We start from the raw sequence: 461,373 nt of genomic DNA, 5'->3' as shown, positions 1-461,373 counted from the left end.
CTGCATTCAGTAGATATTCCATTAGCTGATCCACATTTTTGGACGATGGAAGGTTCAGTGCGAGTAGCACAAACTTGTAGAGATTTTGGACTTACTTGGGGTTCACATTCAAATAATCATTTTGATATTTCACTTGCAATGTATGCTCAAACAGCAGCCGCAGCCCCAGGAAATGTAACTGCAATTGATACACACTGGATATGGCAGGATGGTCAGTATTTGACTAAAGATCCATTTAAAATTGTAGGTGGTATGATAGATATTCCAGACAAACCAGGCTTGGGTGTAGAGATAGATATGGAACAAGTCAAGAAAGCTAATGAATTATATACAAAAATGTCATTAGGGGCACGTGATGATTCAGTTGCTATGCAATTTCTGATTCCAGGTTGGAAGTTTAATAATAAACGTCCTTGTTTAGTAAGATAAAATATGCTTTCGTTTAGGACTGTTGCACTAGCTATTTAGTGTAATAGTCCTAAATTTATATATGCATATTTAAATCAAAAATAAGTTATGCATATAGATGAAAAAATGCCCATGATAACGATTTAAGTTTGTGCAGCTGAACATTGAATGAAATGTCGAAAAATATGATAATAAACTTGTAAACATTTATAAAAGTCTTAAGGCATTAAAGTAACCTAGGTAAATAATAAGTTATTTATTAAATAATCGTGGAGGAATGAAAATATGTATATGGAAAAGAAACCTACAAAAGTACGTTTTTTGATATTGCTAATGCTTTTTGTGGCTGTTGCAATAACATATCTTGATAGAGCTAATTTATCAGTTGCAGGTACTGCAATTCAAAAACAGCTGAAAATAAATTCTACCCAGTTAGGAGTTTTATTTTCGGCATTCACGTGGTCTTATGTTATAGTTCAAATACCAGTTGGAATGATATTAGATAAAATTGGGGCAAGATTCTTATATGGTGGAGCTATGGTATTATGGGGATTTTTCACATTTATTATGGCATTTAGTTCTCAGGGATTGTTTGCAGGTATTGGTGCTTCATTTATGGTACTTATAGTTTGTAGAATATTAATTGGAATAGCTGAAGGACCTGCCTTTCCGAGCAATACAAAAATAGCAGCACTTTGGTTTCCAAGTAATGAAAGGGCTAGGGCAATAAGCATTTATTCATCTGCACAATACATAGGATTAGCAGTATTTACTCCTATATTGGCTATGATGGTTGCTAAAATAAGTTGGGAATCAGTATTTTATCTTTCTGGTGGAATTGCAATCGTTTTTGGTATCATATGGTTGGCTGTATACAGAGATCCTAAAGACAGTAAAAGCATAAATCAAGAGGAATTAGATTATCTTAAAAATAATGGTGCTTACAATCCTAATGAAATTGGAGAAAAAAAGGAAGATAAGATTTCATTAGATGAAATTTTATATGTAATAAAGCAAAGAAGAGTGTGGGGAATATTTATTACACAATTTGCTATAGCATCTACTTTATATTTTTTTATGACATGGTTTATAGTTTACCTTCAAAAAGGATTGAAATTACCAATACAAAAAGCAGGATTTATGGCAATATTACCTTATATGATGGCCATGGCAGGAGTTCTATTTGGAGGATTTTTAAGTGATTATTTATTGAAAAAAACATCATTGACTGTAGCTCGTAAAATACCAATAGTTGCAGGCTTACTTTTTACATCCATTCTATGTTTAGCAAATTTCTTTGAAAAGACACCTATTGTAGCTGTAATTATTTTATCAATTGCATTTTTCGCAAATGCAGCTTCTAACTTAGGATGGGTAGCTCTAAGTGATGTCTTACCTAAAAGTATGATAGGTAGAGTTGGAGGTGTACTTAATCTTTGTGGAAATTTATCTGGTATAGTTAGTCCAATAATTTTTGGAGTTTTGCATCAAAAAACTGGTAATTTTCATTTGGCTATGGATTATACTTCTGCAGTTGCTGTTGTTGGAGCTTTGGCTTTCCTGTTTATAGTAGATAAGGTAGAACCTGTTGATTTAAGTAAAAAGTTTCATGTAAGCGAAAATGTGAAAGTTGTTAAGTAACAATAAAAACTTTTATTGCAGTATAGGATTTGACACTAAATTCAATGCCAAATCCTATTTTATATATAAGAAGTAGGATCAAAAATAAGTTATGCAAATAGATAAAAAGAAAATATTAAAGACAAATGATATTTGTGCAACTGAATATTGTTTCACTTGTAAAAAAGTACAATAATAAAATAGAAATAGATGATGAACAGTAAACGCTTTTAATAGAAACATCTAACTTTAATATAGAATTTAGATATATTAGAAAAGCTAAGTTCTTGAATAGATTTTAGGCAACAGGAGGGTTTAAACATGAAAAAGGATTTTAGTATTTTGCTGGCACCAGATTCCTTCAAAGAGAGTATGACTGCAAAAGAAGCTTGTGAAGCTATGGAAAAAGGAATAAAAAGAGTAAATAAAAATATTAAATGTATACAAGTGCCTATGGCTGACGGGGGAGAGGGAACAATGCAATCTCTTGTTGATGCTACAGGAGGATATATATATAAATTAAAAGTAATTGGACCACTTGGAGATGAAGTAGAAGCTGAATATGGTATTTTAGGAGACGGCGAAACAGGTATTATAGAAATGGCTAGCGCAAGCGGAATAGGTTTGGTGCCAAAAGAAAAAAGAAATCCGCTCATAACAACAACTTACGGAACAGGACAATTAATAAGAGAGTGTTTAAACCACAATATAAAAAAATTGTTAGTTGGCATAGGGGGAAGCTCTACTAATGATGGTGGTGTAGGTGCAATTCAAGCTCTAGGAGGAAAATTTACGAACAGATATGGAAAGGAAATTGGATTTGGCGGTGGTGAGTTAAGTAAAATAGAAAAAATTGATTTAACAAATTTTGATGTTCGTTTGAAGAATGTTAAATTAGAAGTAGCTTGCGATGTTACTAATCCTCTTTGTGGAAAAGAAGGGGCTTCTAATATCTTTGGACCACAAAAAGGAGCTACTCCCGAAATGATTAAAGTATTGGATGATAACTTAAAGCATTATGCTAAGATAATTAAGGAGCAAATTAATGTAGATGTACTAAACATACCTGGAGCAGGTGCGGCTGGTGGATTAGGAGCTGGACTTATGGTTTTCTTAAAAGGAGAACTTAAAAATGGTATTGATATAGTTATAGAATATTCTAAGTTGGAAGAAAAAATTAAGCAAGCAGATATAGTTTTTACCGGTGAAGGTAGTATAGATTTCCAAACACAATATGGAAAAACTCCAATTGGAGTAGCTATGATAGCAAAAAAATATAATAAGCCTGTAGTAGCACTGGCAGGTAGTGTTGAAAATGGTATAGATGTATTATATGAAAAGGGTATAGATTCAATTTTTAGTATTGTTAGAGGTGTGACCACATTAGACTGTGCTCTAAAAAAAGGCAGTGAAAATATAGAGAAAACAGTTGAAAATATAGTAAGATTAATGAATGTAAAATAGTTAAAATCACATATAAGGAGGTTAAAGTTAAATGGATAGTAATCAATTAAAACCTTTGTATATTAAAGTTAACCCTGAAGACAATGTAGCTATAATAGTAAACAAAGATGGACTTAAAAAGGGAATTACTTTTGAAAATGGATTGAAATTGCTGCAGGATATACCGCAAGCTAATAAAGTGCTTTTAAAAGATATTTCAAAGGATGAACCTTTTATTAGGTATGGAGAAATAATTGGATTTGCAAAAAAAAATTTAAAAAAGGGAAGTCGGGTAGCACACGATGAAGTTAGACTACCTAAGGCACATTCATTAAATGAATTAAAAAGCGGTAAAATGATTGATAAATATGAACCTTTACAAGGTTACACATTTATGGGATATAAAAATGAAGATGGCAGCGTTGGAACTAAAAATATACTTGGAATAACTACAACAGTTCAATGTGTACAAGGTGTTGTCAATGTTGCAGTAGAGAGAATCAAAAATGAGCTTTTACCTAAGTATAAAAATGTTGATGCTGTTGTGGCTTTGAATCATCTATATGGATGTGGTGTTGCAATACATGGTGATAATTCTGAAATTCCTATAAGGGCAATAAGAAATTTATCCCAGAATCCTAATTTTGGTGGTGAAATGCTGACAGTATCTCTTGGATGCGAAAAATTAGTACCTACATTACTTTTTCCTGAAATAAAAGATGAAAATCTTGTAATACTACAGGAATGTTTTGGATTTAATAAAATGATTGATGAAATTATGAAAAGAGCAGAAAAAAAACTTAAAAAGTTAAATTCAAGAGTTAGAACCAAATGTCCTGTATCTGATTTAGTAGTTGGACTTCAGTGCGGTGGAAGTGATGCTTTTTCAGGAGTTACGGCAAACCCAGCAGTAGGATTTGCAGCAGATTTATTAGTTAGATCAGGTGCAAAGGTAATGTTTTCTGAAGTGACTGAAATTAGAGATGCAGTTCATTTGCTGGCACCTAGAACAGTTAGTGATGAAGTACTTGCGAAACTTGTTAAGGAAATGAAATGGTATGATAAATATTTGGACGAATCACATGTTGATAGAGATGCAAACCCTTCACCAGGAAATAAAAAAGGTGGCCTTTTAAATGTTGTAGATAAAGCACTTGGATCGGTAGCTAAATCAGGTAGTACAAGCATAGTGGATGTATTATCTCCAGGAGAGCGTATTAGAAAAAGAGGTATGACCTATGCTGCAACACCAGCAAGCGATTTTGTTTGTGGGACAATGCAGTTATCATCAGGTATGACTTTACAAGTGTTTACTACTGGAAGAGGTACTACATATAATTTAATGATTGCCCCTGTTATAAAAGTTTCAACTAATACAGCACTTAAAGAAAAATGGAATGATTTAATAGATCTAGATGCAGGAAGAATTGCCACAGGTGAAAAGACAATTGAAGAGGTTGGTTTAGAACTTTTTAAATTGATAATAGATATAGCTAGTGGAACTAAAAAAACTTATGCAGATGTACATGGAATTTATAATGCATTATCAATTTTTAATCCTGCACCAATTACATGATAATTGACTTGATGACAAAATAGTAGATTGTAAAATGTTATGCATATATATAAAATAGTTTACTAGTAATAAATTATTTTTGTGCAAATGAACATTGAATGATAAATGCAAAGGTATGATAATATTATTATAAAATAGAAATACAGGAGGATTGACTTATGAAAGTAGGATTTATCGGACTTGGAATAATGGGAAAACCAATGTCAAAGAATTTAATAAAGGCAGGTTATGACCTTGTAGTTTATAATCGCAGTAAGGCATCAGAAGAAGAACTGGAAAAAGCAGGAGCTGAAAGAGGAGCTTCACCAAAAGATGTTGCAGCTAAAAGTGATGTTATAATAACGATGCTTCCAAATTCTCCACAGGTTAAAGAAGTTGTCTTGGGAGAAAATGGTGTTATTGAGGGAATAAAAAAGGGTTCCGTATTTATTGATATGAGCTCCATAGCACCACTTGTTTCTAGAGAAATAGCTAAAAAATTAGAAGAAAAAGGAATTGACATGTTGGATGCTCCAGTAAGTGGTGGAGAACCAAAAGCTATTGACGGAAGTTTATCTATGATGGTAGGCGGAAAGAAAGAAGTTTTTGAAAAATATAAAGATTTACTTTTGAAGATGGGTACAAGTGCAGTACTATGTGGTGATGTTGGTGCAGGTAATGTAACAAAGTTAGCAAACCAGGTAATTGTTGCATTAAATATAGCAGCTATGTCAGAAGCATTTGTACTAGGAACTAAAGCTGGTGTATCTCCAGAATTAATTTACAATGCTATTCGTGGAGGACTAGCTGGAAGTACTGTATTAGATGCTAAAGCTCCAATGGTACTAGACAGAAATTTCAAGCCAGGATTCAAAATTGACCTACATATAAAAGATTTAAAGAATGCTGTTGAAACTGCAGCAGGAGTAGGAGCACCACTTTTCCTTACAAATCAAGTATTGGAAATGCTTAGAAATTTGCATTTAGATGGAGAAGGACAAAGCGATCATTCTGCTCTAGTAAAATTCTATGAGAAATTAGGAAAAGTTAAAGTAACTAAATAATTTTGTAGGAATCTAGTTTGAAATTTGGCTAGATTCCTTTTTTATATATTTTCCAATTTTAAGATATATGCATATAATTATAAAAAATCATTTCTATAGTAAGAAATTAAAATATCCACTTGTATTTTAGAACAGAAATAGAGTTATTGAATATAATAACTAATGGTAGTAAATAAAAAAGGAGCGTATATATATTTGAATATATATGTAGTCCGTCCAGGAGACTCTACATGGTCTATAGCTAGAAAATTTGGAGTTTCTCCGGACAGTATAATAAAGGCCAACGACCTCAATCCAAGGGAAAGTTTAGTAGTTGGACAATCAATTGTAATTCCATCAAGGGAAAGAGCCTATAGGGTTAAAGCAGGAGATTCGCTGTGGTCTATAGCTCAAAAATTTGGAGTTTCCGTAAACAGCATACTGAGTTTAAATAACATGTCAAGTTCTTCCGCTATTTATCCAGGTATGACACTTAGAATACCTGAAAAATCCAAAAACTATGGAACTATTGAAACAAATGGTTTTATACAACCTTCTACTGATGAAAAAGAAACTAGAATTGTAATTGATGCAGCACCATATCTAACTTATATAACTCCTTTTAGTCATCATATTACTGCAGAAGGGGGATTGACTCCGCTTAGGGATGAAACAATTATTGCGGTTGGAAAAAATAATAGGGTTGCACCGTTACTTTCAGTTACAAATTTATCTGAGAAAAACTTTGATACTGAGCTAATAGGAAAGTTCCTTAATGATGAGAAAGCTCAAAATAATCTTATAAATAATATGATAGATATGATGAGGAGAAAAGGTTATTATGGAACTATAGTAGATTTTGAAAGGATTCAACCAGAAAATAGAACGAAGTATAACCGCTTCCTTGAGAAATTAGTAGCAAGACTACACCCACTGGGATATGTAGTTGGAACTGCATTGGCACCTAAAACATATGATGTAAAAGCTGGTGCATGGCATGGAGCTCATGATTACAGTGCTCACGGCAGGATAGTTGATTTTGTAATAATAATGACTTACGAGTGGGGGTGGTCAGGTGGCCCACCTATGGCCGTTGCCCCAATTAATGAAGTGAGAAAAGTAATAAGCTATGCTGTAACTGTAATACCTCCTAATAAGATAATGATGGGAATGCCACTTTATGGATATGATTGGACACTTCCATACACTCCAGGAGGAGAATTTGCAGAAAGTGTGGGAAATAGAGAAGCGGTGGATAGAGCAAGAAGATACGGAGCTGTCATAAGGTATGATCAAAAAGCACAATCACCATATTATAACTATATAGATGAAGAAAGACGGCAGCATGTAGTTTGGTTTGAAGATGCAAGAAGTGTAAAGGCCAAATATAAACTTGTAAATGAATATGGACTTCGAGGTGTTAGCTACTGGGTTTTAGCAAAGCCGTTCCCAGAAAACTGGCAGGTACTTGATAATATGTTCAATATTGAAAAAGTTATACCGGCTAGGTGATATGAGTAGAATACAATTGTGAAATTAGTTTTTTCCTCCATAGTTTAATTATTAAAAACTGTTTAATACTGTTTAAACTGTACCCTGTAGGGTAGACATATTAAAAGAGGTTGTGTCTAATCTTACAGGGTACTTTTATAGTTTGTGCTAATTATTTTTTTGAGTTAGAAGTTAGGTATTCAGAATGGTGTTTCAAATACAAATGATAATAGATGGATTAGATATAATGGAACAATTACTATGTATTATAAGGACAGGCTGTTATTCTGGTAACTAATGATGGAGAGAAAATAGTAAAAGTAAAGCAGAGCCAGATGATAAATAGGTATAATAAAACAGATAAATTTAAATTAATAGTTGTATGCCTTGAAAGCCAATATGGAAAATTTAAAAGAGAGCTTGAAAATTTAATAATAAAAACTGTGCCAGACAGTATACTGTAAAAACCATACTACTTACATATAGTATTAAAATAATACGACGATAATTACATGATATAATTTTTTATGAGGAAGGTGAGAAAATAAAAAATGAAGGACAAGTATTTTGATGAATTGATAGAGGAAGGTGAAAAAGATATTGATAAAAATAGTAATATAACTATAGATTTGAATAATAAATGGAACTGTGAACTAATAAAGCATTTGTTAAAGGCTGCTTATGAGGATGGATTGGAAGAAGGGAAAGGTATAAGAGGCCAAGAAATTATAGATATGCTAAGTAGAAGATACTGCTAAAATAAAAATGAACACAAAAGGTAAAACGAATGCAATACTAGTCATGTAAGATAATAAAAATAAAAAAGGAAGGATACTATGAAAAAGATAAAAACTGTTTTTATCATTGCTGCATGCATTGCCCTTAGTTCACAGGTATATTTTAATTTATTTGCACCTGGTTTTACAATAACATTATCTGTAATTGTGCTGCCTATTCTTCTCTATTTTAATAGGGAAATTAATCCTCTTTATTTAACAGCTATAGTTGGAATAGCTTCACCACTTTATAGAGGACTTATTATGTACATAAGTAATACTAGTTTACATCAAATAGTTAGTCCAGTTTTTACTGATATTCTATTTTATTTTACATATGGAATGGTATATTATTTTTTATATTGGAAGAAAATAGAGGCAAATTTGACTAATTTTTTTGTTTCAGCTGTTTTAAGTGATTTTATTGGTAATGTTTTAGAACTAAGTGCACTTATGGCTTTCAAAGGATATAAGTATATTATGTTTCAAGACCTCGTAATTATAGCTTTTATAAGATCTACAATAGCAGTAGGTGTAATATTGTTATTTAGATATTATAGTTTTTTACTTGTAAGGGAAGAACATGAGAAGAGATATAGAAAGCTGATACTTATTACTTCAAAAATTAAAAGTGAAGTATATTTTATGAATAAAAATAAAACAGATATTGAAGGTGTTATGAAAAAGGCTTATTATCTTTATAAAACGTTGTCTGAAAATAATTATCCAGTTGAATTTCAAAATGCGTCTTTAGATGTTGCAAAGGATGTTCATGAAATAAAGAAAGATTATGCAAGTGTTATAAAAGGTTTAGAAGAGATATTTGATAAAAAATATGATAATGTTAAGATGAACATTAAGGATATTATGGATATTGTTGAAGCAGATGTAAAAGAACATATAAGAAGAAATAAGTTAAATGTATACTTAGATTTTAAGATATATGATAATTTCAGCGTAGAGAAACATTATTATCTGGTTTCAATTATAAGGAACTTAATTTACAATAGTATTGAATCTATGGAAAAGAGAAAAAATGGCTATATAAGAATTGTTATTAGTAAAAGACAAGGTGAATGCATTTTTGTAGTGTCAGATAATGGATCAGGAATAAAAAAGAAGGATTTAGCTTATGTTTTTAATCCTGGATTTTCAACGAAATTTAATAAAGAAACCGGAGATATATGCAGAGGAATAGGTCTTACTCATGTAAATGGAATTGTAACTGATATTTTTAAGGGCTCAATATCAGTTGTTTCAGAAGAAAAAAAAGGCACAGAGTTTACTATAAAAATAAAAGAGGAGAAGATAGAAGGCGATCAGGATGAGATTTTATGTTGTAGATGATGATATAAGCATAGTTAGAATATTAACTATGATAATAGAAGAAGACGGCAATTTTGAAGTTGTAGGAAGTTCATGCAATAGTGAAGATGCTTTTAATGACATACTTTTATTTAAACCTGATATTGTACTTGTAGATCTTCTTATGCCCGAAATGGATGGAAATGTTCTTGTAAGAAAACTTAAAAGCTTGGATTCAAGCATTTGTTTTATTATGATATCTCAAGTATTAGATAGTGATTTAAGAGCAGAGTCTTATGAAGCAGGAATAGAATTTTTTATAAATAAGCCAATAAATAAGATTGAGGTTAAAAAAGTAATTTCAAAAGTGACAGAAAGGGTAGAAATGGAGAATATGCTGTCTAATATAAAGAAAATGCTTAAAACTTCAAATAAAAGTAAAAAGGTTGACAAAACTGAAAATGAAAATCTGGTCAAAGTAAAGCATATTCTAGGTATGCTTGGTATGCTCGGAGAGAAAGGTACAAATGATATAATCAAGGTAAGTTTATATCTTATGAAGAATAATAGAAATTTTGTAGAATGCAATTTAGATGATTTGAAAAACTATCTAGGAGATAATGCCCAAGTTGTAAAGCAAAGGATAAGAAGGGCAATAAAAGTAGGATTTACTAATACAGCTAATATGGGTATAGAGGATTATGCTGATGATACTTTTCATACATATGCAAATACACTTTTTGATTTTACCAATGTAAAAGCTGAAATGGATTATATAAATCATAAAAGGAAAACAGGAGGAAAAGTTTCTGTAAATAAGTTTTTTGAAGGGCTCGTACTTAAATGCCAGGATGAATAAAAAATAGCATAGTATTAAATTAAAAGTTCTTAAAATTTTATCTTGAGAACTTTTTTGAATTATCTTGATTTATTTTGAAACTTACATTTTATCATAAAATATGATTAATTGTGACATTTGAGAAAACGGTTTATTTTTGATGGTTTATAAATTAAATTAAGGAGGAAATAATATGGATGCAAATGAAAACGATATAGAAGAGGTACTTGATAAGTCAAAAGGTCTTGAAAGAAGTATGGCAAGCAGACATATTCAAATGTATACAGTTGGCGCAACAATAGGGACGGGCATTTTTTTAGCTTCTGGAAACGTTATCAATAAAGCCGGCCCAGGAGGTGCTGTAGTAGCATATATAATTGGAGCATTGATAATGTATTTAATGATGTCTTGTCTTGGAGAGCTTGCAGTAGCAATGCCTGTTTCAGGAAATGTACAAGCATATGCAACAGAATTTATTAGTCCTGCAATGGGATTTACGGCTGGTTTTATGAAATGGATAAGCTGTGCAGTTACAGTTACTGCACAAATAGTTGCCTCATCTATTATAATGAAAAATATCTTTCCAAATATTAATCCTATAATTTGGATATTATTGTTTACTATATTGTTAGCAGTTCTTAATATTCTTCCATCTGGAAATTTTGGAGAAACTCAATTTTGGTTTGCGAGTATTAAAGTAATAGCTGTAATATTATTTGTTATAACTGGAATTGGAATAATTACAGGTATTATAGGAGGAAAAACTATTGGATTTACAAATTTTATTTCTGATGGTGGTGCCTTTCCTAATGGCTTTAATGCAATATTAGCATCGATGTTATCTGCTATTTTTGCATTTGGTGGTTCTGATCTTATTGCAACTGCAGCTGGTGAGAGTAAAAATCCTGAGATAGAAATGCCGAAGGCCATAAGAGGATTTATAATTTTAATAACTTTATGTTATGTTACATGTATTTTCTTAATTGGATGTGTACTTCCATGGAGACAGGCAAATCTTGCAGGAAGTCCATTTGCATATATGTTTAAAAGTGCAGGAATTACATCAGCTTCACTTTTAGTTAATATAATTGTTGTAACGTCAGCATTATCATCAGCCAATTCTTTTTTATATGCAAGTATAAGAACGCTCTGGTCACTTGCAAAACATAATCAAGCTCCTAAAATACTAGCTAAAACAAATAAAAAAAAGGTTCCAATATATGCACTTATTATCTCTCTGTCATTTGCATCATTTGCAATTATTTCAAGTTTTATAGCAGCAGATACAGTTTATCTTTTTCTTATATCTTTACTTGCTAGTATTGATATATTTATTTATACAATCGATTGTATATGTCAAATGCGCTTTAGAAAAAATTTTATGTTAGAAGGAAATAAAGTTGAAGATTTAAAATATAAAACACCATTTTATCCAATTACTCCGATTGTAGCAATTATATTGTATGTGGTAGTAATAATAGCAATGATAATTGACCCTACTGAAAGAATGGCTATTTATACTGGTGTTCCTACAGCTTTGATTTTGTATATAGGATATGTACTATTTTCTAATAAAAATAAGAAGAGGAATATTGAGAGAGCAAGTTAATTTATATCAATTGTTTCAAAAAAAAAAAAGACACAGAGTTTACTATAAAAATAAAAAAACATGAGATAGAAGGTGATCAGGATGAGATTTTATGTTGTAGATGATGATATAAGCATAGTTAGAATATTAACTATGATAATAGAAGAAGATGTTAATTTTGAAGTTGTAGGAAGTTCATGCAATAGTGAAGATGCTTTTAATGACATACTTTTACTTAAGCCTGATATTGTACTTGCAGATCTTCTTATGCCTGAAATGGATGGAAATGTTCTTGTAAGAAAACTAAAAAGCTTGGATTCAAGCATTTGTTTTATTATGATATCTCAAGTATTAGACAGTGATTTAAGAGCAGAGTCTTATGAAGCAGGAATAGAATTTTTTATAAATAAGCCAATAAATAAGATTGAGGTTAAAAAAGTAATTTCAAAAGTGGCAGAAAGGGTAGAAATGGAGAATATGCTGTCTAATATAAAGAAAATGCTTAAAACTCCAAATAAAAGTAAAAAGGTTGACAAAACTGAAAATGAAAATCTGATCAAAGTAAGGCATATTCTAGGTATGCTTGGTATGCTCGGAGAAAAAGGTACAAATGATATAATCAAGATAAGTTTATATCTTATGAAGAATAATAGAAATTTTGTAGAATGCAATTTAGATGATTTGAAAAACTATTTGGGAGATAATGCCCAGGTTGTAAAGCAAAGGATAAGAAGGGCAATAAAAGTAGGACTTACTAATACAGCTAATATGGGTATAGAAGATTATGCTGATGATATTTTTCATACATGTGCAAATGCACTTTTTGATTTTACCAATGTAAAAGCTGAAATGGATTATATAAATCATAAAAGGAAAATAGGAGGAAAGGTTTCTATAAATAAGTTTTTTGAAGGCCTTATATTTAAATGTCAGGATAAATAAATTATTCTTATTAATAAATCTTGCTTGTTGGAAGAATCACCACTAGAAAAATAAAATAGATTCTTTAATCTATATGGAAATATAAAAAATAAATAAGCCTATAGCAGTTCTTTAACTAGTTATAAACTTATTATACGAGGAGTGCAATTTATGAGAAGTATCAAATACAATATAATATTAGTTATTTCATCTCTATGCATATTAAGTTTAATAATATTAGCTTCAGTAAGTTATTTTATTTCTTATGATTTAATAATGAAGGAATCCAAAAGCAAAATTATCGCAGAATCAGATAAATATTCTGAAATAACTAACGAATGGATTGGCGAGCAGGGAAAAGTAATCAAAGAAATTGGAGATTGTATTCAGCAAATGGACACAAATGATAATAAAAAAATTTTAACATACCTGCAAGAAAAAACAAAAGACAATCCTAATACAGGGGGAATATATCTAGGGTTTAAAGATAAAAGATATTTAGATGGAACTGGGTGGATACCTGATAAAGATTTTGATTGTACTCAAAGATATTGGTATAAAGATGCTGTCCAAAAAAATAAATTAGTTTATTCTGAACCCTATTTAGATGAACTTACAAAAAAAATGACAGTTTCGATATCTGAACCTATTGTAAAAAATGGTGAAATAATCGGTGTTGTAAGTTGTGACTTTAAATTAAATACAATTAAAATCATGCTAGATAAAGTAAAACCTGTGAATAATAGTTATACATTTCTATTAGATAATAAAAATGATTTTATAATGCATCCCAATAAAGATTTTCAACCTACAAAAAATGAAAATAAAAATGTTAATAAAATTATGAATGGAAAATTTGCTAAGATATTAAATAATAATATAACTCTATTAAAGGATTTTGATGGTAAAGAAAAATATTTTGTTACTTCTAAGGCTAACTGTTGTAATTGGCTTGTTGGTGTTGTAGTACCTAAAAATGAATTGGAAAAACCACTTCATTCATTATTGTTAGGATTCATTTTGGTAATAATTATAATGTTAGTGCTTTCAATCTTACTTTCCTTATATATTGGAGGTAAAATTGGAAATCCAATAATATCTGTAACAAAGTTAGTAAAGAAAACTTCCAACTTTGATTTAACTTCTGATACTAGCTGTGATTATTTATTAGGAAGAAAAGATGAAATAGGACAGCTTGCTAATGCTACAATTTCAATGAAAAGTTCACTTATAGAATTAATAGGAGCTATACTAGAAGAATCACGTACAATAGAAAATGTAGTAAACACTATAAAAGATAAAATGTCAAATTTGAATGAAGATGTAAAAAAAGTATCTTCAAGTACAGAGGAATTATCGGCAGGTATGGAAGAGACAACAGCGTCTGCTGAAGAAATGTTAGCTACATCACAGGAAATAGGTAGTGCTGCTCAGTCTATAGCAGAAAAATCACAGACAGGTGCACTGCAGGCCGGAGGAATAAATAAAAGAGCAGATAAAACTAAAAAAGTGTACAAGCATCTCAGGAAAAAAGCTATCAAATGTTTTTAAGTACAAAAAAAGAACTTGAAATTGCTATAAAAAAGTCCAGCGTAGCCAAACAAATAAATGTGCTTTCAGATACTATCATGCAAATAACGGAACAAACAGGCCTTTTGGCATTAAATGCAACTATTGAAGCTGCAAGAGCGGGAGAAGCAGGAAATGGATTTTCAGTAGTAGCTGAAGAAATTACAAACCTTGCAGGACAATCAAAAGATGCGGCTTCTGAAATACAAAGTATAACCAATAAAGTAATTGAAGCGGTAAATAATCTCTCACAAAGTTCCAGCAGTCTTTTAGAGTTCATGGAGAAGGATGTAAATAAGGACTACAAATCAATGCTTACAGTATCAGAAGAATATAGTAAAGATGCTAAATTTGTAGAGAGTTTAGTAGTAGATTTTAGTTCTACATCAGAGGAACTTTTAGCATCTATTAGTGATGTGTTAAAAACTATAGACGATGTAACACAGTCAGCAAGTGAAGGTACAAGTGAAATATCAAATATTTCCGATAGAGTACTTGAAATTAATGATAAGTCAGATTATGTATTAGATGAAGTAATTAAAGCAAGTGATTGTGCTAATAAATTGAAAGCTCAAATTTCTAAGTTTAAAATTTAAACAAACTTTTAATAATTTCTGGTATACGTGAAAAAATCCTACATACACCAGGGATTAAGGAAAAAAGGTGTGCAAATTATTTTATGTATTCTCCTCTCTTTACACAAATAATTATTGAAAAGTAGATATTTGTATCTACTTTTTCTCATTTATAGTCTTATAATATATCTTAATCATCTTAATTTTTCTAGTACAAGTCATATAGTATCAACTCTATATTCTATACTTATTATCTCGTATATATGATTATTATATCTAATTCATATATGTTCATCAGTTCAAGTAGAGGCAAATATTTAATAATATGATTAAGTTATGGTAATTTCTATAGAAACAACCTTTTACATATTGTTTTAATGATTTAACCTATTCATTTTCCTATGCGTAAATCATTCTATGCAAGTACTGTATTGAAGATAGTAAATTTTAAAAATTTATTTTAAGAACTTTTTGAATTATCTTGATTTATTTTGAAACTTACATTCTAGAATAAATCATAATCATTATAGGAGGTAGTTAAATGTACAATTTAAGAAACAGAAATTTTTTAACACTAATGGATTTTACAACAAAGGAAATAAATTTTATGCTTGATCTTGCTAAAGATCTCAAGAGGGCAAAGTATGCTGGAACGGAGCAACCAAAACTTAAAGGAAAGAATATAGTTCTATTGTTTGAAAAGGATTCAACTAGGACAAGATGTGCATTTGAAGTTGGAGCAAAGGATCAAGGAGCAAATGTAACATATTTAGGACCAACTGGAAGCCAAATGGGAAAGAAAGAGTCAGCAGCAGATACTGCAAGAGTACTTGGAAGAATGTTTGATGGTATAGAATATAGAGGATTTGCACAGGAAACAGTTGAAGATTTGGCTAAATATTCAGGAGTCCCAGTATGGAATGGCCTTACAGATGCTGATCATCCTACTCAAGTATTGGCAGATTTCCTTACTGCAAAAGAACATTTGAATAAACCATATAACAAGATGGTGTTTGTATATTCTGGAGATGGAAGAAACAACGTAGCAAATGCACTTATGATTGGTGCATCAAAAATGGGTATGGATTTTAGAATAGTTAGTCCTAAAGAATTATTTCCATCAGAAGAATTGTTAACTAAATGCAAAAATGTAGCAAAGGAAACAGGAGCAAAGATCACAATAACTGATAATATTGATGAAGGTGTAAAGGATGCAGATGTTCTTTATACAGATGTATGGGTATCGATGGGAGAACCTGATGAAGTATGGGAAAAGAGAATAAAGCTTTTGAAACCATATCAGATAAATAAAGAAATGATAGAGAAGACAGGAAATGAAAAGGTAATATTTGAACATTGTCTCCCTTCTTTCCATGATTTAAAAACTAAAGTGGGGAAACAGATACATGATAAATTTGGTTTAAATGAAATGGAAGTTACAGATGAAGTATTTGAAGGAAAGCATTCAGTAGTATTTGATGAAGCAGAAAACAGAATGCATACTATAAAAGCAGTTATGGTTGCTACACTTGGAGATTAGTTAGAAGGGAGAAGTAAAATATGTCAAAAATAGTAGTAGCATTAGGTGGAAACGCACTGCAGGCTAATCCTAATGACAAATCAGCTGAAACACAACTAAAAACATGTATAGAAACGGCAAAACCAATTGTTGACCTTATTGAAGAAGGGCATGAAGTAGTAATAGCACACGGAAATGGACCTCAGGTTGGGCAGTTGGTTGCTGCATATGAAACAGCTGCAGCAGTAAATGAAAAAAATCCAATTATGCCTTTCCCAGAATGCGGCGCAATGAGCCAGGGATATATAGGATATCAACTTCAGCAGGCAATAAAAGAAGAAATGAAAAAAAGAGGATTAAGTAAGGAAATTGCTACAGTAATTACTCAAGTTGTAGTAGATGAAAACGATCCAGCTTTCAAAAATCCAACTAAACCTGTAGGGTCATTTTTTACAGAAGAACAAGCAAAAAAACTTATGGATGAAAAAGGATACGTTATGAAAGAAGATGCAAACAGAGGATGGAGGAGAGTAGTTCCTTCACCACTTCCTAAAACTGTGATCGAAGAACCTGTAATTAAAACTCTAGTTAATGCTGGACATGTTGTTATCACGGTAGGCGGTGGCGGCATCCCTGTAGTTGATAAGGGAAATGGAAATCTTGAAGGAGTTCCTGCAGTAATTGATAAAGATTTTGCTTCAGAAAAAATTGCAGAATTGCTTAATGCAGATAAATTAGTTATTTTAACTGCCGTAGAACAAGTATCAATTAATTTTGGTAAACCAAATCAGAAAAATATTTTAAAAATGACAGTAGATGAAGCTGAAAGATATATTGAGGAAGGACATTTTGCACCAGGTTCCATGCTTCCAAAAGTTAAAGCTGCATTATCTTTTGTACAATCAAAAATAGGTAGAATAGCAGTCATTACTTCACTTGAAAAAGCTAAAGAATCCATAATGGGCTTGACTGGTACAACTATAACAGTATAATTTTAACGCACAAATGCAATCTAATTAAAATTATATTATATGCTGTAATGTTTGTATAGTATAATGAATATCCAACAAAATTATATTTATTATCTTATTAATAAATATCTATATAACATAGGAAGTTTACTAATAAAGTAAAGTTGAGATAAAGAAATGTTAGGTTATAAAATTACTGCCATATATAATTTATCTGGCAGTAATTTTATAAATGAAAAGGATTTCTAGACATAAAGTTACCGCATATTTTATTCAAAAAGAAGTATCAAATGTAGAAATTTTTATATGAAAGTCACAAAGTTAACGCTTACTTAGTTTCACAAAAGATTATTGATGTTTATAAGGAGGAGTGTTAGTATGCAAAGTGGTATAGAAGGTAGTGTACAAAACCAAGGAGAAGGAAAATTAGGACTTGTACCTTTAATTGGATTAGTAATTGGTTCTATAATTGGTGGTGGAGCTTTTTCTTTTCCAGCAGATATGGCAAAGGTAGCAAGCCCAGGTGCAATTATTATAGCATGGATTATTACTGGAGTTGGAATGTTTACACTTGGTTATGTATTTCAAAATTTATCTCAGCGAAAACCAGATTTGGACTGCGGAATATACAGCTATGCTAAAGCAGGTTTCGGGGAATATACAGGATTTAATTGTGCTTGGGGACACTGGGTTAGCTCGATGTTAGGTGATGTTTCATATTTGGTTATGCTTTTTTGTACAATAGGATATTTCTTTCCTGTATTTGGAAATGGAAATAATTTACCTGCACTAATAGGTGAATCTATATTGATATGGGGTGTTAATGTACTTATATTAAAAGGTGTAAAAACAGCTGCATGGGTAAACGTTTTAACTACTATTGGAAAACTTATACCTATATTTATATTTATAATAGTATCAATAATTATGTTTAAAGTTAACATATTCACCTTGGATTTCTGGGGAAATATGAGCACTAATCTTGGAAGTGTATTGACACAGGTAAAGGGTACAATGCTTATAACCTTGTGGGCATTTATTGGTATAGAAAGTGCAGTTGTATTTTCAAAGCAAGCAAAAGTAAGAAAGGATATCAGTAAAGCCACTATAATAGGATTACTAGGAGTACTTGTTATTTATGTTTTAGTATCATTATTGGCACTTGGTACAATGAAACAAGCTCAATTGGCTGGATTAAAGAGCCCTTCTATGGCATATGCTCTAGAATATATGGTTGGTAAATCGGGTGCTATAGTAGTAAATATAGGTTTGATAATATCATTATTAGGTGCATTTCTTGGATGGACTTTGATATGTTCAGAATTGTCATATTCTGCAGGCAAAGGTAAAGCATTTCCAAAGTTTTTTACAGAAGAAAATGCAAATGGAGCACCTAAAAATGCTCTTTTGGTTACAAATATAGTAACTCAAGTTTTCTTAATATGGGCTTTCTTTGCTAAAAGTTCGTATCAGATACTATACGCTATTGCAAGTTCTGCCGTATTAGTGCCATATTTTTTCAGTGCATTGTATGCTCTAAAATTAACTATCACTAAGGAGACATATACTGCAGGTGATAATACAAGAATTAGAGATATGGCTATATCAGGATTGTCAGTTATATATGCAGTTTGGCTTATATATGCAGCAGGCTTAAGTTATATGCTTCTTCTTACTATATTATTTTCAGGTGGAATTTTAGTTTTTTATAAAGCTAGAAAAGAGGGAAATACAATTGCTTTTACAAATGTAGAAAAAGGTGTAGTAACAATTCTAGTAATTCTTGCAGTTATAAGTGTATATATGATAGTTTCAGGGAAAATTACGATTTAGTTAAAAAATAAAAAGTAGGTAAAATGTTTTTAGGCAGAAAAAAGAAAGGCCGCCAGCAGATTCCATGCTGGTAGGCCTTTCTTCATGCTAAAATCTTTTTATAATTGAATCTGCGAAAATAGAACTATTCTATAATAATTAAGTTGATGAAAGCATGAAGATGAATTGTGTGTTATAATTTTCATATATAGTTAAATTTAGTAGGAGGAAGTATACTAGTGATGAGTAATTTAAAAACAATTACAATTGCATCTTTATTTATGCTGATGTTGCCATTTTATGCATATACTTGTACTTATGCTAAGGAACTGCCACAACAAAATGGTGTATCTATTAATAAGATATGGAATATAAAGTTTAATGAAAAAATCGATAATAAAACATTATATAACAACATAACTATAACAGATTCTAGCGGAAAGATGATTGATACTATTTTAAGTTTGAATAATGACGGCAAAACAGTTACAGTAACTCCTAAAGGCCAATATAAACCTGGTCAGGTTTATAAAATAACTATAAATAAGAATGTTAAGTCATTGAAGGAAAGCGCAGCTTTAGAGGCGGTTAATAAAGTTTTTTCGACTCAAAGTCAGGAAGATATACTTGCCCATCTACCCCCAACAGATTGGAAGCCATTTACAGCTTCGAATGAAGAACTTACATATTATGGCTATCCATCTAGACCTAATGATACAAAACAATTAAAAGAATGGAAAGAAAGTGTTACAGGTGGATGGTATGATCCTGAATCAGATACAATTCCTAGCCATAGCCATACATGTATTCCTTGTAAAATTGTGTGGAATAAACAAGTATATGATGTAGATGTCAGATGTGGACCAATAAATGGGCAGAAAATTGGACAAACCAGTGATGGGGGAGATATATATCAAATACCTGGAGTTAGCAGTTCATATGGCGTCATTTTAGAATTTAGTGATAAAGATGGACATAGGTGCACAAGAATTGATTATAATGCAAGCGATGCTTTATCTATGTTGTTCTCAGATCCAAGTGAAATTTCAGGAAAAGTTGGTAATTTACAATTTCCTCAATCAGCAACTAAGATTAAAACATCTGTTAATGTTGAAAATAAAAGTATACCAGTAGAACTTGAAACAGAAGTAGATGAATCAGATAAACCAATATATATTATTACATTAATTGAAACTTGGAATACTAAAGGATATTATCATAATGGCTGTATCCAAACTGTGAGAAGGCATTATTGGAGGTTTAGAGTACTCCCCAATGGATATGATTATTTAGATCAAGGAGGAGATGTTCCGCCTCAAACTAAGTAAATAATAAATAGTTTACTAAAGCACCGTATTATTCAGAAAATGGATTTTGCGGTGATTTTATGTTTGTAGATCAATAAATTTGAATGTATAGATGCTATTTGATAATTGAATAATGTAGTGTTGAAGATACCTATACTTTTTATATACCTGTGAAAGCATATGAAAAAGTGTGGTACAATTTTTATATCAATTAAATCACAATCGTAAAATATTGCGATGTAATGATACCTATTTAACTAATAGATAAATAGGTATTTGTTTATGAGAGGTACAAGAATATTTTAGTATGAATAGGAGCGACATAGTTATGGAATTTACAAAACTTAAAAATAGCCTCGAATGCTTAGGGTACAATGTAAGTGAATTTAGTCATGCATATGAAGCAACAAAGTATTTGTCTAATCAAATGAGCAATAGAACTATTGGAATAGGAGGCTCAGTTACAGTAGAGGAAATGAAATTATATGATGCCCTAGCATCTCATAATGAGGTGTACTGGCATATGCGATTACCTGAAAACATGAGTGCTATGGAGATAAGAAAGAAAGCAAACTTTGCAGATATTTATATCTCATCAGTAAATGGAATTGCCGAAACAGGAGAAATCATTAATATTGATAATACTGGAAATCGTGTATCTGCAATCAGTTTTGGACATGATAAAGTTTATTTAATTATTGGTGAAAATAAAATAGCTTCAAATTATGAGGACGCTTTAGATAGAGCAAAAAATATAGCAGCACCTCTTAATGCAAAACGTTTAGGAGTAAAAACCCCATGTGCGGTAAAGGGAGATAAATGTTACGACTGTAAAAGCCCACAGAGAATATGTAGAAATTTTTCTGTATTATGTCGAAAACCTACAGGATGTAAATATGAAGTTGTTTTAATTCATGAAAAGCTTGGATATTAGATAAAAATATATGAATGAATTTTTAAATTTTAATTTATCGTTTAGTTAGTTCGCATTTTACTTAAAAGAGGTAGTCAATACTTTTGAAAATAATTAATGGATTATAAGCATGGCTTTGATTGCATGGGTGTAAGCTATTGATACTAGTGAAGAAGCTTTTTAAATTGTGCTGCATATGTAGCAGATATTATATTCTCTAAATTAAGGTATTTTCTCCACCTGCAGAGGTGGGGATTTTTTATAGAAAGGATAGGATGCCAATGTCTACAAAAAAATCAATGATAAGGTAAAAGATTGATTACATCAGGGATTTATAGTATAACCAAATTGTCTAGAAAAATTTAATAATAGAGGTATTGAATATTGGTAAAAAAACATATTTAAGTAGTGTGCTTAGAATTTTTAGAGGAGCTTAAGTCAAAACATAGGAAAGTCTATGATTTTTTAATCTATAAGTAAATTGACACAATTCATCATTAAATATATTTGGACAATTGATAGTAAATTGGGTATACTATAAAAAAGTGATTTGAATTTTAAAGTGTAGTTATATTGCATTATATTAAAAAATCAGAAAATGTCCATATTGGAGATGAAAATTTGAATAAGCACATGAATTTATTTAATGAACAGATACAAAAAACAAAAATAGAATATGGGACTAGTAGTTTACCTGTAAGTGATGTACTTAAGATACCTATTTTTAAAGGATGTAAATTAATTTCAGGTGAAAGTGGAATAAGTAAACAGTGTAAGGATTTAACTATACTTGAAACTCCTGATGGTGTTGATTGGCTAAGAGGGGGAGAATTTTTGGTAAGCTCTGGTTATGCATTTAAGGATAATAAAGAAAAATATGATGATATTATATATAAGCTTCATCAAAAAGGAGTATCAGCATTTGGAATAAAGAGAAATAGATATTTAAAGATAATACCGGAAAAAATGATTGAACAATCTTGTAAATATTCACTGCCCCTTATTCTTTTACCATTTGAATTAATATATACAGATGCAGTATCGCAATTTTATGAGGCACTTTTTTATAAGAAGAACAAATATCTTTTAGAACAAAAGTCAATTCTTGAAAAATTTAATAATATAATTATAAATGGTGAAAATACACAGCAAATTGTAGAATTTATAGCAATGCTTACCGATTCAAGTGTCTTAATATTTGATTGTGTGTATAATCTTATATCAAAAAGTGTAAATAGCTCACAGCATGAATTAATAATAGAAAAAATTATAGATAATATAAGTAAGTTCTATGAGGTAAATAGTAATAAACAAATTCAGATAGATAATGTATATATAAATAAGCATGAAATAAAAAATAGAGATAAAACGTTAGGCTATTTTATAAGGATAGGAGATAATCCGGAGGATAAAGTTTTGAGGAAGACGATTAATTATGGATGCTGGATTATATCTTCGAAAATGGTAAATAATGTAGGAGATCATTTTAACAATTTAAAAATTAAAAAAATGGTTACTGAAATTATAATGAATAAGGATAATCTGAGTAAAAGTTTCTTTTTAAATATACGTGAAATTTTTCAATGGACAGATAAAGATAAATTTGTTGGAATATGTTTTCACTTTTTATATAATGATTCAATGAAAAATAAGATTAACGATTATAAAAAACAATTTTATGACATTATTTTAATACGTATATTGGACAAGAATGGTTTCTTAATTACAGAGAAGCACGATAATGTTTTTGTACTTTTTCCATTGAGGGATAATATTTTACAGGACATAAAGAAAAAAGTACAAATTTTATATAAAAGCTGGAAAGATGAAATTAGTATATCCTATGGAATTTCAGATAAATATACTGATTTTATATATATTAAAAATATGTATTATGAAAGTATGATATCTGCAATATTTCCTACTAATAATTTAATTGCTAAAAATGATTCGCTGAGGTTTGCAAAAATTATTGGATTACTTGAAGATAATAAAGAATTGTACGATTCTTATGATAGCGTAATCTCAAAATTAGAAGACTATGATTCTAAACACAATGCTATGCTATTAGAGACATTAAAAATGTATCTAATTTGCAATATGAATAAAAAATATACTTCGGATAAATTGTTTATTCATGCTGAAACATTAAGATATAGGTTGAATAAAATTAAAGAAATTACTGGGTATTCCTTAAACACGTCCGAAGGAATTTTTATGTTATACATGGGTATAATAATTTACGAGGTTCAAAAATCAAATTAGAAATTCAAGTAATTGCGTTTTATGGTATAATCAAATTAATAAATTATAAAAAAGCATTACACATTATTTAACATAAATTAAAAAAAGCCACAGTTTTTATGAATTATCATAAAAAACTATGGCTTTTTTTATGAAGTTGCTTATATTAATTACTGAAAGTTTTTGCTATCATCTAAACAATAAATAGATCAAAAAATTAGGGGGTGATTAAATGAGTAAAATTGTCAATGTAGGGTTGGTTCAAATGAATTCAAAGCTTGGAAATGTAGAGGAAAATGTAAAGAAGGCTGTAAATTTTATAAAACAAGCAAGCTATAAAAAAGCCGATATAGTATGTTTACCTGAACTTTTTGCTACGGGTTATAATCTTGATATTTTGAAGAATCAAACGAACATTTTGGGAGAAAATTATTATGATTTTATAGTAAAGAATATATCTGAGGCCGCAAAAAAATATAAAGTTTTTGTAATTGCTCCTTTTGCAGAGGTAAGAGGAATAAAAGGTGTGTTATATAATTCAGCTGTGTTATTTGATGATGAAGGCAATGTCCTTGGAAGTTATGCAAAAACTCATCTTTGTGGATCTGAAAAACTTTACTATAGGAAAGGGTCAGACTACAAGGTTTTTAATACTAAATTAGGGAAAATAGGAATTATAATATGCTATGACGCTGGGTTCCCAGAAGCGTGTAGGATATTGGCACTTGAAGGAGCGGATATGATATTCATTCCTGCAGCATGGAGAATACAAGATGAATATATGTGGGATCTCAATCTTGCTCAGAGGGCTCTTGAAAATGTACTTTTTACTATAGGTGTAAATAGAGTTGGAATAGAAGGAGATTTGCATTTATTTGGAAAAAGCAAGGTATGTGCACCAAATAGCTCAGTTATAAAAGAATTGCCAAAGGATTTGGAAGAAGTTGAGGTTGTAGGAATTGATCTTAATGATTTAAGTAAATTTAGAAGTGAAATACCATATTTGAGAGACAGAAATCCACTTATCTATAAAAAAATTGTTGAAGAATACTAATGAAAATATATTAAAAATTGAGGAGTGATTTAAATGTCAAAAGAAAAAGCAGGAGACGATTATGCATTAAGTAGAGTGCCCAGTAATGTAAGAAGACCTATGTGGGAGGTACTTGTAATAAGACTTGGTTGTTTGGCATGTGTTTCACAAGTTATGCTTGGAGCCGCTCTTGGTTATGGAATGACATTTTGGGGTGCTTTCTGGGCTACAATGTTTGGAAGTGTTATCCTCCAGGCGGTAAGTTTCGCGATAGGTGCAGCTGCTGCTAAAGAAGGGCTTTCTACAAGTCTTCTTTCAAGATGGTCTGGATTTGGAAAAGCTGGTTCATCAATAATAGGAGGAATTATAGCAATATCTCTGATGGGGTGGTTTGGAATACAAAATTCTGTTTTTGCAGAGGGTATATATAAAGCAACTGGAATTTTTAATATGCAGATTTGGTCTGCTATTACAGGTCTTGTAGTTACAATCATAGTAGTTTATGGATATAAGGTATTGAGTCTTACAGCTGATGTTACTTTACCACTTTTTTTGTGCACCATGGTATATGCTGGATTTAAATTGTTATCGGGACATGATATAGGAAATCTTATAATGACTGCACAACCTGCAGGAAAAATTCTTTCCATGGGTGCGGCAACAACTATGGTTGCAGGAGGATTTATAACGGGTGCAATAATAACTCCTGATTTAAGTCGTTATATGAAAGGACCTAAAGATGTTTTTGCAGCTACTGTTGTAAGTACATTTGTTGGTGAATTAACTATAAATTTGCTTGGTGTTTTAATGGCTCTTGCAGTTAGGACAAGTGATATTGTAAGCATAATGTTGTCTATAACAGGATGGCTTGGTGCAGGTATTGTAATCTTTTCTACACTTAAGATAAATGATATAAATTTATATTCTGCAAGTCTTGGTATAACTAACATGATAGATGCTATATTTAACATAAAATTGAATAGGGCTGCTGCTACCTGGGGAATAGGAATATTCAGCACGATCTTATCCATGTTAGGTATTATAAATTATTTCCAGAGTTTTTTAACTTTACTTGGAGTTACATTACCTCCTGTTGCAGGTATTATTTTTGTTGATTATTATATATTAAAGAGAGATAGAAAATTACTTGAAGCAACAAGGCATGATGAAAATCTTCCGGAGAGCTGTGAAATTATAAATCCTATTGCAATAGTAGCATGGATTATTGCATCAATTATCGGAAAATTCATAAATATAGGAATACCTGCCATAATGTCTCTGCTTGCTGGTGCAATTATTTACTACTTAGTGTCTATCATATATAAAGCTGTAACTAAAAGTGAAAAAATTGAGTTTAAGAGAACTGTGGATATATAACAATAATTATTGCTAGTAAATGAAATTGTTAAAATATTATTTGAAATTGCAATATATGGCTTGATAGGTAGAGAAGACCCGTTGGAAAATACTAGGGAGGAAAGAATATGTCAGATAGTGTATTATTAGACGTTATGAAAAAGAGAAGAAGCATTAGAAGGTTTTCTGAAGAACCAGTTACAAAATCTGAGGTTATGGAATTGCTTAAAGGAGCTGTTACAGCTCCCTCTGGCAGCAATATTCAGCCATGGTTGTTTGGAATTATAGATGATCAAAAACAATTGAATAAAATCTTCCCTTTTAGTCCGGGATTGGGTGGGAAGCCATCCTGCATAATTGTAGTTTGTTCTAATCGAAAATTAGCATATGATAAAGGAGGTAAATTGGGAAGAGATGAACTGGCAATAATGGACATTTCTATGGCATCAGAAAATATTATGCTTCTGGCCGCAGAAAGAGGCTTAGGGACTTGCCCTGTAAAGTCTTTTAATGCTCAGGCAGTTAGAAAAATATTAAAGCTCCCTGAATATGTATCGCCAGATTTAATAATAACTCTTGGATATCCTAAAAATGAGACTAAATCGCCTCCTAAAAGAAAGTTAGAGGATGTTCTTTTTTATAACGACTGGGAGGAAAAAACATATGAATGAAAAATTGATTGAGCTGCTTGCTTATATTGTTTCAAGTGCAGTTGGATGTCTAAATGAACCTAAAATATACGGCTCGCTTAGACTTATTGATACAACTCAAAAAATAATTGAACTGTTTAATGAGCTGAATCTTGTTGAAGATGAAAATTTAAATGAAATAGCCAATATAATAAATGAGGAAAAATCTCTATGCATGAGTGATGATGCAGCATTTGAAAAGATGCTTAATAGTGTATCAGATAAATTAGTACAATTAATAGTAAATGAAGGGAAGTAAGGCTATGAGGAAAATAGGTGTTAAAGAAATTGAGGATATAGCAGTTGGAGCTGCAGTATATGGTACAGGCGGTGGTGGAGATCCATACGTTGGCAAACTTATGGCTATTGATGCCATAAAAACTTATGGAGAAGTTACATTACTTGATGTGGATGAAGTACCAGAGGATGCAATTGTTGTACCTAGTTCTATGATGGGGGCACCGACTATTTTAATTGAAAAAATACCTAACGGTAAAGAAGCCTTAAGTGCTTTTTCACTTTTAAAAAATTATCTTGGAAAAGAAATTTCTGCTACAATTCCAATTGAAGCAGGGGGGCTTAATTCAATGATACCTTTTGCAGTGGCGGCAACACTAGGAATACCTGTTGTAGATGCAGATGGAATGGGAAGAGCTTTTCCAGAACTTCAAATGGTAACTTTCAGCCTTGGTGGAGTAAAATCAACACCAATGATATTATGTGACGAAAAGGGAAATGCTACTATGTTTAATACTATAAACAATAAGTGGACTGAAACTTTAGCTAGGGCTGTAACTGTAGTATCGGGCGGCTCAACGATGCTGGCAAGCTATGCTATGACAGGGTCTCAAGTCAAAGAAACTTCAATTAAAGGAATTATAAGCACAACTGAAAAAGTTGGACGTGCTATAAGAATAGCAAAAAGTAATAATACAAATCCTGTTGATGCAGTACTCAAGGCAAGTGGAGGATTTGAATTATTTAAAGGCAAGGTATGTGATATATTGAGAAAAACAGATGGTGGGTTTGTACGTGGAGAAAGTAAAATGATGGGTATTGACGAATATAAGGGAAAATCAATTAAAATTGAATTCCAAAATGAAAATTTAATGGCACAAACTGATGATGGAAAAGTACTAGCTACAGTGCCAGATCTCATTGTGGTACTTGATATTGAAACGGGACATGCCATAACAACGGAAACACTTAGATATGGAAACAGAGGAGTGGTAATCTGTATACCTTGTGATGAAAAATGGAGAACTGAAGCGGGAATTAAGACTGTAGGACCAAGATATTTTGGTTACGATGTAAATTATGTTCCTATTGAACAAAGAATTAAAAGCAGAATGGGGGAATTTTAAAATGAAATATAGGATTGGTATAGATGTTGGTGGGACCAACACAGATGCAGTAATTCTTGATGAAAGTTTAACCCCTGTAGCAAAAATAAAAACTCCAACTACTTTAGATGTAAGTTCGGGAATATACAGGGCACTTTTGGAAGTTTTAAGAATAAGCAATGTACCAAGGGAAGATATAAAATACGCTATGCTTGGAACTACACACTGTACTAATGCAATTGTTGAACGTAAAAGGTTAAACAAAGTTGGTGTTATAAGGATTGGGCTTCCTGCTACCACAGCAATAAAGCCAATGACAGGATGGCCTGAAGACCTTAAAGAAGCAATAGGTGATTTTAGGTATATGGTTAAAGGTGGATTTGAATTTGATGGAAGTGAAATTTCAACACTTGATGAAGAATATTTGAGAAAAATAGCAAAAGAAATAAAGGGAAAAGTCAATTCTATAGAAGTTACATCTGTATTTTCACCTGTATCAAATGAACATGAGATCAAGGCTGCAGAAATTTTTAAAGAGGAGATGCCAAATGTACCAGTATCTTTATCGTCCGAAATTGGAAGTATAGGTTTTCTGGAACGTGAAAATGCAAACATATTAAATGCATCTCTGGTAGATGTTGCAGAAACTACTGTTAAAGGTTTTATAAAAGCGCTTAAAAATGAAAATATAAATTGTCAAGTTTATATTGGACAAAATGATGGCACACTTATGTCTGTGGATTATGCAATGAAATATCCTATACTTACTATTGCCTGCGGACCAACTAATAGTCTTAGAGGAGCTTCTTACCTTGCAAAACAAAAAAATGCACTTGTTGTAGATGTAGGAGGTACAACTACGGATATTGGTGTACTTATAAATGGATTTCCGAGAGAGTCTTCTACTGCAGTTGAAATAGGAGGAGTAAGGACAAATTTCCGTATGCCAGATCTTGTATCTATAGGACTTGGAGGAGGAACTGTTATACGAAAAGCTGACAATAAAGTTTCAATTGGACCGGATAGTGTTGGATATAAACTTATAGAAAAGTCACTGTGTTTTGGAGGAGATACGCTTACTACTTCGGATATAGTAACCTCACTTGGTATAGCTAAAATAGGTGATAACGAAAAAGTAAAAGAAGTTGACTCAGAAATGGCAAAAGAAGTATATGAAAAAATAATAGATATGGCAGAAGGGGCAATTGATAGAATAAAGACAAATGCAAATGATATGAAAGTTGTATTGGTAGGTGGGGGAAGTGTGCTTCTTCCAGACAAATTGGCAGGGGCATCAGAAGTCATAAGACCCGATTACTTTGATGTAGCAAATGCTATTGGTGCAGCAATATCCCAAATAAGTGGTCAGGTTGAAAAAATATTTATGTTGGATAAGATTGGACGAGACGAAGCTATCGAAGAAGCCAAAAATATGGCTATTGAACAGGCAATTAAAGCAGGAGCTGATCCTTCATCCATAGAAATTGTAGATATTGACGATGTACCACTTGCGTATATTCCAGGAAATGCAACAAGGATAAGAGTGAAGGCTGCAGGAAATCTCTTAAAATAACTATACTTGGAGGAATAAATATGATATTAAAGCAAGCCATTGATATATATGAATTATTGGATGATCCGAAGATAGATGGAGAAAAAGTTGTGGATTTTTTCACAAAAAATGGTGTAAAGGATATTAATAGCACGAGAATATCTGGTGATAAAGGTTATACTGATTTTGTAAAAATAAAGATTCCTGGAATCAATGGAAAATCTCAAGGTGGATATGCGCCTACTCTGGGTGTTGTTGGAAGGCTTGGAGGTATTGGAGCAAGACCAGATGTCATTGGAATGGTGTCTGATGGAGATGGAGCGGTAGCAGCACTTACTGCAGCTTACAAGCTTGGAATTATGAGCGATAAAGGGGATAAATTAAATGGTGATGTAATAATATCTACTCATATTTGCCCTAATGCTCCTACCTTGGAGCATAATCCTGCTCCATTTATGAATTCACCGGTTAATATGTATACTATGAATGAAAATGAAGTTGAATCAAAAATGGATGCTATACTATCTATTGATACTACAAAAGGAAATAAGATTGTTAACCATAAAGGAGTGGCAATATCTCCTACGGTTAAAGAAGGATATATACTTAAGCTATCCTATGATTTACTCGAAATACTAGAAAAAACTAGTGGAGAAAAGGGAGTTACATTTCCAATAGCTATGCAGGATATTACTCCTTATGGAAATGGAATTTCTCATATCAATAGTATATTACAGCCATCTACTGCGACAAGCTCACCGGTTGTTGGGGTAGCCATAACTACAGAATCGCTAGTTGCAGGGTGTGACACGGGTGCAAGTCACATAGAAGACATATCACTGGCAGCAGGCTTTGCAATAGAAGTAGCTAAGGCTTTTGGAAAAAATAATTGCAGTTTTTACGATGAGGATGAATTTAAAAAATTGAATGAAATTTATGGCAGTATGACCAAGTTTCAAAAGTAAGATAAAAATAATTATCAGAAATATAATAATATTGAAACTGGTTGCTATTATAGAAGTGTGTATTATAGCTATTTTATAGGATTATGTAAAATAGCTATTGTATTTTTCGGAGGTAATTATGGGTTTATATAGTGAAATGTTAGATGAACAAAGAATTAAAAATATGTTTCAAGGATCAAAGAATGTTTTAGTAATTACTTGTCCTGGATGTGCTTGTGAAAGTCTCTCTTATTCTGATGATCTGCCTTGCAGAAGCTTAGATCAAAATAAAGATATGGTACACAGTGCCATAGCAGTACATAGGATAAGAGACAAATGGAATAAAATATTAGAAACTATGAACATAAATGTTAATAATATAAGTGTTGCATTTCCATGTGAAATGTTCGACACGGAAAGGGAAGGCATATGGAAAAAGTTAAATGATATTGATACAATTGCAATATTAGCATGCTCTAGTGCTTATGTTGCAATCAAAGGAATTCTTCCTGAATTTAAAGGAAAGTTTATCCCAATGATGAGAACGGTAGGGACCTTTGTTTTTACTTTAATTAAAGACGAAACAGGACTTAATTCTAAAGTTGATCGGAAAACAGCTAAAATTCAAAGATTTTTATCATAAACAAAATTTATAAAAAAGATATATAGAGGTGAGCTTATTTAATTGATTAGAATCTTCTTTATGTAACATAAAATTGCCTATTTGATGAATGGTTTTATATTATTTAATATCATATTGTCAAACACATGTTCTAATATAAATAGATAATATAGTTCACTGATTTTAATAAAGACACTGAATTATTCAAAGTCGTTAATGTAGAGCTGAAAGACACATTAGAGGAATATGTAATCCCAGCTACTAAGGCAGCTATAAATCAAAAAGAATATTTTACAGGTTCATCATTTTTTTGTTGACGGAATAGACATTGGAAAGTTAGCAGAGTTATTGCAAAACTACCTGAATGAATATTAAGTCAAATTTCAATTTATATGACAGGATAAAATGAATATAATTCACATTTTTCATATTCAAGATAACAATTGAAAAGTGAATATTTACTGAAATGCCGTATTATTTTAAAAATTTTAAATGTATAAAAGAACTTACGGTGAATTTTTCAAAACTGACTAATATCTATGGAGATAATGCAACGGGAAAGATTACTATATTTGATGCTTTTATATAGTTTCTCTTTGATAAAGACAGTCAAAACAAAAGTAAGTTTGATGTGCAGCCGTTAGGCAAAAACAACAATGTAGAAAAGATGGTTGAAACAGAAGTTACTGCAGTACTTAGGATAAATAATAGAATTCAAAACTTAAGCAGCAGATAAAAACCACCTGCTTCAAGCAGGTGGTAGTTAAGTTGATATTTATATAAAATTCACACTAAAGCACTGCCATACCTATAAAACCACTTATAATACCAATTACTGCTACAGAGCATCCTACAAACACAAGTACACGAGTTGAAAAAGCTCTTTTTACTAATAATAAGGATACAATACTAACTGATGGTAAAGTTATAAGTAATGCTGCGGCAGGACCTGTTCCAAGTCCAAAAGCCATTAATGTCTGAATTATTGGTACTTCTCCTGCTGTTGGAATAACAAATAAAGTACCAGCAATTGCAAGTCCAATTATAGCAATTATACTATTTCCCCATGCTGGAGTAACAGCTGGGAATATCCATGCTCTTACTGCTCCTAATATTGCAACAACAATTAAATAAGCAGGAATAGTATCTATGGTTAATTGAAAAAGAGCTTTTAGCCAACGGTTAAATAAATTTCCATCTTCTTTTTCTTCTTGTAGCCCAGGTAATTCTATATCATTATTAGTGTTTTCATTTTTTGAAAATTTAACTGCTAAGGATGAAATACCTAAAACTAAAATAAGTCCAATAACTATTCTAAATATTGCAAAGTTCCATCCTAAAACAAATCCCATAAATATAATAGTTGCTGGATTAAGAGTCGGATTTCCTAGGAAAAAAGCTAGTGCAGCATTAACTGATGCTGAAGATTTTCTAAGACCTACTGTAACTGGTGCAGCACAGCATGTACACATCATTCCTGGGAGAGCAGTAGTTCCAGCTGCTACTGTACTTTTAAGTGAATTACTTCCTATAAACTTTCTTATCCAATTTCTAGGTATTGCTACCTGTACCAATGAACCTAGTAATAAACCTAATATTACGGCCTTCCATACAGCTTTAAAATATGCAGACATATATCCTAAAGATGCGGCCAATGAAGGAGCTGGTGAAGCATTAGACTTTCCTGTAAGTATAGAAGCTCCAATAGAATGTTTTGAAGCTGCTACAAATGCCTTAGAATAATAAGGACTCCATTTCACATAAAATAACCCTACAATTGTTACAATTGCAAAAATTAAAATTAGTACTGTGTTATAATTTTGTTTTTTCGTTTCCATTTTTGTGTAAACCCCCCAGTTTTATTTTTATATTTAAAAATACTTAATTTTTCTCCAAAATAATCCTCCCAATATGCAAAATGCATGTCTTATTCCATTTTTCTTTTTTATGTTATCACAGCTTTTATTATAGTAGAAGTATTATTAGATCTTAAAATAAATAAAATTTATCTATAAGTAAAATGTATTAATAAAACACTTACATACAATATTTTAAAAATATGTTCTATATTAAAACATGACAAAATAAAAGAGCAAATACAATATGGTACTTACTCTTTTATATAAAACATTTCATTGCATTTAAAATTCAGCTCTCAGTCATATAGTAATTTTTATCATATCTATTTTAGTTTACACAAACCTGGGGATGTTCTTTTTATTGTTAGATCGACTTAAATTAATTTATAAAAGAAGTAGTTAGTTGTTTAATATACCTTAACATTGTTTCTGAGCACTCTTCAACACTAGAGGTTTGCTCATCATTCAATATTTTATTAAGCATACCTTGATACAAGAGTATGGTCATTTGATTGAGATCATTTAGGCATTCTGGTTTTAAATATCCATTATCTGCTATTATTTTTAGAAGAGCTAGGTTTCTCTCATATAAATTACTCTTTAAAAGCATAGGAAGCAAATTCTCGGAATGATCTCCCAATTCTTCAGGAAAAATTGAGTAGTATTCTTCAATAATATTTGAGATAGAATTGCTGTGCTTCACAAAAAAAATATTATTATATATCTCTGGATTTGAAAAAGAATATTTACAAAAATATTTCCAAATTTCATAGTACTTATCAATATTATCATGAAGAGCGTTAATATATTGAGAAAGACTAAAAGTATATTCTCTTAAATGTCTTATAGAAGCATAAAGAATAAGTTCATCTAAATTTTCAAAGTAGTTATATAAGGTAGCACTATTGTATCCTGCCATATCAGCTACTTTCCTTATTGTTATAGATTGTACTCCTTCTTCATCCATAATTTTAGAAGCAGCATCAATAAAATAACTCATATTTCTGTGTTTCTTAATTGTTTTTTTAACCATATTTATCTCCAATGTTTAAAATATTAGTTTCTATTTAAGTAGTTAGATTAAAAAATAATTGCAATTAATTTTTAATTGCAATTTTACAATTATTCATTATACCATGAAATGCTAGAGTTCACAATAGACTAACTTAATCAAGGTATGTAATTAATTACCCAATATATTCCATACAATCGCGTTTTCAAATGCCACAGTTATTCTGAGAAAACTTGTTTATAATGGATGAACTATTAGATATGATAATATCCCCCATGGCTTATTTACTGCATTTATTAGCATTTGAATATTTAATGGTTAGAAGCTTGTTGTGAACAAGAAAATTGGAATAAGTGGGACATTTTTGTGTGTGGTTCACAATTTTTTTACCAATATATAACAGTTTTTGTTAAACATAAAACCTGTTATAAAAATAACAAATAGAATCTATCAGAAAATTCAATCGCGATTATATTATAAATGCGATTGAAACATAATCATGACGGTGTTAAAATTAAAACAAATAGCGCTATTGTATTATGTAAACTGAGAATAATGTGTAAAGGTATAGATTAATTTATAAAAGGAGGTATAATTAATGAAACTTGAAATTGGAAACTTTCATGTTAAAGATGTCGTTTTTGGTGAAACAACAAACTATAAAGAGGGCATTTTAACAATTAACAAAAAAGAAGCTCTAGATTATGTATTGGAAGATGAACATATTACTGAGGCAGATCTTTTAATTGTAAAGCCTGGAGACAAGGTTCGTCTTGTCCCTGTAAAGGAAGCTATAGAATGTAGAGTTAAGGTTGATGGAACCACATTATTTCCAGGAGTAACTGGGGATGTAGCTCCAGTTGGAAATGGTCGTACACATGCACTTAAGGACTGCAGTTTGCTTGTAGTTGGCAAGCATTGGGGTGGATTCCAGGATGGATTAATAGATATGAGCGGTGAAGGAGCAAAGTATACTTACTTTTCACAACTGAAAAATATTGTCCTTGTTGGAGATACAGATGAAGATTTTGAGAAAAATGAACAACAGAAGAAAAATAAAGCTTTGAGATGGGCAGGACATAAACTGGCTGAATATATAGGAAGCTGTGTAAAGGATTTAGAGCCCGAAGATATTGAAACTTTTGAATTGACTCCTGTTACCAAAAGAGCTGAAGATGTTCAAAAGCTTCCAAGCGTTGTATTTGTTATGCAGCCTCAATCACAGATGGAAGAAATGGGTTACAATGATCTTGTTTACGGTTGGGATACAAACCATATTGTTCCTACATTTATGCATCCAAATGAAATTTTAGATGGAGCAATGATTTCTGGAAGCTTTATGCCAGTATCATCAAAATGGGCAACATATGATTTTCAAAATAATCCTACTATTAAAGAGTTATATGCAGAGCATGGAAAGACAATAAATTTCCTAGGTGTTATAATGTCAAACTTAAATGTTGCTTTGGATCAGAAAAACCGTGCAGCGTTGTTTGTAGCTCAAATGGCAAAGTCCTTGGGAGCAGATGGAGCTATAGTTTCTGAAGAAGGTTATGGTAATCCTGATGCTGATTTTATTGCATGTATTGTGGCACTAGAGGATGCAGGGGTTAAAACTGTAGGAATTACTAATGAATGTACAGGTAGAGATGGAGAATCACAACCTTTGGTTGCTCTTGATGAAAAAGCGGATGCTATAGTTTCTACTGGAAACGTTTCAGAACTTATAGAGCTTCCTCCTATGGAAACAGTAATTGGTGAACTTGAATCACTTGGTAGAGATGGATTGTCCGGTGGTTGGGCAAATGATGAAATACTTGGACCTTCTGTACGAAAAGATGGTTCAATAATTATGGAAAATAATGCTATGTTCTGTGGAGATCAAATTTGTGGATGGTCACCAAAGACAATGAAAGAGTTTTAGGGAGGTGGAATAATATGAAAAAGGCAATTTTATATATAAATCAATTCTTTGGACAAATAGGAGGAGAAGAAAAAGCTGATTTTGAACCTGAAATTAGAGAAGGACAAGTTGGACCAGCTTTGGCATTAAATGCACTTCTTAAAGATGCTGAAGTTACCCACACTATAATATGTGGTGATAACTTTATGGGATCTAATGAAAAGGAAGCAGTAAGCAGAATATTAGGCTTCCTTGAAGGAAAAGAATTTGATATATTCTTTGCAGGACCTGCATTTCAAGCAGGTAGATATGGAAATGCCTGCGGAGTTATATGTAAAGCAGTAAAAGAAAGATTTAATGTACCAGTAATATCATCTATGCATGTTGAAAATCCTGGAGTTGAGATGTTTAAGAAAGATGTATACATTTTCAAAGGCGGAAATAATGCAGGAAGAATGAAAAAAGACATGAAAGCCATGGCTGATTTTGGAAATAAAATATTGAATGGTGAAGAGCTTTTATGGGCAGATGCAGAAGGTTATTACGGAAGAGGTAAAAGACATCAGATATGGCTTGAATCCAAAGAACCTGCAGCTAAAAGAGTTGTAAAAATGCTCATTAAAAAGCTTAATGGTGAGGAATTTGAAACTGAACTTCCTATTCCTAAAAAGGATACAGTAGCTATAGCTCCTGCTATAAAGGACCTAAGTAAAGCTAATATAGCAGTAGTAACTTCAGGAGGAATAGTTCCAGTGGATAACCCTGACAGAATACAATCTGCATCTGCAACAAGATGGGGCAGATATGATTACTCCAAGATGGATAGATTGGAATCAGGAGTATTTAAAACAATACATGCAGGTTTTGATCCAGCTGCAGCAAATGCTGATCCTAATGTCATAGTTCCTTTAGATGCTTTAAGAGCATATGAAAAAGAAGGCAAAATAGGGAAAATTCATGAATATTTTTATTCAACTGTAGGAACTGGTACAACTCAAGGTGAAGCAGCTAGAATGGCCAAAGAAATTGTAGAGTATTTAAAAGGAGATAAAGTAGATGGAGTTATATTAACTTCCACCTGAGGAACTTGTACACGTTGCGGTGCAACGATGGTAAAAGAAATTGAAAGAGCTGGTTTCCCAGTTGTTCAAATGTGTAATTTAATTCCTGTAGCAACAACAGTAGGTTCAAATAGGATAGTACCAACCATTTCCATTCCATATCCACTTGGAAATCCTGCAGATTCTAAAGAGCAGCAATGGAAATTAAGATATCATAGAGTGGGTGTAGCTTTAGATGCCCTTGCAACTGATATTCAAGAACAAACTGTTTTTAAAGTAAAAATCTAAATCATTTACTCATTCGACGAAAGAAGAAGGAGTTTCATGTAACTAAATAGGTCTTGTTAAAATGAATGAGACCTATTTAGATTGATTTTGTGAAGGAGGAAAATTAATTATGTCAGATGAACAAAAGTCAAAAGATCGTTCGGTTCTGTATGTTTCTGCAGGTATAGCTTTGGTATTTGTAGCATTTAGTATAATCCTGCCTTCTCAAATGGCTAAAGCAGCCAATGGTGTGTTAGCATTTTTAACTACTAATTTCGGTTGGCTATATCTTATGTCAGTATTTATCTTTACAGTAGTCATATTTATTATTGCTCTCAGTCGTTTTGGTAATATCAAGCTAGGGGCGGATGATGAAAAACCAGAATTTACAACTTTCCAGTGGTTTACTATGCTATTTGGAGGGGGAATGGGTATTGGAATGGTTTTTTGGGCGATTGCTGAACCAATGACTCATTATATGTCACCACCGGTGGGGCAACCGGGGACTCCGCAAGCTATGCATGATGCTATGCGAATTGTATTTAATGATTTTGGCTTTCATGTTTGGATTATTTATGCGGTTTGTGGTTTAGCTCTGGCATATTTCCAGTATCGAAAAGGTCTTCCATGCTTAATCAGCTCGGCTTTTTATCCAATTCTTGGTGATCGTATTTATGGACCTATTGGTAAAACAATTGATATAATAGCGGTATTTGCTACGATATTTGGAGTAGCAACCAGCTTAGGATTAGGAGCTGCTCAAATTGCCACAGGGATACAATATATCTGGGGAATTACAGCGACACCTGGTATGACTGCTGTTATTATTGCAATTATGACAGCGATATTTACGCTTGCTACTGTATCTGGACTACATAAGGCAATGCAGGCTGTTGCTGATGTGAAGGTATGGCTTTCAATTGGATTTATGGTATTTATCTTCCTGTTTGGTGGAATGGTATTTATACTAAATACTTTCACTCATACGTTTGGTGATTATATTCAAAACTTTATGGGACAGAGTTTGTGGATGGGCAATATTGAATGGACTAAAGCCTGGCCGATATTCTACAGAGCTTGGTATATTGCATGGGCAGCGTTTGTAGGTCAGTTCATAGCACGTGTTTCCAGAGGTCGTACTATTCGCGAATTCATACTAGCGTCAGTCTTCCTGCCTGCAGGTTTCTGTCTTATATGGATTGCAATCTATGGTGGAGCAGCATTTAATCTAGATGCGTTGTCACACGGTGCAATTCAGGCAGCAGTTAAAACTGATATTTCCACAGCTTTATTTGCAACGTTGCAGCATCTACCACTTTATGTTATCACTGCGCCGCTTGCGATTGTACTGATCATTGCTTCCTTTGCTGGAGCTGCTAATTCAGCTACCTATGTACTGAGCATGTTTACATCTGGGGGAGACCAGAATCCAAGTAAAAAGCTATGTGGGTTTTGGGGAATTGCCCAAGGAGCTATCACAATAATGCTTGTTTTAGTAGGAGGAACAGCTGCTATAAAGACACTTCAAACGGCTTCAATTGCCGCTGCCTTTCCGTTTATGCTGATTATGCTTGTCATGTGCTACAGCATATACAAGGCTCTTCGGGAAGAGAAAGTTTAAAGAAGAAATAGTAGTATATAAAAATGGCGAACTAAAAGTAAATTTATATAAGTAGTAAGTAAATATTATTGAAATATTAAGAAAGAAGGTGCAATATGAATAATATTTATGATGTTATTATAATAGGTTCTGGTCCTGCCGGACTTTCTGCAGCCTTATATTCAGCAAGGGCTAAGATGAAAACTTTGCTACTAGAAAGAAGCAAGGCAGGTGGACAGATTGTAATTACAGATGAAGTTGCCAACTATCCAGGGTCAATAAAAGAGGCTACAGGTCCCAGCTTAATTGCCAGGATGGAAGAACAGGTTGAGAGCTTTGGAGCAGAAAGAAAAAAAGATGAGATAAAAGAAGTAGATTTTACTGGAAAAATAAAAAGGCTCAAAGGCATTAAAGAAGAATATCAGGCTAAAGCTGTAATCATTGCAACTGGAGCTACTCCAAGGCATATTGGCTGTCCTGGGGAAAATCAGTTAATTGGTAAAGGCGTGTCTTACTGTGCAACCTGTGATGCAGAATTTTTTGAAGATCTAGAAGTTTTTGTAGTAGGGGGAGGTGATGCAGCTATTGAAGAAGCTCTTTATCTGACGAAGTTTGCTAAAAAGGTTACTATAGTTCATAGAAGAGATGAACTTAGAGCAGCAAAATCCATACAGGAAAAAGCCTTTAAAAATCCTAAAGTTGAAATAATGTGGAATAAAGTAATAACAGAATTAAAAGGTGATGGATTGCTTGAATCTGCTGTATTTAAAGATACAAAAACTGGAGAAATAAATGAATATTTCGCTGATGAAGAGGATGGAACATTTGGAGTATTTGTCTTTGTAGGTTATTTACCTATAAATGGTCTATTTAAAGATAAAATTACAATGAATAAGGCAGGCTATATTATAACAAATGATAAAATGGAAACTAATATTTCTGGAGTATTTGCAGCAGGAGATATTAGGGAAAAGCCATTGAGACAGGTAGTTACAGCTGCAGCAGATGGAGCAATAGCAGCTGTGGAGGCTGGAAAATATATAGAAAATAATTTTGAAGAGTAGAAGGTGGAGTTAAAATGGTAATTTTGGATAAAAATACATTTAAGGATGAAGTCTTGGAAACTAAGGGTTATGTACTTGTAGATTATTTTGGAGACGGTTGTGTACCTTGTCAAGCATTGATGCCTGATGTGGAGGAACTATCAAAGCAGTATGGTAATCAGGTAAAGTTTTGTAAACTAAATACTACAAAAGCTAGAAGATTAGCTATTTCTCAGAGAGTACTCGGCCTTCCAACAATTGTTCTTTATAAAGATGGAGAAAAGATTGAAGAAGTTGTAAAGGACGATGCTAATAAAGAAAATATTGAGGCAATGATTAAAAAGCATATAAATATTTAACATAATTAAGGAGGAAAAGATATGAGTTTATTAGAAGGAAAAAAAGTAATTGCAATAGGAGATAGAGATGGAATTCCAGGTCCAGCTATAGAAGAATGTGTTAAAAGTGCTAAAGGAGAAGCAATATTTGTTTCAACAGAATGCTTTGTTTGAACAGCCGCTGGAGCTATGGATCTGGAGATCCAACAAAGAGTAAAAGATTTAACTGAAAAATATGGCGCAGAAAATGTAATTGTAATTTTAGGAGGAGCAGAAGCAGAAGCATCAGGACTTTCAGCAGAAACAGTATGTGCTGGAGATCCAACATTTGCAGGACCTCTTGCTGGAATAGCATTAGGACTTGGTGTATATCATGCAGTAGAACCTGAAGTTAAAGCAGAATTCGATCCAGCTGTTTATGATGAACAATGTGGAATGATGGAAATGGTTCTTGATGTGGATGAAATTATTAGTGAGGTAAAAACTGTTAGAGACAGTTATTCAAAATATAACAAATAGTCCATATAACATTTAATAATTAGAAAAAATTAGAAAATGGCATGCAGAAATGTATGCTATTTTCCAGCATATATTAATTGAAATTATTAAGGAGGGTTTTTAATGAGTTTTCCAGTAATCAAAAATGCTGCCTATGTATTAGTAAATGCACCGGATATGACAATACATAATGGTACTACTCAAACATTAGAAAGAGAAACGAATCCAGAGTCAGAGTATTTAAAAGAAATGCCGAATCACTTAAGATCATTTGAGGATGTAGTTGGTTATGCACCAAATCAAACTTATATAGGAAACATGACTCCAGAAGAATTAAGTGAAAGAAAAAGACCTTGGTATGATGAAAAAATTGATGGTGCATCAAGGTTTGGTAAGTTTGGAGAAATAATGCCTGAAGATGAATTCTATGGACTAATTAAGGTAAGTGATGTATTTGATCTTGTCTTATTAGAAAAGAATTTTACTGAAACAGTTAGAGAAAAGTTTAAGGCACGTCCAATTTTAAGTAAGAAAGCAGATGAATTAAAGGAAGGTGTTTGTCTAGCTGATATAGAGAAATTGGTAGAAGATCATGTAGCTGAAGGTTTATATTTAAATGATAAACTTGTAGGATGCGTAAAAAGAGCACATGAATTTGATAAAAATTTAACTTCACATATAATTGTTGAAAATTTATCAGTTAAAGCATCAGGAGTTCTTGCTCTAATGCATTTAGTTGAAAATTCAGGAATAGATGTAAATGAAGTAGAATATATGATTGAATGTTCAGAAGAAGCTATTGGAGACATGAATCAAAGAGGCGGTGGAAATATAGCCAAAGCTTGTGGTGAAATTGCAGGAATCAAAGGTGCTACTGGTATAGACATGAGGGGTTTTTGTGCTGGCCCTTCACATTCAATAGTTAATGCAGCTGCATTAGTTAAAGCAGGAGTTTATAAGAATGTCATTGTGTTTGCTGGTGGTTCCACTGCTAAGCTTGGAATGAATGGTAGAGATCATGTTAAAAAGGGATTGCCTGTTTTAGAAGATTGCTTAGGAGGATTTGCAATACTGATATCAGAAAATGATGGTGTAAGTCCTGTAATAAGAACAGATGTTATAGGAAGACATAGTATATCTCATGGTGCTGCACCACAGGCAGTATTGGAAGCATTAGTTTTAGATCCATTAACTGAAAATGGATTAAAGATTACTGATGTTGATAAATTTGCGCCGGAACTGCAGACTCCAGACTTAACTGAACCTGCAGGGGCAGGAGATGTTCCAACTCAAAATTACAAGATGATAGGAGCTCTTGCAGTAAAAAATGGGCAGCTAGATAGAAAAGAACTGCCAAACTTTGTAAAACAACATGGATATCCAGGATATGCGCCAACACAAGGGCACATACCATCAGGAGTTCCTATAGTTGGTCATGGTATTGAACATATAATGTCAGGAAAATTAAATAACTTTATGTTAATAGGAAAAGGAAGCTTGTTCTTAGGAAGAATGACTAACTTGTTTGATGGAATATCAATATTAGTAGAAAAGAATTCTGGTATTGTAGATGATACTAATACGGTTTCAAAAGAAGAAATTAAGAGCATGATAGCTGAAGAATTTAAGAAATTTGCTGCTCAAATGATGGAAGAATAACAAGTAGTCAGTTTTGACATAGAAAAGAAAATTTCTAGTTAAACATTGCAAATTGAAAAATGAATACTAACAAAAAGGAGGGAGCAGCGTGGAGCAAACTAAAAAAGTAATTTCAGAAGTATTTAATGAAATAGCTGATGGAATAATAAGTGGAAGCTTCGGAAAAAGAGTTAAAATTGGATTAACCACTTTTGGTTCAGAACATGGTGTGGACGAGATGATTAAAGCTGCAGCACTTGCCAAGAGCAAATATGGTGATTTTGATATAGTTTTAATAGGACCTAAAGTTGAAGGAGACTTTGAAATAGTTGAGGTTAGTGATGCTGAAGAAGGCCATAAAAAAATGGTAGAGTTGTTAGATAATAAAGTAATAGACGGATGTGTCACTCAGCATTTTGATTTTCCTATAGGAGTTTCAACAGTTGGAAAAGTTATTACTCCAGGGTTAGGAAAAGAAATGATAATTGCTACAACTACAGGAACAACAGCTACCCATAGAGTTGAAGGAATGATTAAAAATACTATAAATGGAATAGCCGTTGCAAAAGCTTGCGGAATAAAAGATCCTAAGATTGGCATATTAAATGTAGATGGAGCTAGAGGAGTTGAGAGAGCACTTAAAGAACTGCAAAGCAGAGGATATAAGTTTTCTTTTAGTGAATCTTTAAGAGCTGATGGAGGTTCAGTCATGAGAGGAAATGACCTGCTGGCAGGAACACCTGATGTTATGATTTGTGACTCCTTAACAGGTAACTTGCTTGTAAAGATATTTGCATCATTTACAACAGGAGGAAATTATGAAACTACTGGATATGGATATGGTCCAGGAGTAGGAGAAGGCTATGATAAGATAATTAATATAGTATCTAGAGCATCAGGAGCTCCATTAATTTGTGAAGCATTAAAATATTGTGCACTTTCTGCAAAAAATAATTTATTGCAGCTTGCTGATATTGAATATAAAAATGCCAATAAAGCAGGTTTAAAAGAAATAATAGGAAAAATCCTTGAAAAGGAAAAGCCTGCAGCTGCAGTAGAAGAAGTTAAGATTCCACCTAAAAAAGTAGTAACTTATGGGATACCTGGAATTGATATTCTTGAGCTTGAAGATGCTTGTAAGTCACTTTGGAAGGAAGGAATATATTCTGAGAGTGGAATGGGCTGCACTGGACCAATAGTTTTGGTAAGTGAAGATGAAAGCGAAAACGCTATTAATGTACTTGTAAAGAATGGATTTAAATAGTATTATACACAAACACGGTGGATAGAATAAATACTTTTCATAAGTCTAAAGCTCAGTATCTTAAAAGTCTAAGAATTATTGGTAAACTCATACATGAAACATATCAAAGATACTAAGACTTTATAAAATACTGAGCTGAGGCTTATGTCAAAGGTATTTAAATATGTCTTTTAGAATGTTAATATATTTCTTTACATAAGTTAAGTGTCTGTTGGGATTATCTATGTATTGAGATAATTCATGTTGTCATAGTTTCAGTAAGAAAGTCTAGCAGGTTTATAGAAAAGTTCTTTATATATAAATTAAGAATAAGGTGATTTTTATGAAAGAAAAAATAAGAATATGGACTAGGCAGGATAAGAATATTCTTGATGTTTTGGAAAAGGAACAAAGATATATTGTAAAAAGAGAATATATAGAAAACAAACTGGAAAACTGTGCAAAATATTATTTTGAAGTGTATTCTTGGTACACTATGAAAGCAAGTGAAATAGTTCCAATACCTAACGACGTAAAATATCCTATATGGGTTTCAATAACTCCTGATTTTATGCTTCAACGAACCCCTGGTACTGTTATATTAGAGCTTTTAGTAGATAAGGATTTGGTCATTGTGACGGATACAGAAAAATGGGGTAGAGTAGTGAATTTATGGTATGTTCCATTAAGTAAGGAAGATGAAGAAGAATACGATAAAAAACTTAATAATTATGGAATATCAAATTGTTCAAATGCATATATAAGCGGTTTTTACCCTCATCTTAAAAGTGAAATAATTAAAAGTTGGAGTAGATTATTTGACAATTCTTATTCATTGTCAAATTTAAAGCAGGGTACAATTTGGGAGGTGAAAAAGGAATGGGTTCAAAAAGTAATAAGGTAATACTATATACTTCCCAAAGTCCAGAGGTTATTAAAGCGTTAATGGAAAATAAGGTATGCTATGTAAAAAGAGAATTCATTGTAAAAAAGTATCAGGAGATTTCAAGAATATTTTTAGAGGCATATAATTGGTATATAAATAAAGCACAAAATATTGTAAAAAAGCCTGAACATGCTGAGTATCCATTTTGGACACATAATAAAATAGATTATGCTGGATCGTATCCAGGCAATTACCTGCTTTCTTTGGAAGTGCCGGTAGAAGAATGTGTTTTTTTTAGAGCTGAAGATTGGAATAAGATTTTAAATCTAAAATATTTAGCTGCTGATGAAAAGGATGAAAGAATTCACAAGGATATGTTAGCAAAGTTTAATATTTCAATTGAGTCAGACATAGTTACCAAGCCTTTTTATCCAAATTTAAAATCAAAAGTAAAAAAAAGCTGGGATAATTTATTTAAATATCATCAGCTAATAAAGTCTGGAGCTATGAAGGAAAAAAATTTACAAGCAGGCTTATGGGAGCTTAAAAAAGAATGGATTATTGATATTAAATCTTCCTTTTAATGAATAACTAAAAAACATTTGCTTAAAGTATTATACAGCAAGAATTAATGAAGCGTACCATAAAATCCTATTTGTGTAAAAGAACAAAAATTGATGAATAATCATGTAATCAGGAGGACATTTTAATGGAGTTTAATCAAATAGAAGCATTTATTAATGTAGCAAAGTTTAAAAGCTTTTCTAAGGCTGCGGACTCAATTTTTTTATCACAACCTGCTATAAGTGCTCATATAGCTAGTTTAGAAAAAGAATTAAAGGTACAATTATTTAACCGAACATCTAGAGAAGTATTTCTAACACCTGCAGGGGAGTCATTTCTAAAATATGCTATAGATATTTTAAATTCCCGTGATAAAGCTATCTATAATCTTGCAAAGTTTAGTGGAACAGTTAGTGGAAAGCTTAGGGTATCAGCAAGTACTGCCCCTTGTAATAATATATTGCCTTCTTTAATAAAAGATTTTCATCAGCAATACCCTGATGTTTCATTTGATGTTGTAGAAGAAAGCTCTGATAAAATAATTAAAGATATTATAAAATTTAATTGTGAAATAGGCTTTGTAGGTAAATTTGTTAATGATGAAAAGATTAGGACTTATAGTATCATGGAAGATGATCTAGTTGTAATATCTCCGTCAGATTTTAATTTCCCTGATATCATAGACATAGACTTTCTACTTAAATATAAATTTATATTAAGAGAACCAGGATCTGCAACTCGTAAAGCCTTTGAAGACATTCTAAAAAAACAAGGAATAGATGTTTCAAGTATAGATGTGTATTTTGAAGTGAACAATCTAGATGCACTTTATAAGTTTGTAAAAAATGGTCTTGGGATATCCATAGTTTCAAAAAACACATTTAAAGATTATATATCATTAGGATTCATAAAAGAAAGCTGTATAAAAAACCTTTCTCTTAAAAGATATATTTATTTAATTGTTAGTTCTAAGAGAACTCTTACTCCTGCTGCAAATGCTTTTTTTAATCTATGTAAGAGGTGTTATAAGTTCTAATAAATATTGGAATTATATGTTAACATATAATATTGTCTTTTATATGTGGTAATTGTTCGTACATAAAACCATTAAATGAATTAGGGAGGTGCAAATGTGAAAGTTTACTTAGATAACTCTGCAACTAGTTATCCAAAACCAGAAGATGTTTATTATTCTGTTTTTAATTATATGAAAAATATAGGTGCAAATCCAGGCAGAGGTGGATATGCTAATGTTTTAGAAGGAGACAGAATTATATTTAGCTGTAGGGAAGCTTTAATGAAGCTTTTTAATTTTAACAAACTTGAAAATGTAATTTTTACGTCAAATATAACTGAATCACTTAATATATTATTAAAAAGTGTCATAAAAGAAGGATGGCATATTATTACTTCATCTATGGAGCATAATTCAATTTTAAGACCACTTTCTAATCTGAAAGAAACTAAACACATTGATCTAGATATAATTGAATGTCCAGAAAGTGGAATTCTCAATATTGAGGATTTTAAAAAAGCTATTAAGCTTAACACTAAGCTAGTAGTTTTAACTCATGCTTCTAATATAATAGGCAGCATTCAACCTTTAAAAGAAGTAGGCAAAATTTGTCAGAAAAAAGGTATTTATTTTATAGTAGATTCTGCTCAGAGTGCTGGCGCTATACCTGTAGACTTTTCTGAAATAGGCTGCAATGCATTAGCTTTTACAGGACATAAGTCTCTTTTAGGTCCTCAAGGGACAGGTGGCTTTTTAATTGATGATGATTTAAATAAAGAAGCTTCACCTTTTATTGAAGGTGGTACAGGAAGCCTGTCAAAAAGTATAACCCAACCTGACTTTCTTCCTGATAAATTTGAAAGTGGAACATTAAACGCACCTGGTATAGCTGGATTACTTGCAGGGATTAATTATATAACTAAAGCAGGAATTTTATCAATCCAAGAAAAAGAACAACAGCTTTGCCAACATTTTATTGATGGACTTTTAAACATACCTTCTATTAAAGTCTATGGTTCTAAAGATGCATCTTTAAGAACCCCTACTATTTCTATAAATTCAACTAAAATTAATAATGCCGAATTAGGATTTATTTTAGATAGAGATTACGGAATAATGGCTAGATCAGGATTACATTGTGCACCTTTAGCTCATAAAACTATAAAAACTCTTGCTGAAGGAACTTTAAGATTTAGTTTAGGGCCATTTAACGACAAAAAAGATATTGACTACACTTTATATGCACTAAACTTAATATTAGGATCTGTCTAAAAAAGATGTCAAAGGTTTCACATCTTAAAATTTTCATAGTGGTAGCTTGTTGAAAAGGCCACATTTACTGTTGACTGATTCTAAAGTTATATTTTTTAATTTTTGGCAATAATTTATAAGTGAAAAAGAGAAGTAAAGTGGATATAAAGTGTGAAATTTTAGTAGGAGGTGTCAATGTGGCTCAAAAAAGACTTACAGAGTTAAGTAAAACTTCAGGATGAGCGGCAAAAATAGGGCCGGAGACCCTGTCAAAAATATTAGGTAAGTTACCTAAAATGGAAGATAAAAATTTAATAGTGGGAATAGAGACCTCTGATGATGCGGCTGTCTATAAGGTAAATGATGAAATGGCAGTTATACAAACATTAGATTTTTTTACCCCAGTAGTTGATGATCCTTATACTTTTGGGCAAATTGCTGCAGCAAATTCTATAAGTGATGTATATGCAATGGGTGGAAAACCGACAGTAGCTTTAAATATAGTGTGTTTTCCAAATTGTTTATCTATAGATATTTTAGGGGAAATATTAAGAGGGGGAGCAGATAAGGTAATTGAAGCAGGAGCAGTAGTTATTGGTGGTCATACGGTAGAGGATGATGAACCCAAATATGGATTATCTGTAATGGGAATAATCCATCCAGATAAAATTCTTAAAAATTTTGGTTCGAAAGTAGGAGAGGATGTTATTATAACAAAGCCCTTAGGAACTGGAATAATAAACACTGCCATAAAAGGAGGAATGGCATCAAAGAAAGCTTATGATGAAGCTGTAAAAGTTATGACTACTTTAAATAAATATGCGAGTGAAATAATTGTAAATTATAATATTTCAGCTTGCACAGATATAACGGGTTTTGGACTTATGGGGCATGGATATGAAATGGCCGAAGCTTCAGGTGTCACTTTTAAATTATATAAGGATAAAATACCTTATATAAAAGAGTCAAAAGAGTATGCAGAAATAGGACTTGTACCAGCAGGAACTTATAATAACAGAAAATATATAGAAGGTAAATTTGAGTTTAGAGATACTCCAGAATGGATGAAAGATATATTATTTGATCCTCAAACCTCGGGTGGGCTTTTAATAACTTGTTCAAAAAAGGAAAGTCCTAAAATAATAGAGGAACTTTCAAAATTGGAATTACCATCAGCGATTATTGGGGAAGTAATAGTTAAGCAAGAAGAGGGCTATATAATAGTAGAATAAGTCTAAGAGGCAGAACAATCAAAGAAAATGGTACTCAAGATTCAAGATGCAATTTCAAAGGCGATGGCTTAAGTGGATAATCTTTCTATTAATTCTAATAGCCTGTTGAACTTAATGTCTAAAAGTGTATATAACGATTATGAAATTATGCTTGAGGTAGCAGATAAATGCAATGAGGATGCAAAATTTTAGAATAGTTTAGAAGGTGGAAATAAAATGGAAAAGAATCAACTGTTAAGAGATCTACCAAAGATAGATGAACTTCTAAAAGAAGATATAGTAAACAATGAACTAAAATTTACAATGAGAACGATTGTTGTTGAGACATTAAGAGAGGCTATAGATAACTATAGAGAGCTTATATTAAGTGGCAGTATAGATGAATATTCAAAAGAGAATATATTAAAAAGCTTTTTAGAACTTTTAGAAGAGAAGAAAGGTTCAAAATTTAAAAAAGTTATAAATGCTGCAGGAGTTATTATACATACTAATCTAGGGAGATCACTATTAGCTAAAAAGGCTTTAGAGAATGTTGTAAATGTGGCTGATAACTATAATAACCTGGAATATGATTTGAAGAAAGGACAAAGGGGTTCAAGGTATAGCCACGTTGAAGAACTCATTAAGAGAGTGACAGGAGCAGAAGCTGCTATGGTTGTAAATAATAATGCAGCTGCAGTTATGCTGGTGTTGAATACTTTGTGTAAGGATAAAGAAGCAATTGTATCTCGAGGGCAGTTAGTTGAAATAGGAGGTTCTTTTAGAGTGCCAGATGTTATGAGCTTTAGTGGAGCAAGGCTTGTAGAAGTTGGAACAACAAATAGAACCCATTTATATGATTATGGCAATAATATAAATGAAAATACTGGTGTTTTACTAAAAGTACATACATCTAATTTTAAAATTCTAGGATTTACAGAGGATGTATCTTTAGAAGAATTGGTTAAGCTAGGGTATGAGAGTAAAATACCTGTAGTAGAAGATATAGGAAGCGGTACATTAATAGATTTTTCAAAATATGGATTTACACATGAACCTACAGTTCAGGAAAGTATTAAAAAAGGTGTAGATGTAGTTACTTTTAGTGGAGATAAGATGCTTGGGGGACCACAGGCAGGAATAGTTATAGGTAAAAAAGTATATATAGATAAAATGAAAAAAAATCAACTTACGAGGGCATTGAGAATAGATAAAATGACACTTGCTGCATTAGAGGGAACACTTAAGTATTATTTAGATGAAAAAGAGGCTGTAGAAAACATACCTACATTGCATATGATACTAAGCCAAAAGAGTGATCATAAAAAAAGGGCACAAAGGCTTAAAGAGGAACTTGAAAGCAAAATTAAAAACTTTAAATTTGCTTTAGAAGAAGATTATTCAATAGTAGGTGGAGGTTCAATGCCTACAGAAAAAATAGATACATATGTTATAAAGGTAGAAAGTGATAAGTTTTCTCCACAAGAATTAGAAAAAAAATTAAGAGAAAATAAAACTCCTATAATAATTAGAATTTCAAATAATGAGGTTATATTAGATGTAAGAACTATTTTTGATAAAGATTTTGATATAATAGTAAATGCTTTTATTTTTTTAGATTAAAAGAGAGGTAGTAATGTATATGAAACATATTATAATTGGAACAGCAGGACATATAGACCACGGAAAAACCACTCTTATAAAAGCTTTAACCGGTAGAGAAACAGATACTCTTAGAGAGGAAAAAGAAAGGGGAATATCTATAAATCTTGGATTTACTTTCTTTGATCTGCCATCGGGTAAAAGAGCAGGAATTATAGACGTGCCAGGGCATGAGAAGTTTATTAAAAATATGTTAGCAGGAATAAGCAGCATAGATATAGTTATTTTAGTAATAGCTGCAGATGAAGGAATAATGCCTCAAACAAGAGAACATTTTGAAATTCTTCAATTATTGGACGTTAAAAAAGGTATTGTTGTCATTACAAAGTCAGATTTAGTAGATGAAGAGTGGTTATCAATGGTAAAGGAAGATATAAAAAATGAATTTAAAGGGACTTTTTTAGAAAATGCTCCAATTCATTCAGTATCTTCTAAGACTGGTGTTGGATTAGATGATTTGATAGGAGATATAGACAAATTTACAGAAGAAGCAGAAGCTAAAGACGTGCAAGGGCATTTTAGGCTTCCGGTAGATAGGGTATTTACGATAAGTGGATTTGGAACAATAGTGACAGGAACAGTTATAAGTGGATCCATTAAGGAAGGTGAAATAATAGAAATTTACCCAACAAAGCTTGTATCTAAAGTAAGAGGAATTCAAGTGCATGATCAGTCTGTAAAGGCTGCTGAAGCAGGACAGAGATGTGCTATAAATATAGCAAATGTAAAGGTAAGTGATGTTAAAAGGGGAGATGTAATATCTGTTGAAAATTTAATGGAACCATCCTTAATGGTTGATTGTAAATTATATTATTTAAAAAGTGCATTAAAACCCTTAGAAAATAGGCAAAGAGTAAGGCTTTATCATGGGACAAGTGAGATCATATGCAGAGTTGTTATATTAAATAAAGATCAGGTGGAGCCAGGAGAAGAAGCATATGTGCAGCTAAGGTTAGAAAAACCTCTAACTGCTCAAAGAAATGATAGATATGTAATACGAAGCTACTCACCTATGAATACTATAGGAGGTGGATCTATAATTGAGCCACTTGCTAAAAAAGCAAAACGATTTGACCAGCAATATATTGAAGAGTTAAAGATAAAGGAAAGTGGAAAGGCTGAAAGTATATTAGAAAATACTATTAAAAACTTAAGTAAGGAATATCCAAGGATCACAGACATATTAAAATCATTGGGGAAAAATGAGGAAAATATTGAGGAAAAGCTAGAAAAATTAATAAGTGAAAATAAAATAGTGAAATTTGACAGAGGAGATAAAGCAATTTACGTTCATAGATGTTTTATTAATAAAAAAATAGCTGAAATAGTTAATATACTTGATAAATACCATAAGGAAAACCCACTTAAATGGGGGATATCTAAAGAAGAAATAAAAAATAAAGTGTTCGGGAAATCACTGAATCAGAAAACCTATGGTCAGATAATGGATTTGCTAGTAAGTGAAAAATTATTACTTATACATGGCAATTTTATTTCACTTCCAGACTTTAGTATAACTTATACTAAAGAGCAAAAATTAATAAGAGAACACATTATAAAATCTTTTAAAGCTGGTAAATTTTCACCTCCTAAATATAATGAACTTGAGACAAAAGAGAAGGATACTAAAAACTTTAGGATGGTATTTGATTCTATAGTGGATGAAGGTATTTTAGTAAAAGTATCAGAGGATTGTTTCTTTTTGTTAGAAGATTACAGAAAGGTTAAAGAATTAGTTATAAATATTATAACTAATAATGGAAGTATGACTTTAGCAGAACTAAGAGATGAGTTAAATACAAGCAGAAAATATGCTGAGGCACTAGCAGGACATTTTGACAGTATAAAGTTAACTAAAAGATTAGGAGATAAGAGGGTGCTTTGTTAATACTAAAGAATTATAAAAAAAGCTACTTTGATTTAGTAAACAGTTTAATTATATTATAGCTGTATCATAAAATGTAATATAATTAATCACATAAAGTGATAAGAAAATAGACGAAAAATGTTGACATAATAAATGGTACATCTTATAATATTTTATGTAATTAAATATGGGAGTAGATAGGTTCTGGTGTTCCTGGCGGTCTTCAAAACCGTTCTGTCGTGCTAAGACCATGACGGGTGGGTTCGATTCCCACATATTCCCGCCATTAATAGAATATCAAGACATCTAGTAAATTTGTAAAGTTTACTAGATGTCTTTTTGTTTTCCAAAAATTGGACAAGTATAAAATATTAGTATAGAAGTGTTAATATTTATAATTTTTTCAAATTTGACGTAATAATAGCAAGGCTGTATAATCAAGTCAGTTATTGTTGAAAGATTAAAAGCCAATGCAAATGATATGGTTTTCATAATATAATTTTAGCATAATAATATTTCATGGAATACTTATATTATTATTTTTTTGTGTAGAATGGAGGAGTAAAATTGATAGTTATAGAGAACCTTAGCAAAAATTATGGAAAATTGAATGTTTTAGACAAAATCTCATTAACTATTAATGATGGAGAAATCTTTGGGTTAGTTGGAAGAAGCGGTGCAGGAAAATCTACATTATTAAGATGTATTAATGGCTTAGAGAACTTTCAAGAGGGAAATGTAATAATTGATAATATAAAAGTTAATTCATTAAATAGAAATGAATTAAGAAAATTTAGAAAAGATATTGGAATGATTTTTCAACAATTTTCAATTCTAGAAAGAAAAACAGTATATGAAAATATTGCACTTCCAATGAAATGTTGGAAATTAGGAAAATTAGACATAGATAAAAAAGTTAAGGAACTTGTAGAATTAGTAGATATTAAGGACAAGCTTTATGTGAAAACTAATAATTTAAGTGGTGGTCAGAAGCAGCGTGTTGCAATTGCCAGGGCTTTAGCAATGGAACCTAAAATATTGCTATGTGATGAAGCAACATCAGCATTAGATCCTCGAACAACAAAAGATATATTAACGCTACTAAGGAAAATCAATGAGGAATTGAAGATCACAATAGTGTTTGTAACACACCAGATGTCAGTTGTAAGACAATTATGCACAAAATTAGCATTATTAGAAAACGGAAGAATTGTTGAAAATGGGGACGTTCGACAAATTTTTACAAGACAGTCAGATGCTTTACAAAGATTATTAGGAACTGAAGATTATGAATTATTGGAAGGGTGCAATTATCAATTAATAACTACAGAATCTGATGAAAATGATGCATTGCTGTCTAAACTGGCAATAGAGGTACAAATTCCATTTTCTATTGTAGATGGAAAGGTAGAACATTTTAGAAAAGAAAAAATGGCAAAATTTGTTATAAATTTTAAAGAACAATATGAAGAAAGTTTTCTTTCATATTTTAAACAACATCATGTTATTTATAAAAAAATACATGCTAAAATGTAGAAACTTAACAATTAGAGAAAGGAAGCAGCAAAATGAGGGATATACCATGGGAAGAAATTATTAATAGAATTATGTTGCCTGCATGTATTGCTACATTAAAAATGCTTGTGTTAGGAGCTTTATTAGGCGGTTTTTTTGGATTTATATTGGCTATGATTATGTATATGACAAGAGAAGATGGCATACGACCGAATAAAACAGTTAATACAATTTCAAATGCTTTGATTAGTGTTATACGTTCCTTTCCATTTATTATATTAATGGTTTCAATTATACCGTTGACACGTTTAATTGTGGGAACCAGTATTGGTTGGCAGGCAGCAATTGTTCCATTAACAGTAGCTGCAACACCATTCATGGCACGTATATTTGAAAATAGTTTAAAAGAGGTAAATCCATCATTAGTGGAAGCAGCAAAATCTTTTGGAGCTTCTGACATGCAAATTATTTTTAAAGTAGTTATTGTAGAAGCACTGCCATCACTTGTATCAGGTTATATCTTATCTGTAATTCAAGTATTAAATTTCACTGCTGTTGCAGGAACTATTGGTGCTGGAGGATTAGGGGCTTCTGCACTTCAATATGGTTATCAAAGCAATAATGATAAAGTAATGTATTCTATTGTTCTAGTTCTTGTTGTATGGGTTATTTTAATTCAAGTAATAGGCGATTTTGTGTATAAAAAGATTAGATAAATGATTGTGGAATTATGCAAACGATTAAAAAGTATATAAAGGAGGAAAATATGAAGAAAAGAGTTTTAAGTGTATTATTGTGTGTTGTCATGTCAGTAGTTATGTTAATGGGATGTGGAAACAAAGGCACTGATAAAAATGGGGCTTCAAAGGATAAAAAGACATTGAAGTTGGCATGTGTAGCCTTTAACTATGATGAGGTGAATGATCCTGTAGCAATAAACAAATTAAAAAAGCTTGGATATGATGTTAAAGTTATAGTAATGGAAGATGCAACAACAATGAATGAAGCATGTATGAAAGGTGAAATTGATGCTTCACTACATCAACATAAACCATGGATGGATGCATATAATAAATCAAAGAAACGCAATATGGTAATGTTAAAACCATATATTCATTACAATGTATTTGGCATCTACTCAAAGAAATGGAAAAATATCAAAGACATTCCTAATGGCGCAAAGGTTTGTTTGGGAGAAGATTCAAGTAATCAAGCAAGAGGACTTTTGATGTTACAAAAAGCAGGAATGATTAAAATTAAAGATGGTGTAACTGTGCCGACAACATTAGATATTGCTCAAAATCCTAAAAATCTTAAATTTACAACTGTAAATGTTGCACAGGTTATGAGTTCACTTCCAGATGTAGATATCTGTTTAAGTGCAAAGATGTTTCAAGTAAGTAATAAAATTAGCCAAGATACAGAAATTTATACTTCAGATGATTTATATAATTTTGGAGTAGGATTTGTAGTAAGTCCTGACAATGCAAATGCAAAATGGGCAAAAGATTTAACTGATGCGTATACAACACCTGAAATGAAAAAGGATATTAATAAAATATTTAAAGGCTGCTATGTGCCAGGTAAATAGTAAGGAGAATAATATGAAGATAACAAAGATAGATGTAATGCTTGTAGACGTAAAGTCTACTGATAATCCTGGATGGTCCCCAATTGTATGTAGAGTTTATACAGATGAAGGTATATATGGTGATGGTGAAGCAGCTATGGCCTATGGGGTAGGAGCTACAGGAGCTTTTGGTATTATTCAAGATCTCTCAAAAAAGGTTATTGGTATGAATCCGTTAGATAATGAAGTTATTTGGGAAAAATTATATAAATCTACATTCTGGGCACAAAATGGAGGGCCAGTAATATTTTCTGGTATATCAGCTATAGATATTGCACTTTGGGATATTAAAGGTAAATATTTTAAAATGCCTTTATATCAGCTTTTAGGTGGGAAAATGCGTAATAAGTTACGATGTTATGCAAGCCAGTTACAATTTGGATGGGGAGATACAAAAGTAGCTGCAGCAAGCATTGAAGATTATGTTTTTTATGCAAAAAAAGCAGTCTCAGAAGGATATGATGCAATAAAAATAGACTTTTTTACTTTTGCTCCTGATGGGACAAGATATAACAGCGAGACAACAACAAGACTTCAATCTCCCAAATATGTAAATATGGTAATTAATCGTTTAAAAGCAGTGAGAGAAGCAGTAGGATCAAATGTAGATATAATTATGGAAAATCATTCATATATTGATGCACAAGTAGCTGTTCAAATTGGGTCACTTGCAAAAGAATATGGAATATTATTTTTTGAAGAACCATGTACACCAAACCCTAAAATGAATAAGTTTGTATGTGATAAATTGAATATTCCTATTGCACAAGGTGAACGTATATATACAAGGTGGGGATATGCTCCATATTTTGAGAATAATTCAATTCAATTAATACAGCCAGACTTGGGAAATTGTGGGGGGATTACAGAAGGGAAAAAAATATGTGATTTAGCACATATTTATGATGTAGGCGTTCAGATGCATGTTTGTGCAAGCCCATTATCCACTGCAGTAGCCTTGCATTTAGAAGCAGCTATTCCTAATTTTACAATTCATGAACATCATGTATATAATTTACATCAATACAATAAGCAATTATGCGTTTATGATTACCAACCTAAAAATGGATACTTTGAAGTACCTGATTTACCAGGTATTGGGAATGAATGGTCCGATTATGTGTTTAAAAATAGTATTCTAGTTACAATAAAGTAATAGATAGTCTTTATAACTCTTGATTTTTAAGCAATTCTTGAAATCCTGAAAATCACAAAAGTAATGTATAATGAGACAATAATGGCATGGAAGCTGACAAAAGAGTTGATTTTAGAATATTTTGACTGGTTTGAAGAAAATAGAGTATGTTAACAATTAGAAATATAGAGAGAAAGTTAGGGGATACAGTAAGATGATTAAGATTGAACATTTAAAAATGCAATTTGGACAATCTGTTATTTTAAAAGATATTAATATTGAGATAGGAAAAGGTGAGGTCATAGTATTGATTGGCCCATCAGGTACAGGTAAGTCCACATTTCTTCGTTGTCTTAATTTTTTAGTAAAGCCTACAGAAGGTAAAATTACAATTGATGGTTTTACTGTGGATGCTAAAACTGCTTCTAAAAAAGATATTTATAGATTAAGGCAAAAAACATCCATGGTTTTTCAAAATTATAATTTATTGAAAAATAAAACTGCTATCCAAAATATTATGGAACCTATGGTAACGGTACAAAAGAAAAGCAAAAAGGAAGCTGAAGAGACAGCTGTTGCTTTACTTAAAAAAGTAGGACTTTTAGAAAAAAGGGATGCATATCCCAAAGAAATGTCTGGTGGGCAACAACAAAGAATAGGAATTGCAAGAGCAATGGCTGTGAATGCAAATGTGATTTTATTTGATGAACCTACATCTTCTTTAGATCCTGAATTAGTTGGAGAAGTGTTAACTGTGATTAAACAATTGGCAGCAGAGCATAACAAAACAATGCTGATTGTAACTCATGAAATGAAGTTTGCAAAAGAGGTTGCTGATAAAATGATTTTTTTAGAGGATGGTTATATTGCAGGAATGGGAACTCCTAAAGAAATATTTCAAAATTGTACAAATGAGAGAATTAGAAAATTTGTAAATACAATGACAGCAAATAGTATGGGGGATAAATAAATGAATTTTGATTTTCAATGGTTTATTAATCTGTTTCCAATTGTTTTACCATCATTAAAATTAACAATTGAAATATCTCTAGTATCATTAATATTTACATTATTGTTATCTGTTGTAATATCAATTATAAGATATTATAAAGTATGGGGATTATATCAATTATTTGGTGTATATATTACATTTTTTAGAGCAACACCACTTGTAGCACAACTATTTATGTTGTATTTTGGTCTTCCTTGTGTAATTCCAGCACTAAAATCTATGACGGCATTCCAAGCAACTGTAATTGCTCTTACATTAAATACAGCTTCTTTTATGGCAGAAACTTTAAGAGCAGCTTTAGAATCTGTGGAAGTAGGACAGCTAGAAGCTTGCTATTCAATGAGTATGACAAAATATCAGACAATGATGCGTGTTGTTTTACCACAAGCATTTGTTGTAGCACTACCTTCTCTTGGAAATCAATTTATCGGCATCATTAAAGGGTCTGCATTAGGATTTACAGTAGGTCTTGCAGATATAATGGCAAAGGCGAAAACGGAAGCTGCATTAACCCTGCGCTTTTTTGAAGCATATTTATGCGTAACTTTAATTTATCTAGTAATTGTAATTTTTGTAGAAAAAATTCAAAGATTAGTAGAGAAAAGAATTCAAAAATTTTGTTAAAAAATGGGGGGAAAAATATGAAAAGTATTAAGAAAATATTTTCACTTGCAGTATGTGCTTGCATGATTTTTGGTATGACTGCATGTGGAAGTACAAAAAATGATTCACAAAAGAAAGAAGAAACTAAAGGTCCTACAAAAATTATTGTAGCATCTGGTTCATCTTCAGTACCTAATTCATATGTAGAAAATGGCGTACATAAGGGACATGAAGTGGATATTTGGAATGCTATTTCTGCTAAAACCGGTATTAAAGTTCAATTTGTAACTGGTGATTTTGATACTTTGTTTGGATACTTGGATTCTGGTAAAGCAGATACAGTAGGAAATACCATTACAATTAATGCTAAACGTAAAGCCAAGTATGATTTTTCAGAACCATATGCATATATTCCAGAAAAATTAGTTGTACATTCAGATAAGACTAATATTAAAAAATTGAAGGATATATCCGGTATGACTTGTGGATTTTCATCAGGTTCAAATGGTGGAAACCTATTTAAACAAATTGCTAAGGAACAAGGAATTAAGATCAACTTAGTTACATATGATAGTTCTGATTTGCTATTTGAAGCTTTTCGTCAAGGAAAAGTTGATGCTATGATTTACTCTGCAGGTGAAGCGGCATATAAAATTAAAAATGGACTTCTTAATGCAAGAATGGTTGAAGAAAATGTTACAGTTGGAGCAAAAGCATACCCATTCGTAAAAGGTAATGCCAATTCAGAAAAATTAAACAAGGTTGTTACGAAGGCTATTCAAGAAATGAAGAAGGACGGTACATTATCAAAGATTTATCAAAAGTGGTATGGACAGGACTTTAGTGAGAAACCGAAGGATGCTAAAATAGCTAATTAATTCTACATGATAGTAAAGATTAATGATGAGGAAGTGTTGCAACTTGTTAAAGTATGTTGAAAGAAAACAAACCGATAGTAAAAAATGGGATGGATTGGAGGCTATGTTTGGAGCTTCAGATCTAATGCCACTATGGGTTGCAGATATGGATTTCAAAGTAGCTGACTGTGTTGTTGAAAAACTTAAAGAGTATTTAGATTTTGGTGTTTTGGGGTATTATAAACAACCTGAGAAGTATAAGCAGGCTTTTATAAATTGGGAGCAAACTTATCACGGATACACAGTTAAGAAGGAATGGCTTCGCTATTCTCCAGGTGTTGTTCCTGCTATTAATTGGTTCATACAGTTACTTACAGAGAAGAAGGATTCTATTATTGTTTTAACACCTGTATATTATCCATTTTTAGATGCTGTAAAGAATAACGGCAGAAACCTGATAGAAAGCGATTTAATTAATGAAGGTGGAAATTACACTATTGATTTTAAAGACTTTGAAGATAAAATCATAGAAAACCATGTAAAGCTATTTATACTTTGTTCACCACACAATCCTGTAGGCAGGGTTTGGAAAAAGGATGAACTTAAAGGTCTCATGAATATCTGCAAAAAACATGATGTAAAGGTAATTTCAGATGAAATTCATCAGGATATTGTAATAGGTGAAAATAAGCATATCCCGGTGGCTACACTAGGAGATTATGACTCTATGCTTGTTACACTTACAGCTGGAACGAAAACTTTTAATCTCGCTTCATGTAAAAATTCTTTTGTTATTATACCAGATTCTCAAATTCGAAAAGCCTTTGATATTTTTGTACAATGTATCCGTATTCCAGATGGAAATGCCTTTGGATATATTGCAGTACAAAGTGCCTATGAAAAGGGAAGAGCATGGTTAGAAGCAGTATTGCATCAAATTGAAGAAAATTATTTATATATTAAGAAAAAGCTTCATGAGGAACTTCCTCTTGCTGAAGTATCTCCTTTAGAGGGAACTTACTTGCTCTGGATTAATCTAGGTAAGTACATAGAGGGCAATGAACTGGAAAGTTTTATTAAAGAAAGATGCAAACTTGCTTTAGATTTTGGAGTATGGTTTGGAGGGGAACGTTTCAATCAGTATGTAAGAATGAATATTGCTACGTCAAAAGAAAATATAATTAAAGCTGTTGAACAACTTATACAAGGAATAGAGAACATATGCCATTGATAATGCCACTATAATCTTATATAGGATTGAATGTATACAAATTTATTTGTGCCTACTTTTATGCTGAAAGGATTAATTAAGGCAACCTTCCTTCAAACATTATCGAATAGTTCTCCGTATACTTTCCTCTGGAGCTAAATAAAGCTTTTAGCAATGTAGAAATGTTAGAAAATATCTAAGTGACTTTCTTAAGAAGTAAACATAAAATAAAAAGTAATCTTAATGAAACAACTTGGAACCTTTGTAAGTAAAGGCTTTAAGTTGTTTTAAATACTAAAATATTATTAGTTTTTAAAGTATTTCATAGGATGTTTATTATAAAAAGTAAAATTTAGAAACAAAGGGCTTTTTAAATAATCATATGTCTACGTAGAAGGAAGCATGCCAGAGATATGATGTAAGTGTCGAGTTCAAAATAGATTTTACTCCTTTGTAGCTTATTTTGTGGTATGTTATTATATTCATAAACTCAGTAACCAGGCCATTTGTTGATGATGTTTATTAATCTGGTCAGGTGGCCAACCTATGACCGTTGCTCCAATTAATGAAGATACAAGAAGTTAGGGGCCAAATATAAACTTGTAAATGAGTATGGACTTCGAGGTGTTAGCTAATGGGTTTTAGCAAAGCCGCTCCCAAAAAACTGGCAGGTACTTGATAATATGTTCAATATTGAAAAAGTTATACCGGCTAGGTGATATGGTTAGAATATAACTGTGAAAGCAGTTTTTCCTCCATAGTTTAATTATTAAAAACAGTTTAGAACTATTTAAACTGTATCCTGTAGTATGGACACATTAAAAGAGGTTGTGTCTAATCTTACAGGATACTTTTATGGTTTATGCTAATTATTTTTCTTGTTCATTATATTGAAATATTATATGCAACTATTTGTATTGCAATGTATAGGTGAAACTAGTAATTTTAAATGTATAATTAAGCCCTATATTGGTACGAAAGAATGAATTTAAAGTAGCTAGAAGATGAAACATCAAAAGAAAGTATATGTGATTGCTAGTTTACTAATAGATTTTTAAGAACTATGATAAACAAAGAAAAAAGTATTAAAGTAAAGATATAGGTTGAAGGGACAAAATTTATGTAAAAGTGCTATATACTATATATAGTCGATAAATAAAAATTAATATATTATATAAACGAAGATAGGCATTGGTTAAAGTTGGTGCTTATTCTTATATTATTTACAGGGTATTCAAAAAGTAAATAAATAATTTACTTGTATGACATTAAACCGTAACAAATACCATATATACTTATAAGTGTCCTAAGGAAATAGCCTTAGCGGAAATGAAAACAAAGTATTTACATATATGAAAGAAAAGTAAAAGTAATTATTCTCCTCGTGTCTGTAGTTGCAGGGCACGTTAAACTTAAGTGCAACTGCCACAAGAAAGTATATAAATTAGATCCCCAATTATTATTGTAAAATAAGCATCCGTCATCTAGGGTGCTTATTTTGCGTAATAAAAAAGATAGATATTGGAGTCAAAGATAAAAAGTGTAGATTTTTTAGTCTTGCATAATAACAGAAATTATATGAAGTTGAGGATACTGAATGGTATGAATCTGAGCAGAGGAAAAGGACGCACAAGCACTTAAGCTGAGATATTTAGAAATTGATTTAAAGGTGTTAAAAGACTGTAAAGTAATATGTAAAATGGAATTTATACGACGTAGCTACTTGCAAAGTGAATATGAACGATGTTACTTGGAAACTGCCATCATACATTATGGATAGGTTACCATAAACTTTACTCTAGTTTCTGAGGACTGACGTCCATTTCTTAGTTGCTTCAAATGTTGCAAGAGGTGCCTTGAGGAGTGCAGTATCACTTGGAAATACGCTTCTTTGACTGTTTGATCTGCGGTATGTGACATTACTTTTTTGACTTCTGGTAAAAATTTGAATGTAGGGGTTATGGTGTCCTAATTTTTCAGCCAGCTTCGCATAGATCCTTGATATATTAAATTTTTGTCCTCTTTTACATGATTGCTCATATGTACCTTGAAATATTTTTGTCCCATCATTAGAAAATACTGTAGCAGTTAAATGTTTACCCTTAAAAGTTTGAATAGATAGTGTTTGTGTACCAATAAGAAGGTAAATTTTATACCAGTTTTCATCATTATCCCCATTAAGCATACAATTTTTTAAAATTTCTTGAGTATATTTAATAGAATCATCAATTGTATTGTAGTTAAGTAACAAAACAGTATCTTTCGATTTGTTTACATTTATTTGTTAAATTTACATTAAAATGTTTTTATGTCATTAATTAAAGATAATTTAATCAATGACGAATATTACTATAAAGTATTTAGTAAGGAGGAGTTTAAATGTTTTCAAAAATAGGATTTGATAGAAATATATATAAAAATGTTAATTTAAAAATGAATGAATTCAATAATTATATATCTAAAATAAGTAATGCATCATCAAGTGCTAATGTAACAAAAAGTGTAAGTAGATTAGTTACTACACCATTAAAACAACTATCGTTTAAAGATAATATTATTGATATAAAAGATGGGTATTATATTGCTAAAACTTTAATGCATGGAAATGCTGAAATATCAGTTAAAAATAATCATTCCAAATTGCTTTTATACGAATTGTATCCTAATCAAGATATTACACATTTGTTTAGTGAAGATGAGTTTAATGATATAACAAAAACTAATGAGTTAATAGATGTTTTATCAAGTGGAAAGCCAATAGATAAAATTGTTGATTTAATAAGAATTTTTATGCCTAATAGTAAAGATGTTGGAGCTAGACTACAAAGCTTAGGAATTGAATCAGGCAAATTTTGTGAAATTGAAGGATATTCAGAAAAATTGTTTTTAGATAATAGTGGGTGGATGTATACGAATGAAGAAATTGAAAATCTTAGAAAAGGCTATAATACAGAAAACTGGTTAAAGCTTGGGTTTGGATTTACAAAAGATTCAGTATTTACAATAGATGGTAAGGAATATCGCTTAGATAATAATGGACATTTAAATCTACCTGAAGGGACTATATGTGTACCTTCGAAGGTTAATATAAGAAAATGAATGATTTAACAAGCTTAAAGTACATGTATATAATTTGACATGTGGTATTAAACTAATAAAACCGATAAATCCCACGTTAAGGATTTTAGCTTTAATAACGAAAGTTCATGGTACTTTTTTTAAGCCTTTAAAATAGTCGATCTATAGCTAGATTTTAGTCTTAAAACTAGTACTAAAATCAAAGTTTTAAAACTGATCTGAAATAACTTTTATAAAACTTTGTTATTCGATATGATTGGCTTAATGTGGGTAGAAACTATGTTCCTTAACAAATTTATGCCTTAGCGTGGATTTAATATAGATAATCTGGAAATGGTGGTTACATCACATATATAAATACCAATATAATTATAATTTCAAAAGATTACTATTTCAATTTGTTCATTCAAATTATAAGAAAAAGGTATTAGAGAGTTATGGTTATGTAGGTAAACCTTTTAAGAGTGGAAGAAGTCACTGGACGTTTAGAAAAATAGGTAGGAATCCAATTAATATACCATATAAAAAACCTATAAGAGCTACATATATAACTTTAATTTGGATAATTATTATCTTGTGATGCAAGAGTAATTTATTGTTCATCGATTCTTTGTGATTTGGATAGTATAATATTATACACAAATTTAAAAATATAAAAGGAGTGTATTAGCATGAATGACAAAAAAGATGTTTTAGATAATGGTCCCTTTTTTCATGGTACTAAAGCAGAACTAAAAACTGGAGATTTATTAGAACCACAACACTTATCAAATTACCAAAATAAAAAATCTAACTACATTTACTTTACTGCAACATTAAATGCTGCAAAATGGGGTGCCGAATTAGCCACATCTAAATCAAAAGAGAGAATTTATATTGTAGAACCATTAGGTGAATTTGAAAATGATCCGAACTTAACTGACAAAAGATTTCCTGGAAATCCAACACGTTCTTATAGGTCTAAATCTCCTTTGAAAATAATAGCAGAATTAGGTTCATGGGAAAGACATTCTGATGAAGAAATAAATCATATGCTTTCATCTTTAAAAAAGTTAAGTGATGAAGGGAAAAATGTAATATACGATTAATCTATAAGAATATTTATATTATCCCATTTCGATGTAGACAATACCAAATATTAATTACTAATGCAATACATGTGACTGCTATGATTTCCAATGCTATAGGCAATGTTATTTTTTGAGAACGCTTAGCAATTATATAAAATATCATCGCATCATTTAATATAACAACTAACACGCTTCTAACAATAAGTTCTTTTAAAATATCATAATAATGTAGTATATTATAGTTAACCTATACTTTAATTAAATTACCAATTTAAAGATTATTTATATAATTATACAAATATAGGTTTTGTTTCTTTTAAATCTATTATTTTTGTATAGGCATGTGTAACATTGGATTTTTTGCTTTTATTGCTGTTTAATACCAACACTTATTTAAAATAGCTTATATAAAGGAAGTTCCTATTGACTTTTTATATGATACGTATACCTCAGAAAATAAAAAAAGAAATTCTAATAGCATTTCTTTTTTAATCAACATAATTTGAAATGTTACTTTAAAATATCCATAATTTGTTTCATGATTTTATTATGATAACATACATCTATTCCCTAAAGCACTATCATAAAAATAGTAAAAGTATAACATAAATTTTACTTATATAGTGTATTTTTTGTCCAGTTTATAATATAATAGTAAATATGTAAGGTTGAGTGGATTGCAGGAAGCTGTATACATTCACAAAACTATGTCATGCATGAAAAAACTTATATGAGCAAGTAGCTTTTAGCCGAAGTTACTTGCTATTTTCTTTTTTAGGTTTATCTACATCGACCCTAACATCATTTAAAACTTTATCTTTTGAAACACTTGTCTTGCTTTCAAAAAACATTTTAATTTTATCTTGCTTATAACAAAATACTGATAAAATACATAGACTTGATACTTCAGTTATGGAAAGCACTATAATGCACAAAAAGAAAAAGCTCATTCATATTACCTCCTCCCATTGTGTCAACCCATTATACCTGCAATCCACTCATATAGCAATTACGGGAGAAGGTAAATTACATAACATGATTTGCTGCTATTAAATACATTATATCACAGTAAACCATAATTATGGCAAAATTAAAAATAATAATTTATGAATTTATTGAAATTTTAAAAATAATTAAATTATATCGAGAAAGATATGCCTAACTGAGGGTTGATCTAAGTTCTATATATAATTATATGCTATTACCTATTGAATAAATTCCTATTTAATACTATCATTTTATTAATAAATCCATATATTGACAAATAATAATAAAACCTGTGCCTTAATTTAGAGTACAGGTTTTATTATTATTTTAAAAAGTAGAAAACGGCTGGAAAAACTTTATGCAAGCTATTTATTACCAGTACTTTTAGGATTATAATAAAAACAACGAATGGCTATTTTACACAGGTTGAACCTTAACATGAGATGTAAATAAGATTAAGCCTTAGTAGGCTTCATCTTTTATTGAGTTTGTTCTAATATTGATTTTTTATAAATAATTTCTTTGAAGTGATCCACTCTTCTTGAGACATTTCTTATAAAGTGGTTGCTGCGGTTATGTGATAGCAGAGATTAGCTATGAGAAACTAATAGATTTTATAAACAAGCTGTAAAATATTAATTTGTAAGATTAAGATTTTGTGACGTAGATGAAATCGAAGAAGTTACCTTAGTTAGTACAGTAGAAGCAGATGTTAAAAATATGAATATAAGTAGAATCTCCTTTAGAAAAGGCACTTTATAAACTAAAAGTAGGTCAAAAGGCAACTGTGACATCTCCTGATGGAAGTTATGATGTGCAGGTTGAAAAATTGTTGTAAAATAAGTGTGTTGAATGTTTTATTTTTATAAATTAGATTGATTAAAATGTGTTGGCAAATAATTAGTGATTTTCTATAATTTATTAAATTAAATATTAAGTTCTTATCAAGAGTGGTTGAGGCACTGGATCTATGAAGCTTAGCAACTTGGATGTAACCCAACGGTGCCAATTCCAGCAGGCATTACCTGAAAGATAAGAAGTAGAAGAATATTAATCTTCTCGTAGGTTTATCTACAGGAAGATTTTTTTGAGTATAAAAATATTAATATTGTATAAATAGACATATAAAATTTAGTCATCATGTAGGATGAACTGTAAAAATATATATGATAAGCTAATATTAACATAAATGTAATTCTTATTAAAGGAGGAAATGTTATGAATACTTTAAAGGAATTGTACAATGAACGTTTAAGCAGAATAAAAAAGGCAATTAAACTGGAAAAAACAGATAGAACACCTGTTATTCCATTTGGAGATTCTTTTTTTGCTAAGGCAACCGGTGTTAAATTATCTGATTTTGCTTTAGATTTGGACATTTCAAATAAAGTTATTCTCGATGGATCAAAACAAATTGGTAATGTTGATGCGGTACCTTGTGCTTTTGCACCTGCACCACTTATGGGATCAATATTTTTTTCTAACTTAAAACTTCCCGGTCGGGAACTTACAGATGATATGCTCTGGCAGATTGATGAGCGTCAAATAATGACAACAGATGATTATGATACTATATTGAGCAAAGGCTTTGAAGATTTTAAAAAGGATTATTTTGCTGCAAGGATAAATGTAGACTCATCAGTATTTTGTGAAATAGTAACTAATGGGCCAAAGTGGAATAAGAACATGAGAGATGAGGGATATCCAATTTATAATAACGTAACAATATCACATCCTATTGATTACTTGAGTGGGGGTCGTACTTTAAGTAAATTTATGATGGATATGAGAAGAATGCCTGAAAAAATACAGGCTGTAATGGATATTATTGCTGATGCTAATATTAAAGAAATGAAGCAAGCTATTAAAAAAACGGTTGATCCTATAAGTGTATTTATAGCTATGGGACGTGGGTGCCCTGATTTTTACAGCACTGAGCTATGGGAAAAGTTTATATGGAAATATTTGAAAAAAATAACCGATGCTATAATTGAGACAGGAGTAACTGCTAATTTTCATGCTGATGCAAACTGGGAACGAGGGCTTGATTATTTTAAAGATTTTCCAAAAGGTACTTGTGTTTTTGAAACGGATGGTACAACTGATATTTATAAAATTAAGAAAAAGTTAGGAGGTAGTATATGTATTAAAGGAGATGTCCAAGCTGCAAAACTTGTTTTAGGAACTCCTGATGAAGTATATAATTATAGTACTCAATTGATAAAAGACATGGGAAATGGATTCATTCTTTCATCTGGATGCTCTATACCTCCAAATGCAAAAGTTGAAAATGTAAAAGCAATGGTTTCTGCTGCTGCTGGTAAGTAGAACAAATTAGCTAAAAATTTAGCAGCATTGACCTGTAGTATGAAAGCTTCACTTTAATGAAAATCATGTATTTGAAAAATAATACAAAATAGTGTTGTTTAATTAGACCTTTTATATCAAGTGATATTACTTATAGATAAAAAAAGAGAACGTACCCACTGATTTACACAAACCTAGGTACGCTCTCTGCTTATGATACTATTGAAACAGTTGCTAAACTTAAATAATTTACTAAAACACTGTATAATTGATGCTGATGTACAATGCTTTTAGTTATTTTTTAAAATTATCTTTCCATATTCAGATATAAAGATAAATAGATACATTTATAGTGCAAAAATTATGTTTATATAGTGTAAATTTGCGATAGGTACGCTTTATTCTTATCTTGTGAAGTATTTATTATTTGTATAACATACAGATAAATGATAAATTTATAAAGAAGATTATATGATAGGTTAAGGAGAATTATGGATAAACTAGTTAAAGATACAATGAATGAACTAAATTTAGTTAAAAATTCCAAAATTAATAAAAAATTCAATGATAAAATATGGAATCGAAATTTTACTTTATTATTTCAAGGGCAAGCAGTATCTATTTTGGGAGATAATGTTTTTAATATTGCACTTGAGTTTTGGGTCCTTATGAAAACAGGTTCTGTATCATTAATGGGTACACTTTTAGCAGTTATCACTTTGCCTAAAGTATTTATTTCTCCATTTGCTGGAACTTTTATTGATAGGCATGATAGAAAAAAGGTGTTGATTACTACTGATGTTATTAGTGGTATAACTATTTTCTTTATTGGAATGACAGCGATAATAGATTCTTTACAAGTATGGATGGTCTTTATATCAGGTATTATTACAGGTGTATGCAGTTGCTTTTTTTATCCAACTATAAATTCTTGTATACCTGATATAATTCCAAAATCTAAATTACTAAAGGCTAATTCTATACTTTCTTCAATCAGTTCAGTAAATGATATGATAGGATATGCTTTTGGTGGTTTCTTAGTCCAAATTGTTGGTGCCCCTATTTTATTTATTTTTAATGGACTTAGTTTTCTATTTTCGGCAACTTTAGAGTACTTTGCTCAAATACCACAAATTAAATCATCCCTGAAAAATATAAATTTTATCGAAGATATGAAAATAGGTATACATCTTGTAAATAAATTAAAAGGTCTTAAGTATATTTATATTACCATTGCTTTTTTGAACTTGTTTGCTTCAATGTCAATGACTCTCACATTACCTTGGTTCAAAATAAATAATCAGCTTGGAGTTGGATTATATGGAATAGCAATGGCAATTAATACTTTTGGAATATTTGTGGGTTATACTATTCTGTCTGTGTTTGAAATGAAAAAAGAAAATAAGTTTTATGTATTTATTATAAGTGGAATTATAATTTCATGTACTATGATTATTTATTCCATGACTTTAAATTTTTATTTTATCGCTGTAATGTTTTTTATTGATGGCCTATGCCTGGCAGTAATGGGTTCCTTATTGCAAACAAGTATGCAAAATTTCGTACCCTCAGATATGAGGTCAAAAGTATTTGCATTTGAAAATGCACTATCTTCTGCTTTAATGCCAATAGGTATGATATTTGCAGGTATATTGGGGACAAGAATACAAATGAATAAAATTATATTTGCAGATTACGCAATATTTCTTGTGCTATTCATATATCTTTCGTTTTTAAGATGTGTTAAGGAAACAATTAATATATAATAGATTAAGACATAATATTCTTGTATTATTCATCAATTAAAAAGACAATACTACTTTTTTCATTTCTACTTTACCTATGGTTATATGGATGGACCTATTGCCACAATATATACTTATATTTAAAGTTAAAACATTTATTTATCAAACTAAAAACTTCTGTGAAATAGAGGAAAATAAAATGGTGCCAGCACTAAAAAAAGAAAAAGTAAATATAAGCTATTACTTAGAAAGCAACAAAAATATATAGATACTATAAGTAGGTTAAGATTTGTTGCATTTATGTTTAGAGGATATTTACAAATTTGTCTGATAGCATATTTAGGGTATGTGATGATTAAAACCCAAAACATTACTGCACCAGTTATATTTTATACTTTATATGATCGGGAAATATTGTAACTTTATTAATAAACAATTAATTTATTTAATGCTGGGAGGAAATTGGTTTGTATATAAAATTACAGGATGACCATTTTACTATTAATGGGTACATGGCTGATTGTCACTGTAAGTGTAGCCATTGTTTACTCTGCTCTGGTGATAATAAAATTTCTAAAATTGATTTTGAGCATTTAAAAAAATTAGCACTGAAATTCAAAGGAATTGATGAGAAGTATGGATTTCAACCACAATTATGTGTATATAACTGTGCGGAGTATGGGAACTTATCAGAACAGATTAAAGTTAATCAACAGTTATCTGACCCATATGCAGGTTTTGTAAATTTAAATGGGACAAAGATGAGAGAAGGCATTGAGCTTGAGGAGTGGGTAGAAAATTTGAAAAACATCGGAGTGACAAAAGTAAATTTTTCATGGTTTGGAGATAGAGAATTTCATGATAGATTTGTTCATAGAAAAGGTTATTTTGATTATTTATTTGCTCTTTCGGAAGCAGTTTCAAGAAACAATATTCCAAAAGATGATTCAGTATTTCTATTAAGAAGCAATGTTGAACAGATGGATGTGTTAACGGAAAAATTAAAAGCAGTAGGAAGTGAACCCTATTATCGCTTACTTGATTATCGTGGAAATGCAAAGAAAATAATGGACGAGTTTATCAGAGAGCGTGATTTGCTTAAGCTGCCAGGCTATATAAAAGAGTCAAATTCTTTAAATAGATTTAAACCAGAGTATCTATGGATTAAGATGATAGAAAACAAAATGAACCCTCACCTTAGTAAAAGAGGACTTTTTCTTGTGGCTACACCCCAAAACATTGAGACTTATATGGATATATCTGCTGAAGCCATTATTGATATGTTTCATGACTTAGATAACAGATTGCAAAGTTCAATTCCTAGCATAGAATTTCTTGCAAAAGAGTATGGAGATGCTAAAAGTGATATATTGTTTGATTATAAAAGTGTTATATGGAAATGGACTGATATGTATTTTGATAGAAACCCTAACCTGGATAAATCAATTTTATTTTCAGATTTACATACAAGCGTTATGTGGAGATAGCAGATATAATTCTAAGGAAGTGTATCTGTTATCTCTCTATTTAAAGTAACACTTAAAAAGTGGTAGCCTATGTTCAAACTGTTCTTATATGCTCGCTAATTACTAGGAATATTGTCGTTATTTATTTTACCAATCATCATCATTATTACTGCACCTAAAATTGATATTACAGCAGTATTTAAGAATCTATGTGGTATGAAGTAGCATGATACAATTAATAAAAAAGTAATTATTATAGAAATGTATTTAAGCTTCCTTCTTCGTTCCTTACTTTTTATTCTTTTATTAACGTTGTCTACTGGAGCAAAAATGCAAACAAGTATAAATGAAATAATTAATAATGGTATTAAGATAATACTATTAAATGAAATATACTTACCTATAATAATCATTCCTAAAAATATAATAAAGCTAATAAAGAAACATCCCCAGTAAGTTTTTGCATGATATCCACCTGAAAATAATCTAATGGGACAGAAAAATATGAGAATAACTATATAGTATTTTTGAAGTGAAAGTAGCCAGAATATAATAAAATACGGAATAATTTTTGTTATTTCATCAAAAATACAAAGCAATCCATATTCCATCTTTTTTAGTTCCAAATCAGAAAATTGTGGGTTCGTTTCAGAAACTTTCTTTACTATAGATCCTATAAGTTCATCCATTTATTTATCCTTCTATCTTAAATTTTATTAAAAATTTAGTGTTTTCTGCACTGCTTTCCACATATATATTCCCATTATTTTTTTCAACTAGCTGTTTGATAATATATAGTCCAAAGCCATGGTCACTTTTTTTGCTGGTTTTCGTAGAAAAGCCCTTATCAAAAATCTTTTTTCTCATGTTTTCTGGAATGACATCTCCATTATCAGCTACTTCAATACAAAAATATTCATGTTCTCTAAAGGTGCTGACAGCTATTTCTTTATAATCGGTATATGCTTTAGATTGGAATGCTTCAAAAGCGTTGTCTACTAAATTACTTATAATGCTTATTAATTCATCTTGCCTGATTTTTATCAAATCAAAGGGCTCATCAATCATTACATCAAATTCTATATTATTTTTTATGGCATAGTTGTTTTTAATGGACAATAATCCATCTATGTAATCATTTCCTGTATCCAAGTATTTAAAAGAAGACTGTATGGTATCTGAAATTTTCAACACATAGTCGTTTATTTTTTCAACAGTATTAGGCTTGTTTAACAGGCATAACCCCTGTATAACATTTATGTGATTGGCAAAGTCATGTTTTTCCTGCCTTATTATACTAATTATTTCTTCCATTTGTTTAATGTGATGTTGTTGAATTTTATAATTCATACTTATATTTACAGCTAATTGTCTTTCTTTTAAACTTCTAAATTTTGATATTAAAAATATAAAATAAATAATGAAAATAATGAAATTATAGATTTGTATATTTTCTATATTGAAAATACTATAGTTAACACAAAATACAAATGTAGAAAATACACCTAGTTCAATGATTAAATTAGCAAAGACAACTCCTTCTTTTTCAAATAATTTAAGTTTAGTAAAGTATGAGTTAAACTTAAAAGTTAATGCTACAATAAGTATTTGAAGTGTCTTGGAAACTATTGATGTAATCAAAAAATATTTATTAATTGAAATACTTTGATTCAAATTTATGTTGAATATAAGCATTAGAATAACTTGAACAATAAATTCAGTAATGAAAAGTATTGTAAAAAATAAACAAACTATAATTGTAGAATCAAAAATTTTTATTTTTGTAATATAAGTAAGTAATAAAATATCAAATACTACGAGGAAAGGTGTGTGATAAGCTAAGGATATATGAAATCTAGAAAAATAAGTTGTAAAAATACTTAATATAATGAATAATACCGTTTTAAATTTATTTTGTAGTACAAAACTTTTTTGATTATATAATGCTTGAAAAATTACTAAAAGAAGAAGTGCTTCTATAGAATATGGTATTATTTGTGATATTATAGTATACATGTAAGTGCTCCTTTCATTCTAGGATTTTTTATAAATGATGTAGATTAAAAGTTTTCATAAAAAGTTTTAATCACAACATTTATAAAAAATCTAAGCAATTACTTTAAGAGTTCGTCAGGACATTTTGGTTGGTAACAACCAGCTTGACATGTGGGACTCATAGATATCTTTGATAAAAACAAAGACAAGTCACCTACCACTTTCATACTTTTCTTCAATACATTCTCTTTTAAATTTTTCATTTTTTATATCCTCCTAACTAATAAGTATTAATTTATAAGTTCTACAAAATATTGAATTATCCTTCTATAATTTACAATTTTGCAAAAAAAAAAAAAAAAAATAAAACTTAAGAAAATTAAGTTTTATTTACCTAAAGTTTCGGATGTTTTTCAGGAAGGTTTAATGAGGCAAGTTTATAATAAGATACGATAAGCTTGTCCAGTTCTTGACTTACAGATAATATTTCTTCATCAGTAAATTCACCAGAATCTAACATAGTATATAATTTGTTTCTTACTTTTTCTAATGTTTCTTTCATTAACTTTACATCCTTACCAATTTTCAACAACTTAAATAGTATACTATAAAAATATAAATTATTCAAATCAAATTTGAAACTTTTTTGATTTTCAAAAATATATAAGGATAATGTAAAATATAGACTGTAAAATTTTATATCCAAGTGCTAAAATACAATAACCATAATCTTTTTTTATCTTTTAGATATTAGGTTATGTGTTATTATAAACAAGTTTATGAGATGCATTTTATCAAGATGGCCTTTCTACAATAAAATGGACATCTTAAACTTGTAATATCTCTTTATTTCTTAGATTATCATAATTTTTTAATTTTTATGCTGTTTTTGATTTTTTATTTGAATTGTTATAATATTTTTCAGGTGTTACATAACCATTAAAATGTTTATTATAAAATATCTCAACATATTCAAATACGGCAGCACGAGCTTCTTCACGTGTTTTAAAGTGATTTCCATAAAGCCATTCACATTCCATTTTACCCTAGAATGATTCCATAGGAGCATTTTTTCATTCATGATACGGTCATAATTGAATAATAGAAATGTTATTGCTACGAAAGTAGCATCCAAGTTGGTAAAAAATATTGAAAAATTGCAATAATGATATAAAAACTTTTAATAAATATGAAAAAACATGAGAATATTTTTTATTATTAACGTTATATAGAGTGTAAGAGCTTTTACAAAATACCTGTTTATAGGGAGAATTAATATGAAAATAAATGAAACAAACTATATTCAAAAACTAAAAAAAGGTGATGAGAAAGCCTTAGATTATATTGTAGACCAACATCTTCCATTGGTTAAAGGCACAGTACGCAAGATTTTGATGCAATTCAATGATTCAGGACTTATAGAAGAATGTATTAATGATGTTTTTCTTTCTGTGTGGAACAATGCTGACAAATTTAAAGGAAAAGTAGAAGATTTTAAGAAATGGATTTTTACCATATCAAAGTTTAAAGCTATTGATTATTATAGGACAAAGATTAAGGGTGCAGAGGTTGTTTTAGACACCATTGAGATTTTAGGTGAGACTTCTGCTGAAGATGATCTGGTTATTTTAGAAAATAAAAATGAAATAATGAGATTAATAGATGATTTGGAGCCAGTGGATAGAAAAATTTTTGTTCTAAAATTTATTTTAGGGTACAAGTCCACAGAGATAGCTGAAAAATTGAATATAACCAAAGCAGCTGTAAACAATCGAATATACAGAGAAAAGCAAAAACTTAGAAAGAAATTGATAAAATCAAATTTGGAGGTAGTTTAGCATGAAGGACATTTATGAAATTCTAAATGATATTGATATAGATGAAAAAGAATTTGAAGAAGCTTGTGTAAGTAAGGAAGATAAAGCTAGAATTAAACTTAATTTAAGAAAGACTATAACTAAGAAAAAATTAAGCGGTAAAAAGAAGGCAATAATTGCAGCTACTTTAACTTTTATTATTTGTTCTTCCATAATATCAGTTAATCCAGCATTAGCAAATGGAATACCAGTGATTGGGGATTTATTAAACAAGAACTTAATTAGTGTAAACAAACATTACAAAGATTACATTGATGTTATTGGCAAAACAAAATCTGATCAAGGTATAGATGTAACCTTTGAAAGTGCAGTAGCAGATGATAATGAGCTTTTCTTAAACTTTATTGTGAAAAATAACAATAAGGAAATTAAAGATGACTATGTAGATGCTCTTATGATACCTACATCATTGAAGGTAAATGGCGAAAGATTAGATATAGGCAGTGGAGCCTCATGGGAGTTTATTGATAATAATACTGTTAGAGTACTTCAGAAAATTCACTGGTCCCAATATGAGAAAAAGGATAAGATGAATATAGATATGGATGTAAGTGAACTTTATGGCAAGAAAGGAAACTGGGGAGTCAGCTTCTTTGTTGATAAAAGCAAGTTAGTAAAAAATACAGTTAAATGTAGTGTTAATAAAAAAATTGGGATTAATGGTATACAAGGCAAAGTAGATACTGTTATAGTCTCACCTTTAACAGTAGTCATAAAGGGTACGGGAGATATTAATAAATATGTTGAGAAAAAACAATATGTGGATTTTATAGCATTTGATGATAAAGGGTGTGGCTTGTTATGGAATGGAAGCGGAAATGATAATTCAGCAAATTTAAGTAGATGGTCAACAAGGTTTATTAATACAGGAAACTCAAATAGCATAACAGTCATACCAGTATATATCGCGACTAATCAAGAACAAAAAAAGCTTCCTTCTGTAAAATTAGATGTTAGTACAGCAGCTAAACCACTAGTATTATCTATAAATGCGGATATAAGTCTTAAGATAAAGGATTACTTTATTGAAGGTGATTATTTAGTTATAAAGGAAGCTATGCAATACAATGGTAAAGAGAGTCTAAGAAATGTAATTAATATACCAACATATTTGGCTGTTGATGGTAACGAAATAAAGGAAGCTACTGATGATATTGCTAAGAATCTATATAACAAATATAGGAATGACACTCAGCCAATATGTATATATAAAATTGGAAAATCTAGAAATATTAAAATAGGAACATATGACGGTTCCAATTTAACAATTATGAAGGATAAGAGTATTACAGTTAAAACAAAATAATAATTAGATGGTTTAAATAATAATTAAAAAAATTAATAATTTTTTAGAACGCCACATTATTCATTTGAATTTTGTGGTGTTTTTACATCGCATTTCAAATATCCTGAGAATGAAATATTTGCGACACAACTTTTGATACTTTAAACACGAACGATAGCCTTTGATAACTGAATAATGTAGTGTTAAGGATACCTATCTCTAATTATATTTAAACAAAGAATCCCTAGGTAATTTATTATTTTTAATTCATATCCATAGAGTTTTTCATTCCACAAAGAAAAGATTTTTTTTATATATTTTAAATTGAAAATAGTAATAAAATTGTCACATACCTGTTTAAATAAATCAATATGTTTGCAATAATTTGTAGTTTATTCAGAATAATTGCAAAGAAAGTGAGTGAGAGTTTAGTGAAAGTTTCAGTCGAGAATAAAAGGAATAATGCTTGTAATCATAGGTGCCATGTTATGGGGAATATCAGGTACTGCTGCACAATACTTGTTTCAGGAAAAAGATTTTAGTCCAGAGTGGCTCGTGGTGATTCGTCTATTAGCATCAGGATTAATTTTATTATTCCAATTTTATAATTAATTCTTCTTTTTTAGCCTTAATCATTGGGATAACTTTGGTAGGGCTATATTTATAAGTGAAAATACTGTATCATAAGTAAGATTCTGAATATTTTATCAAGAAAACTAAGTTAACCAATAGTTAATTTTTGTGAACAAAAAATGAAAATGCTTCAATTGTTTAAACTATGTAGCTTTGATATGATTTAATTAACAGGGGTTGAAGTTAACTAAATGTATAGATAAGTGAAGGAGTTTATTTTATGAGAATAAGTGAAGTTATTAGAAATTGTAGAAAAAAAGAAAATCTTACTCAAGAACAAGTTGCTAATTATTTAAATATTAGTGCACCGGCAGTGAACAAGTGGGAAAATGGAATATCATATCCAGATATAACGTTGCTATCACCTCTCGCACGTGTTCTGAAAATTGATGTTAATACTCTATTAGCATTTAATGAAAAATTAACAGAGACAGAGGTTAATAAATTTGGGAAAGAAGTTAGTGAAATAGCATCAAGAGAGGGTTTTAAAAAGGCTTTTGAAAGAGGCAGTGATTTAATCAAACAGTATTCAATCAGTGATGAATTAATACTCAGAATATCATCAATATTAAGGTTATTTTTAGCTACACACACATTGGAAGAAAAGGATAAATATGAGGAGAAAATTATTGCTTGGATTGAACTTGCAGCAGCAAGTAGCAATGAAAAGACAGCTTCTATGGCAAAGATATCACTATCTGCAATATATAGAGAGAAAAAAGATTATGAAAAAGCTCAAGAAATATTAGATAAAGTTCCAGATATGGATCTAGACACGGAGAAAAAAATTCAACAGGTACTACTACTTGAAAGCAGTGGAAAATTTGATGAGGCTTACAACGTTTGTGAATACATATTATTTAGAGATGCACATGAAGCATTGGTAGCTTTATCTTTTATAATAAAGATGCTATTAAAAGAAAATAAATTTACTGAGGCAGAAGAATACACAGAGCGTGCAAAAAGTGTAGTTGAGGTGTTTGATTTAGGATTGTATCAGAAAGATGAATTAGATTTATATTTAGCAGTGGAAAAACAAGATAAAGAAAAAACTATAGAGACGATTATAAATATGGTAAACGAAGCAGACAGTATGGATAATATGAAGTCAAAGCTATATAAGCATAGAAAATGGAAGTCATCCAATAGTTGGAACAAAGATAAATATGAAAGGTTAGCAAAAATGAGAATTAAAAAAGACAAAAAACTTGATTTTGTAAAAGATGATCCTAGAATAAAATTTCTGCTGGAATAATACTAAAATTGATATAGAATTTAATCCTACAGCTTTACATATTTCTCTTATGGATGGAGAATATTCTTTTTGGTTAATATACAATTTTATAAAGTATAAATCTTTAATTGATTAGATCCCTTTCTGTTTAACATAAACGCACCCCTTTAGTCAATGGCTTTATAGTATTAAATATTATTTTAACAAACATATGTTCTAATACCGATAAATAATTGGTTCTAGTTAACCAAATAAGGCATGAAATATTTTAAGAAATGTTATATTTTTTGATTGATAGCAAGCTTCTATAATAATATGTTGTATAATAGAATAAATTTGCAGTTGTAAGTTGTTATGACATACAGGTGTCATATTTAATATGTTACTATAATGTATAGATAGAAATTTATAAGCTAATAATATGAAATATTTAAATTATTTGATTATAGAAATGACTTTAGAAAATAATATAATTTGGGTAAAATGGAGTATAATGATATCTTATTGAAATTGAATTTATGAACTATGAATACTTGTAACAAAGGAGTGCTAATTATGTATACGAGTACAGTTGAAAGGTTTATGGATAAGAATGTAATTCCTACGTCTTTAGAAATAGGTGATTTTCTAGGGAAAGAAGCTTATAACAGGCTATCAAAACTTGAAACATTTTTACATGATAGTTATGATTTAATTCGTGAATTAAAATTTCCATTTGGCAACAACTATGGGTGGGGGTATAAATATAGCCATAAAAATAAATTATTGTGTTATGTATTTTTTGAAAGAGGTTCATTTACAGTCACAATAACAATAGGAAAAAATGAATTAAAAAAGCTGTATAAAGAGTTGGATAAAATGATTCCTAAAACAAAAAAACTATGGGAAAATCGTTATCCATGTGGTGATGGTGGTTGGATACATTACAGGGTAGAAAATGATAATGAACTGATGGATGTCCAGAAACTCGTGTGCATTAAGAAAAAGCCTAAGCAAAGGTAATGTGTGTAGGGTGTAATAATTAATTGCCATAGTTTTACTACTTTGCCACTGGTGACATATTTGCTGGTATTACCACTTCTAGGTGGTTTTTATGAAATAAAGCCCGATCACTACATGAAATTGTAATAGTATCATCTACGTTAGCTGAAGTTTTTCTTATGAGCTACGTCGAGATAATTTTGTCATATAGCATAGCTTCAATAATAGCAGTAATTTTTAGTTTGTATAGCTGATTTTTTGTGTGATGTTTAAAGACCTAATGTTTATTTCTGTTGGGGTAAATTGAGATAAATTATAAATACTCATTGATTTAGTATATGTTTCTAAATATGTATTGGTGAATATAGAAATGGGCTAAATTTAACTATTGAAATACTAGATATATAAATTTGAACAATTTAAAGCAAATATCATATATTAGTAACAATATAGAAGTTATATGTAGAAGGAGAAGTTACTTTGAATAGTTCATTATTAAATTTACTTAGGAGTGGAGGATATATATTATATGCTAAGCATGGGGAAGCGACAGTTGGAGAGGACCAGCCTAATTTGAATTTTTATTACTGTAATACCCAAAGAAATCTTTCCGAAGCCGGAAGAAGACAAGCGATTTATTATGGACAACTATTTCGCATTCTGGGTATTCCTGTTAGTTACCCTGTTCTGACTAGCCCCTTTTGCAGAGCCATAGAAACGGGTCGGTTAGCTTTTGGAAGAGACAATATACAAATTGATCCATTTCTTTTTCAAATCTATAGGTTAAGTGGAAATTTGCTCACTGCAGAACAGAAAAGAATATTAGATTATTTTCAATTACAATTAGAAGTCATCCCTCCTCAAGGAAGCAATAAGGTTATTATTTCCCACAGTTTTCCACAGGGAATCGGTTTGGGTCAAATTACAGATATGGGAACAGTAATTATAAAGCCATTGGGACGAGGTAAAGGGTATGAAATCATCACCAAGCTGTCTCTGAAAGATTTGGCTAATTTACCCAGGTGATTTAAAAATGAGTATGTCAGTAACGCCTAAGAAAAAAGGCGTTATTTTTATAAACATTTTACTCAGGTAACCTGCCATCATATATTATTGACAGTTCACCATAAACTTTTAACCTGGCTCTAATTAAGCAAATAGGGCATGGATATTTAAGAAGTATTGTATTTTGATGATTGATAGCAAGTTTATACAATAATATATTGTATAATAAAATAAATAATACATTTGTAATTTAATACGTTCTAATTATATTAAATAAAATTTGTTGGGAAGTGAGGTAATTAATTATAGATGAAATGAGGGATAGGTGAATATATAAGAGCAAATAATATTCTTAATTATGTGATGTAAAAGTAAATTTTTGTGAAGAAGGTGAATTAGATGAATAAAGGCAAATGTATAAAGAAGCAAAATATTTTATATTTAAATATATTTGTTGTTTCAATATTATGTTATTTTTATGCATTATCATTTACAACGTTGGAATTATGGAAACAAGTATTAATTATACTGGCAGCAAATCTTATTATTTTAGTTGTAGAATTTTCAATATTGTATGCATTCAAGAACTATATTAAACATAAAAAGTTCAACTGAAAGTAAATTGGGAATAATAATATTCTTATTTAGTGTCCTATTAAACTAGAGAAATGGTTTTAATTAACGCAGATACAGACATTTTCTTTATCCAATCGTACGGAAAATGATAAAACAGGAGTAAGTAACAGTCAAAATTTAATAGCAACTAGAAATAATAAATCAAACTATAAATAAAGGAATTATTGTTATTTGTGCACATTATGATTGTGAGAGGAACTCCGTAGGAGCAAACGACAATGCTTCTGGGGTTTCAGTAGTTATGGAGACAGCTAGATTATTAAAAAATGTATCAAGTGAGTATGAATTAAGATTTGTTTTTTTTTGGAGGTGAAGAAATAGGAGGATTAGGCTCCAGACATTACATAAAAAATTTGTCACCTGATGATAAAAAGAATAATTAAGAGTGAATGAATTCTGGGACAAGTCAGAGATGAATCTTTTAAAGGCACTGGTACTTTAATGTAGTAACTGTATTACCAAAAGAAGATAGGAATCTGGCAACAGCTTATTCAATGCTGGCTACAAAAGATGTATTAACACTTGATGCCATGTTTGCACGGCTTGGTTATACAAATCCAGCTAAAATGCCTTATGCCATATATTCACAGGCAAGTGACAAGATAAAACCAAATATTGTTATAGGCCTTGGTTCAAAACTTCAGATTTTTCAAAATGAGATAGTTTAGAATTTTCAAAATGAGATAGTTTAGAATTTAATAGCAACAAGTGATATAGATCTAACGGAACCTAAATATGAAAAGGTTGCTTATTTTTGTATAATATTTGATTTTACTAAGAAGATATCTACATTAAGGTCCAGGGGCATAATATGCTTTGTAGTATTTCAGAATATAGCCCAGCTGCAGAATAGATATCCTAACAATGCGTGGCTAGAGATTTTGGGTAATTGTGACAGTCAGCTTTTTTGGGTACATCAGATGATGTGGCAGCAAAGCAGGTTTCTGATCACATGGAAAATTCTACAGTAGAAACTCATTCTGAAAACAGGAAATCAGGAATTGAAGGACTTACAGACTTTGGCTCAAAGAATACATCTTCAAGTAAAAGAAATTTATTGAACCCTGATGAACTTCTTAAGCTTGATAAAAGGATACCTAATTAAGTTTTCTTGACAATTATGGTGCTAAAAGCAGCAGTTCCAAACAAAATAAAGATAATTCCAAAAAGGAAGACAACAGATCATTTTGGTAAATGCAGTTTTATAATAAAGTTTGATATTTAAATTGGTTCTATAATCCACTTGATAGAATTAATATCTATCATATAGTCTTAGTTAGTAAACAAAATTATGGTTTAACTCTTGTAGCACAAGATGTTAATTTAATAAAATTTTTGTATACAAAAAGTAAAAATTCGTATATAACAAAATTAGAAAATAAGAAAATAATAATTTAGTAAGGAGATTATATTATTACTTAATTAAGAGAAAAATCTCAGATTACAATTCCAAAAGAAGTAATAAAAAAGTTAAATTAAAAAATTGGTGACAATATAGATATTTATGCTAAAGATAATAAAATAGTAATTAGACCAGTAGTCGTAGTCCAAAAAGATCAGGTGTGGTTTTGGAGTAAAGAATGGCAGCAGGATGAAAAACAGGCAGATAAAGATATATGGTAGTAATCCTAAAAGAAATATTTCTTATCACTATATCTATTAGTTAGCCCTCTATGAATTGATATTTTATCAGGCAGAATTGGCATTAACAAAATGATTATAATTATAGGTACTATTAATATTAGGATATCTAGTATTATGATTCTTTTATTAAATTTCATTTATAACACCTCTTATATTTATATAATTCCAAATAAGTTACTGTCCTAAACAATCTCAAAAAGCTTATCAGAATTTTTTTAATAGGTTTTACCTTTTATGAAAAAATTCTAAACACATGGTATATAATTAATTTAGAAAAGATATTCATATAAGAATAGTTATTTAATATGGAAGAGGGTATTTTAGTATGAACAAGAAAAGTGCAAAATCAGTTTTTAAAGCTGCACTTATGACCGTGGTTTTAACGACAGCTTTATCAGTTGGATCTGTTAAAGCAGCACAAGGACAACCAACAAGAGTAAGTGGTGATAACAGATATGCAACAGTAGCAAAGGTTGCAACAACAAACTGGACAACTTCAGACAATGTAGTACTAGTATCAGGTGAAGGATATGCAGATGCATTAGTAGCTTCTGCAGCAGCAGAAAAATATTTAGCACCATTAGTATTAATTGATAAAGACGATTAAGATGCAATATTAAATGCTTATAGAATATGTAAGAATTAATACTCTACAAACAACTGATTTAGAGTTAGTGGGTGGACCTGGGGTTATATCGCAAGGTTTTGTAGATGAGATAACACCTATATAGCTATAGCTCCATCATACATTCAGATGACACTTCTTTTTAATAGACAGTCCTAATTATCAAATGGAAAACCCAAAATTGTATTCTCATTTCTTGAGTATTCTCTTTAAACTTCCGATATCTAATAGATTCACTGTTTCAAATTTCCCTTTATAAAACACAGCATAGTTATTAAAAACACAAGGCAATTCCTTTGCTTTTTGTAGTATATCCACTTGAATTAAAGATGCAGGAACATCATTCATTTCACAATACTGTTTTATCTTCTCAATATTTTGATAGATATAAGGGCATTGCATATCATAATAAATTGTTAAATCTCTACATTCAATTTCTTGTTTTTTAGAATTTTGTGTGAACTTTGGTGTTGTTCCATCAAAAGAAAGTGCAAGCAGTTCATATCCATTGTCGGTAGTATCAACAACCTCAAAACCAAACTTCTTTGCAAATGATTGATCAGAAAGCCAATGTTTTTGTTTCTTTGCTCCGAGCATGCAAATGCCTGATTTACCATTTTCTCTTGCATCTGCCAAGCAATACTCCATTAGTGATTTACCATACCCTTTTCCTTTATAACAACCAGAAACCCATAGACAATATATATAGTAATAGTTATCACCAGTTATAGGGACCCAAGCTGTTTCAACAGGGGCATATTCAATAAAAACTGTTGCCTTTTCATTTAACTTTCTAAAAACGTGACCTTCATTTAGTCTATCAGAAAGCCATCGCCTTTTTTTGTCAATACCTTGGTGGGGTTTTTTACTGCGTATAATACAGCATAAATGTTCATTAGAAAGATTTTCTGTTGTTAAGTTAACAAAATCAGTACACATATTTTAATTTTCCTCTCTTATAAATTACTATTTATAATACTTAGTCTTAAGTTGAAATTTGTAAGTCCTATACGTTGTAATTGCCTAATTTACTTATAAATTCCTGTATCTCAGAATTTACCTGTTCTGGATTGTCTCCGTTTGAAAAATGTGCTGCATTATTTATTATATGGAGCGGATATCCCTCTTTCTTTGACCATGCTTGACAATATTGATTTACCTTTCCAGTTTTATCGAATTCGCCAAGCAAAATCAGTACTGGAAAAGAAAAACTAACATCTTTATTTTCCTTTGTAAAGGTACCATAAGCAATATCCATTTGTTCAATGATTTGTGATTTTGTAAATGGTGCAAGCATTTCTATCATCTTGTCATATGAATACTTCGTTCTGGAAACGGATTTTGCCATGCTTTTTCGCAAAGCATTTTTTGAAAAACATTTTGCTAGTAAAGCAATATGTTTTAACCACCAAATATCTAATCCTGAGTAATAGCTAATACCAAAAGGTGTGGTATCAAGTGCTATAAAACCTTCTACTTTTTCAGCATAACGAAACGCGAACTCCTGACTGGGATAACCACCCATAGACATCCCGACCAATATTACCTTATCAACTTTTTCCTGATCCAATATTCTCATTAGATCATGTGCACAATTTTCATATGTAAAATTTGAATATGGGCGTGAAAGACCATGGAGAGGAACATCCCATGTAATTACTGTATATTCTTGTTTAAAGTATTCAACTTGTTTTTCAAACATAGAGTGATCGGCGGTTACTCCATGCGTAAAAACGATACATTTTGTGTGCGGATTTTTGTTACGACTAATCCAATAATAAACGATGCCTCTTCTTGTCTTTAACTCCTTACCCTTCACCTTATATAACCTCGCTTCCGTATACATAAAACATTAAATAACCTTGCAACCATTTCTGATAAATTACTATTTATTGAGTTGTTTTATATTTTTCATAAGCCGCATTGATTTATTATTTTGAATAGCCTTTATTTCAATCTCCAAAAATATCAAATTATAATAAAATTATAACACCAATAAAAGTGAAATTTGAGTCAATAAAAAAATAATTTTATAAACAAGTTTATTTTTCAAATTTTCATTATCATGTAAATGTAGGGTAAAGAAAACAGCTTATCTTAAATATATATCATATCAATTTTAAGCATATCCTTATATCTTTATAGGGGCTTTGCCTTCGAACCCATCCCTTCTAAAGTATTAATAAATAGGAGTGATAGTGTGTTTTATTTATCAAATAGTCATAACATTTGCTTCAATATATTTAGTAGAGACTCCTCCACCCTACCATATAATGTTATTAGCATATCCTTTATTAAATAATTCAACTGCTTTTACAACTCTTTCTCTCATTATAGGAGAAGGTTTTCCATCCTGTAATGCATGAAAGCCTAAAATAATTATCACATCAAATCTATTCATTTTCAATTTTGTTTCGGGAGACTTATAAAATAAAAGTGGATATAAGTTGATTAATACAAGGATTATGATAATAAGAATAAAAACACTTATTGCTATATACTTTAATAAAAGAATAAAAATATTAGCATCCATTTTCTTTTATACTCCATTCATTGCGTATAATTTATTTATATATGTTTCATAGTTCTTTACTTTTATGTATTAAATTATATTTTGGTAAACATATAGTGTATAAATTTCACTGATGGTTGCTATCTCTGATAACTTTCTTAGCCTTTAAATAGAATAGAAGTTCTTTTTTATCTTCTATATTCCAATCTTTAAAGTCCTGGAGCAGATTAATTATGTGAATAAAATCTGCATCATCAATGGTGCTAGAGAATATACTATCCTTTGAATCTTCTATGAAATAAGAAACTGGGGTTTCAAGGGCAGCAGCAATAAGCTTTAGATTTTCAAAGGAAGGATTACTTCTGCCATTTTCAATATCACTTAAAAAGGATATAGATATTTTACCATTAATTTTAGTAGATAATTGTTTTAGTGAAAGTCCAGTTGCTTTTCTAATCTTTCTTAATTTAGTTCCTATTATACTCATAATATAAGCCTCTTTTATTCCGTAAATAACGTAATAATTAGAGTATAAACAAAATCAGAAAGAATGTAAAATAGCAAGAAAAAATTACAGATATTACGCAAATAACATAACTATTGCTTGAATTAATACGTCAAAATCGTATAATAATATTATGGAGGTGGTAAATTTGGACAATATAGGTAAAAAGGTTAAGGAAGAGAGATTGAAAAGAAGATTAAAACAGTATGAGTTAGCAAAGAAGGCAGGTATTTCTAATACATATCTTTCAGATGTTGAGGTTGGAAGAACAAATCCTTCAATAAAAACATTGGACAAACTATCGAAAATTTTAGAAGTGGATATTAGAAAATTTCTCTAATGTTAAATAATTAATATTTGAGGTGATGAAAAATGATGACAATTTATAGTATAAAATAACTGATATTAATAATAGAATTAAATGTGTATAAATAATACATATTATATTTTTGTTTCCTTTATACCAATATACTCCCAAAACTATCCACCATTTTTTATGTGAAAGATAAATAACAAGTAATGCAGATATTAGCAAGATGTTAGGGGACGATATATTTTGAATGAAGTAAAAGATAGATTGATAATTAAAGAAAAGATAGAAAATTTGAGAGAAAAACTTAATAATTATATCATCAAAAATGTAGAATGCAAAGATATTGAAAAAAATAAAGATATATTGGCCGCAAGTGAAGAACTTGATAATGTTATAGTTGACTATATTAAGAATTTTAATCAAGAAATTTGAAGTATTTTATTCGAAATTTATAGAAAAACACAATTTTATTTCATAAAATCAGAGAGGTTCTTATTTTTAATGGGAGTCTCTTTAACTTTATACTGCAAGAAATATCAAATTTTAAAGCAATGTAAATAGGTTGAAGTTGTTGATTGCATTAAATAGAACTTCAGCCATATTGACAGGAGAAAGCAATAAATTTGTTAAGCTTTCATTTATGACAAGTGGCAAACTTGATTTGTTAACTAAGTGTTCTAAAGGAAAGGTAAAGAATTTTCTTTTTCAAATAAGACATCTCCAGTACTTATAAGAAAGAAAAAGAATAATAATTACGCAGGAATTGTATTACCTGTTAGATTGGCAGCGAGGGGAAGAACTAATGTTAAGTGAAAAAGATATAAGAGCTACGGCTAGTAATAAAGCAGGGTTATATAGTATAATAAAACATTTTTTAAGAAGCTTATATTATAGAAGCTTCATATTTTTAGTACAATATAATAACCAATTATGGGCATGTGGAAAATATCTTTAGAAAAAGATATTTTCCACATGCTATTTTTTGAGCTTGTGAAAAAAGCTATTCTGGACTTCATTTTTATGTAAAATATATAATACTATGGGACAATGTTATAACGATTAAAACCATTTTGTAGCGAATTACCTTTATATAGAATTATTTTATTTCTACCTTCATTTTTAGCTTTATATAGAGCAGTATCTGCATCACTAAGTAGATTATCTATATTGTTAGTTAGACTAGGATAAGTTGAAACCCCTATTGAAATTGTTATATGAATAGTAGTTTTATTAGAAATATGAAATGAATAAGCTTCAACATTTTGTCTTATTCTTTCAGCAACTTGGATTGCGTCTGCAGTTGGACAATTTAATAGTAATACAGAAAATTCTTCACCACCATTACGGGATATGATATCAAAGGCTCGGCAGGTGTTGGTTAGAATGTTAGCCAAATTTTTCAATACAATATCACCTGAACCATGACCATACTTATCATTTATTTCTTTAAAATAGTCAATATCTAAAAATATTAATGACAAATATTGAATTTCCTCTTTTTTTTGTACTGCGATGCTAATTCGATGTAAACTTTTATTAAATTGCCTTACGTTATTCAAGCCAGTTAAAAAATCTATTGAAGCTTCAGTTCTAAGGGTTCTATATGCTTCAAAAGCTTTTGATAAATGTTCCATGAATTTATATACAAAATATGTTAAAAGTAAATTATTAAGGTAGTAAATTATTAAAAACTGAACTAGCAGCTGTGTATTTTTTATAAGAATTATACTTCCAATAGAGCTTACTACCAATGAATATAAAGTAGAATAAACCCATTTATTTTTTATTGTTGTTTTAGTATTTGAGATAAAAATAAATCCAATTATTAAAAACAAATTAATCACTAAAAAAAATATAGAAACTATAGAAAACCTGAATATCAAGTAAAATAGAACATTAATTATAACAGTAGTTACAATCGTAGATAAAGTTCCTCCATAAATGGATGATAAAATAATTGGTAGAGCATGAAAATTGATTGATAAATCAGGCATAACTTTTATAGGAAATAATATCAATAATATTTCTAGTAAACCACCAATCATACCAATAAAGAGTTTTTCACGTATAGTTGTTGATGACTTTGAAATTAGTATTTTATCTTTAAAAAAAATACTAAGGACACTTATAGAGGTTATAAAAACACAGGAATTGATAAAAAATTCAATAATCATCATATACACCTCTCTACTCAAAATGATTTTGTTAAATATTAAGTCTATATGATATTCGGATAGTATTATACGGACTTTACATTTAACAGAAACGAATTTACTATTTATTTGTTTAAATATGTCGAAAAAATAATTATTTTTTCACTCTTAGTTTTAATATAATTATATCATTAAAACAATAATGAAATAAATTTATAAATTACTGATATATTTTGATATTGTAAGATTTAAGTAATGTGCTTACTTCTTTTATGAATTATCATAAAAAACTGTGGCTTTTTTATGAAAGTGCTTATATTAATTACTGAAAGCTTTTGTTATCATCTAAACAATAAATAAATCAAAAAAATTAAGAGGATGGTTAAATGAGTAAAACTGTCAATGTAGGGTTGGTTCAAATGAATTCAAAGCTTGGAGATGTAGAGGAAAGGGAAGGGTCAGACTATAAAGTTTTTAACACTAAGTTAGGAAAAATAGGGATTATTATATGTTATAATGCTGGATTTCCAGAAGTATGTAGAACATTGGCACTTGAAGGAGCAGATATGGTGTTTATTCCTGCAGCATGGAGAATACAAGATGAATATATGTGGGATCTCAATCTTGCTCAGAGAGCTCTTGGAAATGTACTTTTTACTATAGGTGTAAATAGAGTTGGAATAGAAGAAAATTTGCATTTATCTGCTTTCAAGCTTCATCCATAATTTTAGAAGCTGCATCAATAAAATAACTTATATTTATATGTTTTTTAATTGCTTTTTTAATCATATTTATCTCCAATGTTTAAAATATTAGTTCTTGCTTAAGTAGCTAAAATAAAATCTATCGGAAAATTTAATCATGATAATAGTTATGCTAATGTCAAAACAAATAGTGCTATTGGATTATGTAAATTGAGAATAATGTTTAAAGGAATTGAAAATAATATGTAAAGAAATAAATTAATTTATAAAAGGAGGTATAAAGGTGAAGTTAGAAATTGGAAACTTTCATGTCAAGGATATTGTTTTTGGTAAAGCAACAAGCTATAAGGAGGGTATTTTAACAATTAACAAAAAAGAAGCTTTAGATTATGTATTGGAAGATGAGCATATTACTGAGGCAGATCTTTTAATTGTAAAGCCTGGAGATAAAGTTCGTCTTGTTCCAGTAAAGGAAGCTATTGAATGTAGAGTTAAGGTTGATGGAACCACGTTGTTTCCAGGAGTAACTGGAGATGTAATTCCAGCTGGTAATGGACGTACACATGCACTTAAAGATTGCAGCTTGCTTGTAGTTGGTAAGCATTGGGGTGGGTTTCAGGATGGTTTAATTGATATGAGCGGTGAAGGAGCTAAGTATACTTATTTTTCACAGCTAAAAAATATTGTTCTTATTGGAGATACAGATGAGGACTTTGAAAAGAATGAACAACAGAAGAAAAATAAAGCTTTGAGATGGGCGGGACATAAACTGGCCGAATATATAGGAAATTGTGTAAAGGATTTAGAGCCTGAAGATATTGAAACCTTTGAATTAGATTCTATTATGAAAAGGCATGAAGCTGTTAAAAAACTTCCAGGTGTTGTATTTGTTATGCAGCCTCAATCACAAATGGAAGAAATGGGATATAATGATCTAGTTTATGGATGGGATGCAAATCATATGGTTCCAACATTTATGCATCCAAATGAAGTATTGGATGGAGCTGTGATTTCAGGAAGCTTTATGCCATGTTCATCAAAGTGGTCAACTTATGATTTTCAAAATAATCCAACTATTAAAAGACTTTATGCAGAGCATGGAAAAACACTTAACTTCTTAGGAGTTATAATGTCCAATCTTAATGTAGCATTAGAGCAAAAGAAACGTTCAGCCTTATTTGTAGCTCAAATGGCTAAATCCTTAGGTGCAGATGGAGCCATCGTAGCTGAAGAAGGATATGGAAATCCAGATGCAGACTTCATAGCATGTATAGTAGCTTTAGAAGATGCTGGAGTTAAAACTGTAGGAATTACTAATGAATGTACAGGTAGAGATGGAGAGTCACAACCTTTGGTTGCTCTTGATGAAAAAGCGGATGCTATAGTTTCTACTGGAAATGTTTCAGAATTAATAGAACTACCTCCAATGGAAACTGTTATAGGCGAATTACAATCTTTAGCTAGAGATGGTTTGTCTGGCGGCTGGGCAAATGATGAAATATTAGGACCTTCAGTAAGAGAAGATGGTTCAATTATTATGGAAAACAATGCTATGTTCTGTGGAGATCAGATTGTTGGTTGGTCACCAAAGACAATGAAAGATTTTTAAGGAGGTGTAGTTTAGATGAAGAAAGCAATTTTATATTTGAACCAATTCTTTGGTCAAATAGGCGGAGAGGATAAGGCAGATTTTCAACCAGAAATAAGAGAAGGGTTAGTTGGACCTGCTTTAGAATTAAATAAACAACTTAAAGGTGCAGAAGTAACTCACACAATAATATGTGGGGATAACTTTATGGGTTCAAATGAAAAAGAAGCAGTAGAAAAAATACTAGGATTTTTGGATGGTAAAGAATTCGATATATTCTTTGCAGGACCTGCATTTCAAGCTGGCAGATATGGAAATGCCTGCGGAGTTATATGTAAAGCTGTAAAAGAGAAGTTTAATGTACCAGTAATATCATCTATGCACATTGAAAATCCTGGCGTTGAGATGTTTAAAAAAGATGTATATATCTTTAAAGGTGGAAATAATGCTAGCAGAATGAGAAAAGATGTAAAGGCAATGGCTGACTTTGGAAATAAAATACTTAATGGAGAAAAACTGCTTTCTGCAGAAGAAGAAGGCTACTATGGAAGAGGAAAAAGACATCAAGTTTGGCTTGAATCAGGTAAACCAGCTGCTGATAGAGTAGTAGAAATGATGATAAAGAAATTAAATGGTGAAAAATTTGAAACAGAACTGCCTATTCCTAAAATGGATAGAGTTCCAATAGCACCAGCTATTAAAGATTTAAGTAAAGCAACTATAGCTTGTGTAACAACTGGAGGTATAGTTCCTGTAGATAACCCTGATAGAATTCAATCTGCTTCAGCAACAAGATGGGGTAGATATGATATATCAAATTTAGACGATTTAGAAGGAGGAGTCTTCAAGACAATCCATGCAGGGTTTGACCCTGCAGCAGCAGATGCAGATCCAGATGTAATAGTTCCATTAGATGCTTTAAGAGCATACGAAAAGGAAGGAAAAATAGGTAAACTCCATGAGTATTTCTACTCTACAGTTGGAACTGGAACTACCCAAGGTGAGGCTGCTAGAATGGCAAAAGAAATTATTGTGCATCTAAAGGAAGCCGATGTAAATGCAGTTGTACTAACTTCCACCTGAGGAACTTGTACACGTTGCGGTGCAACAATGGTAAAAGAAATTGAAAGAGCTGGCTTCCCAGTTGTTCAAATGTGTAATTTGATTCCTGTAGCAACAACAGTAGGTTCAAATAGAATAGTACCAACTATTTCTATTCCATATCCACTTGGAAACCCTGCAGATTCTAAAGAGCATCAGTGGAAATTAAGATATCACAGAGTAGGTGTAGCTTTAGATGCTCTTGCAACTGATATTGAAGAACAAACTGTTTTTAAAGTAAAGATCTAAATCAGTAACTAAATAGGTCTTGTTAAAATGGATGAGACCTATTTAGATTAGTTTTGTGAAGGAGGAAAAATTAATTATGTCAAATGAACAAAAAGCAAAAGGCCGTTCTGTTCTGTATGTTTCTGCAGGTATAGCTCTGATATTTGTAGCATTTAGTATAATCCTGCCTTCTCAAATGGCTAAAACATCGAATAGTGTGTTATCATTTTTAACTACTAATTTTGGTTGGCTATATCTTTTATCAGTATTTATATTTACAATATTTATATCTGTTATTGCCCTCAGCCGCTATGGTAAAATTAAGCTGGGAAAAAATGATGAAAAACCGGAATTTACAACTTTCCAGTGGTTTACTATGCTATTTGGAGGGGGAATGGGCATTGGAATGGTTTTTTGGTCCATTGCTGAACCGATGAGTCATTATATGGCACCACCTGTGGCACAACCAGGAACTCCACAAGCTATGCATGATGCCATGAGGATTGTATTTAATGATTTCGGTATTCATGTTTGGATTATTTATGCGGTTTGCGGTTTAGCTCTTGGTTATTTTCAGTATCGAAAAGGTCTTCCATGTTTAATCAGCTCAGCTTTTTATCCAATTCTTGGTGAGCGTATTCACGGACCTATCGGTAAAACTATCGATATATTAGCAGTATTTGCTACGATGTTTGGAGTAGCAACCAGCTTAGGACTAGGAGCTGGCCAAATTGCTACAGGAATACAATATATTTGGGGAATTACAGCGACACCTGGTATGACTGCTGTTATTATTGCAATTATGACAGTGATATTTACGCTTGCTACTGTATCTGGACTGCATAAGGCTATGCAGGCTGTTGCTGACGTGAAGGTATGGCTTTCAATTGGATTTATGGTATTTATCTTCCTGTTTGGTGGAATGGTATTTATACTAAATACTTTTACTCATACGCTTGGTGATTATATTCAAAATTTTATCGGACAGAGTTTGTGGATGGGCAATATTGAATGGACTAAAGCCTGGCCGATATTCTACAGAGCCTGGTATATTGCGTGGGCAGGATTTGTAGGTCAGTTCATAGCACGTGTTTCCAGAGGCCGTACTATTCGTGAATTCATACTTGCATCAGTGTTCTTGCCTTCTGGTTTCTGCTTCTTATGGCTTGCAATCTATGGTGGAGCTGCATTTAATTTAGATGCATTGTCACACGGTGCAATTCAGGCAGCTGTTAAAACTAATATTTCGACTGCTTTATTTGTAACATTACAGCATCTACCACTTTATGTTATCACTGCACCATTGGCGATTATACTGATTGTTACGTCCTTTGCAGGAGCTGCTAATTCAGCAACTTATGTACTTAGTATGCTTACATCAGGAGGAGACTTAAATCCAAGTAAAAAACTTTGTGGTTTTTGGGGAATTGTTCAGGGAGCTGTTACTATAATGATTATTTTAGTAGGAGGCACTGCTGCAATAAAGACACTTCAGACGGCTTCTATTGCTGCTGCTTTTCCGTTCATGCTGATTATGCTTGTTATGTGTTACAGCATATTTAAAGCTCTTCAAGAAGAGAAAGTTTGAAGAAGAAATAGTAGTATCTAAAAATGTTGAACTAAAAGTATATTTACCCAAGTAGTAAGTAAATATTATTGAAACATTAGGAAAGAAGGTGCTATATGAATAATATTTATGATGTCATTATAATCGGTTCTGGTCCTGCAGGGCTTTCAGCAGCTATATACTCAGCAAGAGCTAGATTAAAAACTTTGATACTGGAGAGAAGCAAGGTAGGCGGACAAATTGTAATCACAGATGAAGTAGCTAATTATCCAGGATCAATAAAAGATGCTACAGGACCAAGTTTAATTGGTCGAATGGAAGAGCAGGTTGAAAGTTTTGGTGCTGAAAGAAAAAAAGATAACATAAAACAAGTTGATTTTACTGGAAAGATAAAAAAATTAAAAGGTGAAAAAGAAGAATATTATGCTAAATCTATAATTATTGCTACAGGAGCTAACCCTAGAAAAATTGGTTGTCCAGGAGAAAATGAATTGATAGGTAAAGGTGTATCTTACTGTGCAACTTGTGATGCTGAATTTTTTGAGGATTTAGAAGTTTTTGTAGTAGGTGGAGGAGACTCAGCTATTGAGGAAGCTATTTATTTAACAAAGTTTGCTAAAAAGGTTACTATAGTTCATAGAAGAGATGAATTAAGGGCTGCAAAATCAATACAAGAAAAGGCTTTTAAAAATCCTAAAATTGAAATAAAGTGGAACTCAGTAATCACTGAAATAAAAGGTGATGGAATAGTACAGTCAGCAGTATTTAAGGATACTAAAACAGGTGAATTGAGTGAATATTTTGCAGATGAAGAAGATGGAACTTTTGGAATATTTGTATTCGTTGGTTATTTACCTACAAATCAATTAGTTAAAGAACTAGTTGATATTGATGAAGCAGGATATATTATAACTAATGATAAGATGGAAACTAATATTGAAGGTGTATTTGCAGCAGGAGATATTAGGGAAAAACCATTGAGACAGGTAGTTACAGCTGCTGCTGATGGTGCTATAGCTGCTGTGCAAGCAGAGAAATATATAGAAAATAATTTTGAAGAATAGAGGATGAAGTTAATATGATAATTTTAGACAAAGAGACATTTAAAGGTGAAGTTTTAGAATCTAAAGGTTATACACTTGTTGATTATTATGGAGATGGTTGTGTACCTTGTCAAGCTTTATTGCCAGATATAGAAGAATTATCAGTTAAATTTGAAGGAAAAGTTAAATTTTGCAAATTAAATACTACAAAGGCTAGAAGATTAGCTATTTCACAAAGAGTACTTGGACTTCCTACAATTGTACTTTATAAAGATGGAGAAAAAATTGAAGAAGTAATAAAGGATGATGCTACAAAAGCAAACATTGAAGCAATGATTGTTAAAAATATAAATGCTTAATTAAATTTATTATATTGAAGGCCTAAATGGCCTTTAACAGATAATTTATGAGTGGGAGCAAATGGGTAAAATTACCCTGTGTTTCCGACTAAAAGGAGGAAAAAGTTATGAGTTTATTAGAAGGGAAAAAAATAATTGCAATAGGTGACAGGGATGGAATTCCAGGTCCAGCTATTGAAGAATGTGTTAAAAGTGCCAAAGGAGAAGTTGTATTTGCCTCCACAGAATGTTTTGTTTGAACAGCCGCAGGTGCTATGGATCTGGAGATCCAACAAAGAGTAATTGATTTAACTGAAAAATATGGTGCTGAAAATGTGATTGTATTAATAGGAGGAGCTGAGGCAGAGGCTTCAGGTCTGTCAGCAGAAACTGTAGCTGCTGGAGATCCAACATTCGCAGGACCACTTGCAGGAATAGCATTAGGTCTTGGAGTATATCATGTAGTAGAACCAGAAGTTAAAGCAGAATTTGATCCAGCTGTTTATGATGAACAATGTGGAATGATGGAAATGGTTCTTGATGTTGATGAAATTATTAGTGAAGTAAAGCCTATTAGAGATGAATATTCAAAGTACAATAAATAGTTATCAACAACTTTAACAGGCTAAAGATGGCATGCAGCAATGCATGCTGTTTTTGAATATATAATAACTGAACATAATGAATGGAGGTTTTAAAAATGAGTTTTCCAGTAATTAAAAATGCGGCTTATGTATTAGTAAATACACCAGATATGATATTGCACAATGGTACTACTCAAACCCTAGAAAGAGAAACAAATCCAGAATCAGAATATTTAAAGGAGATACCAAATCACTTAAGATCTTTTGAAGATGTTGTTAGTTATGCACCAAATCAAACTTATATCGGAAATATGACTCCAGAAGAATTAAGTGAAAGAAAGAGACCATGGTATAATGAAAAGGTTGAAGGCTTATCTAGATTTGGTAAGTTTGGTGAAATCATGCCGCAGGATGAGTTCTATGGTTTAATGAAGATAAGTGACGTATTTGACCTTGTTTTGTTAGAGAAGAATTTCACAGAGGCTGTTAGAGAAAAGTTTAAGTCTCACGCTGTTTTAAAGATTAAAGCTGACGAGTTAAAGGAAGGAATTGACTTATCTGAAATAGAAAAGCTGTTACAAAATCATGTAGCTGAAGGATTATATGATAATGGTAAGCTTGTTGGTTGTGTAAAAAGAGCTCATGAGTTTGATAAAAATCTAACTTCACATATTATTGTTGAAAATTTAGCTGTTAAGGCTTCAGGAGTTCTTGCATTAATGCATCTAGTAAAGAATTCAGGAGTAGACGTTAATGAGGTAGAATACTTAATTGAATGTTCAGAAGAAGCTATAGGCGATATGAATCAGAGAGGCGGTGGAAACATAGCTAAGGCTTGCGGTGAAATTGCAGGAATTAAAGGAGCTACAGGCTCAGATATGAGAGGCTTTTGTGCTGGCCCTTCACACTCAATAGTTGCAGCAGCAGCATTGGTTAAAGCTGGAATTTATAAAAATGTAATAGTTTTTGCTGGTGGAGCTACTGCTAAGCTTGGGATGAATGGTAAAGATCATGTTAAAAAGGGATTACCTGTTTTAGAAGATTGCTTAGGAGGATTTGCAATACTAATATCTGAAAATGATGGTGTAAGTCCGATATTAAGGACAGATGTAATAGGAAGACATAGCATTGGACATGGTGCTGCACCACAAGCAGTTTTGGAAGCATTGGTTTCAGATCCATTAAGTAAGAATGGACTAAAAATTACCGATGTTGATAAATTTGCTCCAGAACTTCAAACTCCAGATATAACAGAACCAGCAGGAGCAGGAGATGTTCCAACTCAAAACTATAAGATGATAGGAGCACTTGCGGTAAAGAGCGGACAATTAGAGAGAAAAGAGTTAGCAAATTTTGTTGTAAAACATGGATACCCAGGATATGCACCAACACAAGGTCATATACCATCAGGAGTACCTATAATTGGTCATGGTATTGAACATATAATGTCAGGAAAATTAAATAACTTTATGTTAATAGGAAAAGGAAGCTTGTTCTTAGGAAGAATGACTAACTTGTTCGATGGAATTTCAATTTTGGTTGAAAAAAATAATGGTGATTCAGATAGTTCGGCTGCAGCAGTTTCAAAGGAAGAAATTAAGAACATGATAGCTGAAGAATTAAAAAAATTTGCATCTAAAATGATGGAAGAATAAACAATGGTATTTATAGACAGTAGAAAGTATTGAATAGATACTAACAAAGAGGAGGGAGCAGCGTGGAGCAAACTAAAAAAGTAATTTCAGAAGTATTTAATGAAATAGCTGATGGAATAATAAGTGGAAGCTTCGGAAAAAAAGTTAAAATTGGATTAACTACGTTTGGTTCAGAACATGGTGTGGACGAGATGATTAAAGCTGCAGCACTTGCCAAGAGCAAATATGGTGATTTTGATATAGTTTTAATAGGACCTAAAGTTGAAGGAGACTTTGAAATAGTTGAGGTTAGTGATGCTGAAGAAGGCCATAAAAAAATGGTAGAGTTGTTAGATAATAAAGTAATAGACGGATGTGTCACTCAGCATTTTGATTTTCCTATAGGAGTTTCAACAGTTGGAAAAGTTACTACTCCAGGGTTAGGAAAAGAAATGATAATTGCTACAACTACAGGAACAACATCTACCCATAGGGTTGAAGGAATGATTAAAAATACTATAAATGGAATAGCCGTTGCAAAAGCTTGCGGAATAAAAGATCCTAAGATTGGCATATTAAATGTAGATGGGGCTAGAGGTGTTGAGAGAGCACTTAAAGAATTGCAAAGTAGAGGATATAAATTTTCTTTTAGTGAATCTTTAAGAGCTGATGGAGGTTCAGTCATGAGAGGAAATGACCTGTTGGCAGGAACACCTGATGTTATGGTTTGTGACTCCTTAACAGGTAACTTACTTGTGAAGATATTTGCATCATTTACAACAGGTGGGAACTATGAAACTACTGGATATGGATATGGCCCAGGAATAGGAGAAGGCTATGATAAGATAATTAATATAGTATCTAGAGCATCTGGAGCTCCATTAATTTGTGAAGCATTAAAATATTGTGCACTTTCTGCGAAGAATAAGCTACTACAGCTTGCTGATGTTGAGTATAAAAATGCTAATGCAGCAGGTTTAAAAGAAATAATAGGAAAAATCCTTGAAAAGGAAAAGCCTGCAGCTGCAGTAGAAGAAGTTAAGATTCCACCTAAAAAAGTAGTAACCTATGGGATACCTGGAATTGATATTCTTGAGCTTGAAGATGCTTGTAAGTCACTTTGGAAGGAAGGAATATATTCTGAGAGTGGAATGGGCTGCACTGGACCAATAGTTTTAGTAGCAGAAGATGAAGCTGATAAAGCTATAAACGCATTGAAAAAAAATGGATTTAAATAATTTAAAACCGGTATATCAACGAGTTAAGTGGTTTTATGAAAAAATAATTTGATTGAAGATAAGATTGCCTCATTTAGAATTTATAGAGAATGCAGATATGATAGGAATTATACATACTATATATATTAGAACATCTTGATAAGTCTAATGAGGCATCTACTCTTTTAAGAAAGATGGTTAAAGGAGGAGAGTTAGGTTTTAAGAGCAGTAAAGGATTCCAGAACTGGGATCGAGAGCAAGCTAAGTAATCAAGCGAAGGACTAAGAGAGTACTTGTTTAAAGTATTATATAGAAAGAGTTAAATAAGTGCACCATAAAATTCTATCTTGTGTAAAATAACGAAAATTGATGAACAATCATGTAACCAGGAGGATATTTTAATGGAGTTTAATCAAATAGAAGCATTGATATTTCAAATATAGATGTGTATTTTGAAGTGAACAATCTAGATGCACTTTATAAGTTTGTAAAAAGTGGTCTTGGAAGTATCCATAGTTTCAAAAAATACATTTAAATATTATATATCATTAGGATTTATAAAAGAAAGTCGTTAAAAGCTTTAGAATGGTATTTGATTCTATAGTGGATGAAGGTATTTTAGTAAAGATATCAGAGGATTGTTTTTTTGTTAGAAGATCATAGGAAGTTTAAAGAATTATAAAAAAGCTACTTTGATTTAGTAAACAGCTTAATTATATTATAGCTGTATCATAAAATATGATACAATTAATAACATAAAGTGATAAGAAAATAGACGAAAAATGTTGACATAATAAATGGTACATCTTATAATACTTTGTGTAATTAAATATGGGAGTAGATAGGTTCTGGTGTTCCTGGCGGTCTTCAAAACCGTTCTGCCGTGCTAAGACCATGACGGGTGGGTTCGATTCCCACATATTCCCGCCATTAATAGGATAAAAGACATCTAGTAAATTTGTAAAGTTTACTAGATGTCTTTTTATTTAGTAGAAATTTATAACTTTTTTAATCCAAAAAGCATCCATTATATATTTTAATGTGAATGTTATACAATAATAAAATTAACTAAAAGAAAGAACACCCTATTTTAGAAGAAGGATGTTGACAACGAAACAAGAAAAGTATATTAGAAAATGCTGCATACAGAAAGGAACGTCCATCAATAGTGTTGCTAGAAAAACAGGGCATGATTGGAGAACGGTTAAGAAGTGTATAGAGAAAGAGGATTATAATCAAAAAGTCACATTTTACCTTTACTCAAAATAACTGTAAAGAAGAAACTACTTCCACTTGGTTAATTGCAAATGATAAAACTTTTGAGCTAGCTGAAAAAGGCTATTTTGCTAAGAAAAAATTAAAGAGGGTATCAACTAGCTGCTCGCCTTTACCGGTGAACATTCTGAAACAGCAGCAATGTTTTTAGATTCTGGAAACACCCATTGCACTGATCAATAAAGAATACTTAAAAGTAAAATATGATAAACAAAAAATAATTTTATTTGGGCATTTCTGAGGAACTATTTTGAAAAGTATATTTATAAAAAAATATTCGAGAGAAGTAGCATATTACATTGGAGTAAGATAATCTATTTTGTATACAAAATTTATAAGTTGCAAAAACTATACAAAATAGGAGGTGCTTTCTGTGAAAATTGCTATTTTAGGTGCTGGGATGTCAGGCTTATCTTGTGCAATAACATTAGAGAAACATGGAATTATACCAACAATTTTTGAAAGAAGAAATTGTGTTGGAGATAGATTTGTTAATGCTGAGGCAATGTTTAGTTTACTAGATAGACCTATTAAAGATTCTCTGCATTTTCTCTCTAAGAATTATGATATACATTTGAAACCAATAAATGCTGTTAATAAATTAGTTGTCCATTCAAAAAAGCAAATAGGAAGTATTGATGGAAAAATCGGATACACAAATGTTAGGGGAAGGCATGAAAATTCATATGAATGTCAATTAGAGAAACAATTGATGACAAAAATTAATTTTAATTCAACTTGTGAATATGAAGAAGTATGTAAAAATTTTGAGTATGTAATATTAGCAACAGGAGATGGAGAATATGCTTCACATTTAGGAAATTACAAGTGTGATCTTACATTTACATTAAGAGGTGTAACAGTTGAAGGTAAATTTGCTACAGATATTTCGCATGCATGGTTTAATTATGACATCATACCTAAAGGATATGCATGGGTTGTACCATTTTCTGAAAAAGAAGCTAATATTGTTATAGCTTACCCTGACTATCCTGATAATATAAAATTAGATATAAATACAATATGGGAAAGATTTTATAATTTAGTTTGCAAAGATTTAGATCAAAAATTTAGAATAACAGATAAGTTTGAGATTACAAAATATATGACGGGAATATGTAATGTACCCAAGGTTGATAATACTTATTTTGTTGGGAATTGTTTTGGAGCTCTTTCTCCTGGATTAGGATTTGGGCAATTTGCATCAATACTTACGGGGATATATTCAGCTTATGATATATGTGGAATAGGAAAATATGAAAAACTTGTTAAACCCTTATTTAAAAACTATAATCACTCCCTTGTTTTAAGAAGGTTCTTGGAAAATTTAAATGACAAGGATTTGGATTTTGCAATTAAAAATTTAGATAATAAATTATTACATAAAATCATCGATACAATATGTAGTACTGATAGTAAAATTGATGTACTTCAAGGGATGACTCCATTAATGAAATTATGGAATAAGTATAATTTTTAATAAGAAAAATAGGAAAAACTGTTAGCCAGATATCCACATATCTGACTAACAGTTTTTTATGACAACTTATCCACCATATCGTAAATAGAGCCATTTTACTTATATGAATTTATATACTTTAGATTTCCATAAGCTTCTTAAAATCATTTTCAACATCAGTTATTCCACCTATTCCAAAGTTATCCACTAATACCTTAGCAACATTTGCTGAAAGGAACGCAGGAAGCGTTGGTCCTAAGTGAATGTTCTTAACACCTAAGTGTAATAATGATAATAATACTATTACAGCTTTTTGTTCATACCAAGCTATATTATATGATATAGGTAGTTCATTTATATTCTTCAACCCAAATACTTCTTGAAGCTTGAGTGCTATAACAACTAATGAATATGAGTCATTACATTGTCCTGCATCTAATATCCTTGGAATTCCACCAATATCACCTAAATTCAATTTGTTATATTTATATTTAGCACAACCTGCAGTTAATATAACTGTATCTTTTGGTAACTTTGAAGCAAATTCTGTATAATAATCTCTTGATTTTGCCCTTCCATCACATCCAGCCATCACAAAGAATCTCTTTATAGCACCTGATTTAACAGCTTCTACAACCTTATCAGCTAAAGCTAAAACTTGATTATGAGCAAATCCACCAACTATTTGTCCTTTTTCTATTTCTGTAGGTGCACTGCATTTCTTGGCCATTTTTATAACCTTAGAAAAATCTTTTGTTCCATCAGCTTTAACTTCTATATGGCTACATCCTGGCATTCCCGTATCACCTGTCGTAAATAATCTATTCTTATAGGTGTCTTTTGGTATAACTAAACAATTTGTAGTCATGATGATTGGGCCATTAAATTTTTCAAATTCTTCTTTTTGCTTCCACCATGCATTACCATAATTTCCTGCAAAGTGCTTATACTTTTTAAATTTAGGATAGTATTGTCCGGCAAGCATTTCACCATGAGTATATACATCTACTCCAGTTCCTTCTGTTTGTTCCAGTAACATTTCTAAGTCTTTTAAGTCATGTCCTGAAATTAATATTCCTGGATTACTTCTAACTCCAATATCAACGGTTGTTATTTCAGGATGTCCATAACTTTCAGTATTAGCTTTATCAAGTAATGCCATGCCATCTACACCAAATTTACCTGCTTCAAGTGATAAAGCTACTAGATCATCAACAGTTAAGCTGTTATCTATTGTAGCTGACAATGCTTTTGCCATAAATGCATGAATCTCTTCACTATTGTAATTCAAATTCATTGCATGCTTCATATAAGCAGACAATCCTTTTAATCCATAAGTGATAAGTTCTCTTAAGCTTCTTATATCTTCATTTTTTGTTGCAAGCACTCCAACTTTTTCAGCTTTTGCATCAAATTCTATAGTATTATCAGCTGTCCAAACTGCTGCATCTGGCATAATCATCTCTGTGGTTTGTATTCCAAATATCTTCTTGAAAAAGCCACCAGTTACTTTTACTTCTCCAACTTTACCGCCAGCACTAATTACTTTAGATTTTAAATTTTCTCTTATTTTTAAAGTTTCTTTTACCCTGCCTAAAATAAAATCTCTGTGAAAGTTAGCATTTGTAATCGTTGTAAATAAATTTTCTACTATAACTTTATCAACATTGCTGTCTTTAACTCCAACTTTTCTTCCTTCATTGCTTACAATAGCTAATCCCTTAGTTACATATATTAATAAGTCTTGAGCTTTTGCAACATTTTCATTCTTACCACAAACTCCTACTTTAGTACACCCCTTGCATCCAGCTGTTTCTTGACATTGATAACAAAACATTGACATTTAAGGATTCCACCTTTCAACTTAAAATTTATACCTACGAATTTAGTACTTTCTTTGCTATGATTATAGAGTACTAAAATACTGTAATTTAGTCTGTAACAATTGTTACGTAACTGCTAAAAATGATATAATTAAGGGGACTGGTCACTGAGTAACAATTTTCAGAACACCTCATATACTATTAATGGTGGGGTTTTAACTGTATCAATATAAAGGAGTATTATATGCATAATAGACAATTTCCTTATTGTCCTTATTACATGAACCAAGCTGTTAAGCCTTTCTTCAAAGCAAAGGTTAGGAATAAAACACAAAAATTTGCAGCTTTTAGTGGTACTGTTACAAGGATTGAAGATTTTTCCCCTAGCCCAAGTGATGTATCAGAAGGCTGCTATAAATTAATGTCACTTGAAAGTAAAGACAAGGGTCCAGTAAATTTTGTGATATCCCCAGAAACTTACTTTGTGGATCATGAAGTGGTAGAAGTAGGAGATAAGGTAACTGGATTTTATGACGCAAATGCACCTGCCATTCTTATTTATCCTCCACAATATCCCGCAATTGTTATAGCAAAAAATATAGGATATCAAAATGTTACTGTAGACTATTTTAACAATCAACTTATAAGTAGCGATGGAAATTTAAAATTAAATATCACCCTATCTACTAAGGTAATTTTGACAAACGATCAGCTTTTTAACAGATACCCTGGAAATAGAAATCTAATTGTTGTCTATGGTCCTACAACTATGAGCATACCTGCTCAAACTACTCCATATAAAATCATCGTTCTTTGTTAAATCAAGTTATGTTATATTAGTGCATGCAATTTGCTTATAGAAATATCTATCAAAAGAAATGTGACTACAACATGTAACTTTGTTTCAAATATTATGATAAGGAAAATGAAAAATTAAGGAGGTTACTTAATGAGTAAGTATAGAAACAATGACATAAGTGATTTATACACCAATGTGATACATTATTGTCCACATATTGCGAAACAGTATAAATGCCCATTTAGTACTTTTTATAGGCGAGAATTAGTAGGATTTAAAAGACAGCAGCAGCAAGGTCCACCGAAAACACCGCCACCTAATTTTATTCCACAACTATCAGATGTACCGGAGGCAAGTTTAATGGCGGTGGATTCCGGAGCAATAGCGCCTTGTGTATACAGATTCTCATATATTTGGTTAAAGAATGGTCAATCCTTCTGGGCATATCTTGTCTATGTAGGAAAAACATCTACTTCTGGTTGGAGATATAGAAAGGGAAGATGGGAATACTTTGGGGTGGACTTAAAAGAAATTAAAAGCTTTACTTGTTATTAGCATTATTAAAATTTTAATTATAATGTTCTTATTTAACATTACAATAATAGAAACCGAATATTTATATGAAACGCCATATTATTTAAAAAATCTCATGGCGTTTTTATGTTCGGAAAACAAATATTAGGCAAATTAATCAGTAAATCTAGATATATTTATATTATCCCATTTCGATGTAGACAATACCAAATATTAATTACTAATGCAATACATGTGACTGCTATGATTCCCACTGCTATAGGCAATGTTATTTTTTAAGAACGTTTACCAATTATATAAAATATAATCCCATCATTTAATACAACAACTAATACACTTCTAACAATAAGTTCTTTCAAAATATTCATAGTATTAACTCCTTTTTTTTAAAATATCATAATAATTTTATATAGGCATGTGCAGCATTGGATTGAAACATTAAATTTTTTGCATTTACTGCTAATGGTATAGCTATTGACAAAGTAATGCCAATGTATCCCAAACATAACCTATAAAGTATGATGCTGAACACCCTTTTAACGTATTTATTAGCTAACTATGAAAATCCTTTTATTCCACCAGATAGCTTCATTTTCTTCATTAGCTGTTGATTTAACTAAATGTTCAATAGCTAAAATACATCTTCTTTATATGGTTTTATTATAATTATTGTCTGCTAAAAATCTATAATTACTCCATTTTCTATACGAAGCCTCACTTCTACAATTGGGTGTAGTTCACAATAAATAGATGTTCCAAAATTCTTATTTAACGTAACAACTGAAGCGGTGTTTTTTATCTTCACAAAATAATTTAGTGAAGATTTATAAATAACTAGAATAATGTATTTTGAGACCTATAAAATACTTGATAGTATGTCCATAATAAAAGATAACAAAATTTGTTCTAATTTTTAGGTACAAGAAACATGCAATAATAAACAAAATTTAAATACCTCCTGATATAGTAACATGTATTTTGAAGCAAATATTAACTCAATATGGGAGGACTTAATGAGCATCTAAACTTTGTATAACCAAAGCTTTACTGTGTAATGTTTTGAAGAAAGAGGGCAAAAATATGAAATGAGATTTTTACCAGTTAGTTAGGCAAAATTATTCTTTGAAAATTGAATAATACCGTGTATCATATAATTAATGTTAGCTAGTACAGAATAGCAAATTATAATGAATTTAAGGTTTGAAAATTATGAATTATAGAAGGGAAAGGGAATATGCATTATACGGGATATGAGCTTTTTGCTTTTTTTCTGATTTACTCTTTTTTAGGATGGGCAGTAGAAGTCTTAATTGTGAGCTTACGAAAAGGTTATTTCGTTAATCGAGGGATGCTGAATGGGCCACTGTGCCCGGTCTATGGGTTAAGTATTATACTTAGTCTGCAATTTTTAGAGGCGGCGAATGCCAATCCTTTTGCATTGTTTGTCGGGAATGCCGTTCTCGCTACTGTGGTTGAGTATATTGATGGAGGGTTACTAAGACGGATAATCGGAAGACGCCTGTGGAATTATGATAGTCCAAGGTTCTACATTACCTTTGCATTTGCATATAGTGGCGCTTCCGTGCTGGTTATTTCCCTGCTGCAACCATTGGTCTATACGGTAAGTCAGATGATTCCACATTTGTTATTCTGCATTATTCTCTGGATACTCTTTGCTTTACTGATGGTTGACGGTGTTGCCTCATTTGTGGTAGCGTTCCATATTCGTAAACAAAGTAGATTAGAACTAAAGGTAACGGAAGGTTTGAGTAATACAAAGAAGATTATGGGACAACGTTTTTTTGCAAGGTTGCAAAAGCGTATTCACAAAGCTTTCCCTGAGCTGGAGAATGCCAAATTGGAAGTCATTGCTGTTAAAGCTCTAGATCAAAAAAAGTTTGCGGAAGGCATTTGTTTTGAAAAACTGGTATGGATGTTTTTTATCAGTGCACTGGCAGGGGATTTGATTGAAACCGTATTTGTCTGGGTAAAGTCCGGTAAGTTGATGAGCCGCAGTAGTCTAATATATGGACCTTTCAGTGTGGTTTGGGGACTGGGTGGAATAATTGCCACAGTAATGCTTCATAGATTAATTGATAAAAATGACATATATATCTTTCTGGGGGGCTTCTTCCTAGGTAGTACCTATGAATATTCGTGCAGTGTGTTTACAGAAAAGGTATTGGGTGCCCGTTTTTGGGATTATAGTGGCATGCCTTTTAATCTGGATGGTAGGGTGAATCTGCTTTACTGTCTGTTCTGGGGACTACTTGCTATTGTATGGCTGAAAGTGATTTATCCATTCGTGAGTAACTATATTGGTAAAATCCCACGGGTGTTAGGGGAGGTACTTACGTGGTGCATTGTAGTATTTATAGTGCTCAATGCATTGGTTTCAGCTATGGCACTATACTATTATAGTTTGAGGATGGCTGGTATATCTGTGAACGGTAAAGTGGAAATGTTCTTTTCTATATATTATCCTGATACTTTAATGAAAATGATTTATCCAAATGCGGTTTTGCCATAAAAGTGATTTAACTTAATGTGAGGTTGTATTAGTTCGTAACTTTCACAAAAGACGTATCAATCGTTGATGCGTCTTTTTGCTACTTAACGTAATACTTAAAAAGTAAATAATTTACTGAAACGCCGTATTATTTTAAAAATCTTATAGCGTTTTTATGTTCGTAAATCAAAGATTATATTCAGCTCTTTGTATTGAAATATATAGGTAAAATTAGTAGTTTCAAATGTATAATTAATACCCTATATTGTTAAAACAACATAGGGTATTAAGATTATATTTAAAAGGCTTTATCCTTTTATACTTGTTCCAAGACTTGAAATAATTCCTGCAACTGGTTGCACAAGTTGATTGATTTGTGGTGCAGTTAATGGGGTAGAAGAAGTCAGTCTAACACAAGGAAGTTCGAGTGTTAGATTAAGGCCCAAAAGTACGATGTTTATTGGACAAGGAATAGAAATACAAAGTATTTCATTTCCAGTGCAACATCCTGATGGACACGTAGATTGTTGAGGTTCAGCAGTTTGCTTGAGGTCCTCTTTCATAATATCGCCTCCTAATTTTCAATAATTATAATATGGCAATATTGGTAAAGTGTGAATATGTTTGCTTAATTACCTATATGGCAAGTATGCATAAAATGAAAGCTACTGGATAAAGCAAGATTATATTACAAGAATTTTAGGAAGAAGATATACCTGCAGCACTAAGAAATCCAATTGAATGTCCAGACTAGTTCTTTTATTGTTGAACAATAGTTAATTTTATGATATCATGTATATTAATTAAATAATATGATGCTTATTCTTATCCCCGGGTAAGGATGTTAAGAAGCACTGAATATATTCCATTAGGGCCTTTTTAAGGAGGAATAATATTCAGTGCTTTTGTGTTTATTAGAGGAGGTTAAGCATTATATTAAAATCTAATATTATATATATGGAGGTAATTTAATGAATTGGAACATTAAAAAGTTTAATCAATTTAAGGTCGAAGAAGTATACAAAATTTTAGCATTGAGAAATAAGGTATTTATTGTAGAACAGGAATGTGCATACCTTGATTGTGATGATAAAGATTTAAATTCATATCATTTATTTTCTGAAGAAAATGGAGAAGTAGTTGCATACTTAAGAATTTTGGAAAAGGGAGTTTCTTACGATGAAATATCAATAGGAAGAGTAGTCGTAAAAAGAAATTATCGTGGTAAAGGAATTGCAAGAGAAATGCTGTTGAAAGCTATTGAATTTATAGAAAATACTTTAAAAGAAGATACTATAAAAATTCAAGCACAGGCATATTTACTTAATTTTTATAGTAGCCTTGGCTTTAAAGCAGTTTCAGAAGAATATCTAGAGGATAATATTCCACATATAGATATGTTATATAAAAAATAAATTATGTTTTCAAATATAGCTACTATTAATTTATCAAAATTTGAGGAATACTCCTATCTTCTATAAGCTATGCATTGCACACATTAATGGTAATTAATTACCATTAATGTGTAAAAAAACAAACTCATAGATAAATTGAACATTTTATATAGCTTAATTGAAACATACTGGTGTAAATTGATGCTTTAAAGCTCTTTTTACATCTCAAAACTTTATAATTAATCTGCAATTAATTGGTATTAATTTCTTGGCGGATACTCAAAAATCCGTATTCCATAAGGCTTGAACAGCTTACCAATTAAATTCCAAAGTTATGTGCAATGTATAGCCTGAAGAAGTGGGGATTTTTTATCAAGTGAATATCGGCTTTGAATCAATCCATGTCATCCCGAAGTGCGTCAATAATATTTTCTTTCTTTATTTTTCTAATAGAATACAGCATTGTAATGAACACTATAAATAAAACGCCAAATATACTGATTCCGATACTGGCCCACGGCATCACAAAGCTTCCACTTTCACTGCCGTTCATTTCTTTGTGCATGAACCATGAAAATATGATTGCCAGGGGAAGCCCGAAGATCAGCGCCTTCATGCCATAAAAGATACACTCGAAATTCATCATCTTTTGGAAATCGTGGTCGGACATTCCCACAGAGCGAAGCATGGCAAGTTCACGTCTGCGCAGCTTGATATTCGTGGAAATTGTGTTGAACACATTGGCAACTGCAATCAGCGAAATCATAATTATAAAAGCATAAGAGAACACATCGGCAATGAATATCATATTGCGGCTCTGATCAAGCGCTCCAGACATATTCAAAAGGATGTACGGGGTTGTAATTCCCATATCCTGAACTATCTCTTTCATTTTATCCGATGACTTCGATGGGTTCTTTGACTGAAATGTCATGCCCTTAGTTATAATATCTGCAGGAGTACCAGTGGCATTAAACTTTTCCTTGAGTGAATATGGGGCAGTTACATAAATTCCACCTGATTTTTGTTTTATGTCTGTTAAGATAGGAGGTGTATCAGGCGGCATAAAATTGTTCATAAATGTAATACCTACATTATATCCCTGTTTCATCTCCGGCTTGCCATTTGTTTCGGGAAAAATGGTAAAATTGGTGACAGAACTCTTGAACACATTCGGAATTTGGCTGGCCGTTTTCTGATTGTCGTGGCTGTCCACTTTGGCAACGCCGATTAATTTCGCATTTTGTCCGGTATATTTATCTGCGGGCAAACCTAAACTTTTGACAATCTTCAGATAGGTACTGTCATCTAAAAATTGGATTTGCACTGGCAGATTCACCGTTTCGTTCGGCGAATGTGAACCTTCCGACTTCTTGTAAGCGTCTGAAAGATCACTGCCCTTGGCAGCACAGAAATAATTCATAACAACTTGATACGAACTTTCGTCAACACCATCGACGTTTTTTAGTTCATCGTAAAGTTGCAGCATTTCGCTGTCTTTCATATCATGTGTGCCAAAACCGACATCACTATTAGTAACCTCTTTTGCACCCGCCGACACCTGTTTCAAATCTATTACCATGGCACTGGTCGATATAAATAACACTACACTTAAAACAAGTGACAGCACAATGCTGCGATAACGCTTTTTGTTCCTCTTAAAGTTCTTTAATGCAAGAGTTCCCTCCAATCCATAAATACGCTCCACAAGTTTTGACGTTTTCACAGCTTTTGATTCGACTTTGACATCATTCGTCTGGCGAATACACTCCATAACTGGCATATTGGCAGCCTTGCGAGCTGGAATATCTGCCGAAATCAGGATTGTGATCATGCTGGTCACTACTGCTGCAATGATTGCGGGAGCGGACACTGTCAATGTCAAAGGTACATTGGCGAAAAGAACGTTTGCGAAGTTTTTGGCGACAATACTAATCGCAAGTTTGATGCTGGCTATACCAATGATAACACCAATTGGGATACCAATAGCACCAATACAAAGTCCCTCAAACAGCACTGAATGGCGCAGCTGCTTTGGGGTGGCTCCCACCGATGAGAGAATCCCGAATTGGTGTGTGCGCTCGTTCAAGGAGATGTTGAATGAATTATAAATCAGAAAAATAGAACCAATCATAATTATGATGAGTACAATGGCACCGGCTGAGTACAAAAATGCATTGAACACCTTATCGCTTTGATCGTTTGAAAGAGCAATGAAACGCAGCACATCACTATTAAAGATGTAAGCATGACCTTCAGCTGCATTTTTTGCATAAGTATGAGTCTCAAACGGTTTTTTTAGCGTGACAAACAAGCTGAGATTGTTTGCTGTGTCTGCTGCATCTGCAGTTGTAATTGCGGTATATCCAGGTGCAGAATCTTCATCAAAGTGAGGCGTTTCGCAGAAACCGACCACTGTATAAGTTTTCTCTGTTTTGGGCACAAGAGTTTCTTTCCCGGAAATGTAAGGGTCATGTTGACCAAGACTTTTGTTTCCATTCATGCGGCTTCCAATAGCAAGGGTAAGCGTGTCACCCACACGTAACTTAATGCCATCTTTTATTACAACTCTCTCAGGAACAACAATCTCTCTGTTGTTTTTTGGCAACCTGCCGGCACACAATGTGAGGGGAAGAGCATTAAATGTTTTCTTGCTGAATCCGGCGATAAAAAAATACGGTTTGCTGTGAATTTTTCCACCATTAAGTTTTGCGTAGCCAATATTTTTAAATGATGTGGTGTTTGCAACTTTGTTGTTACTTGCCTGCTTAGCTGCGAAAGAAGAATCCACATCCTCAAATTTGATGTGCCAGCCGCCGTATTTGTGAGCCTCACCGTTTGACATATAGTTCAGCAGGGAAACGCCAAAAGTGACGACTGCCGTAATCAAGGCAGCAGACAGTACAACTCCGATAATCGTTACAATTGTTCGTGTGCGGCTCTTTTTCATGCCTTGCAGGGTAACTTTGTTGAAAATGTTCATGGTCTCACCTTCTCGTCTCTCACTACTTTGCCGTCTGATATGCCGATAATGCGGTCTGCTTGCAAAGCAATATTTTCGTCATGTGTAACAACAATAAGTGTCTGATTATATTTTTTATTGCTTTCTTTAAGCAGCTTTATAATTTCATGTCCATTTCGACTGTCCAAACTACCCGTTGGCTCGTCGGCAAGCATGACCGCCGGAGCGTTCATCAAAGCACGTCCTATGGAAACACGCTGCTGCTGACCGCCTGAAAGCTGATTGGGTAAATGTGTTTCTCGTCCCTTTAGCCCAAGCAATTCCAGCAATTCATTCAGCCTCTTCTTATTGACCTTTCGTTTGTCCATCAGTATAGGCAATGTGATGTTTTCAACAACATTCAGAGTGGGAATGAGGTTGTGAAACTGGTAAATCAGTCCAACCTGACGCCTGCGGAAGATGGCAAGTTTTTCATTGTTCTGGGCATATACATCCTGACTCTCCAAATATATCTTTCCGCTTGTTGGCACGTCCACACCAGCGATAGCATGCAGCAAAGTGGATTTACCAGAGCCAGAGGAACCGATAATTGAAGTAAATCCTCCTTTTTCTATTGTAAGTGAAACATGGTCAAGCGCGGTAACCTGATTTTCACCAGTGCCGTAGACCTTGCATAAATTTTCAATTTTTAAAAACTCCATTATGTGAGCCTCCCTTTTCATGTTTTACCTATATAATAGAACTCTCAACTTACATCTATGTGACTTTAAGGTGAGAGATTCGTCACTTTGGGAAACGAAGGTCAAACATGGCGCCGCCCTGTGGGTGATTTTTGGCGGTAATCGTTCCGCTCTGACGTGTTATAATCATTTTGCAGAGAGCGAGTCCAATCCCGTATCCTGTGGCACTTGAGTTTTTCCCACGATAGAACCTGTCAAACAGGCAGGGTAAATCTCCTTTTTCAAAGCCTGCACCGCTATCGTGGATGATAATCTCGGTAAACAATGGGTTGTCCGTGCAGACAATCTCAATCTTCCCATTATCCCCTGCACTTTCCATGCAATTTTTGATGATGTTTTGAATTGCTTCCGAAAGCCAACCAGAATCACCCTGAATGATTATCCCTTTCGGTACGTCTATTTGTAAAGCAATATCGTGCAGTTCCATTTGGATCAAAAACGGGTGAATCGCAGCGTTTATCAAAGTATTTACATCTATCTGTTCAGCTTTAAAAACCACAATGCCTGCGTCCAGGCGGGATAATTTGAGAAGGGAAGTAAGTAGCCAATCCATATGTACAAACAATTCCTTTGTTTCCCGTATCAATGCTTTCCGTTCATTTTCGTCAGGGTTATTCTCTAACAATGATAGAATGAGGTTTACGGATGTGAGAGGAGTGCGGAGTTGATGAGCTATGTCGGCCAGTGAATCAGCAAGATGTTCTTTTTCTTTTTTCAGTGCATCATTTTGCTCCCGAATACGCAGCGTCATTTTTGTTATCTCGCTTTGCAGAATGGAAAGTTCGCCCTCATCTAATTCACCAATATACAGGTGATCAGCATTATGAAGCACAATATCAATTTGATCTGAAATTTGCGCAATGCTTTTATATCGAGCTTTGGTAAATGCAAAAAACGCTATTCCAAAGGCGGTGGCAGAAGCAATGGCAAGAATTCCAGCTGCCGCATTAATTGCAAATCCCAGCGTCACAGCGGCGGCAGCTATTAAGGAGAACAAAATGGCAAACTTTCTAAACTCTCTATTCCGAAACATACCCGCCCCCCAATCTATATCCAGTCCCGCGAACGGTCAGAATTATTTGCGGGCTTGCTGGGTTGTTCTCTATCTTCTCACGCAGGCGTTTAATGTACACGGTCAATGTATTGTCATTGACAAACTCGCCCGCAGCGTCCCACAATTCGTCAAGCAGTCTGCCCCTCGTGATAATACTTTTGGGGTTGTTAATAAACACCAGAAGTAAGCGGTATTCTAAGGCTGAAAGAAAAACTTCGCTGTCGTCCTTTTTCACGACGCCACTTGCCATATCGATATGAAGCCCACAGACTTCAAAAGCCGATGGAGAACGTCCGCTTTTTCGCAGGGCAGTTCTGATTCGTGCAATCAGTTCACGCGGACGAAAAGGCTTGGTAATATAGTCGTCGGCACCCATGTTTAGCCCGGTAACAACACTCGCCTCATCACCAGAAGCAGTTAGAAAGATAACGGGAACATCCTGTATTTCTTTGATTTCCGTGCAAACCGTAAAGCCATTTCCGTCAGGCAAAGAAATATCTATAAGTGCTAGGTCAAATTTATTCCCAGCAAGCATGGCAAGGGCATCACTACGCGTAGGTGCGTGAGTGACTGTAAATCCCTCCGAGCGGAGCAAAAGCACAAGGTTTTTAGCAATTTCCTTATCGTCCTCAACCAAAAATATCTGCTTCATTTATTTTCACCATCCTTTGCTTTACTGCTCCTATATCGTCCGTCAGCCGGTTTTTCAGCGTGAGCAGGAACAAGCCATGTATTTCCCATTTTTTCAGCTCCCTTAATCCGTCCAGCAGAGCAATAGTACACTACCATTCTGTCTGTGATTCCCCAATCTTTAGCTGCTTCTTTTGTTGTTATATAATCCACGTATAGCACCTCCATAATTTTATTATATTTCCTTTAACGGAAATATACAAGCTGAGTATAAATGACATTAAAACTATTTTGGTTGCATACATACTAACTTTTTAAGCTTTTCCAGAAAGCTTCTTAAATGAAGCCGCATATAAAACCATTCCTACTAGAGTAAATATAAGTCTACTCATTATAAAATTCAAATGCAAACTAAAAATAGGTTCTCCGAGACTATCAACAGATATAACTGTAGGCATATAAGTCACATACCCTTTGGCGAAAATATCAATAAAAGGTGCGCTGTTAAAACTTATAAGTGACAAAATCAAAACAATTGGAATCCAAGCATAAAGCAAGGTTTGGCTTTTGCTGCCCAAGAACATACTGGTTCCAAGAACAAACACAAAAGTAGGAAGTAATATTATTAACATTGGTAATAAAAAATTTTGAAAACCTGCAAAATTAAATGTTGTCTTGTAAAACACAAAACTTATGAAAATGCAGCATATGGCAATAATTAAGTAAGAAATAGACAGAGCTAAACTTTTTGTAGCCAAATATTTTTTCTTTGGTAAAGACGTACATGAAGTAATTTCTCTTACTCTTTGTTCATTTCTAGAAAAAAGTCCTGTACAAGAAAGCATTAAAATTAATAACATAATTGTATTTATGTCACACAAAAACTTGCAATAACTCCATTTTGAAAAAGGTGCTGTACCAGAAACAACTTGTATTATTTCTGTATAGAGGTCAATCACCGAAAAGAAAAGTGCAATTATGAAAGTTATTACAAATATCCTTGAAAAAATTATTCTCTTTAGTTCGTATTTAAGAATTTTTGTATCCATTGACCACTACCTCCTTTTAGCACCAGTAATATTTAAAAACTCAGAAAAAGATAGTTTTTTATCTTTTTTACCATAATATTCTTGGTAAATAACTTTCATGGAATTAAAATAATTTTCTTCACCAATGTTATTATAAACATTGTAAATTTCAAGTGGTGCCAAATGATACATTTTATCATCCTTTAAAATTAATGTAACGAAATACTTTGGAAATATTGATAGTTTGTTCATGTATTCAGGATTTCTTTGATAAAAGTTTCGATTCAATTTATTTGCTCCTTCTTTCCACTTTTTCACCAATAAATTTTCTGCATAGTCTTTTCCAAATTTGTTTTTCAAGAATAAATAAGTGCTAAAATCCGCAAAAGCTTCACTTGACCATTCATCGTGATTTTTATCTATTTGATTAAGGCTGTTTGGGTTAGATACATCTATCCCAGTGCCCCACCATTGATGAGCAATTTCATGCGTGAGCAAAGCAAAGGTGTCAGAAGAAGATGCTGTGGATGATTCCACGTTGGATTTTTTCTTTAAACAATCTTCGGAAACATAAGAAATATTTCCGTTTTGAAATCCACCTCCGCCTTGTACTCCTGATGTTACGACTACTTTAAGACTATCTTTGCCTAGTGATCCAAATTTTTCTGAAAAGAATGAGAATATATCAAGTGTGTCATTTCCTCTGGATTCAAATTCTTTTCTCGCAGCCAATGGATAGAAAAACTCCACATTTGTGCCCTGTGCTTTTCTTTCAAATATTCCATATCGTCCAGCTGTCAAAGATAGGTCACTTAGTTTATCCCAAGAAAAACTCCAAGTAGTAAAACCATCCTGCTCAGAAATTTTGCGATTTTTTTCTCCCTGAGTTATGACTGTAAACTTTGAATCCATTTTTATTGTTCCTTCAATAATCCTATCCTTTTGTTCAACACAAACAACAGGAGCAATGTCCGTGGTGCCATTTAACCTTACATAATTTTTGCTTATTCCTTGGGAAAAATCTTTAGTTGTACTTTTGGCTTTCGGTGTACCTGAGTATCTTATGCTTAATTTAGTTTTAGTGTTTCTTGGAATGCTTATTTCAAAAACGTTGTTAAGTTTTGCACTGCTCAAAACCTTGGGCGAAACCTGTATACAACTTATGTCTTTGTTGCCTAACTTGATTTCACTAATCTGATAACCATCTGCTAATTCAAAATATACATTTTGAGGCTTATCAGTTCCGTTTTGCAGCTCCTCACAATAAGCTCCACTAGCACAATTTTTATCTTTTTCTATCTTAAGATCTACAAACATATTTGAAGTTCCTATAACATTAGTGTTTACAGGCGTTTCTTTTTTACCATTAATCAATACTGACACCACATCCGTAAGCGAAATTGATTTGAAAATCGGTTCATTTTGAAAAACAAAAAATGCTCCAAAAAGAGAAACCAAAAAGCAAATTGGTATGAGCTTATATTTTTTACAGTTTTTAAAGATAGATTTAAATAATCCTTTTTCATAACATCTATGGCACAACATACCGAATAAAAATATGGACATAGCTACCGATAACCCAAAGAGCCTATTCCAGAGCATTCCCAAAACGATATTCCCGCTTCCGAAATTTTCGGAAAGTCCACTAGCACCTGTCTGAACCCACATATATTGATAATTGATATTTCCTGTTAAAAAACTAAAAAGCACCGCTAAAAGCATAATAATGCAGGTTATATTAACGTTCCTAAATATAAGATAAAATCCTGCGGTCATAAGAATTGTTAGCACAATGGAGCCAAAAATTATTAAGGTGTAACTGAGCAGGAAATAACTAAAATCGGTTAGACTGCCCACGTTAAATATATAGTGAGGAATCATAATTATCATTGAACCCACTGTTGAAATAAGACCGGCACACATTAAGCCTGCAATTTTGGTTAAATTTATCTTTATAGAACTTGATATTGGCTCAATTATATAATTGACTCTAAACCTAAGTATTTTGTCAAACTCAAAAACTGTTAGTGCCGTAAACGCAAAAGCTCCAATTACTGCTCCTACCTTTGCAGGAAAAAGTATAGTTTGAGATAAAAGAGTAGAGCTATTTATTCCAAGCATCATACTGCTAATATCTTCGCTAATGTAGGTTGAAAGTAGTACACCAATCAAAGGAAAAACTGACGTTAGCAAGATTATTATTTGAGTAAACTTTGACTTCAGAATTCGCTTTGTTTCATAGGTAAAAAATGTATTTCTCATTTAATGAACACCCCCATTGTGTATGACGTATGTATACGCATCTTCAAGGGTAGGCTCGATAAGTGGAATAGAGCTTTCTATTTCTTTGCCGATAACACGACAGGAGATGCCATTACCAGTAAACAACTTAGATGTGATTTTGTACTTACCTCCAATTCTTTTTTCTAAAGTCTCGTTATCTTTTTCCTCAACAAAACCAACATGTCCGTGTACAGCTTTTATTAAATCCGGCGAAGTTCCATCAAATAAAATCGTACCGTTATTAATGATTATAATTCTATTGCAAATGGCTTGTATATCATCGATGATGTGAGTAGAAAGTAACACTATCTTGTCATTTGCAGTCTGTGAAAATACATTTCTGAAATTAATTCTTTCTTCTGGATCAAGTCCAACTGTAGGTTCATCTAAAATTATAAGTTCAGGATTTCCAAGTAATACTTGTGCTATACCAACACGCTGCCTCTGACCCCCTGAAAGAGTTTTAATTTTGAAATTTCTTTTTTCTTGCAAATCAGTCCTTTCAATAGCTTGCCCAATAATACCTTTCACGTTGTTTTTAATTTCTTTTAATGCACACATGTAATCCAAAAACTCATAAACTGTTAATTCATCATATAAACCAAAACTTTGCGGCAAATACCCAAGCTGATTTCTGAGTTCTTTTTCGTATTTTTGGATTGGTCTACCATCAACAATTATTTCGCCGGCCGTCGGTATTATCTTCGATATCAATAGTTTCATAAAGGTACTTTTCCCAGCACCATTAGGACCCAAAAGGCCTATAAAATTTGGACTCTTCATCTCCAAACTAATGTCGTTTAGTGCCTTTTTCCCTGTTTTGTATGTCATACTCACATTTTTGATACTAATTTTCATAAATGCTGTTACACCCCTTTTTCATGTTTTACCTATATAATAAAACCTTCAACTTACATCTCTGTGACTTTCAGGTGAGAGATTCGTCACTTTCTATGTAATTTTTGAGGATGTTTTGAATTGCTTCCGAAAGGTTTCTACTCGATAAGACTTAAAAAGCATACTAAGATATATGTTGCTACATAAATAAAGTTTTGCTTGACATAACAATAAGTTTTCTATTATTATGCAAGTTTTAAAAGAAAAAATTAGAGATAAGATATTAAAAGCTGCTTAAAACATATTTTATGAAAAAGGCTTTAAAGATACCACTACGCGTAGTATTGCCAAAGCAGTAGGTATAAGTGTTAGTAATTTATATCTATACTATGAAAACAGGGAAGTCATTTTTACTGGAGTAGTTGACGAATTTTATGAATACTTTATTAAAAAAGCAAAATTGCCTTGGTGAAGTTATCCACAGCAACTTTCGCAAACTATTTTTTGTGTAATAAAAAAATAATAATTGGAGAATTTTACTATGAAAGCATCAATTATTGAATTTAGTCCATTAGGTAATACAAATCATGTAAGTGAACTAATAAAAGCTGCACTAGAACAGAATAATATTAGCGTGCAATTAGTTAACATTACTGGAAATGAAAAATACTTTTCTACAAATAATAAACGAAACTTTTTACAGGAAACCATTGGGGAACACGATATTCTATTTATAGGTTCGCCTTCCTATTTTGTTTATATTAAGAAAGTTGATGACAAATCCTATAAATATAAAAATTTTTATATAATTAATGAAATAAATATTATAAATATAAAATAAATATTGACACTTAGAATTCTAATTGTTAAACTATAAATAGTTAGAGTTCTAATATAATTTAGGAGGAATTTAAATGACTAATTCTAGATACTCTATACAAACACCATATTTACAATTAATAAGAAGTATTGCGATAAAAATGAAACTCAGTTCTGATGAAAAAGTAAAAAAGTTAGGATTAAATTCTCAACAAGGACGCATGATAGGTTATATTTATGAACATCAGGACAGTGGTATTATTCAAAAAGACTTGGCACGAGCATTTCAACGTACAGAAGCAAGCATTACAAGTATGCTTCAAGGGTTAGAGAAAAAAGGATATATAGAAAGAAGAATTCCTAAAGAGAATGAGAGACAAAAATATATATACGTATTGCCTAAAGGTGCCGAATTAATAGAAGATTTTAATAAATCAGTGGTTGAGACAGAGGAAAATATTATTGCAAGCTTGACGGAACAAGAAAAAGAGACGTTGTTAGCTTTGCTATTGAAAGTAGATAGAAATTTATAAGTTATTAATATAATAACTTATACCTAAAAACTTAGAATTCTAAGAATATGAATTCTAAGAATACTTATTGTGGAGGATGAAATTATGAAACAAAAATTGTCAAACGAATATTATTTAGAAAATGCACCAATTACTAAGGCAATTGCACATTTATCTATTCCTATGATGATTGGTATGTCAGTAGGTACAATATATAACGTTATTAATGCTTTTTTTATTGGACTATTAAACAATACAGATATGTTAACTGCCGTTACTTTAGGACTACCAATCTTCACTATATTGATGGCTTTTGGAAATATGTTAGGAGCTGGAGGGGGAACATTTATAACTCGTCTTGTTGCAAAACAAAATATAGAGAAAGCTAAGAAGATAGCAGGATATACTTTTTATAGTAGTATTATCATAGGAATTTTGCTTGGAATAATCTTAACAATAGCACTTACTCCTATTGTTAAGATTATGGGAGCAGATACTTCTGCTATTATTAATTATACAAAAAGTTATTCTTTAACTATGTTTATTGGTGGTTTTGCAATTGTAATGAACTTTGCATTGGAGCAAGTCGTGAGAGCAGAAGGAGCATCAAAAGAATCAATGCTTGGAATGGTTGTAAGTACAATTTTTAGTCTTATCTTTGACCCATTATTTATACTATTATTTAAATTTAATGTTGTAGGGGTAGCATTATCAATGATTTTAGCTAATATAGCTTCATCTATTTACTATGTTTACTACTTGGAAACAAAAAGTGAGAATTTAAAAGGATTTATTAAGAATTTTAATATTTCTCTTAAAGATAAAATAGAGATATATAAAATTGGGGTTTCTGAATTGTTGCTAGCTGGTTTTTTAATTATTACAACTCTTCTTTTGAATAATTATTCAATTAGATATGGAGAAAGTGTAGTAGCTAGTTTTGGGATTGCTTTGAGAATTGTACAAGTACCAGAATTTATTGCAATGGGGCTGGCGCTAGGAATTATTCCTTTGATTGCATATAATTTTTCTAATGAAAACTTTAAGAGATTAAAAGACAGTATAAAACAATCAGCTTTATGGATTTTGGGATTATCAGGCGGGGTTGTTACTTTAGTCTATATTTTTAGAAATGTAATTATTCATCTGTTTTCTAATGATGCAGCAGTATTAAGTGTTGGAGTTTATATCATGGCTGCCATGCTTATTTCCGCATTCTTCAATGGATTTACAACATTGTTTATAGGAATTTTTCAGGCATCAGGTCAAGGAACACCATCAACAATTATGTCAATTACACAAGGAATTCTTTTTATTCCTGTGATAATAGTATTGAATAATTTCTTTGGATTGCATGGTGTTATATGGTCTATGACCATTACAGAAATAATTACCTTTTTAACTGGAGTAATACTATATATTATTTTTAATAATAAACTAAAGAAGAATCAAGTAGTAGCAAACTAGCATCAATAAATATTGTATCTATATAACTATTTAGTTTTAATAAAGTGAGTATAATAAGCAAGGAAGTAAGCGGGATTATCACTTGCTACTTATATGGTAAAAACAAGTAGATAAAGCATATCATAAGTAATGATTAATGTATAATTTAGTACGTAATTTTCTTATCTTGTGACGTAAGAGTAATTTATTGTTCATCAATTTTTTGTGATTTGGATATTATAATATTATACACAAATTTAAAAATATAAAAGGAGTGTATCAGCATGAATGACAAAAAATATGGTACAATTTTTATATGAATTAAATTACAATGGCAAATTATTGAGTATATATATTGAGGTAAGGATTAAAAGAAATGTTTTCATTCATGATATTCGCTGTCTTAAGAAAGGAATCGATATAAGTATGAAAACAGTAGTAATATATAAATCAAAAACAGGTTTTACAAAGAAATATGCAGAGTGGATTTCAAAAGAATTGTCAGCAGATATTTTTGATGCAGCAAATGTTAATATTAATATGCTGGCTAAATATGATACCATAATCTATGGTGGGAGTTTGTATGCAGTAGGTATTATTGGCATAAATTTAATTACAAAAAACCTTAATAAATTAAAAAATAAAAAGATTGTAGTTTTTGCCACAGGGGCGTCACCTTCAAGAGATGAAGTGATAACTGAAGTTAGGAATAAAAACTTTACTACAGATCAACAAAAGTCTATCGAGTTTTTTTATTTAAGAGGTGGATTTAATTATAGTAAACTAAACATTTTTGACAAATTTCTTATGACACTATTGAAATGGAAAATAAAAAATAAAAAGCAGGAAGATTTATCGTCTGATGAAATAGGCATGCTTTCTATATATGATAAACCAGTAGATTATACAAATAAGAAAAATGTACAAAAAATAATAAATTATGTTAATTCGTAAAGTTATTGTACTATTCATCAACTAAAAAGACAGCACTACTTTTTTGATTTATACTTTATGGTTACATGGATGATCCTATTGTTACGATATATACTCATATTTAAATTTAAAACATTTGTTTATCAAATTAAAAAACTTCTAGGAAATAGAGGAAAATAAAATGGTGCCAGCACTAAAAAAATATGAAAAAGGAAAAAGTAAATATAATCTATTACTTAAAAAGCAACAAAAATGTATAGATACTATAAGTAGATTAAGATTTGTTGTTTTCATACTAGGACTTATAGTTTTAGTAAGAATGTATATATTAAAAAAGCCTTTTTTATTTAATTCTATAGTTTTAGGTATGCTTATTTTATTATTTTACCTATCTTATTTACATAGAGGTATGGAAAATAAAAAGAAATATATGGTTGCATTATACGAAGTAAATGAAACTGCAATAAAACGATTGAAGGGGGAGTGGAAAGATTTTGAGGATATTGGTGAGGATTTTATAAATAAAAATCATAATTACTCGTACGATCTTGATATTTTTGGTAAGGGTTCTTTATTTCAATGGATAAATACAGCTCATACTTATGTTGGAAGACAAAAGTTGAAGAAACTATTAACAGAAAAGCCTAAAAGTGAACAGAATATATATGATAGACAGTCTGCAATTATAGAACTTGCACACAAAATATGTTTTAGACAGCGATTTGAGGCAGAAGCAAAAATAATTTCTAACCATAAACAAAATCCAGAAGAACTTTTTTTATGGTTTAAAAAAAGTAATAAGTATGTATTAAAAAAGCAATTTATTTGGACTTTAAGAATTCTTTCAATAGTGACTGCAGTAACTAGTGTAACATTAGCAGTTAAAATATTTTATTATGCCCTAGCTGTTTTATTTGATATTCACAAGAGTGTACCAGAATTATTTTATTTAATTCCTAATTATATTCCTGTTCTTTTTATATTGATTCAATTCATTCTCTTAAGAATAAGAAGAGAAGATAGAATGAAAAATTTAATTATTGCTGAGAAATATAATGATAGCATAAAAGTATATAGAAATATGCTTAGACTTATAGAAAAGTATAAATTTAAGTCAAGGTATATTATGAATTTATGCAAAGAACTTTATAGTAAAGATGAATTAAGTGCATCTAAACAAATAGATATTTTTTCTAAAATTTGTAAATCTATAGCTAATAGACGTAATATGATATATTCTATTTTAAATCCGATTCTCATGATAGAATATCACTGGACTATTTCTATTGAAAGATGGAAGATAAAATCAGGAAATGATTTTAAAAAGTGGATTAATATAATAGCAGAATTAGAGGCATTATGTAGTATAGCAGTTATTAAACATGATAATCCATATTGGAGTATGCCTAAAATTATAACTGGATCGTCAAGAATTATAGCGAAAGATATGGGACATCCTCTTTTAGGAGAAAACCGAGTATATAATGACTTAAAAATAGAAGAACCATATCCAGTTATGCTTATAACAGGTTCAAACATGTCTGGAAAGAGTACATTTATGAGAACCGTAGGAATTAACATTGTATTAGCATACGCTGGAGCTCCTGTATGTGCAAATGGATTTTGCTGCACTATTATGGATATATATAGTTGCATGAGAATAGATGATAATCTAGGACAAAATATATCTTCTTTTTATGCAGAAATATTAAAAATCAAAAATATTGTTAAAGCTTCAAAAGAAGGGAAAAAAGTATTATTTTTATTAGATGAAATTTTTAAAGGAACTAATTCAAAAGACAGGCATACTGGAGCTATGATTTTAGTAAGGCAATTAAGTAGAACTGGAAACCTGGGATCTATATCTACCCATGATTTAGAGTTAGGTGAAATGGCAAACCATAAAAACTCAAAAGTTAAAAATTATCATTTCTCTGAATATTATAGAGATAGTATGGTTTATTTTGACTACAAATTGAAAGTTGGAATTTCAACTACAAGAAATGCAATGTATTTAATGAAATTAGCTGGGATTAGTATAGGAGGAAATAATACAATTCAATAGCTTAAGGTTATGAAAATAATTTTTCATAGTGTCAAGATATTATTCATTAATTATAAAAAAGAGTGGGGGCTATAGTGTGAGAAAAATAGCCATAATTTTAACCACTATAATGTTGTTTATGGTTGCAGGTTGTTCAAATAAAGACGTAATTAAACATAACTACACTTATAAAGGAGAAAATGAATTTTGGACTGCCCAATATAAGGTGGATTCCACAGGTACATTTACTAATGTGTCGTAATTTACTTATAATACGGATCAGTTAAACAAAATTGTTCTTTGTAATTAGAGTGATAGTAAATTTCTATAGAAATGATTAGTTGAAGGGGTAAAATCATGAAAAAGTTCCAGCAAAAAGTGAAATTAAAAAAACTAGAGGTCTAGTAAATTATAATGACATAAAGTAGCACTTTGGGAACTTAATAAAAGACTTAGCAAGAAAAATTAATTGTTAATACAAGAGTGACATAATCAAATAAGCATAATTAGAAATTATTTTACTGCGGAATATTTTTAGGGGGATAAGGTTGAAAATTGGTATTAATGCTTCATTTAAAAAACTTCATTTAATCAAGGAAACATTTAAAGAGTATAATATTCAACATATACAAATTGCATTACCAGCAAATCTTGATATGATTAGCAATGATATATACAATATGGTAAGTAAGTATAAAATTGAAAACCCGGGTATTGAAATTAGTATTCATGCTTATCCGTTCAACTTCGCTGAATCAGTAGAAGTAGTAAGGAATACATGGATAGAACTAGCCCATAAAACTATTGATTTCGCTAATAACATAGAAGCAGTCTTTGTAAACTTTCATTGTGGTTATGGCATTGATGCTGGAAAACGAAAACAGCACGATGAAGTAGTAAGAAAATTAATACCAGTGCTATATAAAATTACAGACTTAGGGGTACGTAACAATATAGAAATTCATATAGAAAATTTATATTCAGAACAAAGAAATAGTGATTTTTGTAAAATTGGAGATAGGTTAAGTGATTTTCAAAAAATATTTGAAAGTATTGAATCCTCAATGTTAAAGCTTTGCTATGATTATGGACATGGAAATTTAGATGAGAATGGCATTGACATACTTCGCAAGTTTTATTATAGGCTGGGAAGTATACACGCGCATGATAACGACCAATTAGCTGATATCCACTGGCCAATTGGAAATGGAGATTTGGGTTCAATTAAATGGGATGAAGAAATTAAATTTTTGAATAGCATTAATTATAAAGGTGCTTTTATTTTGGAAGGTTACCCGAATGACCAGTTGGAATCTTTAAAGTATCTTAAAAAATTAAATTTGGAAGGGTAATTTTATGAGTAAAAAGAGAATTTAAAGAGAAATTGAAACTGAGAAAGTTGAATTAGAACCAAGACCTGCTTATGACGGCAGGCCTTATTTTTTGAAAAAATAGTGAGAAAGTATCAAAAAATTACCTAACAAATAATCCAATAATAAGACATAAATTAATTGACTAATATCCATATTTAGGTATGGCCCTTTTGTAATAAATTTATTTTTTCTTTATTTTTAATACACTTTTAATATATTTTTGCCTTTTATAATTGTAAATATTGGTAGCAAATAAAATTTATTAAAAGAGGATGATGAAAGTGGCGGAGAAGGTTTTAGAATTAAAAAACATTTCTAAAAAGAGAGGTAAAAAGCAGGTATTAACTGATGTTAATTTTTCTATAAATAAAGGCGAGATATGTGGCTTTGTAGGCAGAAATGGTGCAGGCAAGACCACATTGATTAAAATTATAACAAGCATGCTGTTTCCTGATGAAGGCGAAGTAATAATTTGTGGAAAAAATCTTAAGACTGAAAGAGAAGAGGCTTTAAAAAATGTTGGAGCAGTAGTGGAAACACCAGTGATGTATGGATATATGACAGGAAGGCAAAACCTAAATTATATATCAAGCGTACTTAAAGATGTAACAAAAAATCAAATAGAAGGTGCTGTAAAATCATCTGATTTAGGTAAAAAAATTGATGAGAAAGTAAAAAAATATTCTCTAGGTATGAAACAAAGACTGGGGCTTGCAGAAGCACTAATGGGAAATATATCATTACTAATACTAGATGAGCCTACAAATGGACTGGATCCTATGGGAGTTTTTAAACTTAAAAACACTATAAACACTTTAGCTAAAGAAAAAGGAGTAAGTGTTTTTATATCTTCACATATCTTAAGTGAAATAGAAAATATATGTACAAAGATTGTATTTATAGATGACGGAAAAATTATTAATATTCAGGAAATAGGTGATAACGCAAAAGTTAGTAGTGAAAAAAATATGTTTATAAAAACTAATTTTCCAGAAAAATCATCAGAAATCATTCAAAATATAGCCAATGTAAAAATATTAAAGGTAAAAAATAATGGTATTTCAATCTTAATAAATACTGAGTTACATGATATTTTTGATATATTAAAAAATTTACATGAGGCTGGAATAAATGTAGAAGGTTTCTTTGAAGTAAAGCAAAATTTAGAAGATAAATTTATAAAGATGATGGGAGAAGATAGTGATGAGTAAATATATATGGCAGGAACTTAAAAGAGTTATGATGAAAAAGAAAATTGCGCTTATTGTCATTCTCATTATTACAATAGCTTTTGGATTAATGAGAATCTCAAAAATAGATACTGTAGAAGTACAAATTCAAAAAGATAAAGTTCTTCTTAACAGTCTAAAGATAGACAAAACTAAAGCTGATACTGAATTTAAAAAGGCAGATATTTCTAGAGATATATTGGAGACTCAAAAAGAAATAGATGACAAAGAAGACATGCTAAATCAAATAAATAACTATGATAAATCAAAATTAGATAAACAAATTCAAAAATTGGAAAAAGAAAATAATCCTAAAAATGAATACAAAATACTTCAATTGAAATATGAAAAAGAACACAATATAGAAAAAAGTGAGTTAACACCAAAGGGAATGTATGCAGCTATAGATATTTTACAATATTTTGTATTGCTTTTTTTGATTATTCCTATTGTATTGTCATCTGACATAGTATCAGGGGAATATTCACCCAATACAATTAAGGCTTTAATTGCTAAGCCTATTTCAAGAAAAAAAATCATAACATCCAAGTTTATTGTTTCAGTGATTTTAAGTGCAGGCACTATAATTATAAGTACTATAATATTTATAGTGGAAGCTGGAATTCACTTAGGCTTTTCAGATTATAGATTGCCTTTTGATGTAAGTGCAAAATATGTTTTAGATAAATCACTACCATTAAGTCCAGTGACTTCTCAAATGAAGTACGTAAGTGGAAGTATGTCAATAATTCCTGTTTGGAGTGTAATTCTTCAACTTATATTAATTTTAATAGTTATTTCAATAGCTATTATATCAATAATTATGTTTATATCAACTATTTGCAGGAATTCACTTATTTCATCGCTTGCAAGCTTCATACTAATTGCAGGAACACAATTCTGGTACCTCTTTTGTTTTTCAGGTAAATATCTTGCAGCAGCTAAATATGGCGCTTTTGTAAAGTTTTTACCTATCCCATATATGGTTGATAGTTTGGGTACCTTATCCGGAGATATTTCTTTAAAACTTGCTAGTAGTATAAATGTGTCTTTTGTTTTGATTGTATGTTTTCTGTGGACTTTAGTTATGATGTTTTTAAGTACTTATGTTTTTGGAAAGAGAGATCTTGACTAGTTGATTTTCTAATATACCCTAAGTAAAAAGTGATATAATTTTGAATTGGGTGATAGTTATGAAAGAAAATATATTAATAATAGATGATGACAAAGATATAAGAGAAATGCTTGTAAATTATTTTTCTAAAGAAGGTTATATCATGCAGGCTGCCTGTAATGGAGAAGACGGACTTGAGATTGTAAAATCAAAACCGATTTCTTTAATACTTCTAGATGTTATGATGCCTAAAATGGATGGTTATACAATGCTCATTAAGCTCAGAGAATTTTCAAGCATACCTGTTATACTGCTTACTGCAAAAGACCAGCAAATAGACAAAATAAAGGGATTTATAGATGGCTGTGATGATTATATAGTAAAGCCCTTCGATTTTACGGAACTTTCATTAAGAGTCATGGCTATACTTAGAAGAAGTAATGTTAATCATGCTGTGAAAAATCATATACTCAATGTTAAGGATATTGAAATCAATACTTTAGAACATACAGTAAAAAAAGACAACTTAGAAATAGTATTAACTCCCAAGGAATATGAAATTTTATACACACTGGCATCAAATAAAGGCAGGGTGTACTCAACCAAAATGCTTTATGAAATGCTTTGGAAAGATACATTTATGGAAAATGACAATACTGTAACCATGCATGTTAAAAATTTGAGGAACAAGCTAGGTGATAACATTAAGAAGGGCAAATATATAAAAACTATCTGGGGAGTTGGTTATAAAATTGAGAACGATATTTGAACTTATTATTGTTATAATACTATTTTCTGTAACTTTAAAATTAAAAAGAATATTTAAACTTAGGAGTGAACTAGTTTTTTGTGCAATTGTTTCTGGACTTATATCATTTATGCTTGTAGTTTTTTTAAAGGAATATATTTTAGGATCATTTTTGAACAATTCTAAAGACACTCCTATATATATACATAGACATATAGTTTCTAGGATTGAAGATGATTTAAAAAACATGGATATTAATAATTCCAGCAAACTACAAAAATATATGGATAGAGAATTTAATATGTCATGTTATATTTTTGTGGTAAAAAAAGATGGAAGGGTAATAGCTGCAAATAATAGAGAAATTAAAAATATAGATATTCATGAAATTGCAGACGGTAAAAATACATTTAAATTTTTAGATACTGGTAGAGATAACATATTTAAAATAACCAGGTGTGATTACTTAAAAGATGGATACTATTTATATTATATATATATAGGTTATGGAAAATTAGACACTGAAAACAATATAGGTATACTATGGATTGTAACTTTTGCAATTATTTTTTTCTTGCTCATATGGAAGCGTATTTCCTATATATCTAAAATAAAGTCAACAGTTAGAAATATTGCAGAAGGCAGATTATCCAATCGTGTTCCATTAAAATACAAAAATGAATTAGGTGAGCTTGCCGAAGACATAAACTACATGGCTTCAAAAATTGAGAAAGAAGAAAAAAGCAGAAACGAATTCATGACCAATATATCTCATGACTTGAGAACTCCGTTAACTACTATCCTTGGATATATAAATATGATTAAAAATAATAAGTATGAGTCAAAAAATGAACTTGATAATTACGTTGACATAATGAATAAGAAAGGTATTTATTTAAAAAACATGCTTGATGATTTTTTTGAATACTCAAAGCTCTCTTCAAATGATATCATACTTGAAAAGCAGAAACTTGAGTTAAATGAACTTGCAAGACAGATAGCTGAAGAAGAGGAAGACGAATTCACACAAAATGGATTAAAGCTTTCAATTAATCTGCCCCAGGAATCTATTTATATTGAAGCAGATCCTAATTTATTTTTAAGGGCTGTGAATAATCTCTTAAGTAATGCATTTAAATATTCCAAAGAAAATACAGTTGTGGAGTTTAATATTAGTAAAGAAATTTTTAATAATACGCCTTATGCAGTGCTTTCAGTGTCAAACATTCCTAATGATCCAATTTCAAAGGATGATCTGGAAAACTTCTTTGAAAGATTATATAAAAAAGACTCATCTAGACAAAAAGAAGGCAGCGGTTTAGGCTTATCGATCGTTAAAAACATAGTAAAACTTCATGGTGGATTTGTAAAAGCTTATAAGCAAGATAATAAATTAGTATTCAAAGTATATCATCCATGTTAATGACCTAATTCCAAAGACGGTTTGATGCCATTTTATATATGGTGTTAAACAGTTTTGCATTTTTATATGAAAAAATTTTATCTTTCATTTAGTGAAGTCTTAAATAAGGAAGCTTAACCTGGGGACTCTGTCCCCAAACCACTGAGGTTTATCGATTTTTGTCCTTCCAGAAACGGGTAGTTTAAAAGCCATCTGTTTCTGGAAAGAACACCAATAGACGTTTAGTTTGCTCCTTATTATTGTCTTATCCTTTAGCAAAATTATCATTACCTTTTTTCTTGAAAACTTCATCCCATGTTTTTTCTGCATATGGAACAAAATCTTCTGCTGATTTTGTTATTTTTTTATGAAATTCATTGTCATGAAGCATTTTTTCTGCTCCAGAATCGTCAGGCTTTGCTCCAACCTCCTTACATACATTAATTATAACATTCGTGTTATCTATCATCATACACGGTCTTAACATATTTTTATTATAAGGCTGTATTGACCTTAGCTTTTTGAAAAAAGGATCTCTAAAAGCATCAATTAAATGCCTGCCCTTTAAGTTAACTGTTGAAAAGTGAGAAAATATACAAGGTTCAACATCCTCTTTTGAATTTACATGAAAATAATATTTACCTGCTATACACCCACCTACATACGGAGCATCATTGAAGAAGTCTAAAGTAAAATATGGTTTATTAGCTCTTATTTCTCGGGCCCTTTTTCCAAGGTAATCTCTTTGTTCTGCTGTAAGCATCATATTAAAATCTTCATCTTCGCCATTAACAGGCATGAATAAAAAGTACCAGCTCATTTTCGAACCTTTTTCAATTAACATATCGGTAAATTCATCACTGAGTACGGTGTTTATATTAGTTCTTGTAACTGCTGAAGATACTCCGAATAATATACCCCTTTCATGGAGCATGTCCATAGCCTTTAAAACTTTTTGGTATGTTCCTTTTCCTCTACGAGCATCAGTATCATTTTCAAATCCTTCAATTGAAAGCATAGGTATTACGTTACCACATTTCTTGATTCTATCTGCAATTTTTTCATTGAGTAAAAGTCCGCTAGTAAATGGTGTAAACATTACATCGTCATATTTCTCATATATATCCAGAAGATAATCGTTGAAGAAAGGTTCGCCACCTAGAATAATAATATAATAAATTCCAAGATCTCTTGCTTCTCCTATAATTCTATCAACTTCTTCAGGAGGAATATCATCTTTTTTACTGTAGCTTGAAGCATAGCATCCTTTACAGTGAAGTGGGCACCTCATAGATGGACTTAGAAGCATGACAAAGGGTATTTTAGTATTCTCCTCATCCATGTATTTTTGCCTCTTAGGGCCAGCATACCAATTTGCATTTGCAAAAAAGTTAGTAAAAAACTTCTTTAAACATTTAGTATCTGTATTTTTTAAAATATCCTGGATAAATTCATGCTTGGATTTATCGTTGTTGTAGTAATTCTCAACAAACTCAATCTGAGCCAATGCAGATTTATCTTTTGTCAGCAGTTTAATAGCTGAAAATATTTTATCTACATTTTCTCCTGGGTTTTTATCAAGATAATTAACGATTTTGTTTACAATAGCTTGTTTAGTGTTTTTTTCTAAAGCATTTTTTATTTTCATATAAGATTCCTCCTAGCAAATTAAAAAAATTTTTCTATTCATATTCCTATAAAATTTTTAGTATATTATGCGAGTGCTATAAACAGAGTTCTTAGCATCAGATGGAGTTTTGACTCCACCTGATGCTTATTAACAGTATTCTTAGTGCTTTAGCACTTAGAAAGCGTTATCCAGGGACGTAGATGCCCTTTATTCCCACTTGGAGAAAAGCAGATATCCCAAATCTTTGATTTGGTGATAATCGCTTTCGCTGTGTGCGTGGGAATATTAGAGCAGGTAGTCATCGGATAAATTAAAATTGAACTAAAGAATATAATTCATCTTTATTTTCCTGAGGTATCCCAATATATCTAAGAGTGATCTTTTTTGATGAATGATTAAATGTATACATAATAAGACCAATATTGTATCTGCTCGCCTTATAAGTCCAGTATCCCCATGTTTTCCTTAAGCTGTGAGTACCAAAATTATTTATATGCAGACTTACAGCTGTAGACTTTAGAATCCTGTAAGCTTGTGTGACACTTATGGGTTTATTTAAGCCTTTTCTGCTCTGAAAAATATAAAAAGTTTGTCCAAGATTATTATGCTCTATATAGGCATTTAGAGCTTTTTTAAGGCTGTTATTTAATTTGATTTTCTTTTTTTGAATCATAAGATCATCCTTGAGACTAAGATAGGAAGTCATTAGATCCTGTACTCTAACTTTAATTACGTCACTAATCCTTAATCCCGTGTTTAATTGAAATTTTGCTAACAGCCAGTCCCTTTCACTTTTATCCTTTAAATGCATGAGCAATGCGTCTATCTTGTTTTTATCTCTAATTGGATCCACAACCATCACTTTTTCCTCCTAAAAGTTATGTATTGTTTTATATATTATATCATAAAAACAATACATTGGAACAAAAAATAATATTTCTCATGCATTACATAACCGTTGATCTTTGACTTTCAGTCGTTTTATCCCATGCATAGTAATTTCTTCTTGGCACGCTTGAAACCTTGCATAGCTTCTCTATTCTCTAGTCTTGATAAACTCAAATCTTTCTATTTTATGAACTTTGACAGTATCTATTTTATGGTTATAGATTAGGGTGTATTATCAATAATATTTGTATTTATTGCATTTATGTTTAATTGGTTATTTTTTATATACGCAGGTTTTGTTTTTAAAAATAAATGGTTGATATATGCAGCATTAGTATATGCTATACTTTTTATTTTGACACTGCTTGATCAAGGAAATATAGCTTATAAAGTTTGGTATATCTTTTGGATAATTAGTTTGGTACATGCTATAAAGGCAAGACAAGAATTTTTAAATAGAAGGAATATTATAAAAAAATTAAATATATGAAAAAGAATTAAGAAGAAAAATGTCGTAATGTTAAAAGCAAATAGACATGAAGATTTTAGATCGGGATCTTTTAAAACAACAAAAAGAAAGAAGAAGTTTAAAAAAGTAAGTACCTTAAAGGAAGCAATCAAGGTAACTGATACTCAGGCACTAAAAATTGATAAAAAAGTTAATATTGCACCAGGAATAAAAGCTACAAACCTAATGAGGATGATTTTCTATATGATAAAAGCAAGCTAGAAATAGATGATATATACAATGATAATAGATAAAAAAATAAATATGAAAGAAGTACTTAGTGGATATAAACCCAATATAGATTTTGATATGCATAATAGCACCTGTTCGATATATGTAACTTACTATAAAAATAAGGATGCAGATGAATCTAAAAATGCTTCTAGGGTTCAATATACAATGGAAGTAGATTTAAGAACAAAGCAAATTAAAAATTTTAACAAGAATGAATAATAAATATAATTGGAAACGATATATAAATATAATTGTAACGGCTGTTATTAGATAGATATTACAGCCGTTAGTAGTATACCTAATAATGTGATGTAAAGAGCAATTATGTTAAAAATTTTTTGCACATGTAATATAACTTTAGAATAAAATGAAACGAGTATGTAAAAAAGGAAGTATATATAATGTTATCCAATATGAAATTTGTTAAACAATCTCTAGAGTTAAATTTATTCTTTATGAGAATTGCCAAGGAGCATGCTATTTTTCTTGAGGCAGGATTAACATCTAGAGACTACAAATTAGCTTGTCAGGCAAATATGTTGAAAAATGAATTTACCCAGTTACTTATTGAGACCATTAGACTTTCTGAAGGAATCATCAGTCCTGAAGTAGCGCACTCTGGAGAATTAGTGACAGATTTAACGCTAAATGCAGAAAGAGAAACTGAATTTTATTCGGCAATTAAAATTGACAGTAATGTTACAAGAATGGAATTAAACTTAGTACAGGGTAGATATGACAGTGACGAACTTGTTAGAACTGTAGCTATGTTAAATAATAGAGCAATGGCTGCAACAAATAGGATAGCTTTATTTAAGTCGAGATTATTAAATGATGTCCTAACTTGCAAAACATTTACTACAAACTACCCGCTACTTATAGATCATATATTAAGAGAAGCTAAATTTTACTTAAGAATGTTAGTTAAATTGCAAAATCGGGAAGAAATGGATTTAGTTAAAGAGGCTGTTTATCAAGAAGGTTTTTGGAATAGAATTATGGCAGAACATGCAAAATTTATACGGGGTTTATTAGATCCAACAGAAGTTAAATTATTTGATACAGCTAATGATTATGGTAAAAAATTTGATCAATTAACTCAAGAATCTTTAGCTTTAACACAGAATATAGGGTTGTTGCCTGAGGTGAGTGAAAAAACATTAAATGCTACTGTGGGAATTAGAAATTTCAAAAAACAGGGAACAGAAGGTTTGATAAATTGTACTATTAGATCCATAGCTTATCCTCTACTTGGTGACCACGTAGTTAGGGAGGCCAATCATTATATTAGGCTGTTAAAAGGTTATAAAAATATAAACAGAGAAATGGATAGCATAAAAAATCTAGAGAATATTTATAAATAGCTTTTTGCGATAAAATAAGGTGCATAAGTGGTATTTTCGTTTCCGAGTAAGAAGTCAGATATTTTTTCTAACTCTTTTTCTTATTTATATGATTTTTTAGCCCTGAACAAGTTTTTTTATATTTTATAATAAGTATATTCTAATACTTAAACCTAACTTTAGGTCAACATTGAATTGAAATTTATTATAGGTAATTATGACCTATTCTATTGGCGATATTTCAAAGATGCTAGGTATATTTATATCAACCCTGCGTTACTATGACAAAGAAGGGCTTCTTCCTCTTGTCAATAGAACGCATGGGAATATTCGAGTATTCGATGATACTGACATTGAATGTCTGAAAATGATAGAATGTTTAAAGAATACAGGCATGGCACTTACCCCCATCTTTTATCAAAGTGGGGGATAAGCACTGTTATGCACCTGGATAAGTGATTCCCCTAAAGGATAACGTATTCTAAGTGCTAAAGACACTAAGAATACTGTTAATAAGGTTCAGCTGGAGAAAGTCATCATTATAAGCAAACTCCATCTGAACCTAAGAATCACTTGATAGTAATCAACTCATATTCACGGCTGCCAAGACCTATTTTTTCTGCATGGGCGAGGCAGGTACTCCACTCCGATTCCGGTGTGGAGTTGGTAAAATGGTCATGATGATCTTTAAAGTTAGGTTTTGACATATTGTCTGATAATTGGCTGTTTGGCAGCGGTGCAGCTGACATACAGGCATCCACACAGGCTTGATCCAGTGCTAGCGGATCGAAGGAAGCGAACATTCCTAGATTTGGAAGGATCGGAGTATCATTTTCGCTGTGGCAGTCACAGTTAGGTGAAACGTCTATCACAAGGGAAATGTGAAAGCAAGGGCGGCCGTCTACTACCGCTTTGGTGTATTCCGCCATGCGGCAATTCAATTCCTTATTGGCTGCCCAGTTTGTAAATGCGATAGCGCCAAAATTACATGCACCTAAGCAGCGTCCGCAGCCTACACAATTTTCTGTATTGATAGTCATTTTCTTTTTCACATCATCAAACATCAAACCGTTATTGGCGCACTCTCTTTGGCACCTGCGGCACCCCTTACACTTCTCCTGTATGATATTAGGTTTACCATTAATATGTTGATCTTTTTTCCCAGCACGAGAGCCGCAGCCCATACCAATGTTTTTGATGGTACCACCGAAGCCGGCTGCTTCATGGCCTTTGAAGTGAGTGAGGCTGATAAGTATGTCAGCATCCATAATTGCATGACCGATTTTTGCCTCTTTTATATATTCACCACCTATTACCGGTACCATGATGTCATCGGTACCCTTTAGACCATCACCAATGATAACAGGACAGCCTACTGTAAGAGGAGTAAAGCCGTTTTCCCATGCACATTCCAGGTGCTCAAGGGCATTCTTGCGGCTGCCAGGGTACAGGGTATTACAGTCAGTTAAGAATGGCTTTCCGCCGAGTTCCTTAACAACGTCGGCTACAGCTCTTGCGTAATTTGGGCGCAGAAAACCTAAGTTGCCTAGCTCACCGAAGTGCATTTTGATGGCGACGAACTTGTTATCCATGTCGATTTGTTCGATACCTGCCTTTTTAATCAGCTTTTTTAACTTGGTTGGAAGACCTTCTCCAAGTTTTGTACGAAAATCTGTAAAATATACCTTTGACTTTTTCATTATAATCACCCCTGTTTTAAAAATTATTGATTGATTTTATGTATTATGTGCGGTAAAATGACCTATATTTTCCTTTTCCTAATTCTAAATTTACTATATCATATTTATTGTAATGGATAAAGTTAGCTTTAGGTCAAGAGATTTTTTATGAATTTAAAGATTGTAATGAAAAAGACATAGAACAATACTTTGAAAATTGAGTAATACGGTGTAACATATAACTAATGCTAGTTAATACAAAATAGCAAAATATTATGAAGTTAAAATTAATTATGTAGCACACATATTACAGAAATAGAAGGTGAATTATAAATGGTGGTAAAAGCTATGGAAACAGAAGTATTATATGTTAAAGATTTAAATGCTAATTACCAGAACATTGTAAAAGGTGCAGAATATCTAAAAAAGGGGGAAGTTGTTGCAATTCCAACGGAAACTGTGTATGGATTAGCTGCAGATGCTTTTAATGAAAATGCAGTAAAAAAGATATTTAAAGTTAAAGGAAGACCACAAGACAATCCATTATTGGTACATATATATAAATTAGAACAAGTTTATGATATATGTAAGGATATTCATAAAGATGCAGAGAAAGTATTTGATGCTTTCTGGCCGGGATCAGTAACTTTGATTTTCAATAAAAAAGATTGTATTTCAGATACAGTTAGTGCAGGAATGAAAACTGTGGGAGTTAGATTCCCAAAAAGTGAAGTAGCAAGAGCTATAATTAAAGAAAGCGGAACTCTACTAGTAGCTCCATCTGCAAATTTATCAGGGAAACCGTCAACTACTAGTGCTGAGCATTGTTATAATGACTTAAATGGAAAAATCCCTTGTATTTTGGACGGAGGTCCATGTTCAATTGGATTAGAGTCAACAATTATAGACATGTCGACTCCGGATCCAGTACTTCTAAGACCTGGGGCTATAAGCTTGGATGATATACGTAAGGTAATTCCTAATCTTGTATATAAAAAGAATTTGTTAAGTGTTAAAGGAAATGAAATTCCAAAGGCTCCAGGAATGAAATATAGGCATTATGCGCCAGATGCACCAGTAACATTGGTTAAAGGAGATTATGCAAAAACATCTAAATGGATTAAAGAAAATGCAAATGAAGAAAATGCTGTAATTTGTTTTCAGGAATTTTTAAAAGATTTTAAAAATTATGAGCATGTATATAGCTTAGGAAGTTTTAAAACGTTAAATGCAGCAGCACAAAAGACATTTGATTTGCTTAGAGAATGTGATAAATTGAATATAAGTCATATTTATGTGCAAGCACCTAAAGACAGTGGACTAGGAAATTCTATAATAAATAGATTAGAAAAAGCAAGTGCAGGGGATGTTATTAATATATAAATTAACTATAAAAAATCAAGTAATTGATGGGATAGTCAGCCGTGTCATGTATTGAAAAGTATGCACCATATAAGGGTAATTTATGAGTATAGTAGTTGTATATAGAGACCATATGATAGGATTAATATCTATCGTATGGTCTTAGTTAGTAAACAAAATAAGAAGTTTACAAAATAAATAAAGATGTGTATGTTGAACGTTCAGCCCCATTATTGGCTGTATATTTAATTTCATGTATGAAAACATGGCATTGAGTTTTATAGCTTAACTATCATTCATATGTAAAAACGAAAATATACAATAAGAAACTAACTATATGGATAGTTCCAAAAGTATTCTACTTTTTTAAATTTTTATATCTATCTAAAAAATATTTTAAATATAGAATTCTTTTTTCTATATCATTTTTCCAATCATCAAGTTGATTCAATCCGGTGTCAGTAATAGTATAGATTTTTTTGGCAGGTCCTGAATTAGTTGTATCCCACGAAAATATTACTGCACCATCATCTTCAAGTTGCTTAAGAGTACGGTATATAGCTCCTTGGTCACACTGAAAATCAGGTATATTTTCTATAAGTGAAGTATATATTGCACCACCATATGCAGAACCTTCAGCTAGTGTCAGTAAAATAAATGCAGGAAGATGACGAGATTGTTTTCTTTTACCAGCCATAAAATATCTCCTTTTTATTTATAGTATAATAACATTATATTACTTCATACACCTTATTGCAAATAATATATTAATGTTATTGACACTATCAAAAAATAGATGTATGCTAATAGTGTTAAATACACTATTATATTTATTACACTATAGTGTTTAATTTTACACAACTAATTATATGAGGAGGTAAAAGAATTTTATGTTTACTATGGGATTATACTTTTTAATGTTTATTTTATTACTTGTATCATTAATTAAAAGCCACGAAAAAACTTTACTGGCTCTAAAAAAAGCTTGGAAGTCTTTTGAAAATATCTTGCCGTTATTCCTTTCCATATTGTTTATTATAGGAATTATGCTTGCTATTTTAAGCCCGCGGGTTATTTCAAAAATAATGGGTCATCAATCTGGTATATTAGGTTTAGCGTTAGCTGCACTTATTGGATCTTGTACTGTAATACCTGGTTTTGTTACATTTCCATTAGCAGCTACTTTGTTAAAAAATGGAGCTGGTATGGCTCAAATAACAATGCTTATATCAACGTCAGTCATGGTTGGAATTATTACAATTCCTATTGAATCAAAATATTGGGGTAAGAAAGCCACATATGTTAGAAATTCACTTGCCCTTGTGTTTTCTTTTGCAATTGCTTTTGTGATGGGAGTGTTAATATGATGAAAAGAATATTAAAAAGATATAGAACTTTTGGTATTATTTTAATAATAAATTTAATTTTATTGTTAGTAAAACCTTCATTGGGAATAAATTCGTTAGAGGGAACGGCAGATAATTTAAAGGAATTGCTTGCTATTATGCCACCGATCTTTATTTTGATGGGGCTTTTGGATGCTTGGGTACAAAAGGAAACAATGATAAAACTTATGGGAAAAGGTTCAGGATTAAAAGGTATGATTATTGCTTTTCTATTAGGTTCATTTGCTGCTGGACCGGTATATGTTTCTTTTCCTTTTGCTGCAGTTTTGATGAAAAAGGGAAGTGCTTTTTTCAATGTGCTAATTTTTATAGGAGCATGGTCTGCTACAAAAATACCTATATCATTATTTGAAGCATCAGTAATGGGATGGAAATTTATGATTACCCGATATGCTATCGATATACCTGTAATTATTATAATAGCATATATTACAGATAAAGTTATTTCATCTAATGAGAAGAAAACCATTTATGAAAATGTTGAAATACTTAAATAAAAATTTAATAGAATAGATGATATAATGACTGCTAATACATATGCAATATATTTATTAGACATCAGTATAAAAATAACTTTAATATAATAGTGTAAAATAATTTTAATATAATAAGGAGGATTAGATAGATGTTAGAATTAAAAAATTTATGTCTTGAAATAGAAAATGATAATGGAAAAATCGATATTTTAAAAGATATAAACTTAAAGTTTGAAAAGAATAAAATATATGTAATTACTGGCCCAAATGGTGGTGGTAAATCATCTTTAGCCAAAACAATAATGGGAATATATAAAGCTTCTTCGGGAGATATATTATTAGATGGAGAAAATATCGCAGATTTAGATATTACCGAGAGAGCTAAAAAGGGTATAGGATTTGCATTCCAACAGCCTGCAAGATTTAAAGGTATAAAAGTAAATCAATTGCTAAACCTAGCTGCAGGGGATAATAAGGTAAATACATGTAAATTACTTCAGGACGTAGGACTTTGTGCTCAAGATTATATAAATAGGGATGTTGATTCAAGTCTTTCTGGTGGTGAACTTAAGAGAATAGAAATAGCAACTATACTTGCTAGAAACCTCGAAGTTGCATTGTTTGATGAGCCCGAAGCAGGAATAGATTTATGGAGTTTTAACAAGTTAGTTGAAACTTTTGAAGATATGAATAAAAATAAAGAAACTACTATAATTATAATATCTCACCAAGAGAGAATCTTAAATTTAGCAGATGAGGTTATCATACTTGCAGATGGTCAAATTAAAGAAATAACTTCAAAAGAGAATATACTTGATAAAATAAAAAAGAATGATAATTGTAAATGCGGCGAGATTTGTCAAAAAGGAGGTACTTTTTAGATGTTGGATGAATTGGATAAAAGTATGTTAAGTCAAATGTCAGGACTTCATGAATTGCCAATTGGTGCTTATAATATAAGAAGAAACGGAGAAAAGGTTGCAAGAAATACTACAGCCAATATAGATATAGTTACAAAAAAAGATAAGCCGGGTATAGACATAATAGTAAAACCTGGTACTAAAGGTGAAAGTGTACATATACCTGTAATTTTAACACAAGAAGGGTTAAATGATGTTGTGTATAACACTTTTGAAATTGGTGAGGGGTCAGATGTACTTATAGTGGCAGGTTGTGGTATACATAATCCAGGTGAGAAAAAATCCCAGCATGATGGAGTCCATGAATTTTTTGTCAGGAAAGGTGCTCGCATAAAATATGTAGAGAGACATTTTGGAGAAGGCAGTGGGAATGGTGAGAGAATATTGAATCCTAAAACAATAATAGAAGTTGAAGAAGGAGGATTTGCTGAATTAGAGCTAGTCCAAATAAAAGGAGTAAGCAGTACTAAAAGGGATACAGAAATAAAGCTTCATAAAAATGCTAGAGCTGTAGTATCAGAGAGACTTCTTACATATAAAAATCAAGATGCAGAGTCTAAGATAAATGTAGAAATGGTAGGAAGAGATTCTTCTGCACGAATAATTTCTCGTTCTGTAGCACGAGACGAGTCAAAACAACTATTTCATTTAAATATGTCTGGATATGAGAGATGCAGGGGTCATATTCAATGTGATTCCATAATAATGGATGAAGCAACGGTACAATCTATACCTAAAATATCAGCATTTCATTCAGACTCACAACTTATACATGAAGCTGCTATAGGAAAAATTGCTAGTGATCAGCTTATAAAACTTATGTCATTAGGACTTTCGGAAAAAGAAGCTGAAGATACTATATTGAAAGGATTTCTTAAATAGGGGGTAGTACCATCATCATGTTTACTCTCAACTAGCAATTTTTAAGTAATATATTTTTGCACCGCATTAATTCTATTTTTATGTCACATAATATAAAGATTGTGTACTAATGTCTTATTATAAAGATAGTGTTATTTCTTTTTAGGAAATAGCTTGTCTTTATAGTAAGAGTCTGCTTGATATATTGCGCCTAATGGATTATGTGCCAAAATCCTATCTTTTACTGCAAAAACAGTTATTGGAGCTTCTGAATATTTTATAAACAAAGAATCATGTCCAACACATAAGCCCAAAATAATATTTAAATCTGTTTTAGCTTCATTTAAAAAATTCGCCTGACCTATTGGATTACACATTGGTACATTTGAATCTATATCAATAAAATCTTTTGATATACCTCCATTTTTACAAATTACAGAATTTACAGTAAATCCATTATAACTAAGAACTTTACTTAAAATCTTAGCTTCGTTAGATAAGCCAACACAGAATGCAATTCCTATATTTTTATACTGACATCTTTTAGCAAAATCAATTGTTTCTTCTAATCTTGTCTTTTCACCATATCCCTCACTCACAACTAATGCTGATGCTTTAGCAATTTTAAAATTTTCTTCATCTTTATAGACCTCTTTAATTTTTTTCATTTTCTCATCAAGACTTGGACAATTTTTTGGCGCTTTATCCAAATCCTTTTTATTACAAGCATGAATAGTACATAATGCACAATAATACATAAAAATCCCACTTTTCCTATAATCTTTACAAATATTTTAACATCATATTTCATTTAATAATTTACTTCGTATTAATTTTACCTTTGTGAATCAACTTATAAGTGAATTATATCATTATTTATAATATAGGTTAAGTAGAAAGAGAATTTACAATATGAATTAATAAAGCAAATATATAAATAATAAGTATTATAATTTATTATTTAGTTTAAGTAGTAGTGAGAGCAGGTGATTATAATATCGAACTTAATGAAATTTAGTACAAATAGTAATATATTTCATAAAGGATTTGAAATTGGAATATTAATAAAATTTATTGATGGTTTTTTAGAAATTATAGGTGGAGTTTTATTACTTTTTTTAAATCCAAGTAGATTAAGTGATTTAGTTGTTTTGTTAACACAACATGAGTTATCGGAAGATCCAAGAGATGTTATTGCAAATTTTATGATAAAATTAAGTTCAAAATTTACCATAAGTACGCAATATTTTGGAGTGTTCTATTTGATTTCTCATGGAATAGTCAAATTAATTCTTATAATATTTCTATGGAAAAGAAAGTCTTGGGCTTATCCACTTACTATAATATCATTGATTTTGTTTATAATTTACCAAATTTATAGATATATACTTCATCCTTCAAGTTGGCTAATAATACTAACCGTTTTTGATATTATAATGATAATATTAACTTTCATAGAATATAGAAGAATAAAAAATTTCCCTAATTGAAAGCACAGCTGGGGACAATTTTTGTTCAAAATCTTGACTTATTAAAATAAGTGAGTATAATTTAGTTATACAAATCATACTTATCATACAATATTAATAATGAAAAGAGGAAATAATATGAAGCACCCAAAAGACAAGTATGCGTGGACAGTAAAAATCGGTGAAAAAGGGCAATTTGTTATTCCAAAAGAAGCTAGAGACATTTTTGACATCAAGCCCGGTGATACTATTATAGTTCTTGCTGATAAGAAGAAAGGTATTGCTATACCTCCAAAGTCACTTTTTACTAAATTAACTGAAACAATTTTTGACGGAGATATTTCTGAAAGAGAAGGTGATAAGGAATGAGTGTACTTGAAGTAAAAAATCTATGTAAGAAATATCCTGCTTTTGAACTGAAAGATGTATCATTTTCCCTTGAAAAAGGGAAAATTACAGGATTTATAGGTAGAAATGGAGCAGGTAAATCTACAACATTAAAATCATTGTTTAATTTTGTACATCCCGATAATGGGGAAATTTTATTTTTTAATAATAATTTTTTGAATAGTGAATTTTTAACCAAGCAGCGTGTAGGCTTTGTTTTAGGTGGAATTGATTATTATACAAAGAAAAAAATTAAAATGATTACCAATATTACCAAATCATTTTACGATAAATGGGATGATACTGCTTATTTTAAATATATGGACATGTTTAAGTTAGATGAAAACAAAACACCTGCACAGTTGTCAGCGGGTATGAAGGTCAAATATGCGCTAACTCTTGCGTTGTCACATAATGCAGAGCTGCTTATTCTTGATGAACCTACGAGTGGACTTGATCCTGTTTCAAGGGATGACTTGTTGGATGTATTTATGGGACTTTGTGACAATGGAATTACCATATTGTTTTCGACTCACATTACTTCTGATCTTGATAAGTGTGCCGATAACATTATATATATCAAAAACGGTATGATTCTTGCCGATTCGGATATTAAATCATTTGTGGATAGCTATAAGGTTTTGCAGCTTACCAAAGATCAATTAACCGAAAATTTGCAGCCAAAGTTGATTGGTTGTAAAAGAAGTAAAAATGGTTTTTCAGCACTTATAAGAACAGATGATATTTCAGATATAGGTATTGATTATATAAATCCAGATTTAGAGTCAATTATGGTTCATCTTGAAAAGGAGGAGGAAAAGTAATGAAAAAACTTTTAAAAAAAGAAATATTTCTTTCTATGCATCCCACGGCACCTATTTTCATCATCCTTTCAACTATGCTAATAATACCTAATTATCCCTATTACGTCGTGTTTTTTTATACAGGATTGGCTGTATTTTTCACTTGCTTAAACGGCAGAGAGAACAATGATGTTTTTTATACTCTAACACTTCCTATTGCTAAAAAAGATATTGTAAAGTCACGATTTGCTTTTGTAATTCTTTTAGAATTAGCACAGATAATTGCAGCAATACCTTTTGCAATTATACGTGAAAATCTTCCATTACCAGGTAATCAAGTTGGTATGGATGCAAATATTGCTTTGTTCGGTTTTTCACTTATAATGCTTGGCTTATTTAATTACATTTTCTTTGAAATTTATTATAAGGACATTAACAAGGTAGGAACTGCTTTTGTATGGTCAAGTACCGCTATATTTGTTTACATAGTAATTGCAGAAACTAGTGTGCATATCATACCTTTCGTAAGAGATTATCTGGACACAAAAGACCCTAAATATCTTGCTTATAAGTTGATTGTGTTGGCAGTGGGAACAATAATTTATACTTTTCTCACATATGCTGCTTACAGAAAATCAGTTAAATCTTTTGAAGCTTTGGATTTATGATAGATGGTTTTAAAAAAATTGGATAATAATAAGAAAATTCATGTTATTATAATTATAAGGGCAAGAAAGAGATAAATTACAATTTAGAAAGGAAAAAAATTAAATGATACGTTTGCTTCAGGAAGAAGATATAGAAATTGTTTGTAAAATTGTCAATGATAATTGGAGGTCTGTATATGATGGCTATGTAAATGAACAATTGCTCAATGATAATGGTTGTTTTAATAGGAAAAAGAGATTGAAAGCAGATTTCTTATCTGGTAGATTATCAAACTATGTTTATGAATGTGATGGGCATATTGCAGCAATATTATCTATTGGAGATACAGTTGACAACGATAAAATAGGAGCTTTTGAAGTTTGGCGTATTTATATTTCCGAGGCTTATCAAAATCAAGGAATTGGAAGTCAATTACTTAACTTTACAGAGCAGCAGGCGTTTAAATGTGGTTATAAAGAAATTGTAATATGGGCTTTTAAGGGAAATAGTAGAGCTATTTCATTTTATAAAAAACATGGATATATAAAAGATAAAGAAGAATATTTTGGAGAGCCATATTTAACGTATGCTGTTAGATTTAATAAAAACTTAAATAAGTAAGTTCAAAATTAAAATATCGATAAAATGCAGTAATTATATATTTTTAAACCATTTCACTTTTTGCCTCAAGCTTGGAATACATCTTTTCCTGCTGTTTTGTTGTAAATTGAAAATATATTTCTGTATTTGTAACAGATTTATGCCCAAGCCACCATTGTAATTCTTTTATATCCATGTCAGATTCTGCTAAATGAACTGCTGTAGTATGCTTTATAGAATGAAAATGATATTTACTTTTATCATAAATATTGGCATAGGAACAATATTTTTTCATCATATAATCAAGAGTTTGTCTGGAAATTGGTTTCCCTCTTTGGCTTTTAAATAAAAATTCAGAATTAGATGATAATTTGCTTTCATGTATATACGTATCTAATGCATTTTTAGTTTTAACATCAAGTCTTATAGTATTATTGTAACTGCCCTTTAATCTTTTGCAGTAAATTGCACCTTTGGAAGCATTATAATCTTCCAATTTAATTAAACCAATTTCTGAAGCTCTCAAACCACACCTATAAGCAACTCTAAAAATTGCTAAATCTCTAACTGCATGTGTACTATCTAAATTAATAATGGCTTTAAAAAGATCTTTTACTTCTTCTTGGGTAAGATATTTTACTTTCCTGTCACCTTTTCTTTCCATTTAGTTTCCTCTTTTCAAAATAATTGTACATTATAAATATTTTGTACTATAAATTATAACATAATATTGTGTAAAATCCAATTATTATAAGAAAAATATCAAAGTAATGTTATTATCTTCAATAAAATGGAATAAAACATGTAATTATTTTCAATTTATGAAATTAAATTAAAATAAATAAGTATAAAATGATGATTTTTAGTACAAAATATTTATTTCGTCCTAAATAATAATGTATATAAAAAATAAGTTAAAGTGTGTAAAATACTCTTATAATATTCTTTATTAAACAGGGTGGAATTTCCAGGTTTTGAGGTGTTGCCCTATAAATAATTATTTATTTATTACAAGACATTTACTTAATAGTATATTTCTTTTCATTTCATTTTTTTTTATATGGAGTCAATTTTTTAAAAATAAAGAACATTTATTAAACCCATCGTCTCCTGTAAGGATAAAAGTTCTATATGCAATTACTTCAGGAGTTTTAGGTGGATTTTTGATACCTTTTATTATGAAAGATAAAGGTTACATACCGGTAGATTTTCAAAATTTTGCTATACTTATTTCAGCAATAAATGGCGGCTTCTTATGTTCATTTATTACAGGGGTAGTAATTTCTTTTTTTTCAATAGTATTTGGGTTAATGAGTTATGAAACATTAATTATGTCCATTACAATATTAAGTATTAGTTGTGGGATTATTTCTAAATGCAGTTTACAGAAAACAAAAAAATGGCTATGCATGATTATCAGCAGCTTGATTTTACATTTCCTTTTTATGAATATAGTATCGTCAACTGCAAAAATCAATAATACAATTTACAAAGCATTCATTATATATTCAATTTTAACAATTACATTTGGATTTATAATATATTATCTTTGCGAGTATATAAATCAATCAAGTTTGTTGTTTTTGAAGTTTAAGGAAGATTCCTGCAGAGACTTTTTAACTGGGCTTAATAATGTTAGAAATTTCAACAACTTGTTTAACGATTTATCTAAAAGGGCAGTTGAAAGAAAAGAAAGGCTTTCACTTATTATGATAGATATTGATTGGTTTAAAAAAATTAATGATACATATGGTCATCCTTCAGGGGATGAAGTGCTAAAACAAATTGCTTTAATACTCAAAACAGTATGCAGATCTTTTGATATAATTTCAAGAAACGGTGGGGAAGAGTTTTCAATATTATTAATAGACTGTCCTAATAGACAAGCTATAGAAATTGGTGAACAAATAAGGAAAGCAATAGAAAAGCATGAGTTTATACTATCCACAGGTAAAAAAATTAATATTTCTGTATCTATTGGGGTTACAACTTATCCTGATATTGTAAATAATGTTAAGCAAATCATAGAAAGTGCAGATATCGCTCTATATGAAGCAAAGCATACAGGTAGAAATAAGGTAATTCCATATTATTGATTTTTTATTTATAAAACGGGAAAGACATGATTAAAGTTTAGAATATATTTTTATGTATTAGAAAATAATATTAGAAGCTATAATAGGTTAATATTATTTGAAAGTCATAAAAGGAGAAAATATGAAATTTAAAAAAAATATAATTGCAAAGATAATATGTACAGTTATAATTTTGGCTATTAACATAATTGTGTTTACTGGAGCAGTAAAGGCTTTTAAAAGTGGGTGAAGTATCTGAAAATGAAGCCCAAAACATACTAAAAAATAGTAGAAGATTGCAAAATCAAAAAAAATATTCAAAAGCTATAGAAGGATATAATATAGTTTTAGAAAATAAGAATATGTCTAAAAGTATTATAAACGAAGCAAAAATATGTAAGCTGCTGGCAGAGAGAAAAGTGCCTGTTTTGAATAAGTATTCTTTCCTCCCGGAGTATATGAATATTGGGAAAAGTGGTGTGGATTATTATAAAAGCAATAAGTGTAATTACACATTATATGGAGAATATAATCCTGTAAAAAAATATTTTAATTATCAGCCGGATTGGGCTTATCTTGAGTCACCTAGTTTTAAATATGATAAAAACGGTATACCCATGGTAAAATACAATGGCAAATTTTATTATAATGCAGTTACTATATGCCAATATGCACTTTATTTATATGATGGGTATATAGATACTGGAGCTAATAAAGATAAATTTTTAAATACAGCAGATTTTTTAATAAAGAGTATAAAAAAAGATGGATCTTTAAGATATGAGTTTAAATTTGGATATTATGAGTGCTTAAATGAAGGATGGGCTTCAAGTATGTCCCAGGGGCAGGCACTTAGTGTATTTACTAGAGCCCATCATTTAACTAAAGATTCAAAGTATATAAATGCAGGGCAGAGAGTACTTAAATATCTTTTAACGCCTGTTTCAGAAGGCGGTGTTATGGATAATCTAGGTGCTTTAGATAAAAGTCTTGAAGATAAGATATTTTTTCAGCAATATGTAGGAAAAACGTCTACTTACACATTAAACGGGTATATATTTACATTGATAGGTTTATATGATTGGAGCAGTGTACACTGTCCCCAAAATATATACTATTCTAACGTGGCTAAAAGATATTGGAATAAAGGACTTCTAAGCTTAAAATATATACTGCCTTATTATGATATAGGTAACTTCACATCCTATGATTTATATCACATTATAAAAAATGGACCTCCTAGCAGTTCTGACTTTTATCACTGTATTCACATTGAAGAAATGAATGTACTTTATAATATTACAGGGGATGAATATTATAAAGATATAAGAAATATGTGGATGTCTTATGTTAAAAATTAGTATTTCAAAGGTTTAAAAATTAGTGCTGGAGGTGTAACATTATAGTTATATGTGAGGTGTATTGCTATGAAAAAAAATCTTCTCAGCATTGATTGGGATTATTTTATTCCTGTAAGGGAGGAATGGTGTGGTTCTTATATTGAGAATAAGAGAACAAATATTATATTGTGGTATAGGAGATATTTTAAAAATAGGCAAATGGGAGAAAACATTGAAAAAACAGTTAGAACCGGTAATGAACTGAAAGGCTTTTGGAGTAAAATAAAACAATGTTTTTCCATAGAAAGTAAAGCTAAGGTATATGTATCTGATTCCCATAAGTTTTCTTATTTCATAGCTCAAAACAATAATTGTGATGAAGTTATAAATTTTGACGCACATTCTGATTTGGGTTACGGCGGGATGAAGTCACTTGATTTTGAATTGAATTGTGCCAATTGGCTTGGAAAACTTTTAAAAAACAGTATTATAAAAAAGGCAAATATAGTTTACAGCCCTTATACTTATGAAGAAAAAGGTGAATTTGAGGAAATAAATAAATCGTTTTCTATAAAATATCCTAAGGTGGAGCATTTAGTAAATAAGAACATAAATGTTATTCACATATGTAGGTCGGGGAGTTGGACTCCTCCCTGGCTTGATAATGAGTTTTATAAATTCATAAATGATTTGCATATGTCATATAAAATTATGAAATGTCCTAAAAGGTGTTGGAATCCTAGAGAGCTTACACTCTCAGATAAAATATATATAATGCTTTGAAAATGTGTTTGATGAATTTTCTAAAAGTGTGGTTAATTTTGTAAAGCAGTACTTAGTGTAAAATCTAAATACTGCTTTTTGTATAAGGTTATTTTGTATAGAATTTTTTAATGGTTTCGCACACAAAGTTAACTTCATCTTCAGTTATTTCAGGGTATATAGGAAGAGCTAAAACTTTAGTTGAAAGTTTTTCAGCTACAGGAAAATCACCTTTCTTATAGCCTAAATAATCAAAACACTTTTGAAGATGAAGAGGGATTGGATAATAAATACTAGTTCCGATTTCATTTTCCTTTAAGTATGCAGCAAGTTCATCTCTTTTTTCTACTAATGTATTAAATGCATAGTATACTGGTTTTTGATTTCCTTTAACTGTAGGAAGTTTTATATAGTCACAATCAGCAAGTCTTTCTTTGTACCAATCAGCTACTTTTTGTCTTTGCTTAAGTGCATTGTCTATATACTTTAGTTTAACTAAAAGTACAGCAGCTTGAATAGAATCAAGTCTTGAATTATATCCTATATAGTCATAATGATATTTTTTAGAAGCACCATGTACTCTAAGCATTTTAGCAGTTTCAGCTAACTTGTCATTATTAGTTACTATCATGCCTCCGTCGCCATAACCACCTAGTGTTTTTGTTGGGAAAAATGAATAAATACCAATATCTCCTATAGTACCAGAATGTTTGTATTCACTTGAGGAACCTCCCCACTGCATACCAAAAGCTTCTGCAGCGTCTTCTAAAACGCTTAAATTATGTTTGGATGCTATATCCATTATTTTGTCCATGTCTGCCATCTGTGAAAAAAGATGTATTGGTAATATACTTGCAGTTTTTGAAGTTATTTTTTCTTCTATTTTATTTGCATCTAGATTAAAAGTATCTTCATCTACATCAACAAAAACTGGTTTTGCATTTAATTTAGCTATACAAGAAGTTGAAGCTAAAAATGTAAAAGGGGAAGTTATAATTTCATCTCCATCTTTAAATCCAAGTGCATGGGAAGAAACTAAAAGTGCATCTGTTCCAGAAGCTACAGCTATGGCATGTTTTGCTCCTGTATATTTTTTTATTTCTTCTTCAAGTTCCGATACTTGAGGTCCAAATATAAAACTTCCACTTTCAAGTACAGCTGATATAGCCTTATTAAATTCTTCTTTCTTTTCTAAGTATTCTCTTGTAGGTGTAAAAAAATTAACTTTCATTTTTTGTCCTCGCTTTCAATTTATTTCATGACTTTTTCTACAGCAGAAATTAATTCTTTAACGACATATTCTGCATCTTCCAATTTAAGAAGAGAATAAACTGGTACAGAAATTTCATTTGCATAGTGATTATATGCATTTGGATAATCTTTTATATCGTAACCTAAATTTTTGTAAAGTGTAAACATAGGCAAAGGAGTATAGTGAACATTAGTAGCTATATCTTTTGCCGCAAGGGATTTTATTACTTCATTTCTTTGATCTTCACTAAAGTCTTTTATACGAAGAAGATATAAGTGGTATGAAGTTTCACGTATAGCATCTTTCGTAAACGGAATTATAGCCCAATCCTTTTCACTTAAAAATTTAGTATATAAATCGAATATAGCTTTACGTTTTTTTAGCATTTCTTCATATCTTGGGAATTGTGCTAAACCTATAGCTGCAGCTATATCAGTTAAATTGCATTTACCTCCATCTGTAACTATATCATATTTCCATGCACCCGCCTGCATTTTGGAAAGAGCATCTTTTGATTGACCATGTAAGGATTCCAACTTAAAGTCCTTATATAAGTCCTTTTTACCAAACTTATCATTCTCGTTAAATGTTATTGCACCACCTTCAGCAGTAGTGAAGTTTTTTACTGCGTGAAATGAGAATACATGGAAATCGGCTTGAGAACCAACCATTTTGCCTTTGTATTTTGCACCAAAAGAGTGAGCGGAATCCGATACAAAAATTATATCTTCACGATTTTTATCCTTTAATATTTTGCGAATAGCATCGTAGTCTATAGGCACTCCTGCAACATCTACTGTATATATAGCTTTTGTCTTAGGTGTTATAGCATCTGCCAATTTTTCTAAATCAATTAAGAAAGAATTTTTTTCTATATCTACTAACTTGGGTTTTATTCCTCTACGTATAGCAGCACTTGCTGTTGCAGTATAAGTATAAGGAGTAGTTATGACTTCATCTCCTGCTTTTATGTTAAATTCCTTCAATACAAGTTCTAGTCCAGCAGAATTACTGTTTACAGCTAGTGCTTTATCGCTATTACAATATTCAGCAACCTTATTTTCAAATTCAGTACATTTTGGACCTGTAGTAATCCATCCTGATTTTAAAACTTCTACAACTGCGTTTATTTCGGCTTCACCTATATCTGGTGGTGAGAATGGTATTTTCTTATTCATTTATAATCAATCCTTTCATTTCGTTGTCTAATTTATATAAGTTTTTAGATTGTAGATTAATTTTTAAGTGCTATTTTCTACTTTCAAAAAAACCAGTATCTTTTGTTATATAAATATACCCATTTTTGTTTATTTCAGACTGTAAGTATTCTGCAAAGGATTCAAGTTTATCTTTGTCAAATGTAGTTTTTGTATTGCCTGGCATAGAAAATATATAATCTATGAGAGGAGATGCAGCTGTTAGCTTTAAGTTATCACTATATCTTTTCATTTTTACATCTTTAAACCACTTAGAGAGTTTTAACAGACCATTTTCAAGTTGAAAACTTTCTGTAATATTAAAACTATCTGTAGTTATATTCTTAAAGTTATATTTTTTAACGATTTCTCTCATTTCTTTCATATGATTTTTACCTACAGTTGAGGCATAAAAATAGCCCTTAGGTTTTAAAACACGATAAATCTCTGAAAGGGATTTGTCTACATCACTTACATGGTATAATACATGGTTTGCTATCACTACATCAAAACTATTGTCCTCATAAGGTATATTTTGTACATCTGCTATTTTAAATGTAAATCTTTTTGAATTAATGCCTAAATTATTTTTTGTATCCTGAAGCATTCCAGGGGAAAAATCAGTAAGAGTAATGTCCCAACCTTCAGGAATTTTATCTAAGTTTTTTTGCCATAGCTCCCCATTACCACATCCAAGTTCCAAAATAGAGGCTTTGGAAGGAATATTTAATTGATTAAAAAACCATTTCATCCATCCTCGCTTATTTGTGCTGAAAAGTTCATGAATCCTTATTCTGGCTTTTAAGTTAGAGGCATTTTCATATTGTTCCATCCACTTTTGATCTGTATTTACTATGCTTATTATGTTTATAAACTTGTTCCAATTGAGTTCTTTGTCATTGTCAAGCATATGCACAGCTTCATCTATGGATTTTATTACAGCTTCAATGTGGTATATTTTTTCTTTCATTATCTTTTTTTGTATTTGGAGAGATCTCTTTAAATCACCTTGATTTAAATCATAGTTCATTATTTTAGATATATCCTCAAGTGAAAGACCTATAAATTTAAGAGTAAGTATTTTTTGAAGTTTACCGAAATCTTCAACATTATATAATCGGTGACCAGACTCAGTATAGGCACAGGGTTTTAAAAGACCTATTTTGTCATAGTATCTTAAAGTCCTCAAGGTAACACCTGATTTTTGGGCAAATTTGCCGATACTTACTAGTTCTGATTTATGGGAAGTCATTATTTATCACCTCTGCCTAAATTATTGTAACACATGACGTAAGGTAAGCGTCAACAAAAAATTTTATTTTCGAATAATATTTTTGTGATATTATGGTTATATTAGCATAAATAAAGGGTTTGTGTTGAATATAAAATCATTATATGGTAATATCAAATAAAAGTATTTCATATATAATTTATTTTAAAGGAATGTTTATCATGAACATGGACTTTTTCAATATTTTCTACTTTATTCTGTTGTTTATGTGTATAACTGCAGTTTTTTCTGGTGTTTTACAGGTACATAAAAGCTTAAGAGAAAGTATTAGATATAATTTAATAGAATGTATAGTTTTAAGGGCATTGGGTTATCCAAAAAAATTATATATAAAACAGTATGTGAGTTACGAAAAATATAAAGTGTGGATATACTTTACACAGCCTTATTTAAGAATAATGTTTTAAAATATAATAATTTATAGATAGGAGATATTATATGAACATTATTTTTAATTTACTGGGTGCTTTGCTCAATCATGTATTTAATTTTACGGGAGATTGGGGTATTGCAGTTGTTGTTCTCACTTTAATTGTAAAGGTACTTTTGATGCCTATGTCTATGAAACAAAGGTTCAGCATTTTAAAGCAGCAGAAAGTTGCTAAAAAGATGGAAGACATAAAAATTAGGTATAAAAATGATAAGCTTAAGATGGAAAAGGAAATACAAAACTGTTATAAGGATAATTTAAAAAGTATGATGGGATGTTTGCTTACAATTATTCAGCTTCCTATAATAGGTGGGCTTTATAAAACCATTATAAACATGCCTGTAGTTTCAGGTACAGTGCTTATACCTTGGGTAGCTTCAATAAAATTAAGCGATAGTTATTTTATAGTTCCTATAATGTATTCGATCATTTCAATGCTGCCTGGCCTAGTAAATTCTATAGATTATTTTAAAGTCTATAGGGAAGTGCAGTACAATAAGATGTCAGCTATACTTCCTGGAGTAATTGGACTTTTAATAACAATTAAAGCTCCAATAGCACTTGGATTGTATTTTATAACATCTAGTGTTTTTTCACTTGTAGAAGAGATAGCCTTTAGAATTTATATTAAAAACAAGCAATTTGTATAGATATTTAGAAAAGGCATTTACTTATAAAAAATGCCTTTTCTTTCAATCAGAGAATCCAAATCATGATTTGGTCAGGTAACGATTACCACTCTGATGTACATATCAATTAAATAAGTTTTAGAAAAGGATGGTTAACTTATGGAAGAAAGCAAGAGTTCATCAAATTTTATTAAAAACATAGTAGAAGAAGACATGAAGTCAGGAAAGTATAAAAAAATAATAACAAGGTTTCCTCCAGAACCTAATGGATATTTACATATAGGCCATGCGAAGTCAATAGTTTTAAATTTTGGATTGGCAGATGAATTTGGTGGAAGAACTAATTTAAGATTTGATGATACTAATCCTTCAAAAGAGGATACAGAATATGTAGAGTCAATAAAAGAAGATGTAAAATGGCTTGGATATGATTGGGATGAATTGCACTTTGCCTCCAGTTATTTTGATGAAATGTATAAAAGAGCATTACTTTTAATAAAAAAAGGTAAAGCTTTTGTGTGCGATTTGACTCCAGATGAAATAAGAGAATATAGGGGTACTTTAACTAAACCTGGCAAGGAAAGTCCTTATAGAAATAGAACTGTAGAAGAAAATCTTGAATTATTTGAAAGAATGAAAAATGGAGAATTTAAAGATGGAGAAAAAGTTTTAAGAGCTAAAATTGATGTGACTTCTCCTAACATAAATATGAGAGATCCAATTATATATCGTATAGCACATGCTCCACATCACAATACTGGAGATAAATGGTGCATATATCCTATGTACGATTTTGCACATCCGCTAGAAGATGCCATTGAGGGAGTAACTCACTCCATATGTACACTTGAGTTTGAGGATCACAGACCTCTTTATGATTGGGTAGTGCGTGAATGTGAAATGGAAAATGTGCCAAAGCAGATAGAATTTGCTAGGCTTAACATTACAAATATGGTAATGAGTAAAAGAAAACTTAAAAAATTAGTAGATGAGAATTTTGTAGATGGATGGGATGATCCACGTATGCCAACTATTGCAGGACTTAGAAGAAGAGGATTTACACCAGAATCTGTCTGCAAATTTTGTAAAGCTATAGGCGTGGCAAAAGCAAGTAGTGTAGTAGATTCTCAAATGCTAGATTACTTTTTAAGAGATGATCTGGAAACAAAAGCACCTAGAACTATGGCTGTTCTAAGACCGCTAAAAGTCGTAATAACAAATTATCCTGAAGGACAATGTGATACTTTTGAAATTGAAAATAATCCAGATGATCCTACAGCAGGAACTAGAAAAGTACCTTTTTCAAAGGAAATATATATTGAACAAGAAGACTTTATGGAAAATCCACCTAAAAAATATTATAGATTATTTCCGGGAAATGAAGTTAGATTAAAAGGTGCTTATTTTATAAAATGTGAAGAAGTCATAAAGGATGAAGAAGGGAACATAAAAGAGCTTCACTGCAGCTATGATCCTGCATCAAAGGGAGGAAATAGTCCTGACGGAAGAAAAGTTAGAGGTACACTTCATTGGGTAAATGCAAGTACTGCAATTCCAGCAGAAATAAGACTTTATGAACCTTTAATTTTAGATGAAAAGGAAGAAGAAGGCAGTGATTCATTTTTAGATAATGTAAATCCAAATTCCTTGGAAATATTAAATGGATTTTTGGAGCCTGATATGAAGAATGCAAAATCAGGCCAAAAATTTCAATTTTTCAGACATGGATATTTCAATGTTGATCCTAGGTTTTTTCAAGAAGGTAAGCTAGTATTTAATAGAATAGTATCCCTTAAGAGTTCTTTTAAAATAAAAAAATAATCTAAAAAACTATAGAGAAGTTATAGTACTATAACTTCTCTATAGTTTTTTTATGCCAATGAATAATTTCAGATTTTTTAGAATATATCATTAAAGAGTTAAAACAAATTACAAAATGATTACATTTTGTCATAATGTATAGTAAAATAGAATGATTTATTATACTATAAATAGGGAAATTAAAGGAAGGTATCGAAATGTTATTTTTTAATTTTACTTAGGCATTTTCAAAGAAATATCTAGTCAGTATGCTAGCCTATTTGACTTGTTATTTTCTTTCAAATGATGTATGACATTAGAATTTTATTAGGGAGATGGAACTGATGAATAAATATGAGGACAGAATTAAAAAAAATAGAATCATCAAGAAAAGAAACAGTATAATTATAGGAATCCTTTTCTTATGTATTTTTGGTTGGGCATTTTTTATAGGAACTAAAGTTGCATATAAAAAACATGCAGTAGTAACTACTTCTAATAAAGTAGAGCATCAGAAAAGCGCTGAAGAAAAGCAGCAGGATGAACTAAAACAAAGATTTACAACAAAGCAGCCTGCAGGAGCGTATATGCCTTGGAAAACCAAGAGAACAGATGGAAAGAAAGTGGCTTATTTAACTTTTGATGATGGTCCTTCCCCAAATACTTTAAAAATACTTTCAATATTGAAGCAAAATAATATAAAGGCAACTTTCTTTTTAATTGGACAAAATGCTGAGAGAAATAAGGAGTTGGTAAAAGAAGAAGTAAAAGAAGGACATGTAGTTGGAAATCATACTTATAGCCATGAACTTAAATATAGAGAAGATCCATCAGTATTTGTAGATGACATAAATAGATGTGATACAGTAATTAAGTCCATAGTAGGAAAAGATTACAATTTAAAACTAGTAAGGTTTCCAGGTGGTTCCTTCAATACACGTCATTTGAATTTGAATCCTTTTAAAGATGCAGTTACAAAAGCAGGATATCATTATGTGGATTGGAATGATTGGATTGGAGATGCTATGAGAAATAATGTTCCTGTGGACGTTTTATTGAATGAACTTAGAAAATATAGTAATGATGATACTGTAGTAGTTTTGATGCATGATGCCGCTACAAAGGCGACAACAGTACAAGCTCTTCCTGAAGTAATACAGTATTTAAAGTCAAAAGGATACACTTTTGAAACATTAAATTAGAGTAATTGAAAATTGTTGCCTTCGATAAACAGAGTTCTTGGCATCAGATGGAGTTTTAACTCCACCTGGTGCTTATTAACAATCTTCTAAGTGCTTTTTTAGCACTTAGAAGACGTTATCCTTTAGGAAAAATCGTTATTCAGGGACGTAGCTGCTCGCAACATACACTTGGATAAGTGGAAGTATTAGAGCAGGTAGTCATCGGATAAATAGAAAAATTCATTCACATATACATTTTTTAAATCATAGATTAAATTATATGTACATTAATAATATTTATTCGGAGGCGGCTTCTTATGTGTGGAATTGCAGGATGGATTAATTTAAAAGAGGACATTTCCAAAAACAGAGATGTTATTTTAAATATGACAGATACTTTAAAGAAAAGAGGACCTGATGATGCAGGCTATTACTTTTCTAAAAATGCACTCTTAGGACACAGAAGACTTGTAGTTGTGGATCCTTCTGGTGGTGCACAGCCTATGTCAAAAAGTGTAGGTGGCAGGAGATATATTATTGTATACAATGGAGAACTTTATAATACTGAGGATTTAAGAAAGTTACTTGTAAAAGAAAATTATTCTTTCAAATCCTATTCTGATACAGAGGTACTTCTAACCAGTTACATCCATTGGGGAATAAATTGTTTGAAACATATAAATGGAATATATGCTTTTGCAATATGGGATGAAAGTAAAAATCAGATATTTATGGCAAGAGATCCATTAGGAGTAAAACCACTATTTTATACAGTAAAAGATAATTCACTTATATTTGGTTCAGAAATAAAAACATTACTGGCCCATCCCTTTATTGAACCTGTAGTTGATAGGGATGGCCTGACTGAAATATTTGCCCTTGGACCTGCTAGATCTTTGGGTGGAGGTGTATTTAAAGGTATATATGAAGTACCACCTGCTAATTATGTTCTATATGATAGATATGGTATTAAGCTGCGAGAATACTGGAAACCACAGTGTAAAATTCACAATGAAGATACAGAAACAACGGCTCAGCATGTAAAAACACTGCTTGTAGATGCCATTAAGAGACAGCTTGTAGCAGATGTACCCGTTTGTACACTGCTTTCAGGAGGACTTGATTCTAGTGTTATATCTACAGTAGCTGCAGCAGAGTTTAAAAAACAAGGAAAGACTTTAAATACCTACTCTATTGATTATGAAGATAATGACAAATATTTTAAAGCAAATTCTTTTGAACCTACACCAGATAGAGTCTGGGCATTAAAAATGTCGGATTATATAAAAAGTGTTCATCATGGGATTATAAATACAAGCTCTGATTTAGCAGATGCCCTTTATGATTCTGTAAGAGCTAGCGATTTGCCTGGAATGGCAGACATTGATTCCTCACTATATCTTTTTTGCAAGGAAATAAGGAAAGACAATACAGTTGCACTGTCAGGTGAATGTGCAGATGAAATTTTTGGAGGATATCCGTGGTATAGAAGACCTGAAGACATTAATGCAGATACTTTTCCATGGTCAAAATCTATTAATTCAAGAAAGGAAATATTGTCTGATGAATTAAAGGCACTTGATTTGGAGGAATATTTAAATGAACAATATAAAAGTAGTATAAAACAGGTGCCTCACATAGATGGTGAATCCAAATTAGAGTACAGAATGAGAGAATTATTTTATTTAAATATAAAATGGTTTATGATAACACTTTTAAATAGAAAAGATCGTATGAGTATGTCTAATAGTTTGGAGGTTAGAGTACCTTTTGCAGATTATAGATTGGTAGAGTATGCTTTTAATATACCACCAGAGATAAAATTTTATAAAGGAAGAGAAAAGGGCTTACTGAGAAAGGCACTAGAAGGAATACTGCCAAAGGAAATTGTTGAAAGGAAAAAGAGCCCTTACCCAAAAACTCATAACCCTGAATATACAAAAATAGTTACAAAACGGATGTCAGATATTATGAAAGACAAGAGTTCTCCTATTTTGCCGCTTATAGATAAAAAATCAGTTAAGACATTAATAGATACAGGAGGATCTTCTTTTAAAGCACCTTGGTTTGGCCAACTTATGAGAGGACCACAGCTTCTTGCATATCTTATTCAGGTAAATACATGGCTTAAAGAGTATAATATCAAGATAGAATTTTAAAAAATAGAGTTTCTAGCTTGAAAGTTAACTTATACAGGTAATGTAATGACAAATTTTAGCACCATAAAAACTTTTGACAAGTCTAAAGTTCGGTATTTTGAAAATCTCATACAGTGGTATTCTTAAAAATAAACGTATAACAGAGATACTTTATTGTATGTTTTCTAACTTAAAAATCAACTTATACGCAGGTATATTTTTACAATAATGAAGCTCATTTAAATATTTTGTAAATAAGGCTTAGTAAAAAATTCGTAAAAACTTAGAACTTTTGAATTGTTTGAGGTACGAGTTTTCAAAAGTTCTTAGATTTTTTAGAATTTTTTACTTAGGCTTATCACAATATTTAACTGAGCTAAATGTTGTAAAAAATATCCGGAGTATAAATTGATTTTTTTGATTAGAAAATCTTATTTAGCATCCTTTAGTACAGCATTCATGCTGCCAGTTTTATAGCCTAATAGATCTAAGGTTACATATGTAAAACCTATTTCTTTTAATTTTTGTCCAACCTTATCCATTATATCTACATTAAAAAACTTAGATCTTTCTTCTGGATCAACTTCAATTCGGGCAATTTCGTTGTGATGTCTTACCCTAACTTGTTTAAAACCTAAATCCATAAGAAATTGCTCTGCATCTTCTACCATTTTTAGTTTTTGACTGTTGATCTCATTTCCGTAAGGAAATCTGGAAGCTAGGCATGCAAAAGAAGGCTTGTTCCAGGTTGGAAGTCCTATTCTTTTTGAAAGATTTCTAATATCTTCTTTGGTAAGCTCAGCTTCTTTTAAAGGACTTAATATGCCTAGTTCTTTAGCTGCTTTCATGCCAGGTCTAAAATCTCCAGTATCATCTAAATTTGCTCCATCTAAAACATAAGCTACATTATTTTCTTTTGCAATTTCTTTTAGTTTTGAAAATAATTCTTTTTTGCAATAATAACATCTGTCTACAGGATTTTCTTTATAGCCTTTAATGTCGAGTTCTTCTGATTCTATAATCAGGTGTCTTACCCCTATTGATTTAGCATATTTTTTAGCTTCGTCTAATTCCCTTTTAGGATAAGTAGATGAAGCAGCGGTAACTGCTATTACTTTATCTTCAAGGATATCATGGGCAATTTTTAGCAAAAAAGTACTGTCTACTCCACCCGAAAAAGCAATTACTCCACTTTTAATATTTCTCAAATTTTCTTTTAAGTCTTCTAGTTTTAAATTTGTTATATCCATAATTATCCCCCTAATATGCTATAGTTTTAAGTTCATGTATAGTATAACATAGAATTTACAATATGATTTAAAATCATATCCTTGTGTGTTAAAATGAAATATATACTAAAAAAGACACATAGGGGGGTGCTTTTTATGAAAAGCACAAATTCAAAAAATATTTTTGAAATAAGATATGTAAAACTAGCTTTTGATTCAGTATCTATTTATAGAAATTTACTTGAAGATGAAGTAATAAAAAATTTGAGAAATCTTATAAGCTATATTGATATGGAGAAAATCAATATAGGTTACACTGCAAACATGTACAATGATTTCTTTTTTAAATTAGTAAACAGTGGATATTGTTCTCTACAGGAATATATCATGGATAAAGTGATTTTCAATGAAAATCCATTTTCCATGAAAGCTGAAAACAAAGAATTAAAAAAGAAAAATGATGTAATTAAGGAAGCTGCTAAAAACGATTTAAGAAATCTTTGTTGTATTGCTAAATTAACTTCCACAGATGTAAAGGAAAGTGTGTTAAAGTATATTTCTGACAGTAAATTAAAACATGTAGTAGAGAGATTACCGGAGTGGAAAACAGAACTTGATTTTCAAGGAATAAATAGTCCAGGGTATGTAAGAGACATAAAAGAAAAAATTTATAATAGCGGTAGCTGGGATGAATGTGTAGATGATATTCAAGATTTTCATAATCACTATGGTTGTGGAATTTTTGCTCGTTACAGGGCTTTTATGTGGGAACATATTGAGGGCAAAGGCTGCTTTAAGGGAATTGAAAATCCAGATCCCATTGATCTTTCAGATCTTATTGGATATGAGAGAGAGCACCAAATAGTAATAGAAAATACACTGCAGTTTTTAAATGGATTTTTTGCAAACAATGTACTTCTTCATGGAGATAGGGGTACAGGTAAATCATCCACGGTAAAAGCCATACTCAATAAATATTATACTCAAGGACTTCGTATGATTGAACTTCCAAAATCTTATCTTGTTGATTTTCCCAATATAATAAGAAAATTAAAAAACAGGCCTGAAAAATTTATTATATTTATAGATGACCTTGTATTTGGGGATGATGAAGAAAGTTATACTGCACTTAAGTCTATACTTGAAGGAGGACTTGAAAATAAATCCTCTAATATTATAATATATGCTACATCAAATAGGAGACATCTTGTAAAAGAATATTTTAATGAGAGAATGATGTCTTCCTATTCCGGATCAGAAGGGGAAGTACATGAAGGAGATAGTGTGCAAGAAAAACTTTCACTGGCAGATAGATTTGGAATAAATGTAGTATTTGTATCTCCAGATAAAAATAAGTATTTGCAGATTGTAGATGGAATAGCTGAAAGAAGAAAATTAAATATAGACAAAGATACTTTACATAGAGAGGCTCTTAAGTGGGAACTTTGGTACAATGGACGTTCTGCAAGAACTGCAAGACAATTTGTAGATTGGATAGAAGGGCATAACATTATAGAGAAAAATAATATTAATTAAAAGAAAAACTCAGGAAATCAAATTCCTGAGTTTTATTTATTTATTCAGATAAATCTCTAAGCTTGTCTACCAATTCGGATAAGTTATTTATGGAAGAATCTATTTCGTGAATTTTGGAGAATTGGTTATTGAAAGTATCTTTTGTTGATGCAAGGCCTTCAGATATTTTGGCTACAGATTTTTCTATTTCAGTTAATGTAGAATTTATTTCGTTTATAGACTTACTGCTGGAATTAGATAACTTTCTTATCTGGTTTGCTACTACTGTAAATCCTTTTCCCCGATCTCCAGCTCTTGCTGCTTCAATAGATGCATTTAATCCCAGTAGATTAGTTTCAGATGCTATATTTCTTATAAAATTTAAAACTTCATCTGTATTTTTAGTTTTATCAGAGGCATCGTTTACTTCTGATAATAAAACCTCGTTATGTTTTGTCATTTCATCTATGTCAGAAGACAGTACACTTGAGGTTTCTGAAAGAGTTTCTATTGCACTTGACAGTACTTTAGACATCTCAACAAATTTATTGTGTCTTTCCAAACTTTTTACGAGTACTATGCTTCCTATGATTTCATTACCTTCCTTTACAGGTAGTCCTATAGCTTTTATTTCTACACCAAAAGTTTCTTTAGGAACTATAGTAGAAATAGGTTTTCTTGCTTTTATACATTCATAAGCTGCGCCAGTAGGTCTTAAAGGATCACCTGGTTTTGCATTCATATTAATGTTTTTGCTATTTACTACTCTTAAAAAATGAGTTGTAGTTGACATGGTAAAGGCTATTTCATCATCAAAAAAGTAATGCATATAAGGGATTAAGGTATCAAAAGCTTGTTGCAACTTATTATTAATTTCTAATTCGTCCATAAGTATTATGTACCTCCAAATTTTTATGGTATAGTTAAACATTTTCACATATAACTATATCATATATTTTAAATAAGACAAATTTCTAATTGTCGCTAACAAAAATTAAAAGTAACATTTATTAATTTGATTAATATTATAGAAGTATAGAACAGATGATGAAAAGTGAGAATCAATAAATATTTATAAAAATATTAAAAGAAGACAAGGAGGGAAACTTTATGTCATGTAGATGTGGGGGTTACGGAAAAGAGGTAGTAATAATTATAATAATATTATTACTATGCTGCGGTTGTGGTTGTGGACGTTGCTAGTTACTAATACTAAAAAAGCAAATTTCTTAACTTAGCAGTAACCTTTATAAACTTAATTAATATAATAAAGTGTAGAGCAAATGATGAGAAATTAGATAGCTTAGAATTATTTTAGGAAGATAAGGAGGGTTCTTTATGTCATGTAGACACGATGGTAGAGGAAGAGAAGTAGTAATAATAATAATACTGTTATTGTTATGTTGCGGATGTGGATGCAGAAGATAATTGTACAATAAGTAGTAGGGAAGGAAACGAAATTTTCGTTTCCTTTTCTTCATTTAAAAGAAAAGTTATTATTATATGTTATTTACTCTTTAGACTTAGTAACATATGTTACAGATTTTGTGACTGCATTTTATTATAATATAGACAGTAAAGTAAGGAGGAGAAAATACTATGATAAGAAAAATTGTTAATATAAATAAAGAGAAATGCAATGGATGTGGACTTTGCGTAAATGCATGTCATGAAGGTGCTATTGAACTTGTAAAGGGAAAAGCTGAACTTATAAGTGATGAGTACTGTGACGGACTTGGTGACTGTCTTCCTGAATGTCCTACAGGAGCTATAAGCATAATTGAAAGAGAAAGTAAGGATTATGACGAGGAACTAGTTGCTAAAAAGGCTAAAAAAAAGGAAAAGAAAGAAGTTATGCCCTGTGGATGTCCAGGTACAGCAGCTAGAAAGATAGAGAGAGCTTCAGATAAAAATGTGCATATAGATAAAAAGAATTCAGAAAATTTTAGTGCTGCTTCTGAGTTAACACAGTGGCCTGTTCAATTAAGGCTTATAAATACCAATGCACCTTATCTTAGAAATGCAAAGTTACTTGTAGCGGCTGATTGTACTGCATATGCCTGTGGAGATTTTCATAAAAAATTTATAAAGGATCACATTACAGCAATAGGGTGTCCTAAGTTAGACGACATTAAATATTATGAAGATAAATTAACTGAAATTATAGAGAAAAATGATTTGAAAAGTATAACTGTAGTGAGAATGGAAGTACCATGCTGCTTAGGCATTGTAAATGCAGTGAAAAATGCAATGCTTAGGGCAAAGACAATAATTCCTTATGAAGAAGTTATAATATCAATTTAGACAATTCACAATTAATGAGGATTTTCAGCGAAAGTTGAAAATCCTTTAAATTTATTTTGACTTCAGGCAAAATTTTATTAATTGTAAATTGTTAACTGTCAACTGTTTTCAAAGGTTCCATATACTACTGGTTTGTAATTTTGAACCATAATTCTACCTTTACTTATGAGAGTATGTATGTTTAGTTTTTTATCCAATAAAATTAGATCAGCATCATAACCTTCAAGGAGAGAGCCCTTATGTTCAAATTTTAGAAATTTTGCAGGGGATGAAGTGAAAGGAATGATGGATTCTTCCATAGATAGCCCCATTTTTATACACTCTCTTATTGATTCCATATCTGTAGATGGAAGTCCTACAGTTAATTTTGTTAGATTGCCTTTATCATCAAATATAGGCATGCTTCCTCCTGCATCAGAGCTCATAGTTACGTGATAAGGAGATATATTTTCCTTTAGAATTTTACTGTAGAGTTCAGGGGCACTTTGAGCAGTATCCCCTTCATTTTTAATTCCAGTAGTTATATCTATAAATCCACCTATTTTTAAATATTCTAAGGCTTGCTTGGATACTAAACTGTTTCTATTTAAATGTGTAGGCAGCAAGTTTTCAAAAGGTATGTCTGATTTATCTATTAAATCAAATAGAGGAGTCATACCTTTTTTACCATCTCCTAGATGCATGTGAAGTACACCACATTTGCCTGAAATGATTCCACCTATTCTTGTTTCACAAGCTAAATGTATTAAATCTTCTTCAGAAGGATGACTGTCCCTGTGATCGGATACAGCTATTTCACCAGCCCCTATTATTTTATCTACAAGTACAATATCTCCTCTCACACTGTCTGTAAGAGTCCTCGTGGGAACGGAGTAACACCCTGTCCAGCAGTATGTTGTTATGCCTTCCTTTTCAAGAGCCCGGGCTTTAGCTATAAGTCCACCCATATTTCTTGTAATTCCATCTGTTCCCAAAAGCCCTACACAGGTAGTGATACCGTTCAAAGTAAGATTTGTAAGGTTTAGTTCAGGAGTTCTGTTATTGAAGCCTCCTTCACCTCCGGCTCCATTTATATGTATGTGGAGATCAATCAAACCGGGAATTGCAATTAAATCATCGCCATCTATTATTTCAACTGTAGGAAAATTATTAGATGGAAAGTTTATCTTTTTAGATATGTAAGATATTTTATCAAAACAGGTTAATATACTTTTTTTACCCATAGATTTAGGATTAAATAATTCTACATTTTTTATTAAAATCATTTTTTAGCACATCCTTAAATATATTTTGCCGATATTTTTATTATGATTTAAATATAAAAGTTTTAACCATTTTAAATATATTTATCTAAACCCCTTATAGAAATTTCCCCAGATATTAATTTTTCAAAAGAACCATTTTCATATTGTACGATTAATCTACCATCCTCAGCTAGATCTACTGCTTTTGCCTGTCTTTCACTTTTATTTTGAATTATACGTATATTTTTACCTATAGCAGCAGAATTATTTTTGCATACTTCTATAGAGGATTCAATAGTCCCTTTTTGAACGAATTCTTCATATAGAGGTTCAAATTTATTTAATATAGTACCTAAGATAACTTTTCTATCCATAGTTGATCCTGTTTCTATTTTAAGAGAAGTGGCTTTATTTAAAATATCTTCTTGGAAATCTTCTTTGTTTAAGTTTACATTTATGCCTATTCCAGGAATTACATAATTTACTTTATTTAACTCACCGCTCATTTCTGTCAAAATACCGCAAACCTTTTTACCATCTATTACTATATCATTTGGCCATTTTACTTTAGCCTCTATTTTTAATTCTTTTAATCCTTCTATTATGGCAGCAGCAATTATCTGTGTTATCTTTGGAACTTCCATAGGATTTACATTCGGCCTCAATATTATAGAAAAATATATACTTTTATATTTAGGAGATGACCATGTTCTGCCGATCCTGCCGCGTCCTGCAGTTTGTTCTTCGGCTATAATTATAGTTCCATTTTCTTCTTCCTGTTCAGCTAATTTTTTTGCTGTGGTATTTGTAGATCCTATGCTTTCATAATGAATAATTTTTTTGCCTATATATTTTGTATTCAAATAGCCCTTAATTTCTTCAGAAGTAAGTATATCAGGGGAACTTATAAGTTTATATCCTTTTTTAGAGGAAGAGTCTATAGTATAACCTTCTTCCTTTAATGCTTTTATATATTTCCATATAGCAGTACGACTTACACCTAATTTCTCACTTATAAGTTGACCGGAAACAAAGTCATTTCTATTTTCTTTTAGTAAGTAAAGAACTTCATAATGTTTCATGTAAAAACCACCTTATTATAATACTTAATGGTATTATAACACAGTTGTACTATTAAATATTTGTTAGGTTTATATTAAAAAAATAAAATTTATCTGTAAATTCCTGCTTAAAAGTAATATAATCAATTTAAAGAAGTTAATATTAAATAGGGGGTTTTCTTATGTTAAACGGAAAAAAAATTCGTGATATAAGAGTAAGTTTGGGATATACTACTTTGGATATTCAAAATCTTGCTAAAGATACCAGATTTCAAACTTCAATTTCAAAATCTTATTTGGAAGAATTGGAGAGAGGAGATAAGAAAAATCCAAGCCTTGAAAAAGTTGCAGTGATTGCAAAGATACTTGGCTGTAAAATTGATGATTTAATATTAAGTGCATGATTGCCGTAAAAACTTCTTAAATAAAAGTTATAATAGATGAATTATTTTAAAACACTTATATAATTAAGGATTTATCACTGAAGGTGAAGATGATCTCAGGATAAATCCTATTTTTTTATTTTAATCTCTCAAGTGATAAACAGAGTTCTTGGCATAAGATGAAGTATTAGAGCAGGTAGTCATCAGATAAAAAAATTAAATTAAGTTCTAGCTTAAAAATAGACATTAGGCGTATACTAATTAGAAGAGAAGGTGGAAATTATGTTGGATTTATGCTTATTAGGATGTGGGGGAAGTATGCCTGTGCCAGATAGGTACCTTACATCTATGATAGCATCTTATAATGGAAAAAAACTACTTATAGATTGTGGTGAGGGAACTCAAGTTAGCTTAAAAATACTTGGATGTAAAATAAAAAATATAGATGTAATTTTATTTACACACTTTCATGCAGACCACATAGCAGGTCTGCCAGGATTGCTTCTTACCATAGCTAATTCTGGCAGAAATATGCCTATCACGATAATTGGACCTATAGGATTAAGAAAAGTAATAGAGGGACTTATGGTAATAGCACCTGTGCTCCCCTATAGCATAAACTTACTTGAACTTTGTGGTAAAGAAAGTTACTTTGAAAAAATAGGAGATTTTAATATAGATGTATTACCTGTAGACCACGGAATGCCATGTTTTGCATATTCCATAGGTGTAGATAGAAATAGAAAATTTGATAGAGACAAAGCTTTAAAAAATCAAGTGCCGTTAATCCTCTGGAACAGACTTCAAAAGGGAGAAAAGATAGAATATGGAGAAAAAATATATACTCCTGAAATGGTACTTGGAGATAAAAGAAGTGGATTAAAAGTGTCTTATTGTACCGATTCAAGACCAACCCATGAATTAGCTCAATTTGTAGAAAAATCTGATGTATTTATATGTGAGGGGATGTATGGAGAAGATGAAAATATTTCAAAGGCCATTCAGTATAAACATATGTTATTTTCAGAAGCAGCTGCTCTTGCCAAAAGGGCGGAAGTGGGAGAATTGTGGCTTACTCATTTTAGTCCTTCTATGCCTAAACCAGAATTGTATCTACAAAATGCCCAAAGTATATTTGAAAAAACAGTGCTTGGAAAAGATAGATATGTAAAAAGTATAAATTTTAAAGATTAGAAATTACAAATAAATGACTATGACCTGGGTAGTAATATTATATGTTTTACCCTATAATAAAATTATGGGAAAAATTTTATTGTGAGGTGATTTTTTAAATGATAGAACATCATAATGATATGGATACATTTTTTAAGAACTTAGAGGAAGATATAATTCTTTTTAAAAATAAAGCACTGGTAAATATAAATGAGTATATGTTTATGCTCTACTGGAAGATAGGAAATTTAATTTTAATGAGAGAAAAAGAAGGCTGCGAGTCGGAATTTATAAGTGAAACAGTAGAATATCTTAAAGGTAAGTTCCCAGGTAATCTATGCTTTACAGAAAAGAATTTAGAAAATATGGCTAGATTTGCTGAAGAATATAATTCTCAGGATTATGTAAGTCAATTGTCATCTAAAATAAGCTGGTCGTGTAACTTAATTCTCATGAATAAGATAAGAAATGTTGATAAAAGAAAAGAATACATAGATAAGATGTGGGAAAAAGATTGGTCCGTTGAAGATTTAATAGGGGAGATAGATAAAGAGTGTGGAATTGAGGAATTAGACTATGCAGAACTTTTTAATGCAGAATCCCCTGAAAAAGAAAATATTGAAAGTAAAAGCATTATTACTTCTGAGGAAAAAGACTCTGAAGAAGAAAAGAATGAAGAAAAAACAAAAACAAAATCTGAAGACAGTTTTTGTTTCATAAAGGATGCTATTTCAAAAGAACAGGGAGAAGATCTATCTGAAGGTGATATTAAAAAATTTTCTCCTATACTAAAAGATGAGTATCTCATGGATTTTATGGACATTTCAGATGAAATTAAAGAAAAGGCTTTTCAACAGCATTTTATAAAGAGTGTAGTAGAATTTTTCCTGGAATTGAATTCTGGATTTGCCTTAGTAGGAAAAAAACATCATATGGAACTTTCAGGTGGAGATTATTATGAGGATTTACTTTTTTACAATTTGAAATTAAAATGTTATATAGCTGTTGAACTAAAAATAGGGAAATTTAAACCAGAATATCTTGGAATTTTAACTTTCCATCTTTCTGCCATGGATGACTCAGTAAGAGATGAAGGGGACAACTCATCTATAGGTATAGTTTTATGTAAGGATGGAGAAAAGCTAATTGTACAGTATGCCTTTAAGGATGTAGATGATCCTAAAAATGCAGAATATATGTTAAGTGAAAATATACCAGAGCAATTTGAAGGAATATTACCTACTATAAAGGAAATAGGACGTGGAATTAAGATAAAATTAAAAGATTGAAAAAAGGATATTGAATGAAACTTCAGGACTATAAGGCATTTGAAAGAAAATAGGATAGCATACTGACAAGTTATTCCTTTGAAAATGCCATATAAACCTGAGGTTTTTTTAAGGACAAATTTCGGTACTTACTAAAGGATGTGATTTAATATGGAGTCAAAAAACAGAAATATAATAATTGCAATAATGCTAGCTACATTTCTTGGTGCTGTAGAAGGAACTGTTGTAACTACGGCTATTCCAACTATTGTGAAAAGCTTAAATGGGTTTGAATTAATGAGCTGGATATTTTCTATGTACTTACTTACTTCTACTATAACTACGCCTATATATGGTAAATTATCAGATTTATATGGAAGAAAAAATACATTAATTGTAGGAATATCAATATTTTTATTAGGAAGCTTTTTATGTGGAATATCTATGAATATGTATTCACTTATAGCTTTTCGTGCTCTTCAAGGAATAGGTGCAGGCTCAATATTTACAGTAACATATACTATAGTTGGAGATTTATTTGCTGCTTCTGAGAGGGCAAAGATTCAAGGATGGGTAGGTACAGTGTGGGGAGTTGCTAGTCTACTTGGCCCTTTCTTAGGAGGATTTCTAATAGATACACTCTCCTGGCACTGGATATTTTTTATAAATATACCTTTTGGAATAATTTCTATAGTGCTTCTTAAAAATAATTTAAAGGAGAATTTTAAGAAGAGGAAAGTAAGAATAGATTATATGGGAACACTGGTTTTAACTACTTCCATAGTGCTTATTTTGTATGGATTTTTAAGTGTCGGGAAAAAAAGTTCGCCTGACATGGTTCTTCCAGTTATATGCATAGGTGTAGCTTTAGCACTTATGTTTGTATTTTATTTTGTGGAAAAAAAGTCGGAGGAGCCTATCATGCCTTTTGAAATATTTACAAGAGTCAACATAGTTGTCAGTATAATAGGCTTTTTAGTATCAGCTTCACTAATTGCAATTGATGTATATATGCCAATTTATATTCAAAATGTACTTGGATTTGGAGCAACTATTTCAGGCATTTGTATTGCTCCTATGTCATTTACCTGGCTTATATCTTCTATAGTTCTTTCAAAATGGCTGACTATATATAAGGAAAAAAGTATAATTTTAATATGTTCCATTATATTGTTGCTTTCTAGTTTCATTTTATTGACTTTTAGTGTAGGTTCAGCATTACCTTGGATTATATTGTGTGTCTCTATAATGGGTTTTGGTTTTGGAGGTACTTTTACAATTGTCACTATAGTGGTGCAGGATTCTGTAAACTATGATATGAGAGGAGCAGCTACGGCATCAAATATTCTTCTTCGAAATTTAGGACAAACCATAGGTGTGAGCATATTCGGTACTATATTTAATTTAAGTATAATAAAGTATTTCCAGAACATAGGAATAAAAGACATAAATCCAAGTAATCTTTATTCTTCATCTATTTTAAATAGTGGTGTTTCACTTCAATTGATAAAGAAATCTTTGATTTCAGGTTTGCATCTTTTATTTATATGCGTTATTGGAATAAATTTGATTTCTTTCTTATTTGGATTACTTTTTCCAAAGAAATTCAAAATAAAGTAAAAAAATTTTCTATATTACCATGAGATACTTGATTTTAAGTACTCATGTTACAAAATATAGTTTCATACAATATACTAAGAATAATATAGAAAGGTATATTTATGAAGAAAAGGGATGGATATTATATTCAATTAGATAGCGCAGCTGAAAACATGCTTAGGAGGGCAAATTTTTTAGGATGTGGTCATAATGGAATTGTTTATTTATTAGAAGATAATAATAGAGTGATTAAAATATTTAAAAGCAAATATGTTTGCAGAAGTGAATATAACATATTACAAAAAACTAGTAAGAGCAAGTATTTTCCTAAAATATATTCTCATGGGCTTTATTATATTGTGAGAAGTTATGCAAAAGGGGAGAGACTTGATTACTACATTAAACAAAATGGGTTAAATGAAAAAGTTGCAAAGAACATTATTAATCTTATTAAAGAGTTTCAGAAACTCAAGTTTACTAAACTGGATATAAGGTGTAAGGACTTATATTTATGTAAAGATTCTTCCATAAAAGTAATAGATCCTAAAAATAATTATTCCAAATGCTGCGATTATCCAAGACATTTAATGAAAGGATTAGATAAATTGGGAGTATTAGATGAATTTTTAGAATTTGTAAAAGAAGACTATGGTGAAGTTTATGAAGATTGGAACTATAAAATAAAAAGGTATTTATGCAGGGGGATAAAGTAATAGATATTTAATACACTTCAGTGTATATTTAAAGTATAATTATTTATAAATACAGTGGCAACAGGGAGGCAAATATGGTTTTTATAGTAACAGCATTACATTGTGAGGCAAAGCCATTTATAGAAAGGTTTGATTTAAAAAGGGATAATTCCGTAAATAAAATTCAAGTTTTTAAAAATGAAGAAATTGTACTTATAGTAAGTAAAACTGGAGCAATAAATATGGCTTCTGCTTGTGCATATATTATAGCTAAATTTGAAGCTGACCAATACGATACCTTTATAAATATAGGCGTTTGTGGAAGTAAAGATAGAACGTTTCAAATTGGAACATTAGTACTTTGTAATAAAATAATTGATAACATTACGGATAAGGATTTTTATCCTGACATGATATTTAAACATCCTTTTAAAGAAGCATGTTTGGAGAGTTTTGCAAAAATAGTGGATGAAAATGATCTAGAAAAAATAAGAGGAGACATTGTAGACATGGAAGGAGCTGCTTTTTTTCAAGCGGTATCTATATTTATGCCGCCCCATAGAATTTATTCTTTGAAGATAGTATCTGACTATTTGGATGGAACAAATGTAACTGGGGAAAAAGTTACTGAATTAATTTGTGAACAGTTAGATGAAATATGTAGTTGGATACAGGATATCGAACACGAATGTGCAAAACCTAAGGATATATTGGATGAAAAGGACATGAACTATATAAATGAAATAGTATGCAATTTTAATTTATCTGTTTCCATGCAGCACCAGTTAAAGAAGTTAGCTAAAGGATATAAGGTTAGAAATGATAACTTAATCCTAGCTCTTGAGCCCTTTACCCAGATTTACTGTAAGACTAAATATGAGAGGAAGATGTATTTTGAAAAACTTGTACAACAGCTTGAACTTATGTAGTTTTTCTCATATTTATGTGGAAAAAGGGGTTATTGAAAATGAAAATACAAAGAGGATACTGTCTAAGTTTAAAAAATCCAATGTTATAAAAATAAATCATTATAAAGATGTATTTTGCAGACACAATCAAGATTTTCTGGTGCAAAAAAAGTCTCCTAAACTAATACTTGCACGCAATGATGGAAACTTAATTTATGAAGGTGCAAGGGTATGTGATGATTTTGGAAATGAACATTTTTATTATACTTCATCTATTATGAATTGCTTGTATAATTGCGAGTATTGTTATTTGCAAGGAGTTTATTCTTCGGCAAATATAGTTCTATTTGTGAATTTGGAAGATGTTTTCAAACAGGTGGAGTGTATTCTAAAAAAGCACTCCGTTTATTTATGTATATCTTATGATACGGATCTTATGGCCTTTGAAAATATAACAGGTTTTATTAGAAAATGGATACAGTTTGCAGAAAAACATAATAATTTAAAAATAGAGGTAAGAACTAAAAGTTCCAATTTTAAAAGTATAGAAGATGTGGTGCCGCAGGATAATGTAATACTTGCATGGACTCTTTCACCAGAAGAAATTTGCAGGAAATATGAAATGAGTGCTCCAAGTTTTAGGCCCAGGTTGAATAGTATTAAAAGTGCTGTAGATAGGGGATGGAAGGTGAGAGTTTGCTTTGATCCACTGTTATATGTACATAATTGGGAAAAATATTATAAAAATTGTGTAAAAGATACATTTAGGGCTATTCCGGAAGAAAATATACAGGATGTGAGTATTGGTGTATTTAGAATTGGAAAGGATTATTTAAAGAACATGGAGAAAATGAATCCACAATCGCTATTATTGGCTTATCCATTTAAAATTGCAGATGGAACTTGCAGTTATTCAGAAGAGCATCATAAGCTTTTGGTCAATTTTGTATATGATCTGGTTTGCAAATATGTTAAAAAATCTAAAGTGTTTGTACAATAAAAATAATGCAAAATTACAGAGAGGGTGTAAGGATGAAAACTGCAATTGTGACGGGAGCTTCTTCAGGTATAGGATTTGAAATAGCTCAGAGACTATTGAATATGGGTTATAAGGTTTACGGATTTGGTAGAGATTTTTCCAAGGTAGAATTTGATAGTTCTAATTTTATAAGGGAAATCTGTGATATAACAAATACAAATAAATTCTTCCAGAGAATAGATGAAATAAAGGCCAAAGGTGAAATATTTTTACTTGTGAATAATGCCGGAGTAGGATACTTTGGCCCCCATGAAGAATTAAATCCTAGAAAGATACATGAAATGATAACGGTGAATTTAGAAGTACCTATGGTACTCTGTAGTATACTGATGAGGCAGCTTAAGAAAAATAAGGGAGTTATAATAAATATATCATCAGTTACAGCAAAGGAAATAAGCACTTATGGTTGTGCTTATTCTGCTACAAAAGCAGGGTTAACTCATTTTTCTGAAAGTCTTTTTAGTGAAGTGAGAAAAACAGGTGTAAAAATAATAACAATACATCCAGATATGACAAAATCAAATTTCTATAGAAATGCAAATTTCAGTGAAGATGATAGTAGTGAAGACTTTTATATAAGTTGTAAAGATACAGCAGATGTGGTGGAATGGGTACTTAGGGAACCTTCTAACTTGGTAGTAACAGAACTTACTTTAAAACCTCAAAAGCATAGAATAAAGAGAAAGTAGTAAAATATCCACAAATATATTATATTTGTGGATATTTTTAACTTTTGTAACAGAAGGTTTAATGTTATAATACAGATGTATTTTGTTAAAAAAATAACTAAGATTAGGAGTGGTTAAAGATGTCAAGAATTATTATTTCTACAGGAAAATATGTACAGGGAAACGGTGAGCTTAAAAATATATCTAACTACGTTGAAAATCTTGGAGATAGTTTTTTTATCATAGCTAGTGAAAATGGAATTAAGAGAACAAGAGATGCAATAGAAGAAAGTTTTAAAGGAAAAGATTCTTTGTTAGCATTTGAAGCTTTTAATGGAGAATGTTCCAAAAATGAAATAGATAGACTGTGTAAAAAGTTAAAAGAAAATAAAAATAATGTTGTAATTGGCATAGGAGGAGGAAAGATATTTGATACAGCAAAAGCTGTAGCATATTATGCCAAAGTCCCAGTTGTAATAGTTCCAACTATAGCAGCAACAGATGCTCCATGTAGTGCACTTTCTGTAATATATACAGATGAAGGTGTATTTAGTGAATATCTGGCACTTCCTAAAAATCCAGATCTTGTACTTGTAGATTCATCTATAGTTGCAAAAGCACCTGTAAGGCTTTTAGTTTCAGGTATGGGAGATGCATTAGCTACTTATTTTGAGGCAAGAGCTTGTGTCAGATCAGGGGCTGTTACTATGTCAGGCGGAAAGGCTACAAAAGCTGCTTTTGCACTTTCAAAGTTATGCTATGATACGCTTTTAGAAGATGGTCTCAAAGCTAAAATGGCGGTTATAAATAAAGTCCCAACTAAAGCTGTAGAAAATATAATTGAGGCAAATACTTATTTAAGTGGAGTTGGATTTGAAAGCAGCGGACTTGCAGCTGCCCATGCTATTCATAATGGATTTACAGCACTTGAGGAATGTCATGGATTATATCATGGAGAAAAAGTTGCTTTTGGAGCTTTAGTTCAATTGGTTCTTGAAAACAGCCCTATGGAAGAAATAGAAGAGGTCATAGACTTTTGTTTGCAAGTTGGTCTTCCAATTACATTAAATGATTTGGGTATTAAGAAGGTAAATAATGAAGATATAATGAAGGTAGCTGAAATTTCCTGTGCTGAAAATGACACTATGCATAATATGCCATTTGAAGTTACAAAGGAGGATGTATATTCTGCTATACTTGCTGCAGATGAATTAGGAAAGCAATATAAATAGGTATTTAAGTAAAAAATCAACTTATACGCAGTATAAGTTGATTTTTTACTTAGAAGTCTATATATTTTGAGAGAAGGAGCTCTGTTAGTATTTTTGCTATGATGCTTTCAGCTCCTTGATTTAAATTCATTTTATTTTCCATTATTCCATCCATGCCTCCCCTTGTAAAGTTATCTACAAGTGATTTTTTTGCGGAATTTTTACCTAAAAACCATTCATAACATAATTTTGCTTTATCCAAGTATTTTGTGTCTTTAAGTAATTTGTAAGCTTCCATATACATAAGAGCTGTTCCGCAGGCCTCTAAAGGCTGTTCATCAAATTCGCATGGATGAGAATCATTTCTTTTAAACCAACCATTATTTCCTATAGGTTTAAAATAATCCTGTTTAAAACACTGCTGCTCCAAAAAATTTAAAGCTTCTAGGGCAATATCTAGATACTCCCTATTGTTTAATGCATTGCTACTTTTTAAAAGGCACCAGGGAAATATGCCATTACCATAAGTGAGACTATTTTCAAACCACTTCCAGGAATCACTGCTGTAACATTTAAAATTCTCTACAAGAGAATCTGAGAGCGTAATTATATCTTCTTTTACAGTATACTTTGAAATTTTAAATGTAGAACTGGTTTCTAAAAGTTCATCGTAAATCAAATTTAGTCCCAAAAGGCAGTAAGCTTTACTGTGAGTGTAAGACAGTGACTTTACATTGGGTAAGGCTTTTAATATCATATTTTCAACTGCATGTTTTATAGAGGATGGAATAATTTTTGATTGGAGCGTATACCCTAGTGACCACAGGCATCTTCCAAAACAATCTTCAGAGCCTTCCTCTTCAATGAAATTTCTATTGTAGGCCATAAAATTTTTAAAAGTTCCTCTTTTATTTTGAGCATAGAGCAAAAATGAAGTGTATGTAAAAATTAATTTTATATACTTTTCACTTTTGAATTTTTCATACAGCATTACAGCTACAATGAGAGCCCTTGCATTGTCATCTGTAGTGTATCCTGAATTTGGATCCGGAACTGAAAATACACTGTGCTGTATCATTCCAGTATCGTCAGTCATGATAAAAAGGGGTACAGAATCTTTTTCTTCAAAGGTAAGCATATATTACACCACCTGAGTTGCAATTTCACTGCTTTTTATAACAGAAGCAAATAGATTTTCATATTGTGCTGCAACAGAAGGCCATCTCATTTTCATGCCTAACTTCATGGTAGCCTTTTCCATGTTACGCCGCTTAAGTGGGTTATCCAATAAGAAATTCACAGCCTCTGCCAGGGAATCTGCATCTTTAAACTTTGCAAGAAGTCCTCTATTTTTGCTTAACATTTCTTGCGCATACCTATAAGGAGTGGAAACAATAACTCTACCATAGCCTGCTGCATAGGCTAAAGTACCACTTACAGCCTGTTCTTTACCTAAATAAGGAGTCATGTATATATCAGATAAAGTTAGGTATTGCACTATTTCTTTTTTTGTAAGATATTTGTTTATAAACTTTACATTGTTTTGAATATCAAATTGTGATACTAAATTCTTAAGTTTATTTCTATAACTTTCACCTTGTTCCTTTTTTACACAAGGATGAGTTTGCCCTAGCACCAGATAAAGAACTTCAGGATGCTTTTGGGCTACTTTAGAGATAGATTCTATAGCATATTCAATACCTTTTCCAGGACTTAGAAGTCCAAAGGTACTTACTATGCTTCTATCTTTATATCCTAGTTTTTCTTTTAAACAATTTCTATCTTCTACAACAATATCCGGAACTCCATGAGGAATAAGTATGATTTTGTTTTCAGGAATATTATATGTGTTCATCAAAATTTTTATAGAACTTTTTCCCATAGTAATTACTTTCTGGCTCTTATTACCTAAAGTTTTAAGTATAAGTTTTTGTTTCTCAGAAGGTATTGAAAGTATGGTATGAAACGTAGTTATAAATGGAATATTTAAATTATTTACAAAATCTAATATATATTCTCCGCAGTCTCCACCATATATTCCATATTCATGTTCTAATATAACTAAATTAGTATCTGAATTATTTAGCATATTGGCAAGATGAATATAGGATTTTTTGTCAAATTGATTTAAGGTGAAGGATACTTCCTTTGGATATTTATAATTTTCATCATTGACAGCAGCTATTTTATAGGAATTGGAAGAAAACTTATTTTTCAAATTTTTTACAAGATCGGCAGTAAAAGTAGCTATCCCACAGGCACGTGGCGGATAGGTACTCAAAAATACTATATTTTTTTTCAACGATATCACCTCTTAAGTTTTTATATTGCAAGTAAATTATTATTATAATTGTTTGAAACATAAGCTGAATTAGTTATATTGCAATATTTTTCTATAGTGCAATCTGAAGCTACTACAGAATTTGTCAGATTAACATTTTCATGTACATTTATTCTATCCCACAGTACACTCTTGCTTACATTGCAGGAACTACCAATATGGCAGTTGTTACCTAAAACTACATAAGGACCTATCTGAGAGTTTGCTTCAATGATACAGTCCTGACCTATAAATACAGGTCCTATTATTTTAACACTGGGATGAATTTTAACACTTTTATTTTTAAAAATTATATTGCTCTTATTTGTAAGATTTTTTGTTTTCATAAGTTTATTGCAGTTGCTGTACAATATATCTACATGTGCTTTTATATATTTTTTTATTGTGCCTATATCTATCCAGTAGTCGGTGTATTTGTAAGCAGCCATTTTATAGCTTTTATTCAAAAGCAGTGGATAAGTGTCTTTTTCTATAGATACAATTTCCTTTTCAGGTATTTCTTTTAGTACTTCTGGATCAAATATATACACTCCTGCATTTATCCATTTTGAGTTGGTTTCTCCTGCTTTAGGTTTTTCTTTAAAAGCTTTTATATAGCTGTCTCCGTCAAATTCTATAACCCCATACTGAGATGGATCTTTTACTTCAGTCATAGCTATAGAAACAGAAGCTCTTTTTTCTCTATGAAATTTTATGAAATCAGAGTAGCATAGATTATGTACTATATCTGAATTCATGATTATAAAAGTGTCATCAAAGAAACTTTCAGCATTTTTTATGGCGCCTCCTGTACCTAAAGGCAAGTCTTCGGAGATATAATGTATTTTTAATCCATATTTTTTACCATCACCTAAATAATTTTCAATATAATCAGATTTATAACAGGTGCTTATGACAATTTCACTAACACCAGATTCTTTTAACTTTAGTATAGTTCTTTCTATAAGCGGTTTACCCATAATTGGGACCATTGGTTTTGGAAGTTTGTCTGTCAAAGGTCTTAGTCTAGTGCCTTTGCCTCCAGCTAAAAGTAATGCTTTCATATTGATTCCTCCTTATGCTGAACAAATTTTTGAAATTTAATAAACATCTTAAATATATAGCTACAAAGATGCTTAGGCATTTTCAAAGAAATAACCAGTCAGTATGCTAGCCTATTTTTTACCATACTTCGTCGCCAGAACCCTTAGATAGGATTCACTATCTGCGGAACCTGCCTCCTAGTCTGATAAAAAATATTCGTCGCATCTTTGACTCGTTATTTTCTTTCAAATGCCTTTATTAATAAATATTTTTCAGTTATTAACAATTATCTTTTTAAAGGTAATACTTTTAGATAACTATTGCTGATCTTAAACTTAAAGTAAAAGATCAGGTTAAGATATGGATTGATAACTGTGAAATTTAAGATATTTTTAATATACTAAATTGATAGCAATTTATGGTATATATTGTTAATACTTTTATTTTAATCCAAAAGGTTTATTATGTCAACCTATATTTTTAAAAATTCTAAATATAAAATTAATTAAAGCTTGGAGATAATGTTATAATAAAATAAATAATAAATAGAATTATGTCTATGTTTTAAGTTAATTAGCTATAGGAGGAATTTTATGAAAAAGAAGATAGGTATATTTATAATGTCATTTATGATTATAATTTCAACCCTATTTGCAGCAGGTTGTTCTAATGATTCAACTGCAACTTCAGCTTCAGCTAAAAAAGATAAAATTAAAATAGCTGCTTTAAAGGGACCTACTGGAATGGGTATGGCAAAACTTATGGAAAACAAGAATGATTATGATATTACTGTTTACAATTCTGCAGATCAAATAGTGTCTAAAATTGTAAATGGAGAATTGGATGGTGCGGCAGTTCCATCTAACCTTGCACCAATTTTATATAATAAAACCAAAGGTCAAGTTGAGTTAGTTGGAATAAATACATTAGGTGTCTTATACATTGTGGAAAATGGAAATACAGTAAACAGCATAGCTGACTTGAAGGGAAAGACCATTTATTCAAGTGGTAAGGGATCTACTCCTGAGTATGTACTAAATTACATATTAAAGAAGAATGGATTGGAGCCAGGAAAAGATTTGACTATTGATTATAAAATGGATCACAGTGATCTAGCTGAAGCAATAGCATCTAAAAAAGTGGATCTAGCTGTTTTACCAGAACCTTTTGTGACTACAACTAAAATGAAAGACAGTAACTTGAGAATACCTATAGATTTGACAAAAGAGTGGGACAAGGCTTCCCAAGGACAGAGCAAGCTTGTAATGGGAACTTTAGTTTTTAGAAAATCATTTATAGACAAGAGAGGAAAGGATTTAGACAGCTTCTTGAGCAAATATAAAGAATCAGTAGACTTTGTAAATAAAAATAAACAAGAATCAGGAGAACTTATAGCAAAGGAAAGTATAATTCCAAAGGCTAAAGTAGCAGAAATGGCTATTCCAAAGAGTAACATAGTATTTATAAGTGCTAAAGATGGAAAGCAGGCCTTGGAGAAATTTTATGAAGTTTTAAACGAGAATAATCCAAAATCCATTGGAGGAAAAATGCCGGATGAAAATTTCTATTACAGTGGAAACAAAAATAATTAAAAAACTATCTATACTAATATTTTGGATGCTGATTTGGGAGCTTTGCTCCCTTTTTATGAATAATTCTCTTCTTTTACCTTCACCATTTGAAGTACTAAAAACCCTAATAATTCTAATGGGGAAAAATTATTTTTGGAAAAGCGTTTTTAATAGTATATTAAGAGTGATTATTGGAATTTTATTATCCATAGCTATTGGAATTATAACTGGTGTAATTGCAGGAATGAATAAATCTATAGAAGAATTATTAGAACCCCTTGTAGTTACTGTAAAATCTACTCCAGTTATATCTATAATTATTATAGCTTTAGTATGGTTCAATTCATCTAATGTGGTGATTTTTACAGCTATACTTATATGTTTTCCAATAATATATACAAATGTAATTGAAGGTATAAAGTCTGTAGATAAATATTTAATACAGATGGCGAGTGTATATAATGTAAAGCAAAAGTATGTGATAAAAGATATATATCTACCGAGTATAAAAAATTATATTATATCAGGAATATTTATGTGTCTTGGAATTGGATGGAAGGTTTCAGTGGCATCTGAAGTGTTAAGTACTCCTAATTATTCTATAGGACTAAATCTTTTGAATGCTAAAACAACTTTGGAAACACCAGAACTCTTTGCGTGGACTATTGTAATTGTAATTTTAAGTTTTATTTTTGAAAAAATATTTAAGTATTACTTGAGTAGAGCAAAAAAGTAGTTGCTTACTAAAATTGTGAATTGTGCATTGATAAAGAGGGTGATTTTATGGAAAAGAAAAATGAAGACCAATATGAAGTTACAATAAGTAGATTGAGTAAATACTATGAGGGAGTACCTGTTTTTTATAATTTAAATATGAAATTCTTGAAAAATAGGATTACAGCTATTCTTGGACCCTCAGGATGCGGTAAGACTACATTGTTAAATATAATAAGTGGAATTGAAAAAGATTATAATGGAGAAGTTAATTTAAAAGGCAGTACCATATCTTATGTATTTCAAGAGGATAGATTGATTCCATATCTTAGTGTATATGATAATGTGGCTTTTGTATTAAAATCTACTATGGACAAAGGTAGAGTGGATTTAGCTGTAAGAAAATTTTTGAATATGGTAGAATTGTGGGATTATAAAGACAAGCTCCCTTATAAATTAAGTGGAGGAATGAAAAGAAGAGTTGCACTTGCTAGGGCATTTGCCTATAAAAGCGATCTGCTTTTGATGGATGAGCCCTTTAAGGGACTTGATGATAAATTAAAAAGTAATATAATAGAGAAATTTTTAATGATTTACAGCGAAAATAGAAGGACTATTATACTGGTTACTCATGACAAAGCAGAAGCTGAACAATTAGGTGATGTGATCTATTCACTGGATTAAAAATTTTAAATTTACTAATATATGGCTGGTATAAGTGAATTTTATACTTATACCAGCCATAACAACTATTTGGAGCTTATTACATATTGAGCCAATTCAGACATTTGACTTTCACTTAAATTGCCCATAGAAGTAAGTTGATAGTTTATACCATTATCTTTCCACTTTAATGCACATTCTTGGCTAAACTTTTCTTTGAGCTTAACATTTTTATTTTTGCTTCCAATACCAATTAGAACTTCCTTGCCATCTTTAATATCCTGCTTTTCTTTAGCTGAAAATTTAGTGCCTTCAGGTGCTTCATGTACTTTATATTGTGTAAAATATCCTGTAATGCTGCCTATTTTTACAGGTACGGCATTTTTAAATATTGGAGCATCTGCTTCTACAGATCTTTTTGCAGCTCCAAGAGTTAAGGTTGTTTTTCTATCATTATTTATGGTATAGGTTGCATATGCGCCTCTATTATCATATTGTTTATCCGGGGTTGCACCATCTATATGTCCATCTACACCGGCTTCAACCAGCATATATCCTCCAGAAAGAGAGTCAGGTATTTTTACAATATAACCTAAATCTTTTTGTAAATCTGCTTTAGATGGAGCTTTATTGTAATCCTTCACATCTGTATAACCATCAACATATTTACCTATACTCTGAAGAGCTGAAGCCCTTAAATTTGGAGATGCAACAACTGAGCCTGCCAGTATAAGAAATCCGCAGGAAGCAGCAATGACAGTTTTTTTAATATTTAAACTAAAAGGTAAGAATTTTTCTCTAGACATATATTTATCACTCCTATTTGATTTAATTTCAGATTTTATATTTTCAAACATGTTATCAGATGGTACTATATCCTGAGATTTGTTTAATAAAGCTTTTTTTATATTTTTATCAAATTGTTCTTGATTAAGCATTTTCATTACACCTCACATCCTTATTATCATTGAAATAGTAACCTTCAAAATTTTCAGTTAAAAATTCTTTCTTAAGTAATTTCCTAGCGTTATGCAGTCGAGATTTTATCGTACCTTCAAAACATCCTAATACATGTGCTATTTCTTTTATGGACAACTCATTATAATAGTATAGGATAACGGTTGTTTTTAAAGGCATACTCAATTTATCAAGGGCCTTATCCACAAGATGTTTTATTTCATTTTTTTCTGTTATGTCAGATAGTGAGTTGCTTGAAACTGTATTTTTATCATTGATATCATCAATACACAGGTTGTTTTTTTGTTTTGAACAGTACCTCCAGCATATTCTTGTAAGAAGGCGATAGAACCATGATTCAAAAGCCTCTGCTTTTTTTAATTTTTTTATTTGATTGAAACATTTTATAAATGCTTCTTGAGCTATATCTTCTGCAATATCTTTTTGACCGGTTATAAGATATACAGTACGTACAGCTTTTACACTGTATTCTTCAAATAATATATTAAAGGCATCTAGATCACCTTCTTTACAGCGCTGTATTATGTCGATGTTATTCACTTAATTACCTCCTTTTTTAGGTGCACCTATTATATAAGAGACACCTTAGCTCAAAAAGGTTCAAAAATTTATATAATTTCTGTATAGAGTGTCTAAACGAAAAATCAACTTATACTCCTGATATTTTTTACAAACTTTAGCTCATTAAATATTTTGATAATTCTAAGTAAAAAATTCTAAAAAAGCTTCATTATTGTAAAAATATGCCTGCGTATAAGTTGATTTTTTAGTTAGAATACCTATGCAGATTGTAAAGTTTAAAACTAAATTTATAACTTTAGCATTTAAATTAAACTGGAAATTTGGATAAGTTTAACTGTAGAGTTAACCATCTATATATGAGTGATTCTAATTGAAATTTTAACTTATACATAAAATATACTAACAAAATTGAAAGCACATTTAAAAACTTTTTTTATAAGTCTTAGTGAGGTATTTTAGAAAATCTTAGAAGCTTATATATGTCTGAGGTACGAGTTTATATAAGCTTCTTTAGATTTTCAAAATACCGAGCTTTAGACTTATAAAAAGTTTTTAGTGTGATGAAATTTGTTAGTATATGGCTGGTATAAGTTAATTTTCTGGTTAGAAATTCTATATAAAAAGTTTAATTACAATTGGTATAGTAACTATTGAAAGCAGTGATGAAAAGGATACTATAAAAGCAGAATACTCTTTATTTTTGTTAAAGTTTTCTGCAAAAATTGTTGTAAATGCTCCAGCAGGCATAGCTTGCATTAAGATTAATGTCTTTAATACCATGGAATGTTCTTTAAATAAGAGCGAAACCAAGTATAATGCTGCTGGTATAAGTATAAGTTTTATGAGTGAACCATAATACATACTCTTGTCTTTAATGATTTTACTAAGCTCACTTCTTGACAATAAACTTCCTATTATAAGCATAGATATAGGAGTTGTTAGGCTTCCCACCATCTTCATTGTGCTCATAAAAATAGGGGGAATTTTTATTGAAAATATCATAATTAAAAGTCCAATTACTGCAGAAACTATTCCTGGATTTTTAAGAGATTTTATTACTTCTTTAAAGCTGCTTGTATTATTAAATAACATTACACCATAAGTCCATACAAAGATATTGAAAACCATGTTAAATATAGCAGCATAAACGACTCCTTCGTTTCCAAAAATACTTTGAGCTACAGGAAATCCCATAAAGCCGCAGTTTGAAAACACCATTGCAAATTCAAGAACGTTCTTCTTGCTTTTATCAACTCCTATAAGCAAAGGCTTTACTAATAGTGGAGTTAATATAAATATTATGAAGCTGTAGATAAAAGTCCTTATAATATTATTTGCAACGTTTGAACCATAAGAAATACTAAATGAAGAAATAACTAAAAAAGGAGTGGTTATTTCTACTAATAGCTTGGACAATCCATTTGATAAATTTTCATCTATAATATTTTTCTTTCCTCCATAAAAACCTACTAATGCAACTAAAAATAACGATATTATTTGAGTTATTACTGTATTTGTTCCCATATATTAACCTTCCTGTTATTTATTGTTCTTATCTGATGGCTACTTACTGTAACACTCCCACGCACACAGCGAAAGCGACTATACCAAATCAAAGATTTGGAATATCTGCTTTTCTATCAAAGTGGGAGATAACAGTAGCTACGCCCCTAGATAATTCATCTAAACTTAGTGGGAGAAACAAAATCCCACTAAGTAAGATTCATTGATAAAAAATTATATAAACAAATTTATCATATACAGATAAGATGTAAGTTGTCAAACATTAAATTAGCAATTGAAAAGCTTTTACATCTGACTCAAATAGCGTATAAAGGTGGATAAATAAGAAATTGAAATAAATATTGACTTATTAGTAAATAAGATTTACACTAATGTTTGATAAACTGGTTCTTTCTATATAATTCGTTAGAATTATGGATTGGATAGAAAAGTTTAGCGGCAATAAGTTTTACATTGCGGCAACGTAGACAAGCCTTGTGCTGATTTTGAAGTACGGGTAATTTTTTGATGTTTTCTCTAGGGGGAAATATGGCTATAAATGTGTTAAATAAAATAAAATTAAAATTGTGTGAAGATATTTTTTTCTCGGCTTCTTTATTAGCAGTAATAATTACTTCTTTTTTTAATATCCCTCGTATAGATTACATAGATTTCAAAGTAATAGCTTGCTTATTTGAATTAATGATTATAATAAAAGTTTTTGAAGAATACTCTTTGCTTAGTTACATTTCGGTAGCTATTTTAAATAGTTGTAAAAATCAAAGAATATTAACTCAAGTATTGTGTTTAATTTCATTTGTATTTTCAATGCTTTTAACAAATGATGTGTCATTATTGACGGTGCTGCCCATTATGGTGTTAATCTCACAGAAAAGTGATTTTAATATTATTATACCTTCAGTTATGGTAACAATTTCTGCAAATTTGGGAAGCAGTGCAACACCCATGGGGAATCCACAAAATCTTTATATTTTTTCATTTTTTAAACTAAATGCAAAAAGTTTTTTCAATTTTTCACTACCAATTTGTATTATTAGTTTAATTTTAATTATATTAATAAGTTTTATTATTAAGCCAAAGCAAATTAATTGTGATATGAGTTGCATTAAAATAGTTGAAAAAAAGAAAATTAGTATATTTTCAATATTATTTGTTCTTATAATTTTAAGTGTTTTTGGTATGGTGTATTATTTAGCTTCATTATTTGTAGTAGTACTAATTACTCTCATTTTAAACAAAAGTACCTTTAAAAAGGTTGATTATAAATTGCTAATTACTTTTATATGCTTTTTTATTGCAGTTGGCAATATATCAAATATATCTATTTTGAAAAGTAATTTATCAAATATTACTCAAACCATGGGAGCAAGTTATATTGTCTCGATTATTTTAAGTCAAATAATCAGCAATGTACCGAGCACAATTTTGTTGGCTCCTTTTACAAAATATAGCTATGCTTTATTTTGCGGTGCAAATATTGGGGGACTTGGAACTCCAATTGCTTCTTTAGCTAGCCTTATTTCATATAAGATATTTGCCAATGAATATCCACAGAAGAAGAAGGAATATTTAGTGAAATTTACTATTTTAAACTTTTTTTTCTTAGTTGTTCTAGGAACTTTTTTTTATAGTAGAATGTGAAAAATGGGGTTTTATCATGGAAATGAATTTAATTTGTTCTGAAAATATGACCAGAGTATTAGAAGAAATACTTAATACTCGGAAAATAGAAATTAGTAAGGATGCCAATGTGTGTGTAATTGAAAAAGGATTTCCTTTAGAAAAGGGAAAAATAGGCATATATTTTGATATGACGACCATAAATGTTTTAATGGATTATTTAGATGAAATTTCAACAAGTAAAGAGGAGTTTAAAAATATAATTACAGGAAGATGCGAAAAAGATGAGCTTAAGGTATTAACTTATGATGAAATTTACTATTTTGAAGCTATGGGTAATGACGTTTTCGGTAGAACAAGGGACAAAAAATATAAAGTAAAGGAAAAGCTTTATGAGTTAGAAGAAAAACTAGAAAGTAAAGGCTTCATAAGAGTGAGTAAATGTTTTGTTGTAAATATAGAAAAGGTAGATCGTATAATTTCTTGGTTTAATAGTAAGCTTATATTAAAAATTATGAATATAGATGAAGAAGTTTATGTTACACGAAAATATTTGAACGATTTTAAGAAATTCCTCGGCGTATAGAGAGGTTTATAAATTTTGAGGTGATTTGAATATGAAGGAAAACGTAAAAGACTTTTTATTTAACTTAATAATATCTGTATTTATTGGATTATTTGTTGGTATGTGCCAAGTAACGGTTGTAAATATGAATGGCGTAGTTGCGTCTATATTAATTATATCTTGTATACTTGGTGGTGTTATCGGAACAATTTCCAGGTTTGTATTCATTTATATGCTTGGGATAAAACAAATTGATGCAAAATTATCTTTTTTAGCAGTGTTTGTTATAATAGGAGTTATTTCATATATACCATCCTTATATAACTATTTAGTTTATGATGAAAAAATTGTAACAGTGACATTAGCCTCAATTTTAATATCAGCGGAATTTTTAGGAATGAGTTTTTGCTACTATTCCTATAAAAAATATTTGAAGTTCAATTTAAAACTTATAAATAAGAAGAAGCAACTAAGAGGAAATCATTAAATGTGTCAAAAAGTAACTAAATAAAAGTAAGGTTCAAAACTCTATGTGAACCTTACTTCTTATGTTATCTACTTTTTTAAATTTACTCTGACAGCATATCCAGTCGTTATTTTATATACTCCCTGCAGAGAAACTACATTTTTATTTAAAGATTTAAATTGAGATTTATCATTTTTAGTGTCGTATTTAATATAAAAATCATACTTACCATCCCCATCAAAATCTATACTTTGAGAAATTACTTTAGGTATATTTTTACCTGTATAATCAATTTCAACAAAGCCTTTAGATCTATCAGAAAAAAGACCCTGAAATACAGGTTTGTGTATTTTTATGTTATAATCCTTGAAAGAAATAGTCTTATTTACTTCACCGCCAGTATATATAGGAGAAACTTTTATTGAAGTTATATTAACAAACTCTTTAGCCCAGAAGTCAGTAGCTATAAAAGTGGCTAGTACTACAAATAAGGATAAAACAGCAGCAGTATACCCTAAAAAAGCTTTCAATTTGATCATTTTTAATCCGCCTTTCTTTTTATTATTTAATTACTTCTAAAAAAAGCTGCCTGTAGTTATAAGTCTTAAAAGTCTATATACTCCCTTAATCATAGTCCCACCACCAATTGTAAGTGCAAAAATATATGCAGGATAGAGAAATAAATATCTGGATAAATTAGTTTTCACACCTGTTTTTGTACCTTTTATGTGATAAGATACAGCAGAAGCAGGACAAGTATCTATACATTTTCCGCATTTGGTACAGGTAATTAAAGCTTTTCCATTTGCAAGACTGTTCTCATCTATTGAGTAAGTTGGACATTCTCTTACACACTTTTTGCAATTTAAACATTTATTTTTATCTATTCTTATTTCAAATATATTTATTTTATTAGAAAAGGATTGGAAGGCTCCGAAGGGACAAAATAGTCCGCATTGAGTTCTTTTTCCAGTAAGTATAGGCAGTATTATAACTAAAATTAAGAATAAGGAGTAAAAAACAATAGTTTTAATTAATACTATTGTGGAAGTTATTTGTTCTGCTTCCGTAACTGCTTTAAAGGGACAAAGCCAATCACAGTAAACAGGAGCAAGAGTAGCAGCAGACAATAAAACAATAGATATTAAAATAGCAAAGGATAAATAAGTCCACTTCCTATTTATTTTCAATTTTGGCTTTTTACATAATAAAGAACATCCTTCATCAAATCCTCCATAAAAACAAGCCCAACTGCAAAAGCCTCGTCCAAAGGCTATACTAGCGCCAAGCCAAATTACTATCATACTTGCAATGCTAGCAAATCCAGTTAAAAGTGAGCCGGGGAAAATTATGGTTTTGGTTAAAGCAGCAGGTATTATAATCATTGGAATTACCATATGGCAAAATGGAGTTTCTCCATTAATAAAAGTGGATTCATTATAGAAAATACTTCCTCTAAGTTCTATTAAATTAGTCATAAAACTGACTGCAAAAAGTAAGGCATATATTACAAAAAATATCCTCCTATATTTATAAGTTTTCTTTGTGTACACCATAAGAAAAAATATTATATTTATAAAAACATAGCCTATGGAAAAAGAAATTCTCATTAAAGGTTCCTTTGGAAGGGAACTGCCGCCGCTTAACAAAACAATACTTAACAGTAATATTGGTATACAAGCAGCTACTGATTTTGCAAACTTTTTGCCTGTACTTGTTTCTGCTATTTTTTTAGTTTCTAAATTATTCAATTTAACATCATCTCCTTAAAAAGCATCATTATTCCTGAATACATGTAAAACACTCCAATTATTAAAGAGCACATTTGACCTATTAATTTAATTTGCTTACCTTTTAAAACACCTATAAATGGAATGGGTATAAAATAAACAGCAGTGCCTACGAAAAAGGCAGCAAAGTATAAAATACTGCTGAGGATATTAGTAAAGAAAGCAGCATCTGAAAAAGCTAAAATGAATGGAGGACATACATTTATACCTGTTAAAAAGCCTAAAAGCACTACAGTAGTAAAGCCTTTTTCTTTATTTGAGTAGTTAGAAAACTTACTAAAGTATTTAATATTGCAAAATCTATGCGACTTTGAAAATGTGTAAACTATAAGTGTAAATGATAAAAATATATAAGATAGTGCAAATATAATTCCTTTAAAGTGAGATTGTTTTATTATAAAGTTTCCTGTAATCCACGCTAAAATAGCAAATAGTATATAACCAAGAAGTCTTCCTAACATGAATTTAGATAAACAAATAAAATTCCATTTTGTCTTTTTATCTTCACTTAAAATATAGGGAACAAATACAGGAATACAAGAAGCAAGGCAGTAGCCTCCGCTTGAAAGTCCTAAGATAAATCCTTTGAACATAAATTAACCTCCTTTTCATTACAAATTTATTATATTGAGTTTTATAAATGTAAACTATAGATTTCTTTTAACATGCAATATAGAGTATATAAGATGCATTTTTAAACATTGCAACTCAAATTAAGAAAATTTTAAGTTATGTATATAGAAAAAGCATATTAGTATATTTGAGAATTAATTTCTAGAAATTTAATATACATATAACTATAAGGATAAGTTATGAATTTACGAGGTAGGGGAAATTACATGGAGAATAGGCAAATCTTAATAGGCCAGTTAGAAACAATAAGAAAAATAATAATTAGAATTAATGGGTTAGATCAAGAAAGAGTTAAGTATGAGAAAAAAGGAAAGAGACCAGTTCAAATTTCAGGGAGTTTATTTGTTCTTTTCCTTTCATTTGGAATAATTTCAAAGGAATCTTATAACAGCGTAGCTTCTCTGAGTAGTTTTTTTATTGGAAAAGATGTGAATACAAATATTTTTAAGTATTATGCATCACGATTTACTGCAATTTTAGCAGGTATATTTATTTTAACAATTATATATAGGTTAGTTTCTAAACAAATAAATAGTAATATAATTGACCAAATTGTTATTGACATTCAGAAACTACGCACACGTATTGAACAAAATGGGGTTGTACATAGTGACTACTGTAATGAAAATGCGTTAAATGCATTTATAGGATATTTAAAACGTGGGCAAGCAAGAAACTTGCAGGAGTGCATAAATTGTTATACAAATAGTCAATATGTAGATAGAATTGTCAATGGATTGGAAGGTATTCGAAGTTCTATATCAAAGAAATAAAATTTAGTATTTTGTAATGTAAAAAAGCAAATTAAATTATCTCTTTTCTAATTCACGCATTATAGTAAAGACTTCCTCATCAGTAGTTTGTTCAAAGTTTTTATAATGTAAGCCTACAGCATAAAATTCATCGGGTATAAATAGGCATATAACTTCATCTACAAATTTCTTCAATAAAGAAATTGTATCTCGTGGAGCTACTGGTACAGCTAGAATGATTTTTTTTGCAGCGTGTTTTTTGATTGACTTTATAGCGGCCTGTATTGTAAAACCCGTTGCAATTCCATCATCAATAATTATTACTGTTCTATTTTTTACATCAGGAAAATTTTCATTTCCTTTATATTTATTTAATCTCCTTTTAATTTCTTTTATTTGCTTAGATATTTCCTTTCCTATATAATCTTCAGATATATTTAGCACATTTATAGAACCTTCATTCAAAAGATAGGTTCCATCTGAAGATACAGCACCAATGGCAACTTCTTTATTACGAGGTGAACCTATTTTCCTTGGAATGATTAAATCCCATTCGAATCCAAATTTTTTTATAGTTTCATAAGCTGTTACTATTCCTCCTCTTGGAATGGCAAGAACAATAGGGCTTTCATCTTTAAATTTTTCAAGCTCTACAGCAAGTTTTTTCCCAGCATCTTTTCTATCTACAAACATAGTATCAACTCTTCCTTAAATTTTATATAGATTAGTTTAAGTTGAAACTATAGAATTATGCAAGAAATTTTAAATTTTTCTCTATATATTATATAATAGTAACATAATATATGGCAGGGAGGTTTGTCCTTATATGAAGAATATACTGACACAAGAAAATATTGACAAGTTAAGAGAAGAATTAGACTATAGAATGACTGTAAAAAGGGCCGAAATAGCAAAGGAAAAATTAGTAGCTGCTGCACATGGTGATAGGTCTGAAAATGCAGAGTATAAAGAAGCCTGTGCAAACTACAGAGAAAATGACAATAGAATCCAGTATCTATTAAGTATGATTTCAACTGCAACTGTAATAGATGTTAAAAGTGCGGATAAATCGGTAATAGGTGTTAATAGTAAATTTAAAATTAAATTTGTAGAGGATGAAGATGAAGAAATTGTATCATTAGTAACTACTATAGATGCTGACCCAGAAAATATGCTTATAAGCATAGAGTCGGATTTAGGAAAAGCATTAGTAGGAAAAAAAGTTGGAGATACAGTTGAAGTTGATGCTCCAAGTGAAAAATATACGGTAGAAATATTAGAAATGCTATAGTAAGTTTTATTTTAAATGATACATACAGTATTTATAAAATAGTGTGCATAGGTTTATATTTATAAGACCCATGCATACTATTTTTATTTAAGCTATTGATTTTTTATAAAAAGGGGTATACTATCTAACTAGACAACATGTTGTCTAGTTACTAAATCTTAAGGAGGAAACAAATGAATCGGTTTTATATACAGCAAATTTTTGCAATAATTTTTTATCTATCAAATAAGGTTCAAGTAGAAGGAGATAAACTGGATGAGAGAATAACAGTTCGTCAGTGGATGGTACTTTTAACAATTTTACATTTGCCAGAAAATGAGGCCTTTTATAGCAATATAGCAGAGAAGATGGGATGTTCCAAGCAAAATGTAAAACATATTGTTGTAAATTTAGAAAAAAAGAACTATGTAATTTTAGAAGAAAATAAGAAAGATAAGCGGTCAGTTAACATTAAAATAACTCAAGATTGTATGAAAATTATTAAAGAGTATTATGAAAAAGGAAATAAACTCATGAGCACTATATTTAGAGACTTTGATGATGAAGAATTAGAGACATTGTGGAAACTTTTAAATAAATTAGCTGCTTATGATGGGTCTAACTGGACAGGTTATGGAGAAATAGCAGATTTTGATAGAAGGTAGAGGAGAAGCTATGAATAATGATAATTGTACAATAAAAATAACACCAGAAGTATCAAGAGTAGATGAGCCAGTTGATATAAAAATAAATGGTCTTCCCAAAAATGAAAAAGTTATAATTCGTGCTGTAAGCAGCGATTACTATTGTATTAATGCTTCTATACTTGAAATAGGAGATAACACGTTGTGGGAGTCTTATGCAGTTTTTGAAACAGATGAATGTGGAAATATTAACTTTGAAAATGCAGTGCCAGTTGATGGAACTTATAGTAATTGTGATAAAATGGGATTATTTTATTCTATGAGGCCAAAGCAGATCCGTAAGAGCAAGTTAATACAAAAGTTAAGTAGTATAAATGAAAATAGAAAGTACAAAATTACATTTACAGTAGAGAAGAACGGAAAAATAATTGGATCAAAGGAACATACAAGGGTTTACTGTGATGACACAATTAAAAGTATTGATGTAGTAGAAAAAAATCTCTTAGCAAGATATTTTACTTCTAAAGATAATATAAAACACCCTGCAATAATTGTTTTAAGTGGAAGTGATGGCAGAATTGAAAAAGCACAGGCAATTGCTGAACTATTTGCCATGAGAGGATATTCTGCATTAGCGGTTTGTTATTTTGGACTTGAAGGAACACCAGAGGATCTTAACATGATACCTCTTGAGTACGTTGAAAATGCAGTAAAGTGGCTAAAGAGGCAGGATACTGTTGACGAAAACAAGATAGCTATATATGGAAGATCTAAGGGTGGTGAACTGGTGCTCCTTGCAGCATCTATGTTTAAAGATATCGCCTGTGTTATTGCAAATACTCCAAGCTGTTACGTATATGAAGGAATTAAAAGTAATAAACTTCCATCCCATCATTCTTCATGGATGTATAGAGGTCGCGAAATACCTTATTTAAAATTTAATTTTCATATTATACTGAGATTGATAATAAAAATGATGAAAAAAGAAAAAGGAGCACTGGCATGGATGTATAAAAAACTAATTGAAGAAGGCGATAGGGACAAGGCTACTATTGCATTAGATAAGATAAATGGATCTGTTTTAATGATATCATCAGCAGCAGATGAAATATGGCCTTCAAAAATGCATTCAGAAACAGTTTGCAGTATATTTGAAAAATCACATTTTAAACATGAATATAAGCACATTACCTTTGCAAAGTCAGGTCATATATTGACAGTGCCTTTTCAGTCAATATATCCATCAGAGAAATATCCATACGATGTAGAAAGTTGGGCAAAGGCAAATATGGACTCGTGGAATGAGACAATTAAATTTTTAGAGAAGTGGGCAAGTAAATAAATATTAAATATGAAATTTTATTGAATTGAAACATTCCACTTTGTTTACAGTCACTTCATTTTCTTAAATTGATGTCATTGAATTATAATATTCAATTGCCCAATTACATAAAGTTGATAAAACAGGTAAAAGGGTTTTACCCTTTTCTGTAAGAGAATATTCTACTTTAGGAGGAACTTCAGCATAGACAAATCTATTCACTAATTGATCTTCCTCCAATGCTCTAAGCTGCTGAGTAAGCATTTTTTGAGTAATATTTGGCAAGGCCCTTTTTAACTCACTGAATCTCAGAGTATTTTCACCTAAGTGCCATATAATAAGAGGCTTCCATTTGCCACCTATGATATCTAAAGTTAATTCCATGGAGCAGCTGTATTCATTGCCTTTGAATTTCAACATTTATTATATTTAGTGATGACACATATAATTTAACAGAACTTTATTATATTGTCATCGCTAATGTTCACCTCTCTTCATTTTATAATAATTAGTTATTATAAGTATACAAATGGGTACTATACTACTAAAAAGTACCTACTTCCCTAAAATGATAGTACAGTATATAATATCTCTTGTAAAGTAATTTACAACATTAATTTGAAATTACAACAGAAATATGAAATTTTATTGAATTAAAAACTATGTAAACTTATTACACGAGAAGGAGGATTGTGATATGAGAGTAATAGCTATTAATGGAGGTCCTAGAAAAAATCATAATACAGCAACTTTATTAAATAAGGTTCTTGAAGGAGCTGCTTCTCAAGGGGCTGAAACAGAAATTATCCATCTGTATGATTTAAACTTTAAAGGTTGTGCTAGCTGTTTTGCATGTAAATTAAAAGAAGGTAAAAGTTACGGTAAATGTGCCAGGGTAGATGATCTTTCTCCTGTACTAAAAAGGCTGGATACAGCAGATGCAGTGGTTTTAGGTTCACCTATATATTTGGGTAATGTTACGGGTGAAACAAGATCATTTATAGAAAGGCTATTTTTTCCGTTGATAGAGTATACTAATCATCCTACACTTCTACCTAGAAATATTCCTGCAGCATTAATATATACAATGAACATATCTGAAGAGAAAATGAAAAATATATGTTTAGATAAATATCTTGAATCTAACGAAATGCTATTTAAAAAATTCTTTGGAAAATGCAAAACATTGTATTGTACTGATACTTACCAATTTAATGATTATTCAAAGGTGGTTTCAGATATGTTTGATTATGAAAAAAAGTTAAAAAGGCATAAAGAAGTATTTCCCAAAGATTGTGCTAAAGCATTTGATATAGGAATTGAATTTGTGAAACACAAGATTTAAAGGAAGTAAATATATTTGGATTGTTTCCAAATGACATGATCAAATTGGGATTTGATCATGTCATTTTTTTTGCTTTCTGTTTTCTCTAAATCTGCGAACTTTTATAAGAGTTGCGCAGGTATTGTCACACCATTTTCGTGTATGACTTTTACTTTCGTCATAAAAAACCCATCTACATTCAGGATTTTCACAAAGTTTAATTCTGTCTATATCGTATTTTGAAATCATTTGAGCAAAAGAAGAAATGATTTCAAATATGATAAAATCTGAACAGGATTTAACTGGAACAGTTTTTATGCAAAATCTATCTTCACTTTTCTCTAATATCTTATAAAATAAAGAAGCTTTAAGATAATCATTTATTTTATTTATGTCTTTTAAATCTAATGTTTTTTTTGTACATAGTTTATTTGTAACATAACTTAAAAAATCCCTAAGTTCTAATAATTTATTAATCATTGCTTTATCAGGTATATGAGTATCTGCTAAATTCCATTTTGCACAAAAATCTTTCAACCAATTTTTATCCTTTAGGGGATCCTTAAAAATTTTATGAGTTTTGTACCATTGACTATTGATGAAATCCATACATAAGAACTCCATTTTGTGTAACCTCCATTAATTATATTGACCGTTACTTGGATCGATGTTATTATTTAATTATACCAATGTAACTGTATTATGTAAAATTGATAGTTACACTATACATATTAAAAAGAGGGGTGCAGGCAAATGAAAAACTATGCAAGTAATTTCATAAAGAAGGTTGAAGAATATGGTTTTAAGGCACAAATTATCTCCTTTAAACATATGGAAGAAATAAAATTAGGCATAGAAAATATGAAACAAACTTATGAAGATATAAATGTTAATATTGGGAAGTATTTAAATAAGTTTGATTATAAAGTATCAGATGATTTTTTAAAACCAAAATCAATTATTGTTATAGCAGTTCCACAGCCAGTAGCAAGAGTATATTTTACTTTAGGCTTAAAAAGGTATGCTGTAATTATGCCGCCAATGTATTTATTAAATTCAAGCAGTGAATTTGAGAAAAAACATAAGAAAATATGTGAGATAACTGAAATTGTTGAGAAGATACTTTCCTATGAAAATTTTAAGGCAATTAAGGTTAATATTCCATGCAAGCCTTTAGCAGTAAAAAGTGGACTAGGTACATATGGAAAAAATAATATTTGTTATATAAATGGTGAAAGCAGCTTTTATTGGCTTGGAGTATATGTATCAGATATGCCCTGGGAAAATGACTCCTGGGGGGAGTATACCATTATGGACACATGTAAAAATTGTGATCTGTGTTTAAAAAATTGTCCTACAGGGGCGATAGCAGAGGATAGATTTATAGTACATGCTAATAAATGTATTACACTTCAAAATGAAGATAGCGGAGATTTCAAAAAGAGCTTAAGACCAGAGTGGCACAATTGCTTAATAGGCTGTATGAGATGTCAAATTATCTGTCCTGCAAATAAAAAGTGTATAACTAGCATAAAGAATATTACCGAATTTAATGATTGGGAGACAAGAAAAATACTTGCTAAAACTCCATTAGAGGAATTGCCAGAAACAACCTACAAAAAGCTAGAATCAATTAGTTTTATAGAAGACTATAAATTACTTCCACGTAATTTGAAAGTTTTAATAATGAAATGATTTAAAAGATAAGTTATAATAATCATAATATGGCATATATTGTGTAGATATAATTATGGAGGAGAAAATGAGCAGTAATAATAAAAGTAAAATTACTTTATATTTAATGAGACATGGACAAACCATTTTAAACAAAGCTAATAGAACTCAGGGATGGTGCGATGGAGTTCTTACCAAGGCAGGAATTGAGGTAGCTGTAAATACAGGGCTTGGACTTAGCAATGTTAAATTTAAAGCAGCCTACAGCAGTGATTTGGGTAGGGCAGTGAAAACTGCAAAAATTGTTATAAAGGAAAATAAGGTAAGTGAAAATTTACAGTTAAAAGAACTTGAAGGACTAAGAGAAATGTATTTTGGAAAATACGAAGGAGAGCTTGAGAGTATAATGTTTAACGATATACTTAGCTACCTTAATGTAAGTTCCTTTAAGGAAGCAGAAGAAAAGTATGATTTCCAAAGAGAATACTGCAATTCATGTGCAACTTTGGATGATACAAAGGAAGCGGAGTGTTATGATACAGTAATAAAAAGAGTTATGAAAACACTAACAGGGATATGCATGGAAAATTCTGATGGTGAGAGTGGAAATATACTTGTAGTAGCTCACGGTGGAATAATTAGATTGATTATTGATTATTTGGACAAGAATTTTAATGTGCGAGATATGGATAATTCAAGTATATCCAAGATTACATATGAAAATGGAAATTTTAAAGTAGAATCTGTAAATGACACTAGTTATAGTGAAAAAGGTAAAGCTATGAAATGTGTCTTGGAATAATAAAATTCAAAGTGGCATAATCAAGTAAAGTTTTATTTGATTATGTCATTTTTCATTATCTGAATAAATTTTCGCTTATAAAAATAATTTATGTTGAATTGTGGGGAATTGGATTGATTTACATGGAATTAACTTATTTGTAAAGTTGTCTTAACAAGCTAAGTGCATAATTCTAGTTGTAGACAACTTGAAAGGAGATTAGTGTATGAAAAAGTTAATATTTATATTACTAGATGGACTTACGAGAAAAGGTGCAAAAGATCATATGGGATATTTATGGCATATGGTTGAATACAAAAAAGCTAAATATGTAAATATAAGAGGTGAACTTCCCAGTCTTTCCAGGCCTTGTTATGAAACCATATTTACTGGTACGCCTGTGTGTGAACATGGTATAACATCTAATAATATTACACGCAATTCAAATATGGAGAATATTTTTTCTTTAGCTAGAAAAAGTAATTTAACTACAGGAGCTGCAGCTTATAGCTGGATAAGTGAATTGTATAATATAAGTCCCTTTAATAATATCCGTCATAGGCAACTTCATGATGATGATTTGAATATTCAACATGGTATTTACTATTTTGATGACAGTTATCCTGATACTCATTTATTTCTAGACGGAGAATATTTAAGAAATATATATTGCCCAGACTTGTTGTTGATTCATCCTATGGGATTGGATTTTGTTGGACATAAGTATGGTTCTAGTTCTAGAGAATATGAATCAAAGTTGGTTGAAATGGACAGCATTCTAGCCAATTTAATACCATTGTGGTTAAAAGATGACTATTCAATAATAGTAACTTCTGATCATGGAATGAGTGAATTAGGGAATCATGGTGGCAATGTTGATTTTCTTAGAAACTTACCCTTATTCATATTTGACAACAGTGTAGATTTTGAAAAAGAAGAATACTCACAGCTTATAGTCGCACCACTAATATGTGAAATACTTAAAATAGATCCGTCACCCTATATGAAATTTAAATTTAAGTAATAATACAAAAGTTTAAAGGAGCGAAGATATGTTTAAAAATTCTAAAAGAGCCATAATATTAAGTTTAATTGTTACATCAATATTTACATCTACACTTGCAGGATGTGGAACCAAAAGAGATGCTGTAAAAACAAATAGTAATGATGCACAGCTTCAAGTAAGGCCTACAAAAGAAGCTGTAAAAAAAGAAGGAAAACTTATTTCTTATGGTATGCCTGATACTTGGGCAAACTATAGCGAAATTTTTAAAGATGTTGAAAATCAATATGGAATAATTCATCAAGATACAGACATGACAAGTGTAGAAGAACTTTCAAAATTCAAAGCTGAAAAAGATAAACCAGTAGGTGACATAGGTGATGTTGGAATAACTTTTGGTGATATTGCTAAATCTCAAAATATAGTACAACCTTATAAAAACAAATACTGGAATGATGTCCCTGACTGGGCTAAAGATAAAGATGGATATTGGACAGGTGCTTATACAGGAACTATAGCCTTTTTTGTAAACAAGAAGCTTGTAAAAGACGTACCTCACAGTTTTAAAGAGCTTTTAAATCCTGAATATAAAAAATGTATATCTGTAGGAGATGTAATGAAGGCTGCAGAATCACAAAATGCTGTACTTGCGGCAGCATATGCAAATGGTGGAGATGAAAAAAATATTCAGCCGGGTATTGATTTTTTTAAGAAGTTAAATGCTATGGGCAATTTAAACAATGTTGATGAAAAAGTAAGCAATTTTCAAAAAGGAGAAATTCCAATTGGTATTGTGTGGGATTTTAATGCTTTAAATTATAAAAAGCAAATTGATCAAGCAGGTGATTATGAAGTCGTAATTCCTACTGACGCAACAGTTATGAGTGCTTATGTATCGATAATAAACAAATATGCTCCTCATCCAAATGCAGCTAAAGCTTTCCAGGATTATTTATTTAGCGATCAAGGCCAAATAAATTTAGCTAAGGGATTTGCAAGGCCTATTAGAAAAGTTAATATTCCTAAAGATATAAAAAAACAAATGATGCCAGATAGTGATTATAAATCTGCAAAAACTATAAAGGATTATGCTGTGTGGAATAAAACATGTAAGGAGATACCGGACTTATGGAAACAAAATATATTAGCACAATAAAAAATGAAATAAGAAGGAGAAGCCTTTTATGGCTTCCTTTCATATTTTTAATAATTTTAGTTTTATCATTTGAAATAATACCTGGAATTTATGTATTAATAAATAGCTTTATTACAAATAGTGGGATAGGACTTTCTAACTATATAAAAGTGTTTACAAGTAAATTTTATTTAATGTCTTTAACGAACGGGCTAACTGTATCTATTTGTTCATCGTTAGTTGGTTTGATTATAGGTACTTGTGCTGCAATATGCTTAAAATCGTTAAAGAAGGATATTGCAGAAAGATTAGTTTCTATTGTGAACATGACTTCTAACTTTTCCGGAGTACCTCTTGCCTTTGCTTTTATTGTATTACTTGGAGCTAATGGTTTAATTACCATATTTTTTAAAAGCAAACTAGGCATTAATTTATACAGCAGTGGATTTGACTTATATTCTTGGATGGGGATAATTCTTGTGTATATATACTTTCAAATTCCTTTGGCAATAATGCTCATGTATCCTGCTGTTTATGCAATAAATGACGATATTATAGAGGCAGCTTCAACGCTTGGTGCAAGCAAATTTACTATTTGGACTAAAATAGAAATACCTACATTAATACCTTCATTAGCTGGAAGTTTATGTATCCTTTTGGCAAATTCACTAGGTGCCTATGCAACTGCTTATGCTCTAGTTGGTTCTAATAAAAATCTAGTTGCCATAACTATTGCAAATCTTGTATCTAATGATATAGCTTCTGATCCCTCACTAGCTAGTGCATTATCTATGGTTTTAGGTGGAATTTTAATGATATTTGTTTTTGTAAAAATTAAACTTATTAAAAACATAGATTAAATTTTGGAGGAAAAGAAATGAAGAAGAGTATAGGAAAAAAGATTTTTTTAGTACTATTATTTATATATTTATTTGTACCAATGCTGGCTATAATTCTGTTTTCTGTGGCAGGCAGTTGGGATACAACTATTTTGCCTACAAGCTATACTTTTAAATACTATAGTTTGATATTAGGAAATTCTCAATTTAAATTAGCATTATTAAGAAGTACAGTTATAAGCATTTTGACGTGTTTAATAAGTATTATAATTATGGTTCCAAGTATATACCTTGCTAGTTTACATTTTAAAAAGTTGGAAAAGATTTTTGATGTATTGTCATTACTTCCCTTTATTATGCCAGGTGTGGTACTTGTTATAGGGCTTATCCAGATCTATTCTAAAGATCCTATAAATATATCTGGAACCATGTGGATATTATTGGGGGCATATTTTATTATATGTTTACCATTTATGTATCACTCTATAAGAAATAGTTTTAGGGGAATAAATGCACCTAATCTTAAGGAAGCTGCAATGATTTTAGGCTGCACTGAATTTCAAGCATTTATTAAGGTTATAGTGCCAAATATAATGAGAGGATTGATATCTGCAGTACTTTTATGTGTAGCAATATTATTTGGCGACTTTGCCTTAGTTAATCTATTGGTTGGCAGCTCATACCAGACTGTTCAGATGTATCTTTATAATATTTTAAGCCAAAATGGACATGCAGCTAGTGCAGTTGTAACAATTTATACAATTGTTATATTTGTTATTTCATATATTACAACAGTATTAACAATGCCAGGAAAAAAATGGAGGGTTAAAGAATAATGGACTATATTTTAATAAAGGAGCTAAATAAGAATTTTAATAAAGTAAAAGCTTTATCCAATATAAATATTAGCATAAAAAAAGGTGAATTTGTATCATTACTTGGACCATCCGGCTGTGGAAAGAGTACTTTGCTTAGAATAATAGCTGGACTAGAAGATCCAAGTAGTGGAGAAATTTCTGTAAATAATAATGATTTAGTAAACATTCCAGTTAATAAAAGAAATATGGGGATGGTATTCCAAAGTTATTCTTTATTTCCCAATATGACTGCTAGAGAAAATATAGCTTTTGGACTTAAATTAAAAAAAGTACCACAAGAAGAAATAAAAATTAAGGTTCAAGAAATTATAAATTTAGTTGGTCTCAATGGACGTGAAAATCATTATCCAAGCCAACTTTCTGGAGGACAACAACAAAGAGTAGCACTTGCAAGGGCTTTAGTAGTAAATCCTGATGTACTTTTACTTGATGAACCACTAAGTGCTTTAGATGCTCAAATACGAATTACCTTGAGAAAGTTAATAAAAGAAATTCATAATAAATTTAAAATAACAACACTTTTTGTTACACATGATCAAGAAGAGGCTTTATCTATTTCAGATAGAATATTTATTATGAATAAAGGAGAAATTGTTCAGTATGGTACCCCGGAAGAAATTTATAAAAATCCGGACACAAAATTTGTTGCAAATTTTGTTGGAACTTATAATCTTTTAACACCTAAATTTTTAAATCAACCTGAGGATTGTAGTAATATTTTTATACGACCTGAGCATATTAGCATTATTTTAGAAGATACGGTAATTGGTAAAAACACTTTCAGCGGAGTTATTAGTAATGTATATTTTTTAGGCAATATTGTTAGACTAAATGTAATTGTAAATGATACGATGCTGCTAATTGATACGTTAAATAGAGGCGATAATGTTTATTATGAAGGTGAAAAAATAAATGTCTATGTTCCAAGTGATAAATGTTTAAAAATAAAAAGTTAGAAATCTGGAGGAAAATAAATGCTTGCTGAAGAACGACAGGAACAAATATTTAAGCTTATAAGAGAGCAAAAAAATATAAAAACATCTGAACTTATGGAAATTTTTAATGTTTCCAACGAAACTATAAGGAGAGACTTAGATTATCTTGAACAACAAGGTTGTCTAAAGAAAGTATATGGTGGTGCAATTTTAACTAAAAAATTAAGCTGGGAACCTTCATATAATGAGAGAGCATTAATAAATAAAGAAGAAAAAAAGGCAATTGGAATAGAATGTGCTAAGTTAATAAATGATAATGATATAATTTTTATGGATTTAGGTACAACTCCCCTGGAGGTTACAAAAAATTTAGGAGACAAGCTAAATTTGACTATTTTTACTACTTCCCTTTATGTGGCAGGGTTTGCAACTGAGCAATTAGATGCAAAATGTATAATTTTAGGTGGAGAAGTTAGGAAAAAAGAAAAATGTTTAAATGGTCCTCTTACTGAACTTGTTTTAGAACATCTTCATTTTGACAAGGCAATACTTTCAGCAGGTGGAATTGATGATGAAATTGGCCTTAGTGATTATGATTTAAATGACGTAAGTGTAAAAAAGAAGGTAGTAAATTGTGTAGATGAAGCCATAGTAGTTTCTGATTCTTCTAAATTTGGTGTAAAAGCCCTTTCACAGGTAGTACCATTAAAAAGTTTATCAGTTATAGTCACGGATAATAATATAGATAAAAAGTGGAAGGAAGAGATAATTAAAAGTGGTGTAAATTTGATAATTTGTAATTTAAACTAAAAACTTACTCTCAATTTGTAAAAAGTGTTTTTGTGTGATGAGAGGGGCTGCTGCAATAGCCCTGATTAAAAATTGAGACTTGACAATGTTGGCGTACTAATGACTAGCAGCAGACTCCTTAAATATTAAAAATGCTTTGTAATTTCCTGTTGTATTCTGCTTATTTCTTTAGGTCTTAATCCGGTTTCGTCTTTGATTTCTTTATCGGTTTTACCAGAAATAAGCATTTCTCTAGCTTTTTTCTTTTTTTCATCTAAGCTATTATCACTCATGCATAGAACCCCTTTCTACATTTTGCCTTCCATTTTCATTCTAGCTTTAGTTACATCATGTTCATTGAGACCTGTAACTTCTTTTATCTCTCCCATACCTGTACCTTTATGAAGTAAATCTTTAGCTTTTTCCATGGCTTTTTCATGATGACCTTTATTTTGATGTGATTTCATCGCTTAAGCCTCCTAATTTGTTTTATTAATAACTTTTATATAAAATGTTAATTTTCAAAAATTAATCTAAATGTTTTTCTGGTGGAGAACCAAACTTTATTCTTGAGCTTTCATCTTGTGGGTCATGGTTTATATTTTTCTTTTTAAATCTATTGTCTTCTTTTTTATTATTAGTAGTCTTTCGTATTTTGTTTTGCACAATTGTCTCTCCTTTCTAATACAATGTAGGTTTTCCTCAAAACTAGTTTTTATGCTTGATTTTAAATAGCATGAGTTTATTTCCTTAATATATTTAGTAAATCTTAAGATTTACTTTATTATTTTTTGAATATTTTATTTTAATATGTATATACAAAATAAATATTTTAAGTAATAATGATATTAAGTTAAATAGGGAGGGAATTATAGTGGATATAAGATTGAAAAAAAAGGTGGAACTAATGGTAGAAAACTATAGTGAACTTAAAAGTAATTTTAAATGGGATACAAGCTTGTTAAAACACTTTTGCGCAATGATGCATGCAGCAAGAGGTGAAAAGGTAAATATAGATAAAATTGAAGAAATAAAAAAGTATATAAAGCAGGAAACAAAATGGGCATCTGATTATAGAGGAAATAATGAACTAATTATAGCTACTCTTTTATGTTTTGAAGAGGATTATAAGGGCTTTTTTCAAGAAATGATTGAAGTTCATGAAAAAATGAAGCAGGAAAGTTTTAGAAAAAGCACATATCTGCCGCTGGCTACTTATACTTTTGCAGAAGATGTTCCTAGAGAGTATTGGAATTCTAAGATCCAGAGAATGAAAGAATTCTATAAAAATATGAAAGAAAATCATTTTTGGCTAACTTCTACTGATGATTATGTTTTTGCAGCAGTGCTTGCTGCTACAGATTTGGATGTAAGACAAACTATGGAAAAGGTAGAAGAGTGCTATAAAGAATTAAATAAGGAAGGATTTTGGAAAGGAAATGATCTTCAGACATTATCTCATATTTTGGCACTTGGAGAAGAGTCTGTTTATGAAAAATGCAAGAAAGCAAATAGACTTTATAATAAGCTTAAAAATGAAAAGTGCAGTCTTAGATACAATGGCCTGGCAACACTAGGAGTGTTAACTCTTATTGCAGATGATGAAGATCAAATAGTTAGAGAAATAAAAGAAGTGAATGATTTTATTCATAAGAAGCCTGGATATGGCATGTGGAGTTTAGATAAATATACTAAAACAATTCTTTCAGCTAATTTGGTTTGTGACTTCTATGTAGATGGTATGAAAAAGGGAGTAATTAAAGTAGCTTTAGCAAATAGTATTAATGCTATTATTATTGCTCAAGAACAGGCAGCAATTGCAGGATGTGCTGCAGCAGCTGCTGCTGCGTCAGCTTCTTCATCAAGTTCATCATAAATAGATTCAAATAGCAATTTTTTTGTTAAGCAGGACTATTTTAGAAATAACCAATCCTGCTTGACTAGCTTTACCATAAGCCAATGTTATTGTTGTGAATTTTAGGTAAGTTTTTAACTTACTCTCAATAGCTTCACTTATTTTGGTGTATAAATTGGCTGTTATATATATCACTATACAAACCACTTTTAGCTAATAATTTGCTATGGTTTCCTTGTTCAACAATATTTCCTTTGTCCATGACCAGTATCTTATCTGCATTTTTTATTGTAGATAATCTGTGTGCTATTATAAAGCTTGTTCTTCCTTTCATCAGATTATCCATGGCATTTTGTATTTCTAATTCTGTACATGTATCTACACTTGAGGTTGCTTCATCAAGTATTAAAATATATGGATTTGCTAAAATAGCACGGGCAATACATAAAAGTTGCTTTTGTCCTTGTGATATTGAAGAGTTTTCATCATTTAAAACTGTATCATAGCCATGAGGAAGTGTTCTTATGAAATAATCAGCTCTGGCAAGTTCTGCGGCTTCTTTGATTTCTGAAATTGTAGCTCTTTCTCTGCTGTATGCAATATTATCTTTAACACTTCCATCAAATAGCCATGAATCCTGCAGAACCATTCCAAATAAAGATCGCAAATAACTTCTTTTAAGTTCAGTTATATCGATACCGTCAATTTTAATTTTCCCATCATTCAATTCATAAAATCTCATAATCAGGTTTATTAAAGTAGTTTTTCCTGCACCTGTTGGTCCAACTATAGCAACTTTTTGTCCTGCTTTTACCTCTAGGTTTATTCCTTTAATTATAAGCTCTTCTCCATATCCAAACTGTACATTTTCAAAAGTTACATTGCCCTTTGGATTTAGTATTGTTTTATAGTTTATAGGGTCTGCTTCTGACTCATCCTCATCTAAAATTTCAAATACACGCTCGAGTGAAGCAATAGCTGCCTGCATTGAGTTTAAAATATAAGCTGCTTCAGTTAACGGCTCTGATGCTTGATCTACATATTGAAAGAAGGCCTGTATTAGTCCTATTGACAGCTTTCCTTGAATAACAAATACAGCACCAAGAGATGCTATTAGCACATATCCTATTTGATTCATCAGACGGATTAAAGGATCTATAGCGTAGGTAATAAATTGTGCTTTTTTTTCATCAGAATACAATTTATTATTAGTTATTTCAACGCCATTAATTATTTCCTCTTCCATATTAAAGGTCTTTACAACCATCTGACCGGTAAAATATTCTTCTATTTGTCCATTAAATTTACCTAAGGATTCCTGTCTGTTTGAAAAATAATTTATGCTCTTTTTCCCAATTATAGAGGTAGCAATACCTCCCATGATAATAGTGAAAATGGCGATTAAAGTTAGTATCCAATTTATTGAGAGCATGAGGGATACAGCTCCTATAATTGTGAGTACTGCCGTAATAAATTGCATCATACCTGACTGCAATGTCTCAGATACTTTTTCCAGGTCATTTGATATTCTGCTTAGAATTTCCCCTTTTTTGTGTGTATCATAATATTTTAAAGGAACTTTTGAAAGTTTTGTACTTATTTTTTTCCTTATAGATAATACCAAGGTTTGAGATACAGCAGCCATTATGTTCTGCTCAATATAATTAGCAAATGAGGATAGTAAATATATAATAAGAAGTATCAATGAAAGCTTTTTTATGATATTAAAATTTATATTGAAGTAACCAGTATGTGATACATTCTTTATTCCTTCATAAATAGTATTGATAGCTTTGCTAAAAATTAATGGAGCAGTCATTGTAAAGGCTAAGCTTATAATAGTAAAAAATATGACAACAATTATTTTCCACTTTTGATTTAGAAGTAATTTTATTAATCTTATAACAGTTTTCCTTGTGTCTTTAGCTTTCTCTACGGACATTTCAGTATCAAAAGAAATTGCATCTGTTGAATTTTCTTCATTTAGCATACCAGTTCCTCCTCACTTAATTGTGATTCAGCTATTTTTAAATATATGGGACAACTTTTAAGAAGTTCTGTGTGGGTACCTATTCCGGCTATTTTTCCTTCTTCCAGGACTACAATTTGATCTGCCTCTATAATTGTGCTTATTCTTTGGGCAATGGTTATGACAATTGAATCTTTTAATCTTGGTTTTATGGCTTCTCTTAATTTTGCATCTGTTTTATAATCCAGGGCAGAAAAACTGTCATCAAATATATATATATCACTGTCCTTAATTAAGGCCCTTGCTATGCATAATCTCTGCCTCTGCCCGCCTGAAAAATTACTGCCACCTTGTGATACAAAGGATTCATAGCCTAGATTTAGCTCAGAAATAAATTTATCCGCCTGAGCCATTTTTGCAGCACTTTTTATCTCATTTATAGTTGCATCCTTTTTCCCGTGCCGTATATTGTCAACTATGGTTCCACTAAATAGGAATGCTTTTTGAGGTGAAAAACTTATCATATCTCTTAAATTTTTTTGAGAAAAATATTTTGTATTGACACCATTAATCAAGATTTTACCATCTTGTATTTCATGTAATCTTGGTATTAATTTTCCAATAGTACTTTTTCCTGAACCAGTGGCTCCTATGATTGCAGTAGTTTTACCGCTTTCACATACAAAGCTAACATTTTTTAAAACAGGTTTTTCGGCATCTTTATAGGAAAATGTGACATTCCTGAATTCTAAGGTCTTTATATTATTTGAAATGGCCTCAGTTACTTTTTCATCTACTATTTCAGGTTTGTATTGCAATACTTCCAATATACGCCTTGAACAGGTGCTGGCACGTGGTATATTAATTAATACAATAACAGCCATTACTAGGTAGACCAATATTATTATTGCATATTCAATAACGGCCATAATATCTCCTACCTGCATAGTTCCTCTACTTATTCTTATTGTTCCAAACCATAAGACAGCAACAGCACAAACATTCATTATAGCCATTATAGCTGGCATAACTATAGCAAATGTCTTATTAAGTTTTACATTAATATCTGCATAATTTGTAAATGCATTATCTATTAATTCTTTTTCGTGCTTTTCTCGATTAAAAGCACGTATAATTCTTATTCCTGAAATATATTGCCTTACTCTAGAATTTATTTTATCTAACCCAACTTGGATTTTATTCGATAAATTTATTACTTTTTTACTTATAAGCATAATAAATATTATAAAAATTGTTCCTGCTATAGAGATTATAAGAGCCATATATTTATCTTTGGAAAAAGCTAAAAACATTCCTACCAGAGTTATAAATGGAACTGGAATAATCATTTCAAAAAGCATGGTTAATGTATTTTCAATTTGATTTACATCACTTGTACATCTTGTAATTAAAGATGAGGTGGAAAAATGTTTAAAATCATTTATTGACAGTTCTTGTGCGTGAGAAAATATTTTGCTTCTAATATCTCTGGAAAGTGTTGATGATAAATTTGAAGAAAAATATGTAGAAATTATAGCAAGTATGCCTGTAAATACAGCAGTGCCTATCATTATTCCACCAGTTCTTAATACATAATGAATGTTACCTTTTATTACACCATTATTTATTATATCTGCAGTTAATGTGGGGATATATAAGGTACCTACAGTTTTAAGCAAAATTATTACGAATAGTGAACCTAAAAGTATTTTATTAACTTTAAAGTGTCTAAATAGCTTTAGCATTATAGTATCCTTTCATATGTAATTTTTATGTATAAGAAATAGTATAAACTGTACAGTAACTTGACAGTCAACACTTTTCAAGATAGAATATCTTCAAAAAGAAAGTTATTATTAAATATTATAATAATTATAAAAGGTATAGGTCATGAATGATTTTATAAGTTCAAAAAAATATTTAACTATAGGGGCTTTTTCTAAGCTGTCTGGCATAAACAGAAAAAACTTAATATATTATGATAATGTAGGAATATTGAAACCTGTATTTGTAAAGGAAAATGGCTATAGGTATTATTCCTATAGTCAATTAGACGAAGTAAGTATTATCCTTGCTCTAAAAGATTTAGATATACCATTAAAGAAAATAAAGAACTATATGGAAAATGTATCTCCTCATAATCTTATTAACTTAATTACTGACCAGAAGCAAAAAATACTGGAGGAACTCAATAGGTTAAATCAAATGAATTATATTATAGAACAGCGAACTAGTAATATTCCTGTTATATCTAATATTAGTTGTGACAAGATTTTTTTGAAAAATTGTAAGCAAGAATTGTTGTTTTTAGGACCGAAAATGAAATTTGATATTGACAATTTTGAAGAAGATTTTGTTAGTTTTATAGATTATTCGAAAAGTAAGAAATTAGTTTATGGTTATCCATTAGGTGTCTATCTTGATTATGATGGGGCAATTGAGGATAGCATCAAAACTTATAGATATTTTTATAAGGTTTCTCAAAATGTAAATGTAGAAAAAACCATAAAGCCAGCAGGACTTTATGTTATAACTTATGATAATAGCTATTTAGCTGAAGACATGAAAAATTTTGATAAATTAAACGAGTTTATAGAGAATAATCATCTTAACATTTGTGGAAGTGTTTATATAGAAAATATGTCAGATGAAATAATAACTAAAAACCCCAATAAATATTACTCAAAAATTTCTGTGAAGGTAAAAAAATTGGACGATAGAGTTACTTTATCCTACTAATAGATATATTTAGACGATAATTTCCAAAGCCTAAAATTTTATTTAACAAGCACATAAGATTTTCTTCATCAGTTACATTTACCTTTAATAAATAGCAGCCATCTCCGCTTATCCTGTGGCACTCAATTATGAATTTATTGTTTTTAACAAATTGTATAAAAGCAGGATGATTGGAGGTTTTCATAAAAACAGTTATATAGGCAATTAAGCTTTTATCAAGTTTTGTGTTATTTAAATTTATGGTATACTTTTCAATGATTCCTTCCTTTCCCATTTTCTTAATTCTATTTGCTACTGCTTGTCCTGTTAAATGAACTAACTCTCCAATTTCACGCCATTGAAGCCTAGAATTTTCTTTTAATAAGGTTAAAATCTTTATATCTGTTTGGTCAAGCATAATTATAAATTTCCTTTCATGATGAAACTGAAAATAGGCAATTACTTTCTCCAAGTAAAAGCAGTATGACTTATAATTAATATATCATATACAAGGAGGAAAAACTATGAGAATTCAGCTTATACGCCATGCAACATTAAGGCTAATTATAAATAATAAGACAATTCTAGTTGATCCAGTGCTTAGTAAAAAAGGAACAATGCCTTATATTCCTAATGTGTCAAATAGAAATAGAAATCCACTGGTGGAATTGCCTATTGATGTCAATGATATTGTAAGAACTGATGCAGTCCTTTTAACTCATATGCACAGCGATCATTTTGATGAAACGGCAGCAAGATTATTACCTAAAAATATACCTATATTCTGTCAGAGTGAGGATGAAGTAAAAGTGAGACAAAAGGAATTTTACTCTGTTAATCCAATTGAAAAAGATTGTTGTTGGAATGATATTATTTTTAAACGTGTAGGGGGTCAACATGGTAAGGGTGAAGTTGCAAAACAAATGGGGATAGTTTCAGGATATGTTATTAAAACTAAAAATGAACCCTCATTATATATAACAGGGGATACAGTATGGTGTTTGGAAGTAGAGAAAGCATTAGAAATTTATAATCCTGAATTAGTTGTTATTTTTGCAGGTGCTGCACAGTTGACAGAGGGAGGTATTCCTATTACCATGAATAAAGAGGATATATTTCATATTTGCAAAAAAGTGCCAAAATCCAAAGTGATTGTTGTTCACATGGAGGCTTGGAATCACTGCAGTCTTATGAGAAAGGAACTAAGAAGTTTTTTAAAGGATAATTCACTTTTAGGACAGGTTTCTATTCCAAAGGATGGAGAATATATGGAATATTGAGTAATAAATAATAATGTATTAGGAGGAAGGTTTGTACAGTTAAAGTCTACAGATGAAGTTGAATTTTAGATAGGTACAGCAAAATTAACAGTAAACAATATGACAGTTTTTTATAAGTGTTGTCATATTGTTTTTTTATTATAAAGGTGGTATTGTTATTTTAAGATGACTGGTCAAAATAAAATAATCACATATTAGGGGGAAATGTATGCCTAAAGTTGGGATGGAGCCTATAAGAAGAAGTCAAATAATTAATTCAACGCTAGAGTGTATTTGTAAGGTGGGTATAGAAAAAATGTCACTGGACATGGTGGCAAAAGAGGCTAATTGTTCTAAAGGTGTTATTAGTTACTATTTTAAAAGTAAGGACAATCTTATTCTTGAAGCCTTTAAAGCATTTTTAAGCTATTATGGTACAAAGATAAATAGTGAAGTAGGGAAGAATATGACCCCATTTCAAATTCTGAAGATAGTTCAGAAAAATGCTTTGCCAGAGTATTACAACATTGATAAGGAATTTGAAACTAAATTAAATGTATCTGAAATTCATGGGGTGGGGTCAATGAATATTCCGCCAGCAAAAAAAGCTAAGTTATTTGTAAGTTTCTTTTCAAGGGCAATGGTAGATGCAAAGCTGCAGGCAGTTTTACATGAAGTATATAAAGGCGATTGTAAAGGAATTTCATCAATTATTAATTATGGAAATAAGGTTGGTGACTTTAAAGAAACGGATATAAATAAGTCTGCTTATGCAATAATAGCATTGTATATAGGTATAAGTATGCTGAGAGTAGTTGGCTTTAAACCAGAAGAAATCGATGATGATGTTGATGTATTTTGGAGTGTTTTAAATAGCATGTTTGGTAAATAGTGAAAGGAGTTGAATATCTATGCCATTAAAAACTGGTCGATTTTATGAATGTGCTGAAGTTAAAATAGATAAAAACAAATGTACAACCTGTGGACTCTGTGTAAAAGTATGTAAGGGAGCACCATTATTTATAGAAGATAAAATTGTTAAAGTAGATCATAGTCGAGTATTTGGATGTATTGCTTGTGGACAATGTATGGCAGTTTGTCCAAACAAAGCAATAAAAGTTATTGGCAGAGATATGACGCCAGATGATGTTATGGAATTACCAAAGTTTCAAGACAGGACCAATTATGAAAATTTAAAGTCATTAATGATGTCCCGTAGAAGTGTGAGAAATTATAAAAAGCAAAAAGTAGAACGTGAAATAATAAAAAAAATATTAGAAGCATCAGCGACCGCTCCTAACGGTCTTGGAAGTTCCGATGTTGAAGTTTTGGTTTTAGATGGAAATGAAAAAGTGGAAGAATTTACACTGAATTTAATCAATGTTTTGAAAAAAAATAGATGGCTGTTTTCCACTATAATGCTTAAAATTTATAGGCCATTTATAGGAAAAGCTGCATATGATTCTTTAAAAACCTTTGCTTCAACTGCTATAGAGACATTTATAAAAAATTATGATGAAGGGAAGAACTGGCTAACATATTCTGCACCGTTAGCAATGTATTTTCATGCTTCTCCATATGCTGATCCTGCTGATCCATATATTCCTGCAACTTATACAATGCTTGCAGCACAATCATTAGGATTAGGAAGTTGTATGCTTGGTACACCAAATGTACTGTTAAACCTTTTTGGAAAGAAAATAAAAGAAAAGTATGGGATACCATTGAAAAATAAAAACGGTATTATGGTCATATTTGGCTATCCCGATGTTAAATATAGCTTTGCAATAAAAAGGAGATTTTCAAATATTAAATTTTATTAGTATGGCAAAAGAGTTTAATTTTGAATGAAAGAATATCGATTTAAAGAAAAAATGAGTACAGGCTAGCTTAAAAATAAGTCTAATACTCATTTTCCCAATAATTCAAATTACACTTCAGTAAAATTTTTTAAATCATTAATAAAATCTAAAGCCATAGACTCTTTTGTTGCCCAAGAAGTTACAAGGCGAATAACGGAGTTATATTTATCTGATTTTTGCCAAATTGTAAAAGAATATTTATTTCCAAGCTTTTCAATCAACTTGTTTGGTAAGATTGGGAATATCTGATTTGAAGGCGAGTGGGTCAAAAATGAATATCCAGCCTTACTGATTTCCTTCCTAAGTAAATCTGCCATGACATTTGCATGCTTTGCCAAATCAAAATATAAGTCATCTTTGAAAAGTTCTAAGAATTGTATTCCAAGAAGTCTACCTTTTGCAAGCAATGCTCCCTTTTGTTTAATATAAAATCGAAAGTCTTCTTTAAGTGAGTTGTTACATATGACCATAGCCTCACCCATTAGCGCACCATTTTTGGTCCCACCTATATAGAACGCATCTGCTAATCTAGCTAAATCAGAAAGTTCCACATCATTTTCTTCTGAACATAGGGCCGAACCTAACCTTGCGCCATCTATGTATAAAAGCAGTTTATTTTCTTTGCAAAATTTGCTTAGTTTTTCTAGTTCGCTTTTTTTATATATAGAACCAATTTCTGTAGAGTTTGAGATGTACACTAGTTTAGGCTTTACCATATGCTCATCGGTATGTTCATCTAAGGCAGGTTTGATGTCTTCGGGACTTAGTTTGCCATTGCTTACTTTTATAGAGATAATCTTATGCCCTGTAGCTTCTATAGCTCCTGTCTCGTGAACTAGTATATGTCCTGTATTAGCAGCAATAGCTGCTTCATGAGGTCTTAAAAAAGCTGAAATTGCAGTGAGATTTGCCTGTGTGCCTCCAACAAACAGGTGAATGTGGGCATCATCTCGCTTAATTTTTTGCTTCAAAAGCTCAACAGCTCTTTCTGTATATATATCTTCACCGTAACCTGAAGTTTGCTCCATATTTGATTCAACTAAAGCATTTAATATTCTTGGATGAGCTCCTTCACTATAATCATTTTTAAAACTATACATTGCCAAAAACCTCCTCTTACATTTTCATTAAATCTCTTTTCCCTATTACTAAAAATGTTATACCTTATGTTATAAAAGTCAATACTATTGGAACTTCTTTACTAAAACCCTTATTTCGACCAAAATCCCTTGACGTTTCCAAGGTGAAGTGATAATATTATGAATATTGTAGAGAAAAAATGTAATAACATTCGTATAGCACAAACATATATTAATACTTTGTTTAATATGAAGAGATTCTTAGATTCAGATCAGATAAACTTAAAAATACAAAGGAGGGCTACTTATAATGAGAAAAAAAGTACTTTATTTAATGTTAGTACCTGGAATTTTAATAATTTTATTCTTTTTAATGGCACCACTTATAAATATATTAATTCCTACAGTTGTAAGTGATAAAGGTATTACACCTAAGTTGTATTTATCTTTCTTTAAAGATAGTTATTTAATGAACATATTTTTTCGTACTCTTAGAATAGCAATTATAACGACTATTGCTTGTATAATACTTGGAGTACCAGTTTCTTATTATTTATCAAGAAGTGATAAAAAAATAAGAGGATTACTTCTTGCACTTACGGTATTTCCACTCCTAACCAACTCTATTGTTCGTGCATTTGCGTGGATGACTATACTTGGTAAAAATGGAGCTATAAACACACTACTTATAAATTGTCATATTATAAGTGAACCACGAGAAATTCTTTATACGGAGTTTGCAATAATTATAGGAAGTGTATACTTATTTTTGCCTCTTATGATTGTTTCTTTGGTTGGAGTAATGGAAAATATTAATAGTGATTTCGTAGAAGCTGCCCAAAGTCTTGGTGCTAGTAGAATAGCAGCCTTTTTTAAGGTCATTTTTCCATTAAGTGTTCCAGGAATGATAGTGGGAAGTATTCTTGTTTTTACTGGTGCATTAACGGCATATACAACACCCCAACTTCTTGGAGGAAATAAAAATACAGTGCTTGCAACGCTCATATATCAAAAGGCTATGACGCTAAGTGATTGGACAGGCGCTTCTGTAGTTTCTGCTGTCATGATTATAGCTACATTGATTGTTATGTTTGGAATCAATAAATTTGCATCAAGATTATATGAAAGGGGTGTATAGAATGAAAAAAAATAAATTGCTTACATTATTCGTATTTCTTGTATACATATTTCTATTTGGACCGCTTTTGATAGTTGCTGTAACAGCTTTTGGAACAGATAATTTCATAGCATTTCCACCTAAGCATATAGGAATAAGATGGTTTATACATGTTTTTCAGTCACCAACTTTTATGACTACGTTAGGTATAAGTTTGGAAGTATCCATAGCTGCAACTTTAATTGCACTTATTGTTGGAATACCTGCATGTTATGTGATTAGTAGAAATGATTTTAGAGGAAAAAAGTTTATTAACAATATATTTCTATCACCAGTTACAATACCAGGAATAGTACTTGGATTTGCACTCTTTAGATTTATAACAATTACTCTTAAAATGAATATTTTAACTAGCTTATTAATTGGACATGTTGTTATAGTAATTCCATATATAATAAGGGTCATTGGCTCAAGTCTTGGAGGATTGGATTATTCTATTGAAGAAGCAGCTATAAGTCTTGGAGCTTCTAGAATAAAAACATTTTTTCTAGTTGTCATGCCAAATATAACATCTGGTATAATTGCAGCCTTTATGTTGGCATTTATAAATTCCTTCAATAATGTACCTGTATCTATATTTTTAACAGGACCGGGAGTGAGTACGCTGCCGATAAGTATGATGAGTTATGTTGAATACAATTATGACCCTAGTGTTTCAGCTCTTTCAGTCATATTGATGTTTATGACTATTATAATAATGTTTATTGTTGAGAAAACTTTGGGATTAAATTATTTTACAAAATAAAATATGGAGGTGCTACATGGCTTTAATAAATTTAAAAGATATTGCAGTTTCTTATGATGGAAAAACAAATATATTAAAAAAATTAAACCTTGATATTGAAAAGGGAAAGTTGGTTTCACTTCTTGGACCAAGCGGGTGTGGAAAAACTACTACATTGAGAGTAATAAGTGGCTTTTTAGAGCCAACAGGTGGTCAATTTATATTTGATGGTAAGGATTATACTAAAATACCTGTTAATAAGAGAAATTTTGGAATGGTATTTCAAAGTTATGCGCTTTTCCCTCATCTCAATGTTTTTGATAATATAGCTTTTGGACTTAAGATGAGAAATGTAGATAAAAAAACTATAACTGAGTCAGTTAACAAATTTCTTGAAATAGTAGATTTAGAAGAATATGGTAAAAGGTATCCTGCAGAATTGTCAGGAGGACAAAGACAGAGAGTTGCTATAGCTAGAGCACTTGTTATAAAACCTGATCTTCTTTTGCTGGATGAACCACTTAGTAATTTAGATGCTAAATTGAGATTAAAAATGAGAGTAGAAATTAGAAAATTACAGCAGCGTTTTGGAATTACAACTGTTTTTGTAACTCATGATCAGGAAGAATGCTTTTCCATATCAGATAAAGTTGCAGTAATGAATAAAGGTGTAATTGAACAATATGATACTCCAGAAAAAATATATTCAAAGCCTAATACAGAATTTGTGGCAAAGTTTGTAGGATTCGAAAATTTTATTGACTTAGAATATGTTAAAGATGATGTATTTAATGCAGATTGCAATATTGAAATTCATATTAAAAATCATGAAAATGTTCCTGGCAAAATAAAAGCTACTATAAGACCTGATGATATTAAAATATTAGCATCTGATTTTACAGGCAATGAAAATATACTAGATGGAACAATCGAAGTTAGAACATATTTGGGAAAAGCATACCAGTATTCTGTCAATACAAAGCTTGGATCAATTATTGTAAACAATGGAAATGATGAAGTGTATGATATTGGAAATGAGGTAAAGCTTTATTTACCTTCAAATAAATTAATAATTGTTAAAAAATCTGAGGAGGAATAAAAAATGAAAAAATTACCTTTGGCTTTAGCATCCATATTTTTGCTATCAGCACTTTCTGGATGTGGAAGTGCAGCGCAAAGTACAGATTCAAAAAGTGATCAAAAGCAACTTGTAATATCAACATGGGGATTAAATGAAGATGCTCTTCAAAAAGATGTTTTTGAGCCTTTTGAGAAAGCAAACAATGTAAAAATAGTTTTGGAAACAGGAAATAATGGAGAAAGATTAACTAAACTCAAAAATAATCCAAACAGTAACGTTGATATAATGTACCTTGCAGAATCTTTTTCTGAAGAAGGCATACAAGATGGATTATTTGAAAAAATTGATTATAGTAAGGTACCAAATGCAAAGAAAGTAATACCTAAGGCACAAAAGTTTATAACTGAAGGATATGGTCCAGCATATACTTTAAATAGAGCAGCTATAGTTTATAATCCTGAAAAAGTAAATGGAAATATAGCTTCATGGAAAGATTTATGGAGTCCTGATTTTAAGGGTAAAATAGCAATACCAGATATAACAACAACATTTGGACCTGCTATGGTTTGTGCAGCTTCAAAGAAGGATGGTGTTGATGTAACAAGTGATAAAGGTGTAGATGCATTTAAATCACTTCAAGCTTTAAAACCAAATGTAGTTAAGACATATACTAAATCTTCTGATCTTGTAAATATGTTTTCTAATGGAGAAATAACAGCTGCAGTTGCTGCGGATTTTGTTTATGGTTCAATTAAAAAAGCAGTTCCTTCAGTAAAATTTGTTGATCCAGGCGAAGGAGCATATCTTAACTTTAATACTGTAAATATAGTAAAAAGTTCAAAAAATAAAGAATTAGCATTGAAGTTTATAAATTATGTATTGAGTGCAGAAGTTGAACAAAAAACATCTAAAGATGTAGGCGAATCACCAGTTAACAGCGATGTAAAATTACAAGGTACGGAAACACAGGGTCTAACATATGGAGATGAAGTTGAAAAATCAAATGTTTTAGATTTCAAATTTATAAATAAGAACAATAAAAACTGGATTGATCAGTGGAACAAGATTTACAATAATTAGTTTTAATTTTAAATAGAAGACATCTGAAAAATAATGAATCCATATGCTGATGAACTTATTTTTTCAGATGTCTTATTTACGTTTAAGAAAGGTGATCATATGAAAGCAGATTTAATCATAAAAGATGTTTATGTTTTTAATGCTTATTTTAAAAAATTTATATACGGTGATGTATCAATATTAAATGGAAGGTTTTTATATATAGGTAAGGATTGTCATGAAAAAATAAGTGCAAGAAATATTATAGAAGGTAATAAGAAATATCTAATACCTGGCCTTATTGATATACATATGCATATTGAAAGTTCAATGACTACACCAACAAACTTTGCAAATGCTGTTATTAAGAATGGAGTTACAACAGTTGTTGCTGATCCACATGAAATTGCAAATGTATTTGGAATAGAAGGCATAAAAGCTATGATAGATTCTGATAGGCAGCATATAATGGATATATTTTATGGCATTCCAAGTTCTGTACCATCAACATCGGCTAAACTTGAAACTACAGGTGGACAAATAGGGATAAAAGAAGTATCAGAACTTATAAAAAATGACCGTATATGGTGCATTGGTGAAGTTATGAATTTTAAGGATTTGGTTTATAGTGAAGATTCGCTTATAAATAATATAATTAAATTGATAAAAAAAGAAAAACCTCATTTCAAAATAGAAGGACATTGTCCTAAAATATCTGGACTTGATTTAGCAAGATATATATATCAGGGGGTAGATGCAGATCATACTCAGCAAACTCCAAAATCTATTGAGGAAAAGATATTAAATGGTATGTTTTTAGAAATCCAGGAAAAATCAATGACAAAAGAAAACATGGAATATTTAATTTCTAATGATTTATATGAGCATTTTTGCTTTGTTACTGATGATACGATGGCAGATAAATTAATTACTTCGCATTTGAATGGACTTGTTAAAAAAGCCATTGACATGGGTATGAAGCAGGAAATGGCTATTTATGCAAGTACTTTTATTCCAGCAAGAAGAATGAATTTTTACGATAGAGGAAGCATTGCACCTGGAAAAATAGCTGATTTTATTTTATTGGATGATTTAAAATCATTTAGTATTAATGAAGTATATAAAAATGGCCAACCTGTATGTAAGGATATTAGGGAGAAAGAAGAACATGAATTTCCAGAGTATTTTTATAAAAGCATTAAAATGAATCCAGTTAGTGACTCAGACTTTTCAGTTAAAGCACCTGTAAAAGAAGGTAAAGTAAAATGCAGAATAATGAAAGTTCAAAGTGATAGTACATTTACAAAAGAAGAAAGCGATTTTGTAGAAGTGAAAGACCAGAGGCTTTCTTTTGAAACTTCTAAGTATGCACTTATTACGGTTTTTAATAGATATGATAATACTAAAAAAAGATCTTATGGACTTGTTTCAGGCAGCATAATCGAAAGAGGAGCAGTTGCTTCTAGCTATGCTCATGACCATCATAATTTAATGGTAATGGGAAAAAATACAGAAGATATGAAAGTAGCAGCAAATTGGGTTATTAAAAACAATGGGGGTTACTGTGCAGCTTTGAATGGAAAAATTATAGCAAATCTTGCTCTTCCCGTTGGTGGGATATTGTCTGAAGAACCAATCGAGTCCATAGCTTTAAATTTAAAAGAAGTGAGAATGGCATTAAAGAAACTTGGATATAAACATAATAATGAAATAATGTCTTTTAGTACGCTATCTCTTCCAGTAAGCCCAGAACTAAAAATTACGGATAAAGGTCTTATAAGAGTTAATACACAGGAAATAGTAAGCCTATTTTGTGAGTAAATATCAAAATTATTTATATGAGGATGATTTTATGGATAGAACAATAATAAAAAATGTAAATATAATTACTATGAATAAAGAAAAAGAAGTAATAGAAAATGGAGTAGTAGTTGTAAATGGGAGTATAATTGAGGATATAGGGAAAAGTGAACTTTTAGAAAAGTATGCTGGAGAGAAAGTAATAGATGGAGATAACGGAATATTAATGCCTGGCATGATAAATACACATACCCATGCATCAATGCTGCCATTTAGAAGTCTTGGAGATGATTTAGCTGACAGGCTTAAGAAGTATATATTTCCACTTGAAAGCAAGTTTGTCGATAGCAAGTTTGTTTATGAAGGAGCAAGAGCTGGAATAGCGGAAATGCTCTTAGGAGGAGTTACAACTTTTGCTGATATGTATTACTTTGAAGATGAAGTTGCAAGGGCTGCAAACAAAATGGGAATCCGTGCAGTACTGGGCGAAACAGTACTTAATTTTCCATCACCAGATTCTAAAGAATCCTATGGAGGAATTGAATACGGCGAAGAGTTCATTAAAAACTGGAGAGAAGAAGAATTAATAACTCCAGCAATAGCACCTCATGCTCCTTATAGTAATGATACTGAGCATTTAGTAAAAGCACATAACATTTCTCAAAAATACGATATTCCAATGATGATGCATGTGGCAGAAATGGATTATGAAACTGAAAAATATAAAAAAGAATACAATATGACACCTGTACAATATTTAAATAGTATAGGAATTTTAGACCAAAATTTTGTAGCAGCACATTTAATAAATATAACGGGTGAAGATCTGGAGATTGCTTGTAAAACTAAAATTGGAATAGCTCACAATATAGGTGCAAATTCAAAAGGAGCAAAGGGAGTTTCACCAGCAGTTAAAATGTATAAAAGAGGTATGAAAATAGGACTAGGAACTGATGGACCAATGAGTGGCAATACTCTTGATATAATAACTCAAATGTCTCTTGTTGGCAAAATTCATAAATTAGTTAATAGAGATAGAACTCTTTTACCAGCTTCTGAAATAATTGAAATGGCAACTATTGGTGGTGCAAGAGCATTAAATATGGATAAAACTATAGGATCTATTGAGAAGGGAAAAAATGCGGACTTAGTTATAATAGAAACCAAGTCCATTAATATGCAGCCTATATATGATTATTATTCAGCGGTAGTTTATTCCGCCAATCCAGCAAATGTGGATATAGTAATTATAAATGGTAAAGTCCTTGTAAAGAATAGAAAACTCATAGGTATAGATATTGATGATATTATAGATAAAATAAATAGCATTAAAAATAGTATAATTAAGTTTTTCTAAAGAAAAGTGAAATATATACGGAAACGGATAGAGTAAAACTATCCGTTTTTTTCATATATAAAATATTGAAATTAATATTATTTTGAGAAATAAGCATAATAAAAATATATTATTATGCCTAAGGCAAAGGAGATGTCTAAATGAAAAAAAAGCTTTCTTTAATTATGGCAATTTCATTGCTTATTATAAATCTAGTAGGCTGTGGAACTCAAAAGAGTGTTACTGAGGTGAAAGATAAAGCAAAAAATGCAACAGAACAAGCAAAAAATGATGTTATGCAAATCCCTAAAAATCTACAAGCTGACATGGGTACAGGTACCTTTTATATTTCTACGCCATCAGGTACTTCTCAAAATGGAGCTGTCCCAGTTATATATGCAGATAAAAATACTCAAATTGAACAAATTGGAGTAAATACAAGTGGCTTTAATGGTAAAAATTTAAGTTATATATTTGTAGATGGTGTGCTAAATTCTAAAGAACAATTAGCAGAAAGCCAATCCTCTATAAATCTTAAGGGCAATGCTCTTAAAGTAGGAAAACATAAGGTAGATGTTGTTCAATATAATAACAATAAGACAACAGACAGTGTTATAACACATAAAACAGCCTATTACGAAGTTAAATCTAAATAATAAATGTTGTTATTTATAGTGTAAATGTTAATTACAAATGACATTTACACTTGTTTTATTTATATATAGAAAAACCTATAAACAGTATGTTAATTTGTTACATTGATAATTCAGTAAGTATGTAATACTATTTTAGTAATACACTGTTAACCGGGGGTATCATATGAAAAAAATTATTTTACCTATTATTTTTATAGCTTTATTAGTAGGTATATTTTCAGCTTTTAATGATTCTAATAACCTTAATTATATTAAGGCAGATAAAGGGATTCTAAATTTAAGTAATTACAATTTTCAGCAAAGAGGAAATGTAAAGATTGAAGGGCAGTTGGAACTGTATGTGAATAAACTTCTTAACCCAGAACAAGTGGCGCATGAAAAAATTGATAAGTATTTAATTTTACCTGATAAACTTACAACACAGTTAAATGGAAAAAATACTGGATATATGACAGTACACTTAAAAGTATTTCTTCCAAAAGGGGTTGTCTATGGACTTAGAATAGGAAGTTTTTTGTCAGCTTCAAAGATTTGGGTGAATGGTGTTTTACAAGGACAAGTGGGACAAGTAGGTAAAAGTTATGAGAAAGAAAAATCTATATATTTGCCAAGTTATACATATTTTACAGCACAAAATGGAACTGCTGATATAGTAATTCAAGCATCCAATTACACGATTCTTTATCCTGTATTAAAACCTATGGAACTTGGTCTTAAAGATAGAATTATGAATAGATTTATAATAAGTGCAAGTGGGGATTTAATTATAGTAGGGGTTCTGCTTATTGTAGAATTGTTATTTTTATGTTTGTATGGAAGATTAAAGAACAATAAATTCTTTTTATATTTTTCTATATTGTGCTTATTTACACAATTAAGGTGCTTGTTTTTAAATGAAAGGGTAATTGTTCATATTTTCCCTAATATGCCTTTTGAGCTGCTTAGCAAAACGGCGGCAATTACGTACTATTTATATATGCCAATTTATGTTTTGCTTTTAAAAGAATTATTCCCAGACTTTCCTAAAAAGTTAGTTAATATATCATTTTGCTTTTCAATATTCTTTACCACTATATGCCTTATAACTAATAATACTTTTTACGATAGATTGTCTTTTTTAAGTGAAGCTATTTTGATATTTATTGTGATTGGTATATTAATATTTTTTATAAAAAAAGCAAAAAAAGGGGAAGGAATAATATCGTTTGTGGCATTTACTGCTTTAATTGCTACAGCAGCAAATGATGTACTCATAAATAATGGAATGATATATGGCAGGTATGGTTTTCAAGTAGGTATGCTTATCTTTGCTTTTTTAGAAACCTATGTAATTATAATGCAATATTCTGATGAGATAATTAATGCAGAAAAATTAAAAATAGAAAATCGTATTATATATGAGAAGTCTATTAAAGATGATCTTACAGGATTATATAAAAGAAATTATATTGAAGGAATATTAAATGAAGTTATAAAAAAATATATAAATGAAGGTGAAATATTTAGCATAATGATGTTTGATGTGGATTATTTTAAATTGATTAATGATAATTATGGGCATCTACAGGGAGACAAGGTTTTAACTGATATAAGTAAAGTAATAACGGAATGTATAGGAGACACGGGTTATGCAGGAAGATATGGTGGAGAGGAATTTATTGTTATTTTGCCTAATACAAAGCAGGAAGGGTTAGTAGAAATAGGAGAAAGAATTAGAAATAAAATCAATACTTTTCCATGGGAAGATGGAATAAAAGTTACTATAAGTGGTGGATTATATGAAAATAAGTCAAATACAAATATGGAATGTATAAAAATTGTTGATGATTTATTATATGAAGCTAAGAATAGTGGAAGAAATAAAATTGTAGTATAGCTAAATATATTGCACTGATTAATTAGTATGCCAACTTTTTTAACATGTATACATATTTTTAAACAGTTGACAATTAACTGTCAACTGTTTATTGCGAATTCTCAACTTTTAAAGCAGATTTATCTACAAAAGTTTATCTGATGGTTACTTACTGTAACACTTCTACGCACACAGCGAAAGCGACTAAGCAAGATTCATTGATATTAGATGAATTTGGTATCAGTTTTAGTTAATAAATTTGTAATTTCCTTGTCTGGTGGAGACTCTGTAATAATTGTATTTATATCATAAAGGGTAGCAAATTTATAAGTACCATCAATATAAAATTTTCTATTTTCCATAACCAAAAATATTTCTTTACTGCCATTTATTATGGCTTTTTTTGTGTTTCCATCTTCTACATCAAAAGTAGTGACACTTTTGTCAAATATGTTTACTCCACAGCTTCCTATAAAACATTTGTTGGGCTTGTAGTTAATGATACTTTCAATAGCCATTGAACCTGTAAATCCATCTAAATCTTTGCTAAGAACTCCTCCAGTACAAATAACTTTAATGTTATTATCTTGTTTATTTAGTATTGAGATTATATCAAGCATATTGGTTACTACTGTGAGCTTCTTTGGGCTCTTTGAAAGCTTTTCAGCCAACATCATATTTGTAGTTGATATATCTAGAAAAATCGTTTCATTTTCGAAAATAGAATTAAAGGCTTTTTCAGCTATAACTTCTTTTGATTCTACACTAATATTTTTCCTTATAGAAATGTCCTGCTTGGGAGCTGAATGTCTAACAGATACGGCACCTCCATAAGTTCGCTGCAGCAAATTTTTATTTTCTAGTATTTTCAAGTCTTTTCTAATACAGTCCTCTGTTACATTAAATCTGGAACTTAAATCTTTGACAACCACTTTTCCTTCTTTATGTAAAATATTTATTATTTTATCATGTCTTTCTTCTGGAAACAAAAGTTACCTCCCCTTTATGTTACATAATAGAATCTTATTGATTCATACTAATATTATTATATCAAAATTTCATTTATAATGTGGAAATACATTGAAGAATTCAAAAAAGATTATGATTGAAACAAATGTAAAATGGCATAGATAAGATAATTAATGTTTTTACTGAGGAGGATATAATAATGAATGACATAATAAATAAAGACCTTGTTGTATTGGATTTAGAGGCTTCTTCTAAAGAAGAAGTTATTAGAAAGCTTTCAAAGCTTATAGAAAAACAGGACAAATTAATAGATTTTGATGGCTATGTCAAGCAGGTATTTGAAAGAGAAAAGGATTTCCCTACATCTATAGGATTTGATGTAGCTATTCCCCATGGCAAATCTGACTCCGTAAAAAGTGCTGCAGTAGCTTTTGCTAGACTAAAAAAAGAAGTTAAGTGGAGTGAAGAAGAATCGGTAAAGTATGTATTTTTAATTGCTGTACCAGAGAAAGAAGCCGGAGATAGGCATTTGCAGATTCTTGCTCAACTTTCTAGAAAGATTATGAGAGAGGAGTTTAGAACTAAGTTATGTGAAGCTTCTAGCATAGAAGAGATATTAGAAGCATTAGATAGTTAAGAATTAAATAATAAGAGTGGAGGTAATTAAAATGGATGATTTAAAGGATTTATTAAAAAATACGAGACAGCATCTAATGACAGGTGTTTCATACATGATTCCTTTTGTTGTATCAGGAGGAGTTTTATTAGCACTTTCAGTTTTATTATACGGTTCAGCAGCAGTTCCACCTAAAGGAACAAGGTTAAATGATTTGTTTAATATAGGAGCAGCTGGACTTGGATTAATGGTTCCTATACTAGCAGGGTTTATAGCATTTTCAATGGTAGATAGGCCAGGTATAGCACCAGGAGCTATTGGTGGTTATCTCTCAAATCAAATTGGAGCGGGATTCCTAGGAGGAATTATAGCAGGTTTGCTTGCAGGTATAGTAGTTTTTTATTTAAAGAAAATAAAAGTTCCTTCAATTATGCGTTCTGTAATGCCAATATTTGTTATTCCACTAATAGGTACATTTATCATTGGTGCACTTATGGTTTGGGTTATAGGAACTCCTGTTGCAGGGGCTATGAAGGGAATGAAGGCTTGGCTAGAAGGGTTAGGTACTGGAAATTTAGTGATTTTAGGAATAGTTTTAGGTTCAATGATAGCTTTTGATATGGGAGGTCCTGTAAACAAGGTTGCATATGGATTTGGAGCGGCAATGGTAGGAACGATAAATCCTACAACTGGAATGGCAAGTCCTATAGCACTAAAAATAATGGCAGCCATAGGTGTTGCAATATGTACTCCTCCAATTGGGATGGGTGTAGCTACTTTCTTAGCACCTAAAAAGTACTCAACGGAAGAAAAGGAAGCAGGAAAAGCTGGTATATTGATGGGGCTAATAGGAATAACAGAAGGAGCTATACCTTTTGCTGCATCAGATCCATTGAAGGTTATTCCTTCTTTAATAGTGGGTTCTGCCAGTGGAGCAGTTACTGCAATGTTATTAGGGTCTGGAAATCCTGCACCTTGGGGTGGATGGATAGTATTGCCAGTAGCTACTGGCAAATTTGGTTACATTATAGCTACTTTGGTAGGTGTTGCTGTAACCGCATTGATGGTAAATATTTTAAAGAAACCAGTCACAGAAAAGCGTAATGATGACCATGGTGGAGGCGGTGAGGAAATAAACTTGGATTTCGAATAATATAGGCTAAAACACGATAATAGGAGATGAATTAAAATGAAGATATTAGCAGTTACGGCTTGCCCATCAGGAGTTGCACATACTTATATGGCTGCAGAGGCATTGGAAAAAGCAGCAAAAGCCAAAGGAATTGAAATAAAGGTTGAAACTCAAGGATCAATAGGTATAGAAAATAAAATTACTATGGATGATGTAAAAGATGCAGATGTAGTTATATTAACTAAAGATATTGGTATAAAGGAAACGGAAAGATTTAACGGATTGCCAACTGTCAAAGTTGGAGTTAGCGATGTAGTTAAAAAATCAGATCAAATAATTGACAAAGTTGAAGCATATATTAATAGCAAAAAACAATAATAAATAAGCTGTTGGTTACTCCAACAGCTTATTTGATATAATTTAAATATTTGAAAGAAGAGGGAAGCATAATGGTGAAGTTTGCTGTAATAGGAACAAGTAAAATCACTGATAGGTTCATAGAAGCAGCTAAGTTATGCAAGAATTTTGAACTCACTGCAGTGTATTCAAGGACAAAAGAAAGAGCTTTAGAATATGGGAGTAAATACGAAGCTGCATTGGCGTATGATGATTTAGATGAACTTGCAGAAAGTAGAGAAGTAGATGCTGTTTATATAGCTAGTCCAAATAGTTTTCATGCTTTTCAGTCAATTAAAATGCTAAGGGGTAAAAAGCATGTATTATGTGAAAAAACTATAGCATCTAATAAAAAGGAATTAGAGCATATGATAAAAGCAGCTAAAGAAAATGGAGTAATTCTTTTAGAAGCAATGCGTTCTGTATTTGATCCAGGCTTTAAGGCCATAGAGAACAATCTTATTAAGCTTGGAACTATTAGAAGGGTTACATTTCAATATTGTCAATACTCTTCCAGATATGATAATTTCAAAAAAGGAATTGTTGAAAATGCATTTAATCCTGTTTTTTCTAACGGGGCACTAATGGATATTGGGGTATATTGTATTCATCCATTAGTTAAGCTTTTTGGAATGCCTAAAAGTATATGGGCAAATTCTGTAATTTTAGAAAATGGAGTGGATGGTGCTGGAACTATTATGGTGAACTATGGAAATATGCAGGGGGAACTTTTATACTCTAAAATTACCAATTCTAAATTACCAAGTCAAATTCAAGGTGAGAAGGGATGCATGATCATAAAAGAAATAGCTGATACAAGGGAAGTTACTATTATATATAATAATGGAAAAGAAGAACATATAAGTATCAATAAATGTGATAACAATATGTATTACGAAGTAGAAGAGTTAATTAGGCTTATTCAAATAAAGGGAAATGCAGATGTGTATAATAAATGTTCTCTTATGGAACTTAGCATAATGGATGAAGCAAGAAGAAAAATGGGGATTAAATTTCCAGCAGATGTTTAGGCATTTTCAAAGAAATGCTGAATATTTGGGAAAATCCCCTTCTTTTTTATTTTAGTCTATTTTAATTTAAAAATTCTTCTCATATTTAAGTAAAGAAGGATTCCAGGTTTCAAACATTTCATTTTCATTTACCACTGCCTCAAATACAGGATTCAAAAAAGAATATATTACTTCAATTACCTTTGCAAATTCAATTTCTATTAACATTTGGCTTTAGAAACTATAACATCTCCAACCCCCATGTCTATATGAAAAGGTGTTTTTGTATTTTTAAATTTTCCTATAATATTAGCTCTAATTCCATATGGGCATATTAGAAGGACGTAACATTTCAGCCTGAATTATTACATTCATGGGGTTGTATTTTCCTTAGCGTACGCTAAGGAAATTTGTTTAAGTAAGTTATATTTCAACAAAAATAAAGCCTGTATGAATGATACTGTAAATTTGTAATAACAATAAATTGCTAAGCTTAGGAGTAGTAAGCGTTTGTTGTATATATGGAAATAATTGAGATCAAGTTGTAACTTTCTGTTCCATTACTACAGGTACCCCAACCCTTCATATGTAGAAAATATAAATTACAAAATTGTATTGTTATGTCGTGTTATGTCATATAATATAAATTACAAAATTGTATTGTTATGACATGTTATGTGGTATAATATAATTACAAAATTGTATTGTTATGTCATGTTATGCTATATAATATAATTTAGTATAAAAATACCCTTGTATGTTTATTTTTGCACTAAATTATATCTTTTAGGAGGGGATACAAATTGAAACAAAAGTAAAAAAGAGAGCATATTTGTCTTTTTAAATTTTTTGTATTTTTGAAACGTGATGCTTTATTTTCAAACCAATTTTTATGTACAAGCTTGTATAGCTGTGATTTGTTGAGAGTTTATAAATGTATCAACGATGGTAGTAATTACAAAATTTTTGTGGCCTAATCAAAATATAATCAATATGTACTGTAATATTATTTACTTATGGTAAATTATAAGAAAAATGGGGGGAGTTTTATGTGTAAAAGTATTATTCCCAATGTGGGAAGAAAAATTAGACGATATAGTGCTCGATTTTTTACATTTTTACTTATATTTGTAATGCTTTTCAGTAATACCGCGCAGGTTTGGGCGGTTACAGCATCGCCTTATTCATACCCGAATGATACGTCGATTGTGGGAGGTAGCACTATTAATAATGCATCATTAATAGGTGTTTATTTAAGTGATGCGTCTGATTCTGACTATAGTTCTTCCAGTGGTAATTATACTGCTAGTAGGGAATTGAAAGCAGGAATACCTAATAATGCTTCATATCCTGCTAGTCAATTCAATGGTGCAGACGGAAATGGAGTAGACCTCTTACCTAATTTTCAAATTGCATTCAATGAAAATATCCTTGGTAAGTCAGATACATATAGCAACTATACTAACAACAAAGGTCTAGTAACACTGGTAAAAGTAAATGCCGATGCCACAGAAAGTAGTGTAGCTACTAATGTTACTATGAATAAGAGTCTTAATGGAAGCCTTTTTGTTTCTCCAACAACAAAATTGGAACCTAGCACTTCTTATAAAGTAAAAGTAAGTTCAGGTATCACGGCGGACCAAACACCTGTTACATTAACAACCAATGCGTATGAAATCTTGTTCAAGACTAAAGCATTGGCACCTTCATCAGGTATTACAGGCGTCACATTAGATAGGACAAGCGCTTCTATTGATGTCGGCAGCACCAGCCAGCTTACAGCTACGGTAGCTCCGGCGGATACCGCGAATAAAGGTGTCATATGGGCTTCGGACAATACAGCCGTAGCTACAGTAGATGCAAATGGTATCGTCACCGCAATGGCGGCAGGTACAGCAAACATTACTGTCACTACAACTGACGGGAGATTTACGGCGAATTGCGCCGTCACCGTTCAAGCGGCACCTTCAGGGGTGCCAACTGATGTGCTTAGTGTCAAGAATATTAAATCAACTACTCTGACATTAAACTGGCCACAATCGGCTAATTCAGATATAAACACTTATGAAGTGTTTAATGATATTACAAAGATAGCTACTTGCACAAAAACTGACTCGGAGTACAATGTCACTGGTTTAACTGCTGACACAGATTATACGTTTACTGTCAAGGCATTGGACATCGATGGTAAAGAATTGAGCAGTATTACTGCAAAAGCGAAGACTTTGCCGGCCCCAAACTTTACACTTGCGGTGGATGGCCCGGATTCCGGTAAAATCGGTGACACGCTTACAGTCAAGGCGACGATCAACTCGGAAGTGGACGCGTACGGCTTTAAGGTAACGTTTAAAGACCCTTCCAGTAGCGATACTTACGGCAAGATAATGCCGGATCTAATTGCCACTCAAGCCGCAAACATCGGGATAAGGGGTCTGACGGTGGATACCTCGGTGGCCGGACATGTGAGTTTTGCCTGTGATCCGGTGGAGCAAACGAAGGTTATCACTGCAGGCACACCGCTTACTCTTATCTTGAAGTTTAAGGTAGTCGGCACGGCGAAGTCGGCGACGGAAGACCTTACTGTCAATGTCGACAGTTTGGAAGACCAGCTGGTGCTGTTCACGGATCCAGGTGAAACCAGCGCAGAACTTGACACCTATACCAAAATCTGTGGCGCAGTAATGGCGGGCAAGGCATTGATAGCTTCACTCAGCGGTTCCGCCGTTAATCTGCATACTTTATTTTGCGCAAGCGTGGTGTTTGACACGCCTACCGCCAATGTTGGCGGCAACGAACAGTCCACTACGGTCACTGCAAAGATTACGGCACCGACCGATAAGGACGTGTATGGATTTTACACAAACATCAACTATGATGGTAATGATAACTTTGCATCGGATTTACAATTGGATCCTGCCGCGACTAAAGCGGCCAACGCCGGAATTTTGGCGGGAAAGTTGAATGTCATCGTTTTGTCTTTTGATAGTGAACCAGATTATGGCGGGAAGATATGGGTCGAATCGGACGGAGTGACCCCTATTATTAAAAAGGGTGAGATGCTTGATCTCAAGCTGGTGTTCAAAATACTGCCTTTCAACAGCGAGGGTACGCGTAAGGTCACTGTTTCACCCTGTATGGTGCTGTTCACCGACCCGTCCATACGCGCGAAAGCCACGGGCGATGGTCTGACGACGATAGACGACATTGATAACACTACCATGGTATCAACTCAGGAAAGCCTTGGGACCATCGCTATCGCTGGACCTACGGAAGGAAGTATAACGCTGACGAGGGCAATCACCAGCCTTACCATGTCTTCCGTCTACGGCAAAGAGGGTTCTTACAACTTATACACTCCGGCCGACGTGCTGGCGTTTGCGGACGCGGTCAATACTTTGGGCTATACCGCTATCAACGCTACTATAAAAAATGATATTGACATGACAGGAACGACTTTCGCCGGTATCGGCACGAAGGACCATCCGTTTGTAGGAACGATTTCAGGCGGGAATCACACGATCAAAATCGCCCGCGTGGTAACGGACGGAAACTCAGACGTCGGCGGTTTGGTCAACTACTTGGGCAGCGGAGGTGCTCTTACCGGTGTATCGATGGCAGGTACCATTACCGGAGCCTTCGGAGGCGCGAACGTCGGAGGTCTTGTGGGCGCATCCACCGGTAGTAGCATCACCCCGACAATCATAAGCAGCGTGTCGATATCCGGCACAGCCTCTGACGGAGCGAATATCGGCGGTATCGTCGGATTCTCGAACTATGGCGGTAGTGCTTACGGCAAAAAAATATACAATGGCAGTATTTCCGTCACGGCGGCACAAGGCAGTAACGTCAATGTCGGCGGCATCGCGGGCATGTTTGACGGGACGGGTCAGACGACCGACTCGAACCGGCAGATGTACCATTGCTACAATAATGGCAATATCAGCGGTGGAACCAACACAGGGAGTATCGTCGGTTCGATTAAAAACGGCATTATCAAGGAAAGCGGCAACGGCGTCTACAACGCAGTCGGTAAACTATGGAGCGGCGGCGGTGCAGTCAGCGGCATCGGCAATACCGGCGGCGTTGCCGGGCAAGCCACCAGCACGACGTTCAACACCGTGTTCAACACCAGCGCGGTCAGCGGTTCTGGCGGCAGTACCGGCGGCATCGTCGGTTCCATTTACGGCACTGGCACAAGTGTTTTGCAATCGTACAATAACGCCGCAGTCACCGGTTCGGATGCTTCTGCCGGCGGAATTGTCGGCAAAAACGACTCGTCCGACTCGGCCATCGCAGCTAACTTCAATCTCGGCAACGTCACCGCAGCGGACTCCAAGCTGAATGCAGGAGGGATTGTCGGCAAGGCCACAGCGGCTCCGGCGGTTTATACGGGCAACTACTATATTAAGACCGGCTCGATCAATTCGGGCATTAGCGACGCGCTAGACAATACAACGTTTACGGTTGATAGCGGGAATTCGAATGCAAGCAGTGCCTCCAACCCCGATAGCTTCTCTCTTACGAAAGTAAGTTCAAGTTCGCCCGGCATATACATCTACAAACTTCAGCCGCCTCTTACCGACGCGGACGGGACTTATTTGCTGTCAACGGTGAGCGACATCCTCTGGTTCTACCAGACCGTAAACAATAATGTCGAATCAGGCACGCAAAACAAGATTAACGGCCGGCTTGTGAACAACATTGATATGTCCAAAGTGCTGTCGGCGCAATTCTCGGGAATAGGAAAGACCAACGGCCCAGTTTATACTTATTACGCCGGCACGTTTGATGGCGCGGGATTTACAGTGACTATCAAAAATTCCTCGATCTTCGGCATCTGCCAAGGCGCTACGATTAAAAACCTGACCGTTGACGGATCGCTTGACATTGGGTCTGTCGGCGGCGGAGGTATCACCAATATGATCACTAACGGCCTCATCGAAAATTGCCACAACAAAGCGGATATCAACTCAACCAATGGCCTTATCGGCGGTATTGCGTATCAGGCGGAGAACAGTACCATTTCGAACTGCACGAACAGCGGCAATATCACGGGAGGCAAACTTGGCACGATCGGCGGCATTGTCGGCGAGCTCGGCGGATTTGACGTTGCAGTGCCGACGCATTCGGTTATTATTAACTGCGTAAACTCAGGCAATATCACCGGTGGATTAACAATCGGCGGAATCTGCGGGGAAACCGAAGGCAACAATTGCACCGCCGACTTCATCAATTGCAGCAACACAGGAAAAGTCATCTCAACAGCTCAGACATCGTCGGGTGCGACGGGAATATACAATCCGCCTTATATGAACTCCGCCGGCGGAATACTCGGTGGTGCAATTGACCTCACCGTGAACATCAAAGGCTGTCAAAACTCCGGTGTCGTCACGGGCACGGCGAATAACTTAGGCGGTATCGTCGGCGTTGCAGGCCCCTCATGGAGCATCTATGGCAAAACGAGCATAAAGGTTACGGACTCCACTAACTCTGGAAAGGTAATCAGCACGGTTGACCGCAATGCTGTGGATAACAGCTATCCAGGGAATCCGAATAGACCGATTAACCCAGATTATATCTCCGTCGGCGGCATTATAGGCAGTACCACACAGGGTCTAAGCGGGCTCGATATCTCAGGCAACAACAGTTTCGGCGTCGTCGATAAGGGCATCGCCACAAACGGAGGTCCAATTGCCGGCACGTGCAACCAGCCCGGTATCGGCGACAACAATACTTCTAGCGATAATCCAACTGGTGGTAACAATTCAACTGGTGGTAACAATCCAACTGGTGGTAACAATCCAACTGGTGGTAACAATCCAACTGGTGGTAACAATCCAACTGGTGGTAACAATCCAGCGGGTAATAATAATCCAGCGGGTAATAACAATCCAAAGGGCAATAACAATCCAACAGGTAATAACAATCCAAAGGGCAATAGCAATCCAGCGGGTAATAATAATCCATCTGTTTCTGGTACACCTGGCAGCACTGCACTTGCCACTCAAGCGACTAAATTAGTAGCATCGAACAGCCCTAATACTACACCGATAACAAACAAATCGGTTACGGCGTCGAAACCAGAACCCGTGCAAACAAACACGGTAAAAAAACCAGCACCTGTAAAAGATGCCAGCAATACCTCGGGCAAATCGACAGCAAAAGCAACGAAACCAGTTTCAAAAAGTGCGAACGTTTACGAGGTCATCCAGGATGCAATCCAAAATAATCCGATCATCATTAGAGTATTGCTTCTATTTATTGTTGCCCTAGCGGGTCTAGGAGGATTTAGGCGATACAGAAAAAGCCGCGAGCAGTAAACGCTCCGGGAATTGATAAAAATAAGAGAAAATGTGCTTAACTTAGCTTTCAACGTGTACCGCTGTTAAACGGTACACGTTGAAAAGATATATATTTTCTTAGTCCAGATTAGCGCAATGATAGAGTGTCTTAAGCCTTCATAACAAATGCCTTGATTCATGGCACATTTACAAAAAAATTATTAAGGAGTGATAAATAATGAAATCCAATAAACTCTTAAAGTTCGTTTCATCCTTTGCGCTGAGCATAGTACTAATGCTGGGCCTCGCGACTCCTTCATTTGCGGCGTCCACCGGCACCAATTCAACAACAACGCTTAATTTAATGGCAGCCGCCAGCACGCGTTATTCCCTTGGTGAGCGGGTGAACGGAGTGTATCCGAGCGGCACCCTGCTAAGAGCGTTTGAGGACCAGAATCCCAACACAAAGGTTAATGTGACCTATGACAGCTCCGGAAATCTGCTCAATCAGATGAAAGCGGATCCCAATCATAGCGCCGATGTTTTCCTCTCTGCGGATTTGGCGCGAATGAATTCTGCGGTCACTGCAAATATCATACAAGCTAGCACGGTATACAATTTGCTTAATAACAAATTGGTGCTCGTCGGAAATCCAAACACCGGTCTTACAGAAAACAGCCTTCAATATTCAGACGTATTAGGTTGGTTGAATGATAATCCCGGCACGACAATTGCCGTTGGAGACCCGGCTGTTGTACCGGCAGGAACCTACACAAAGCAGGTATTCGATGCCATCGACAGCACTACATGGAATGACATTTTAACTCATGCAGCGCTATATAGCAACGTTACCAATGTGCTGAACGCTGTTGCTAAGAATGTGAACCAACTCGGTTCTGTCTATGCAACTGACGCTAAAACTCAACCCCAGCTTATCGTGTTAGATAGCAAAGATGTTAATATCATCTATCCTATTGGCATCACGAATGCTGCCATGAATGATACTGTCAGAGCACCAGCAGCCCAGGCACTTGTTAATTTTCTCAAAGCAGATATTGCTAAAACAAACGGCAGCAGTGTTTTCAGAAACTTTGGATTTAGCGCTGTAGTGCAGTAATAGTTAAGAATTAAGAAGGCATTTGTTATCAGGCAATAGGGCATTCTATCATTGCGCTAATCAAACGACAGCGTTTGCCTTACAATAATAAACAAACGCTATCGTTCGTGAATTGATAGAAATAAAAGTTTTACATTTAAGAAAAAAAGGATAGTCGGTTAGCTCTCAAATTGAAACTAACCAACTACCTTATCACGAAAATTTGGAGGTTATTATGATAGGAAATTCTTTAAGAAATATTCTTCACACTTTCGGCCAAGGCATTCTCAACCCTTGTATGGTTGTCCTGCTTATTATGATTGTCATCACAATCTGGCAAATTGGGGATCTCCTGATGGAGTACATCATAGAACGTAGAAAAATGAAAGAAGACATTCCGGAACTATTAAAGAAAATCAACCGTGTGGGGAAGGAGCTCGCCCTACAAATCATCAAGGACAGCAAACTGCTTAAGCGTCAGAAACAGCTCGCCGTAAAACTAACTGAGGCTGAAAATATGCCAGAAAATTCTCTGGCAGCCTATGCGCAAAAACTAATAAGCATAGAAGACGCTTATTATCGGAAAATTATGGCGCCTACTGATCTGATTGCCAAACTGGGGCCAATGATCGGCCTGATGGGCACCTTGATTCCATTGGGTCCCGGAATCGTAGCCTTGGGGAAGGGCGATATCAAGACTCTTTCCAGCTCTATCGGCGTCGGTTTTGATACGACCATATCCGGAGTATTCGTCGCAGCGATTTGTTTCTCAATTTCCTATTTGAGAAGTCACTGGTATGAGGGTTATATCAGCACCAATGAAGCTATCCTAGAAAGTTTGATGGATAAAATCATTGATGTTCCTGATAAGCTAATCGGCTTAATTGATGAGAAAGGAATGAAAAAAAGCTATGAGAAGAAGATTAATCAAGTCTAGAAGAAAAAATAACCGGCAGGCAATTAACCCGATGGAAAGTGTGGTCAATTTAATTGACATCATGCTGATTTTCGCCTGCGGCTTAATGGTTTCAATTGCTTCTCTCTGGAATATTAAAATGAATGCGAGTAACCAGATTAACAAGACAAAGAGTAATAGTTATCAAGATATGGGACAGGTTTATGAAGATCCGGTGACAAAAAAAATGTATATTATTAAAACCGACGAGAGTAAAAGCAAAGATACTTCTAAAACCGGGGTGAAGTAATTTATACAGCAAAAGGAGAAGATTATGTTGAACAGAGGACGACTTCAATCCAAAAGAGCCAGTTACAGGGAAGAGATAAGTCCCATGGAAAGCGTGGTAAATCTTGTTGATGTTATGCTTGTTTTTATCTGCGGACTTTTACTTTCAATTATGATTTTCTGGAATATAGACATGAAAAACTTGGTAATCATTTTAAACCAAAAACAACTTATAAAGATCAATAATCCGAAAGAATTGACCACGCAGATGAAAGATAAAAGTTCAAGTGGCAATGTAGGATCTGCCGTTTTGGACCCCAAGACAGGAAAAGTTTATATTGTGAAGCCACAGCCACAGAAAAAATAACATTGTGAAAAAATGAATAGGTTTGGATTCAGAAGTTGAGCCGATAAAAACTATCATATTTAAGTATAAACTCATATGATGATAGTCATTAAAATTGATCAATTTCTGAAACAAGCTATAGTTATGGAACAGAGTGTGTTTAAAAATACATACCTGTTCTTTTTTTACATAATAAATTTATCAAAATCTTCAAAAAGACTTGACAAATAGTAGAAAAAATGTGGCGAAGCCCCTTAATTACATTGATTTTTAAGGAGGTTCACTCATGAACGAATATGCAAATTTTATAAAGGAAAAATTAGACACTGTTTATATTTTATGTATAAAATACAACATTGAGTATGCTAGCCTATTTTTTATCATATTGCGTCGGTAGAACCTTTAGATAGGATTCACTATCTGCGGAACCTGACTCCTTGTCCGATAAAAAATATTCGTCGCATCTTTGACTTGTTATTTTCTTTCAAATGCCTTAAAGAGCATATCATAATATAAAACAATAATAAACAATAAACAATAATACAAATATTGTTGTAAAAAACTAAAAAGCACTGTATAATATAAGTGCAAATAATAGATAATAATAAAAATATTCTATAGGTAATAAAGAGGTGAGTTGTATGGAAGAGTTAATTCAAACTGACAGAATAGCTTGGCTGAAGAAAAAAATGATGGATGAGCCGAGATACGTATCTATTGAGCAAGCACTTATTATCACAAAAACATATAAAGAAAATGAAGATAAACCCATTATTATTAAAAGGGCACTTGCTCTAAAAAATGCATTGACACACTTAAATATCGCGGTAGAACCAGAAGAGATGATTGTTGGAAATCGTACAATGGGTGTAAGATATGGTGTTGTATTTCCTGAAAGCGGAAGCTCTTGGGTTGATCGTGAAATAGAAACCCTTCCAACAAGGCCTCAAGATAGATTTAATGTAAGAAAAGAAGATATTACTACTTTTAGAGAAATTATTAAACCATATTTTAATGGAAAATCCTTAGAAGATGTAATTAGAAAACGGTATGGAAAAGAGATAGATGAAATTGCAAAGGTAGTTAAAATCAATCAAAAAGATCATGCGCAGGGGCATATTTGTCCAGATTGTGAAAGCTGGTTAAAATACGGACCTGAGGGATTAAAAAATCAAGCTGCTGTGAGATTAAAAGATGCTAGTAAAAAGCAGCAGGATTTTTATAACAGTGTTATTTTGGTAATGGAAGGTACCCAAAGGTTTATGATGCGATATCATGATCTTTTAATAGAGAGATCAAAGGAAGAATCAAATGAAGAAAATAGGGCCAACATGCTTCAGATTGCAGCAAATTGTAAAAGCTTGAGTATGAATCCTCCAAAGTCTTTTCATGAAGCTGTACAGTCTGTTTGGTTTTTATTTGTTATTCTTCACATGGAATCAAATGCATCTTCTTTTTCACCAGGTAGAATGGATAAATTCTTGTATCCATTTTATAAAAAAGACATTGACAGTGGAAAAATTGATAATCAAAAAGCTTTAGAAATTATAGAATGTCTTTGGCTTAAATTCAATCAAATTGTCTATTTGAGAAACTCACACAGTGCAAAGTTTTTTGCAGGTTTTCCAATTGGATTCAATGTTGTAATTGGCGGCCAAGATGAAAAAGGTAATGATTTTTTTAATGAGTTATCTTTTATATTTTTAAAAGCACAAGAGCATTTAGGATTACCACAGCCTAACTTATCAGTAAGGCTTCACAAAAAAACTAATGAGAGGTTTTTAAAGGAAGCAGTGAAAGTAGTGTCAAAGGGAAGTGGAATGCCGCAATTTTTTAACGATGAAGCTATTATTTCTTCCATGATGAAGTTAGGTGTAAAAGAAAAAGATGCAAGGGATTACGCTGTTGTAGGATGTGTGGAAATCACTACCCAAGGCAATAATCTTGGCTGGAGTGATGCTGCTATGTTTAATTTAGACAAAACATTGGAGTTAACTTTAAACAATGGAAAGTCTCTATTAAGTGGGGACAAAATTGGCCCTGATTTAGGAAATTTAACTGATTATGAAACTTTTGAAGAATTGGAAGGAGCTTTTGCAAAGAATATAACTTATTTTATGGATAAAATGATACTAGCTTGTGAAGAGATAGAAAAAGCACACATGGATATATTGCCATCCCCATTTTTATCTTCTGTAATTGACAATTGTATTGAAAAGGGAATGGATGTTACAAAAGGAGGAGCTGTTTATAACTTTTCAGGAATTCAGATGATACAAATAGCTAACCTGGCAGACAGTTTAGCTGCTATTAAACTTTTAGTATATGAAGAAAAGAGAATATCAAAAGAAGATTTACTAAAAGCACTGCAAAATAATTTTGAAGGATATGAAGTAATACGTACTATGCTGCTTAAGCGTGCACCAAAGTATGGCAATGACATTGACTATGTTGATGAACTTGGCGCAAAGTGGGCAAGATTTTTCAGTAAAAAGTTAAGTTGCTATACAAATTATCGTGGCGGCAGATATCATACAGGAATGTATACAGTCTCTGCTCACGTACCTATGGGAGAAAATGTTGGAGCTTCGTCAGATGGAAGATATGCAAAAACACCTCTGGCAGATGGAGGTATGTCTCCTGTATATGGGAGAGATATCGCCGGCCCCACAGCAGTATTAAAGTCTGTTTCTTCATTGGACAATTACTTAACTACTAATGGTGGACTCTTAAATATGAAGTTTTTACCTGAATTCTTTAAGACTGAAAGCAATATAGATAAGTTTGCTAAATTTTTAAGAACTTTTGTGGATTTAGAAATACCACATATACAATTCAACGTAGTGAGAAAAGAAGATTTGATTGCAGCACAAAAGAATCCTGAAAATTATAGAAGTTTAACTGTTAGAGTTGCAGGATATACTGCTTATTTTACAGAATTGGCAGGAGAACTTCAAAATGAAATTATTGCTAGAACAAGTTATGGTAATATATAAGTGCAGGTGATTAAATGATTGGTAAAGTATTTGATGTTAGGAGATTTTCAACGCATGATGGAGATGGAATTAGAACCACAATCTTTTTAAAGGGATGTCCACTTCGATGTGTGTGGTGCCAGAATCCAGAGGGATTTTCCTTAGAGCCTAAGCTCATGTACTTAGAAAATCAGTGTATACACTGTGGAAACTGTACTAAAGTGTGCAAAAATAAATCCATTACATTAAAGAACAACAAGCTTTATATTGACAAAAGTGCCACAGATGAGTGGAAAGAGCCTATAGATGCATGTCCGGCAGGATGTTTGACTATGGACTGTAAGTTATATACTGTGGAGGAATTAGTAAAGCTTGTGTTAAAAGACAAAGCGTTTTTTAAATATGGTGGAGGAGTTACCTTATCAGGAGGAGAACCACTTTTTCAAAAAGACTTTGCAATATCCTTACTAAAGATGTTAAAAGAAAATGGAATTCATACAGCAATAGAAACTTCACTTTACGCAGCTAAAGATACAATTAAGGATGTTCTTTTTTATCTGGATTCTATTTATGCAGATTTAAAAGTATTTAATAGGGAAAAACATAAAGAGTTAACTGGAGTTTACAATGATGAAATAAAAGAAAATATAAAATTTATATTGGAATCGAATAAAAAAAATAAGGTAATTATTAGAACGCCGCTTATTCCCAAAATGACGGCAACTAAAGAAAATATCTATGCTATAGGTAAATTTATCATTGGTATTTATCCAGATGTAAAATATGAGTTATTGAATTATAATCCTCTTGCCAAGGCAAAGTATAATTTAGTGGAAGAAGAATATTGTTTTTACGATAATCCTAAAATGTATACTGAAGATGAAATGAACGAGTTTAGAGAAGTGGCAAGAAACGCAGGAGTAAAAAGCCTCATTATTGAAGCTTAAAATAAATTGCAATATGCAATGGAAGAAAGGAAATCAGATTTATGAAACTTATTGTAGATTTTGCAAATTTAGATCGAATTAAGGAAATGTATGCTTATTATCCAATAGATGGAGTAACTACTAATCCATCTATTCTAGCTAAAGAAGGAAAAAATCCCTATGAGGTATTAAAGGCAATTAGAAAGTTTATTGGAAAAGATGCAGAACTTCACGTACAAGTTGTTTCCAAAGATGCTGAATCAATGGTTAGAGAGGCACATAAAATTCAACAAGAATTGGGGCCTAGTACGTATGTAAAGGTTCCAGTATCAAGAGAAGGATTAAAGGCAATAAAGGCTCTTGCAGCAGAAGGTACTAATATTACAGCAACTGCTGTCTATACACAGATGCAGGCTTATTTGGCAGGAAAAGCTGGTGCTAGCTATGCAGCTCCATATGTAAATAGAATTGACAACATAGGTGCAGATGGTATAAAAGTTGCAAAAGATATTCATGATATATTTAAAAAGAATGATTTAAAGACAGAAGTTCTTGCAGCAAGTTTTAAAAATTCACAACAAGTTTTAGAATTAGCGAAATATGGTGTTGGCGCCGCAACAGTTGCTCCAGATGTAATTGAAGGATTAATTAAATTAGATGCAGTTGATTGTGCAATAAAGGCATTTACAAAAGATTTTGAAAAGCTGTGTGGTGAAGGAAAAACTATGCTAGATTGTTAATTTAAGATTGAGCCTGTATCAAAATTATTTTGATACAGGCTCAATGTATTTGTCCGATGGCTACCAGCCGTAATACCCCCATCTTCTTATAAAGTGGGGGATAACGGCCGTTACGCCCCTGGATAACGATTTCTAAGTTTCAGATGGAAAAAAAAACTCCACCTGAAACCAAGAATTCTGTTTATGAGAAAACGTTAAAAATATTGTTAATATTAAAATTCTTTGAAGATTTCTTTCTTTGCACCACAAACTGGACAATCACTGACATTATCACCCATGTATGTATATCCGCAAATTGGACAAACATATATCTTTTGATTTGGAATATCTTTTCCTGATTTAGCTGCTTCCTGTGCCCCCTTAAACATATTGGCATGTATTTTTTCAGCTTCTAGTGCAAAATGAAATGATCTTTCAGCATCTTTTTCATTTTGAAATCTTGCAGTTTCAAGATATACAGGATACATTTGATCTACTTCATGAAGTTCTCCATTTATTGCTCCCTGAAGGTTTTCTATAATATCAGTATTTCCAAATACAGCACCAGCTGCAACTGTATTGTCACCAACTTGATTTTTAAGTACATTGAAATGATTTTTAGCATGTGCCCATTCTGCATAGGCTATGCCTCTAAAAAGTCTGGCAATGTTAGGATATCCAGCTTTCTCAGCATGATCTCCCCAAATGAGATATCTCATATGAGCCATACTTTCTCCACCATATGCAGATCGTAAAAAATCAGCGGTCATTGCATTATTTAATGCCATTTTGTACACATCCTTTCATATCTGTAATATATATTATTATCTATAATATATATTAATATTCATATGGTAAATTAAATTGACTACATAACTTGCAATAGCGCATTAATCATAAAACTGATTTACTTTTTTCAATATTAAATTTATCCGATGACTAGCTGCTCTAATACTCCCACTTTTCCAAGTGGGAGTAAAGAGAAGCTACGTCCCTGGATAATGATTTCTAAGCATCAGGTGGAGTCAAAACTCCATCTGATACCAAGAAACTCTGTTTATCTATTGTTTCTTGGATGCTGTTAATTAATTTACTTACATGATATCCATCAGCCACTGCGTGTGATATTGTCACAGTAAATGGCATTAACCATTTTCCATTTTCTTCATGATATTTCCCATAGGTTATAATTGGCATTAAAGATGGAGTTGATTCGCTGCTGTATGTTGAATATCCTGTAAATGTGAGCCATGGGACACAAGATATGCAGTAGAAATTTTTAGGCTGGTTTGCCTTAATTTTTACACCTTTAATATGTGAGTATTTTTTCATATCACATTTATAATTATCATAAAATTTATAAAAGTCATCTGTATATTCTGACCAAATGTCCGAGAATGTATGATCATCTTTATGAAAAATTGTATAGTTAGGATGGACAATATCATATACAATTAATTGGCTGTTTTCCCCAAGACGCATACGAAATTCCGGCATAGAATTTATGTTATAACTAACACAATAGATAAATGAAGGATAAAATTTTAAATTATTTTTTCTTAATGATTCCTTAAATAAAGTAACATCAAGATTTGCGGTAATACTATAGGCACATTTAAGCCGTTCAGTATAATATTTAAAGTGTTCACGCCTTTCCCATTTTTCAAAATCAACTACATGAAACATAAACTAACCCCTCATTCCTTTAAGTACACTATTTTAAAAGTGCGTACTATATTATAATTTAATTATATCCTAATTATAACATTTTTTAAGGGAAGTCAGAAATGACTTCCCTAGGATGTTTATCCGATGACTAGCTGCTCTAATACTCCCTTATCCAAGTGGGAGTAAAGAGCAGCTACATCCCTGGATAACGATTTCTAAGCATCAGGTGGAGTCAAAACTCCATCTGATGCCAAGAACTCTGTTTATTTAATAATATTAGCTATAATTATTTTGACCAATAGCTTGGGCGGATTATCATTATAGGCAGTTTTGTATGGGAATTACCCTTAGCTGTATTGATTTGAGACTGAGTAAGAAAGATGCTTTTTGAGAGATTGGCTTCGCTGAGATCAGCATCTCGCAGGTCAGCTCCAATGAGATCAGCATAACTTAAATCAACTCCTCTAAGGTTTGCAGCAATAAGGCATGTTCCCCTTAAGTCTGCACCTCTAAGATTAGTTTTTCTCAGGTCTGTACCAAAATAATCTAATCTGTGAGATAAAGGTTTTTTTCTATGAGCTCTGGAACGTATAAGCTCGCTTGTATTTCTAAGTATTACATTAACCTTGTTTCTATGAGTTTCTACATCTAGTGATAATAGAGAATCAATGTCAAGCAGAGTAAGGCCTTCGGTATTTTCAATTAAGGAGTTTATGTTTTTTTTGATATTGTTATCTGTTTGTAGGGTGTGTGCTTCAGAAAGATACCATAGTATTTCGTGAAGCTGTCTCATAATTAAAAAGGCATCAAACATTTTCTTAGCGTATTCAGAGCCTTGATGCCAATCACGTCCGCTGCAGGTAATCTGGGCTAATTTTTGACCAGCACCAAAACAATCATAGGAAGTACAACCTTTAAGGCCTTTGTTCCTAAGATTTTTGTGAACAGAACAGGCAAAATCAGGTTGTAAATTTATACAGGATTTACCTGCATCTTTGTTAGTTGGAAAACCTTCGGACGCTGAGAAGTATAATGCAACGCAGCATAATCCAAAACATTTTTTACAATCAACTCTCAATTCTTTATTACGTTTATCTTCATGTTTATATATCATATTTTTAACATTCTCCTAATTTGCATATGAGTTAATATATTTGAAGGGATAATAAATCTTCATTTCTATCAGTAATATATTTATAACAATCATAAACTCCCTGATTATAAAATTCTGGAGCTAATTCTTCTACTATAAAATCTAGTATCAAGCTTGAGGCCAAATCGCCTAATTCTTCATCTCTTTCGTTTAGAAAATAGTCCTTTATTGTAGAAATCATTTCTTGCTTTTTTTCTTTGTTTAATTTAATTTTGTTCATTATAGTATACCTCCATTTAAAATTGTTATTTTTCATGATTTTAAAATAGTTTATTAATTATATCATAATTCTTGTCATAATTTTTAATACTTATGTGTTAATATTATAGATACCAAATTTAACAAAAAAGGTATCAAGTATATTCTAGAATATATTAATCAAAAGCTTTTGAACAAGGTTACCTAGAAGGAGGAATACAGTCAAAAATATGGGTGTTATCAGTTATTTTAAAAAGAAAAAATATGAGCAAAATTTTAAAGCTGTATATGAGAAATATTATGACACCATCTTCAGAAGAATTTCCTACCTTACTGGGGACATGCATGCAGCTGAAGATTTGGCACAGGAAGTATTTATGAAGTTATATAATTCACCACCTGACCACAATAACATTGCTGCATGGTTAAATAAGGTTTCTACCAATACTTCCTACAATTATATAAGAAATAAAAAAATTCATGAGGGAAAAAATGAGATGATTTACAAAAAAGAAACAGATAACGTTATTTCAATTGAAGAAGTTGCAATTAATAATTGTGAGGTAGATTTAACTAAAAAAGTACTGAATGCACTTCCACCTAGAGATCGTATGTGTCTGGTTCTTAAATTTTCAGGATACAAATATAGTGAAATTGCAGAAATAATTGGAGTAGATAAAAACTCTGTAGGCACACTTATATCGAGAGCACAAAGAAAATTTAAAGAAAGCTATTTAAGCTTAGAAGAGAGAGGTGAATAAAAAGTGAAGTGTCTAAGTGAAGGAAGCATTCAAGCATATATTGATGGAGAACTTAGTAATACTGAAATAAAAGAAGTAGAAATGCACCTTTTTCAATGTGGAAAATGCAAAGAAGTTTATAAAGAATTGAAGTCTATAAATAGTTTTGCCGTGGAAAAACTTCAAGATTATGAGAGAGATTTTAAAATAAATCATGTAGAAATAGAAAATAGGGATATTGAAGTAAAAAATAAAAAGGGAGAGTTTAAAATTATGAAAAAATATAAAAAAATAGCAGCAGCAGCTTGCGCAGCCATTGTCATAACCACTTGTGTTTCTGTAGAGCCTATAAGAGCATCAGTTATTAATGCAGTTTCAATTTTTAGAGCAAAGGATATCAAAAGTGTAAATATTTCATTAGATGATATTACAAAACTTAAAAATGAACTTATAGACCATAAGGCAGATATTAATATTGATAAAATAGGCAAAGTTAAATATCAGGGCGGCGAACAAAAAAATGTTACTATAGATGAAGCAAAAAAAACACTGCCATTCACAATATCTATACCTCAAAATATGCAATCAAAAGAAGTAAAGAATATTTCAATAGATAAGCCTTCCAAAATGGATTTTACTTTAAATGTAGAAAATATAAATGGGCTTCTTAAATCTTTAGGAGGGAAAAAACTATTTCCTAAAGACTTAGATGGAAAGACTTTTTCTTTAAACATGGCTGGAGGGTTAAGCATTATGTATGAAGATTCAACAAATGGCGACCGTATAGCTGTTTCAGAAACCAAAGTACCGGAAATTGTGGCACCTGATGGTGCAGATGTGGATGAAATATTTAATGCACTTTCAGATCTTTCAGTACTGCCGCAAGATATGCAAAATCAGCTGAAATCCATGAAGGATTGGAAAAGTACTTTGTATATTCCAAATGTAGGAGGTAAATCTGAAGAAATGAATATAAATGGTATGAAAGCCATTGGATGCTTTGATACCAGTCAAAATGATAAGGAAAAGATACATTCTTCTATTTTAGTTCTTAAAGACAATGTTTTAATTAGCATTGATGGTAATGTAGATAAAAATAAATTACTGGAAACAGCAAAGTCTATGAGGTGATAAATTTGGTAATCGAAACAGAAAATCTTTCTAAAATATATGAGAATAACAAAGGATGCAGAAATATAAATATATCTGTAGCTAAAGGTGAAATTTATGGATTTCTAGGCCCTAATGGTGCAGGAAAAAGCACATTTATAAAAACCATTGTTGGGCTGCTGTTTCCCACTTCAGGAAATGCAAGTATATTAGGTAAGCCTATTGGGGATTTGGAGACCAGGAAAAGGATAGGATATTTGCCTGAACTTTTTAAATATCAAGAATGGATGACAGGATTAGACCTCCTGTCCTTCCACTCTTCATTATATAAACTTGATAAGAAGACTTCTTCTATAAAAATAGAAGAAGTCCTTGAAATTGTTAATTTAAAAGGTGCTGAAAAAAGTAAAATAGGTACTTATAGTAAAGGCATGCAGCAGAGAATAGGAATTGCAAGTGCTCTTCTTTGTGATCCTGAGCTTCTTTTTTTAGATGAACCTACTTCTGCATTAGATCCTATAGGTAGAAAAGAAGTTAGAGATATTATATTGAAGCTAAAAGATATGGATAAAACTGTATTTTTAAATAGTCACCTTTTAAGTGAAGTAGAAATGATTTGCGATAGTGTAGCTATTATAAGTAAAGGAAGTATTGTAAAACAAGGAAAAATCGATGATCTTTTAGAGGGAAACACTGTTTTGGACATTCATGTAGAAAATATGAATAATGAAATTTTAAATAAGCTTGAAAAAATTGATGAAGATATGACTTTCGATGGGAAAAACATTAAAATGCATGTTAAGGAAAACTATGAGATACATGAAGCTGCTTCGTTAATTATATCAGGTGGTGGAAAGTTGTATGGACTTACTCCTCACAGAAATAGTCTGGAAGAGATATTTATAAAACTTATTGAAGGAGGTGAAGAATAATGTTTATTATTGCACTTTCCACTTTTAAGGAAATTTATAGAAAGAAAATCTTTCATTTTATAGGCATATTGACCATAGTATACCTTATCCTTTTAACTATTATCTTTAAATTTACAAGTAATAATGTGACTGGTAATAATGGCATGATAGATATGATTGCTAATCTTTCTTCAACTATTTCTATAATTGGGTTTTATTTTTCCATTATACTTGTAGCATTTTTAACTATAATGCTGTCCATAGGAATGGTTTCTTCTGAAATAGAAAATGGAACTATTTTAACCATTTTAACAAAGCCAATTAAGAGAGAAGAATATATAATTGGGAAATACCTGGGTACAGCTATTCTTATTATTTTATACAGTACTTTTCTTTATATAGCAGTAATTATTATTTCCACTGTAAATAGAATATCTATGGTAGAAACTTTTGGGACAGCAGCACTTGCTAAGGGATTCTTGTTTTTTATTTTGCAGCCTTTGACTATATTATCAATATCTCTTTATGGAAGTACTAAATTCAAAACCTTAAATAATGGGATAGTAGTAGTGGCTTTATATGTACTTGGATTAATTGGTGGAGTGATGGAACAAGCAGGAGCATATATTGAAAATGATTCCCTTTCTACAATTGGAATAATTTCAAGTTTAATTTCTCCTTTTGAAGTAATTTATAGAAAAATGATTTCTACTATTTTTACTTCTTTAGGAACATTTAATCCTATGTCAGGTTTTGGTTTTGGTATACTAGGGAAGTCTACTACACCAAGTGTATGGATGATGGTCTATGTATGTGTATATTTAGTATTTTTCATATTTATGAGTATTAAAGGATTTGCTAAAAAGGATATTGGCTAAAATACATGGTAGTAATTTATTTACTGCAATGTATTTGTTTGTCTTACGTATATTTAATATTGAAATACCCTAGGTGAACAGTTATCCCTTTGTTTTTAGATATATTTGGCTTTCTCATTTTGCTTTTTATACTGCATAGGAGTTAGACCAGTAATTTTTTTGAATGTTTTTGAAAAGTGTTTTTCATCACAAAAGCCTACTTTTTCAGCAATATTGTAAATTAGTTCGTCACTTGAAGAAAGAAGTTCTTTGGCTTTTTCTACTCTATAGTTAATAATATATTTTATAATGCTTGTACCAATCTCCTTTTTAAATATCTGACTTAAATATGAGTTGCTAATATTTAAGCTAGATGCAATAAGATTTACAGTAATATTCTCCATATAGTGAATATGTATAAAGTTTAATACTTGAATAACTATAGAATTCTTTATCATATATTTGTTGGAAAGCTCAGACTTGAGTTGATTTACAGAATCTATAAATTCACTGCATTTATCCTCTATGGAGATGAAGAATACTTTTTTGGATAGGGAACTCTCCGGCAATATTTTTTTATATAGATTGCTATACCTGTCAGCTAATGCCGATGACAACGAAGTATGGCAATAATAATAAAGATTGTAGTCAAGACTTGGTTTTACAATATCTAAAAATAGTTTATATATTAACTTATTCAATTTAATATTAAAAATATCATAATTTATAAGTTCTTTTATTTGTTTTAGAGTGTTATCTACTAAAGTGTAGTCTATTTCTTTTTTTATTGAATTGATATATTTTTGAGTGAGTAATTTAGCGTCAGAACAGAAAAAATTATATGCTTTTAAACAATGGAAAGATTCATAAGCATCTCTTATATTTTCAATATCTTTGATATAGCTGCTCATATATCTGAATGCTGTCTTAGATTTTGTTACATTATTCAATTTGTTAGTAATTTCAAAAAGTTTATTTTGTTTGCTAGCAATACTTCTACAATTAAAATCATTGATAATTATGCACAAAATATCGGGATCAATATAAAAAACCTCACCTCCGCTGTACTCATCAAGAACGGTTTCACATTCTTTAATAAATTCTTCTCCAGTTAAGTAGTAAATATTTTTATTTAAATAGTGGTCTGAATATTCAATTTCCATAAGATTACAAATATATACGTAGTAACCGTAATCATTTAGATTTAAGTTTACTTTTTTTTTATAATATAAAAATTCACTTTTAATTACTCCCCGTAGAATATCTTTTAGATATTCGGTTTTTTCTAGTTTACTGATTCTGAAGTCCATTATCAAGTTTGAATCTTTTTCTTCACCAATATAGTTAAAATGACAAGTATATTTTTTACTTAAAGACTGAGTAAAAAAGGATTTTATTTTATTAATATAAGTAATGTCCTTGTGACTTGTAATAGAGTATATAATTTGATTTTCTGAAATGACATTAAAAATTAGGATCATTGGATATATATTTGACATCGCTAAATCGTAGAAAAAATTATGAATTTTATATACAGGGTGTTTAAGTTGAAGAATTATAACTTGAGCATTAAGTTCTATTGCTTTTTCAATACTATTTTTATAAGAGTTAGCAATATAAGAAATATAAAAATCACTTTTAGTTGTCCTGTAGAAGTTACATATCATATTAGCAATTTTATCTTCTGCATATAAGACAATTTTAGAAAACATTTACATAGTACCTCCAAGATACCTTAATTACTCGTATATAAATTTTAAACTATGATTTTATTGTATACATATATTAGCAATTTGTAAATATTATTTCCCCAATATATAAAAAGTTATATGTTTAAAAAATATATTTAAGAATAACAGATAATGAAATTAATATAGAAAGTACACGTTTTCATAAAAAAAACACACTTAAGTTAAGACTAAATAATATAAAATTAATAACTAAGAAGTGGTGAATAAAATGAAAAGGAGGAGCTAAGCTTTTGAACCATGCCATTTTATTTAGAAGGTACATTTTGCAATCGTTTACTATCATTGAACTTACTATGGATTTTAAAAATTGTAAGCTATTATAAATTTGAAAAGGAGTTGACGAAATAGTGGCAAAAACGATAAATTTGTATGAAAAAAGTGGTGATAACCCTGGTTTTTATAAACTTCCGACCAAAGAAGTAGTAGGATATTCACTTGTAGACGGTGGAATGAATTTAGTTTTTCAGTCAATTTTAATGTTTCTCACATTCTACTATACTGATGTTTATGGATTAACTGCTGTAGAAGTTTCTGTTATGTTTCTTATTTCTAGAGGATGGGATATTATATGGGACCCTACCATGGGTATTATTGCAGAAAGAATGAATCCAAAGCATGGTAAATATAAAAGTTATCTTATTTATGGAGCTATTCCCTTTGCCATTGCAGGTATTTTGACTTTTACAGTACCTAATTTGGGACATACGGGCAAATTGATATGGGCGTATGCCACGTACAATTTGATGCTCACATTATATACTTTCATAATTAATCCATATGTATCTTGTACAACCGTCATGACAGCAGATCCTATGGAAAGGACTAGGCTAAATTCCGTAAGAATGATGTTTGCTCAGTCTGGTGGTGTGGTAGTTGCACTGTTTATTCCTATTTTATCACAATTTTTCGGCAGAGGTAATGCAGCAAAAGGTTACCAGATGACTATTATTTTACTTTCTATTATTTGTGCGTCTATCTTGATTTATAGTTATACTACTTTGCATGAACGTATCAGAGTAAAATCTCATCTAGATCCAGTTACTTTTAAAGGATTTATTTATCAGATTACACATAATAAGCCAGGTGTCGTATTGTTTTTACTGTTTGTTGGTGTTTATGCATTCTCGTCTATACAATCAGCTTCAGGAATTTATTATATGACTTATAACGTAAATAGAAAAGATCTAGTTGCTTTATTTTCTATGTTGAATGTTTTACCTTCAGTTGTGGCAGTTCCTTTTGTGCCTTCGCTTTTTAGACATATCAAAAAGAAAAAAACTGTTGCACTTGGTTTGATTTTAGGTGCCATTGGATCAGCAGCTTTATATATCATTCCGGTCTCACAAATTGCAGCAATGATGATAGCTAAATCAGTAGCTACATTTGGCTATGGTATACTTATGGGCAGTTTGTGGTCAATCATTCCGGATGCAGTTGAGTATGCTGAGTACAATACTGGCAAAAGACATGCCGCAGTTGTGTACTCACTTATTACTCTTGGATTAAAGGTTTCATTAGCAGTAGGGGGAGTTATACCTACATTGATATTAGCTAACGTTGGATATATTCCTAATGTACCTCAAACTGCAAAATCTTTGAATGGAATTTTAATTATGACATCTATTTTGCCAGCTGTTGTCTGTGTAGTTACATTGATCATATTCATGGTATTCTATAATTTAACAGAAGAAAGAGTAGCTGATATAATGGCAGAACTAGATATAAGACATAAAAATGATAAAGAAAATTGTTTGGTTGAGTTAGTAGAGGAAATCCCTGACCAATCAACAAAATTATAAATATTAGGAAGGTGTTATTATGGAAAAAAAGCTTAGTGATTTTTCAATGAATGCATTTTCGCTTAAAGGTAAAGTAGCTGTGGTTACAGGTGCAAATCAAGGTCTTGGTATGGCTTATGCTGTTGCTTTTGCAAAAGCAGGTGCTGATCTTTTTATACCTCACTTTACTGATGATGTATCTGAAATTAAGAGCCTCATAGAGGAAACTGGTCAGAAGGTTAAGTTCTTGCAAGGAGATTTAACGAAAAAGGATTATATTGAGCAGGTTGTCAATACCTGCTTGAAAGAATATGGTAAAATTGACATTTTAGTAAATAATGCAGGTGGAAGTACGTTTGCGGAATTTTTAGAGTATCCAGATTCAGCATGGCAGAAGATTATTGATATTGATTTAAACTCTGTGTACTATCTCAGCCACAGGGTAGTTAAAGAAATGGTTAAACAAAATTCCGGTAAGATTATAAATATTGGTTCAGCATTATCCTTTACTGCGGATAAAAAATGTCCACCATATACAGCAAGTAAACATGCTATTCTTGGTTTAACAAAAGTATTTGCAAATGAGGTTGGCAAGTATAATATTCAAACCAATGCAATTTGCCCTGGCTTCCTGGCAACTGATGTTAACAAGGAGTTACGTGCTGATAAAAATTTTTACGATAAAATTACAAATAGAATTCCAAGTGGTCGATGGGGTGAACTTAATGATCTAATGGGAACTGCCGTATTTTTAGCAAGTAGTGCATCAGATTATATTAATGGATGGTATATAAGTATTGATGGTGGATTCCAGACAACATTATAAAATAAGGAGGTTTTAATTTATGAAGACTATTGCTTGTGTTAAGGTAGGAAGTTTAAAAGATCCTGATGTTAATAAAAGGGGACGTGTTCAGGTTATAGATATGCCTGAGCAGGAAATGGGAGATGAGGATGTTAAAATAAAGGTTGCTTACTGTTCAATATGTGGTTCTGATCCACATTTAGTAGAAGGAATTTTTGGTCTTGAACCTCCCTTTGGAATAGGACATGAGATTTCAGGTACTATTGTGGAAATCGGTAAAAAGGCTACTAAAAAGGGATTAAAAGTAGGGGACAGGGTTGCAGGAAACTTTTTAAGATTTTGTGGTACATGTTATTATTGCCGAAATGGTCAGGAGCAGTTTTGTGAATATCAGGATAATAAGCCTGGTATGTCCGAATATGTAGTGTGGCATGAATCTCAGGTTTTTAAAGTTCCGGATGATGTCAGTTTAGAAGAAGCATGCTTGTTAGAACCTGTGTCAATTGCAGTTAGAATTGTAGACAAAACAAATATGAAGATTGGTCAAAGAGTTGCCATTTCAGGAGGTGGACCTATAGGATTATTGTCACTTCAAGCAATGAAAATGTTTGGAGCTACATCATTGACACTTATAGAACCTATTAAGGAAAGACAGGAACTTGCCAAAGAATTTGGTGCTGATTATGTTATCAATCCTTTGGAGCAGGATGTATGTGTAGAATCCAATAAAATAACTAATGGATTGGGTTTTGACCTGGTAATAGAAGCTTCGGGATCACCTAATGCTGCACCGGCAGCTAGTGAAATAGCTGCAAAAGGGGGAACTGTTCTTTATATTGCAATGTTTCCAAAAAATTATGATATGCCACTGAATCTATATGACAAATTGTATAGTAAGGAATTGACTATTTCTAGTATAAATGTAGCTCCATATGCATATCCACGTGCTGCTCAAATTATGCCTAGAATGAATTTGAAACCTTTTATACAGAAAATTTTCACTATTGATCAGGCAGAAGAAGCTTTTGCTGCTCAAATTAGTGGAAAATATCCCAAAATACTTATTAAATGTAATGATTTTTAATAACATTTGTAAATAAATGAAAAAAGGAGATGCCTATTATGTATTGTAATGTCGATATGGAACAAGTTAAACAATTAGAAGATAAGGCAGTAGAGATTCGAAAAAAGTTATGCTCATTTATCTATGAAATAGGTATGGGTCATCTTGGAGGAGAATTATCCATTGTTGATATGGCTGTTGCTCTCTATTACAAGTACATGAACTACGATCCTAAAAATCCTAAATGGGAAAAAAGAGATAGATTGATTTTAAGTAAAGGCCATTGTGGTGAGACATTGTATACTATATTTTCAGATTTAGGAATGTATACAATGGAATATATGATAGAACATTTTGAAACCTTAGATACTGCTAAATTTGGTATGCACCCTAATAGAAAGTATGTTCCTGCCATTGAAGCATCAACAGGTTCTCTGGGTCATGGATTATCCATAGCTACAGGTTTAGCATTAGGTGCTAGAATGTCAAAGGCCTACTGGAGAACTTTCTGCATCATAGGAGATGGCGAAATTGAAGAAGGTTCAAATTGGGAAGCCTTCATGGCAGCAGGTCATTATAAACTTGGTAATCTTGTAGCAATTGTTGATAAAAATCGTCTACAGATGACAGGTTTCACAAGAGATGTAATGAATATTGATCCTTTAGGAGATAAAATAAGAGCTTTTGGGTGGGATGTTATAGAGATTCAAGGTAATGACATGTATGAAGTTTGTAGTGCCCTGAAGTCTCTTCCACCAGCAGATCCAGAAACTAGAAGAAAGCCAATATGTATTATTTCAAATACTACTAAAGGTTGTGGCGTTTCATTTATGGAAAATAATGCAGTATGGCACGGCGGAGGAATTGCCAAAGAGCAGTTGGACGAGGCACTAAAATCAATAGAAAATAATAGGAAGGTGAGATAAATTATGGCAGTTGAAACAACTTTCGATTTTGATCAGATGTTATCATCCGCAAGAGAAGCTTATGGGGTCGAATTGATGAAAATGGCAGATGAAGGATTAGAATTTGCATTTACTTATTCTGATAATGTTGCACCTTCCACATCTACAGGAAAGTTTATAAAAAAATATCCTGAACGTTGTTTTAATATTGGTATTGCAGAAGCCAATCAGGTTGGTATATCTGCAGGATTAGCTCTTTCTGGTAAAATTGTGTTTTCACAAGTATTTGGTCCATTTCTTCCTTTAAGGGCAGCAGACCAGATACACACAGATATTGCTTATAATGATGTGCCTGTAAGATTGATTGGAACTCACTCTGGAGTTACATCTGGTGGAGGTCCTACCCACAATGTTATTGCTGATTTGTCATTTTATAGAGCAATACCAAATTTAACAATCTGTGTTCCAGCAGATGCAGGTCAGTGTAGGAAAGTTGTAAGAGAGTCAATGACTTATAAAGGACCTATGATTATCCGTATTGCAAGAGGTGCTGAGCCAGATGTATATAAAGATAATAATTATGAATTTAAAATTGGTAAAGCTATTACTGTAAAGGAAGGTAATGATTTGACTTTAATTGGGACAGGTAACAGTGTGTATTGGTCTCTTATGGCAGCAAAGGAGCTTGCAGAAACAGGTGTAAATGCCAGAGTTATAGATATGCACACTATTAAACCTTTTGATGTTGATATAGTTTTAAAATCTGCAAGGGAAACAGGTTTTATTGTAACCGTTGAAGATCAGAGCATTAATGGTGGTCTTGGTGGTGCAGTAGCTGAGGTTATAGCAGAAGCGGGTATAAATTGCAAGTTTAAGAGAATTGGGTTACCTGATGAGTTCAGTGTTATTGGTCCTGATACTGAAATCTACAAATATTATGGCCTAGATTCACATAGTATTGCTGAAACAGTGAAAAAGATGCTTGCTGCTGGTAAGTAAAAAAGCGATATATATGAAGCGTAGTTCAAATTAAGGTTAGTGTAAAAGTTATACTATTAATTTGAACTATGCCTTTTAAGAAATAGTCTCCATTGAAATGTATACAGCATAGAGACTAAATTAGCGAAATTTAAAGGATTTGTATAAATGGGAAAGTGGACTAAATAGTTTTTTAAAAGTTTAATGTTAGTAGAAGGGGTGAAGAAAATTGGAAAAAATGAAACAGGTATGGTTTACAGATAAAAATAAAGTAGAAGTTCGTAATGTAGAAATTCCAAAGGTAGCTGAGAATCAGGTAAAGGTAAAAATTGCATATGCTGCTCTTTGTGCAACAGACGTGCATATGGTAACCATGGGGGTATTAGGTGCAAAACCGCCAATGCGTCTTGGTCATGAAGCATCTGGTATCATTGAAGAGTTAGGCGAAGGAGCTGACAAGTTTGGATTTAAAATTGGTGATAAGGTTTCTCTTTTTCCAGTAACAAGTTGTGGAAAGTGTCCAGCCTGCAAAAAAGGACAGCCCCAATATTGTCATAATTCTCAAGACACAGGTGCTTTTGCAGAATACGTGGTGACTGATGTCAGTGCTGTTTTCAAGATTCCAGATGATGCTGATTTACAATGGTATAGTTTAGTAGAACCAGCAAATTGTACTGTCCGTGCTATGGATTTAGCGCAAATAAAGCATGGTGATACGGTTGCAATTTCAGGCGTAGGTGGTATTGGTTCTATTCTTTTAAATATGATTTTACTTGCAGGTGGTGCAAAGGTAACTGCTATTGATCCTGTAGAATCTAAACGTCAAATGGCACTTAACATGGGAGCACAGTATGTGATTGACCCATTCAATGAAAATATGGAAAAGCGTGCAATGGAAATTACAGATGGTAATGGCTTTGATTACGTATTTGAGGCATCAGGTTCTCCTAAAGCGGCAGAACCAGCACTAAAAATTATGGGCAAATGTGGTACAGTAGTTTACTTTGCAGTATTTCCCCCTAAATATGAAATGCCACTGAATCTCTATGAACTATATATGAAGGAAGGTAGGATTCAAACAGTATTTACTACAACTTCAATTATGCCTCGTACCATCAATCTTATCCCAAGATTACAGCTTGATAAGGTTATTGGCAAGGTAATGCCACTGAGTGATGCAGTGAAAGGGTTTGAACTGTTTAATAAATCAATTTATCCTAAAATTTTATTTGATTGCTCTAAATAATACAGGAATATGTGAAGAAAAGTATTTCAATAGAACATGGGTATGCGTTTGCAGCTACAATTGATAAAGGCATAGCAAATGATTTTGAGCTATGCCAGAACTAAAATAAAAGGGCAACAGTTATGGTCAAGCCTAAAGTTCTATAAAAAAGGAGGAATTTTCAAAATGTCTGTTACTGATAAGGTGAATTCCGAAAATATTAAGCTTTCTAAGTTCAAAAAAATAGGGTATGCTTCTGGTGACGTTGCAAATAATTTTAGTTGGTCATTGGTTTCTACCTATTTGATGTATTTTTGGACAGATGTTGCACTTATACCTGCTATACTTTGCGGTACTTTTATGCTGGTTTCTAAGTTATGCGATGCGGTGTTTGATCCTATTTTAGGTGCAATAGCTGATAGAACTAAATCAAAATGGGGCTGCTACAGACCATGGATTCTATTCGCATGTATTCCTATGTTGTTGTTAAATATTATGTGCTTTACCGTATTACCTTCGCAATCTGCATACACAAGAGCATTTTATTGTTTTGCGTGTTACTTAATGTTAGTACTTGTCTATTCATGTGTAAATGTTCCTTATTCTGCAATGCCAGCAACTTTAACCAGAGATGGAGATACACGATCTAGTCTTTCTAGTTATCGTATGACTGGTGCATTTATTGCAACATTGCTTCTCTCACAGCTTGTTCTACGTGTGGTTCAATGGGTTGGTGGAGGAAATGAAGGAAAAGGATTTTTTTGGGCGGCAGTCATTTTCTCATGTATAGCATTACCATTATATATCTTCTGTTTTAAAACAACTAAAGAGGTTGTAGAGGTAAAGGTAGAAAAGGTAAGTTGGAAAGATGTAATTAAGGTGTTAAAAGGCAATACCCCTGTAATGATTTTAGTGGTTTCATTTGTATGTTGGGGCTTTTATGAGGCAGCAGGTGGCGCGGTAAGAATGTACTATTTTAAATATTATGTAGGCAACGATAAATTATTTATGCTGAATTCTGGATTAATGTTCTTAGGACGTGTTATAGGAACATTTTCATTAGCATATCTAGTAGCTAAAGTAAATAATAAGAGAACACTTCCAATGATTGGGTTTACCTTTTCTGGTATTCTTATGATTATCATGAACTACTTACCAGTACACACTGCCGTGGGACTTAATCTATATCATGGGCTTACTTTTTTGACAGGTATTGGAGGAGGCCTTGGTATCGCTTCTCTATTTGGTATGGTACCAGATACAACAGAATATACCCAATATAAGTATCATCAACATGCAGCTGGTTTTTTATCTGCATACATTAATTTTGCATTTAAACTAGGTATGGCAATCTGTACAGCAGTTATTGGCTGGGTACTAGGAGCTTTAGGGTATGCAGCAAATCAGGTTCAGAGCATAAAGGTTATGACAGCGATAAATGTTAGCATGAATTTAGTTTGTGGCATTGCGTTACTAGGAGCAGGTATCATATTGTATTTCTATACTATAGATAAGAAAACACATATACACATGATTGAAGAGATAAACAAGGCACAATAAAAACTTACTTCAAAAGAAAGAGGCATAGTGTTTTTGAAACTGAAAAAATTTGTAGTAATATGCAGTATACACAAGGCTATTAAAAGTTATATTAAGCAGGTGAAATATATGAAAATAGGAATTTTAACAAGTGGAGGAGATGCTCCAGGAATGAATGCTGCTATTAGAGCAGTAGTAAAATCTGCAAATTATAATGGCATAGAAGTTTTGGGCATAAAGTATGGGTATAAGGGCTTGATAGAAGAAGATATAATAAAATTAAATAATTTAGATATAGATGGCATTGCAGAAAAAGGAGGAACTATACTGAAGACGGCTAGATGTCTAGAATTTATGGATGAGGGTGGAAGAAAAAAAGCTTTAGAAACATTAAAAAAATTTGAAATAGATAGTGTTGTTGTAGTTGGAGGAGATGGATCTTTTCAAGGGGCGAAAGAACTTAGCAAGCTAGGAATAAAGGTTATAGCATTACCAGGAACGATAGATAATGATTTGGCTTATACAGATTATTGCATAGGGTTTGATACAACTTTAAATACAGTTTTAGAATGTATAGGTAAAATAAGAGATACAGATTCTTCTCATGAAAAAACTACTATTGTAGAGGTAATGGGAAGGTATTGTGGTGATTTAGCTTTATATTCAGCTTTAGCTGGAGGAGGAGAAATAATATCTACTCCTGAAAGAAAATTGGATTTTAATACTATATGTAATAAATTGAGTAAAAACATAAGCAAAGGAAAAAATGATAACGTGATAATAATAACTGAAAGAATGTATGATATAGAAGAACTTCAAAAGTATATAGAAAAAAGACTAAAAATTAGTATAAGGAACACTGTTTTAGGATTTATACAAAGAGGAGGAAATCCATCTGCTTTTGATAGAGTATTAGCGAGTAAAATGGGGGTTAAAGCTGTAGAACTATTGATGAAAGGTTTTGCAGGAAGGGCTGTTGGAATTAAGGATAACAAAATAATAGATGTAGATTTCAGCAAGGTAAATAGCAAAAATACTGATAAACAAAAGGAATATGATTTATTAAAGTTGCTCCTATAGATTTCCATAATGAGTTTAGAAATAGCAGTTAAATATAAAGTATCACATAGAACTGATATGCATTTAAAAAAAAATTAGAGGCACATTGAGAAAGTACTGCCTCTAAATTCTTTAAGAAAGTAATCGCATTTTCTTACTTTTTTTAAACGTGGTAATGTAATTATTGCCATGTATTTATTTGTTTTACGTACATAGTCCTTGAAAAGCAAAAGTAAATTGTCTGAAGTAGAAAATAAATTCCTACTATGATCATTAAATAAAGGCTAAGGCTTGTTTGTAATATGTTGCTTAAAGCCTTTATTGCAAAACTAGTATGAATAAAGGATACTGCAAAAGGTAGAAAGAACATTATAAAGCATTGAGTACTTACTATTTTCTTTATTTCATCTACAGACATTCCCATTTTTTTAAGAGCTGTAAATTCATGCTTATCATTTTGAATTTCATTAAATAATTTAAAGTATATTATGCTGCAGGTTGCTATGAAGAACAATACTGAAATAAAGGTTCCTATAAAGAAAAATGTAGACATAACTTCCATCATTTTAGAAAAGCTTAATACTCTTTCAGAAAAACTACTTTTCATTTCCTTTGGAATTTCACTTTTTATATTTGATACTGAGTTTACTGCTTTAAATCCATTTATTATGGTATAACCATAATAAACTTGAAGAGTATCATCCTTAATATCAGCTTTAAGTTTATTAAAGTCATCATCGCTTACTACTGCAGTATTGGAGTTCTTGCTATCCTGATTAATTATTCCACCATTTATTTCATTTTTAAGCTTTAAGTTTATGGAAGTGTTTTCGGTATTTAATTTTAAATAACTTTTATCAGCAAATAATCCTGTATCTTTAGTTGCAATGACATTATGATAGTGAACAATTACTTCACCACTATTTAATTTAATAGTTGATTTCTTTTGCTCATTTGCTAAAGTGTTGTAATCAGTATTGGACATAATATAGAAATCTTTTTTATTGATCAGTTCTTCAAAATTTGAGTGCTTATTTGAAGATAAATCATTGTTAGTTGCTTTTATAAGTATAATTTTATTTTTATATTTTATTTCATTTCCATAGGATTTAAAAATTTTTTCTACTTCTTTAGGAGATATTACATTGTGTGTATTTAATCCATTTTCAATAAAACTTATATCCTGTGGGTAGTCTATTATAGTTTGTTTTTGTACAGTTTTTTGAAATGAGTATACACTTGCAGAAGCTGTCAAGGTTACAGCTGAAAGTATTGAAACAGCAAATAGTATTTTTGTATTGTCACTAAGTTTATATATTATTTGAGATAATGTTATCATATTGATGCCTTTATAAAAGATTTTATTATTATTTTTAAGTTTACTTGTAATATATATGCTGAATTGAGAGTATAACATATAGGTGCCAGTTACTACTACAATTAAAATAGGGAACATAGTGAGTACAATAGCCTGACCTGAAAAAACTGCTAAAATATATCCAAAGCCAATTAATATTATAGATAAAATTGCTTTTTTACTAGAAAATTTAGGTACTGGCTTTGCAACCCGTGAGCCTTTTAAAAGCTCTATTATGTTATTGCTTTTTATTTTATAGCTTGATCTAAAACAAGTTATTTGAAACAATATTAAAAAACATACTGAAGTTAATATTACTGCTTTAATTGATATTGTAAGAGGAATTTCAGCATTTAAAATCAAAATAGCTGAAATTGACATAAAAAATAATTTAGAAAAAAGAGTACCAAGTATAATTCCTGTACTTATAGAAAATAAAGAAACAATTAAGTTTTCAAACATAACATAATTTCTTACTTGGCTTCTTGTCAGTCCAAACATTGATAAAAGCCCAAATTCTTTTTCTCTTGATTTTAAAAAACTTGATATAGAATAGTTAGTAAATACAACTGTGAATATGAGTATTACAAACTCACAAAGATAAACTGTTTCTGTCATAATTGCGCCGGCTTGCCCCATGTTTTTTAAACTAGAAGCCTTAGGACTTAAAAGAAAATTTGCAAATATGAAAAATACCATAACTACAAAGGTATTACTTAAATAGTACATTATAAATTTATTTAAATTTCCCTTTATGTTTTTAACAGCGATATTATGCAATGTCATTATAGTGACCTCCTATTAAAGTAAGTGAATCCATGATTTCCTTGAAGAAAGCTTGGCGATTACCTCCTTTTACAATTTCTAAAAAGAATCTTCCATCCTTAATCATTATTATTCTTTTACAAAAGCTAGCTGCAAAAGGATCATGAGTAACCATCATTATAGTTGCTTTTCTTTCATTATTTAAGTTAGTCAAAGATTCCATAACATCCTGAGAAGCTTTAGAATCAAGATTTCCAGTGGGTTCATCTGCAAGTATTATAGATGGATTGTGAATTAGTGCTCTTGCACAAGCGGCCCTTTGCTGCTGGCCACCTGAAGTTTCATAAGGTCTTTTATCTAAAATCTTTTTTATATTTAAAAGTGAAGCAATATCATCTACTTTTTTTTCTATTTCATGAGTATTTGTTTTGTTGAGTACTAAAGGAAGTATTATATTTTCCTTTATTGATAGGGAATCTAGTAAATTAAAATCTTGAAATATAAATCCAAGTTCCTTTCTCCTAAATAGTGCAGCTTTCTTTTCATCAAGTTTTTCTGGATTAACTCCTTTTATGAAAAGCTCTCCTGAAGTTGGAGTATCTATTGTTGCAAGAATATTTAAAAGAGTGCTCTTTCCACTTCCAGAAGGGCCCATAACTCCAACAAATTCTCCTTCATCGATGCTAATATTAAATTTATCAAGGGCTTTTACTTGTAAGCTTCCTCTTTTATCACCATAAATTTTACTTATATTTTCAGCCTTTAATACTGACATGTTATCATTCCTTTCACTTGTTAGTTTCATGGCTGCTGTTCATAACATTTCCATTATTTTAAATGAGAAATGTTAGAACTCATGAACTTTATGTATATATTATAAAAAAATTAGAGAAATCAATGTATCGATTTCTCTTTCAAATACAATTTTAATCTTACAATATTGAAAGATTAAAATTTAAACAAGTTTTTACCCTTGAAAAATACAATAGAAAAGGTGGAACCTTTGCCTTCTTCTGATTCTACAAGAATTTCATGACCAAGTTTATCACATATTTTCTTTGCAAGATACATTCCCATACCTGTGGATTCATCACTCTTTCTTCCATTTTTACCTGTAAAGAAAGCATTAAATACTCTATTTAAATCTTCTTTTGGTATACCTATTCCTTCATCACTTATGGATAATATAATTTTTGAATTTTTAGCTTTGATTTTAAAGGTAATATACTTGTTGTCTTGAATTTTCAGCTTTGAATATTTTATAGCATTTACAACTATTTGATTTATTACAAAGTAAATCCATTTTTTATCTGTTTCTACTGTTATAGCTGCATCAGTTGTAACTTTAGGAAATACATGGCTCCTTATGAGAGGTTTTTTATTGTCATTTAAAACATTTCTAACAATGGATATAATATTTAAGCTCTCTACATTAAAATCCATATTAAATTCGTTAACTCTTGCATTACAGAGCATCATATCAAGGCCATGAGATAATTTTTCATTTTCTTCTAATATACTGTCAAATACAGCTCTATTATCTTCATTTATTTCATCTTGAAGTATGAGATTCATAACAGATACAGGAGTTTTCATTTGATGTACCCACTTATTTATAAAATTTATGTATTCTTTGTGTGTTTCTTCATATTTTATAGTTCTTTCACTGTAGATTTTATAAGTTTTAAGCAGGAGCTTTTTAAACATTTCCTGCTCATGAGTGCTGCAATTACCTATATTAAGTATGTTATCTAAATCTTCCTTTGCATTTAACATTACATTTAGCTGATTATAAAAATGTCTATTTTTTAAATAATCATATATTAAAAATAGTATAAAAAAGATTATTGAAATTAACCAGGCGTAAAGTATGTTATTATTCATAAGTTCAATTTTGTTTATGATTAAAGTAAGATACATTACAAGTATAACTGCAGCAGTAGCTAAAAAATAAATTACTGCAAAAGGTATCTTATCCTTAAGAAAATCTTTAAAATTCATTTATTTCACCTGCTTTAAATATCTCGTATACATTCCTGTACACTGATTCATTTTACCAATTTGGTACTATTTTATAACCTTGTCCACGTTTGGTTTCAATTACATTGGTAATTCCAATTTCCTCAAGTCTTTTCCTTACACGAGTCATGTTAACAGACAAGGTATTGTCATCAACAAAATCTACATCATTCCATAAGACTTCTAGTAGGCTTTCTCTGGAAACAATTTTATTTTCATTTTTAAGAAGGGAATATAGAAGTTGGAATTCCTTTTTACTAAGCTCTACTTTTTTACTTTTATATTCTACTACATTTTGATTTAAATACAAAAAAAGTCCATTTGATTCAAATATCTCACTGAGGCTGCTTTCTGAGTAACTTCCATAAACTCTTCTTATAACTCCTTTTATCTTTGCAATGAGTACATCATAGGAAAAAGGCTTGGTTATATAATCATCTCCTCCATTTTCAATGGCCATAACTTGATCCATATCAGAATTTCTAGCTGAAAGAAATATTATAGGAACATTTGATATCGTTCTTATATCTCTGCACCAGTAAAAGCCATCATATAAAGGCAAATTGACATCCATAAGAACAAGATGGGGGTTATTTTTAATAAATTCAGTTTTTATATCACAAAAATCATTTACACAGCAAGTCTGATATCCATACTTTTTAAGATGATTTCTTATAAGACTATTTAATTTTTTATCATCTTCAATTAACATTATATTGTACATTTAATACACCTCTTAAAAGTAATGTTGCTTATTTCCATTTTATCATAATATAATATAATTAATAATCCATTTTTAATTGGAATGAAATGGATGAAGATTAAGAAAGGATGTCTAAATAATGATAAGACAAAAAAATAAGTGTAAGGTTATTTTTATAACATTAGTCTCTGCAGTACTTTTTTGCTCACTAATAGTTATAAGTTCTCTTTCGCCGCTTGCTAATTCTGGACCTAGTGCAAATAAATTTAACTCTTTTGGCATGTGGTTATCTGTGGGTATTGTTTTATTATTGTATATATTACCTTTAATCATTTATATATTAGGAATAAGAGCAGTGAGATTTGTAATGGCATTTGTTCTTGCCATTGGAATATTATCAGATTTTTCGTTAATGACAGTTGTCTTTATGTCTAATTTATTTGCTAAAAATTCATTATATACACTAATGGGAGTTATTTGTATTGCATCGTTAATTGTAAATGTTATTTGGTTTTTGGAAGTATTTCGTTTATCACCAAAGTGATGTTAAGTATGATTATACAAGGAAGGATAATTTAATGATAATTAATCCAGCAGCAAATTGCATATCGCTTTTAAGAATATTTCTTGCAATTATGATGTTATTTGTAAAACCTTTAAGTGGACCATTTTTTATAATTTTTCTTGCTTGTCAAATTACTGATGTTCTTGATGGATATGTAGCAAGAAAAACCCATACTGTAAGCAAACTAGGTGATAACCTTGATTCTATTGGGGATTTTATAATGATATTGGTATTAATAATTGTACTGTATCCAGTTATTAAACTGACAATTAGAATTATCATCTGGGTTTTCGTTATAGCAATGATTAAAATAACATCAACAGCAGTAGTATTTATAAAGTATAGAACCTTTGAGATGCTTCATACTTATGGAAACAAATTTACAGGATTTATACTGTTTGCGTTTATAATATCACTTGCTTTTGTGCAATCAAATATGATTATGTATATAGTTTGTACTATTGCAAGCATTTCTGCTATTGAGGAATTATTGATTAATTTGTTTTCAAGTGAATTACAAATAAATAGAAAAAGTATATTTATCAAGTGATTCTTAGGTTCAGGTGGAGTTTGCTTTATAAGGATGACTTTCCTCCAGCTGAACCTTATTAACAGTATTCTTAGTGCCTTTAGCACTTAGAATACGTTATCCTTTAGGGGAATAACTTATCCAGGCGAGTAGCAGTGCTTATCCCCAACTTTGATAGAAAAGCAGATATCCCAAATCTTTGATTTGGTGATAGTCGCTTTCGCTGTGTGCGATGGGGTGTTAGCAATGGTAGCGATCGGACAAAATAAAGCAGATATAAGAATTATTATTGGAGTGATAAAAATTGAGAGAAAAAATATTAGTAGTAGATGATGAAGAGGATATAATATCTTTTTTAAGAGATTCATTGGAGGAAGATGATTATGAAGTTTTTACTGCCTCTAGTGGTGAAGAAGCTCTAGAAAAAATAAAGCTTTATCCAGATTTAATATTACTTGATATTATGATGCCAGGTAAAAATGGATATGAGGTATGTAATGATATAAGAGATATAGTAAGTTGTCCAATTATTTTTTTAACTGCTAAAGGAGAAGAAAGAGACATAGTTAAGGGGCTTGCTTCTGGTGGAGACGATTATATTCAAAAGCCATTTAGTTTAAGACAATTAAAAGCAAGAATACATGCTCATTTGAGAAGAGAAAAAAGAAACACAAATAATTCTGAAAAGGCTAATTTATACTTTAAAAATATAAGTATAAACTTAAGAAATAGAGAAGTTTACTGTAATGGCCAGTTAGTAATTTTAACTAAGAAGGAATTTGATATAATTGAATTTTTGTCGGTAAATTGTGGACAAGTTTTTTCAAAGGAACAGATATACGAGAAAGTATGGGGGTATGATGCTGAAGGAGATTCAGCATCGGTAGCAGAGCATGTTAAAAAGATAAGACATAAGATTCAAAACTTTGATCCTGAAGAAGAATATATTTCTACTGTCTGGGGAGTAGGGTATAAGTGGGAAAAGTAAGAGCATTAAAATTTTTATGGGCAAATATGACTAAGCCAAAAATCTGGTTTAGTCTATTTTTTATGCAATAAACAGAGTTCTTGGCATCAGATGGAGTTTTAACTCCACCTGATGCTTATTAACAGAATTCTTAGTGCTTCAGCACTTAGAAGGCGTTATCCTTTAGGAAAAATCGTTATCCAGGGACGTAATTGCTCTTTACTCCTACTTGAAGAAGTGGGAGTATTAGAGCAAGTAGTCATCGGATAAATATAAGAACTTTAAGAAAACTTTAAAAGTGCCTCTTATAATTACCTTGTGTTTAAAAAGTATTAGTAATTAGGAGGCATTAATTTATGTCAAGTGAAAAAATCGCAGTTAAAAATGTGAGCAAAAAAATAGGGAAAAAAACTATATTAGAAAACATTTCCTTCAACGTTCATGAAGGTGATATCTGTGGTTTTATTGGACCTAATGGTGCAGGAAAAACTACTATGATTAGAGTAATAACAAATCTGATTTCACCTACGGAAGGAGAAGTAACTATAGATGGAGCTAATGTAGTCAAAGAAAGAAAAACTGCATTATTAAAACTTGGAGCAATAGTTGAAGAGCCTATATTCTTTCCATATATGTCAGGAAGAAAAAATCTCCAGAACTTAGCTATGTTAAATCCAGGTATGTCAAAGTCTGAACAAAAAGAAAAAGTGGAGGAGGTTTTAAAGATAGTAGACCTTCAAGATAGAGGCTGCGATAAAGTTAAAACTTATTCATTAGGAATGAAGCAAAGACTTGGTATTGCACAAGCACTTTTAAACAATCCAGAAGTAATTATTTTAGATGAACCTGCAAATGGACTTGATCCAATGGGCATGAGAGATTTAAGAGAACTTATATTTAAACTCCAAAAAGAAAAGAAAATAACCTTCTTTATATCGAGCCATTTGCTAGATGAACTTCAACAGCTTTGCAATAGATTTGTAGTAATAAACAAAGGAAAACTTGTATGGCAGGGAAGTAAAGATGAACTAGAATCCATGGGCAAAAGCGGCAGATTAGAGGATGCCTTTATAAAATTAGTAAGTGGATGTTAGGAGGAAGATGTGATTATGAAACAATTATTTATTAGTGAATGGCAAAGATTGTGGAATAGGAAATCTACTTGGATTTCATTTATGCTAATACCACTAGTAATTATAGCTGCTATAAAACACTATATTAAAATAGATGCTTTAATTACTCTAAATAGCCCTAAATATGTTTCTTGCTTAAATTTTCCAAGCGTAATCTTAAGAAACGAAAGCATATTGTTTTTTGATGTTATAGTAATCCTTCTTATTATCATGGCTGTAACCAGTGAGTATAGAGAAGGGCAAATGAGAATGGTAATGCTAAGAAGTTTTTCTTTTAGTGAAATTTTCAAAGTAAAGTATCTAATTACGTTGAGTACAGTATTTTTACTTTTAATTACGAATTTTATTTTAAGCAGCTTTTTAGGATATTTAGCTTTACCAAAACAGGAAGTTAAGTTCCCTTATTATTCAAATAAATTTACAATAAATGAAAGTATGATCTACAATATAAAATATTATGTTATTTCCTTTTTAGTTTTAGCTGCTGTTATATCAGTTATTATGTGTATATCAATGATGTGTAAAACTACTATAGGCGCACTTTCAGCTAGTTTAGCATTTATACTTGTATCTATAATTTTACCAGAGATATTTTCTTTCCTTATGGATAATACTTCTCAAATATATAACATTTTGTACTTTTCTTTTATTACAAGAATTCAATATATAGGGATAGAAACACTTTTGGCACAAACGCCTCAGCAAGTGGGGATAATATTTACATCCATTGCTTTTCACATAATTGTCTTTTATTTAATTGCACATAGTTTATTTAGTGATCAAGATTGTTATTGTTAGGAGGTAACACGAATATGAAAAGATTAATAGCTTCAGAATTTCAAAGAATTTTTGAGAATAGAAGAAACCAATTACTATTAGCATTTTATTTAGGCATGATAATACTAATGTGTATATTTAGGTATATAAGTCCGCAGGGGTCCTATGACGGTGTAGATTATAATGTAGCTTTGAACAGACTTAATTTTTCACCTTTTGCATTTTATGAAATAAGAGTAGAACTAGTATATTTAATTTTGCCTATTTTATTTATATCTTCAATCAACTATGAGCAATCCATAGGTGCTTTTAGAATGTATGTAACAAGACCGTATAAAAAATATGAATTTATAGTAAGCAAATGGGCAGCCTTAGCTATAACTACCTTTATGCTAATGTTCATAGCGTTTATAATAAGTACAATTTTCGGATATATGTTTATGCCTAATGCATTAAGTGTAGGGTTTTATAAAATACAGCATAAATTTTCAATGTCTGGAGCACTTTTATACACGGCAAAATTTTTTATCATACAATTTATAATAGCTTTATGTGTCTTATCAATATCAAGCATTATTGGATTAGTAATAAGTAATTCTATAATTTCAATTTTAGCTGTTATAGCTGCACTTGTAGGTTTGAGCTTATATATAAAGCCCTTTGAGTTTTTAGATAAAACTACAAAATATGGTTTTCATGTTTTATCAGGTACAGCTCCTATGAGTTTTTACATTACTTTAATAATCACCTTGCTTGGGGGATTACTTGTAAGTATATTTTTATGGCAAAGGAAAGATTATCTTTATTAGGAGGTGGTTTTATTGAAAAAAATTATAATTATAGTGATTTCTGCGTTTATATTTATCCTAATAGGTATTGGATTCAATAACCAATATAGTAAATATAGATCAAATAAAGCTGTACAGGCTTTTAAAGATAAAGCGGTGAATTTAAAAACAGTAAAGTATAATAGTGGTTTTGAAGATTTAATGCCTTTAAAACCGATATTAAAGGATAAAAGAATTGTTGCTATGGGAGAAGCTACTCATGGAACTAAAGAATTTTTTCAGATGAAACATAGAATGTTTCAGTTCCTTGTGGAAGAAATGGGTTATAATGTTTTTGCTATGGAAGCTTCACAGCCTGACTGTATGGCAGTAAATGACTACATTTTAAATGGTAATGGCGACCCGAGTAAGCTTATAAAAAAATTAGGATTTTGGACCTGGGATACTAAGGAAGTTTTAGATATGGTAGAATGGATGAAGGAATACAATAAAACACATGAAAAGAAAATTAAGTTCTATGGTTTTGACATGCAGTCCAGCCATACAGCAGCTCAAAATGTTATAGATTATTTAAACAAAGTTGATCCATCCTATGAAGCAAGAGTACATGAAGTGCTTTCAAAGTTTAATGATAGAACATTAGATTATGGAGTAAAAAAGCAGCTCCCAATTGATGGCATTAAGGAGATAAAAAATATTTTTGAAAAAAACAAAGATGAATATATAAAAAAGTCTTCAAAAGAACAATACGAACTTTATATGCAAAATTTAAATGTCATATGTGAGTTTTATGATATGTTCGGCACAGGAGGCAGTGATTTTCAAAAAGAAACTAAAAGAGATAAATATATGGCGGAAAATGTAAAGTGGATTTTAGATCATGAAGGAGAAGACAGCAAGATAATGCTGTGGGCACATAATTTACATGTGTCAAAAGGAATAGACAAGTTTGGTGGCTCAAATTCAGATTATCCAGAAGGAAATGTAAAGAGAATGGGCTCAAATTTATATGATATGTATGGCAGTAAAATGTATGTTATTGGATTTGAGTTTAATAAAGGTGATTTAATAGCCAACTATACAAATAAGGAAAATGGACAAATAGTTAATGGAAAATGTACCTTAAAAGCAGCAAAAGAAAATTCAGCAGCATATATCTTTTCTAAGGTAAATCCTATTTTTTTCATTGATTTCAACACTTGTAAGAAAAATAAATATGCAAAAAACATTTTGTCAAAACCTCAATATTGTCATGATATAGGTGCCGTTTTTCCTGGAGAAAATAAAAGCTTTGAATCTGAAATTTTAGACCTTCGATATGATGGATTGATATTTGTAGATACTACAAGTAGTGCAGAGCCTAACTAATTATATAGGAGCAGATTACATATGGGGAAATTAAATATAATAAAAAATATAACTTTTAAGAGACAATTTATGCTTTCAATTATTTCAGTAATTATATTAAGCATTTTTTTTACCTTGGCAGGTTTGGTATTGCATATTCAGCTTATTAATAAAGGAGTAATATTAAGAGCAGGTTATTATAGTGATTTAGTACCTGGAATAAAACAATATATAAATAAGAATAAGGATAAAATATTAAATAAAGATTTTAAAAATAAACTTGAAAAAGTAATACCTACAGTTGGTATTGAATATGAGGTAGTAGATTCAGCTGGTAGACTTTCTTATGGTTATTTTAAAAAGCCTATTGCATCAGAAGTGCCTATAAGCAAAGATCAAACAACTAAAATTAATGGACGGATAAATCCAGAAATTATAATGTCTATCCCTATTATAGATAACAAAGACTTAAAAGGAATGGTTATATTAAAATATTATATAAGATGTAGTGCTAAAAATCCTAACTTTAACTTTATTGCTAGGTATTCAGATACTTTTGTAATACTTTCCCCATTTGTGTATATCATATTATTTAGCATATTTTTTGGCCGTAGATTTAACAAGAAATTAAATGTACCTTTAAAACAGTTAATGGAGGCTGCAGAAAGAATAAGAGTTAGGGACTTGGAGTTTAAGATAAGTTATGAAAATGACAATGAACTTGGGAAACTCTGCAAGTCATTTGAGGATATGAGAGTAGATTTAAAGAAATCATTAGAAAACCAGTGGAAAATGGAAGAAGAGAGAAGAGAAATAGTAAGTGATGTTGCACATGATTTAAAAACCCCCATTACAATTATAAAAGGGCATGTAGAAGGACTTTTAGAAAGTAACAAATTGGATAAGGACAAGCTATATAGGTACTTAAATTTAATAAACAGAAATATAGATAGAATGTCCAATCAAGTTCAAAGAATAAATTTACTAACTAAGATTGAAAGTGAAACTTTTAAACTAAGTGATAGTGAATGTGATTTAGTAGCTTATATAAATGAAAAAAGTATGGATTACGATGTACTAGCACAGGGCAAAAAAGTAAAATTTGTATGTAATATTCAAGATTTGAGAAGTTCTAATGATCTAATAAAAATAGATACTTATGTATTATCAGAAATACTTGATAACTTAGTTTCCAATAGTTTAAGGTTTACTAAAGAAGATGGAAGAATAACTTTAAATTTAAAGTTAAATTCAAATAAAGTTATTTTTTCTGTTTACGATACTGGATGTGGATTTTCAAGAAAAGATTTAGAAAATGTATTTAAAAAGTTTTATGAAGGGGATGAATCCAGGTCAAAGGAAAAAGGACATTCAGGTTTAGGACTTTATATTGTCAAAACTTTGGTAGATAAATTAGGTGGTACTGTTAAAGTTAAAAATAATGATGAAGGTGGAGCTGAAGTCAAAGTTTATATACCTATAAAAAATCCGAATAAAAGCGCATAATAAAAGAATTATTTATCTAGCAGTGATTTAACTTTCACATCATGGACTTAATATTAAATTATCTAATACATACTGGAAGGAAAGTGAGAGAACTGGTAGAACTATAAATAGAATTTTAAGTACAGTCTATAACTTCTACAAATATTGTGGAATGGTGCAAGAAATTAATAATCCAAACATTCATATGAATTCAAAAGAAATAATAAAGTTTTACCAAGCTCTTACATCGAAAAAAAAGAGATAACCGAATTTATGAATGCATCAACACTTCTAGATAAATATCGATTTTTTTTTCGTATTAAAACCAGTTCTCTACTAGAAAGCTCATCTGCTAATTTATAGAAACAAATATCTTCATTAAAATTCATATATTTTACTAAAGAATCTCGTATGAATGCAATTCCCATACCTTTTCGGGCAATATGATAAGACGTCATTAATTGATCTAAATATATTACTGCTTTTGGTGTAAATCCAGCTTTTCGACACATTTTCATACTGCGTGTATACATATCATTACCTTTTCTCAGCATCACAAAGGGCTGATTTGCAAATTTACTTAACTGTACAGGTGGAAAATCAGACGACAGATGTCTCTTCTCAACTATATTCTGAAAGGATAAGCGATAAGCGCTTAGTTCATCGTTGATTCTATAATTTTTTGGTACAGCTAAAATAATATTTTCTTTGGCAATTACGCGATTTTCGAAGAGTTTTGTATCTAGGTGAAAACATTCTATTGCTAAATCAATTGTTTCTTTCATCAATTCTTCATGCATATCAGACGATTTGACCTCAAATAAATCCACATTTATACCAGGATGCTGTTTTTTAAACTCAACTATTATGTCAGGAAGTACACAGGAACAGAAAAAATTTGTACCACCAATGGAAATTTTTCCTACTTTTAAATTTGTTATATCTTGGAAGTACTGCTCAAGATTATTTTGAATAGCTTTCACTTGAAGGATAGCATGTATATACATTTCCCCTGGCTCAGTTAAATGAATTGGTGTCATACTTCTATCAAACAAAGATACACCTAGCTCTACTTCTATTTTTTTGATATATGCACTTAATGCTGGTTGGCTGATATAAAGATTTTTTGCAGCTTTTGAAAAGCTACCTTTAATCAAAATATTATCAATGATTTAATATATGGTATTAAAAATGGCATTAAAGAGTATAATTTAGACCATATAAAATCTGTTATTTCAGACTTTAAGTCACAAAATATTGATACTATAATTTTAGGTTGTACTGAATTACCAGTAGCATTCCAAATGTTGAATATAGAAGGTAATTATATTGATCCTACGAAAATAATTGCGCAAAGTGCAATTAGGTTTGTTGGGAAAGAAATCATTAATTTTAAAATTGATAATGTAAGCTATTAGTGCAGACCATATAATAAAGTTGTTAACGTATTATACACATAAAATAGTATAAAAAGAAACCTGCTAATATAATTATGGTTATTGCTGAAATAGGTAGTTATTTTTATCATGATAAGAGAAACTAATTTAGAAATTAATGAGAGCTTAAAATCCTTATTTGTAAGGACTTAAGCTCTTATTTATTAGTTATTTAAGAAAATATCTTTTGCAACTGAAACGGCATTTAGGACTCTTGGAAAACCAACATAAGGGATGCACTGTAGAAAAACTTCTATAATTTCTTTTTTTGTTATTCCAACATTTAAGGCACCATTAATATGAACTTTTAGTTGTTTGTCACATCCACCTAATGTAGTTAGTGCAGATAAGGTAACAAGTTCTCTCTGTTTTAAGTCAAATGTTGGTCTGGTATAAATATCTCCAAAAGCAAATTCAATAATGTATTTTCCTAAGTCTGGAGCAATATCTTTAAGAGATTCTACTACTTCTGTTCCCCCTGTTCCATCAACTTCCTTAAGCTTATTTACTCCTTTTTCATATCTATTTTCCATAATTGAAATACCTCCTAATTTCATGATAGTATTATCATATATGATGGAGTTAACTCCATGTCAATAGGGGGAATCAAATTGAATTATTATATTGGAGAGTTTTCTAAAAAGATTGGTTTAAGTATTGACACATTGAGGTATTACGAGAAACTTGGTTTAATTTATCCTGAGAGAAACAAGATTAACAGAAGAATATATAGTGAAAAAGATGTAGAGTGGTTAAAGTTCATAATTCGTCTAAAAGAGACAAATATGCCAATTAAAGATATACAATATTATTCTAAATTGAGATATGAAGGAGACAAAACACTGGAAGAGCGATTAAAATTATTAGAAGAGCAAATGGACAGGTTAACTTTTGAAAGAAGTAAAATAGAAGATAATATACTGCATCTTGAGAAAAAAATCAATACATATAAGAAAATGATAGCTAAAACCAGGGTTCTAAAGTAGCAGATATTGTACGGTCCCATTATTAACACTTATACCTTCCGTTTAAAGCAGATGAAAAGAAATTATTATGTAAATAAGATATATAGAATTTCTCAAAGGCATTGTTCTTCAAGGTTAGAAAATAATATGTTATAATATACAATATATAATAAAAATTCCATTAAGGAGGTATAAAGATGAGTTTATCTGTAAATAGTATTTCTGGTGGTAATTCTTATGCTTATCCTGCAGTAACAGATAGTAAAGAGAGCAGCAATGATACAAAGAAATCAAAAAAAAGTAAACAAGTTATATCAGAAAAAGTAGGAAAATATTATTGTACATATGTAGTAGATGAAAGTAATAATAAGCATTTAATAAGTAAAATTCCTATTGATAAAATGGAAAAGCAAAAATTGTCGAAAAATTTAACAGGGGATGATGCAACACAATATTGCTTATCCGCTCTATCAGGTAAAATTCATATGTCTATCGACCATAAGGTAAAAAAACAAGGTGCTAATGAAACAGACTTATTACAATTAATGAATGTTTTAAAGGGAGGCACATTTTAAATTAAAGTTATATTTAACTGCTCTATATTTAACGTAGGGTAGTTAAATATAACTTTTTTGTTGAATGACATCATTCATTATGGTATTATATATTTAATGAATGATGTCATTCAACATGAGGAGGAAAAAATGAGCAGAACAGCTAAAGAACCAGAACAGAGGAAAAAAGATATATTAAAAGCAGCACAAAGGCTGTTTAGAGAAAAAGGCTATGAAAAGACAGTCATAAGTGACATTGTAAAATTAGCAGGTATAGCTCAAGGTACATTTTATATTTACTATAAATCCAAAGAGGATGTTTTTCTTGCAGTACTTGAAAATTTATCAGAAGAAAGAGTTGGAAAAATTATTGATATTCAAAAACGAGAAGATCTAAATGCAATTCAAAAGTTCAATTTAATTGCAAAAATTGAATTTGACTTAAAAAGAAGACAAGATGATTTGTTTTTAGAGCTTCATACTGAAAAAAATGCTGGGGTTCACCAAAAATTTATTATAAATTCTATAAATAAACTAATACCTGTTTATGCTTCAATTATAGAACAGGGAGTAATTGAGGGAGCATTTAATACTAAGTATCCAAAAGAAGCTGCAGAGTATATGTTGGTAGCTACTGGATTTATGTTTGATCCTGGAATTTTCCATACAAATCTTGAAGATTTAAAAATAAAGGCTAAAGCTGCTGAAGATATAGCTGAAAGAATACTAGGAGTACATAAAGGAATTTTAAATATACCCAATATTGACCAATTAGTGAAGGGAGAAAATTAATTATGAAGGTAATTTTTAAAGATGAGCAATTTTCATTTCAGGTACTGAGGCTTCTTGGAGGAGCTGCTTCTGGGGCTTCTGATATAGGAGAAGTAATTTCAACTGCAAACAAGATAGTAGAAGGAGATTTTGAAAGCTGGTGCAGGGAATGGACTAAACTTGCAAAGAGAATTCATGAATTTGCAGACAAATGCTATTTGGAAGGCCATTTAGTTAGTGCAAAGCAGGCATATCTGAGAGCTTCTAACTATTATAGGACAGCTGAATTTTATTTGCATGAGAATCCAAATGATCCAAGAATAAATGAACTTTATGATGCAGGTATTAAATGTTTTTCACAGGTTATGAAATTAAACAAACCTGTTATAGAAGCTGTTAAAATACCATACGAAAATACAACATTGCCAGGACATTTTTATCATGAAGGAGATGAAAAAAGACCTGTTTTAGTTCTTGTAAATGGATTTGATGGAACTAAAGAAGAATTCTATGGGATAGCAATGTCAGCCTTAGCGCGGGGGATGAACTTTTTTACTTTTGAAGGTCCTGGACAGGGAGAAGCTGTGAGAAAGCAGCATTTATTCTTTAGATATGATTATGAAAAAGTTGTAACACCTGTAATAGATTATCTAATTTCAAGAAAAGAGATAGATTCAAATCGTATTGTGCTTATGGGAGAAAGTTTTGGAGGATATCTTGCTCCAAGAGCGGCAGTATATGAAAAACGTATAGCAGCCTGCATTGCTAATGGAGGGGTATATGATTTCATGGGGTTCAGGAGACCTTCTAATTTTTCAAGGGAAGGTTTTTTCGAATATGTGCGTAATAATCCAGAAGAAGTTAATAACAGTATGTATGAAGAGATGAAAAAAAGTTCAGCGATTAAGTGGTCAATTTCAAATGCAATGTATGTATTTGATGCAAAGACGCCTGCTGAGTGCTTCCTAAAAACAGAAAATTATTACCTTAAAGGAACAGCAGAAAAAATTGAGTGCCCTACACTTGTTATTGATACTGAAAATGAAGGATACTTTAAAGGACAAGCAAAACTTCTCTATGATAACCTCAAGTGTAAAAAGGATTTTATGCTTTTTACTAAAGAAGAAGGTGCTGAAGAACACTGCCAGGTTGGAGCTAAGTTAATTGCAGGTGAACGTATTTTTAACTGGATTGAGACAATAATTAATAAAAAACATTAGAATATGGAGTATATATTTTAAGAAAAGAGTGTACCATGAATGTTCTTATTTTGACATTTATATGATATAATGTTCATAATTTAAGGAAGGGTGTGACATAATATGCTTAAAGTTGTAGCAAAAGCTTGTGTTAAAGTAGGTGAAACAGAAAAATTTAAGAAACTTTCTTCTGAACTGATTAGAGAAAGTCTAAAAGAAGAAGCTAACATATCTTATAATTTGTATGAAGATATTAGTAATAAACAAATTTTAACTTTTATAGAAGAATGGAAAGATAAAGAGGGATTGACTAAGCACATGAAGTCACCACATTTTGTAAGAATAATGTCAGAACTTGCAAAAATTCAAGAAAAGGATATGGATATAAACGTATATACTAATTGTTTCTAATCCAAATTATTTATTGACACAAAGTATAGGATTACAACATAGAAGTTATTAGAATGGAATTTCTATATAAAAACCTCACTTTTATAAATTCTTAATTATATGAATTTATACGAAGTGAGGCTTTTATCATGTGTAAATTTTTAATAAAAACTACACATTTGAAAAATAATACTAATAGTTAGAATTTTGATTGAAAAAGGAGAAAACTGATGAAATTTGTAAAAGAAATATTGCTAATTTTTAGTATTATAATTATTTCTAGCAGCAATATAGGGTATGCTTCAGTACGTTTGAATAATAAAAATAGAAAAGTTACGTTTAATGAAACACTTTCTACAAGTAAGAAATATCAAGCTTTGGGAAAATTTCAATCTGCCATTAAAGGATATAATTCAATACTAAAGAGTGAGGCACCAAGGCATATTAAAAATGAAGTACTTGTCTATAAGAAACTAGCTGAGGTAAAAAAACCAATTTCCACAAAATATAGATATTGTCCAAATTTTATTCAACTAGTGTCTAAATCAAAAGAGGAGTATAAGTTAAAGGGATATTCAGTTGAATTAAGTCATTATTATAGTCCTTATAAGTGCTATTTTGATTGTGAAAAGAATAATGATGAAAACTGTGCTGATTTTAAGTTTGATTCAAATAATATACCTATGCGTAAATATAGTGGTAAGTTTTATTATAATCCTGTATCAGTAGAATTATATGCATTGTCTATGTATGGCAAATATATAAATGGAAATGATACAAAAAAGAGTTTTTTAAACTGTGCTGATTTTTTAGTTAATTACATGGATAAAAAAGGTGCTCTAAAATATAATTTTGCATACAATCATTATGAGGACTTGAAACCGGGATGGACATCGAGTATGGCACAAGGTCAGGCTTTAAGTGTATTTGAAAGGGCGTTTAAAATAACAGGAGATAAAAAATATATAGAAGCTGGAAATAAGGCTTTAAAGTATCTCATTACACCTGTTTCAGAAGGAGGTGTAATGGATACACTGGAGGCATTGGACCCGAATTTAGGAAACAAGGTATTTTTTCAGGAATATGTAAATACTACTAGTTCCTATACATTAAATGGATATATTTTCACTTTAATGGGATTATATGATTGGTGGCACGTTAAAGAAACTCAAAACAAGTACTATTCTAATATTGCTTATGAGTATTTCAATAAGGGGATTGACAGCCTTAAATGTATTTTGCCTTACTACGATATTGGAGGTTTTACGAGTTATGATTTGTACTATATAACAAACAATTCCAAACCCAATAGTGCAGGATACTATCATTCTGTACATGTAAAGCAGCTTGACACAATATATTATATTACCAAAGACAAGTATTTTAAGGATATGAGAGATTTATGGAATAGTTATGTTACACTGATATAAAAAATAAACTTTATTTTTTTATATTTGATGGTATAATTTCTTATATTAATGTGGATAGGGGGAGTTTATTATGTCAATTCAAAATTATTTAGTAGGAATGATTGTACTTATTATAGGAATTATATTTAAATTGTGGCCTCCGGAACATATAAATGGGATCATGGGATACAGAACACCTTTTTCTATGAAAAATAATGATACCTGGGATGAAGGAAATAGATTTTCAAGTATTATAATGATATATGCTGGTGTTGCATCTTTAGTAATAGGGGTAATATGTAGTTTTGTTTATAAAAATAATATTTATATTGCTTCAGCAGTTTCATCTAAGATATCTGTAATTTTACTTTTAGCTTCGATTCCTCTTACAGAAATTCATTTAAGAAAATTATTTGATAAAAATGGAATAAAGAGGACATAAACAGAATATAATGGCTTATTATTATAGATAATAAGCTAGAGGTGATATTAATGGTTAATAAGCGTAAAGTTAAAGATAAGCAATATGAAAAGATGGGAATAAGAAAAAATTCACAAGGAGACTTTGAATATATAAATCCTGAAGATAAAACTAAATCCAAATATAATTCTGTTAAAAAGGGTTAAATTATAGAATAGGGGCTTGCTGTACTAATAAGCTTTATCATATCAAAAAAATGGAGCTATAGTCTAATATAGCTCCATTTTTTTATGAATCTTATGCACCAAATATTTACAAAAGGAAAATTAATTTTCTTATTTTTATTTTTTTTTGTAATATATAGCAGGAAAATCTAAATTATTGTAGAACTTATAAATTAAAACATTATAGGAGGTATATGAAAAATGAAAAATTTAAAAGAGAGTGTTTTAGAGAAAAGTATGAAAGTGGTAGGCAAATTGTCTTTGGGTTTAGCTGAAATAGTTATAACTCCAGCATCATCAGGTTGTGCTTATCAACCAAAATGTCCTGATGAACTTTTGAAGTAATGTACTAACTTATGATTTTTTATAAATGTTGTGATTAAAAATTTTATAAAAATATTAGTTTGCAACATTTATAAAAAATTAAATTAAAAAACAAAGGGGGATAGTACATGATTATTGTAAGAGAAATAGTATTAGATATTATAGAGGCTTCACTTATTCTGGGAATTTTTGAAGCGCTATATGATAAGAAAAAATTTGTAATTCAAAATAAAGTTAGGTCAGGATTATTTTGCATATTGTTTATTCTTGGAACTTATTGGATTACATTTCATATCTCCTTGACTTATCATTCACTTATTCTTGTAATGTTTGATATCTTATTACTTGTTTGGATTACAAAAATAAGAATTTTTGATTCTGCAGTTATAATTTCTTTATTTTTTACAATAATTTTTAGTACAGAATTTTTTATTGAAATTATTGAAATGTTTGCATATAATATAGATTTAAATCAAGTCATCTTGGAGTCTAAATATGTTGAAATCATGGCAATAGTTTCTAAGATATTACAAGTTTTTATTGTAGCTATGATTTTTAAATTTAATTCTTATTTTGTTAAACTTAAAATATTTGAAAAAGAAGGGGCCGTTTTTTCTAACTTAATAATTGAGTCAGGAGTAGTTACTCTCTTTGCATTTTGTATTAATTTTAGCATTCTTAATATAAAAAATATACAAATCTATAATATCTTAATTTTTACCGTATATTTTGTATTTTTAATTTTTAAGTTCAAAAACTTAAAAGAAAAACAGACACTTGTAAATATAAATGCCAAGTATAAAGTTAAAGAAAGCCAAATTAAAAACATGGAGGAAATAATTGGCATAATAAGGCAGGAAAAACATGATTTTGGAAATCATATTAATGTTATACAGGGATTATGTTTGTTAAACAAGCCTAATACTGTTGAAAGAATAAATGACTATGTGTTGAAAATTTCAGATACTGTAAAATCAACTTTTAAATACTTGAATACGGGAAATGATTACATAGACGGATTATTATCCATCAAAAATAGCTATGCTGTGAAAAATAATATACACTTTGAAGTAATGATTGATGAACCCTTTGACTTGATAAAAATTAGACAGGATGAATTGATAAGTATAATAAGCAACCTGGTAGATAATGCTTTTGAAGCATTTCAATCTAAGACATATACAGATTATAAGGAGATAGCCGTCAGTACTTTTACAGAACATGAAGACTTTTGTATTGAAGTAGCTGATAATGGGGATGTCATTCCAGAGAACATGAGAAAAAAGATTTTTGATAGAGGATTTTCCACAAAAACCAATAAGAAAAGTGATCACGGCTTTGGATTGTATATTATTAAGCAATTAGTTGAAGAAAATAATGGAAGAATATATGTGGAAAGTAGTCCTGAAATCACTAAGTTTTTAGTGAAGTTTAAGATAGGAGGATAAATAAATAATGGAACTATAACCTAAGATAGCTCTATTATTTATCTCTGAAAATTATAGATATCGAATTAGTATTTTTTGTTTTCAATTTTTAAGTTTCCTATTTTTAGTGAAGACATAAATAATTTTGGTATTTGATAAATACATATGTAAATTATTGCAGCAAGAATAACTCCTCCAACAATATCTATAATTGAATGCTGTTTTATAAACACTGTAGAAGCACATATCAATAGAGTAGCTATAAGTGATAAATTTTTAATTAAAGTTTTATCTTTTAATTTATAACAGTTAATTAATCCTATATGAACTCCAATGGAATTACAAACATGAATGCTTGGAAATACATTGTTTGTGCCATCATGGTCATAAATAAAATTAACTAGCCGAGAAAAAATATCTTTACCTGATACACTTGGTCTGGGAAATTGAGAATTTGGATATAGTATAAATATTATAAAGGAAATAGTCATGCTTAATGAAAGAAATAGCTCCATTTTATAGAAATCTATTTTTGATACAAAACCAAGATATACAAAACCAATAGACATATAAGCAAACCAGAAATAATATGCTAAAACGAATTCTTTCACAAAAGGTATTTTAGAATCAAGATAAGAATACATAATATGTTGAGAAACTATAGTTTTTTTTAGATATGCAAACCATAAGGTTAAAAATATAAATATAGTTAACGATAAAAAGTGGTTATATTTTTTATAAGTACTTTTTGCTAATAACATCATTTTCTTCCTCCCTGTTAATAATACCAAAGTTTATTAACACTATAAAGTTGTAATACTAAGCTGTCTTATTGTCACTTAAAGCTATACCCAAAGCAGAGCCAAGTGCTATCCCCAAAGCAAGATTATGGAATGATGTCCCAAGCAGAATTCCTAAACTTATTCCAAGAGCCAAATAAGAATAACTTTTTTTACTTGCCTTTTTATTTTTTTCCATAAACAAACTCCTTTCTTATGTAAATCAGTATGTCTTTTTTATCAATTAAAAGTTTAGTTGCCAAGTTATTGGATTCTATCTCAACCTGTGTAAGTTAGCAATTTCTTATTTTCATTATAATCCTAGAAGTACTCATAATAAAGAGTTTGCTTAAAATTTTTCTAACTGATTTCTAATTTTTAAAATTATAATAAGAGATCTATATAAAGATTTTAGTATAGATGAAGTTAAGAGAAGCCATAATCTAGTAGAAAGGCATGTTGGTAAAAAGTGCAAGTATAGTGAACTAATTATTAGAAATTATTCAAATATATAAGTAGGATTTAAAATAGATATATCTTAAAACCTGCACTTTAATAGGTAAACACAGGTTTTGATAATATTTGTCAAGATATGGATTTATTAATAAAATGATAGTATTAAATAGGAATTTATTCAATAGGTAATAGCATATAATTATATATAGAACTTAGATCAATCCCCAGTTGGGCATATCTTTTTCAGTATAATTTAATTGTTTTTAAAATTTTAATAAATTCACAAATTGTTATTCTTTCATTTACCATAATTATGGTTTAATGTGATATAATGTATTCAATAGCAGTAAATTATGTTATGTAAATTACCTTCTCCCGTAATTGCTATATGAGTGGATTGCAGGTATAATGGGTTGACACAATGGGAGGAGGTAATATGAATGAGCTTTTTCTTTTTGTGCATTATAGTGCTTTCCATAACTGAAATATCAAGTCTATGTATTTTATCAGTATTTTGTTATAAACAAGATAAAATTAAAATGTTTTTTGAAAGCAAGACAAGTGTTTCAAAAGATAAAGTTTTAAATGATGTTAGGGTCGATGTAGATAAACCTAAAAAAGAAAATAGCAAGTAACTTCGGCTAAAAGCTACTTGCTCATATAAGTTTTTTCATGCATGACATAGTTTTGTGAATGTATACAGCTTCCTGCAATCCACTCACCCTACATATTTACTATTATATTACAAACTAGGTGAAAAATACACTATATAATTAAAATTTGTGTTATATTTTTACTATTTAAATTTACCACATGAACATCCCCTAATTATTTTAGTGATTTTGAAATATTAAATGTATTGATGACATTAAAAAGGGAGCTCCGGAAATCCGGAGCTTTTTCAATTTCTGCATTCTACATTAATGTATGGATTATAATTGTTCTACATATTTTTTGGCATCCCTTAAATTAAGATGCAAATCATGTTTAGCTTCTTTAATTGCTCTAATTTTTTTGCCCTGAGATAAAAGCAGCCTTAATTTATCATCAATATCAGAATCGTCATCTGATATTATAATCATATTTTCTGATTTAGATTTTTTCCTTACCTTATGAATAACATGAACTAAAGCTCCAGCTGAAAGTAATCCAATTGCAAATAATTTTGTTTTATTTTTCATTATGAACCTCCCCTAAATATGTAATATTTTTTATAGTATATCATATATAAGTTAGGAATTTGTAGATAAAAATAAATTTCTAACTTATATTGTTAAAAAAATGATTTTGAAGGAGAGTTAAATTTATGATAAACTAAAAGCAGTTAGAATGTTATATACTCTCACTGCTTTCATAGCTCTCAGTTTCATATTTAGTCTTTTTATATTTAAAACGTTTAAAAATAAAACTATATATTTTTGTAATGTTTCCTACAAGTACGGCACAAATTATTGTCCCTTCTCGTACTGCTTTTATTTTTCCAAAAGTAAAAAGTGAAATCACTATTGCAATTATGCATAGGGTGGAATCAAACATAATTTTTATGTTTCCAAATTTTTTCCCTGTTTTATTAGCAATAACTTTTACAACACCTTCTCCAGGATTTATAATTACATTGGCAATAACCTGTAAATACACTCCTAAAGCAAGAGCAAAACAGCCCAAAAGTAAAACGATTATTTTTTCGATATAAATATTTGGATTTACAAAACGAAATATGCTCATTCCTAAATCAACGAACAAACCAAAGAATGGGCCTACAAACACTTGAAGAAATTGTTCCTTTGGAAAATCTTTTCTTAAAATAATTATCTCTGTAAGTAAAAATAAAATACTCAACAAGAAGGTAAATTGTCCAAGGGTAAGATGAAATATCATGGAAAGTACATATGGGACACTGTTGATGGGTGAAGTTCCCATATTTGATTTTGTGGTTAGACTTATTCCTAAACCCATAAAAAATAAGCCAGTTATAAATATAAAATATCTTATAATTATTTTAAGTTTTGACATTAACAATGCCTCCTAATGAGAAGTTTTATTTATAATAATAGTTTCATATGCAACTATTATTATAATGCTTTACTAATAGAGTGTCAATATTTAGGCTAATCCATTTCTATTATTAGGAAATTTATTGACATAATAGTTTGTTTATTTTAAAATTAAAGTTGCATATGAAACCTTAATTAGGAGGACTATTTATGAAGGATTTATCAAAATATGTTTCTGTGACACATCGTCGTACACAAATGTTTTATACAGAGAATCTTGAAAAGTTAGAAATTACTAGTGGACAATTTATGTATATAGTCTGTATTTGTGAAAATGCTGGACAGACACAGGATGAATTATCTCAAAGATTAATTATAGATAAGAGCACTGTAGCAAAGGTTTTATCACAACTTGAAACAAAAGGATTTATTACTAAAACAATAAATTCAAATGATAGACGTGCATTCAATATTTTTCCTACAGATAAAGCTATGGATATTTACCCCCAAATATTAGAAATAAAGGATGAGTGGCATCATAGATTGACTGAAAATTTGAGTGATATAGAATGCGATGTTTTTCAAAAGTTAATGGAAAAGGTTATGGAGAATAGTATTAAAAATTGCAAAAAATACGTGTAATGATATACTATGATAATAGAATTTATAGTACCTTGCATATTAGATATATTTGTGGGGTGGTTTTATGAGAAAATGCATTGTAGTTAGAATACAGGAAAATATTAAAAATATTCAATTAGGAAACATTGACAAATTAAGATAAAATTAAAGAAATAGTACTTTGGAGGATTAAATAAATGAATAGGATTGCTACACTTGGTCCGGCAGGTACTTTTAGTGAACTTGCGGCAAAAAAATACATTGAAACATTTGACAAAAGTGCAGAAATAACTTTTTATTCTACTATAACAAAAGTTTTTAATGGGATTGGTAAGGAATGTGAATTGGGAATTATACCTATTGAAAATACCCTTGATGGATATGTACAACTTACACTTGATTTACTTTCACAAACAGATTTCAATATAATATATGAGACTGTTGTTCCAATTCAGTTTTCATTTGTTAGTAATACTTTAGATATATCTGATATTGAGAAAATATACGTTCAATTTAAAACTCAAGGACAGTGCTATAATTTTTTAGAACAGGTTACTAAGGCTAAAGTTATAACTACAGAAAGTAATGGAGAATCATTTCAAAAAGTAGAAAGAGGTATTTTAGGACAAGCAGCTATAATTCCAAGGCATATGCTAAGAACTAGTAATAAATTTCTTTTTAATATTGAAAATGTAACTGATTCAGAAGAGAACGAGACAAGGTTTATTGTACTTTCAAAAGATACTATAAAATATGATATTAATAGACGGTATAAAACTTCAATAATTGTTATGGATGCTGCAGACAATAAACCTGGGGCACTATCAAAAATTTTAAATGAATTTTCTGAGAAAAATATTAATTTAACTTCGATAATGTCACGTCCAACTAAAAAAGCACTTGGGAAATATTATTTCTTTATTGACATTGATGGACATTATCCTGAAGAAAAAAGTGTTAAAGAAGTAATTGACAAAATTAGTAAAAATAATATAGTTAAAATTCTTGGTACTTATTCACTATTTTAAAGTAACAGTTTAAGATAAATAATAGACGAAATTACATAGTACTATCTTGTGATTTCGTTTTTTTCCTCCAGGTTCCAGTCCATTTAATAAGTATTCTATCGATACTTTACTAAAGGCCAAATTATCTGGAGGGGGGATGGTTTATGTTCAAACGATATTTCCTAAGTTTTACAACATTTACTTTTTTTATTGCTATGCTTTTAATTGCCTTTACACAAAAAGCTTATGCTTATCAAAACAGTGGTTACTTTAATAATGTAAAGGTAGGACTTTTAAGCATGTCCTCTACCACTATTGCTGTTAAATTAAATGGAGATTATACTTTAAATGGACAAGTATATTCATCTGGATCTATTTTAAATCTTGGGATAAGTGGAACAAGTATCACACTAAATGGAGTAGTACAGAGTCAGATTACTTTAACTCCCAATAATAGCTCTAACTTGGTAACACTTACGTCTGGTTCAGTGTCAAATAAGTACTTAGGCTCCTTTTCAATTAAGTTTTATAATGGAAAAGTTTTGCCTATTAATATGATTGACATTGAAAGCTATCTAAAGGGTGTAGTAGGATATGAATTGGATAATAGCTGCCCAATTGAGGCCTTAAAAGCACAAGCAGTGGCAGCAAGAAATTATGCAATATCACGAATAGGATATGCTGCAGCTAATGGCTATGATTTTGATGATACCCCAGCTTATCAGACATATAAAGGTTACGATGCAAATCTTACTAATGTGATTAGTGCTGTGGATCAAACTAAAGGACAAGTTCTTTTATACAATGATAAATTAGTGGAGACCTTATATTCCGCTTGGCATGGGGGAGTTTCAGAAGATAGTGAAAATGTATGGGGAAATTATGTCCCATATTTACGATCTGTACAAGATCCCTTTGAAAAATTACCTTGGCCTAATGGCAACATAGTATTGACCAATTCACAGATACAAGCAATTTTAGTAAATAGGAAATATATAGCTTCTACAGATACCTTTGTAAGTTTAGATTTAAGTTCAATAACTAAATTTACAAGTGGTAGGGTGTCAAACATTAATATCATTTATAAGGATGCAGCAGGATCGGTGCAAACAAAATCTGTAACAAATGATTGTACAAGAACTTTCCTTGGATTGCCAAGTAACCTTTATACTGTAACTTATGATGCAGTAAGCGGAGCTTACACTTTTTCAGGAATGGGAAATGGACATGGTCTTGGAATGAGTCAGATCGGAGCTAAAAACAGAGCTAGTGCAGGACAAACTTATGATCAAATTTTAAAATTCTATTACCAAAATGTATATTTGCAGAATCTCATTACAAGTGCTATCTTAAATAACTTTACTCAAAGCACAAATAGCTTGCTTATTGGAAACACTATTTCCTTTAATGCAGCGGCAACATCTGGTAGTGGAACTTATCTATATAAGTATGTAGTAACAAATGGAACTAATGTTGTATACACAAAAGATTATAATAATATTTCATCACTAGATTATGTACCAAGTACTCAAGGAAATTATACTGCGCAAGTTTATATGAAAGATCAAAATTCTACAGCTGATTATGATGATACAAAGACATCTTCTTTTATAGTTTATGGAAACCCTGTTATAAACAATTTAACTACTAATAAACCACAATATTTGACTGGACAAACTGTTAATATAAACACAACTGCTGCGTCAGGTTCTGGGGGTTACCTTTATAAGTATGTAATTTCACTAGGTGGAACAACTTTGACGACTGTAGATTATAGTAAAAATGCAAGTTTAACTTATAAAGTAAATAGTGCAGGAGATTATAATATAACAGTGTATATGAAAGATTCACTTTCAACAAAGGATTATGACGGCATGAAAACTATAGCTGTTAAAGTGTATGATCAACCTACTATGACATATACTAGTACACAAAATTTTATCTTTATTGGAGGCACTGTGAATTATACTATAAGTGAAGTAAATGGTTCCGGCAGTGCACAATATAGGTTTGTAGTTATGAATGGAAGCAGCATAGCAGCCGATAGTGGTTATTTAAGTTCAAATACTTTTAGCTTTAAACCTGCAGCTGCAGGAAGCTATCAAGTAATAGGATACCTTAAGGATTCACTATCCGAAAAGGCCTTTGATGTTCAAGGTACCTTGAATTTAAATGTATATAATCCTCAAATCAAAAATGTAAATGTAAGTGGATACTTTTATGTAGGAACTATATTAAGTTTTTATGCTAACAGTACAGGGACAAGTCCTTCTGGAATGAGCTACAGATATGAGGTATATAATAACGGAAAGATAGTGGCATCCAGTAATTTCAGCACTTCCAGCACATTTTCATTTACACCTGCTGTAAGTGGAACTTACACAGTTAAAGTTTATGGCAAGGATGGATTAAGTACAAAGAGCTATGATAGTATAAAGCAGTTTAATATTACAGTAAATAGTAAGCCTTTGTATATTTCTACATTGCCTTTAAGTTTAGGGATGACAAGTAGTGATGTAGCAGCACTGCAGAATGCTTTAATAAAATTGGGATATAATGTTTCTGGTGCTACAGGATATTTTGGAACCCAAACTAAAAGTGCAGTAATAGCTTTTCAAACAGATGCAGGAATACCAGCAAGCGGAACAGTGGGAACTTGGACTTATAGTGCATTGAATGATGCTCTTATAACAAAATCAGGAATAAAAAATTTAAGCTTTTAATGAAAACAGGAACTTTGATATTTATTCAAGGTTCCTGTTTTTAAGGATGAATTTTTACTCAATTATTTTAATTTTAAAATCTTCAAATTACCTGTCTTCAGGTCCTCCATTAGTCCAGCAAGTTTTTAGCTTTAGTATAATTAAAAACAGGTCCTTCAAGGCAAACGTAAGTTTCATTTATCTTACAGTGACCACATTTACCTACTGCACAAGACATTTTTCTTTCAAATGATACCCACATTTTAGAATCTTCAACACCATTTGCAAGTAACTCCTTACCTGCAAAATGCATCATTATTGGAGGTCCAACCATAACTACATTGTAGTCTTCAAAACTACTAAATGGGATTTTTTTGATGTGTGCAGTAACCATTCCAGTTTCAAATCCCTCTGCTTTATCATTATCTAAGGTGCAGATCATATTGAATTTAGTTTTGAATCTTTTGAGATCATAATCAAATAAAACGCAGTTGATGTCTCTGAAACCTACAATTACATTAACTGATTTGATCTCATCTGGGTGATCGTAAAAATAGTTCAAAATAGTTCTAACTGGAGCCAGGCCGGTACCGCCAGCAATTACTATCAAATCCTTGTTTTTAAATTTATCTATTGGCCAAGAGTTCCCATAAGGTCCCCTCATAAACAACATATTTCCAGGTTTTAGAGCAAAAAGACCGTTAGTAAGTTGCCCTACTTTTCGGATAGTGAACTCAATCCAGCCATCTCCTTTGCCACTTACAGATATTGGAGCTTCACCTACTTTGGGGATTGATAGTTGAAAAAATTGGCCGTGCTTGGTTTCAATGTTACACTCTACCCTGAAGGTGTATTCTGCATTAGTTTCATGTATGATATTTAGAATTTTATGTGGTGACGGTAGTGTGATATTTTTCATTATTTAGTCACCTCCGTAGATGCTTTTTTCTCACTTGATATTTTTGCTACTTCTTCACTCAATTTGCTTATAGTATCAGAGAATGAAATCTCTTGTGGGCATCGTTTAACACAGCGTCCACATCCCACACACATATGTTCATCTCCACCAAAACGGAAATTGTAATCATAAACCTTGTGTAAGGTTTTAAATCTCATCCTTTCACCAGCTGTATTTCTAACACCATGTCCACCAGCCATAATTGTGAAATCTTCAAGCATACAGGATGACCAGACTCTTCTTCTCTCTCCGTTAAGGCTGGTTTCATTATATATGATGTCCCTGGTATCGAAACAGCTGCATGTCATGCAGACTGTATTGCAAGCACCGCAGCTTAAACACTTATCATTGAAGTCTTTCCAAAATTCCAAACTGTACACTTTTTTCAAAGTGTCGGTGCTATCGATTTTTGGTAAGTTAACCTTTTTTTGATTGCTTTGAACAAACTCAGGAGTAAAGTTCCTTGAAATTTCGCCGTCAAAGTATTTTTTGAATTCATTATTTTTGATTTCTACTAGTAAACCATTTTGCTCGAACCTCACTGCTGCACTGTAATTGTCAGTTTGATTTGAACCCATGGAAACACAGAAGCAATTATCAAACCCTTCCCGGCATTCCAACATAAAGATTTTTAATTTATCACGCAGCCGTTTATAATAGTTATCTTCCTGATTACCATTTTTAAGAAAAATAGTGTCTAATCTCTTAATGCCGTTAATATCGCAGGGACGTGCAAAGAGAATGATATTTTTACTATCATCAATACTACTTTCTTTACAATTATCTTCAGTAAAATAAAGAAGCGTCTGACTAATAGGATAAAAGACTTCCTTCGGTGAAAAATCGGATTTTTCATCATAAATAATCTCTGATACCGAATTAATTTCATCGTAACGTATTAAGTCGGTATTAGGCTTCCAACCGCGGTTTTTAAAACGCTTTGGAGCATAAATTTTATATTCCTTTTTTAGTTCATTGATTATTTGATCCATTCTTTTCGAACTTACATAGTAACCCAATGATTAATCCTCCTATCTTTCTATAAATTCTTTTACAACACATATTTATATTCAATCTGTCAAACTTTTTAGAATTGTATAATCCAAGGCCAAGTAGCTATCAGTTATTTTTCCAATTCCTTTATAAAATTTTGTATCAGCATATTTTTCTATATCAGAACAAAATCTAGGAACCCAATTCAACAGATGCTTACTTAGAAAATCCATCTGCTCTTTTACACAGGATAGAAATTTTGATTCATCCTGTGTGCCTAAAATGTATTGTGTCTCATGGCATAGAAAAGCCATAAAATCAAGTTCTAAAGATATATGGTCTTCATAAAATTCCGATCCTTCATCATCATTTTTTTTAAGACCTTTTGCAGCATATATCGCCTTTACTTGATCATAAGCATCCTGCATAATAATCTTTTTTCTACTGGTATATACTGATTCGTATGGGAAGGCAGCAGAGCCATCCGCTATACCTGCAGCAAGAAAAATTTTTGCGTAGTCACTAGCTAGGTCGGTGATCGGATCACTGCTGCAATTATCGAGATATTCTCTAAGTATCCGGTATCCTTCACTGAGTTTAGTTTGGCAGCACTCTACAGGAAAGCTCATAGATTTCATTTGTGTAAGTAACGGTTCATCTATTTCTATTTTATAAAGACGTACCAAAAAGCGATATAGATTCTCACGGTTTTTCATAAGCTTCAAGGAATCCGATTTTCTATCCACCTATCTTTTCCTCCCATCTTGTTCGTTACACTCCTGTGGAATAACATCAATCCATTTGTCATGGCGCAAAATGTATCGAACAGAAGGATGATTGCCAAAATCACGAAGACTGTATACATTTTCACTTCCAGCTTCTTTTAGTGCTATTGATACATCGCTATTGGGATCGTTGATATCACCGAAATATAGGGCTCTGCTGGAACAAGTTTTTACACATGCAGGTTTTTCGCCATTTTGTGTTAAATGAGAGCAAAGAGTACATTTATCCATTACCTTCATTTCGTTGTTAAAGTTGTTTATTTCGTAAGGGCAGGCTCTATGACAGCTTTTACAACCAATACATTTTTCTTTGTCAATAACAATAACACCATCCTCACTACGTTTATAGCATGCCCCTGTAGGACAGACTTTGACGCAAGCAGGATCCTCACATTGCTGACACATCACTGGTAAAAAATACATTTGTATATCTGGATATGTTCCTATGGGGCCTATGGTCAATAATTTGTTCCTTGAGGAGCCGAGAGCAACCCCATTCTCCATTTTACACGCTACCTTGCAGCCATAGCAGCCAATACATCTATCTACATCAATTACCAAAATGTTCTGTTTCATTATTTAACCACCTCCGTAGGATCAGATGGCTGAGGAAGCCATGTCTTAAACTGATCAGGTTTTGTCCAGACACCTTTTGGCGGACCATCATCGGCTCTTGAAATTTTTACAAGATAGCCTCTTAAAGTGTACGTTCCAACAACATCATTAAATGGAGCAGTTGATTTTGAAAGTACATTGACGTTCATTTCACGCCATCCTTCGGTCTCAGTATGATAATTTTCAGGGAAAGTAAAACGTTCCATGTATACGGTTCCGGAATTTATGCCTTTTGTTACATTAGATTTTGCTTTAATCTTGCCCCTTAGAGATTCTACCCATACCCAGTCTCCATGGGAAATACCATAAGTTTTTGCAGCTGTAGGGTGAATCCATATTTCAGGCACAGGGTACATCTCTCTTAGCCATGGGACATTTCTTAATGTATTATGATGATAAAAAGGAATTCGCCCATTGGTCATAACTAAAGGATACTCTTTAGCTAGTTCACTGCCTTCAAGAGGACTTTCAGAAGGCTCTAAGTAGTATGGCAGTGGATCATAGTCCTTTGAAGCAGGAGGTAATTTATATGTGGAATAAGGCATTCCTGTTCTTCCTAAAGTAATCAGGCTTTCCAAGTAAATTTCAATTTTCTTAGAAGGTGTATCAAATCCTCTTGCCTTACCTGTCTTTGGATCGATCTGTTTGTAAACATAGTACTGTTTCCACTCATTTTTAGGCAAGAATTCAAAAGGAGCTTTTTTCTTGAATTCATCCCATGTCATATCAAAAACACTTGTACAACGATTAAGAAGTTCTTCCATGCTATTCCAGTAAGGAAGATCAGCGCCCATATATTCTTCATCAAATGCTTTCTTACAGTTTTCGTGTCCGAGCTCTGCACAGCGTTTTGCCAGCTTTGACCAAAACAACGTTTCATCCATGGTTTCCCATAGGTGGGTAACAGCTTGTCTAACAAAGATTTTATTACAGGATTCTACAGGCATATCTGTTTCTAGCCATTCTGATGCGGGGAGGAGTAGGTCTGCATAGTTAGAGAATGAAGTAGGATACATGTACATATGTACAATAAAATCCATTTCTTTAAGAGCAGGAACCCATGATGCACTCTCGGCAACAGCACCTAACTTATTACCGGATCGCTCAATCCATACTCTTGGTTTATAAGGTTTTCCGGTAATAATTGCATCCCTAACACTGGAAGGTTGAGCTGCCCACCACTGAAGAAGCCCTTTGTATTCGGTACCACCCAGACGCTTTTTGAGTTGTTCTTCAGGAAGCATTTTCTGGGCAGGTGGGACTATATATGTTAAAACAGGTGTAGCACCACTTGTTTCAAAACGCTGCATAAGCGTTCCAGGTTTCTCAATATTACCCATTAGTGCATTTAGGTTAACTGCTGCCATAGCTGCTTGTACTGAGTTAGGGCTTTGGTCGGTGGCAACGCCTAGGTTAAGACCTGAAGGGGAGTTTTGCGTGTATAAATTAATAGCTTCTTCAATCTTGTTTACATCAAGCCAACAGGTTTTTGCTGCCTTTTCAAGAGTATAAGGTTCAACCCTTTCCTTTAAAAGCTGAAAACCAGTTTTACATTCAATTCCGTTCACCATGAAAGTTCCTTCAAGTGCAGGGGTTAGGTTGTCATTCCAAGGATAGGTAAGCGGCTTAGCTGAGTTAGTTTTTGTATCCCACACCATAAAGGTATCCGGGATTTTGGGGTTATTACTTTTATTAGCACGTAATAACATCTTAGTTTTGACGTCTACAAGATAGGGAAGATTTGTCCACTTCATGACAAAATCTTCATCGTAAAGTTTTTTATCAATGATGTAGCGTGTCCAAGCCAGCATAAGTGCCACGTCGCTTCCAGGCCTTATAGGTAACCAAACATCAGCCTTGGCTGCATCTGGAGTCATACGAGGGTCGATTACAACGGTTTTTACTCCATTGGCACGAAGGTCTGCAACGGCGCCTCCACCCATTGCAGGACTGGAGTATGAAGGAGCGGATCCCCACATGACTAGACATTTGATTGGTGTCTCATCGGTATCGTAAATTTCTAGACAGTTTGAGTCGGCGATACTGTAGTCCGAACCGCCATACATCAGATCATTGGCTAACGTACGTGGTAGATAACATTGAGCACAACCAGGCTCAAACCAGTTAGGAGTACCAAATACATTACAAAATCTAGAGATACTCCAAAACTCAGGGTTTCCACCTCCTCCGGTAGAGCATATTACAGCTTCTGCCCCATACTTTTCACGGGTTTCCATAAGTTTCTTGGCAAGAATGTCAATAGCTTCATCCCAAGAAATACGCTTCCATTTATTTTCACCTCGTTTGCCAACTCTCAGCATTGGATACTTATTACGATTTGGATTATAAAGAGCTTGTATCCCTGAGAGTCCTTTGGCGCACATTGATCCTTTGTTCATTGGGTTCTCAGGATCGCCTTCAAGCTTAATTACTCGTCCATTCTTAACATGTGCAATAACACCACAATTGGAAATACATGCTCTACAACATGTTCTGACGATCTTAGTAGCGGATGATGCATCATCCTGGACTGACTCACTTTTTACTAATCCACTTGAGCCGTTAACAGCTGATGTAATTCCTGTTATGTTTGTTGCATTAAGAAAATCGCTTCTATTCGTTTTTTGATTTTCCATTTGTTTACCTCCTTTACTACTAATAGGCTTAGATAATTGTGTGCATATTTTGTGAATAAATTAATTATCTAATTTTAAGATACCACCTTATATGTTGGCTTTCCAATTCAAAAAAAGCTGATTGCTTATTCCAAAAATGAATAATTGGCTTTATTTCGTTTTCGAATTGTTTATCAATGAATCTTACTTAGTGGGAAAAGCAGATATCCCAAATCTTTGATTTGGTGATAGTCGCTTTCGCTGTGTGCAAGCAGATATCCCAAATCTTTAATTTGGTGATAATCGCTTTCACAGAGTGTGTGGGAGTATTACAGTAGGTAGCCATCAGATAAATATTAATTTATAGCTCATATTTTTCTTAGCTGTATTATACAGGTAATTCATGTAAAATGATTTGTGATGAAATAAAATAAAGAGGACCATTGAGTGGAATTCATATTGGACTTGAATAAAGTAGCAGCAAGTTCATTTGTTATTTTTTGATCTATAAACTTGCTGTTATAGAATGCTTATATAGAGTACAATTAAATTTTAGATTATGTATGGATTATTTGTGTAAACTCCAATTTAGAAATTTAGATATGATTAATAATATGTATCAAGTAGGAAAACAGGATTTTATGTTATAGAGAACTTCTAAGATTTATTTTTGTCATTTGCCATTTTAGCTATTAACATATTGACTAGTTCGTTAATCTTAGGATTCTTTTGACTATGTTTATTAATAAATGCACCTAGTGTAATTGAAATACTAGGTGAAAATGGTATTAAAACAACATTATTAAATGATGAATTACTTGCTAGCTTACGTGTTATTAAAGCAACACCATAGTTAGCTTCTACACCACTCAAAATAGTTTCGGGTCTTCCTCTAAATATAATATCTGGAGCAATATCATGTTCATCAAAGAAAGCCATACATAAGTTAGATATACATGTATAGGGTTCCATTAACATAAGAGAAGAATTTTTTAATTGTTCTGGAAAAATAAAATGCAATTTTGCTAAAGGAGTATCTTTGTGAACAGCTAAAACAATTTCATCTTCAGCAGCAGGAATGAAAAGAGTTTTACTATTATCTAGATTTTCTCCATACCAATAAGTTAGTGCTATATCAAAACTATTATTTTGCAATCTATGAAATAGTCGTGGTTCTTCTAGTTCTACTAAATTGATTAGAAAAGAAGGATTCTCTAATTCAAAGCGACTCATTGGAATATACAAATGAAAGTTACCAATAATAGGTAAAGAAAGTACTGTTATTTTATCTTTATATCCAGGTTGTAGTTTTTTGGACATATATTCTAAACGATAAATCTCGTCTAATGTGTGCCTAGCTTGAGGTAATAATCGTTTTCCTTCAATTGTTAATTTTACACGTCTATGTTTACGATTAAAGAGTTGAACACCTAATTCATGTTCTAATGCTTGTATTTGTTTACTAACAGAAGATTGAGTAATATTTAGCTCTAAGGCAGTTTCCATATAACTGCCAGTATCTACTACAGTTATAAAATATTTTAATTGTTCTTCTGTCATTTTACCTCACCTATTCTGCTTTTTAATTAATTATATAATAACTTGAAATTGATTACAAGTATCATTTTCACATAGGATTCTTTCACTTAATAGCTATTATATTTTTCAGAATAAAAGTCTTTTCTTTAAAATATAATAGCAGTAGGAGGTGAATTTATGTTTTGTAATATATTTAAGGTAAATGGAGAAAAACATATTGGAAAACTTATTATAAGTATTATAATTGCAGAAGGAGTCGGAGCTATTAGTGCTTTTTTAGGAATGTCTAATCAAGAAATGTACAGTCAGCTTGTTAAACCTGTGTTTTCACCACCTGGTTGGATATTCCCTATAGTGTGGATTATTTTATTTTTTCTTATGGGTACAGCTGCATATAGAATATGGATTAGAGGAAAGCAAGGAGAAGATGTTAAGAGAGCACTGGTGCTGTATGTTATTCAATTGGCATTAAATTTTATGTGGACAATTATATTTTTTAGATTTCAGTTATATGGTTTAGCTTTTCTAGAATTGATGATTTTGTTAGTATTTATTTTAATGACGACTTTTGAGTTCAGTAAAATTGATAAAACAGCAGCTTATTTAATGATACCATACATACTTTGGGTGTCATTTGCAGGTATATTAAATTATGCAATATGGATGCTAAATAAATGACATATATAATTAGGTATTACTTTGAAAATATTTAATATTTTATATATTCACTCTTGAATGTTAAAATTAATTATTTTACGTTCAGAAGTGGATTTTTGTTTTTAAAGATATGTATCAATGAATCTTACTTAGTGGGAAAAGCAGATATCCCAAATCTTTGATTTGGTGATAGTCGCTTTCGCTGTGTGCAAGCAGATATCCCAAATCTTTGATTTGATGATAGTCGCTTTCTCTTTAGAGTTTTGTTTCTCCCACTAAGTTTAGATGAATTATCTAGGGGCGTAGCTACTGTTATCTCCCACTTTGATAAAAGTGGGAGTGTTACAGTAGGTAGCCATCAGATAAAAGGATTAAACTTTGCTATAATATAACATGTGTTTAAATTTGAGACTCTTTAGCATGTTGACCAATTTTTGTTATTGTAGTAATATAAAAATTGTATATATAATGTAAAAATTAAATAGATTTAATATCCCAGGGGGGCTGGTGTTACCGGCTGAGAGTAAGAATATAATTCTTAGACCCTATACCTGATCTGGTTAATGCCAGCGTAGGAAGAGGTTTTTATGTAGTTGATAAATAAAAGGTACAAACTTCCTAAGAGGTTTGTACCTTTTATTTTAATTAATAATGTGTATGTCAGATGAAAAAGGAGAAACTTATTATGAAAACATCTATGAAATTATACGAAAGCGTAAAAGACATATGGAATTCTTACTATGAACATCCATTTGTAAAGGGAATAGGAGAGGGAAACTTAGAAATAGATAGATTCAAATTTTATATGATTCAGGATTACATATATCTTTTTGATTATGCAAAAGTGTATGCATTAGGGGTGGTAAAAGCCAGTGAAGAAAGTATAATGCAGGGGTTCTCAAAGATGGTGGACAATATATTAAATGGAGAAATGAATATTCATAGGCATTATATGAAAAAAATTGGTATTAAAAAAGAGGAAATAGAAAATGTTAAAGCTTCTATTGAAAATATTTCGTATACAAGTTATATGCTGTCTGTATCTCAAATGGGAGATTTAATGGATTTAACTACTTCTCTTTTAGCTTGTATGTGGAGTTATTATTTAATTGGTAAAAAGTTGAGTAAAATAGAGGGGTCACTGGACAACGAGTTTTACGGACAGTGGATAAAAGGATATATATCTAGTGATTATGAAAAGGAGACTAAGTGGGTGATAGATTTGTTAGATTATTTGACGGAAAATATATCGGAAAAGAAATTTAACAGGTTAAAGGAAATATTTATAAATACAAGCAAGTATGAATGTATGTTCTGGGACATGGCTTATAACAAGGGGATGTGAAATCATGCTGGAATTTAAAAATGTAAGCTTCAAATATGAGGAAGATCCTGATTTCATTATAAAAAATCTCAATTTTAATGTGGACAAAGGGGAATTTATAAGTATAGTAGGTCCTAGCGGATGTGGGAAAAGTACTGTACTTAGACTTATTTGTAAGCTGGAAAAGGCTTTTGAAGGAGATATAATTTTAAAAGATAAAAATATAAATGATTTAAAAGGTTACATAGGATACATGCCGCAAAATGATCTTCTTATACCCTGGCGAACTATACTTCAAAATGTATATCTTCCTCTTGAAGTTAAAGGTGAAAATTTGAAAGAGGCACAGGTTCAAGCAGAAAAAATGTTAAAGGATTTTGGACTTGAAAAATATAAAAATAAATACCCGAAGGATTTATCAGGAGGTATGCGGCAGAGGGCGTCTTTTGCAAGAACTCTCCTTACGGGAGCAGAAGTGCTGCTTTTGGATGAACCTTTTAGTGCATTGGATGCTATAACAAGAGTTTCTATGCAGGAATGGATCATTGATAAATGGCTAGCTTTAGATAAAACTATATTATTTATAACCCATGATGTAGAAGAAGCTCTTTTTTTATCAACTAAGATATTTGTTACATCTGAAAGCCCAATAAGAAAATTTAAAGAAATAAAAGTGCCTCTCAACTATCCAAGGACTAGAAGTATGATAGACACACCTCCTATATTAAAGATAAAAGAGGAACTTATAAATGAACTAAAAAAGGGGGTTAGGCTGTGAAAAGGTATAGATCATCCATAATAGTTGCCCTATTGTTTTTTGCAATATGGCAGGCTCTAGCAATGTATATAGATGCAATGTATATACTGCCTTCTCCTACTGCTATTTTAGAAAAAATATGGGAACTTAAAGATATTTTATTTTTAGTACATCTTCCTGCTACTCTTTTGATTACTATTGAGGGACTTTTAATATCTATAGTGCTTGGGGTAGTGCTTGCTGTGGCTATGAATATAAGTGAAAGAATACAAAGGGCTCTCTATCCAATTGTAATTGTAACTCAAACAGTTCCAATTACTGCACTTGCACCTATATTCATACTTTGGTTTGGATATGGTATATGGAGTAAGGTACTTGTAACGGTACTTATAACATTTTTTCCTATAACTATAAATGTATATGATGGACTTCGTTCTACAAGAAAAGATATGGAAGAAATTTTAATTACCTATGGTGCTAGTAAAAAAGATATATTTATGAAGTTAAAGTTTCCAGCTTCACTTCCTTACTTTTTTTCTGCACTTAAAATGGCAGTACCTTTAAGTGTAGTGGGGGCAGCTGTAAGTGAGTGGCTTGGAGCAGAAGCAGGTCTTGGATATTTTAGTAAGAGAATGATGACACAAATGGATGGCGCAGGAGTGTTTGCACCTATTGTCATATTATCACTAGCTGCTCTAATTTTAGTGGAAATATTAAATGTTTTAGAAAATAAAATAGTAAAATGGAGGAATGAAGTATGAAAAAAAATAAATATTTATCTCTTGTAATTGCATTCTTATTGATGGCTGTTATATTAGGAGGATGTGGAAATAGCAGTGATTCATCAAAAGGTAAGGATGGCAAGTTAGAAAATGTGGATTTAGTACTTGATTGGTATCCAAATGCAATACATAGTTTTATATATGCTGCTATTAAAAATGGATACTATAAGGAAGAAGGACTTAATGTAAACATTAAATTCCCATCAGATACTACAGATCCTCTTTCACTTCCAGCAGCAGGAAAAGCTACTATTGGAATATACTATCAACCGGATATTGTAATTGCAAGAGCAAATCAGGGGGTTCCTGTAAAATCTATAGGAGCTATTGTACATACACCGCTTAATGTAATAATAGCTTTAAAGGAAAAAAATATAAATTCACCTAAAGATCTTCAGGGAAAGACTGTAGGTTATTCAGGGAATTCTTTAAATGTTCAATATGTAAAAACTATGGTAAAAAAAGAAGGGGGAGATCCAAACTCTGTTAAAATGGTTGATGTAGGATTTGATTTATTATCTTCTATGGTAACTAAAAAAGTAGATGCAACTACGGGAGGACTTATAAATCATGAGGTTCCAGTACTTCAAAATGAAGGACATCCTGTAAATTACTTTGATCCTGCAAAGTATGGAGTGCCAAATTATTATGAAGAAGTATTTGTAACTAGTGACAAAACTCTTAAGGAAAAACCTGAAGTGCTTAAAAAGTTTATGAAGGCATCTCAAAAGGGATTCGAATATACTAAGAAAAATCCTAAGGCAGCTTTAAAAATACTTATGGACAACCAGAAAAAAGATAGTTTTCCTCTAGTACAATCAGTAGAGGAAAAAAGTATGAATATACTTCTTCCTAAGATGGAGTCAAATGGTGAGCCTTTTTTGAGTCAGGATAAAAGTGTTTGGCAGAACAATATAGATTGGTTAAAAAAACAAGGTCTTCTAAAGAAAGATATAAAACCAGAAGATCTTTATGTAAATATTCTGGATAGCAATAAATAAAAGGAGATTTTCTAAACAAAAAATCAACTTATACTCCGAATATTTTTTACAACCTTCAGTTCGTTAAATATTTTGATAAGTCTAAGTAAAAAATTCTAAAAAAACTAAGAACTTTTGAAAACTCGTACCTCAGACAATTCAAAAGTTCTAAGTTTTTACGAATTTTTTCTTAAGACTTATATACAAAATATTTAAAAGAACTTCATTATTGTAAAAATATGTCTGCGTATAAGTTGATTTTTAAGTTAGAATACATATATATAGATCGTAAAGTTTAATTGTAGAGTTAACTATCTATACAAGAGTTTCTGATTGAAATTTAAACTTATACATAAAATATAATGACAAAATTGAAAGCACATTTAAAAACTTTTCCATAAGTCTTAGCGAGGTATTTTAGAAAATCTTAGGAGCTTTGATATGTCTGAGACACGAGTTTAGCTAAGATCCTTAGATTTTCAAAATACCGAGCTTTAGACTTGTCAAAAGTTTTTATTGTGGTGAAATTTGTCATTATATGATATTGTATAAGTTAACTTTCAATCTAGAAACTCTATATAAGTTATCTTCTATAGCATTTTGCCTGTAACTATGATAAAATATGTGTCGTATTTTATAGAATAAAAATAATATATGGAGAAAACAATATGAAAAATGAGAAGATGTTTCAGATAAACGAAATTTCTATGATAATTGGAGGTTTCGCAGTACAAGCTATGATTTATGAAGTTTCTTGTTATCCCAGTCCTGGCCTGGTGTCACCTGTATCCTGTGGTGCTCATAAGGATATGGACTTTTTTACTTTTATAGACAGTACTTCTGTTTTAAGTAGATATATGACTATGTTTGTTCAAGAAGGATTTTCAGATAAATCCTATAAAGAACTATTTAATAGTATTAGAAATTTAGGAATAGAAGCAGAAAAAGATATGTTTATTAAGACAAAGGGAGTTAATACCCATAAGGGAATGCTATTTTTGATGGGTGTTACCTGCGCAGCTGTAGGAAAGGTCATTTATGAGGGAAAGAGATTTAGCGAAATTAGAAGTATTATAAAGCAAATGACAAAGGGCATAGTTTCAAAGGAACTTTTTACTTTAAAAGATAAAAAAGATTTAAGTCATGGTGAAAGATTATTTATTAAATATAGGACAGAAGGTGTACGGGGAGAAGTAGAGAGGGGATTACCTACAGTTTTTGATTTTTCCCTGGACTTTTATAAGGAAAATGCGGATTTAAATACTAATGACAGATTGGTACATACTCTTATTGGAATAATGCAAATTTGTGATGATTCAACTATAATATACAGGCATTCGCCTGAAGTTTTAGAGGAAGTTAAAGAAAAAGCTAGGAAAGTACTTTCAGCTGGAGGAATGAGGACTAGTGAAGGAAGAAAAAAAATAAATGATCTCTGTAATGGGTTCATAGAGAAAAACGTAAGCCCAGGAGGAAGCGCAGATTTATTAGGAGTAACTGTGTTTTTATATTTAGTAGAAGAATATATGAAAAGTTTATAGAAGTAAGTGATAAGGTAGCTGCATAAGCTTATATTTTATGTAGCTACCTTATTTATTTTTATATAAATTTTTTATAAAAATAGGAGTAATTTTATTACTTCCATACTGAAATTTAATGTTAAGACACATATTTATAAATGTTAATATACTTAACATTTGTTGAAAGAAATATTTCTAAAAATAAGAATATAGGACTATTTTAAAGCTTGAATACGATTATAAGAAGAAAAATGCAAGAATTTATTTAAATAAATGTTTAGTTTTATTACAAATGTTTTGACAAAACTAAATAAGTTTGCTATTATATTAATGAATTAAGAAAGAGATTAAATTAAAAACCATAAGGGATATTGTTATAAATAATTTAATTTAGCATTTATTATAAGTTTAATATAAAAAGGAGGCATGGTTAGGTTTATTCTTGAGCCTAACTAAAAAAGTATGGTTATGAATGTAAAAGAAAAATCCTTAAAATTACATAGAGAAAAACACGGTACTATAGAAATCGTTGGAACAATGCCATTGAGAAACGGTGATGATTTGGCAGTAGCTTATACACCAGGTGTAGCAGGTCCATGTCTGGAAATTGCCAAGGATGAAGAAAAGGCATATGAGTATACAATAAAGGGAAAGACAGTAGCTGTAGTTACAAATGGAACTGCAGTACTAGGACTTGGAAATATAGGACCAGCAGCAGGACTTCCTGTAGTTGAAGGAAAAGCATTGTTACTTAAAAGATTTGCAAATGTAAATGCAATACCAATATGTGTAGATTCTACAGATCCTGATGATATAGTAAATACTATTAAAAACATTGCACCGGGATTTGGAGGAATACATCTTGAAGATATAAAAGCACCTGAATGTTTCTATATTGAAGATAAGTTAAAAGAAGAATTAGATATACCAATATATCATGATGACCAGCATGGTACTGCTATTGCAGTGTTAGCAGGCCTGTACAATGCTTTGAAAATAGTAAATAAAGATATTAGTGATATAAAAGTTGTTATAAACGGTGCTGGTGCTTCAGGTATTGCAACAGCTAAGCTTTTGATTTCAGCAGGAGTAAAAAACATAGTACTTTGTGACATAAACGGTATAGTTTACGAAGGAGATAATTGCTTAAACGAACCTCAGAAACAAATAGCAAAGGTAACAAATAGAGGCTTAGCAAAGGGAACATTAAAAGATGCAATGAAGAATGCAGATGTTTTTATAGGTGTTTCTGCTGGAAATGTAGTAACTGGTGAAATGGTAGAAGGTATGAACAAAGATAGTATAATTTTTGCATTAGCCAACCCAACACCTGAAATAATGCCTGAGGAAGCAAAAAAAGCAGGAGCTAAAGTTATAGCAACAGGAAGGTCAGATTTTCCAAATCAAATAAACAATGTTTTAGTTTTCCCGGGAATTTTTAAGGGAGCTTTAAGTGTAAGAGCTAAGGAAATATGTGATGAAATGAAAATTGCAGCAGCTAAAGGACTTGCAAATTTAGTAAAGAAAGATGAATTGAATGAAGAATATATAATACCAAGTGTATTTAATAGAAATGTTTGTGATGCAGTTTCCAAAGCAGTTATGGATGTAGCACAAAAAAATAATAAATTTACAGCATAAGGATGTATTTGTTGTTGGCTTAGTGTGGGAGGTGGCTGAAGTGGAATACCTTAGTTTACAAGAAGAAATAATAGATAAAAGAGATTTTAGAAGACTGCAGGAAGTAGAACAATTCCTTTTAAAACAGGGATTAAGATTTGATAAAAATGTAGAATACACAATAGCAATATATGAAGAAGATAAAATAATTGCTACAGGTTCCTTTGAAGATAGAATTTTAAAATGTATAGCTGTAGATGACAGCTGTAGGAACATGGGAATCTCGAACAAAATAATATCTGAACTGGTAGCAGAAGAATACAGACGTGGAAACAGCCACCTTTTTATTTACACAAAGCCTAAGAACTATAAAATGTTCAGTGATATGGGATTTTATAAAGTGGCCAAGGTTATGGACAAAGTTCTTTTGCTGGAAAATGATCCTTTAGGTATATATAAGTTTATAGAAAAGTTAAAAAAGAAGAAGTTAGATGGAAGAGTAGTTTCAGCTCTTGTCATGAACTGCAATCCTTTTACCTTAGGTCATAAGTACTTGATTGAAAAGGCTTCTAGAGAAAGCGATGTAGTTCATGTATTTATAGTATGGGAGAACAAATCAGTTTTTCCATCTGGTATAAGGTATGAACTAGCAAGAAAGGGAGTACAGCATTTAAACAATGTAGTATTTCATAAAGGTGAAGATTATGTAATATCAAGTGCAACTTTTCCATCCTATTTTATAAAAAAGCAGAATGAGGTAGCCAGGCTGCAATCGTTGCTGGATATAGAAATCTTCACTAAATACATAGTACCTGCGTTAGGTATTACTAGAAGATATGTAGGAAAGGAGCCCTTTTGTGATGTTACTAGAACTTACAATAATGTGATGAAAGAAATGCTTCCCCATTCTGGCGTAGAAATTATGGAAATTCCAAGGTTTAGTACAAATGAAGAAGCTATTAGTGCATCAAAGGTAAGAAATCTCATAAAAGAGAAGAAACTTTCACAGGTAAAAGATCTAGTACCGGACACTACCTACAGATTTTTGTGTTCAAAAGAGGCAATACCAATAATTAATAAAATTCAAAATAAAAGAGATTTAATATAGGAGGTTCACTTATGGAAATAAAAAAAGCTGCTATAGCAGGAACATTTGAGTCCAGCGATATTACAATATCAGTACAGCCTAATCCGGAGAATGAGGTGGCTATAAAATTAAAAAGTTCCGTGGAAAAACAATTTGGAGACAAGATAAAAAAAGTTATAATGGACACTTTAGAAGAACTAGATGTAAAAAGTGCCATTGTAGGTGCCAATGACAAAGGAGCCTTAGATTGTGTTATAAAAGCAAGGGTACAAGCTGCAGTTATGAGGGCAGCAGAAGAAACAAAATTCAACTGGGAGGTGGAAAAGTAATGTACAAGTTAAGAAGAACAATGATGTATGTACCGGGAAACAATCCAGGAATGGTTAAGGATGCACATATATATGGAGCAGATTCTCTAATGTTTGATTTAGAAGATTCAGTATCCCTAAATGAAAAGGATACAGCTAGATTCTTAGTATACAATGCACTAAAATCCATAGATTATGAAGGCACAGAAACAGTAGTAAGAATAAATGGACTTGATACACCTTTTGGAATGGAAGATTTAGAGGCAATAGTAAGGGCACAACCTGATGTTATAAGACTTCCAAAGACAGAATGTGCACAAGATGTTATAGATGTAGAAAAGGAAATAGAAAGAATTGAAAAACAATCAGGAATACCTGTTGGAAAGACAAAAATTATGGCAGCTGTTGAAAGTGCTATAGGAGTTATGAATGCCTATGAAATAGCTACAGCAAGCAAGAGACTTATGGGAATAGCAATAGGGGCAGAAGACTATGTTACTAATTTAAAGACAACCCGTTCTTTAGATGGAATAGAACTTCTTGCAGGAAGAAGCCATGTATTATTAGCTGCCAGAGCAGCAGGAATATATGCCTTTGACACAGTATTTTCTGATGTAAACAATGAAGAAGGATTTATAAATGAAGTAAAGATTATAAAGCAGTTAGGATTTGACGGAAAGTCCGTAATAAACCCAAGACAAATTGCTCCTGTCCATAAGATATATACACCTTCACAAAAAGAAATAGATAAATCCGTTCGTGTTATAAGAGCTGCAAAAGATGCTGCAGAAAAAGGATCTGGAGTAGTTTCACTAAATGGAAAAATGGTAGATAAACCTATTATAGAACGTGCACAAAGAGCTTTGATGTTAGCAGAAGCTTCAGGTATATGCGTAAGTGAAGGAGGAGAAGACATTGACTAAGAATAAAATAGGAAGAGAAATACCGGATTACATAGAAGGAATTGGAAAGCTGGTACCTTATGGGGGACCATTTGATTTCAAACCAACAAAGAAAAAATTTGCAAGAAAAATATCCAGTATAAAACCTGGAGAAAGTAAATTACTTGAGAGTATAAAAGAAGCTGTAATAAAGACAGGATTAAAGGATGGTATGACAATATCATTTCACCACCACTTTAGAGCAGGAGATTACATATTAAACATGGTGCTGGACGTCATAGCCGAAATGGGAATAAAAAACTTAACTTTAGCACCAAGTTCTTTAAGCAGTGTCCATGAACCAGTAATTGAACACATAAAAAATGGTGTTGTTACTAAAATCATAACTAGTGGTGTTAGAGGACCACTTGCAGAAGCTATATCAAATGGAATTTTAGATACACCTATTATAATACGTTCCCATGGTGGAAGAGCGAGAGCTATAGAAGCAGGAGATTTAAAAATAGACGTGGCATTTTTAGGTGCACCTAGCTGTGACGACTATGGAAATGCCAATGGATATACAGGAAAATCCTTTTGTGGTTCACTAGGATACGCTAAAATAGACGCAGAATATGCAGATAAAGTAGTACTTATTACAGACAATTTGGTACCATATCCAAATGTACCTGCAAGTATAGAACAAAACAATGTAGATTATGTAGTTAAGGTAGATGCAATTGGAGATCCTAAGGGAATAGCATCCGGTGCAACAAGATATACAAAGAACCCAAGAGAACTTTTGATTGCACAGTATGCAGCAGAAGCAATTGAAGCTTCAGGATATTTTGTACCAGGATTTTCAATCCAGAGTGGTTCCGGTGGAGCATCCCTTGCAGTAGCAAGATTTTTAAGGGAAAAGATGATTGAAAAAGATATTAAAGCTAGTTTTGCATTAGGTGGAATTACAGGCCAGTTTGTAGAAATGCAAAAAGAGGGTCTTATTTCAAAAATCTGTGATGTACAGAGCTTTGACTTAATAGCAGCAAAATCCATAGGAGAAAACCCAGATCATTATGAAATAAGTTCATCCCTATATGCTAATCCACATAATAATGGATGTATTTCTAATAAATTGGATATAGTTATATTAAGTGCACTGGAAGTAGATACAGACTTCAATGTCAATGTAATTACAGGTTCAGATGGAGTAATTAGGGGAGCATCAGGAGGACACTGTGATACTGCAGCAGGAGCAAAACTTTCTATGATAGTTTGTCCGCTTATTAGAGGTAGAATACCTACTGTTGTGAAGAAAGTAAATACTGTAATAACTCCAGGAGAAACAGTAGATGTAGTAGTTACAGACAGGGGAATAGCAGTAAATCCTCTTAGAAAAGATTTACTTGAAAAATTTAAGAAAGCAAAGCTTCCAGTATGTACTATAGAAGAGTTAAGAGAAAAGGCAGAAGAAATTACAGGAAAACCTAAGGCAATTGAATATGGTGACAAGATTGTTGGTGTAGTTGAATACAGAGATGGTACTATTATCGATGTTATCAAACAGGTAAAATAATTTAGCCTAAGTATATATTTATAATATGTAAAAATCAGGTTGGATTTTAGATCCAATCTGATTGAAAAAGTATTATACTGGACCATATTGAATTTTTTTTAAGAATAATGTAAACATTAACAGTAACCGATTTATTAGCAATACTTTTATATAAAAATAGGTTTAATTATATTTCTATAGTTGAGAAAATTTGATAACATATATTTACAATTGAAAAAATTATAAGAAAAATAGAGACAAACCTCACTTTTGTTGTATAAATTACTTACTACAACAATTTTAACAACAGGAGTGAAATATATGTCTCATAAAAACATTTTAACAGAAAAAAATACCAATGTAGTACAAGTATGATACAAATTAAAACAAATATATTTTTAATTAGGAGTGGTATTATGTACAAAATAGAAATCTTTAAATGTATAGTTGCAGTGAAAGTGGGTGTAATCAATGATTAGCTTAATTATAGGTATAGCTTTAGTATTGTCAATTGTAATTGGACGTAAAGCAAAGATCAATATCGGATTGCTAGCCATTTCTTTTGCTTACATAATCGGATGTTTTATATTAAAGATATCTCCTTCAAAAGTTATTGCATTGTGGCCGATGTCAATTTTCTTTGTCATTTTGGCTATTTCACTGTTCTTTAGTTTTGCTATCGTAAATGGAACATTGGGAACGCTTGCGGGGAATCTTTTGTATCGCTTCCGTTCAGCTCCACTGGTGTTCCCCATTGCTATTTTCTTTATTTCTGTATTGATAGCCGCACTTGGCGCAGGCTATTATACTGTAATGGTTATTATGGCTCCTATAGCTCTTATTGCTTGTAAAAAGATTAAAATCAATCCTCTCGTAGGTGCTTTGTGTGCTGATTGTGGTGGACAGGTTGGTTCCAATTTTATGATTGGTCTAAACGGTGTTATTTACAGGAATCTGATTACAAGCGAGGGTTTTTCAAGTAATTTAGCGTTTGTTGCTTCTGTCAGTATTTTTGTAGTATATTTGGTAATGACTTGTTTAATCATTATGCTATTGATGCATTTGTCCAACAAGAAAAGGAAACAAGCATCAGGTGGCAATATTGAAATACTAGAAACAATGGACATACAAAAATCTAAGCCATTTGACAAAAAACAAAAAACAAATCTTATCCTAATTTTTATATTTGTAATTATATTGCTTATACCTCCAATACTGCACTTGGTTGTTCCTTCAAGTGGTTCTATTACATTCATTAATTCAAGCGTAGATGTGGGACTTATTGCAATTATCTTTACCGTTATAGCCTTTGTTCTCCATCTCGGTGATGAAAAAAGTGTCATTGCAAAAGTGCCTTGGAACACATTGATTATGATTTCCGGCATGGGAATGTTGGTGGCAGTTGCCGTAAAAGCCGGAACTGTGAAACTCCTTGCAAACTGGGTTGGTACCAGTATCCCAGTATTCTTAGTGCCAATTGCACTATGCCTTGTGGCAGCAATCTTGAATATGTTTGGTGGTAGCTTTGTCGGTGTTGTTGCCCCAGCGCTTTTCCCTATTATTGCTTCCGTTTCACATATTACAGGCTTAAATCCTATTTTACTGTATACATGCATGACGATTGGTGGACTAGCTACTGGTATTTCTCCATTTTCTGCAGGAGGCGCTATGGTACTTGGATTTACACCGGAAAAAGAACGAGATTCAATGTTTTCCAAGGAATTCTTTGTTGGATTGCCTGTGTGCGTTGGAACTGCTGTGGTAACGAGTATTATCTATTTCATCATCATGCATTAACTATTAGCTATATAAGATAGAGTATTTTATAAGTAGTAAGTTAATTTTTAGTTCACCACTTCACTGGGTAACCGTCCAATTTATTTTAAAACATCTCATATGTTAAAGGTAATGCTTTTGGGATGGCTATCAACAGCAATTAGTATTGCTTATACCATTATTAATATAGGTGAGGTGAGACCTGAATTATCAGGTAATGGACAATTACTTAAATCAGACGATGATGATATATTAAAATATGCTAAGAAGAAGAAAGATGGACCAGTTGAACTTTCTACTATGATTGTTGCTGGAATATTAGCTTTAACACTTTATCTATTTGGGGTATACATAAATTCTGTAATTGGACTTCCTGCTCCTATAGTTATGTTACTTGCTGCTGTAATATCAAAAGCACTTGGTATTATTCCCAAAAGTATAGAAGAAGGCGGACATGCTATTTTTAGATTTACAGTAACAGGTATAACCGTACCATTATTGCTTGGTGTTGGTGTTGCTATGACACCATGGAAAAATCTTGTAGCAGTTATAACAAATCCAGCTTGTTTAGTTACTATATTCTGTACTGTACTTACTGTTGTTGTAGTAGAATTCTTTGTAGGTAAAATGCTTAATATGAATCCAGTAGAGTCTGCTATGGTAACTTCATGTAACAGTGGACAGGGTGGTACAGGTGATGTAGCAATACTTACTGCAGGAAACCGTCTTGAACTTATGCCATTTGCACAGGTAGCAACAAGACTTGGTGGAGCTGCTACAGTTACATGGGCTATATTCTTAATGAGAATGTTACATTAGAAATTAAAGTATAAATGGTATTAAAATTCTATAAATACTTAAATAATTAAAAAAACGATTGTAAAACTTTTAAATATGTATTAGTATCGATGTTATAAAGCAAGTAAAATAGTGAGGTAATAATTATGAAAAATGCAAGCAATATCCTTGATGAAATACTTAAAGCTAAAGAAAAAAGGGCACAAATTCAAAAAGAATTATTGAATATATTTAAAACCACACTAATTTCATTTACATTAAATATACCAGGAGCAGAAAAAAATAATGAATCCTTTGCTAAGCTTCATAAAAAGGGGATTTGCTTGCTGGAAGAAGAGTTAAAAGAGAATAATATAGATATACTTCACAAAATGTTAAATAGTTCTGCTGCCGGTGATGAGGCATTTTTAAATGTAGATGCAGATGCGATTAGTGTAAAAAAAATTACTGTATCTATTGAAGAAAACCATGAGCTTGGAAGAATATTTGATTTTGATGTATTCACTAAAGCTGGAAAGCAGATTAGTAGGACAGACTTAGGTGTAAGTGAGAGAAAATGTCTTTTATGCGGTGAAAATGCAAAAGTATGTGGAAGAAGCAGACGTCATTCTGTGGAAGATCTTTTAAACAAAATTTATTTGTTAATGGATAAGTTTTTATAGCAAGGTATACCAAGGTTGTTAAAATAAAGGAGGGAAGTATGTCTCTCCTTTATTTTGATATAATAGAATACAAGTATTAATTTTGCCTTTGGGATATAATGTCCTGGAGATTTTTTATAAGTTTTTCTTTTTTCATCATAGAGCCTCTTAAATGTTTGATTTGTTTTTCGAAAGAGGCATTATTATTTTGCATGACATTTAATTTATCCTTTAAATCTTTTACTTCCTTCAATTTTTCATCTAACATAGGTTTATATGCAGTATCAATAGTTTTTTTCTTATCAAAAAACAAATTCAAATTTTGCATACCAAAAATAATTGACTTTTTAATTTTTTTTATATACTTTAATATTAAGGTATATACTTTATCCATTTTAGACACCTCTATAATAATTTTATATAATTATGATTTACAGTGCAACAGCTATATATTAACAAGTGTGAAAAGAGGAATATTTGTGAATGAAAATGAGAATATGCTGCATAAATTTATAAAAAACTATACTGAAAATAAACAAAATAGAGTTCAAGATTTAGGAACAAAAAAAGAAAAATTAGAGATTCAATTAAAGAAGGAAGAAGAAAAATTAGATAAACTTTCAGCTATTAAGGAGAAACTTATTGCAAAGGAAAAATCCTATGATGAAGTTTATTCCTATCTTTTGCAAATATTGAAATCAAGGGGTATACTATTTGATATCCCTAAAAGTGCAGTAGAAATTGAAGAGTGGGATAATTTATATATAAAGAAGGAACAGGGTGCCTACAGTCTGATAGATAAAAATCAACAGGTTGTATACTCTATAGATAAAAAATACTATGATTCTATAGAACATATAGTTACTAATTACAAGTACAGTGCAGTTGTAGTGAGGAAGGATGCTTATTTTTTAAAAGTGCAAATCAGGATATTATAATATCTCTATGCTATAATAAAAATAGATTATGTTACAGGGGTGAAATCATTGCTTAGTAGTGCTTTGGAAATTCTACATAAATATTATGGGTATAGTGACTTTAGGAAGGATCAAGGAAAGGTAATTGAAAGTATACTAAAGGGGAAGGATACGCTAGCTGTAATGCCCACTGGAGGAGGTAAATCCATATGTTATCAGATACCAGCAGTGTTATTTAAGGGGGTAACAGTTGTAATATCTCCACTTATTTCACTTATGAAAGATCAAGTAGATAACATAAAGGATTTAGGTATAGGGGCAGCTTATATAAACAGTTCTATTTCACACCAGGATATTTTGCATATATGTGAAAGCTTAATTGCAGGAAATATAAAAATGCTGTATGTAGCACCGGAAAGGTTGGAGTCTTCTGAATTCTGCCAGATTATAAAAAGCATAGAAGTATCTCAAATAGCAGTAGATGAAGCACATTGTGTTTCCCAGTGGGGACATGATTTTAGAACTAGCTATACATATATATGGAAATTTATAGAAAGCTTTTCTAAAAGACCCGTAGTTACAGCTTTTACAGCTACGGCTACTAAAGAGGTTAGAGAAGATATTGTAAATCAAATAAAGCTGAATAAACCTGAGGTTTTCATATCTGGTTTTGATAGAGAAAATTTGAAAATTGGATGTTTGAAAATTGGAAATAGATTAGGGTATATGCTAAAATACATAAAAACTAATGAAGAACAATCTGGCATAGTATATGCAGCTACTAGAAAAGAAGTGGATAGCATATATGAAAGGCTTAAAGAAAATAATATAGCTGTTGCTAGATATCATGCAGGTCTTTCTGATAAAGAGAGAAAAAATAATCAAGAGGATTTCGTATATGACAGAGTAAATGTAATAGTTGCGACAAATGCATTTGGAATGGGTATCGATAAGTCAAATGTAAGATATGTTATTCATTACAATATGCCTAAGAACATAGAAAGCTATTACCAAGAAATAGGCAGGGCTGGTCGTGATGGAGAGAAAAGCGACTGCATTTTAATGTTTGCTCCCCAGGATGTTATTACCCAAAAGTATCTTATTGAAACAAGTATTCAATCTCCTGAAAGAAGATTAAATGAATATAAAAAACTTCAACAAATGATAGATTTTGTACATTACAATGGATGTTTACGAAAGTATATATTAAATTATTTTGGAGAACAAGTGGATTATGAAGAATGTGGGAATTGCAGCAATTGTGTAAGTGAAGGAGAATATGTAGATAAAACTATAGATTGCCAAAAAGTACTTTCCTGTATATATAGAATGAAAAGAGAATTTGGAGTAAATATGATAGTAGATGTACTTAGAGGTTCCTCACAGAGAAAAGTGATTCAGTACGGATTTGATAAGTTGTCTACTCATGGAATAATGAAAAATTATTCAAAGGAAGAACTTTCAAATTTCATAAATACACTTATAGCTCATGGGTACATTTCATTAAAAGAAGGAGAATATCCTACTGTGATATTGAATCCTAGATCCATAAAGGTTCTAAAGGGAGAAGAAAAAGTAACCTTAAAGGAAATTGTTAAGGCTAAAAAGATTACTTTAAATAATGATCTATTTGAAATTTTGAGAGTTTTAAGGAGGGAAATAGCAGGAGAGGAATCCATACCTCCTTATTTGATATTCCCGGATACTACGTTAAAGGAACTTAGCAGCAGGTGTCCTATAAATTTTGAGCAGATGATGGATGTATCTGGTGTAGGTCAATTGAAATTAAAAAAATATGGTGAAAGATTTTTAGAAGCTATAAAAAACTACATGGATGAAAGTAAAATTAAACCACAGTGGATTTTTAAAAATGAGTTAAAAAACGATAAAAATGTCAAAGAAGGCAAAAATTTAAAACTAAAAACTCATGAAATAACGGCAGAGATGATTAAAGAGCACAAAGACCTTGAACAAATAGCAAAAGACAGGCAAATTACTGTATCTACGGTACTTTCACATATAACAAAGTATGCAGAAGAAAAGGGTGTTTTAGATTTAAATATAAATTTTGGTGGAATATTTACAGATGAAGAAGAAAATCAAATTTTAAAAGTTACGAAAAAGATAGGAATATCAAAATTAAAACCTATAAAAGAGAAACTTTCTGAAGATATAAGTTATGATAAGATAAAGGCGGTTATATTAAAAGATTATATTTTGTTAGATAAAAATGCATAGCAGGGAGGCGAAATACTGTTTGAAAATTAAGTTTCAAGCAGCAAATATATTATGAGTGAACTTTCTAGAAGATTAAATCAGTGTAGAAAACCAACAGGGGAAGTAGGTAAGTTTATAGCTAGTTCTATGAACAAAGATCATTTTGAAGTTACCACCTGGGGACTCAATAAAATTTCCATTAAACAAGAGGATATTATTTTGGATATTGGCTGTGGAGGCGGAAGAACTATAAATAGATTAGCTAACATAGCAAAAAAGGGAAAGGTTATAGGTGTAGATTATTCTATGGATTGTGTTAACTGGTCCAAAGAATTTAATAAAGAGCTTATAGATGAAAAAAGAGTGGAAGTATATAATGCAAATGTAGAAAAACTTCCTTTTGAAGATGATAAATTTAATGTGGTAACTGCAGTTGAGACTATATATTTTTGGCCTGATTTATTAAAAAGCTTTAAAGAAGTTAAAAGAGTTTTAAAATCAAATGGAATTTTTACAGTAATAAATGAGATGTACATAAGTGATAAGTTTAAAGAAAAAAATGATGAATATATGGATAAAATGACTATGCACACCCCAGAACAGTTAAAGCAGCTCTTTGTAGATGCAGGTTATGAAGATGTATCTATAAATGTATGTGAGGAAAATAACTGGATGTGCTGCAGCGGAAGGGCATAATATAAGTTCAACTAAGATTGATTTAATATAAGTGGGAGATGTTAATATGAAGTTTTTAACATATCTGTATAAAGAAAAAGAATCTATAGGAATTTTAAAGAATAACTCTGTCATAGATTTTGATAATATATTTAAAAATATGGGAGAGAAAAATCCACCTAAAACTATGCTGGAGCTTATAGATTACCTGGATGATTCTAAATTGAATATAATTAAAGAGTGTATAGATAAGAAAGGCATAGAAACTATACCAATAAATAATATTAAAATTGAAGCTCCGATACCATATCCAAGGAGAAATGTTTTTTGTCTTGGAAAAAATTATATAGAACATGCTAGGGAAATAAAAATTACAAGAATAGCTGGAAATGGTATTCCAGAGGTACCAATTTATTTTACAAAGGCAGCATCACCAGCTGTGGGAACGGTCGATAATATTGAATTTTCTAGAAAAATTACAAATCAGGTAGATTATGAAGTTGAACTTGCAGTTATAATAGGCAAAGATGGCAAAAATATAAAAAAAGAGGATGCTGAAGAGTATATTTTTGGCTATACTATAATAAATGATGTATCTGCAAGAGATCTTCAAGGAAAACATATACAGTGGTTTAAGGGAAAAAGTTTGGATACATTCTGTCCTATGGGACCTTACATAATTCATAAAACCGAAGTACCATTTCCCGTTAATTTGGATATAAGTTGCACTGTAAATGGAGAGGTAAGGCAAAAATCTAATACAAAGAATTTAATTTTTGATATACCTTATATAATAAGTGATTTGTCTAAAGGTATTACATTAAAAACTGGTGATATTATATCAACAGGTACACCAAGTGGAGTTGGCATGGGATTTACACCAATTAAAGTGTTAAAACAAGGTGATATAGTTGAATGTAGTATTGAAAAAATAGGAACTTTGGTAAATAGGGTAGTAGAACTTCATTAGTGCATTAAAAATAAAAAATTGTATGTATACAAAATGTATAAATTACTTCAGATTTAAAAAATCTTCAATAGGTATTTTCTATTGAAGATTTTTTTTAACTTTGTATCTTAAGGTATTTCAAATCAATACAAAATAAAAAATTTTAAATTTATATTGAATTATTATTAATATAAATGTATAATTATAAAATATCAATGAATTAATATAAGGATATTTCTAATGTCTAAAGTAAAGTTTAAGGAAATATTTGTTTCCTATATTTATAAAGAATGATTTTAAGGGGGAAGAAAAATGATAGATTTAAAGGGTAAAAGTTTTTTAACATTAAAAGATTTTACAAAGGAAGAGATAAAGTATTTTATTGATCTTGCAAAGAAGTTAAAGGAAGAAAAATATAGTGGAACGGAAAAAAAGAGATTGCAAGGGAAAAATATTGCCCTTATATTTGAAAAAGATTCCCTGAGAACAAGATGTTCCTTTGAGGTCAGTGCTTACGATGAGGGCGCAAATGTAGTTTATATAGGTGCCCAGGGAAGTCATATGGGTAAAAAAGAATCTGTGAAAGATACGGCTAGGGTAATGGGAAGAATGTTTCATGGTATAGAATACAGGGGATTTTCTCAAAGAGATATGGAGGTACTGGCAGAATACTCAAAAGTACCTGTATGGAATGGACTTTCAGATGAAGATCATCCAACCCAGGTTTTAGCGGACTTTCTGACTATAGAAGAACACATAGCTAAACCTTTAAAAGATGTAAATTTTGTTTACATCGGAGATGGAAGAAATAACATGGCAAATGCCCTTATGATAGGTGCTTCAAAAGTTGGAATGAACTTTAAAATAGCAGCACCTAAAGAGCTTTTCCCAGAAGAGGAGCTAGTTAAAGAGTGTAAAAAAGTAGCCGAGGAAAGTGGAGGCACTATTACAATTACTGAGGATTTGTATAAAGCTGTAGAAGGAGCAGATGTCCTTTATACTGATGTATGGCTTTCCATGGGAGAAGAAAAAGAACTTTGGAAAAAGAGAATAGAAACTTTAATGCCATATCAAATAAACAGCAAACTTATAGAGGCTTGTAAAAATGAAAATGTTAAGTTTATGCATTGTCTCCCAGCTTTTCACAATACGGAAACTAAAGTAGGGGAAGAAATATATAAAAAGTTTGGGTATGAAGCACTAGAGGTAACTGAAGAAGTATTTGAAGGACCTCATTCCATAGTGTTTGATGAAGCTGAAAACAGGCTTCATACTATAAAGGCTGTTATGGTGGCAACTTTAAGTAATATTTAGAAAGAAGGAATAAAATGAATTCCATATTATATTTAGAGGATGGAACTGTATTTATGGGAAAAGCCATAGGACACAAAGCAATAACGGCAGGAGAGTTGGTTTTTAATACCTCTATGACAGGATATCAAGAAATACTTACAGATCCATCCTATAGGGGACAGATAATAACAATGTGTTATCCTTATATTGGTAACTACGGGATTAACTATAATTTTAGCCAATCTGATGATATACAGGCTAAAGGTATGGTAATAAAAAATATGTATAATAATACATCCCACTATTTGAGTGAAAATAGTTTTGAAAATTTTTTAAAGGAAAATAAAGTCGTAGGTATAAGTGGTATAGATACACGAAGTATAACCAAAAAGATAAGATCAAGTGGAACTATGAAATGTGTAATATGCAGTGAAAATGAATCTATAAGTGAAATAAAAAGAATGCTAAATTCTTATGAAAATAAAGATTTAGTATCTCAAGTAAGTACAAACTCCATAAAGTATATTTCAGGAAATGGGCCTAAAGTTGCACTTTTGGATTTTGGAAGCAAAAAGAACATTATTGAAAATTTGAAGGATAGGGATTGTGATATAACAATATTTCCTTACAATGCTTCTTATGAAAGTATAATGAGTATAAATCCTAAAGGCATACTTTTAAGTAATGGCCCTGGAGATCCTAAGGATTTAGGAGAGATAATGGATATTATAAAAAAGTTAATAGGTAACTTACCTATATTCGGAATATGCCTTGGACACCAATTATTATCACTTGCACTTGGAGGAGATACCTATAAGATGAAGTTTGGCCATAGAGGTGGGAATCATGGCGTATATGATAAGGATATAGATAAAGCTTTTATAACGTCTCAAAATCATGGCTATGCAGTTAAAAGAGAAAGTTTAAATAAAGACAGTATTGAAGTAACTCATTTTAATTTAAATGACCATACAGTAGAGGGAATTAAACATAAAACGCTGCCTATATTTTCAGCACAATTTCACCCTGAAGGATCACCGGGACCTACTGATACAGACTATTTATTTGATAAATTTTTGAGATTAATGACTTTAGTATAAATAAGGCATTTTGAAAGAAATAACTAGAAGGAGAAGTGATATAATGCCGTTAAGAGAAAACTTGAAAAAGGTTTTGATAATAGGATCAGGTCCTATAATAATAGGTCAGGCTGCGGAATTTGATTACTCGGGAACACAGGCCTGTGAGGCTATAAAAAAAGAGGGAATACAAACTGTTCTGGTAAATAGTAATCCTGCTACTATAATGACTGATAAAAATATTGCAGATAAGACTTATATAGAACCTTTAACTGTTGAATCGCTGGAGGCAATAATAGGAAGGGAAAAACCAGATGGAGTTTTAGCTGGATTTGGTGGACAGACTGCCTTGAATTTGGCCATGGAGCTTAATGAAATTGGGGTATTTAAAAAGTATAATGTAGAACTTCTTGGAATAAAAACTGAATCCATAAAGAATGCGGAAGATAGGGAAAGCTTTAAAAATCTAATGAATGAAATAGATGAACCTATAGCTGTAAGTGAAATTGCCACAAATCTAGAAGAATGTAAAAAGTTTTTAAATAAAGTCAGCCTTCCAATTATAATAAGACCTGCATATACCTTAGGGGGAACTGGAGGTGGTATTGCAAGCACTTATGAAGAATATATGGAAATATGTGAAAATGGATTGGAAGAGAGTCCTATAAATCAAATACTTCTTGAACAAAGTCTAGCTGGATGGAAAGAACTAGAATATGAAATAATGAGAGATAAAAAGGACAACTGTATGGTAGTTTGTAATATGGAAAATTTGGACCCTGTGGGAATACACACAGGGGATAGCATAGTAGTAGCTCCATCTCAGACACTTAATGATAGAGAGTACCAGATGCTTAGAAGGTCTGCCATAAAGATAATAAGGACCCTAAAAATAGAAGGTGGATGCAATATTCAATTTGCATTAGATCCTAATAGTAATAGGTACATGGTTATAGAAGTAAATCCTAGAGTAAGCAGATCCAGTGCACTGGCTTCAAAAGCAGCAGGATATCCTATAGCTAAAATTGCAGCTAAAATTGCTCTTGGATACACTTTAGATGAACTTAAAAATTATGTTACGGGAAATTCCAGTGCACTGTTTGAACCAGCTCTAGATTATTGTGTAGTTAAAATGCCTAAGTGGCCTTTTGATAAATTTAAAACTGCAAACAGGACTTTAAAAACTCAGATGAAAGCTACGGGAGAAGTTATGGCTATAGATAGGAGTTTTGAAAGTGCTCTTTTAAAAGCAGTTATAAGCTTAGAGGGAAAAATAATAGGACTGAAATTAGATAAATTTGAAAATATAAGTAAAGATGAAATAATAGAAAAGATAAATAACCAGGATGATGAAAGACTTTTTGCTTTAGCAGAAGCTCTTAGAAAGGGAATGACTATAGATGAGCTTCATGAATTAACTAAAATAGATGAATGGTTCTTAGGCGGAATAGAAAACATAGTGAATATGGAAAATGAATTGATAAGCAATGTGCCAAATGTTGAAACCATTCAAAAAGCTGAAATCATGGGATTTACAGATGAATATATTTGCAAATTAATAGGTATGAAATTAGAAGATTTAAAGAAACTTAGAGAAGTAAATGGTATAAAATCCGTTTATAAAATGGTAGATACCTGCAGCGGAGAATTTGAAGCAAAAACTTCCTACTATTATTCTTGTTATGATTTAGAAAGTGACAATGTTGTTTCAAATAATAAGAAAATACTTGTAATAGGTTCAGGACCTATTAGAATAGGACAGGGAATAGAGTTCGATTACTGCTGTGTTAACGGTGTTTGGGCCATAAAAAAAGCAGGATATGAAGCCATTATAATAAATAATAATCCAGAGACAGTAAGTACCGATTTTGATATTTCAGATAAGCTGTACTTTGAACCACTTTATATAGATGACGTTATGAATGTAATAAATGAGGAAAAGGTGGATGGAGTTATAGTACAATTTGGAGGACAGACCGCACTTAACTTATCTAAAAAGTTAAATGACAGGGGAGTAAATTTACTTGGCACATCCTTTGAATCTATAGATTTGGCAGAAGACAGGGAAAAATTTAGAGTACTTCTTAAAGAACTTGACATAAATTCACCTGTAGGTGGATCTGTAACAAGTCTTGAAGAAGCGGATAACTTAGTAGCTGAAATAGGGTATCCTGTTATCGTTAGACCATCTTATGTAATAGGCGGTAGAGCAATGAAGGTTGTCTACAATTATGAAGAGCTGTGTAAGTATTTAAAGGACGCTGTAAATTTATCTAAGGAACATCCTGTCCTTGTAGACAAATATATAGTTGGAAAAGAAATAGAAGTAGATGCCATATCAGATGGGGAAGATTTAATAATTCCGGGAATAATGGAGCATATAGAGAAAACAGGGGTACATTCTGGGGACAGTATAGCAGTATATCCAGCATCAGATTTACCGGAGAATGTACTTAAAAAAATAGAAGATTATACAGTAAAGATTGCCAAAAAGTTGAATGTTAAAGGACTTTTAAATGTTCAATATGCTTTTGACGGAGATAAGGTGTATGTAATAGAAGTAAATCCAAGAGCATCTAGAACTGTACCTATTTTGAGTAAAGTTACTAATATTCCAATGGTAGAAATAGCTGTAGAAGTTATGTTAGGTAAAAAAATAAAAGATTTTCACTATAAACAGGATATGTATAAGTACAGCAATATTTATGCAGTCAAAATGCCTATATTTTCCAACAAAAAGTTATCTGGAGTAGATGTGGCACTAGGCCCTGAAATGAAATCTACAGGAGAAGTCTTAGGAGTGGATTTTGATAAAGACAAGGCTATATATAAAGCATTCAAAGCTTCAGGAGTTAAGATACTGCAAGAAGGAAATCTCTATGCTTCTGTAAATGATATAGATAAAAAAACTTCACTAAATGTAATCAAAAAATATGGAGAACTTGGATTTAGCATAAGTGCATCCAGCGGAACTTATAAGTTTTTAAGTGAAAATGGAGTAAAATGCAGTGAGCTTGATTTAGATACTGCAGTGGAATATATAAAAGATAAGAAAATAGATGTAGTTATAAATACAGCTACTCAAGGATATAACACTACAAGGCAAGGTTTTATACTCAGACATACAGCTTTAGCTCATGATAAAATAGTATTTACATGCTTGGATACAGCAAATGCCTACATTAATGCTATTTTGACAGAGAAAAATAAAGAAAATATAGAATACAGAACTATGGGTGAATATTTGCAGGAACCAGCAATTAGAAGTTAAAGAATTTTTCAAATGCCTATATAGAGTTTCTAAACAAAAAATAAACTTATACTTCGGATGTTTTTACAACCTTCAGCCCGTTAAATATTTTGATAAGTCTAAATAAAAAATTAAAAAAAGACTAAGAACTTTTGAAAACTCGTACCTCAAACAATTCAAAAGTTCTAAGTTTTTTATAAAATTTTTACTAAGACTTATTAAAAGTTTTTATGGTAATGAAATTTGTCAGCATTATTTTTCTTCAAAGGTAGACTTAACCTGCCTTAGAAGTGCCCTGATTGGAAGATGCTGAGGGCAATTATCTTCACATTTTCCGCAGGATATGCAGGAAGATGCCTTTGATTTTTTTGGCATATTATTATACTTATTAAATATAGATTCTTTACTTTTATACATAAAGTAATTATTATACATAGAAAAAATATTTGGAATATCTAAATCTACCTTGCAAGGGGAACAGTATCCGCAGCGGGTGCATTTTATTTTCATAAGGGCATTGAATTTTTCTTTTGCCTGTTCTATTAAATCCATGTCTTCCTCAGAAATTGAATTAGGAAGAGTTTTTGATGCTATAGATATATTTTCATTTACTTGTTCTAAAGAATTCATTCCACTTAGTAATACTGATACTTCAGGATGATTTAGCACCCAACTTAAAGCCCAGTCAACCGGACTTTTTTTTATTTTTGATTTATTGAATATGTTGTTTATATCTTCTGGAAGATTACCGGATAAAAGTCCGCCTTTTAAAGGCTCCATAACAACTACTGATAAGCCTTTATCGGCTGCATATTCCAGTCCATCTATACCTGCTTGGTAATCCTCATCTAGATAATTAAATTGGATCTGGCAAAATTCCCAGGGAAATAGATTTATTATATGTTTGAAAGCCATTAAATTGTCATGGAAAGAAAAGCCTACATGATTAATTTTACCGTCTTCTAGGGCTTTATTTAAAAACTTAAAAACACCCAGGTTTTCCATTTTATCCATTCTGTCTTTGGTCATAGCATGGAGCAGGTAATAATCAATATAGTCTACATCAAGCCTTTCTAATTGTTCATTCAAATATTTATCAAAATCTTCATATTTTTCTACTAGCCATACAGGCATTTTTGTTGCAATTCTAACTTTTTCTCTGTAACCGTCTTTAAGTACTTTGCCTACTAAAACTTCACTATTTCCGCCGTGGTAAGGATATGCTGTATCTAAATAGTTTACACCATTATCAATGGCATGCCTTATGATTTTTAGTGCTTCTTTTTCATTAATTTTTGAAGGATCGTTATTTATTATTGGAAGTCTCATGCATCCAAAACCTAAAGTAGATACTTTAAAACCATCTTTACAAAATTTTCTGTATTGCATAAAATATCCTCCTTAAAATATATTTATGTGTATAAATTTAACTTTCGATTATCAAGTGATTCTTAGGTTCAGGTGGAGTTTGCTTATAAGGAATACATTTTATCCATCTGAACCTTATTAACAATATTCTTAGTGTCTTTAGCACTTAGAATACGTTATCCTTTAGGGGAAGAACTTATCCAGGTGCGTAGCAGTGCTTATCTTCCCACTTTGAAGAAAAGCAGATATCCCAAATCTTTGATTTGGTGATAGTCGCTTTCGCTGTGTGCGATGGGGGTGTTAGCAATGGTAGTAATCGGATAAACTCTATAATAAGTATAGTACAGTGACAGTTCAGTTCTGTCAACGCAGTAAAATCATATTATTAAACTTCTTACCGTTAGAAGATTGTCAGCCTATTTTTTACAGCTTCTATATGAATGCATAATGTAAATCCATGAACAACATAATATAAGTAGAGAACCCAAATCTTTGATTTGGTGTGAATCACTTACTCATTCGACTGATAAGGAGAAGGAGTTACCTAAATTAGAACCCAAATCTTTGATTTGGTGTGAATCACTTATTCATTCGACTGAAAGGAGAAAGAGTTACCTAAATTAGAACCCAAATCTTCGATTTGGCGTGAATCACTTATTCATTCGACTGAAAGGAGAAAGAGTTACGCAAATTAGAACCCAAATCTTCGATTTGGTGTGAATCACTTACTTATTGACAAGGAGTCTATATTATGAAAAAAAAGATAATTATAATAGCACTATTATTGATTTGTGTATGTGTAAGCCCTGTAAAGGCATTGACAGATGATTATTATACCACAATGAAACAGGATATTTTGTGTCTTATGATGGCCTACCCAGAATATATTACAGATCTCGAAAAAAGTAATGATGGGAAGGTATATGTAGTTACAAAGTCTGGTAAAAGAATTTTATATGATGATAAGGATAGTAAAAATTTCCAGGAAAAAATGTATAATACGGATCTACAGGATATGCTGGAACAAACCTATCCCATAGGTACCATAAATGGAGTAATGGAAAAAGATTTTGATCCTGGAAGAGTTAGGACATATCGCCTTTTAAAAGAAGTTTATGGCTGCGATAGAAAGGCCATAGAGTCTAATCTTAAAATGGCTAATTTGGGATATAGAAGATTTCAGTTTAATGGAAATAACAATGCCGCTAAATCTCTTGAAAGTGCTGTAAAAGAATTGATGCCTATTTCCCAGAGAAATCCAAAAGTTTATAAGGCCTTGTTTCCAAGCAGTGGTACATTTAATTACAGGTGTATTTCGGGAACGAGCTTGTTAAGTCCACATTCCTTTGGAATAGCTATTGATCTTGCTAGAGATAGGAGAGATTACTGGAAATGGGTGACTAAAGAAGAAGGAGATAAGAGAATACAGGAATACCCAAAAGAAATTGTAGATGTATTTGAAAAAAATGGTTTTGTATGGGGTGGAAAGTGGAGTCATTTTGACATTCTGCATTTTGAATACAGGCCAGAAATAATTTTAAAATCAAAATATTTTGGGCAAAAAAATAGTAATAATAAATTTTGGTATTCACAGGCACCTTATAATGATAAATTGGTAAATGGATATATTCAAAAGATAGATGAAAAATTAAAGTAGTCATAAATATGAAGCCTTGGGTGAAATTCACAGAGTGATTATTATTTTAATTGGGAATAATAACTATGCAAAGTATATAATAAGTTCTACGTAGTTACCAAATTAATTATACGAGGAGTATGGCTATGAAAAATTCTCTAAAAAAAAGGCTTTACCAAGTTGCAATAATCATTTTATTTATATTTTTAATATTCCCATTTTATAGAGCTAAATGTGAAGAGGCTGATTCAAAAGAAGAAGCTGTAAATTCTATACAAAACATATTTGAAAATAGAAATAAAGCTATATTAAATGGAGATTTAAAATTAATAGAAGGTAATTATGATAAAAATACCAGGTATGGGACTTGGGCTTATGAACATGAAGAAAAAAAGATGAAATATCTTAAAAATTGGGAGGAAAAACAGAATGTAAAATTTATTCAAATTTCACCTGATATAATGATTAAAAGAATTAGAGGTAAAGATAATAAGTATTCTGTAAATTTAATATGTTCCACAGAATATAGCTATATATATGAAAATGATCCTAAACTTATTAATAAATTTAGAATTGGTACTTCTCATATACTTAATATTGCAAAGAGAAGTGAAGGGTGGATAATTACTAAAGAATGGTATAAAGATCCTTTTGCGGATTCCTTGAATTTGAATAATCTTAAAGTTGACAATGTAAATCAATATATACAGTCTCAGAATAAAAGAGATTTTTCAAATATAGGAGATAGGAGAAAAGGAGCAGTGGAATATGCAGATAAGTACTGTGGTATAGCGTCGGAAAAAGAGTATGGATATAGCTATAATAGAAAGTATAGAAATTATAATTCCCAGGGAGGAGATTGTGCGAATTTTGCATCTCAAATACTTCACGAGGGTAGCAAATTTAGGAAAACCTCTAGCTGGAATTATGATAAGACTGGAGCTACTGCTTCCTGGATAAATGCAGGTGGATTTAAAGATTACATGATATACAGTGGAAGAGCCTCCCTAATAGCTCATGGAAGTTATGAGAAAGTATATAAAGCTTCATATAAGCTACTTCCAGGAGATTTTGTAGCTTATGAAAAAAAGGGAGATATAACTCATATTTCAGTAGTAACAGGTGCGGATTCTAAAGGATATTCTCTTGTAAGCTGTCATAACACAGATAGAAATAGAGTCCCCTGGGATCTTGGGTGGAGTGATAAAAATATAAAGTTTTGGCTAGTTCATGTGAATTATTAGAGAAGCTGTTGTATAGTGAATAAATATTCATTATATAACAGCTTCTCTCACTAAGTAATATGATTTATTGATGCTGTTAGTTTAGTTCAAACCTAATATTACCACTAGCTTTTACTCCTATACATTGAAGTTTAATATTTTTAGCATCTTCTTTTGAAATTGTTATGGTTTTGTCTGTTGGGTTTGCTTTTTCAAATAGTACTTTTTTATTATTGTAAATACTTATAGCCACACTTCCTTTTTTTATATCTGTATTTATTTTTATACTACAAGTAGGTTTACTAGAAGTTATTTTATAGGATTCCATTCCATTAAATAAATCAAATTCAGCGGCAAATATATTATTTTCAAAATTAGAACTCCAGTATTTTTTATAGCCTATAAAATTCAATTCCTTAAATTGAAATTCACCTGTACCATTAAAACCTAGCGAGTTATTGCTTGTAAAATTATTATTTTCATTAGAATTCATGTTGTACAGAGAGCTGTGACCTTTGACAGAATTTATTAAGTAATCCATAATGCTTTCATAGTAGGGTTTAGAATTTAAGTTATCACTATTTGGGTTTGCCTTAGAAATACCACTTGTTAAACCTATTGTGGTAACAGCAGCAATAACTAAAATTCCACATATTATGTTTTTTAAAGAATTCTTTTTATGTTTTGATATCATAGTAATTCTCCTTTTGATTTCTGAATTATTTACAGCCATAGGAGCTGAAGTAATTAACGAAGGGGTATGATTTTCTAATTGCAATATTTTTATGATTGTGTTTCCATAATTTATATTTCTATCTATGCCTAAATACCTAATGGCATAAGCATCACAGGATGTTTCACAATCCTGTTTCATTTTATAAAAACCATATCGTATTATTGGGTTGAACCAGTAAACAGTATTTAAGATTATTATAATCCAGTTAATAAGTAAATCTTTTCTCTTTAAGTGACAGAGTTCATGTATTATAATATGTTTAAATTCATCTTCTGAAATATTTTCTATAATATTTTGTGGAATAAATATTGTAGGTTTAATTAATCCACATAAACAGGGACCGATTGATTTATATGGGTAGATTAAAGATACACTTTTATTTATGTTCATTATATTTAGGCAGTTGTTCAATATATTATTAAAATTAGAAGACTTATTACTTATTGCATTTTTCTTTATAAGTTGAACTTTTCTAATTTCATATAATGTATTAGCTATAAAAAATACCATTCCTATTAGCCATATAAAAAACAGTATGCTTTTATAATTTATTTTTTTATTTGAACTCTCTATATTTTTATTTTTGCTTAGATTAACAGGAACATTGGAATCTTTAAGTTTATTTTTAGATGTATTACTTGTTTTTAAATAATATTTACTGGATACAGTTGAGTTTTTTTCTGATACAGAATTATATATATTAAATATGCTTAAATTGCTTTCAGGTCCATAGGGAATAATAAGTTTTATTATTAAAAGAAACCATAGAATGTAGTGAAATTCAGCTTTTAACCTTTCTTTTAGCAGGTTTTTTATTAAAAGTATTAGTATAACTAATATGCTTCCATTAAGTGATGCTGTAAAAATAGATTTCATTAAAGTTGACATATAAGCACCCCTTACTCACGATTTTTATTTAAAATATCTTTCAGTTCTTTAATTTCATTTTTAGATAATTTTTTATTATCAACAAAATTCAATACCATTGAGATGACGGAGCCATTAAATATTTTATTCAAAAAAGAATTGCTTTCTGCATTTATATAGCTTTCTTCCTGAACTACAGCATAATAGAAATATTCTTTTCCTTCCTTGTTAAAGCCAATTACATTTTTTTTTAATAATCTATTTATTAATGTTTTTACAGTATTAGGCTTCCACTTAGTTTTATCTGATAGTTGTTCTATAATTTTATTTGCAGTTATATTGGGATTTTTCCATATTATTTTCATAATAGTAAGTTCTGCATCTGAAATGCTTGATGTTTCCTTCATGAATATATGCTCCTTCCATTTCTGTTTACACGTGTAATTTGTAATTTAATATTACATCTGTAAACGGAAATAGTCAATGCATTTTTCATAACTATCAATTTTCTACTGTTTAAAAACATGTATATATGTAAAGGGCTTATGTACTAATTAATTAGTGTATAAGCCCTTTAGAGATCTGTTTACATTCTATCCATTAGAGGAATATTTTCAGTAAATTTATTTACCACACTTTTTATATTGTTTTGGACATTTCCTATGGCTTTTGCTTTACCTACAGAAGAGTCTTCAGTGCCTTCTACCAGTATATAGTCAAATTTATTCACTCCTAAAAATTTAAATACATCTCTAAAATAATCAATGGCATGATTAAACTTGGAATTAAATATTTTAGGATATACTGCTGCTGAAGATTGAATATAGACCATGTTTCTTTTTTTATCATCTAAAAGACCTTTTATGTCTTCTTCAGAAATTTTAATTAATCTGTTATTTATTATAATACAATCTAAATAGGATTTAAGCCTTGCTGGATAGCTTACACTCCACATAGGAGCTGCGATAACATAAGTATCTGCACTTAAAAATTGATTGCATAGTTCATTTATTCTGTCTACTATTTTTTTATCTTCATCTGATAGGGTATTGTAATCATTTCCTGAAACTAATTCGGCCCTGCCTTTAAATATTCTATGATTTATTTCAGGAATATTTTCATTGTATAGATCCAGTTCTTCTACCATATAATCTGCATTTTTCGATAAGAATTCTTTTACAAAACTTCTACCCACAGTTTTGCTGACAGACAAATCTTCTGGTTTTGTATTTGCAGTTATATATAATAACTTTTTCAATTTATATACCTCCTAATTAAAAATATTTTAAGTGTTGTATATCTTCATTTTATTTTTAACCTAATATCTTAATTTATGCTAGATCATAGAAGTGTATAAACTAATAAAATAGGGAAATGATATAAAAAGAATATATTTTACTATTTAAAAGAAAGATATACATGGAAGTGGGGAAAGATGTATGTTGTTTAAATTAAGTAAAACTCAACAGATAACTGGTAATATATATGTGGTAAGATCACTCATTTCTAATTTTTTTATATATTCTGATTTCAGAACAACTATATGTTTTGATACAGGATTTATACCTTCCGTTGTAAATCGGGAATTAAAGAAAATAAATATTGAGCCTAAATCTGTATCTCATGTATTTTTAACTTACCCTAGTTTTTATCATGCAGGATGTATTAAATTGTTTAAAAATGCTGATATCTATTTTTCTGCTGAAACTTCTTTAAAAAAATCAGGAAAAGGCATGTTTTCTTGTAAAAGTGATGAAAATGAAAAATACAAAAAACTTAAAGATGGTGATGTAGTAGACGTAGATGGGATAAGAATAAAATCAATTGTATTTCCTAAACATAAATTAGGGTCTATATCATATATGGTTAATGATGATATTCTCTTTATATAATACGGTGATGTAAGTTTACCTTTTAAAAAATTAAATATTAGATTAAAAAGCATCCCTAAAGTATTTGTATTAATGCAAAAAATTTAGGGATTATTTTAGTTATTTAAATAAATATATTGACTCTATTACTAAACTAGTGTATTATTATATCAGTACACTAGATGAGCTACTTGTGGAGGTGATAAAATGGATGTTGAATTTGATTCCAATGTACCAATATATATGCAGATAATAGATATTGTAAAGAGAAAAATAGTAAAAGAAGAATTGAAGCCAGGAGATAAACTGCTTTCTGTAAGGGAAATGTCCTCAAAACTTAAAGTAAATCCCAATACTATTCAAAGGGCTTATCAAGAATTAGAGAGAAATGATATTGCTTATAAGCAAAGAGGAACGGGTACTTTTATAAAGGAGGATATATCTATGGTAGAAAAATTAAAAGAAGAAATGGCTCAGAAGATTATATATAGTTTTATAATAGGAATGAAGGAACTAGGATTTTCTTCAGATGAGATAATAAAGATTGTAGAAGAAAAAGTACAGGGAGGTAAATAGATATGGAACCGCTGCTTAAAAGCACAGATTTAAAAAAACTTTATTTTAGAAAACAAGCTTTAGATGGGCTGAATTTAGAAATCCAAAAAGGAAAAATAACAGGATTATTAGGTCCTAATGGAAGTGGTAAAACTACTTTTTTGAAGATTGCAGCAGGAATATTAAGGCAGAGTTCAGGTGAAATACTTATAAATGGAAATAAGCCTGGCACAAAAACAAAAGCTGAAGTATCTTATTTGCCGGATAAGGATTATCTTTTTAAGTGGATGAGAATAGAAGATGCAGTTAATTTTTTTAAAGACATGTATGCAGATTTTGATGGAGATAAAGCACAGGACATGTTAAAGTTTATGAATTTGGATCCAGATAGTAAAGTTAAGACTTTATCAAAGGGAATGAGTGAGAAATTATATTTAAGTTTAGTACTTTCAAGAAAGGCAAAACTCTATATACTAGATGAACCTTTAGGGGGAGTGGATCCTACAACTAGAGAAAAAATACTAGATGCAATACTTGAAAATTATACAGAAAACAGTTCTGTACTTATAACAACACATCTTGTTAGCGATATTGAGAGATTGTTTGATGATGTGGCTTTTATATCTGAAGGAAAAATAGTACTCTTTGGGAATGCAGAAGAACTTAGAAATGAGAGAAAAATGTCAATAGATGAAATATACAGGGAGGTATTTAAATAATGTTTAAGTTAGTAAAATATGACCTTCAAGGATATTTTAAGGATTTTTTGATTATGATATCTGCTATAGTAATTTTAAATGTAGCATTATTTACTAGAGTAAATGTTTGGAATTCAGGATCAATATTAGCTTTAAATATGGCCATAGGATTTGCAGCAGAAATTATAGTTGTCATATGGAATGTAAAATTATTTAGCAGGGATATACGTGAAGATACTTCCATTTTACTTTTTACTCTTCCTAAGAGTGGAAAAAATATATTGATGAATAAAATTGTTACAGCTCTTATACAAATGGTTGTAGTACAATTTGTTATATTTATTTTTACAGCTATGTGGATTCAAATATTTAAAGTTGTTCAAGGTGGGGTAATTGATATAAAAATAAGTTTTATACAATTTATAAAAAATATAAATCCTAAATTTGCATTATTTACTTTTTTGGCCATTTTAGTTATATACGTTACCTTTTTGCTTACAGTATATATTTCCATAACTTTAAGTAAAGTAGCAATAAAGAATAGAAAATTTGGTAAGCTTGGATCTTTCATCATATTTGTAATTTTATGTATAGCACAGGGAAAAATAGCTGAAATTTTTTCTGAGGCGTTTCCTCAGACATTTAAACTAAAAGTATTGAATTTAGATATACCTTCTGTTGATCCAAATAACGTAGTAGCTAATGGGATTGACATTAATATAGTCTCAATTTTTGTATCTGTAGCAGTACTTATAGGATTATTCTACGCTACAGCATATCTTATAGAAAATAAATTGGACTTATAAAGTTTGCAGCTTGAAAGTTAACTTATACAAATCATGTAATGACAAATTTTAATGATATAAAAACTTTTCAATTTTGTCATTACATTTTATGTATAAGTTTAAATTTCAATTAGAAATTTTATATCTATGGGTTTTGGAACTTAAAAAATCAGCTTATATGCAAGAATATTTTTTACAATAATGAAGCTTTTTTAAATATTTTGATTAGCCTTATCAAAATATTTAACAAGCTGAATACTGTAGAAAATATCCAAAGTATAAGCTGATTTTTAAGTTAGAAAACTTCTAAACTTCTTTAAATATCTTTAAATATATTGTTGTGTAAATTATAATATAGAATTATATTATAATTATGTACGGTTTTAGAAATTAATAGTATTTAAAATCTATATTAATAACTCAACTTTGACATATAAGAAATTAGCTTAATATAAAAATAATATATTTTAGGAGATATTTAAATGAACAAGACTATTTTAATGGTAGATGATGAAGAGAGAATGAGGTTTCTCATAGAAGCTTATTTAAAAAGTGAAGGATTGAATATGATTCCAGCAGGAAATGGTCAGGAAGCATTAGAAAAATTTAATGAAAATCATGTAGACTTAGTAGTGCTGGATATAATGATGCCTGTAATGGATGGATGGACAGCATGTAAAGAACTTAGAAAAATTTCTAATGTGCCTATAATTATGCTTACAGCTAGAGCTGAGGATGAGGAGCAGCTTTTAGGATTTCAACTTGGGACAGATAGTTATGTAACTAAGCCAGTAAGTCCGAAAGTATTGGTAGCCAAAATAAAGGCACTTTTGAAAAGAACTTATTCTGAGGAAGAAAATCAGAATAAGCAAAATAGTTATGATGGACTCTACATAAATAGAGAAGGTCATGAGGTTAAAGTAGATGATGAAAATGTATATCTTTCTCCAAAGGAATTTGAATTACTTTGTTATTTAATAAAAAATAAGGATATAGTTTTAAGTAGAGAAAAAATTTTAGATGCAATTTGGGGAATAGACTACTATGGAGATCTTAGAACGGTAGATACTCATGTGAAGAGGCTTAGAGAAAAACTAGGAGTTAAATCCTATTTAATAGCCACTGTTAGAGGAGTAGGTTATAAATTTGAGGTAAAAAAGCAATGAAAATAAGTCATATCATAAGTGAAAACAAAATTGTTACTAGAATAAGAAAAAATATAACATGGAAATTGTTTATAATAACGGCTCTGGTATTTATAATCTTTATAAGCAGTACATTAACATTTCAAATGCTATTTTTTGGAAAATTTTACATAAATAAAAAAGAAAGTAACATGCTGAATCAGGTTGAAAAGTTTAGAACGCTTTACAATAAGACAAATGATGAAGATAAGTTAGCTAATTTAATTAGAAGATTTGAACAGAATAATAATGCTAAAATAGTTATAATGGATAGAAGTGGAAAAATAAAATTTATAACAAAACTGGAAGACCAAAGCTATGATAAAGTTAGAATAAAAGCTATAAATGATATTATAGTAAATTGGACTATGAATTCTGATTTATTAGAGCAAGTAAAAAGAGATAACAGGTCTGTAACTGTAATTACCGAAAAGAAAATTAATGGTACAAAAAATATATTAACAGTTGTACCTAATAAAAAAAATATGGAGATAATATTTTCAATTACATCCTTGCAGCCTGTAAATGAAGCATCTTCAGTAATAAAGGAATTTTACTTTTATTTTTATATAGGTGCCATAGTTTTAATTTTGATATTGTGTTTAATGTATACTAATATGGTTTCAAAGCCCTTAGTAAAGTTAAATGACACTGCAAAGAAAATGGCAGCACTTGATTTCTCTGAAAAGTGCAATATTAAAAATGAAGATGAAATAGGAAATTTGGCAAGTACTTTAAATTTCTTATCATACAATTTAGATAAAGCGCTAACTTCAGTTAATGCAGCTAATGAGAAACTGGAAAAGGATATAGAAAAAGAAAGAAATATAGATAAGGCTAGAAAGGAATTTATAGCTGCAGTTTCCCATGAACTTAAAACTCCAATAAATCTAATAGGAGGATATGCAGAAGGGTTAAAAGATGGAATATTTCAAGAAAGTGAAAGAGATCAATACATTGATATCATAATAGATGAGAGTAATAAGATGGCAAATTTAGTATCAGATATGTTAAACTTATCCCATCTTGAATCTGGAACCATGAAACTTTCTAAAGAGGAGTTTTTTATAGATGATCTTATAGAATGTGTAATAAGGAGGTTTTATAAAGTCATAAAGGATAAGGGTATAACCATAAATTGCAACATTATAACAAAAACTAAAATTTGCGCAGATTGGGATAAAATGGAACAGGTAATAACCAATTTTACAACTAACGCTATAAAAAATACTTATGAAGGAGGAATTATAACTTTTGCTATTGAAGAAGAGTCTGATAAAACTATTGTGTCTGTAGAAAACACAGGAAAGGGTATACCAGAAGAAGAACTAGGGAAAATTTGGGGTAACTTCTACAAACTAGATAAATCAAGAAATAGAAAGTTAGGTGGTACGGGGATAGGCCTTGCTATAGTGAAGAATATATTGATACTTCATGGATATAAATATGGTGTTAAAAACACAGACAATGGTATAAAATTTTATTTTGTTATATGTAAAGTTTAAGGATGTTAACGATTTATTAATAATTTGTTAACATCCTTGCCATGCAAGTGTCACTTATATACTGTAAAATTCTCTTTGTAAATTAAAAAATATTCGATTATATAAAGGAGAAAAAATGAAGATTACGGATATAAAAAATAGTAAATTATTTGACTTTGCAGCAGATATAAGAAACAGCAGACCATTTAATCTTGTAATTAGTTTACTATTTGATAATGCAGATATAATTTTATTTTTTATTATAATTTTTTGGAAGTTATTATCTTATGAAAAAAATATCTCATCTAGCTTTGTACCAATGTCTGTAAGACTTGCAATAGCTGCTTCTATATTGATATTGATAAGTTTTTCACTAATTCTTAAAAAGAAGAGCAGAATAAGTTTTTTATATACAGTAGATATAATACTAAGTTTAATACTTATAGCAGATTTGATGTACTATAGATACTTTAAGGACATTACTACGGTAGCAGCTATAAAAAATGCTAAGCTGTTAAAAGGGGTGTCTGCAAGTGTAACTAGTGTAGCTAGTGTTAAAGATTTGTGGTATCTGGTAGATATACTTATTTTAGTACCTTTAAAGAGAAAGTATAAAAAAGCAGAGTTCGGTATAGTGCCTATGAGAAGAAGACTGGTGAGCTTCATAGTAATTTTGGCAGTAGGAGTAGGTATCAATGCAAAAACATTTTATAGGGTATCTAAAGAACAACCTACGCTTTTAACTGCCATGAGCAACAGAATATATTTAACTACAATGATAGGAAATGTGAATTTCCATATCGTAGATTCATATAACTATATAAGTACTAGTCTTAAAAATTCAAAAAAATTATCTACAGATGAAGAAAATAAGGTAAAAACTTTTTTACAAAACAATAATAATACTACAGGAGAAACTAATTTTAAAGGCCAAGCTGAAGGAAAAAATTTAATAGTAATTCAGGTAGAAGCGCTTCAGGGGTTTGTTATAAATCAAAAAATAAATGGACAAGAAATAACACCAAATTTGAATAGATGGGTAAATAAGTGCATGTATTTTGATAATTACTATTATCAAGTTGCAGGGGGAAACACTTCTGATGCAGAGCTTATGTCAAATAATTCACTGTATCCTGCACAGTCAGGAGCAGCTTACTATACTTATAGTGGAAATAAATATGACTCTATAGCAAGTGAACTAAAAGATAAAAATTATTATACTGCAGCCCTTCATGGTAATACTGAAGGATTCTGGAATAGAAATGTGATGTATAAAGCTCAGGATTTTGATGACTTTTTTGGAGAGCACAGCTTTGATGCAAGTGAACAGATAGGACTTGGAATTAGTGATAAGTCATTTTTAAATCAGTCCCTTGAAAAGATGAAGACTTTTAAACAGCCGTATTATTCTTTCTTAGTAACACTAACCAGTCACTATCCTTATGATGCTGTGGATAAGTATGGAAGTTTTGACGTAGGTCAATATAAAGGCACTCTTCTTGGCAATTACTTACAAGCGATACATTATACAGATGCACAGCTTGGAGAGTTTTTAGATAAGATGGAAAAAGAAGGAATGATGAAAAATTCTATTGTGGCACTGTATGGAGATCACTTTGCTATACCAAAGGATAATGAAAGTCAGCTTTTTAGTTTTGAGAATGAAAGCAAAAATGATGATTATACTTGGTTTAAATACCAAAAAGTACCTTTACTAATTCATTTTCCAGAAGATAAGTATGCAGGAGTTAACCATAAGTACACCTGTCAGATGGATTTATATCCTACTTTAGCAAACTTATATAATTTGCCTAAAAACTATATGTTTGGTAAGGATATGTTAAATGGGGACAGTGGAAAAGTTGTTTTTAGAAATGGTTCATTTATAGATGGAAAAAATTTATATGTGTCTTGGACAAATACTTATTATGATTTAGCAACAGGAAATAAAATTTCAGAAACGGATGCACTTAAAAAGGAAAAAGAAGACTATACTAAGGAATTAGAATACTGTGATGAACTTCAGAATCACAATTTAATAAAAACATTTGATCAGCAAAAAGCAAATTAGTTAAATTTATTTAGTATATGAAACGAACTTTAAGCATAGTATTTATAGATATATAATTTAGAGCGAAAAATGATATATGATAATTAAAAGTATATTACAGTTTATTTTTACTATATTTATATTTATTATACCTATAAGTTTAGTAGTTTTGGTATATGTTGATTTGAAGGAATTAGTTTATAAAATAAAAAACATTCGAAAGAGATAGTAAAAAATAATTTATTTAAATTATTTTTTACTATCTTAAATTATATGTTATAATTGAGTTATACTAATAAATGGAGGAAGAGAGGAAATAATATGGATTTTGTAAATAAAAGTTTTCCGGTGATTTGGAAAGTATTGTTGGTATTAGTGGTAGCTTTTATTTTAGTAAGAATAGTGCCTTTTGTTGTGGTAGCTGGGACTGTATTATTTGCATTTGTAAAAATAAAAAAATATTTTAAAAGTAAGAAAAATACCTCATCTAAAATGGAAAATATGAATAATATGGTTGACGATAAAGAAGACCCATTTAATTTCTCTAATAAAAAGGTTATAGATGTAGAATATGATGAAGTTAAAAAGTAAAATATGTTAAAAACTGCTTAGTGCAGTTTTTAAATGAAAGGAGTTGAAAACCTTTTAATAAAGGTTAGCATATGATAAATACAGCGATAATTACGATGAGTGACAAGGGATCCCAGGGGAAGCGAGAAGATAAAACGGGCCCTGCTATAGAAAATATGTTAGATAAATCCCAATATAAAGTTGAGTATTATAAAGTTATACCAGATGAAATAGAAGAGATAAAAAAACAATTGTGTTATATCTGTGACGACTTGAAGTTAAATTTAATTCTTACTAATGGAGGAACTGGATTTTCTGTGAGAGATGTAACACCAGAGGCAACTTTAGAAGTTATAGATAAAAATGTGCCAGGAATTGCTGAGGCAATGAGAATGAAATCATTAAGTGTAACTCCAAAGGCAATGTTGTCTAGGGCAGTTAGCGGAATAAGAAAGAAAACTTTAATTGTAAATCTTCCAGGAAGTCCAAAGGGTGCTGTAGAAAACCTTCAATTTATATTGCCGGCACTTCCGCATGGAATTGACATACTCATGGGTTGGGATTCTGAATGTGCTAGATAACTTAAACAAAGGAGGACAGATTTATGGAACTTACTCATATAAACGATCAAGGCAGAGCTAAAATGGTAGATGTAAGTGAAAAAGGTAATACTGAAAGAAAAGCAGTGGCTGCAGCTTCCATATACATGAAAAGGGAAACTTTAGATATAATTGCACAGGGAAAGGCAAAAAAGGGAGATGTGCTTTCTGTAGCCCAGGTAGCAGGAATAATGGCTGCAAAAAATACTTCAAGTTTAATTCCCATGTGCCACCCATTAAATATATCTGGATGTGACATAAAGTTTGTATTGGACTTTGAAAAAAATAAAGTTGACATTGAAGCTTCAACGAAAATTGTGGGAAAGACAGGAGTGGAGATGGAGGCATTAACGGCAGTTAGTACAGCAGCGCTCACTATATACGATATGTGCAAGGCTGTTGACAGGGGAATGGTAATATCCGATATTATGCTTCTTGAAAAAAGTGGGGGAAAATCAGGTATATTTAAGAGAGAATTTTAATTGATTTTATATAGTTAGGAGGAAAACTATGGCCAAGGTTATTTCAGTAAACATAAGTGAAAAAAAAGGTGAAATAAAAAAACCTATAGGTAGAGGGTTCTTTAAAAAAGATAATGGTCTTGAAAATGATGCTCATGCAGGAAAATGGCATAGGCAAGTTAGTTTACTTGCGCAAGAAAGTATAGATAAAATGACAGCACAGGGGGTTGCAAATTTATCTAGCGGTAAATTTGCAGAAAATCTTACTACAGAAGGTATTGTGCTTTATGAACTTCCTGTAGGTACTAGACTTAAAATAGGTGAAGTACTTATGGAAGTAACACAGATAGGTAAGGAATGTCATAAAGGATGTGCTATACGACAGCAGGTAGGAGATTGTATTATGCCAAGAGAAGGTATATTTACAAGAGTTATTGAAGAAGGATGGATATCCGATGGAGATAGCATAACTATAGTTTAAATAGATACAGTTAATAATTAATAATTAAGAATTAATAGTTATGGATGATTAGGATTTGATTTAATAAGTTTCAAATTACAAATTTTAGATATGGCTTTTAACTAAAAATAAACTTATACGAAGGAATATTTTTATAATAAGCAAGAATATTTAACGAGCTTGTGTTTATAAAAATATCTGAAGTATAAGTTTATTTTTTACTTTGAAGCTGTATTTTATTAATCGTGAATTTTTACATCTAAAAGATCAAGTATAAACATAAAGAGCGGAATACCTATGAGAAATCCCCAGGCACCCATTATATGTTCTGAAACTATAAGTATTATAAATGTAAAGAATATAGGAAGTTTTACTTTTGAAGACATTAATTTCGGATTTAAAACATAACTTTCAATAACATGAATTATAGCAACCATAATTAGTACGTATATAACTTTTGTAAATCCACCTATACTGAAGGCAACCATAGAAAGAGGAATAAGTGATATTATAACTCCTGCTACAGGAATTAAGCTGAGTATGAATATCATAAATCCAAGAGTAACTAATTGTGGAAAATTCATAATGGAAAGCATTATAACAGATATAATGGTATTAAAGAATGCTATAATAATCTGAGCTTGCATTACTTTTCCAAAAGAATTTAAAAAGTTTTTACCGAAAAAGCACAAGTAATTATATAACCCTGATACTTTGCTGTCTTTAAATTTTTTCAAGAATTCAATAATATTATGTTTCCCAAGTATGAAAAATAAACTTAGCATTATAGAAATAAATATGTTTACACTCCATTTTCCTACATTTGTTGCTAGTTGAAGTGATATATTGAAACCAGATCTCAAGTAACTTTTTATGTCTATTTGCCCTAGCATACTTACTAAATATTTTTGGAATATGTCTAAATGGGAATTAGTACTAGTAGGATGTATTTGAAATTGGGAAGCATGATTTATCATATATTTTGTTTGATTTATTAGTTGAGGAATATAATTTACAACTAATAATACAATAAGTAAAAACAACAGCGAATATAAAATAATTGTTGTAATTTTTTCTTTTGTCGCAGTAACGTTTTTAATGTATTTCAACAGAAAATTCTGAAGACTATTCATTATATAGGAAAATAAAAAGGTTAGCAGGAACAAATCCATTATAGATTTAGACCAATAAATCACTAGTATTATACAAGCGAAAAAAAGTACTCGTTTTGTGGATTCTTTTGAAAAAAATTCTTTTATAAAAGACATCTAATCTCTCCTTAAATTTATTGTCATTATATTATATATTATAAAAAGTATTTTATCCAAAATTCAAGTAGTATTTGATATAAAAACAAGTAATTTTGATAATAATTTTTAATTTTATATTAATATAACGATTCTAGTCTTTAAGTTAACTCACGTAAAGGAATATTTTTATAATTTTTTTAATTAATGTAAGATTTGCATTCTAGGCATTAAATCTCCAATATAAAATATAATTATAGTAGATAATATTTGACATACAAACATATGTTCGGTATAATGATTTTAGGACAACATAATGATTGGAACTTTGTTTATCAATTAATAATTATCAATCTTAGGAGGTAAAATGAGTAATTATAATATATTTGTAAGTATAAATTATAAGGGAGATAAATCTGAAGAATTATATAAGAAAACTAAAGTAAATAATTTCAATATAAATTCAAATAAATATTTAATATGTGGTGGTATTTACAATAGTAAAAGGGGCGGAAAGATTGTATTTACTGCAAAAACTTTAGAAGAGATAAATCAAATAACTAAAAAGAAACCTTTGCTAAAAAATAATATACCTATGAAATACAGTATAGCATTTATTCCTAAGAAAATATATTAAGTGAAATATATATTTTTTATTTCCCAATTTTTTAATATTACTATTGCATAATTATAATATTAAATGTATAATTATAAAAAATGAGGGGGCAAAAAATATGAAAAAAATAGGTATGATAATGTTAAGTGCAATTATGGTGTTTACACTTTTTACAGGATGTGGTACTAATGCAGGAGAACAGGACAATTCCCTTAATAGAGTTAAGGATGCAGGTAAATTAACTATAGGATTAGATGATTCCTATCCACCTATGGAATTTAGAGATAACAAGAACAAATTGTCTGGATTTGATATAGATTTAGGCAATGCACTTGCTCAAAAATTAGGGGTAAAGCTAAATATAGTAGTTACGGATTTTAATGGTATAGTTCTAGCACTGCAGTCAGGAAAATTTGATGTTATATTAGCTTCTATGAGTATAACTGATGAGAGAAAAAAGAAAATAGATTTCGTAGGACCTTATATTGATGGTGGACAAATAATAATAACTAAAGCTGGAAATAGTTCTATAAAAACTAAAAATGATTTGAAAGGTAAGATAGTAGGTGTACAACTTGGGGCTACAGGGGAACAGGCTGCTGCAAAAGTAAGTGGAATAAAAGAAATTAAAAAATATGATAAGATAACAGAAGCTTTCCACGAAGTTAACATAGGTAGAATTGATGCAGTAGTGTGCGATGCTCAAGTTGGACAATATTATATTTCAAAAGATAAAAGTAATTATGTTATTTTGAAGGATAGACTTACAAAAGAACCTATAGGAATAGGTATAAAAAAGAAGGATAAAAAGTTAGAAGAAGCTTTAAATAAGGCATTAGATGACCTTAAAAAGGATGGAACTATGTCTAAACTATCAACTAAATGGTTTGGATATGATATATACAAATAATATTGACAGCAGGTTCTCTGTTTAAAATATAGGGAACCTGTTAAATTTTTATTGTTTATTTATTTCAAATATAAATTCATTTTTATGCATTAATTCAAGGATATGAAGGGATAAGTATATATGATGTATAATATTGGGATCGTTAAGATCTATTTTCATAATCTGTTTTATTTTATCAATACGATAAAACATTGATGCACGATGTATGTGCAGGATGTTTGCAGATATTGATTGGTTTCTATTATTCATCAAATATACATAGAGGCTTTTAGTTAAACAGGTATTATTTTTGCGATCATATTGGATTAGCAAATGTAGAGAAGGGTGACAAAATCTCTCTATATTTTCATAAGTAGAAAGACTATCTAGTAAATCGTATACTACATAATCTTCATATATATAAAACACCTTGTCAATATTAAGGCTAACCCCAAGTTCAATTGCCTTTAATGATTGTTTATAATAATATTGTAAATTTGTAAAATCTGTTATGCAGTTACTAAGCCCCGCATATAGATTATTTTTTTTAAGAAATTTCTTTAAAGCTTCGAATTCATTTTCAAAAATGCTAATTTTTGTATTATGGTTAATAAGCAAGACAATGTGATTATTATATATAAGCGATTTACTTTCTTGAACAATACCAGAAATTTTATATCTCAAGTATGTTAGTGGTATTTTTTTTTGAGAATACTGGTTCATATCAAAAATAAGTATATAAACTCCTAAGCTAATATCAAAATTCAAAGACCGTATTTTATTCATCACTAGTTCCTTATCTGTAACAGCGTTATCTAACAAATCTTTTAGAAAGCTTTCATAAGTGGTACCTTTAGTGTATTTGTAGAATTTGTCATTTCTCATTTGAGTCTCGATTACGTCACATAATAATGAAACCAATTCAATATCTCTATCTTTAAAAGGCCTTTCTGCCTCAGTAACTGCTATATATCCTATGAGAACATTATCAATTGTAACTTTCTCAATAATCATATTATTATCATCTATACCTTTTACCATAACAGGACAGTTTTGACTATCAACTTTTTCCCATATTCTATTAAATTTTGCAGAATTCATAGCGTTATTGGAAAAGTAACCTTTCTTTATATGTTCATCCCAGTAATGACCAATGGACTTGTTACATATAGAATTGGCTATAATTTTGCTGCTAGTATCATTAAATATAATAGGATTCCCGACAAGTTTAAATCCAATATCTATAATATGCTGAATACCTTTTTCATGTATGAGTGCATCTAATAGTTCTTCCATATATATATCTATATTTTTAAGGTCGAAGATAATATCCTGTATTTCATTGAAAAGAATATATTTATTTTTATCCGTATCAATCAAAATAATATTTGAATTTTTAAAATAGTCAGGAACTTTATAATGATTTATACACAAAAGGTTTACTGGGTAGTTTATGGGGTGAAGATTTGCTAAATCTGAGGCGTCTCCAACATATAAAGTGTTTGGATCAAAGGATTTCATTTCACTTAGAAGTAACTTAACTAAGTTAATCTTTGTGGATTTTTCATTTTTTAGTATTAATTTGTGAGTATACTGTACTAATTTAGATGAAAGAGCTTTAATATCTATATTCATAGGAAATCACCTCATGATAAAGTATATTACAAAGTGTAACGTTTTGTAAACTTACTTTTTAACATTTGTAGGATGACTTGTAAGATTTAGATAAGTATAATTATAGATATCAATGAATCTTACTTAGTGGGAATCTGTTTCTCCCACTAAGTTTAGATGAATTATCTAGGGGCGTAGCTACTGTTATCTCCCACTTTGATAGAAAAGCAAATATCCCGAATCTTTGATTTGGTGATAGTCGCTTTCGCTGTGTGTGTGGCAATGTTACAGTAGATAGCTATTAGATAAATAAAGTAATTCTATAATAATGGGGGTATGGAGTTATATGAAAAATGGATTAGAACTATATGATGAGCATTTAGAAAGACTTAAAAAAGTTATAGCACTGAAGAAAGCAGACAGGACACCTATTAATTTAAATGCAGATTCTTTTTGTGTTAGAACAGCAGGAGGAAAGTTAGCAGATCTTGTGACAAATATAGAATATGGAAACGAACTATTACTTCAAGGTATGAAGTCCTTTGGTGATATTGATTGTACATTGGGATATGGATGTTTTCCTCAAACTAAAGGAGCCTTTTTCCTTTCGAATATTAAGTTACCTGGACGTGAATTACCTGACGATGCTCTTTGGCAAATTGATGAAGTTGGATTTATGACAGAAGATGATTATGACACTATAATTGATAAAGGCTGGAATAAGTTTTATATAGATTTTTGTAAAAATAGATTAGGAGATCCTTTAAAGATAATGGAGGATATAATAAAAGTACAGCCCAAAATAGCACAGAGTTATAAAGATGCAGGTATTGTAGCAATAATAGGTAATGCTATGGTAGGAGCTCCTTATGAAACCTTGTTTGCTGGTCGTTCAATAAAAAATTTTGTGAAAGACCTGATAAGAATACCTGATAAAGTTATAGCTGTAATGGACGTTATGGCTGAAGAAGGTTATGAGGATTTAAGAAAAGCAATACGTGCTGATAAACCTTTAGCAGTATTTTCAGGTGGATCGCGTATGGCAGGAGATTTTATATCACAAAAAGCTTTTGAAAAATTTGCATGGCCATATTTAAAAAAAGGTGTTGAGGTTGCGGTTGAAGAAGGGGCAAATGTTTATCTTCATTCGGATTTATGTTGGGATCGTTTTTTAGATTATTTATGTGATCTTCCAAAAGGCAAATGTATTTTCCATCCTGACAGTACAACAGATATTTTTAAAGCTGGAGAAGTACTTAAAGGACATATGTGCATTATGGGAGATGTTTCACCTTCACTTTTAACATTAGGTACACCTGATGAAGTATATGAGTACAGCAGGAAATTGATTGACCAATTTGCATCACAAGGGTTTATTATGGCTGCAGGATGCTGCATACCGGCAAATGCAAAAGTAGAGAATGTAAAAGCAATGGTTACAGCTGCTTTAGAATCATAAAGTGTATATTGCGAATAGGAAATAGTACAAGTAACAGTTCTGGTGTAAACGATTTGGATGATTATTAAAATAAAAGGGGTGAAATAATGGAAAATATAAGTGGAAAGAAGTCATTATGGATATTTGCAATACTCTCTTTTGGATTTTTGATAATGGCAACGGGAACTACTTCTCCTGCGTTGGCAAATATATCTCAAGCCTATCCTAACTTACCTTTTAGTGTAGTTGTACTTATTGCTACTATACCTACTTTGCTTTTAATTCCATTTTCATTAATATCAGGGAAACTAGCTGGCACGGTTATAACTTATAAAAATCTTACTATTATTGCAATAGTTCTATTTTTAATAGGTGGAGTTGGTCCATATTTTATAAGTAACTTTGGTTTAATTCTTGTTATGAGAGGAGTTTTAGGAGCGGGGCTTGGAATAATGTCACCTCTTGGTGGTGCTCTTACATTAACTCTTTTTGAACCAAAAGAAGCGGAAAATCTTATGGGTGCAGGTGTTGTTGTTGGAAACGTTGGCGGCATAGTATTTCAACTTCTTGGCGGAATATTTTGTGCAGTTAATTGGAGATTTACTTTTCTTGCTTATCTTTTAGGAGCAGTATCACTTATTATAGTTATACTCTTCTTTCCAAAACTTCCGTTGACTGCAAAATCCAATTCTGAAAAAGTTAAAATGCCGGCATACGTATATATATGGTCAAGTATATATGGAATTTTAATGTTATTAGTATATCCAATGTTTACAGGAATGTCTTCGCTAATACTTACAAATCACTATGGAAATGCTGCTGGAGCAGGAGTGGCACTTACCATGTTTACAGTTGGCGGAATGATAGCGGGAGCAATCTTTGGCGCGGCATTTAGAATGTTATCCAAGTTCACTATTCCTATAGGTATTGTATTAACTTCTGTGGGATTTATATTCTTTGCATATGGAACGAATTTAATTCTTTTTATAATTGGAGCAACTATTGTTGGTATAGGATTTAGTCTTTCTGGTACCGCTATCATGATGCAGGTGGGAAGAGCAGTCCCAGCATCTGGAACTGCTGTTGCAATGTCTATTGTCATGGCATTTATGAGTATAGGTGGTTTTGTTTCAGGATTTGTATTTGCATTTATTGAAAAAATATTTAATATAACGTCATTGAGATTTCCATTCAAATTTTCACTTGTATGTTTTATTATTTATGCAGTTATCCATTTAGTGGCAAATTTTAAGACTCCTAAAAAGCAAAAGGTTGCAATTTAAAATTATTTAGATAAGCAGAGCTATTGTTATTTAATAGATAAAAAGTTGTTAATAATTTTAATTAAATGGGGGATTAATATGAAAACTGGAAAAGAATTGTACGGTGAGCATCTTAACAGACTTAAAGATGTAATAAATATGAAAAAGACTGACAGGGTACCAATTGTACTTAATGCAGATGCTTTTTGTACGAAGAACGGAGGAGGAAAGCTATCAGATCTTGTCAATGATGTAGTGTATGGAAATATGGAGCTGTTAAAGGGGATGCAGGCACTTGGAGATATTGACAGCATAGAGATACCTGGGACATATCCTCCATCTATGGGTGCATTTTTCCTTTCTAAAATCAAAGTACCAGGAAGAGAATTGCCTGATAACATGATTTGGCAGATTGATGAAAAGTCATATATGACGGAAGATGATTATGATACTATAATTGATAAAGGATGGAATTACTTTTTTATGGAATATGCCAAAAAGCATATACCTGAAGGACTTAAGGAAGTAGAGTATTTCAGTCAATTTGCTCCACAAATAGAGCAGAATTTTGTTGATGCAGGGATTGTTCCCTTATGCCAGGGTAGTGTAATGACTGGTGCACCATTTGGTGCTTTGTATCCTGCACGAGGAATATCTAAATTTCTTATTGATTTACACAAGATTCCTGACAAGGTTCAGGCAGCTATGGATGTTATAGAAGAGGAAAATGAAAAAGTGTTAAGGAAGCAAATTCGTGAAGTAAAACCTTTAGCAGTATTTACAGGAGGGGCTAGGGAAGCAGGTGATTTTCTTTCTTTAAAGGCATTTGAAAGATTTTCATGGCAGTACACAAAAAGAATTATAGATATTATAGCAGAGGAAGGTTCTATTGCTTACCTTCATCTGGATATGAGTTGGGATAGATTTATAAATTATTTCCTTGATTTACCTAAAGGTAAATGCATTTTTTCACCAGATAGCACAACAAATATTTTTAAAGCTGGAGAAGTACTAAGAGGGCATATGTGTTTCATGGGAGATGTTGCACCTTCACTTTTAACTTTAGGTACTCCAGATGAAGTTTATAAGTATGCCAGAAGATTGATTAAAGAATTTGCACCTCAAGGACTTATTATGTCATCAGGATGCAGCATACCTCCAAATGCTAAAGTTGAAAATGTAAAGGCTATGGTTGCAGCTGCTCTTGACAACTAGCATGTCTGAATTGAATAAATATTTTTATCAAATTTATACTAAATATAGCATCATTGTAGTAAATCTGCAATGGTGCTATATTTTTTAGTTAACAATTAAGAATGAAAAATTGATAGTTAACAAATAAGACAAGTTATTATCAATAGAGATATATATCACTATTGATAATAACTGTGCGAGTGATATAATTATTGTGATAAACAGAGTTCTTGGCATCAGATGAAGTTTTAACTCTATCTGATGCTTATTAACAGGATTCTTAGTGATTCAGCACTTAGAAGGCGTTATCCTTTAGGGGAAATCGTTATCCAGGGATGTAGCTGCTCTTTACTCCCACTTGAAGAAAAGCAGATATCCCAAATTCTTTGATTTGGTGATAGTCGCTTTTATATAGTATGTAGGAGTATTAGAGCAGGTAATTATCGGACAAATTTTGATAAGTCATTTGAAAGAAAATAACAAGTTAAGGATGCGACAAATATTTTTTTGAAAATGCCTAAGTAGGGAGGAAGAAGTTTTGGAAAAGATTGCACTCATAACAGATAGTACTAGTGATTTGAGTAACAGTACTATAGAAAGATATAATATAAAAGTACTTCATTATAGGATAATATATAAAGACAAAGAATTTATAGATAAAGTAACTATAACTCCAGAATATGTATATGATAACTTAGATAAAGAAATACCTACATCGTCTATGCCATCTATGAGTGAAATGGAAGATTTGTTTACAAATTTAGAAAAAGAAAATTACACACATGCTATAGTTGTAACTCTTTCAGCTGGATTAACTGGCTTTTATAATGGAGTAAAGTTAGTAAGTGAAAATCATCCTAAAATTAAAACATATATATTTGATTCTAAATCAATTTCTCTTGGAGAGGGTTTTATAGTAACTAATTGTGCAAAGCTCATAGAAAAAGGTGTAAGTTTTGATGAGATAGTTAGGACAATACCAATAGTAAGGAGTAAGATAGATCTATTTTTTGTGGTTGGAACTTTAGAATATTTAAAAAAAGGTGGTAGAATAGGTAAAGTAGCAGGTACAATTGGGGAACTTTTAAATATAAAACCTATTGTATCAATTGATAATAATGATGGAAAATACTATACTTATGATAAAGTAAGGGGAAGAAAGAAATCCTTAAGTAGGTTAGTTGAAATTGCAAATGGAATTCTTGACAAAAAAAAGTGTAAACTGTGTATTGTACATGGTCATGCACTAGAGGATTCAAAAAAAATATTTGATTCAATAAAGAATCATAAAAATGTAACTTCTGCAATTTTTGGGGGAGCACTAAGTCCTGTAGGAGGAGTTCACAGCGGACCTGGATTAGTTGGTTTAGTATTATTTGAGGAAGAATAAATTTTATGAGTGACTTTAATTTTAAAGGAAATACAAAGAAAGAAGAAGGATTTCTTTATAAAGAATACAAAAAGAAGCTGGCAGAATTAAAAAAGGTAAAAAAGGAACAAGAAGCTGTAGGTCAGGTCTTTACAAAAGGACTTCTTCCTATATATACACTTTATATTTTAAGTATAAGTCCTACTAATGGAAATGATATATCCCATAAAATAGGAGAAAGAACAGGTGGAAGGTGGATACCAAGTACGGGGGGAATCTACCCAATTTTAAGAAAACTGGAAAAGGATAAGTTGGTAATTGGAAAATGGGATGATTCTAAAAATAAAATGCAAAAAATATATACTCTTACGGATTTAGGAGTATGTGAACTGAAAAATAGAAAAAATCTTCTAAGAGATAAAATAGAAGATTCTCTAGAAGTATTTAAAATTGTATATAAAGATTTGTATGATGAACTAGAAAAAAATAAAGATCTGGCTGATGACTACCAACGCTAATACTCTCACTTGTCCAAAAGTGGGAGTATTAGCGTTGGTATATACCTGAATAACCATCCATAAGGGGATGTTGTACTAAGAAATTTACATACAACATATTGGCTTATTATATTAACTGTTACTTTTAAAATAATCTTCCTTAAATTTTTTAAAGGAATAACTTACAGGTTTGTTTACTCTATATAATCCATATACAAGTACTATAATTGCAAAGCCAAAGGATACTATATTTGTTAGTACAGGTGATGTGAAACCTGCCAATATTTTGTCTTCTAGCATCATATTTAAGGATGTATGGGCCAGTACAGCTCCTCCTAAGTATATTACCATAGGGTGCTTATTCATAAGCTTTGCTACAAACTGACTCCCAAAAAATATTATAGGAATATTTAATACTAATCCAAATATTATACTGGGTACATGTCCATGAGCAGCAGCGGCTATTGCAAGTACATTGTCTAGACTCATGGTAGCATCAGCTATTACTATACTTGATATTGCACGAAAGTATTTATTTGAAGGACTAATTTTTAAATTTTCCTTCTCAGATTTAGGGCTTATAAAATTCCAAGTTATTTTTATAAGTAAAATTCCACCTATTAATTTTATAGGAAGCCATTCTATTAACATTATGTAAGTGATGAGGCAAGCAAATATTATTCTTAGAAAAATCGCAGCAAATACTCCAATCATAGAAGCAGATTTTGCATGTTTCTTTGGTAAATCCTTAGTTGCTAGTGCTATAACTCCGATATTATCACCACTTAATACTATATCTAATAAAGTAATTTGTAGAGCTCCTAGCAAAAAAGTAGTTAAATTATCCACGCTTTTTACTCCTTTTATCTCCTAATTTTAAATTAAGTTAGTATTGTATAAAGTAATATATTCATTAAATATAATGAATATTACTTATTTATTTTTCCTATAGTTTATTGTAACACATAAATATTAAGATATAAAGTATATAAAGCAAAATAATTTATCACATAATGTGGTTTTAATATCCACATATATTTTAAACAATGATTAGTATAGAAAATTCTGACTTATTATTTTATTTAATTCCTATGTGTGATAAAATTAAATTTGAATAGATATTTATCCGATGACTACCTGCTCTAATACTCCCACACACAGCGAAAGCGACTATCACCAAATCAAAGAATGGAATATCTGCTTGCACACAGCGAAAGCGACTATCACCAAATCGAAGATTTGGGATATCTGCTTTTCTTCAAGTGGGAGTAAAGAGCAGCTACGTCCCTGGATAACGATTTCTAAGCATCAGGTGGAGTTTTAAAACTCCATCTAATGCCAAGAACTTTGTTTATATGAAATTAAAACGATTGCAAAATAGGGGGAAATTAAATGAAAAACTATACTAATTTATTTAGAATTAAGTTAAATGATAAGTGGGGTTATATAGATAATAATGGACAAGTTATCATAGAACCTATATTTCAATATGCATGGGACTTTTTGGATAGTTTAGCTGCTGTTAAGATGAACAATAAATGGGGATATATAGACTGCAATGGAAAAACAGTTATAGACTATAAATATAAACAGTCATGGAATTTCTCTGATGGATTTGCTCCTGTAAAAATAAAGGAAAAGTGGGGGATTATTGACCATAATGATAATATGGTTGTAGAACCAAGTTTTAATTTTATTGATGAATTCTCAAATGGAATGGCACTGGTAAACAAAAATAGTAAGTATGGTTTTTTGGATAAAAAGGGAAATTACCCAATAGCATTGAAATACGAAAATGCCTTTAGTTTTTCAGAAGAGGTTGCTAGGGTAAATAATGGTGATAAGTGGAAATATGTTAATAGCAAAGGAAATGAAGTAATAAACTGTGATTTCGATTGCGTTTTTGATTTTCATGAAGGATTAGCTCAAGTTATGAAAAATTTTAAATATGGATTTATTGATAAATCAGGTAATTTAGTTATAGGGCTCGAATATGATAGCACAGATGGTTTTTATGAAGACGTAGCTAATGTAAAGATAGATGAAAAATGTGGATACATAAATAAAAAAGATGAGTTTGTAATAGATCCTATTTTTGATGAAGCTCTTAATTTTAGTGAAGGACGAGCCTTTGTGAAAATAAAGGATAAATGGGGATGCATTGATAAAAGTGGAAAATTTGTATTGAAACCTCAATTTGATGATGTAAATAATTTTTGTAATGGAGCAGCTATGGTAATATTGGATGATAAATATATATATATTGATAAAGACGGAAAAAGAATTTGGGAAGAACAGTAAATGCAATAAAAAATTAAAAGTTAAAAATTAAAGAGGAAATGGGCATAGATTTGTGTAAGAGTGAATCCATGCTCATTTATTATTGAATATAACTCAACTTTCAACTAAAAAATTGAGTCTATATTTTTATGGTTATTAGATATATAATAGGTTTTGTGACTTAATTATTATAAATGCGTTTGGAGGACTGAATATTTTGAAGTTATATATTTCGGACTTGGATGGAACTTTATTAAATTCAGATCAAGTCGTAAGCAAAAATTCAATTAGAATTATAAATAAGTTAATAGATTCAGGATTAAAATTTACTATTGCTACAGCTAGGTCCTATGAAGCTTGTAAAAGTATATTGAAACCATTAAACCTAAATATACCTATTATTTTAAATAATGGAGCTTTCATATATGATACTACTTTGGCTAAAAATATAGTAGAAAACTATTTAGATGAGTGTACTGTTTATTTCATTTTAAAATATTATAAATTAAAAAAAATCTCACCTATAGTGTCTGCAGTAGATTCAGCTGGAAATAAAAAGATATTTTATAGGGGAATTTTTAATGAAGGACAAGACATATACATAAATTCAAGAATACAGCATGGTGATACAAGGCTTACTGAGGTAAGTGATTTTTCAGAAATAGTTAATTATAATATAATAAATATTTTTGCAATAGAAGCAAAAGGTGTTTTAGATGACACATATCAATTATTTACAAAAGTAATAAAGGGCAGTTTTCATTACACAGAGGAGATATATGCAAAAGGTTTTTTCTGGCTTGAATCAATGAATTATAATGCTAATAAAAGCTTAGCAGCTAAATACTTAAAGGAAAGTTTGAAAGCAGACAAGCTTATTTGTTTTGGAGATAATTTAAATGATGTACCACTTTTTAAATTTGCGGATGAAAAATATGCAGTTAAAAACGCATATGATGAATTAAAAAAGTTGGCCACAGGAATTATTGGTTCAAATAATGAGGATGGAGTGGCTAAATTTCTTGAGAATCATATCAGTAATAGTTAAAGAACTCTGTTTATGGTAAATGCATAATAAAGGTTTGAAGATGGTATAGTAGTGTTAAACTGATATTGAATTAAATTTAGAAATAATATATAATATAAATATACCCCCCTAGGGGGCAGGGAGGAGAAAATGAACGAAGAAAAAAAGAAAGCCATACAAGCTTTAAAAACTTCAAAAGGACAAATAGAAGGTATAATAAAAATGATTGAGGAGGGAAGATATTGTATTGATATATCTAATCAAATGGTTGCAGCTCAATCATTGCTAAAAAAAGCTAATTTGCTTATTCTAAAACAACATCTTAATAATTGTGTAAAAGATGCCTTTATTAACAATAGCGGTGATGAGAAGGTAGATGAGATAATAGGTTTACTTTCAAAGTTACTAAAAGAGTAAAATACAACTAAAAAAATATATGCCTCCTCTTGCTTATCATCTTATATTAAAGGTTTTATATCTAGCAATGTAGGAGGTGTAAAGTAAAAGCATAAATGATAACTTATAGTAAAATACCACCCCACAGGTGGGGGGTAAATATAATATTCAATGTAAAAGTTCAAAATATAGATAGTAGTTTTAAAGTTATACATATCAAAACAGAAGGAGGAAGGAGCAATGATAAAAAGGACATTAAAAATAGAAGGAATGACCTGTGCAGCTTGTGTTAAAGCAGTAGAAAGAGCTTCAAAAAAACTAGATGGTGTGTTAGATGCTAATGTTAATTTGGCAACAGAAAAATTAAGTGTAAGTTTTGATGAGTCAAAGGTTAATGTTCAAGATATACAGTGTGCAATAGATAAAGCTGGATATAAAGCTTTAATTGATACTACAAATAAAACCTTGAAGATAGAAGGAATGACCTGTGCAGCTTGTGCTAAAGCAGTAGAAAGAGTTTCAAAAAAACTAGAAGGCGTATATGAAGCAAATGTAAATATTGCTACGGAAAAGCTAAGTATAGCATTTGATGCTTCAAAGGTTAATGTTCAGGATATAAAAAAGGCAATAGAAAAAGCAGGATATAAAGCTTTAGAAGAAGAAATTTCTGTAGATACAGATAAGGGAAAAAAAGAAAAAGAAGCAAAGTCGTTATGGAATAGATTTATAATATCTGCTGTATTTGCAGTTCCACTACTTATAATAGCTATGGTACCAATGATTAGTGAAAAATTGGGATATATGCTTCCACAGGCTATAGACCCAATGAATCATCCGCAAGTTTTTTCCATAATACAGTTACTTTTAGTATTACCTATAATGATTGTTGGTAGAAAGTATTTTACTGTTGGCTTTAAATCATTATTTAGAAGAAGTCCCAATATGGATTCACTTATAGCAATAGGCTCATCTGCTGCTTTTATCTATAGTGTTTTTGCAGTATATGAAATTTTTATAGGAAACACAAACTATCATTTATATTTTGAATCAGCAGGTACAATACTTACTCTTATTACATTAGGTAAATATCTGGAATCTGTTGCTAAAGGAAAAACTTCGGAAGCTATAAAAAAGCTTATGGGGCTTGCACCAAAAACTGCTACTGTAATTAAAGAAGATAAGGAAATAGAAATTTCTATAGATGAAGTTGAAGTTGGAAATATAATTGTAGTAAAACCTGGTGAAAAAATACCTGTAGATGGAGAGGTTACAGAGGGAATTACTTCAGTAGATGAATCCATGCTTACAGGTGAAAGTATACCTGTAGAAAAAAATCCTTCTGATAAGGTCATTGGAGCAAGTATAAATAAAAATGGTTCTATTAAGTATAGAGCTACAAGAGTTGGTAAGGATACAGCACTGGCACAAATTATTAAATTAGTAGAGGAAGCCCAGGGGTCAAAGGCTCCTATTGCAAAATTAGCAGATGTTATATCAGGATACTTTGTACCGGTAGTAATGGCATTAGCTATAATTGCTGCTTTAGCTTGGTACATATATGGTGAAACAGGAGTATTTTCACTTACCATATTTATATCAGTGTTAGTAATTGCGTGTCCTTGCGCTTTAGGATTGGCAACACCAACTGCTATTATGGTTGGTACCGGAAAAGGTGCTGAATATGGTGTGCTTATAAAAAGTGGTACTGCACTGGAAACAGCGCATAGAATTCAAACTATAGTATTTGACAAAACAGGAACTATAACTGAAGGTAATCCAAAGGTTACAGATATAGTTACAATTCCAGACATAGATGAAAACTATTTACTTCAATTAGCAGCTTCAGGTGAAAAATCATCAGAGCATCCTTTGGGAGAAGCAATAGTTAAAGAAGCTGAAAATAGGAAAATTGAATTAAAAAAATTACAGTCATTTAAAGCTGTACCAGGTCATGGAATAGAAGTTAATATAGAAAACAGTAAAATATTGCTTGGTAATAGAAAACTTATGCTTGAAAGTAATATCTCTTTAGAAAAATTAGAGGAAAGATCACAAGTTTTAGCAGATAAAGGCAAAACTCCTATGTATGTAGCTCTTGAAAATAAGGCAATTGGTGTAATTGCTGTAGCAGATACGGTTAAAGAACACAGTAAAAAGGCTATAGATAAACTTCATTCTATGGGAATTGAAGTGGCAATGATAACTGGAGATAACAAGAAAACTGCTGAAGCTATAGCTAAGCAGGTTGGAATAGATAGAATACTTGCAGAAGTTTTACCACAAGATAAAGCTAATGAAGTTAAAAAACTTCAAAGTGAAAACAAGAAAGTTGCCATGGTTGGAGATGGCATAAATGATGCACCAGCTTTAGCACAGGCTGATATAGGTATAGCTATAGGGTCTGGTACAGATGTAGCTATGGAGTCTGCAGATATAGTTTTAATGAGAAGTGATTTAATGGATGTGGTCACAGCTATAGATTTAAGCAAGAAAACAATAAAAAATATAAAGGAAAACTTGTTCTGGGCTTTTGGTTATAATAGTTTAGGAATTCCGGTAGCTATGGGAGTACTTCACATATTTGGAGGACCACTTTTAAACCCAATGATAGCAGCTCTTGCCATGAGTTTAAGTTCTGTATCAGTTTTAAGTAATGCTTTAAGATTGAAAGGCTTTAAGCCATCAATATAAATAAACATTTATAAAATGAAGGGTGGAATAAGTTATGAAAAAGAAGATAATTGTTGAAGGAATGAGCTGTGGACACTGTGTTAATCATGTAAAAACAGCATTGGAGGAACTTAAAGGTGCATCCAATGTGTCTGTTGATTTAGATTCAAAAACAGCTTTAGTTGAATCTAGTGGTGAAATTAAAGATGCTGACATAAAATCTGCTATTGAAGATGTGGGTTATGAAGTTGTTTCCATAGAGCAAGTATAATATTTAATATTTAGCACAAAGAAGATGCCTCACAATAGAAAATAATTTTAAATAATATGTTCCTTTTCTATGGATGTATACTTAACTTTCATAGGCACAAAAATACTCCCCTTATTATAAACAGATTGGGGCTGTCTACTCTAAGGGGAGCATACTGCTTTAGTTTGTATACATTTTCCTAAATATAAATACATTAACTTTATATAAATACATTAACTTTTAAACTAGAAATTAACCTTTTGCCCATTATACATATACTGCAAGAGCTTTTTCATTTCTTCCTCAGTTATTGCTCTAGGATTGGATCCAGTGCAGGCATCCATCATGGCATTGTGAGCTATAAAATCTAGGTTTTCATTAAAATCGTTTTCGCTTATACCATAATCTTTTATGGTGAGAGGAATATCCATCTTTTTGTTCATAGTACGAATCATTTCAGTTAATGAATCTATTAGCTCATCTTCACTATTTCCTGATAGATGCAGCTTTTTGGCTATTTTAGCATATCTTTCTGAACAAGCTTTCTTGTTAAAATCTATAACATAAGGTAAGTATATGGCATTAGCACACCCATGAGGTATGTGAAATACTGCACCAGTTTTATGTGCTATACTATGAGTTATTCCAAGGAGAGCATTTGAAAATGCCATCCCAGCTAGACATTGGGCTATATGCATATGTCCTCTAGCTTCTTTATCTTCTTCATAGGATTTCAATAAATATTTATGAATCATGGTTATAGCATGCATAGCAAGTGGATCTGAGAAATCTGAATGTAAACTTGCTACATATGCTTCTATTGCGTGAGTAAGTGCATCCATTCCAGTGTGTGCTGTAAGCTTTTTGGGCATTGTTTCTGCAAGAGACGGATCTATTATAGCTATATCAGGGGTAAGGTTAAAATCTGCAAGAGGATATTTTATTTTAGCTTTATAGTCTGTTATTACAGAAAATGATGTTACTTCAGTTGCTGTTCCACTTGTAGAAGGTATAGCAACAAATTGTGCCTTCTGCCTTAATTTAGGAATTCCAAAAGGGACTACCGCTTTTTCAAATGTAAAGTCGGGGTATTCATAAAATATCCACATTGCTTTAGCAGCATCTATGGGAGATCCTCCACCTATTGATACTATCCAATCTGGGTTAAAGTCTCTCATTATTTTAGCGCCATTCATAACAGTATCAACAGACGGATCAGGCTCAACACCTTCTATTAATTTAACTTCCATACCAGTTTCTTTTAAGTATTTTTCAACTTTGGCTAAGAATCCAAATCTCTTCATAGATCCCCCACCTACAACAACTACTGCTTTATTTCCATCTAAATTTTTTAAATTTTCTAAGGCATTTTCACCAAAGTAAATATCCCTAGGCAAAGTAAATCTTCCCATTTTTGTCCTCCTTATTATTAAGTTACATTACTTTTTTAGAATTTAACTATTGGGGTAATTAAATTTTTTGGTTTATATTTAATTAAATATATAAGCAAGTATTGTGCCAGTATATTTTTTATCATGAAAAGATTGAATCTAGATGGATATTTTATAGAGTTTAGTTATCTTTTTAAATACTGTTGTAAAAAACAACAATTTTTCTTAAAATACTGTTGCTTTTTACAACAGTGTTGTTTTTATATACAATTTAAGAAAAATTAATTTGATATTTTTTTATCTTTGTGTACAAAGTACTTCTATTTATTCCTAAAATTTTAGAAGCTTTTGACATATTATGATTACAGTTGTGTATACAATTTATTATTGCTTTTTTTTCCCACTCTTCTAATGAACACATATCATATTTAAGGTTTGTAGTACAAGGATTAGTTTGCTTATTTACTGAAAGATTATTTTGAAAGTCAAAAGATGTATTTCCATTCATATTTACAATATTCTCAATACAATTTTCTAATTCTCTAACATTTCCAGGCCAATTATGTTTTAAAAGCTTTTGATATATATCAGGTCTTACTATTGGAATGGGTTTTTTAAGTTTAAAAGCTTTTATCTTTAAAAAATAGTCTATTAGTATTTTAATATCCATATCTCTTTCCCGAAGTGGTGGCACATATATAGGTATTACATTTAGTCTGTAGTATAAGTCTTCACGAAAAGTTCCTTTTTTTATCTTTTCCCTTAAATTCTTGTTGGTAGCCGCTATAATTCTTACATCTATTTTGATGCATTTATTTCCACCTATTCTTGTGATACAGTTTTCTTGGAGAACCCTTAAGAGATTTACTTGCATATCCAAAGGCATTTCTCCAATTTCATCTAAAAATAAAGTACCTCCATTTGCAAGTTCAAATTTTCCTGCACGGCCTCCACGTTTTGCACCTGTAAATGATCCATCTTCATATCCGAACAATTCACTTTCTATTAGATTCTTTGGTATGGCACCGCAGTTTATTGCTATAAAGCTTTTGTTTTTTCTATTGCTGTCATTGTGAATTGACTGGGCAATAAGTTCTTTTCCTGTACCACTTTCACCTTGAATTAATACAGTAGAAGGACTATTAGATATATTTTTTAACTGTTCTTTTAAATTTATCATTTTTTCGCTGTTGCCAATTATATCATCAAATGTGTAAGCAGCAGATCCACTTGTATATTTGTTAACCAAGTTATATACATTTTGTATATCTTTAAATATAACTACCATACCAGTTACAATATTACTTTTATCTTTTATAGGATATACATTTAAATTAAATCTTTTCTTCTCATCCGAATATAAAATTTCCTTATCCGTATATACATTGCCTGATTTGAGTTCATCAAGTATATACTGCCATATGTGTAAAACTTTATAAACATTTTTATCTATAATATCTTTTTGGTTTATGCCAAGGAGATTACAAGCACTGTTATTTATAGCCTTGACTATTCCGCTATTATCTACAGCAAAAATTCCAAAATCCATGGAATTCATGATTTTATTTAAGTATTGGTATGCTTTAAATAATTCATTTTGAGACTTATTTAATTTTAAGTGATTTTCAATGGACTTTACTGCTGATACAACAAGACCCAATGTATGGGGATGAGCCAATTGACGTTTTCCAGTTAAAGTTAGACATCCGATTATATTTCCTTGTTCGTTATGTATGACAGATGCAGAGCAGGTATAAATCTGAAAAGTATTTATAAAATGTTCTTTGCCTGAAAGTTGAACTGACAAATTTTCAAAAATAGCAGTTCCTGCTGCATTTGTACCTGCACTTTGTTCACTCAGATCAATACCTTCTGCTATTCCAGCCTTTGCCTGCTCCATTACAATATCTTTGTCACCTATGATAGTTAATACAATTCCATTTTTGTCTGTGAGATATAATGAGAAACCTGATCCACTTAAAAAATCATAAAGTATTTCCATAAATGGTTTTGCTATTTTTATAATATCGTTGTTTTCTTTTATTAAGTTGTCCAATTCTTTGCGACTAAGTGTTCGTTTAGGTTTTGGTATACCTTTTTCTATATGGTATTTAATGCATCTATTAAGAGACCTACTGACTATTTCACTATGAGTAAATGGTTTAAACATTATTAGATTACCTTCCTTTTTATATCAATGAATCTTACTTAGTGGGAGAAGCAGATATCTCAAATCTTTGATTTAAAGTGAATCGCTTTCTCTTTAGAGTTTTGTTTCTCCCACTAAGTTTAGATGAATTATCTAGGGGCGTAGCTACTGTTATCTCTCACTTTGATAGAAGAGGGAGTGTTACAGTAGGTAGCCATCAGATAAATAGCTTTATCTTAGTGTATTATTATAGTTATGTTTATTTTGAAATTATAATATATAATTTTATCATAATTTAGGTATATATGTTGACTTACTCATAGTAGATATTAATTAAATCTTAAGTTCGCAATTAAAAATACGAATATTTATCAGTTTATCCGATCGCTACCATTGCTAACACCCAAATCTTCTATCAAAGTTGGGGAATAAGTACTGTTACGCGCCTGGATAACGATTTCTAAGCATCAGGTGGAGTCAAAACTCAACCTGATGCCAAGAACTCTGTTTATAATTATGAATCGGATTGATTATTTTTTGCATCTATAAGAAAGGAAGTCTTTTGTCCAATATTTTAAGTAAAAACTGTCACATTTTTTTAATGCGACAGTTTTTTTATATGAATTTTTAGAATGTAACTACTGATTTAATTAAATCTTTTGGCTTATTTTTCATAAGCAAAAGGGCCTTTTCAATATTTTCTGCACCATCAAATACATGAGTAACAAGTTTACTCAAATCAACACGTTTATATAGAACAAGATCTCTTAGCATTTCCATTCTAAGACGTCCGCCGGGGCATAATCCTCCTCTTATAGTTTTGTGAGCCATGCCGCAGCCCCATTGAACACGAGGTATTGGTAAAGTATCACCGCTTCCATGGTAGTTGATGTTAGAAATTACGCCGCCAGGTTTAACCATAGTTACTGCTTGTGCTAGTGTTTCAGCACCACCGCCTGCCATGATTACACGGTCTACACCTTTACCATGAGTTAAGTCCATGATTTGTTCAACTATATCACCATTTTTATAATTTACAATATCAGTTGCTCCATAAAATTTAGCTGTTTCAACACAAACAGGTCTGCTTCCAACACCGATAATTCTGCCTGCTCCTCGAAGTTTGGAACCGGCTATTCCCATTAATCCAACAGCTCCTATACCAATTACTACAACGCTGGAGCCCATTTTTATGTCTGCAAGTTCTGCTCCATGAAAACCAGTAGTCATCATGTCTGTCATCATAACTGCACTTTCTAAAGGTATTTCATCTGGGAGTATGGCAAGATTCATATCTGCATCGTTTACATGAAAGTAATCTGCAAATACACCATCTTTAAAATTGGAAAACTTCCATCCTGCAAGCATACCGTTTGAATGCTGCTGAAAACCAGCTTGGACTTCTAAAGATCTCCAGTCAGGTGTTGTGCATGGTACGATAACTCTATCGCCAACTTTAAAATCTTTAACTTCGCTGCCAACTTCGGCTATTTCACCTACAGCTTCATGGCCTAAAATCATATTTTCCCTATTACCAAGTGCTCCTTCAAAAACCGTATGTATATCTGATGTACATGGGGATACAGCTAGAGGATGTACAATCGCATCATAAGGACCTGGCACTGGGTTTTTCTTTTCAATCCATCCTAATTTGTTAATACCTAACATTGCAAAACCTTTCATAATAGAACCTCCTAATAAATTAAATATAAAAATTTTAGTAAATAAAATGGTATTTTTAAATATCTATTTAAATATATAAGCAAATGTTGTGCCAGTATGTTTTTTATCATGAAAAGGTTGAATTTAGGGGGGTAGGACTTTATAAGGTTAATATATATAATTGAAAAATGCTGTAAAAAGCAACATTTTTTAAGAAAATAATGTTGCTTTTTACAACAAAGTTGTGTTTACATACACTTTAAGAAAAATTAATTTGATATTTTTTTATTTTTGTATACAAAGTACTTCTATTTATTCCCAGAATTTTAGAAGCTTTTGCAATGTTACCATTGCAATTACTCATACAATTTGTTATTGCTTCTTTTTCCAACTCTTTTAATGAATACATATCATATTTAAATTTTGTAGTACAAGGACTAGTTTGCGTATTTACTGAAATACTATTTTCGAAGTTGAAAGATGTATTTCCATTCATATTTACGATATTTTCAATACAATTTTCCAATTCTCTTACATTTCCGGGCCAATTATAATTTAAGAGCTTTTGATATATATCAGGTCTTACTATTGGAATAGGTTTTTTAAGTTTAAAAGCTTTTATCTTTAAAAAATAGTTTATCAGTATTTTAATATCCATATCTCTTTCCCGCAGTGGTGGTACATATATAGGTATTACATTTAGTCTATAGTATAAATCTTCGCGAAAAGTTCCTTTATGTATTTCTTCCCTCAAATTTTTATTAGTAGCTGCAATGATTCTTATATCTATTTTTACACATCTGTTCCCGCCTATTCTTGTAATACAGTTTTCTTGGAGAACTCTTAAAAGATTTACTTGCATATCTAAAGGCATTTCCCCAATTTCATCTAAAAATAAAGTACCACCATTTGCAAGTTCAAATTTTCCTGCACGCCCTCCATGTTTTGCACCTGTGAATGATCCATCTTCATATCCGAATAATTCACTTTCTATTAAATTTTTGGGTATGGCACCGCAATTTATTGCTATAAAGCTGTTATTTTTTCTGCTGCTGTCATTGTGGATGGACTGCGCAATAAGTTCTTTACCTGTACCGCTTTCGCCTTGAATTAGTACAGTGGAAGGACTGTTAGATATGCTTTTTAACTGTTTTTTTAAATTTATCATTTTTTCACTGCTGCCAATTATATCATCAAATGTATAAGTAGCAGATCCACTTGTGTATTTGTTAACCAAGTTGTATACATTTTGTATGTCTTTAAATGTAACTACCATACCAGTTACGGTATTACTTTTATCCCTTATAGGATATACATTCAAATTAAATCTTCTTCTTTTATCCGAATATAAAATTTCCTTATCTTCATATGAGTTTCCTGATTTAAGTTCATTAAGTATATATTGCCAATTATATAAAACTTTATATGCATTTTTATCTATAATATCTTTTTGGTCTATACAAAGCATATTACATGCACTGTTATTTATAGCTTTAATGATCCCATTGTTATCTACAGCTAAAATTCCAAAATCTATGGAATTCATGATTTTGTTTAAGTATTGATAGGCTTTAAATAATTCATTTTGAGATTTATTTAATTTTAAGTGGTTTTCAATGGACTTTACTGCTGCTACAACAAGGCCTAATGTATGGGGATGAGCCAATTGACGTTTTCCAGTTAGATTTAGACATCCGATTATATTTCCTTGTTCGTTGTGTATGACAGATGCAGAGCATGTACAAATTTGAAAAATATTTATAAAGTGTTCTTTGCCTGAAACTTGAACTGACAAATTTTCAAAAAGAGCAGTTCCTATTGCATTTGTACCAGCACTTTTTTCACTCATATCAGCACCTTCCACAATTCCAGCTTTTGCCTGCTCTATTAATATATCTTTGTCACCTATAATAGTTAATACAATTCCATTTTTGTCTGTAAGATATAATGAAAAACCTGATCCATTTAGAAAATCATAAAGTATTTCCATAAATGGTCTTGCTATTTCTATAATATAGCTGTTTTCTTTTATTAAGTTGTTCAATTCTTTACGGTTAAGATTTCGTTTAGGCTTTGGGATACCTTTTTCCATATGATATTTAATGCACCTATTAAGAGACCTACTAACTATTTCATTATGAGTAGATGATTTAAACATTATTAGATTACCTTCCTTTGTATATCATAAATAACTTTATACTAGTGTATTAATTTATAGTTATATTTATTTTGAAATTATAATATATAATTTTATCATAACTTGGGCGTAAATGTTAATTTATTCACAGTAGATATTAATTAAAATTTCCAAAATTTTTATTGACATATTATATATTAGTAGCATAATATATTACATATAATATATTATACTGATAATATATAAATTTACTTTTTAGGAGGTACTATTAATGTCAACAAAACATGCTATATTAGGTTTACTTAATGAAAGGCCAATGTATGGCTATGAAATTAAAAAAGAATTTGAAAAATCAGTAAGTTGTATTTGGTCCATAAACATTGGTCAGCTTTATACTTTATTAAAAAAAATGGAAAGCGAAAATGAAATAGTGAAGAAGGAAATATCTCAAAAAAATAGACCAGATAAATTTGTTTATACAATTGCAGATAAAGGCAAAAATGAGCTATATAAGTGGTTATCAGAACCAGTCGTAATGAGACAAACCAAGGATGAATTTTATTTAAAAATGATGTTTCTTACACAAATCCAAAATGAGGATGCAAAAAAGTACATAGATAAACAAATAGATATCATAGAAAAGCAACTAAATGAATTTAATAAGATAAAAAATATTAATAAGACAAAAAGAAATAAATTTATGGATATACTTTTGGAAGCTTCAATTATGCATTTTGAAGTAGATATTCAATGGTTAAATATTTATAAAGAGAGGATGGGTCTATTATGAAAAAAGTTATAATTTTATCACTAAAAGTAATTTTGTTAATTACAATAATGTTTATAAGTATGGCAGTTTCGTCTATACTTATTGGAGTTAAACATGGTCCTGAGTCTACAGAGAATACAGTTATACCAGTATTAATTTATTGTATTCTAAATACAATAATATTAACCTTGTTTATTGTTAAATCCAAATTGAGAAGTTATAAGCTTGTAGCAGTTAGTTTTATCATTTTTTGGGGAACACAATATTTTATGACTCAAATAGAAACTTTGTATTTCAATAGTGCTGTAAAAATGCCTTTAGAAGAATTAATAAGAAATGTTACTTCGGGTGCCATATACATCTTTGTATTTTCGTTGTTGGCAGTTTTAATTCTTGGAAAATTTAAAGGAGAAACAAATTTCCAATATAGTAATCTTAAAATAAAAACCATCATTATAAGTGCAATTCCAAATATGATACTCTTATCCATTGTTTATGTTATCATTTATTTTGTATTTGGATATTTTGTTGCATGGCAATTTGCCGATGTGAGATATTATTATACTGGGAGTACACACATCATAAGTTTTTTCACACACATGTCAAGCCAAGATCCAGTGATAATTTCATTTCAGTTATTTAGAGGAATTTTATGGTCCATCTTAGCTATTATAATAATTTATTCATTAGGTATTGAAAATTGGTTGACTTATATAACAACAGGATTAATTTTTAGCATATTAATAACGGCTCCATTAATATTTCCTAATTCTTATATGCCAGTATCAGTTCGAATAGGGCATTCTTTTGAGTTATCAACTTCTATGTTTACATTTGGAGTTGTATCAGTGATTATTTTAAAAAATAAATTACATTTAAATAAATTGGCAATAAACCAATTGAATTCATAAATTTTTTATTTTGGTTACTAACTAAGACCATATGATGGATATTAGTTCCACCATATGGTCTATTATTTTTGTCCATTAAATTTCTCTATTCCCTTATAATTTTCATCTATTTTATTACAATGATATGATTAGGAACGTATTAAAATACGATAATTTTATATTGAAAAACAATAAAAAGGTATTGAATTTTAATAAAAACTGCTATATAATACAATAAAATATAAAATTCATACAAGGGGGTAGTATGGATAATGGGGAGAAAGTACATCAAAATATTTAGAAACTGTGTATTATCTGTAATTTGTATAGTACTTGTAGTATTTATGATTATACCAGATTACATTATGTGTTTTTTTTCAAGAAATTTTTATTTTAGAGAATATATAAAAGGTAGTGAAAAGATTTATTTTTTAGGAACGTATCATAACATGACGTTAGATTCAACACCTTATTCCTATTTAAATTTAAAATCAGTTATTGAAAATTTAAGACCAGATTTACTTTTGATCGAAAGTAGACCTGAACAATTAAAAAATGGTAATTTTGCAGATGGACCAGGTGAGATGCTCTATTCTCATTTAATAGCAAATAAGCTTGGTATTGTAGTAAAAGGTGTAGATTGGTGGTCAGATTCTGGTAAAAATGTTCCAAACTCAACTAATCCTACAAGAGATGAATACATAAATAAGAATATACTAAAAGAAATTCCTTCCCATAAAAAAGTGTTGATATTGATGGGTAGTGCACATGTAACACTTGAAGAGCCGAAGCTTGAACAAGCGGGGTATAAAAGGGGGTTTTTCCCGGAAACTGCAAAAATTAAACTGCTTAAAGTTCACAATAAGAAACTGGTGTATCCAAAGGGAATGACTTTTTATATTAAAAAGAGAATTAATTATGAAAAAAGTTGTATAGGTACTGTATACAAGACAGATGCTTTCAAGAAACAAGCTTCTATAGTAATTCAAGAGCTTAATAGAGAAGTAAAAGTAATTGAACAGACAGGAGAAGAATAGACTGCGTAATTTAAGAAATATATGATAATTGGAGGTATGAATATAATATGTTTTGTAAAAAAATAAATTTAATGGGAAAACTTATTGTTAGATTTAATGGAGAAAAAAACTTTATAATAAGCTTTTTAAATGTAATTCTAAATATTTTCTTTGTAATGAGTTTAAGTAGTATGTTAATATTTCCATTTTTTTTAGCACTACCTTTTAATGTTCCTATAAAACATTTGATTTTTTTAGAGTTGGAATTAGCATTAACTAGCCTTATACTTTATGAGTTAAAGAATGTAATAGAGAGAATTAAAAAAGATAGGATATTTATTATTGAAAATGCAGATGGATTTACTAAAGTAGGTATTTATGTTTTCCTCGGGGGTATTGTATATGAAGCAAATAGTATAATAAATGCATATTGTGAACCGCCATTTAAGCTTGATGGAATGCTGTTTAGATTTGGGGATGATGGAAATTTGAAACCTGATATTTTTGTATTTATAATAATAGCATGTATTTCTCTCGTTATTGGGGAAGTGCTCAGGAAAGCAGTAAAGATAAAAAATGAAAATGACTTAACTATTTAGGTGGGATAGATCATGGCAATTATAGTTAATTTAGATGTAGTGATGGCAAAAAATAAAATTTCCCTTTCAGAGCTTGCAAATAGGGTAGGAATTACCAATGCCAATTTGTCAATACTCAAGAATAACAAAGCAAAGGCAATAAGATTTTCAACACTTGAGGCAATTTGTCGTGAACTCAACTGCCAGCCTGCGGATTTATTAGAATATAAAAAGGAATAATTTAATACTCTTATAAAACTATTTAATAATAAAGTATAAAATGCTAATATGATATATAGGAAATCATTAAAAAGTTTTACTATATAAATGAGTAAATTAGAGCAGGAGGAAGGAATTTGAAAATGATTTTTATGCCATTCTTGCCTGTATTTAATTCCCAAATTATTCAGGCTCTTATTGCAGACAAATAGATTTATTGTATTTTACAGTTAAAAATACGATAAGGAGAATTTTAAAATGAATGGAAAAAATAAAACTTTATTAATTATTGCAATTATATTTATGGCATTTAATCTGCGATCACCTATTACTGGAGTTGGTTCAATTATCAGTATAATAAAAACACAGTTAAATCTTTCGGCAAGTTCATCAGGAATTATTACAACCATTCCTTTGATTGCATTTGCTGTTGTATCACCTTTTGTAAGTAAGCTAAGTCAAAAATATGGCTCAGGACACCTTATGTTCTATGCATTAATTTTTATGGCAGTTGGAATTGAGATTCGTTCTTTTGCAGGGACAGCAGGTTTATTTATTGGTACAGCCATTATTGGTATAGGAATAGCAGTGGGTAATGTAATGATTCCAAGTATTATAAAATCTGAGTTTCCTTTAAGGATTGGAATGATAACAGGTATCTTTACCACCTCAATGTCTATTCTTGCAGGTATATCTTCTGGAATTAGTGTGCCACTTTCAGAAGATGTAGGGTTAGGTTGGAAAAATGCACTGGCAATTTGGGTTGTACTTGTAATTGTTACTATGCTAATCTGGCTTTTTCAGTGGAATTTGCAATTGAAAGGCAAAAATCAATTTGGAAATGACAGTCCTAAGGAAAATGTGTACAAGTCATCTATTGCCTGGTATGTTGCTTTGTATATGGGTATACAATCATTTTTGTATTATTGTTTTGTGGCTTGGCTTCCTACCATTTTACAGGCTAAAGGAATTAATGTTGAGACTGCAGGATATTATGCTTCGGCTTATCAAATAGTTGCGATTCCCGCATCTTTTGTTGTTCCTTTACTAGCAGTAAGAAGAAAAAATCAGAAGCTAGTAACAGGTACCATTTCCTGTATTTATGCAGTTAGTATATTCATGTTTTTGATTGCAAACAGTACTATGATTATTGCAGTTTCTGTTCTCCTATGCGGTTTATGTTCAGGAGGATGCATTAGCCTTGCAATGTCCTTTATTGGACTTAGAAGCAGTGGGGCAGGAGAGGCAGCGAAATTATCAGGAATGGCACAATCCTTAGGTTATACCCTAGCAGCTATCGGACCTTTTATAATTGGAAGTGTATTTGACTTATTTCACTCCTGGAATATACCACTTACGGGATTAATTATTATGGCAATATGTCTTCTTATTGTAGGAAATAAAGCAGGAGAAGATGTAACGATATAGTTATAAAAGTGAGAAATGAGCATAGAATGTGTGCTTGCTGCACAAAAATCCATGCTCATTCCCTTATAGGACTAATCCAGTTTATTTACCAAATAAGCTATATTTTCAGAAAATCTCTTTACTGTTCTCATTCCTTCTTCATCCTTTAAAGCTTCACCAGGTTTTTGTCCGAAGACTACATTCCAGTATGTTGAGCCTGGTATAATCATGTCATTGTAGAGATAGAACATAAGCATTTCCTGTATTGATGATGTCTGGCCAGCACGCCTTGCAACAGCAATAGGTCCTCCTACCATTCTGGATAAGAAGTTTCCACCTTTCATAGATGCCATAGCTATTCTTTGAAGTGCTGTCATAAGCTCTGCTCTTGCAGTTCCCCAATAAACAGGAGATGCTACAATGAGTCCCTTAGCACCCTTTATTTTTTCAATTATTTCATCAAATCCATCATTATAGCCTCCTTGAGGATTCATGGAATCTTTTAAAGTCATTCCAGCTAAAGACACAACTTCAGCTGAAACACCATTTTGCTCTATGACTTTTGCACATTCTTTAAGAACTTGCACAGTGTTGCCTTCTGGATTTGGACTTCCGCTTAACAATATTACTTTTTTCATATGTAATATCTCCCTTCAATTTTATAATATAATTATTATTACATAATCATAGTCCTAAATAAAGACAATATCAATATTTCATTGCTTTGCATGATCAAACTTTATAGCTAATCAAAGTAATATTATCCTAATTGTTTGACTAAATTTGTTTAGATTTGACAAATAGAATTAGATACAGGAATTAAATTGGAAACGGTGCAAACATTTATCAAATTATGTTATTATTAATATAAGAGATGTATTATATAACTCACAATTGTAAAGGTTATCAAAAAGGAGGATGCAAAATGAGAAGTATTAAAACTAAGTTAATGTTGGCTATGGGACTATTACTTGCAATTATATGTATTGGTCTTGGAACAATTTCATATTATACTTCGTCGAAGGCATTAATTGGCAATGTAAATGAAGTTCTACCTCAAATAGCAAAAGAGTCTGCAAAAACTGTTAATAGTAGGGTGGAAAGTCAGCTAAATGCTTTAGAGGCTATAGCTAGTGAAACACAGATAAGTGATATGAACAATTCATGGGAGAATAAAAGGGTTATATTAGATGCAGAAGTAAAAAGAAGTGGACATATTGAGATGAATATTGTAGATAAAGATGGAAATGCTATAAATACTAATGGCAAAACAGCTAATATTAAAAATAGAGATTACTTTAAAAAGGCTTTGGCAGGCGAAAAAAATGTATCTGACCCTGTTTTAAGTAAAACACAAAATGCCATGGTTATAGTATATGCGGCACCTATAAAAAATGGAAATCAAATTGTGGGTGTAATTACTGCAGTAAGGAATGGTAAGACATTAAATGATATAACAAAAGATATTACTTTTGGAAAAAGTGGACAAGCATTTATGATAAATAAGCAAGGTACGGCAGTTGCCAACGTAAATGAGCAAATAGTTTTAAAGGGAGATAACATTAATGAAGATGTTAAAAAAGATTCTAAATTAAAGCCTTTTGCGGATATTGAGAAAAAAATGATGAATGGTGAGTCTGGAGTTGGAGAATACACTTATGGTGGTGTAAGAAAATATTTAGGATATGCACCTGTTAATGGCACTAATTGGTCCATTGCAGTTACTTCACCAAAAGCTGAAGTATTAAGTGGCACAAATACTTTAAGATTATGGACTATTACAGCATCTATAATTTTTATAATTTTAGGATTAGTTTTTGTATTTATTCTCGGAAGCAAGATTATAAAAAATATTGTTGCAGCAATTAAATATTTAGAGACGATATCTTCTGGTGATTTGAGTTCAGTGATAAGCCCTAAATATTTGGAACTTAAGGATGAAACTGGTACTCTGGCAAGAGCTGTAAAAATAATGCAGGAATCAATTATAAGTATGATAAAGAGTATTAGAACAAATTCTTCAGAAATTAACAGTCATGCGGATAATTTATCTTCAATATCAGAAGAAATAGCAGCTTCATCAAGTGATGTCGCAACATCAATGCAGGATGTTGCAAAGGGAGCAAGTTCCCAGGCAGAAAATTTAGTAAACATTACAGACATACTAAATAAATTTGGAAGTGAACTAGTTGAAATCATTGATTCAATAAAAGAAGTTGATTCTAATGCAAAGGGTATAAATACTATGTCTGCAAAAAGTAATACTGAAATGGAACAACTTGCCCAGTCTATGAATAAGTTAAGTGATTCTTTTAATGATTTTATATCAAAGACTACTACCCTTGGCCAAAATATAAAACAAATAGATGAAATAACAAGTTTAATTAATAGTATAGCAGAGCAGACCAATCTTCTTGCATTAAATGCAGCAATTGAAGCAGCAAGGGCGGGAGAGGCAGGTAAAGGTTTTTCAGTAGTTGCGGAAGAAATTAGGGAATTGGCAGAGCAAACAACGGAATCTTCAAAAAATATAAGCACATTGATAAATAGTGTATCAGATGACTCAAGCATAATGGTAAAATCATCAGGAGAAATAAAAGATCAGTTAAATTCACAAATTTCAATTGTAAATACTACAATTGATTCATTCAAGCTTATAGTTAATGAAATAACTCAAATGAGTTCTAAAATTAATATGGTAAATGGTTTAACGGCAAATATTGACAGTGAAAAGTCCGATATACTTGGTAAGATTGAAGAAATATCTTCTGTTGCAGAAGAAGTTTCAGCTTCGTCTGAGGAAATAGCAGCATCATCTGAGGAAATGAATGCTTCTACTGAGGAAGTAGCAGCAACAGCACATACTTTGGCAGATATGACCAATGATATGAAAAAAGAAATTACTAAATTTAAACTTTAGAAAATGTAATAGTTAAAAAACAGTTAGTAAATCTAAGGATACTAACTGTTTTTTTAGTTACTTATCTATTAAATTTTTTTCAAATTCTGCTACCATTTTTTTAGTCATTAAGCCACCAACCAGTCCGCCATTATGGCCGTTTAATTTTGAAGTCTTGTTTCCCTTGTAGCTGTCGTTAAATTCCATGCCAAATTCGTTTGAATACTTTGTTTTTAATTTATCCAGTTTTGGCTTTGCTTCTGGAACTAAAGGTCTTCTACTCATAAAGTAACACCTCCATTTCAATATTAGTTTTATACTTTTAAGTAAAGATATACTTAGTAAATTGTTCATTAAAGTATCCCATAGGCTTTCTAAGCAAAAAATCAAATTATACTCCAGATATTTTTTGCAATCTTCAGCTCGGTTAAATATTTTGATAAGGCTAAGCAAAAAAATTAAAAAATACTGAGAACTTTTGAAAACTCGTACCTCAAACAATTCAAAAGTTCTAGATTTTTTAAAATTTTTTTACTAAGACTTATATACAAAACATTTAAATGAGCTTCATTATTGTAAAAATATCCCTGCATATAATTTGATTTTTAAGTTAGAGAGTCTATGATTGTATTTGTGAATTAAGCATGAATTTATGATTTCAATTATTCTAGGTAATTGAGTACAGTGAAGTAATTTATTCGTTTATTTGACAGTTAATTTAATCTCATAGTAAAATATAAATAATATAATAAATTTTAGAAGAACTTATGTATGTATCGCCAGATATGAAGAGGTGAAATAATACATATATTTTTACTTAGATTATACAAAAGGGGACAAGTATTATGAACAAAAAATTTATCAAAGTAACTATGGCTTTAACCTGTGCTATTATAGCATCATCTTTTCACAATGTTTTTGCAGACAGTGGAAAGTATTACAATATTTCTAGAATATATGGTGTTAACAGGTATGAAACCTCTGCAAATATAAGCAGACAATTTGATTCAAAGGAAGTAAAGAATGTTATATTGGCATCAGGAAAAGATTTTCCGGATGCTCTCGCAGGTTCTGTACTTTCAAAAAAATTAAATGCACCTATTTTACTTATGGATGATGTTAATGATCCTTCCGAGGAGGACTCCTTAAGTTATATAGAAAATTATGTATCTAAAGATGGAACTATATATGTTTTAGGAGGAGATGCGTCTGTAAGTCCACAGGTTATAAGTTGTTTGAATAAGTTAGATTTTAACAATATAAAAAGACTTGGAGGAAAGAATAGATTTGAAACCAACAATTCTATAGTTGATGAAATAAATACTTCAAAAGGTACTCCTGTAGTGCTTGTAAATGGATTAAATTTTCCAGATGCACTTAGCATATCAAGTGTAGCAGCTTCTAAAGGATATCCTATATTTATGAGTTTATCTAATTCTATTCCAGATAGCATAATTCAGAAGATAACTTCTATAAATCCATCTAAGATATATATAGTTGGTGGAACAGGTGCATTAGATACTCAAGTTGAAGATCAACTTAAGAATGCTATGACTTATATAAAAAGTGATGATTTAGTTAGAATTAGCGGTAGTAATAGGTATGAAACCTCAATTAAAATAGCTAACTATTTTAATTTGGATTCTAAAAGCGTAATTTTAGCTAATGGTGAAAATTTTCCAGATGCTTTATCTGGTAGTGCACTTGCTTCAAAATTAAATGCACCTATAGTGCTAACTGATGGAGTAAATGCAAATGTACAAAAAAAATATATAGATGATTCAAAATACACAAATATGTATATTTTGGGTGGACAAGGTTCTGTAAATTCTTCTATAGAAAATAGTTTTAATGGCATTAAATTAGATCTTGATGGAGATTTCCAAGGAAATAAAATAATTGATTTTAAAACTGCTGATGTAAATAATGATGGAAAACCTGAAAATGTTATACTAGCTTGTAAAGGTGATGATTTAAGTCCAACATTATATGTGCAGGATGCTTCAGATGGAAAAGTAATTGATTCTAAGACTATTAAAGACTTTTCATCTGGAAAAGGTGATATCGTACTTGCAGATATAAATGGAGATGGAACCCCAGATATTACAGCAGTAGTTGAAAATGGGGGAAATAGTTGTATACAAACTTGCGATATAGAAACTTTAAAAGATAATAAGTTTTTTGAACTTGGAAAATATGGTGCCGAAAATTCTTTAAATCCTTTTCCTGAGAGTGATCTTTCTTTTAACCTTGATGGATACGATACATTTAAAATGTACTCAAAATCTCTTGATAAGACTTGTTCTGTGGATTTGACAGGAGATGAAGGTATACAAAATATTAAAAAGGATGGAGAAAGTGTAGATCCATATATAGGTCATGGACCAAGATTTACAGTGTCTGACATAGATGGTGATGGAGTATATGAATTAAAGGTTTATGAAGATATATCGGGAAGCTGTCATGCAGATGTAATTGGATGGGCGAAAGGATCTTATAAATACAAGGATTCATCTTTAAAACTTATTAATATTGATATGGGAAGTTATTATCCTGTAAAGTAAAAAATATCATGTAAAAAGCATCTTCTTATGAACCGACCCCCAAAAGTTAGACCTCAAATCTAACGATTGGAGGTTGGTTTTTTATATGCATACAATTAATTGCTTTCCAAATGTGTATAATTGAAGCTCCCGTGATCTACTTTTCCAGTAATATCAATTCATTATTGTACACTTTGAAATTAAATTATGTTAAAATGATTTTATGTATTATATATTTAGACATTTGAAAGAAAATAGGCTAGTATACTGGCTGACTATTTCTTTGAAAATGCCTTACATCTATGGAGTTGTTAAAATGACGCAAAAAACTGTTTTAAAGCAAAAGCCTCAATTGAAGATTAAACCACCTTCTATGTATAAAGTCATTATACACAATGATGACTACACTACTATGGAATTTGTAGTTGAAGTTTTAATAAAAATATTTGAAAAAAGTGCTGTAGAAGCTACCAAAATAATGTATGATGTACATAGAAGAGGCATAGGAGTAGCAGGTGTATATGTTTATGATATTGCTGCTACTAAAATAATGCAAGCTGTAAAGATGGCGGAGAGCAGTGGGTTCCCACTAAAATTTAGTATGGAAGAGGAATAATTATGAAACTAGATAGAATAGTAAATGAAATTATGACTGCAGCTTACAATGAAGCAAAATATTGTAAGCATGAATATTTTACACCAGAACATTTATTATACGCTGCTTTATTTTTCCCGGAAGGAATGGAAATAGTAGAAGGATGCGGTGGAAGTGTACAGGATATAAAAAATGATTTGCTACAGTATTTTAGTGATAATATACAAGTTACAGAAAAAAAAGAGCCGCTGGAAACTGTAAGCTTGCAAAATATATTAACTTCTGCAGGCGAACATGTTTTAGCAGCTGAAAAGGAAATAATAAAATTAGGAGATATTTTTATATCTATATATGACGAAGAACAGAGTTTTGCCAGCTTTTTTCTAAAAAAACAAGGGATAAAGAGAATAGATATATTAAATTATATAACTCATGGAACTCCAGCAAATATGTTTAATTATAATATTGAAGATGATGCTATATACTCATCGGACGAACAGGATATGCCTTTATTTTTTCAAATAGCAGATTTTTCAGTAGAACTTACTGAAAAGGCAAGAAATGGCGAAATAGATCCTTTGATTGGCAGAGATGATATACTTAGTAGAACAATTCAGGTGCTTTCAAGAAGGAACAAAAATAATCCAATTCATGTTGGAGATCCAGGGGTTGGAAAGACAGCCATCACAGAAGGATTGGCGAGCCTGATTGCAGATGGCAAAGTGCCTAAAAATTTGAAAGGTAGTAAAATATATTCCTTGGATATGGGTTCTATTCTAGCAGGTACTAAGTATAGGGGAGATTTTGAAGAGAGAGTAAAAAATATATTGAAGAAAATAGAAAAAGAAGATAAGGCTATAGTATATATAGATGAAATACACACTATAATAGGAGCAGGATCTGTATCTGGTGGATCTCTTGATGCTGCAAATATTTTAAAGCCTTTTTTGACTAGTGGAAGAATTAGATTTATAGGATCTACTACTTATGATGAATACAAAAAGATATTTGAAAAGGATAGAGCTCTTGCCAGAAGATTTCAAAAAATAGAAGTACCGGAGCCTACGGCAGAAGATACTTATAATATACTTCTAGGAATAAAAGGACAGTATGAAAAATTTCACAATGTGGTTTATGAAGATGAAGCTTTAAAAGCAGCAGTAGATTTATCCATAAAATATATAAATGATAGGTATTTGCCAGACAAAGCTATAGATGTAATAGATGAAACTGGTGCCTATGCGAGGCTTCATGGAAAAGATGAAGAACAAATAGTTATTGAAAAGAAACACATAGAAAAGACAATTTCATCTATGGCAAAAATACCAGAGAGAACATTGTCACAGGATGAGACAAAAGTTCTTAAGAATTTAGATAATATTCTTAAGGAAAAGATATTTGGGCAGGATGAAGCTGTAAAGGCTGTAGTAAGGGCAATTAAAAGGTCTAGAGCTGGATTTAATGAAGACAACAAAACCGTGGCAAATCTCCTTTTTGTAGGCCCAACAGGTGTGGGAAAAACGGAAATAAGTAAGCAGCTTTCAAATGCTTTAAATATTCCACTAATAAGATTTGACATGAGTGAGTATCAGGAAAAGCATACAGTGGCAAGGCTTATTGGTTCTCCACCAGGATATGTAGGATATGAAGAAGGTGGACTTTTAACAGACACTATAAGGAAGACTCCTTACTGTGTGCTGCTTTTAGACGAAATAGAGAAGGCACATCCAGATGTACTTAATATAATGCTGCAGCTTATGGATTATGCTACTCTTACGGATAATACTGGAAGAAAAACTGATTTTAAAAATGTAATACTTATAATGACTTCAAATGCAGGAGCAAGGTATTTAGGAAAATCACTTATGGGATTTGGAAATAGAATTGTAAAAGATGATGCAATTTCCCAGGAGGTAAATAGAGTATTTTCTCCGGAATTCAGAAATAGATTGGATGAAATAATATTTTTTAATGGAATGAATGAACAGATGGCATACCGTGTAGCACAGAAGGCTATGGGTGAATTTGAAAAGCAACTTTTAACTAAGAATATAAAGATAACAGTTACAGATAATTGCTATAAATGGTTAGCACAAAAAGGTGTGTCATTAGAATATGGTGCAAGAGAGATAATGAGGATAGTTAAGCAGGAAATAAAACCTTATTTTGTAGATAAAGTGCTCTTTGACAATAAAATTAAAGATACCGTTAGCGTCATAGATATAGAAAATGATAGCATAAAGATTAAAGTAGAAGGAGAATAAGTTAAATATTAGAGGGGATCTATGACGGAAGGATGAGTTAAAGTGAAAAAAGTAAGCAAGATTATTGTAATTAGTTTGTTGGCTTTTATTGTAATGACTGCAGGTATGTTTTCTGCAAAAGTTATGGCAAGCGGGACTTCAGACACCGATAATAAACCAGTTCATGGCAAAGTTATTAAAATACATGCAGGTGGAGACAAGAATTCCCAAAGATTTTCTAATGCAGATGTAAAAATTACATCAGGAAGTCTTAAAGGCAAGGTGATTACAGTTCAAAATTTTGCAGGTGGGCAAATCAAAGATGAAGGAAGTAGTACACAGAGCTTTGCAAAAGTAGGAGATGAAGTATTAGTCAATATACAATATGATTCAAAAAACAAGGTGAAAAAAGCTTATATTTATGAGATAGTAAGGTATAAATATCTATATGGATTGGCTGCATTTCTAATCATATTGCTTATAGCTATAGGTGGCTTAAAAGGCTTTAAATCCGTAATAACTTTAGCTATAACTGGAATTGTGGTAATAAAAGTGCTTATACCACTTATACTACAGGGATTCAACCCAATGATAGTATCTATTGCAGTATGTATTTTTGTAACCATAGTGAACCTACTCATAATAAGTGGTAAAAATGAAAAAACACTTGCTGCTATTATAGGAACCTCTGGTGGGGTACTTATTGCAGGGGCCATAGCGTTCTTTTCAAACTCTATGATGATGTTAAATGGACTTACTGATGATCAAATGCAGTCTATTATATATACTTCACAAAATGCCAATTTCAATTTTTCAGGTTTGTTGTTTGCAGGAATAATCATGGGAGCACTTGGGGCAGTTATGGATGTAAGTATGTCTATAGCGTCCTCTATAATGGAAATAAAAGAGGTAAAACCTGATATGACTATGAAGGAACTTGTGAAATCTGGTATGAATGTGGGAAAAGATATTATGGGCACTATGGCCAATACTTTGATACTTGCTTATGTAGGAGGAGCCATGTACATAATGATTATGATTTCATCTTACTCTTATAGTACATCTATTTCTACAGCTTTGGATCAAGATATTATTGCTTCTGAAGTTTTAAAAGCTCTGGCAGGAAGTATAGGTCTTATATTTGCAGTACCTATAACAGCAGTTATAACTGCGTTTTTAATTAAACTGAATAAAGGTAAGGAAAAGTAACATTTTTTAATCTAAAACAATATTATAATACAGTGAAACAATTTGAAAATATGGAGATGAACATTAATGGAAACTGTTGTAAATTTTTATGTTGTTTTAGATGGAAATGGAGAAAATAAAAAAGAATTAAAAAGTCAAATAACTTCAGATAATCCTATATTTACAAATATACAAAGTGGGGATACTATAATTCCTAAAGAAGGTAGCGAAGAATATATGGTTTTAAAAACCGTAAGAAATTTTGCAAAAGAAGAATTGGATATATATATAAGTAGAATAAAAAATAAAGATGAAGTAATGGATGAAATAGAAGAACTGGCTAATAAGACTGTAAAATCAGTATTGGATTCTATTAAAGATACATTTGACTTTGATAAAAAAGAGTAATTTATCTGATGGCTACCTACTGTAACACTCCCACGCACTCTGTGAAAGCGATTATCACCAAATCATAGATTTGGGATACCTGCTTTTCTATCAAAGTGGGAGCTAACAGTAGCTACGCCCCTAGATAATTCATCTAAACTTAGTGGGAGAAACAAAATCCCACTAAGTAAGATTCATTGATAGACAATAATTTAAAAACACTATTAAAATCATTTGATATAATGATTTTAATAGTGTTTTTTTATATGATGCCAAGAACTCTGTTTATAGAAATTTTATTTAGACATTTGAAAGAAAATAGACTAGCACATTTATTGGTTATTTCTTTAAAATGCATTAAGTTAGGAAGTGCAAAAGTGAACAAAAGTATAATAAAAAATTTTGCCATTCGAAGTAGAAAAGAACTTAAAGTAAAAATTAAAGCATCATTATATGATATGGGAAAAGGTAAAATTGAAAGCTTAAATGAAAAAGACGATGATGCTTATAACAAAATCATTGAAGAAACCGCATATATTTGGTTTAATAGATTTATTTCAATCAGATTTATGGAAGTGAATCATTATATTTCTACCAAAATAGGAGTATTATCTTGCTTTAATCCAGCTGACATTGGAATGAATATATTAGCGAAAGCAAATGATTTGAAGTTTAATATAGATAATGAAAAAATTGATGAAATGAAATTAAATGCAAATGTAGATGAATTATTTAAGTATATAATAATAACTGAATGGAACAGTTTAAATAAAATACTGCCTTGTGTGTTTAAGAATAAAGAAAATTATGTAGAATTACTCTTCCCACATAAACTTATAAAAGAAGGTTCTTTTATAAAAAATCTATTAGACAAAAATATTATATCTGAAAACGATTGGAAGGACATAGAAATTATAGGATGGCTTTACGAATACTATGAACTTGAAGAAAAAAATAGGATAACAAAATCAAAAAAGAAGTATACTAAAGAAGAAATTCCCTGTGCAACACAGCTGTTTACACCAGATTGGATAGTAAAATATATGGTTCAAAATTCTCTGGGAAGATATTGGATAGAGTCACATCCAGAACACAATGATTTAAAGGAAAAGTGGGAATTTTATATAGAGAATTCAGAGAAAAAAGAGGATATAGGTTATAAACTGAAACCTTATATAGATAAAAAATTGAAGGTTGAACAAATAAAGTGTTTTGATCCTGCTTGCGGTTCGGGGCACATACTTATATATATGTTTGATCTGTTATATGATATATATGTAAAATGTGGATATAAAAAGGTGGATATACCAACTCTTATAATAGAAAATAATCTTTATGGACTGGACATAGATGACAGGGCATGTCAGCTTGCACGTTTTTCAATTATAATGAGGGGTATGAGGTATGATAAAGAGTTACTTAATAACACAAAGAAAAAGTCTATAAGGTTTAACATAGTATCTATACAAGAGACTAATAGCCTTGGTGATAAAGACATAGCTTATATAGCTGGGAAAAATTCAGGAGAGAATTATGAGAGAACAAAGTCTTTCATAGAAAATTTTAAGGATGCAAAAATATATGGTTCTCTTATACAATTAGATAAATTCAATATGCAATTTTTTAAGGATAGACTAGAGTATATAAAGGATGAAACTTCCAATAATGTGATTGAAGAAAGTAGAAGAAAAAAGGTTTTAAGGCTTATGACGCAGCTTATAAAGCAGAGTGAAATAATGCTTAAAACTTATGATATTTTGGTAGCAAATCCACCTTATATAGGAAATAAATATTTAAATCCACTTTTGGCTAAATATATTGGAGATAAGTATCCAGAAGGAAAGTCAGATATATTTTCTGCATTTATTGTATATAGTTTCTCAAAAGTTAAGGTGAGCGGTCAATTGGGATTTATGACACCTTTTGTGTGGATGTTCATACAGTCTTATAAAAAGCTTAGGAAAATTATAGTGGACAATAAAAACATAAATAATCTGATACAGCTGGAGTATTCTGCATTTGAAGAAGCAACAGTTCCAATCTGTACGTTTACTTTAAGAAATTATAATGCACAAATTAAAGAAAATTATATTAAACTGTCACGCTTTAAGGGAGTTTTCAGCCAGCCAGAGAAGGTTAAGGAGGCAATAAATAATCCAGTTGTGGATTACAGGTATGAAGTAAAGCAAGGTAAAATGAAGAACATTCCACAAAATAGATTTGGTTACTGGCTTACAGATAGTGAAATTCAAGTATTAAATGAAGCAAAAGTTATAGCTGATGTTTCATTTCCCTGTACTGGCATGCAGACCGGAAATAATGATAAATATGTAAGACAATGGTTTGAGGTAGAATATGAAACTATTAATTTCACAGGTAAAAGTAATAGAAGGAAATATTGGATCCCCTATCAAATGGGAGGAGACGCCCGAAAATGGTATGGAAATATTTCAGAAGTAGTTTATTGGAAAGACAATGGAGAAAAGTTGAAAGAAGAAAAAGGTGCTGTTATAAGAAATGAGAGATTTTATTTTAAAAGAGGTATAAGCTGGAAAAGGATAACTTCAGGAAATAATACTATAAGGGTGTTAAACGAAGGCTTTATTTTTGACCAATCTGCAGATTCTATATTTGTGAAAAATAAGCCTGATTACAATTATATACTGGCTTTTTTTAATACTAAAATAATGAGGAATATTTTTGAATTTATATCTCCAACATTAAATTTAACTGCAGGAACTGTTAAGCAAATTCCCATATATATGGACAATAATATAATTGTCAGAAAAAAAATAGATTCACTGTGTAAGGAGTGCATAGTTATATCTAAATTGGACTGGGACTTTTTTGAAATTTCCTGGAATTTTACAAGGCATCCTCTTTTGTCAGTTAAGAGTGGAAAATTGATAGTTGATAGTAAACAGTTATCAGTGGAAAGTAATGAAAATCCAAAAAATACTACTCACTTGTCAGATGCATTTAATGCATGGAAAATATTTACTGATAAACAGTTTGCTAGATTAAAATCTAATGAGGAAGAATTAAATCGAATTTTTATAGAAATTTATGGACTTAAAAATGAATTGACACCAGAAGTACCAGATGGGGAGATGACTATTAGAAAAGCAGATTTATCAAGAGATATAAAGAGCTTTATTTCTTATGCCGTAGGATGTATGTTTGGTAGGTATTCTTTAGATGTAGATGGAATTGTATATGCTGGAGGAAATTTTCATAATAAATGGAAACTTGAAAATGAAAAATGGAAGGTTAAAAGTGAAAAAAGCGATGCATGGTTTTACTCTACTTTTTCACCTGATGAGGATAATATAATCCCAGTACTTTCAGAACACTATTTTGAAGATGATATAGTAGACAAATTTGTACAATTTGTAAGTGCTACTTTTGGAGAAGAAAAGTTATCAGAAAATCTTCAATTTATAGCAAAAACGCTTGGAAAAAAGAGTAATGAAACAGATGAAGATACTATAAGAAGATACTTTGTATGTGATTTTTTTAAAGATCATGTAAAGATGTATAAAAAGAGACCTATATATTGGATGTTTACATCTGGCAAGGAAAAGACATTTAATTGTCTGGTTTATATGCATAGATACGATAAAGATACTTTATCTAAAATAAGTATAATTTATATAAGAAAGCTCAAAAGTATGTTGTATAAAAAAAGGAAAGAGCTCCTTAATGTAATGGAAGAGGGCTGTGGATGTTTTAAAAAAAAGAAAGCTAAAAAAGAGCTTCTAGTACTTCTTAAAAAAATAGATGAATTGGAAAAGTATGATGCAATGATGAAACACATGGATTTTACAAAAATAGAAATAAATTTGGATAAAGGTGTGAAAACTAACTATAAAAAGTTTAAAGAGATGCTGTGCAAAATATGATTTTTATTTTAAGGAGAAAAGTATGGATGAAGATTATAAGAATCTTAAAATTGCAGAAAAGGGTGCACGTATTAGCATTATAGCTTATATAATTTTATCGATGCTTAAATTGACTTTAGGATATTTTTATCAATCTAAAGCACTTACTGCTGATGGAGTGAATAATTCAACAGATATAATTGCATCACTGGCCATTATTATAGGACTCAAAATATCTAGAAAACCAGCAGATGATGATCATGCCTATGGTCATTTAAGAGCACAGACTATATCTTCACTTGTTGCTTCTTTAATAATGATAGCTGTAGGTTTAGATGTAATTTACAATGCAGTGTATACCACCATTTTTTTAAAGAACAAGGCACCAGATATGATTTCAGCAGTGGTCGCCATTATTTGTGCAATACTTATATATGCAGTTTATGTATATAATAAAAGGGTTGCGCTTAGAATTAAAAGTTCTGCATTGATGGCTGCTGCAAAAGATAATCTCTCAGATGCTTGGGTAAGTATGGGCACTGCAGCTGGAATCATAGCTTCTCAATTTGGATTCCCCTGGATAGATCCACTGGCAGCAGTACTAGTAGGAATTTTAATTTGTAAGACAGGTGGGGAAATCTTTAAGGAAGCAGCGCATAATTTAACAGATGGTTTTGACAGCAAACAGTTAGATAGTATAGTTTCTAAAATAAAGGAAATTGATGGCGTTAGCTGTGTTAAAGGTACGAAAGCACGTGTTCATGGTAATAATATTTTGCTTGATATTGTAATAGGAGTTAACTCTAAGCTTACTGTAGTTAAAAGTCATGAAATCACAGAAGAAATAGAAGAAATGTTAAATAGAGAATTTAAAATCAAACATGCAATTATACATGTAGAACCGGATTCAAAATAATGTTATTATTTTGAATCCCTATTTACTATAAAAATTCCTATACATACAAGCACAAGAGCTGCAATGTTTTCAACATTAAAGATACTTTCACCTAAAAATATAGAAGATAGAATGGTACCTGCCACAGGAATTACAAAATTAAACATGGAAATAAATCCAACCTTATTATATTTTAATAGCACTGTCCAAATTGAAAATGCGGCAGCTGATAGTATTGCTAAATATAATAAAATAGCAGTAGAGCCAATTGTGAAGTTTGTCACGTAGCCTTTATTGAAAAGTCCAAGAGCTAAAAGAGCTAAACCGCCTATAAGGAGTTGATATCCTGTTACAAGCACTGAATCTATATTTTTGCAGATTTGTTTTCCGTAAATTGAAGATGCAGAAAATACAAAGGCAGATAATATGATAAAACCTTCACCTGTAAATTTAAAGCTAAAACTTAAAAGTTCACTGCTGAAATTTACAATTAGTACCCCAATAAAACCAAGTATACAGCCTATAGCTTTTTTAGTATTTATCCTATCATTTTTATACAAAAAATGGGCCAGTACTACACTGAAGAATGTACCAGTGGAATTCATTATAGAGCCTTTTGAACCCGTTGTATTAGCAAGTCCAATATAAAAAAATATGTATTCAAGAGTAGTTTGAGTCAAACCAAGTAGTATAATCTGTTTGACATTTTTTTTAGTTATTGAAAATATGTTTTTAGAAGAAAATAGAGCTACTATCAAAACAATTAATCCTGCAAGTATGAATCTGTAGCCGGCAAAAGACAATTCTGAAAATATATCTTTTGAGCCTATCTTAAAAAGGGCATACCCACTTTTAACTCCAGGGTAGGCACTTCCCCATAGTATGCAGCAAAAAGATGCAAGTAGTATTACTATTTTTTTATTTGTAAAAAAACTTTTGTTGTCCAATTATGTCAATTCCTTTCTTTAAGCAATAATTATATTATACATTTTTTTAAAATTAAGTGAAGGTAAAATTTTGGATATAGGTTAAATAAATGTTGAGTTACAATTATACTTAATTTATAATTGTACTGTGATATTTGGAAATATTTTAAAAGAGTTTTATAGGTTGACTTCACCAATCTAAATATATCGTACAAGGATGGTTAGTTTTGCTGGAAATAAGTGAGTTATATAAGGTAAAAGGTGATATTGTAATAAATAATATAACATTTAAAGTTACAAAGGATAATTTGATAAATATAGAGTGTAGCGATCAAATAAGTGATTTATTGATTGATCTTATTTTAGACAAAGAGGTGCCTACTAAGGGGAATATATATATTCATGGAGAAGGTAACAAAACTTATATAAGAAAAAATATGAAACACATAGGCGTTGTATTTAGAAAAGAAGGTTTTTATGAAAATATGACTGTAAAATCCTATATGAAATTTTATAAAAATATAGCCAATTCTAAAGTTAATTATAAGGAAATGATGGCAAAACTTGCTCTTATAGATATTGAAAATACTAAAATAAACAAGCTTACTTATTCTCAAAAAAGGAGACTTAGTTTTGCAAGAGAATTGCTTAAAGAACCTAAGTTTCTAATATTTCAAGAACCTATACTTAATATGGACAGATATGATGCAAAACTTATAATACAAAATATGGATCAATTAATTTCAGATGGCGTAATTGTAGTCAATACTTCTGTATCTTTTAAGGATATACTACTCCTTGGAGGAAAATCCTATAGCATAGATGAAAATGGATTAAAAGAAATACAGGGAGAGGAAAACGGCCAGGAAGAATCAGATAGGGGAGATGAGACAGTATATAAAATTGAAAAGATTCCTGCTAAAATTGATGAAAGAATGATTCTCTTTGATCCTATGGAAATAGATTATGTAGAAAGTGAACAGGGTGTAAGTAACTTAAACATAAAAGGAGAAAAGTTTCCATGTATGCTGCCACTTACAGAGCTGGAAAAAAGGCTAAAGCATTTCGGATTTTTTAGATGTCATAGATCTTATTTGGTAAATCTTCAAAGAGTACGTGAAGTTGTGATGTGGACAAGAAATAGTTATAGTTTAAGTCTCGATGATAAAACTAAAAGTTCTATTCCACTTTCAAAAGGGAGAATGAAAGAGCTAAAAGATATCCTAAATATATGATATTTTTAACTCAAAATGTGAAAATTCAGCTCTAAAAAAGCAGGATTCATAAGTTGTATTACTCTTTTCATGTTGATTTTATGGTTTAATAGCAGCATTTGTATAATAATTAACCATAGTAAAACTGAAAGGAGTTTTTAGCTATGGAAAATATTATTTCTATTAAAAGTCTTAGAAAAGATTTTGGGGAAAATACAGCAATTAAAGATTTAACTCTGGATGTTAAAGAAGGAGAAATATTTGGATTTTTAGGACCAAGTGGAGCTGGAAAAACTACTACAATTAAGATACTTACATGCCAATTAGTGCCAACAGGCGGTGATGTGAAAATATTTAATAAAAGTTTGCGTTCACAAAAAAAAGATATTTTTAAAAATATAGGAGTGCTTTCAGATAATAGTGGGTTATATGAAAGACTTACAGTTGAAGATAATTTGATGCTATTTGCAAATATAAACGGAGTAAAAAAGAAAAATGTAGATGAAATACTTGAAAAAGTGAAAATGACAGAGTATAGAAAAAGGGATGTGAAGAAACTATCTAAAGGAATGAAACAAAGACTTATGATAGCAAGAGCAGTGATTCACAAACCTAAATTGTTATTTCTTGATGAACCTACGTCATCTTTAGATCCTGGCACGGCTTTAGAAGTTTACAAACTGCTTCTTGAGCTTAATAGAGAAGGGACAACTATATTTTTAACTACTCATAATATGTATGAAGCTGACAAGCTGTGTCATAGAGTAGCTTTCTTAAATGAAGGAGAGATAGTTGATATAGGAGCCCCTAAAAAATTAAAGTTAAAATATGCAAAAGACAATATTAAAGTTGTCTTAAGAGATAATGAAGAAGTAACCGTGAAGAATAATAGGGATGGAGCAATTAAAATTAAAAACTGGATGGAAGATGGAGAGATTTTATCCATTCATTCAATGGAGCCAAATCTTGAAGAAATATTTTTAGATATTACAGGGAGGGAATTATAATGGAATTTTCAATGAGAAGAGTAAATGCATTATTTAGCAAGGAGTTAAAGGAACTGCCTAAGAATATAAACGTACTTTTTATGGCTGCACTTCCAGTAATATTTTGTGCTATATATTTAAAGATATTTAGAAATGTAATGAATTCACAAGAAGGGAAAATATATATTTTAAATACCATACTTAATATGAATTTAGTTATGGTGGCTACACTTATAATGGCTATGTTAATAGCAGAGGAAAAGGAAAAAAATACATTGAAGACTCTTATGTTAACTTCGCTTTCTCCCGCAGAATTTTTAATTGGAAAGGCACTTATAACTATTTTTATTTCAGTAATTGTAAATATAGCTATATTTTTCATGTTGAAAATTCAAATGCAGTATTTGTTAATGTATTTTATTATAACGATTGTAGTTTTAATTAGTATGGTAGAAATTGGAGCTGTAATTGGAATTGTATCTAAAAATCAAATGGCAACAGGGACTATTGGTACCCCTCTATGCATGTTTCTATTTATGATACCTTTGCTTTCAGGATTAAATAAAACTTTTTATAAAATTGCAACTTTGCTGCCAAATTACAATTCAATGATAATTCTTAAAAAAGTTTTTGATGGCAAAAACATACTTGAAGGTTCTGGTTATAATATATTTGTAATTTTTGCATGGATAGTAGGTTCATCCTTGGTTTTTGCGTATGTTTATAATAGAAATGGAATATCAAGTGATTCTTAGGTTCAGATGGAGTTTGCTTATAAGGATGACTTTCTCCAGCTGAACCTTATTAACAGTATTCTTAGTGTCTTTAGCACTTAGAATACGTTATCCTTTAAGGGAAGAACTTATCCAGGCACGTAGCAGTGATTATCCCCCACTTTGATAGAAGATGGGGGTTTTAGCAATGATAGCGATCGGATATATTATTTTCAGTTTTGTTTAGCTATAATAGACGTATAAAATATTGTTTTTTTTATGCTACAATATATTAGAATGAAATGTACATACATTATACATCTTTTAAGAGGGGTAGCATATGAATAAGACAATTGGATTATTTGCTCATGTAGATGCAGGAAAAACTACTTTAGCTGAGCAGATTTTGTATCATACAAAGAGTATTAAAAATTTAGGAAGAGTAGACCATAAGGATTCATTTTTAGATAATAATGACATAGAGAAGAATAGAGGAATTACCATATTTTCCGATCAAGCTGTATTTAAGTATAAATCTTCTAATTATTATTTGGTAGATACACCTGGACATGCCGATTTTTCATCTGAAATGGAGAGGACTATTGAAATAATGGATTATGCCATTGTTATCATAAGTGCAGTTGAAGGTGTTCAGGCACAGACTGAGATAGTGTGGCAGCTTTTGAAAAAACATGGGATACCTACATTTTTCTTTATAAATAAAGTAGATAGGATTGGAGCAAATGTAGAAGGTATACTTAAAGATATCAGAGTAAACTTAACAGAAGATGTATGTTTTATTTCTGAATCTGTACAGTTAGATAAAATCAGTAAAGAGATTATGGAGTTTGCAGCAGAACGCAGTGATAAACTTCTTCAAAAATATATAGAAGAAGATTTTGAAAATCAGCTGTGGCTGAATTCTATAAGAGATATGATATTTAGGAGTAAATTATTTCCTTGTATGAGTGGCTCTGCCCTTCAAGATAAGGGAATAGATGATTTTCTAGAAAAATTAGATGTGCTTACTTTTACAAATTACAATGATAGAGAAAAATTTCAAGGAATTGTGTATAAAATACGCCATGACAAGCAAAAAAATAAAATTACTTATATAAAAATACTAGAAGGTACTTTAAAAGTTAGAGATGAAATTGCAGTGAATACATCTCAGGATTGCTATGAAAAAGTAACACAAATTAGGATCTGTAATGGTGACAAATTTAAAACAGTAGATGAAGCATCAGCAGGAGAACTTGCTGCAGTATCAGGCCTATCAAATTCAATTGTAGGGTGTGGACTTGGAAATTGCCATAGAAAAGTTAATTATGAGATGGTTCCAGCGTTAAAATCAAGAGTAATATTTGACAAAGGTTTAAATGAAAAAGATGTATTAGCTTGTTTTAAAGTTTTAGAAGAAGAAGATCCTGCGCTTAAAGTAAGTTGGAATGAAAAGCTAGGTGAAATACAGGTAAATATTATGGGAACAATTCAGCTGGAAGTACTTAAAGAACTAGTAAAGGAAAGATTTGATTTAAGCGTAGATTTTGGACCTTGTGAAATTTTATATAAAGAAACCATAGTAGAAGCTTCTTATGGCTGCGGACACTTTGAACCTTTAAGACATTATGCAGAAGTATACCTTAAATTGGAGCCAGGAGAGAGAAATAGTGGTATTTCATTTTACAATGAGTGCAGTGCAGATGACTTAGACATAAATTATCAGAAATTGATAGGCAAACATATCTATGAAAGAGATCATCATGGTATTTTAACAGGCTTTCCCATAACTGATATAAAAATTACACTTATTACAGGAAGATGCCATGTTAAGCATACCTGTGGGGGAGATTTTAGAGAGGCAACTTTTAGAGCACTTAGACAGGGACTTGAAGGTGTGAAAAACATACTTTTAGAACCCTATTATAGATTTAAGATTAAGGTAAGTGCAGATTATATGGGAAGAGTTTTATCTGATATACAAAAGTTAAAAGGCTCTTTTGAAAATCCTAATAATTTGAATGGTGAAGTTATTATAACAGGCAGAGGGCCAGTATCTACATTTATGAATTATGCTGTGGATTTTACCTCTTTTACAAAAGGAAGAGGTAAAATTAATTTTGTATTGGATGGATATGATATTTGCCATAATGAAGAAGAAGTTATTGAAAAGATAGGCTATGATAAAAATGCAGATATTGAATATACATCTACTTCAGTATTTTGTTCTAAAGGACAGCCCTTTTTAGTAAAAGGAGATAGAGCAAGAGAATATATGCACTGCTTAAAGTAGATTTTAGTTTTTAGAAAATCATTTGAAGGGGTATTTATAAGAACTTGCATACCACTGTTTGGTGAAAAAATAGTATATTCTTGGAAGGATAGAGCAAAAGGCTATCCAAAGGAGCTTGCAATAAAGAATATTAAAGAAAGTCTGCAATCAATTGATAGTACTCAAACTGAACTTTATATCCAAAGGTAAAATTCAACATTAATATATGAGCATATTGCAAATTTACAAAAGAATATATTCTTAATACTTCTTGCTTTAAATAAACTATACTTTCCTACATTTAAATGGATGTATAAATCACTTGAGACTTTTAAAATTAAACCTGAAAATATTGAACAAAGATTTAGAGATATTTTTACCTATCCACCAAAGGAGGCATATGAGAATACTTTAGTTATTATAATGGAGACCTTAGATATAATAAATGAAGTATATCCAGAACTTAATACAAGTGTAGTTTTAAGTAAACTAAAATCTGATCGAATACCTCATGACAATCCGGTTAATATTTGGGTTTAACTATCTTTAACGACGTAATATTCTTATTATTGTTTATTAAGTTGCAACTTTAAAAATATAAAATATTATGCAAGAACTATAAGTTAATATAAGAAAGTGGGGGTAAGTATGAGAGCACCATGTCAAGTTTTAGTATTTCCTTATTATATAAATGATAAAGGTATAGAATATGCTATATTTCACAGAAACGATGAAGATTGGTGGCAAGCTATTTCTGGTGGCGGAGAAGATGGTGAAACGATAATGGAATCGGCTAAAAGAGAAGCATGGGAAGAAGGAGGAATTTCTAAGGATTTACCATATGTGAAGTTAGACACAGTTAATTCAATTCCTGCTGAAGAATTTGCAGATAGTATTTATTGGAATGAAAATATCTATGTTATACCTGAAAATTGTTATGGAGTTGAGATAATAGATAAGCAATTAATACTTTCACATGAACATACAGAATATAGGTGGATGAGCTATAATGATGCTATTTCATGTTTAAAATGGGATGGAAATAAAGTAGCACTTTGGGAACTTAATAAAAGACTTAGCAAGAAAATTTAATTGTTAAGATGGAATGCTCTTATTCTACGATATTAGGAGGAGTAATAATGCAAGGAGTTGAGCGTCATAAGGTTAGACTATTGCCTCATTGTGAAGAATGGAAAGAGGAATTTGAAGAAGTAAAAAAACAATTGAAAGAAATTTTCGGGGATAACGTAAATTATATACAGCATGTAGGCAGCACCTCAATTAGTGGTATCTACGCTAAGCCAATACTTGACATTGCTATAGTACTAAAATCATTTGAAGATATGAACATAGAAGGAATGAAAAAGGCAGGTTACGATTATTGTGGTACACAAAACAACAAAAAGAATAGGTATCTTTTTGTTTTAAGAGGTGAAGGAGAGATTTCATTAAGGCACATTCATTGTTATGAATCAAACAATGTTGACTTTTATTTTGTGACACGGTTCAGAGATTTCCTAAATGAGCATAAAGAGTATGCTAAAGAGTATAGTGATTTGAAAATATCTTTAGCAAAGCAATACCCGGATGATAGGAATACATATACAGATAAAAAAGAAAGTTTTGTAAGAATGATATATCAAAAAATTGATTCAGGGAAATACAAGGGTGACATAATCAAATAAGCATAATTAGAAATTATTTTACTGTGGAATATTCTTAATATAATTCACTAATCGTAAAATCATCATATATGAACCATTATAATTTATGATGAAGAAAAGAATGTTTATATAATGAACAGGAGTATGTATGTGGAAGATAAAGATATAGTATTTAAAACCAATCAAAGTTGCTTTGTTTATAGGGTTGCGGCAATTATTATCAAAGACAACAGGCTACTTATGGCAAAACATGAAGATTATCCATGTTATTATACAGTTGGGGGAAAAGTTAGAATAAATGAAACCTCGGAGGAAGCCGTTATCCGCGAGTCCTATGAGGAAACAGGAATTGAATTTGAAATTGATAGACTTTCCTTTATCCAAGAAAGATTTTTTCAAATAGCGGGAAAACATCATCACGAAATTGTGTTTTTTTATTTAATGAAATACATTGATGGAATAAATATTTTAGATGCTACATATACCGACCAAGGTGAAAAGGAAATTTTACAGTGGATACCTATTGATGAATTGGAGCATATAAATATTGTGCCTAACTTTTTAAAAACTAATTTAACCAAAATAAATGAAAATATTATTCATATTATATCGAAAGAATAGTCTTGTTAAATGAGTATGACCATAGTTCACAATGCTCTTATATTGATTATTAAATTGCAACTTTAAAATCAAATGGAGGTTAAAATGGATATTTCATATTTTTTAGATAACATAAAACAATGGGTAAATCAAAATGAGGACATAAAATTATTAATTTTATTAATGACTTTGGAAAAGTAAATTATATAACATACAGATAAATGGTAAATTTGTAAAGGAGATTATATGATAGATTATAGTGAACAAAATAAAAAGGCTTGGAATATAATGCATATGATTTTTGGGTAAATACATCAGGAAAACCATATGATAGAGCTAAGAAAGATTTAGAAGATCCGATAAGAATGTTGAAAAGATATGCAGGCTATTTTGATACTTATGAAGGCATTAAAATTGCTAATATTTGCGGTTCATGTGGTAAAAAAGCAATTCCATTAGCAATTTTGGGTTCAGAAGTTACAATCTTTGATATTTCAGAAGATAATAAAAAGTATGCACTTGAAGTTGCAGATGAAGCCAATGTTGATATTGATTTTATAGTTGGTGATGTATTGAAAATTGATATGAACAAATATGAAAAATATTTTGATGTGGTCTTTATGGAAGGAGGAATCCTTCATTATTTTCATGATATCAACCAATTTATGAAAATAATGCAGCAGCTTTTAAAAACAAATGGAAAAATGATTTGTAGTGATTTTCACCCGTTTCAAAAAATATCAGATATACTAGGGCTAGAACAGCCGACAATGAGTTATTTTTCAACAGATGTATTTGAAGGTGAAATGGCTCATGCAAGATTTTTTCCAGATGAGATTCGCAGACAAATGCCATTATGTAGTTATAGAAAATATACCATTAGTGAAATCATTAATGCAGTTATAGAAAATGGATTTACTCTTAATAGATTTGACGAACATCCATATTGGACAAATGAAGATATACCTGGAGAGTTCACAATTATAGCAAAGAAGAATTAGGTGTAAATAAGGAGAATCAATATGAATGAAAAAATTCCTAATATCCTAAGGTCTATGTTATATGAATATGAGGCAAGTTTAAAAAAATATTTTGGAAGTAAGATATTTGGTGTGTACCTCTATAATTCTGTTGCTTTAGGTGGTTTTGATAAGGATAAAAGCGATATTGACTTTATTACAATACTAAACAAAGATTTTGAAGACAAAGATATATCAATAGTAACTCTTATACATAATGATTAAATAGTAAATTTAAATATGCTAAAAGAATGGAAGGTATGTATCTTACTAAAAATAAGGTAGGAAAACCTAATTCCGAAATAGAACCTTATTTATATTTTTGTGATGAAAAATTTAATAGTTATGGTTATTATGATATAAATTATGTTACTTGGTGGACATTAAAATATAATGGAATACCTATAAATAGTCCTAATGTTAGCAGCCTAAATATAAATGTTCAGTGGAATAATATTGTAGAAACAATGAATTATAATTTAAATAGTTATTGGAAAAAGAAATTGTGTGAAAAGAATATATTTTTATCAGATGAATGGATTGAATTTGCTGTTTTGACATTATGCAGAATATTATACACCCTTGATAATAAAAGCATAGCTACTAAAATTGAATCTGCTAAGTATACAATAATGAGTATTCCTGATGATCAACGATCAAAACACAGGTTGCCTATTGAAAGTTTAAATAAGACTTATATAATTCCAGAGTTTTTTAAAATTAAAGTATTAGGCAGTATAGTCGGTATTGAACATATTGTTACCAAAGAATAATATCGATGATTTTATGCATAACTTTTAGTTCGGAATCTGAAATTTAGGTGAATTAATCAATAAATCTAAATATATAAATGTTCTTTGACAATTGAATAATACGGTGTATCATATAATTAATGTAAGTTAATACAGAATAGTAAATTATTGTTCATCAATTATAAAAGATGTTTACACCTCCATTGTCTTGTTAGTGTGTACAAAGTAGGATAAAATAACTTATATTATGAATATTAAGATATAACGAAAGGTAGGTACAATCATGAATCAAAAAGAAAGAATGTTGGCTGGTTTTCCATATAAGCCGTGGTTAGATGGATTATCAGAAGAACGAATAGAGAATAAAAATAAGATATATGAGTATAATCATTGCAAACCAGACGAAAGTGCAAAAATGGATGAATTAATAAGAGATATTCTTGGTAAATCGGGTATAGGTATACATATTGAAGTACCCTTTCATTGTGATTATGGAAAGAATATTGAAGTTGGAAATAATTTCTTTGCAAATTACAACTGTATTATTTTAGATTGTGGAAAAGTAATCATAGGCAATAATGTACTATTTGCTCCAAATGTATCTTTATATACAGCAGGTCATCCAATACATCCTGATTCTCGTAATTCTGGATATGAGTATGGCATTAGTATAAGCATAGGAAATAATGTTTGGCTCGGGGGAAATGTTGTTGTAAATCCTGGAGTTCATATCGGTAATAATGTTGTTATCGGTTCAGGAAGCGTTGTTACCAAAGATATTCCCGATAATGTAATAGCAGTTGGAAACCCATGCAAGGTTATTCGTGAAATTACGGAAGAAGACCGCAAGTATTATTATAAAAGCTATGAATTTGATGTTGAAGATTACAGAGATTAATTTTTTAAAGTAACTGAAAGTTAATTATATATTAAAGTGATGAGAAAAGAACCATCCTTCCGCTGGAATAGAAAGATGGTTCTTATTATAATTTAACTACTTATTTATCTTTTAAATATTACTGCCCATCTTTTCTGCACAAATAAGATAATCAGTAGATAATATATCGCCTTTATTGAGCACACCTGGAACAACTAACTGACCTCTATCTGTCCATTTTTGATTAGAAAGAATTAGTTTATATGTGCTAATAATCCCATTAAAGGCAGATTCACTATTTTCTTCTCCACAAACCAGAAGCATACTCTCCGTTACATTTAGTTTCTTTTTTCCAATTATAAATGAATAAAGTTCTTATTTAACGTAACAATTAAAAAATTAATAATTTACTGAAACGCCGTATTATTTTAAAAATTTTATGGCATTTTTTATGTTCGTAAATCAAAAATTATATGTATTATGAACATAAATTTGAATGTATAGATGCTATTTGAAAATTGAATAATGCTGTGTTCAAAAGTAAAGTTATTTTATACTTGTTCCAATAAAGTGTAAAATTAGATCTATGTAAATATGGTACAATTATTATAAGTTAATGTAAAATAGAAGCATTATTGGCATAAATAATATCTATAGGAGTGAATAGGAATGACGTTAAACATTGTTTTAACTCCATGCAAAGTCATAGGGTAGAGCTTGCATGGAGGAATGATCTACTTGATTTTGACTTTGCATTTTCAATATTAATATTGAAAAGGAGTAAAGTTGAGATGAAAAATAATTATTTTAATAGTGAACTAAAAAATTTTTATATATTTATGATAGGACAATTTGTATCTCAGTTTGGGAACAAGCTTACAAGTTATGGATTGATTCTCTGGTCATATAAGCAAAGTGGATCTGTTTTGTTTATGTCATTACTTTCGGTATGCTATTTGGTACCAGAAGTATTATTTAATTTTATTGCAGGCACCATTAGTGATTGCTGGAACAAGAAAAAAATTTTGTTGATTTCAGATGTTATAGCAGCTATGTTTTCATTGAGTATAATTCTTATGATGATTACAAATACACTTAAAATAGAGAATCTATACGTTATAAATTTTATGCTTGGAATAACGGATGCATTTCAAAATCGAGCTTCAGATGTTGTGGTATCTGCAATTCTAAAGATAATTATATTAAAACGAATAGCATGTTTAGCTTCTGTGATTCTTTTACAGGAATATTTGCCCCCATTGTTACTATTGCACTTTATGGGTTGGAGCCTATTATAGCTATAGATTTATCGACATTTGTTTTTGAATTTGTCGCTTTAGTCTTTTTTGTTAAAATTCCGTCAGTACATGTATCTAGAGAAATAAAAAAAGATGGTTTATGGAAACAATGCAAATCTGGTATGCAGTATTTATTTAAAAGTCGGGGCATATTCAGCCTTATTTTATTTATGGCGTTTGTCAATTTTATTGCAGCAATTTACAATACGAATCTGGGTCCAATGGTACTATCTAGAACTGATAATAATTACAATGAACTTGGAATTGTAAGCAGTACGGAAAGTATTGCAGTACTGATTGGCAGCCTTCTTGTTGCAAAAATGCCGCAGACATCTAAAAGGATACCTCTTATCTTAAATGTAATGACATTTTCATTCTTGTTTGGTGATAGTCTTCTGGGAATTGGTCACAATTATTATGTATGGACAATAGCAGTATTTGTCGGAAGTTTGCTGGTACCATTATTAATGGCTAATGTTGATTATATAATGAGAACAAAAGTACCATTTGAGATGCAAGGAAGAGTATTTTCAGCACGAATATTTTACAATATATGTTAATTCCAATAGGCAATCTGTCAGGTGTTTTTTTAGCCGATAAAGTGCTTGAGCCATATATGAAAAAATTCGATTTGATTCCAGCATTATTAGCAAAATTAGTTGGTAATAGTAATGGAAGTGGTATTGCTTTACTATATGTATGTGTTGGCCTCATCAGCTTTGTAGGATGTTGCTTATTTAGATTAAACAAAAGTATGAGAAAACTAGATGGTGTATGTAAAATGAGAGAGAATTAATTTGGATTCTTTATTTTTAAGAATTTAATTATAAAAGTCAAATGATTTACTAAAACACTTTTTATATCAATTAAAGCACAATCGTAAATAATTGCTACATAGAGGTTATTTAATTAATATTTTATAAATAGTAGTTTGCGGAGGAATAAGAAAATGATAAAAGATAGTTCAACCAAATGTTGGAATCAGGTGAATATAGACGAATGGATTGAAAAAGCCCAAACAAATGATTTTAGAATATATTACATAATGCCATACACATTAGAAAAACTTGGAGATATCAAAGGTAAATATATTCTTGATTTAGGATGTGGTGAGGGTGGTTATTCGAGAGCATTATCACATAAGGGAGCAATCGTTACGGCTGCTGACTGTTCAGAAGTTTTTATTGAGTACGCAAAAAATAAAGCAAAAGAAGAAGGTTTAAGGATTGAGCATTGTGTTCTTAATTCAAATACACTAAATGTAATTGACGACAATTATTACGATATAGTGCTTTGCTCGATGATGTTAATGGATGTTGAAGATTTGGATGGTACTTTAAAGGAAATTCATCGTGTTTTAAAGCAAAATGGAAAGGTATTCATTTCTATATTGCATCCATGCTTCAAGGGCAAAGAAACTAAATGGATGTTAAATAATGAAAATATAGAGGTACTTGTTTCTGATTATCATAATCCAAAAGAATGGGTTGGAGAAATCAAAGGAATGAATGCTCCAATTTTATATAGACATAGGACTTTGTCAGATTATATAAAAGCGTTTGTCAAAAATGGTTTTAAGTTGACTGATATGAACGAACCAATACCAACACAAGAACAGGCTCAAATGTCATCGAGAGTCGCTTGGTTGAAGAAAATACCGATGTATTTGTTTATAGAATTAGAAAAATAATTTCTTATTTGCAAAGTTAAGTTAATTCACAATATTCTTGTTATGTTCAACAATTATCAATAAAATAAGAATAAACTACATCATGAAACTTATATCCATGATATGGTTTATTTTTTGAAATGAGCAATGAGTCAACTTTATAATGTTATTTTTTCTTTTAATTAAGCAAGCTTATTATATTATAAAAAATGTTATTACGATAAAAGTAAAGCAGTAATTTTCTACACTAGTAAGAATGTAACAAACCATTGAGTTTACTACGTTAATTTAATTTTCTACAAAAAAATAGGTTATTATATGTATGAAGAAGAAGTCATTGAAAATATAGGCTATGATAAAAATGCAGATATTGAATATACATCTACTTCAGTATTTTGTTCTAAAGGACAGCCCTTTTTAGTAAAAGGAGATAGAGCAAGAGAATATATGCACTGCTTAAAGTAGATATATCCTGAAATGCCATAAATCTACTTGTACTTTTACATCAATCCCGTTTAACTATTCAGTGGAATATACGATGATTAAATATAATTTAGGGGGACACCCTTAAAATTTTTATTTTGTTCGTATAATTTTATAGATGAGGTGATGTAATGGCAGATATTGCTCATTTACTCCATGAAAACAGAGATGAATTTATTAGTGAAAATAAAAATTTTATATATAAATGTACTTATACTATTTCAAAAAGATATCTTCAATGGGAAAATGATGATGAACTGAGCATTGCTTTGATTGCATTTAACAAAGCTTGTGATAATTATACAGAAACAAAGGGAAATTTTTACGCATATGCAAAAATTATAATTAGGAATGCATTAATTGATTATTTTAGAAAAAATAAAAATTCACCTTTACTTACTTTTGACGATAGTGACTGCAGTATGGAAAAATTAAATAATGCCAATTCCATAACAAGTTTTCAATTGGAATTGGAAAATAAAAATAGAGCAGATGAAATTATTGAATTAAATAAAAAACTTATGGAATATAAAATCGATTTTAGCAGTCTTGTAAATAATAGTCCAAAGCATAAGGATACAAGAGACAGTATTTTAAAACTTGTGTTAAAGATATGCAGCAATAGTGAAATTAGTAATTTTGTATTGAATAAAAAGCAGCTGCCCGTTAAGCAAATTTGTATATATACTGGATGTAACAAAAAATTTATTGACAAGTGGAAAAAGTATATTATTGCTCTATTTATATTATTTAGCAGCGAAAATTTTATGTATATAAGGTCCTATTTAAATGTAAAAGTGGGTGAGAATGATGGGTAAAAAGGAAGGCATAGTAGTAAGTGTAGAAGGAAAATATGCTAATTTACTTACTCCTTATGGTGAATTTATAAAAGTAAAATCCAGTGGAAAAAGGCTTCATGTTGGCGAAAAATTTGAGGGAGATGAAGTTCTTCACAGATTAAGTTTTTTTAATACAAGAAAGATAATAGCAGCAGCTTGTATAATGTTTGTATTATTAATAGGTGGTGGTGTAAAAGCCTACTATACTCCTGCAGCTACTGTTTTAGTAAATATAAATCCTAGCATTGAGCTAAAGGTGAATTTTTTAAATAAAATCATTTCTTTTAAAGGGTTAAATGGTGATGGAAATAAAATATTGAGTGAAGTGAAAATAAATAATGACAATATAAACGATGCTTTAAAAGTAATAATTGATCAAGCTAAAAAGGATAAATTTATTGATAAGAATTATGCGAAAACTATATCAATTGACATTAGTGGTAAAAACATAGATGTTTCTGATTTCAAATCAAATATGGCATCTTCTAATTTAAGTGTAAAAATTGAAACTAATGGTAATATTATTTTAAATAATAAACCAAAGGATAATTCTACTAACAAGAACTTAAATAGCAGTGATAAAGCTGCTGCTAAAGAAAATACTCCAAGCAGTCAAAAACATTTAAGTGATAAAAAAGAGGATAAAACATTAAATAATAGCACCAGTAGTGAAAATAAATTTAAGAATGAAAGTAAGTCATCAAGTGTAGGCAATTCTTCAAGTGAAAGTAATTCTAGCTCATATAAAGAAAAAGACAAGAGTGGATCTAATGCAAAACAGCTACAAGACTCAGATAGCAGTAAAGTTAAAGAAAGTCAAAATTCAAATAAAAAAACTGAGGAAAATGTGAGTAGCAAGCAAAATGATAGCTCCAATAAAGATAATTCCCACCAGCAGAATTCTAATGGAAATAAGAAAAAATAAAAGAGCAAGACCTGTGGAAAATAATCTTACAGGTCTTACTCTTTATTTTTTTACAGCTTGGTTTAGTGCATTTTGTACTGCATCTGTAAACCCTTTGCTGCTATAGGTAGCTCCAGACACTGCATCAACAGAAGTTGATTGTGTTGAAATTATTTCACTAGGCAATGTACTTTCTACATTTTGATAAAACCTAGGTGTATCTTCTGTAGATACTGTTTGAGTATCAGTAATTTTACCATTTTTTATAGTAACAGATACTTTTGTTGTACCTCCTCTAAAGCCAGTTCCAGTTCCAGTATAAGTTCCGTCTTTATATTTACCTTGTACTGTATTGGAAGAAGATGTACTTGTATTCTCGTTGGAAGCACTTTCCTGGACCATAGTTTGAGTAGTAGCTACATTATTTATGGAAGAGGCGTTTTGCCTGCTTAACATAGTATTTCCCAGGTTTATAAGACCGTAAGTTCCAATAAATAGAGTTAAAGCAATTGAACATGCAAGTTTTGAATCTACATTTTCTCCAATTATGCTTACACTAGTATTTTTCCTAGGACATTCCTCTATGCATTTTAAGCAATTTATACATTCTCCACCATGTACGCTATTTGTACTATAAAGTTTTAATCCCATAGAACAATTATTTGTACATACCCTGCATTTACCACATTTATCATTAGGTTTTTTGATTTTGAATATACTTATTTTAGAGAACAGGGAGAATACAGCACCTAAAGGACACAAATATCTGCAAAAAAATCTTTCAATAAAAATATCGCCTAAAGTTATTAGAACTAAAAGTACAAAGCCTATAGTTAAAGTTGATATAACTTTAGAAAAATCAGTTATTTGAGCAAATGCATCCCAGGGACTTGTACCTTGTAAAAAATTACTTCCACTATTGTATCCAGCAATTAGAAGTAATAACAGCACTACGTATTTTACATATTTGAGTTTAGAGTCTAGTTTTTCACTTATTTTAAAATTAATTTTAAATATTCTTTTCGATATAATATGAACCCAATCATTAAAAGTACCGAAGGCACAAAACCATCCACAGAAAAACCTGCCTGCAAAAATAGTAAATAGTATACATATTGAAAATTCCAGTAACTGTGGGAATGCTTGAATGAAATTAAAGTTTCCTTTAACAATCATCTGAAAAATATTTTTTAATTCACTAAAGGCCATTATGTAAAGGCCGGGTAGTAAAAAAAATAAAATTAATTGTACAATGTGTCTTGTAATTTGTATTTTCCTTATTTTTTTTGCCATCTTTATAGCTCCTTTTCAATTTATAGTTTTGGTGTTTCACTATAAAATTAAATTATTATAGAGCTATTATAAAAGGATAATCTTAAAAATAGATTAAAATTAAATAATTTTGCTTAAAATCCTCCAGCTCCACCGCCTCCAGCCGCACCATCACTGCTGCTTCCAGAGGAATTATCTGATGAAACAATTGAATTACCTGAAGATCCTGTATTAAAAGAATTGTATATATTATTGCTAAAGGTGTCGTCTTTGTCAAAGGTAGAACTGTCAAAAATTAAATAGTAGTATAGCCATCCCATATCATCATCTGAAGGAGTTTTAAAAGAATTTCTAAGCTTAGACATACTATTTTGTTTTATATTTAAGGCTTCTGCATAGGGAATATAGGTTTCAATGGTGGCATTTCCTATATTATATTCTAAGTCCATATTTTGCACATGAGATTTAAATTTCATCCATTTTTTATATTGAGATTGTCCATAAGCACTTTTTTTACAGCAGCACATTGATCCATAGACAATCATAAAAATTGATATAATTAAGCTGAAGATACCTGCATGAGCTTCAGTCATAAGTGAAATAGTTGAAAAGATCAATTCAACTACAGCAAGAATAATTATAAATATTCCTGCTTTGGAAGCTTCAACATCATAATAATTTCGTGATTTGGCTTCTTCTTTTATAAGGTTTAGCCAGTTTGCAAAATTACTATGAGATGAGGATATTTTACAATGCTTTTTAATTTCCAGGGTACTTACATTTTGGCCGCTACCCATTATGTCAAATATCCAATGCATAAAGTATTTTTCGTGTTTTAATAGCAGCCAATCGGGTTCCTTATTTTTTATAATTAAGAAGTTTAGTTTTTTCTTAGCACCATCCAATATGTTTTTCTCAATAGTTAAGTAACCTTTTCTCCATAAGTCAAGTATTGTAGCGTAGATAGTTCTGCCGTTTATAGTTCTCGCAACTAAATAAGCTGCAACTGCAGGTGTACAATCCTCAGGAATTTCAACAGGGGAGTATGCACTATAAGATGTATCTTCAATTTTGTTGAGTTTTTTTGATGTTTTAAATATTAAGAAAAGGGAAAGAAAACACAATACTACACCTATAATGTTTAATATATTTCTTACAAATATAGCATGAGCTATTTTTTCTTGCTTTTGCTTTTCATAATTTGCTTCTTGACTTAAAATTGTATTTAGCAAATTTTTATTATTTACATTTTTACATAAAGGTATTAACTTGCTTGGAAAAAGCAACCTTACCTGAACGAGCTCCTTTGATTTTACATGAGGAAAGAAGTAATCTACATTTCCATTTCTTATAATGCATTCTCCATTTGCAATACCATGGTAATAAGCTTTTATATATTGCTTGTCAATATTTTCTGGAAGATTAATATGTATCTTTAAATTGTCTACTTTAGTTTCATTATAGTTTGACAGGTACGTGTAGTAAAATTCACCAGTATCATTATATTTTACTGATACATTTTTTATAGTATAGGTTATTTTAAAAGTTCTCTTTTCATTTTTTGAAGGACAGTAAATTTTAATTCCATATAAATTTGTACCTTTTGACAATATTTCAAATACACCATTATCTCCGTTTTTAACCTTAGAACTTTCTTTAAATGGAACTTCACTGCCATCATGTGATATAAGTGATACTTTAAGGCTTTTTATACCTTTGGTTCTTATAGTAGATATATCCCGGTAGGCTCCATTATAGTTATCTTTAAAATTGTAAGTTATAATTTCTTCTACATCTATAGAACCATCTTCTTTTATAGAGGTATTTACATTGAACATGGATAAGTCCACTCCACTTGAAGCGTAGGCTTTAAAAGAGTGAATGGAAATTGCAAAAAGTAATATAAAGGTACTTATTAAAAATTTTTTAAAAAAAGTCATTATTATTCTCCTATTAATTTTTTTCATAAGTTATAAAACTATATTTTATATTGCCATAACAGTGCTCTTTGAATTCGATTACATGGTAATTACTTTTGTCAAATTTAGGAAAATAGGTATCGCCTTTTTCATGAGAGTGAATTTTTGTAAGGTATAATTTATTACAGTAGGGGAGTAATTGCTTATAAATTTCTCCTCCACCTGAAACAAAGCTTTCTATAGGAGAATCTTTGTATTTTAAAACGTCTTCAACATGGTGGACTATTTCTACTCTTTCATCTAAAATATTATAGCTTTTATCTCTTGTAATGACAATATGTTTTCTTTTAGGAAGTATACATGGGAGGGATTCGAAAGTTTTTCTTCCCATTATAATGGATTTACCGTAGGTGATGTCTTTAAATCTTTTTAGATCCTCTGGTATATGCCAGAGTAGTTTATTGTCCCTGCCAAGTGCATAATCTTCATTTAAAGCTGCAATTATATGTAACATTATACGATTACCTCCTGCTTATTTAACACTAAAGTATATGTAAATAGTATACCATAATTTCTTATAAATTTTTACAAAAATATTATAGAGTTCCTAATTAATAGTTAGCTTATACGATATTATATAAGTTTAAATTTCAATTAGAAATTCTACAGATTTTCTGACTTATCAATGAATCTTGCTTAGTGGAAAAAGCGACTATCACCAAATCTTTCATTTGGTGATAGTCGCTTTCTCTTTAGAGTTTTGTTTCTTCCACTAAGTTTAGATGAATTACCTGATGGCTATTAGTCCTTCCTTACAATATCCATAATTAAACCATTGACATATACTGCATATATTTTTGAAACTTTCATAAGTTATTTTTTTGCGTATAATATCTAAAAGATCTCTATAGTAGTATACTTTATTTTTCTCTATTTGAAATAGATCTAATACTTTTTTGTCTAAGTGGTCCACTTTATATTGATGCTCACAGGATTTGTCGTCTATATTATGTGGACAGCAAGAACAAAGGATGTCTGTTTTGGCTATAATCTTCACCTGTGTGGAAGGATCCTTTTTTAAAGTATAAACAATCTTACCCATATTTTTAGTGAAATCTTTGCTATAACCGTAGCCCCTATATCCCTGGATACACAATAGATGATGAGCTCTTAATGTTAACATTTTATAAGATTTGTTTTTATGAGAGCGTCTCGAACTCTACTACATAATATATAAGCAATTATAACTTTTATGGTATCTAAAGGGATAAATGGAAGAGCACCTACTAATATGGACTTTTCTATTGTAATTTTTGTTATAAATGAAAGCTGAAGTACTCCAAGTGCATAACAAAATATTAATGAAAGAATTAAACCCACAATTGATTTAACAAAAGACAGTTCTTTTTCTGAAATTTTCCCTATGATGTAAGCTATAATAGGGTAAGCTATGAGATATCCTCCTGTTGGTCCTAATACTACACTTAAACCACCATGGAAGTTTGCAAATACAGGTACACCAACTGTTCCTAAAAGTACATATACCAATTGAGATAATGCACCAAGTTTACTTCCTAAGATTACTGCAGATATGTAAACTGCTAATATTTGAAAGGTTATAGGTACAGGACTAAAAGGGAGCGGTATAGAAATTTGAGCTAAAATAGCTGTTAAAGCTGTAAATATAGCTGTTGTAGTTATTTCTCTAAGTTTTAAGTTCATATTTTTCCTCCTCAACAATTGTTAACCTACATAATATTTACGTTGACAATAAAATTATAATAATTATTTAAGGAATTGTCAACATGAAATGTATATTGATGTTAACAATTGCTCAAAAAGGATATTTTATATTTAATTTTCAGTATTTGTACTTGGGTTTTCTACTTTGCCCATAAATAATATAAGATTATAGTTACTGTCTCGTATGACAAAGAAAAAAGGCCTATCTACTTTAAAAGAAATTGGCTCATTAGAAGAAGGTGCAGGAGAACCTGCTACGAATATCGAGGTAACTGCAGAAGCTTCAGAGCCCTGTTCATCTACATTGATTGCAGCCTTATGTTTTATTGTATTAATATAGAAAGGATTTTTTGATGTTTCACCTATAAGTTTTGTAAAATCTGCTTTACTGCTATCAAATGCTTGGTCCATTCCTAAATTTTTTAGTGTATTGTTTAAAGTCACACCATAATTGATTTTGAACTTAGGAATTTGCTGTAGAACATTTGTATCATTAAAGCTGTTTATCCATTTGTCAAATTTTTCTTCAGTAATATTTTTTGTAAAATCATTTATATCTGTACCTTTGTTAGGCAAAAATATGTCCATTTCCATTCCATCATAGTAGGGCAGAGAAATTGCTTGAAAATTAGTTCCTTTCAGATAATTTATCTGGGAGGTATCTTCCATAGTGTCTGTACTTATCACTTTTCCACTGGATAGAGTGAAATTTTCCTTTTTAGTTTTGTCTCGTGAAAATCCATTTTTCCATTTTCCTTTAAAGTATGTGGAATTTATTAAAATGGCTTGGTCTTTTTCGCTTATATCGTCTATAATCTGCTTAATTTGTTCCTTGGTGGACTTCTTTACCCATTCATTTATCTTTTTCAAGGTGTTAGGATCACTAAAATCTTCTGAATGTATTTCTGAATTATAATATTTTTGGGCAGTATTTTTAAAAGTACTATTTAAGTTTATATCATTATTTGTCCATATTGAATTTGCAACTTTTAAGTCTGTTGATGTTAAATTGTTATAGTATTGTGACAAACTATAATATTCTTCATTTATAGTGTTATCATCTATAGATGCAAGCCCTAAACAATTCAATATTTCCTGTTTTGTTTTATTTTCAGCACCATTTTGAGTCATAGCTAATATGTTGGATATGCTCAAAGGAGAAATAATCATATTTTGACTTTTATCTGTATCTTCAGATAGTAAATTTTTTGCTAGGTTGAATCCAAAAGAATTATTTGTTCCAATTATAGGACTATTTTCATCTATGGATACAGTACCTATATTGTCAGTTGAAAATTCCATTTGTACTGGATTTTTAAGATATTTACTTTTATCTTGAAATTTTAAATCTTTGGAAATATTTAAATAATAAGTTTGTCCTTTAGTATATCCACCTTCGGGTGCTTGTACATATACATAGCTGTTTTTATTGTCTAAAAAAAGGTTTGTTGGAATTAAGCAGCCCTTTGAGTCTGTTACAGTAATTATTCCCGGGAGCAGGAGAGAATTTTCATCTACTGGTGATTTAAATTTTATAGTCCAGCATTTAAGCGTACTTATATCTGTATGCTTTTCCCATTGAATTACCTGTGATTTTTTAGGGGAATAGGAGGAATCAGCTGCTGCAGTTGATGTGAAAGTAGAAAATACCATTATAGATGATGCCACGAGGGACAATGAAATTATTTTTTTAATAATCAACATATCACCTTCCATATATAATATCATTTATATTACAATAGTAACATGTATTGTATTATGATACAAATTTATCATCTTATTATAATTTGGAGGGATGTTGATGAATCCGGTTAATGTAATAAATAGTAAAAGTCCGTGTAATATAGTTACAAGCATTCCACATGGATCTAGTAAAATAACTTTGGAAATGAAACAAAGCATGAAAAAAGGAGTGCTACTTCCAAACAATGACTGGTTTTTAAATGACCTTTATGATTTTTTACAAGAGTTAAATATAACTGTAGTGTCGGCTAATTACAGCAGATATGTTATAGATGTAAATAGAAATATTGAAAATAAATTTATACAGGGGAAATATACAAAGTCCTTAGTATATTATAACACTACCTTTGACAGAAAAATTTATGACAAGCCATTGGAAATGGAGATAATAGAGGAGCGAATAAAGAATATCTATAATCCCTATCACTCTTCTTTGAAAAGAGAACTAGAAAAAGTTTTGAAACTAAAGAATAAAGTCTACTTGTTAGATTTACATAGTTTCTTTGAACAGTCAAAAGCAGATATAATACTTGGAACCCGTGAAGGAAAAACTTGTTCCAAAGAATTTTTAGAACTGGTGTATGATGCATTTACTTCTCAGGGGTTTAATGTAAAAGTTGATGAAAAGGGACTTAGAGGAGGATACATCGTATCTCATTATAGTTCTACGAAAAATGTAGAAGCTATACAAATTGAAATAAGATATACAGCCTATATAGAAAATAGATATTTTGGTGAAGAAGAAGTTAAAAATGTAAATAGCAACTTATTCTATAGCGCTAAAAGACGTCTATATAATGTCTTATGTTGTATAAGAAATAAGTTAGAAAATTAAGTATTATGTATAAGTTTAGTAAAAAGTAGGAAAACGAGGGAATAAATATAGCGAATTTATTGATTAAGTTCTACCGGTTAACTATAATAAAAATAATGGTTAATATAATTTTTAAAGATAATGTAAGGAGAGTAGATTTTTATGATTTCTATAAATGAATTAGATTGTGTAAAACGTATGTGTGAATCCCAGGCAGATATGATATCAGGAGGAGTATTATATGCTATTATTGAAAAAAATAGAATTGTTTGGAGAAAAGCATCTAAGGCATTTGATATTAAAGTGATGGATATTGGATTTGATGTAAGTAAACAGAACATATCATTAGAAGCATTTCAAGAAAAAAAAGATGTTATAAAGAATGTTTCAGATCCTAGATACGGAAGATTTAAAATATTTGAGGAACTTATAAAAGATGAAAATGGACAAATTGTTGGAATGTTTTGTTCCCTGTTTCCAAAGATACACCCTGTAACAAAGGCGTTTAAAGATTTTGCACCAATATTAGTTGAAATGTTTCCAGAAGGAGCTTTTTTCATTTTATCTGACTTAGAAAAAATAGTTGATATACAGCGATCTGAAAAATTTGATATACCTGCTATTAAGCCGGGAGTCCCATTTGTAGATAATCCTGCATCTGTAGTACATAAGGCAATTCAAACTAAAAAATTTGCATCAGAGAATGTAGATAGTTTAGGAAATTCAGGAACACCTGTTAGGATGGCAACTTATCCATTATGTGATGAGGATACAGGTGATGTTGTGGGTACTTTTGGAATGATTATACCTAGAGGAGCTACAGTGAATTTGAAAAATATGTCTAATGATCTTACGGAAAATATTACAGGAGTATCCTCTACCATTGAGGAATTAGCTGCTTCAGCATCTGAAATACATACAAACGAGCAAAATCTGGATAATGAAATAAAACAAATAATATCTTTGTCAGAAGAGATAAATGAAGTATCTTCTTTAATAAAAGGTATTTCAGATGAGACTAAGATGCTTGGATTAAATGCCTCAATTGAAGCAGCTAGGGCAGGAGATGCTGGAAAGGGTTTTGGGGTAGTTGCACAAGAAATTAGAAAATTATCAGAACAGTCAAGAAGTACAGTGCCTAAAATTGCAGAGTTAACAGATAATATTAGGGAAAAGGTTGAATCTTCTAGCAAGATGAGTCAGAATTCATTGACTTCAAGTCAAGAGCAGGCAGCGGCTACACAGGAAATCACAGCTAGTATAGAAGAAATCACATCTATGTCAGAAAATTTAAATCAAATTGTAAATAGTTTGTAAATTATGATAATTTACTAAAAGTATGGATTATGATCCATACTTTTTTTAATGTAATTGTAAAGGTGGAATTTAGTAATGCTTTTATTGTATGTTGTTAAAATATAAAAAATAGTATATACTGGTGTATATACATGAAATTGTAGTATAAAAATATTGGTATGGTACAAAAATATTAATATATTATCAAACAAAAATATTATTTTAGAGGTGTAATATGGACAAAACATTTTTAATAAATGAAATAAATAGGTTGAAAAAAGAAAAAAATGCTTGCATATTAGCGCATAACTATCAGCTGCCAGAAGTTCAAGATATAGCAGATATTGTAGGGGATTCTTTTGCACTAAGTAGAGCTGCTGCTAAAATGGATAATGAAGTTATAGTATTTTGTGGGGTTAAATTTATGGCAGAAAGTGCAAAAATACTATCACCAAATAAAAGAGTTTTACTTCCTTCAAAATATGCAGGATGTCCTTTAGCAGAGTGTATAGATGAAGAACAACTTATGGAGGAAAAAGAAAAGCATCCAGAAGCAGCTGTGGTGTGTTATATAAACTCTTCTACTGAGGTTAAGGCTATAAGTGATATATGTTGTACTTCTTCTAATGCAGTTAAAGTTATAGAAAGTATGGATAAGGATGAAATATTATTTGTACCAGATGAAAATCTTGCCAGTTATGTAGCTGAAAAAGTTACAGGTAAAAAAATCATACCTTGGTCAGGTGGTCACTGCATAACTCATGCCAGAATAACTATAGAAGATGTTAAAAAAATAAAAGGAGAGCATCCTGGAGCTGAAATGTTAGTGCATCCTGAAGTTTCAAAAGAAATAAGGGATAATGCTGAATTTGTTGGAAGTACGTCACAGATAATTGACTATGCAAAGAAATCACCAAATAGGGAATTCATTATAGGTACTGAAATAGGGGTACTTCATAAAATGAAAAATGATAATCCTGAAAAAAATTTCTATTTATTAAGTCCAAGACTTGTATGTCAAAATATGAAAATGACTACACTAAAAGATGTCCACAATTCTCTTTTAAATATGGAACATGAAATATTTATTCCTGAATCAATGAGAATAAAGGCATTGGGTTCCCTTGAGAAAATGTTACGTATTGAATAAATTCTATATAGGCTGGTGATGTAAAGTGGAAAGAAGATATTTAGCAAACTATAACGTGAATTCCTGTGAAAGCAAGAGCTTTGATGTAGTTATAATTGGAGCAGGAATAGCAGGACTCTATACTGCTTTAATGCTTTCTAAAAATTTAAGAGTAGCGGTTTTAAGCAAAAAGGATGTATATGATTGTGATTCATACCTGGCTCAAGGAGGAATTGCAGCAAGTATACAAAACGATGACAGACAGCTTCATGTAAAGGATACTATAAATGCAGGATGCTATGTTAATGATTTGGAAGCTGTAAATGTGCTTGTAAATGAATCTGAGAAAGCTATAAATGATTTGGTTCGTCTTGGAGTTAAATTTGATAAAAACTCCCAAGGTAATTTTTATAGGTCTTTTGAGGGAAATCATTCCATTGCAAGGATACTTCATGTAAATGGAGATTCTACAGGAAAAGCTATAATGGAGGTTCTTGTAAACCAGGCTAAAAATGCTTCTAATATAGAAATAATACCTAATATCTTCGCCTTGGATATTGTTGATAACAAAAACAAATACTGTGGTATAATGGCATTTTACAAAAATAAAGTTGTTTATTTAAAGTCAAAATGTTGTATAATAGCCTCTGGTGGAATTGGACAGTTATTTTCTAAAACTACGAATGTAGATGTGCTTACAGGAGATGGAATTGCCATGGCAATAAGGGCAAAGGTAACCTTAGAAGATATGGAATACATTCAGTTTCATCCTACAGCTTTATACTCTAAAAATAATGAGGAAAAGATGTTTCTAATATCTGAAGCTGTAAGGGGAGAAGGTGCCGTACTTAAAAATAAATGTGGGAGCAGGTTTATGAAAGAGTATGATTCAAGGATGGAACTTGCTCCTAGGGATATTGTAGCTAGGGCAATTAGTGATCAAATGAAAAAAACTGATTCTAATTATGTTTACTTGGATGCTACTATGTACGAAAAAAATTTTTTAAAAAATAGATTCAATAAGATTTATAGTGAATGCGAAGAAAATGGTATAGAAATATATAAGGATTACATACCTGTAACTCCAGCTGAACATTATTTTATGGGTGGTATTAAGGTGGATCTGTTTGGAAGAGCTAGTATGGAAAACCTTTATGCAGTTGGAGAATGTGCTTGCACTGGGGTTCATGGAGCAAATAGGCTTGCTAGTAATTCTTTAATGGAAGCTCTGGTTTTTGGAAAAAGGGTTGCAGAGGACATCTTAAATAAAATAAAAGTTATAGATGAAGATAATTTTGAAGATAGTGTATTTATTCCTCAATGTAAAGAGAGTTACATGGACTTTTCAAAACTTAAACAGAATCTGAAGATATTAATGGAAAATAATTTGGGAATAGTTAGAAGAATTGATAACATTAAAAGTGCACTAGAGGTTGTAGATGAAGTTCTGTTTAAATTTCAATATATAAATTTTAAAAGTATCGAGCAAGTAGAAGTTTATAATATGTATGAAGTTGCTAGAAGTATAATTATGGCTACTTTGGAAAGTAAGACTTCCATAGGAAGTAATTATATTGAGGATTATTCTAAAGATAACGTAGTTTTGAGGTGATTGAATTTGAATTACTTAATAGTTGATAAATTAATAAAAAATGCTCTTATAGAAGATATAAATTATGGTGATGTTACTACAGATAATTTGCTTTTGGGAAGTGAGGTTTCAAAAGGAAGATTTATTGCAAAGGAGCCAGGTGTTATTGCTGGAATTGATGTGGCTAAAAGAGTATTTGAAATTGTGGACAGCAGTATAATATTCAACGTCAAGATAAAAGACAGTTCCAAAGTGGAGAAAGGCGATGTTATTGTAGAATTAGAAGGAAATTCTAAATCTATATTAAAGGGAGAAAGGGTTGCCCTTAATATACTTCAAAGAATGTGTGGAATTGCAACTAAAACTAATAGGATGGTTGATTTAGTAAAGGATTATGATGTGAAAATAGTAGATACAAGAAAAACTCTTCCTGGATTTAGAATTTTGGATAAGTATTCTGTTACAGCAGGAGGAGGATACAATCATAGGCTGAACTTGTCTGATTTTGTAATGATTAAGGATAATCACATAAGGGCAGTAGGTTCTATAACGGAAGCTGTTAAAAGAATAAAAAATAAAATTCCATTTACAGCTAAAGTAGAGGTAGAAGTAGAAAATCTGGATCAATTGAAAGAAGCAGTTAATACTGAAGTTGATGTAATTATGTTGGATAATATGGATGTAGATACTATGAGAAAGGCTGTGAAATTTGTAAATAAAAAGTTTATTTTAGAAGCTTCGGGAAATGTCACCGAAAATACTATAGGGGATATTGCTTCTACAGGTGTTGATATAATATCTATAGGTTCTCTTACACATTCTGTAAAAGCGCTGGATATAAGTTTAAGGTTTATATAAAGTTCCTAATTTTAAAGTCATGAATAGTATATTAAGAGGAACAAATGAGGTGATGACATTGGCTATAGAAAACTTGAAAGAGTTAAAAAGTCAATTGGAACTGGATGCAACTAGATTAAGAGAAAGTATATGCATAAAAGACAGTCTTTGTGTTAAAGATAAGATATGGGATACTGATGAAATGTTTCAAGATATAAAACAGAGGGTTATACTTGAGTATATTGAAAAACTACTGGATAAAATTGATGCAAAATAAATTTAAAGTGGGGCGTCACACTAAGCTTGAATACTACAGTATGTTGTTTCAACATATTGTATGTAAATTACTTAGTGCAACAGCCCCATAAATACTATAATAATAAAAACTCATAGATATAAAGTAAAAAAGTGAAATAAAAATTAAAAATAATACTTGATTATATTAAAATTACGTAGTATTATAGATTTAAATTAAATCTTAGTAAATAACTATGAATTGCGATGATAAGAAGAGTAGATTATAATTTGACTATTACAGAGAGGATTTCCCTTGGATGAAAGGAGATCTTAGTTGATGATAATTGAAGTGCATCTTGGAGCTCTGAATTGAAGTTTAGTAGACTTCAGCGTATATGCCCGTTAAAGCATTGAGGTATGATTGTACCAAAAATTAAGTTGTCTTATATGTGTATTTTTTTATAGGATAAACAGAGTGGAACCGCGGAAGTAATCCTTCTGCCTCTGAATTGAGGCAGAAGGATTTTTTGTTTTTGAGAATCCGGAACTCAAAAATATAATATTTCAAAATAATTGAAAATTTTTTATATTGAAATTATTTATAAGGAGGACAATAATCATGAATTCTGTAGGATATTTTGATTCAATTGCAGATAAATGGGACGTAATAAGAGAAGATTATTTTGAGGACAAATTAAAATATATAGCACTTTCACAATTTAATATAAAGAATAAAATTTGTGCAGACCTGGGCTGTGGAACAGGATTTATATCACTTGCACTTGCACAGGATGCAAAACTTGTATTTTCTCTGGACAATTCCAGAAACATGTTAAAACAGCTTCATAGTGAAGCTTTAGATAAATCAATTAAGAATATATATCCAATAAAAGGTTCTATGTCGGATTTACCGCTCTTTGATGAATCTATTGATGTTGTATTTGTAAATATGGCTCTCCATCATGTAGTAGATGCAAAAAAGGCAATTAATGAAATTTATAGAGTGCTTAAAAAAGATGGAACTTTTGTCATATGTGATGTAGAAGAACATGATGGAGAATGGGCAAGAATTGAAATGCATGATGAGTGGCTTGGATTTTCTCATAAAATGATAAGCGACTGGGTAAAAAATGCAGGATTTAAGGATATACAGGTTGAAAGTACAGGACTTAAATGTACAGGATATTCTAGCAAAGGTGAATGTACTGAACCGGGAATATTTATGGCTAAAGGAATCAAGAGAGGAGAATAAAAAGATGAATATAGAATCATTATTAATACACGGTGGGGTTGATGGGGATAAAACTACAGGAGCAGTTAGTGTTCCAATATATCAGACGTCAACCTATAAGCAAAGTGGACTTGGAGAAAACAAAGGATATGAATATTCAAGAACGGGAAATCCAACTAGAGAAGCACTTGAAAAACTTATAGCAGAACTTGAAGAAGGTAAAAATGGACTTGCATTTGCCTCAGGAATGGCAGCTATAACTGCCGTGCTGACACTTTTCAAAAGTGGAGATAAAATAATAATATCAGACAACGTATATGGTGGAACTTACAGGGTACTTGATAAAGTATTTAAAAATTTTGATTTAAACTACGAATTGATTGATACAAGTGACCTAGAAAAAGTTGAAAGTAGTATTACAAAAGAAGTAAAGGCAATATATATTGAATCCCCAACTAATCCACTTATGGATATAACAGATATAAAAAAGATATCTGAAATTGCAAAGAAAAATAACCTTTTGACTATTGTAGACAACACTTTTATGACACCTTATCTTCAAAAACCAATAGAACTTGGAGCAGATATAGTACTTCACAGTGCAACCAAGTATTTAGGTGGACACAGCGACTTAGTTGCAGGACTTGTTGTTGTAAATGATGAAAAGTTAGCTGAAAGATTGTATTTTATACAAAATTCAACAGGTGGAGTATTAGGACCTTTTGACAGCTGGCTTTTGATAAGGGGAATAAAAACATTGTCAGTTAGAATGGATAGACACCTTGAAAATGCAGCCTATATAGCTCAATTTTTAAATGAAAGTCCTTTTGTAGAAAAAGTCTATTATCCGGGACTTGAGAGTCATAAAGGCCATGAAATTCAGAAAAAACAGGCTAGAGGTTATGGAGCTATAATTTCCTTTGTACTGAAAAAGGATATAGATATAAAGAAATTTTTTAAGAATTTAAAACTTATAACTTTTGGAGAAAGTCTTGGGGGAGTGGAATCTTTAATGTGCCATCCTGCTACTATGACCCATGCAGCTATACCTTATGAAATAAGGCAAAAAGTTGGAATTGTAGATAATTTGGCAAGACTTTCTGTTGGAATAGAAAATAAAGAAGATTTGGTAAAAGACTTAAAAAAGTCAATGGAGCTTTCAAAATAGAGTTTGATAAATAATTTGATTGGGGGATTTTTAAATGGAAGTTTTTGATGATATAAAGGAAATGATAGGAAAGACTCCTATATTAAAAATAAATGAATTTGATTTAAAAGATGGCGTGAATATATATGCTAAACTTGAGAATTTCAATCCAGGAGGAAGTGTAAAAGACAGAATTGGGGATTATATGATAAAGCAGGCAGAGAAAAGAGGAAAGTTAAAGAAAGGATATACTATAGTAGAAGCTACAGCAGGAAATACTGGACTTGGAATTGCACTTGGAGCACTCAATAGGGGATATAGAGTAGTATTTGCGGTCCCAGAGAAATTTTCCATAGAAAAGCAAGTGCTTATGAGGGCACTTGGTGCAGAAATAGTGCATACTCCTGAAAAAGACGGCATGCGAGGGGCTATAGAAAAGTCAAAAGAACTTCTAAGCAAAATTCCCAATTCCATATCACTTAGTCAATTTGAAAATGAAGACAATCCACAGACTCATTACCTTACAACGGGTCCTGAAATATATGAGCAGTTAAATGGTAAGATAGATTACTTCGTAGCTGGAGCTGGAAGTGGGGGAACTTTTACAGGAATAGCAAGATATTTAAAAGAAAAAGATAATAATGTAAAAGCTGTATTAGCTGATCCAGAAGGATCTACTCTTGGTGGCGGTACTGAAGAACACGGTTATGCCATTGAAGGTATAGGAAATGACTTCCTGCCAGATACTATGGATTTAAAATTAGTTGATAAAGTCATAAAGGTAAATGATGAGGAGGCATTTTCACTAGTTAAAGAATTGGCTAAACGTGAGGGATTGATAGTAGGTTCATCTTCTGGAGCAGCAATTGCAGCTGCGTTAAAACTGGCTAAAACCATAGATAAAGGTAATATAGTTACAGTATTTCCGGATAGAGGAGACAGGTATTTTAGCAAAAACTTATATGAATAAATAAAAGTTTCATTTAAATATTAAAAAAGTAGACAATGGGTATTTGAACTGCTCCCTGTCAAGTAGACAGGGAGCATATCAATTTGTATCCATTGTCTGTTTTTTTATAACCTTAATATTAGGATAAAGTTTTTCTTTTATTGTCATCTTCATTATATTCAAAATTACATTCTTTAAGAGGTACTATTTTTGTCTTCTTAATAATCTTGTATCCAAGATACAAAGATATAAATATAGGAATACACAAATAATTTGTTACAAAATCAAACCAGCTAAATGTTTTAGCTTGAAATACCCATATGTTAGAACCAAATATAACAATTATACAAAGTATGATAGATATAATGGGGGCAAATGGATATAACTTAGCTCTATATTTTAAATCATTTAAACTTTTACCTTGGGAAATGTATGCTTTCCTAAATCTATAATGGCAAATAGCTATACCTAGCCATGCAAAGAAGGCTGTGATACCAGAAGCATTATAGAGTATGTAATATATTTTTCCATCTCCAATCAAAGAGGCGAAAAAAGCAAAACAAGCAATAACAGTTGTGGAGTATAAAGCAGTTGTAGGAACACCATGTTTGTTTACTTTTGATAAAAATTTAGGTGCTTTTCCTTCTTTGGATAGGGAATAAAGCATACGTGAAGCTACATAGAGGCCTGAATTACCGCAGGAGAGAACTGATGTTAAAATTACTGCGTTCATAATACTTGCTGCAATTGCTAGGCCAGATCTTTTAAATACCATGGTAAAAGGACTGTATGAAATATTATCTGCCCCACTTTTTAATAAGTTTGGATCAGTAAAAGGAACTAAAAAACCAATTACTATAATTGCCCCCATATAAAATAGTAAAATACGCCAGAAAACATTTTTTATAGCTTTAGGAACATTTTCTTCAGGATTTTCCGATTCACCTGCGGCAAGGCCAACTATTTCTGTTCCGGAGAAAGAAAATCCTGCAACTAAAAATACATTAATAATAGCAGATATTCCGCCAACAAAAGGCCCTTTCTTTCCAGAAGCATCTGATAGTACCCAATTACTTAATCCAGGTGATTTTCCACCTAAAATGCCAAATATCATGAGAACGCCTACTATAAGGAATACTATAATTGTAATAACTTTGATACTTGCAAACCAATATTCACTTTCACCGTAAATTCTTGCTGAAAGAATATTTAAGATAAAAATTATTACTAAAAATAACATACTCCATAAAGTAGTATTGGTATTTGGAAGCCAGAATTTAACAATCATTGAACCTGCAACTAATTCAGCAGCAACGCATATTGCCCAGCAAAACCAGTAATTCCATCCAAGGGTAAAACCTAATGCAGGATCAATAAATCTTGTAGCATAAGTTTCAAAAGATCCTGATATAGGCAGTAGTGTTGCCATTTCACCGAGGGATGTCATCAAGAAATAAACTAAAATTCCCATAATTACATAAGCTAAAACAGCTCCACCAGGTCCAGCTGTGCTGACAGCGCTTCCACTGGCGAAAAATAAACCAGTTCCAATTGACCCTCCTATGGCAATCATGTTCATATGTCTGGCTTTTAAAGTCCTTTTAAGTTGACCTTGTTCATTTGCTTTTGAATTTGTGTCCATTTTAAATTTCCTCCTTTTGTCTAACAATAAAACATATAGTTATTTACCTATGGGACACGCATATTCACATGTTCTGCAGTATTTTATAACATTAACAGGTTCTTCTGTAGAAACTTCAGGTATATTCATAGGCTTAATACTAGCTACATCTTCTTCCATTTGTATATTACACAAGGTTCTATCAAAATTCCCTACTCTTCCAGGAAGTTCATTTCTACCTAATTCTGAAGAAAAATATATTTCCTTAGCAAATGCACCTTTTTTACATTTTTCCCAGCACTTAATTTTGCAGCTTTTACATGGATCGTATCTAGAAGGACCAGTTGATTGTAAATCCAAACTTAAACCAAGTGCTCTTAATCTTACATGCGGACCATATTCAGGTGTGACTAGTAAGTTATTTCTACCTATGCATCCTAGTCCAGCTGTTACAGCTGAATCTTTTAAGAATATGCCACCCTTTTCAACATGATAATTAAAAGAATAGGTTTCTACACATTCCTTTTCTAATATGCTTTTAACATCTTTGGTAATACTAATTAATTTTTTGTTGCCTATGGTGTTGTGATCTTCAATCCAATAATCCACAGCAGGGTTGTCTATAGGATGATGATAAGCTAAAATAAGTACACTTTTTATTCCCTGGGGCCATAGAACTTCTGTTAGAAATTTATCTTTTTCTCCACGCATATAAGTTCCAACACCATTATATTTAGGCATCTTAGGTACTACAGTAAAGGCAGGGGCTTTTTTTAGGTCCTCAACATTTGCAATGCCTGCTAGAGAAGCTCCAGTTTTTAGTGCAAGTTTTATAATTTCTTTTGATGTAAGTTTGTCCATAATTTGTACTAATGTATTTTAATATGTAAAAATACATTATTCACTTCCTCTCTTTAAGTAATGTATTTTAAATTCATGAATTTTTTACTGAAAAATAAAAAATCCTCTTTCCAAAAAGAAGAGGATAAATAGCGTAGGTTATTACGAGAGTTTATTAAAAAAACATCTCTCCCTCATCTTTCAGAATTATTATGATCTGCTGGAATTAGCACCTTTACATGTTTACGCATAGGAAAAACATGAGGTTGCTGAAACTTCATAGGGCCAGTCCCTAAGTTTCTCTTGATAAGGATTTATTTAATTTTTTGTAAAATTCTTATTAACTAATATGTATTATATATGTTATGCTTTTCAATGTCAATAAAAATCTAATTATGTTACAGGATATATGATTAAATTAAATGCTTATGCAAAATATGCAAATATTTTATGTATAAATTACAATAATATGCGATTACCATTGAATTTTGTAAAATTTTAGTGTAATATATTTTATATTACTACATTGATAATAGCACATTTATCGAAAGGTAAAGTCGCAAAGCTATGGGTCTAAAGAAAATTATTTTCTATGATTGCCAGGTTACCAAATTATAGTTTTAATAATCAATATCTATACTTATAGTCTGGTACCTATTTATATATTAATAGGTACATTTTTAATTTGTAAAAGTTTTCAAATCTGTATTAGAAAAAGCAAATTTGAAATGAAGTGACATAGATGTATTAGTCTATCCTTCTATATTATCAAAATATATATCGTCAACAATATCAATTTTATTGTGTAAACAATTAAATTAACGATATTAGTATGTTTTGTTTATCTCAGTTTGCACTTAAAAATATAAAAAAATTAATATATTTAGGGGGACATAAAATGAACACTAAAGAAGAGAGCTTTCAGATAACTTTTAATAAAAAATCACTTAAAGTTGTGCTAATAATTTATATGGTATGCTGTGTTCTATCATTTTTATTTTATTCTTCAATAAAATTACTTGGACTTAATGACAACATAAGTGTAATTTCTTTAATTATGCTTGGAATATTTGTTTAATTTATGGCCTTATATTTTATAAATGTTATAAATGTACAATTACTCAAAATGGTTTTAATATGAAAGCATTTAATATAACAAAAATTGTACTTTTAATAATAACTTATTTTCAGTATTTATATTTGAACTTTACAATGCACTTAAATTCCATATGGCTTATAGTTTTCTTTTTCGTTATTCTTGGAGCCTTGTTTTTTGATATGAAAATGATTATAGAGTCGATAGCTTTAAGCCTTTTATGTCAAATCATAGTATTTGTAAATAATCCTTCAATTTTTCAGGATAAACAATTGATTATTGCAGAAACGGCTATGAAAATCATCACTATTTTTATAACTTTAGCATTAATTTTCATAGTTGTATACTTTGCATCTAATCTATTAAAGTCAATTGGTGATAAGGAAATTGAGTTAAAAAAAGAAAAGCAAAAATTGTTAGATTTATTTGGAAATATAGCTCAAATTTCTGGTACTGTTTTATCATCAAGTGAAAACTTAAGTGCAGCTATTGAAGAACAAACAAGTTCACTTTTGGAAGTTTCAGAGACAAGCCAATCTGTATCAAAAAGTTTTGGTGAAATGCTTGATAAATCAAATAAGAATAAAGAAATATTAAATACTTTATTAAATGCTAATGAGGTTGTTGCTAAAAAAACCAAGGATAGTGAAGATAAAATAAATTACTTTATAAATATTACAGATAAAAATCAGAAATCTTTAAATGATACTCTTTCAATTATTATGGATATAAAAAATAGTATAGAGGATACGTTTAAGTCTACAAAAGATTTAAAGCAAAAATCAAGACAAGTAGATGAGATATTAAATATTATAGGAGATATATCAGAACAAACTAATCTTCTTGCTTTAAATGCATCAATTGAATCAGCAAGAGCAGGTGAAAATGGTAAAGGGTTTGCAGTAGTAGCAGATGAAATAAGAAAATTAGCTGAAGGAACAAAACAATCACTTAATCAAGCAAGTGCAATAGTGGATGAACTAAAAAATAAAATTGATGTAGTTCAAAAACAAATGACGTATAATAGCGAAAAGTCTCAGAACGGTAATAGTATTATTAATGAAACAGTCAGAGGAATAAATGCTATGACTTCCAATTTGAAATTATTTAGTAATAATGTTCTGGATACAAATAACGCTTCTACTACATTATTTACAAAAACTAAAAATGTAGTTCAATTTAATGAAGAAGTATCGAATATGACAAAAGATACAATATCAAAATATGAAATGATAACAGAAACAATATCTCAAAATGCTGCCACCAGTGAAGAAATAGAAGCTAACATTAATGAACTTAGAAATGTTGCTGAAGATATGAATAAACTTATTAAATAGATTTTGGTTATTTCGAATCTATTTATGAAATTGTAGAGATCTATAAAAAATGGAAATGACACTATTTTATTAAAAGGTCATTTCCATTTTTCTATGTTATTGAAGACTATCCAAATTATAAGGTGTCTCTTGATATACATAGTAATTTAGCCAGTTTAGAAATAAAAGGTTGGCATGACTTTTCCAAGTTGCTCTAGGCTGTTTTGCTGTATCATTATGAGGAAAATAATTTTTCGGAATTTCTATGGGCAAATTAGCTGCTACGTCCCTGTCATATTCTGATTTTAATGTTAAGGTATCATATTCAGGATGCCCTGTTACAAAAATTTGACGTCCGCCTTTTGTTGATACTATATAGACTCCGGCATCTTTTGATTCTGAAAGTATTTCTAATTCAGGTACTTTTTCAATATCTTCTTTTTTTACACAGGTATGCCTTGAATGAGGTGCGTAAAATATATCGTCAAATCCTCTAAGTAACTGTGTGTTTTCTTCATTTATTATATGTGCAAAAACACCAAACATTTTTTTATCTAAAATATATTTTGGAATACCAAAATGGTGGTAAAGTCCGGCCTGAGAGCCCCAACATATGTGCAGTGTTGAATACACGTTTTTTTTACTCCAGTCCATTATTTCAGTTAATTCATCCCAATAGTCAACATCTTCAAATTTCAGTTTTTCAACAGGTGCTCCTGTTATTATCATGCCATCAAATTTTCTGCCCTTTATTTCATCAAAAGTTTCATAATACTTGAGAAGATATTGTTCTGAAGTATTTTTTGATCTGTGAGATTTAGGATACATTAATGTTATATCAACTTGAATAGGGGAATTACTAAGCAACCTTAAAAGTTGTACTTCCGTAACGGTTTTAACCGGCATTAGATTCAATATGACTATATTAAGAGGTCTTATATCTTGTTTTAATGCACGTTTTTCATTCATTACAAATATGTTTTCAGCCTTCAGTGTTTTAGAAGCTGGAAGGTCATTGGGTATATTTATTGGCATAAAAAATCCTCCTTTATATATAGGTAGCTTAGGCATCTTCAAAGAAATAACTATTCAGTATGCTAGGATATTTTTTATCAAATGCCTTAATCAAATAAAAATCTTATTTTGCATATTTAAGTAGTGAACAGCTATACAAAGGAATAGGTTAATTTAAATAATTTGTATAATAAAAAAGCTGTTTTCATAAGAAAAACAACTTTTAATACTAATTATATAAACTATTTTCCTTATCTTTCAGAAATAATCTGCTGGAATTAACACCATACATTCAAATGAAAAATGTTGGTTGTCGGGTTTCATAGGGCCAGTCCCTCCGCCACTCTTGATAAGATTTAAATTGATTTTATTTAGTTTATTATATAGTATACTAAAATTAAACTTTTGTCAAATACAAGTATATGAATAAATAAATTGAAAATTCATAACAATGAAGAAAAAGAAATGTTGGTAAATGCTTAATTCTGTGGTACAATAAAAATTAATATGTCATGCTGTTTGTAGTGCTTAGATAGCATGATGTATAAAAGCAATATTCAGTATAATATTAATAAATCAAAGAGGGGGATATTTGATTATGGAATCAAAGTTAGAAAAAAGGTATGGCCTTATTACGGCTATAGCCATGGTTATTGGTATTGTTATAGGTAGTGGTGTATTTTTTAAAGCAGAAAAAGTTTTAACTGCAACAGGTGGAAATCTTACACTTGGCATACTGGCCTGGGTTATAGGTGGTATTATTATGATTTCTTGTGCCTATACTTTTGCTGTAATGGCAACTAAGTATCAATATGTAAACGGTGTAGTGGATTATGCAGAAGCTACTTTGGGCAAAAAATATGCATATTATGTTGGGTGGTTTATGGCACTCATTTACTATCCAACATTGACGTCAGTATTAGCATGGGTTTCCGCTAGATATACTTGTGTATTACTTGGATTCTCAATTACAGGTGGAGAGTGCATGACTATTGCAGGTCTATATTTGATAGCAAGTTTTGCGTTAAATTCACTGTCACCAATTTTAGCAGGTAAATTTCAGGTTAGTACAACTATTATAAAGCTTATTCCACTAGCTTTAATGGCTGTAATTGGAACAGTTGTAGGTGTGGGTAATGGCATGATTGCATATAATTTTACAACAGTAGTAAAGGAAGTCAATACTTCTAATGCATTATTTACAGCTGTTGTTGCTACAGCTTTTGCTTATGAAGGATGGATAATTGCTACAAGTATTAATGCTGAGTTAAAAGATGCAAAGAAAAATCTTCCATTGGCTCTTGTTGGAGGAACTTTTGTAATTATGATTATTTACATACTCTATTATGTAGGGTTAGCTGGAGCAGTAACAAATAAGGTTATGATGGCTGGCGGTGAAGCAGGAGCTAAATTAGCTTTTCAGACAGTTTTTTCATCAGTAGGTGGTTCACTGCTGTTTGTATTTGTTATCATTTCTTGTCTTGGAACTTTAAATGGATTAATGCTTGGATGTACCCGAGGTATTTATTCTTTAGCAGCAAGGAATATTGGACCAAAACCAGATGTATTTAAGCAAGTTGATAATGTAACAAATATGCCTACTAATTCATCTGTATTTGGATTGCTTCTTTGTGGTATATGGTTATTATACTTCTATGGTGCTAACTTAACAAAGCCTTGGTTTGGATTTTTCTCTTTTGATTCTTCCGAATTACCTATAGTTACTATTTATGCATTGTATATTCCTATTTTTGTTATGATGATGAAAAAAGAAAAAGATTTAAACTCATTTAAGAGATTTATAGCACCTATTATTTCTCTAGCTGGATGTGTTTTTATGATAATTGCTGCTTGCTTTTCTCATAAAATGGAGGTTGTTGCATATCTGATCGTTTTTGCAGTTGTAATGATTTTTGGGGCTGCGTTTTCTAAAGAAAAAATTGCGGAATAAGAATAACAATAGAATTGAATGCATAAAAAGCAAAGGGTTAAAGTGTTTAGCCCTTTGTTTTTATATTTTTTTGATATCTATATTAAAAAAGGTATTGACATAAGCATATGTTAGTATTATTATGTTAATAACAAATAGTTAATAACAAGTTTTAAATATGTAGGCGATAATATGGATAAAAAGCAATTTCAAAATCTAAGTTCTATAAATTTAATAATATTTTTAGGAGGAATAAATTATGTTTGGATTTAAATTTATAAAATTTCAACCAAGTGAGTATGTGTTAAAGTATAGGAATGGTAAAATTGTAAGGGAAGGTGCTGGAATATCATTTTATTACTATGTTCCAACCACTTCAATTGTTCTTGTCCCTATTGGAAGTGTGGATTCACCTTTTATTTTTGAAGAAGTTACTTCAGATTTTCAGACGGTTACAGTTCAAGGACAGGTTACTTTCAGAATTGTCGATCAAAAGAAAATTGCAGGAGTTTTAAATTATACATTTGATATGAAGAAAGGAAAGGGATATGTTTCAGATGATCCTCAAAAACTTCCGCAGAGAGTAATAAATATTGTAAGGGTGCTAACTAAAAAGACAATCGAAAATTTAGAACTCAAAGAGGCTATTAAATCAAGTGAAGTACTTGCAAGTGAGATATTGAGTAATATTAAAAAAAGTGAGGAGATAGAACTTCTTGGAATTGAGATACTTGGACTTTCAATATTAAATATCGTTCCAAATAAAGAAACCGCAAGGGCATTAGAAGCTCAGACAAGAGAACAAATCTTGAAAAAAGCAGATGAAGCTATTTATGAGAGAAGAAATGCTTCAATTGAACAGGAAAGACGTGTAAAGGAAAATGAATACAATACGGAGATAGCAGTTGAAAACAAGAAAAAACAAGTTAGAGAAACTCAACTTGAAGCAGAGAGAACTTTCCAGCAAAAGCAAAATGAACTCAAACAAGAAAAGATGAATTTTGAAACTGCACTTGAAGAAAAAAAGAGATCACTTGTCGACATTTCTGTAAAAAATTCAAAAGTTAGAGCTGATGCAAAAGCTTATGAATTGTCAGCTGTTATGAAGTCACTAGAAGGAATAGATTCTAATGTAATACAATCTCTTGCAAGTATTGGAATGCAGCCAAATAAATTAGCAGCACTTGCACTTCAAGAACTAGCAGAGAATGCAGGAAAAATTGGACAGCTCAATATATCACCTGATCTTTTTCAGGAAATACTTAAAGGGAGAAATTAGTTATGATAAGATTAACTGAAAATAAGATAGTTATAATAAAGAGGAAGACAGGACTTGAAGAATTAATTGCAAGATATAATACAATTGAACAAGCAAAGTTTTATATCGAACATCTTGGAAGTGACTTTTCAGATTATGTCACTGAAGATAAAATTTATAAACAAGCTGTATCTAAAGCTCAAAGTCAACTTGAAGAATTAGGCAGAACTCAAATTGTCGATAGGGATTTTGTACCTAATTTTATATTTGGGGGTAATGATTTAGTGGTAGTTATAGGACAGGATGGTCTTGTGGCAAATACTTTAAAGTATCTTTCAAATCAGCTTTTAATTGGTGTAAATCCTGATCCTTCAAGATGGGATGGAGTGCTTCTTCCATTTAAAGTTGATGATCTTAAATTGGTTGTTAAAGATGTTTTTAATGTAAAAAGACAAGTTAAAGAAGTTTCCATGGCGAAAGCAGCTTTAAATGATGGACAGAGTATTTATGCTGTAAATGACTTGTTCATAGGACAAAAAAGTCATGTATCTGCTAGGTACAGTATAAAGTTAGGAAACGATGAAGAACATCAATCTTCAAGTGGAGTTATTGTATCTACAGGTCTTGGTTCAACAGGGTGGCTCAAAAGTATACTTACAGGTGCTGCAAATATTATAAATAGCACATCAAATTCAGATCTTAAAATCAAACAAAAAAATAATCCAGCTTGGGATATTGATTATTTGTACTTTTCTGTACGAGAGCCTTTCCCAAGTAGAACTACAAAAGCAGATATAGTTTTTGGGAGAATTAAAAAAGGATCTCAACTAAAGATATCATCTCAAATGCCTGAAAATGGAGTCATATTCAGTGATGGCATTGAAAGTGACTACCTCAAATTTAACTCTGGTATAGAAGCCACAATCACACTTGCTGAAAAAAAGGGCCATCTAGTTATATGATTTTATGAAACTCTAAGTAGAAAAAAATGATTTAGTAACTTCCGGAAGTTTAATTTAGTCTTTAAAATTAAAGAGCATATTCTTTAGGTGGATTACCTGAAAAATCGGCTATTGCAGCTTTTGCGTCTTTAAGATAAAAAATTTCAAAAATAGGGTTTTCTGCTGATTTGTAAAGTGATTTTACTAGACTACTGTTCTCTATAATAGCTTTTTTAGTTTCCATATCATTTGAAAACACAACTTTACCATTTAATCTTATCCATGCAAATTTTGGACTTGATGTTGAAATTTCAACATAGGGACATTTTTGAAGTTGGGCAAAAACGTCTTTTTTATTGTTTGTGCAGAAATATAGATTTCCTTCTTTCTCAAGCATAAATTGGAAAGGACGTACTTTGGGTTTACCGTCTAATCCTACAGTTGCAAAATATTGCACTGGATTTTCTTTTAAAAATTTTACTACTTCGTTCATGTTAATGAACCTCCTTTAAAATTGAACTTGCAATTTGCTACTTACAAATTTATAATAATATTCATAATATCAAATGTAAAGTAAGCACTTAAAAGTACTGTAGTTACCTAAAGTATACTATTGTGTGCTTATAACACTTTTAAAGGAGAAACTTTTATGGATAAAAAAGATTTGCCTGCATGTCCAGTTGAAACTACACTCTCACTCATAGGTGATAAGTGGAAAGTTTTAATCATTAGAGATTTGCTTACAGGTACCAAAAGATTTGGAGAATTAAAGAAGTCGGTTGGAAGTATTTCGCAAAAAGTTTTGACTCAAAATTTAAGACAGATGGAGCAGGATGGCCTTGTAAATAGAAAAGTATATGCCGAGGTTCCACCTAGAGTTGAGTATTCACTGACAAGCCTTGGATTCAGTTTAAAGCCAATACTAGATGTCATGTGGAGTTGGGGAGAAGAATATAAGAAATGTAGTGTAGGTAATCACTTATGTTAATTGAAAATATTATTTTACTTATACTTATTTTGATTTTATATATAATAGTATGGTATTACGTTGGAAGAAAAGTAAAAGGGGTATTTTTAAAGAAAAATAAAAATTTAAAAAAGAGATTGTACTGGATTGCATTTTGGTTTATAGCTTTTTCTTATGTTATAAGTTCTATATTTAAAAGTGTTGTATCAGTAAACAACATATTAGCTTCTTTATTAACACTAATAGGAGCAGTATCCCTAGGCACTTTTTATTATTTACTTATATTGTTTATACTCACGGATGTGGTAAAGTTTGTTTTAAAAAAAGTAGGATTTAAGGGGAGAATTAGAAATTATATAAGCGCCATATATAATGACGGAATTTCAATTTTTATAATAGTTTTAATTATTTTTTGCTTTGGCATGTGGAATGCCCTTCATCCAGTCGTAACAAATTATAGTATAGATATAAATAAAAGTGCAGGTAAAATAAATTCACTAAACGTGGTAATGGTGTCAGATGTACACATGGGTATAATGATTAAGGAAAAAGGTATTGATAAAATGGTGAATTCCATAAATAAATTGAAACCTGACATAGTTTTATTTTGTGGAGATATGGTTGATGAAAGCACCACTACGAAGTTAAAGAAGTATTATGGACAAGCTTTTAAAAGGATAAACTCAAAGTATGGTGTATATTACATTACAGGAAATCATGAATATGGAGAAAATTTATCTGAAACAATTAGTTATATGAATAAAGCAAAGGTTAAAGTACTGCAAGATAAAGCAGTTAAAATAGACAATAGTTTTTATGTGGTAGGTAGAAAGGATGCTGATAGCGGCGAAAAGATAAAACCGCTAAATGAAATTTTGAAAAATACAGACAAATCCCTACCTATTATAGAATTAAATCATAGACCGGTGGGTCTTGAGGAGGCTCATAAGGAAAATGTGGATTTACAGCTTTCAGGACATACTCATAAGGGACAATTTTTCCCTAATAATCTTATAACAAGGTTTATTTATGAAGATGACTATGGATACCTTAAAAAGGACAATTTTAATTTAATAGTTACTTCTGGTTATGGAACCTGGGGACCTCCCATAAGAATTGGAACAAAAGGTGAAATAGTAAACATTAAAATTAAGTTTAAGCACTAGAGGTGCATGAATTATGAATAAGAAAAATGAGACAAGTAAAACATATATTTTACTTGCCTCATTTTTATTTAGGGGGAATTAAGTTAATGATGTATAATACACTATTAATTTAAGGTAGAATGGCAAATGAACGAACAGGGAAACCGGGTGCCTTTTGAGCCTTAGGAACTATGCTGAAGATTATTGCTCCAGTTGGAGGTACTTTGTCCAAATTGGTCATAACTTCAATTTGATAATGATCTTCTTTTAATACATAATATTCTCCCTGAAATCCAGTTGTTTTTTGTTCTATTGGTGCATCTGTATCAAAGGTTTCATGTCCATTTGCTGCTATTTTACGAGTTTCATATAAGAACTTGAGTGCATCAATGGACCATCCAGGATAATGCTCGTCACCATTTTTGTCAAGATTTAAAAGTTTATCTTGATCCGGCCACCTTTTACTCCAGTCAGACCTAAATGCTACAAAAGAACCTTCTGGTATTTTACCATATTTCTTTTCCCATTCTAAAATGTCATCTACTGTAAGTACGTAGTCATCATTTTCTTTTACTTTCTCTGAAAGATCTATAACCACAAGAGGTAAAACAAGTTCTTGAAGTTCCAATTCATCGATATATCTGCCGCCTTCTGCAAAATGCACTGGAGGATCAAGGTGAGTTCCATATTGTCCTGCAAATGTATATTGTTTTACAAAGAAACCATCCTTGTGAGTGAAAATAGTTTCAAATTTTGCAGGATTAAAGCTTGCAAATCTTGGAGTGTCCGGTCCAAATTCATGGGTAAGATCTACCCATTGGTGTTTTTTTAAATCACTTAAAGTATTCCATAAACTATTAGTCATAATATATAATCTCCTTCTAAATTAAATAATATATTAATTAGCAACCTTCTCTTTAGAGGCTGCAGGTAAAACCGAACTTTTTTTATAAATAGAAGTAATACTAAAACCTACTATTATCCATGCCAAAACTATATAAGGGAATATATTATTAGGAAAGGCTGGTATAGGATAAATATTTGAATAAAAGGTAAATGCTAAAACGAGTAGAGCTATAACTGGTATAATAAGCTGCCATGTCCATATTTTTTTCTTCCCAAAGTATATAAGTGAACCCAAACTTGTTATAAAGTAAGCAACAAGTAAGGCAAGTGCACCTATTGTTCCTATATATCCAAATACTTCTACTCCATCATGTTTAAAAAGTGCTAAAACAGGAATTATTATTATTGCAAGTATGATGTTTAAAGCTACATAAGGAGTATGGTGTTTAGGGTGTACACTAGAAAAAATTTCTGGAACATTACCATCTTTGCTCATTGAATATAAAAGCCTTGAACCTGCAGTCATAGATCCTAAAGCAGTTGAAAAAGCAGAAATACTGATAGCTAGTGTAATTAATATAGTAAATACACTTCCTATATAATTTTTAGAAAGATCTACTATAGTAGATGAGGACTTGGTTAGTGCCCCTATTCCTGAAGCCGATACTCCAAATCCTATAACCTCAGCATAACTTACGAATACGAATATAAGTCCGGTTACAACAACTGTACTTGCAATTGCAAGAGGTATTGATTTTTTAGGATTTTTACTTTCTTCACCAAGACTTGATGCTCCCTCAAAACCACCAAAGCATAGTATTGCATATACGATTCCAGTACCATAATTTGAAAATTTATTCCCATTTCCTTTAAAAGGAACTAAACTTAATCCTTTTGTTGAACCAACTTTTACAAGAATGACCACTGAAAGCAATATTACGAGGAGGATTGATACAGCTTCTATGACAAGCATAATGTTTGTACTTAATTTTACATCGGTATAGGATACAAACCATATAAATACCTCACAAATCAGTGCAAATATAATCCAGGATATGCTTACTCCAGTTAATTCTTTAATAAAGCTAGAAAAAAGAGATCCAAAAGCAGAAGAACATCCAGCAGAAAATCCTATATAGGTAAGGAGCAGAGCCCATCCTGATATTGAAGCAGCTTTTTTACCTAAAGATTTTTCTGTAAATGTATAAACCGAACCTGCAGATGGAAAATATTCATTGAATTTTATAAAAGATACGGCTACAAAGCCCATTAATATAGTTGATATAACAAATACTGCACTTACAGAGTAAGATACTGTTGATGCCATAAGTCCTACATTCATTGACATAGCAAAAGTAGGTGCTATTATTGCAACTGAAAGAGCAATAACTTCTACAAAATTAAGTTGATTTTTTTTAAGGGCATTAATGCCTTTAGAGTTTTCTTTACTCATACTGTTCACTCCTTAGCGAATAGGGTTTTATTTGTACTTTTATCAATCAAATGGAAATCTTATCAGAATATTTGATTTGCGCAAATCGAATGGTTTATCTTATAGAAAAATAAGGTCATTTTTCTATAAGATAAGAAAAATGACCTTTTAATATCATGATATTAAAAATCAATTATCTCATCTATCAGAAATAATCTGCAGGAATTAACACCAATACATTCAAATGAAAACAAATGAAAATGCTGGTTGTTGGGTTTCATAGGGCCAGTCCCTCAACCTCTCTTGATAAGATTTTATTTAATTTAGTTAGTAGTATACTACCAAGGTTATCCTGTTGTCAATAACTTTTTTGAAAGATTAAAGTTGTAATTTATATAGTTGAACTATAAATGAGTTCTTAAATTCCTTTATAAATGTATAATTTAAACACTAAATTTGTCACAAAAAAGCACTACTTGTTTTTTAATGTCTGCTATGATAAAATTTAAGTTAAATTTAGATGCAGGAGGGAAATTATGACACATTTACTTGAGCCACTAAACAGTGGTAAATTAGTTTTAAAAAATAGATTAATTATGCCGCCTATGGCTACAGAGAAATCTGAAGATGATGGAAAAGTAAGTAGTAAGATCTTAGAACATTATGATGAAAAGTCTAGAGGAGGATATTTATCACTTATTATAGTTGAACACAGCTTTATTGCACAGCAGGGAAAAGCTAGTAAGAACCAGCTTTCTGTGGCAAATGATAGTACAATAGAAGGCCTAAGAAAAGTAGCTAGTGTCATTCATAAAAACGGTTGCAAGGCAGTTATGCAGCTTAACCATGCGGGGAGCGCAACTACTATGGCAGTTACAGGAAGTGTTTTGTTAGCGCCTTCAGCTGTGGAAAATCCTTTTATGAAATCAGGTATTCCAAGAGAACTTACTTATGATGAAATTCAGGATATAGTTAAAAGCTTTAGTGATGCTGCTATTCGTGTAAAGGCAGCTGGTTTTGATGGAGTAGAAATTCACTCTGCTCATGGATATCTTTTGAATCAATTTTATTCTCCACTTACAAATAAAAGGACTGATGAATATGGTGGAGATAATGTAAAAGATAGAATTAAAATTCATTTGCAAATAATAGAGGCAGTACGTGAAGTTGTAGGACCTGAATATCCGATTTTCATGAGATTGGGAGCTTCTGATTATATGGAAGGTGGAACTACACTTGAAGATAGTAAAGTTGCGGTTTGTGAATTTGAAAAAGCGGGATTGGATGTTTTGGATATTTCAGGAGGGTTCTGCAGATTTACTGTACCGGGAAATAACTCTCAGGGATATTTTTCAGAACTCAGTGGAAGTTTGAAACAGTTTGTATCAATACCTGTTATATTAACTGGAGGTATTACAAAGGCTGAGGCTGCAGAGAAACTGCTTGTAGATGTAAAAGCTGATCTCATAGGTGTAGGAAGAGCTATGTATAAAGACTCAGAGTGGGCTAAAAGGGCCATTGAAAGTTTTTAACTTAGCGAACTAGTATATTTCGGGAGCATATCTGGATTGATTTACACAAATCTAGGCATGCTCCTTATTTTAATTTCACAAATGTCTTATATTATTAAATCTACATTTAAGTTTTATATTTACAAATGATTAATCTGTTTACAAGTGATTAATAGAATATCATGCAAATAATGCATAATATAATCTTATAAGCTCCTTAAAGGAAAATAAATGTTGAACTTTAAAAAGTTAATTAAAACATATGACTTTAATTTTAACAAGTGTTTTGACAAAAAAAGAAATGTTTGATACACTAAATTTGTTATGATGTTAGAGCATAAAGAAATCGTTTTACATTAATAAAGTAACTTAATGCATTAAATGTTATATCTATATGCATAAGCTTCATAAAAGTATTTTATAAACTATTTATTTTGGGGAGGAAGGATTTATGATAAGTTTAATTGTAGTATTGGCTATAATAATTTCTATTGCACTAGGGTATAAAACAAAAATTAATACAGGATTTTTTGCTATGGGATTTGCGTATATAATTGGATGCTTTGTTTTAAATTTAAAAGCTTCACAGGTAATTGCAATGTGGCCGATAAGTATTTTTTTTGTAATTTTTTCAGTTTCACTTTTTTATAATTTTGCACTTGTAAACGGTACACTGGAAAAACTTTCTTTACATATTTTATATAGATGCCGCAAGATGCCGAAATTACTTCCATTTGTTATTTTCTTTGCAGCAGTATTGATTTCAGGCTTGGGCGCAGGATATTTTACAGTAATGGTATTTTTAGCTCCTCTTACATTACTGCTTTGTAAAGAAACAGGCATGGATACAATGATAGGAGCGGTTATTTTAAGTTATGGTGCATTATCAGGTGCTAATTTTATGACAAGCGGATGTGGTATTGTATTTAAAAGCTTTATCGAATCAGCAGGGTTTAAAGATTTATCATTTTTATATACGGCATATATTTTCATTATTACTATGATCATTCCTATTTTAGTAATTTTGGCTTTTATGATATTTTCAAAAAATTTAAGAAATTTAGGAAAAACATTAAATATAAAAAAACCAGAACCATTTGATAAAAAACAAAAAATAAATCTTTATCTTATTATTGCTATGGTGGTTATAGTTCTTGCGCCTCCAGTTTTACATTTAATTGTTCCTAAAAATGTAGTTATTACTTTTATAAATTCTAAAATGGACGTTGGGCTTGTTTCAATTATTTTTTCTATTATTCTTCTCATGCTTAAGATTGCTGATCAGAAAGCGGCCATTGCAAAGGTACCATGGAGTACTCTTATTATGATTTGTGGTGTTGGTATGTTAATATCAGTTGCAATAAAAGCAGGAACTATAAAATTACTTGCAGGATGGATTAGTGGTAATTTACCTGCTTTTGCAGTGCCTATAGTACTCAGCATAGTAGGGGGATTGATGGCAGCTATTAGCAGCACACTTGGTGTTGTTGTTCCTGCACTTTTTCCGGCTGTTCCATCTATTGCACAGGCAACAGGTATAAGTCCAGCTATTCTCTTCATGTGTATTGTTATTGGCGCACAGTCAGCTTCTATTTCACCCTTCTCTTCAGGTGGAAGTATTGTATTAGGTTCTTGTTCAGATGAGGAAGAACGTACTAAATTATTTCCAAGACTGCTTTTTATTGCAGCTCCTATGTGTATGGGAATTGCCACGGTAGCAAGTATAATTATTTCTCTTGTTGCCAGATAAACTATATTAAAACTGAATGAAAGGTATTAAAAAAAGAGGATAAATCTTCAGTCAATGGAGATTTACCTTCTTTTTTGTGATAAAATAGCTTTCTATGTTTTATTATAAAAGATGTCTTTTACAGACTTTTTAGGTGCTGTGATTTTAAAATTGTATTTTGGCTAAAGAAAGTATTTTTGAAGCTGTAGCATCGTCAGTAATAAGCGTATTTATATACTTTCCACGTATTGCTCCTAAAATTGCCTTAGCTTTAAATTTACCAGCAGCAATACCTATTACATGATTTGCTTGGCGTATAGCAGAAGTATCTATTCCTATGACTTTTTGGTTTATGTCAATATCTACTTCTTCTCCTAGATCATTGTAAACACGTCCGTAAATACATCCTACAGCTTTTAGATCATCTAAATAGTACTGTTTAACTCTTTCTAAATAATTTGCCCAAAGGGAAGAAGAGAACATAGCATCTGTTGTACCTACTCCTGTAAGAATTATATCTGATTTATTTGCAAAGAATATAGTATCACTTAATACAGGTTCATGCATAAGTGCCTTTCTGGCATAATCATTATCTACGTAAAGGGGAGCATATAAATATTTGCATTTACCTCCATATATTTTTGCCATACGTCTCATGAGTTCTTGAGAATCTACAATAGTATTATCTTTAGCAGCGGAGCCTACCATTTGTACAGTAGTTATTGGAAGCTTCTTTTTTGGCTTTAAATTTTTTATTAAATTTAAAAGAGTTTTACCCCAAAGTACACCTACAATAGAATTTTCACTAATTAAATCGTCTACATATTGAGCTCCTAATTTCCCTAGTGTACTTAAGGTTTCTTCATAAGCAAGCATTTTATTATCAAGCACCAGGGCATCTTTTAAATCAAAATTTTCTTTCAAAATATTTTCTAATTTAGGAACTCTACTGTGGGGTTTGTTTATGGTGATTTCTACTACATGTTTGTCACGAGCTTCTTGAAGCAATTTAGAAACTTTAAATCTAGTAGTAGATAATTTGTTTGCTATTTCACTTTGAGTCATATTTAATTCATAATACATATCAGACAACTCGGCAAGAAAATTTAATCTTTCAGCTTCATTTATTTTTTCAAATTCATCTATCATGTTTAACCTCTCAACTAATTTTATATTTAGTGCAAATTTAAAACAACTTTTAATTAACTTAGAAATAATATTATTAAAGAAAACTACTGATAATCCTATACATACAAACTAATTATAATAGAACTAATTTGCTTTTTCAAGACAATGGGTGGAACCTTAGAAATTTAATTTACAAATTTATGTAATTAACCAAATATTTTAGCTAAATTAATGTCTTACCTTCAATTTTAAAATTTGTAAGCAAATCATGTAAAACTAATACAAAAGTATACAAAATTAACTCTTGTTTCACTAATGATATGCTAATTTTATTATGTAAAGGTCAAAATTTGCATAACGCTAATTTTACAGGATAATTTCAAAACATTTGTATAATATATAGACTAATGTTGACTTTACAAAATGAATCTGATATTATTAAATTGTAGTGAAATAATTTTAAAATTAAGTATATATTTATTAGTTGGTCAAATATTCTATTTTAATTTTTAGTAAATAGAAATATGTAGTAATATGCAAAATGTAAACATTTGCTTAGATATATATTAGAAATAAAATTGGTTAATACAGGAGGAAAAAATGAAATGTGAAGATAATGCTTTAGAAGATGTTATTGATTTACATATCCATACCGCACCTGATATTAGGGAAAGAAGATTAAATGACATTGAACTAGTAAAAGAAGCAAAGAGAGTTGGCGCACGTGCTGTTGTTTTAAAATCACATGTAGTACCTACAATGGATAGAGCATGGATTGCACAACAATTAGTTAAAGGAATTCATGTGTTTGGTGGAATTGTTTTAAACCCTCAAATGGGAGGATTGAATATTGCAGCAGTAGAAAATGCTATTAAAATGAATGCAAAAATTATTTGGTTACCAACTTCATTTGCTGCTAATGAACGTAAACAAAAAGGAATGTCAGATGGCGTTGAGGTAATTAATAATGGACAAATTGTTCCTGAACTTGTAAAAATTTTAAAGCTAATTTCAAAGCATAATATTGTTCTTGCTACGGGTCACTTATCGCCGTATGAAATTAGAGTAGTTGTTGAAAAAGCAAAAGAAATAGGTGTGAAGAAAATTTTAATAAATCACCCTGAATGGCCTACTGTAGATATGTCTTTGGATGATCAAAGAGCATTAATAAAATATGGAGTGTACTTTGAAAGGTGTTATGCACACCGTGTAAATGGTAAATATGAGAAGAATTTTTCAACAAACTTAAGAGCAATTGAAAGTTTAGGATATGAATCCACAATCATATCCACTGATGGAGGCCAAATTGAGAATCCTGTGTGGAGCGAAGAATTATATGAGTATATATCATTTTTAAGAAATTCAGGATTATCTGAAGAAGCTGTTAATAATATGACAAAAATATACCCAGCAAAAATGTTAGATCTTGATTAGGCAATAAATGAAATTTTATTACATTATAATAGGGAGGAAGTTATGATTAAGTTATATGATGAAGGCGCATATTTATTAAATGGAGAAGAATTATATTTTGACAATAAAGAATGCAATGAAAAACTTAAAGCAAAATTAGGAAAAGATTATATTAACAAGGAAGAAGCTAAAAAACAAACTATAGCTTATTCTATACTGCAGGATCATAATAAATCAAAAGATAATGTAAACTTAAATATTAAATTTGATGCCCTTGCTTCTCATGACATCACTTTTGTAGGAATTATACAAACATCTCGTGCCAGTGGACTTACAAAATTTCCAATACCATATGTGCTTACTAATTGCCACAATAGTCTCTGTGCTGTTGGTGGAACAATTAATGAAGATGACCATTTATTTGGCTTATCTGCTGCAAAGAAATATGGAGGAATATACGTTCCACCTCATTTAGCAGTTATTCATCAGTATATGCGTGAGATGATGGCAGGCTGTGGAAAGATGATTTTAGGATCAGATAGTCATACCCGTTATGGAGCACTTGGTACGATGGCAATAGGTGAAGGTGGCGGAGAACTTGTTAAACAGCTGCTGTCTCAGACATATGATATATCTTATCCTGGAATTATAGGAATTTATTTAACTGGGAAACCACAAAAGGGTATAGGACCACAGGACGTTGCCCTAGCTATAATTGGTGAAGTATTTAAAAATGGCTTTGTTAAAAACAAGGTAATGGAATTTGTAGGACCAGGAATAGAAAACTTATCTGTAGAATATAGAAATGGTATAGATGTAATGACTACTGAAACTACGTGTTTGACTTCAATATGGAAAACTGATAGCAAAGTTTGTGATTACCTTGAATTACATGGAAGAAAAGAAGATTATAAAGAATTAAATCCTGGAAGCGTTGCATATTATGATGGAATTGTATGTGTTGATTTGTCAAAAATAAAATCTATGATAGCAATGCCTTTTCATCCAAGTAACGTATACACTATCGAAGAACTTAACGCAAACCTTTATGACATATTAGATAAGGTAGAAAAAGATGCCAGAAGCAGAATGTCTAACAAAAATCTTGATTTCTCTTTAAAAGAAAAGATAAGAGATAATAGGTTATATGTAGAACAAGGATGTATAGCTGGATGTGCCGGAGGTAATTATGAAAATATTTGTGAAGCTTCCAGTATACTAAAAGGAAAATCTATTGGAAATGATGAATTCACATTAAATGTTTATCCTTCCAGTCAGCCTGTTTATTATAGTTTAGCTCAAAACGGAATAGCTGCAGAATTGATGCAGACGGGAGCAATAGTTAAGACAGCTTTCTGCGGACCATGTTTTGGAGGAGGAGATACACCTGCTAATAATTCACTCAGTATAAGACATACAACTAGAAACTTTCCTAATCGTGAAGGTTCAAAACCTAATGAAAATCAGCTTTCTTATGCAGCACTTATGGATGCACGTTCAATAGCAGCAACAGCTGCTAACAAAGGATTTGTTACAGCAGCTACAGATTTAGATGCAGATTACAATATACCTAAATATTATTTTAACAAGACGATTTATGATAACCGTGTTTATAATGCTTTTGATAAAGGAAATAGTGATGTAGAATTAAGATTTGGGCCTAATATAAAGAACTGGCCGGATATGCCTGAGCTTTCAGATAACTTAATACTAAAAGTGTGTTCTTTAATCAAAGATCCTGTAACTACAACAGATGAATTGATACCTTCGGGAGATACATCTTCTTATAGATCTAATCCATTAAAGCTTTCGGAGTTTACGCTGTCACGTAAAGATCCTGAATATGTTGGAAGATCAAAACAAATTCAGAAATCAGAAAAAGATAGACTCGCAGGAAAGTCTCCTTTTGATGCAAATAGGGATCTAGAAAAAGTATTTAGTGTAATAAAAGAAGAGTTTGACAGTATAAATACAAGTAATACAGGTATAGGAAGCATGATATATGCAGTAAAGCCTGGAGATGGCTCTGCTAGAGAACAGGCAGCCAGTTGCCAAAAGGTTTTAGGTGGATATGCTAATATTGCAAGAGAATATGCTACTAAAAGATATCGTTCAAATTTGATTAATTGGGGTATACTTCCTTTTGTTATGGAAGATGAACCACAGTTTGAATGCGGCGATTATATATTTATTCCTAATATAAGAAAGGCTGTTGCTGAGAGACCATCTGAAATAGATGCTTATGTGGTAAAGAGGAACCTTAAAAAGTTCAATGTAAAAATTGACAAGCTTACTGAAAAAGAAGTAAATATATTGTTAGATGGATGTTTAATAAATTATAATAAAACAGATAAATAATTTAGTGTAATAAATTTAATTGGCAGTAAAAGTTTTAGCAGAAATATTGTTTGCTAATGATAAATGTAGGATTAATATTTAGAATATCGTTGAAAAGCTGCATTAGATGGAGGATTAACTTCAAGCTAATGCAGCTTTTTATTTAAAATACAATAAATTATTATTTTGAAGCAATTTTACAAAAGTTAGGAAGAAAACAGGGGTGCTTGTTGTGCATGATAACTATTATAAATCTTATGAAATCTCAAGTATTTTTAAGATGGATTAAGAAATACAGAAGATTATTAATACAGATACAGATAATAAGTATTGATAATTTCTATTATATATGATTATATATATGTAATATAAATATTAGTACAGAGTATTGATAAAAAATAGTACAGATGGTAAATAAAACATTATAGAATTTGTTTACACACAAGGGAGGAAGAAGAATTGGATAAAATTGTTTTTGGTGAAGCTAATAGATGTCTTGGATGTAAAGTGCCTCAATGTAAAAAAGGATGCCCTGTAAGTACCCCTATAAATGAAGTAATAAAACTTTTTAAAGAGAATAAAATAAAAGAAGCCGGGAAACTTCTTTTTGAAAATAACCCCATGTCAGCTATTTGTTCACAAGTTTGTCCACATGAAAAGTTTTGTGAAGGCCATTGCGTGCTTGGTAAAAAAGGAACTCCTATAAAGTTTGGTCTTATCGAAAAATATATATCAGACTTTTATCTTAATTTTATAACGTCAGCTGATATAAAAAAGTTGAATAAAAAAATTGCAGTAGTAGGGTCAGGTCCAGCAGGATTGAGTATTGCCTTTATAATGGCAAGAAAGGGATATGATGTAACTATATTTGAATCCCATGAAGATATAGGAGGAGTTTTGAGATACGGCATACCTGCCTTTAGACTTCCTAAAGATATTTTGGACAGGCTTAAGGATAAACTTCTCCATATGAGAGTTAAGATAAGGCCTAATACTCTTATAGGACCTGTGATAACTGTTGAAGATTTGTTTAGGGATGGATACAGGGCGGTTTATATAGGAACAGGAGTGTGGAGCCCAAGGAGCTTGGGACTTAAAGGAGAAACTTATGGTAATGTGAATTATGCCATAGATTATCTTAAAAATCCTGAGGCCTATAATTTGGGAGATAAAGTTGCAATTATAGGAGCAGGAAATGTTGCTATGGATGCTGCAAGGACTATAATTAGAAATGGATCAAATGACGTAACTATCATTGCAAGGAGTGATGAAGAACATGCAGGAGCAGATAATATAGAAATTGATTATGCCAAACTTGATGGAGTGAAATTTCTCTATAAAATGGCACCAGTTGAAATAACAGATGATGGAATTAAAGTAGTTCCAACTGAGGTGTCCTTTGATGAAAATACAGGGAAAAAGAAAGTAACGTTAAAAGATGAGGAAACAAAGCTTTTTAATGCAGATTCTATAATAATTGCTGTAGGCCAGGGACCTAAGGCAAATATAGTAAACAATTCTGAAGGAATAGAAGTAAATTCCAAAGGACTTATACAGACAGACGATTCAGGAAGAACTACAAGGTCTGGAGTTTTTGCATCAGGTGATGTGGTAACAGGTGCCAAAACCGTTGTTGAAGCAGTAGAGGTTTCAAAGCACCTTGTAAATGCTATGGAAGAATATATAAAGAGTATGGATAAGAAATTTGAAAGTTCAGATAAAAATTAAAAATATTTTTATTGAAATTCCATATTCTAAGGTGTATATTAATAATGTAGTAAAAAGTATATAAATTGGATGAATACAGTGCGAGATAGCATCTAGTTGTTAACCGAAGAAGCAATGATATGCCGCCACGGATATATCAAAAACTCTCAGGTAGAAGGAGCGCTGTAGGACAAAACTCTGAAAAAGCTGTTATTAAGACAGTACCAAAGGTGAAAGATATTTAATATCGAAACTCTCAGGTAAAAAAACAGAGGATATGTGGACTATTGGGTAAATAGTCTCCATATCCTTTTTTTTAATGCATAAAAATATTAAGGAGGTTTTATGTTATGGAAGAATTAAAGAAAACTCCGCTGTTTGATTCTTATAAGAAATACGGTGCAAAAATAATAGATTTTGCAGGATGGGATATGCCAGTACAATTTGAAGGCATAACATCTGAACATCAAGCAGTACGTAAAAAAGCAGGATTATTTGATGTCTCACATATGGGAGAAGCAGATATAACAGGAAAAGATGCACTAGAATTTGTTCAAAATTTAATAACGAATGATGCAGCTAAGATTAAAGAAAACCAAATATTATATACACCTATGTGTTATCCAGAAGGTGGAATAGTAGATGATATACTTGTTTATAAATTTACAAATGAGCACTTTTTTCTCGTAATAAACGCTGCAAATACTGATAAAGATATTGACTGGATGAAAAAAAATAAGGAAAATTTTCAGGTAGATATAAAAAATATATCTCCTTCAATTATACAGCTTGCAATTCAGGGGCCAAATGCGCAAAAAATACTTCAAAAATTAACGGATACAGATTTAGATAGCATCAAGTTCTATTTCTTCAAAAAAGATGTACTAGTTGCTGGAAAAAGGTGCATGGTTTCAAGAACAGGATATACAGGAGAAGATGGATTTGAAATTTATTCAGAAACCGAAAATGCAGAGTATCTGTGGGATAAGATACTTGAAACAGGTAAAGAAGATGGTATAAAACCAATAGGACTTGGTGCAAGGGATACTTTGAGATTTGAAGTTAGCTTGCCACTTTATGGAAATGAATTGTCTAAATCAATTACACCTCTTGAAGCAGGCATAGGAATTTTTGTGAAACTTGATAAGGACAATTTCATAGGCAAAGATGCTCTTGTAAAGCAGAAAAAAGAAGGACTAAAGAGAAAAATAGTTGGCTTTGAAATGAAGGAAAGAGGAATTTCAAGGCACGGATACGAAGTTTTTGCAGAGAATAAGAAAATAGGAGAAGTAACCACTGGATATCGCTCACCCTCTTTAAATAAAAATATAGGTTTTGCTTTAATTGATTCTAAATATGCACCTATTGGAACTTCTATTTCTATAAAGGTGAGGAATAAGCTTTTAAATGCGGAAGTAGTTAGCAAGAAATTTTATAATAAAAATTATAACAAATAGTGGGGAGGATTTATAAATGAAAACTTTAAAGGAATTATTGTATTCAAAAGATCATGAATGGATAAAAGTTGATGGGGACAAAGCTTATGTTGGTATTACAGATTTTGCCCAGGATTCTTTAGGAGAAATTGTTTTTGTTGAACTTCCTGAAGTGGATTCAGAATTCTCAAAAGGTGATGTATTTGGAACAGTTGAATCTGTAAAAGCAGCTTCAGATTTGTGTATTCCAGTTTCAGGTAAGGTCTTAGAAGTAAATGAGGAACTTGTAGATAGTCCTGAAGGCCTCAATGAAGATCCTTATAAAAACTGGATAATTTCAATTGAAATATCAGATGAATCGGAATTGAAAGATTTACTTGATGCAGCAAACTATGAAAAAATATGTGATAAGGAGTGATTGACATGCATCCTTATTTACCACTTACAGAAGAAGACAAGACAATTATGCTGGAGAAAATAGGAGTAAGCAGCATAGATGATCTGTTTTCCGATATACCAGAAAGTGTTCGTTTAAATAGAAAATTAAATATAAATAATGGAATGTCCGAGCTTGAAGTGGAGTCTTACATTAAGGACATTGCAAAATCAAATAAAAGCTGTGATGATCTGACCTGTTTTTTAGGTGCAGGGGTTTATGACCACTATATACCTTCTGTGATAAAGCACATAACGTCAAGGTCTGAGTTTTATACTGCATATACTCCTTATCAGGCTGAAATAAGCCAGGGTACACTTCAGACTATATTTGAGTATCAGACAGTTATGGCTAATTTAACAGGTATGGAAGTTTCAAATGCTTCAATGTATGATGGAGCTACAGCTTGTGTAGAAGCAGCACAAATGGCTGCAAATGTAACAAGACGTAAAAATATAGTAGTTTCAAAAACTTTAAACCCTGAAGTTAGAAAGGTACTTAAAACTTACTTGAGATTTAAAGATTTAAATCTAATAGAAATAGATGAAGCAAGTGGAGTTACTGATATAGACAAACTTAAAGGTCAGATTAATAAGGACACAGCGGCAGTTATAGTTCAAACACCAAATTTTTTAGGGTTAATAGAGGAACTGCAGGATGTGGAGAAGTATGTTCACGATAATAAATCCCTTTTAATAGTATTTTGTGATCCCATTTCTCTTGGAATACTAAAGAGTCCTGGAGAATATGGAGCAGATGTAGTTGTAGGTGAGGGACAATCTCTTGGAAACAGCATGAATTACGGCGGTCCCTATCTTGGATTTTTAACTACTACTAAAAAGTATTTGAGAAAAATTCCAGGAAGAATTGTAGGTGAAACTACGGATTCAGAAGGTAAGAGAGGCTATGTACTAACACTTCAGGCAAGAGAGCAGCATATAAGACGTGAAAAGGCTTCTTCAAATATATGCTCCAATGAAGCATTAAATGCACTTACAGCACTTATATATTTAACTACACTAGGTAAAAAGGGAATTAAAGAAGTAGCTTATCAAAATGTCCAAAAATCTCATTATGCATTTAAAAAACTTACTGAAGGTGGAAAGTACAAAGCTGTATTTGACAAACCGTTTTTCAATGAATTTGTAGTTGCTTGTAAAAATCCAGTAGGAGACATAAATAAGAAACTACTTGAAAATAAAATATTAGGTGGATATGATCTTGAAAAACAATATCCTTCTTATAAAAATTCAATGCTTTTATGTGTAACTGAAAAGAGGACAAAGAATGAAATTGATAAATTAACTTCTGTATTGGAGGGAATTGAGTAATGAAAGAATATAATAAACTTATTTTTGAACTTTCCAAAGAAGGCAGAAAGGCCTACTCCCTTCCTAAATGTGACGTACCAGAAGAAGGTATTGAAAAATTGTTGCCTGAAGAATTTATAGGCAAAGAGGAGCCTGAGCTTCCAGAAGTAAGTGAAGTAGATGTAATAAGACATTTTACACTGCTTTCTAATAAAAACTTTGGTGTGGATACGGGATTTTATCCTCTTGGTTCCTGTACTATGAAGTATAATCCTAAAATAAATGAAGATATGGCAGATTTTAAGGAATTTACTCAGCTTCATCCGTACCAGCCAGAAGAAACTACCCAGGGAGCTTTAAAACTTATGTATGAATTAAGTCAAAAACTTGCTGAAATAACAGGCTTTGAAACTGTATCTCTCCAGCCGGCAGCAGGAGCTCATGGAGAACTTTCAGGACTTATGATTATAAAAGCTTACCATGAAAAAAGGGGAGATTTTAAGAGAAAAAAGATTATAGTTCCTGATTCAGCTCATGGCACAAATCCAGCTTCAGCTTCTTGTGCAGGGTTTGAAATAATAGAAGTGAAATCGGATGAAGATGGAACAGTGGACATCGAATCTTTGAAATCCATATTAAGTAATGAAGTAGCAGGACTTATGCTTACAAATCCTAATACACTTGGACTTTTTGAAAAAAATATTATAGAAATAGCTAGACTTGTCCATGAAGCAGGGGGACTTCTTTACTACGATGGTGCTAACATGAATGCCAATATGGGAAAGACAAGACCTGGAGATATGGGATTTGATGTATGTCATATGAACCTTCACAAGACTTTTTCAACACCTCACGGCGGTGGCGGACCAGGAAGTGGACCTATAGGAGTTAAAAAGAAACTTATGGAATTTTTACCTGTTCCCGTAGTTTCTAAAGACAAAGATAAATATTATTTGGATTATGACAGACCTTATTCCATAGGAAAAGTAAGAAGCTTTTATGGAAACTTTGGAGTTATGGTAAAGGCATTTTCCTATATCTTGAGTATGGGAGCAGATGGATTAAGGGAAGTTAGTGAAGATGCAGTCTTAAATGCCAACTATATAAAGGAAAGACTAAAGGATTATTATAATATACCTATAAATACAATTTGTAAACATGAATGTGTACTTGGGGGCTTGAAAGAAGATGAAAATGGAGTTACAACTCTGGATGTAGCAAAAAGACTTTTGGATTACGGATACCACCCTCCAACTATATATTTTCCATTAATCGTAAAAGAAGCGATGATGATAGAACCCACAGAAAATGAAAAGTTGGAAACACTGGATGAATTTATAGATGATATGATAAGCATTGCAAAAGAGGCTAAGGAAAATCCCGACATAGTAAAATCAGCACCAAATACGACTATAATTAAAAGGTTAGATGAAGTAAAGGCAGCAAGGAAACCTGTAGTTAAGTGGAATAAAAAGTAACAGAGTTCCTAAGCTAAAAATAAACTTATGCTCCGAATATTTTACAACCACAAGTACGTTAAATATTTTGATAAGTCTAAGCAGAAAATATTTAAATGTACTTGTTTATTGTAAAACATTCCTACGCATAAGTTTATTTTTTTTAGTTATAAAACTTACATATTTAATTCTGCATAGAGTAGAGCTAAAGGTTGTAAATAAATGATGATATTTAAAATGCGTTCAAAAAGTGAACTGTAGTCAAAAAACGAACACCGTTTTTTAATTGATTTGATCAAAAAGTGAACATACATAATAAAAATATAAAAGAAACTACCTAATTTGGGCATTTTAGACAATGGCATATATATTGCTTATAAGTAAATAGTGATTCTAAATTTAAATATTTAACTATTATTAAGATATTTGTTTTTGTGGCAATTATATATTATGCTAATAATTATATATAATGTTAATGGACTTTCCTATAATAATGCAAGGTTGAATTGGAAATTGTTATTATGACGGGGGGATTATAATGAATGCAACTATTTGCAAATTGGACAATGCAGTTGTATCTAAGCCGTATGTAGAACTTTCACATATAAGATGTAAAAAGTTCAGTATTGATTCACACCAGGTCTTTAGCAAAAAAATAATACACGATGCTGAATTACAGAAAAGATTTGCGGCTAACAGAAATTTAATATTAACTGCAGCACCTTATATGGAGCAGCTAATTAATTTTGTAAAGGGATTTAATTTTTTTGTATTACTTACCGATGGAGAGGGATGTATATTAAATGCATTAGGTGATGAAAAAATACTTGAAGAAGCTTTTTCTTTGAAAATGGTACCGGGAGCTTTTATGAATGAAGAAAACATTGGAACAAATGCTATGAGCGTAGTTATAAAAAGTAAGCTGCCAGTTCAAATTTCTGGAGATGATCATTTTATTAATGCATATCATAAGTGGACATGTTCCGCCGCACCTATAAAAGATAATAAAGGAAAACTTATAGGTGTATTGAATCTTACTGGGTACATTGAATTTGTACATTCCCATACCCTTGGTATGGTTATAGCAGCGTCAAATGCTATAGAAGAAATGCTTAAAGTAGAAGAGTACAATAAGATTCAAAATATGAATTACAAGCATATAAAAAATATATTTAATTCCAGTCCTGTTGCTATAATAACCTCAGATATAAATGGTAAAATAAAAATTTGCAATAAAAAGGCACAGGATATGTTTGGCATAAGAGGTAATAAGTTAGAAACAAACAATATGGAAGATATTATAGAAAACTGGAATGATATAAAAACATCTATGTATTTAGGAGAAAGTGATTCAAAAGAAACAATTATGGTTTCACTAAGAAATAAGATTCAGTATCAAGTAACTACTAGCTCAATATACAATTGTGATGATGATAATAATATTGAGATAGTTTATGTTTTTGAAAAAGCTAAAAAGGTAAATAAAAAGAATAATGGCCAGGCTTACTATACTTTTGGTAAAATAATGGGGCAGGATGAAAACTTTACAAAAGTAATAAATTATGCAAAAAAGATTTCAGATAGTAAATCAACTATACTTATAATGGGAGAAAGCGGTACGGGAAAAGAAGTGTTTGCACAGTCCATTCATAATTACAGCAGCAGAGTAGATGGGCCATTTGTAGCTTTAAATTGTGGTGCTATACCTAAACAACTTATAGAGTCAGAACTTTTTGGATATGAAGAAGGAGCTTTTACAGGAGCAAAAAAGGGTGGCAATCTTGGAAAATTTGAATTGGCAGATGGCGGAACTATAATGCTTGATGAAATTGGAGAAATGCCTCTTGATATGCAGACAAAGCTTCTAAGAGTTGTACAGGAAGGTGTAATAACGAGAATTGGGAGTTCAAAATCTATACCTGTAGATGTAAGAATTATAGCTGTTACAAACAGAGATTTAAAAAAAGAAGTGGAAGCTGGAAGATTTAGAAAGGATCTATATTATAGGCTAAATGTGCTGCCTTTATTCTTACCTCCACTTAGAGAAAGAAAAAAGGATATACCTCTTCTTATTCAATATTTTGTCAAGAATATAGCACAAAAATTAAATAAAAAAGAGCCAGTTATATCAGAAGAATACTTGAAGAAAATGATTAATTATAATTGGCCTGGAAATATAAGAGAATTAGAAAACCTGGTTGAGCTAATTATAAACACTGAATCCATACCAGCGGGTTACTTTACAGAAGAAGATTGTAATAATGAGGTACTTGTGAATATTAGTGATGACTGTTTAAAGCTGGATTATATGGAAAAAGAACATGTAACTAAAGTATTGAAGAAATTTAAGTGGAATATAACCCATTCAGCAGAAGCACTTGGTATAAGGAGAAATACTTTATACAGTAAGATAAAGAAGTATAATATAGCAATGTAATATTTTTCGTTAAAAAAAGAAAGAGAGAGGGTTACCTACAAATATATTGTTGGTAACCCTATAATTATGTTTTTATCCGATGACTATATGGGGAAAGAAAGAAGAATGACCGAAAAACGAACAGTAATCAAAAAATGAACACCATTTTTTGATTACTTTGATCTAAAAATGAGCACAACATAATAAAGGTCATAAAAACACTACCTAATTTGGACACTTTCAACATTGGCATACTTATTGCTTATATGAATAGTAACATTAAATATTTCGACCAACATTAAAACACATCTACAATTTGTAATATGAATGCGATTTAAATTGCAAATTGCAGATAAAAATTGAGGAGGTATAGTATGCTAAAAAAGTATTTAATTATTAATGGAGTTAAAAAAACTATTATAGCAGATCCAGAGGCATGTTTGGCAGATGTTTTAAGAAAACAAGCATTTCTTACTGGAACAAAAGTTGGATGTAGAAAAGGAGAATGTGGTGCTTGTTCTGTAATTTTGAATGGTAAAGTAGTAAGATCTTGTATAACTAAAATGAAAAGGGTTCCAGATGAAGCAGAAATTATAACTATAGAAGGAGTTGGCGATCAAAAACATCTTCATCCACTTCAGTTAGCATGGATGGTTCACGGTGCAGCACAGTGTGGTTATTGCACACCTGGATTCATAATTTCAGCTAAAGTATTACTTGAACACAATAGTAATCCAACAAGAGAAGATGTTAGAGCCTGGTTCCAAAAACATAGGAATGTTTGCAGATGTACAGGATATAAGCCATTAGTTGATGCAGTAATGGAAGCAGCAAGACTTATGCGTGGTGAAGTAACAAAAGAAGAATTATGGTATAAGCTTCCAAAGGGAAAAAGCCTTTTAGGTTCAGAAGCTATACGTCCTTCTGCTCTTGCAAAAGTAACAGGAACTTGGGACTTTGGAGCAGATTTAGGATTAAAGATGCCAGAAAATACATTACACATTAAGCTAGTACAGGCTACAGTATCTCATGCGAACATATTATCTATAGATACTTCAGAAGCAGAAAAAATGGAGGGAGTTTATAGAGTACTAACCTATAAAGATGTACCGGGTACAAATAGAATAAATGGATTGGCATTCCCAACAAATAAGGGTGATGGACTTGAGAGACCTATATTAAATGATAAAAAGATCTTCCAATTTGGTGATGCAATAGCTATGGTACTTGCAGATACACCATGTCAAGCAGAAGCAGCAGCAAAAAAAGTAAAAGTTGAAATAGAAGAGCTTCCAGCATATATGAGTGCACCGGCAGCTATGGCTGAGGATGCTATAGAAATTCATCCTGGAACACCAAATATTTATTTTGAATGTGGCACTGTAAAAGGTGAAGATACAAAACCTTTAATGGATTCTCTTCCTTATGTTGTTGAAGATGATTCATATGTACAAAGGCAGCCGCATCTTCCGCTTGAACCAGATGTTGGATGTGCATATATTAATGAAGATGGAAAGTTAATTGTACACTCAAAGAGTGTAGCACTTCATTGCCATGCAGCTATGGTAGCTGATGGTATAGGAGTACCTTTAGAGGATCTTTATATAGTTCAAAATCCTACAGGTGGTACTTTCGGATATAAATTTAGTCCAACAATGGAAGGACTTCTCGGTGTAGCTGCATTGGTAACTAAAAGACCAGTATACCTTGAGTTTAATATGTACCAGCAAATAACTTACACTGGAAAAAGATCACCTTTCTTTATGCATCTTAAATTAGGTGCTGACAAGAATAGAAAATTTACTGCATTAGAAACTGATTGGTCTTGTGATCATGGTCCATATTGTGAATTTGGCGACCTTGTAACTACAAGGGGCTCACAATTTATGGGTGCAGGATATAATATTCCAAATATAAGAGGAGAAGGAAGAACAGTTGCTACAAACCATGCTTGGGGTTCAGCATTTAGAGGATATGGTTCACCACAAAGTTTATTTGCTTCAGAAGTTTTAGTAGATAAAATGGCTAAGAAAATGGGTGTGGATCCTCTTGAATTGAGATATGAAAATGTCTATAGAGAAGGAGATAAAACCCCTACAGGTTGCGATCCGGATGTAATATGTCTGCCAACTATGATTGAAAAGTTACGTCCATTATATAAAGAAGCTAAGGAAAGAGTTAAAAATAAGAATGTTAACTCTGGAGATAAGAAATATGGAGTAGGAACTTCCTTATTAATTTATAGCTGCGGTCTTGATGGTCCAGATAGTTCAAATGCATGGGCAGAATTAACTGCAGAAGGGGTTACTGTAGGAAACTCCTGGCAGGATCATGGTCAAGGAGCTGACATGGGAACTTTAACTATAGCTCATGAAACTTTAAGGCCTTTAGGATTAGAGCCAGAAGATATTAAGTTAGTTATGAATGATATGGAATTTACTCCAGACAGTGGTCCTTCAGGTGGAAGCCGTTCTAACGTTTTAACAGGAAATGCTACTAGAGTTGCTTGTGAAAACTTACTAGCAGCTATGAAAAAGGACGACGGTACTTACATGACTTATGATGAAATGGTAGCTGCAAAAAAACCTTTAAAATATGCTGGAAAATGGACAGCACCTTGTACAGCTCCTGATCCAGCAACTGGTCAAGGAAATCCATTCCCAACTTATATGTATGGTGTCCTTATGTCAGAGGTAGAAGTAGATACTACTACGGGAAAAGTTAAAGTAGAAAAACTTACTATGATAGCTGATGTAGGAACTATAGTAAATAAACTAGTAGTTGATGGTCAAATGTATGGTGGATTAGCCCAAGGTATAGGACTTGCTTTAAGTGAAGATTTTGAAGACTTAAAGAAACATACTACACTTACAGGTTGTGGAATACCACAAATTAAAGATGTACCTGATGATATACAAATAATATATCAAGAAACACCAAGACCAAATGGCCCTTATGGTGCTTCAGGTGCAGGTGAAATGCCACTTTCAGCACCTCATGCTTCTATAGTTAATGCAATTTATGATGCTTGTGGAGTACAGATAACAAAATTACCTGCACGTCCAGAAAAGGTATTAGCTGCACTTAAAGAATTAGAAAAATAGTAAGAAAACAATTTAAATATCTCTCTAAATGAATCAGAAACAAATAATTATATAAGGATTTCTAAGAGCTAAAAACGCTAAAAGGTTTGTTAATAGTCATCAGATGGAATTAAAATTCCATCTGATGAAAAGAAATCTATTGATGTTAAAAATTATAAGATAATGTTTTCATAGTTTCTGGTTCATTTTTATTTAAAAAGGGGGAAGGAGTTATATGGATTTAAATAAATTGCTAGATAAAGAGAATTTATGTATTGCAGATAAACCTTCAGCTTGTATAGCTGCGTGTCCCATACACATGGACGTAAAAACTTTCATTGATGCAATAGAACAAGATGACTTCAAGAAAGCTTATAAGGTTATGACGAAAAAGATGCCTTTTACTAGAATAATAGGCAGTATATGTGATCATCCTTGTGAAAAGGCATGTGTAAGAAATGAATTAGGTGGATCTATAAATATACATGAACTTGAAAAAGTCGTAGTAAAAATAGGTCTTTCTTCTAAAAAAAGAACGATTCCAATACCTAGAAATGGGAAAAAAGTAGCAGTAGTAGGTGCAGGTATAAGCGGTATTACAGCTGCTTTTGATTTAGATAAAAAAGGATATCAGGTTACGATTTATGAAAAAAGTGATAAAATAGGCGGCAGGATATGGGACTTTCAAGGAGATCAGCTTTCAAAGGAAACAATAGAAGAAGAATTGGCAGTAATGAATAAGAAAGATATAAAAATTAAATTCAATGAATTTGTAGATGAAAAGAAATTAGAAGAAATAGTAAATAGCTATGATGCAGTTTATATAGGAACAGGTGTTTGGGGAAAAGATTTAAAAGCAAACGCACAAACTTTTCAAGTAGAAGATAGTTCTTTGTTTGCAGGAGGAAGAATTGTAAACCAAAACAGTTCAGTTATATTTTCAATAAGCTCTGGAAGAAGAGCAGTCATATCCATTGATAGGTATCTTCAAAAAATTTCTCTTACAGTTGCAAGAGAAAATGAAGGTGCTTACGATACACCTTTAAAACTTAAATTAGATGATATAGAGAGCGTAGAAGCAATTAAAAAAAATTCTTTAGGATATAATAAACAGGAAGCCATTAAAGAAGCAGGCAGATGTATAAAATGTCAGTGCACGGAGTGTTCAAATGTTTGTGTTCACTTAAGAAAATATGATATTACACCTAAAAAATATATAAGACAAATAAATCACAATGAAGTTATAATATTAGGAGATCATTATGCAAATGAAATGATTAATTCCTGCACTCTTTGTGGACTTTGCGGTGAAGTGTGCCCTTCTAATTTAGATATGAAGGATATAATACAAGAAACCCGTGAAAGTATGGTAGAAAGAGAAAAAATGCCTGTATCAGCTCATGATTTTGCACTTAAAGATATGGAATTCAGCAATAGCAAATATTTTTCAATGGTAAAAAATCAGCCGGGATATGAAGAAGTTAAATATATGTTTTATCCAGGATGTCAATTGCCTGCATCCTCTCCTGAATATATACCTGAAATATATAAATATCTTATGGAAAATATAAAAGATGGAGTTGGAATAATGCTGGGCTGCTGTGGTGCACCAGCGGATTGGGCTGGAAGACAGGATTTACTGGAGAAAAATATAAAAGATATACGAAATAAGTGGGAAGAGGCAGGAAAGCCAACTTTCATTTTAGCCTGTTCTAGCTGTTACAGTATGTTTGAAAAATATATGGGGGATATGAATTTTATCTCTCTATGGAAAGTTATGGATAAGTATGGAGTGCCTGAGGGCAATAAAATAAAAGAAAACAAGATATTGACTGTACATGATGCATGTTCCACTAGATATAATAAAGAAATTCAAGAAAGTATACGAAATGTAGCAACTTCTTTGGGATATAAAATAAAAGAACTTAAATTTTCAAAAGAAAAAACTAAATGCTGTGGTTACGGAGGACTTGTGTATTTTGCCAATAAGGAACAATCAAAGGACTTTGTAAAAGATAGAATAAATGAAAGTAACCTGGATTATTTAGTCTATTGTTCAATGTGTAAGGATTTATTTATAGATGAGGGTAAAAAAACTTTTCATATTTTAGATTTAATTTACAGTGATGATTTAGAAAAAGCTGCTTTAAGAAAAATACCTACTCTTTCATGCAGGCGTGAAAATAGAACACTTCTTAAAATTAAACTTTTGAAAGATCTATGGAATGAGGAAGTAAATGATTTAATAGAGCATTATGAGTTTAAATTAAACATACCTGATAATGTTAAAGATCAAATGAAAGATAGACTAATTTTGCTTGACGATATAGAAAAAGCCATAGATAATGCCGAAAAAAATAAAGAAAGATTTTTTAATCCTGAAAATTCACATTATTTATGCAGACTTAGAATTAGTAATGTAACTTATTGGGTAGAATATGAAAGAAGCAAGGATGAGATTTTAGTTAAAAGTGTGTATAGTCACAGAATGGAAATAGTGGAGGAATAATTATGAATGTTATCAAAGAAGGAACAACTCCATGGATTTGTGATAAGTGTAGTAAAGAATTAGAACTTAAAAAGGTAAAAGTTTGTTATCTTGGTGGAAATTTTGAAGTTGAGCTTATGCAGTGTCCTAAGTGCAAGATGGTAATTATAGAGGAAGATTTAGCCTTAGGTAAAATGCTGGAGGTGGAAAAAGGACTGGAGGATAAATAATGAAATGCTGTAATGCTTATGAGAGTGATGATATGAAAAATATTACAGGAGAAACTCTAAGGCCTGGGGGATTTACATTGACAGATAAAGCAGTAAAATTTTGCAAACTTTCTTCAAAAGATTCTATAATGGATTTGGGCTGTGGTACGGGAGCTACATTAAATTATTTGTGTAAAAAATATAATATAAGCGCAGTTGGCCTTGATCCTTCTCAAAAATTAATAAATAAAGGTAAAAAAATATATAAAAATTTAAAATTTATCTGTGGGAAAGGTGAAAAAATTCCATTTTATAATGCAGAATTCAATGGAGTTTTTGCAGAATGTACCCTTTCCCTTATGGAAAATTTAAATAATGTCATAGGGGATGTTTTTAGAATATTGAAACCTGGTGGATGGTTTATTATTACAGATGTATATGCCAGAAAACCTGAATTTATCCATGAACTTCATGAGATTTCAGTTAATAGCTGTATGAGAGGTCTTCATAATTTGGATGAACTTAAAAGTATAGTTAAAAATATAGGTTTTCATGTGGAACTTTTGGAAGACTGCAGTGATATGTTAAAAGAACTTATGGTAAAGACAATATTTACTTATGGGTCCATGAGTATTTTTTGGAATAAAGTGTCTAGCTGCTCTATAGATGGTTGTGAATTTCAGCAGCTATTAAAAAATTGTAAGCCCGGCTATTTTATAATGATAGCGAAAAAGGAGGATGAATGTTATGAATGATACTGCTTTCCGTATATATAAATTAGCTTCATCGGGGTTTTGCTGTACTCAAATAATTCTTAAATTGGCTTTAGAAGATGAAGAAACAGAAAATACAGACTTGATAAGGGCTTTGAATGGACTTTGTGGGGGGCTTGGCTCCGATGAAAAAGTATGTGGAATTTTAACTGGAGGTATAGCTGTTATAGGACTTTATGCGGGAAAAGGTGAGCCGAGGGAATATCACAGTGAAAATTTTCAGCCCATGTTAAGTGAATATATAAATTGGTTTAAAGAAGAATTTGAAAGTACTGAGTGTAGAGATATAATAGGAATTCAAAAAATAACTGATGAAAATGGTAATATAAATTATCCTGTGAAATGTGGAGAAATACTTCTTAAAAGTTATGAAAAGATTCAACAGATAATATGTAAGTATGGATATGATTTTGGAGATAGGGATGATGATGTGTGAAAAGTGTAGATATAATTTCTGAAACTCAAAGTTTATGTCCAATTTGTTTAAAAAAGATTGACGCAAAAAAAGTTTTAGATGTCAATAAAGTTTATATGGAAAAATATTGTCCAGATCATGGACAATTTAAGACTATCTTATGGAAAGGAAATATTTCCATGAAGAAATGGATTAGAAATAAAGAAAGGGCTTATATAAAAAATCCTTCTACAAATGTCCAAAAAGGATGCCCATTTGACTGCGGCCTTTGCAGTGAGCATAGGCAGCATACATGTACAGCTTTAATAGAAGTTACTCAAAGATGTAATTTAAAGTGCAAATTTTGTTTTGCAGATTCTTATGCAGGTAAGGAAAAAGATATTTCCATAGAAAAAATAAAATTTATGTATAAAAAATTACTAGAGTCTTCTGGAAGCTGTAATGTACAGTTGTCAGGGGGAGAGCCTACGATTAGAGATGATTTACCTGATATAGTAAAATTAGGAAGGAAACTTGGATTCAAATTCATACAGGTGAATACCAATGGTATACGCATGGCACAAGATGAGGAGTATGTTAAAAAATTAAAGATATCAGGACTTAGTTCGATTTTTTTACAATTTGATGGTACAACGGATTTGATATATAGAAAATTAAGGGGAGCTGAACTTTTGAACCTTAAGGTGAAAGCTATAGAAAACTGTAGAAAGCATAATATAGGTGTAGTTCTTGTGCCAACTATAGTTCCCGGAATAAATGAGGATAATATAGGGGAAATTATAAATTTTGGATTGAATAATATGCCGGCAGTAAGGGGAGTACATTTTCAACCTGTGAGTTATTTTGGAAGGGTACCATTTATTCCTAAAGAAGAACAAAGAATTACCCTACCTGAAATCATAGAAAATATAGAAAAACAAACACTTGGAAAATTTAAAATAGAAAGCATGAAACCTCCTGGATGTGAAAATGCACTTTGCTCTTTTCATGGCAATTATATATATAAAGATAAAAAAGAATTGATAAATGTTACAAATAACTCTAAAAGTTGCTGCAGCAAAAATGAGAAGGCAGAAGAAGGGGCAAGAAAAGCCAAAGAGTTTGTTTCACGAAACTGGTCTTCTAGAAAAGTGACTAATCCTAATACAAAGGTGAAATCTAGTAAAATTGATAGCTGGGATAAAATATTATACAACATAAATAATTATTCTTTTAGTATATCTGGCATGGCCTTTCAAGATATCTGGAATGTGGATTTGGAAAGAGTAAAGGACTGCTGTATTCATGTAGTAAGTGAAGAAGGAAAACTTATACCGTTTTGTATGTATAACATTACAGATGCAGAAGGAAATTATATTTATAGAAATTGCAAAGTCAAAATGAAAATGACATCCCTTGAAGCATAGATAGTGATGAAGAAAAGGTACATGATAATAGGGGGAGAGGGTAATTATGGAGGATATTTATGAAACAATAAATGAGCTTTTGGATAAAAAGGAAGACTTTGTTTTAGCTACTATTTTAAAAAAATCGAAATCTGCCTCTAGAGAAGAGAGCACCAAGATGATTATAAAAAAGGATTTTTCAGTTATAGGGAGCATAGGTGGGGGTATATTTGAAGCTGCAGCTATAAAATTGTCTTCAAAAGTTTTTGAAAATGGTGCATATATAATTAAAAAATGTTCACTTACTAATGAAAGAGTGGAAAAACTAGAAACAGCATGTGGTGGAGACATTAAACTGCTTTTGGAATATGTGGATTACAATGATAATAAGATGGTGGAAATGTATAAAAATGTTCAGAAGTTAAAGAGAAGAGGTGATAATTTTGTAATTGTAACCAGGATCCCTGAAGAAGGAAAGAGCATAAAAGGTATAGATAAATGGGTTTGTAGTGAATCATCACTTTATGGTGAAGAAGACGAGAAAGTTCAGTGTGTAATAAGAAAGATAAGAGAAGAATTTAAACATATTACTATGCAGTATATTGATCTAGAGGAGGGACATTATTTAATAGAACCTGTTTTAAATTGTAGAACCCTATATATAATAGGAGCAGGGCATGTATCACAAAAAATTGCAGAAGTAACAAAAATATTGGATTTTAAAACTATTGTCATAGATGATAGGAAAGAATTTGCAAATAGAGAGAGATTTAAAGATGTTGAAGAAGTAAAAGTAGTTCCTTCTTTTGAAAATATACTTAAATATATAAATGTGGATAATAACAGTTATATAGTAATAGTCACTAGGGGGCATGCCTATGACAAGGAAGTGCTGGGGCAAATTCTTAGAACTGATGCAAAATATATAGGTATGATAGGAAGTAAGGCCAAAAAAGAAGTTGTATATAACTGTCTTTTAGATGAAGGATATACAGAGAAAGACTTAAAAAGGGTACACAGCCCTATAGGTATTACTATATTTGCGCAAACTCCTGAAGAGATAGCAATAAGTATTGTAGCAGAACTTATAAAAGTTGAAAGGGAGTCCTTCAATCAAAAAAATAAAATTCAAGCTATGATTATTTAAGTATGATATTCTTCTATAATGGGAAAATAGAAGAATGTTAATGGACTTTCCTATAATAATACAAGGTTGAATTGAAAATTGTTATTATGACGGGGGGATTATAATGAATGCAGCTATTTGCAAATTGGACAATACAGTTGTATCCAAGCCTAATATAGAACTTTCACATAGAAGGTGTAAAAAGTTCAGTATTGATTCACACCAGGTCTTTAGCAAAAAAATAATACACGATGCTGAATTACAGAAAAGATTTGCGGCTAACAGAAATTTAATATTAACTGCAGCACCTTATATGGAGCAGCTAATTAATTTTGTAAAGGGATTTAATTTTTTTGTATTACTTACCGATGGAGAGGGATGTATATTAAATGCATTAGGTGATGAAAAAATACTTGAAGAAGCTTTTTCTTTGAAAATGGTACCGGGAGCTTTTATGAATGAAGAAAACATTGGAACAAATGCTATGAGCGTAGTTATAAAAAGTAAGCTGCCAGTTCAAATTTCTGGAGATGATCATTTTATTAATGCATATCATAAGTGGACATGTTCCGCCGCACCTATAAAAGATAATAAAGGAAAACTTATAGGTGTATTGAATCTTACTGGGTACATTGAATTTGTACATTCCCATACCCTTGGTATGGTTATAGCAGCGTCAAATGCTATAGAAGAAATGCTTAAAGTAGAAGAGTACAATAAGATTCAAAATATGAATTACAAGCATATAAAAAATATATTTAATTCCAGTCCTGTTGCTATAATAACCTCAGATATAAATGGTAAAATAAAAATTTGCAATAAAAAGGCACAGGATATGTTTGGCATAAGAGGTAATAAGTTAGAAACAAACAATATGGAAGATATTATAGAAAACTGGAATGATATAAAAACATCTATGTATTTAGGAGAAAGTGATTCAAAAGAAACAATTATGGTTTCACTAAGAAATAAGATTCAGTATCAAGTAACTACTAGCTCAATATACAATTGTGATGATGATAATAATATTGAGATAGTTTATGTTTTTGAAAAAGCTAAAAAGGTAAATAAAAAGAATAATGGCCAGGCTTACTATACTTTTGGTAAAATAATGGGGCAGGATGAAAACTTTACAAAAGTAATAAATTATGCAAAAAAGATTTCAGATAGTAAATCAACTATACTTATAATGGGAGAAAGCGGTACGGGAAAAGAAGTGTTTGCACAGTCCATTCATAATTACAGCAGCAGAGTAGATGGACCATTTGTGGCTTTAAATTGTGGTGCTATACCTAAACAACTTATAGAGTCAGAACTTTTTGGATATGAAGAAGGAGCTTTTACAGGAGCAAAAAAGGGTGGTAATCTTGGAAAATTTGAATTGGCAGATGGCGGAACTATAATGCTTGATGAAATTGGAGAAATGCCTCTTGATATGCAGACAAAGCTTCTAAGAGTTGTACAGGAAGGTGTAATAACGAGAATTGGGAGTTCAAAATCTATACCTGTAGATGTAAGAATTATAGCTGTTACAAACAGAGATTTAAAAAAAGAAGTGGAAGCTGGAAGATTTAGAAAGGATCTATATTATAGGCTAAATGTGCTGCCTTTATTCTTACCTCCACTTAGAGAAAGAAAAAAGGATATACCTCTTCTTATTCAATATTTTGTCAAGAATATAGGACAAAAATTAAATAAAAAAGAGCCAGTTATATCAGAAGAATACTTGAAGAAAATGATTAATTATAATTGGCCTGGAAATATAAGAGAATTAGAAAATTTGGTTGAACTAATTGTAAACACAGGATCTATACCATCAGGGTATTTTACAGGAGAAAATTGTGATAATGAGGTACTTGTAGATATTAGTGATGATTGTTTAAAGCTGGATTATATGGAAAAAGAACATATAATTAAAGTATTGAAGAAGTTCAAGGGGAATATAACTCATTCGGCAGAAGCACTTGGTATAAGGAGAAATACTTTATACAGCAAGATAAAAAAGTACAATATACAAATATAATATTTTTCATTTGAAAAATATAATTAGAGGGTTACCTACAGATATGCTGTTGGTAACCCTCTAATTATATTTCAAAAAGAAAGTTTAAAGAAAACGTAGGTGAGTTCAACATTTTGAATATTGATATTAATCATTGCTCATAATAATAGTGAAATTAATATTTCTTCCAATAATATAAAATCAAGGAGGTACAATATGTTAAAAAAGAGCTTAATTATTAATGGAGTTAAAAGGACTGTTATAGCAGATCCTGAGGCATTTTTAGCAGATGTTTTGAGAAAACAATTACATCTGGTTGGAACAAAAGTTGGATGTAGAAAAGGAGAATGTGGTGCCTGCTCTATAATTTTGGATGGAAATGTTGTAAGAGCTTGTATAACTAAAATTAAAAGAGTTCCTGATGAAGCAAATATTATAACTATAGAAGGAGTTGGCACCAATGAGCATCTTCATCCACTGCAGTTAGCATGGATGGTTCATGGTGCTGCACAGTGTGGATTCTGTACTCCTGGATTTATAGTTTCTGCAAAGGCACTTTTAGATGAAAACATAAATCCTACTAGGGAAGAAGTAAGAGATTGGTTTCAAAAACATAGAAATGTATGTAGATGTACGGGATACAAACCAATAGTTGATTCTGTAATGGAAGCAGCAAAACTTATGCGTGGAGAAATAAGAAAAGAAGATATATGGGCTAAACTTCCTAAAGATGGAACTTTACTTGGTTCAAGTGTAGTACGTCCATCTGCCCTTGCAAAAGTAACAGGATCATGGGAATTTGGAGCGGATCTTGGATTAGAACTTCCACCAGGAACATTGCACATTAAATTAGTTCAGGCAACGGTATCCCATGCCAATATAATATCTATAGATACTTCAGAAGCAGAAAAAATACCTGGAGTATATAAAGTATTAACATATAAAGATGTACCAGGCACTAATAGAATAAATGGTTTGGCTTTTCCATCCAATAAGGGTGATGGACTTGAAAGGCCTATATTAAATGATAAAAAGGTTTTCCAATTTGGAGATGCTATAGCTATGGTTTTGGCAGAAAATCCAGCAGTAGCTGAAGCAGCAGTAGAAAAAGTTAAAGTAGAGTTAGAAGAGCTACCAGCATATATGAGTGCACCAGCTGCTATGGCAGAAGATGCTATAGAAATTCATCCAGGAACTCCTAATATTTACTTTGAGTGCGGTACTAAAAAAGGTGGAGATACGGCACCTTTAATGGATTCTCTTCCTTATGTTGTTGAAGATGATTTTTATGTTGGAAGACAACCACATTTACCACTTGAACCAGATGTTGGATTCGCATATTTTGATGAAGATGGAGATTTAATGGTACATTCAAAGAGCGTTGGAATACACATACATGCAGCAATGGTTGCAGATGGAATAGGAATACCACTTGAAAAACTTAAAATAGTTCAAAATCCTACAGGAGGTACATTTGGTTATAAATTTAGTCCAACAATGGAAGGTCTTCTTGGAGTAGCTGCTATGGTAACTAAAAGACCTGTATATCTTGAATTTAACATGTATCAGCAGATAACATATACCGGAAAAAGGTCACCTTTCTTCATGCATCTTAAATATGGTGCAGATAAAGATGGAAAGATAAAGGCACTGGAAACAGATTGGAGTGTAGATCATGGACCATATTCTGAATTTGGAGATCTTTTGACAATGAGAGGAACTCAATTTATGGGTGCCGGATATAATATTCCAAATATAAGAGGTGAAGGCCGTACTGTAGCCACTAACCATGCTTGGGGTTCTGCATTTAGAGGATATGGTTCACCTCAATCTCTTTTTGCATCAGAAGTAGCAATTGATGAGCTAGCTGAGAAGGTTGGAATGGATCCTCTAGAATTTAGATACATGAATGTTTATAGAGAAGGAGATACAACTCCAAATGGATGTCCTCCAGATGTAATTTGTCTGCCTCAGGCAATAGATAAATTAAGACCATTTTATAATGAAGCAAAAAAGAGAGTTAAGGATAAAAATAATGCTAGTTCTGGAGATAAAAAATATGGTGTGGGAGTTTCACTTCTCATATATGGATGCGGCCTAGACGGTCCAGATACATCAAGAGCTTGGGCTGAAATTACTCCAGAAGGCGTTACTGTGGCAAACTCCTGGGAAGATCATGGCCAAGGTGCTGATATGGGAACACTCACAATTGCTCATGAAACTTTAAAACCTTTAGGAATAAAACCTGAACAAATTAAACTCGTTATGAATGATATGAAATTTACGCCAGATAGTGGCCCTGCAGGTGGAAGTCGTTCTAATGTTTTAACTGGTAATGCTACAAGAGTTGCCTGTGAAAACTTGGTAAATGCTTTGAAAAAAGAAGATGGGACTTATAGAACTTATGATGAGATGGTAGCTCAAGGTCTTCCAGTAAAATATGATGGAGAGTGGACAGCACCATGTACTGCTTGTGATGTAGAGACAGGTCAAGGAAATCCATTCCCTGTATATATGTATGGTGTACTTATGGCAGAAGTAGAAGTCGACGTCAATACAGGAAAGACTAAAGTCGAAAATCTTACTATGGTTTCAGATTGCGGTACTATAGTAAATAAAATAGTAGTTGAAGGACAGCTTTATGGTGGATTAGTTCAAGGTATAGGACTCGCTTTAAGTGAAGATTTTGAAGATTTAAAGAAACATGTTACACTTACAGCTTGTGGAATACCTCAAATAAAAGATGTTCCAGACAATATAACACTTATTCATCAGGAAACACCAAGACCAAACGGCCCTTACGGAGCAGCAGGATCAGGAGAAATGCCACTTTCAGCACCACATGCGGCAATAATTAATGCAATATATAATGCCTGTGGAGCACGTATTACTAAATTGCCAGCTTTACCTGAGAAGGTCTTGGCAGCACTTAAGAAATAAGAGATAACGTATATTAGGCATATCTCTATAAAGGAATCAGAAGCAAATAATTTCTACATTCTATATTGAAGTGTTTTTTAAAGTTTCTGATTCCTTTTTGTTATAGATAATTAACATTGAGACTAAACTTATCCAGTATCATTTCATTATTAGATGATTTAAAATATATATGAAAAATGAATATTACAAGAGTTTTAAGCAAAAGAAAATAACTTTACAAGTTTAGTTCTAAAGTTAATAATCTATAAAGGAAGGTGAGAAGTTCTATGGATTTAAATAAATTACTAAATAGAAGAGAGTTATGTATTGGAGACAAACCTTCAGCCTGTATAGCAGGGTGTCCTTTACACATGGATGTAAAAGCTTTTATTGAAGAAATACAAAAGGGAGACTTTAAAAAAGCTTATAAAATTATGTCTAAGAAGGTTCCTTTTGCAAGAATAATAGGAAGTATATGTGATGAGCCTTGCAAAGGCGTATGTCCTAGAAATAAATTAGGTGGAGGCATAAATATACATGAGCTTGAAAGGACAGCAATAGAGTTAGGTTTTTCTTCCCCCAAAAAGTCTATTCCTATACCTAAAAATGAAAAAAATGTTGCAGTAATAGGCGCAGGTATAAGTGGTATTGTTGCTACTTTTGATTTGGATAAAAAAGGATATCAAGTTACTGTCTATGAAAAAAGTGATAAAATAGGTGGCAGATTGTGGAGCTTCCAAGGGGAACAACTTTCAAAGCAAACAATAGAAGAAGAACTAGAAATAATGAATAAAGATGATATAACAATTAAGTTCAATGAATTTGTAGATGAAGAAAAATTGGAGAATATACTCAATACCTATGATGCAGTTTACATAGGGACAGGAACTTGGGAAAAAGATTTAAAAGTAAATCCACAAACTTTCCAGGTGGAGGATAGTTCTTTGTTTGCAGGGGGAAGAGTTGTAAACAAAAACGATTCAGTTATACTCTCTATAAGTTCTGGAAGAAGGGCAGCTACATCCATTGATAGATACCTTCAAAAAACTTCTCTTACAGCAGCTAGAGAAAATGAAGGTTCTTATGATACTCCTTTAAAACTTCAATTGGATGATATAGAAACTGTAGAACCTATTAAAAGGACTTCTTCAGTATATAATGAAAAAGAGGCAATAGAAGAGGCACAAAGATGTTTGAAATGTGAATGTTCACAGTGTGCTAAAAATTGTCCACATTTAAGAAAATACAACACTGAACCTAGAAAATATATAAGGCAGATAAATCACAATGAAAATATAGTACTAGGAGATCATTATGCAAATGAAATGATTAATTCATGTACTCTTTGCGGACTTTGTGGTGAAGTTTGTCCTTCTAATTTAGACATGAAGGATATAATACAAGAGACTCGTGAAAGCATGGTAGAAAGAGAAAAAATGCCTGTGTCAGCTCATGATTTTGGACTTAGAGATATGGAATTTAGTAATAGTAAACATTTTTCTATGGTAAAAAATCAGCCGGGATATGAAAAGGTGAAATATATGTTTTATCCTGGATGTCAGCTGCCTGCTTCTTCTCCTGAATATATACCTGAAATATATAAATATCTCATGGATAATATTAAAGATGGAGTTGGGATAATGTTAGGCTGCTGCGGTGCACCAGCAGATTGGGCTGGAAGACAGGATTTAGTGAAGAAGAATATGGAGGATATGAAAGATAAGTGGGAAAAAGCAGGAAAGCCAACTTTTATTTTAGCTTGCTCAAGTTGCTATAGAAACTTTAAAAAATATATACCGGATATTAAACTTATTTCTCTATGGGAAGTTATGGATAAATATGGTATCAGGAAAAATAATAAAACAGAGAAAAAGAAAGTGTTAGCTGTACAAGATGCATGTTCAACAAGGCATAATAAAGAAATTCACGAAAGTATAAGAAGTATAGCAGACAAATTAGGATATGAAATAAAAGAACTCAAATTTTCAAAAGAAAAAACTAAGTGCTGTGGCTATGGAGGCTTAGTATATTTTGCAAATAGAGAGCAGTCTAGGGAATTTGCAAAAGATAGGATAGGTGAAAGTAACCTGGATTATTTAGTTTACTGTGCAATGTGTAAGGATCTATTTATAGATGAAGGTAAAAAAACCTTCCATATCTTAGACTTAATTTATAGCAATAATTTAGAAGAAGCCGGACTGAGAAAAGTTCCAAGTCTTTCAAAGCGTCATGAAAATAGGGCACTTGTTAAAAAGAAACTTTTAAAAGAAATATGGAATGAGGAAATGAATGACTTTAAAAAGGATTATGGATTTAAATTAAATATACCGGACAATGTGCAAAATCAAATGGAAGAAAGACTGATTTTGCTTGAAGATATAGAAAAAGCAGTAGATAATGCGCAAAAAAATAAAGAGAGATTTTTTAATCCTGAAAATTCTCATTATTTATGTAGACTTAGGATTGGTAGTGTTACCTATTGGGTAGAATATGAAAAAAATGAAAATCAAATTTTTGTTAAAGACGTTTACAGCCATAGGATGGAAGTAGTGGAGGAATAGCTATGAATATTAATAAAGAAGAGAAAACTCCATGGATTTGTGACAAATGTAATAAAGAATTAGAACTTAGACAGGTAAAAGTTTTATATCTTGGAGGAAATTTTGAAGTTGAACTCATGCAGTGTCCACAATGTAAAATGGTAATTATAGATGAGAAACTTGCATTAGGAAAAATGAAGGAGGTAGAAAAGGGACTGGAAGATAAGTGATGATAGCAGAGAAGGAGAATAAAAGTTATAAATGATACTGCTTTTCGTATATATAAATTGGCTTCATCAGGATTTTGTTGTACCCAAATAATGCTTAAATTGGCTTTAGAGGATGAGGAAAAAGAAAATACAGATTTAATAAAGGCCTTAAATGGCCTTTGTGGGGGATTAGGATCTAGTGAAAAGGTTTGCGGAATTTTAACTGGAGGTATAGCTGTTATAGGACTTTATGCAGGAAAAGGTGAGCCGAGAGAATATTATGGCGAAAATTTTCAACCTAGGTTAAGTGAATATATAGATTGGTTTAAAGAAGAATTTGAAAGCACAGAGTGCAGAGATATAATAGGAATTCAAAAAATAACTGATGAAAATGGTAATATAAATTATCCTGTAAAGTGTGGAGATGTTTTATTGAAAAGTTATGAGAAGATTCAACAGATAATATGTAAGTATGGATATGAATTTGGA

424 protein-coding genes, 2 tRNA genes, 7 pseudogenes and 7 riboswitches (2 of these 440 running past the window's edge) are annotated in these 461,373 nt (G+C 31.0%); of the genes and pseudogenes, 325 read left to right on the top strand and 108 right to left on the bottom strand.

The window, feature by feature from the left end; all coding sequences use genetic code 11:
• From gudD to CLJU_RS22975, 29 genes and pseudogenes are all read left to right on the top strand, one after another.
• Nucleotides 1-429 carry the 3' end of a glucarate dehydratase gene (gene gudD, locus CLJU_RS13895; RefSeq protein ID WP_013239457.1) on the top strand. 921 nt of this gene lie to the left of the window's left edge, so only the last 429 of its 1,350 coding nucleotides appear in the window; its start codon lies off the left edge, out of view; the stop codon is at nt 427-429.
• Nucleotides 430-693: 264 nt separating this feature from the next.
• Nucleotides 694-2,049: an MFS transporter gene (locus CLJU_RS13890; RefSeq protein WP_013239456.1), complete on the top strand. Its 1,356-nt coding sequence runs from the start codon at nt 694-696 to the stop codon at nt 2,047-2,049.
• A 300-nt stretch (nt 2,050-2,349) separates the two neighbouring features.
• Nucleotides 2,350-3,492 (top strand): glycerate kinase family protein, encoded by a 1,143-nt coding sequence (locus tag CLJU_RS13885; RefSeq protein WP_013239455.1) that lies wholly within the window; start codon nt 2,350-2,352, stop codon nt 3,490-3,492.
• Between the two features lie 31 nt (nt 3,493-3,523).
• The gene (gene garD, locus CLJU_RS13880) at nt 3,524-5,047 is read left to right on the top strand and encodes a galactarate dehydratase (RefSeq protein WP_013239454.1); all 1,524 of its coding nucleotides are present in this window, start codon (nt 3,524-3,526) and stop codon (nt 5,045-5,047) included.
• Between the two features lie 158 nt (nt 5,048-5,205).
• The gene (gene garR / locus CLJU_RS13875) at nt 5,206-6,090 is read left to right on the top strand and encodes a 2-hydroxy-3-oxopropionate reductase (RefSeq protein ID WP_013239453.1); all 885 of its coding nucleotides are present in this window, start codon (nt 5,206-5,208) and stop codon (nt 6,088-6,090) included.
• A 195-nt stretch (nt 6,091-6,285) separates the two neighbouring features.
• Nucleotides 6,286-7,581 (top strand): glycoside hydrolase family 18 protein, encoded by a 1,296-nt coding sequence (locus CLJU_RS13870; RefSeq protein WP_013239452.1) that lies wholly within the window; start codon nt 6,286-6,288, stop codon nt 7,579-7,581.
• A 314-nt stretch (nt 7,582-7,895) separates the two neighbouring features.
• Nucleotides 7,896-8,024, top strand: a complete 129-nt coding sequence (locus CLJU_RS23175; RefSeq protein WP_278244728.1) for a hypothetical protein — start codon at nt 7,896-7,898, stop codon at nt 8,022-8,024.
• Between the two features lie 87 nt (nt 8,025-8,111).
• Nucleotides 8,112-8,318: a hypothetical protein gene (locus tag CLJU_RS13865; protein WP_041705147.1), complete on the top strand. Its 207-nt coding sequence runs from the start codon at nt 8,112-8,114 to the stop codon at nt 8,316-8,318.
• Nucleotides 8,319-8,396: 78 nt separating this feature from the next.
• Nucleotides 8,397-9,683 (top strand): ATP-binding protein, encoded by a 1,287-nt coding sequence (locus CLJU_RS13860; protein WP_013239451.1) that lies wholly within the window; start codon nt 8,397-8,399, stop codon nt 9,681-9,683.
• Complete coding sequence (locus tag CLJU_RS13855) at nt 9,661-10,500, top strand: DNA-binding domain-containing protein (RefSeq protein WP_013239450.1); 840 nt, start codon at nt 9,661-9,663, stop codon at nt 10,498-10,500. Before CLJU_RS13860 ends, CLJU_RS13855 begins: the two co-directional genes overlap by 23 nt.
• Before the next feature lie 172 nt (nt 10,501-10,672).
• Nucleotides 10,673-12,088: an amino acid permease gene (locus CLJU_RS13850; RefSeq protein ID WP_013239449.1), complete on the top strand. Its 1,416-nt coding sequence runs from the start codon at nt 10,673-10,675 to the stop codon at nt 12,086-12,088.
• An 81-nt stretch (nt 12,089-12,169) separates the two neighbouring features.
• Complete coding sequence (locus CLJU_RS13845; RefSeq protein WP_013239448.1) at nt 12,170-13,009, top strand: DNA-binding domain-containing protein; 840 nt, start codon at nt 12,170-12,172, stop codon at nt 13,007-13,009.
• 150 nt (nt 13,010-13,159) lie between these two features.
• Nucleotides 13,160-14,539 (top strand): methyl-accepting chemotaxis protein, encoded by a 1,380-nt coding sequence (locus CLJU_RS23380; protein WP_013239447.1) that lies wholly within the window; start codon nt 13,160-13,162, stop codon nt 14,537-14,539.
• Nucleotides 14,497-15,153 (top strand): annotated as a pseudogene (locus tag CLJU_RS21385) (methyl-accepting chemotaxis protein); the annotation flags it as partial. The gene CLJU_RS23380 and the pseudogene CLJU_RS21385, both read left to right, overlap by 43 nt.
• Nucleotides 15,154-15,673: 520 nt before the next feature.
• Complete coding sequence (argF, locus tag CLJU_RS13835) at nt 15,674-16,672, top strand: ornithine carbamoyltransferase (RefSeq protein WP_013239445.1); 999 nt, start codon at nt 15,674-15,676, stop codon at nt 16,670-16,672.
• 20 nt (nt 16,673-16,692) lie between these two features.
• Nucleotides 16,693-17,643, top strand: a complete 951-nt coding sequence (gene arcC, locus CLJU_RS13830; protein WP_013239444.1) for a carbamate kinase — start codon at nt 16,693-16,695, stop codon at nt 17,641-17,643.
• Between the two features lie 357 nt (nt 17,644-18,000).
• Entirely contained in the window at nt 18,001-19,455 is a 1,455-nt protein-coding gene (locus CLJU_RS13825) for a basic amino acid/polyamine antiporter (RefSeq protein WP_013239443.1), read from the top strand.
• Between the two features lie 221 nt (nt 19,456-19,676).
• Complete coding sequence (locus CLJU_RS21380; protein WP_013239442.1) at nt 19,677-20,762, top strand: Ig-like domain-containing domain; 1,086 nt, start codon at nt 19,677-19,679, stop codon at nt 20,760-20,762.
• Nucleotides 20,763-21,069: 307 nt separating this feature from the next.
• Nucleotides 21,070-21,675: a lactate utilization protein gene (locus CLJU_RS13815; RefSeq protein ID WP_013239441.1), complete on the top strand. Its 606-nt coding sequence runs from the start codon at nt 21,070-21,072 to the stop codon at nt 21,673-21,675.
• Between the two features lie 600 nt (nt 21,676-22,275).
• Entirely contained in the window at nt 22,276-23,919 is a 1,644-nt protein-coding gene (locus CLJU_RS13810; RefSeq protein ID WP_013239440.1) for a PucR family transcriptional regulator, read from the top strand.
• Nucleotides 23,920-24,130: 211 nt separating this feature from the next.
• On the top strand, nt 24,131-24,952 hold the full coding sequence (locus CLJU_RS13805; protein ID WP_013239439.1) for a nitrilase-related carbon-nitrogen hydrolase: 822 nt from the start codon (nt 24,131-24,133) through the stop codon (nt 24,950-24,952).
• Nucleotides 24,953-24,985: 33 nt separating this feature from the next.
• Nucleotides 24,986-26,308 (top strand): purine-cytosine permease family protein, encoded by a 1,323-nt coding sequence (locus CLJU_RS13800; protein ID WP_013239438.1) that lies wholly within the window; start codon nt 24,986-24,988, stop codon nt 26,306-26,308.
• 107 nt (nt 26,309-26,415) lie between these two features.
• Nucleotides 26,416-26,958 (top strand): nitroreductase family protein, encoded by a 543-nt coding sequence (locus tag CLJU_RS13795; protein ID WP_013239437.1) that lies wholly within the window; start codon nt 26,416-26,418, stop codon nt 26,956-26,958.
• Nucleotides 26,951-27,235, top strand: a complete 285-nt coding sequence (locus CLJU_RS13790; RefSeq protein ID WP_013239436.1) for a DUF6092 family protein — start codon at nt 26,951-26,953, stop codon at nt 27,233-27,235. The genes CLJU_RS13795 and CLJU_RS13790 overlap by 8 nt, the downstream gene beginning before the upstream one ends.
• A 4-nt stretch (nt 27,236-27,239) precedes the next feature.
• Nucleotides 27,240-28,340 (top strand): DUF917 domain-containing protein, encoded by a 1,101-nt coding sequence (locus CLJU_RS13785; protein WP_013239435.1) that lies wholly within the window; start codon nt 27,240-27,242, stop codon nt 28,338-28,340.
• 1 nt (nt 28,341) lies between these two features.
• Nucleotides 28,342-29,892 (top strand): hydantoinase/oxoprolinase N-terminal domain-containing protein, encoded by a 1,551-nt coding sequence (locus tag CLJU_RS13780; protein ID WP_013239434.1) that lies wholly within the window; start codon nt 28,342-28,344, stop codon nt 29,890-29,892.
• A 20-nt stretch (nt 29,893-29,912) separates the two neighbouring features.
• A complete protein-coding gene (locus CLJU_RS13775; protein WP_013239433.1) occupies nt 29,913-30,836 on the top strand; it encodes a DUF1177 domain-containing protein in 924 nt (307 codons plus the stop codon).
• A gap of 118 nt (nt 30,837-30,954) precedes the next feature.
• Nucleotides 30,955-31,458 (top strand): hypothetical protein, encoded by a 504-nt coding sequence (locus CLJU_RS13770; RefSeq protein WP_013239432.1) that lies wholly within the window; start codon nt 30,955-30,957, stop codon nt 31,456-31,458.
• A gap of 445 nt (nt 31,459-31,903) precedes the next feature.
• Nucleotides 31,904-32,026, top strand: a complete 123-nt coding sequence (locus CLJU_RS22975; protein ID WP_013239431.1) for an AAA family ATPase — start codon at nt 31,904-31,906, stop codon at nt 32,024-32,026.
• Nucleotides 32,027-32,228: 202 nt separating this feature from the next.
• Here the strand turns inward: CLJU_RS22975 and CLJU_RS13765 are convergent, their stop codons facing one another.
• Both CLJU_RS13765 and CLJU_RS13760 read right to left on the bottom strand, forming a co-directional pair.
• Entirely contained in the window at nt 32,229-33,275 is a 1,047-nt protein-coding gene (locus CLJU_RS13765) for a permease (protein ID WP_013239430.1), read from the bottom strand.
• 400 nt (nt 33,276-33,675) lie between these two features.
• The gene (locus tag CLJU_RS13760; RefSeq protein WP_013239429.1) at nt 33,676-34,329 is read right to left on the bottom strand and encodes a TetR/AcrR family transcriptional regulator; all 654 of its coding nucleotides are present in this window, start codon (nt 34,327-34,329) and stop codon (nt 33,676-33,678) included.
• A gap of 577 nt (nt 34,330-34,906) precedes the next feature.
• On the opposite strand from CLJU_RS13760, the gene CLJU_RS13755 reads away from it, so the two are divergent.
• The 24 genes from CLJU_RS13755 (at nt 34,907) to CLJU_RS13635 (ending at nt 60,338) form a co-directional block, all read left to right on the top strand.
• Nucleotides 34,907-36,232, top strand: a complete 1,326-nt coding sequence (locus CLJU_RS13755) for a glycine/sarcosine/betaine reductase component B subunit (RefSeq protein ID WP_013239428.1) — start codon at nt 34,907-34,909, stop codon at nt 36,230-36,232.
• 14 nt (nt 36,233-36,246) lie between these two features.
• Nucleotides 36,247-37,560 (top strand): betaine reductase selenoprotein B, encoded by a 1,314-nt coding sequence (grdH, locus tag CLJU_RS13750; protein WP_013239427.1) that lies wholly within the window; start codon nt 36,247-36,249, stop codon nt 37,558-37,560.
• A gap of 109 nt (nt 37,561-37,669) precedes the next feature.
• The gene (locus CLJU_RS13740; protein WP_013239426.1) at nt 37,670-39,160 is read left to right on the top strand and encodes a glycine betaine uptake BCCT transporter; all 1,491 of its coding nucleotides are present in this window, start codon (nt 37,670-37,672) and stop codon (nt 39,158-39,160) included.
• 95 nt (nt 39,161-39,255) lie between these two features.
• A complete protein-coding gene (gene trxB / locus CLJU_RS13735) occupies nt 39,256-40,203 on the top strand; it encodes a thioredoxin-disulfide reductase (protein WP_013239425.1) in 948 nt (315 codons plus the stop codon).
• Nucleotides 40,204-40,217: 14 nt separating this feature from the next.
• The gene (gene trxA, locus CLJU_RS13730) at nt 40,218-40,541 is read left to right on the top strand and encodes a thioredoxin TrxA (protein WP_013239424.1); all 324 of its coding nucleotides are present in this window, start codon (nt 40,218-40,220) and stop codon (nt 40,539-40,541) included.
• A gap of 21 nt (nt 40,542-40,562) precedes the next feature.
• Nucleotides 40,563-41,039, top strand: coding sequence for a glycine/sarcosine/betaine reductase complex selenoprotein A (gene grdA / locus CLJU_RS13720; RefSeq protein ID WP_013239423.1), 477 nt, complete (start codon nt 40,563-40,565; stop codon nt 41,037-41,039).
• A 102-nt stretch (nt 41,040-41,141) separates the two neighbouring features.
• Nucleotides 41,142-42,677, top strand: a complete 1,536-nt coding sequence (gene grdC / locus CLJU_RS13715) for a glycine/sarcosine/betaine reductase complex component C subunit beta (RefSeq protein WP_013239422.1) — start codon at nt 41,142-41,144, stop codon at nt 42,675-42,677.
• 88 nt (nt 42,678-42,765) lie between these two features.
• Nucleotides 42,766-43,920: a glycine/sarcosine/betaine reductase complex component C subunit alpha gene (grdD, locus tag CLJU_RS13710; protein WP_013239421.1), complete on the top strand. Its 1,155-nt coding sequence runs from the start codon at nt 42,766-42,768 to the stop codon at nt 43,918-43,920.
• A 322-nt stretch (nt 43,921-44,242) separates the two neighbouring features.
• The gene (locus CLJU_RS13705; RefSeq protein WP_013239420.1) at nt 44,243-44,803 is read left to right on the top strand and encodes a DUF3841 domain-containing protein; all 561 of its coding nucleotides are present in this window, start codon (nt 44,243-44,245) and stop codon (nt 44,801-44,803) included.
• Nucleotides 44,779-45,369 (top strand): DUF3841 domain-containing protein, encoded by a 591-nt coding sequence (locus tag CLJU_RS13700; RefSeq protein ID WP_013239419.1) that lies wholly within the window; start codon nt 44,779-44,781, stop codon nt 45,367-45,369. The genes CLJU_RS13705 and CLJU_RS13700 overlap by 25 nt, the downstream gene beginning before the upstream one ends.
• 125 nt (nt 45,370-45,494) lie before the next feature.
• Nucleotides 45,495-46,385 (top strand): selenium metabolism-associated LysR family transcriptional regulator, encoded by an 891-nt coding sequence (locus CLJU_RS13695; RefSeq protein ID WP_013239418.1) that lies wholly within the window; start codon nt 45,495-45,497, stop codon nt 46,383-46,385.
• Between the two features lie 96 nt (nt 46,386-46,481).
• A complete protein-coding gene (locus CLJU_RS13690) occupies nt 46,482-47,636 on the top strand; it encodes an aminotransferase class V-fold PLP-dependent enzyme (RefSeq protein ID WP_013239417.1) in 1,155 nt (384 codons plus the stop codon).
• Between the two features lie 176 nt (nt 47,637-47,812).
• Nucleotides 47,813-48,847, top strand: a complete 1,035-nt coding sequence (gene selD, locus CLJU_RS13685; RefSeq protein ID WP_081442073.1) for a selenide, water dikinase SelD — start codon at nt 47,813-47,815, stop codon at nt 48,845-48,847.
• Nucleotides 48,848-49,063: 216 nt separating this feature from the next.
• On the top strand, nt 49,064-50,449 hold the full coding sequence (gene selA, locus CLJU_RS13680) for an L-seryl-tRNA(Sec) selenium transferase (RefSeq protein WP_013239415.1): 1,386 nt from the start codon (nt 49,064-49,066) through the stop codon (nt 50,447-50,449).
• A gap of 19 nt (nt 50,450-50,468) precedes the next feature.
• On the top strand, nt 50,469-52,376 hold the full coding sequence (gene selB, locus CLJU_RS13675; RefSeq protein ID WP_041705479.1) for a selenocysteine-specific translation elongation factor: 1,908 nt from the start codon (nt 50,469-50,471) through the stop codon (nt 52,374-52,376).
• Between the two features lie 168 nt (nt 52,377-52,544).
• Nucleotides 52,545-52,641 (top strand) — tRNA-Sec (locus CLJU_RS22335).
• 281 nt (nt 52,642-52,922) lie between these two features.
• On the top strand, nt 52,923-53,891 hold the full coding sequence (locus tag CLJU_RS13670; protein ID WP_013239413.1) for a methionine ABC transporter ATP-binding protein: 969 nt from the start codon (nt 52,923-52,925) through the stop codon (nt 53,889-53,891).
• A 32-nt stretch (nt 53,892-53,923) separates the two neighbouring features.
• Nucleotides 53,924-54,586 carry a methionine ABC transporter permease gene (locus tag CLJU_RS13665; RefSeq protein WP_013239412.1) on the top strand — a complete coding sequence of 221 codons (663 nt, stop codon included), beginning with the start codon at nt 53,924-53,926 and terminating at the stop codon, nt 54,584-54,586.
• Nucleotides 54,587-54,636: 50 nt separating this feature from the next.
• Nucleotides 54,637-55,461, top strand: a complete 825-nt coding sequence (locus CLJU_RS13660; RefSeq protein ID WP_013239411.1) for a MetQ/NlpA family ABC transporter substrate-binding protein — start codon at nt 54,637-54,639, stop codon at nt 55,459-55,461.
• Nucleotides 55,462-55,474: 13 nt separating this feature from the next.
• Nucleotides 55,475-56,656 carry a mandelate racemase/muconate lactonizing enzyme family protein gene (locus CLJU_RS13655; RefSeq protein ID WP_013239410.1) on the top strand — a complete coding sequence of 394 codons (1,182 nt, stop codon included), beginning with the start codon at nt 55,475-55,477 and terminating at the stop codon, nt 56,654-56,656.
• 193 nt (nt 56,657-56,849) lie between these two features.
• Nucleotides 56,850-57,605, top strand: a complete 756-nt coding sequence (locus CLJU_RS13650) for an amino acid ABC transporter ATP-binding protein (protein WP_013239409.1) — start codon at nt 56,850-56,852, stop codon at nt 57,603-57,605.
• Entirely contained in the window at nt 57,606-58,271 is a 666-nt protein-coding gene (locus tag CLJU_RS13645; protein ID WP_013239408.1) for an amino acid ABC transporter permease, read from the top strand.
• Nucleotides 58,272-58,288: 17 nt separating this feature from the next.
• Nucleotides 58,289-59,128 (top strand): transporter substrate-binding domain-containing protein, encoded by an 840-nt coding sequence (locus CLJU_RS13640; protein WP_013239407.1) that lies wholly within the window; start codon nt 58,289-58,291, stop codon nt 59,126-59,128.
• 43 nt (nt 59,129-59,171) lie between these two features.
• On the top strand, nt 59,172-60,338 hold the full coding sequence (locus tag CLJU_RS13635) for a MalY/PatB family protein (protein ID WP_013239406.1): 1,167 nt from the start codon (nt 59,172-59,174) through the stop codon (nt 60,336-60,338).
• A 1,777-nt stretch (nt 60,339-62,115) separates the two neighbouring features.
• On the opposite strand, the pseudogene CLJU_RS23355 reads toward CLJU_RS13635, so the two are convergent.
• Nucleotides 62,116-62,321, bottom strand: a pseudogene (locus tag CLJU_RS23355) (IS256 family transposase); the annotation flags it as partial.
• Between the two features lie 375 nt (nt 62,322-62,696).
• Here CLJU_RS23355 and CLJU_RS13625 point away from each other — a divergent pair.
• Both CLJU_RS13625 and arr read left to right on the top strand, forming a co-directional pair.
• The gene (locus CLJU_RS13625; RefSeq protein ID WP_013239404.1) at nt 62,697-63,416 is read left to right on the top strand and encodes a hypothetical protein; all 720 of its coding nucleotides are present in this window, start codon (nt 62,697-62,699) and stop codon (nt 63,414-63,416) included.
• Nucleotides 63,417-64,066: 650 nt separating this feature from the next.
• Nucleotides 64,067-64,483 (top strand): NAD(+)--rifampin ADP-ribosyltransferase, encoded by a 417-nt coding sequence (gene arr, locus CLJU_RS13620; RefSeq protein WP_013239403.1) that lies wholly within the window; start codon nt 64,067-64,069, stop codon nt 64,481-64,483.
• Nucleotides 64,484-65,220: 737 nt separating this feature from the next.
• On the opposite strand, the gene CLJU_RS13615 is transcribed toward arr, so the two are convergent.
• Nucleotides 65,221-65,415, bottom strand: a complete 195-nt coding sequence (locus CLJU_RS13615) for a hypothetical protein (protein ID WP_013239402.1) — start codon at nt 65,413-65,415, stop codon at nt 65,221-65,223.
• A gap of 812 nt (nt 65,416-66,227) precedes the next feature.
• On the opposite strand from CLJU_RS13615, the pseudogene CLJU_RS23350 reads away from it, so the two are divergent.
• The 4 genes and pseudogenes from CLJU_RS23350 to CLJU_RS13600 all read left to right on the top strand — a co-directional run.
• Nucleotides 66,228-66,290 (top strand): annotated as a pseudogene (locus CLJU_RS23350) (transcription elongation factor GreA); the annotation flags it as partial.
• Nucleotides 66,291-66,390: 100 nt separating this feature from the next.
• Nucleotides 66,391-66,491: riboswitch (SAM riboswitch) on the top strand.
• A 179-nt stretch (nt 66,492-66,670) separates the two neighbouring features.
• Complete coding sequence (locus CLJU_RS13610) at nt 66,671-67,780, top strand: uroporphyrinogen decarboxylase family protein (RefSeq protein WP_013239401.1); 1,110 nt, start codon at nt 66,671-66,673, stop codon at nt 67,778-67,780.
• A 470-nt stretch (nt 67,781-68,250) separates the two neighbouring features.
• A complete protein-coding gene (locus CLJU_RS21715; RefSeq protein WP_013239400.1) occupies nt 68,251-69,525 on the top strand; it encodes an MFS transporter in 1,275 nt (424 codons plus the stop codon).
• 446 nt (nt 69,526-69,971) lie between these two features.
• Nucleotides 69,972-70,991: a hypothetical protein gene (locus CLJU_RS13600; protein WP_013239399.1), complete on the top strand. Its 1,020-nt coding sequence runs from the start codon at nt 69,972-69,974 to the stop codon at nt 70,989-70,991.
• A gap of 95 nt (nt 70,992-71,086) precedes the next feature.
• On the opposite strand, the gene CLJU_RS13595 is transcribed toward CLJU_RS13600, so the two are convergent.
• The 5 genes and pseudogenes from CLJU_RS13595 to CLJU_RS21700 all read right to left on the bottom strand — a co-directional run.
• A complete protein-coding gene (locus tag CLJU_RS13595) occupies nt 71,087-71,659 on the bottom strand; it encodes an accessory gene regulator B family protein (protein ID WP_013239398.1) in 573 nt (190 codons plus the stop codon).
• Between the two features lie 4 nt (nt 71,660-71,663).
• Nucleotides 71,664-72,986: a sensor histidine kinase gene (locus CLJU_RS13590; protein ID WP_013239397.1), complete on the bottom strand. Its 1,323-nt coding sequence runs from the start codon at nt 72,984-72,986 to the stop codon at nt 71,664-71,666.
• Nucleotides 72,987-73,084: 98 nt separating this feature from the next.
• Nucleotides 73,085-73,192, bottom strand: coding sequence for a cyclic lactone autoinducer peptide (locus CLJU_RS23170; RefSeq protein WP_278244775.1), 108 nt, complete (start codon nt 73,190-73,192; stop codon nt 73,085-73,087).
• 167 nt (nt 73,193-73,359) lie between these two features.
• Entirely contained in the window at nt 73,360-73,527 is a 168-nt protein-coding gene (locus CLJU_RS21705) for an aspartyl-phosphate phosphatase Spo0E family protein (protein ID WP_081442070.1), read from the bottom strand.
• Nucleotides 73,528-73,843: 316 nt separating this feature from the next.
• Nucleotides 73,844-74,035: pseudogene (locus tag CLJU_RS21700) on the bottom strand (IS3 family transposase); the annotation flags it as partial.
• Between the two features lie 207 nt (nt 74,036-74,242).
• Between CLJU_RS21700 and CLJU_RS13580 the strand changes: the two are divergent.
• From CLJU_RS13580 to CLJU_RS13570, 4 genes and pseudogenes are all read left to right on the top strand, one after another.
• Nucleotides 74,243-74,803, top strand: coding sequence for a sigma-70 family RNA polymerase sigma factor (locus tag CLJU_RS13580; RefSeq protein ID WP_013239396.1), 561 nt, complete (start codon nt 74,243-74,245; stop codon nt 74,801-74,803).
• A 1-nt stretch (nt 74,804) separates the two neighbouring features.
• Nucleotides 74,805-76,148, top strand: a complete 1,344-nt coding sequence (locus CLJU_RS13575; protein ID WP_013239395.1) for a DUF4179 domain-containing protein — start codon at nt 74,805-74,807, stop codon at nt 76,146-76,148.
• A gap of 441 nt (nt 76,149-76,589) precedes the next feature.
• A pseudogene (locus tag CLJU_RS22325) lies at nt 76,590-76,721 on the top strand (EamA family transporter); the annotation flags it as partial.
• Nucleotides 76,722-76,980: 259 nt separating this feature from the next.
• On the top strand, nt 76,981-78,015 hold the full coding sequence (locus CLJU_RS13570; RefSeq protein ID WP_013239394.1) for a helix-turn-helix domain-containing protein: 1,035 nt from the start codon (nt 76,981-76,983) through the stop codon (nt 78,013-78,015).
• Between the two features lie 9 nt (nt 78,016-78,024).
• On the opposite strand, the pseudogene CLJU_RS22960 reads toward CLJU_RS13570, so the two are convergent.
• A pseudogene (locus CLJU_RS22960) lies at nt 78,025-78,123 on the bottom strand (LexA family protein); the annotation flags it as partial.
• A 426-nt stretch (nt 78,124-78,549) separates the two neighbouring features.
• Between CLJU_RS22960 and CLJU_RS13565 the strand changes: the two are divergent.
• From CLJU_RS13565 to CLJU_RS13545, 6 genes and pseudogenes are all read left to right on the top strand, one after another.
• Nucleotides 78,550-78,996 carry a DUF3788 domain-containing protein gene (locus CLJU_RS13565; protein ID WP_013239393.1) on the top strand — a complete coding sequence of 149 codons (447 nt, stop codon included), beginning with the start codon at nt 78,550-78,552 and terminating at the stop codon, nt 78,994-78,996.
• A 459-nt stretch (nt 78,997-79,455) separates the two neighbouring features.
• The gene (locus CLJU_RS13560; RefSeq protein ID WP_013239392.1) at nt 79,456-80,001 is read left to right on the top strand and encodes a histidine phosphatase family protein; all 546 of its coding nucleotides are present in this window, start codon (nt 79,456-79,458) and stop codon (nt 79,999-80,001) included.
• Between the two features lie 748 nt (nt 80,002-80,749).
• Nucleotides 80,750-80,929 (top strand): M28 family peptidase, encoded by a 180-nt coding sequence (locus CLJU_RS23345; protein ID WP_081442105.1) that lies wholly within the window; start codon nt 80,750-80,752, stop codon nt 80,927-80,929.
• 181 nt (nt 80,930-81,110) lie between these two features.
• Nucleotides 81,111-81,284: a hypothetical protein gene (locus CLJU_RS22640; RefSeq protein ID WP_156496171.1), complete on the top strand. Its 174-nt coding sequence runs from the start codon at nt 81,111-81,113 to the stop codon at nt 81,282-81,284.
• Between the two features lie 30 nt (nt 81,285-81,314).
• Nucleotides 81,315-81,721 (top strand): annotated as a pseudogene (locus tag CLJU_RS23340) (TraG/TraD/VirD4 family protein).
• Nucleotides 81,722-82,585: 864 nt separating this feature from the next.
• On the top strand, nt 82,586-82,867 hold the full coding sequence (locus CLJU_RS13545) for a cell wall-binding repeat-containing protein (protein WP_013239390.1): 282 nt from the start codon (nt 82,586-82,588) through the stop codon (nt 82,865-82,867).
• A 207-nt stretch (nt 82,868-83,074) separates the two neighbouring features.
• Here the strand turns inward: CLJU_RS13545 and CLJU_RS13540 are convergent, their stop codons facing one another.
• The 4 genes from CLJU_RS13540 to CLJU_RS13525 form a co-directional block, all read right to left on the bottom strand.
• A complete protein-coding gene (locus CLJU_RS13540) occupies nt 83,075-83,824 on the bottom strand; it encodes a GNAT family N-acetyltransferase (RefSeq protein ID WP_013239389.1) in 750 nt (249 codons plus the stop codon).
• A 67-nt stretch (nt 83,825-83,891) separates the two neighbouring features.
• A complete protein-coding gene (locus CLJU_RS13535) occupies nt 83,892-84,704 on the bottom strand; it encodes an alpha/beta fold hydrolase (protein ID WP_013239388.1) in 813 nt (270 codons plus the stop codon).
• A 444-nt stretch (nt 84,705-85,148) separates the two neighbouring features.
• Nucleotides 85,149-85,418 carry a YdcF family protein gene (locus CLJU_RS13530; RefSeq protein WP_013239387.1) on the bottom strand — a complete coding sequence of 90 codons (270 nt, stop codon included), beginning with the start codon at nt 85,416-85,418 and terminating at the stop codon, nt 85,149-85,151.
• A 106-nt stretch (nt 85,419-85,524) separates the two neighbouring features.
• On the bottom strand, nt 85,525-85,884 hold the full coding sequence (locus CLJU_RS13525; protein WP_013239386.1) for a helix-turn-helix domain-containing protein: 360 nt from the start codon (nt 85,882-85,884) through the stop codon (nt 85,525-85,527).
• Between the two features lie 166 nt (nt 85,885-86,050).
• On the opposite strand from CLJU_RS13525, the gene CLJU_RS13520 reads away from it, so the two are divergent.
• The 3 genes from CLJU_RS13520 (at nt 86,051) to CLJU_RS22635 (ending at nt 87,170) form a co-directional block, all read left to right on the top strand.
• Entirely contained in the window at nt 86,051-86,242 is a 192-nt protein-coding gene (locus CLJU_RS13520) for a helix-turn-helix domain-containing protein (RefSeq protein ID WP_192847929.1), read from the top strand.
• A 216-nt stretch (nt 86,243-86,458) separates the two neighbouring features.
• On the top strand, nt 86,459-86,647 hold the full coding sequence (locus tag CLJU_RS13515) for a Spo0E family sporulation regulatory protein-aspartic acid phosphatase (protein WP_041705136.1): 189 nt from the start codon (nt 86,459-86,461) through the stop codon (nt 86,645-86,647).
• 370 nt (nt 86,648-87,017) lie between these two features.
• On the top strand, nt 87,018-87,170 hold the full coding sequence (locus CLJU_RS22635; protein ID WP_156496172.1) for a hypothetical protein: 153 nt from the start codon (nt 87,018-87,020) through the stop codon (nt 87,168-87,170).
• An 82-nt stretch (nt 87,171-87,252) separates the two neighbouring features.
• On the opposite strand, the gene CLJU_RS13510 is transcribed toward CLJU_RS22635, so the two are convergent.
• Nucleotides 87,253-88,392, bottom strand: a complete 1,140-nt coding sequence (locus CLJU_RS13510; RefSeq protein WP_148222380.1) for a GGDEF domain-containing protein — start codon at nt 88,390-88,392, stop codon at nt 87,253-87,255.
• Nucleotides 88,393-88,754: 362 nt separating this feature from the next.
• Here CLJU_RS13510 and CLJU_RS13505 point away from each other — a divergent pair, with 362 nt between their 5' ends.
• The 11 genes from CLJU_RS13505 to CLJU_RS13450 all read left to right on the top strand — a co-directional run bounded on the left by CLJU_RS13505 (nt 88,755) and on the right by CLJU_RS13450 (nt 101,127).
• Complete coding sequence (locus CLJU_RS13505) at nt 88,755-89,093, top strand: nitrilase-related carbon-nitrogen hydrolase (protein ID WP_013239384.1); 339 nt, start codon at nt 88,755-88,757, stop codon at nt 89,091-89,093.
• A 262-nt stretch (nt 89,094-89,355) separates the two neighbouring features.
• The gene (locus CLJU_RS13500) at nt 89,356-90,681 is read left to right on the top strand and encodes a glycine/sarcosine/betaine reductase component B subunit (protein WP_013239383.1); all 1,326 of its coding nucleotides are present in this window, start codon (nt 89,356-89,358) and stop codon (nt 90,679-90,681) included.
• A gap of 15 nt (nt 90,682-90,696) precedes the next feature.
• The gene (gene grdH, locus CLJU_RS13495; protein WP_013239382.1) at nt 90,697-92,010 is read left to right on the top strand and encodes a betaine reductase selenoprotein B; all 1,314 of its coding nucleotides are present in this window, start codon (nt 90,697-90,699) and stop codon (nt 92,008-92,010) included.
• Between the two features lie 76 nt (nt 92,011-92,086).
• Entirely contained in the window at nt 92,087-93,577 is a 1,491-nt protein-coding gene (locus tag CLJU_RS13485) for a glycine betaine uptake BCCT transporter (RefSeq protein WP_013239381.1), read from the top strand.
• 95 nt (nt 93,578-93,672) lie between these two features.
• Nucleotides 93,673-94,620, top strand: a complete 948-nt coding sequence (trxB, locus tag CLJU_RS13480) for a thioredoxin-disulfide reductase (protein ID WP_013239380.1) — start codon at nt 93,673-93,675, stop codon at nt 94,618-94,620.
• Nucleotides 94,621-94,634: 14 nt separating this feature from the next.
• Nucleotides 94,635-94,958, top strand: coding sequence for a thioredoxin TrxA (trxA, locus tag CLJU_RS13475; protein ID WP_013239379.1), 324 nt, complete (start codon nt 94,635-94,637; stop codon nt 94,956-94,958).
• A 107-nt stretch (nt 94,959-95,065) separates the two neighbouring features.
• Nucleotides 95,066-95,542, top strand: coding sequence for a glycine/sarcosine/betaine reductase complex selenoprotein A (grdA, locus tag CLJU_RS13465; RefSeq protein ID WP_013239378.1), 477 nt, complete (start codon nt 95,066-95,068; stop codon nt 95,540-95,542).
• Nucleotides 95,543-95,637: 95 nt separating this feature from the next.
• Complete coding sequence (gene grdC, locus CLJU_RS13460; protein ID WP_013239377.1) at nt 95,638-97,176, top strand: glycine/sarcosine/betaine reductase complex component C subunit beta; 1,539 nt, start codon at nt 95,638-95,640, stop codon at nt 97,174-97,176.
• Between the two features lie 62 nt (nt 97,177-97,238).
• Complete coding sequence (gene grdD / locus CLJU_RS13455; RefSeq protein ID WP_013239376.1) at nt 97,239-98,393, top strand: glycine/sarcosine/betaine reductase complex component C subunit alpha; 1,155 nt, start codon at nt 97,239-97,241, stop codon at nt 98,391-98,393.
• 812 nt (nt 98,394-99,205) lie between these two features.
• Nucleotides 99,206-99,302: transfer RNA gene (locus CLJU_RS22315), tRNA-Sec, on the top strand.
• A gap of 718 nt (nt 99,303-100,020) precedes the next feature.
• On the top strand, nt 100,021-101,127 hold the full coding sequence (locus CLJU_RS13450; protein WP_013239375.1) for an FAD-dependent oxidoreductase: 1,107 nt from the start codon (nt 100,021-100,023) through the stop codon (nt 101,125-101,127).
• A 118-nt stretch (nt 101,128-101,245) separates the two neighbouring features.
• Here the strand turns inward: CLJU_RS13450 and hcp are convergent, their stop codons facing one another.
• A complete protein-coding gene (gene hcp / locus CLJU_RS13445) occupies nt 101,246-102,949 on the bottom strand; it encodes a hydroxylamine reductase (protein ID WP_013239374.1) in 1,704 nt (567 codons plus the stop codon).
• Between the two features lie 224 nt (nt 102,950-103,173).
• Between hcp and CLJU_RS13440 the strand changes: the two genes are divergently transcribed.
• From CLJU_RS13440 to CLJU_RS13425, 3 genes are all read left to right on the top strand, one after another.
• The gene (locus tag CLJU_RS13440) at nt 103,174-103,749 is read left to right on the top strand and encodes a hypothetical protein (protein WP_013239373.1); all 576 of its coding nucleotides are present in this window, start codon (nt 103,174-103,176) and stop codon (nt 103,747-103,749) included.
• Nucleotides 103,750-103,878: 129 nt separating this feature from the next.
• Nucleotides 103,879-104,283: a hypothetical protein gene (locus CLJU_RS22955; protein WP_013239372.1), complete on the top strand. Its 405-nt coding sequence runs from the start codon at nt 103,879-103,881 to the stop codon at nt 104,281-104,283.
• Nucleotides 104,284-105,496: 1,213 nt separating this feature from the next.
• Nucleotides 105,497-106,792, top strand: a complete 1,296-nt coding sequence (locus CLJU_RS13425) for a putative ABC transporter permease (protein ID WP_013239371.1) — start codon at nt 105,497-105,499, stop codon at nt 106,790-106,792.
• Nucleotides 106,793-107,079: 287 nt separating this feature from the next.
• On the opposite strand, the gene CLJU_RS13420 is transcribed toward CLJU_RS13425, so the two are convergent.
• Nucleotides 107,080-107,334: a hypothetical protein gene (locus CLJU_RS13420; RefSeq protein ID WP_013239370.1), complete on the bottom strand. Its 255-nt coding sequence runs from the start codon at nt 107,332-107,334 to the stop codon at nt 107,080-107,082.
• A 408-nt stretch (nt 107,335-107,742) separates the two neighbouring features.
• Between CLJU_RS13420 and CLJU_RS13415 the strand changes: the two genes are divergently transcribed.
• On the top strand, nt 107,743-108,186 hold the full coding sequence (locus CLJU_RS13415; protein ID WP_013239369.1) for a GNAT family N-acetyltransferase: 444 nt from the start codon (nt 107,743-107,745) through the stop codon (nt 108,184-108,186).
• A gap of 373 nt (nt 108,187-108,559) precedes the next feature.
• Here the strand turns inward: CLJU_RS13415 and CLJU_RS13410 are convergent, their stop codons facing one another.
• The 8 genes from CLJU_RS13410 to CLJU_RS13375 form a co-directional block, all read right to left on the bottom strand.
• Nucleotides 108,560-111,148 (bottom strand): ABC transporter permease, encoded by a 2,589-nt coding sequence (locus tag CLJU_RS13410; protein ID WP_013239368.1) that lies wholly within the window; start codon nt 111,146-111,148, stop codon nt 108,560-108,562.
• Nucleotides 111,145-111,828, bottom strand: a complete 684-nt coding sequence (locus CLJU_RS13405) for an ABC transporter ATP-binding protein (protein WP_013239367.1) — start codon at nt 111,826-111,828, stop codon at nt 111,145-111,147. Before CLJU_RS13405 ends, CLJU_RS13410 begins: the two co-directional genes overlap by 4 nt.
• Before the next feature lie 82 nt (nt 111,829-111,910).
• Nucleotides 111,911-112,900: a sensor histidine kinase gene (locus tag CLJU_RS13400; RefSeq protein ID WP_013239366.1), complete on the bottom strand. Its 990-nt coding sequence runs from the start codon at nt 112,898-112,900 to the stop codon at nt 111,911-111,913.
• Nucleotides 112,887-113,573 carry a response regulator transcription factor gene (locus CLJU_RS13395; RefSeq protein ID WP_013239365.1) on the bottom strand — a complete coding sequence of 229 codons (687 nt, stop codon included), beginning with the start codon at nt 113,571-113,573 and terminating at the stop codon, nt 112,887-112,889. Before CLJU_RS13395 ends, CLJU_RS13400 begins: the two co-directional genes overlap by 14 nt.
• Complete coding sequence (locus tag CLJU_RS13390) at nt 113,570-113,764, bottom strand: helix-turn-helix domain-containing protein (protein WP_013239364.1); 195 nt, start codon at nt 113,762-113,764, stop codon at nt 113,570-113,572. The genes CLJU_RS13395 and CLJU_RS13390 overlap by 4 nt, the downstream gene beginning before the upstream one ends.
• Before the next feature lie 101 nt (nt 113,765-113,865).
• Entirely contained in the window at nt 113,866-114,600 is a 735-nt protein-coding gene (locus CLJU_RS13385) for a hypothetical protein (protein WP_013239363.1), read from the bottom strand.
• A gap of 6 nt (nt 114,601-114,606) precedes the next feature.
• Entirely contained in the window at nt 114,607-116,841 is a 2,235-nt protein-coding gene (locus CLJU_RS13380) for a gluzincin family metallopeptidase (protein ID WP_013239362.1), read from the bottom strand.
• Nucleotides 116,842-117,720 (bottom strand): ATP-binding cassette domain-containing protein, encoded by an 879-nt coding sequence (locus CLJU_RS13375; protein ID WP_013239361.1) that lies wholly within the window; start codon nt 117,718-117,720, stop codon nt 116,842-116,844.
• 280 nt (nt 117,721-118,000) lie between these two features.
• Here CLJU_RS13375 and CLJU_RS22950 point away from each other — a divergent pair, with 280 nt between their 5' ends.
• The 12 genes from CLJU_RS22950 (at nt 118,001) to CLJU_RS13325 (ending at nt 129,340) form a co-directional block, all read left to right on the top strand.
• Nucleotides 118,001-118,171: a TetR/AcrR family transcriptional regulator gene (locus CLJU_RS22950; protein ID WP_081442104.1), complete on the top strand. Its 171-nt coding sequence runs from the start codon at nt 118,001-118,003 to the stop codon at nt 118,169-118,171.
• A gap of 69 nt (nt 118,172-118,240) precedes the next feature.
• Complete coding sequence (locus CLJU_RS13370; protein ID WP_023161976.1) at nt 118,241-118,540, top strand: hypothetical protein; 300 nt, start codon at nt 118,241-118,243, stop codon at nt 118,538-118,540.
• Nucleotides 118,541-118,613: 73 nt separating this feature from the next.
• The gene (locus tag CLJU_RS13365; RefSeq protein WP_013239360.1) at nt 118,614-119,051 is read left to right on the top strand and encodes a MarR family winged helix-turn-helix transcriptional regulator; all 438 of its coding nucleotides are present in this window, start codon (nt 118,614-118,616) and stop codon (nt 119,049-119,051) included.
• 84 nt (nt 119,052-119,135) lie between these two features.
• Nucleotides 119,136-120,497, top strand: coding sequence for an MATE family efflux transporter (locus CLJU_RS13360; RefSeq protein WP_013239359.1), 1,362 nt, complete (start codon nt 119,136-119,138; stop codon nt 120,495-120,497).
• A gap of 405 nt (nt 120,498-120,902) precedes the next feature.
• Entirely contained in the window at nt 120,903-121,430 is a 528-nt protein-coding gene (locus CLJU_RS13355; protein WP_013239358.1) for a flavodoxin domain-containing protein, read from the top strand.
• 160 nt (nt 121,431-121,590) lie between these two features.
• Entirely contained in the window at nt 121,591-123,474 is a 1,884-nt protein-coding gene (locus CLJU_RS13350) for a MutS-related protein (protein WP_013239357.1), read from the top strand.
• A gap of 76 nt (nt 123,475-123,550) precedes the next feature.
• A complete protein-coding gene (locus CLJU_RS22630) occupies nt 123,551-123,715 on the top strand; it encodes a hypothetical protein (protein ID WP_023161974.1) in 165 nt (54 codons plus the stop codon).
• A gap of 286 nt (nt 123,716-124,001) precedes the next feature.
• The gene (locus CLJU_RS13345) at nt 124,002-124,805 is read left to right on the top strand and encodes a sugar phosphate isomerase/epimerase family protein (protein ID WP_013239356.1); all 804 of its coding nucleotides are present in this window, start codon (nt 124,002-124,004) and stop codon (nt 124,803-124,805) included.
• Nucleotides 124,806-125,101: 296 nt separating this feature from the next.
• Nucleotides 125,102-126,037, top strand: a complete 936-nt coding sequence (locus CLJU_RS13340; protein WP_029170168.1) for an ABC transporter ATP-binding protein — start codon at nt 125,102-125,104, stop codon at nt 126,035-126,037.
• Nucleotides 126,030-127,190 carry an ABC transporter permease subunit gene (locus tag CLJU_RS13335; protein ID WP_013239354.1) on the top strand — a complete coding sequence of 387 codons (1,161 nt, stop codon included), beginning with the start codon at nt 126,030-126,032 and terminating at the stop codon, nt 127,188-127,190. Before CLJU_RS13340 ends, CLJU_RS13335 begins: the two co-directional genes overlap by 8 nt.
• A gap of 58 nt (nt 127,191-127,248) precedes the next feature.
• Nucleotides 127,249-127,938 (top strand): response regulator transcription factor, encoded by a 690-nt coding sequence (locus tag CLJU_RS13330; RefSeq protein WP_013239353.1) that lies wholly within the window; start codon nt 127,249-127,251, stop codon nt 127,936-127,938.
• Nucleotides 127,922-129,340 carry a HAMP domain-containing sensor histidine kinase gene (locus tag CLJU_RS13325; RefSeq protein WP_013239352.1) on the top strand — a complete coding sequence of 473 codons (1,419 nt, stop codon included), beginning with the start codon at nt 127,922-127,924 and terminating at the stop codon, nt 129,338-129,340. The genes CLJU_RS13330 and CLJU_RS13325 overlap by 17 nt, the downstream gene beginning before the upstream one ends.
• Before the next feature lie 244 nt (nt 129,341-129,584).
• Here the strand turns inward: CLJU_RS13325 and CLJU_RS13320 are convergent, their stop codons facing one another.
• Together CLJU_RS13320 and CLJU_RS13315 are read right to left on the bottom strand one after the other, a co-directional pair.
• A complete protein-coding gene (locus CLJU_RS13320; RefSeq protein WP_013239351.1) occupies nt 129,585-130,967 on the bottom strand; it encodes a radical SAM/SPASM domain-containing protein in 1,383 nt (460 codons plus the stop codon).
• A gap of 292 nt (nt 130,968-131,259) precedes the next feature.
• Nucleotides 131,260-131,808 carry a tyrosine-type recombinase/integrase gene (locus tag CLJU_RS13315; protein WP_023161971.1) on the bottom strand — a complete coding sequence of 183 codons (549 nt, stop codon included), beginning with the start codon at nt 131,806-131,808 and terminating at the stop codon, nt 131,260-131,262.
• Between the two features lie 546 nt (nt 131,809-132,354).
• On the opposite strand from CLJU_RS13315, the gene CLJU_RS22945 reads away from it, so the two are divergent.
• The 4 genes from CLJU_RS22945 (at nt 132,355) to CLJU_RS21670 (ending at nt 134,355) form a co-directional block, all read left to right on the top strand.
• Entirely contained in the window at nt 132,355-132,567 is a 213-nt protein-coding gene (locus CLJU_RS22945; RefSeq protein ID WP_013239348.1) for a hypothetical protein, read from the top strand.
• Nucleotides 132,568-132,585: 18 nt separating this feature from the next.
• Nucleotides 132,586-132,798 carry a hypothetical protein gene (locus CLJU_RS22940; RefSeq protein WP_013239347.1) on the top strand — a complete coding sequence of 71 codons (213 nt, stop codon included), beginning with the start codon at nt 132,586-132,588 and terminating at the stop codon, nt 132,796-132,798.
• Between the two features lie 182 nt (nt 132,799-132,980).
• Entirely contained in the window at nt 132,981-133,943 is a 963-nt protein-coding gene (locus CLJU_RS13295; protein WP_013239346.1) for a DUF2935 domain-containing protein, read from the top strand.
• Nucleotides 133,944-134,139: 196 nt separating this feature from the next.
• On the top strand, nt 134,140-134,355 hold the full coding sequence (locus tag CLJU_RS21670) for a MerR family transcriptional regulator (RefSeq protein WP_013239345.1): 216 nt from the start codon (nt 134,140-134,142) through the stop codon (nt 134,353-134,355).
• Nucleotides 134,356-134,491: 136 nt separating this feature from the next.
• Here the strand turns inward: CLJU_RS21670 and CLJU_RS13290 are convergent, their stop codons facing one another.
• Nucleotides 134,492-135,622, bottom strand: coding sequence for a DUF362 domain-containing protein (locus CLJU_RS13290; protein ID WP_013239344.1), 1,131 nt, complete (start codon nt 135,620-135,622; stop codon nt 134,492-134,494).
• A 327-nt stretch (nt 135,623-135,949) separates the two neighbouring features.
• Between CLJU_RS13290 and CLJU_RS13285 the strand changes: the two genes are divergently transcribed.
• Nucleotides 135,950-136,984 carry an L-threonylcarbamoyladenylate synthase gene (locus tag CLJU_RS13285; RefSeq protein WP_029170167.1) on the top strand — a complete coding sequence of 345 codons (1,035 nt, stop codon included), beginning with the start codon at nt 135,950-135,952 and terminating at the stop codon, nt 136,982-136,984.
• 337 nt (nt 136,985-137,321) lie between these two features.
• Here CLJU_RS13285 and CLJU_RS13280 read toward each other — a convergent pair whose 3' ends face one another.
• Nucleotides 137,322-137,660: a PadR family transcriptional regulator gene (locus tag CLJU_RS13280; RefSeq protein WP_013239342.1), complete on the bottom strand. Its 339-nt coding sequence runs from the start codon at nt 137,658-137,660 to the stop codon at nt 137,322-137,324.
• A gap of 193 nt (nt 137,661-137,853) precedes the next feature.
• Between CLJU_RS13280 and CLJU_RS13275 the strand changes: the two genes are divergently transcribed.
• From CLJU_RS13275 to CLJU_RS13260, 4 genes are all read left to right on the top strand, one after another.
• Entirely contained in the window at nt 137,854-138,330 is a 477-nt protein-coding gene (locus tag CLJU_RS13275) for a permease (RefSeq protein ID WP_013239341.1), read from the top strand.
• Nucleotides 138,327-138,866 carry a permease gene (locus CLJU_RS13270; protein ID WP_013239340.1) on the top strand — a complete coding sequence of 180 codons (540 nt, stop codon included), beginning with the start codon at nt 138,327-138,329 and terminating at the stop codon, nt 138,864-138,866. Before CLJU_RS13275 ends, CLJU_RS13270 begins: the two co-directional genes overlap by 4 nt.
• 128 nt (nt 138,867-138,994) lie before the next feature.
• The gene (locus tag CLJU_RS13265; RefSeq protein ID WP_013239339.1) at nt 138,995-139,726 is read left to right on the top strand and encodes an ABC transporter ATP-binding protein; all 732 of its coding nucleotides are present in this window, start codon (nt 138,995-138,997) and stop codon (nt 139,724-139,726) included.
• Nucleotides 139,727-140,647, top strand: a complete 921-nt coding sequence (locus CLJU_RS13260) for a SufB/SufD family protein (RefSeq protein ID WP_013239338.1) — start codon at nt 139,727-139,729, stop codon at nt 140,645-140,647. It abuts the gene before it with no gap.
• A gap of 131 nt (nt 140,648-140,778) precedes the next feature.
• Here CLJU_RS13260 and CLJU_RS13255 read toward each other — a convergent pair whose 3' ends face one another.
• Nucleotides 140,779-141,384: a DUF1847 domain-containing protein gene (locus tag CLJU_RS13255; protein WP_013239337.1), complete on the bottom strand. Its 606-nt coding sequence runs from the start codon at nt 141,382-141,384 to the stop codon at nt 140,779-140,781.
• A 249-nt stretch (nt 141,385-141,633) separates the two neighbouring features.
• Here CLJU_RS13255 and CLJU_RS13250 point away from each other — a divergent pair, with 249 nt between their 5' ends.
• From CLJU_RS13250 to CLJU_RS13230, 5 genes are all read left to right on the top strand, one after another.
• Nucleotides 141,634-142,116 (top strand): DUF2127 domain-containing protein, encoded by a 483-nt coding sequence (locus tag CLJU_RS13250; RefSeq protein WP_013239336.1) that lies wholly within the window; start codon nt 141,634-141,636, stop codon nt 142,114-142,116.
• Nucleotides 142,117-142,233: 117 nt separating this feature from the next.
• Nucleotides 142,234-142,464: an AbrB/MazE/SpoVT family DNA-binding domain-containing protein gene (locus tag CLJU_RS13245; protein WP_013239335.1), complete on the top strand. Its 231-nt coding sequence runs from the start codon at nt 142,234-142,236 to the stop codon at nt 142,462-142,464.
• Complete coding sequence (locus tag CLJU_RS13240) at nt 142,461-143,306, top strand: ABC transporter ATP-binding protein (RefSeq protein ID WP_013239334.1); 846 nt, start codon at nt 142,461-142,463, stop codon at nt 143,304-143,306. Before CLJU_RS13245 ends, CLJU_RS13240 begins: the two co-directional genes overlap by 4 nt.
• A complete protein-coding gene (locus CLJU_RS13235) occupies nt 143,306-143,953 on the top strand; it encodes an ABC-2 transporter permease (RefSeq protein ID WP_013239333.1) in 648 nt (215 codons plus the stop codon). The genes CLJU_RS13240 and CLJU_RS13235 overlap by 1 nt, the downstream gene beginning before the upstream one ends.
• 103 nt (nt 143,954-144,056) lie before the next feature.
• Entirely contained in the window at nt 144,057-144,554 is a 498-nt protein-coding gene (locus CLJU_RS13230) for a GNAT family N-acetyltransferase (protein WP_013239332.1), read from the top strand.
• Between the two features lie 43 nt (nt 144,555-144,597).
• On the opposite strand, the gene CLJU_RS13225 is transcribed toward CLJU_RS13230, so the two are convergent.
• On the bottom strand, nt 144,598-145,197 hold the full coding sequence (locus CLJU_RS13225; protein WP_013239331.1) for a tyrosine-type recombinase/integrase: 600 nt from the start codon (nt 145,195-145,197) through the stop codon (nt 144,598-144,600).
• Nucleotides 145,198-145,696: 499 nt separating this feature from the next.
• On the opposite strand from CLJU_RS13225, the gene CLJU_RS13220 reads away from it, so the two are divergent.
• The 3 genes from CLJU_RS13220 (at nt 145,697) to CLJU_RS13210 (ending at nt 148,731) form a co-directional block, all read left to right on the top strand.
• A complete protein-coding gene (locus CLJU_RS13220) occupies nt 145,697-146,629 on the top strand; it encodes a GGDEF domain-containing protein (RefSeq protein ID WP_156496165.1) in 933 nt (310 codons plus the stop codon).
• A gap of 221 nt (nt 146,630-146,850) precedes the next feature.
• Nucleotides 146,851-147,969, top strand: a complete 1,119-nt coding sequence (locus CLJU_RS13215) for a D-glucuronyl C5-epimerase family protein (protein ID WP_013239329.1) — start codon at nt 146,851-146,853, stop codon at nt 147,967-147,969.
• 66 nt (nt 147,970-148,035) lie between these two features.
• Nucleotides 148,036-148,731: a hypothetical protein gene (locus tag CLJU_RS13210; protein ID WP_013239328.1), complete on the top strand. Its 696-nt coding sequence runs from the start codon at nt 148,036-148,038 to the stop codon at nt 148,729-148,731.
• Between the two features lie 88 nt (nt 148,732-148,819).
• Here CLJU_RS13210 and CLJU_RS13205 read toward each other — a convergent pair whose 3' ends face one another.
• From CLJU_RS13205 to CLJU_RS13195, 3 genes are all read right to left on the bottom strand, one after another.
• On the bottom strand, nt 148,820-149,941 hold the full coding sequence (locus CLJU_RS13205) for a DegT/DnrJ/EryC1/StrS family aminotransferase (protein ID WP_013239327.1): 1,122 nt from the start codon (nt 149,939-149,941) through the stop codon (nt 148,820-148,822).
• Nucleotides 149,942-149,961: 20 nt separating this feature from the next.
• A complete protein-coding gene (locus CLJU_RS13200; protein WP_013239326.1) occupies nt 149,962-151,140 on the bottom strand; it encodes a DegT/DnrJ/EryC1/StrS family aminotransferase in 1,179 nt (392 codons plus the stop codon).
• Between the two features lie 70 nt (nt 151,141-151,210).
• Nucleotides 151,211-152,410 (bottom strand): MerR family transcriptional regulator, encoded by a 1,200-nt coding sequence (locus tag CLJU_RS13195; protein ID WP_013239325.1) that lies wholly within the window; start codon nt 152,408-152,410, stop codon nt 151,211-151,213.
• Between the two features lie 477 nt (nt 152,411-152,887).
• Here CLJU_RS13195 and CLJU_RS13185 point away from each other — a divergent pair, with 477 nt between their 5' ends.
• The 4 genes from CLJU_RS13185 to asnB all read left to right on the top strand — a co-directional run bounded on the left by CLJU_RS13185 (nt 152,888) and on the right by asnB (nt 158,648).
• Entirely contained in the window at nt 152,888-153,529 is a 642-nt protein-coding gene (locus tag CLJU_RS13185) for a YidC/Oxa1 family membrane protein insertase (RefSeq protein ID WP_013239323.1), read from the top strand.
• Between the two features lie 138 nt (nt 153,530-153,667).
• A complete protein-coding gene (locus tag CLJU_RS13180) occupies nt 153,668-155,329 on the top strand; it encodes a glutamine--tRNA ligase/YqeY domain fusion protein (protein WP_013239322.1) in 1,662 nt (553 codons plus the stop codon).
• A 323-nt stretch (nt 155,330-155,652) separates the two neighbouring features.
• Nucleotides 155,653-156,510: a polysaccharide deacetylase family protein gene (locus tag CLJU_RS13175; RefSeq protein WP_013239321.1), complete on the top strand. Its 858-nt coding sequence runs from the start codon at nt 155,653-155,655 to the stop codon at nt 156,508-156,510.
• 296 nt (nt 156,511-156,806) lie between these two features.
• Nucleotides 156,807-158,648, top strand: coding sequence for an asparagine synthase (glutamine-hydrolyzing) (asnB, locus tag CLJU_RS13170; RefSeq protein ID WP_013239320.1), 1,842 nt, complete (start codon nt 156,807-156,809; stop codon nt 158,646-158,648).
• A 410-nt stretch (nt 158,649-159,058) separates the two neighbouring features.
• Here asnB and larE read toward each other — a convergent pair whose 3' ends face one another.
• A complete protein-coding gene (gene larE / locus CLJU_RS13165; protein ID WP_013239319.1) occupies nt 159,059-159,877 on the bottom strand; it encodes an ATP-dependent sacrificial sulfur transferase LarE in 819 nt (272 codons plus the stop codon).
• A 135-nt stretch (nt 159,878-160,012) separates the two neighbouring features.
• Between larE and CLJU_RS13160 the strand changes: the two genes are divergently transcribed.
• Nucleotides 160,013-161,392 (top strand): ATP-binding protein, encoded by a 1,380-nt coding sequence (locus tag CLJU_RS13160; RefSeq protein ID WP_013239318.1) that lies wholly within the window; start codon nt 160,013-160,015, stop codon nt 161,390-161,392.
• A 40-nt stretch (nt 161,393-161,432) separates the two neighbouring features.
• On the opposite strand, the gene CLJU_RS13155 is transcribed toward CLJU_RS13160, so the two are convergent.
• A complete protein-coding gene (locus CLJU_RS13155; RefSeq protein ID WP_013239317.1) occupies nt 161,433-162,260 on the bottom strand; it encodes a methyl-accepting chemotaxis protein in 828 nt (275 codons plus the stop codon).
• A gap of 710 nt (nt 162,261-162,970) precedes the next feature.
• Here CLJU_RS13155 and CLJU_RS13150 point away from each other — a divergent pair.
• Complete coding sequence (locus CLJU_RS13150; RefSeq protein ID WP_013239316.1) at nt 162,971-163,675, top strand: ATP-binding protein; 705 nt, start codon at nt 162,971-162,973, stop codon at nt 163,673-163,675.
• Between the two features lie 98 nt (nt 163,676-163,773).
• On the opposite strand, the gene iadA is transcribed toward CLJU_RS13150, so the two are convergent.
• Both iadA and CLJU_RS13140 read right to left on the bottom strand, forming a co-directional pair.
• A complete protein-coding gene (iadA, locus tag CLJU_RS13145) occupies nt 163,774-164,940 on the bottom strand; it encodes a beta-aspartyl-peptidase (protein WP_013239315.1) in 1,167 nt (388 codons plus the stop codon).
• Nucleotides 164,941-165,011: 71 nt separating this feature from the next.
• Nucleotides 165,012-166,001, bottom strand: a complete 990-nt coding sequence (locus CLJU_RS13140; RefSeq protein WP_013239314.1) for a biotin--[acetyl-CoA-carboxylase] ligase — start codon at nt 165,999-166,001, stop codon at nt 165,012-165,014.
• Between the two features lie 161 nt (nt 166,002-166,162).
• Here CLJU_RS13140 and CLJU_RS13135 point away from each other — a divergent pair, with 161 nt between their 5' ends.
• The 9 genes from CLJU_RS13135 to CLJU_RS13095 all read left to right on the top strand — a co-directional run bounded on the left by CLJU_RS13135 (nt 166,163) and on the right by CLJU_RS13095 (nt 174,942).
• Nucleotides 166,163-166,384 carry a helix-turn-helix domain-containing protein gene (locus CLJU_RS13135; RefSeq protein WP_013239313.1) on the top strand — a complete coding sequence of 74 codons (222 nt, stop codon included), beginning with the start codon at nt 166,163-166,165 and terminating at the stop codon, nt 166,382-166,384.
• 261 nt (nt 166,385-166,645) lie between these two features.
• Complete coding sequence (locus tag CLJU_RS13130; protein WP_013239312.1) at nt 166,646-167,557, top strand: ribonuclease Z; 912 nt, start codon at nt 166,646-166,648, stop codon at nt 167,555-167,557.
• A 98-nt stretch (nt 167,558-167,655) separates the two neighbouring features.
• Entirely contained in the window at nt 167,656-168,825 is a 1,170-nt protein-coding gene (locus CLJU_RS13125) for a PDDEXK nuclease domain-containing protein (RefSeq protein ID WP_013239311.1), read from the top strand.
• A gap of 150 nt (nt 168,826-168,975) precedes the next feature.
• Nucleotides 168,976-170,424 (top strand): MDR family MFS transporter, encoded by a 1,449-nt coding sequence (locus CLJU_RS13120; protein ID WP_013239310.1) that lies wholly within the window; start codon nt 168,976-168,978, stop codon nt 170,422-170,424.
• A gap of 101 nt (nt 170,425-170,525) precedes the next feature.
• Nucleotides 170,526-171,116, top strand: coding sequence for a protein kinase-like protein (locus CLJU_RS13115; RefSeq protein WP_013239309.1), 591 nt, complete (start codon nt 170,526-170,528; stop codon nt 171,114-171,116).
• 74 nt (nt 171,117-171,190) lie between these two features.
• Nucleotides 171,191-172,024, top strand: coding sequence for a 5'-methylthioadenosine/S-adenosylhomocysteine nucleosidase family protein (locus tag CLJU_RS13110; protein ID WP_013239308.1), 834 nt, complete (start codon nt 171,191-171,193; stop codon nt 172,022-172,024).
• Nucleotides 171,990-173,003: an SPL family radical SAM protein gene (locus CLJU_RS13105; RefSeq protein ID WP_013239307.1), complete on the top strand. Its 1,014-nt coding sequence runs from the start codon at nt 171,990-171,992 to the stop codon at nt 173,001-173,003. The genes CLJU_RS13110 and CLJU_RS13105 overlap by 35 nt, the downstream gene beginning before the upstream one ends.
• 32 nt (nt 173,004-173,035) lie before the next feature.
• Nucleotides 173,036-173,731, top strand: coding sequence for an SDR family oxidoreductase (locus CLJU_RS13100; RefSeq protein ID WP_023161957.1), 696 nt, complete (start codon nt 173,036-173,038; stop codon nt 173,729-173,731).
• A 119-nt stretch (nt 173,732-173,850) separates the two neighbouring features.
• Nucleotides 173,851-174,942 carry a glycerol dehydrogenase gene (locus CLJU_RS13095; protein WP_013239305.1) on the top strand — a complete coding sequence of 364 codons (1,092 nt, stop codon included), beginning with the start codon at nt 173,851-173,853 and terminating at the stop codon, nt 174,940-174,942.
• A 49-nt stretch (nt 174,943-174,991) separates the two neighbouring features.
• On the opposite strand, the gene CLJU_RS13090 is transcribed toward CLJU_RS13095, so the two are convergent.
• The 3 genes from CLJU_RS13090 to CLJU_RS13080 are packed head-to-tail and all read right to left on the bottom strand — an operon-like array spanning nt 174,992 to nt 178,305.
• Nucleotides 174,992-176,059, bottom strand: coding sequence for an AGE family epimerase/isomerase (locus CLJU_RS13090; RefSeq protein ID WP_013239304.1), 1,068 nt, complete (start codon nt 176,057-176,059; stop codon nt 174,992-174,994).
• A 3-nt stretch (nt 176,060-176,062) separates the two neighbouring features.
• Nucleotides 176,063-177,223, bottom strand: coding sequence for a glycosyltransferase family 4 protein (locus CLJU_RS13085; protein WP_013239303.1), 1,161 nt, complete (start codon nt 177,221-177,223; stop codon nt 176,063-176,065).
• 20 nt (nt 177,224-177,243) lie between these two features.
• Nucleotides 177,244-178,305: a nucleotidyltransferase family protein gene (locus CLJU_RS13080; RefSeq protein WP_013239302.1), complete on the bottom strand. Its 1,062-nt coding sequence runs from the start codon at nt 178,303-178,305 to the stop codon at nt 177,244-177,246.
• A 573-nt stretch (nt 178,306-178,878) separates the two neighbouring features.
• Between CLJU_RS13080 and CLJU_RS13075 the strand changes: the two genes are divergently transcribed.
• Genes CLJU_RS13075 through CLJU_RS13065 form a run of 3 tightly spaced genes read left to right on the top strand, consistent with a single transcriptional unit; the run spans nt 178,879 to nt 181,254 of the window.
• Nucleotides 178,879-179,877 (top strand): ABC transporter substrate-binding protein, encoded by a 999-nt coding sequence (locus CLJU_RS13075; RefSeq protein ID WP_013239301.1) that lies wholly within the window; start codon nt 178,879-178,881, stop codon nt 179,875-179,877.
• A complete protein-coding gene (locus tag CLJU_RS13070) occupies nt 179,840-180,592 on the top strand; it encodes an ABC transporter permease (protein WP_013239300.1) in 753 nt (250 codons plus the stop codon). The genes CLJU_RS13075 and CLJU_RS13070 overlap by 38 nt, the downstream gene beginning before the upstream one ends.
• Nucleotides 180,593-180,639: 47 nt before the next feature.
• On the top strand, nt 180,640-181,254 hold the full coding sequence (locus tag CLJU_RS13065; protein ID WP_013239299.1) for an ABC transporter ATP-binding protein: 615 nt from the start codon (nt 180,640-180,642) through the stop codon (nt 181,252-181,254).
• A 65-nt stretch (nt 181,255-181,319) separates the two neighbouring features.
• Here CLJU_RS13065 and CLJU_RS13060 read toward each other — a convergent pair whose 3' ends face one another.
• The 3 genes from CLJU_RS13060 to CLJU_RS13050 form a co-directional block, all read right to left on the bottom strand.
• Nucleotides 181,320-182,177 (bottom strand): hypothetical protein, encoded by an 858-nt coding sequence (locus CLJU_RS13060; protein WP_029170007.1) that lies wholly within the window; start codon nt 182,175-182,177, stop codon nt 181,320-181,322.
• Nucleotides 182,164-182,751: an RNA polymerase sigma factor gene (locus CLJU_RS13055; protein WP_013239297.1), complete on the bottom strand. Its 588-nt coding sequence runs from the start codon at nt 182,749-182,751 to the stop codon at nt 182,164-182,166. Before CLJU_RS13055 ends, CLJU_RS13060 begins: the two co-directional genes overlap by 14 nt.
• A 594-nt stretch (nt 182,752-183,345) precedes the next feature.
• Nucleotides 183,346-184,257, bottom strand: coding sequence for an AEC family transporter (locus CLJU_RS13050; RefSeq protein WP_013239296.1), 912 nt, complete (start codon nt 184,255-184,257; stop codon nt 183,346-183,348).
• 528 nt (nt 184,258-184,785) lie between these two features.
• On the opposite strand from CLJU_RS13050, the gene CLJU_RS13045 reads away from it, so the two are divergent.
• The 3 genes from CLJU_RS13045 to CLJU_RS13035 are packed head-to-tail and all read left to right on the top strand — an operon-like array spanning nt 184,786 to nt 186,929.
• The gene (locus CLJU_RS13045) at nt 184,786-185,898 is read left to right on the top strand and encodes an SLC13 family permease (RefSeq protein ID WP_242825678.1); all 1,113 of its coding nucleotides are present in this window, start codon (nt 184,786-184,788) and stop codon (nt 185,896-185,898) included.
• Nucleotides 185,899-185,914: 16 nt separating this feature from the next.
• A complete protein-coding gene (locus CLJU_RS13040) occupies nt 185,915-186,463 on the top strand; it encodes a LytTR family DNA-binding domain-containing protein (protein WP_013239294.1) in 549 nt (182 codons plus the stop codon).
• Between the two features lie 31 nt (nt 186,464-186,494).
• The gene (locus tag CLJU_RS13035; protein ID WP_023161954.1) at nt 186,495-186,929 is read left to right on the top strand and encodes a hypothetical protein; all 435 of its coding nucleotides are present in this window, start codon (nt 186,495-186,497) and stop codon (nt 186,927-186,929) included.
• A gap of 68 nt (nt 186,930-186,997) precedes the next feature.
• Here the strand turns inward: CLJU_RS13035 and CLJU_RS13030 are convergent, their stop codons facing one another.
• From CLJU_RS13030 to CLJU_RS13020, 3 genes are read right to left on the bottom strand one after another with little or no spacing between them, the layout of a single operon-like run.
• Nucleotides 186,998-187,447 carry a hypothetical protein gene (locus CLJU_RS13030; protein ID WP_013239292.1) on the bottom strand — a complete coding sequence of 150 codons (450 nt, stop codon included), beginning with the start codon at nt 187,445-187,447 and terminating at the stop codon, nt 186,998-187,000.
• Nucleotides 187,448-187,483: 36 nt separating this feature from the next.
• A complete protein-coding gene (locus tag CLJU_RS13025) occupies nt 187,484-188,659 on the bottom strand; it encodes a 4Fe-4S binding protein (RefSeq protein WP_013239291.1) in 1,176 nt (391 codons plus the stop codon).
• On the bottom strand, nt 188,656-189,291 hold the full coding sequence (locus CLJU_RS13020) for a sulfite exporter TauE/SafE family protein (protein WP_013239290.1): 636 nt from the start codon (nt 189,289-189,291) through the stop codon (nt 188,656-188,658). Before CLJU_RS13020 ends, CLJU_RS13025 begins: the two co-directional genes overlap by 4 nt.
• A 246-nt stretch (nt 189,292-189,537) precedes the next feature.
• Between CLJU_RS13020 and CLJU_RS13015 the strand changes: the two genes are divergently transcribed.
• Nucleotides 189,538-190,104, top strand: coding sequence for a hypothetical protein (locus CLJU_RS13015; protein WP_029170006.1), 567 nt, complete (start codon nt 189,538-189,540; stop codon nt 190,102-190,104).
• 36 nt (nt 190,105-190,140) lie between these two features.
• Here CLJU_RS13015 and CLJU_RS13010 read toward each other — a convergent pair whose 3' ends face one another.
• A complete protein-coding gene (locus CLJU_RS13010) occupies nt 190,141-190,776 on the bottom strand; it encodes a phosphoribosyltransferase (RefSeq protein WP_013239288.1) in 636 nt (211 codons plus the stop codon).
• Nucleotides 190,777-190,909: 133 nt separating this feature from the next.
• Between CLJU_RS13010 and CLJU_RS13005 the strand changes: the two genes are divergently transcribed.
• The 3 genes from CLJU_RS13005 (at nt 190,910) to CLJU_RS12995 (ending at nt 193,339) form a co-directional block, all read left to right on the top strand.
• A complete protein-coding gene (locus tag CLJU_RS13005) occupies nt 190,910-191,374 on the top strand; it encodes a GreA/GreB family elongation factor (RefSeq protein WP_013239287.1) in 465 nt (154 codons plus the stop codon).
• A 173-nt stretch (nt 191,375-191,547) separates the two neighbouring features.
• Nucleotides 191,548-192,018, top strand: coding sequence for a MarR family winged helix-turn-helix transcriptional regulator (locus CLJU_RS13000; RefSeq protein WP_013239286.1), 471 nt, complete (start codon nt 191,548-191,550; stop codon nt 192,016-192,018).
• On the top strand, nt 192,005-193,339 hold the full coding sequence (locus tag CLJU_RS12995) for an acyl-CoA thioesterase/bile acid-CoA:amino acid N-acyltransferase family protein (RefSeq protein WP_013239285.1): 1,335 nt from the start codon (nt 192,005-192,007) through the stop codon (nt 193,337-193,339). The genes CLJU_RS13000 and CLJU_RS12995 overlap by 14 nt, the downstream gene beginning before the upstream one ends.
• A gap of 63 nt (nt 193,340-193,402) precedes the next feature.
• Here CLJU_RS12995 and CLJU_RS12990 read toward each other — a convergent pair whose 3' ends face one another.
• Nucleotides 193,403-193,738 carry a winged helix-turn-helix transcriptional regulator gene (locus tag CLJU_RS12990; protein WP_013239284.1) on the bottom strand — a complete coding sequence of 112 codons (336 nt, stop codon included), beginning with the start codon at nt 193,736-193,738 and terminating at the stop codon, nt 193,403-193,405.
• A 277-nt stretch (nt 193,739-194,015) separates the two neighbouring features.
• Between CLJU_RS12990 and CLJU_RS12985 the strand changes: the two genes are divergently transcribed.
• On the top strand, nt 194,016-194,663 hold the full coding sequence (locus CLJU_RS12985; RefSeq protein WP_013239283.1) for a flavodoxin family protein: 648 nt from the start codon (nt 194,016-194,018) through the stop codon (nt 194,661-194,663).
• A gap of 60 nt (nt 194,664-194,723) precedes the next feature.
• Here the strand turns inward: CLJU_RS12985 and CLJU_RS12980 are convergent, their stop codons facing one another.
• Nucleotides 194,724-195,266, bottom strand: coding sequence for a CGNR zinc finger domain-containing protein (locus CLJU_RS12980; protein ID WP_013239282.1), 543 nt, complete (start codon nt 195,264-195,266; stop codon nt 194,724-194,726).
• Between the two features lie 129 nt (nt 195,267-195,395).
• Here CLJU_RS12980 and CLJU_RS12975 point away from each other — a divergent pair, with 129 nt between their 5' ends.
• The 8 genes from CLJU_RS12975 (at nt 195,396) to CLJU_RS12940 (ending at nt 202,697) form a co-directional block, all read left to right on the top strand.
• Nucleotides 195,396-196,337, top strand: coding sequence for a 4Fe-4S double cluster binding domain-containing protein (locus CLJU_RS12975; protein WP_013239281.1), 942 nt, complete (start codon nt 195,396-195,398; stop codon nt 196,335-196,337).
• Between the two features lie 67 nt (nt 196,338-196,404).
• Nucleotides 196,405-197,118, top strand: a complete 714-nt coding sequence (locus CLJU_RS12970) for a histidine phosphatase family protein (RefSeq protein WP_013239280.1) — start codon at nt 196,405-196,407, stop codon at nt 197,116-197,118.
• Between the two features lie 205 nt (nt 197,119-197,323).
• Nucleotides 197,324-198,121 (top strand): alkaline phosphatase family protein, encoded by a 798-nt coding sequence (locus CLJU_RS12965; RefSeq protein WP_013239279.1) that lies wholly within the window; start codon nt 197,324-197,326, stop codon nt 198,119-198,121.
• A gap of 28 nt (nt 198,122-198,149) precedes the next feature.
• Nucleotides 198,150-199,256 (top strand): extracellular solute-binding protein, encoded by a 1,107-nt coding sequence (locus CLJU_RS12960; protein WP_013239278.1) that lies wholly within the window; start codon nt 198,150-198,152, stop codon nt 199,254-199,256.
• Nucleotides 199,229-200,095, top strand: a complete 867-nt coding sequence (locus CLJU_RS12955) for an ABC transporter permease (protein ID WP_013239277.1) — start codon at nt 199,229-199,231, stop codon at nt 200,093-200,095. Before CLJU_RS12960 ends, CLJU_RS12955 begins: the two co-directional genes overlap by 28 nt.
• A 17-nt stretch (nt 200,096-200,112) precedes the next feature.
• On the top strand, nt 200,113-200,910 hold the full coding sequence (locus CLJU_RS12950; RefSeq protein WP_013239276.1) for an ABC transporter permease: 798 nt from the start codon (nt 200,113-200,115) through the stop codon (nt 200,908-200,910).
• Nucleotides 200,910-201,908 (top strand): ABC transporter ATP-binding protein, encoded by a 999-nt coding sequence (locus CLJU_RS12945; protein ID WP_013239275.1) that lies wholly within the window; start codon nt 200,910-200,912, stop codon nt 201,906-201,908. Before CLJU_RS12950 ends, CLJU_RS12945 begins: the two co-directional genes overlap by 1 nt.
• Nucleotides 201,909-201,926: 18 nt before the next feature.
• Entirely contained in the window at nt 201,927-202,697 is a 771-nt protein-coding gene (locus CLJU_RS12940; protein ID WP_013239274.1) for a DeoR/GlpR family DNA-binding transcription regulator, read from the top strand.
• A 125-nt stretch (nt 202,698-202,822) separates the two neighbouring features.
• Here the strand turns inward: CLJU_RS12940 and CLJU_RS22625 are convergent, their stop codons facing one another.
• The 3 genes from CLJU_RS22625 to CLJU_RS22615 all read right to left on the bottom strand — a co-directional run bounded on the left by CLJU_RS22625 (nt 202,823) and on the right by CLJU_RS22615 (nt 203,342).
• Nucleotides 202,823-202,969, bottom strand: a complete 147-nt coding sequence (locus tag CLJU_RS22625; RefSeq protein WP_023161946.1) for a hypothetical protein — start codon at nt 202,967-202,969, stop codon at nt 202,823-202,825.
• Between the two features lie 15 nt (nt 202,970-202,984).
• The gene (locus tag CLJU_RS22620; RefSeq protein WP_023161945.1) at nt 202,985-203,143 is read right to left on the bottom strand and encodes a hypothetical protein; all 159 of its coding nucleotides are present in this window, start codon (nt 203,141-203,143) and stop codon (nt 202,985-202,987) included.
• 61 nt (nt 203,144-203,204) lie between these two features.
• Nucleotides 203,205-203,342 carry a CPC_1213 family protein gene (locus CLJU_RS22615; RefSeq protein WP_087943159.1) on the bottom strand — a complete coding sequence of 46 codons (138 nt, stop codon included), beginning with the start codon at nt 203,340-203,342 and terminating at the stop codon, nt 203,205-203,207.
• Nucleotides 203,343-203,550: 208 nt separating this feature from the next.
• Between CLJU_RS22615 and CLJU_RS12935 the strand changes: the two genes are divergently transcribed.
• Nucleotides 203,551-204,552, top strand: a complete 1,002-nt coding sequence (locus CLJU_RS12935; RefSeq protein WP_041705128.1) for a DUF4003 domain-containing protein — start codon at nt 203,551-203,553, stop codon at nt 204,550-204,552.
• A 133-nt stretch (nt 204,553-204,685) separates the two neighbouring features.
• On the opposite strand, the gene CLJU_RS12930 is transcribed toward CLJU_RS12935, so the two are convergent.
• Together CLJU_RS12930 and CLJU_RS12925 are read right to left on the bottom strand one after the other, a co-directional pair.
• The gene (locus CLJU_RS12930; RefSeq protein ID WP_013239272.1) at nt 204,686-206,521 is read right to left on the bottom strand and encodes an ABC transporter ATP-binding protein; all 1,836 of its coding nucleotides are present in this window, start codon (nt 206,519-206,521) and stop codon (nt 204,686-204,688) included.
• Nucleotides 206,515-208,245: an ABC transporter ATP-binding protein gene (locus tag CLJU_RS12925; protein ID WP_013239271.1), complete on the bottom strand. Its 1,731-nt coding sequence runs from the start codon at nt 208,243-208,245 to the stop codon at nt 206,515-206,517. Before CLJU_RS12925 ends, CLJU_RS12930 begins: the two co-directional genes overlap by 7 nt.
• A gap of 145 nt (nt 208,246-208,390) precedes the next feature.
• On the opposite strand from CLJU_RS12925, the gene CLJU_RS12920 reads away from it, so the two are divergent.
• Nucleotides 208,391-209,239 carry a MerR family transcriptional regulator gene (locus CLJU_RS12920; protein WP_013239270.1) on the top strand — a complete coding sequence of 283 codons (849 nt, stop codon included), beginning with the start codon at nt 208,391-208,393 and terminating at the stop codon, nt 209,237-209,239.
• Here the strand turns inward: CLJU_RS12920 and CLJU_RS12915 are convergent.
• Complete coding sequence (locus CLJU_RS12915) at nt 209,223-209,636, bottom strand: Lrp/AsnC family transcriptional regulator (protein ID WP_013239269.1); 414 nt, start codon at nt 209,634-209,636, stop codon at nt 209,223-209,225. The two genes, CLJU_RS12920 and CLJU_RS12915, sit on opposite strands and share 17 nt — an antisense overlap.
• 106 nt (nt 209,637-209,742) lie before the next feature.
• On the opposite strand from CLJU_RS12915, the gene CLJU_RS12910 reads away from it, so the two are divergent.
• From CLJU_RS12910 to CLJU_RS12900, 3 genes are all read left to right on the top strand, one after another.
• On the top strand, nt 209,743-210,498 hold the full coding sequence (locus CLJU_RS12910; protein WP_013239268.1) for an MBL fold metallo-hydrolase: 756 nt from the start codon (nt 209,743-209,745) through the stop codon (nt 210,496-210,498).
• A 208-nt stretch (nt 210,499-210,706) separates the two neighbouring features.
• Nucleotides 210,707-211,369 carry a TetR family transcriptional regulator gene (locus CLJU_RS12905; protein WP_013239267.1) on the top strand — a complete coding sequence of 221 codons (663 nt, stop codon included), beginning with the start codon at nt 210,707-210,709 and terminating at the stop codon, nt 211,367-211,369.
• Between the two features lie 19 nt (nt 211,370-211,388).
• Nucleotides 211,389-212,300, top strand: coding sequence for a nitroreductase family protein (locus tag CLJU_RS12900; RefSeq protein ID WP_013239266.1), 912 nt, complete (start codon nt 211,389-211,391; stop codon nt 212,298-212,300).
• A gap of 107 nt (nt 212,301-212,407) precedes the next feature.
• Here CLJU_RS12900 and CLJU_RS12895 read toward each other — a convergent pair whose 3' ends face one another.
• Nucleotides 212,408-213,439: a threonine aldolase family protein gene (locus CLJU_RS12895; RefSeq protein WP_013239265.1), complete on the bottom strand. Its 1,032-nt coding sequence runs from the start codon at nt 213,437-213,439 to the stop codon at nt 212,408-212,410.
• 289 nt (nt 213,440-213,728) lie between these two features.
• On the opposite strand from CLJU_RS12895, the gene CLJU_RS12890 reads away from it, so the two are divergent.
• The 8 genes from CLJU_RS12890 (at nt 213,729) to CLJU_RS12855 (ending at nt 223,127) form a co-directional block, all read left to right on the top strand.
• Nucleotides 213,729-214,556, top strand: coding sequence for an ABC transporter permease (locus tag CLJU_RS12890; RefSeq protein ID WP_013239264.1), 828 nt, complete (start codon nt 213,729-213,731; stop codon nt 214,554-214,556).
• Between the two features lies 1 nt (nt 214,557).
• On the top strand, nt 214,558-215,340 hold the full coding sequence (locus CLJU_RS12885; RefSeq protein WP_013239263.1) for an ABC transporter permease: 783 nt from the start codon (nt 214,558-214,560) through the stop codon (nt 215,338-215,340).
• 16 nt (nt 215,341-215,356) lie between these two features.
• Complete coding sequence (locus tag CLJU_RS12880) at nt 215,357-216,418, top strand: ABC transporter ATP-binding protein (RefSeq protein ID WP_013239262.1); 1,062 nt, start codon at nt 215,357-215,359, stop codon at nt 216,416-216,418.
• Nucleotides 216,419-216,421: 3 nt separating this feature from the next.
• A complete protein-coding gene (locus CLJU_RS12875) occupies nt 216,422-217,480 on the top strand; it encodes an ABC transporter substrate-binding protein (RefSeq protein ID WP_013239261.1) in 1,059 nt (352 codons plus the stop codon).
• Between the two features lie 33 nt (nt 217,481-217,513).
• A complete protein-coding gene (locus CLJU_RS12870) occupies nt 217,514-219,280 on the top strand; it encodes an adenine deaminase C-terminal domain-containing protein (protein WP_013239260.1) in 1,767 nt (588 codons plus the stop codon).
• Between the two features lie 31 nt (nt 219,281-219,311).
• The gene (locus CLJU_RS12865; protein WP_013239259.1) at nt 219,312-220,616 is read left to right on the top strand and encodes an amidohydrolase; all 1,305 of its coding nucleotides are present in this window, start codon (nt 219,312-219,314) and stop codon (nt 220,614-220,616) included.
• Between the two features lie 140 nt (nt 220,617-220,756).
• On the top strand, nt 220,757-221,251 hold the full coding sequence (locus CLJU_RS12860; protein WP_013239258.1) for a hypothetical protein: 495 nt from the start codon (nt 220,757-220,759) through the stop codon (nt 221,249-221,251).
• A 163-nt stretch (nt 221,252-221,414) separates the two neighbouring features.
• Nucleotides 221,415-223,127, top strand: coding sequence for a sensor domain-containing diguanylate cyclase (locus tag CLJU_RS12855; protein ID WP_013239257.1), 1,713 nt, complete (start codon nt 221,415-221,417; stop codon nt 223,125-223,127).
• A gap of 203 nt (nt 223,128-223,330) precedes the next feature.
• Here the strand turns inward: CLJU_RS12855 and CLJU_RS12850 are convergent, their stop codons facing one another.
• Entirely contained in the window at nt 223,331-224,095 is a 765-nt protein-coding gene (locus tag CLJU_RS12850) for a DeoR/GlpR family DNA-binding transcription regulator (protein ID WP_013239256.1), read from the bottom strand.
• Between the two features lie 179 nt (nt 224,096-224,274).
• On the opposite strand from CLJU_RS12850, the gene CLJU_RS12845 reads away from it, so the two are divergent.
• The 12 genes from CLJU_RS12845 to CLJU_RS12790 all read left to right on the top strand — a co-directional run bounded on the left by CLJU_RS12845 (nt 224,275) and on the right by CLJU_RS12790 (nt 240,776).
• Nucleotides 224,275-224,712 (top strand): PTS sugar transporter subunit IIA, encoded by a 438-nt coding sequence (locus CLJU_RS12845; protein ID WP_013239255.1) that lies wholly within the window; start codon nt 224,275-224,277, stop codon nt 224,710-224,712.
• 31 nt (nt 224,713-224,743) lie between these two features.
• Entirely contained in the window at nt 224,744-225,844 is a 1,101-nt protein-coding gene (locus CLJU_RS12840; RefSeq protein WP_013239254.1) for a PTS fructose transporter subunit EIIC, read from the top strand.
• Between the two features lie 36 nt (nt 225,845-225,880).
• Nucleotides 225,881-226,201: a PTS fructose-like transporter subunit IIB gene (locus CLJU_RS12835; protein WP_013239253.1), complete on the top strand. Its 321-nt coding sequence runs from the start codon at nt 225,881-225,883 to the stop codon at nt 226,199-226,201.
• Nucleotides 226,202-226,272: 71 nt separating this feature from the next.
• A complete protein-coding gene (locus CLJU_RS12830) occupies nt 226,273-227,250 on the top strand; it encodes a Gfo/Idh/MocA family protein (RefSeq protein ID WP_013239252.1) in 978 nt (325 codons plus the stop codon).
• Nucleotides 227,251-228,278: 1,028 nt separating this feature from the next.
• The gene (locus CLJU_RS21370) at nt 228,279-233,549 is read left to right on the top strand and encodes an Ig-like domain-containing protein (protein ID WP_013239251.1); all 5,271 of its coding nucleotides are present in this window, start codon (nt 228,279-228,281) and stop codon (nt 233,547-233,549) included.
• Nucleotides 233,550-233,748: 199 nt separating this feature from the next.
• Nucleotides 233,749-234,627, top strand: a complete 879-nt coding sequence (modA, locus tag CLJU_RS12820) for a molybdate ABC transporter substrate-binding protein (protein ID WP_013239250.1) — start codon at nt 233,749-233,751, stop codon at nt 234,625-234,627.
• A gap of 214 nt (nt 234,628-234,841) precedes the next feature.
• Nucleotides 234,842-235,543, top strand: a complete 702-nt coding sequence (locus tag CLJU_RS12815) for a MotA/TolQ/ExbB proton channel family protein (RefSeq protein ID WP_013239249.1) — start codon at nt 234,842-234,844, stop codon at nt 235,541-235,543.
• The gene (locus CLJU_RS21365) at nt 235,518-235,811 is read left to right on the top strand and encodes a DUF2149 domain-containing protein (protein ID WP_013239248.1); all 294 of its coding nucleotides are present in this window, start codon (nt 235,518-235,520) and stop codon (nt 235,809-235,811) included. Before CLJU_RS12815 ends, CLJU_RS21365 begins: the two co-directional genes overlap by 26 nt.
• 24 nt (nt 235,812-235,835) lie before the next feature.
• A complete protein-coding gene (locus CLJU_RS12805) occupies nt 235,836-236,156 on the top strand; it encodes a DUF2149 domain-containing protein (RefSeq protein ID WP_013239247.1) in 321 nt (106 codons plus the stop codon).
• Between the two features lie 620 nt (nt 236,157-236,776).
• Nucleotides 236,777-239,131, top strand: coding sequence for a glycyl radical protein (locus tag CLJU_RS12800; RefSeq protein ID WP_013239246.1), 2,355 nt, complete (start codon nt 236,777-236,779; stop codon nt 239,129-239,131).
• Nucleotides 239,132-239,145: 14 nt separating this feature from the next.
• Complete coding sequence (locus CLJU_RS12795; RefSeq protein ID WP_013239245.1) at nt 239,146-240,057, top strand: glycyl-radical enzyme activating protein; 912 nt, start codon at nt 239,146-239,148, stop codon at nt 240,055-240,057.
• Nucleotides 240,058-240,098: 41 nt separating this feature from the next.
• A complete protein-coding gene (locus tag CLJU_RS12790; protein ID WP_013239244.1) occupies nt 240,099-240,776 on the top strand; it encodes a fructose-6-phosphate aldolase in 678 nt (225 codons plus the stop codon).
• 212 nt (nt 240,777-240,988) lie between these two features.
• Here CLJU_RS12790 and CLJU_RS12785 read toward each other — a convergent pair whose 3' ends face one another.
• From CLJU_RS12785 to CLJU_RS12770, 4 genes are all read right to left on the bottom strand, one after another.
• A complete protein-coding gene (locus tag CLJU_RS12785) occupies nt 240,989-241,543 on the bottom strand; it encodes a rubrerythrin family protein (protein ID WP_013239243.1) in 555 nt (184 codons plus the stop codon).
• Between the two features lie 220 nt (nt 241,544-241,763).
• Nucleotides 241,764-242,441, bottom strand: coding sequence for a chloramphenicol acetyltransferase (locus tag CLJU_RS12780; protein WP_013239242.1), 678 nt, complete (start codon nt 242,439-242,441; stop codon nt 241,764-241,766).
• 268 nt (nt 242,442-242,709) lie between these two features.
• A complete protein-coding gene (locus CLJU_RS12775) occupies nt 242,710-243,537 on the bottom strand; it encodes a pentapeptide repeat-containing protein (RefSeq protein WP_013239241.1) in 828 nt (275 codons plus the stop codon).
• A 31-nt stretch (nt 243,538-243,568) separates the two neighbouring features.
• Entirely contained in the window at nt 243,569-243,796 is a 228-nt protein-coding gene (locus CLJU_RS12770) for a DUF2164 domain-containing protein (protein WP_013239240.1), read from the bottom strand.
• 208 nt (nt 243,797-244,004) lie between these two features.
• Between CLJU_RS12770 and CLJU_RS12765 the strand changes: the two genes are divergently transcribed.
• The 4 genes from CLJU_RS12765 to CLJU_RS12750 are packed head-to-tail and all read left to right on the top strand — an operon-like array spanning nt 244,005 to nt 247,413.
• Nucleotides 244,005-244,535 carry an RNA polymerase sigma factor SigX gene (locus tag CLJU_RS12765; protein ID WP_013239239.1) on the top strand — a complete coding sequence of 177 codons (531 nt, stop codon included), beginning with the start codon at nt 244,005-244,007 and terminating at the stop codon, nt 244,533-244,535.
• Nucleotides 244,536-244,538: 3 nt separating this feature from the next.
• A complete protein-coding gene (locus CLJU_RS12760; RefSeq protein ID WP_013239238.1) occupies nt 244,539-245,645 on the top strand; it encodes an anti-sigma factor family protein in 1,107 nt (368 codons plus the stop codon).
• A 5-nt stretch (nt 245,646-245,650) separates the two neighbouring features.
• Nucleotides 245,651-246,556 carry an ABC transporter ATP-binding protein gene (locus CLJU_RS12755; protein ID WP_013239237.1) on the top strand — a complete coding sequence of 302 codons (906 nt, stop codon included), beginning with the start codon at nt 245,651-245,653 and terminating at the stop codon, nt 246,554-246,556.
• Nucleotides 246,556-247,413 (top strand): ABC transporter permease, encoded by an 858-nt coding sequence (locus CLJU_RS12750; RefSeq protein ID WP_013239236.1) that lies wholly within the window; start codon nt 246,556-246,558, stop codon nt 247,411-247,413. Before CLJU_RS12755 ends, CLJU_RS12750 begins: the two co-directional genes overlap by 1 nt.
• Nucleotides 247,414-247,508: 95 nt before the next feature.
• Here CLJU_RS12750 and CLJU_RS12745 read toward each other — a convergent pair whose 3' ends face one another.
• Nucleotides 247,509-249,104, bottom strand: a complete 1,596-nt coding sequence (locus CLJU_RS12745) for a helix-turn-helix domain-containing protein (RefSeq protein WP_013239235.1) — start codon at nt 249,102-249,104, stop codon at nt 247,509-247,511.
• Nucleotides 249,105-249,490: 386 nt separating this feature from the next.
• Here CLJU_RS12745 and CLJU_RS12740 point away from each other — a divergent pair, with 386 nt between their 5' ends.
• The 8 genes from CLJU_RS12740 to pfkA all read left to right on the top strand — a co-directional run bounded on the left by CLJU_RS12740 (nt 249,491) and on the right by pfkA (nt 258,516).
• A complete protein-coding gene (locus CLJU_RS12740) occupies nt 249,491-250,942 on the top strand; it encodes an MFS transporter (RefSeq protein ID WP_013239234.1) in 1,452 nt (483 codons plus the stop codon).
• 19 nt (nt 250,943-250,961) lie between these two features.
• A complete protein-coding gene (locus CLJU_RS12735) occupies nt 250,962-251,747 on the top strand; it encodes an SDR family oxidoreductase (RefSeq protein WP_013239233.1) in 786 nt (261 codons plus the stop codon).
• A gap of 19 nt (nt 251,748-251,766) precedes the next feature.
• A complete protein-coding gene (locus CLJU_RS12730) occupies nt 251,767-252,810 on the top strand; it encodes a zinc-dependent alcohol dehydrogenase (RefSeq protein WP_013239232.1) in 1,044 nt (347 codons plus the stop codon).
• A gap of 38 nt (nt 252,811-252,848) precedes the next feature.
• Nucleotides 252,849-253,715, top strand: coding sequence for a transketolase (locus CLJU_RS12725; protein WP_013239231.1), 867 nt, complete (start codon nt 252,849-252,851; stop codon nt 253,713-253,715).
• 3 nt (nt 253,716-253,718) lie between these two features.
• Nucleotides 253,719-254,693: a transketolase family protein gene (locus CLJU_RS12720; protein ID WP_013239230.1), complete on the top strand. Its 975-nt coding sequence runs from the start codon at nt 253,719-253,721 to the stop codon at nt 254,691-254,693.
• A 217-nt stretch (nt 254,694-254,910) separates the two neighbouring features.
• A complete protein-coding gene (locus tag CLJU_RS12715) occupies nt 254,911-255,918 on the top strand; it encodes a zinc-dependent alcohol dehydrogenase (protein ID WP_148222379.1) in 1,008 nt (335 codons plus the stop codon).
• 165 nt (nt 255,919-256,083) lie between these two features.
• Nucleotides 256,084-257,457 carry an MFS transporter gene (locus CLJU_RS12710; protein WP_013239228.1) on the top strand — a complete coding sequence of 458 codons (1,374 nt, stop codon included), beginning with the start codon at nt 256,084-256,086 and terminating at the stop codon, nt 257,455-257,457.
• Between the two features lie 108 nt (nt 257,458-257,565).
• Nucleotides 257,566-258,516: a 6-phosphofructokinase gene (gene pfkA, locus CLJU_RS12705; RefSeq protein WP_013239227.1), complete on the top strand. Its 951-nt coding sequence runs from the start codon at nt 257,566-257,568 to the stop codon at nt 258,514-258,516.
• Nucleotides 258,517-258,676: 160 nt separating this feature from the next.
• Here pfkA and CLJU_RS12700 read toward each other — a convergent pair whose 3' ends face one another.
• The 4 genes from CLJU_RS12700 to CLJU_RS12685 all read right to left on the bottom strand — a co-directional run bounded on the left by CLJU_RS12700 (nt 258,677) and on the right by CLJU_RS12685 (nt 263,360).
• Nucleotides 258,677-260,638: an FtsX-like permease family protein gene (locus tag CLJU_RS12700; protein WP_013239226.1), complete on the bottom strand. Its 1,962-nt coding sequence runs from the start codon at nt 260,636-260,638 to the stop codon at nt 258,677-258,679.
• The gene (locus CLJU_RS12695; RefSeq protein ID WP_013239225.1) at nt 260,625-261,392 is read right to left on the bottom strand and encodes an ABC transporter ATP-binding protein; all 768 of its coding nucleotides are present in this window, start codon (nt 261,390-261,392) and stop codon (nt 260,625-260,627) included. The genes CLJU_RS12700 and CLJU_RS12695 overlap by 14 nt, the downstream gene beginning before the upstream one ends.
• A 173-nt stretch (nt 261,393-261,565) precedes the next feature.
• Complete coding sequence (locus CLJU_RS12690; RefSeq protein ID WP_013239224.1) at nt 261,566-262,618, bottom strand: sensor histidine kinase; 1,053 nt, start codon at nt 262,616-262,618, stop codon at nt 261,566-261,568.
• Between the two features lie 52 nt (nt 262,619-262,670).
• On the bottom strand, nt 262,671-263,360 hold the full coding sequence (locus CLJU_RS12685) for a response regulator transcription factor (RefSeq protein WP_013239223.1): 690 nt from the start codon (nt 263,358-263,360) through the stop codon (nt 262,671-262,673).
• 118 nt (nt 263,361-263,478) lie between these two features.
• Here CLJU_RS12685 and CLJU_RS12680 point away from each other — a divergent pair, with 118 nt between their 5' ends.
• The 8 genes from CLJU_RS12680 to CLJU_RS12645 all read left to right on the top strand — a co-directional run bounded on the left by CLJU_RS12680 (nt 263,479) and on the right by CLJU_RS12645 (nt 270,951).
• A complete protein-coding gene (locus CLJU_RS12680; protein WP_013239222.1) occupies nt 263,479-263,883 on the top strand; it encodes a DUF5391 domain-containing protein in 405 nt (134 codons plus the stop codon).
• Nucleotides 263,884-263,917: 34 nt separating this feature from the next.
• Entirely contained in the window at nt 263,918-264,454 is a 537-nt protein-coding gene (locus CLJU_RS12675) for a CDP-alcohol phosphatidyltransferase family protein (protein WP_013239221.1), read from the top strand.
• A 283-nt stretch (nt 264,455-264,737) separates the two neighbouring features.
• The gene (locus CLJU_RS12670; protein WP_013239220.1) at nt 264,738-265,421 is read left to right on the top strand and encodes a response regulator transcription factor; all 684 of its coding nucleotides are present in this window, start codon (nt 264,738-264,740) and stop codon (nt 265,419-265,421) included.
• Nucleotides 265,422-265,756: 335 nt separating this feature from the next.
• A complete protein-coding gene (locus CLJU_RS12665; RefSeq protein WP_013239219.1) occupies nt 265,757-266,494 on the top strand; it encodes an ABC transporter ATP-binding protein in 738 nt (245 codons plus the stop codon).
• Between the two features lie 15 nt (nt 266,495-266,509).
• Nucleotides 266,510-267,331, top strand: coding sequence for an ABC transporter permease (locus CLJU_RS12660; protein ID WP_023161913.1), 822 nt, complete (start codon nt 266,510-266,512; stop codon nt 267,329-267,331).
• A 14-nt stretch (nt 267,332-267,345) separates the two neighbouring features.
• Nucleotides 267,346-268,119, top strand: coding sequence for an ABC transporter permease (locus tag CLJU_RS12655; protein WP_013239217.1), 774 nt, complete (start codon nt 267,346-267,348; stop codon nt 268,117-268,119).
• 3 nt (nt 268,120-268,122) lie between these two features.
• Nucleotides 268,123-269,466 carry an erythromycin esterase family protein gene (locus CLJU_RS12650; protein ID WP_242825677.1) on the top strand — a complete coding sequence of 448 codons (1,344 nt, stop codon included), beginning with the start codon at nt 268,123-268,125 and terminating at the stop codon, nt 269,464-269,466.
• Nucleotides 269,467-269,487: 21 nt separating this feature from the next.
• On the top strand, nt 269,488-270,951 hold the full coding sequence (locus CLJU_RS12645; RefSeq protein WP_013239215.1) for a sensor histidine kinase: 1,464 nt from the start codon (nt 269,488-269,490) through the stop codon (nt 270,949-270,951).
• A 221-nt stretch (nt 270,952-271,172) separates the two neighbouring features.
• On the opposite strand, the gene CLJU_RS12640 is transcribed toward CLJU_RS12645, so the two are convergent.
• Nucleotides 271,173-272,087: a LysR family transcriptional regulator gene (locus CLJU_RS12640; protein WP_013239214.1), complete on the bottom strand. Its 915-nt coding sequence runs from the start codon at nt 272,085-272,087 to the stop codon at nt 271,173-271,175.
• 443 nt (nt 272,088-272,530) lie between these two features.
• Complete coding sequence (locus CLJU_RS12635; protein WP_013239213.1) at nt 272,531-272,899, bottom strand: carboxymuconolactone decarboxylase family protein; 369 nt, start codon at nt 272,897-272,899, stop codon at nt 272,531-272,533.
• A gap of 78 nt (nt 272,900-272,977) precedes the next feature.
• On the opposite strand from CLJU_RS12635, the gene CLJU_RS12630 reads away from it, so the two are divergent.
• From CLJU_RS12630 to CLJU_RS12595, 10 genes are all read left to right on the top strand, one after another.
• On the top strand, nt 272,978-273,352 hold the full coding sequence (locus tag CLJU_RS12630) for a MerR family transcriptional regulator (protein WP_029170000.1): 375 nt from the start codon (nt 272,978-272,980) through the stop codon (nt 273,350-273,352).
• A gap of 176 nt (nt 273,353-273,528) precedes the next feature.
• On the top strand, nt 273,529-273,906 hold the full coding sequence (locus CLJU_RS12625; RefSeq protein ID WP_013239211.1) for a hypothetical protein: 378 nt from the start codon (nt 273,529-273,531) through the stop codon (nt 273,904-273,906).
• A gap of 129 nt (nt 273,907-274,035) precedes the next feature.
• Entirely contained in the window at nt 274,036-274,677 is a 642-nt protein-coding gene (locus CLJU_RS12620; protein ID WP_013239210.1) for a TetR/AcrR family transcriptional regulator, read from the top strand.
• Between the two features lie 2 nt (nt 274,678-274,679).
• On the top strand, nt 274,680-275,876 hold the full coding sequence (locus tag CLJU_RS12615) for an alpha/beta hydrolase family protein (protein WP_013239209.1): 1,197 nt from the start codon (nt 274,680-274,682) through the stop codon (nt 275,874-275,876).
• A gap of 102 nt (nt 275,877-275,978) precedes the next feature.
• Nucleotides 275,979-276,266: a putative quinol monooxygenase gene (locus CLJU_RS12610; RefSeq protein WP_013239208.1), complete on the top strand. Its 288-nt coding sequence runs from the start codon at nt 275,979-275,981 to the stop codon at nt 276,264-276,266.
• Nucleotides 276,267-276,475: 209 nt separating this feature from the next.
• Nucleotides 276,476-277,675 (top strand): D-glucuronyl C5-epimerase family protein, encoded by a 1,200-nt coding sequence (locus CLJU_RS12605; protein WP_013239207.1) that lies wholly within the window; start codon nt 276,476-276,478, stop codon nt 277,673-277,675.
• A 70-nt stretch (nt 277,676-277,745) separates the two neighbouring features.
• Nucleotides 277,746-278,096: an SdpI family protein gene (locus CLJU_RS12600; protein WP_013239206.1), complete on the top strand. Its 351-nt coding sequence runs from the start codon at nt 277,746-277,748 to the stop codon at nt 278,094-278,096.
• Nucleotides 278,097-278,146: 50 nt separating this feature from the next.
• Nucleotides 278,147-278,281: a hypothetical protein gene (locus CLJU_RS23165; RefSeq protein WP_087943156.1), complete on the top strand. Its 135-nt coding sequence runs from the start codon at nt 278,147-278,149 to the stop codon at nt 278,279-278,281.
• A gap of 219 nt (nt 278,282-278,500) precedes the next feature.
• Nucleotides 278,501-278,644, top strand: coding sequence for a cyclic lactone autoinducer peptide (locus CLJU_RS21655; protein WP_013239205.1), 144 nt, complete (start codon nt 278,501-278,503; stop codon nt 278,642-278,644).
• A gap of 107 nt (nt 278,645-278,751) precedes the next feature.
• A complete protein-coding gene (locus CLJU_RS12595) occupies nt 278,752-280,071 on the top strand; it encodes a sensor histidine kinase (RefSeq protein WP_041705125.1) in 1,320 nt (439 codons plus the stop codon).
• 65 nt (nt 280,072-280,136) lie between these two features.
• Here the strand turns inward: CLJU_RS12595 and CLJU_RS12590 are convergent, their stop codons facing one another.
• Both CLJU_RS12590 and CLJU_RS22610 read right to left on the bottom strand, forming a co-directional pair.
• Nucleotides 280,137-280,814 carry a phosphatase PAP2 family protein gene (locus CLJU_RS12590; protein WP_013239203.1) on the bottom strand — a complete coding sequence of 226 codons (678 nt, stop codon included), beginning with the start codon at nt 280,812-280,814 and terminating at the stop codon, nt 280,137-280,139.
• Nucleotides 280,815-280,869: 55 nt separating this feature from the next.
• The gene (locus CLJU_RS22610; protein ID WP_023161901.1) at nt 280,870-281,028 is read right to left on the bottom strand and encodes a glycine zipper domain-containing protein; all 159 of its coding nucleotides are present in this window, start codon (nt 281,026-281,028) and stop codon (nt 280,870-280,872) included.
• A gap of 697 nt (nt 281,029-281,725) precedes the next feature.
• Between CLJU_RS22610 and CLJU_RS12585 the strand changes: the two genes are divergently transcribed.
• Nucleotides 281,726-281,920: a hypothetical protein gene (locus tag CLJU_RS12585; protein ID WP_013239202.1), complete on the top strand. Its 195-nt coding sequence runs from the start codon at nt 281,726-281,728 to the stop codon at nt 281,918-281,920.
• 297 nt (nt 281,921-282,217) lie between these two features.
• Here the strand turns inward: CLJU_RS12585 and CLJU_RS12580 are convergent, their stop codons facing one another.
• On the bottom strand, nt 282,218-282,466 hold the full coding sequence (locus CLJU_RS12580) for a hypothetical protein (RefSeq protein ID WP_013239201.1): 249 nt from the start codon (nt 282,464-282,466) through the stop codon (nt 282,218-282,220).
• A 151-nt stretch (nt 282,467-282,617) separates the two neighbouring features.
• The gene (locus CLJU_RS12575; RefSeq protein ID WP_013239200.1) at nt 282,618-283,298 is read right to left on the bottom strand and encodes a YczE/YyaS/YitT family protein; all 681 of its coding nucleotides are present in this window, start codon (nt 283,296-283,298) and stop codon (nt 282,618-282,620) included.
• A gap of 191 nt (nt 283,299-283,489) precedes the next feature.
• On the opposite strand from CLJU_RS12575, the gene CLJU_RS12570 reads away from it, so the two are divergent.
• The 3 genes from CLJU_RS12570 (at nt 283,490) to CLJU_RS12560 (ending at nt 287,630) form a co-directional block, all read left to right on the top strand.
• Nucleotides 283,490-283,921, top strand: a complete 432-nt coding sequence (locus tag CLJU_RS12570) for a MarR family winged helix-turn-helix transcriptional regulator (RefSeq protein WP_013239199.1) — start codon at nt 283,490-283,492, stop codon at nt 283,919-283,921.
• A gap of 176 nt (nt 283,922-284,097) precedes the next feature.
• Nucleotides 284,098-284,928, top strand: coding sequence for a prephenate dehydratase (locus CLJU_RS12565; RefSeq protein WP_013239198.1), 831 nt, complete (start codon nt 284,098-284,100; stop codon nt 284,926-284,928).
• Nucleotides 284,929-285,071: 143 nt separating this feature from the next.
• A complete protein-coding gene (locus tag CLJU_RS12560) occupies nt 285,072-287,630 on the top strand; it encodes a SpoIID/LytB domain-containing protein (RefSeq protein ID WP_013239197.1) in 2,559 nt (852 codons plus the stop codon).
• 109 nt (nt 287,631-287,739) lie between these two features.
• On the opposite strand, the gene asrB is transcribed toward CLJU_RS12560, so the two are convergent.
• From asrB to CLJU_RS12530, 6 genes are all read right to left on the bottom strand, one after another.
• Nucleotides 287,740-288,528 carry an anaerobic sulfite reductase subunit AsrB gene (asrB, locus tag CLJU_RS12555; RefSeq protein WP_013239196.1) on the bottom strand — a complete coding sequence of 263 codons (789 nt, stop codon included), beginning with the start codon at nt 288,526-288,528 and terminating at the stop codon, nt 287,740-287,742.
• On the bottom strand, nt 288,528-289,586 hold the full coding sequence (gene asrA, locus CLJU_RS12550; protein ID WP_013239195.1) for an anaerobic sulfite reductase subunit AsrA: 1,059 nt from the start codon (nt 289,584-289,586) through the stop codon (nt 288,528-288,530). Before asrA ends, asrB begins: the two co-directional genes overlap by 1 nt.
• 51 nt (nt 289,587-289,637) lie before the next feature.
• On the bottom strand, nt 289,638-290,306 hold the full coding sequence (locus tag CLJU_RS12545) for a TorD/DmsD family molecular chaperone (protein WP_013239194.1): 669 nt from the start codon (nt 290,304-290,306) through the stop codon (nt 289,638-289,640).
• Nucleotides 290,307-290,921 carry a 4Fe-4S dicluster domain-containing protein gene (locus CLJU_RS12540; RefSeq protein WP_013239193.1) on the bottom strand — a complete coding sequence of 205 codons (615 nt, stop codon included), beginning with the start codon at nt 290,919-290,921 and terminating at the stop codon, nt 290,307-290,309.
• Complete coding sequence (locus CLJU_RS12535) at nt 290,921-293,596, bottom strand: molybdopterin-containing oxidoreductase family protein (RefSeq protein WP_013239192.1); 2,676 nt, start codon at nt 293,594-293,596, stop codon at nt 290,921-290,923. Before CLJU_RS12535 ends, CLJU_RS12540 begins: the two co-directional genes overlap by 1 nt.
• Nucleotides 293,597-294,232: 636 nt before the next feature.
• Nucleotides 294,233-295,135 carry a LysR family transcriptional regulator gene (locus CLJU_RS12530; protein WP_013239191.1) on the bottom strand — a complete coding sequence of 301 codons (903 nt, stop codon included), beginning with the start codon at nt 295,133-295,135 and terminating at the stop codon, nt 294,233-294,235.
• Between the two features lie 156 nt (nt 295,136-295,291).
• Here CLJU_RS12530 and CLJU_RS12525 point away from each other — a divergent pair, with 156 nt between their 5' ends.
• From CLJU_RS12525 to citX, 14 genes are all read left to right on the top strand, one after another.
• On the top strand, nt 295,292-295,792 hold the full coding sequence (locus tag CLJU_RS12525; RefSeq protein WP_013239190.1) for a TspO/MBR family protein: 501 nt from the start codon (nt 295,292-295,294) through the stop codon (nt 295,790-295,792).
• Between the two features lie 466 nt (nt 295,793-296,258).
• Nucleotides 296,259-296,366, top strand: a riboswitch (TPP riboswitch).
• 90 nt (nt 296,367-296,456) lie between these two features.
• Nucleotides 296,457-297,116, top strand: coding sequence for a thiaminase II (gene tenA / locus CLJU_RS12520; RefSeq protein ID WP_013239189.1), 660 nt, complete (start codon nt 296,457-296,459; stop codon nt 297,114-297,116).
• Between the two features lie 4 nt (nt 297,117-297,120).
• Entirely contained in the window at nt 297,121-297,873 is a 753-nt protein-coding gene (locus CLJU_RS12515; protein WP_013239188.1) for an ABC transporter ATP-binding protein, read from the top strand.
• Nucleotides 297,870-298,613: an ABC transporter permease gene (locus tag CLJU_RS12510; protein WP_013239187.1), complete on the top strand. Its 744-nt coding sequence runs from the start codon at nt 297,870-297,872 to the stop codon at nt 298,611-298,613. The genes CLJU_RS12515 and CLJU_RS12510 overlap by 4 nt, the downstream gene beginning before the upstream one ends.
• Nucleotides 298,610-299,635 (top strand): ABC transporter substrate-binding protein, encoded by a 1,026-nt coding sequence (locus CLJU_RS12505; protein ID WP_013239186.1) that lies wholly within the window; start codon nt 298,610-298,612, stop codon nt 299,633-299,635. The genes CLJU_RS12510 and CLJU_RS12505 overlap by 4 nt, the downstream gene beginning before the upstream one ends.
• 647 nt (nt 299,636-300,282) lie before the next feature.
• Nucleotides 300,283-301,155: a triphosphoribosyl-dephospho-CoA synthase CitG gene (gene citG, locus CLJU_RS12500; RefSeq protein ID WP_013239185.1), complete on the top strand. Its 873-nt coding sequence runs from the start codon at nt 300,283-300,285 to the stop codon at nt 301,153-301,155.
• A gap of 441 nt (nt 301,156-301,596) precedes the next feature.
• The gene (locus CLJU_RS12495) at nt 301,597-302,775 is read left to right on the top strand and encodes an NAD(P)-dependent malic enzyme (RefSeq protein ID WP_013239184.1); all 1,179 of its coding nucleotides are present in this window, start codon (nt 301,597-301,599) and stop codon (nt 302,773-302,775) included.
• Nucleotides 302,776-302,815: 40 nt separating this feature from the next.
• Entirely contained in the window at nt 302,816-303,862 is a 1,047-nt protein-coding gene (gene citC, locus CLJU_RS12490) for a [citrate (pro-3S)-lyase] ligase (RefSeq protein WP_013239183.1), read from the top strand.
• A gap of 11 nt (nt 303,863-303,873) precedes the next feature.
• Complete coding sequence (gene citD, locus CLJU_RS12485; RefSeq protein ID WP_013239182.1) at nt 303,874-304,170, top strand: citrate lyase acyl carrier protein; 297 nt, start codon at nt 303,874-303,876, stop codon at nt 304,168-304,170.
• Complete coding sequence (gene citE, locus CLJU_RS12480) at nt 304,170-305,072, top strand: citrate (pro-3S)-lyase subunit beta (RefSeq protein ID WP_013239181.1); 903 nt, start codon at nt 304,170-304,172, stop codon at nt 305,070-305,072. The genes citD and citE overlap by 1 nt, the downstream gene beginning before the upstream one ends.
• A complete protein-coding gene (citF, locus tag CLJU_RS12475) occupies nt 305,065-306,606 on the top strand; it encodes a citrate lyase subunit alpha (protein ID WP_013239180.1) in 1,542 nt (513 codons plus the stop codon). The genes citE and citF overlap by 8 nt, the downstream gene beginning before the upstream one ends.
• Nucleotides 306,607-307,056: 450 nt before the next feature.
• Nucleotides 307,057-308,382 carry an SLC13 family permease gene (locus CLJU_RS12470; RefSeq protein WP_013239179.1) on the top strand — a complete coding sequence of 442 codons (1,326 nt, stop codon included), beginning with the start codon at nt 307,057-307,059 and terminating at the stop codon, nt 308,380-308,382.
• A gap of 99 nt (nt 308,383-308,481) precedes the next feature.
• Nucleotides 308,482-309,180 carry a 2-hydroxycarboxylate transporter family protein gene (locus CLJU_RS12465; protein WP_013239178.1) on the top strand — a complete coding sequence of 233 codons (699 nt, stop codon included), beginning with the start codon at nt 308,482-308,484 and terminating at the stop codon, nt 309,178-309,180.
• Nucleotides 309,181-309,305: 125 nt separating this feature from the next.
• Entirely contained in the window at nt 309,306-309,821 is a 516-nt protein-coding gene (citX, locus tag CLJU_RS12460) for a citrate lyase holo-[acyl-carrier protein] synthase (RefSeq protein WP_013239177.1), read from the top strand.
• A gap of 76 nt (nt 309,822-309,897) precedes the next feature.
• Here the strand turns inward: citX and CLJU_RS12455 are convergent, their stop codons facing one another.
• Nucleotides 309,898-310,194, bottom strand: coding sequence for a hypothetical protein (locus CLJU_RS12455; protein ID WP_013239176.1), 297 nt, complete (start codon nt 310,192-310,194; stop codon nt 309,898-309,900).
• Nucleotides 310,195-310,279: 85 nt separating this feature from the next.
• Between CLJU_RS12455 and CLJU_RS12450 the strand changes: the two genes are divergently transcribed.
• From CLJU_RS12450 to carB, 7 genes are all read left to right on the top strand, one after another.
• Complete coding sequence (locus tag CLJU_RS12450) at nt 310,280-310,738, top strand: hypothetical protein (RefSeq protein WP_013239175.1); 459 nt, start codon at nt 310,280-310,282, stop codon at nt 310,736-310,738.
• Nucleotides 310,739-310,786: 48 nt separating this feature from the next.
• A complete protein-coding gene (recQ, locus tag CLJU_RS12445; RefSeq protein WP_013239174.1) occupies nt 310,787-312,955 on the top strand; it encodes a DNA helicase RecQ in 2,169 nt (722 codons plus the stop codon).
• Nucleotides 312,956-313,006: 51 nt separating this feature from the next.
• On the top strand, nt 313,007-313,630 hold the full coding sequence (locus tag CLJU_RS12440) for a class I SAM-dependent methyltransferase (RefSeq protein ID WP_013239173.1): 624 nt from the start codon (nt 313,007-313,009) through the stop codon (nt 313,628-313,630).
• Between the two features lie 46 nt (nt 313,631-313,676).
• Nucleotides 313,677-314,579: a fumarylacetoacetate hydrolase family protein gene (locus CLJU_RS12435; protein ID WP_013239172.1), complete on the top strand. Its 903-nt coding sequence runs from the start codon at nt 313,677-313,679 to the stop codon at nt 314,577-314,579.
• A 291-nt stretch (nt 314,580-314,870) separates the two neighbouring features.
• A complete protein-coding gene (gene argF / locus CLJU_RS12430) occupies nt 314,871-315,872 on the top strand; it encodes an ornithine carbamoyltransferase (protein ID WP_013239171.1) in 1,002 nt (333 codons plus the stop codon).
• A gap of 14 nt (nt 315,873-315,886) precedes the next feature.
• A complete protein-coding gene (carA, locus tag CLJU_RS12425) occupies nt 315,887-316,951 on the top strand; it encodes a glutamine-hydrolyzing carbamoyl-phosphate synthase small subunit (protein ID WP_013239170.1) in 1,065 nt (354 codons plus the stop codon).
• A 43-nt stretch (nt 316,952-316,994) separates the two neighbouring features.
• Nucleotides 316,995-320,201: a carbamoyl-phosphate synthase (glutamine-hydrolyzing) large subunit gene (gene carB / locus CLJU_RS12420; protein WP_013239169.1), complete on the top strand. Its 3,207-nt coding sequence runs from the start codon at nt 316,995-316,997 to the stop codon at nt 320,199-320,201.
• 231 nt (nt 320,202-320,432) lie between these two features.
• Here carB and CLJU_RS12415 read toward each other — a convergent pair whose 3' ends face one another.
• The gene (locus tag CLJU_RS12415) at nt 320,433-321,569 is read right to left on the bottom strand and encodes an aldo/keto reductase (protein ID WP_013239168.1); all 1,137 of its coding nucleotides are present in this window, start codon (nt 321,567-321,569) and stop codon (nt 320,433-320,435) included.
• Between the two features lie 730 nt (nt 321,570-322,299).
• On the opposite strand from CLJU_RS12415, the gene CLJU_RS12410 reads away from it, so the two are divergent.
• The gene (locus CLJU_RS12410) at nt 322,300-323,205 is read left to right on the top strand and encodes a M15 family metallopeptidase (RefSeq protein WP_013239167.1); all 906 of its coding nucleotides are present in this window, start codon (nt 322,300-322,302) and stop codon (nt 323,203-323,205) included.
• 125 nt (nt 323,206-323,330) lie between these two features.
• Nucleotides 323,331-324,428 carry an amidase domain-containing protein gene (locus CLJU_RS12405; RefSeq protein WP_013239166.1) on the top strand — a complete coding sequence of 366 codons (1,098 nt, stop codon included), beginning with the start codon at nt 323,331-323,333 and terminating at the stop codon, nt 324,426-324,428.
• 76 nt (nt 324,429-324,504) lie between these two features.
• Here the strand turns inward: CLJU_RS12405 and CLJU_RS12400 are convergent, their stop codons facing one another.
• The 3 genes from CLJU_RS12400 to CLJU_RS12390 form a co-directional block, all read right to left on the bottom strand.
• On the bottom strand, nt 324,505-326,031 hold the full coding sequence (locus tag CLJU_RS12400; RefSeq protein WP_013239165.1) for a M56 family metallopeptidase: 1,527 nt from the start codon (nt 326,029-326,031) through the stop codon (nt 324,505-324,507).
• Between the two features lie 11 nt (nt 326,032-326,042).
• Entirely contained in the window at nt 326,043-326,417 is a 375-nt protein-coding gene (locus CLJU_RS12395) for a BlaI/MecI/CopY family transcriptional regulator (RefSeq protein WP_013239164.1), read from the bottom strand.
• Nucleotides 326,418-326,596: 179 nt separating this feature from the next.
• A complete protein-coding gene (locus tag CLJU_RS12390) occupies nt 326,597-327,268 on the bottom strand; it encodes an FMN-dependent NADH-azoreductase (protein WP_013239163.1) in 672 nt (223 codons plus the stop codon).
• A 181-nt stretch (nt 327,269-327,449) separates the two neighbouring features.
• Here CLJU_RS12390 and CLJU_RS12385 point away from each other — a divergent pair, with 181 nt between their 5' ends.
• From CLJU_RS12385 to CLJU_RS12335, 11 genes are all read left to right on the top strand, one after another.
• The gene (locus CLJU_RS12385) at nt 327,450-327,902 is read left to right on the top strand and encodes an MBL fold metallo-hydrolase (protein ID WP_013239162.1); all 453 of its coding nucleotides are present in this window, start codon (nt 327,450-327,452) and stop codon (nt 327,900-327,902) included.
• 186 nt (nt 327,903-328,088) lie between these two features.
• Entirely contained in the window at nt 328,089-328,457 is a 369-nt protein-coding gene (locus tag CLJU_RS12380; RefSeq protein WP_013239161.1) for a GntR family transcriptional regulator, read from the top strand.
• 2 nt (nt 328,458-328,459) lie between these two features.
• Complete coding sequence (locus CLJU_RS12375; protein WP_013239160.1) at nt 328,460-329,155, top strand: ABC transporter ATP-binding protein; 696 nt, start codon at nt 328,460-328,462, stop codon at nt 329,153-329,155.
• Nucleotides 329,155-329,940, top strand: coding sequence for a hypothetical protein (locus CLJU_RS12370; protein ID WP_013239159.1), 786 nt, complete (start codon nt 329,155-329,157; stop codon nt 329,938-329,940). Before CLJU_RS12375 ends, CLJU_RS12370 begins: the two co-directional genes overlap by 1 nt.
• A 461-nt stretch (nt 329,941-330,401) precedes the next feature.
• Nucleotides 330,402-331,085, top strand: a complete 684-nt coding sequence (locus tag CLJU_RS12365; RefSeq protein WP_013239158.1) for a response regulator transcription factor — start codon at nt 330,402-330,404, stop codon at nt 331,083-331,085.
• Nucleotides 331,082-332,608 carry a HAMP domain-containing sensor histidine kinase gene (locus CLJU_RS12360; RefSeq protein WP_013239157.1) on the top strand — a complete coding sequence of 509 codons (1,527 nt, stop codon included), beginning with the start codon at nt 331,082-331,084 and terminating at the stop codon, nt 332,606-332,608. The genes CLJU_RS12365 and CLJU_RS12360 overlap by 4 nt, the downstream gene beginning before the upstream one ends.
• 115 nt (nt 332,609-332,723) lie before the next feature.
• Nucleotides 332,724-334,658 carry an LTA synthase family protein gene (locus tag CLJU_RS12355; protein ID WP_013239156.1) on the top strand — a complete coding sequence of 645 codons (1,935 nt, stop codon included), beginning with the start codon at nt 332,724-332,726 and terminating at the stop codon, nt 334,656-334,658.
• Nucleotides 334,659-334,958: 300 nt separating this feature from the next.
• On the top strand, nt 334,959-335,228 hold the full coding sequence (locus CLJU_RS12350) for a hypothetical protein (protein ID WP_013239155.1): 270 nt from the start codon (nt 334,959-334,961) through the stop codon (nt 335,226-335,228).
• Between the two features lie 71 nt (nt 335,229-335,299).
• Entirely contained in the window at nt 335,300-335,788 is a 489-nt protein-coding gene (locus CLJU_RS12345) for a MogA/MoaB family molybdenum cofactor biosynthesis protein (RefSeq protein ID WP_013239154.1), read from the top strand.
• A gap of 23 nt (nt 335,789-335,811) precedes the next feature.
• Nucleotides 335,812-336,288, top strand: coding sequence for a cyclic pyranopterin monophosphate synthase MoaC (gene moaC, locus CLJU_RS12340; protein WP_013239153.1), 477 nt, complete (start codon nt 335,812-335,814; stop codon nt 336,286-336,288).
• Nucleotides 336,289-336,316: 28 nt separating this feature from the next.
• A complete protein-coding gene (locus CLJU_RS12335; protein ID WP_013239152.1) occupies nt 336,317-336,748 on the top strand; it encodes an MOSC domain-containing protein in 432 nt (143 codons plus the stop codon).
• Between the two features lie 218 nt (nt 336,749-336,966).
• On the opposite strand, the gene CLJU_RS12330 is transcribed toward CLJU_RS12335, so the two are convergent.
• Complete coding sequence (locus CLJU_RS12330; RefSeq protein ID WP_013239151.1) at nt 336,967-337,995, bottom strand: AI-2E family transporter; 1,029 nt, start codon at nt 337,993-337,995, stop codon at nt 336,967-336,969.
• 346 nt (nt 337,996-338,341) lie between these two features.
• Here CLJU_RS12330 and CLJU_RS12325 point away from each other — a divergent pair, with 346 nt between their 5' ends.
• Together CLJU_RS12325 and CLJU_RS12320 are read left to right on the top strand one after the other, a co-directional pair.
• Nucleotides 338,342-338,611, top strand: a complete 270-nt coding sequence (locus CLJU_RS12325) for a hypothetical protein (protein WP_013239150.1) — start codon at nt 338,342-338,344, stop codon at nt 338,609-338,611.
• A 97-nt stretch (nt 338,612-338,708) separates the two neighbouring features.
• Entirely contained in the window at nt 338,709-339,500 is a 792-nt protein-coding gene (locus CLJU_RS12320) for an ABC transporter substrate-binding protein (protein ID WP_013239149.1), read from the top strand.
• Between the two features lie 48 nt (nt 339,501-339,548).
• On the opposite strand, the gene CLJU_RS12315 is transcribed toward CLJU_RS12320, so the two are convergent.
• Nucleotides 339,549-341,114, bottom strand: a complete 1,566-nt coding sequence (locus CLJU_RS12315) for a PucR family transcriptional regulator (RefSeq protein WP_013239148.1) — start codon at nt 341,112-341,114, stop codon at nt 339,549-339,551.
• A gap of 325 nt (nt 341,115-341,439) precedes the next feature.
• Here CLJU_RS12315 and CLJU_RS12310 point away from each other — a divergent pair, with 325 nt between their 5' ends.
• The 5 genes from CLJU_RS12310 (at nt 341,440) to CLJU_RS12290 (ending at nt 346,874) form a co-directional block, all read left to right on the top strand.
• Nucleotides 341,440-342,552 (top strand): uroporphyrinogen decarboxylase family protein, encoded by a 1,113-nt coding sequence (locus tag CLJU_RS12310; protein WP_013239147.1) that lies wholly within the window; start codon nt 341,440-341,442, stop codon nt 342,550-342,552.
• Between the two features lie 86 nt (nt 342,553-342,638).
• A complete protein-coding gene (locus CLJU_RS12305) occupies nt 342,639-343,814 on the top strand; it encodes an MFS transporter (protein ID WP_013239146.1) in 1,176 nt (391 codons plus the stop codon).
• Nucleotides 343,815-343,892: 78 nt separating this feature from the next.
• Nucleotides 343,893-345,008, top strand: coding sequence for a uroporphyrinogen decarboxylase family protein (locus CLJU_RS12300; protein WP_013239145.1), 1,116 nt, complete (start codon nt 343,893-343,895; stop codon nt 345,006-345,008).
• A gap of 517 nt (nt 345,009-345,525) precedes the next feature.
• Complete coding sequence (locus tag CLJU_RS12295) at nt 345,526-346,377, top strand: DegV family protein (protein WP_013239144.1); 852 nt, start codon at nt 345,526-345,528, stop codon at nt 346,375-346,377.
• Nucleotides 346,378-346,382: 5 nt separating this feature from the next.
• On the top strand, nt 346,383-346,874 hold the full coding sequence (locus CLJU_RS12290; protein WP_013239143.1) for a PadR family transcriptional regulator: 492 nt from the start codon (nt 346,383-346,385) through the stop codon (nt 346,872-346,874).
• Nucleotides 346,875-346,985: 111 nt separating this feature from the next.
• Here the strand turns inward: CLJU_RS12290 and CLJU_RS12285 are convergent, their stop codons facing one another.
• Nucleotides 346,986-347,702, bottom strand: coding sequence for a TerC family protein (locus CLJU_RS12285; protein ID WP_013239142.1), 717 nt, complete (start codon nt 347,700-347,702; stop codon nt 346,986-346,988).
• A gap of 543 nt (nt 347,703-348,245) precedes the next feature.
• Here CLJU_RS12285 and CLJU_RS12280 point away from each other — a divergent pair.
• The 5 genes from CLJU_RS12280 (at nt 348,246) to CLJU_RS12260 (ending at nt 353,497) form a co-directional block, all read left to right on the top strand.
• Entirely contained in the window at nt 348,246-349,154 is a 909-nt protein-coding gene (locus CLJU_RS12280) for a WG repeat-containing protein (RefSeq protein ID WP_013239141.1), read from the top strand.
• 196 nt (nt 349,155-349,350) lie between these two features.
• The gene (locus CLJU_RS12275) at nt 349,351-350,181 is read left to right on the top strand and encodes an HAD family hydrolase (RefSeq protein WP_013239140.1); all 831 of its coding nucleotides are present in this window, start codon (nt 349,351-349,353) and stop codon (nt 350,179-350,181) included.
• 129 nt (nt 350,182-350,310) lie between these two features.
• Nucleotides 350,311-350,577, top strand: a complete 267-nt coding sequence (locus CLJU_RS12270) for a metal-sensing transcriptional repressor (protein ID WP_013239139.1) — start codon at nt 350,311-350,313, stop codon at nt 350,575-350,577.
• A gap of 219 nt (nt 350,578-350,796) precedes the next feature.
• Nucleotides 350,797-353,247 (top strand): heavy metal translocating P-type ATPase, encoded by a 2,451-nt coding sequence (locus tag CLJU_RS12265; RefSeq protein ID WP_013239138.1) that lies wholly within the window; start codon nt 350,797-350,799, stop codon nt 353,245-353,247.
• 34 nt (nt 353,248-353,281) lie between these two features.
• Nucleotides 353,282-353,497 carry a heavy-metal-associated domain-containing protein gene (locus tag CLJU_RS12260; protein WP_013239137.1) on the top strand — a complete coding sequence of 72 codons (216 nt, stop codon included), beginning with the start codon at nt 353,282-353,284 and terminating at the stop codon, nt 353,495-353,497.
• 224 nt (nt 353,498-353,721) lie between these two features.
• On the opposite strand, the gene CLJU_RS12255 is transcribed toward CLJU_RS12260, so the two are convergent.
• From CLJU_RS12255 to CLJU_RS12240, 4 genes are all read right to left on the bottom strand, one after another.
• Nucleotides 353,722-354,888 (bottom strand): iron-containing alcohol dehydrogenase, encoded by a 1,167-nt coding sequence (locus CLJU_RS12255; protein WP_013239136.1) that lies wholly within the window; start codon nt 354,886-354,888, stop codon nt 353,722-353,724.
• Between the two features lie 250 nt (nt 354,889-355,138).
• Nucleotides 355,139-357,037 carry a sigma-54-dependent Fis family transcriptional regulator gene (locus CLJU_RS12250; protein WP_013239135.1) on the bottom strand — a complete coding sequence of 633 codons (1,899 nt, stop codon included), beginning with the start codon at nt 357,035-357,037 and terminating at the stop codon, nt 355,139-355,141.
• Between the two features lie 606 nt (nt 357,038-357,643).
• Nucleotides 357,644-358,699 carry an NAD(P)-dependent alcohol dehydrogenase gene (locus tag CLJU_RS12245; RefSeq protein WP_013239134.1) on the bottom strand — a complete coding sequence of 352 codons (1,056 nt, stop codon included), beginning with the start codon at nt 358,697-358,699 and terminating at the stop codon, nt 357,644-357,646.
• A gap of 238 nt (nt 358,700-358,937) precedes the next feature.
• Complete coding sequence (locus CLJU_RS12240; RefSeq protein WP_013239133.1) at nt 358,938-360,836, bottom strand: sigma-54-dependent Fis family transcriptional regulator; 1,899 nt, start codon at nt 360,834-360,836, stop codon at nt 358,938-358,940.
• Nucleotides 360,837-361,086: 250 nt separating this feature from the next.
• On the opposite strand from CLJU_RS12240, the gene CLJU_RS12235 reads away from it, so the two are divergent.
• From CLJU_RS12235 to CLJU_RS12210, 6 genes are all read left to right on the top strand, one after another.
• Nucleotides 361,087-361,605, top strand: coding sequence for a helix-turn-helix transcriptional regulator (locus CLJU_RS12235; protein ID WP_013239132.1), 519 nt, complete (start codon nt 361,087-361,089; stop codon nt 361,603-361,605).
• A complete protein-coding gene (locus tag CLJU_RS12230; RefSeq protein WP_013239131.1) occupies nt 361,602-362,495 on the top strand; it encodes a hypothetical protein in 894 nt (297 codons plus the stop codon). The genes CLJU_RS12235 and CLJU_RS12230 overlap by 4 nt, the downstream gene beginning before the upstream one ends.
• A 251-nt stretch (nt 362,496-362,746) precedes the next feature.
• The gene (locus tag CLJU_RS12225) at nt 362,747-363,511 is read left to right on the top strand and encodes a hypothetical protein (protein WP_013239130.1); all 765 of its coding nucleotides are present in this window, start codon (nt 362,747-362,749) and stop codon (nt 363,509-363,511) included.
• 47 nt (nt 363,512-363,558) lie between these two features.
• Complete coding sequence (locus tag CLJU_RS12220) at nt 363,559-364,089, top strand: DUF2975 domain-containing protein (RefSeq protein WP_013239129.1); 531 nt, start codon at nt 363,559-363,561, stop codon at nt 364,087-364,089.
• Nucleotides 364,090-364,101: 12 nt separating this feature from the next.
• Nucleotides 364,102-364,308 (top strand): helix-turn-helix domain-containing protein, encoded by a 207-nt coding sequence (locus tag CLJU_RS12215; RefSeq protein WP_013239128.1) that lies wholly within the window; start codon nt 364,102-364,104, stop codon nt 364,306-364,308.
• Nucleotides 364,309-364,545: 237 nt separating this feature from the next.
• Nucleotides 364,546-365,715, top strand: a complete 1,170-nt coding sequence (locus CLJU_RS12210) for a CynX/NimT family MFS transporter (protein WP_013239127.1) — start codon at nt 364,546-364,548, stop codon at nt 365,713-365,715.
• A gap of 71 nt (nt 365,716-365,786) precedes the next feature.
• Here CLJU_RS12210 and CLJU_RS12205 read toward each other — a convergent pair whose 3' ends face one another.
• On the bottom strand, nt 365,787-366,332 hold the full coding sequence (locus tag CLJU_RS12205; protein ID WP_013239126.1) for a flavodoxin family protein: 546 nt from the start codon (nt 366,330-366,332) through the stop codon (nt 365,787-365,789).
• A gap of 287 nt (nt 366,333-366,619) precedes the next feature.
• Here CLJU_RS12205 and CLJU_RS12200 point away from each other — a divergent pair, with 287 nt between their 5' ends.
• Nucleotides 366,620-368,614: a methyl-accepting chemotaxis protein gene (locus CLJU_RS12200; protein ID WP_013239125.1), complete on the top strand. Its 1,995-nt coding sequence runs from the start codon at nt 366,620-366,622 to the stop codon at nt 368,612-368,614.
• A 57-nt stretch (nt 368,615-368,671) separates the two neighbouring features.
• Here the strand turns inward: CLJU_RS12200 and CLJU_RS12195 are convergent, their stop codons facing one another.
• Nucleotides 368,672-368,878: an alpha/beta-type small acid-soluble spore protein gene (locus tag CLJU_RS12195; RefSeq protein WP_013239124.1), complete on the bottom strand. Its 207-nt coding sequence runs from the start codon at nt 368,876-368,878 to the stop codon at nt 368,672-368,674.
• Nucleotides 368,879-369,438: 560 nt separating this feature from the next.
• Between CLJU_RS12195 and CLJU_RS21360 the strand changes: the two genes are divergently transcribed.
• From CLJU_RS21360 to CLJU_RS12160, 7 genes are all read left to right on the top strand, one after another.
• Nucleotides 369,439-371,157 carry a cell wall-binding repeat-containing protein gene (locus tag CLJU_RS21360; RefSeq protein ID WP_013239123.1) on the top strand — a complete coding sequence of 573 codons (1,719 nt, stop codon included), beginning with the start codon at nt 369,439-369,441 and terminating at the stop codon, nt 371,155-371,157.
• Nucleotides 371,158-371,452: 295 nt separating this feature from the next.
• Nucleotides 371,453-371,752 (top strand): ATP-dependent Clp protease adaptor ClpS, encoded by a 300-nt coding sequence (locus tag CLJU_RS12185; protein ID WP_013239122.1) that lies wholly within the window; start codon nt 371,453-371,455, stop codon nt 371,750-371,752.
• A 2-nt stretch (nt 371,753-371,754) separates the two neighbouring features.
• Complete coding sequence (gene clpA, locus CLJU_RS12180; protein WP_013239121.1) at nt 371,755-373,995, top strand: ATP-dependent Clp protease ATP-binding subunit ClpA; 2,241 nt, start codon at nt 371,755-371,757, stop codon at nt 373,993-373,995.
• Between the two features lie 42 nt (nt 373,996-374,037).
• Complete coding sequence (locus tag CLJU_RS12175) at nt 374,038-375,183, top strand: YibE/F family protein (RefSeq protein ID WP_013239120.1); 1,146 nt, start codon at nt 374,038-374,040, stop codon at nt 375,181-375,183.
• A gap of 66 nt (nt 375,184-375,249) precedes the next feature.
• Nucleotides 375,250-375,570 (top strand): hypothetical protein, encoded by a 321-nt coding sequence (locus tag CLJU_RS12170; RefSeq protein ID WP_013239119.1) that lies wholly within the window; start codon nt 375,250-375,252, stop codon nt 375,568-375,570.
• 356 nt (nt 375,571-375,926) lie between these two features.
• Nucleotides 375,927-379,451, top strand: coding sequence for a BREX-1 system adenine-specific DNA-methyltransferase PglX (gene pglX, locus CLJU_RS12165; RefSeq protein WP_029169948.1), 3,525 nt, complete (start codon nt 375,927-375,929; stop codon nt 379,449-379,451).
• 22 nt (nt 379,452-379,473) lie between these two features.
• A complete protein-coding gene (locus CLJU_RS12160; protein WP_013239117.1) occupies nt 379,474-380,346 on the top strand; it encodes a cation diffusion facilitator family transporter in 873 nt (290 codons plus the stop codon).
• A 5-nt stretch (nt 380,347-380,351) separates the two neighbouring features.
• Here the strand turns inward: CLJU_RS12160 and CLJU_RS12155 are convergent, their stop codons facing one another.
• Complete coding sequence (locus CLJU_RS12155; RefSeq protein ID WP_013239116.1) at nt 380,352-381,272, bottom strand: DMT family transporter; 921 nt, start codon at nt 381,270-381,272, stop codon at nt 380,352-380,354.
• Between the two features lie 206 nt (nt 381,273-381,478).
• Here CLJU_RS12155 and CLJU_RS12150 point away from each other — a divergent pair, with 206 nt between their 5' ends.
• The 11 genes from CLJU_RS12150 (at nt 381,479) to CLJU_RS12100 (ending at nt 391,369) form a co-directional block, all read left to right on the top strand.
• Nucleotides 381,479-382,486: a LytTR family transcriptional regulator DNA-binding domain-containing protein gene (locus tag CLJU_RS12150; RefSeq protein ID WP_013239115.1), complete on the top strand. Its 1,008-nt coding sequence runs from the start codon at nt 381,479-381,481 to the stop codon at nt 382,484-382,486.
• Between the two features lie 143 nt (nt 382,487-382,629).
• On the top strand, nt 382,630-383,472 hold the full coding sequence (locus tag CLJU_RS12145; RefSeq protein WP_013239114.1) for an ABC transporter ATP-binding protein: 843 nt from the start codon (nt 382,630-382,632) through the stop codon (nt 383,470-383,472).
• Nucleotides 383,472-384,206, top strand: a complete 735-nt coding sequence (locus CLJU_RS12140; protein WP_013239113.1) for an ABC transporter permease — start codon at nt 383,472-383,474, stop codon at nt 384,204-384,206. Before CLJU_RS12145 ends, CLJU_RS12140 begins: the two co-directional genes overlap by 1 nt.
• Before the next feature lie 298 nt (nt 384,207-384,504).
• The gene (locus CLJU_RS12135) at nt 384,505-386,457 is read left to right on the top strand and encodes a GTP-binding protein (protein ID WP_013239112.1); all 1,953 of its coding nucleotides are present in this window, start codon (nt 384,505-384,507) and stop codon (nt 386,455-386,457) included.
• A 627-nt stretch (nt 386,458-387,084) separates the two neighbouring features.
• Complete coding sequence (locus tag CLJU_RS12125) at nt 387,085-387,528, top strand: NUDIX hydrolase (RefSeq protein ID WP_013239111.1); 444 nt, start codon at nt 387,085-387,087, stop codon at nt 387,526-387,528.
• Between the two features lie 47 nt (nt 387,529-387,575).
• On the top strand, nt 387,576-388,121 hold the full coding sequence (locus CLJU_RS12120; protein WP_013239110.1) for a GrpB family protein: 546 nt from the start codon (nt 387,576-387,578) through the stop codon (nt 388,119-388,121).
• 129 nt (nt 388,122-388,250) lie between these two features.
• The gene (locus CLJU_RS12115) at nt 388,251-388,721 is read left to right on the top strand and encodes an NUDIX hydrolase (RefSeq protein ID WP_013239109.1); all 471 of its coding nucleotides are present in this window, start codon (nt 388,251-388,253) and stop codon (nt 388,719-388,721) included.
• 257 nt (nt 388,722-388,978) lie between these two features.
• The gene (locus CLJU_RS12110; protein WP_013239108.1) at nt 388,979-389,701 is read left to right on the top strand and encodes a class I SAM-dependent methyltransferase; all 723 of its coding nucleotides are present in this window, start codon (nt 388,979-388,981) and stop codon (nt 389,699-389,701) included.
• 21 nt (nt 389,702-389,722) lie between these two features.
• Nucleotides 389,723-389,944 (top strand): hypothetical protein, encoded by a 222-nt coding sequence (locus CLJU_RS21355; RefSeq protein ID WP_013239107.1) that lies wholly within the window; start codon nt 389,723-389,725, stop codon nt 389,942-389,944.
• A gap of 35 nt (nt 389,945-389,979) precedes the next feature.
• Nucleotides 389,980-390,492: an aminoglycoside adenylyltransferase domain-containing protein gene (locus tag CLJU_RS21350; protein WP_013239106.1), complete on the top strand. Its 513-nt coding sequence runs from the start codon at nt 389,980-389,982 to the stop codon at nt 390,490-390,492.
• A 262-nt stretch (nt 390,493-390,754) separates the two neighbouring features.
• Nucleotides 390,755-391,369, top strand: a complete 615-nt coding sequence (locus CLJU_RS12100; protein ID WP_013239105.1) for a sugar O-acetyltransferase — start codon at nt 390,755-390,757, stop codon at nt 391,367-391,369.
• 111 nt (nt 391,370-391,480) lie between these two features.
• On the opposite strand, the gene CLJU_RS12095 is transcribed toward CLJU_RS12100, so the two are convergent.
• Nucleotides 391,481-391,672 carry a hypothetical protein gene (locus CLJU_RS12095; RefSeq protein WP_023161870.1) on the bottom strand — a complete coding sequence of 64 codons (192 nt, stop codon included), beginning with the start codon at nt 391,670-391,672 and terminating at the stop codon, nt 391,481-391,483.
• 467 nt (nt 391,673-392,139) lie between these two features.
• On the opposite strand from CLJU_RS12095, the gene CLJU_RS12090 reads away from it, so the two are divergent.
• The 7 genes from CLJU_RS12090 to CLJU_RS12065 all read left to right on the top strand — a co-directional run bounded on the left by CLJU_RS12090 (nt 392,140) and on the right by CLJU_RS12065 (nt 396,562).
• The gene (locus CLJU_RS12090; protein WP_013239104.1) at nt 392,140-392,646 is read left to right on the top strand and encodes an MFS transporter; all 507 of its coding nucleotides are present in this window, start codon (nt 392,140-392,142) and stop codon (nt 392,644-392,646) included.
• The gene (locus CLJU_RS12085; protein ID WP_013239103.1) at nt 392,565-393,206 is read left to right on the top strand and encodes an MFS transporter; all 642 of its coding nucleotides are present in this window, start codon (nt 392,565-392,567) and stop codon (nt 393,204-393,206) included. The genes CLJU_RS12090 and CLJU_RS12085 overlap by 82 nt, the downstream gene beginning before the upstream one ends.
• A gap of 56 nt (nt 393,207-393,262) precedes the next feature.
• A complete protein-coding gene (locus tag CLJU_RS12080) occupies nt 393,263-393,442 on the top strand; it encodes a hypothetical protein (RefSeq protein ID WP_144289729.1) in 180 nt (59 codons plus the stop codon).
• A 153-nt stretch (nt 393,443-393,595) separates the two neighbouring features.
• Entirely contained in the window at nt 393,596-394,336 is a 741-nt protein-coding gene (locus CLJU_RS12075) for a class I SAM-dependent methyltransferase (RefSeq protein WP_013239102.1), read from the top strand.
• A gap of 297 nt (nt 394,337-394,633) precedes the next feature.
• On the top strand, nt 394,634-394,780 hold the full coding sequence (locus tag CLJU_RS22040; RefSeq protein WP_023161867.1) for a hypothetical protein: 147 nt from the start codon (nt 394,634-394,636) through the stop codon (nt 394,778-394,780).
• A gap of 149 nt (nt 394,781-394,929) precedes the next feature.
• A complete protein-coding gene (gene sigI, locus CLJU_RS12070) occupies nt 394,930-395,616 on the top strand; it encodes an RNA polymerase sigma-I factor (protein WP_013239101.1) in 687 nt (228 codons plus the stop codon).
• Nucleotides 395,606-396,562 carry an anti-sigma-I factor RsgI family protein gene (locus tag CLJU_RS12065; RefSeq protein WP_029169946.1) on the top strand — a complete coding sequence of 319 codons (957 nt, stop codon included), beginning with the start codon at nt 395,606-395,608 and terminating at the stop codon, nt 396,560-396,562. Before sigI ends, CLJU_RS12065 begins: the two co-directional genes overlap by 11 nt.
• 42 nt (nt 396,563-396,604) lie before the next feature.
• Here CLJU_RS12065 and CLJU_RS12060 read toward each other — a convergent pair whose 3' ends face one another.
• The 6 genes from CLJU_RS12060 to CLJU_RS12035 all read right to left on the bottom strand — a co-directional run bounded on the left by CLJU_RS12060 (nt 396,605) and on the right by CLJU_RS12035 (nt 403,179).
• Nucleotides 396,605-397,834: a 4Fe-4S binding protein gene (locus CLJU_RS12060; RefSeq protein ID WP_013239099.1), complete on the bottom strand. Its 1,230-nt coding sequence runs from the start codon at nt 397,832-397,834 to the stop codon at nt 396,605-396,607.
• A 113-nt stretch (nt 397,835-397,947) separates the two neighbouring features.
• Complete coding sequence (locus CLJU_RS12055) at nt 397,948-399,753, bottom strand: DUF2207 domain-containing protein (protein WP_013239098.1); 1,806 nt, start codon at nt 399,751-399,753, stop codon at nt 397,948-397,950.
• A gap of 13 nt (nt 399,754-399,766) precedes the next feature.
• The gene (locus tag CLJU_RS12050) at nt 399,767-400,246 is read right to left on the bottom strand and encodes a dihydrofolate reductase (RefSeq protein ID WP_013239097.1); all 480 of its coding nucleotides are present in this window, start codon (nt 400,244-400,246) and stop codon (nt 399,767-399,769) included.
• 273 nt (nt 400,247-400,519) lie between these two features.
• Nucleotides 400,520-400,915: a DUF1284 domain-containing protein gene (locus tag CLJU_RS12045; protein WP_013239096.1), complete on the bottom strand. Its 396-nt coding sequence runs from the start codon at nt 400,913-400,915 to the stop codon at nt 400,520-400,522.
• Nucleotides 400,909-401,454 carry a biotin transporter BioY gene (locus CLJU_RS12040; RefSeq protein ID WP_013239095.1) on the bottom strand — a complete coding sequence of 182 codons (546 nt, stop codon included), beginning with the start codon at nt 401,452-401,454 and terminating at the stop codon, nt 400,909-400,911. The genes CLJU_RS12045 and CLJU_RS12040 overlap by 7 nt, the downstream gene beginning before the upstream one ends.
• A 132-nt stretch (nt 401,455-401,586) precedes the next feature.
• Nucleotides 401,587-403,179, bottom strand: a complete 1,593-nt coding sequence (locus CLJU_RS12035; protein WP_023161865.1) for a serpin family protein — start codon at nt 403,177-403,179, stop codon at nt 401,587-401,589.
• Between the two features lie 97 nt (nt 403,180-403,276).
• Between CLJU_RS12035 and CLJU_RS12030 the strand changes: the two genes are divergently transcribed.
• The 9 genes from CLJU_RS12030 to cysK all read left to right on the top strand — a co-directional run bounded on the left by CLJU_RS12030 (nt 403,277) and on the right by cysK (nt 412,470).
• Nucleotides 403,277-404,053, top strand: coding sequence for an N-formylglutamate amidohydrolase (locus CLJU_RS12030; RefSeq protein ID WP_013239093.1), 777 nt, complete (start codon nt 403,277-403,279; stop codon nt 404,051-404,053).
• Nucleotides 404,054-404,194: 141 nt separating this feature from the next.
• Entirely contained in the window at nt 404,195-405,349 is a 1,155-nt protein-coding gene (locus tag CLJU_RS12025; protein ID WP_013239092.1) for a methyl-accepting chemotaxis protein, read from the top strand.
• Between the two features lie 214 nt (nt 405,350-405,563).
• Nucleotides 405,564-406,478: a quinolinate synthase NadA gene (gene nadA, locus CLJU_RS12020; RefSeq protein WP_013239091.1), complete on the top strand. Its 915-nt coding sequence runs from the start codon at nt 405,564-405,566 to the stop codon at nt 406,476-406,478.
• A 25-nt stretch (nt 406,479-406,503) separates the two neighbouring features.
• The gene (locus tag CLJU_RS12015; RefSeq protein WP_041705119.1) at nt 406,504-408,069 is read left to right on the top strand and encodes an L-aspartate oxidase; all 1,566 of its coding nucleotides are present in this window, start codon (nt 406,504-406,506) and stop codon (nt 408,067-408,069) included.
• 6 nt (nt 408,070-408,075) lie between these two features.
• Complete coding sequence (gene nadC, locus CLJU_RS12010) at nt 408,076-408,906, top strand: carboxylating nicotinate-nucleotide diphosphorylase (protein WP_013239089.1); 831 nt, start codon at nt 408,076-408,078, stop codon at nt 408,904-408,906.
• A 49-nt stretch (nt 408,907-408,955) separates the two neighbouring features.
• Complete coding sequence (locus CLJU_RS12005) at nt 408,956-409,162, top strand: hypothetical protein (protein ID WP_029169944.1); 207 nt, start codon at nt 408,956-408,958, stop codon at nt 409,160-409,162.
• 579 nt (nt 409,163-409,741) lie between these two features.
• Entirely contained in the window at nt 409,742-410,374 is a 633-nt protein-coding gene (locus CLJU_RS12000) for a class I SAM-dependent methyltransferase (protein WP_013239087.1), read from the top strand.
• 4 nt (nt 410,375-410,378) lie between these two features.
• Complete coding sequence (locus tag CLJU_RS11995; RefSeq protein WP_013239086.1) at nt 410,379-411,521, top strand: bifunctional cystathionine gamma-lyase/homocysteine desulfhydrase; 1,143 nt, start codon at nt 410,379-410,381, stop codon at nt 411,519-411,521.
• 34 nt (nt 411,522-411,555) lie between these two features.
• Nucleotides 411,556-412,470 (top strand): cysteine synthase A, encoded by a 915-nt coding sequence (gene cysK, locus CLJU_RS11990; RefSeq protein ID WP_013239085.1) that lies wholly within the window; start codon nt 411,556-411,558, stop codon nt 412,468-412,470.
• Nucleotides 412,471-412,588: 118 nt separating this feature from the next.
• Here the strand turns inward: cysK and CLJU_RS11985 are convergent, their stop codons facing one another.
• Together CLJU_RS11985 and CLJU_RS11980 are read right to left on the bottom strand one after the other, a co-directional pair.
• A complete protein-coding gene (locus CLJU_RS11985) occupies nt 412,589-414,091 on the bottom strand; it encodes an amino acid permease (protein WP_013239084.1) in 1,503 nt (500 codons plus the stop codon).
• A 39-nt stretch (nt 414,092-414,130) separates the two neighbouring features.
• The gene (locus CLJU_RS11980; protein ID WP_013239083.1) at nt 414,131-414,931 is read right to left on the bottom strand and encodes a hypothetical protein; all 801 of its coding nucleotides are present in this window, start codon (nt 414,929-414,931) and stop codon (nt 414,131-414,133) included.
• Nucleotides 414,932-415,101: 170 nt separating this feature from the next.
• Nucleotides 415,102-415,223, bottom strand: a riboswitch (SAM riboswitch).
• Nucleotides 415,224-415,434: 211 nt separating this feature from the next.
• A riboswitch (cyclic di-GMP riboswitch) is annotated at nt 415,435-415,522 on the top strand.
• 286 nt (nt 415,523-415,808) lie between these two features.
• Here CLJU_RS11980 and CLJU_RS22935 point away from each other — a divergent pair.
• Nucleotides 415,809-415,988 (top strand): hypothetical protein, encoded by a 180-nt coding sequence (locus CLJU_RS22935; RefSeq protein WP_242825676.1) that lies wholly within the window; start codon nt 415,809-415,811, stop codon nt 415,986-415,988.
• Nucleotides 415,989-416,047: 59 nt separating this feature from the next.
• Nucleotides 416,048-417,343, top strand: coding sequence for a methyl-accepting chemotaxis protein (locus tag CLJU_RS11975; RefSeq protein ID WP_013239082.1), 1,296 nt, complete (start codon nt 416,048-416,050; stop codon nt 417,341-417,343).
• Nucleotides 417,344-417,439: 96 nt separating this feature from the next.
• Here CLJU_RS11975 and metA read toward each other — a convergent pair whose 3' ends face one another.
• Nucleotides 417,440-418,357, bottom strand: coding sequence for a homoserine O-acetyltransferase MetA (gene metA / locus CLJU_RS11970; RefSeq protein WP_013239081.1), 918 nt, complete (start codon nt 418,355-418,357; stop codon nt 417,440-417,442).
• Between the two features lie 227 nt (nt 418,358-418,584).
• Nucleotides 418,585-418,692: riboswitch (SAM riboswitch) on the bottom strand.
• A 242-nt stretch (nt 418,693-418,934) separates the two neighbouring features.
• On the opposite strand from metA, the gene CLJU_RS11965 reads away from it, so the two are divergent.
• The 3 genes from CLJU_RS11965 to CLJU_RS11955 all read left to right on the top strand — a co-directional run bounded on the left by CLJU_RS11965 (nt 418,935) and on the right by CLJU_RS11955 (nt 422,486).
• Nucleotides 418,935-420,287, top strand: a complete 1,353-nt coding sequence (locus tag CLJU_RS11965) for an APC family permease (protein ID WP_013239080.1) — start codon at nt 418,935-418,937, stop codon at nt 420,285-420,287.
• 238 nt (nt 420,288-420,525) lie between these two features.
• The gene (locus tag CLJU_RS11960; protein WP_013239079.1) at nt 420,526-421,545 is read left to right on the top strand and encodes an SPFH domain-containing protein; all 1,020 of its coding nucleotides are present in this window, start codon (nt 420,526-420,528) and stop codon (nt 421,543-421,545) included.
• A gap of 2 nt (nt 421,546-421,547) precedes the next feature.
• Complete coding sequence (locus CLJU_RS11955; RefSeq protein WP_013239078.1) at nt 421,548-422,486, top strand: diacylglycerol kinase catalytic domain-containing protein; 939 nt, start codon at nt 421,548-421,550, stop codon at nt 422,484-422,486.
• Between the two features lie 67 nt (nt 422,487-422,553).
• Here CLJU_RS11955 and CLJU_RS11950 read toward each other — a convergent pair whose 3' ends face one another.
• Nucleotides 422,554-422,958: a pyridoxamine 5'-phosphate oxidase family protein gene (locus tag CLJU_RS11950; RefSeq protein WP_013239077.1), complete on the bottom strand. Its 405-nt coding sequence runs from the start codon at nt 422,956-422,958 to the stop codon at nt 422,554-422,556.
• A 156-nt stretch (nt 422,959-423,114) separates the two neighbouring features.
• Between CLJU_RS11950 and CLJU_RS11945 the strand changes: the two genes are divergently transcribed.
• Together CLJU_RS11945 and CLJU_RS11940 are read left to right on the top strand one after the other, a co-directional pair.
• Entirely contained in the window at nt 423,115-423,453 is a 339-nt protein-coding gene (locus CLJU_RS11945; protein WP_013239076.1) for a winged helix-turn-helix transcriptional regulator, read from the top strand.
• Nucleotides 423,447-424,598: a metallophosphoesterase gene (locus tag CLJU_RS11940; protein WP_013239075.1), complete on the top strand. Its 1,152-nt coding sequence runs from the start codon at nt 423,447-423,449 to the stop codon at nt 424,596-424,598. The genes CLJU_RS11945 and CLJU_RS11940 overlap by 7 nt, the downstream gene beginning before the upstream one ends.
• A gap of 109 nt (nt 424,599-424,707) precedes the next feature.
• Here the strand turns inward: CLJU_RS11940 and CLJU_RS11935 are convergent, their stop codons facing one another.
• Nucleotides 424,708-425,442 carry a cyclase family protein gene (locus CLJU_RS11935; protein ID WP_013239074.1) on the bottom strand — a complete coding sequence of 245 codons (735 nt, stop codon included), beginning with the start codon at nt 425,440-425,442 and terminating at the stop codon, nt 424,708-424,710.
• Nucleotides 425,443-425,475: 33 nt separating this feature from the next.
• Complete coding sequence (locus CLJU_RS11930; protein ID WP_013239073.1) at nt 425,476-426,876, bottom strand: APC family permease; 1,401 nt, start codon at nt 426,874-426,876, stop codon at nt 425,476-425,478.
• A gap of 174 nt (nt 426,877-427,050) precedes the next feature.
• Nucleotides 427,051-427,168, bottom strand: a riboswitch (SAM riboswitch).
• A 223-nt stretch (nt 427,169-427,391) separates the two neighbouring features.
• Here CLJU_RS11930 and CLJU_RS11925 point away from each other — a divergent pair.
• Together CLJU_RS11925 and CLJU_RS11920 are read left to right on the top strand one after the other, a co-directional pair.
• Nucleotides 427,392-428,387, top strand: coding sequence for an NADH:flavin oxidoreductase (locus CLJU_RS11925; RefSeq protein ID WP_013239072.1), 996 nt, complete (start codon nt 427,392-427,394; stop codon nt 428,385-428,387).
• A gap of 430 nt (nt 428,388-428,817) precedes the next feature.
• On the top strand, nt 428,818-430,116 hold the full coding sequence (locus CLJU_RS11920) for an SLC13 family permease (protein ID WP_023161858.1): 1,299 nt from the start codon (nt 428,818-428,820) through the stop codon (nt 430,114-430,116).
• A 144-nt stretch (nt 430,117-430,260) separates the two neighbouring features.
• On the opposite strand, the gene CLJU_RS11915 is transcribed toward CLJU_RS11920, so the two are convergent.
• Nucleotides 430,261-431,244, bottom strand: coding sequence for a sugar-binding transcriptional regulator (locus tag CLJU_RS11915; RefSeq protein WP_013239070.1), 984 nt, complete (start codon nt 431,242-431,244; stop codon nt 430,261-430,263).
• A 579-nt stretch (nt 431,245-431,823) separates the two neighbouring features.
• Here CLJU_RS11915 and CLJU_RS11910 point away from each other — a divergent pair.
• From CLJU_RS11910 to CLJU_RS11815, 20 genes are all read left to right on the top strand, one after another.
• Nucleotides 431,824-432,657 carry a DUF6282 family protein gene (locus CLJU_RS11910; protein ID WP_013239069.1) on the top strand — a complete coding sequence of 278 codons (834 nt, stop codon included), beginning with the start codon at nt 431,824-431,826 and terminating at the stop codon, nt 432,655-432,657.
• A gap of 42 nt (nt 432,658-432,699) precedes the next feature.
• Nucleotides 432,700-434,994 carry a hydratase gene (locus CLJU_RS11905; RefSeq protein ID WP_013239068.1) on the top strand — a complete coding sequence of 765 codons (2,295 nt, stop codon included), beginning with the start codon at nt 432,700-432,702 and terminating at the stop codon, nt 434,992-434,994.
• Between the two features lie 438 nt (nt 434,995-435,432).
• On the top strand, nt 435,433-436,701 hold the full coding sequence (locus tag CLJU_RS11900) for an NAD(P)-dependent oxidoreductase (protein WP_013239067.1): 1,269 nt from the start codon (nt 435,433-435,435) through the stop codon (nt 436,699-436,701).
• Between the two features lie 167 nt (nt 436,702-436,868).
• Nucleotides 436,869-436,962: riboswitch (glycine riboswitch) on the top strand.
• A gap of 68 nt (nt 436,963-437,030) precedes the next feature.
• Entirely contained in the window at nt 437,031-438,137 is a 1,107-nt protein-coding gene (gcvT, locus tag CLJU_RS11895; RefSeq protein WP_013239066.1) for a glycine cleavage system aminomethyltransferase GcvT, read from the top strand.
• A 16-nt stretch (nt 438,138-438,153) separates the two neighbouring features.
• A complete protein-coding gene (gcvH, locus tag CLJU_RS11890) occupies nt 438,154-438,534 on the top strand; it encodes a glycine cleavage system protein GcvH (protein WP_013239065.1) in 381 nt (126 codons plus the stop codon).
• Between the two features lie 5 nt (nt 438,535-438,539).
• Entirely contained in the window at nt 438,540-439,883 is a 1,344-nt protein-coding gene (gene gcvPA / locus CLJU_RS11885) for an aminomethyl-transferring glycine dehydrogenase subunit GcvPA (protein ID WP_013239064.1), read from the top strand.
• The gene (gene gcvPB, locus CLJU_RS11880) at nt 439,883-441,340 is read left to right on the top strand and encodes an aminomethyl-transferring glycine dehydrogenase subunit GcvPB (protein ID WP_013239063.1); all 1,458 of its coding nucleotides are present in this window, start codon (nt 439,883-439,885) and stop codon (nt 441,338-441,340) included. The genes gcvPA and gcvPB overlap by 1 nt, the downstream gene beginning before the upstream one ends.
• A 517-nt stretch (nt 441,341-441,857) precedes the next feature.
• Entirely contained in the window at nt 441,858-443,756 is a 1,899-nt protein-coding gene (locus CLJU_RS11875) for a sigma-54-dependent Fis family transcriptional regulator (RefSeq protein ID WP_013239062.1), read from the top strand.
• A 353-nt stretch (nt 443,757-444,109) separates the two neighbouring features.
• Complete coding sequence (locus CLJU_RS11870; protein WP_013239061.1) at nt 444,110-446,839, top strand: molybdopterin-dependent aldehyde oxidoreductase; 2,730 nt, start codon at nt 444,110-444,112, stop codon at nt 446,837-446,839.
• 214 nt (nt 446,840-447,053) lie between these two features.
• The gene (locus tag CLJU_RS11865) at nt 447,054-449,327 is read left to right on the top strand and encodes a pyridine nucleotide-disulfide oxidoreductase/dicluster-binding protein (protein ID WP_013239060.1); all 2,274 of its coding nucleotides are present in this window, start codon (nt 447,054-447,056) and stop codon (nt 449,325-449,327) included.
• Between the two features lie 2 nt (nt 449,328-449,329).
• Nucleotides 449,330-449,536: a DVU_1557 family redox protein gene (locus CLJU_RS11860; RefSeq protein ID WP_013239059.1), complete on the top strand. Its 207-nt coding sequence runs from the start codon at nt 449,330-449,332 to the stop codon at nt 449,534-449,536.
• Nucleotides 449,536-450,270 carry a DVU_1556 family methyltransferase gene (gene trsM / locus CLJU_RS11855; RefSeq protein ID WP_013239058.1) on the top strand — a complete coding sequence of 245 codons (735 nt, stop codon included), beginning with the start codon at nt 449,536-449,538 and terminating at the stop codon, nt 450,268-450,270. The genes CLJU_RS11860 and trsM overlap by 1 nt, the downstream gene beginning before the upstream one ends.
• Nucleotides 450,263-450,724 carry a DVU_1555 family C-GCAxxG-C-C protein gene (locus tag CLJU_RS11850; RefSeq protein WP_013239057.1) on the top strand — a complete coding sequence of 154 codons (462 nt, stop codon included), beginning with the start codon at nt 450,263-450,265 and terminating at the stop codon, nt 450,722-450,724. Before trsM ends, CLJU_RS11850 begins: the two co-directional genes overlap by 8 nt.
• Nucleotides 450,721-452,109: a radical SAM (seleno)protein TrsS gene (trsS, locus tag CLJU_RS11845; protein ID WP_013239056.1), complete on the top strand. Its 1,389-nt coding sequence runs from the start codon at nt 450,721-450,723 to the stop codon at nt 452,107-452,109. The genes CLJU_RS11850 and trsS overlap by 4 nt, the downstream gene beginning before the upstream one ends.
• 46 nt (nt 452,110-452,155) lie before the next feature.
• Nucleotides 452,156-453,235, top strand: a complete 1,080-nt coding sequence (locus CLJU_RS11840) for an XdhC family aldehyde oxidoreductase maturation factor (RefSeq protein ID WP_013239055.1) — start codon at nt 452,156-452,158, stop codon at nt 453,233-453,235.
• Between the two features lie 103 nt (nt 453,236-453,338).
• Nucleotides 453,339-455,237: a sigma-54-dependent Fis family transcriptional regulator gene (locus tag CLJU_RS11835; protein WP_013239054.1), complete on the top strand. Its 1,899-nt coding sequence runs from the start codon at nt 453,339-453,341 to the stop codon at nt 455,235-455,237.
• Between the two features lie 195 nt (nt 455,238-455,432).
• A complete protein-coding gene (locus CLJU_RS11830; protein ID WP_013239053.1) occupies nt 455,433-458,156 on the top strand; it encodes a molybdopterin-dependent aldehyde oxidoreductase in 2,724 nt (907 codons plus the stop codon).
• A gap of 266 nt (nt 458,157-458,422) precedes the next feature.
• The gene (locus CLJU_RS11825; RefSeq protein ID WP_013239052.1) at nt 458,423-460,696 is read left to right on the top strand and encodes a pyridine nucleotide-disulfide oxidoreductase/dicluster-binding protein; all 2,274 of its coding nucleotides are present in this window, start codon (nt 458,423-458,425) and stop codon (nt 460,694-460,696) included.
• A gap of 2 nt (nt 460,697-460,698) precedes the next feature.
• Nucleotides 460,699-460,905 (top strand): DVU_1557 family redox protein, encoded by a 207-nt coding sequence (locus tag CLJU_RS11820; RefSeq protein ID WP_013239051.1) that lies wholly within the window; start codon nt 460,699-460,701, stop codon nt 460,903-460,905.
• Nucleotides 460,906-460,923: 18 nt separating this feature from the next.
• A protein-coding gene (locus tag CLJU_RS11815) for a DVU_1555 family C-GCAxxG-C-C protein (RefSeq protein WP_341349912.1) crosses the window boundary here: on the top strand, nt 460,924-461,373 show its 5' portion. 15 nt of this gene lie beyond the right edge of the window; only the first 450 of its 465 coding nucleotides appear in the window; its start codon is at nt 460,924-460,926; its stop codon lies beyond the right edge, outside the window.

Source organism: Clostridium ljungdahlii DSM 13528 (assembly GCF_000143685.1).
GTDB lineage: Bacteria > Bacillota > Clostridia > Clostridiales > Clostridiaceae > Clostridium_B > Clostridium_B ljungdahlii.
Note: the sequence above shows the minus strand (reverse complement) of the source record. Positions and strands in the feature narration are given on the sequence as shown.

What these genes read in the sequence shown, in the direction of transcription:
- CLJU_RS13545 (WP_013239390.1), top strand. Translation starts at nt 82,586, where the DNA reads ATGAACAAGAAAAGTGCAAAATCAGTTTTTAAAGCTGCACTTATGACC.
- CLJU_RS13135 (WP_013239313.1), top strand. Translation starts at nt 166,163, where the DNA reads ATGTTAAACGGAAAAAAAATTCGTGATATAAGAGTAAGTTTGGGATAT.
- CLJU_RS13035 (WP_023161954.1), top strand. Translation starts at nt 186,495, where the DNA reads ATGAAGGAAAACGTAAAAGACTTTTTATTTAACTTAATAATATCTGTA.
- CLJU_RS21715 (WP_013239400.1), top strand. Translation starts at nt 68,251, where the DNA reads ATGGATAAACTAGTTAAAGATACAATGAATGAACTAAATTTAGTTAAA.
- CLJU_RS13245 (WP_013239335.1), top strand. Translation starts at nt 142,234, where the DNA reads ATGAAGCACCCAAAAGACAAGTATGCGTGGACAGTAAAAATCGGTGAA.
- CLJU_RS12870 (WP_013239260.1), top strand. Translation starts at nt 217,514, where the DNA reads ATGAATCCATATGCTGATGAACTTATTTTTTCAGATGTCTTATTTACG.
- CLJU_RS12080 (WP_144289729.1), top strand. Translation starts at nt 393,263, where the DNA reads ATGAAAAAATTCGATTTGATTCCAGCATTATTAGCAAAATTAGTTGGT.
- CLJU_RS12730 (WP_013239232.1), top strand. Translation starts at nt 251,767, where the DNA reads ATGAAGACTATTGCTTGTGTTAAGGTAGGAAGTTTAAAAGATCCTGAT.
- CLJU_RS21705 (WP_081442070.1), bottom strand. Translation starts at nt 73,527, where the DNA reads ATGAAAGAAACATTAGAAAAAGTAAGAAACAAATTATATACTATGTTA.
- CLJU_RS13415 (WP_013239369.1), top strand. Translation starts at nt 107,743, where the DNA reads ATGAATTGGAACATTAAAAAGTTTAATCAATTTAAGGTCGAAGAAGTA.
- CLJU_RS12345 (WP_013239154.1), top strand. Translation starts at nt 335,300, where the DNA reads ATGATAAATACAGCGATAATTACGATGAGTGACAAGGGATCCCAGGGG.
- CLJU_RS12215 (WP_013239128.1), top strand. Translation starts at nt 364,102, where the DNA reads ATGGCAATTATAGTTAATTTAGATGTAGTGATGGCAAAAAATAAAATT.
- argF (WP_013239445.1), top strand. Translation starts at nt 15,674, where the DNA reads ATGTACAATTTAAGAAACAGAAATTTTTTAACACTAATGGATTTTACA.
- CLJU_RS12515 (WP_013239188.1), top strand. Translation starts at nt 297,121, where the DNA reads ATGCTGGAATTTAAAAATGTAAGCTTCAAATATGAGGAAGATCCTGAT.
- CLJU_RS13755 (WP_013239428.1), top strand. Translation starts at nt 34,907, where the DNA reads ATGAAACTTGAAATTGGAAACTTTCATGTTAAAGATGTCGTTTTTGGT.
- CLJU_RS21365 (WP_013239248.1), top strand. Translation starts at nt 235,518, where the DNA reads ATGAGAAGAAGATTAATCAAGTCTAGAAGAAAAAATAACCGGCAGGCA.
- gcvPB (WP_013239063.1), top strand. Translation starts at nt 439,883, where the DNA reads ATGAAAGAATATAATAAACTTATTTTTGAACTTTCCAAAGAAGGCAGA.
- CLJU_RS13530 (WP_013239387.1), bottom strand. Translation starts at nt 85,418, where the DNA reads ATGGATGCTAATATTTTTATTCTTTTATTAAAGTATATAGCAATAAGT.
- CLJU_RS13395 (WP_013239365.1), bottom strand. Translation starts at nt 113,573, where the DNA reads ATGAAGCAGATATTTTTGGTTGAGGACGATAAGGAAATTGCTAAAAAC.
- CLJU_RS13290 (WP_013239344.1), bottom strand. Translation starts at nt 135,622, where the DNA reads ATGAAAAAGTCAAAGGTATATTTTACAGATTTTCGTACAAAACTTGGA.
- CLJU_RS12300 (WP_013239145.1), top strand. Translation starts at nt 343,893, where the DNA reads ATGAAAACTGGAAAAGAATTGTACGGTGAGCATCTTAACAGACTTAAA.
- CLJU_RS23380 (WP_013239447.1), top strand. Translation starts at nt 13,160, where the DNA reads ATGAGAAGTATCAAATACAATATAATATTAGTTATTTCATCTCTATGC.
- CLJU_RS13120 (WP_013239310.1), top strand. Translation starts at nt 168,976, where the DNA reads ATGGAGTCAAAAAACAGAAATATAATAATTGCAATAATGCTAGCTACA.
- CLJU_RS12280 (WP_013239141.1), top strand. Translation starts at nt 348,246, where the DNA reads ATGAAAAACTATACTAATTTATTTAGAATTAAGTTAAATGATAAGTGG.
- CLJU_RS13375 (WP_013239361.1), bottom strand. Translation starts at nt 117,720, where the DNA reads ATGAAAATTAGTATCAAAAATGTGAGTATGACATACAAAACAGGGAAA.
- CLJU_RS12660 (WP_023161913.1), top strand. Translation starts at nt 266,510, where the DNA reads ATGAAACAATTATTTATTAGTGAATGGCAAAGATTGTGGAATAGGAAA.
- CLJU_RS11980 (WP_013239083.1), bottom strand. Translation starts at nt 414,931, where the DNA reads ATGGACAAACTTACATCAAAAGAAATTATAAAACTTGCACTAAAAACT.
- CLJU_RS21370 (WP_013239251.1), top strand. Translation starts at nt 228,279, where the DNA reads ATGTGTAAAAGTATTATTCCCAATGTGGGAAGAAAAATTAGACGATAT.
- CLJU_RS12605 (WP_013239207.1), top strand. Translation starts at nt 276,476, where the DNA reads ATGAAATTTGTAAAAGAAATATTGCTAATTTTTAGTATTATAATTATT.
- CLJU_RS12540 (WP_013239193.1), bottom strand. Translation starts at nt 290,921, where the DNA reads ATGAAACAGAACATTTTGGTAATTGATGTAGATAGATGTATTGGCTGC.
- CLJU_RS12125 (WP_013239111.1), top strand. Translation starts at nt 387,085, where the DNA reads ATGAGAGCACCATGTCAAGTTTTAGTATTTCCTTATTATATAAATGAT.
- CLJU_RS13640 (WP_013239407.1), top strand. Translation starts at nt 58,289, where the DNA reads ATGAAAAGTATTAAGAAAATATTTTCACTTGCAGTATGTGCTTGCATG.
- CLJU_RS13275 (WP_013239341.1), top strand. Translation starts at nt 137,854, where the DNA reads ATGTTTACTATGGGATTATACTTTTTAATGTTTATTTTATTACTTGTA.
- CLJU_RS13405 (WP_013239367.1), bottom strand. Translation starts at nt 111,828, where the DNA reads ATGGAGTTTTTAAAAATTGAAAATTTATGCAAGGTCTACGGCACTGGT.
- CLJU_RS12945 (WP_013239275.1), top strand. Translation starts at nt 200,910, where the DNA reads ATGGACTATATTTTAATAAAGGAGCTAAATAAGAATTTTAATAAAGTA.
- CLJU_RS12980 (WP_013239282.1), bottom strand. Translation starts at nt 195,266, where the DNA reads ATGGAGTTCTTATGTATGGATTTCATCAATAGTCAATGGTACAAAACT.
- gcvPA (WP_013239064.1), top strand. Translation starts at nt 438,540, where the DNA reads ATGCATCCTTATTTACCACTTACAGAAGAAGACAAGACAATTATGCTG.
- trxB (WP_013239425.1), top strand. Translation starts at nt 39,256, where the DNA reads ATGAATAATATTTATGATGTTATTATAATAGGTTCTGGTCCTGCCGGA.
- CLJU_RS13340 (WP_029170168.1), top strand. Translation starts at nt 125,102, where the DNA reads ATGAAAGTGGCGGAGAAGGTTTTAGAATTAAAAAACATTTCTAAAAAG.
- CLJU_RS13700 (WP_013239419.1), top strand. Translation starts at nt 44,779, where the DNA reads ATGGGTTCAAAAAGTAATAAGGTAATACTATATACTTCCCAAAGTCCA.
- CLJU_RS23170 (WP_278244775.1), bottom strand. Translation starts at nt 73,192, where the DNA reads ATGAAAGTGGTAGGTGACTTGTCTTTGTTTTTATCAAAGATATCTATG.
- CLJU_RS12695 (WP_013239225.1), bottom strand. Translation starts at nt 261,392, where the DNA reads ATGTCAGTATTAAAGGCTGAAAATATAAGTAAAATTTATGGTGATAAA.
- CLJU_RS12625 (WP_013239211.1), top strand. Translation starts at nt 273,529, where the DNA reads ATGAGTTTATCTGTAAATAGTATTTCTGGTGGTAATTCTTATGCTTAT.
- CLJU_RS13860 (WP_013239451.1), top strand. Translation starts at nt 8,397, where the DNA reads ATGAAAAAGATAAAAACTGTTTTTATCATTGCTGCATGCATTGCCCTT.
- CLJU_RS12575 (WP_013239200.1), bottom strand. Translation starts at nt 283,298, where the DNA reads ATGTCAAAACTTAAAATAATTATAAGATATTTTATATTTATAACTGGC.
- CLJU_RS13320 (WP_013239351.1), bottom strand. Translation starts at nt 130,967, where the DNA reads ATGAAAATAAAAAATGCTTTAGAAAAAAACACTAAACAAGCTATTGTA.
- CLJU_RS12560 (WP_013239197.1), top strand. Translation starts at nt 285,072, where the DNA reads ATGTTCAAACGATATTTCCTAAGTTTTACAACATTTACTTTTTTTATT.
- CLJU_RS12805 (WP_013239247.1), top strand. Translation starts at nt 235,836, where the DNA reads ATGTTGAACAGAGGACGACTTCAATCCAAAAGAGCCAGTTACAGGGAA.
- CLJU_RS12240 (WP_013239133.1), bottom strand. Translation starts at nt 360,836, where the DNA reads ATGTTTAAATCATCTACTCATAATGAAATAGTTAGTAGGTCTCTTAAT.
- CLJU_RS12220 (WP_013239129.1), top strand. Translation starts at nt 363,559, where the DNA reads ATGTTTTGTAAAAAAATAAATTTAATGGGAAAACTTATTGTTAGATTT.
- CLJU_RS12620 (WP_013239210.1), top strand. Translation starts at nt 274,036, where the DNA reads ATGAGCAGAACAGCTAAAGAACCAGAACAGAGGAAAAAAGATATATTA.
- CLJU_RS12315 (WP_013239148.1), bottom strand. Translation starts at nt 341,114, where the DNA reads ATGAATATAGATATTAAAGCTCTTTCATCTAAATTAGTACAGTATACT.
- CLJU_RS12335 (WP_013239152.1), top strand. Translation starts at nt 336,317, where the DNA reads ATGGCCAAGGTTATTTCAGTAAACATAAGTGAAAAAAAAGGTGAAATA.
- CLJU_RS12320 (WP_013239149.1), top strand. Translation starts at nt 338,709, where the DNA reads ATGAAAAAAATAGGTATGATAATGTTAAGTGCAATTATGGTGTTTACA.
- CLJU_RS12440 (WP_013239173.1), top strand. Translation starts at nt 313,007, where the DNA reads ATGAGTGAACTTTCTAGAAGATTAAATCAGTGTAGAAAACCAACAGGG.
- CLJU_RS13295 (WP_013239346.1), top strand. Translation starts at nt 132,981, where the DNA reads ATGTTATCCAATATGAAATTTGTTAAACAATCTCTAGAGTTAAATTTA.
- tenA (WP_013239189.1), top strand. Translation starts at nt 296,457, where the DNA reads ATGAAAACATCTATGAAATTATACGAAAGCGTAAAAGACATATGGAAT.
- CLJU_RS13180 (WP_013239322.1), top strand. Translation starts at nt 153,668, where the DNA reads ATGGAAGAAAGCAAGAGTTCATCAAATTTTATTAAAAACATAGTAGAA.
- CLJU_RS13075 (WP_013239301.1), top strand. Translation starts at nt 178,879, where the DNA reads ATGAAAAAGAAGATAGGTATATTTATAATGTCATTTATGATTATAATT.
- CLJU_RS12790 (WP_013239244.1), top strand. Translation starts at nt 240,099, where the DNA reads ATGAAACTTATTGTAGATTTTGCAAATTTAGATCGAATTAAGGAAATG.
- CLJU_RS13850 (WP_013239449.1), top strand. Translation starts at nt 10,673, where the DNA reads ATGGATGCAAATGAAAACGATATAGAAGAGGTACTTGATAAGTCAAAA.
- CLJU_RS13400 (WP_013239366.1), bottom strand. Translation starts at nt 112,900, where the DNA reads ATGTTTCGGAATAGAGAGTTTAGAAAGTTTGCCATTTTGTTCTCCTTA.
- CLJU_RS12135 (WP_013239112.1), top strand. Translation starts at nt 384,505, where the DNA reads ATGAATAAGACAATTGGATTATTTGCTCATGTAGATGCAGGAAAAACT.
- CLJU_RS12505 (WP_013239186.1), top strand. Translation starts at nt 298,610, where the DNA reads ATGAAAAAAAATAAATATTTATCTCTTGTAATTGCATTCTTATTGATG.
- CLJU_RS13000 (WP_013239286.1), top strand. Translation starts at nt 191,548, where the DNA reads ATGAATCGGTTTTATATACAGCAAATTTTTGCAATAATTTTTTATCTA.
- CLJU_RS12185 (WP_013239122.1), top strand. Translation starts at nt 371,453, where the DNA reads ATGACGCAAAAAACTGTTTTAAAGCAAAAGCCTCAATTGAAGATTAAA.
- hcp (WP_013239374.1), bottom strand. Translation starts at nt 102,949, where the DNA reads ATGTCAATGTTTTGTTATCAATGTCAAGAAACAGCTGGATGCAAGGGG.
- CLJU_RS13285 (WP_029170167.1), top strand. Translation starts at nt 135,950, where the DNA reads ATGGAAACAGAAGTATTATATGTTAAAGATTTAAATGCTAATTACCAG.
- CLJU_RS12455 (WP_013239176.1), bottom strand. Translation starts at nt 310,194, where the DNA reads ATGGATAAAGTATATACCTTAATATTAAAGTATATAAAAAAAATTAAA.
- CLJU_RS13050 (WP_013239296.1), bottom strand. Translation starts at nt 184,257, where the DNA reads ATGGGAACAAATACAGTAATAACTCAAATAATATCGTTATTTTTAGTT.
- CLJU_RS13110 (WP_013239308.1), top strand. Translation starts at nt 171,191, where the DNA reads ATGGTTTTTATAGTAACAGCATTACATTGTGAGGCAAAGCCATTTATA.
- grdC (WP_013239377.1), top strand. Translation starts at nt 95,638, where the DNA reads ATGAGTTTTCCAGTAATTAAAAATGCGGCTTATGTATTAGTAAATACA.
- CLJU_RS12195 (WP_013239124.1), bottom strand. Translation starts at nt 368,878, where the DNA reads ATGAGTAGAAGACCTTTAGTTCCAGAAGCAAAGCCAAAACTGGATAAA.
- CLJU_RS13150 (WP_013239316.1), top strand. Translation starts at nt 162,971, where the DNA reads ATGATAAGAAAAATTGTTAATATAAATAAAGAGAAATGCAATGGATGT.
- CLJU_RS22040 (WP_023161867.1), top strand. Translation starts at nt 394,634, where the DNA reads ATGTATGAAGAAGAAGTCATTGAAAATATAGGCTATGATAAAAATGCA.
- CLJU_RS13410 (WP_013239368.1), bottom strand. Translation starts at nt 111,148, where the DNA reads ATGAACATTTTCAACAAAGTTACCCTGCAAGGCATGAAAAAGAGCCGC.
- CLJU_RS12290 (WP_013239143.1), top strand. Translation starts at nt 346,383, where the DNA reads ATGAGTGACTTTAATTTTAAAGGAAATACAAAGAAAGAAGAAGGATTT.
- CLJU_RS13045 (WP_242825678.1), top strand. Translation starts at nt 184,786, where the DNA reads ATGGCTATAAATGTGTTAAATAAAATAAAATTAAAATTGTGTGAAGAT.
- trxA (WP_013239379.1), top strand. Translation starts at nt 94,635, where the DNA reads ATGATAATTTTAGACAAAGAGACATTTAAAGGTGAAGTTTTAGAATCT.
- CLJU_RS13195 (WP_013239325.1), bottom strand. Translation starts at nt 152,410, where the DNA reads ATGACTTCCCATAAATCAGAACTAGTAAGTATCGGCAAATTTGCCCAA.
- CLJU_RS12710 (WP_013239228.1), top strand. Translation starts at nt 256,084, where the DNA reads ATGTCTGTTACTGATAAGGTGAATTCCGAAAATATTAAGCTTTCTAAG.
- CLJU_RS12270 (WP_013239139.1), top strand. Translation starts at nt 350,311, where the DNA reads ATGAACGAAGAAAAAAAGAAAGCCATACAAGCTTTAAAAACTTCAAAA.
- CLJU_RS12720 (WP_013239230.1), top strand. Translation starts at nt 253,719, where the DNA reads ATGGCAGTTGAAACAACTTTCGATTTTGATCAGATGTTATCATCCGCA.
- CLJU_RS13250 (WP_013239336.1), top strand. Translation starts at nt 141,634, where the DNA reads ATGAAATTTAGTACAAATAGTAATATATTTCATAAAGGATTTGAAATT.
- CLJU_RS13265 (WP_013239339.1), top strand. Translation starts at nt 138,995, where the DNA reads ATGTTAGAATTAAAAAATTTATGTCTTGAAATAGAAAATGATAATGGA.
- CLJU_RS13505 (WP_013239384.1), top strand. Translation starts at nt 88,755, where the DNA reads ATGAGTAAAACTGTCAATGTAGGGTTGGTTCAAATGAATTCAAAGCTT.
- CLJU_RS13655 (WP_013239410.1), top strand. Translation starts at nt 55,475, where the DNA reads ATGAAGATAACAAAGATAGATGTAATGCTTGTAGACGTAAAGTCTACT.
- selB (WP_041705479.1), top strand. Translation starts at nt 50,469, where the DNA reads ATGAAACATATTATAATTGGAACAGCAGGACATATAGACCACGGAAAA.
- CLJU_RS13360 (WP_013239359.1), top strand. Translation starts at nt 119,136, where the DNA reads ATGAAACAAAAATTGTCAAACGAATATTATTTAGAAAATGCACCAATT.
- CLJU_RS11960 (WP_013239079.1), top strand. Translation starts at nt 420,526, where the DNA reads ATGTTTGGATTTAAATTTATAAAATTTCAACCAAGTGAGTATGTGTTA.
- CLJU_RS12880 (WP_013239262.1), top strand. Translation starts at nt 215,357, where the DNA reads ATGGCTTTAATAAATTTAAAAGATATTGCAGTTTCTTATGATGGAAAA.
- CLJU_RS12975 (WP_013239281.1), top strand. Translation starts at nt 195,396, where the DNA reads ATGAAAAACTATGCAAGTAATTTCATAAAGAAGGTTGAAGAATATGGT.
- CLJU_RS12400 (WP_013239165.1), bottom strand. Translation starts at nt 326,031, where the DNA reads ATGTCAACTTTAATGAAATCTATTTTTACAGCATCACTTAATGGAAGC.
- CLJU_RS23165 (WP_087943156.1), top strand. Translation starts at nt 278,147, where the DNA reads ATGGTTAATAAGCGTAAAGTTAAAGATAAGCAATATGAAAAGATGGGA.
- asnB (WP_013239320.1), top strand. Translation starts at nt 156,807, where the DNA reads ATGTGTGGAATTGCAGGATGGATTAATTTAAAAGAGGACATTTCCAAA.
- CLJU_RS13885 (WP_013239455.1), top strand. Translation starts at nt 2,350, where the DNA reads ATGAAAAAGGATTTTAGTATTTTGCTGGCACCAGATTCCTTCAAAGAG.
- CLJU_RS12260 (WP_013239137.1), top strand. Translation starts at nt 353,282, where the DNA reads ATGAAAAAGAAGATAATTGTTGAAGGAATGAGCTGTGGACACTGTGTT.
- CLJU_RS13130 (WP_013239312.1), top strand. Translation starts at nt 166,646, where the DNA reads ATGTTGGATTTATGCTTATTAGGATGTGGGGGAAGTATGCCTGTGCCA.
- CLJU_RS13335 (WP_013239354.1), top strand. Translation starts at nt 126,030, where the DNA reads ATGAGTAAATATATATGGCAGGAACTTAAAAGAGTTATGATGAAAAAG.
- garD (WP_013239454.1), top strand. Translation starts at nt 3,524, where the DNA reads ATGGATAGTAATCAATTAAAACCTTTGTATATTAAAGTTAACCCTGAA.
- CLJU_RS12305 (WP_013239146.1), top strand. Translation starts at nt 342,639, where the DNA reads ATGGAAAATATAAGTGGAAAGAAGTCATTATGGATATTTGCAATACTC.
- CLJU_RS13315 (WP_023161971.1), bottom strand. Translation starts at nt 131,808, where the DNA reads ATGGTTGTGGATCCAATTAGAGATAAAAACAAGATAGACGCATTGCTC.
- CLJU_RS13865 (WP_041705147.1), top strand. Translation starts at nt 8,112, where the DNA reads ATGAAGGACAAGTATTTTGATGAATTGATAGAGGAAGGTGAAAAAGAT.
- CLJU_RS12000 (WP_013239087.1), top strand. Translation starts at nt 409,742, where the DNA reads ATGAATTCTGTAGGATATTTTGATTCAATTGCAGATAAATGGGACGTA.
- CLJU_RS13140 (WP_013239314.1), bottom strand. Translation starts at nt 166,001, where the DNA reads ATGAAACATTATGAAGTTCTTTACTTACTAAAAGAAAATAGAAATGAC.
- CLJU_RS12380 (WP_013239161.1), top strand. Translation starts at nt 328,089, where the DNA reads ATGGATGTTGAATTTGATTCCAATGTACCAATATATATGCAGATAATA.
- CLJU_RS13440 (WP_013239373.1), top strand. Translation starts at nt 103,174, where the DNA reads ATGCATAATAGACAATTTCCTTATTGTCCTTATTACATGAACCAAGCT.
- CLJU_RS22955 (WP_013239372.1), top strand. Translation starts at nt 103,879, where the DNA reads ATGAGTAAGTATAGAAACAATGACATAAGTGATTTATACACCAATGTG.
- CLJU_RS22945 (WP_013239348.1), top strand. Translation starts at nt 132,355, where the DNA reads ATGTTAAAAGCAAATAGACATGAAGATTTTAGATCGGGATCTTTTAAA.
- CLJU_RS13115 (WP_013239309.1), top strand. Translation starts at nt 170,526, where the DNA reads ATGAAGAAAAGGGATGGATATTATATTCAATTAGATAGCGCAGCTGAA.
- argF (WP_013239171.1), top strand. Translation starts at nt 314,871, where the DNA reads ATGATAGATTTAAAGGGTAAAAGTTTTTTAACATTAAAAGATTTTACA.
- CLJU_RS12915 (WP_013239269.1), bottom strand. Translation starts at nt 209,636, where the DNA reads ATGCTTGACCAAACAGATATAAAGATTTTAACCTTATTAAAAGAAAAT.
- CLJU_RS12745 (WP_013239235.1), bottom strand. Translation starts at nt 249,104, where the DNA reads ATGTTTTCTAAAATTGTCTTATATGCAGAAGATAAAATTGCTAATATG.
- CLJU_RS13780 (WP_013239434.1), top strand. Translation starts at nt 28,342, where the DNA reads ATGAAATATAGGATTGGTATAGATGTTGGTGGGACCAACACAGATGCA.
- CLJU_RS12530 (WP_013239191.1), bottom strand. Translation starts at nt 295,135, where the DNA reads ATGACAGAAGAACAATTAAAATATTTTATAACTGTAGTAGATACTGGC.
- CLJU_RS13125 (WP_013239311.1), top strand. Translation starts at nt 167,656, where the DNA reads ATGATAGAACATCATAATGATATGGATACATTTTTTAAGAACTTAGAG.
- citG (WP_013239185.1), top strand. Translation starts at nt 300,283, where the DNA reads ATGAAAAATGAGAAGATGTTTCAGATAAACGAAATTTCTATGATAATT.
- CLJU_RS13100 (WP_023161957.1), top strand. Translation starts at nt 173,036, where the DNA reads ATGAAAACTGCAATTGTGACGGGAGCTTCTTCAGGTATAGGATTTGAA.
- CLJU_RS13355 (WP_013239358.1), top strand. Translation starts at nt 120,903, where the DNA reads ATGAAAACAGTAGTAATATATAAATCAAAAACAGGTTTTACAAAGAAA.
- carB (WP_013239169.1), top strand. Translation starts at nt 316,995, where the DNA reads ATGCCGTTAAGAGAAAACTTGAAAAAGGTTTTGATAATAGGATCAGGT.
- citD (WP_013239182.1), top strand. Translation starts at nt 303,874, where the DNA reads ATGGAAATAAAAAAAGCTGCTATAGCAGGAACATTTGAGTCCAGCGAT.
- CLJU_RS12330 (WP_013239151.1), bottom strand. Translation starts at nt 337,995, where the DNA reads ATGTCTTTTATAAAAGAATTTTTTTCAAAAGAATCCACAAAACGAGTA.
- CLJU_RS11985 (WP_013239084.1), bottom strand. Translation starts at nt 414,091, where the DNA reads ATGGACACAAATTCAAAAGCAAATGAACAAGGTCAACTTAAAAGGACT.
- CLJU_RS13625 (WP_013239404.1), top strand. Translation starts at nt 62,697, where the DNA reads ATGTTTTCAAAAATAGGATTTGATAGAAATATATATAAAAATGTTAAT.
- CLJU_RS13705 (WP_013239420.1), top strand. Translation starts at nt 44,243, where the DNA reads ATGAAAGAAAAAATAAGAATATGGACTAGGCAGGATAAGAATATTCTT.
- CLJU_RS12025 (WP_013239092.1), top strand. Translation starts at nt 404,195, where the DNA reads ATGATTTCTATAAATGAATTAGATTGTGTAAAACGTATGTGTGAATCC.
- CLJU_RS13570 (WP_013239394.1), top strand. Translation starts at nt 76,981, where the DNA reads ATGAGAATAAGTGAAGTTATTAGAAATTGTAGAAAAAAAGAAAATCTT.
- CLJU_RS12585 (WP_013239202.1), top strand. Translation starts at nt 281,726, where the DNA reads ATGAGCTTTTTCTTTTTGTGCATTATAGTGCTTTCCATAACTGAAATA.
- CLJU_RS13175 (WP_013239321.1), top strand. Translation starts at nt 155,653, where the DNA reads ATGAATAAATATGAGGACAGAATTAAAAAAAATAGAATCATCAAGAAA.
- CLJU_RS13015 (WP_029170006.1), top strand. Translation starts at nt 189,538, where the DNA reads ATGGAGAATAGGCAAATCTTAATAGGCCAGTTAGAAACAATAAGAAAA.
- CLJU_RS11920 (WP_023161858.1), top strand. Translation starts at nt 428,818, where the DNA reads ATGATAAGTTTAATTGTAGTATTGGCTATAATAATTTCTATTGCACTA.
- CLJU_RS13800 (WP_013239438.1), top strand. Translation starts at nt 24,986, where the DNA reads ATGTCAAAAGAAAAAGCAGGAGACGATTATGCATTAAGTAGAGTGCCC.
- CLJU_RS13785 (WP_013239435.1), top strand. Translation starts at nt 27,240, where the DNA reads ATGAGGAAAATAGGTGTTAAAGAAATTGAGGATATAGCAGTTGGAGCT.
- CLJU_RS13200 (WP_013239326.1), bottom strand. Translation starts at nt 151,140, where the DNA reads ATGAATAAGAAAATACCATTCTCACCACCAGATATAGGTGAAGCCGAA.
- CLJU_RS13160 (WP_013239318.1), top strand. Translation starts at nt 160,013, where the DNA reads ATGAAAAGCACAAATTCAAAAAATATTTTTGAAATAAGATATGTAAAA.
- CLJU_RS13795 (WP_013239437.1), top strand. Translation starts at nt 26,416, where the DNA reads ATGTCAGATAGTGTATTATTAGACGTTATGAAAAAGAGAAGAAGCATT.
- CLJU_RS12960 (WP_013239278.1), top strand. Translation starts at nt 198,150, where the DNA reads ATGTTTAAAAATTCTAAAAGAGCCATAATATTAAGTTTAATTGTTACA.
- CLJU_RS12365 (WP_013239158.1), top strand. Translation starts at nt 330,402, where the DNA reads ATGAACAAGACTATTTTAATGGTAGATGATGAAGAGAGAATGAGGTTT.
- CLJU_RS12525 (WP_013239190.1), top strand. Translation starts at nt 295,292, where the DNA reads ATGTTTTGTAATATATTTAAGGTAAATGGAGAAAAACATATTGGAAAA.
- CLJU_RS12860 (WP_013239258.1), top strand. Translation starts at nt 220,757, where the DNA reads ATGAAAAAAAAGCTTTCTTTAATTATGGCAATTTCATTGCTTATTATA.
- CLJU_RS13235 (WP_013239333.1), top strand. Translation starts at nt 143,306, where the DNA reads ATGAAAAAACTTTTAAAAAAAGAAATATTTCTTTCTATGCATCCCACG.
- CLJU_RS13665 (WP_013239412.1), top strand. Translation starts at nt 53,924, where the DNA reads ATGAGGGATATACCATGGGAAGAAATTATTAATAGAATTATGTTGCCT.
- CLJU_RS13650 (WP_013239409.1), top strand. Translation starts at nt 56,850, where the DNA reads ATGATTAAGATTGAACATTTAAAAATGCAATTTGGACAATCTGTTATT.
- CLJU_RS13030 (WP_013239292.1), bottom strand. Translation starts at nt 187,447, where the DNA reads ATGATCAAATTGAAAGCTTTTTTAGGGTATACTGCTGCTGTTTTATCC.
- citX (WP_013239177.1), top strand. Translation starts at nt 309,306, where the DNA reads ATGAAAAATGCAAGCAATATCCTTGATGAAATACTTAAAGCTAAAGAA.
- CLJU_RS12775 (WP_013239241.1), bottom strand. Translation starts at nt 243,537, where the DNA reads ATGATATATAAACATGAAGATAAACGTAATAAAGAATTGAGAGTTGAT.
- CLJU_RS12750 (WP_013239236.1), top strand. Translation starts at nt 246,556, where the DNA reads ATGTTTATTATTGCACTTTCCACTTTTAAGGAAATTTATAGAAAGAAA.
- CLJU_RS11945 (WP_013239076.1), top strand. Translation starts at nt 423,115, where the DNA reads ATGGATAAAAAAGATTTGCCTGCATGTCCAGTTGAAACTACACTCTCA.
- CLJU_RS12785 (WP_013239243.1), bottom strand. Translation starts at nt 241,543, where the DNA reads ATGGCATTAAATAATGCAATGACCGCTGATTTTTTACGATCTGCATAT.
- CLJU_RS11995 (WP_013239086.1), top strand. Translation starts at nt 410,379, where the DNA reads ATGAATATAGAATCATTATTAATACACGGTGGGGTTGATGGGGATAAA.
- CLJU_RS12030 (WP_013239093.1), top strand. Translation starts at nt 403,277, where the DNA reads ATGAATCCGGTTAATGTAATAAATAGTAAAAGTCCGTGTAATATAGTT.
- CLJU_RS12875 (WP_013239261.1), top strand. Translation starts at nt 216,422, where the DNA reads ATGAAAAAATTACCTTTGGCTTTAGCATCCATATTTTTGCTATCAGCA.
- CLJU_RS12100 (WP_013239105.1), top strand. Translation starts at nt 390,755, where the DNA reads ATGAATCAAAAAGAAAGAATGTTGGCTGGTTTTCCATATAAGCCGTGG.
- CLJU_RS12235 (WP_013239132.1), top strand. Translation starts at nt 361,087, where the DNA reads ATGTCAACAAAACATGCTATATTAGGTTTACTTAATGAAAGGCCAATG.
- CLJU_RS22625 (WP_023161946.1), bottom strand. Translation starts at nt 202,969, where the DNA reads ATGAGTGATAATAGCTTAGATGAAAAAAAGAAAAAAGCTAGAGAAATG.
- larE (WP_013239319.1), bottom strand. Translation starts at nt 159,877, where the DNA reads ATGGATATAACAAATTTAAAACTAGAAGACTTAAAAGAAAATTTGAGA.
- CLJU_RS11915 (WP_013239070.1), bottom strand. Translation starts at nt 431,244, where the DNA reads ATGATAGATGAATTTGAAAAAATAAATGAAGCTGAAAGATTAAATTTT.
- CLJU_RS13815 (WP_013239441.1), top strand. Translation starts at nt 21,070, where the DNA reads ATGGAATTTACAAAACTTAAAAATAGCCTCGAATGCTTAGGGTACAAT.
- CLJU_RS11950 (WP_013239077.1), bottom strand. Translation starts at nt 422,958, where the DNA reads ATGAACGAAGTAGTAAAATTTTTAAAAGAAAATCCAGTGCAATATTTT.
- CLJU_RS13425 (WP_013239371.1), top strand. Translation starts at nt 105,497, where the DNA reads ATGCATTATACGGGATATGAGCTTTTTGCTTTTTTTCTGATTTACTCT.
- CLJU_RS11925 (WP_013239072.1), top strand. Translation starts at nt 427,392, where the DNA reads ATGACACATTTACTTGAGCCACTAAACAGTGGTAAATTAGTTTTAAAA.
- CLJU_RS12200 (WP_013239125.1), top strand. Translation starts at nt 366,620, where the DNA reads ATGAGAAGTATTAAAACTAAGTTAATGTTGGCTATGGGACTATTACTT.
- CLJU_RS12435 (WP_013239172.1), top strand. Translation starts at nt 313,677, where the DNA reads ATGAAGTTTTTAACATATCTGTATAAAGAAAAAGAATCTATAGGAATT.
- CLJU_RS12230 (WP_013239131.1), top strand. Translation starts at nt 361,602, where the DNA reads ATGAAAAAAGTTATAATTTTATCACTAAAAGTAATTTTGTTAATTACA.
- CLJU_RS13565 (WP_013239393.1), top strand. Translation starts at nt 78,550, where the DNA reads ATGTATACGAGTACAGTTGAAAGGTTTATGGATAAGAATGTAATTCCT.
- CLJU_RS13040 (WP_013239294.1), top strand. Translation starts at nt 185,915, where the DNA reads ATGGAAATGAATTTAATTTGTTCTGAAAATATGACCAGAGTATTAGAA.
- CLJU_RS12310 (WP_013239147.1), top strand. Translation starts at nt 341,440, where the DNA reads ATGAAAAATGGATTAGAACTATATGATGAGCATTTAGAAAGACTTAAA.
- CLJU_RS12765 (WP_013239239.1), top strand. Translation starts at nt 244,005, where the DNA reads ATGGGTGTTATCAGTTATTTTAAAAAGAAAAAATATGAGCAAAATTTT.
- CLJU_RS12570 (WP_013239199.1), top strand. Translation starts at nt 283,490, where the DNA reads ATGAAGGATTTATCAAAATATGTTTCTGTGACACATCGTCGTACACAA.
- CLJU_RS13210 (WP_013239328.1), top strand. Translation starts at nt 148,036, where the DNA reads ATGAAAAAAAATCTTCTCAGCATTGATTGGGATTATTTTATTCCTGTA.
- CLJU_RS13595 (WP_013239398.1), bottom strand. Translation starts at nt 71,659, where the DNA reads ATGGATGAACTTATAGGATCTATAGTAAAGAAAGTTTCTGAAACGAAC.
- pfkA (WP_013239227.1), top strand. Translation starts at nt 257,566, where the DNA reads ATGAAAATAGGAATTTTAACAAGTGGAGGAGATGCTCCAGGAATGAAT.
- iadA (WP_013239315.1), bottom strand. Translation starts at nt 164,940, where the DNA reads ATGATTTTAATAAAAAATGTAGAATTATTTAATCCTAAATCTATGGGT.
- CLJU_RS12845 (WP_013239255.1), top strand. Translation starts at nt 224,275, where the DNA reads ATGAATGACATAATAAATAAAGACCTTGTTGTATTGGATTTAGAGGCT.
- CLJU_RS12210 (WP_013239127.1), top strand. Translation starts at nt 364,546, where the DNA reads ATGAATGGAAAAAATAAAACTTTATTAATTATTGCAATTATATTTATG.
- CLJU_RS11835 (WP_013239054.1), top strand. Translation starts at nt 453,339, where the DNA reads ATGAATGCAGCTATTTGCAAATTGGACAATACAGTTGTATCCAAGCCT.
- CLJU_RS12940 (WP_013239274.1), top strand. Translation starts at nt 201,927, where the DNA reads ATGCTTGCTGAAGAACGACAGGAACAAATATTTAAGCTTATAAGAGAG.
- trsM (WP_013239058.1), top strand. Translation starts at nt 449,536, where the DNA reads ATGAAATGCTGTAATGCTTATGAGAGTGATGATATGAAAAATATTACA.
- CLJU_RS13350 (WP_013239357.1), top strand. Translation starts at nt 121,591, where the DNA reads ATGGTGCCAGCACTAAAAAAATATGAAAAAGGAAAAAGTAAATATAAT.
- selA (WP_013239415.1), top strand. Translation starts at nt 49,064, where the DNA reads ATGGAAAAGAATCAACTGTTAAGAGATCTACCAAAGATAGATGAACTT.
- CLJU_RS12800 (WP_013239246.1), top strand. Translation starts at nt 236,777, where the DNA reads ATGGAAGAGTTAATTCAAACTGACAGAATAGCTTGGCTGAAGAAAAAA.
- CLJU_RS12350 (WP_013239155.1), top strand. Translation starts at nt 334,959, where the DNA reads ATGGATTTTGTAAATAAAAGTTTTCCGGTGATTTGGAAAGTATTGTTG.
- CLJU_RS22940 (WP_013239347.1), top strand. Translation starts at nt 132,586, where the DNA reads ATGATAATAGATAAAAAAATAAATATGAAAGAAGTACTTAGTGGATAT.
- CLJU_RS12815 (WP_013239249.1), top strand. Translation starts at nt 234,842, where the DNA reads ATGATAGGAAATTCTTTAAGAAATATTCTTCACACTTTCGGCCAAGGC.
- CLJU_RS13010 (WP_013239288.1), bottom strand. Translation starts at nt 190,776, where the DNA reads ATGTTTGTAGATAGAAAAGATGCTGGGAAAAAACTTGCTGTAGAGCTT.
- moaC (WP_013239153.1), top strand. Translation starts at nt 335,812, where the DNA reads ATGGAACTTACTCATATAAACGATCAAGGCAGAGCTAAAATGGTAGAT.
- CLJU_RS23175 (WP_278244728.1), top strand. Translation starts at nt 7,896, where the DNA reads ATGATAAATAGGTATAATAAAACAGATAAATTTAAATTAATAGTTGTA.
- CLJU_RS12645 (WP_013239215.1), top strand. Translation starts at nt 269,488, where the DNA reads ATGGGGAAATTAAATATAATAAAAAATATAACTTTTAAGAGACAATTT.
- CLJU_RS12265 (WP_013239138.1), top strand. Translation starts at nt 350,797, where the DNA reads ATGATAAAAAGGACATTAAAAATAGAAGGAATGACCTGTGCAGCTTGT.
- CLJU_RS13370 (WP_023161976.1), top strand. Translation starts at nt 118,241, where the DNA reads ATGAAAGCATCAATTATTGAATTTAGTCCATTAGGTAATACAAATCAT.
- CLJU_RS12735 (WP_013239233.1), top strand. Translation starts at nt 250,962, where the DNA reads ATGGAAAAAAAGCTTAGTGATTTTTCAATGAATGCATTTTCGCTTAAA.
- CLJU_RS13365 (WP_013239360.1), top strand. Translation starts at nt 118,614, where the DNA reads ATGACTAATTCTAGATACTCTATACAAACACCATATTTACAATTAATA.
- CLJU_RS12370 (WP_013239159.1), top strand. Translation starts at nt 329,155, where the DNA reads ATGTTTAAGTTAGTAAAATATGACCTTCAAGGATATTTTAAGGATTTT.
- CLJU_RS13060 (WP_029170007.1), bottom strand. Translation starts at nt 182,177, where the DNA reads ATGAAAATGCTTAATCAAGAACAATTTGATAAAAATATAAAAAAAGCT.
- CLJU_RS12680 (WP_013239222.1), top strand. Translation starts at nt 263,479, where the DNA reads ATGATAAGACAAAAAAATAAGTGTAAGGTTATTTTTATAACATTAGTC.
- CLJU_RS12120 (WP_013239110.1), top strand. Translation starts at nt 387,576, where the DNA reads ATGCAAGGAGTTGAGCGTCATAAGGTTAGACTATTGCCTCATTGTGAA.
- CLJU_RS11850 (WP_013239057.1), top strand. Translation starts at nt 450,263, where the DNA reads ATGAATGATACTGCTTTCCGTATATATAAATTAGCTTCATCGGGGTTT.
- CLJU_RS13225 (WP_013239331.1), bottom strand. Translation starts at nt 145,197, where the DNA reads ATGGAAAGAAAAGGTGACAGGAAAGTAAAATATCTTACCCAAGAAGAA.
- CLJU_RS13330 (WP_013239353.1), top strand. Translation starts at nt 127,249, where the DNA reads ATGAAAGAAAATATATTAATAATAGATGATGACAAAGATATAAGAGAA.
- CLJU_RS12920 (WP_013239270.1), top strand. Translation starts at nt 208,391, where the DNA reads ATGAATGATTTTATAAGTTCAAAAAAATATTTAACTATAGGGGCTTTT.
- CLJU_RS11940 (WP_013239075.1), top strand. Translation starts at nt 423,447, where the DNA reads ATGTTAATTGAAAATATTATTTTACTTATACTTATTTTGATTTTATAT.
- CLJU_RS12535 (WP_013239192.1), bottom strand. Translation starts at nt 293,596, where the DNA reads ATGGAAAATCAAAAAACGAATAGAAGCGATTTTCTTAATGCAACAAAC.
- CLJU_RS12885 (WP_013239263.1), top strand. Translation starts at nt 214,558, where the DNA reads ATGAAAAAAAATAAATTGCTTACATTATTCGTATTTCTTGTATACATA.
- CLJU_RS13825 (WP_013239443.1), top strand. Translation starts at nt 18,001, where the DNA reads ATGCAAAGTGGTATAGAAGGTAGTGTACAAAACCAAGGAGAAGGAAAA.
- CLJU_RS13155 (WP_013239317.1), bottom strand. Translation starts at nt 162,260, where the DNA reads ATGGACGAATTAGAAATTAATAATAAGTTGCAACAAGCTTTTGATACC.
- CLJU_RS12910 (WP_013239268.1), top strand. Translation starts at nt 209,743, where the DNA reads ATGAGAATTCAGCTTATACGCCATGCAACATTAAGGCTAATTATAAAT.
- CLJU_RS13615 (WP_013239402.1), bottom strand. Translation starts at nt 65,415, where the DNA reads ATGAGCTTTTTCTTTTTGTGCATTATAGTGCTTTCCATAACTGAAGTA.
- CLJU_RS12050 (WP_013239097.1), bottom strand. Translation starts at nt 400,246, where the DNA reads ATGTTACATATAATTGCAGCTTTAAATGAAGATTATGCACTTGGCAGG.
- citE (WP_013239181.1), top strand. Translation starts at nt 304,170, where the DNA reads ATGTACAAGTTAAGAAGAACAATGATGTATGTACCGGGAAACAATCCA.
- CLJU_RS12565 (WP_013239198.1), top strand. Translation starts at nt 284,098, where the DNA reads ATGAATAGGATTGCTACACTTGGTCCGGCAGGTACTTTTAGTGAACTT.
- CLJU_RS22935 (WP_242825676.1), top strand. Translation starts at nt 415,809, where the DNA reads ATGAACACTAAAGAAGAGAGCTTTCAGATAACTTTTAATAAAAAATCA.
- CLJU_RS12835 (WP_013239253.1), top strand. Translation starts at nt 225,881, where the DNA reads ATGAAGATATTAGCAGTTACGGCTTGCCCATCAGGAGTTGCACATACT.
- CLJU_RS22635 (WP_156496172.1), top strand. Translation starts at nt 87,018, where the DNA reads ATGTTAAGTGAAAAAGATATAAGAGCTACGGCTAGTAATAAAGCAGGG.
- garR (WP_013239453.1), top strand. Translation starts at nt 5,206, where the DNA reads ATGAAAGTAGGATTTATCGGACTTGGAATAATGGGAAAACCAATGTCA.
- CLJU_RS13020 (WP_013239290.1), bottom strand. Translation starts at nt 189,291, where the DNA reads ATGTTCAAAGGATTTATCTTAGGACTTTCAAGCGGAGGCTACTGCCTT.
- CLJU_RS12410 (WP_013239167.1), top strand. Translation starts at nt 322,300, where the DNA reads ATGAAAAAAAAGATAATTATAATAGCACTATTATTGATTTGTGTATGT.
- CLJU_RS13770 (WP_013239432.1), top strand. Translation starts at nt 30,955, where the DNA reads ATGGGTTTATATAGTGAAATGTTAGATGAACAAAGAATTAAAAATATG.
- CLJU_RS12635 (WP_013239213.1), bottom strand. Translation starts at nt 272,899, where the DNA reads ATGGAAAATAGATATGAAAAAGGAGTAAATAAGCTTAAGGAAGTTGAT.
- CLJU_RS12360 (WP_013239157.1), top strand. Translation starts at nt 331,082, where the DNA reads ATGAAAATAAGTCATATCATAAGTGAAAACAAAATTGTTACTAGAATA.
- CLJU_RS12855 (WP_013239257.1), top strand. Translation starts at nt 221,415, where the DNA reads ATGAAAAAAATTATTTTACCTATTATTTTTATAGCTTTATTAGTAGGT.
- CLJU_RS12985 (WP_013239283.1), top strand. Translation starts at nt 194,016, where the DNA reads ATGAGAGTAATAGCTATTAATGGAGGTCCTAGAAAAAATCATAATACA.
- CLJU_RS12895 (WP_013239265.1), bottom strand. Translation starts at nt 213,439, where the DNA reads ATGTATAGTTTTAAAAATGATTATAGTGAAGGAGCTCATCCAAGAATA.
- CLJU_RS12990 (WP_013239284.1), bottom strand. Translation starts at nt 193,738, where the DNA reads ATGTTGAAATTCAAAGGCAATGAATACAGCTGCTCCATGGAATTAACT.
- CLJU_RS12610 (WP_013239208.1), top strand. Translation starts at nt 275,979, where the DNA reads ATGCTTAAAGTTGTAGCAAAAGCTTGTGTTAAAGTAGGTGAAACAGAA.
- CLJU_RS13095 (WP_013239305.1), top strand. Translation starts at nt 173,851, where the DNA reads ATGTCAAGAATTATTATTTCTACAGGAAAATATGTACAGGGAAACGGT.
- CLJU_RS13790 (WP_013239436.1), top strand. Translation starts at nt 26,951, where the DNA reads ATGAATGAAAAATTGATTGAGCTGCTTGCTTATATTGTTTCAAGTGCA.
- CLJU_RS12590 (WP_013239203.1), bottom strand. Translation starts at nt 280,814, where the DNA reads ATGATGTTATTAGCAAAAAGTACTTATAAAAAATATAACCACTTTTTA.
- CLJU_RS22620 (WP_023161945.1), bottom strand. Translation starts at nt 203,143, where the DNA reads ATGAAATCACATCAAAATAAAGGTCATCATGAAAAAGCCATGGAAAAA.
- CLJU_RS13090 (WP_013239304.1), bottom strand. Translation starts at nt 176,059, where the DNA reads ATGCTTACCTTTGAAGAAAAAGATTCTGTACCCCTTTTTATCATGACT.
- CLJU_RS13525 (WP_013239386.1), bottom strand. Translation starts at nt 85,884, where the DNA reads ATGAGTATAATAGGAACTAAATTAAGAAAGATTAGAAAAGCAACTGGA.
- CLJU_RS11840 (WP_013239055.1), top strand. Translation starts at nt 452,156, where the DNA reads ATGGAGGATATTTATGAAACAATAAATGAGCTTTTGGATAAAAAGGAA.
- CLJU_RS22975 (WP_013239431.1), top strand. Translation starts at nt 31,904, where the DNA reads ATGCCGTATTATTTTAAAAATTTTAAATGTATAAAAGAACTTACGGTG.
- CLJU_RS12830 (WP_013239252.1), top strand. Translation starts at nt 226,273, where the DNA reads ATGGTGAAGTTTGCTGTAATAGGAACAAGTAAAATCACTGATAGGTTC.
- nadA (WP_013239091.1), top strand. Translation starts at nt 405,564, where the DNA reads ATGGACAAAACATTTTTAATAAATGAAATAAATAGGTTGAAAAAAGAA.
- CLJU_RS13080 (WP_013239302.1), bottom strand. Translation starts at nt 178,305, where the DNA reads ATGAAAGCATTACTTTTAGCTGGAGGCAAAGGCACTAGACTAAGACCT.
- CLJU_RS12950 (WP_013239276.1), top strand. Translation starts at nt 200,113, where the DNA reads ATGAAGAAGAGTATAGGAAAAAAGATTTTTTTAGTACTATTATTTATA.
- CLJU_RS13420 (WP_013239370.1), bottom strand. Translation starts at nt 107,334, where the DNA reads ATGAAAGAGGACCTCAAGCAAACTGCTGAACCTCAACAATCTACGTGT.
- CLJU_RS12840 (WP_013239254.1), top strand. Translation starts at nt 224,744, where the DNA reads ATGGATGATTTAAAGGATTTATTAAAAAATACGAGACAGCATCTAATG.
- CLJU_RS12690 (WP_013239224.1), bottom strand. Translation starts at nt 262,618, where the DNA reads ATGAATTTTAAAGATTTTCTTAAGGATAAGATACCTTTTGCAGTAATT.
- arr (WP_013239403.1), top strand. Translation starts at nt 64,067, where the DNA reads ATGAATGACAAAAAAGATGTTTTAGATAATGGTCCCTTTTTTCATGGT.
- CLJU_RS11930 (WP_013239073.1), bottom strand. Translation starts at nt 426,876, where the DNA reads ATGAGTAAAGAAAACTCTAAAGGCATTAATGCCCTTAAAAAAAATCAA.
- carA (WP_013239170.1), top strand. Translation starts at nt 315,887, where the DNA reads ATGAATTCCATATTATATTTAGAGGATGGAACTGTATTTATGGGAAAA.
- CLJU_RS12090 (WP_013239104.1), top strand. Translation starts at nt 392,140, where the DNA reads ATGAAAAATAATTATTTTAATAGTGAACTAAAAAATTTTTATATATTT.
- CLJU_RS21655 (WP_013239205.1), top strand. Translation starts at nt 278,501, where the DNA reads ATGAAAAATTTAAAAGAGAGTGTTTTAGAGAAAAGTATGAAAGTGGTA.
- CLJU_RS13065 (WP_013239299.1), top strand. Translation starts at nt 180,640, where the DNA reads ATGGAAAAGAAAAATGAAGACCAATATGAAGTTACAATAAGTAGATTG.
- CLJU_RS12925 (WP_013239271.1), bottom strand. Translation starts at nt 208,245, where the DNA reads ATGCTAAAGCTATTTAGACACTTTAAAGTTAATAAAATACTTTTAGGT.
- CLJU_RS13765 (WP_013239430.1), bottom strand. Translation starts at nt 33,275, where the DNA reads ATGGAAACGAAAAAACAAAATTATAACACAGTACTAATTTTAATTTTT.
- CLJU_RS21360 (WP_013239123.1), top strand. Translation starts at nt 369,439, where the DNA reads ATGAACAAAAAATTTATCAAAGTAACTATGGCTTTAACCTGTGCTATT.
- CLJU_RS12245 (WP_013239134.1), bottom strand. Translation starts at nt 358,699, where the DNA reads ATGAAAGGTTTTGCAATGTTAGGTATTAACAAATTAGGATGGATTGAA.
- CLJU_RS13240 (WP_013239334.1), top strand. Translation starts at nt 142,461, where the DNA reads ATGAGTGTACTTGAAGTAAAAAATCTATGTAAGAAATATCCTGCTTTT.
- CLJU_RS12965 (WP_013239279.1), top strand. Translation starts at nt 197,324, where the DNA reads ATGAAAAAGTTAATATTTATATTACTAGATGGACTTACGAGAAAAGGT.
- CLJU_RS12700 (WP_013239226.1), bottom strand. Translation starts at nt 260,638, where the DNA reads ATGACATTGCATAATATCGCTGTTAAAAACATAAAGGGAAATTTAAAT.
- CLJU_RS13590 (WP_013239397.1), bottom strand. Translation starts at nt 72,986, where the DNA reads ATGTATACTATAATATCACAAATAATACCATATTCTATAGAAGCACTT.
- CLJU_RS13380 (WP_013239362.1), bottom strand. Translation starts at nt 116,841, where the DNA reads ATGAGAAATACATTTTTTACCTATGAAACAAAGCGAATTCTGAAGTCA.
- CLJU_RS12045 (WP_013239096.1), bottom strand. Translation starts at nt 400,915, where the DNA reads ATGTTAACATTAAGAGCTCATCATCTATTGTGTATCCAGGGATATAGG.
- CLJU_RS12385 (WP_013239162.1), top strand. Translation starts at nt 327,450, where the DNA reads ATGTTGTTTAAATTAAGTAAAACTCAACAGATAACTGGTAATATATAT.
- CLJU_RS11830 (WP_013239053.1), top strand. Translation starts at nt 455,433, where the DNA reads ATGTTAAAAAAGAGCTTAATTATTAATGGAGTTAAAAGGACTGTTATA.
- sigI (WP_013239101.1), top strand. Translation starts at nt 394,930, where the DNA reads ATGGCAGATATTGCTCATTTACTCCATGAAAACAGAGATGAATTTATT.
- CLJU_RS11820 (WP_013239051.1), top strand. Translation starts at nt 460,699, where the DNA reads ATGAATATTAATAAAGAAGAGAAAACTCCATGGATTTGTGACAAATGT.
- CLJU_RS13185 (WP_013239323.1), top strand. Translation starts at nt 152,888, where the DNA reads ATGAACATTATTTTTAATTTACTGGGTGCTTTGCTCAATCATGTATTT.
- CLJU_RS12675 (WP_013239221.1), top strand. Translation starts at nt 263,918, where the DNA reads ATGATAATTAATCCAGCAGCAAATTGCATATCGCTTTTAAGAATATTT.
- CLJU_RS12465 (WP_013239178.1), top strand. Translation starts at nt 308,482, where the DNA reads ATGTTAAAGGTAATGCTTTTGGGATGGCTATCAACAGCAATTAGTATT.
- CLJU_RS13805 (WP_013239439.1), top strand. Translation starts at nt 24,131, where the DNA reads ATGAGTAAAATTGTCAATGTAGGGTTGGTTCAAATGAATTCAAAGCTT.
- CLJU_RS12035 (WP_023161865.1), bottom strand. Translation starts at nt 403,179, where the DNA reads ATGTTGATTATTAAAAAAATAATTTCATTGTCCCTCGTGGCATCATCT.
- CLJU_RS13205 (WP_013239327.1), bottom strand. Translation starts at nt 149,941, where the DNA reads ATGAAAGTTAATTTTTTTACACCTACAAGAGAATACTTAGAAAAGAAA.
- CLJU_RS21355 (WP_013239107.1), top strand. Translation starts at nt 389,723, where the DNA reads ATGAATGAAAAAATTCCTAATATCCTAAGGTCTATGTTATATGAATAT.
- CLJU_RS12780 (WP_013239242.1), bottom strand. Translation starts at nt 242,441, where the DNA reads ATGTTTCATGTAGTTGATTTTGAAAAATGGGAAAGGCGTGAACACTTT.
- CLJU_RS13485 (WP_013239381.1), top strand. Translation starts at nt 92,087, where the DNA reads ATGTCAAATGAACAAAAAGCAAAAGGCCGTTCTGTTCTGTATGTTTCT.
- CLJU_RS11965 (WP_013239080.1), top strand. Translation starts at nt 418,935, where the DNA reads ATGGAATCAAAGTTAGAAAAAAGGTATGGCCTTATTACGGCTATAGCC.
- CLJU_RS11875 (WP_013239062.1), top strand. Translation starts at nt 441,858, where the DNA reads ATGAATGCAACTATTTGCAAATTGGACAATGCAGTTGTATCTAAGCCG.
- CLJU_RS12615 (WP_013239209.1), top strand. Translation starts at nt 274,680, where the DNA reads ATGAAGGTAATTTTTAAAGATGAGCAATTTTCATTTCAGGTACTGAGG.
- CLJU_RS11935 (WP_013239074.1), bottom strand. Translation starts at nt 425,442, where the DNA reads ATGACTAATAGTTTATGGAATACTTTAAGTGATTTAAAAAAACACCAA.
- cysK (WP_013239085.1), top strand. Translation starts at nt 411,556, where the DNA reads ATGGAAGTTTTTGATGATATAAAGGAAATGATAGGAAAGACTCCTATA.
- CLJU_RS12890 (WP_013239264.1), top strand. Translation starts at nt 213,729, where the DNA reads ATGAGAAAAAAAGTACTTTATTTAATGTTAGTACCTGGAATTTTAATA.
- CLJU_RS13845 (WP_013239448.1), top strand. Translation starts at nt 12,170, where the DNA reads ATGAGATTTTATGTTGTAGATGATGATATAAGCATAGTTAGAATATTA.
- CLJU_RS12160 (WP_013239117.1), top strand. Translation starts at nt 379,474, where the DNA reads ATGGATGAAGATTATAAGAATCTTAAAATTGCAGAAAAGGGTGCACGT.
- CLJU_RS12060 (WP_013239099.1), bottom strand. Translation starts at nt 397,834, where the DNA reads ATGGCAAAAAAAATAAGGAAAATACAAATTACAAGACACATTGTACAA.
- CLJU_RS12955 (WP_013239277.1), top strand. Translation starts at nt 199,229, where the DNA reads ATGGAAACAAAATATATTAGCACAATAAAAAATGAAATAAGAAGGAGA.
- CLJU_RS13260 (WP_013239338.1), top strand. Translation starts at nt 139,727, where the DNA reads ATGTTGGATGAATTGGATAAAAGTATGTTAAGTCAAATGTCAGGACTT.
- CLJU_RS11870 (WP_013239061.1), top strand. Translation starts at nt 444,110, where the DNA reads ATGCTAAAAAAGTATTTAATTATTAATGGAGTTAAAAAAACTATTATA.
- CLJU_RS12725 (WP_013239231.1), top strand. Translation starts at nt 252,849, where the DNA reads ATGTATTGTAATGTCGATATGGAACAAGTTAAACAATTAGAAGATAAG.
- CLJU_RS11860 (WP_013239059.1), top strand. Translation starts at nt 449,330, where the DNA reads ATGAATGTTATCAAAGAAGGAACAACTCCATGGATTTGTGATAAGTGT.
- CLJU_RS13070 (WP_013239300.1), top strand. Translation starts at nt 179,840, where the DNA reads ATGAAAATTTCTATTACAGTGGAAACAAAAATAATTAAAAAACTATCT.
- CLJU_RS21350 (WP_013239106.1), top strand. Translation starts at nt 389,980, where the DNA reads ATGTATCTTACTAAAAATAAGGTAGGAAAACCTAATTCCGAAATAGAA.
- CLJU_RS12040 (WP_013239095.1), bottom strand. Translation starts at nt 401,454, where the DNA reads ATGAACTTAAAACTTAGAGAAATAACTACAACAGCTATATTTACAGCT.
- CLJU_RS12770 (WP_013239240.1), bottom strand. Translation starts at nt 243,796, where the DNA reads ATGAACAAAATTAAATTAAACAAAGAAAAAAAGCAAGAAATGATTTCT.
- CLJU_RS12085 (WP_013239103.1), top strand. Translation starts at nt 392,565, where the DNA reads ATGTTTAGCTTCTGTGATTCTTTTACAGGAATATTTGCCCCCATTGTT.
- CLJU_RS12095 (WP_023161870.1), bottom strand. Translation starts at nt 391,672, where the DNA reads ATGCTTCTGGTTTGTGGAGAAGAAAATAGTGAATCTGCCTTTAATGGG.
- CLJU_RS13645 (WP_013239408.1), top strand. Translation starts at nt 57,606, where the DNA reads ATGAATTTTGATTTTCAATGGTTTATTAATCTGTTTCCAATTGTTTTA.
- CLJU_RS12140 (WP_013239113.1), top strand. Translation starts at nt 383,472, where the DNA reads ATGGAATTTTCAATGAGAAGAGTAAATGCATTATTTAGCAAGGAGTTA.
- grdC (WP_013239422.1), top strand. Translation starts at nt 41,142, where the DNA reads ATGAGTTTTCCAGTAATCAAAAATGCTGCCTATGTATTAGTAAATGCA.
- CLJU_RS13005 (WP_013239287.1), top strand. Translation starts at nt 190,910, where the DNA reads ATGAAGAATATACTGACACAAGAAAATATTGACAAGTTAAGAGAAGAA.
- CLJU_RS12495 (WP_013239184.1), top strand. Translation starts at nt 301,597, where the DNA reads ATGGTTATGAATGTAAAAGAAAAATCCTTAAAATTACATAGAGAAAAA.
- CLJU_RS12055 (WP_013239098.1), bottom strand. Translation starts at nt 399,753, where the DNA reads ATGACTTTTTTTAAAAAATTTTTAATAAGTACCTTTATATTACTTTTT.
- CLJU_RS13740 (WP_013239426.1), top strand. Translation starts at nt 37,670, where the DNA reads ATGTCAGATGAACAAAAGTCAAAAGATCGTTCGGTTCTGTATGTTTCT.
- CLJU_RS13660 (WP_013239411.1), top strand. Translation starts at nt 54,637, where the DNA reads ATGAAGAAAAGAGTTTTAAGTGTATTATTGTGTGTTGTCATGTCAGTA.
- CLJU_RS12415 (WP_013239168.1), bottom strand. Translation starts at nt 321,569, where the DNA reads ATGCAATACAGAAAATTTTGTAAAGATGGTTTTAAAGTATCTACTTTA.
- CLJU_RS12665 (WP_013239219.1), top strand. Translation starts at nt 265,757, where the DNA reads ATGTCAAGTGAAAAAATCGCAGTTAAAAATGTGAGCAAAAAAATAGGG.
- CLJU_RS13610 (WP_013239401.1), top strand. Translation starts at nt 66,671, where the DNA reads ATGAATACTTTAAAGGAATTGTACAATGAACGTTTAAGCAGAATAAAA.
- CLJU_RS12795 (WP_013239245.1), top strand. Translation starts at nt 239,146, where the DNA reads ATGATTGGTAAAGTATTTGATGTTAGGAGATTTTCAACGCATGATGGA.
- CLJU_RS11825 (WP_013239052.1), top strand. Translation starts at nt 458,423, where the DNA reads ATGGATTTAAATAAATTACTAAATAGAAGAGAGTTATGTATTGGAGAC.
- CLJU_RS12865 (WP_013239259.1), top strand. Translation starts at nt 219,312, where the DNA reads ATGGATAGAACAATAATAAAAAATGTAAATATAATTACTATGAATAAA.
- CLJU_RS13255 (WP_013239337.1), bottom strand. Translation starts at nt 141,384, where the DNA reads ATGTATTATTGTGCATTATGTACTATTCATGCTTGTAATAAAAAGGAT.
- gcvH (WP_013239065.1), top strand. Translation starts at nt 438,154, where the DNA reads ATGAAAACTTTAAAGGAATTATTGTATTCAAAAGATCATGAATGGATA.
- CLJU_RS12470 (WP_013239179.1), top strand. Translation starts at nt 307,057, where the DNA reads ATGATTAGCTTAATTATAGGTATAGCTTTAGTATTGTCAATTGTAATT.
- CLJU_RS21380 (WP_013239442.1), top strand. Translation starts at nt 19,677, where the DNA reads ATGAGTAATTTAAAAACAATTACAATTGCATCTTTATTTATGCTGATG.
- CLJU_RS13280 (WP_013239342.1), bottom strand. Translation starts at nt 137,660, where the DNA reads ATGGCTGGTAAAAGAAAACAATCTCGTCATCTTCCTGCATTTATTTTA.
- CLJU_RS12375 (WP_013239160.1), top strand. Translation starts at nt 328,460, where the DNA reads ATGGAACCGCTGCTTAAAAGCACAGATTTAAAAAAACTTTATTTTAGA.
- CLJU_RS12580 (WP_013239201.1), bottom strand. Translation starts at nt 282,466, where the DNA reads ATGAAAAATAAAACAAAATTATTTGCAATTGGATTACTTTCAGCTGGA.
- CLJU_RS12685 (WP_013239223.1), bottom strand. Translation starts at nt 263,360, where the DNA reads ATGTACAATATAATGTTAATTGAAGATGATAAAAAATTAAATAGTCTT.
- CLJU_RS11865 (WP_013239060.1), top strand. Translation starts at nt 447,054, where the DNA reads ATGGATTTAAATAAATTGCTAGATAAAGAGAATTTATGTATTGCAGAT.
- gcvT (WP_013239066.1), top strand. Translation starts at nt 437,031, where the DNA reads ATGGAAGAATTAAAGAAAACTCCGCTGTTTGATTCTTATAAGAAATAC.
- CLJU_RS13540 (WP_013239389.1), bottom strand. Translation starts at nt 83,824, where the DNA reads ATGTGTACTGATTTTGTTAACTTAACAACAGAAAATCTTTCTAATGAA.
- CLJU_RS13760 (WP_013239429.1), bottom strand. Translation starts at nt 34,329, where the DNA reads ATGGTTAAAAAAACAATTAAGAAACACAGAAATATGAGTTATTTTATT.
- CLJU_RS11955 (WP_013239078.1), top strand. Translation starts at nt 421,548, where the DNA reads ATGATAAGATTAACTGAAAATAAGATAGTTATAATAAAGAGGAAGACA.
- CLJU_RS12595 (WP_041705125.1), top strand. Translation starts at nt 278,752, where the DNA reads ATGATTATTGTAAGAGAAATAGTATTAGATATTATAGAGGCTTCACTT.
- CLJU_RS12145 (WP_013239114.1), top strand. Translation starts at nt 382,630, where the DNA reads ATGGAAAATATTATTTCTATTAAAAGTCTTAGAAAAGATTTTGGGGAA.
- CLJU_RS13230 (WP_013239332.1), top strand. Translation starts at nt 144,057, where the DNA reads ATGATACGTTTGCTTCAGGAAGAAGATATAGAAATTGTTTGTAAAATT.
- CLJU_RS12900 (WP_013239266.1), top strand. Translation starts at nt 211,389, where the DNA reads ATGCCATTAAAAACTGGTCGATTTTATGAATGTGCTGAAGTTAAAATA.
- CLJU_RS22610 (WP_023161901.1), bottom strand. Translation starts at nt 281,028, where the DNA reads ATGGAAAAAAATAAAAAGGCAAGTAAAAAAAGTTATTCTTATTTGGCT.
- CLJU_RS13855 (WP_013239450.1), top strand. Translation starts at nt 9,661, where the DNA reads ATGAGATTTTATGTTGTAGATGATGATATAAGCATAGTTAGAATATTA.
- CLJU_RS13385 (WP_013239363.1), bottom strand. Translation starts at nt 114,600, where the DNA reads ATGGATACAAAAATTCTTAAATACGAACTAAAGAGAATAATTTTTTCA.
- CLJU_RS12170 (WP_013239119.1), top strand. Translation starts at nt 375,250, where the DNA reads ATGGAAACTGTTGTAAATTTTTATGTTGTTTTAGATGGAAATGGAGAA.
- CLJU_RS12325 (WP_013239150.1), top strand. Translation starts at nt 338,342, where the DNA reads ATGAGTAATTATAATATATTTGTAAGTATAAATTATAAGGGAGATAAA.
- arcC (WP_013239444.1), top strand. Translation starts at nt 16,693, where the DNA reads ATGTCAAAAATAGTAGTAGCATTAGGTGGAAACGCACTGCAGGCTAAT.
- CLJU_RS13575 (WP_013239395.1), top strand. Translation starts at nt 74,805, where the DNA reads ATGAAGGACATTTATGAAATTCTAAATGATATTGATATAGATGAAAAA.
- CLJU_RS12405 (WP_013239166.1), top strand. Translation starts at nt 323,331, where the DNA reads ATGAAAAATTCTCTAAAAAAAAGGCTTTACCAAGTTGCAATAATCATT.
- modA (WP_013239250.1), top strand. Translation starts at nt 233,749, where the DNA reads ATGAAATCCAATAAACTCTTAAAGTTCGTTTCATCCTTTGCGCTGAGC.
- trxB (WP_013239380.1), top strand. Translation starts at nt 93,673, where the DNA reads ATGAATAATATTTATGATGTCATTATAATCGGTTCTGGTCCTGCAGGG.
- CLJU_RS22640 (WP_156496171.1), top strand. Translation starts at nt 81,111, where the DNA reads ATGCTGGCTACAAAAGATGTATTAACACTTGATGCCATGTTTGCACGG.
- CLJU_RS11975 (WP_013239082.1), top strand. Translation starts at nt 416,048, where the DNA reads ATGAAAGCATTTAATATAACAAAAATTGTACTTTTAATAATAACTTAT.
- CLJU_RS12075 (WP_013239102.1), top strand. Translation starts at nt 393,596, where the DNA reads ATGATAAAAGATAGTTCAACCAAATGTTGGAATCAGGTGAATATAGAC.
- CLJU_RS21670 (WP_013239345.1), top strand. Translation starts at nt 134,140, where the DNA reads ATGACCTATTCTATTGGCGATATTTCAAAGATGCTAGGTATATTTATA.
- CLJU_RS11905 (WP_013239068.1), top strand. Translation starts at nt 432,700, where the DNA reads ATGATTAAGTTATATGATGAAGGCGCATATTTATTAAATGGAGAAGAA.
- clpA (WP_013239121.1), top strand. Translation starts at nt 371,755, where the DNA reads ATGAAACTAGATAGAATAGTAAATGAAATTATGACTGCAGCTTACAAT.
- CLJU_RS11910 (WP_013239069.1), top strand. Translation starts at nt 431,824, where the DNA reads ATGAAATGTGAAGATAATGCTTTAGAAGATGTTATTGATTTACATATC.
- CLJU_RS13890 (WP_013239456.1), top strand. Translation starts at nt 694, where the DNA reads ATGTATATGGAAAAGAAACCTACAAAAGTACGTTTTTTGATATTGCTA.
- CLJU_RS12065 (WP_029169946.1), top strand. Translation starts at nt 395,606, where the DNA reads ATGATGGGTAAAAAGGAAGGCATAGTAGTAAGTGTAGAAGGAAAATAT.
- CLJU_RS12715 (WP_148222379.1), top strand. Translation starts at nt 254,911, where the DNA reads ATGAAACAGGTATGGTTTACAGATAAAAATAAAGTAGAAGTTCGTAAT.
- CLJU_RS13775 (WP_013239433.1), top strand. Translation starts at nt 29,913, where the DNA reads ATGATATTAAAGCAAGCCATTGATATATATGAATTATTGGATGATCCG.
- CLJU_RS13510 (WP_148222380.1), bottom strand. Translation starts at nt 88,392, where the DNA reads ATGATGATTATTGAATTTTTTATCAATTCCTGTGTTTTTATAACCTCT.
- CLJU_RS12930 (WP_013239272.1), bottom strand. Translation starts at nt 206,521, where the DNA reads ATGCTAAATGAAGAAAATTCAACAGATGCAATTTCTTTTGATACTGAA.
- CLJU_RS13580 (WP_013239396.1), top strand. Translation starts at nt 74,243, where the DNA reads ATGAAAATAAATGAAACAAACTATATTCAAAAACTAAAAAAAGGTGAT.
- asrB (WP_013239196.1), bottom strand. Translation starts at nt 288,528, where the DNA reads ATGAAAAATATCACACTACCGTCACCACATAAAATTCTAAATATCATA.
- CLJU_RS12655 (WP_013239217.1), top strand. Translation starts at nt 267,346, where the DNA reads ATGAAAAGATTAATAGCTTCAGAATTTCAAAGAATTTTTGAGAATAGA.
- CLJU_RS13695 (WP_013239418.1), top strand. Translation starts at nt 45,495, where the DNA reads ATGGAGTTTAATCAAATAGAAGCATTTATTAATGTAGCAAAGTTTAAA.
- metA (WP_013239081.1), bottom strand. Translation starts at nt 418,357, where the DNA reads ATGCCAATAAATATACCCAATGACCTTCCAGCTTCTAAAACACTGAAG.
- CLJU_RS12600 (WP_013239206.1), top strand. Translation starts at nt 277,746, where the DNA reads ATGTCAATTCAAAATTATTTAGTAGGAATGATTGTACTTATTATAGGA.
- CLJU_RS13270 (WP_013239340.1), top strand. Translation starts at nt 138,327, where the DNA reads ATGATGAAAAGAATATTAAAAAGATATAGAACTTTTGGTATTATTTTA.
- CLJU_RS12395 (WP_013239164.1), bottom strand. Translation starts at nt 326,417, where the DNA reads ATGAAGGAAACATCAAGCATTTCAGATGCAGAACTTACTATTATGAAA.
- CLJU_RS12970 (WP_013239280.1), top strand. Translation starts at nt 196,405, where the DNA reads ATGAGCAGTAATAATAAAAGTAAAATTACTTTATATTTAATGAGACAT.
- CLJU_RS12205 (WP_013239126.1), bottom strand. Translation starts at nt 366,332, where the DNA reads ATGAAAAAAGTAATATTGTTAAGCGGAAGTCCAAATCCAGAAGGCAAC.
- CLJU_RS12355 (WP_013239156.1), top strand. Translation starts at nt 332,724, where the DNA reads ATGAAGATTACGGATATAAAAAATAGTAAATTATTTGACTTTGCAGCA.
- CLJU_RS12255 (WP_013239136.1), bottom strand. Translation starts at nt 354,888, where the DNA reads ATGGGAAGATTTACTTTGCCTAGGGATATTTACTTTGGTGAAAATGCC.
- CLJU_RS12905 (WP_013239267.1), top strand. Translation starts at nt 210,707, where the DNA reads ATGCCTAAAGTTGGGATGGAGCCTATAAGAAGAAGTCAAATAATTAAT.
- trxA (WP_013239424.1), top strand. Translation starts at nt 40,218, where the DNA reads ATGGTAATTTTGGATAAAAATACATTTAAGGATGAAGTCTTGGAAACT.
- CLJU_RS12250 (WP_013239135.1), bottom strand. Translation starts at nt 357,037, where the DNA reads ATGTTTAAACCATTTACTCATAGTGAAATAGTCAGTAGGTCTCTTAAT.
- CLJU_RS12225 (WP_013239130.1), top strand. Translation starts at nt 362,747, where the DNA reads ATGGGGAGAAAGTACATCAAAATATTTAGAAACTGTGTATTATCTGTA.